The organism is Rhodococcus oxybenzonivorans (assembly GCF_003130705.1).
GTDB classification, from domain to species: Bacteria; Actinomycetota; Actinomycetes; order Mycobacteriales; family Mycobacteriaceae; genus Rhodococcus_F; species Rhodococcus_F oxybenzonivorans.
This window is the reverse complement of the sequence record NZ_CP021354.1, coordinates 1,999,303-2,460,675: the sequence shown is the minus strand read 5'-3', so window position 1 is coordinate 2,460,675 and position 461,373 is coordinate 1,999,303. Positions and strand designations below refer to the sequence as shown.

Sequence of the window (461,373 nt, the reverse complement as noted above, 5' to 3'; positions counted from 1 at the left end):
GAGCCCGCGCTGGCGGCTGAACTCGATGAGAACACCGGGCGTAGCCATCAGCGTCGCTCCACCGGCCAGCGCGAGAGTACATTCGCCGTCGCGCAGCGCCCGCGCCGCGAGATGCATGGCCACCAGCGACGACGAGCAGGCCGTGTCGACGGTGACTGCGGGACCGGTGAATCCGAGAGAGTACGAGATCCGACCGGAGGCCACGCTGTTGCTGGTCCCGGTCATCAGATAGCCCTCGGCATCTACATTGCGTTGGCTCATCAGGTGGAACCCGTAGTCACCGCCCATCATCCCCACGTACACGCCGGTGTCGGTGAGGTCGGGGGAATCGGGCCGTATCCCCGCCGCTTCCAACGCTTCCCAGGCACACTCGAGCAGCAGGCGGTGCTGGGGGTCCATCGCGACGGCTTCGCGCGGACTGATTCCGAAGAATGCGGCGTCGAATTCGTCTCCGTCGTACAGGAACCCTCCTTCACTCATGTACGTTGTGCCGCTGCGGTCCGGGTCCGGGTCGTACACCTCGTCGAGATTCCAGCCTCGATTGTCGGGATACGCCCCCACCGCGTCGTGGCCGTCGCGGACGAGCCGCCACAAGTCGTCCGGGCCGTACACCTTCCCCGGATATCTACACGCCATTCCGACAATGACAATCGGGTCGTCGTCTCTGCGGGTTCGCGCTTTCTGGGTCGGTTGCGGAGCAGCAGAACTGCCGAGAAGTCGCGCGACCAACTCCTGAGTCAGCGCGTCAGCAGTGGGATGGTCGAAAACGACTGTCGCCGCGAGCCGCACGCCGGTGGCAGTCGTCAGTTGATTCCGCAGTTGCACGGCGGTCAGCGAGTCGAAACCGAGTTGCTTGAACGCCCGTTCCGGGTCGATCGCCTCCTTCCCCTCGTGCCCGAGTACGGCCGCAACGTGGGTGGTGACGATGTCCAGCACCCGGCCGTGCCGCTCCGCGGGACCGAGTGCGCGCAACTCGTCGGCCAGGCCGGTCGGCGCGTCGGCGGCGGCAGCGCGGCGGTGACGGATACCCAGCACACGGCGCAGGATGGGCGGCACCGACTCACCGTCGGACTTCGAGGAACGCGCCGACAGCCGTATCGGCACGATCAACGGACGATTGACGGCAAGCGCCGCGTCGAACAGCGCAAGCCCCGACTCCGGGCTGAGGGTGTCGATGCCCGTGCGCTGCAACCGGTCGAGGTCGGCCGCATTGAGATGGGACGTCATCCCGCTCGGGCGGTCCCACAATCCCCAGGCCATGGAGATCGCCGGCAGTCCGCGGAGGCGGCGGTGCTGGGCGAGTGCGTCGAGAAAAACATTCGCCGCTGCATAATTCGCTTGGCCGGCGCCACCGAGCACACCCGCCGCAGAGGAAAACAGCACGAATGCCGACAACTCACGGTCGCGGGTGAGTTCGTGCAGATGCCAGGCTCCGTCCACCTTGGGACGCAGAACGGCGTGCAATTGCTGCGGGGTCACGGCAGCGGCGGTGGCATCCTCGAGCACACCGGCAGCGTGGATGACGCCCGACAGGTCGGGAATGTCGGCGAGCATGTCCGCCACAGCTGCACGGTCGGCCACGTCGCAGGCGACCGCACGGATCTCGACACCCGGCTCGGCAACCTCCTCTCGCAGTCGGGCCGCACTCTCGGCATCGAGTACGTTCCGGCCCGTGAGCACCAGCCGGCGGACCCCGTACCGCGCCACGAGGTGGCGCGCGATCAGTCTGCCGATAGTCCCGGTCCCACCTGTGATCACGACCGTGCCGGCCGGACCGAAGGGCGCCGGTCCCGCGTCGGGCGCCGCGGCGGCGGGCGCTGCGGCGGCGAGCATGGGTGCCAGTAGAACCCCTTCGCGGATGGCCAGCTGAGGTTCGTTGCATCCCAGCGCCATGGACAACAGCGTGGGATCGGACAGGTCGCCGGGCTGCATGTCCAGGTCGACCAGGGTGATGCGGTCCGGATGCTCGTGTTGCACCGCCCCGATCAGTCCCCACGCGGGCGCGGCAGAGATGTTGTCGATCGGATCGTCGTCGCGGACGGCTACCGCGAGCCGGGTCGTGACCAGTAGGTGGGTCTCGGCGAGGCGCTCGTCCCGGAGCCAGGACTGGACCGCCCGGAGCGTCGACTCGGCGACGGCGTGCGCCCGCGTCGGCACGTCCGACTGATCACCCGGTTCGCCGGCCAGCCACAGCACGCGGCCGTCGGGATCGGCTCCGGAAAGCACCTCCGCGAGGGGCAGCAGCTCGACCGGGGCCGCAGCGGATGCACCGACGGGCATCCACTCCACGCGGTAGAGGCTTTCGCCGGCCCCGGCGGGTGACACCCCGGTTTCTCCCAGCGGCCGGAGCGCCAACGAGTCCGCGGTCAGCACCGACTTGCCGGCGGAGTCGTACGCCGATACCCGATATCGCTCGGGCCCGATGGTGGTGATGTGCACGCGCAAGGCGGTTGCGCCTACCGCGTGCAGTTGCACTGTCCCCCAGGCGAACGGCAGCCGGACGTCGCGTGCGCCGGTGTCTGCGACTCCGAACGCGATAACGTGCAGCGCGGCGTCGAGCACGGCCGGATGAATTCCGTATCCCGCCACCGCCGCAGCCGGGTCCTCTCCGCCCAGCCGCACCTCGCCGAACAGCTCGTCACCGCGGCGCCACGCTGCGCGCAACCCCCGGAACATCGGGCCGTACCCGTAGCCGGCGTCGTCGAGCACCTCGTACAGCCCTCTGACGTCGATCGGTGTGACATCGGCCGGCGGCCACTCTTCGGGGGAGTCGGCGCTGTCCACATCTGCGGTGAGCACGCCGGTGGCATGCCGGGTCCACGGAGCATCCCCCGACGCATCCGCGGGTCGAGAATGCACCGACACCGTCGAATGGCCGGCCTCGCCGTCGGCGAGCACGCTCACCTGCACGGCCACCTCACCGTCGCCGGGGATCATCAAGGGCGCCTCGATGGTGAGTTCTTCGAGCCGTCCGCACGCGACGCGGCTTCCTGCGTGCAGGGCGAGCTCTACGAAAGCCGTGCCCGGCAGGATGACCGTGCCGTTCACCGCGTGATCACTCAGCCACGGAACACGGTGCGGCGACAGCACTCCCGTGAACACAGCGCCACGACCGTCGCCGAGTTCGACCGACGCACCGAGCATCGGGTGTCCCCCGGTCTCCATGCCCGCCGATGCGACGTCGCCTTGCGGCACCGAACTTTCCAGCCAGTAGCGGCGGTGGTGAAATGCGTACGTGGGCAGGTCGACCCACTGCTGCCGATCGTCGCGGTGAGCCCACCGCACCCGGTCCCACTCGACGTGCACTCCGTGTACCTGGGCTTCGGCGAGTGCGGCGGTGAACTGGCGTAGGCCTGCATTGTCGCGTCTCAGGGTGCCGATGGCTCGTCCGGCGACGCCCGCCGCCTCGAGCGTTTCCTGCAACGGCACGGTCAGGACAGGGTGGCCACACGACTCCACGAAGAATCGATATCCCTCTGCCACAAGGGCTCTCGTCGCCTGTTCGAATCGAACCGTGCGGCGCAGATTCCGGTACCAGTAGTCCGCGTCGAGCGCGCTGCCGTCCAACGCACCACCTGACACCGACGAGTAGAACGGAATCTGTGACCGGTGCGGCTCGATCGAGGCCAGGGCGTCGAGAATCGGTTGGCGCAGCACCGAAACGTCGGCGCAATGGGAGGCGTATTCCACCGCGATCCGCCTCGCTTGGACGCCGTCGCCCTGCACCTGCTCGACGAGGATGTCGAGGGCATCGACGGGACCCGAGACCACCGTCGCCGACGGACCGTTGATCGCCGCAACCTCGATGGCACCGGACCAGGATTGGATCTTCTCCCGCACGATGTCGTGCGGCAATGCCAGCGAGGCCATCCCACCGCCACGCCGGGCCGATGCGGCGATCACCTTGCTGCGCGCCGCGACGACCAACGCCGCGTCGGACAGGCTCAGTGCGCCGGCGACGTAGGCGGCCGCGATCTCGCCCTGCGAGTGACCGACAACCGCCGCCGGGTCGACGCCGTGTGCACGCCACAACTGCGCGAGACCGACCATCATCGCGAACAGCGCCGGCTGCACGATATCGACCCGGTCCAGTGAGGCCGGGTCTCGATCCCGCAGTACCTCGAGCAGCGAGAAGTCCGTGAAGGGGGCAAGCGCGTCGGCACACTCCTGCACACTGGCGGCGAAGATTGGCGAAGAATCCAGTAGCTCCGTGGCCATCCCCACCCACTGCGAGCCCTGCCCAGGAAAGACGAACACCGGCCGGTCCCCGGCTTCCAAGGCCACGCCACTGACCACGTGAGGGCTGGGCACGCCTCGGCTGAGCGCGTCGAGGCCGGCCAGCAGCACCCGCGGCTCCGCCCCGATCACCGCGGCCCGGTAGTCGAAGGTGGCACGTGAGCCGAGCAGTGCGCCGGCTACCGCGGCAGGCGTCAGTTCGGGATGGTCTGCGGCGTAGTCGCGCAACTTCGCGGCCTGGGTGCGCAACACGGGTTCGGTGTGCCCGGACACGCACCACGCCACGACTTCGTCTGCCGGAGAAGGCGATCCGGTGGTCACCGGCTCGAACGTCGGGGGCTGCTCGAGAACGACATGGGCGTTGGTGCCGCTGATGCCGAACGACGACACCGCTGCCCGGCGGGGCCGATCGACCTCGGGCCACTTCCGTTGCTCGGTGAGCAGCGACACCGCACCGGCTGACCAGTCGACGTGCGGGGTCGGCCGGTCGACGTGCAGCGTCTGCGGGAGAACCCCGTGCTGCATCGCCATGATCATCTTGATCACGCCGGCAACGCCGGCGGCGGCCTGGGTGTGTCCGAGATTGGACTTCACCGAGCCCAGCCACAGCGGCTGGTCGACGGGACGATTCCGGCCGTAGCCGGCCAGCAGGGCCGATGCCTCGATCGGATCGCCCAGCTTCGTGCCGGTTCCGTGCGCCTCGACCGCGTCGACCTCGGCCGGTCCCAGCCCCGCGTTGGACAGTGCCTGCCCTATCACCCGCTCCTGGGCCTGCCGATTCGGAGCGGTCAGGCCGTTGCTCGCGCCATCCTGGTTCACCGCACTGCCGCGGATGACGGCCAGGATCCGGCGACCATTGCGCTCTGCATCGGAAAGACGTTCCAGCGCCACTATCCCCGCGCCTTCACCCCACGCCGTGCCGTCTGCCGCGGCGGAGAACGCCTTGCACCGCCCGTCGCGGGCCAGTCCGCGCTGGCGACTGAACTCGACGAACACCGCGGGGGTCGACATCACGGTCGCGCCGCCCGCCAGAGCCAGCTCGCACTCACCGCTGCGCAGCGCTTGCATGGCGAGGTGGATGGAAACCAGCGACGACGAGCAGGCGGTGTCGACCGTGATCGCCGGTCCGCTGAGGCCGAAGCTGTACGCCACCCGGCCGGAGGCAACGCTCATGGCGTTGCCGGTGATGAAGTACCCCTCGAGGTCCTCGGGCGGCATGCCGCCCGCCCGCGCTGCGTAGTCGATTCCCGACAACCCGGTGAAGACGCCGACCTGGCGACCGTGCATGGACCGCGGATCGATGCCGGCATGTTCGAACGTTTCCCAGCTGGTTTCGAGAAGAAGTCGCTGCTGCGGGTCCATGGCCAGCGCTTCGCGGGGCGAGATGCCGAAGACCTCCGGGTCGAAGCCCGCGGGATCGTCGAGAAAGCTGCCCTGCACCGTGTACGTCTTGCCGGCCTGCTCGGCTTTCGGATCGTAGAGATCCGCCAGCTCCCAGCCGCGGTCCTCGGGGAACTCGGTGACGGTATCGGAACCCGATTCCACCAGGCGCCACAAATCCTGCGGTGACCGCACCCCGCCAGGGAACCGGCAGCCCATTCCGATGACGGCGATCGGTTCGCGACTGACCCCCCTCGGCCTCGCGCAACTTCGCCCGCGCCTGATAGAGCTCTGCGGTGACCCGCTTCAAATAGTCGAGGAGTTTCGCCTGATCGGCCATCCGAGATCAGCTCCAATCCGAGAGCCCCCCCGGTCCAGCGCAGAAACCCGATTCTATCCGCGACCACGGCTCGGACGCAGGCGATCGGCTCATCGCTGTGGCAGGGAAATCCGGGGACCGGTCACAAACTCGCGCCAAGTAAACGGGGTGGGGCGGGCGGGGCTCGAACCCGCGACCAATGGATTATGAGTCCACGGCTCTAACCGACTGAGCTACCGCCCCCATCGCCGCGGCATGTTCGGACTGCGGCGAGCCGATGTTACCGTGCCGCGGCCGTAAGGTGGCACGCGGGATGCGGCGCGAATCTCGGGGCTCCGCGGCCTCGCGTCCTTGTCGCCTTGGGCTTTCGAGACGCCCCGCTTCGGCTGCCGGTCGTGGCGCTGGGTGTGTGGGATGACGCGGTCGCGGGTACCTCTGCTGTCAGCCGTCGTCGCTTCGTGATCGCGGTTCGTGAAGGGAGCAAGGTGAGCACTCAGAATCCAGGACCGGACCCGGATGATGCACCCGCACTCGAGGAGGGCGGTGGCGTTCCCGCTGGGGATACACCACCCGACGCGGGGCAGACCTCTGGCTTGTCTCATCCTCAACCGATGCCGGGACGCAGTCTGCCGGTGCTCACTTTCGTGCTGGTCGGCCTACTCATCCTGGGGATCGCGGCCTTTTTCGTCGCGCGCGTGTTCGCGCTGTTCGACTGAGGTAACTGTCGACTGCCCTGGGTCGATCGGTCTCTCGTCGGCGACGAGTTCGTAACGTCGACCGTAGGTTCCGACCAGCGCTTGGATCGCCGCTACCACGGGAACGGAGATCAGTGCCCCGACCGCGCCGAACAGCGACGCGCCGACGATGACCGATCCGAACGCGACCGCAGGGTGGATCGACACCGTCCGCGAGGTGATTCGCGGGTGAAGGATGTAGTTCTCGACTTGCTGATAGACCGTTCCGAACACCACTACCCACACGCCGTCGATCGGCTGGGCCGCCGCCGCGATGACCGCCGGCAGGGCAATGGCGAGATATGTGCCCAGGGTGGGGACGAACTGCGAGACGACCCCGGTCCACAGCGCGAGCGGCAGCCAATAGGGGACGCCGATGATCACGAGGAAGATTCCGGTGGCGACGGCACTCACCGCGGCGAGGATCAGCCGCGACACCATGTATCCCCCGGTCTTCTCGACCGAAATTTCCCAGACGGTGGAGATGACGCGCTGTTGCCGCGCCGGGAACCAGCTCGAGATCGTCCGGCGGAGGGTCGGGCCCTGCGCCGACATGTAGAACACGAACAACAGCAGCGTCAGCATCTGGAACACGACGCCGAGTAGCGAGGACACGACGCCCAGAACCCCTGGGGTGAAACGCTGCGCAAGGTCGCGAATGGTGTCGGGGGTGAGATGAATCAAGTCGTCGCCCGTCGCGAAATCGGTGTCGAGAACGCGATTGGACCATTCGGTGACCGAGGACAGCGCGCCGGGCAGTGCCTTCAGCAGCTGGGCCAGCTGCTGGGCGAGCAGCGTCCCGAACAGGGCCAGGAAGGCGATTGCCGCGACGAACAGTGCGAACAGAACCAGTCCGGTGGCGGCGCCCCGGCGAACACCCCGAGAGGCCATCCAATCGACGACCGGCTCGATGGTGATGCTGAACAACCACGCGAGGAACAGCAGTCCCAGGAAGCCTCGCAGGTTGTGGAACAGCCAGCCCGACATCTGGTAGGCGGCCACCGCGAGGAGCACGTAGAAGACGGCCGGTCGTAGCCAGCGTGGGGCGTCGCGCGGACCAATGCCTCCGGCTGACCGGGTCCGCTCCGCCTGGCCGCCGTCCTCGCTCATCGCACACCCCGCGGTCGTTTGCTGCCGATACAGCGGGAATGTACCCGCCTGGCACGCACACCGATCGGGATTGGCCCGGGACAGCAGAAACCCCCGCCCGGAAAGATCCGGGCGGGGGTTTCGTTGCTCCCCCGGCTGGACTCGAACCAGCAACCGTCCGATTAACAGTCGGAAGCTCTGCCAATTGAGCTACAGGGGATTATTCTGCTGTGCTTCGCCGTTCCCGGCGACGCCTGAGAAACTGTAGCGCATAGCCCTACCCCAGTACCAAATCGGCTGCCTGTCGACGTATCAGGCAGGATGGGGACGGTCGATGTGCACCGGGAGGAAGCGGGAATGATGCGGTTGTTGATCGGTATCGCGGCGGGGTACGTGCTGGGTACGCGGGCGGGACGTGCACGCTACGAACAGATCAGCCGGGCAACGAGGGCTGTGGCCACCAGTCCGGCCACCAAGAAGGTGTTGCAGGTGTCGCGGCAGAAGCTGTCCGATTCCCTGAACACGCAGCCCAAACTCGAGCCGATGAAGCCGATCGACGAGGACACCACGGTGTTCGTTCCCCACGAGCAGTTGAAGAACCGGTGAGCGCCGCAGGCGTTCAGCCGGCCATCCCGTCCCTGGTGGTGTCGCCGATCGCCTGATCGAGGAGACTGCGGCGGTACTGCTCCAACGCGACGAGGTCGCCGAGCAGCGAGTGGAATTCGTCCGATTCGGTGGCCGGGGAGATGCGCTGGAGCTTGGACTTCAGCTCGGCCACCTGTTCACCGACCCACACCTCTTGCAGGCGTGCGAGTACGCCCGAAATGTATCGGGGCACTCGATCTTCTTCGGCGGGGAGCGGCTCGACGGCGAGCTCGGAGACGAGCGATGCCGCCGTGATGTCTCCCACTCCCCGGCTGACGGCGTCGACCCACTCGCCTCCGCCGAGGCCTGCACTCGTTCCGCCGGCGGCGATCATCGCTTCGCGGATCATCACGTACGCCGGGTGCGTGAAGGTCTCGACGGGCAGTGAGTCGAACACCGTGCCGGCGATCGACGGGTGCTGCAGCGCGCTCTTCAGCGCCTCCCGCTGCGCCCACAGCGTGGGGTCGTTGGGCCGGGGACGGGACAGGCCCACCGGAAGCTGCGGCGCATCGCTGTCGTCCCTGCCCGCTTTGCGGCGCGGCGGAGCAGGCACCGAACCCCGCGTCGACGCCCGCTTGCGCGCCTCGTCGCGCACCCGCTGACGAACGGCGGCGATATCGTCCCAGCCCACCCAACCGGACAGCTGGACGGCGTAACTGTCACGCAGCGTCGCTTCCTTGATTTGAGCAACCACCGGCACCGTGCGGCGCAGCGCCTCCACACGTCCCTCTGCGGTCTCGAGGTCGTGCTCGGTGAGGATCGACTTGACCACGAATTCGAACATCGGTGTCCGGCGCGCCACCAGATCGCGGACAGCCGCGTCACCGGACTTCTGCCGCAGTTCGCACGGGTCCATACCATCGGGGGCGACGGCCACGAAGGTTTGCCCGGCCATCTTCTGATCGCCCTCGAAAGCCTTCATCGCCGCGGCCTGCCCGGCTGCGTCGCCGTCGAACGTGTAGATGATCTCGCCGCGAAAATAGCTGTCGTCCATCAAAAGACGACGCAGCATGGCGAGGTGGTCCTCACCGAACGCGGTTCCGCAGGCGGCAACGGCCGTCTTCACCCCGGCGAGGTGCATCGCCATCACATCGGTGTAGCCCTCGACCACGACCGCCTGATGCCCTTTGGCGATGTCGCGCTTGGCGAGATCCAGGCCGAAGAGCACCTGAGACTTCTTGTACAGCATGGTTTCCGGGGTGTTCACATACTTCCCCGGCATCGTGTCGTCGTCGAAGAGTTTGCGCGCACCGAAGCCGATGACGTCGCCCGACAGGTTGCGGATCGGCCAGAGCAGGCGCCGATGGAAGCGGTCGATGTGGCCGCGGCGGCCGGCCTTCGACAGCCCCGCCGCCTCGAGTTCCTTGACCTCGAAACCCTTGCCCAGCAGATGCTTCGTGAGCACGTCCCAGCCGTCGGGCGCGTAACCGCAACCGAACTGCTGCGCGGCGTGCGCGTCGAAGTTGCGCTCCGTCAGGTAGTCGCGGGCCGCCTGCGCGTCCGGTTCCTGCAGACGCGCGGCATAAAATTCCTGGGCTGCCGCATTGGCCGCCACCAGCCGCGCACGAGTGCCGCGGTCGCGTTGGACGGACGTGCCGCCACCCTCGTACGAAATCGAGTAGTTCAGCCGATCGGCCAGCTGCTCGACAGCCTCGACGAAACTGATGTGGTCGATCTTCTGCAGGAACGAGTAGACGTCGCCGCCCTCACCACAGCCGAAGCAGTGATAGTGCCCATGATTGGGCCGAACATGGAACGACGGCGACTTCTCGTCGTGGAACGGACACAGGCCCTTCATCGAGTCACCGCCGGCACGCTTGAGGGACACGTACTCCCCCACGATGTCCTCGATGCGGGTGCGCTCGCGAATGGCCGCAACGTCTCGATCAGGGATTCTGCCAGCCACGGCACACAGTCTAGGCGCTCCGCCGGGGCCGCAATTTCCGACTCGGAATCAGCAGTTCGACGGCGCCGGAATCCCCGCGAACCGGTCACCGAGGTAACTGAACGCCCGCCCCACACCGAGCACGGTGGCGGTGCCGTGGTCGGCGCCCGGGATCACGTCGAACTGAACCCTCGCGCCCTGCGCGCAGTACTTGTCGACGGTCTCGCGTACCGGCCCGATGTTTACCAGGGGATCCGCACTGCCGTGCCAGACGTACATCGGCGTTCTCGGCACGCCCGGGTACAGCTGCACACTGTTCTCGTCCATAACACACCGTCCCGAGGGATCGGTGAGGATGCTCGGACCGTCGGTGAGTTCGGCCAGCGGCATGCCGGCACCGGCAGCGAGGATCGAATCGGGCACAGATTGCTCATCCGGTCGCGGAGCTCGAGACCCTCGTCGTTGAGGCCGTTTCCCAGGGGCGAGCGCGTCGGGTACTCGCGTTCGAGTCCGATGGCGGCCGCGAAACCCAGACCGAAGGCGTCCGAGGGGGCGCCGCCCAACCGGTCGGCCAATTCGCCGATGTTCACCGGGGTACCGCCCTGGGCTGCGCCCACGATGTCGAGCTCGGGCGAGTAGGTCGGCGCGAGTGCCGTCGCCCAATTAGTTGCCATGGCGCCACCGGAGTATCCCGCCAACCCCACCGGGCCGACGCCCAGACCGGTCCGCGGCAGTCGCTGCGCTGCCCGGATGCCGTCGAGGACCGCAACCGCCAGGGCGGCGGACATCGAACCGATGATCTTGCGCAGTACAGACTTCATCCGGGCTCCCTGTACGGGTGGTGCGAGCGCTCTCGCACCGTATTCGTAGCACCGGAGCGGGCGGATTGGTCCGTTTCTCGTCAGCCCCAGCTCGCTTGCGCTCCCAGGCTGGCCTTGTCTACGCGTTCGAGCCTGCTCTCGGTGTACGAGGCGATCTGATCGACGATCACCCGGACCCGCGCGGAATCGTCGCCGGCCTTGTCCCAGGCAGGCAACAGCAGGGGGTCGAGTCCCGCCGGAGCGGTGGCCAGGAGCCATTCGGCCACTCGGTGAATGCGGTCGCGCTGCCGCTCCTGCCGCGCCTTGTGACCGGAGTCGGACATCACGTAATACAGCGCAACGGTTTTCAGAAGGGCCACTTCGGAGGCCACCACCGGGGGGATCACCAGGTCCGCGTCGTACCGGGCCAGCGGCTCGTCCCCGTTGACCTTCCGCGTGCCGCTGATCGCGGCGGTGGCGAAACGGCCGACCAACTCGCTGGTCAGATTCTTCAACGCGACGGCGCTGGTCAGCGTGCCGTCGTAGCTGCCCACCTCCACCACTACAGGCAGGAGGCTGAGCCGATGCGCCGCCTCGACGAGGTCGTCGACGACCAGCCCGGGGAACTCGGAGACACCCAGTTCCGCCAGCGCCCGCTGTTCCACCGGGTCGGCGAGCGAACGCAGATCGATGCGCCCAGCGATCACCCCGTCCTCGACGTCGTGAACCGAATACGCCACGTCGTCGGCCCAGTCCATCACCTGCGCCTCGAGGCACCGACGATTCTCCGGTGCGCCCTCGCGCACCCAGATCAGTACTTCGGCGTCGTCGTCGTAGGCCCCGAATTTGGCACCCGGCCGGGGCCTCGTCCACGGATACTTGATGGCCGCATCCAGCGCCGCGCGCGTGAGGTTGAGTCCGGCGCTGGCGCCCGAGGGATCGAGGACCTTGGGTTCGAGGTTGGTCAGGATTCGCAGATTCTGGGCGTTACCTTCGAAGCCGCCGCAGCTCGCCGCGACCTCGTCGAGTGCCTTCTCACCATTGTGTCCGTAGGGCGGGTGGCCGATGTCGTGCGCGAGCCCCGCGAGATCCACCAGATCGGGGTCACATCCGAGTCCGTCCGCAATTCCCCGCCCGATCTGTGCGACCTCGATCGAATGAGTCAACCGGGTACGGGGTGTGTCACCGTCCCTCGGTCCCACCACCTGTGTCTTGTCCGCGAGCCGGCGTAACGCAGCGGAGTGCTGCACGCGAGCGCGGTCCCGGGAGAAATCGGAGCGGTGCTGGGCCGCGGCGATCTGGCTCCCCGGCAGACCGGCCCGTTTGGGCGGCTCGGAGACGCGCCGTGCGACGTCGTGAGTCGAGTATCCGGCCATCATTGTCCTGCCGTGTAGGGGAAGTCCGCGGAGAAGTGGGTGAGCTGGTACCAGATCAGGGCCCCGGTTTCCCGCGCTATCCCGTGTAGCTGGGATTCGCGCGTGAAGACGGCCGGGCCCTGCCGGGTGGGCGCAGTCCAGGCATCGAGTCCGGCGTCGCGCGCCATCGTGCGGGTGCGCAGTGAATGCCAGGGGTCGCTGACCAGGACCGCCGAGTTGATGCCCTGCTCCCCCATGGTCTCGCTGACGGCCTCGATGCTCAGCAGGGTGTCGGACCCCTCCTCGACTGCGGTGATGCTATCGGCGGGGACCCCGCGCGACATCAGGTAGTTCTTACCCGACGCCGCCTCCGTGTACTCGTCGCCCTCCTGCTTCCCGCCCACGGTGATGACCTCGGGAGCCACGCCTTGTTCGTACAGCTTGTAGGCCTGTTCGAGTCGGGCCTCGAACACCGACGACGGGGTCCCCGAGTACTGCGCGGCTCCCAGGACGACGATGGCGTCGGCGCTGGAGACGTCGTCGATCCGCGCCACCTGCCACACCCGGACTGCCGTGCCGAACACGAGGGCGACGGCGATCAGGACCACTCCGACGATCACCCGGCGGGTCCACCGCGCGAACGTGCCGACGAAACCCAGACGCGCCTCGGCGCGCGGCAGGTCGTGGCGTTCACGGCTCGGTGCAGTATTCACTCCCCGATTCTGCCAGCTGCCGTCGAACTGTCCCGCTGACGACTCGCCACACCGGATAGATTTGCTGCCATGCCAGTCGCATCGCCACTCGAGCAGTTGCCGTCGTCCCGCCGACGAATCCTCGCTCCACCTGCTCGACGGTTCTCGGTCCTGGGTGCGGTCGCAGCCGTCCTCGGTGTGGTGACGATCCTGTGGGGACCGGCGGTCGCGTCGGCCGATGCACCCTTCCGGTTGCCCACTCAGGTGACGGACAACGTGGGCGCGCTGGACGAGGATCAGCGAACCGAGGTCGAGGCCGCGATCGATCAGCTCTACGACGAGCACAAGGTGCGGTTGTGGGTGGTCTATGTCGCCGACTTCGACGGTCTCGGCGCAGGACCGTGGGCCGATCGCACCGCGCAGGCCTCCTCGCTCGGCGACCGGGACGCGCTGTTGGCTGTCGCCACCGTCGACCGCGAATACGCTCTCATCGCCTCGGACGGCCTCGAGGAAATATCTTCCAATGAAGCGGAGAGCATCCGGGTCGACGCCGTCGAACCCGCTCTGCGCGAGGATGACTGGGCGGGTGGCGCCATCGCCGCGGCGGGCGGTCTCGGCGATGCGATAAGCGCGAGCGGCGGAATGTCGGTGCGCACGCTGCTCATCGGCGGCGGCGTGGTGGCGGCAGGCGTCGGCGGAATTGTCCTGTACTCCCGCAAGAAGAAGAACGACCGGGCTGCGGACGCTGTCGCGGCCGCGAGGAACATCGACCCCGAGGACACCGACGCACTTGCCGCCCTGCCGCTGCCCACGCTGGACGAGCGGGCCAGGGAAATTCTGGTCGACACGGACAACGCGCTGCGCACCAGCCGCGAAGAACTCGACCTCGCCCGGGGCGAGTTCGGGGAGCAGTCGACCGCGTCGTTCGCCACGGCGTTCGAGAAGGCGCAGGCGGCGCTGGCCGCCGCGTTCACCGTCCGTCAACGACTCGACGACGCGATTCCCGAGACTCCCCAGCAGCAGCGAGAGATGCTGATCGACATCATCTCCTCCTGCGGCCGGGCAGACCGGGAACTCGACGAACGGGTTCAGGAGTTCGACGGTCTGCGAAATCTCCTGATCAACGCACCCGAGCGACTCGACGCGCTGACCCGCGACATCGTCGCGGCAAGCGTCCGCATTCCGGAGTCCACCCGCACACTCGAGGCACTGCACACCCAGTTCCCGGCCGAGACGCTGGCGTCCGTCGCGGCCAATGTGACGATGGCGCAGGAACGGCTGGCGTTTGCGGAGCAGGCAGTGAGCGAGGCGCGGGACACCATCGCCCTGCCGCCGGGAAAGCAGGGGCCGGCCGTGTCGGCGATCCGCAGTGCCGAGGGCGCACTCGAGCAGGCCCGGACGTTGCTCGACGCCGTCGATCACGCAGCCGACAACATTCGCCACGCGATCGCCGCCCTGCCCGCGGCGATCACCGACCTCGAGAACGGGGTGGCCGCTGCCGCCCAGTTCACCGAGCAGGGTGGACCCCCGCTCGAATCGGCGCGGGACGCCGCCCAGGCAGCGCTCGCATCGGCACGCACCTCGAAAGATGCCGACCCGCTCGGCACCTTCACCGCGATCGTCAAGGCAGACGCCGAACTCGACGCCGTCCTGGCAGCAGCCCAGGAATCCCACCGACAGAGCGAACGCGCGCAGCAGCGTCTCGACCAGAACCTGGTGGCAGCGCAGTCACAGGTGACCGCGGCCTCGGATTTCATCGGCACCCGGCGCGGTGCGATCGGTGCGAAGGCCAGGACCCGGCTCACCGAGGCCCAGCGTCATCTCGCCGCCGCGCGTCAGCTCCGCGAGACCGATGTCTCCGGCGCCCTGCAGCATGCGCAGGCCGCGTCGACTCTCGCCGTCGACGCCCTGAATTCTGCCCGAAACGACGTGCAGGACTGGGAACTTCGGCAAGGCGCCGGGCCGGGGGCCGGCGGGAACCTCGCCGGGGCGGTCCTCGGCGGAATCCTGATCGACAGCGTCATGCGGGGCGGATTCAGCGGCCGCGGCAGCTGGGGAGGCCGAGGCTCCCGTGGCGGTTTCGGTGGTGGCGGTTTCGGGGGTGGGCCGGGCTCCTTCGGTGGTCCGCGCAGCTCGGGCCGAATCAGCGGAGGCGGCCGCTTCTGACCTTCCGCGGCCTACTCGACGTCGCTGCACGAGCGGGCACCAGCCGACCCGAACAGGGCCACCGCCAGTCCCAGAAAACCTGCGCTCCCGATCAGCAGCGCACCGCATACCAGCACATCACTCATCAATGCCCCCGTTTCGTCTGAGGCAATTACAACAGATCCCCGGTTGCGGTCGGGAATCGACCGCAACCGGGGAACTGCTCACCCTGCTCGTCTTCCGGATCAGCAGCCCAGAAGGCGCTGGGCCAGGTAGCCCTCCACCTGATCGAGCGCGACACGCTCCTGAGCCATCGAGTCACGCTCACGGACGGTGACCGCATGATCCTCGAGGGTGTCGAAGTCGACGGTGATGCAGAACGGCGTACCGATCTCGTCCTGACGACGGTAACGGCGTCCGATGGCGCCGGCATCGTCGAACTCGACGTTCCAGTTCTGACGAAGCGTCGCGGCCAGATCCTTCGCCTTGGGCGTCAGATCGGCATTGCGGGACAACGGCAGCACCGCGGCCTTCACCGGCGCGAGGCGACGGTCCAGCCGCAGCACCGTGCGCTTGTCGACGCCGCCCTTCGCGTTGGGTGCCTCGTCCTCGGTGTAGGAGTCGACGAGGAAGGCCATCAGCGACCGGGTGAGGCCGGCGGCGGGCTCGATGACGTACGGCGTGTACCGGTCACCACTGGCCTGGTCGTAATAGCTGAGGTCGGTGCCCGAGTGCGTCGAGTGCGTCGACAGATCGAAGTCGGTGCGGTTGGCCACACCCTCGAGCTCGCCCCACTCGCTGCCCTGGAAGTGGAACCGGTACTCGATGTCCACGGTCCGCTTGGAGTAGTGCGACAGCTTGTCCGCGGCGTGCTCGTACAGGCGCAGGTTGTCCTTGTTGATACCCAGGCCCGTGTACCAGTCCATGCGGTAGTCGATCCAGTACTGGTGCCACTCCTCGTCCTCACCGGGCTTGACGAAGAACTCCATCTCCATCTGCTCGAACTCGCGAGTGCGGAAGATGAAGTTGCCGGGGGTGATCTCGTTGCGGAAGCTCTTACCGATCTGGCCGATGCCGAAGGGCGGCTTCTTACGCGACGTGGTGAGCACGTTCGCGAAGTTGACGAAAATGCCCTGCGCCGTCTCGGGCCGCAGGTAGTGCATTCCCTCTTCGCTCTCGACCGGGCCGAGATACGTCTTGAGCATCATGTTGAAGTCGCGGGGCTCGGTCCAACGCCCCACCGTGCCGCAGTCGGGGCAGGCAATGACGTCCATGGTGACGTCGTCGGGGTTATCGAGACCCTTCTTTTCCGCGTACGCCTCCTGCAGGTGATCCTGACGGTGGCGTTTGTGGCAGTTGAGACACTCGACCAACGGGTCGTTGAACACGCCGACGTGGCCGGACGCCACCCATACCTCCCGCGGAAGAATTACCGACGAGTCGAGACCGACGACGTCTTCGCGGCTGGTGACCATGTTGCGCCACCACTGCTTCTTGATGTTGTCCTTGAGTTCGACACCCAAGGGGCCGTAATCCCAGGCCGACTTCGTGCCCCCGTAGATCTCACCGCACGGATAGACGAGGCCACGACGCTTGGCCAGGTTGACGACGGTTTCGACTTTGGATTTCGGTGCCACTCGAGTGCTCTCCATCTGGGTAATAGATGCATGGTTTACGTGCAGTTTTCGGCTCCTAGCCTATCTGCCCGTTTCCGTCCGGTTCACCCGCCTGGTTGACATGCGAATTCATGCATATCAAAATGGAATCGATTTGCAATAAGATGGGCGACGAGCTGACCGAACGTGCTCCCCGACCATTCTGTCGCTTCGTGTCCGGCATACCGAAGGAGATCCGCTGTGAGCGTGACCGATACCGGCGATCTTCATCCGTTCGACACCGCACCGCCCGCGCCTGTGCCGTCGAAGGAGACGTTGGTTGCGGCAGGTGACATTCTGCGCGCGCTCGCTGCACCGGTCCGCATCGCCATCGTGCTGCAACTGCGCGAATCGGAGCGCTGCGTGCACGAACTCGTCGGGGCGCTGGGAGTCACCCAGCCGCTGATCAGCCAGCACCTTCGCGTCTTGAAGGCTGCCGGAGTGGTGCGCGGCGAACGCACCGGGCGCGAGGTTCTCTACCGGCTCGTCGACGACCACCTCGCACACATCGTCGTGGACGCCGTCGCGCACGCCGAGGAAGGATGAGAATGTCGACCCAGAACGCCGAGCATCGCAAACCTGTGGTCGTCGGAGTGCGCGCCACCAAGCAGCGCAGTGCGATCTCCGCCCTCCTCGACGACATCGAGGAATTCCGCTCGGCACAAGAACTCCACGACGAACTCCGTAAACGTGGAGAAGGCATCGGTCTCACCACCGTCTACCGCACGCTGCAGACGCTGGCCGATGCCGGGACGGTCGACGTCCTGCGAACGGACACGGGTGAATCGGTGTACCGCAGGTGCTCGTCGGGGCACCACCATCATCTCGTGTGCCGCAGTTGCGGCTACACCGTCGAGGTCGAAGGACCCACCGTGGAACAGTGGTCGCAGTCGATCGCCGACGATCACGGATTCTCCGACGTCAGCCACACCATCGAGATCTTCGGCGTCTGCAAGGACTGCAACGCGCCGCGGTGAGCGTCAGGGAATCAGTCCCTGACGAGCCGTGTCCGCCCCGGACAGGGCCAGCAGCAACATCGTGGTCAGGGCCTCGTCCTCGAGGCCGGCGGCGGGGAACGTGTAGCGCAGGATGACGTCGGCGAGTCTGCCGTGTCCGAACACGGCGATCGAGCCGAACTGGAGGGCGCTGTTTCGTTCGGCCACCTTCTTGTGCAGTGACGCACTGACGGGGCGATCCCAGGCGAGGACACAGGTCATCGACAACACGTCCAGTCCCTCGGTCAGGGTCATCGCACTGATCGAGCACAGCGCTCCGGCGTACTCGAAACTGAGCGAGCCGTCGTCCGCCCTGTCGACCGTGGCGAAATGAGCGAGTGCATTCTCGGCGCGCGCCAGAAGTGCCGGCGCTCCGTCGGCCGTCACTTGACGCCACCGAATCTGCGGTCCCGAGAGGCGTATTCGACGCAGGCCGCCCACAAATCGCGCCGGTCGAAGTCGGGAAACAGCTTCTCCTGATAGACCATTTCCGCGTACGCGGACTGCCAGATCAAGAAATTGGACGTTCGTTGCTCACCGGACGGCCGCAGGAACAGATCGACATCCGGCATGTCCGGTTCGTCGAGGTACCGGGCCACCGTCGCCTCGGTGATCTTCTCCGGATCGAGTTGTCCCGCCGCAACCCTGCGTGCGATTTCCTTCGTCGCATCGGCGATCTCGGCGCGACCACCGTAGTTGACGCACATCGTCAGGTTCATCACCGTGTTGTGCTTCGTCAACTCCTCGGCGATCTCGAGTTCCTTGATCACGCTGCGCCACAACCGTGGTCGGCGTCCCGCCCAGCGCACGCGCACACCCATCTCGTGCATTTCGTCGCGGCGCCTGCGGATCACGTCCCGGTTGAAGCCCATCAAGAAGCGGACTTCTTCGGGACTGCGTTTCCAGTTCTCCGTCGAGAAGGCATACGCCGACAGCCATTCGACACCCATCTCGATACAGCCGCAGACCGCGTCCATCAGCACGGCTTCGCCGCGTTCATGGCCCGCAGTCCGGGGCAGTCCCCGTTCCTGCGCCCAACGGCCGTTCCCGTCCATGACCAGCGCGATGTGCCGAGGTATCAGTTCGGTCTGCAGGCCCGGCGGCCGAGCCCCCGACGGATGCGGGTCGGGCGGCCGAATGTGGCGTTCGGCCGCACCGTCAAGCGGAGTTCGAGGTTCGCGTCGTCGAATCACGGTCCCCATCCTGCCTGACCGAATTCTCCGGCCCGACGGCCGGATGCGGACGGGACCGTTCGATCAGGGGAAGGGTGCGCAGCTGTCGTTCGAGATGCCACTGCAGGTGCGCGGCGACCAGTCCGCTGGCCTGACTGCGCAGCGGCGCCGCCACATTCTCGGTTTCTGCCCAGTTCCCACGGAACAGCGCGTCCATCAGTGCGAGCACCCCGGGAGACGGGGTGGCCGCACCGGGTGGGCGGCAGTGGGTACACACCGCGCCCCCAGCGGACACGTGGAATGCCCGGTGGGGTCCGGGTGCGCTGCACCGCGCACACTCGTCGAGTGCAGGTGCCCATCCTGCGTAACCCATGGCCCTCAGCAGGAAGGCATCGAGAATCAGCTCACACGGCCGATGGTGTTCGGCGACGGCGCGCAGCGCACCCACCGTCAGGCGGTGCAGTTGCAGCGCGGGAGCGCGCTCTTCACCGGCCAGTCGTTCGGCGGTTTCGAGGATTGCACACGCCGTGGTGTACCGGGAGTAGTCGTCGACGATGTCGGTGGCGAACGCATCGACAGTTTGCACCTGGGTGACGATGTCGAGGTTTCGGCCCGGATACAACTGCACGTCGATGTGCGCGAACGGCTCGAGCCTGGCCCCGAACTTGGACTTGGTGCGGCGCACCCCCTTGGCCACCGCGCGCACCAGACCGTGCTGGCGGGTGAGGAGTGTGACGATACGGTCGGCCTCGCCCAGCTTGTGCTGGCGCAGGACCACCGCATTGTCTCGATACAGCCTCACCGGTCCAGTGTCCCATGTCGGTAGGCGCTCCGCGCCCGTGAGTGGTTGACGAGCCTCAGGACTCGTTAACCACTCACGGGCGGCGCAGCCGCCTAGAAGCCCAGGCGGCCCAATTGCTTCGGGTCGCGCTGCCAGTCCTTGGCGACTTTGACGTGCAGCTCGAGGAAGATCCGGGTGCCCAGCAACTTCTCGATCTGCAGGCGGGCCTTGGTCCCGACCTCCCGGAGCCGGGCGCCACCCTTCCCGATGACGATGCCCTTCTGGCTCGGGCGTTCGACGTACAGCAGGGCGTGCACGTCGAGCATTTCGCCCTGCTTTTCGGTGCGCCCCTCGCGGGGGATCACTTCCTCGATGACCACCGCAAGAGAGTGCGGCAGTTCGTCGCCGAGGCCCTCGAGCGCCGCCTCACGGATGAGTTCGGCCATCAACGTTTCTTCGGGTTCGTCGGTGAGCTCGCCGTCCGGGTAGAACGCGGGCCCTTCCTCCATCTTGGAGGCGAGCACGTCCACCAGGACCTCCACCTGCTCACCCGACGCAGCCGAGACCGGCACGACGTCGGATTCCGGTCCGAGCATCTGGGACACGGCCAGCAGCTGCTGCCCGACCTTGTCCTTGGTGACCTTGTCGATCTTCGTCACAATGCCGATGAGCGTCGTCTTCGGCGCGATCTGGCGAACCTGCTGCACGATCCACCGGTCGCCGGGACCGATCTTCTCGTCCGCGGGAATGCACAGGCAGATCACGTCGACCTCGGAGTAGGTGTCGCGCACGAGGTCGTTGAGGCGCTGACCGAGGAGCGTCCGGGGCCGGTGCAGCCCCGGGGTGTCGACGAGGATCAACTGCGCGTGCTCGCGGTGCACGATGCCGCGAATCGTATGCCGGGTCGTCTGCGGACGCGAAGACGTGATCGCGATCTTGCTGCCCACCAACGCGTTGGTGAGTGTGGACTTGCCCGTGTTGGGCCGCCCGACGAAACAGACGAATCCGGAACGGAATTCGGGTTTACTCATGCTTCTCCTCGATCACGGATCCATCGGTTCGCGCGAAGACGATCGCCGCCTGCGCACTGACTTCGTGTAGTGCGGCGATGCCGGGGTCGTCCGGGGCTGCGCCGATCAGGACAGCCGCTTCGAATCCTTCGGCGCCGCTCGACACCGCCGCGGCGACGGCCGCCTGCAGAGCTGTCAGCGACAACGCGGCCAAGGTGACGGCGCCTGCGGCGTAGGTGCGGCCGTCGAGGTCGCGGACGGCAGCGCCCTGCCCGCTTCCGCTGCGGCCCAGGGCTCCCCGCGCAAGCACGATCAGCTTGGCGTCCTCGGTATCGAGTTCAGGCATCGTCGCTCTCCCGTTCGCGTTCGTCGTCGTGATCGTCTTCCGAGATGGGGGCGCGTTGCACGAAGACCGTACTGATCCGCACCCGGCCCCGCACGTCGGGGGAGCCCTCGCCGCGCAGGATCAGCCCCTCCGACACGACCTCGGAGCCGGGAAGGGGCACCCTGCCGAGTTCGTATCCGATCAACCCGCCGACGGTCTCCACCTCATCGTTTTCGAGTTCGAGTCCGAACAGTTCGCCGAGATCCTCGATGGGCAGCCGCGCCGACACCCGGTACATACCGTCACCGAGGTCCTCGATCGGCGGTGTCTCGTCCTGGTCGTACTCGTCGGCGATCTCCCCGACGATTTCCTCGATGACGTCTTCGATGGTGACGAGCCCGGCGACTCCGCCGTATTCGTCCACCAGCACCGCCATGTGGTTGCGGTCGCGCTGCATTTCGGCGAGCAGGCTGTCCAGTGGTTTGGAATCCGGCACGAACACGGCCGGGCGCATCACGTCGCCGACGCGGACGCTGCGCCCACCGTCACGCGAGTGGTACGTCTGCTGGACCAGGTCTTTGAGGTAGACCACCCCGAGGACGTCATCGACGTTGTCGCCGATCACCGGGATCCGCGAGTGACCGCTGCGGACGGCGAGGGACGTCGCCTGTCCGGCGCTCTTGTCGCTCTCGATCCACACCATCTCGGTGCGCGGGACCATCACCTCACGGGCCGAGGTGTCGCCGAGTTCGAACACCGACTGAATCATGCGCCGCTCCTCGTCGGCCACCACGCCACGCTCCTGCGCCATGTCGACGAGTTCCCGAAGCTCGATCTCGGAAGCGAAGGGGCCGTTGCGGAAACCACGGCCCGGCGTGATCGCGTTACCGATGAGGATCAACAGGCGGCTGATCGGGCCGAGGAGGGTACCGATGACCTGCAAGGGGAACGACGCGATGAGCGCTATCGAGTAGGCGTGCTGACGGCCGAGTGTGCGCGGGCCGACGCCGATCACCACATAGTCGACGAGCACCATGACGATGGCGGTGACCGTGAGGGCCCACACCGGTTCGAGGAGGTCGATCAACCCGCCGACGAGCACCACAGTGGCGGTGATTTCACACAGGATGCGAAGCAGCACCATGAGATTCACGTAGCGTGGGCGATCCGACAGGATGCGGAGGACCCGGTGGGCGCCGGCCCGATCCTCCTTGGCCATCTCCTCGACGCGCGCCGACGAGATGGTGTTGAGTGCGGAGTCGACGGCGGCGAACACACCGCCGAGGGGGACGAGAACGATCGCGAGGACGATCAGCGCGATGGCGCTAGTCACAAAGAACCCTTCACGTCGCGGTTACTGATCCGGCGAGTCGAAGAACCCGGCCTTGCCGAGCAACTTCTGATCGCGGGCAGCGAGTGCCGCGTCCCGTTCGGCGCGGCGAAGGTCCTCGTACCACTCTTCGAGGAGCTGGTTCTGCAGGCCGAACATTTCTTTCTCTTCCTCGGGCTCCGCGTGGTCGTAGCCCAGAAGGTGCAGCACTCCGTGGACGGTGAGCAGCGCGAGTTCGTGGGCCAGCGGGTGACCGGCCTTGTCGGCCTGATCCGCTGCGAAGGACGGGCACAGCACGATGTCGCCGAGCATCGACGGTCCGGGGTCCGGCGCATCCGGCCGACCACCCGGCTCGAGCTCGTCCATCGGGAAGGACATCACGTCGGTGGGGCCCGGCAGGTCCATCCACCGCATGTGCAGGTCCGCCATGGTGGCCGAGTCCACGAGGACCATCGACAACTCGGCCGCGGGATGGACATCCATCCGTGCGATCACGAAGCGGGCAACGCTGATCAGCTCCTCTTCGGAGACGTCCATGCCCGATTCGTTCGAGACTTCGATGCTCATGTGTGTCGCTTCCTCCTGGTTCCGGCGACACTCACCCTACCGTCGCGGAGAACGCGAGTGCGCCGCTCTCCGCTGTGCGCGGTTTCCGAGCTCCACCTTGCCGTCGCGGTCCGCCTCGAAACGCTCGTAGGCGTCGACGATGTCGGATACCAGCCGGTGCCGGACCACGTCGCTGCTGTTCAGCTCGGCGAAGTGGATGTCGTCGATGTCGCCGAGGATCTCGCTGGCGGCTCGCAGGCCCGATCGCGCACCTCCCGGCAGGTCCACCTGGGTGACGTCACCGGTGACGACCACTTTGGAACCGAAGCCCAGCCGGGTGAGGAACATCTTCATCTGCTCGGCGGTGGTGTTCTGTGCCTCGTCGAGAATGATGAACGCGTCGTTCAGCGTACGACCGCGCATGTACGCGAGCGGCGCGACCTCGATGATGCCCGACTGCATCAGTTTCGGGATTGCCTCGGGGTCCATCATGTCGTGCAGCGCGTCGTGCAGTGGCCGCAGGTAGGGGTCGATTTTCTCGTGCAGCGTGCCGGGCAGGAATCCGAGCCGCTCGCCCGCCTCGACCGCGGGGCGGGTGAGGATGATCCGCGACACCTGCTTGGTCTGCAGCGACTGCACGGCCTTCGCCATCGCCAGGTACGTCTTGCCCGTGCCGGCGGGGCCGACACCGAAGACGATCGTGTTGGCGTCGATCGCGTCCACGTACCGCTTCTGATTGAGTGTCTTGGGTCTGATGGTCTTGCCGCGCCGCGACAGGATGTCGAGAGTGAGAACCTCGGCGGGGGACTCGCTCAACCCCTGGGTCAGCATCCCGACGGTGCGCCGCACCGCATCGGGTGCGAGCGGCTGTCCCCGGCCCACGATGGCGGCGAGCTCGGTGATCACGCGCTCGGCCAGGGCAACGTCCCCGGGTTTTCCGGTGAGTGTGACCGCATTGCCGCGTACGTGGATGTCTGCATCCAGGATCCGCTCGAGAGCTCGCAGATTCTCGTCGGCAGAACCGAGGAGGGGCGGGACCGTTTCGGGTGGGAGATCGATACTCGAACGCACGGTGCGTTCCGCCGGGCGCGTGGCGCCGAACGTCTCGCCATTCTGGTCTTGTTCGCTCACGTGAGGTATATGGCCTACTTCCGGTTCCCGGCGATTCACGGCGGTCGCCGTGCTCTCCGCAGTCTATCGCTCGCAGGTCAGCGCGCCCACCCGATTACGTGACAACACAGGCATGATCGGCGACGGCGGCGGGGAAACGTCACCCGTCGACCGGACCGGTCAACAGCGCATGCCGCGAGATCTTCCAACAGTCGGTCTCGGGATTCAGGAAGGCGTAGTGGTCTTCACCCTCGACGACATGCAGCGCGATCGGGTCCCCGGCCGCCCGCGCGGCCTCGCTGTACCGCACACTCACCTTCGCAGGCACTTGCACGTCCTCCGTGCCGTGCACGCAGACGACCGGTACGCCGATCGGAATCCGGTGGTAAGGAGACGCCGAGCGGTAGCGCTCGGGATCGTCGCCGAAGGGAACGCCGAGAAGGTCCTCGATGTACCCGATACGCCGCCCACGCTCCGCCGCCGACGCGAGGTCGAGCGCCCCGGCCTGTGCCACCACCATGTCGGGCCGCACCGCGGTGTGCGATTGGCCTGCGAGCCACACGGCCAGCTGTCCCCCGGCCGAGTGCCCGACCACCCGAACGCGAGACAAGTCGAAGGCCACCGGTGACTGCTCGGCGACCGGACCGGCGATTGCCTCCAGCGCGGCGACGACGTCGACGGACATCTCGTCCCACGTCCCACCCGCACCCAATCTGCGGTACTCGATGTTCCAGACCGCGACTCCGTGCCGCGCCAGATCGACCGAGAAGCTCGTTCCCAGGTTGAGGTGGTACTTGCCGCTCCAGAACCCGCCGTGCACGACCATCACCACGGGGACGGGACCCTCGACCGGCTCCTCGGGGGCGTAGAAGTGCCCGAACTGCTGCGGTTCAGTGCCGTAGGCGATACGAATGCGGTCCACGGCCAGTCAGATTAATCGGCGACGAAGACGCAGCGTCAGGCGATGGGGGCGGCGCCCCAGCGGTCCGTGAGCACGCCGAGGGCCCCGAGGGCGACCGCGGCTGCCGTGGAGGTCCGCAAGACGTGCGGTCCCAGCAGTACGGGAACAGCGCCGGCCTCCGTCAACGAGGCGACCTCGTCGTCGGCGAGGCCGCCCTCGGGTCCAACGACGAGCACAATCTCTGCGGCCGAACGCAGTGGCAGTTCGGCGAGACCCTGTGTGGCCGCTTCGTGCAGCACCGCGACGACTCCGCCGCGGCCCACCACCTCACGCACGACGGCGAGCATTCCGGCGGTGCGGTGCAGCTCCGACACCTCGGGCACGATCGCCCGCCGCGACTGCTTGGCGGCGGCCAGTGCGGCGCTACGCCAGCGGGCGACGCCCTTCGCCACCTTGGGACCCTCCCACTTGGCCACGCACCGCGACGACTGCCAGGGAATGATCGCATCGACACCGGCCTCGGTGGCGAGTTCGACGGCCAGCTCCGAGCGGTCCGCCTTCGGCAGTGCCTGGATCACCGTGACCGTGGGGGACGCCGCAGATACCTGACGACGCTCGTGGACGGTGAGTTCGAGCCGGTCCTTTCCGGCTGCGGTGACTTCGGTGTCTGCGAGGCCGCCGCGTCCATCGGCGAGGACGATCCGCTCACCGACACCGATTCGGCGCACGGTGGCCGCGTGCCTGCCCTCGGGGCCGTCGAGCACCGCGGTCTGCCCGACCTCGGGCAGGGGGTCGAGGAAGAAGACGGTGGCCGCCACCGTCAGCGGCCGCTGAACGCTTCGCGCAGACGGGAGAACAGCCCGCCGCTGTGTTGCGACTGGGTGGAGACGACCTCGGCGACGTCCCGGTCACGCAGATCGCGCAGCTCGCGGAGAAGCTTGGCTTCCTTGTGGTCGAGGCGCGAGGGCACGACGACCTCGAGGTGCGCGTGCACGTCGCCGCGTACACCGGAGCGCAGCTTCGGCATGCCGTGTCCGCGCAGGACCGTCACCGACCCGGGCTGGGTGCCGGGTTCGATGACGATGTCCTTGGGGCCGTCGATGATGGTGTCGATGGTGACCGTGGTTCCGAGCGCGGCGTCGACCATCGGAACCCGGACGGTGCAGTGCAGATCTTCGCCGTCGCGGACGAATACCTCGTGTGCCTGCTCGACGACCTCGACGTACAGGTCACCGGCCGGACCACCGCCGGGGCCGACCTCGCCCTGCGCGGCGAGCCGGATCCGCATACCTCCGGCGACGCCGGCAGGGACCTTGACGGTGATGTCGCGGCGGGCGCGCACGCGGCCGTCGCCGCCGCACTTGTGGCAGGGATCCGGAATGGTTTCGCCCGCGCCGCGGCACGTCGGACACGGACGGGAGGTCATCACCTGACCGAGGAACGAACGCTGGACAGACTGCACTTCACCGGCACCGCCACACGTCTCACAGCGCACGGGCTTGGAGTTTCCGTTGGTGCCGGAGCCGGTGCAGCTGTCGCACAGGATCGCCGTCTCGACCGCGACCTGCTTGCTCACGCCGGTCGCGCATTCGGCCAGCGTCAGACGGGTGCGCAGGAGGGAGTCCGCTCCGGGCTGCACCCGGCCGCGGGGACCGCGTCCCGCGCCACCTCCGCCACCGAAGAACGCTTCGAACACGTCGCCGAGGCCGCCACCGAAACCGCCTCCGAAGCCGGCACCCGCACCACCACCGCCGGAGGACAGCGGGTCGCCACCGAGATCGACGATGCGCCGCTTCTCCGGGTCGGACAGCACCTCGTAGGCCGTCGAGATCTCCCGGAACCGAGCCTGCGCCGACTCGTCGGGGTTCACGTCGGGATGCAGTTCCCTCGCAAGCTTGCGGTAGGCGCGCTTGAGCTCCTGGTCGGTCGCCTTCTGGTCGACGCCGAGCGTTGCGTAGTAATCCCGTGCCACGTTGAGTCTCTCGTCCTTCTCTACTTCGTCATCTCGCTATTGATCCGTCTTCGCGTCCCCGGCTCCCGTCGAGCTCATGGGTCCGGCGGTTACCGCTCGGCGAGTACCTGGCCGATGTATCTGGCAACGGCTGCCACCGACGCGATTGTTCCCGGATAGTCCATTCGGGTAGGTCCGAGCACTCCCATGCCGCCGAGCACGGTGCCGGCGGCGCCGTAGCCGGTGGAAATGACCGAGGTGCCGCGCATCTGCTCCACCTGTGTTTCTTCGCCGATCCGCACGGTGACGGTGCCGGCATCCTGGGTGGCGGCCAGCAGTTTCAGGACCACCACCTGCTCCTCGAGCGCCTCGAGGACGGCCCGCAACGAACCGGGCAGCCCGCTGATACCGGTGAAATCGGCGGCGTTGCGGGTGAGGTTCGCCGTGCCGCCGAGCACCAGTCGCTCCTCGGGATGTTCGACGAGCGTTTCCACGAGCACGGTGGCCGAACGGACCACGGCGTCGCGGAGGTCTTCGGGCGCCTCTTCGGCGAGTTCCGACACGGCGATCGACGCCGCCGCCAGCCGCTTGCCTTCGAGAGCGCCGCCGAGGAGCCTGCGCAGTCGTGCGAGGTCTTCGTCGTCGAGGACGTCACCGAGTTCGACGATGCGTTGATCGACGCGGCCGGAGTCGGTGATCAGCACCAGCAGCAGCCGAGCGGGTGTCAGGGCGACCACCTCGAGATGGCGAACGCTCGACGCCGAAAGTGTGGGATATTGCACAACCGCGACCTGCCGCGTCAGTTGCGCGAGGAGCCGCACGCCCCGCCGGAGCACGTCGTCCAGGTCGACACCCGACTCGAGGAACTCCAGGATGGCGCGCCGTTCCGCGGTCGACAAGGGCTTCACTTCGGCGATGCGGTCCACGAACTGCCGGTAACCCTTGTCCGTGGGCACGCGGCCGGAACTCGTGTGCGGCTGGGCGATGTATCCCTCGTTCTCGAGGAAGGCCATGTCATTGCGCACGGTGGCGCTGGAAACCCCCAGGTTGTGCCGCTCGACCAGCGCTTTGGACCCCACGGGCTCCTGTGTGGAGACGTAGTCGGCGACGATCGCGCGTAGAACCTCGAAACGTCTGTCGTCAGTACTCGACACCGCCATCCACCTCCAGTTCTCGATCATCACGAATACGGCCCTCACCGAACCGGGTTCGGTGAGGCCCTCACGTCCCCTGAGCTCCGTGCGTAGGCACGTGCATCGCGGCTCGATCCAGTCTAATCGTCCGGACGCCCGCACCCGTCGAGGCCTTACTGTGGTGACCGGAAGTCGCGCATCGGTGACCAGCTGGATATTCGGGCGTCGATGAGCGCACGGCACGACTACGGGCGGATGACGAGGCGATGATTTTCAAAGGTGTCATGGACGGCAAGCCCTACCCGGACCACGGTCTGTCGCTGCGCGACTGGTCCAAGATCCCGCCGCGGCAGGTTCGACTCGACGAAATCGTCACCACGACCAAGGTTCTGGAACTCGACCGGCTGCTGTCCGAGGATTCGACGTTCTACGGCGACCTCTTTCCGCACGCCGTGCAGTGGCATGGGGTGCTGTACCTCGAGGACGGACTACACCGGGCGGTGCGGTCGGCCCTGCGGAACCGGGTGGTGCTGCACGCGCGGGTGTTCGACTACGACGAGATGCCAGGGATCGTGACCGCCTGATCGCGGCCCGGCTACCGGAGAACGGTCCTGACCACGGCATCGGCGAGGAGCCGTCCCCGATCGGTCAGCACCAGGTGGTCGCCGTCTCGCAGCAGAAGCCCGTCCTTCACTACTGCGTCGGCGGAGCGGCGTTCCCCGGAGTCGAGCTCGGCGACCGGCAGGCCTGTCCGCAACCGTGCGGTCAGCATCACCCGTTCGAGGTGGCGATCCTCGTCGGTGAGGTGTTCACTTCCGCCGACCGGTAGCGATCCGGCCGCGAGCTGCTCGGCATAGCGGGCCGGGTGTTTGACATTCCACCAGCGCACGCCCCCGACGTGACTGTGGGCGCCCGGGCCGGCTCCCCACCAGTCACCGCCGTCCCAGTACCCCAGGTTGTGCCGGCATTCCGCTCCGCTCACAGCCCAGTTCGACACCTCGTACCAGGTCAGGCCGGCGTCGGCGAGGCGGGCGTCGATACGTTCGTAGCGCGATGCCAGCACGTCGTCGTCCGGTGCGGGCAGTTCACCTCGACGGACTTTCCTGGCCAGCGCGGTACCGTCCTCGACGATCAGCGCGTAGGCCGAGACGTGGTCGACCCCCGCCGAGAGCACCGCATCCAGCGAGAGGTCGAGGTCCTCGTCGCGTTCGCCCGGTGTGCCGTAGATGAGGTCGAGGTTGACGTGCTCGAACCCGGCGGCCCGCGCTTCGAGGGCGGCGGCGACCGCCCGACCGGGAGTGTGCGTCCGATCGAGCACTTTCAGGACGTGCTGGGCTGCGGACTGCATGCCCAGCGAGACGCGGGTGTACCCGCCTGCGCGGAGCCGGTCGAAGAACTCCGGCGATGTCGACTCGGGGTTCGATTCCGTGGTGACCTCGGCGCCATCGGCCAGCCCGAAGCTCGCGCAGACGGCGCCGAGGACGTCGGCCAAACCGTCACCGCCCAGCAGTGAAGGGGTACCGCCGCCCACGAACACCGTGTCGACGGCCGGCGCCCCGGTCAGCTCCGCTGCCGCGTCGAGTTCGCGGCGCAATCCCTCCATCCACGACTGCGGGGACGCCGACGTGCCGAGTTCACCGGCCGTGTAGGTGTTGAAATCGCAGTAACCGCAGCGTGTGGCGCAGAACGGAACGTGGATGTAGATGCCGAACGGACGACTTCCCACACCGGCGAGAGACCGTTCCGGCAGCACGAAGGGGCCCGCCTCGCGCAGACTGCCGGGGGTCGTACTCGTTCCGCTCACTCCTCCAGTGTCCACGGTGTTGCGTCGCGCGATTCCACGGGCCGTGTCACCTCCCGACCGACCGGAAGAAATGCGCGCAAGCGTGATATTTCCCGCAAAAATGGTGGAAATCGGTCCCCGGCTCGGAGTCAGCGATCTGACGTGGCACAATGGACCGCATGACCGGACCCGGAGTGCGACTGGTGGCACGTCGCCACGTCGATCTCAAGCGTGTCTGCAGCTGTTGTTGTCTGCCCTGCTGCGCGCAGTAAACCAGCCTGTCAGCCCGTTCATCATTCTTCTCGACTTCCGGCCGGATTCGTACGCCCCGAGCGAGGAACAGCGTTCCTCCTCGGCCTCAGCCGGTGCACCGTGAGACACAGGAGTGCTCCATGACGTCGACCACCGACGCCTCCCCCGCTGCCACCGACGCAGCTCCCGCGCCCACTCGCACCCGCACGGCGAAGCCGACCCGCCGACGGGCCGAGGGACAGTGGGCCCTCGGCTACCGCGAGCCGCTCAACGCCAACGAGCAGGCGAAGAAGGACGACAACCCGCTCAACGTCCGGGCACGCATCGAGAACATCTACTCGAAGCAAGGTTTCGACAGCATCGACAAGAGCGACCTGCGTGGCCGCATGCGCTGGTGGGGTCTTTACACCCAGCGCGAGCAGGGTTACGACGGCACCTTCACCGGTGACGAGAACATCGACCTGCTCGAGGCCCGGTACTTCATGATGCGGGTGCGGTGCGACGCCGGCGCACTCAACGTCGAACAGCTCCGCACCATCGCCGGTATCTCCACGGAGTTCGCCCGCGACACCGCCGACCTCTCGGACCGCGAGAACGTCCAGTACCACTGGATCGAGGTCGAGAACGTGCCGGAGATCTGGAAGCGCCTCGAAGGTGTCGGTCTCAAGACCACCGAAGCGTGCGGCGACTGCCCGCGCGTGGTGCTGGGTTCGCCTCTCGCCGGTGAGTCGCTGACCGAGGTCCTCGATCCCACGCCCGCGATCGACGAGATCGTCCGCCGCTACATCGGCAAGCCCGAGTACTCCAACCTGCCGCGCAAGTTCAAGACCGCCATCTCGGGTCAGCAGGACGTGGTCCACGAGATCAACGATGTCGCGTTCATCGGTGTCAACCATCCGGAGCACGGTCCCGGCCTCGACCTCTGGGTCGGCGGCGGACTGTCCACCAATCCCATGCTCGCGCAGCGCGTGGGCGTGTGGGTGCCGCTCGACGAGGTCGCCGACGTCTGGGAAGCCGTTGTCTCGATCTTCCGTGACTACGGCTACCGCCGGCTGCGCGCCAAGGCCCGGCTCAAGTTCCTCGTGAAGGACTGGGGTATCGAGAAGTTCCGTGAGGTGCTCGAGACCGAGTACCTGAAGCGCAAGCTGATCGACGGCCCGGCGCCGGAGAAGCCGCTGCGTCCCATCGATCACGTCGGCGTGCAGAAGACCCGCAACGGCCTCAATGCCGTCGGGGTCGCGCCCATCGCCGGCCGTGTGTCGGGCACCATTCTCGCGAAGGTCGCCGACGCTGCCGAACGCGCCGGCAGCGACAAGATCCGCTTCACGCCCTACCAGAAGCTGATCATCCTCGACGTCGCCGACGACAAGCTCGACCAGCTGATCGCCGACCTGGACGAGGTGGGTTTGCCCGCTCGTCCGTCGCACTGGCGCAAGAACCTGATGGCTTGCTCGGGCATCGAGTTCTGCAAGCTGTCGTTCGCGGAGACGCGCAAGCGCTCGCAGGTGCTGGTTCCCGAACTCGAGCAGCGGCTGGCCGACATCAACGCGCAGCTCGATGTGCCAATCACGATCAACATCAACGGCTGCCCCAACTCGTGCGCCCGTTCCCAGGTCGCCGACATCGGATTCAAGGGAATGCTCGTCGACGACGGCGAAGGCAACCAGGTGGAGGGCTTCCAGGTCCACCTCGGTGGCAGCCTCGGTTTCGATGCAGCTTTCGGCCGGAAGCTCCGGCAGCACAAGGTCACCAGCACCGAACTCGGTGACTACATCGATCGCGTCGTCCGCCAGTTCGTGAAGCATCGCAACGAAGGTGAGCGCTTCGCGGAATGGGTCGTTCGAGCTGACGAAGGAGACTTGCGGTGAATCTCGCCACAGCCACACACGACGATCTCCGGCTCCTAGCCGAGCGCGGAGCATCAAATCTCGAAGGTGCCACCGCGCACGAGCTGCTGCAGTGGACCGAAGAGACGTTCGGGGACGGCGCGAGCGACGCGACGGGGTATCGGAACAGCTACATCGTCGCGTCGAACATGCAGGACGGTGTTCTGGTCCACCTCGCCGCCCAGGTTCATCCCGGCGTGGACGTGCTGTTCCTCGACACCGGCTATCACTTCGCGGAGACCATCGGCACCCGCGATGCCGTGGAGCAGGTGTACGGGGTCAACATCATCAACGCCCGCGCCGAGGCCAGCGTGGCCGAGCAGGACGTGGCGGAGGGCAAGGATCTGTTCGCCCGTGAGCCCAACCGGTGCTGCGCACTGCGCAAGGTCGCGCCGCTGAAGAAGACTCTCGCCGGTTACAAGGCCTGGGTCACCGGCATCCGGCGGGTCGAGGCCCCCACGCGGGCCAACGCGCCGCTGATCTCGTTCGACGAGGCGTTCGGTCTGGTGAAGATCAACCCGATCGCCGCGTGGTCCGACGAAGACATGCAGGCCTACATCGACGAGCACTCGATTCTCGTGAATCCGCTTGTCGACGAAGGTTATCCGTCCATCGGGTGCGCTCCGTGCACCAGCAAGCCAGCCCCCGGCAGCGATCCGCGCAGCGGCCGCTGGGCCGGTCAGGCCAAGACAGAATGCGGGTTGCACGCCTCATGAGCATCGATTTCTCCACCTCCGTTGCCGACACGGGCGTTCGCCCGCAGTTGAACGGCACTCAGTTCGACACACTCGACGCACTCGAGTCGGAAGCGATCCACATCTTCCGTGAGGTCGCCGGCGAGTTCGAACGCCCGGTCATCCTCTTCTCGGGTGGCAAGGACTCGACGGTGCTGCTGCATCTGGCCATCAAGGCGTTCTGGCCTGCACCGCTGCCCTTCGCCCTGCTGCACGTCGACACCGGCCACAACCTGCAGGAGGTGCTGGACTTCCGCGACCACGTGGTCTCGAAGTACAACCTGCGCCTGCACGTCGCGAAGGTCGAGGACTACCTGGCCGACGGTCGCCTCACCGAACGTCCCGACGGGATCCGCAACCCCCTGCAGACTGTGCCGTTGCTCGACGCGATTGCCGAGAACCGTTTCGACGCCGTCTTCGGTGGCGCTCGCCGCGACGAAGAACGCGCCCGGGCCAAGGAGCGCATCTTCTCGCTGCGCAACGCGTTCGGCCAGTGGGACCCGAAGAAGCAGCGCCCCGAACTGTGGAACCTGTACAACGGCAAACACTCCCCCGGTGAGCAGGTCCGTGTGTTCCCGCTCAGCAACTTCACGGAACTCGACATCTGGCGTTACATCGCCCGCGACAATGTCGAACTCGCCAGCATCTACTACGCCCACCAGCGTGCGGTGTACCAGCGCGACGGCATGTGGATGACCCCGGGCGTGTGGGGCGGTCCGACCGAAGGCGAGGAACTGCAGACCTTGTCGGTGCGATACCGCACTGTCGGTGATGGATCGACCACCGGCGCAGTCCTTTCCGACGCCGCCGACAACGAGGCGATCCTCGCCGAGGTCGCGGCATCCCGATTGACCGAGCGCGGCGCAACACGCGGCGACGACCGAGTTTCCGAAGCGGCCATGGAAGACCGCAAGCGAGAGGGCTACTTCTGATCATGAGCGACCTCCACGTGGGTAGCCCCCGAAGCACCCAGTTACTTCGGCTCGCCACCGCCGGCAGTGTGGACGACGGCAAGTCCACTCTCGTGGGCCGACTGTTGTACGACACGAAGTCGGTACTCGCCGACCAGATCGATGCCGTCACCCGGGCCTCGGTCGACAAGGGTCTGTCCACCCCCGACCTGTCGCTGCTGGTGGATGGTCTGCGCGCCGAACGCGAGCAGGGCATCACCATCGACGTCGCCTACCGGTACTTCGCCACCCCACGCCGGTCCTTCGTGCTGGCCGACACCCCCGGGCATGTGCAGTACACCCGCAACACCGTGTCGGGCGCGTCCACCGCGCAGCTGGTGATTCTGCTGGTCGACGCCCGTAAGGGTGTGATTTCGCAGACCCGTAAGCATGCTGCCGTTCTAGCTCTGCTCGGGGTTCCCAAGCTGGTGCTGGCGGTCAACAAGATCGACCTCGTCGAGGATCCGGCCACTGTGTTCGCCGAAATTTCGGCGGAGTTCAACTCGCTCACCAGTTCACTCGGCTGGGCGTCCGAGGACGTCCTCGAGATCCCCGTGTCAGCACTGCACGGCGACAACGTCGCGGTCCGATCGGACAACACGCCGTACTACGACGGTCCCACTCTGATCGAGCACCTCGAGTCCGTGCCGGTGGACGCCGAACCGCACCGGGTCGGCCTCCGCTTCCCGGTCCAGTACGTGATCCGACCCCGCACCCCCGAATTCCCGGATTACCGCGGATACGCCGGGCAGGTCGCGGCAGGTGCGGTGGAGCCCGGGGACGAAGTGGTGATCCTGCCGTCCGGTGTGCGCACCACGGTGACCCGGATCGATACCGCGGACGGTGAACTCGACAGCGCACACGCAGGCCGAAGCGTCACCCTGGTTCTCGCCGACGACGTCGACGTCTCGCGTGGCGACGTCATCGCCTCGCCCGCAGATGCGCCGGAACCGCTCGGTGATTTCGATGCCACCGTGTGCTGGTTGGCCGAGAAGCCGCTGCGTCCCGGGGCGCGGCTGCTCCTCAAGCACGGCACCCGCACCACCCAGGCCATCGTCGGCACCCTGGTCGAGCGTCTCAACGAGCAGGAACTCACCTCCGAGCCCAGCCCGGAGTCGTTGGAGCTCAACGAGATCGGGAAGATCTCGGTGCGTGTCGCCGAACCGATCGTCGCGGACGACTACACGGTGAACCGCCACACCGGCAGCTTCCTGCTGATCGATCCGGCCGGCGGCAACACGCTCGCCGCAGGACTCGTCGGAGACGCCATCGCCTCGGTGGAGCTCGGCGAGCGCGTCTGAGTGCAGTGACGCCGCTGATCGCTGTCGCACACGGCAGTCGCGACCCGCGCAGTGCGCAGGTGGTGGCGGCTGCCGTGTCGGCGCTGCGCGAGAGACGTCCGGACCTCGATGTCCGCCTGTGCTTCCTCGACCTCACTGCGCCGTCGGTCGATCAGGTGATCGACGCGGTGGCCGCGGAGGGCCATGACTCGGCGGTGGTCGTACCGATGTTACTGGGCGCTGCCTTCCACGCCCGGGTCGACCTACCCGCACTTCTCGACGCCGCCCGACGACGGCACCCCCGGCTCGAGGTCCGTCAAGCCGACGTACTCGGGCATGATCCCCGGCTCCTCGACGCCGTCCGTGACCGGATCGTCGAGGCCGGCGGCTCCACCGGCGAGTCCGGTCTCGGGGTGGTCCTCGCGGCGGTCGGCTCCTCGGAGCCGGCAGCGAACGACCGAACCCGGAGGCTGGCCGACGCACTTCTCGCCGGCACCCGGTGGTCCGGCGCTGTCACCTGTTTCGCCACTTCAACCGAACCGACGGTGCAGCAGGCGATTGCGCATCTTCACGCGTCAGGTGCGTCACGCATCGTGATCGCGCCGTGGTTCCTCGCCCCCGGACTGCTCACCGACCGGCTGAGCCGTGCAGCCGAGTCCTGCGCAGGCGACATCACCTACTCCGCCACCATCGGACCGCACTCTCGGCTGCTCGACGTCATGCTCGATCGGTATGCGGACATGCGCACCGAGTCGCGGACGTGCACTGTCTTGTCCGCCTGAGCACCCGCCGCCCGGCACGAAAACAGGATCAACCCCTCGCGACGCATTCATTCGCCTCTGGCGCACCGCCGTCGTTCTGGATCAAACTGAAACAGAGGCGAGGGAGTCCACCATGGCTACTGAGATCATCCGGCACGGAATCGTGGCAGGCATCGACGGATCGGACGGCGCAGTGGAGGCGGCGCAGTGGGCCGCCTCCGCAGCGGAGCGCTTCGAGGAGCCGCTGCGCCTGGTCCACGTGCTGCCCAAGCATCCCGAGTCACGCGGCCGGGTGCCCGCGGGCGAGCCCCGGCACGACTTCCGCGCCGAGGCAGAGGCGCTCCTCGCGGCAGCGGAACGCGCGTTGCGTGATGGTCGTGCTGACATGGAGATCGAGCGGAGCATCGTCGACGGACCCCCGGCACGAGTGTTGATCGATCTGTCCCGTACCGCGCGGATGATCGTCCTCGGGCCTGCGGCCACCAGTGAAATGAAATCGGTGTATGCCGGTTCCGACGTCGTGCGGGTGTCGAACCACGCCGAATGCCCGGTCGTTGTGTGGCGTGGGATCCAGGGCCACGAGGTCAGCGGCAATCGCCCGATCGTGGTGGGTGTGGACGGCAGTGAACTGAGCGACATGGCGGTGTCCCACGCCTTCGAATTCGCGTCCTTTTTCGGCGCCCCACTGGTCGCCGTGCACACCTGGGCGGAGCACTCCACGTTCGGGGCGTGGTACTCGGAGGCGCGGCGATTCATGGACTGGACCGACCTCGTTCAGCACGAGGAGGCCTGGCTCGCAGAGAGCCTTGCCGGATGGTGCGAGCAGTACCCTGAGGTGGAGGTCACGCGGTGCCTCGAGCGGGGCGGGCCGATGAAAGTGCTCCTCGAGTACTCGTTCGGGGCGCAGTTGATTGCCGTCGGCAGTCACGGGCGCAGCCCCTTCACCGCGTCGTTCATCGGCTCCACCAGTCAGAGCCTGATCCACCACGCACGGTGCCCGGTGCTGGTCTGCCGTAAAGGCTGAGCGCACGCAGGCAATTGCGATCAGGCTAATTAATATCGACGTAGTACAGAACCAATCTTGTGCCGGAATCCGGCGTCGCATCCAGCAATCCAAAATGCTCCTGAACTGCGTCTTTTTGGTTGACAGAAGCAGTGCCCCACGTGGTGGCAGTCGTGAACTAGATCGATCCGGTGGGTTTCGACGAGGCACGTTTCCGGGAGGTCGAGTCCGATCTACGCATACTTGCCGGGCATCTGGGTGCGGCCGATCTCACCGTCATCCCTGCGTCGGCGACACTGGGCGACAACGTCGTGCACCGCTCCACCACCACTCCGTGGTACGCAGGTCCCACTCTGCTCGAGTATCTCGAATCCGTGGAACTCGCTGCCCCCTCGGCGAACACCGCTCAGCTGCGCTTGCCCGTCCAGTGGGTTGCGCGCCCGACTGAAGGCCGCCGACGGCGCTACACCGGTCGACTGTCGGCCGGCACTCTCACAGTCGGCGACGAAGTTGTGGTGTTGCCCGCGGGCGCGCGAAGCACGGTGACGGCCCTCGATACGCTCGACCCCGAACGCTCCGTCGCCGTTGCGCCCCTCTCGGTGTCGTTGGAACTTGCCGACGACATCGACGTCGCACGGGGCGATCTCATCGTCAGTGCCCATGCCGATGCCTCGGCGCCGGTGCCGGCGCGAGAGATCGATGCGACCGTGTGCTGGCTCGGTGAAACCCCTTTGCGTGCCGGCGATCGCATCGCCGTGAAGCACACCTCCCGCACCGTTCGCGCCACGGTGCAGGCGTTGCACACTCGACTGGACCCGGAAACTCTCGACGAACACGACTCCCCCGCCGAACTCGCTCTCAACGACATCGGCCGGATAACGCTGCGCACCAGTACCGTCGTCCTCGCCGACACGTATGCGGAAAACCGGGATGGCGGCGCATTCATCCTCATCGACGAGAGCAGTAACGACACGATCGGCGCCGGCACTGTCCTCGACTCCCGGGAAGTGGTACCGGGAGCGCAGACGAGACGCGATATCACCTGGCACCCTTCCTCTCTCGACCGTGGCCGTCGATGGGCGGCGACGGGTCAGCGCGGCGCCACCATCTGGCTCACCGGGCTTCCCGCCTCGGGGAAGTCGACGGTCGCTGTAGCACTCGAACGCACGCTCGTCGATGCGGGGCGAACGGCATATCTGCTCGACGGCGACAATGTGCGGCACGGAATCTCCGACGATCTGGGGTTCAGCCCGGGGGACCGCACCGAGAATATCCGGCGAGTCGGACACCTCACCCGATTGTTCGCCGACGCCGGGGTGGTCGCCATCGCCTCGATGGTGTCTCCACTTCGGTCGGATCGCACCATTGCGAGGGCCCTCAACGAGGCGGCGGGACTGCCGTTCCTCGAGATTCACGTGAGCACGCCGGTAGAGGAATGCGAACGAGGAGACCCGAAGGGCCTCTACGCTCGTGCGCGGGCCGGCGAGCTGCGTGGCCTCACAGGTGTGGACGCGCCTTATGAGGAGCCTGATGATCCGGACCTCGCGTTCGATACCACGGGCGCCGATCTCGACGAACTCGTACAACGCATCCTTGCCGTACTGGCCCGACACGAGGTTCGGTAGCGCTGGCGCGGCGCCGTGGAGGCCCGAGGCCGGGTCTGCTCACGCCCGCGCGGACCGGAGTACAGCGTCGTAAAGGGCGACGCGATCATCGAAAGGTCGCCGGACCCGGCCGAAATCCTGCACGGCGTCGGAACCGCGACCCGCTACGACGACGACGTCACCGGGTGCGGCCAGCGTGACCGCGGTCGCGATGGCCTCGCCGCGTTCGGGGACGACGAGTACCTCAGCGGTCTTCACCCTCCGCGCCGCTCCTGCGACGTCGTCCCGCAGCACCTCGGCATCTTCCGAGAATGGGCTTTCGTCTGTGACGACGACGATGTCGGCGAGCTCGGCCGCCGTCGTCCCCAGCGGGGCACGCTTACCCGGATCACGATTGCCGGTCGCCCCGATGACGACGATGACCTTGCCCCGGGTCAGCGAGCGAAGATACGGGAACAACCGCCGCTGACCTCCCGTGTTGTGCATGTAGTCGACGAAGGCCAGGAAGGGCTGGCCCGCGTCGATCGCTTCGAGACGACCCGGCACGGTGTCGAGGCCCTCGATTCCGGCGATCGCGCCGTCGAGGTCGACCCCGCGCACAGTCAGGGCCGTGACAGCGGCAAGTGCGTTGTCCACCTGATGGGCGCCCAGGAGCCGCAGTCGAATCGTGGTCGTCCCCGACGGGCCGTGCAACCTGAACGACGTTCCACCCTCGTCGGCGTGCACGTCGTCGCCGTAAATATCTGCCGCCACAGACTTCGAGGAAAAGGTCAGCCGGGGCACGGACACAGTGGCGGCAAGGCGGCGACCGAATTCGTCGTCTATGCCGATTGCCGCAGTCGCACAACGCTCGGCGCTGAACAACCTCGCCTTCGCGGCAAAATATGAATCCATATCTTTGTGGAAATCGAGATGGTCCCGTGCCAAATTGGTGAATACGGCTACACCGAACGACGTTCCGTCGACGCGATGCAGCGCGAGCCCGTGGCTGGACACCTCCATCGCCACCGCGGAGACACCCTGGTCTTTGAAAGCGGCGAGAGTCTGCTGGAGTTCGGATGCCTCGGGAGTGGTCCGGACAGCGTCCCGCGAACCGCAGCATCCCCGCACCGTGATGCCGGTAATCCGTCCGGCGGCAATTCCGGCGCCGCGCAAACCGGCCTCGAGTAGATATGCGGTGCTGGTCTTTCCGTTCGTTCCCGTCACGCCGTAGACATCGAGTGCGCCGGAGGGATTTCCGTAGAGTGCGGAAGCGAGCGGCCCTACAGCACACCGCGGATCGTCCACGACGATGGTCGGCAGGAGTTCCGACGGGTGGTCACTCAGCATCGCGACCGCACCATGCGAGACGGCTTCGGCGGCGAACGCGGCGCCGTGCCAGCGCTGGCCGGGCAGCGCCGCATAGAGGTCGCCCGGACGGACGAGACGCGAGTCCTGACTGATACCCGTCACGACTTCCTCCCCGGTCCCGAAGAGCACTGCCGCCCCGCCGAGGCGGCGCAGCACCTCGCGCAGAGGTGTGGGCGGACGGGACGGGCAGTCGATGCTCACGCTCTCAGTGCACCACTGCCGCGGGGCGTGCGAGGGCTGAACCGGATCTTCGATCCGGCCGGTCAGGTGTCGGTGTTGTTCCGCGGTTCGTCGAGGATGCCGCGCTCCGCGCTGTACGCCGACCGCACATCGGGCGTGCGGTCCAGTTTGGCGAGATACTTCTCCATTGGGGTTCGGGCGTAGGCGGTGCCCTCCTCATCGCTCGGAATGGCGTCGCCGGTGTCCCGTCGCCACGCGTGAAGCTCGAGCGACAACTCGGCCCGGATGCCGGCGAAGGATTCGGTGTCTGCGACGTTGACGCGTTCGTCCGGATCGGCAGCGAGGTCGTAGAGCTCCCTGCTCGGACGCGGCCCGAGGTGCTCGGTACCCATCGCGTCACCGGACAGGCTGTTCTGGATGTCGAGCGGAAGGTCGAGAACGGGCCGGGGCGCATAGTTCTCGATGTAGCTGTACTGCTTCGATCGCACAGCGCGGATCGGGTCGAACGTGTCGTGGAAGGTTTTCTCGGTGAACACCACCTCGCGCGCCTGGTCGTTCGACGCACCCAGTAATTGTTCGGCGTGGGAGACGCCCTCCACCTCCGCGGGCACCGGCACACCGAGCAGGTCGAGAAGAGTGGGCACCAGATCCACACCACTGAACAATCCGTCGTAGACACGGGGCGCCGCGCGCAACCGGCGCGGTGGGCGGATGATCGTCGCGATCCCGGTACCCGGCGCATACAGGTTCGACTTGGCCCGGGGGAACGCTTCGCCGTGGTCGGTGAAGAACACGACCCACGTGCTGTCGTCGAGTCCCTCGGCCTCCAGCGTGTGCAGCAGCCGTCCAACGGCCGCGTCAGCCACCTCGATCGAACCGTGAAACCCGGCCAGGTCTTCGCGCACCTGCGGCCGGTCCGGCAGGTACGACGGCACCGCGAAGCTCTCCGGGTCGGCCGGCCGGTAGCGGTCCGCCGGGTACGGGCGGTGCGTCTCGAAGAATCCAGCCGTCAACAGGAACGGCTGTGGAGGGAATCGGGACAACCACCCGGACGCACGATCGGTGACGTAGTCGCAGTACGAATTCGTCACGTCGTAATCGTGGTAGCCGAGCCGCTTCGGGTATGCCGTCTCGTGCTGCATGCCGAACAGGGCCGTGTACCACCCGGCGTTCGACAGAACAGACGGCAACGTCTGCACGTCGTCGTGATACTGCCATCCGTGATGGGCGAGTCCGACGAGACCGTTGCTGTGCGGGTACCGGCCCGAAAACAATGCGCCCCGCGACGGGGAGCACAGGGGTGCCACCGCGTGCGCGTCGGTCAGCCGCACTCCCTCCGCGGCGAGCCGGTCGAGGTTCGGACTTCGCACACCGGACGCACCGTAACAACCCAGATGCCTGCCGAGATCGTGCCAGTGCACGATCAGCACGTTGTCACGGGTCGCCGGCACTGCCGGAGTTGTCACAATCGCCCCTCGTCGGCTCGGGATTACAGAGACACCGGGCTAGAGAGACACCGGGTTATAGAGACACCGGGTTATAGAGACACCGGGATTTCCGCCTCGGGAAGCTCCGGTACCCGGGTGGCCCGCGCGTACACAGTTTCACCCTCCTGCAGGTGCAGCGCCGCGCTGTCACCCCGCGTCACCTGGGCCGAGAAACGCTCGCCGGTCGCCTCGTTGCGCAGATCGACCCGCACCTCGAACCCGAGATGCACCACCCGTTCCACAGTGGCCCGTGTCACCCCGAGCGACTCCGCGGTTCCCGCCTTCTGGGCAAGTGCCATGTCGGGGTCGCGGCCGAGCCGGATGTCGTGAGGACGGACCAGCTGGCCGTTGAGCTTGGCCACCGAACCGAGGAACGACATCACGAAATCGTTGGCCGGACGATCGTAGAGGTCTGCCGGTTCACCGATCTGCTCGATGCGGCCCTTGTTGAGCACGGCGATCCGGTCGGCGACATCGAGTGCCTCCTCCTGATCGTGGGTGACGAGGACGGTGGTCACGTGCACCTCGTCGTGGAGCCGGCGCAGCCAGGTGCGCAGGTCGGTCCGCACCTTGGCGTCGAGGGCACCGAACGGCTCGTCGAGGAGCAGCACCTGGGGATCGACAGCCAATGCCCGGGCGAGCGCCATGCGCTGTCGCTGCCCGCCGGACAGCTGAGCCGGGTATCGGTGCTGGAACCCGTCGAGCCCGACGATTCCGAGGAGCTCGTTGACCTTCTTGTCGATCTCCGGCTTCGGCCTCTTTCGAATCTTGAGTCCGAATGCGACGTTATCGCGCACCGTCATGTGCTTGAACGCCGCATAGTGCTGGAACACGAATCCGATGTCACGTTTCTGCGGCGAGACGTTCGTGACATCTTTCCCGCCGATCACCACCGTGCCGGAGTCGAGTGCCTCCAGGCCGGCGATGGAGCGCAGCAGTGTCGACTTGCCGGAACCACTCGGACCGAGGAGCGCAGTGAGCGAACCCGAGGGGATGTCGATGGTCACGTCGTCGAGGGCAGCGAACGATCCGTAGTTCTTGCGCGCGCCGGTCACGGTAATCATGTGGTGCTCCTCTTACGGTCGAGCAGAGTCATCAGAAGCAGGCTGAGTACGGCAATGCCCATCAGCAGGGTGGCCGCCGAATATGCCCCGAAGGTGTTGTGGTCGTCGATGTACCGCGAATGCACCAGCAGTGTGAGGGTCTGCGAGACTCCGGGGAACCCGGACGACACCATGATGACGGCGCCGAACTCGCCCAACGAGCGGGCGATCGTGAGAATTACCCCGTACGTCAGACCCCACCGGATGGCAGGGAGGGTGATCAACCAGAAGGTCTGCCACTTGTTTGCTCCGAGCGTCGCGGCCGCCTGCTCCTGTTCTTCCCCGATCTCGTGCAGCACGGGCTCCACCTCGCGCACCACGAACGGAAGCGTCACGAACAACGTGGCGATCACCATTCCCGGCAGTCCGAAGATGACCTTGAACCCGAGCGATTCCACTCCCCCGAACCAGCCATTGGTACCCCACAGCAGGATCAGCGACACACCCACGACGATCGGGGACACGGCGAACGGCAGATCCACCACGGCTTGCACCAGACCACGACCCGGGAATCGTCCCCGTACGAGAGCGAGGGCGGTCACGATTCCGAACACCACGTTGATCGGCACGACGATGGCGACGATCAGCATCGACAGGTTGAGCGCCGAGATTGCCGCCGGGGTCGAGATGGAGTCGATGAACGCACCGATGCCACGCTCGAACGTTCGGTAGAGAATGACCGCGATCGGCACGACGAGAAGGCCGAACAGGTAGAGCAGCGCGACGGTGCGCAGAGTGATGCGGGTGGGTCCCGACAGTTTCATTCCGCCTGCTCCTCACGACGCTGGCCACGACTCGCGAGAAGCCGCAGAACGAACAACGTCACGAACGCGATGGCCAGAAGTGCCACCGACACGGCCGCCGCAGCGGCAGGCCGATCGATCTCGATCTGTTGTTGAATGTACTGCGATGCCATCTGGGTCTCACGCGGAATGTTTCCGCCGATGAGGACCACCGACCCGTATTCGCCGATCGCGCGGGCGAACGCCAGCCCTGCACCGCTGATGATCGCAGGCATGAGGGTCGGGAGGACGACTCGCCGGAAGATCGTCACATTGTCTGCACCGAGCGACGCCGCAGCTTCTTCCACTTCCCGGTCCACCTCAATCAGTACCGGCTGCACCGAACGCACCACGAAGGGCAGCGTCACGAATGCGAGTGCCACGATCAGTCCGGGTTGCGTCGCGTTGAGGTAGATGTGAATGGGACTTTCCGGCCCGTAGAGGGCGAGCAGGACGATGCTGGCCACGATCGTCGGGAGTGCGAACGGGAGATCGATCAGCGCATTGACGATCCGTTTGCCCGGAAACTCGTCGCGGACGAGCACCCACGCGATCAGTGTGCCCATCACCACGTTGATCACCGCCACGACGACCGACACCATGATGGTGACCCGCAGGGAGGCCAACGCGACCGGACTGGTGACGGCATCGACGAAGCCGCCGATGCCGTCACCGAACGACGCAACGGTCAGGGCGGCGAGGGGAAGCACCACGATGATGCTCAGCCACAGGGTCGCGACACCGATGCCCAACGGTCCGACCGCGCCGGTGACCTGAACGAGTTTCTTACGGGTGCGGCGATCGGGCGGGGACGGCACCGTGGTGCCGGTGCCGACCGCCGTCGTCGTTGGTGCGTCGCTCATGTCGGTGTTACCTGGTTGCGTTGTCGTAGATCACGGCGATCGACCCGGTGTCCTTGGCGAACAACTCGGGGTCGACCTTCGACCAGCCGCCGAGGTCGGCGATGGTCCACAACTTCGCCGGCTGGGGGAACTTGTCGGCGAACTCCGTCGCCACGGCCGGGTCGACCGGACGGAACCCGGCCTCCGCCCACAGCTTCTGCCCCTCGGGGGTGTAAAGGAAGTCCTTGAACGCGTTGGCCTTGTCGAGGTGCTTGCTGTTGGACAGCACGGCGACCGGATTTTCGATCTTGAAGGTGGTCGGCGGGGTCACATGCTCGACCGGATCACCGTTGCTCTCCATGAACAGCGCCTCGTTCTCGTAGCTGAGCAGCACGTCACCGGTGCCTTGCAGGAACGCCTCCGACGCCTCGCGGCCCGACTTCGGCTGAATCCTCACGTGGTCGTTGACCAGCGAGGTGATGTAGGCGAGACCGGCGTTCGGATCCTGGCCGCCGTTGCTCTTCGCGGCATACGGTGCGAGCAGATTCCATTTCGCCGATCCGGAGCTGAACGGGTTGGGCGTGACCACCTCGACGTCGGGGCGCAGGAGGTCGTCCCAGTCTCGGATGTTCTTCGGGTTGCCCTCACGCACGACGATCGTGACCACCGAACCGAAGGGGATTCCGTTGTACGCATCCTGGTTCCACGTCTTGTCGACCAGTCCCGCGTCGACGAGACGAGTGACGTCGGGCTCGACCGAGAAATTGACGAAATCGGCCTCGGCACCGTCCTTGACCTTGCGAGACTGGTCACCGGACGCGCCATACGACGGCTGGAACGCGACGTTCTTGCCTTCTTCGGTGGCGTTGAACGCGGGCATCAGCTTGTCGTAGCCGGGCTTGGGCACCGCGTACGCGAAGAGGTTGATGGTGCCGGCACTGCCGTCTGCACCCACCGCGTCGCTGCCGACGGTGTCGCTCGCGCCGCCGCTGCACGCGGTCAGCGCCACAGCTCCGAGTGTCACGAGGGCCGTGAGAAGGCTACGAGAACGGCGTTTCATGGAGAAACCTTCCTGGGAAATATTCACAGAGGAGTAGTAGGAAACGAAAGAGGGGACGCGCCCGTCGGCACCCGCAGGAACGCAACGGAAAGAGCGATGCGGCATCGGCGGCGGAACTGCTCGATGCGGGAAATGCCGACTGCTGGGTGCGGGGTGAGAATCAACAACAGTCGATGTCGGCGACTGCAAGCATGCCGACAGCGATCAACGCCAATTCATGGCGGACCTGGTGTACAGCGGCTTCAGACACGCCGTGGACTGTAGCAGAGGCTGAACCAGCCTCTCGAATCGAACCGAGCTATCGGGTGAGCAGCCAGGCGACGACAACGAGAACGAGGAGCGCGAGTAAGGCGAGTGTGACGCGGGAGCGCGGCATCAGGGTTCCTCCACTGTGGGAACATCCCGCCTGAGCAGGACGAAGACTGCGGCCAGTGCTCGATCGAGCAGCCACGCGACGCCGCGGCACACCGGCACCATGACCAGCAGCACGAGAGCGACTTGAGGAACGAAGGGAAGGCCGGCGATCCACAGCTCGAAGCCGTCCCACCAACTCGCCATCAATTCCACCGCACCACCCTATCGCCCGCCGATGCCGGGAGGCCGCACAGGTGGACGGCGCGACGCAGGCGGTCGATGATGTCCAGATGGTGTCCACCGAGAACCAGAAGCTTCCGTTCGGGCCGACGACCCCTGGTAAGACCGCATCCGGCGGGCACCATCGGCACGACACGTTTCCACCGATCGACGACTACGCGTTCCTCTCGGACTGTGAAACGACGTGCCTGATCGCCCGTAACGGGGCCGTCGAATGGATGTGCATCCCACGTCCCGACTCCCCCAGCGTCTTCGGCGCGATCCTCGACCGCAGCGCCGGCCACTTCCGCATCGGTCCGTACGGGCAGAACGTGCCGGCGGCCCGCCGCTACTTGCCGGGCGGGCTCATCGTCGAGACCACCTGGCAAACCGAGACGGGGTGGCTGATCGTCCGTGACGCGCTGGTGCTCGGCCCGTGGCACAACACCGAGCAACGCTCCCGTTCGCATCGGCGCACACCCACCGACTGGGACGCCGAGCATGTTCTGCTGCGAACGGTCAAGTGCGTCAACGGAACGGTCGAATTCGAGATGAGCTGCGAACCGGCCTTCGACTATCACCGTGGCACAGCGCACTGGGAGTACACGGGCAAGGTGTACGAGGAGGCCACGGCCACCTGCAACGCGAGCGGCCCGGGTGATCATCCGGTGCTGCGGCTCACCACCAATCTGAAGATCGGCCTCGAGGGCCGCGAGGCCAGGGCCCGAACCCGCATGGTCGAGGGCGACAACGTGTTCGTCGCGCTGTCCTGGTCACACCTGCCCGCACCCCAGACGTTCGACGAGGCCGCCCATAAGATGTGGCACACCGCGAAATGCTGGCGGGAATGGATCACCATCGGCCGTTTCCCCGACCACAAGTGGCGCGGTTACCTCCAGCGGAGTGCGCTCGCGCTGAAGGGTTTGACGTACGCGCCCACGGGCGCTCTTCTGGCCGCGTCCACCACCTCCTTGCCGGAAACACCTGGCGGGGAACGTAACTGGGACTATCGCTACGCGTGGGTTCGCGATTCGACCTTCGCGTTGTGGGGTCTGTACAGTCTCGGGCTCGACCGTGAAGCCAACGATTTCTTCTCGTTCATCTACGACGTTTCTGCCTCCGAGGACGGCCACCATCATCCGCTCCAGGTCATGTACGGCGTCGGGGGCGAGCAGACCCTCGATGAGGCCGAACTGCATCACCTGTCCGGGTACGGCGGGGCGAAGCCGGTGCGCATCGGCAACGGTGCATACAACCAGAACCAGCACGACATCTGGGGAACGATCCTCGACTCGGTGTATCTGCACGTGAAGTCGCGGGAGCGGGTTCCCGAAACGTTGTGGCCGATGCTCAAACGTCAGGTCGAGGAAGCAGTCAAGCATTGGCGGCACCCGGACCGCGGCATCTGGGAGGTGCGCGGCGAACCACAGCACTTCACCTCGTCGAAGATCATGTGCTGGGTAGCCCTCGACCGCGGCGCCAAACTCGCCGAGCAGCAGGGTGAGGCGAGTTATGCCCAGCAGTGGTCGGACCTGGCCGACGAGATCAAGGAGGACATCCTCGAGCACGGGGTGGATCGTCGCGGTGTCTTCACTCAGCGCTACGGCAGCGACGACCTCGACGCCTCACTGCTTCTTGCCCCGCTACTGCGGTTCCTTCCAGCGGACGATCCGCGTATCCGCGCCACGGTCCTCGCCATCGCCGACGAGCTGACCGAGGGCGGCCTGGTCCTGCGCTATCAGGTGGAGACCACCGACGACGGACTCGAGGGCAAGGAGGGCACGTTCACGATCTGTTCCTTCTGGCTGGTCTCGGCGCTCGTCGAGATCGGTGAGCTCGACCGCGCCAAGGATTTGTGCAACCGGCTGCTGGGCTTCGCGAGTCCACTGAAGTTGTACGCGGAGGAAATCGACCCGGCGTCGGGACGACATCTGGGCAACTTCCCGCAGGCGTTCACCCACCTGGCGTTGATCAACGCTGTGGTTCACGTCATCCGCGCCGAAGAGGCCGCCGCGGGCGGCTTCCAACCTGCGCATCAGACCGTCTGATCAGGTGGCCACTGCCTCGAGCTGGGGCATGATCCGGTTCAGGGAATACACCAGCGAGCGGCTCGACGGCGTGTTGAATCCCACCACGGTCGCGTAGTCCTGGGCCGCGAGCCCACCGCCACGTACCGACGGGAGCTCGGCGAATCCTGGCAGTGCCATCAGGTCCTCGCGCGTGCCGCCGTTGGGCAACATGACGACGAGATCGGCGTCCAGGGCGTCGACCCTTTCCGGGCTCAGCATCAGCCGACCGCCCGTGGCACCCGCCTCCTCGACGAGATCCGGCGGCAATGTCAGTCCCAGCCGGCGAAAGACGGTACTCGCGCCGTCGTCAGGATCGGCCACCACCACCAATTGATCGGTGGCGAACATGAATTGGGAGAGGACAGCCGTCTTGCCCGCGAGGCCGGGCAGGCGCTCGGTCAGGCCGTTCACGAATCCGTCGGTCTTGGCGACGATCTCGGCTGCCTGCCCCTCCTTACCGAGCAGTCGACCGAGCATCTCGACTTGCAATTCCCACGGGTCGACCTGTTCATTGCCGATCGCCGCAACGGTGGGTGCGATGCCGGAGATTCGATCGAAGTCGTCTTGATCCGTGATGGCGAACGAACCGAGGATCAGGTCGGGATTCATGGCGGCGATTTCTTCGGCAGGCAACGGCGCACCCGACTGGGTCACCGACGCGCGGTCCAGTTCGACCGCCGACTCGGCAACGTCGGATTCCCACGGATAGAGTCCCCGCTCGTCCCCCCTCGGACCAGCTGAGAGATATCCCACCGGCTGGACGTCGAATTCCCGCAACGCGTCGAGCCATTGGCTGCTCGTCGCGACGATCCGGGTCGGTGTGCCCTCCACGGTCGTCGTGCCGAAGCGATGGTCGACCGTGATCTGCCGCTCGGCTACCTCGTCGGAACGAGCGTCGACGCTGCAGCCGGCACCGGCGAACATCACCGACATCACGACCGCGATGACCAGACCTCCAGGCACAGCGCACCCCTCTCCGATAAGCCAAGGCTAACCTTGGCATATCGGAGGACTCGGCGCTACACCTTCGTTGCCGTCACTTCGCGAAACGCGTCAGCAGTCGCTCCGCGTCGGCGGCGATCCGGCGGACCACCTCTCCCGCCGGCTGCTCGGAAGTGACCAACCCGGCCGCTTCGCCCGCGTACACGACCCCGAGGTCGGGATTCGCGGGGTCGTACGCCGTGGCGAGTTCGCTCTCTGCGGCGCCGGCGTCGTGCCACTTGCCGGTGAAGTCGTTGCGCAGCGCCCGGCCACCCCACCGCGAAGGCCACGGTTGGCTGCGGGCCTGGTCGAACACCGAGGTGTAGACGGTGTCGGCGCTGCCCGCGGCGATCAGTTTGCTCCGCGCATACTCCGGGCCGATGGTCTCCGGGCTCGCGAGCAGGACGGTCCCGATCATCGCGCCCTCGGCGCCGGCGGCGATCACCGCGGCAAGGCCGCGACCGGTCGCGATTCCTCCTGCGGCGAGCACGGGCAACGACGTGGCCTCGAGGATCTCCTGCAGCAGGGGCAGCGTCCCGATTCGACCGGTGTGACCACCGGCTTCACCGCCCTGGGCGATGACGACGTCCACGCCGGCAGCTTCCACCACGCGAAGGTCCTCGACGGTGTTGACCTGCGACACCACGAGCGCACCGATGTCGTGGACCCGATCCACATACGGTGCGGGGTTCCCGAACGAGAGCGAGACCACCCGCGGGTTCTGAGCCAGAGCGGCGTCGAGCAACGCGTCATCGTCGTCGAGCGCCCAGGTCATCAGGCCGATCCCGAAGGCGTCCCCGCCGATACCGCGCGCGATCGCCACCTCGTCCGCGATCCACTCCGGGGTGGCATAGCGGGCTGCCCCGAGTAGGCCGAGCCCGCCCGCCTTCGACACCTCACCGACGAGAGTGCCGCCTGCCCGCCCGCCCATCGGGGCTCCGAAGATCGGCACCTCGATCCCGAGAGTCCGGGTCAGCCAGGTTTCGATTGCCACGCCGCGTACCTACTTTCGTTCGGACACCCCGGAGGGAACGCCTCCGGGCGGGGCTGCGTTACTTCTTCGGCTTGTCGCCGACCGCTTCGGAGGACAACGCGGCGACGAAAGCCTCCTGGGGAACTTCTACTCGGCCAATGGTCTTCATGCGCTTCTTGCCCTCCTTCTGCTTTTCGAGCAGCTTCCGCTTACGGCTGATGTCGCCGCCGTAGCACTTGGCAAGCACGTCCTTGCGGATCGCGCGGATGTTCTCACGGGAGATGATCTTCGCGCCGATGGCCGCCTGGATGGGCACCTCGAACTGCTGGCGCGGAATGAGCTCGCGCAGCTTGGACGTCATCCGTCCGCCGTAGGCGCCGGCGGCAGAGCGGTGCACGATCGACGAGAACGCGTCGACGGCCTCGCCCTGGAGCAGAATGTCGACCTTCACCAGATCCGCTTGCTGTTCACCGGACTCTTCGTAGTCGAGGCTCGCATACCCCTTGGTGCGGGACTTCAGCGCGTCGAAGAAGTCGAACATGATCTCGCCCATGGGCATTTCGTAGCGCAGCTCGACTCGGGTCTCCGACAGATAGTCCATGCCGCCGAGTTCACCGCGCCGGTTCTGGCACAGCTCCATGATCGCCCCGATGAATTCGCTGGGCGCGATGACGGTGCACTTCACCATCGGCTCGTACACCTCGCGGATCTTGCCCTCCGGCCAGTAGGACGGGTTGGTGACGACGTGCTCGGCACCGTCCTCCATCACCACGCGGTACACCACGTTGGGTGACGTGGAGATGAGTTCGAGGCCGAACTCACGCTCGAGGCGGTCGCGGGTGATCTCCATGTGCAGCAGTCCGAGGAACCCGCACCGGAAGCCGAATCCGAGCGCCACCGACGTCTCCGGCTCGTAAGCGAGTGCGGCGTCGTTGAGGCGCAGCTTGTCCAGGGCGTCGCGCAGCACCGGGTAGTCGGAGCCGTCGAGGGGATACAGACCCGAATAGACCATCGGCTTGGGGTCGCGGTAGCCGACGAGCGGTTCCGTGGCGCCACCACGCGCTGCGGTGACGGTGTCGCCGACGCGCGACTGCCGCACGTCCTTCACACCGGTGATGAGGTAGCCCACCTCGCCGACACCCAGTCCGATGCTCGCCTTCGGCTCCGGCGAGATGATGCCGACCTCGATGAGGTCATGGGTGGTGCCGGTCGACATCATGGTGATCTTCTCGCGTGGGGAGATCCGCCCGTCGACCACGCGGACGTAGGTGACGACACCGCGGTAGGCGTCGTACACGGAGTCGAAGATCATCGCGCGCGCCGGTCCGTCGGCGTCGCCGACCGGCGCCGGGATCTGCTTCACGACCTCGTCGAGAAGTTCCTTGACGCCCACACCGGTCTTGCCGGACACGCGCAGCACGTCGCCCGGCTCGCAGCCGGTGATGTGCGCGATTTCCTCGGCGTAGCGGTCGGGATCGGCGGCAGGCAGATCGATCTTGTTGAGCACCGGGATGATGGTGAGGTCCTTCTCCATCGCCAGATACAGGTTGGCCAGTGTCTGCGCCTCGATGCCCTGAGCGGCGTCGACCAGCAGCACCGCGCCCTCGCACGCCTCGAGGGCGCGCGAGACCTCGTACGTGAAGTCGACGTGCCCGGGCGTGTCGATGAGGTGCATGACGAATTCCTCGTCACCTACCTTCCACGGCAACCGGACGTTCTGCGCCTTGATCGTGATGCCGCGTTCGCGCTCGATGTCCATGCGGTCGAGGTACTGGGCCCGCATCTGCCGTTCTTCGACCACGCCGGTGAGCTGAAGCATGCGGTCGGCCAGCGTCGACTTGCCGTGATCGATGTGCGCGATGATGCAGAAATTCCGGATCTGTGCGGGATCCGTGAACGTCTTGTCGGCGAAGCTGCTGATGGGGGACCCCTTACCTGGACCGGCACCGGCCCGGTTCCGGGCCACTGTCACCTGTCAGGATATCCAAGCCACCGGACTCCGGCTGCTGCGGCATACACGCACTAAGCTCGACGGCCATGGCGAGCACGTGGAGCAGCATCGGGAAGACACTGGCCAAACTGGCGCGAGACAAGGGCCCCCAGTTGCTGCAGCAGCTGCAGAAGTCCGGCGCACTCGACCGCGCAGCCGGTGTGCTGACCGGTTCGGCGACCACCGCGCCGAAGCCGAGCCCTGGCCGCCCGGTTACCGCGAACTCCGCGCCGACTGCCCACCGTGCCCGCAAGGTGCAGTACTCCCCCGATCTGGACGGGCGCGCGGACCCGGGCGAGATCGTGTGGACCTGGGTGGCGTACGAGGAAGATCCTGCACAGGGCAAGGATCGGCCGGTACTGGTCGTCGGGCGGGACGGCGCGACCCTCCTGGGCCTCATGTTGTCCTCGCAGAGCAAGCACGACGGTGACCGCGACTGGGTGGCGGTCGGCTCGGGTTCCTGGGACTCCGAGCGTCGCCCGAGCTGGGTCCGCCTCGACCGGGTGCTCGACGTGCCCGAGGAAGGGATCCGGCGCGAGGGCGCCGTCATGGAGCGGACGACGTTCGAGCTCGTGGCAAGGCGGCTGAGAGCCGATTTCAGCTGGCAGTGAGATCCGCCGCGACCATCTCGGCGATGGCGGCCATCGCCCGCTCGTCCGGGTGAGCCGTGCCCGGCGTTCGTCAAAGGGAGCCGGCTTTCGTCAGCTCTGCAGGCGGTCGTACCTGCCGAACAGCGAGCGGTAGGCCAGGGCGCCCACCGCACCGCCGATCAACGGGAAAACAAGGAACAACCACACCTGCGACAGCGCGCCGACCTGATACGGGGCCACAGCGAGACTGCGGGCGGGGTTCACCGACGTGTTGTCGATCGGAATGGACACCAGGTGGATCACCGCGAGGGTGAAGCCGATGGACACACCCGCCAGCGGTACATCCGAGATCTGGTCGGTCGAGGCCAGGACGACGAACACGAGCAAAGCGGTGAGGAGGACCTCGACGATCATCGCAGCACCGATGCCGTATCCGTTCTCCAGAATGCCGCCCAGCGGGCCTTTGATCGCCGAGGGGCTGTGCTCACCCCAGCCGTTGGCCCCGAGCCCGTCGGCCTTGCGGTCGTACGACGGCAGACTCTGCGCAATTGCGTAGATGACGAGTCCTGCGAGGAGGCCGCCGATCACCTGGGCCACGATGTACAGACCGGCCCGGACCACCGACACTCGGCCGAGGGCCAGATGTCCGATGGTGACGGCCGGATTGACGTGACACCCGGAAATGGGACCGATGGCGTAGACGAGGAAGAGGAGCGTCAGTCCGAAAGCCAGGGCGACACCGAGATTGCCGACCTTGGCTCCGGCGAACACCGCCGTGCCCACTGCCGAGAAAACCAGCACGAAAGTGCCGATTGCCTCCGCCGAGTACTTCTTGATGTCCGAGATCGGCTCGACCTCTACGTATTCCTGTGCGGTTGGAGACATTGAACCCACCTTCGTCGGAATGGATCGTTAGTCCTTGCTTTCCACAGTTCTGCGCCGGACTTTACGCCAGGCGTGTGATCTCCACGACGACTTCGAGGTCTGTTGCCTGCCCTCCCGAGAAGATTCCCTTGAGCGGCGGGACGTCGGCGTAGTCACGCCCGACACCCACCGACACGTGCTGCTCGTTGACGGCCACAGCGTTGGTGGGGTCGTATCCCCACCACGCGCCGGTCCATGCCTCCACCCAGGCGTGGCTCTCCCCCGCGATCGTGTCGTCCAGTGCCGCATCCGCTTTCGGGTGCAGATATCCCGACACGTACCGGCTGGGAATCCCCATGCTCCGTAACAGGACGAGCGTCAGGTGGGCGTAATCCTGGCATACGCCTTCCCGTTCGGCCCAGGCCTCGACTGCCGACGTGTGCACGCCCGTGGTCCCGGGAACGTACGCCATTTCCGCGTGCACCCAGTCCGCTGCGGCCACAACGGCTTCCTCGGGCGTGCACCCCTTGCGGAGGTCGCGAGCGATCGCGTCGAGCTTCCGGTGGCGGGGCGCGTACTCGGTGTTGCTGAGCTGCTCGTTGAACCGGTCGGTCACCGCCGGCCCCGCCAGTTCGTCCCAATCCACCGACTCCTCGGGAGCCGAGAACGGTTCCGTCTCCACGACCGACAGCCCTGTGACCTCGAGTTCCCGATGCGGCGCATGCAGATCGAAGGCGGTGACCGCGGTACCCCAGTAGTCGGTGTAGCGATACGAACGGGTGGCCGGGGTGGTCTCCACTCGGTTGAGAATCACCGTCTGCCTGCTGTCGCCGCGGGGCGTGAGCCGCGCCTCGTTGTATGAAGACGTCACCGGCGCGTCGTAGGCATAACCGGTGGTGTGCACCACCCTCATTCGCCAGCTCACAACTCTCCTTCCACGACGGCTTCTGCGCCGACGGCCCGTGCATCGGTCCACGCCACCCACGGCGCGGCGTGAAAATACTGCAGTGCGATCGCTTCTCCGAGCTCACGGCAGGTGTCCTGCAAGCCCACCAACCGGTCCTGGAGGTCCTCGAGGAGAACGCCGGGGGGCAGGAACTCGAGTTCGCTCCGCGCCCGTCCCAGCAGACGCTGCGCCTCGGCGCGCGGTCCCACCCGGCTGTCGGGTTGATGGTCGAGTTCCGCGAGACATTGTTCCGCCTGCCGGATGGCATGGAACACCGACCGCGGGAACAAGCGGTCGAGGAGGATGAACTCGACGACGCGGTTGGCGTCGAGCGCGCCGCGGTAGGTGCGCAGGTACGTGTCGTGAGCGCCCGCCGAACGTAGAACCGTCACCCACGCCGGAGACGACGGTCGGTCGCCCGCGCGGGACAGCAGCATTCGCGCCAGCATGTCGACACGTTCGATCGAGCGGCCGAGCAGCAGGAAGCGGTAGCCGTCGTCACGACTCATCGTGGAGTCGGCGAGACCGGCGAACATCGCCGCGCGCTCCTCGACGTAGCGGAAGAACTCGTGCGGCCCAAGCCGTTTGGCTGCGCGTTCGCGTTCCGCCAGACCGTTGTACGTGGCGTTGAGGCACTCCCACATCTCACTCGACGTGACCTCGCGGGCGCCTCGGGCGTTCTCGCGCGCGCTGGCGAGCGAGTCGATGATCGAGCCGACCTGATTACGACTGAAGGCGACGAGTTCGGTGACCGAGCGCACGTCGAGTTCCGTACTCGGAGCAGGGATCCCGAGAACCCGCAGGAGCAGCCGGGACGTTCGGTCCGGATCCACCGACGCATCGTCGAGCAGTTGATGCACCGCGACGTCGAGAATCCGCGCCATGTCGTCGGCACGCTCGACGTACCGGCCGATCCAGTACAGCGATTCCGCGTTTCTCGCCAGCATCAGCCCTCACCTCCACACTTCTGTTGCTGTTGCTGTTGCTGTTGCTGTTGCGACGTACTGAGTTCGGGACCCTGTTCGGCTTCTGCGGTCTGCGCAGGTTCGGTGACGAGTTCCTCGCCCGCGAGCTCCTGTTCCTCATCCGAGGTTCGGCTGGCGAGCACCCAGGTGTCCTTGCTGCCACCGCCCTGACTGGAATTGACCACGAGAGAACCCTCGGGCAGGGCAACCCGGGTCAGTCCCCCCGGCAGCACCCACACGTCCTCGCCGTCGTTCACCGCGAACGGGCGAAGGTCGACGTGCCGGGGCACGAGCTCGTCACCGATCTTGGTCGGCACCGTGGACAACTGGACCAGCGGCTGGGCGATCCATCCGCGCGGGTCTGCCCTGATTTTCCGGGTGATCGTGTTCAGTTCCTTGGGTGAGGCGTCGGGACCGAAGACGATGCCGTATCCACCCGAACCTTCCACCGGTTTGATGACCAGTTCGTCCACGCGGTCGAGCACCTGCTCGCACTCGTCGTCGAGCCAGCACCGGAACGTGTCGACGTTCGCGAGCAGCGGTTTCTCACCGAGGTAGTAGTCGATGATCTGCGGCACATAGGTGTAGACCAGCTTGTCGTCGGCGACACCGTTTCCGACGGCACTCGAGATGACGACGTTGCCGGCCCGCGCGGCGTTGAGAACACCGGCCACGCCCAATACCGAATCCGGCCGGAAATGCATCGGGTCGAGGTAGTCGTCGTCGATGCGGCGGTAGATCACGTCCACCTGGCGCTCACCCTCGGTGGTGCGCATGTAGACCATGTTGTCGCGGCAGAAGAGGTCGCGGCCCTCGACGAGTTCCACCCCCATCTGGCGCGCGAGCAGTGAATGCTCGAAATAGGCAGAGTTCGCGACACCGGGAGTGAGCACCACCACGGTGGGATCGGCCTCGTTGAGCGCGGCAGACGCCCGCAGCGCGCGCAGTAGATGCGTGGAGTAGTCGCCGACCGAACGCACGCGGTGGGACATGAAGAGGTCGGGGAAGACGCGCGCCATGGTGCGGCGATTCTCCATCACATAGGACACTCCCGACGGCGAGCGCAGGTTGTCCTCGAGTACGCGGAACACCCCGTTCTCGTCACGAACGAGGTCGATACCGGCCACGTGAATGCGCACACCGTTGGGTGGAACGATGCCCGACGCCTCCCGGTGGAAGTGCTCACACGAGGTGACCAATCGTTTCGGGAGGACGTGATCGCGGAGGATGCGCTGCTCCCCGTAGACGTCGTGGAGGAACATCTCCAGCGCTTTCACGCGCTGCTTGATCCCTTTCTCGAGGCGCGTCCACTCCGCGGCGGCGATCACCCGGGGGACGAGATCGAGCGGAAACGGCCGTTCCTGACCTGAGAGGGAGAATGTCACGCCCTGGTCGATGAAGGCCCTGCCCAGCGCCTCGGAGCGGGCGGCGAGATCGGCGCTGTCGGCTGGCTCGAGGGCCTTGAAGACACCCTTGTAGGGCGGCCGGACACTGCCGTCACGGTCGAACATCTCGTCGAACGCCAGCCCGTACCCTCCCACGTCGACATAGCCGTCGAACACGTGCGCGGGCCGCGCCGGCTTGCGTGATCGGGTCGTCACAGAGGCTCGCGACTGAACTGCTGACGCTTTCACGCCCTTCTGTCTGCTGTCGCCCGAGGTGGGAGCCGGCACCTTCGAGGTTCCCTGCGACTTCGATACTGTTGACGACTTCGATGCTGGGGGCGTCATCCCAGACATGCTGCTACATGCACACCCGTTCAGCAGCGCAGCCGCCCTGTCCCCGGCGCGTCCGGGGTCCGGTTTGAGATCGGACCCCGATCACTGGTAATCTCGCCTGTCGGTGCATAAGTGTGCGCCCACAGCTTTCTAGACCGTATCCAGCTTAAGACGACAGGATTTTACGCGTGGCCAACATCAAGTCCCAGGTGAAGCGGATCCGTACCAACGAGGCGGCCCGACTCCGTAACCAGTCGGTGAAGTCCTCGCTGCGCACGGCCATCCGCTCGTTCCGCGAGGCTGCGGCGGCCGGTGACAAGGACAAGGCCAACGAGCTCCTCGTCGCCACCAGCCGCAAGCTCGACAAGGCGGCCAGCAAGGGCGTCATTCACGCCAACCAGGCTGCCAACAAGAAGTCTGCTCTCGCGCAGGCTCTCAACAAGATCTGACGACACCTTCGTCGTAGCTCTCCAACAGCCGCTCGGTCCTCGGATCGAGCGGCTGTTGTCGTGCGCCGATCAGAGCTGCCGTAACAGCGACACGCGTCCGACCGCGCGCTCGACGGCATAGTCCGCGTCCGCAGCGGCACCTTTCACGTCTGCGTTGAGAGCGGCGACGATACGCAGCGCTTCACCGACGGACGCGGGAGTCCACCCTTTTGCGATGGCCTGCACCTTCTTGATCTTCCAGGGCGGCATGCCCAGCTCGGACGCCATCCGAAACGGATCCCCCCTGCCTGCGGGCGCCACGCGCGCAATCGAGTGCACCGCGTCGGCGAGCGCGTCGGCGAGCAGCACGTGTGGTACCCCGCGAAGCATGGCCCATCGCAGCGCTTCCCTGGCACCCGCCGTGTCCCCGGCCACAGCCTTGTCCGCGACATCGAACCCGGTCACCTCAGCCTTGCCCGAGTAGTACCGCTGAACGGCAGCCACGTCGATCTTTCCGCCGGTGTCAGCGGTGAGCTGTGAGCAGGCGGCCGCAAGTTCCCGCAGATTCGAGCCCACTCCCTCGAACACGGTCTGCACCACTTCCGGTGACACCCGGACGCCGAGCGTGCGGAACTCGCCGCGGATGAAGCCGATGATGTCACCGGACTTCAACTTGGCGCACGGGTGAGTGACCGCGCCGAGTTTCTCGAGTGAGCCGGTCATCGCCTTCGCACGCCCACCGCCGGAGTGCAGAACCACGAGTACGACACCGGGCGGCGGGTCTGCTGCGGCGTCGAGAATGAGCGCGACCGCATCCTTGCCCGCCTCCGCGGCGGACTCGAGCACCACCACCCGGTCTTCCGCGAACAGGGACGGACTCAGCAGCTCGGCCAGTTCTGCAGCACCGGCATCACCGGCCCGCAGCCGGTTGACGGGCAGTTCAGCACCCGGCGCGACGGCCGCAGTGGCCCGGACCTGGGCGATCACGGTCGACACGGCGCGTTCGACGAGGAATTCCTCGTCACCGAGGACCAGGTGAAGTTGTTCGAGCTGGGTTGGGGTGCTCACGCGACAATCGTGCCACGGGCGGCGGACACGAACGGCGACCCCCGGCGCCTACCGGACGGACGCGCCCTCAACTGATCACCTCTCGCGTCAGGAATGCCAGCACGTCGGCCAGTGAACCGCGCCGTTCGAACACGGCGCGTTGCTGCTCTGCGCCCGTTCCGTCACGGAGCATCGAATCGAGTCCGGCTTCGAGGAAGCCCCGATCCTCCGCGCCGAGGACGTCACACACCGTGTCGTGCATCAACTCGAGTTGCCGCCGGATCGCCAGTGGCCGGGTCGAAACCGGACTCGTGCATTCCCCGTCGAGCCCTTCTCGGGCTGCCCGCCACTGCTCCGCACGTAAGAGTTCGATCCGCGGTGAGTCGACGGACACCCCGTCGTCGATGTACCGCATCGCCCTCGCGACCAGCCCCTTCACCGCAATGGCGTACACGGAAGTGTGCGCGGCGGTCATGGCAACGTCCGCGATCCGAATCTCGATGGTCGGCTGTGCGTCGGACAGCCGAACGTGCCAATAGATCATGCCGCGGTCGAGAGCAGCTCCGCTGGCGATCATCGCGGTCACGGTGTCCTCGTACTCCTCGGCGGAATCGAAACGCGGCGGCGGGCCTGCGGACGGCCAGCGCGACCACAGGATGTGACGCCAGCTGTGGTAGCCGGTGTCCTGCCCGCAGTGGAAGGGCGAGTTCGCGGCCAGCGCCAGCACGACGGGCAGCCATCCTCGGATGTAGTTGCTCACCTGTACACCGATCTGACGGTTCGGTATCCCCACGTGAACATGGCAGCCACACGTAGTGACCGAATCGACGATCGGCCCGAAACGACGAGCCATCTTCTGGTAGCGCGGTGTCGGCGTGATCGCAGCGGGACCTTCCTCGACCATCAGCGGGGTGCCACTGGGCAGGAGCAGGAGATCGCGCTCCGCGGCAACCTTCACCAGACTGCTGCGCAGAGTGCGCAATTGCTCGTGCACCTCTTCACCGGTGGAGCACACACCGGTCGCCGTTTCGATCTGGGGCCGGGACAGTTCCCGCTGCAGTCCCTGGATTTCCTCACCGGCTTCCGCCACCACATCTGGTCCCGCGTCGGAGAGATGCCCCGAGGAGTCGACCAGAAAAAACTCCTCCTCGACGCCGACGGTGAGGTTTCGAACCGATTCCCTTGCTGCAGCGCCCATCCGAGAGGTATCCCCCGAACGGTCGATACGAAACCGGAGCACCCGCTCAGGTGAAGCCGATCACCTCTTCACCCCACGTACGGCGAAGATCCCGATCGGGGTCCGCCACCACCGCATCCGCATTGCGGATCAACAGCGTGGCGCGGTCCGTCTCGTCGTACCGTGGCCAGGGCGTTTCGGTTTCCCCGCCGTCCGGGTTGCCCGCCGACGCGAAGGACAGCCACCGCCGCTGAATCCGATCGGATACGTGAGCGGCGGTCCGGCGGCCACCGAGCTTGAAGGTGGGGTCTCGGGGGACGACACCGAAGTTCCCGAACACATAGGGCACTTCCGTCCCGTGGGTGGCACCGATTCGCGCCGCCCGGAGGAATGGCGTGGCGTAATCGAACCGATACAACCATGTGGGTGCGACGCGACTGTGTGCCTCGGCGATCCACAAAGTGGGCATCCGGAAAGCGGCGTCCCGCGAGATCTCCATTGCGGACCGCTTCTTCGGGTAATCGGGGTATGCCGCCTCCACCTGCTGCTCCTCGTCCACCGGCAGGTCGGGGTGGTCGGCCGCAATCGCCACGAACATCTGGTGGACGGCGTCCGGGGTGATGGGCATGAGCGGAGACTTCATCAGCCGGAACATCGATGCCTCGTCCTTGTTGGTCCCGATCAGCAGCGGCACCTTGTGCGCGAGGCCGTGACGGAACGCGGCGACCGGGTAGTGCGGTACCACGTCACCGTCCACGGTGGGCGCAACCGCCAGCGTGCCGGGGACGCGTGCGGGCACCTGCTGCACGAGTTCCACGCAGGCCGCCGTCAACACGTCGACGGGAAGATCGCGGAGACGTCCCACCTCGGCGGGGGCCAGGCCGACCAGTTCGAGGAACGACTCGGCAATGGACGCAGCGCGCTCGCTGCCGTAGACCGAGGTCGCGGGTGAACTTTCGGCGATCGCCCGGTGGAAGAGTCCCTCGGCGGCGGGCGACGTCATCAGCGTGGTCACCGCGCCGCCTCCCGCGGACTCGCCGAACAGTGTGACATCGGCCGGGTCACCACCGAACGCGGCGATGTTCGCTCGCACCCACGTCAGCGCCTCGATCTGATCGCGGAGACCGAGGTTCGTATCGAAAGGCTGCTCTGCCGTCGAGAACGACGAGAAGTCCAGGAAACCGAGAGCACCCAGTCGATAATTGATCGTGACCACCACGACGTCGCCGCGCTCCACCAGATGGCAGGCATCGAACATCCGCTGCGCCGAGGACCCGAGGTAGTAGGCGCCACCATGAATCCACACCATGACGGGGCGTGGCCGATTCTGCGGACGTTCGGGGGCCCAGACGTTCAGTGACAGGCAATCCTCGTCGACCGTGAGGCCGGGGTCGATGGGCAGCGGCCCGTGCTCGTTCTGCGGTGCTATCGGCCCGAACGCCGAGCAGTCGCGCACGCCCTCCCACGCCTCGGCGGCCCCGGGGGCACGGAAGCGCCGGTCGCCGATCGGCGGAGCCGCATAGGGTATCCCCTTCCACACCAGTGCGCCAGCGAGGCGCACGCCTCGCGCGGTTCCCTGAGCGATGGTCACGAGTGGACTATCGGTGGACGGCACCATGCCGCCATCTTCGCTGCCGACAAGGATTCACGAGTCGGTTCCAGGAATTCTCCACCCCGGGGTCCGGGAATTGTCTCAGCCGGGGTCCGGGAATTGTCTCAGCCAGGGCCCGGCCCGACCACCATCTGGCAGACTGGGCGTCAACACTGGGTGTGCCCGGATGTGGAGGACCCGATGCGGGACGACGAGCAGGAAGCGACTCGCTCACAGCCTGTCGACAAAGCGTCGGCATCGTTGACCGGACTGGCCGAACTGGTATACGCCGGCGCGGACTTTCGCGATGTCCAGCAAGCAGTCTGCGACGTCGCCCCCATTCTCGTCGACGGCTGTTCCCACGCCAGCCTGATGCTTCACGAGAAGGGGCGATTTGTCACCGCCGCTGCCAATGACACCGTCGCCGCCCGGGTGGACGAATTGGAGCGGAGCGAAAACGAAGGTCCCTGTGTCGATGCCATCGTCGAGGAGACACCGCAATTGGTACCGGACCTCGCCGCCGCACACGAGTGGCCACGGTTGGTGCGCCGGGTGCTCGCCGAGACCCCGGTTCGCGGTGCAGCCGGGTTCCGCCTCGTCGTCCGGCGTCGCAAGGTCGGCGCTCTCAACCTCTTCGCCGATACGCCCGGCGCGTTGACGGCAGCATCCGTCGAACAAGGGATCATGCTCGCATCGTTCGCCGCTGTAGCCCTCACCGCGGCGCATGAGCACCTCGAAGCGGAAACGTTACGGGCGGGGTTGACCAGCAACCGGGAGATTGGGAAGGCATTGGGCTTGATGATGGCGTTTCACAACATCACCGAAGACCAGGCGCTAGCGATCCTGCAGGCAACATCTCAGGAAATGAACATCAAGATCTCGGCGCTGGCTGAGGAAATCATCGTTCACCACCACAAGACCCTGAGCTGACCCGCACAGCCCCCGACTTCACTCCAGCTCGGCGGCCTCCGGGTTCCCGGCAATGCCCAGCATGGACAGCAGCAACCGGCAATCGTCGGCGTCCAGCGATGATGCGGCGACGACGCGCTGCGCCCGGCGAACCTGACCCGCGTCGAGGACATCGTCCACATCGAGATCTGCCTGCTCAGCTTCCGACATACCTCTCACCTCCAATGCGGATGCACTTCAGGACCATTCGCCGCAGTATTTGTCACCGGATGGTAGTCGCAGTTGCCGCGCGGCATACACACATCGCGCATCGAATCCGCAATCGGTGCGGCCTACCGAAGTGCCCGTAACGGTTCGCTCAGTTCGTTCGAGAAGAATTCGAAGAATCCATCGACGTCGGGACCCGCGTTGATCAGCGCCAGACGATCGAACCCGGCGTCGACGAACGTACCCGCCACCTCCAGATGACGCTGCACGTCAGGACCACACGCCATCCCTTCCTGGACGTCTTCCGGACGTACTGTCGCCGTGGCCGCCTCGAAGTTGATCGGGCTCGGCAGCTCCGCCTGCACCTTCCATCCCGTCATACCGAAACGGAACTTGTCGTGCGCCGAGTTCACGGCCGACTCCACGTCCGGCGCCCACGCGAGCGGTACTTCACCGTACTTGGGCCCCGATCCGCCGGCGTCGGAGTATGCCTGCACCAGCTCGGCGTCGGGTTCGGTGGTGAACAACCCGTCCCCCAGTTCCGCGGCGAGCCGCGCGGCTTCCGCACCCCCTGCCGCGACGGCAATCGTGGGCGGCACCTCGGGCAGGTCGTACACGCGGGCGTCGTCCAACGTCAGGTGCTTGCCCTCGTAGGAGTGGTAGCCACCCGACCACAGCAGGCGAATGATGTCGAGCGATTCGCGCAGCATCTCGTGCCGCACCCGCACCGACGGCCACCCACCGCCCACCACATGTTCGTTGAGACGCTCTCCCGAGCCCAGACCGAGTGTGAAGCGCCCTTCGCTCAGCACTGCCGTGGTGGCGGCGGCCTGCGCGATGATTGCAGGGTGGTAGCGGACGAACGGGCAGGTGACACCCGTTGCCAAGCCGATGTTGCTGGTTCGGGCGGCGGCCGCGGCGAGCATCGACCACACGAATCCCGAGTGTCCGTGGCTGTAGAGCCAAGGATGGTAATGATCGCTCACCTCGACGAAGTCGAAACCCGCACGCTCGGCCTCCACCGCTTGGCGCACGATTTCCCGTGGATCGAATGTTTCGGCCATGAGCTTGAAACCGACCTGCATGAGGAATCCTCCTGTGTCGTCGAGTTCCGAGCAGGTTGCCCGCACGGCGGCGTACTCACACAGCGCCGGCGAGAGAGGACGGCCACACCGGTGCCCAGAGCAGCGCGAGACCGACCGCGGCCCCGAACAGCAGCAGGCGGAATCGTCGGACGCGCAGCGCCACCCCGATCAAGACTGTGCAGGCGAGGACGGACAGTGCGCCTACCGGTCCCGACGGGACCGGTATCGACGCCCCGGGGATCCGCGACCCGTGGTCGGCCACGGTGACGAGCCACCAGAGTGGCCACTGCGTCAGGCGTACCGTCACTTCCGCGACCGGCACCGAGATCGCTGATACGAGGGCGGTGACGGCGCCGAGCACCGTGACGATTCCGATGACAGGCGCGACCAGGAGATTTGCCCCCACCGACACCGCGCTGACGGTCCCCGTCATTGCGGCGACGATGGGCGCGGTCACCGCGAAGGCAGCCACTGCGACGGCCACCATTTCCGCTGCCGCGCGCGGCCATCGCCGCCCGACGAGGAGGTCGACCCAGACCGGCGCGACGACGATCAACGCCGCGGTGGCCGTGACGGACAGGAGAAAACCGAAATCCACGGCCAGCGCCGGAAAGCACATCAGCAACAGGATGACACCCGCGGCGAGAGCCGGTACCGCCTGCTTTCGCCGACCGCTCACGAGAGCGAGCAACGCAACAGAGCCCATCGCCGCGGCGCGCAGCACGCTGGGCGACGGCCTCGCCACCACGACGAAAGCGACCAGCGCGCCGGCGGCCAGAACTGCGCCGGCCCGCGGGCCGAGTCCGAGCGCCCGGACCAGGAGCAACACCGCCCCCAGGAGGATGCTGACGTTCGCGCCGGACACCGCGGTCAGGTGTGTCAGTCCGGTCGTCGTGAAATCGTCCTTCACTTCGGCCGACAGCGACGACGTATCCCCCACCACCAGCCCCGGCAGCAGTCCGGCCTCGTCGGGCGGTAGAACGGCGGCCGCGGCCGTGACCGAGCGCGCAGGGTGCCCGCCCATCGCTGGTGAGGAGGTGCCGGACCCACTTCCGAGGGCGGACCGGACACCCGGACCGTGGCCAGAGTCAGGTCGCGGTGCATCGGCGGGCTCACCTGCCCTCGCAGGACCACCTGCTGTCCCGGCAGCAGACCGGACCACCCATCGGACGGGGCGAGAACGATTATCGACCCACTCGCGTGAACAGTCTCGGTGGGTTTGCGTATCTCGCGCAGGTGCGCGTCGACGCGGACCCGTCGGCCGAAACTCGCGAGTTTCTGTGGGTCGTCGGCGATTTCGACCACCAACGTCACCCACGCTCCGTTCGACGCCAGGTTCACCATCGGGTGCGTCTCGGCGGCCTGTACCCGCACGGCGACGGCCGTGCTGCACACGCATCCGAACAGCAGAAGCGCCAGTGCCGTCGTCCGATGCGCCGTCCACCGGGAGTCACCCGACCGGATACTCGCCCCGACCAGCGCAACAGCAAGGAGAAACGCGCCTCCCACCACCCACCACGCGGTTCGTGAACCCCACAGGATCCCGCTTCCGGTCGTTGCCCAGCAGGCCGCAGCGAAGGGAACGAGGCGGACGTCGAGCCGGTGCGACTCCCGCTCGGACCTCACACGGTGACCTGGGACCGTAGCTTCTCGAGGCGCACCGGCCCGATCCCGTCCACCTCACCGAGTTGGGCGACGTCCGTGAACTTCCCATTGGTGGTGCGCCACGCAATGATGGCTGCCGCGGTCACCGGGCCGACGCCAGGCAAGGCATCGAGCTCGGTCACCGTGGCCGTGTTCAGATCGACGAGCCCGCCCGTCGTTGCCTTCCCGTCCGCCGGTGCGGCGCCCGGAGTGGAGACGCCGCCCACCGCACTGGGCGCCGCGACGGGCGCGGCCACCCCGACCACGATCTGATCACCATCGGAAAGTCGTTGCGCCAGATTGAGAGCGAGGGTGTCGCCGCCGGTGCGCACTCCTCCCGCGGCGGCGAGTGCGTCGGCAACCCGTGAGCCAGGCGGCAGCCGCACGAGCCCGGGCGTGCTCACCAAACCGACCACGCTCACCACTATTTCGTCCACCGGCGGCGGAAGCTGCGGCCGAGCCGCCTCGGCTGGCTCCGCGGCGGGGGTGGCCTCCGAACGGACGTGCGCAAGGGGAAGGGAGGGCACGGCCTGCGCCTCCGGCTGACCGCTGCGAACACTGATCACGGCGACTGTCGCCAGAATCAGCCCCACTATGACGAGGACGGCTGCGCCTGCGCGGCCGGGGTCGACGCGCGCATCCCGCCAGCGTTCGGGAAGGGCGCGGGACCATCGCCCTTGCGCAGACCACGACGGCGCGTCTTCGGGTTCGGCGTCCTCGGCGTGCGCCAACCATCCCGGTGTGGAGGGGCCGGACGGGGCTACCGCACCCGGAGGAAGATGCGCGTCCTCCCCCGACGTGATGAACGCAAGACGGCTCCGTCCTCGCGAACGCTCTTCCCTGTTGCCCATGCAGAGAAGGTAGAACGTCGCGGCGGCCGATCAGCGAGGTTGTGGGCGAGAAAAATTGGCCTGTGGATCAGCTCGAGGTTGTGGATGAATCGGCGTCTGCATAACCCTCGGCGGGCTCTGGGCAGAGAACGACGCCGATAGCGCCTGCCCCCACGTGGACCCCGATCACCGAACTGAAATCAGTGACGACGAGGTCGCTGACCTGCGGAATCCGTTCTTTCAGCCGCTGCGCCACCGACTCGGCCCGGTCGGGTGCATGCATGTGATGCACAGCCACCGAGGTTCTGTCCACCCCTGCCAGCTCGACGGCGGAATCGATCATCTTCGCCATCGCCTTGGTGGAGGTCCGGGTTTTCTCCTTCAGGACGAGTCGTCCATCGACGAGATGAAGCACCGGTTTCATCGCCAGCGCGGTGCCGAGCAACGCGGCCGCCGCGCCGATCCGCCCGCCGCGGCGCAACTGATCGAGCCGGTCCACGACAATCAGGCAACGGCTGCGACCCGCTACGTCGACAGCCCGCCGGTACACCGTCTCGAGGTCGGCACCACTCTTCGCCAGCCGTGCTGCTTCCAGCACAGGGTATCCCAAACCCATTCCGGCCGACTGGGAATCGACGATGCGCACGCGACCGTCGAACTCCTGCGCCGCCTGTCGTCCGGCCTCCCAGGTTCCCGACAACTGGCGGGAAATGTGCACGGCGACCACGCCGGCGCCCTCGCTCGCTTCCCACGCCGCCGCGTAGGCCTCGGACAGCTCGCCGGGCGAGGCACCCGCGGTGGTGACGCCGGCGAGGTCCTCCGGAATGACGTCGATTCCCTCGCGAAAGTCCTCGTCGCCGCTGAGAACATGAAGGGGCACGACCTGGATTGCTTGCTCCTCGACGACCTCGGGGACGAGCGAGGCCGAGGAATCGGTGACAACGACAACGGGCATGGGACTACTCGGCCCTGCTCGACACCGCGTCCGCGGCAGTGACGTCTGCACCCAGCGGGGGTGCCGCTCCGGTGGCACGAAGAGCGGTCAGCATGGCCGCCGCTACCTCGGCGTGACCGTCCCAGCCCCAGTGGATTCCGTCCGGATTTCCTCGGCCACCGAAGATGTCGGCTCGCACGGCCTCCGCGAGGTCGACGAGCGGAACGTTCTTGTCCTGCGCCCACGCCGTGATGGCCGCGACAGCACCCGGCCGGCCGGAGTGCACCTTGCCGTAGGCCTCACTGCGGTGGACGGATGGGAGAGTGCCGACGACGGGCAGTTCCGGTCGCATGTATTCGAGCGCCGCCCGGGAGCTTTCGAGGTACTCGACGCTCAACTTCGGGGGCAAGGCGACCGGCCATCCGAGTGGAGACAGCCGCGGCTGCAACCATTGGTAGGCAGTACGCACGACCCGCCGCAGCGCGGGCGGGCGAATGTAGCGGAGCTGCTCCCGCAGCGCGGTGGGCAGCGGGGACGGGAGCGAATCCATTCCCCCGACCGCGAACACCACAGCACCCGCCCGGGGGACGGCCGACCACACGCGGGGGTCCTGGGTCAGCGCCCACCAGACGTCACGGCTGGTCCAACCGATCCGCGCAACGAGCTCTACGTCCCACTCCAACTCGCGCGCAACGATGTTGGGCCAGATATCGGGATGGTTGGACGGCAAGCCGCCCTTGGGCCCGTAGTAGGACAGTGAATCGGCGAGCACGAGAAGGACCGGCCGCTCTCCGGAACCGGCCTCCAAGTCAGAGGACGTCACTTGCCACGCTCGCGGATGCGTTCCAGACGTCCAGGCGCCAGCTCGGCGAGTCGGAGTTTCCGTGCGCACTGAGCTGAACCCAGCTGGTGTTACCGAGACCACCGAGCACCGGCCAATGACTGACAGGAAGATCGAGAAGCGCCGCGGTGAGTGCAGCAATCAATCCGCCGTGGGCGACCAGGACGACGGGCTGTTCGGCCCAATCCTCGTACTTCTCGAGAAGCTCGGCCACCACCGGCGTGCTGCGGCGCGCGACATCGACGCGGCTCTCTCCGCCGGGCGGTGCCCACGTCGCGTCACTACGCCACGCCGCGCGAGCACCCGGTGCCCGCGCGTCGACGTCGAGGTGAGTCAGCCCCTGCCATTCACCGAGATGGGTTTCCCGCAGGCGCTCGTCGATCTGCACCGGCAGTCCGGCGTTGTCGCCGATCTCCACCGCCGTGTCGTACGCACGCCGCAGGTCCGAGGACACGATAGAGATCGGTGAGCGACCGACGAGGACGGCGGCAGCGGCGCGGGCCTGCCTCCGGCCGAGTTCGGACAGGTCGGTGTCGAGCTGACCCTGCATGCGGTTTCCGGCGTTGTACTCGGTTTGGCCGTGCCTCAGCAGAATGAGCCGTCGCGGGGCGCGCGGAGCGTCCGTCACTGCTCGGATTCCTCACTGTTCGCGGAGCCGGGATCGGCACCGTTGGTCGCGGGGGCGTGCAGGCCGATCCCGTCGACCGGGACGGTGGGGCAGTCCTTCCAGAGCCGCTCGAGTGCGTAGAAGTTACGTTCCTCGTTGTGCTGCACATGGATGACGACGTCCACGAAGTCCAGCAGCGCCCACCGACCCTCCCGGGTGCCTTCACGGCGCACCGGCTTGTGACCGGCCTCACGCAGACGTTCCTCGATGTTCTCGACTATCGCGTTCACCTGGCGCTCGTTGGGCGCCGACGCGATGACGAAGCAGTCGGTGATGACCAGCTGCTCGGAAACATCGAGCACCACCACATCGGAGGCCAGCTTCTCGTCGGCCGCCACTGCCGCGATGCGTGCCATCGCAATGGCTTCGGTCGTTGCGCTCACTCGATGTTCTCCAGTTCGTAGAAAAAAGTGCTAGCTCTTGGTCTTGCCGGGGGCCGGTTCGGACATCGTCGTCGCGCCGTCCAGGCGCTCGGCGTCCGGCGGCCGATACAGGTTCCGCTTCGAGATGTACTGGACCACGCCGTCCGGCACCAGATACCACACAGGCCGGTGCCGGCTGGCGCGCCGCCGACATTCCGTCGAGGAGATCGCCAGCGCCGGTATCTCGATCAACGTGACCGCGTCCTCCGGCAGCGCGTCGAGATGTGCGGCCAGATGTTCGGTATTGAGATCGAATCCCGGGCGCGACACTCCCACAAATTTCGCCAGTGAGAACAGTTCCTCCCAGTCCTGCCACGACAGAATACTCGCCAGGGCATCGGCACCGGTAATGAAGTACAGCTCGGCGTCGGGATGGAAGCTGCGGAGATCGCGCAGAGTGTCGACGGTGTAGGTGACCTTCCGGCGGTCGACGTCCACCCGGCTCACCGAGAACCGTGGGTTCGATGCAGTGGCGATGACCGTCATCAAGTACCGGTCTTCCGCGGGGCTGACCACTTTCCCCTGCTTCTGCCAGGGCCTGCCGGTGGGGACGAAGATCACCTCGTCGAGGCCGAACCGGTCGGCGACTTCACTGGCGGCCACCAGGTGACCGTGGTGAATGGGGTCGAAGGTGCCGCCCATGACCCCGAGACGGCGCCGACGTGCGCCCGTTGTTCCCTGTTCCACGAGTGCCGAGCTTACGTGGTCATACCGGGAGCAACCCGGCGACCACCGACGCGAGCTGCTGCGCGGAGCGGCACTCGTGCATGCTGATGACCTCGTTGTACACCTTGGCGGCCGAATCCCCGGAACCCCACTGTCCGCGTGGCTCGGGGTTGAGCCAGTGCGCATGCTTGGCCACCGACACCAGACGCGCCAGCGCCTCCAGATTGGGGTCGCGATAGTTGTTGCGGCCGTCCCCGAGGACGAGCAGTGAGGTGCGTGAGGTAATGCTCGAGGTGAACCGCTCCGCGAACACACCGAATGCGTTGCCGTAGTCGGAGTGCCCGTCGTAGCTGACGAGGTCGGCCTCGCGGATCATCCGCGACATCGCGTTCCCGAGGTCTGCGCCGGTGTCGAAGAATCGGGTGACTTCGTCGGTGGTGTCGATGAAAGCGAACACCCGCACCCGCGAGAACTGCTCCCGCAACGCATGGACGAGCAGCAATGTGAAGTGGCTGAACCCCGCCACCGAACCCGACACGTCGCACATCACCACCAGTTCCGGGCGTGCGCGTCTCGGCTTGCGCTGGACGAGATCGATGGGCACTCCCCCGGTGGACATCGACTTGCGCAGGGTCCGCCGAAGATCGATCGACCCGGCGCGATGACGACTGCGGCGCACCGCGAGCCGGCTGGCCAGCAGTCTGGCGAGCGGGGTGACGTTACGTTTGAGAGCGGTCAGCTCGGAGTCCGACGCGCGCAGGAAGTCCACTTCCTCGGCCAGCCTCGGCACGCCGTACGACGCCACCCGCTCCTTGCCCAGGTTCTCGGCCGACCGCCGACGCGTCTCCTTCTCGACCATCTTGCGGAAGTCGGCGATCCGCTGCGCCGCGGTGCGCTTGGCCACCTCGGATTCGTAACTTTCCGTCATTCGGGCTTCGCCGTCCTGCTGATTGCCCAGCAGACCGTCGAGAATCTTCTTCAGCAGCGTCTCGGGCGCCACATCCCGCAACGCCTGGTAGGCCGAGAACGACGGCCCGTTCGCCGACTGGTACTGCCCGAGTTCTTCGACCATCTGCGCGGTCAGGAGTTCGGTGAGTTCGAGCGCTTCGGGCGACCCGTCGGCGAGGAGCTCGACGATCAACTCACGCAGGGCGTCGTAATCGATGTCGCCCTTCTCGGTTCGCGGAAGCCTGGTGTCAACGGCCCCGCTCGACCGATTCCCGACGGCCGCGGGGAACCACAGATCGAAAAGAGCGTCGAACGTGGAGCGGTGAGTGGGACGGCGCAGCAGGGCGCACGCCAGTCCCTCTCGGAGTGCCTCGCGGTCGAGGAGGTCGAGGACGGACATGACCTGCCCGGCATCGACGGTCTCCGAGGGGCCCACCATGATGCCGCGTCGCCGCAACGCCTCGACGAAGTCGACCAGGTGGCCGGGTAACCCGTGCGGCGCGGCGGGCCCTGATGTTGCCGACCGGGACGTGGGAGGACCACCTGCAGCCATGGGAACCCTCAGTTCAGTCGCAGTTCGGCAGCGGCGCGCTGCTGGTCGGATTGGTGTTTGAGGACCACGCCCAGGGTGGCCCGCACGGCGTCGTCGTCGAGGGTGTCCAACCCGAGTGCGAGGAGCGTGCGGCCCCAGTCGATCGTCTCGGCTACCGAGGGCAGTTTCTTCAACTGCATTCCGCGCAGCACCCGGATGGTCGCCACCAACTGCTCGGCGATCGCTTCCGGAAGCTCCGGGACTCGACTCGCCAGAATCTTGCGTTCGAGTTCGGCATCCGGGAAGTCGAGGTGGAGGAAGAGGCAGCGACGCTTGAGCGCCTCGGACAACTCACGGGTGGCGTTGGAGGTGAGGAGCACGAACGGCTTCCGGACGGCCGTAATCGTTCCCAGCTCGGGAACGGTGACCGCGAAATCGCTCAGCACCTCGAGGAGCAGGCCCTCGATCTCGACGTCCGCCTTGTCGGTCTCGTCGATGAGCAGCACCGTCGGATCCTCGCGCCGGATCGCGGTCAGCAGCGGACGCGACAGCAGGAACTCCTCCGAGAAGACATCCGCCTTGGTGGAGTCCCAGCTGCTGTCGCGGCCGTGAAGATTCCCCGTCGCTGCGCTCGCCCCGGCCTGGATGCGCAGGATCTGCTTCGCGTGGTTCCACTCGTAGAGCGCGCGAGCCTCGTCGACGCCCTCATAGCACTGCAACCGCACCAGTTCGGCGTCGGTGGTCTGCGCGACGGCTCGGGCCAGCTCGGTCTTGCCGACACCCGCCGGTCCCTCGATGAGCAGGGGCTTACCGAGCCGGTCGGCGAGAAACACCGCGGTCGCGGTGCCCTTGTCTGCCAGGTAGCCGGTTTCGGCGAGCCGGGCGATCACGTCGTCGACGCTCGCGAACAACGGCGTCGTGGTGGGTAGTGCGCGATCCACGCTCGCTCCTTTCGATGGGCTTGCGGACATTGGTGGTCGAACTGTGGCGCTAGGCCGGACGCGTGTGCCCGTCCCCCCACACGATCCACTTCGTGGAGGTGAGCTCCGGCAGCCCCATCGGACCGCGGGCGTGGAGCTTCTGGGTGGAGATCCCGATCTCGGCGCCGAACCCGAACTGCTCGCCGTCGGTGAAGGCGGTGGACGCGTTGACCATGACGGCGGCGGCATCGACGCGGGCGGTGAACTCGCGCGCGGCCGACAGGTCGGCGGTCACGATGGCCTCGGTGTGACCGGTTCCATATCGATCGATGTGCTCTACCGCGGCATCGAGATCGTCGACGACCTTCAGCGCCACATCGAGGGTGAGATATTCGTCCGACCAGTCCGTCTCGGTGGCGGGCACCATGCCGGGAAGATCTCCGTGGACGGTGACACTGTGCGTCTGCAGCGCCTGCAGGAGCTTCGGGACGGCGACGTCGGCAATGCCGGCGTCGACCAGAACCGTCTCCGCGGTATTACAGACGCTCGGCCGCCGCGTCTTCGAGTTGAGTAGGATTCGTTCGGCCATCTCCAGGTCCGCGGCGGAATGGATGTAGACGTGGCAGTTACCCACGCCCGTCTCGATGGTGGGGACGGAGGCGTCTCGCACGACGGCGCTGATCAGTCCGGCGCCGCCCCGAGGGATGACGACGTCGACCAAACCGCGCGCCTGGATGAGATGGGTGACACTCGAGCGGTCCTCGGTGGGCAGTAATTGCACCGCGTCTTCCGGCAGATCCTGCGCAGCCAGCGCGGCGCGCAAGGCGACGACCAGCGCCGCATTCGACTTCGCCGCGGACGAGGATCCACGCAAGAGCGCAGCGTTTCCCGACTTCAGGGCCAGGCCGAACGCGTCCACGGTGACGTTGGGACGGGCCTCGTACACCATGCCCACCACACCCAGCGGCACTCGGAGCTGTCGCAGTTCGAGCCCATTGGGCAGTGTGGATCCGCGCACCACTTCACCGATCGGGTCGGGCAGACCGGCTACTTGACGGAGTCCGGCGGCGATTCCCTCGATCCGAGCCTCGGTCAGCCGGAGCCGGTCGAGAATGGATTCCTCGGTGCCGGACGCCCGGGCCGACTCGATGTCGGCCGCGTTGGCGGCAAGGACGTCAGCCGTAGCGGCCAGCACCGCATCGGCCGCGGCATGCAGGACCGCGTCTTTCTGCGCGGTGGTGAGCAGAGCAAGGACCCGCGACGCGGTGCGGGCACGACGAGCCGCCGCGTGAACGGCCTCACGGGTGTCCACGGCACCGGTCGACGCGGTGGAGGTCACTGCAGTCATGAAGACAGCCTATATACCGGGGTCTGTGCAGCGCGGCGCGGGAACGACCGGGAATGATTTCGTCCCCCGCGCAGGTTGCGACTGGTCGAGACCATCAGAGGCAGGAGTGCTGTAGTGAGCGTGTTGTTCGAACCCATCACCTTCCGCGGAGTCACCGTCCCCAATCGGGTGTGGATGGCGCCGATGTGCCAGTACTCGGCCGACGTGACGGGCCGCGATGTGGGAGTTCCCAATGACTGGCACCGGACGCACCTCGTGACGCGCGCCATCGGCGGTGCCGGCCTGATCCTCACCGAAGCGACGGCCGTCAGCCCGGAGGGCCGCATCAGCCCCGCCGACCTCGGCATCTGGAACGACACCCAGGCCGAGGCATTCGCGGAGATCAACGCACAGCTCGAGTACTTCGGCGCCGTCCCGGGCATCCAGCTCGGTCACGCCGGGCGCAAGGGCTCCGCGCATGTCCCGTGGCGCGGGGGCGGAAGCCTCGACGGCGACGATCGGCTGTCCTGGCAGACGGTGGCGCCGAGCGCGATCGGTTTCGGCGACCACACCCCGCCGGCCGCGGCGACGTCCGCCGACATCCGGAAGGTGGTCGCCGATTTCGCCGCCGCCGCCGAGCGGGCGTCGCGGGCCGGTTTCAAGGTGGTGGAAATCCATGCGGCACACGGCTATCTGCTGCACCAGTTCCTCTCACCGGTCAGCAATCACCGCACCGACGAGTACGGCGGCAGCTTCGCGCGCCGCATTCGCCTGCTGCTCGAGGTAGTCGACGCGGTACGCGGGGTCTGGCCGGCCGAGTTGCCCGTCTTCGTCCGGGTCTCGGCAACCGACTGGCTCTCGGAGGAGCCCGGCCTCGACGCGGACAGCTGGACGCCGGATCAGACCGTGTCCCTCGTGGAGGCCCTCGCGGACCTCGGCGTCGACCTCGTCGACGTCTCCAGCGGTGGCGTCGCGTCCGCCCGGATCCCGGTCGGGCCCGGCTACCAGGTCCCGTTCGCCCGTCGCATCCAGAACGAGACCACGGTCCCGGCCGCCGCCGTCGGGCTCATCACCGAGCCGGGGCAGGCCGAGCGGATCGTGGAGTCGGGAGAAGCCGTCGCCGTGTTCCTCGGGCGCGAACTGCTGCGCGACCCGTATTGGCCGCGAAAAGCCGCACTGGCATTGAATGCGCAGGTGACGCCGCAGATTCCGGCGCAGTACGCCCGGGCGTACTGAGACTCGGACCGACAAGCCCCCGCATCCTTTGCTACGGTAATCACTCTTACAGCTGGTAGTCCCGCACCCCGGACGGTGGGGCGGGACCAGCCACGAGCCAGAGCCGATCGGCGGGGGCCGCATCGCGCCGAAGGGCCCGTGGCCAGGAGACCCGAACCAGCACTTCACCCGGCGGGCGACGAAAAGATGCGTGCATCAGGTACGTGCCCCGCGTGGGTGATACCGGCGCTGGGGAGCGCACGACTCATGAATGCACCAGATCACTCCATCACTGCGGACGAGGTGGCGCAGTCACCCGACGTCACCGTCATCGACGAGGCCTCGGTCTCGCGGGCCGTCAAAGCGACCATGCTCGGCAACGCCATGGAATGGTTCGACTTCGGCGTCTACGCCTACCTCGCGACCACCATCGGCCAGGTGTTCTTTCCCGAGGCCAGCGGCACGGCGCAGCTACTGTCGACGTTCGCAATCTTCGCTGCAGCCTTCATCGTCCGGCCGCTCGGCGGTTTCTTCTTCGGCCCGCTCGGCGACCGTATCGGCCGCAAGAAGGTGCTTGCCACCACCATCATCCTCATGGCGGGAAGCACTTTCGCGATCGGCGTGATCCCGAGCTACGAATCGGTCGGCATCCTGGCACCGATCCTTCTCGTGCTCTTTCGCCTCGTACAGGGATTTTCGACCGGCGGCGAATACGGTGGCGCCAGTACGTTCGTCGCCGAGTACGCGCCCGACAAGCGTCGCGGCTTCTTCGCGAGTTTCCTCGAATTCGGCACGTTGGCCGGGTATGTCGCGGCGGCGGGGCTCGTCACCGTCATCAGCAGCGCTGTCAGTGCCGACGCTCTGGTCGACTGGGCATGGCGAATCCCGTTCCTGCTCGCCGGTCCCCTGGGACTCATCGGCCTCTACCTGCGTCTGCGGCTGGAAGAGACGCCGGCCTTCCAGCAGCAACAGCAGGCTGAGGAACGTTCTCTCGCAGAAGAATCCACCGGCCGAAAGTTGCGCGAGACACTGGTCGACAATTGGCGACCCCTCGTACTGTGCGTCATCCTCGTCGCCGCCTACAACATCGCGCACTACGGTCTGCTCAGCTACATGCCGACGTACCTGTCGAACACGCTCGGCTACGACGAGTCGCACGGCCTCGTCCTCATGATCATCGTGATGCTCATCATGATGGTGTGCATCAGCTTCGTCGGAAAGCTGTCCGACCGGGTGGGTCGTAAACCGTTGCTGCTGACCGGTTTCGTCGGCTTCTTCGCGCTGTCGCTGCCCGCGTACCTGCTGATCGGCGTCGGGCACTACGTCACCGTCTTCGTCGGCCTCGCGATGCTCGGCGGACTACTGCTGCTGTTCGTCGGCGTCTTCCCTTCGGTCCTTCCTGCTCTCTTCCCGACGGGAATCCGCTACGGCGGCCTCGCGATCGGATACAACCTCGCCGTCTCGATCTTCGGGGGTACCACGCCTCTGGTGCTGACCGCCCTGCAGGACGCGACCGGCAGCGATCTCGTCGCTCCGATGTACATGATGGTGGCCGCAGTGATCGGGGCCATCGCGGTACTCCTCATCTCCGAGACCGCCCGCAAGCCGCTCGAGGGATCGCCGCCTGCCGTCGCCACGGAGGCGGAAGCTCGTCGTGTCCTCGGCCGGTTGCGGCGGACGAAGGCCGGCGAGTCACCGAGGTCCGAGCACGAGGCGGACGCCGTCGACGCGGGATAGTGTTTCCATCATGTCCGCTCCCAGGATCGCCGTGGTCGGCAGCGTCAACATGGATCTGCTGACGGCGACCGAACGATTACCCGCCCCCGGCGAGAGCATCCTTGGCAGCGCCTTTGCCGCCACCCCCGGCGGCAAAGGCGCGAACCAGGCCATCGCCGCGGCGCGGGCAGGGGGACGGGTCACGTTCATCGGCGCCGTCGGATCCGATACGTTCGCCCTCGAACTGCGCCAAACCCTCGTCGAGGCCGAGGTCGACACCACCCACCTGCGCGAGGTCGACGGGCCGAGTGGAATCGCGACCATCACCGTCGACGCCGCCGGACAGAACAGCATCGTGGTGGTCCCGGGCGCCAACAGCACTCTGACTGCTCTCGAACCGGCAGATCTCGAGGCCATCGCTGCCGCCGACGTGCTCCTCTGCCAACTCGAGATACCGGTCGCGACCGTGCTCGCCGCAGTCGCGCACGCCGCCGAACACGACACGGTGGTGATGCTCAATCCCTCACCTGCTCAGCCGCTTCCCCGAGAACTCGTAGCACTCGTCGATGTGCTGGTGGTCAACGAGACAGAAGCCGCGCAACTCGGGCCCGACGTGATTTCCGCCGTCCCCCATCTGGTGACCACGCTCGGCGGATCCGGCGCCGAGTACACGAACCCGGGCGGCGCCGCCGTACATGCCGACGCCCCCTCGGTCGAGGTAGTCGACACGACGGGTGCCGGTGACGCGTTCGCAGGCGCTCTGGCGGTGTCGTGGATGCGCGGCCCCGAGACCGCACTGCCGTTCGCGACCGCGGCAGGCGCACTCGCGACCACCCGGCGTGGAGCCTCGACATCCTCCCCCACCCACACCGCCATCGAGACCGCTCTGCACCGCTGAGCAGGCCGTTCCCCCGCTCCGCAGGTGGAGTGTCACAGCAGTCGTGCACCATGGGGACATGACCACCGCCACCACGCCCGCACTCCGCGACGAGGCCGAACGCCTGCTCCGAGAGCTGGCAGGACCCGAAGCGCAGCTGCGGGACGACCAGTGGACTGCCATCGAGGCGCTCGTCGTGGGGCGGCGACGCGCGCTCGTCGTCCAACGGACCGGGTGGGGTAAATCAGCTGTCTACTTCATCGCGGCCAAGCTGTTGCGGGCCGACGGGCACGGGCCGACCGTCATCGTGTCGCCGCTTCTGGCCCTCATGCGGAATCAGGTGGCGTCGGCAGAACGGGCGGGAGTCCGGGCCGCCACGATCAACTCGGGCAACGTCACGGAGTGGGACGAAATTCACGCCCGTGTCGCGGCACAAGAGCTGGATGTCTTGTTGGTCAGCCCGGAACGCCTGAACAACCCCGACTTCCGCGACCAGGTTCTTCCTTCCCTCGCCGCCGACGCCGGCCTGGTCGTCGTCGACGAAGCCCATTGCGTCTCGGACTGGGGCCACGACTTCCGCCCGGACTATCGGCGCATCCGCACGCTGATCGGCGAGCTCGGGCAGGGTATTCCCGTGCTTGCGACCACGGCCACCGCAAACGACCGCGTGGTCACCGATGTCTCGACCCAGCTCGGGGTGGGCGGCGGCGAAACGCTGGTGTTGCGCGGCGGGCTCGAACGCGAATCGCTGCATCTGTCGGTGGTGCAGATTCCTGAGGCCACGGCCCGCGCCGCGTGGCTCGCCCAGAAGCTCGACAGCCTGCCCGGGTCGGGGATCATCTATGCGTTGACGGTGTCGGCGGCACGAGATCTGGCGAGCTTGCTCACCGAGCAGGGGCACACCGTCGCCGCCTATACGGGACAAACGGATGCCGGCGAACGGGAAGGCCTCGAGCAGGATCTACTCGACAACCGCGTGAAAGCCCTGGTGGCTACGTCGGCGCTCGGCATGGGCTTCGACAAGCCTGACCTCGGATTCGTGGTGCACCTCGGTGCGCCGTCGTCCCCGATCTCGTACTATCAGCAGGTGGGCCGTGCGGGGCGTTCCACGGATCGCGCTGAAGTGATCTTGCTCCCCGGCTCGGAAGACCGGCAGATCTGGAGCTATTTCGCATCGGTGGCGTTTCCCCGTGAGCACATGGTGCGGCGGGTCATCGAGGTTCTCGACCCCGACCGGCCGCAGTCCACACAGGCCCTGGAGCCGCTGGTGGAACTGGGGCGGACGCGGCTCGAGATGGTGTTGAAGGTTCTCGATGTCGACGGTGCGGTTCGCCGGGTCCGTGGGGGCTGGGTGGGAACCGGGCAGCCATGGACCTACGACGCCGAACGCTACGAACGTCTCGAACGGGCCCGTGAGTCCGAGCAGCAGGCCATGCTCGACTATCAACGCATCACCACGTGCCGGATGGCGTTTCTGAGGGAGCAGCTCGACGACCCGGGACTGGTAGCGGGGGCGTCCGACTGCGGTCGGTGCGACAACTGCACAGGCGAGCACTACGACACCGCTGTGGATGCAGACGCCGTGGCTCAGACCCGATCGCGGCTGGAGAGGCCGGGCATCGACCTCGCGCCTCGGAAACAGTGGCCTTCGGGGCTCAGAAAGCTCGGTGTCGCGCTGTCGGGGAAAATTACGGACGGTCCGGAACCGGGTCGTGTCCTCGGCCGATTGTCCGACCTCGGCTGGGGACAACGACTGCGCACTCTGATGGACGGACCGGACGGTCCGGCACCGGAGAACGTCTTGCAGGCCTGCATCGCCGTGCTGGCATCGTGGGACTGGACGCAGCGGCCCACCGCCGTCATGGCCGTCGAATCGACCACCCATCCCCTTCTCGCGGCCTCCTTGGCGGAGCGGCTCGCCCAGATCGGACGGCTCGAGCACCTGGGAGTCCTGAGGCAACGACCCGGCCATCCGCCGGTCTCTGCGGCCAACTCCGCCTACCGGGTGGCCGGTCTGGCAGACGCGTGGGAAACCCCTCAACTTCCGGGTTCCACGGGGCCTGTTCTGCTCGTCGACACCCTCACCGATACCGGCTGGACCCTGACGATGGCTGCCCGCACGCTGCGGGCGGCGGGCGCCACCTCGGTGCTGCCTTTCGCCCTGGCAGCCGTGAAGTGACTCCCCAGGGCTGTCGACTGCCACGAGATCTCGAAAAGGACAAGTGTGTCGCTTGCGGATCACCGAAAAGTTACATAACGTGATCAGCGTCACATTGCCCGTCTCACCTGCGAAGGCTCTGTGCCCGGACGGGCCAATTTCGCGACGCACGTGAAATCGGCATAGATGGTTGTTAGGTTGGTTTTTCCAATGACGCCTGTTCAGAAGAGTGCCATCCCGACCACCGCGCCGGACGCGGTGTTGTTTCGAAGTCCACAGATCTCTGATGGAGTCCGGCTCTGGGAGATCGCCAGGAACACGGAAGTGCTCGACCTCAACTCGAGTTATGCCTACCTGTTGTGGTGCAGAGATTTCAGCCGCACGTCGATCGTCGCAGTGGTCGACGAACGAGCAGTGGGATTCGTTTCGGGCTACATCCGCCCCGAATCCCCGGCGACACTGTTTGTCTGGCAGGTCGCCGTAGACGCAGACCAGCGTGGCAAGGGAATTGCCGGACGCATGCTGGGCGCCTTGCTCGATCGTCTTGCGCCTGAAGGGATCACCCATCTCGAGACGACGATCAGCCCCGACAACGAGGCATCGATCGCGCTGTTCACCGCATTGGCGCGTCGCCGAGATACGGCGATCACCAAGCAGACGTTATTCTCGCCCAACGATTTTCCCGATGGACACGAAGCCGAAGATCTGTACACGATCGGCTAAGAGCATGCCCCGGAGGAATGCAGCAACATGACTGACACCAGTACGACTAACGCTCATACCGATATCTTCGAGAGCCTCGAATCCGAGGTTCGCAGTTACAGCCGCGGGTGGCCGACCGTTTTCGAAACGGCGTCCGGATCGTGGATTCGCGACGAGAACGGCAAGGACTACCTCGACTTCTTCGCCGGCGCCGGCTCGCTCAACTACGGGCACAACAACCCGGTGCTCAAATCGGCACTCGTCGACTACATCGTCGGTGACGGAATCACTCACGGTCTCGACATGTCGACCGTCGCGAAACGCGAACTGCTCGAGACCTTCGAGGACAAGATCCTGAAGCCGCGGGGCCTCGACTACAAAGTCCAGTTCCCCGGGCCCACCGGCACCAATACCGTCGAGGCCGCGCTGAAGCTTGCCCGTAAGGTCACGGGCCGTTCGTCGATCATCAACTTCACCAACGCGTTCCACGGCATGACGCTCGGCGCGCTCTCGGTCACCGGTAACTCGATGAAACGTGCCGGGGCCGGCATCCCGCTGGTGCACGCCACTCCGATGCCGTTCGACAACTACTTCGACGGGGTCACCGAGGACTTCCACTGGTTCTCCCGGGTCCTCGACGACTCGGGCAGTGGCCTGAACCGTCCGGCCGCCGTGATCGTCGAAACCGTTCAGGGCGAAGGTGGCGTCAACGTTGCTCGGGCCGAGTGGCTCCGCGCCTTGGCGGAGCTGTGCGCCGAGCGTGACATCCTGCTGATCGTCGACGACGTTCAGATGGGTTGCGGACGCACCGGCCCGTTCTTCTCCTTCGAGATCGCCGGGATCACCCCCGACATCGTCTGCCTGTCGAAGTCGATCAGCGGTTACGGGCTCCCCATGGCGCTCACGCTGTTCAAACGCGAACTCGACGTGTGGGGTCCGGGCGAGCACAACGGCACGTTCCGTGGCAACAATCCCGCATTCGTCACCTCCAAAGTGGCCTTGGACCAGTACTGGTCCGACGACGCCCTGCATCAGTCGACGCTGGCCAAGGGCGAGAAGATTCATCAGGCGTTCACCGCACTGTCCAACCAGTTCGAGGGCAAGGTCTTCACCCGCGGTCGAGGCCTCGTTCAGGGTCTCGTCTTCGACGAGCCCGAAAATGCGGGCAAGGTCTGCAAACTCGCCTTCGACGAGGGACTGCTCGCCGAAACCTCCGGACCTTCCGACGAGGTGGTCAAGCTGCTACCGGCGCTCACCATCACCGACGAGGAACTCGACCACGGACTCGGCATTCTCGCCGAGGCGACCGGCAAGGTTTGCAGCTAGAGAGAGGATGGGAGTACCCATGATCGTTCGCACCACCGCAGAAATCACCGACACCGAGCGCGACATCACCAGCGAGGACGGCAATTGGCGCAGCAAGCGCATCGTCCTCGGCGGTGACAAGGTGGGCTTCTCCTTCCACGAAACCACGATCAAGGCGGGAACTGTCAACGAGTTCCACTACGCCAACCATGTCGAGGCCGTGTGGCTGGTCGAGGGCACGGGCAAATTGGTCGACCTCGACAACGACAAGGTTTACGACCTCGGCCCCGGATCGATGTACCTGCTGAACGGGCACGAACGGCACCGCGTCGAGCCGGAGACCGAAATGCGCATGCTCTGCGTGTTCAACCCGCCCGTGACGGGACGTGAGGTGCACGACGAGAATGGTGTCTACCCGTTGATCGAGGTTCCCGCGTAGCGTCGAACCATGGCCGACGACGTTGCTGTTCCAGCTGTTGCCATCGGACCCGCCCCGGACCCGCTCCTCGAGGACGCGGTGCGCCGGGGCGGCGCCCGTCTATCGCCCTTCGAGTCCGCCGATGCGTTGGTGTGGACCGCGGGCCCGATCGGGTTTCCCGACCCGCTCCCGGACAATATTCGGTGGGTGCAGCTCGATTCCGCCGGAGTCGAGCAGTGGTTCGATGCGAAACTCATCACACCCGATACCCAGATCATGTGGACGTCGGCCGCGGGTGCGTTCGCGGCCACCGTCGCCGAACATGCCCTGACGCTCCTCCTGGCCGGAGTGAGGGCACTGCCGGAACACATGGCGGCCCGAACGTGGCGTCAGCACGATTTCTACTCCAAGGTCGGCACCCTGCGCGGTGCGATGGTCGCCATGGTGGGCGCAGGCGGAATCGGCCGGGCACTCATTCCCATGCTGGCCTCGCTAGGAGCCGACGTGATCGCCGTGAATCGCTCGGGCAGCCCCGTTCCGGGTGCCATCGAAACGCTTCCGACCACCAGGTTGAACGAGGTGTGGCCGCGGGCCGACCATTTCGTCATCGGGGCGCCCGCCACGTCCGCGACACATCACCTGGTGAGCGGCGCCGAACTGGCTCAGATGAAGTCGACGTCGTGGGTGATCAACGTGGCCCGCGGGTCGCTCATCGACACCGATGCCCTCGTGCAGGCATTGCGGAACGGCAGCATCGGCGGCGCCGGACTCGATGTCACGGATCCGGAGCCGCTTCCCGACGGTCACCCGCTCTGGGAACTGCCCAATGTGATCATCACCCCCCACGATTCCAACCCGCCGTCCGTGCGTCCGCCCGCTTTCGCCGATCATGTGGCGTTGAACGTCACCCGTTTCGTCGCCGGTGAGCGGCTCACCGCCCTGATCGATCCGGTCGTCGGTTACTGACCCGGCGCTACCCTGGAGTGCGTGTTCGACCGACTGCTCGACGTACTCAGCGGCCGGCGCCTGTGTGTGGTCACCGGCGCCGGCATTTCCACGGATTCCGGAATCCCCGACTACCGGGGTCCCGACTCTCCCCCGCGCAACCCGATGACCTTCCAGCAATTCACCGGCGACCCCGACTTCCGTCGTCACTACTGGGCCCGGAATCATCTCGGCTGGCGGCACATGGACGCCGCCCGGCCCAACGCCGGTCATCGGGCCCTGGCCGGTCTCGAACGCGCCGGCGCCGTGCACGCGGTGATCACGCAGAACGTGGATCTGCTCCACACCAAGGCAGGCAGTCGCCGGGTCATCGATCTACATGGCACGTACGCACAGGTGCGTTGTCTGTCGTGCGGTGCACTGATCTCGCGGGCAACACTGGCCGAGAGTCTCGAGCGAGCCAACCCCGGGTTCGCCGAGACCGTGGCCGCCGCGGAGGGAGTCGAGATCGCACCGGATGCGGACGCCGTCGTCACCAGCACGGAGCATTTCCGGATGGTCGACTGTGAGGCCTGCGGCGGGCTCCTGAAACCGGACATCGTGTACTTCGGCGAGTCGGTCCCCAAGCCGAGGGTCGAGGCTGCCTACGCCGTGGTCGACGAAGCGGAAGCGCTGCTGGTGGCCGGTTCGTCGCTCACCGTCATGTCGGGACTACGGTTCGTCCGGCACGCCGCCAAGCGCTCGATACCGATCGTGATCGTCAACCGCGGGTCGACGAGAGGTGACGAGTTCGCCACCCTCACACTCGATGCGGGTTGCTCGGACGCGCTGCGGGCGCTGCTCGACGCATCCACCGCGATGTCAGCGTGACAGGCACCCCCGTCAGAGCGGAACGAGGTCGTCGGCGTGCACCACAGGTCGCTGCATCTCCGGCGGCAATTCGGTTGTCGACTTCCCCAGGATGTCGTTGATCTCGGTGGAGTCGTAGGCCACCACGCCCCGCGCTACGGGACGCTCCTCGGGGCCGAGCAGGGAAACCACGTCGCCGCCGTAGAACCGGCCCGAAACGGCAGTGATCCCGGCGGGCAGCAGCGACCGCCGCTTGGTGACGACGGCACGAACCGCGCCCTCGTCGATGTGGAGGATTCCCTGTTCGTCCGCGGCATGCCGCACCCAGAACTTGCGTGCGGACAGCCGGGTGGGCCGGGCCGCGAAAGCTGTTCCCACGGCCGCGTCCTGCAGCGCCGTACCCGCCTCCGAGGCTGCCGCGAGCAACACCGGCACACCGGCATCCGAGGCGAGACGGGCCGCGGACAGTTTGGACGCCATGCCGCCCGTCCCGAGGGCACCACCCGAACCGGCGACCACTCCGTCGAGGTCCTCGGGGCTGTTCACTTCCGGGATCAGGGTGGCGTTCCCCTTGCGTGGATCGCCGTCGTAGAGACCGTCGACGTCCGACAACAGGATGAGGGCGTCGGCACCGACCAGGTGCGCCACGAGTGCAGCGAGGCGGTCGTTGTCACCGAACCGGAGTTCGGCGGTGGCGACGGTGTCGTTCTCATTGACGATCGCCACGGCATGCAGCGCCCGCAGACGGTCCAGGGTCCGCTGGGCATTGCGATGCTGCGCACGGCGTGCGATGTCGTCGGCGGTGAGCAGCACCTGCCCCACGGTTCGGCCGTACCGGGAGAAGGACGTTCCCCAGGCGTGGGCCAGGGCCAGCTGCCCGACACTTGCGGCGGCCTGCTTGGTGGCCAGGTCGCGCGGTCGCCGCGTGAGCCCCAGTGGCGCCAGACCGGCGCCGACGGCACCGGACGACACCACGATCACGTCGGAACCGGCACGCATCCGTGCCTCGATTGCGTCGGCCAGCGCATCGAGACGACCCACGTCGAGTCCGCCGACCAGACTGGTCAGCGCCGACGATCCGATCTTCACGACAATGCTGTCGGCCGACGCAATCGTGCGCCGGGTGGCGCTCACTGCTCTTCGGGGTCGAGGCCTTCGAGACCGCGACGGATCCTGTGTGCGTGCTTGCGCTCCGACGCGCCGATACGTTCCACCTGATCGAGACGTGGGTCGGTACCGCGGCCGGTGCGAGTGAGATCGACACCTGCGGGCGTCTGAGGTTCCCAGTCGAAACTCACGTCACCGATCGTGACGGACGCGCCGGGTTCGGCTCCCTGCTTGACGAGGGCGTCCTCCACTCCGAGTCGAGCGAGACGGTCGGCCAGGTAACCCACAGCCTCGTCGTTGTCGAACTGGGTTTGCCGCACCCAGCGCTCGGGACGTGTTCCCCGGACGATGAAGCCGCCGGGCACCTCCGGGTCGGCTATAACGCTGAAGCTGTTGTCCTTGTTGGCAATCGGGCGAATCACGGGCCGCTTGGGGACTTCCGGCGGATGCGCCGTGCGGTACTCCTCGACAAGTTTCGCCAACGCGAAGATCAGCGGACGCAATCCTTCGCGGCTCACCGCGGAGATCGTGAACACCGGCCAACCGCGGGCCTCGAGGTCGGGGGTGACCATCTCGGCCAGCTCCGCAGCTTCCGGAATGTCGGCCTTGTTGAGGACCACGATGCGAGGACGATCGGCGAGGTCACCGAGGCTGGCGTCGCTGGACAGCGCGGGTTTGTAGGCCGCGAGCTCAGCTTCGAGGGCGTCGATGTCGGAGATCGGGTCACGACCGGGGTCGAGGGTCGCACAGTCGACGACATGCGCCAGCACAGCACAGCGCTCGAGGTGACGCAGAAAGTCCAGCCCCAGGCCACGGCCCTCGCTCGCCCCGGGGATCAACCCGGGCACGTCGGCGACTGTGAAGGTGGTGTCACCGCTGGACACGACACCGAGGTTGGGGACGAGAGTGGTGAACGGGTAGTCGGCGATCTTGGGCTTTGCCGCCGAGAGCACGGACACGAGGGAGGACTTGCCGGCCGAGGGAAAGCCTACGAGCCCGACGTCGGCGACAGACTTGAGTTCGAGGACGAGCTCGCGTTCGACGCCGTCCTCACCGAGGAGGGCAAAGCCGGGCGCCTTGCGTGCCTTGGAAGACAGCGCGGCGTTTCCTAGCCCACCACGCCCACCCTGGGCGGCCTCGAACCGGGTGCCGATACCGATGAGGTCGGCGAGAACCTTGCCGTTCTCGTCGAGGACGACGGTGCCGTCGGGGACCTTCAGGACGAGGTCTTCACCTTGGGCGCCGTCCCGGTTACTTCCCATCCCCTGCTTGCCGTTGGTGGCCTTCGCATGGGGATGGAAGTGGAAGTCGAGGAGGGTGTGGACATTGCCGTCCACCTCGAGCACCACGTCACCGCCACGCCCGCCGTTACCGCCGTCCGGGCCGCCGAGCGGCTTGAACTTCTCCCGGTGTACGGAGGCGCAGCCGTTGCCGCCTTTGCCGGCGCTGACGTGCAGCACGACGCGGTCGATGAATCGGGACATGACTGCCGGATCCTTCCTCAGTCAATAAATGAACTCTGAAAAAAACAATAGGGGCGGACCGGGTATCTCGACCCTGGTCCGCCCCTATTCGGGAGCTTGGTACGTCCTATGTCAGGACGGTACATACTCGCGGCAGGACTAGGCCTCTGCCGCCGCCGGAACGATGTTCACGGTCTTGCGTCCACGCTTGGTGCCGAACTCGACGGCACCGGCGGAGAGAGCGAAGAGCGTGTCGTCGCCGCCACGTCCGACGTTGACGCCGGGGTGGAAGTGGGTTCCGCGCTGACGCACCAGGATCTCGCCGGCGCTGACGGACTGACCGCCGAAGCGCTTCACGCCGAGTCGCTGTGCATTTGAATCGCGCCCGTTACGGGAGCTGGATGCACCCTTCTTATGTGCCATGTTTCTTGACCCTCCTCGGGTGAAATCAGCTCTGAAGCTCTAGTTACTTGATACCGGTGACCTTGAGGACCGTCAGCTTCTGCCTGTGGCCCTGACGCTTGTGGTAGCCGGTCTTGTTCTTGAACTTGTGAATGCGGATCTTCGGGCCCTTGGTGTGCTCGACGACCTCGCCGGTGACCGAGATGTTGGCCAGCTTGTCGGCGTCGGTCGTCAGATCGGATCCGTCGACGACGAGAACCGGAGCAAGCGAGACAGCAGTGCCGGGCTCACCCTCGATCTTCTCGACCTTGACGAGGTCACCAACAGCGACCTTGTACTGCTTTCCGCCGGTCTTGACGATCGCGTACGTTGCCATCGGAGGGCTACCCCTTGCTTCTTCGAACTTGCTCGCGCCACGAAGTGCGCGACTGGTCTGTTGGTACGGCTAGCTCGGTCGAGATCGCGCAGCCTTCACAAGTGAAGGCACAGCTGACCCTTATCGCCGAGTAGCGACTGGTCAAGGTTACAGGAAGGCAACCGTTCCATACAAACTGGGCGGATTGCCTTCCCGCAGCCTCTGATCAGTTGTCGGCGTCCACCGGCGGACCGGCGGGACGCGCCGCTGCGCGACGACGCTGCCGACGAGGCGCAGGCTGCACACCCGTGCCGGAGGGCGAGGAACCGGCCGACCCGCTCGGCGCCGATGTGGACATCGCCGGTTCCGGAGTTGATTCCGGAGCCCTCTCCGACCGAGACTCCGATTCCGACTCCGACGAGGCAGGAATCACGAAGACGGTGCCCGCTGCCGGGGTTTCGGACACCGGTGCGGCCGCTGCCCTCGATACTCGGCGACTACGACGCCGCTGCGGAGTCACGGGTCCGGATGTCACAGCAGGTTCCTGCGCGACAGCAGGTTCCGGTGTCACCGCAGTTTCGGGCGTCACGGGCTCGACCACGGGTTCCGGTGCCGTCACCGCTTCGCCGGCGACTGCCGCCGGTGCCTCGGCAACGGCCTCTTCGATTCCGGCCAGGTCCGCCGTGGGCGTCCCGTCCGTCGTCTGCTCCGCCGCGGTAGAAGCGACGAACGGTTGCTCCGTAGCCTCGGCGACCTCCGCGGCCGGAGCATCCACCTGCGCCGCCTCGGCAGAAGGCGCGTCGTGCACAGCCTCGTTACGAGATGCGTCGTGCACAGCCTCGTCACGAGATGCGTCGTGCACAGCCTCGTCACGAGGTGCGTCGTGCGCTGCCGTTTCGCGGGGCCGCTCGGGCGCTGCCGCGTCCTCGTGATGGTGGTGGGCCATGGCCAGAGCCACCGGATGCGCCCGCTTCACGGTGGCATCCACGGCCGGGACGACAGCCTCCTGCGGGGGCGTCGGCGACACATCGGCACCGGAGGACTTGTCGCGACCGCGCTTCTTGCGGGAGCCGCCGGCGTCGCCGCGGGAGGACCCCCGTGCCCCGTTGTCCTCGGAGACCTTCGCGTCGATCGGCTCGGCGTGGACGATGATTCCTCGTCCGTGGCAGTGCTCACAGGTGGTGGAGAACGCCTCGACGAGGCCGGTACCCAACTTCTTGCGGGTCATCTGCACCAGGCCGAGGGACGTGACCTCCGACACCTGGTGGCGGGTGCGGTCGCGGCCCAGGGCCTCGGTGAGACGCCGCAGCACCAGGTCCCGGTTCGATTCGAGCACCATGTCGATGAAGTCGACGACGATCATGCCGCCGATGTCGCGCAGGCGCATCTGCCGCACGATCTCCTCGGCGGCTTCGAGGTTGTTACGGGTGACGGTCTCCTCGAGGTTGCCGCCGGCACCCGTGAACTTGCCGGTGTTGACGTCGACCACGGTCATGGCCTCGGTGCGATCGATCACGAGCGTGCCACCCGACGGCAACCACACCTTGCGGTCAAGTGCCTTGGCAAGTTGCTCGTCGATGCGGTGCGCTTCGAAGACGTCGACACCGTTGTGTCCGGTGTGCTGCTCGAGCCGCGGCAAGAGGTCGGGAGCCACGGACTTGATGTAGGACTCGACCGTCGACCACGCCTTCTCACCCTCGATGACGAGTCTGGAGAAGTCCTCGTTGAACAGGTCGCGAATCACCTTGACCAGCAGGTCCGGCTCCTCGTAGAGGGCCTGCGGATTCCCGGACTTGCCGGCGTCCGCCTTGGCGGCCTGCTCTTCGATTCCGGCCCACTGCTCCTGCAGACGGGTGACGTCACGCGCCAGCTCTTCCTCGCTCACACCTTCGGAAGCGGTGCGGATGATCACACCGGCGTCCGCCGGAACGATGTCGCGGAGGATGTCCTTGAGACGCTTGCGTTCGGTGTCGGGCAGCTTGCGGCTGATTCCGGTGGAGGTGCCGCCCGGCACATACACGAGGAATCGGCCGGCCAGGCTGATCTGCGTGGTCAGCCGCGCACCCTTGTGCCCGACCGGATCCTTGCTCACCTGCACGAGGACCTGGTCGCCCGGCTTGAGCGCCTGCTCGATCTTGCGGGAGTTCCCGCCGAGCCCGGCGGCCTCCCAGTTGACCTCACCCGCGTACAACACGCCGTTACGGCCGCGGCCGATGTCGATGAACGCCGCCTCCATGCTGGGCAGAACGTTCTGGACGCGTCCGAGGTACACATTCCCGACCATCGAGGCCGACGCGGACGTGGTCACGAAGTGCTCGACGAGAACCCCGTCCTCGAGAACCGCAACCTGCGTGGTGGCGTGGGGCTGCCCGGTGGCGATCCGGTCACGGACCACCATGACGCGGTCCACCGCCTCGCGGCGAGCCAGGAATTCGGATTCGGTGAGAATCGGCGGGCGACGGCGGCCGGCATCGCGACCGTCGCGGCGACGCTGACGCTTCGCCTCGAGTCGTGTCGACCCGGTGATGCCTTGGACTTCGTCCTTCGCCCGGCTCTTGTTGCGGGGTTCACGCTCGTGGACGACGGTATTGGGCGGATCGTCCTCGGAAACGCTCTCGCCGGAAGCATCGGTACCCGACTTGCGCCGACGACGGCGGCGACGGCGACGGCTCGAACCGTCCGAGTCGGCGTCGCCGGACTCTTCGTCACCGGTCTGATCCGAATCCGTCTCGTCCGACTCCGCGGCCTCGGCCGGCTCCTTCTCGGCTGCGTCGGCGGATTCGCGGGCAGGCTTGTCGGCGGTCTTCTCGTCCCCCGCCTTCTCTTCCCCTGTCTGCTCGACCGTGTCGACAGTGTCCGAGGACTCGGTGTCGGAGTCGGTCTCGGTGCCCTGCTCGTTCTGCTGCTCGCCGCGGCCGCGGCCACGGCCCCGGCGTCCCCGGCGGCGGCGGCGCGGCTGGTCGCCATCGGCATCGGCATCGTCGGATTCGGCTTCTGTGGTTCCGGTGTCGGCGGACCGTGCGGGCTCAGCGGGGACGTCCCGCTTCTCGGGGGCGGGTTGCGCCTGCTCGGAAGCGGCGTCCGGCGTTCCTGCGTCCCGACGGCTGCGACGACGACGCGGCGTCTCGACCGCAGCGGGGTCGGGCTGCAGGAACAACGGAACCTGCGCGACGGCGGGAGTGGTCTCGGGGCCGGGCTCCGCTGCGGGGGCTTCGACCTCGTACGCGGAGGTCGTGAACAGGTCGCGGCCGAGTTCCTTCTCAGCCCGTACCTGGTCGGGCGCGCTCGCCTCGGGTGCGGCGTCCTCGACCGCCGCCGCCGGCTCGGCTTCAGCTGTCGGCTCGGCTGCAGCTACCGACTCGGCTTCGACGGCCTGCTCCGGTTCGGAAACGGCCTGCTCAGCGGCGACTGCCGGTTCTGGTTCAGCCGCCTGCTCGGGCTCAGGAACGGCCGGTTCGGCCTCGACCGCCGGCTCAGGGACGTCGGTGGGCGCGAACGCTGCGTACACGCGCTCGGCTACCTCACGTTGAAGACTGGACTGCGCGCTGCGCAGTTCGGTTCCGAGGGCCGCAGCCTCGGCGAGAACCTGCTTGCTGGTGACGCCCAGGATCTTGGCCAGAGCGTGGACGCGCATCTTTTCCGGAAGAACAGGAACCGTACGTCCTGCGCTGTCGGCGTTCGGTTCTGAATTTGTGGGCGGCGCTTGATCGGCCACGTAGTCTCCTCAGCCCCCGGGCGCGTCCACTCCCCTGTCTGGGAATGTCACGCGGCCACGCGAGGGCGCAGTGTGTGTACTCGCGCCACTGCTGTGAGCGCGAGATTGTCTGGTCTCGCTCCACACGGCGCATGCAGTGTCCGTTTTCACTGCACATCCATGTAGTGCCTTGCGGATGGCGGGAGTCCGCGGCGCGAGCGCCTGATCATCCAGCTTGCCGATACGCCCAGGTACTTCCTGTTGACGTAGGGGCAGCGATGAAGGGCATCGAGCCGAGGTGTCATCCGGTCGAAGCCGCGTGAAGCACAATTTGCGGTTCAACCGCCCTCAGTATCCCACACGTGTGCCGCACTCCGTGCCAGCGGCGCACCGATCCGTCTGCAACACGTTCTGACGGACGCCACGCCGCGGCGGGGAAGTATTGGTCAGCGTGAGGCGAGGTGCGGGAACCAGAGGCCGATCTCCCGCTCGGCCGACTCGACCGAGTCGGAACCGTGAACCAGATTATGCTGGGCTTCCAGCCCGAAGTCGCCGCGGATCGTTCCCGGCAATGCCTTCTCCACGGGGTCGGTGCCGCCGGCCAGCTGACGGAACGCTGCGATTGCCCGCGGACCCTCGAGTACCGCCGCGACGAGCGGTCCCGAGGTGATGAACTCGAGCAGGCTCGGGTAGAAGGGACGTCCTTCGTGCTCGGCGTAGTGGGTTGCCGCGACGTCGGTGGGTGCGGTGCGCAGGTCGAGCGCAGAGATCGTCAAACCCTTCCGCTCGATCCGACCGAGGATTTCTCCTACATATCCGCGGGCAACAGCATCAGGCTTGATCAGTACAAGGGTGCGCTCAGTCACGGCGGACAGCCTAAATGGTCAGTCCCGTTGCCCAGGAAGCAGGCCCCGCTCCATTCTTTCTCGGACATTCTTCCGAAAGTAGAGAAGGTATCCCCACAGGATGGCGAAGACCACGCCGACCGCGCCGATCGACACGTGCACGAAGAAGCCGAAAAGGAGCGCGACCTGCAGCAAGAGGTTGTAGGTCATAGCCCAGGACCGGCCTTGCAAGCCGGCTCCGAGGATCATCAGCACGGCGAGACCCACCAAGTAGGAACCCGACACCCAGGTGATTCCCCCACCCACGGTGGCGACGACGGGCAGGGCGAGGAGCACGACGATCGCTTCGAGAACCAGCGATCCGGCGACCACACCGCGGAAACCTTTCCAGGGATCCTTGGCCGGCGGGCCGAAGTCCGGGGCACTCGAATCTGGCTCGCTCACGCTGGGTCCTTTCCGAAGAGGGTGCGGGCCGAACCGGCGGTCACCACGGATCCGGTGACCACCACGCCCGCACCCGATACTGCCTCACCCGGTTCCGCAACTTCCTCGGCCAGACCGATGGCTGTCTCCAGCGCATCCGCGAGAGTGGGAGACACGACGACGCGCTCGTCACCGAATTTCGCGACCGCCCGATTGGCGAGGTCCTCGACGTCCATGGCGCGAGGCGAGCCGTTGTGGGTCACCACAAGTTCGTCGAAAACGGGCTCCAGCGCTGCGAGGATGCCCTCGACGTCCTTGTCCCCCATGACGCTGACGACCCCGACGAGCTTGCGGAAGTCGAACTCGGCGGTGAGCGCCGCGGCGAGCGCCCGTGCGCCGTCGGGGTTGTGGGCGGCGTCGAGGAAGACGGTGGGGGCGCTGCGCACACGCTCGAGGCGACCGGGGTTGACCACCGAGGCGAAGGCCGCCCGAATCGCCTCCTGATCGAGTTGGCGGTCGGGGCCGGCACCGAAGAACGCCTCGACGGCAGCCAGTGCGAGAGAGGCGTTGCGCGCCTGATGTTCTCCGTGTAGTGGCAGGAAGATGTCCGTGTACACGCCGCCGAGGCCCTGCAGTTCCAACTGCTGACCCCCGACGGCGATCTGCCGCGCCAGGACAGTGAATTCGGCCCCTTCCCGAGCCACGGCAGCGTCGACCTCCACGGCTCGGCGTAGGAGCACGTCCATGACCTCGGGCGTCTGCTCGGCGATGATGGCGACCGCGTCGCGCGGCACGAGGGCATCCTCGCGACCCTTCTTGATGATCCCGGCCTTCTCCGCGGCAATTCCGGCGAGATCGTCGCCGAGATACTCGGCATGGTCGAGGCTGACAGGTGTGATCACGGCGACCTCGCCGTCGATCACATTCGTCGCATCCCAGCGCCCGCCGAGACCCACCTCCACCACTGCGACATCGACCGGCGCTTCGGCGAAGGCCGAGTAGGCCATCGCGGTGAGTACTTCGAACTTGCTCATCCGCGGCCCACCCGCAGCTTCCGACTGCTGGTCGATCATCTGGACGTAGGGTTCGATCTCGCGATACGTGTCGACGTACCGCCGGGGTGACACCGGACGCCCGTCGATACTGATCCGCTCCGTGGCGAGCTGCAGGTGGGGACTGGTGGTGCGTCCCGTCCGGCGGTGCAGTGCGGTCAGCAGGGCATCGATCATCCGCGTCACCGACGTCTTGCCGTTGGTTCCGGTGACATGGATAGCGGGGTATCCCCTGTGTGGCGAACCGAGCACGTCCATCAACGCTGCGATGCGAGTGAGCGAGGGTTCGATCTTCGTCTCGGGCCAGCGTTTGTCGAGTTCCGCCTCGACCAATGCCAGTTCGGCGAGGTCGACCGGGCTGACTTTCTCCGGTGTGGAGTCGGGCGAGGTCACGCGCCTTCCAGCTCCTTCAGTCGCTTGGTGATGCGTTCGATCTCTTCGGTGGCGATCTGCCGGCGGGTGCGGATCTTCTCTACGACAGCGTCGGGAGCCTTCGCCAGGAAGGCCTCGTTGGACAGCTTTGCGGCAGTGCCCGAGAGTTCCTTCTCCGCCGCAGCGAGGTCTTTCTCGAGCCGGGCCTTCTCCGCGCCGAGGTCGACGTTGCCGGAGGTGTCGAGGTCGACGGTGACGGTGCCCTTGCTCAGGCGCACCTCGACGGACGCCGATACCTCGAAACCCTCCTCCGGCGCCGTCAGCCGTGCCAGCGACGTGATGGCGGCGACCTGGGTGTTCAGATCCGCCTCCACGATGCCGCTCACGCGGGCAGGCACGCGCTGCGAGGGCTTGAGCCCCTGATCGCTGCGGAAACGGCGCACCTCGGTCACGAGGCGCTGCATGTCCTCGATGCGCTGGGCTGCAACCGGATCCGCCTCCGCTCCGGTGCTCTGCGGCCATTCTGCGACAACGACGGATTCACCGCCCGTCAGCGCCTTCCACAGCGTTTCGGTGACGAACGGGATCACCGGATGCAGCAGCCGGAGCACTGCGTCCAGCACGGTGCCCAGAACGCTTCGGGTGGTCGAGGCAACGGTGTCGTTCTCGGCGAACTGCACCTTGGCCAACTCGAGGTACCAGTCGCAGACCTCATCCCACGCGAAGTGGAACAGCGCCTCGCAGGCCTTGCTGAACTCGTAACGGTCGAAAGCTGCATCGACCTCACCGCGCACCTGCTCGAGACGGTCGAGGATCCACCGGTCGGCGTCGGTCAGCTCCCCACGATCGGCAAGCGGAGCGGGCGCAGCGCCGTTCATCAACGCGAACTTGGTCGCGTTGAACAATTTGGTGGCGAAGTTCCGCGACGATTGCGCGTGATCCTCACCGACCGACAGGTCGCTCCCGGGGTTGGCACCGCGAGCGAGAGTGAACCGGAGCGCATCGGCGCCGAAGCGGTCGACCCAGTCGAGGGGATCGATGCCATTGCCCCGCGACTTCGACATCTTCTTGCCGAATTGGTCGCGGACGAGGCCGTGCAGGAAAACGTCCTCGAACGGAACCTGCGGGCCGGACTTTCCGGCCGCAAGGGCTTCGTCCTCCGACACGTAGGTGCCGAACATCATCATCCGCGCCACCCAGAAAAAGAGGATGTCGTACCCGGTGACGAGAACGCTGGTGGGATAGAACTTTTCGAGCTCGGGGGTCTTTTCCGGCCAGCCCATGGTCGAGAACGGCCACAGTCCGGAAGAGAACCAGGTGTCGAGAACATCGGGATCCTGCTCCCAGCCCTCGGGCACGGTCTCGTCGGGCCCGAAGCATTCCACCTGACCGTCAGGTCCGTACCAGATGGGAATCCGGTGGCCCCACCACAGCTGGCGCGAAATGCACCAGTCGTGCATGTCGTCGACCCAGGCGAACCATCGCGGCTCCTGGCTCGTCGGGTGGATCACGGTGTCGCCGTTGCGAACCGCATCGCCGGCCGCCTTCGCGAGGGACTCGACCTTGACCCACCACTGCAGCGACAGGCGCGGTTCGATGGACTCACCGCTGCGCTCCGAATGGCCGACACTGTGGAGATAGGGGCGCTTCTCGGCGACAACGCGGCCCTGCTCGGCCAGCGCCTCCCGCACCTTGACCCGCGCGTCGAAACGATCGAGTCCGTCGAATTGAGTTCCTGTGTCGGCAATTTTGCCGGTCTTGTCCATGATGGTCGGCATCGGCAGGTTGTGCCGAAGACCCATCTCGAAGTCGTTGGGGTCGTGCGCCGGGGTGATCTTCACTGCGCCGGTACCGAATTCGGGATCGACGTACTCGTCCGCGATGATCGGGATGTCGCGCCCCGTGAAGGGGTGCTCGAGCGTCGTTCCGATCAGGTGCTTGTACCGCTCGTCGTCCGGGTGGACGGCCACGGCGGTATCACCGAGCATCGTCTCCACGCGGGTGGTGGCGACCACGACGTGCGGTTCGTCGTCGTTCAACGAGCCGTAACGAAGCGACACCAGCTCGCCCTCGACGTCCTCGAACTTCACCTCGATGTCGGAGATGGCGGTCTGCAGCACGGGCGACCAGTTGACGAGACGCTCGGCCCGGTAGATGAGTCCGTCGTCGTACATCCGCTTGAACATGGTCTGGACTGCCCGGGACAGTCCCTCGTCCATGGTGAAACGGTCGCGGCTCCAGTCGACGCTGTCGCCGATGCGGCGCATCTGCCCACCGATGGTTCCGCCGGACTCGCGCTTCCAGTCCCAGACCTTCTCGATGAAGAGTTCGCGGCCGAAATCTTCCTTCGTTTTGCCGTCGGCGGCGAGCTGCTTTTCCACCACGCTCTGCGTGGCGATGCCGGCGTGGTCCATGCCGGGCAGCCACAACACTTCGTAACCCTGCATGCGCTTGCGGCGACTCAGGGCGTCCATCAGCGTGTGGTCGAGTGCGTGACCCATGTGCAGACTGCCGGTCACGTTGGGCGGCGGCAGCACGATGGAGTAACCGGGCTTGCTGCTGGAAGGATCGGCACGGAAGTAACCGGCGTCTACCCAGCCCTGATACAGGTCGGCCTCGACGGAGCTGGGATCCCAGCTCTTCGGGAGGGCATCGGCGCGGTTCTGGGAATTTTCGGGAGCTGCACTGGTCACCCGTCGAGTCTAGTGAACGCGGACGCGGCCCTCGAACGTGCGGGCCGCCGAGAGCGACCGACTGCGGTATCGGGCTGCCGACTGCTGCTCTCTACCGGTCGCTGAACAGTGTGAGGTGAATCTCGGTTGCCGTGGGATGGTGGGCGTCCACGGACTGCGCCGGCTCGTCGCCCTCGTCTCCACGCGGGAGGGGCGTGGTTCCGGCGGGCGGGTGCTGCTCGGAGAAGAGCTGCACATGCTGGTGGGTCAAGGTTTCCTCCGGTTCGTCTGCCGTAGCGGGCCGCGGCAGTTCCGCTGATTGAAGCGGGTGGGGGCCGTGTACACATCTCCGGGTTCCCGAGATTCGGTCCGGCCTCTATGTCGAGTATGCCCCCAACTCGCCGCGGACCGCGCAGTTGACGCTGCAACACGCGCACCAATCGTTCGCTACAACCGCTCGGCGTCCCGCTTTGCGATCGCGAGCTGCATTTCCCAGCCTCGGGAATTGTCGTCGAGAGCGGCAGCCCGCCGTTCTGCACTCGCATACAGTGCGTCGAATCCACTCTCGACGACCCGCAGCATCGTGCCGTCACGGTGCTCGGACAGGAAGAATTCGACCAGCGTGGAGTTGCCCTCGTTCAGGGGCGTACCAGGCTCGTCTCCCCCACGGAACGAGACGTAGTGCGGAGCGTCGGCCCGGACGGGCAGAACGGGGAACCGTCCGTACGGCGGGTATTCGACCACGTAGACGTCGCCCTCACGAACGATGGTGCGTGCACTCGGGTCTCCGTCACCGATGAACCAGCCGGGCTCGCTTACCAGCCGGTACACCCGCTCCACTGGGGCCGTGATGAAGATTTCGCGTTCGATCCGGTCGGTCGACACCTCGGAAGTGCTCATGATCATCCTCACCTCGCCGCATATGTGCTACCCCAGGGTTGCACATTGATCGCCGTTGTGCAACCCAGTGGTTGCACAGAGGGCGAGGTGTCGGGGGTCCTTCAACGGAAAACCGCACCGCACCCCGAACGGCGGTGCGGTGCGGTTCCCGAGGCAGTGTCAGCTGAAGTGAGCCAGCAGGGCGTCACGCTGGCGATCACCCAGGCCACGAAGGCGCCGAGTCGGGGCGATCTCGAGGTTGGCCATGATTTCCTGAGCCTTGACCTTCCCGATCTTGGGCAGAGCTTCGAGGATGGCGCTCACCTTGGTCTTGCCGATGATGTCATCTACGTCGGCCTTCGACAGGACCTGCTTGAGAGTGACGTCACCCGACTTGAGTTTGCCCTTCAGTTCTGCACGCGCACGTCGAGCGGCTGCGGCCTTCTCGAGAGCTGCGGCCCGCTGTTCGTCAGTGAGCTGGGGAAGTGCCACGATGTCTCCTTCATTTCGGGGTGCTTATCGAACACCGTAGCGAGAGAATCGCTACTTCACGTCATCCAGCCGACGTGTCGCACGTCTTGTCCGAATTGCCCACCTGCCTCTCGGCGCCTCGGCGAGAGGCCCCTCGGCGGATTTCCGGGCCGATCATCCGAGGATTTCCGGCAGGGGTGCCTCTTCGCCGAGAACATGTTCGGACAGGAACGACAACACCACCTGGTACCAGATCTTCGCGTTCTGCGGGCTGAGGATCCAATGGTTCTCGTCCGGGAAGTACAGGAAGCGGTGCGCCGTGCGGCCCTCGTCGTCGGCGGGCAGCCCCGACTCCGAGAGCAGTTCGTACCACAACCGCAACCCGTCGCCGATGGGAACGCGGAAGTCCTTGTCGCCGTGGATCACCAGCATGGGCGTCACGATGTCGGCGACGTAGAGGTGCGGTGAATTCTCCACGGCCATCTCGGGAGTCATCTCCCGCTGCCAGTACCAGGCGGCGTCCGTGGTGGGTCCGAACTGGTCCAGCGCCCACAGGCTCGCATGGGTGACGATCGCCTGGAATCGGTCGGTGTGCCCCGCGATCCAGTTGGCCATGTATCCGCCGAACGATCCGCCCATCGCTGCCGTACGCTTGTCGTCGATCTCGGGCAATGCCACCGCCGCATCGGTGATCGCCATGAGGTCGGTGAACGGCGCCTTGCCCCACTGTCCCCAGCCCCGCTGCACGAACTCCTGTCCGTACCCCGTGGACAGGGCCGGGTCGGGCAGCAGCACCGCGTAGCCGCGTGCCACCAGCAACCACGGGTTCCAACGCCACGACCACGTGTTCCACGAGCCCAGCGGTCCGCCGTGCACCCACAACACCAACGGGACGGGTGCGTGCGCGGACGCACCGTTCGGCAAGGCCAGCCAGGCCCGCACCGGCACCCCGTCGTCCGCGGCGGTCTCGACCTCGGACAGCGTTCCGGGAAGCTCGGGGGAATCCTGCGGCGCCTGCAACACCGTGACCGCGCCCGTGGCGAGGTCGACGCGCACCGGGTGGGGCGGAGCCGCGTACGATGCCCGCAGGGCGAACACCGCGGATCCGTCCGGGGCCACGTGGATATCGGTGTAGGCGTAATCGTCCGTCGTCACCCGCGTCGGTTCCGCACCGCCGCGGACAACGAAGACGGGCGCGCGGCCGTGGTCGTCGGCCGTCAACACCAGCCCCGAGCCGTCGGGTAGCCACTGCACGGAAGTGGCCCAGCGGTCCCAGCCCGGTGCCACGTCCGCCACGGTTCGCGTCTCGAAGCTGTAGCGGTGCAGCGTGAATCGAGGTGCACCGTCCGGAGTCGCGTGCGACTCCCTGCTGAAGACCACGTACTCGCCGCTGGGCGAGATCACCGGATTCGACAGGTCGGCGGCGGGATCGTCGACGAGTGTCGTCCGATTCCCTGTCTCGGTATCGATGCGCACGAGGATCGTCCGGATGGAAGCCGTCGGACCGGAAACCGTCCAGGACGTGACGACGAAGGTACCGTCCTCACTCAGCGCGTAGTTCGCTTCACGCAGTGCAGGGCCGGGCATGGACGTGAGGTCGACGAGGTCCGTTACCGCCTCGTCCTGCGACGCGTCGCCCAGCGTCCCGGACAGCAGATGGGGAACATCGGGTCCGAGGTCGTGGTCCCAGTACCGGATCGGGTAACCGGAGTGCAGGATCGCGGACACCTTCTTGTCCTTGCGCTCGGCGCGCAGGCGCTCGTCCTCGTCCTTCTCCCCCGACCGTCCCAGCACGCCGGTGGTCACGACGAACCGCGGAGCACACCGCGCCGCCCGCACCCCGGTGATCCCACCGCTACGGTGAGCGATCACGGCCGCCTCACCACCGCCCACGGGGAGCCGCCACAGGGATTCGGGCAATTCCTCCTCGTCCTGCGTCGGCCGCGAGGACGTGAAGAGGAGGTCACCGTTGCTCGTGAACGCCGGATTGGTTTCACCGGTCCGCCCTCGTGTCAGTCGACGTGCCGCCCGTTCTCCGGTGGGATCGATCTCCCACAGCGCCGTGACGTATTTGGTCGCTTTCGCGTCGAGTGTCGACTGCGCGACGACGACACGGCGCCCGTCCGGGGACAGCACCAGGCCGCCCAGGCGGCCGAGAGTCAGATAGTCGTCGAGATCGTCGAAGGGAGTTCCGGCGTGGAGTTCAGGAATCGCGGTCACGGTTCGTTGGTACCACGGACACGCCGCGTGTCGTCGGACCTCGCCGAGCGTCGCGCCGCTGAAAGGCCGAGACGTTCGATACCGCGCGTGGTCAGTCGATGAGCGGTGTGATCCGCGGCGGAATTTCGGTCAGGGCGTACGGCAGGCTCAGCACCGTACTCCAGGCCATCGCCTCGGCGGCGGCGTCCTCGAGGATGATGGTGCGGCCCGCTCTCACCACGTCGAGTTCTTGGTAGATCGGCGTCTTGGCGAGTTCTTCGCGCAACTTGTCACCGTAACCACCACCCGCGTACCAGACGAGCAGATCCACATTCGCCAGCGACAGCTGCTCGGTGCTGATTTCCGCGAAGTTGCCGGTGATCTGCTGGGTGACAGGAGGATTGACGAAGCCGAGGTCGGTGAAGAATCGCACCTTCGGGTCTTCCGGCCCGTAAACCCCGAACTGTCCAGGACCCTTGAGTGCGCCCACGAGCACGGTCTTGCCGGCGAAAGACGGGTTGGCGGCTCGGACGTCGGCGTACTGCTTCTCCACCGCGGACACCAGTTCGGCTGCCTTGTCCTCCTTACCGAGGGCAGTGCCGAGAACGCGCGTCTGGTCCTGCCAGGGAACGCCGTAGTCGGCGAAACCCAATGGCTGCGCCACTGTCGGAGCGATGGCCCCGAGTTTGTCGTACTGCGCCTGTGTCAGGCCGGAGTAGGTGCCGACGATGAGGTCGGGCCCCACCGTCGCGACCTTTTCGAAGTCGATGTTGGTGGAGGCGGTGCCAACAATTTCCGGCTGCGCGTCGCCCAGCAGATCCTGCGCCCAGGGCCAGACTCCGTACGGGTAGTCGCCGTACCAGTCGAACGTGCCGGCGAGAGTGCCACCGAGAGCGAGAATTGTGTCGTGGTCGTTGTAGCCGACGCTCACGATGCGTTGCGGATCCACCGGCACCTGGGTTTCCCCGTATTTGTGCGCCACCAGGGGTCCCGAGGGCTCGTCACCGCCCGAGTCACCGGAACTGCTGCAGGCCGCGGCGAAAGCGAGCAGTGCTCCCCCGGTACCGACGAGGAAACCGCGGCGGCTCAAGCCGGCTCTCTGTTGACCCAGGTTCATGCAGGCGACCCTCTCGTTCGCCGGGCGAAACGTTCGCTCCGGTTCAGGCTTGGCGAGCCTATCCTAAGGGATCCCTTCTGGGCTCTCTCCACATCGCCCACACTGCGGGGCCACCGTCCGGTATCCGGATCTCCCGCGTGACCTCGAAGCCGAAGCGCTCGTAGTACGGGATGTTTCCTTGCTTGCTGGACTCGAGGTAGGAGGGCAACCCTTCGGCGTCACAGCGGTCGAGCCGCGACTGCATCAGTGCCTTGCCGTAGCCACCGCCACGGCCGGCACCCGATGTCCCGATCGTCGCGAGATACCAGTGCCGCGGCTCCGCCGGGTGCGCCGAATCGATGGTTCCGCTCACTGCCGCACCGACGCCGAGGCGCCCACCGAATGCCTGCACCAGGCGCGGAAGGCTGAGAACCGACGACCACGTGGACTGCTTCCACCGCCCGGGCGGATCCCACATCGCGGCGCCGCGCACGACGCCGTCGGCATCGACGGCGAGTTCGGCCCTTCCCCCGGCAAGGTGGTGATATTTCATATCGGCCGCGAAGAGCAGCGGCAGTCCGCGTCGTCGGCGAGCCGGATCGGGCCACATCCACTCCATGACGGGGTCGTCGAAGAAGGCGTCGGCGAGGACCCGGGCCGACTCGGAGATGTCTTTCCTGGTTACGGCACGAACGCTCACACCCATGCGTCGAGGGTACGGCCGCTGCGCGTCGCGCCGTCGGAATAATTCGGGGTCTGTCCGCTTCTGCGAGGATTCCTACCGATTCGGGGCGCCGATCATCTGGTGACGGGCGAGTTCGCGGTACAGCGGGCTGGAGGTCAACAGTTCGTCGTGGGTACCCACAGCGGAGATGCGGCCGGAGTCGAGTAGGACGATCTGGTCGGCGTTCTTCACCGTCGCGAGACGATGCGCGACGATGAGCACCGTCTGATCGGAGGCGGTGGCGTCGAGAGCGATCTGGAAGATTTCCTCGTTGCGGCTGTCGAGACTCGACGTGGGCTCGTCCAGCAGAAGCAGCGGCGGCTCGGCGAGAAGAACACGGGCGAGCGCAAGCCGTTGCCGCTCCCCGCCGGACAGGCGGACCCCGTTCTCGCCGATCTGTGCGTCGAGACCCCTGGGCTCGGCATCGACCCGGCTGAGGAGGTCGACAGCTTTCAGCGCCGCGCGGCACCGCTCGTCGCTCACGTGCGGGGCCCCGAACGTGAGGTTGTCGCGGATACTCCCGGCCACGGCGGGTGAGTTCTGCTCCACGTACCCGATCTGCTCGCGCAGGACTGCGCGGGGCAACTCGGTGATATCGATGCCACCGATGGCGATTCGGCCGCGGTCGGTGTCGTAAAAGCGTTCGATCAGGGCCAGGAGTGTAGTTTTACCGGCCCCGGACGGCCCGACCACTGCGGTACGGGAGCCGCGCTCCACGCTGACGCTCACCCCATTCAACACGGCATGCCCCGGCGTGTAGGCGAAGTGAACGTCCTGAAATTGCAGCATGGGTCCAACTGTGTTCGGCAGAGCGCGGTGGCGGATGGTGTCGGCGGCGTCCTCGATGGGCACGCGGCGGATTTCGGTGATGCGTTGCAGGGCACCGAGCGCCCCTGCGACGGACTGGACCGCGGCGAACCCGACATTCACCGGGCCCATGAACAAGAACATGAAGAGAACGAAGGTGACCAACTCGGCCACCGTCATATGTCCCGCGGCCACCCGGTAGCCGCCGATGCCGAGGACGATCAGCAGCGACGCCTGACCCGCGGCCCGGCCGAGCGGTTGTATCGCAGCGCTCGACCGTGCCGCGCGCACGCCGACAGCGAATGCGGCTGCAGCCCGATCGTCGAGCCGAGCCTGTGCCCGTTCGGTAGCGCCGTTGGCACGAACCACGGTGACGGCGGACAGTGTTTGGGTCAGATCGCCGGTGAGGTCGCCGAGGCGGCTCTGGGTGTCGAACATCAACTTGCGCAGTCGGTTGCCCACCAGCAGGGAGACGGCCACGACTATCGCGGTCACCGTCACCGTCACCCCGGCGAGCACCGGGTCGAGGAGCAGCATCGCTGCCAGCGCACCGACCAGAACGAAGACACCGCCGAGCGCATCGACGAGCCCCTCGGTCAGTGCACCGCGAAGCAGCGTCGTGTCCGATCCCACCCGGGAGACGAGATCACCGACATCACGGCGGCGGTACTCGCTGATCGGTAAGCGCAGCACATGACGGATCAGATCGGTGCGGGCGCCGAGGACCACACCTTCTGCGGTCCGATGCAGCAGGTAATACTGCATCGTCCCCACGCCGACTTCGACGGCCAGCAAGCCGACCAGCGCCCACCCCATCCCGCCCCATGATCGTCCGTCGCTGACTGCGGCAATGATTCCACCCACCACCAGGGGTTGCGCGAGACTCACCCCGGCCGCAGCCACCGACAACACAACCGCCGCACCGAGAAGCCGCCGATGCTCGCGCGCGTACGGCCACAACTCCCGGATACGGGGCCGAGTCGCCTTATCCGTTGTCCGTGCGTGCGCCGTTTCTGCGTGCGGCCTTCCCTGATACGACTTCACAGATCCCCCTGCTGCCCCGCCGACCCCTGTACTCCGCCGACCCCTGCACTCCGCACGAACGGGACGTTCGTTGCGTCAGATCGAACGAACGTACCGCTGGTACGACCCCTGGGCGAGGCCGACACGGGGCAGCCAGTCCGGCGGGCTTGAAATCCACTTGATTCCAAATACTGATGGGCGGGATCGGCACCCGTACCGTCTTCTCGGGTTGTCCGGGAAGTACGCACTCAGCCTCGCCGAGATTCTGCGCGAGAACGGCTATGCCACCCACGCGGTCGGTAAGTGGCATCTCGCGCGCGACACCAACCTCGCGCCGGGTCGCACCCGCGACTCCTGGCCACTGCAGCGTGGATTCGACAGCTACTACGGCTCGCTCGAGGGACTGAATTCGTTCTACTACCCGAGCGAGCTGATTTCCGACAACTCCGTGGTCGACGTCGAGGAGTATCCGCCGGACTACTACGTCACCGATGACATCACGGATAAGGCCATTTCGCGCATCAAGAGCCTGCGCGCCCACGACGCCGACAAGCCGTTCTTCCTGTACTTCTCGCACATCGCGATGCACGGACCGCACCAGGCCAAGCCCGAAGACCGGGCCAAGTACCGTGGCCACTACACCGAGGGCTGGGACGCTGTGCGACGCCGCCGCTTCGACGCACAGGTCGAGGCTGGGTTCTTCCCGCCAGGCACCCAGATGGCCGAACGCAACACCGAACCCGGCTACGACGCGCCGCCGTGGGACGAGCTCACCGAAGAAGAGCAGCTGCGGTTCGCGCGGTACCAGGAGGTCTACGCCGCGATGGTCGATAGCATCGACCAGAGCGTGGGCCGGGTTCTCGACACCCTCGACGTACTCGGCGAGACCGACAACACGATCATCGTGTTCACGTCCGACAACGGGGGCACCGGCGAGGGCGGCGCGGTGGGAACACGCTCATACTTCAGTCAATTCGTGCACGGACCCGTCCCCGACGACTGGGTGCGTGACGTTCCGCACGACGAGGAACTGATCGGCTCGGAGAAGATCGGCGTCCACTACCCGCGCGGCTGGGGGCAGGCGTCGAATACCCCGTTCCGGTTCTACAAGGGTCAGACGTTCGCCGGTGGTGTGCGGGTGCCGTTTCTGCTGTCCTGGCCGGCCGGGCTCCGGCGTGCTGCCGGTGACAGCGGGCTGCGCAGGCACTACTCGTACGTCACCGACATCACCCCGACCCTCCTGAATCTCGCCGGACTCGTGACTCCGAGCCACCGGAACGGACTTCTCGCCCAAGAGCCTGACGGCGTCAGCATCGCCGACATCCTGCGGGACGCTGCGCAGCCCACACCCCACACGGAGCAGTACGCCGAGTTCGGCGGTCACCGCGGGTTCTACCGGGACGGCTGGAAATTACTGTCGCTGCACACGGATCCGACCCGGGTCGACGATCCGCAGTGGCAGCTGTTCGACGTCGAGTCCGACCCGGCCGAGACCACCGATGTCGCACATCTGTTTCCCGAGAAGGTGCGCGAACTCGCCGAGGCCTGGGACCGGGCGGCCTGGCACAACACGGTGTTCCCAATTCTGAACGACCGCAAAGCTGTGCAGCGGCGCCCCGACGAGCGTCGGCTGGCAGAGCCGGTGAAGATCCTCGCGGGCACGCCGACGCTGGAACGCTATCGGTCCAGTGTGCTGACCAGTACCGCGACTTCACCATTGACGTCGCCACACACGAGATCACCGGGGACGACGAAGGCGTGCTCGTGGCCCACGGCGACCCGCACGGCGGATACGTGCTCTACGTCGAAGACGGTCGAATTCTGTTCGCCGTCAACAGCTACGGCCGGGTTGCGCACACCTCCGCACCCCTCGGCGCGGGTGTGGTGGGTGTGCAGGTGCGGGCGGAGGCCACCGAATCCGTCCGGTGGAACTTCACCGTCGCCCTCACCGACTCGGCCGGGGTCACGAGGGACGTGGCCACCCTCGACGACCAGTTCCAGCTGGTCGGCATGGCGCCCTGGACCGGGATCTCGGTGGGCGTCGACGCCCGCGGACCGGTGGTGTGGGAGCTTCGAGAGCGCCGCGGGACTTTCCGCTTCACCGGCAGACTGCGATCGGTCACCTACACCCCCGGTACGGTCCGTGTGCCTGAACCGGTCATCCAGGAGGTCGCGGAATTGGCACAGGCGATCGCCGACTGAGGTCGCCGCCGCTGCCGTTCGAATCCTACTTTTTTCCAGGTCCCCCTCGATGCAGCGGGAGCGGCCAACTCACAGGGTAATCCACGTAGCGGAGGCACGACCGAGTTCACGCTCGTCGGCTCCGTAGGCCGTCGTCGCAGTCCATACCTTGCGCCCTTCGGAGCCGATCAGTCGGCCCGTGATCACGCAGTTCTCGCCAGGCTCGGGCAGCGCCGATATCCGAGCGGTGATCCTGCCCAGCACCATGGGGCGATCTTCGATCGGTGCGGCCCAGCCGCCGGGGCAATCGAGCGCCGCCCACACGAAAGCCGCCTGCCCCGCGAGGTCGGGGTCGACACACCACACGCACGCGGTGCTGCCGTCCGCGATCCGGCCGGGGAACAGGCGCATTCCATCACCGGTTGCGCGGTCGGGGCCGCACACGAAACATTGCGGGAACGGATGACGGTCTCGGCCGGGATAGTTCTCGGACGCGGCACGAGCAACGTCGAGGCCCACTGCCGCGACCTGTGGTAGCTCGTTGACAGTGGCCGACTCGGCGTCGGCGATGGTCGTGCCGTCCCGGTCCTGGGCGCTGGAGTGCCCTCCGCTTCTCACCACCTTCAGTGGAACTTCCAGCGGTGGGGGTTTGCGCAGGGTCACGGTCACCGGAGCCGCCGGGGCGTCGTCGTGATTCAGCGTCGCGGCAAGAAGTCCAGCGACGTACCCGCCGTTGCCCGACGCCGTGGGCCCGCGAAAACGGTGAGGTACGAGCAGGACCATGCCATCCACACTATCGCCGGAGGGAGGACGGCGTCCGGTCAGTTCGTGCCCTGCACGAAGTTCCGGAGCAACCGTGCGCCGAGAAGAGCGACACCCACCGCGAACACGGCGGTTACCAGCGAGATGCGCGCCGTGCCGTCCAGTGCAGCCGCACACAACCGGTACAGCTCCTCCTCTGACACAGCCTGTCGACCCTCCGGAGTGACTGCGAGGCTTTCCCGAGGTGTGGGTGAAAACGGCGATCCACACTCGACGAATGCACCGTTGGAATCGTCCAGCGGGTAGTCGAGTGAACCGAAATACCAGGCGGCACTGATCCACATCAGGAATGCGGCGAGGAGAAGCGTCGCGGCCGCGCGGAACGGAAACCGCCGGCGCACGGCTCGAGCAGGAGGGTCTGCAGTCACCGCCCCATCATGACCGCACGAGGACGGTAACGGGGAACGCCGGCACACACTGACCATGCAGGCCCGATTAAGCCCAACCTCCGTGCAGCCGGGTCTACGGTGGGTGTACACGGCGGGGAGTCGCCGAACACGTGGAGGCGGGAAGGTCTGCGATGACTGATGACGACGCGCATCTCCAACCCGCGGTCGCTGCAGAATTCTCGGCACTCGCCGATCAACTCGAGACACTCTCCGACGCACGGTGGGACACGCCATCGCTCTGCGAAGGGTGGAGGGTGCGCGAAGTGATTGCCCATCTGACCATGGCGGCGCGCTATTCAGGCGACGAGTTCATGGCCAAGTTGCAGGACTGCCAATTCGACTTCACCCGGCTGTCCAACCAGATCGCCCGGGAGGATGCCCGCCTCCCGGTAACCGAGCTCGTGGACAACCTGCGTTCCGAGGTGATGCAGCACTGGACACCGCCGGGCGGCGGTTATCACGGCGCCCTCAACCACGTGGTAATCCATGGCCTCGATGCCACCGTGCCGCTCGGATGCACCCGCCGGGTACCCGACGAGACCATCCGGGCCGTGCTGGACGATCTCACGCACGGCGGCGGACACGCTCGCTTCGGCATCGACATCGAGGGCCGGCGGCTGGTGGCCACTGACATGGACTGGGCATTCGGGTCGGGTACCGAACTCCTCGGCTCGGGTGAAGACCTCGCCCTCGTGATGTGCGGCCGGACAGTGCCCGCAGGACGAGTCGCGGGCCTCCCGCTGTGACACCCATCGGCTGACGAAGGAGCCGACGACGATCCGCGCGCCCTCCGAAGTCTCGGATTACACGGAAGTCTCGGACTACACGGTGGCGTCGACCAGCAGCGTGGCGCCCGTTGCCGCCTGGACTTCTTCGATGCTGTGGCCGGGCGCGGTCTCGACGAGGCGCAGACCGTTCGCCGTCACGTCGATGACGGCAAGGTCGGTGACGATCTTCTGTACGCACCGCTTGCCTGTGTACGGCAGCGTGCACTCCTCGAGAATCTTGTGCTCACCCTTCTTGGTGAGATGATCCATCATCACGATGACCTTGCCTGCACCGTGAACAAGGTCCATGGCGCCGCCCATCCCCTTGACCATTGCCCCGGGAACCATCCAGTTGGAGAGGTCGCCGTGGCTGCTGACCTGCATGGCGCCGAGAACGGCCACGTCCACGCTGCCGCCGCGGATCATCGCGAACGAATCGGAGGACGAGAAGAACGCCCCACCGGGTGCCACCGTGATGGTTTCCTTGCCCGCATTGATCAGTTCGGGGTCTACCTCGTCGTCGGTGGGGTACGGCCCGACGCCGAGGATCCCGTTCTCCGAATGCAAGATGACGTCCTTGCCGGCCGGGATGTGGCCGGGGATCAATGTAGGCATCCCGATGCCGAGATTCACATACTGTCCGTCTTCGAGTTCTGCGGCGACTCGTGCTGCCATCTCGTTCCGCGTCCAACTCATGCCCGCACCGTCCTGTTCTCGATTCCCGTTTCCTGCTTGCCGACCTCGACCACACGCTGAACGAAAATGCCGGGTGTGTGGACTTCGGCCGGATCGATCTCACCGGGTTCGACCAGGTACTCGACCTGCGCGATGGTGATGCGACCCGCGCCCGCGGCATCGGGGTTGAAGTTGCGGGCCGTCTCGCGGTAGACGAGATTGCCGAGTCGGTCGCCCTTCCAGGCGTGGACCAGCGCGAAGTCGGTGCGGATGGCCCGTTCGAGGACGTAGGCCTCGCCGTCGAATTCACGCGTTTCCTTCGGCTTGCTTGCCACGGCGATACCGCCCTGGCCGTCGTAACGGATCGGCAGTCCGCCCTCCGCGACCTGCGTTCCCACCCCCGCCGGGGTGTAGAAGGCGGGAATGCCCGCTCCCCCGGCGCGCATGCGCTCCGCCAACGTGCCTTGGGGAGTGAGTTCCACCTCGAGTTCGCCGCTCAGGTATTGGCGCGCGAATTCCTTGTTGGCGCCCACGTACGAGCTGATCGTGCGGCGGATGCGGTGCTGCTCGAGCAGGAGCCCGAGACCGAAACCATCGGTGCCGCAGTTGTTACTGACGGTCTCGAGGTCGGTCGCACCCTGCGCGAGGAGGGCGTCGATCAGCACCGAGGGGATGCCGACGAGGCCGAAGCCGCCCACGGCAAGGGACGCACCGTCGGGGACATCGGCAACGGCCTCGGCCGCTGTTGGGAAGACTTTGTTGACCATGTGACCCAGGCTACCCGAAAATGTTCACACAGTGAACACCCATCCACATTGCGAACAAATTCCGCCCCGGCTGTTGGCCCCATCACAGATCCCGCCTACTATGTACGTATAGCGGGCGACTGTTCACATCGAGAACGCGAGGATTTCATGCTGCACCTACCAGCGCACCGGGCTGGGCACGAAGCCAATGCGCCGTTGCTCTTCCCCGAGTACAAGACGACCCGGTTACGCAGTCCCAAGAATGACCTGATCCTGATTCCCCAGCGTCTGGGCGAGATCACGGGCCCGGTCTTCGGTGACGGCGATGTCGCCAAGGGCGAGAACGACATGACTCACGCCAACGGTGGCGAGGCGCAGGGACAGCGCATCATCGTCCACGGGCGGGTCCTCGACAGCGCCGGCAAACCGATCCCCGACACCCTCATCGAGGTGTGGCAGGCCAACGCCGGCGGACGCTACCGCCACAAGAACGACTCCTGGCCGGCACCTCTCGATCCCCACTTCAACGGTGTGGCTCGTTGCCTGACGGACAAGCAGGGCCACTACGAATTCACCACCGTCAAGCCCGGCGCCTACCCGTGGGGCAATCACCACAACGCCTGGCGGCCGGCGCACATCCACTTCTCCCTGTTCGGTCAGGCGTTCACGCAGCGACTGGTCACCCAGATGTACTTTCCGGACGATCCGTTCTTCTTCCAGGATCCGATCTACAACTCGGTTCCCGAAGCCGCTCGCGAGCGGATGATCGCTACGTTCGACTACGACCACACCCGCGAGAACTGGGCGGTCGGGTTCAGATTCGACATCGTCCTGCGCGGCCGGGACGCCACCCCGTTCGAGCCGTCCACCGAGACAGGGGGCCACTGATGATCGACACCCAGAATCCCGACGCACCCCGCTACCCCGTCTTCGCGCGCAGTCAGGACGAAGTGCCCTTCGGCGTCACCCCCTCCCAAACGGTGGGACCGTATGTGCACATCGGCCTGCTACCCCGCTGGGAGAACAGCGGCACCACTGTTCCCGAGGATGCGCCGGGACGCGTCGACGTCTCCTTCACGGTGCTCGACGGCGCCGGGCAGCCCATCGTGGACGCGATGATCGAGACCTGGCAGGCCGATGCCGAAGGCCGCTTCGACACTCCCGCCGATCCCCGCGGTGCGGCGGAGGCGACTCCGGCCGGTTTCCGGAGTCTGGCACGAGTATTCGCCGACGACACCGGCACGATCGTGGTGCACACGGTCAAGCCCGGCGCTCTCCCCGCGGAGAACGGCACTGCGGAGGCGCCCCACATCAACGTCGGTCTCTTCGCCCGCGGAATGCTCGAGCGTCTCTACACCCGTCTCTACTTTCCCGAGGACACCGAGGCTCATGAAGCGGACCCCGTCCTCGCCGCCGTTCCCGAAGCGGACCGTCCGAAGTTGATCGCCGCGAAGACCGATCGCGGGTACCACCTGACGATCCACGTGCAGAATGCGGAAGGACGGGAAACGCCGTTCTTCGCCCTGTAACCGATCGGTGAAAGGATCTCGCGTGAATTCGCCCATCCGAGGCGCATTGTTCGACCCGACGTTCGGCGCCGGGGAGTTGTCGACGCTGCTCTCCGACCAGGCATGGGTGACCGCGATGGTCGAGGTGGAAGCTGCCTTGGCCAGGGCGGAGGGAAAATGCGGAGTCATCCCCACCACGTCCGCCGACACCATCTCGTCGTTGTTCGGGCAGTTGGTTGCCGCGGGCACCATCGACGTCGGTGACCTCGGTGAGGCAGCGGCGGCGGGCGGCAATCCCGTGATACCGCTCGTGAAACTTTTGCGTACCGAACTCGCGGCCGCCGATCCTGCCGTCCCCGGAGGTCATGTCCACAAAGGTGCGACGAGTCAGGACATCCTCGATACTGCGCTCGTGCTTCTCGCCCGCCGAGCGGGCGCTCACGTACTGGCATTGCTGGATGAGGCGCTCGTGTGCGCCGAGGCGCTGGCGCGGGCGCAACGCACCACGCCGATCGCCGGCCGCACACTCGGACAGCAGGCACTGCCCACCACCTTCGGCGTTCTCGCCGCGGGCTGGATGACCGCACTGCACAGAGCTTCCCGCAACCTGGACGACGCGCTCACTGATCTGCCGGTGCAGCTCGGCGGCGCGGCAGGAACGTCGGCGGCGCTCTATCCGCACGGCCTCGAGGTGGCGGACGCCCTCGCCGACGAACTCGGTCTGCCGCGTCAGGACGTCCCGTGGCACACCGACCGCACACGCATCGCGATCCTCGCCTCGGCCCTCGGAACCGCGGCCGGTGCGGTCTCCAAGATCGCCACCGACATCGTCTTCCTCTCCGCCACCGAAATCGGAGAGGTCAGCGAGGGCACGCCCGGTGGTTCCTCCGCCATGCCACACAAACGCAACCCGGTGGCCGCCATCGCCGCCCGTGCCGGCGCCCGACGCGTTCCCGGCCTCGTCGCCACTGTCCTCGCCTCCATGGACCATGAGCAGCAACGGGCGGCGGGAGCTTGGCACGCCGAATGGGAAACACTCACGGACCTGCTGCGCCTCACCGGCGGGGCCGTCGCCCGCATCGCCGACTGCCTCGGCGACCTCGAGGTGCATCCCGACGCGATGGCCCGCAACCTCGACCTCACCGGGGGACTTCTGCTCGCCGAACGGGTCACCGGCGCCCTGTCCACGCGCACCCACAACGCGCGCGACCTCTTGACTGCCGCCTGCCGCACGGGACGTCCCCTCGACGAGGATCCCGCGCTTCTCGAACACCTCGAGGCGCACGAGATCCGCGCGCTTCTCGACCCGGCCGGCTACCTCGGCCACGCCTACGACATCGTCGACCGCGCACTGGACACAGTGACTCGCGGACGGGAAGGAACGCGATGACAGTCGCACTCGCACATGAAGTCTCCGGCCCCAGGAACGGATCGCCCGACGCCCCCGTCGTGGTACTGCTCGGCTCCCTCGGCTCCAATCGGTCGATGTGGGATCCGCAGATCGCTGCGCTGTCCGACGACTGCCGGGTGGTCGCCGTCGATCAGCGCGGCCACGGCGAGTCGCCCGCACCGGACGGGCCGTACTCCGTGCGCGAACTCTCCGAAGACGTCCTCGCGGTGCTCGACGTCCTCGATGTCGACGCCGCCCACATCGTGGGGCTCTCGATGGGCGGCGCCATCGCGCAATGGCTCGGAGCCCACGCTCCGCGCCGGGTGCTGTCCCTGTCGCTGCTGTGCACTGCAGCGAAGTTCGGCGAACCGCACGCATGGGTGGAGCGTGCTGCCGCCTCGCGCACCGACGGTCCGGAGTCACTGGCGGATGCCGTCGTGGCACGGTGGTTCAGCGAGGGGCTCACCAAGCGTGATCCAGAGTTCGTGCGGCATTACCGCGAGATGATCGCGGCGACCTCCCCTGAGGGTTACGCCGCATGCTGCGACGCTCTGGCCGATTGGGACTTCACCGCCGATCTCTCCCGCATCGCCGCACCCACGCTTGTTCTGGCCGGCGCCGAGGATCCGTCGACACCGCCGTCCGTCATGCAGGTGCTCGCCGACGGGATCGCGGGTGCTCGATTCGAAATCCTCTCCCCCGCTGCGCACGTGGCCAACCTCGAACAGGCCGGTGCCGTCACCGCCTTGCTGCGCGAGCACATTCTCGGTGGTGGGTACGCACGAGGACGCCGGGCAGCGCACGCCGAGGGCATGAAGGTACGACGCTCCGTTCTCGGTGACGCACACGTCGATCGGTCGATCGAGGGGACCACAGAGTTCACCGCACCATTCCAGGACTTCATCGCCCGCACGGCCTGGGGTGACATCTGGGCACGGCCGGGCCTCGACCACACGACGCGGCGCCTTCTCACCATCGCCGTCCTCACCGCCGTCGGCAACGAGCACGAACTGGACATGCACATTCGCGCGGCGCTGCGCGGCGGCGTCGATGCGGACACGATCGGCGAAGTACTGCTGCACACCGCCGTCTATGCCGGTGTTCCCAACAGCAACCGAGGTTTTGCGCTCGCAAAGAAGGCCCTCGCCGACCTGTCGCCGGGTGACAGCGAGGATGATTCGCAGACATGACCGCAACCGAACCGACGGAGAAGATTCTCCCCTCCCCCGACTACGTGCAATCGCTGGCCCGTGGCCTCGCGGTGATTCGCTGCTTCGACCAGCAGAACCAGCGACGAACACTCAGCGATGTCGCCCGCGCGACCGATCTCACCCGGGCCACCGCGCGTCGCTTCCTGCTGACACTCGTCGAACTGGGGTACGTGGCCACCGACGGTTCGGCATTCTGGCTCACGCCGCGCGTACTCGAACTGGGCTACAGCTACCTGTCGAGCCTCTCGCTGCCCGAGGTTGCGCAGCCGCACCTCGAGAAGCTCAGTCACCAGGTGCACGAGTCGTCGTCGGTGTCGATTCTCGACGGCGACGACATCGTGTACGTCGCAAGGGTGCCGGTCAGCAGAATCATGACGGTGGGCATCACCATCGGCACGCGGTTCCCGGCTTATGCCACCTCGATGGGACGCGTGCTGTTGGCCGGACTGTCCGACGAGGAACTCGACGCGTATCTCTCGCGGATCGAGATCGAGCCGCTCACCGAACGCACCATCAGCGCTCCCGCCGATCTGAGATCAGCAATTCTCGAGGTTCGGAAGAACGACTACTGCCTACTCGACCAGGAACTCGAGGCGGGGCTGCGCTCGATGGCTGCGCCCATTCGGTCGGCCTCCGGCGAGACGGTGGCGGCTGTCAACATCTCCACCCATGCTGCCCGGTACAGCCTCGACGACCTGTACTCCGATCTGATTCCCGCGCTGCGTCATGCCGCGCACGACATCGAACGCGACCTCGCCACAGTCAATCGCTGACGTGGTCCGTTCAGAACAGCTATGAAAGGTTTCCCATGCGTGACGTCGTCATCTGTGAGCCCCTGCGCACCCCGGTAGGGCGTTTCGGCGGAGTGTTCAAAGACCTCACTCCCCAAAGTCTCGCTGCCACCGTCATCACCGCACTCGTCGAACGAACCGGCATCGACGGCAGCGCGATCGACGACGTCATCCTCGGTCAAGCGTCTCCGGGCGGTGAGGCTCCGGCGATCGGCCGGATCGCCGCGCTCGACGCCGGCCTCGGTATCGACGTTCCCGGGATGCAGGTGGATCGCCGATGCGGATCCGGCCTGCAGGCGGTCATCACCGCGGTATTGCAGGTCGCGTCCGGCGGCAACGACCTGGTCCTCGCCGGCGGTACCGAATCGATGAGCCAGGCTGAGTTCTACACCCACCCCAACATTCGCTGGGGGGTGAAAGGCGAGGGCGTGCAGCTCGCCGATCGCCTCGCCCGCGCCCGCGTCACCGCAGGCGGCGACAACTTCCCTGTTCCGGGCGGCATGATCGAGACTGCCGAGAATCTGCGGGCAGAGTTCGACATCAGCCGCGAAGATCAGGACGCGCTCGCAGTGCAGTCGCATCAGCGGGCGGTGGCGGCACAGCGGGCCGGCCGTTTCGCCGAGGAAATCGTCGGTGTCACTGTGCCGCAACGAAAATCCGAACCTGTCGTGGTGGACACCGACGAGCACCCGCGGGCCGACACCACGGTGGAGTCGTTGTCGAAGCTCCGCGCCATCCGCTCCAAGATCGACTCGGCATCGACCGTCACCGCGGGTAACGCCAGCGGGCAGAACGACGGTGCCGCCGTGTGCATCGTGACGACCGCCGAGAAGGCCAAGGAGCTCGGGCTGAGGCCGCTCGCCCGTATGGCGTCCTGGGCAGTGGCCGGAGTTCCACCGCGCACGATGGGCATCGGTCCCGTGCCGGCGACGGAGAAGGCTCTCGGACAACTTGGACTGTCGCTGTGCGACATGGGCGTAATCGAGCTGAACGAGGCCTTCGCCGCGCAGACCCTCGCGGTCCTCAGAACCTGGGGCCTCGATCCCACCGACGAGCGGCTCAACCCCAACGGATCGGGCATCTCCCTCGGGCATCCCGTCGGTGCCACCGGTGGGCGGATTCTCGCCACCCTGCTGCGGGAAATGGACCGCCGCGAAACCCGCTACGGACTCGAAACGATGTGCATCGGAGGCGGCCAGGGACTCGCTGCGGTCTTCGAACGAGTCTGACATCGTCGCCCTCGCAGACCCAGCAGTTCAACCCCTCGCGCGCACATCGATGCGATCAGTGCACCCGAATCCTCAGGGGCTCAGAAGTCGAGTTGCCTGAGGACCGTACAGCCGGTGTCTGATCGGGTGGCTCGAGGCTGGTCTCCGTCGCCTTCGAAGATCGAGTGCACGGTGGTGGTAGCCGTCCTGCGTTCCGCTGACCACTCTCTCGGGTTCGAAGGTGACGTGCTGTCCTGGCGTCAGCGAACGGCAACCTGGGCCCGCGACGGAGCTGAAATGCGTCCACGCGCCACCGGGGGTGGCGTCGGAGTCGATGATGCCCTGCATCCTCCCGATGTCCCAGCTACGGACCACCCCCGTAGTTGCCATGCCGCCATTGTCCGCTTGACGACGATGCGGTTGGGCGGGATTGGCAGGCGCCATTGACTCGAACATGAGTTCGAAGTATGATTCGAGCGATGGGGATCGGGGAGGATATTCAGGGGGCGTTGCCGGACCAGATATTGGCGTCGGACGAGATTCTGGCGACGGCGGTCGGTGATGCGTGGCGTCTGGCCGAGGCCGAGTTGCTCGAATCGGTGGTTGCTGTGTCGGAGAAGATTCAGCGACTCGAGGCTTTGCGCGTCAGGCTCGTCGGTGCCGTCGACCACCGCTGCAAGGTCGATGTGCTCGGCTTTCCGAACACCAAGATGTGGCTGGCCTCCACAACATTGCTCGAGGTCGGTGCGGCGGGACGAATCGTGATGTTGGGACGAGGTTTACGTTCCCAACCGGAAATCGCGGACGCATACTTCGACACCACTATCTCGGCGGAGCACGCCGCACTGATCATGAAATTCTGCGAGAGACCGCCCAAAGGCATGCCACTCGAAGCGATGGACGACTGCCGAAACGCGTTGCTGTACGCGGCGAGCGGTCCAACCGCCAACACCGACGCCGTGCGGGCCGTCATCGCGCGCCTCGAACGCGCCTTCGAATCCGACGACCCGCCGCCCGCCGAAGACACCGAACTCAACGAATTCCACGCCTCCCGAACACTCAACGGACGCGTCGCCGTCAAAGGCGACCTCGACGCCGTCACCGGCGAAATGCTGCTCTCCGCGCTCTCCGGACTCTCCAAGCCGCGACCCGCGCAGGACGGAACCATAGACACCCGCACCCCCGGACAGCGCAGGGTCGACGGGTTCACCGAACTGCTGCGCCGCTACCTCAACTCCGCAATCGCCGGCGAAGAAGGCGGAGAACGACCCCACGTCTCCCTCCACATCAACGTCAAAGACCTCGCCGACCACCCCAACCACGCCGACTCCAGCGCAGAAGATCAGCGCGGCGCCTGCGCGACCGACCCGTCGCCGTTCGCGGTCGACGGGGTCGCGTGGACCGAATGGATGGGACCGCTGAGCCTGCGAGCGGCTCGGCTCCTCAGCTGCGACTCGATCTACACGCCGATCGTCCTCGACGACCACGGCGCGCCACTCGACCTCGGCACCACCACCCGGACAGTGACCAAACGACAACGAAAAGCACTGGTCGCGAGAGATCGAGGATGCGCATTTCCCGGATGCAGTGCGCCACCGTCATGGTGCGAGGGCCATCACATCGTCCACTGGTCCGCAGGTGGGCCCTCCGACATGGACAACCTCGTGCTGCTCTGCGGGTTCCATCACCGACTGCTCCACCACAGTGACTGGGAAATCGACATCGGAGCAGACCGGCACCCCGCCTTCATTCCGCCCCGGCAAGTCGACCGGGAACGCACACCCATCCCCGCGCACAACCAGGACCGACCCCGAGCGGCCTGACCCCGAGGCGCGACACACATAGCCGACTCTGCAACAGGACCACTCCTGTTGCAGAGCCGGCATGCCGTCATGCCAAGCGCCAAGCGCCAACCGACCAGCGCCAAGTGACCAGACCAGACGGCATCCGACCGCAGCCCTCACCAACCCTGCCAAGCCCGTTGCGATCAGCAACCCGGAGACAAGGACGTCCCGAAGACAAGGACGTCGCTGGTCGAGGTTGCCGCCGAATCCCCCTGCCTGCGAGGGCCCCGTCACGGTTCACGACGGTGATGCGGCGAGGGTGGCGCTGTCCTCTTCGGCGAGCAGCCGTCGCATGTGCTCCTGCATCCGCAGGACGTCGGGTTCGAGTCCGGTGAAGATGCGGAACGAATCGACCGCCTGTCCGACGGCCATTCCGATGCCGCTGAGGGTGCGCGCCCCGATGTCGCGGGCACGTCGCAGAAGCTCAGTTTCTGCTGGCCGGTAGACGACGTCGGCAACCCACAGGTCGGGCCGGAGCAGTTCGGCATCCAGCGCCATACCGGGGTGCTGCGCCATTCCGAGCGGGGTTGCATTGATGAGACCTTGCGCTTGCCCGACAGCGGCGGGCACGGCGGAGAGGTCACCGGAGACGACGACGCGGTCCGGGAACATGGCGGCGAGTGAATCCCGCAGCAGCTGTGCGCGGGTGGCGTCGGCATCGATGATCGTGAAGTGCAGGACCCCACGGGTCAGCGCCGCGTATGCGACGGCCGCGCCCGCGCCGCCTGCGCCTAGCTGGACCACACGATCGGTCGGCGCGCCGCCGAGGCCCTCGTCCATGTTCCGCGCAAATCCGGACCAGTCGGTGTTGTGGCCGATGAGCCGTCCATTAGCGATGTGCACCGTGTTGACCGCGCCGAGCGTGCGCGCATCGTCCGACAGGTCGTCGAGCAACGGGATGACGGCCTGCTTGCAGGGATGCGTGATGTTGAGACCATCGAATCCGAGCAGCTTCGCCGAGGCGAGGAGCCGCGGCAACCCATCTTCACCCAGCGCGAGCGTGTCGAGATCGAGAATGCGGTAGACGTACCCGACTCCCTGCGCCTGACCCTCCGACTCGTGCAGAGGTGGCGTCAGGGACTTCGAGATTCCCGAACCGATGAGCCCGCAGAGGTACGACGGGCGGGATACGGCAACGGTGTCGAGGTCGGGAGAAATCATGGTGCTCACTTCCGGGAGAGGACTTACGGGAGCTAATTAACTATCTAGTGAGTTATGTCACGGTAGCATACCTCCATACCGCGCGAAAGCCACAGCGATGAACAGGAGTTCTCGGGATGACACGAAGTGACGCTACGGAGAAGGCACCCCACCGCGAGGGTGCCAAACGCACTCGGAATCCCGAGAAGACCAAGGAGGACATCCTTCGCGTGGCGATGAAGGAGTTCGCCGACAAGGGTTTGTCCGGTGCCCGCATCGACGAGATCGCAGCCAAGACCGCCACGACGAAGCGGATGCTCTACTACTACTTCGGCGACAAGGACGGCCTGTATCGAGCGGTGCTCCAGCGCGCGTACGAGGAGATTCGCTACGAAGAGTCGCAGCTCGACGTCGACCACCTCGATCCGTCGGAGGCGATCAGAGCGCTCGCCGAGTTGACCTTCGATCACCACGAGGCGCACCCCGACTTCATCCGGCTGGTCGCCATCGAGAACACGAATCGGGGCGCGAATCTCAGCCAGGCCGAGGGCCTACAGGAAACGCAGACCCCCGCCATCCGCACACTCGAGAAAATTCTTCAGCGCGGGCAGGATGCCGGAATCTTCCGTGCCGATACGACCGCCCTCGACATTCACATGCTCATCAGCGCATATTGCGTCTTTCGCGTGGCCAACCGGTACACCTTCAGAGCGCTGTTCGACTGGGATCTCACGGGCGCCGAGAACCGCCCCCACCTGCGCACGATGCTCGGTGACGTCGTCCTCGCCTACCTCCAGCAGCCCGGGAAATTATGAACTAACCATTTCGACCATTATTGACGAGAGCGTGTGACGAGGGTTACCTTGCTTGCACGACCTTCGAACAGCCGCTCTCCGAGCGCAGCGTGTTCGCCCTCCTCGCTCCCCAGGAGTATCGATGACCATCGACTACGGCACCGGCGTCTCCGGTCGAGGCGGTGACGGCAACGGCCGTTCCGCCGTCGACCCCAACGCCGATCCCACCAACGCGAAGAAGGCCGCGAAAGCCGCCTTCTTCGGCAGCCTGCTCGAGTACTACGACTTCTATATCTTCGCCTCGGCTGCTGCGCTGGTGTTCCCCCACGTGTTTTTCGAAGGCTCGAAGAACCCGCTGTTGCTGTCGCTGGCCACCTTCGGCATTTCTTACGTCGCACGTCCGGTCGGTGCAGTGTTCGTCGGACACTTCGGCGACCGGGCCGGGCGCAAGAAAGTGATGATGTTCTGCCTGGTGCTCATGGGTGTCGTCACCTTCCTGATCGGTTGTCTGCCTTCTTCGGAAACCGCGGGCATGGTCGGACCGGCGCTGCTGGTTCTCCTGCGTATCTGTCAGGGCATCTCCGCTGCCGGCGAGCAGTCAGGAGCCGGTTCCCTCACCCTCGAGCACTCCCCCGCCCACCGTCGCGGATTCTTCTGCAGCTGGACGTTGACCGGCACCCAGGCCGGCTTCATCGTCGCCAGCCTCGCGTTCATCCCGGTCGCCGCGATGCCGGACGAGACCCTCTACAGCTGGGGCTGGCGTGTCCCGTTCTGGTGCAGCCTCCTCGTCCTCGTCGTCGCCTACATCGTGCGTCGCAAGCTCGAAGAGCCCGAGATCTTCATTGCGAACAAGGAGGCATTGGACGAGGCCCCCGCGCCACTTCCCGTCGTCGACCTGTTCCGCACGCACTGGCGTGACGTACTGCGGGTCGTGTTCTGCGCATTCATCGCCGTCGTCAGCACCGTCTTCTCCGTATTCGGCCTCGCGTACGCCACCACTCCGGAAATCGGGATGAGCCGGACCACCATGCTGTGGGTCGCGATCGCCGCGAATTGCGTCGCGCTCATTTCACAGCCGCTGCTCGGCATCCTGTCCGACCGCATCGGCCGCAAGCCCGTCTTCATCGGTGGCGCGATCGGCTCCGCCGCCGGAATCTTCCTGTACTTCGCCGCGATCGGCACCGGCAACGTCACACTGATCTTCCTCGCCGGAATCCTGCTCATGGGTGGCGTGTACGCCGGGACCAACGCCATCTGGCCCGCCTTCTACGCCGAGATGTTCTCGTCCCGAGTTCGCTACTCCGGCATGGCGATCGGCACGCAGCTCGGGTTCGCGCTCGCCGGATTCGCCCCCACCATCGCCCAGGCACTCCGCGGTGCCGACCCCAAGAACTGGGTGCCCGTCGCAGTCTTCACAGCAGTGTGCGCACTCGTCGCCGGAGCCTCCGCCGCCACCGCGAAGGAGAACTCGCGCACCCCGCTCCTCGAACTCGACAAGGAAGACGTCGCGCTCGCGAAGCTGAAAGTCTGATCTCGTCACGACCATCGAACGCGCCCGGCACCTTGCCGGGCGCGTTCTTCGTGTCGAGGCACCGGACTCGAGGCCTATTTGTCGACGACGGTCGTGTCGAAGCTGTAGCGAGACGCCCGGTAGCAGTGGCTACCGCATTCGACAGCGCGGCCGGAATCATCGAAGGCAGTCCGGTTCACGGTCAGCAACGGTGCACCGGCCTTCTCCTCGAGCAACAGCGCCTCGGCGTCGGTCGCCAGTGATGCGCCGATCCGCTGCCGAGCCAACCGAATGTGCACTCCGCGTGCTCGCAGTGCGGCATACAACCCGGACTCTTCCAGTTCCTCCGGGTCCGGCGCGAGGGCAATCGGGAGGAAGTTCGTCAACAGCGCGAGAGGCTCCCCATTGGCGCTGCGGAGTCGCCGGATGCACGCCACTTCCGCGCCGTGCTCCAGGCCGAGTTCGGCCGCGACGTTCGCTCCGGGCGCCGTCACGCGAAACTCGAGCAGCGTAGTGGTGGGGCTCTGCCCCGTCCTGGTGAGGTCGTCGAACAGACTCGTCAGCTCCACCGGCCGGTGCATCGTACTGCGCACCACCTGCGTCCCCACACCGCGCTTTCGGACGAGCAACCCCTTGTCGACGACCTCCTGGATCGCCCGCCGAGTTGTGGGGCGCGAGAGATTGAGACGCTTGGCCAGTGAGAGTTCGTTCTCAAATCGATCTCCCGGCGTGAGTTCGCCAGCGATGATCGCTTTCTCGATCCTTTGTGCCAGCTGAAAATAGAGCGGGATCGGGCTGGATCTGTCGAGCTCGACTGCGAGCTGTGCACTCACCGGATCACCCCGATCCTCGTTCCCGCCCAGAGCGGCGCTGAAAAGACTAACACCCGGTGAACGTTACGTCTTAATGTCAGGACAAAGCGTTGACAGTGCGCGCGATGTGGAGAACAGTCTCCATCAGATCTCACCACCAGCGCAGAGCGCCGCAACGACCTCCCGGGAGTCAGCATTGACCACGGACAGCACGCACCGCAGCCGCCCCGGCTGGGATGTCCTCGCTATCGGTCGTTGTGGGGTCGACCTTTACCCACTCCAGACCGGGGTCGGGCTCGAGCAGGTAGAGACATTTGGCAAGTTCCTCGGCGGCAGCGCAGCCAATGTCTCCGTCGCCGCCGCGCGCCTCGGTTGCCGCAGTGCCCTCATCTCCGGCGTCGGCGACGATCCGTTCGGACGATTCGTGCGCTCGGCGCTCACCAACCTCGGAGTAGACAACCGTTATGTGCGCATCGACTCCGCATACCCGACACCGGTCACGTTCTGTGAGATCTTTCCCCCGGACCACTTTCCGCTATATTTCTATCGCAAGCCCGCGGCCCCCGACTTGCAGATCTCCCCCGAGCACATCGACACCGCCGCAGTGCGAGAGGCGAAGCTGTACTGGTCCACGGCGACCGGACTGTCCGAGGAACCGAGTCGCAGTGCTCATTTCGCAGCCTGGCAATCGCGGGGCCTTCAGCAGCACACCGTTCTCGATCTCGACTACCGGCCGATGTTCTGGGCCTGTGCGGCCGACGCCACCGTGCAGATGCAGCGCGCTCTCCGACACGTCACCATTGCGGTGGGCAACCGCGAAGAATGTGAGATCGCGGTCGGTGAGACCGACGCGGACAACGCCGCCGACGCCCTCCTCGACTTCGGTGTCGAACTCGCGATAGTGAAACAGGGCCCGCACGGTGTGCTCGGAAAGACGCGCAGCCAGCGCGTCACCGTACCCGCGATCGACGTGCAGGTGGTCAATGGACTCGGCGCAGGTGACAGCTTCGGCGGCTCCCTGTGCCACGGACTTCTGTCCGGATGGCCGCTCGAGAAAGTACTGCGATACGCCAATGCCGCAGGGGCGATTGTGGCGTCCCGCCTCGAATGCTCCACGGCGATGCCGACGGCCGAGGAGGTACGCGCACGTGCCGAAGTCGACACTGCGGAGGTCATCGATGTCTGACACGTTCGTCCCCTGTGCGCATCGCGACTCGCCACTGACCGCGCCGGAGGGGATGCGATGAGCAGCAAGTATTACCTGCCCGTCGGCTCGGCCGCCACCGGTCCCTTCGACCTCGAGGTGACGCCCGAGTCCGCGGGCTGGACCGAGTCGAGCCTGCGCGTTCTGACGCTTCCTCTCGACGGCTCTGCGGAATTCGACACCGGCGCAGAAGAAATTCTCGTCGTTCCCCTCTCGGGATCGGTGACGGTGTCCTGCGCGACCAAGGAGTTCGTCCTCGCCGGGCGACGATCGGTGTTCGACGGTCCCACCGACTTCGCGTATGTCGGCATCGACTCCGCCTACCGGGTGACGGCCTCGAACGGTGGACGCTTCGCGCTCTGCGGCGCCCGGGCCCGGCAGAAGTTCCCGTTCCGATATGTACCCGCCGCAGACGTGTCAGTCGAACTGCGCGGCGCGGGCAACTGCAGCCGGCAGGTGCACAACTTCGCGACCGCCGACCGGTTCGACGCAGATTCGATCATCGCGTGCGAGGTGATCACGCCCGGCGGCAACTGGTCGTCGTATCCGAGCCACAAGCACGACGAAAACAGCGCTGCCGAATCCCAGCTGGAGGAGATCTACTATTTCGAGATCGCCCAGGCACATTCGCGGACAACAGATTTCAGTGGCACCGGATTCGGCTACCACCGCGTGTACGGCACACCCGAACGGCCGATCGAGGTGCTCGAGGAAGTACGAACCGGCGACGTCGTCCTCGTTCCGCACGGGTATCACGGCCCGTCGATTGCCGCACCCGGCCACCACATGTACTACCTGAACGTCATGGCCGGTCCCAGCGACGAGCGGTCCTGGAAGATCTGCGACGACCCGGCGCACGCCTGGGTCCGCACCAGTTGGGAGCACCAGACCGTCGATCCACGACTGCCCCTGCACCGCTCCACCTTTCCGAACGGAGCATGACGTGGTGACCATCGCGCCTCGATCGGCGAACGAAGATCCCGACGCCGAGGGCACCGTGCACCTCACCGTGGCCCAGGCGGCCCTCAGGTTCCTCGAAAACCAGTATGTGGAGCGGGACGGCGTACGGAACCGGTTCTTCGCCGGTTGCCTCGGCATCTTCGGCCACGGCAACGTGGCCGGTGTGGGACAGGCGCTGCTGCAGGCGGAGATCGACGCCGCCGAAGCCGGGACCACACCCGAGTTGCCTTACGTGCCCGGCCGCAACGAGCAGGCGATGGTGCACACAGCCGTCGCGTACGCGCGGCAGAAGAACCGCCTGCAGACGTGGGTAGTATCCAGCAGTGTCGGGCCGGGCTCGACCAACATGCTTACCGGTGCGGCACTCGCCACGATCAACCGGTTGCCGGTGCTACTGCTGCCTGCCGACACGTTCGCGACCCGTGCGAGTGCCCCGGTTCTCCAGGAACTCGAATTGCCGTCCAGCGGTGATGTCACCGTCAACGACGCCTTCAAGCCGCTGTCGCGATACTTCGACCGGGTGTGGCGCCCGGAGCAGCTGCCGGCGGCGCTGCTCGGAGCGATGCGCGTGCTGACCGACCCGGCCGAGACCGGCGCCGCCACGGTCGCCATCCCGCAGGACGTTCAGGCACAGGCATTCGGCTGGCCGCGCTCGCTCTTCGCCCCGCGCACCTGGCACGTCGCCCGGCACCTGCCCGAACGGTCCGTGCTCACCCGCGTTGCCGATATCATTCGCTCGGCACAGAACCCGCTCATCATCGCCGGTGGTGGTGTCATCTACTCCGGTGCGACCGACGCCCTCGTCGCGTTCGTCGAGCAGACCGGCGTCGCTGTCGGTCTGACGCAGGCAGGCAAGGGATCGCTCGCTTCCGATCACCCACAGTCGCTGGGAGCCATCGGCTCGACCGGAACCACGGCGGCCAACACGTTGGCCGCCGACGCCGATGTGGTCATCGGCATCGGTACCAGGTACAGCGATTTCACGACGGCGTCGCGGACCGCGTTCGCACACCCGAACGTGCAGTTCGTCAATATCAATGTGGCATCGCTCGATTCGGTGAAACAGGGCGGAGTCAGCGTCATCGCGGATGCCCGGGAAGCGCTCGAGGCGCTCGGCCCCTTGCTCGGCGACTATCGCGTATCCGAGGAGTACCGCACGCGGACACGCGAGCTCGTATCCCGCTGGGAAGCGAAAGTCGAGTCGGCGTACCACATCACCGACGACACTCGGCAGGTGAACCAGAGCCAGGTGATCGGCTTGGCGAACACCCTGTCGGACCCACGTGACGTCGTGGTCGGCGCCGCTGGTTCCCTGCCCGGCGACCTCCACAAGCTGTGGCGGACGCGTGATGCGAAGGGCTACCACGTCGAATACGGCTTCTCTTGCATGGGATACGAGATCGCCGGCGGAGTCGGCGTCAAAATGGCCTGTCCCGACCGCGACGTCTTCGTCATGGTCGGTGACGGTTCGTACCTCATGATGGCCACCGAGCTGGTGACTGCAGTGCAGGAGAATCTCAAGCTCATCGTCATCCTGGTGCAGAATCACGGTTTCGCCTCGATCGGATCGCTTTCCGAGTCGGTGGGATCCCAGGGATTCGGCACGGAGTACCGTCGCCGCGGCGCATCGGGCCGGCTCGACGGCGAGGTGCTCCCGGTCGACTTGGCAGCCAACGCAGCCAGTCTCGGCGTAGATGTCATTCGCGTGAAGACAGCTGCGGAGTTCGCCGACGCCGTCAAGGTCGCGAAGGCCGGCGAGACGACTACTGTCATCCACGTGGAAACCGATCCGCGTTCCCCGGGCCCGGACAGTGAATCCTGGTGGGACGTTCCGGTGTCTTCCACGTCCACGCTCGACTCGACCCGAACCGCCTACGAGACGTACGCACAGTGGAAGAAGATCCAACGCCCCTTCCTGCGTCCCTCCGGAAACTAGAGCGACTACCCAAGAACCCGAAAGGAGCGCCGAGATGAGCGCGATCCGCGTCGGATCAGCCCCTGATTCCTGGGGTGTCTGGTTCGCCGACGACCCGCGGCAGATTTCCTACGACCGCTTCCTCGACGAGGTGTCCGCAGCCGGTTACGAATGGATCGAACTGGGCCCGTACGGCTACCTGCCCACCCAGCCGGAGAAGTTGCGTGACGAACTCGACGCCCGCGGCCTGAAACTGTCCGCCGGGACGGTGTTCGAGCACCTGCATCGACCCGATTCCCGGGAAGCCGTCTGGTCCCGGATCGAGGACGTCGCCGCCCTCACTGCGGCTGTCGGTGGCCGGCACGTCGTCGTGATCCCCGAGATGTGGCGCGATCCGGGCAGCGGCAAGGTCCTCGAAGATCGCAACCTCACCGCGGAACAATGGACGAACAAGACCGCAGGAATGAACGAGTTGGGCAAGAGAATGTTCGAGCAGTACGGCGTCGAAGCGCAGTACCACCCGCACGCCGACAGCCATATCGACGAGGAGGAGCGGGTGTATCGTTTTCTCGATGCCACCGACGAAAAATTCGTCAATCTGTGCCTCGACACCGGGCACATCAGCTACTGCGGTGGTGACAATCTCGCGATCATCGCGCGCGCGGCCGAGCGTATCGGCTACTTGCACCTCAAGCAGGTCGATCCCGAGGTCCGGGCCACGGTCGAAGCCGGCGACCTGCCGTTCGGTGAAGCCGTGCAGCTCGCCGTCATGATCGAGCCTCCGCTGGGAATCCCGGACATGCCGTCTGTCCTCGCGGCGATCGACACGCTCGATATAGACGTATTCGCCATTGTCGAGCAAGACCTCTATCCCTGCGCCCCCCACGTCCCCTTGCCGATCGCGCAACGCACTCGAAAGTATCTGGAGGGCTGCGGGATAGGTTCCGTTCGCTTCCACTGACAACGTCAGGAGTTCGTTCCCCGATGACCGCAAGCCGGAACCTCCGCATCGCCGTACTGGGCGTCGGAATGATGGGCGCCGATCACGTCACACGCATTACCTCCACAATCTCCGGTGCCCGGGTCGCGGTGGTCAACGACTACGTCGTCGAGAAGGCTGCGCGACTCGCCGCGACCATCCCGGGATGCCGCGTCGTCGAAGATCCGCTAGATGCGATCGCGGACCCTGACGTCGACGCCGTACTGCTGGCCACTCCCGGCCCGGCCCATGAGAAGCAACTGCTTGCGTGCCTCGAGCACGGCAAGCCGGTGATGTGCGAGAAGCCCCTCACTACCGACGTCGCCACATCACTCGAAGTGGTCGCGCGTGAAGCGGAACTGGGCACGAAGCTCATACAAGTGGGTTTCATGCGCCGATTCGATCCCGAGTACCGGCAACTCGCGGCCCTCCTCCACTCGGGGCAATTGGGGCGCCCCCTGCTCTTGCACTGCATCCACCGAAACGTCAGCGTGCCACCTCATTTCGACAGCGCCATGATCGTCAAGGATTCGCTGGTGCACGAGGTCGATGTGACCCGCTTCCTGCTGAACGAGGAGATCTCCTCCGTTCAGATCATCACGCCCCGACCCAACCCGCGAGCACCGGAGGGCCTGCGGGATCCGCAGATCGCCCTGTTCACCACCACGTCCGGCATGCACGTCGACGTGGAGGTGTTCGTCACCACCGGGGTCGCCTACGAGGTCCGGACAGAGGTTGTCGGGGAATCGGGTAGCGCAATGATCGGTCTCGACGTAGGACTGATTCGTACGAGCACGCCCGGCATTCGAAGCGGTCGGATCACGCGGACCTTCACGGAGCGGTTCGGGCAGGCCTACGACATCGAGATTCAGCGGTGGGTCGATGCTGTCCGCTCGGGATTCAGGACGGGCAACTACATCGACGGGCCGGACGCATGGGACGGTTACGCGGCCGCCGCAGTGTGCGCTGCGGGGGTCGAGTCACTCGAGACGGGTGAACGCGTCACAGTGGAGATGGTCCAGCGATCCTCGATCCGGAGTCCGGACGACCGGTAAGTGACGCCGCGCCGGCCCTCAGCCGGCCGCCCGCAGTTGGGCGGCCAAGCGCATCGCCGAGTTGGCGTCGCCGTAGCCCTCGTACCCGCCGATCCTCTGCACCACCTCGAAGAACAGGTCGGCGCCCACCGTCCTGGTGAACACGTGGAAGAACTCCCCGTGCGGATCGGCGTCGTACATGATGCCCGAACTGCTCATCCGGTCCAGCAACTCCCGCGACAGCCCGAACCGGGCCTCGAGGTCGTCGTAGTAGTTCGGTGAAATCGACAACGGCTCGAACCCGTTGGACTGCATCGCGGCCGCCGCAGTGAAAATGTCGCTGCACGAGAACGCCACATGGCTGATCCCACCACGCCTGGTCGCGGCGATGTGCGAATTGCCGGGCGCTGCGCCCGGAACCATGTTCAGGGAGATGCGCAGCGGCCGGTCGACGCCGTCCACACCCGTCTGATCCATCGTCAGCGCCTGACTGCGCATCATTCCGACCGCGTCGGTGACATCGAGGCCCTCGTGCGGCGCCATTGCAAACACCGACCGCAGCAGCAGCATGATGCCGTCCCAGTTGTCGGACGGCACCGCCAGGGCCACATGGTCCACACCCGTGAAGACGGGAACGTCGTCCTGCCACCGCGACTCGGTGGGATACAGGTCGAAGGCCGACTGCCACGCAGCCGCACTCCCGGGCCCTCGCAGGTCCAGCGAGGTGGCATCGGTGATTTTCAGCCGCACTACATCTGACTCGGGAGCCGTGTCCACGCCCGGCAACTGAACCTCGTGCACCGGCACCTCGAGCGCTGCCGCCCGCTCACCCCACGCATCTGGGTCGCTCGACCGGATACCGATCTGGGTGAGCACCGGCAAGTGCGCAGGCAGGCCCGGGGCAGTCCACACGGTACCGGCCGTGGCGTCGACGATGACGGTCAACGGCCCGTGCCGCCACAACTGGAGGTCGTGGTTGCGATGCCGCCCCGCTAGCTGAAAACCGATGTGCTGCAGTGCCTGCCGCAGGTCCGCTTCTTTTCCGGGACCCGCCGCGAGGCGCAAGGACACGATTCCCTCGAGCGGCGCGCGGGGCGGTGGCCGGAAGAGGACGGGCCCGCCGTCGGCCTCTTCGCCGCGTTCCGCCAGAACTCGGCCGACTTCCTCCTGCAGATACAACAACGAACGGTGAGCGTCGGCCGCCGTGCGACCGGTGGACGACTGCCGGAACGTGTCGTTGAATATTTCGAGTGACCACGGGCCCTGGTACCCCGCCGCCTGCACGTGCGCACCGAACGCCGCGAGGTCGAAGTTGCCCTGCCCCGGGAAGTTTCGGTGATGCCGACTCCACTGCAGGACATCCATCGACAGGCGTGGTGCGTCCGCGAGTTGCAGGAAGAATATTTTCTCGCCCGGGATGTCGCGGATACCCGACGGGTCGTCGCCGCGCGAGAGGATGTGAAAGCTGTCGAGACACGTTCCGAGGGCGGGATGGTCCGCGTCCGCCACGATCTTCCACGCATGACGATAGGTGTTGACGTGCGTTCCCCAAGCCAGCGCCTCGTACGCGATCCGCAGTCCACGGGCGTGCGCACGTTCGGCAAGAATGTGGAGTTGCGCGGTGAGAAGACCGTCGTCGCGTACCGCCTCCGGCAGCGGAGACGAGCAGACCAGCATGGTGTCGCAGCCGAGCTGCTCCATGATGTCGAATTTGCGTTCGGCCCGGACCAGGTTGCGGGCGAAGGTCGCATCGTCCGTCGAATCGAGGTCACGGAACGGCTGATAGAGATCGAGAGTAAGCCCGAGATCAGTTGCGCGGGTAGCGAGTTCACGTGGAGACCACGGCGAGCTCACAAAGTCGGGTTCGAACACCTCGAACCCGTCGAAACCCGCGGCGGCGATCGCGGCGACCTTCTCCTCCAGCGACCCGCTGAGGGAGACGGTGGCGACACTTGTCCGGATCCGCTCTGCCACGACGTACTCAGCCCTTGTTGCAGATGAAGTCGACGGCCAGCCCGTACCCGAGAATACCCAGCCCGGCGATCACGCCGGTGGCAATGCCGGAGACGTACGAGTGTCGCCGGAATTCCTCGCGCGCGTGAACATTGCTGATGTGAACCTCCACCAACGGCACCTCGAGCGTGACGAGTGCATCGCGTAGCGCCACCGAGGTGTGGGTGTATCCACCGGGGTTGATCACCACACCCGACGCAGTGGTCCGCGCTTCGTGCACCCAGTCGATCAGTTGGCCCTCGTGATTGGACTGACGAGCCACGATCTCCCGACCGGCCCGCGCAGCCGAGGTGCGACAGAGTTCGACGACGTCATCGAGCGTCTCGGATCCGTACACCTCGGGCTGGCGCTGCCCGAGCAGGTTCAGGTTGGGGCCGTTCAGAACGAAGATCGGTCCTGGAGCTGTCATCGCGCGCGTTACCTCCGTATGTACGAACTAGTGAGTTAGTCCGCGATCAGGATACAGCGCGCCTCCGCCTACGCGGACTTGTCCCGGCGTTCCCCACGGTCGGGCTTGCGCGGCACGATGGTCGGCAGAACGTTGTCGTTGACCGTTTCGGCACTGACCACGACTTTTTCGACATCGTCGCGACTCGGGATGTCATACATGACCGGGAGAAGAACTTCTTCCATGATTGCGCGGAGACCGCGGGCACCGGTGCCGCGAAGAATCGCTTGGTCGGCGATGGCCTCGAGCGCGTCCGTGGTGAACTCCAACTCCACGCCGTCCATGTCGAAGAGCCGGTTGTACTGCTTGACCAGCGCGTTCTTCGGCTCGGACAGGATCTGGACGAGTGATTCCTTGTCGAGGTTGGTGACCGACGCCACCACCGGCAAGCGACCGATGAATTCGGGAATCAGACCGAACTTGATCAGGTCCTCGGGCATGACCTCGGCGAAGTGGTCCTGCGTATCGATCTCCGCCTTGGAACGCACCTCGGCGCCGAAGCCGATTCCGCGCTTGCCGACCCGGTCGGAGACGATCCGCTCGAGTCCGGCGAAGGCGCCGGCCACGATGAAGAGCACGTTGGTGGTGTCGATCTGGATGAATTCCTGATGGGGGTGCTTACGCCCGCCCTGCGGAGGCACGCTCGCCTGCGTTCCCTCCAAGATCTTCAAAAGCGCCTGCTGCACGCCTTCACCGGACACATCGCGCGTGATCGACGGGTTCTCGCTCTTGCGGGCGATCTTGTCGACCTCGTCGATGTAGATGATGCCGGTCTCGGCGCGCTTGACGTCGTAATCGGCGGCCTGGATCAGCTTGAGCAGAATGTTCTCGACGTCTTCACCCACGTAACCGGCCTCGGTGAGTGCCGTGGCGTCGGCGATCGCGAACGGGACGTTGAGCATCTTCGCCAACGTCTGAGCAAGGTAGGTCTTGCCACAGCCGGTGGGGCCGAGCATGAGGATGTTCGACTTGGCCAGCTCGACCGTCTCACCACGCGCGTCGCGTCCCTTGTCACCGGCCTGGATGCGCTTGTAATGGTTGTAGACGGCGACAGCGAGGGTCCGCTTGGCGGCGTCCTGGCCGATCACGTAATTTTCCAGAAAGTCCCGGATCTCGGCAGGCTTCGGCAGCTCGTCGAGCTTGACCTCGCTGGACTCGGCCAGCTCCTCTTCGATGATCTCGTTGCAGAGGTCGATGCACTCGTCGCAGATGTACACCCCAGGCCCCGCAATGAGCTTTTTGACCTGCTTCTGGCTCTTACCGCAGAAAGAGCACTTGAGCAGATCCCCGCCGTCACCGATGCGTGCCATCTCGTCAGGTCCCTACTTCCTTCGTTTACGTGCAACCACCGAATCCCGATGACACGCATGCTGCGCACCCATCGAAAAACGAAAGCCCGTTATGTGACCGTACCCGCAGATCGCGAGCGAGGTCGACTGGTTGTCGGTGATTCGCTCGCCGATCTTCCGGGAACGCCAGCCTTACCGACGCCGCACCCGGCCCGTCGCAACTCCACCCTCACGGCGTGTCGCCCGAGCCGGGGCGGCAATACATCACTTCTGGGCGCTGAGTTTGCGGTACTCGAGCACGTCGTCGATGATCCCGTATTCCTTCGCCTCTTCGGCGGTGAGGATCTTGTCGCGATCGGTGTCCTTGCGAATCACATCCGGCGTCTTGCCGGTGTGCTTCGACAGCGTCGTCTCCATCAGGCGGCGCATGCGCTCGATCTCGGCTGCCTGAATCTCGAGGTCGGACACCTGGCCCTGGATGCCACCAGAGGCCGGCTGGTGGATGAGGACGCGAGCGTTCGGCAGCGCCAGGCGCTTGCCGGGCGACCCGGCGGCCAGCAGCACGGCCGCAGCCGACGCCGCCTGACCCAGGCACACCGTGGTGATGTCGGCGCGCACGTACTGCATGGTGTCGTAGATCGCCATCAACGAGGTGAACGAACCACCCGGGGAGTTGATGTACATCGTGATGTCGCGATCGGGGTCGAGCGACTCCAGGACGAGCAACTGAGCCATCACGTCGTTTGCCGAGGCATCGTCGACCTGGACGCCGAGGAAGATGATGCGCTCCTCGAACAGCTTGTTGTACGGGTTGGACTCTTTGACGCCATAGCTCGAGTGCTCGATGAACGACGGCAGAATGTAGCGCGACTGCGGGGCGGCGGGCGCCTGGCCTCCCAGGTTGCGGGGATCGAACAGGTTGGTCATCAGTTCTCCAAGGATGTGTGGGACGCGGGGAGGGTCAGGGGCCGGATTCAGCTACCGGTCCCGCCCGCCTGGCGTGCGCGGGAGACGACGTGGTCGACGAAGCCGTATTCGAGAGCCTCATTGGCGGTGAACCAGCGGTCGCGGTCGGAGTCGGCGGTGATCTGCTCGACGGTCTGACCGGTGTGCTCGGCGATCAGCTCGGCCATCTCACGCTTGGTGTGGGCGAACTGCTCGGCCATGATCGCGATGTCACTGGCGGTGCCCCCGATACCGGCGGACGGCTGGTGCATCATGATCCGGGCGTGCGGGAGAGCGTAACGCTTGCCCTTCGCACCGGCGGAGAGCAGGAACTGACCCATCGAGGCGGCAAGACCCATTCCGAACGTGGCAACGTCGCACTCCGCGAACTGCATCGTGTCGTAGATCGCCATTCCGGCGCTGACCGAGCCGCCGGGCGAGTTGATGTAGAGGGAGATGTCCCGATTGGGATCCTCTGCCGACAGCAGCAGGATCTGAGCGCACAGCTTGTTCGCGATGTCGTCGTCGACCTGGGTACCGAGGAAGATGATGCGCTCGCGCAGCAGGCGCTCGTACACCGAATCGCTGAGGTTCAACCCAGCGGTGGCTGAAGTCATGGCGGGACTCTGCAAAGTCTCCAGGTGATTGGAAGTCACGGTACCTGCCTTCTCCGTAAATCGTTGATTGCTGACACAGACACTAACGAAGGAGGGCGGCACCGGAGTCCCGGTGCCGCCCTACTTCGCTCAAAGCGGAAAACAACTCACCGCCGAACATGCGGGAAACACCCCGCGACCAGCGTTAGCTCTGGTCTTCGCCCTCGGCGGAATCCGCGGCGGGCTCATCGGTTTCGGTCTCGCCGTTGCCGAACAGTTCCGCAGTGTCCACGGTGGCACCCGTGGTGTCGGTGACGGTGGCCTGCTCGACGACACCGGCGAGAGCCTTGCCGCGGCGCACGTCGGCGAAGACGGCACCGAGCTGGCCGGCCTGCTGGATCTGCTGAATGAACTGCTCCGGAGCCATGCCGTAGCGCTGGGCCTGGAACAGGATGCGCTCGGTGAGTTCGTCCTGGCCCACGGTGACGTCGGACGCGTCGGCGATGGCGTCCAGCAGCAGCTGGGTCTTCACCGAGCGCTCGGCGCTCTCCTTCGCGTCCTTGTCGAACTCTTCGCGGCTGGTGCCCTGTTCCTCGAGAGCCTTGTTCAGGGCGTCCTCGTCGTGGTCGAGGCTGTGCACGGCGTCGTGCAGTGCCGCGTCGACCTCGGCCTTGACGACGGCCTCGGGCAGCGGAACCTCGACGGTCTCCAGCAGGGTCTCGAGGACCTTGTCGCGGATCTGCCCCGCCTGCTCGACCTTGCGAACCCGTCCGACGCGCTCGCGCAGGTCGGCCTTCAGCTCATCGAGGGTGTCGAACTCGCTTGCCAGCTGAGCGAACTCGTCGTCCTCGGCCGGGAGCTCGCGCTCCTTGACGGTGCCGACGGTGACGGTGACGACGGCTTCCTTGCCCGCATGATCACCGGCGACGAGTGTCGAGGTGAACTCCTTGGACTCGCCGGCGGAGAGACCGATGACGGCCTCGTCGAGGCCCTCGATCAGCTGACCGGAGCCGACCTCGTGCGACAGTCCGCTCGCGGTGGCCTCGGGAACGGCCTCACCGTCGACGGTGGCCGACAGGTCGATGGAGATGAAGTCGCCGTCCTGAACCGGACGATCGACGCCGGTGAGGGTGCCGAAGCGCTGACGCAGCGACAGCAGCTGCTCCTCGACGGCCTCGTCGGTGATCTCGATGGGATCGACGGTGACGCTGAGTTCGTTGTAGTCGGGCAGCGTGATCTCGGGACGCACGTCGACCTCGGCGGTGAACTCGAGGAGCTCGCCATCCTCGATCTTCGTGATCTCGATCTCGGGCTGACCGATCGCCTTCACCGCAGCCGTGGTGACGGCCTCGGAGTAGCGGGACGGGAGTGCATCGTTGACGACCTGCTCCAGGACGGCTCCACGTCCGACACGAGCTTCGAGCAACTTGGCCGGTGCCTTGCCCGGACGGAAGCCGGGGAGACGGATCTGTTGCGCGAGGGCCTTGTAGGCCTTGTCGAAATCAGGCTTGAGCTCCTCGAAGGGCACCTCAACGTTGATACGGACTCGCGTCGGGCTGAGCTGCTCGACGGTGCTCTTCACGGACTGGCTCCTTCGTGTGGTCGTGCTCTTTACTGTGCGGCAGTTGCCTGCCCTGTGGTTCTGGTCGGGGTGACAGGATTTGAACCTGCGACCCTCCGCTCCCAAAGCGGATGCGCTACCAAGCTGCGCTACACCCCGGTCCGAGCAGGCTCTCGCCAACCTCGCGAGGACCCGAGGAAGAATCCTACGGCCCCCCGATTATGAAATCCAAAGCGGGATTGGGTACAGTCTGACATCGCAGACGACATGCATGGCGATCCCAGGTTGTCGTATGCACGGGGATGTAGCTCAATGGTAGAGCCTCAGTCTTCCAAACTGATTACGCGGGTTCGATTCCCGTCATCCCCTCCACACAGGAGCGTTTCCCGTCGCGGAAGCGCTCCTTTTTCGTGCTTTGGTGGCCGGGCAGGCAATCCACGGCCTTGTGACATGCGTCACAAACTTGGAGATCCCGCTCCCCGACCGTCCCCGCGTTCGCCCAACGCGTAATCCCCGGTTTCCTCGGTAGGCTGGGAGTTGTCCGATTCGTCCTGGCGACGGCCGCTCGGCCCTTGGAGGCTCTCGTGGAACTCCTACTCATCCTTGTGATCATCGCCGCGGTCGGGTTCCTGGTCGTGCGAGGCCGCAACACGCGGGCGGAGCAGACGGCACACCAACTCGAGGATGCCAAGGCGGACGCCCGGCAGGCCATCGAGCGTCTCGGCGGACAGGTCTACAACCTCGTCGGTTCGGACGACGCGTCCAAGCAGGCGCTGGCCGACGCGTCCGAGCGCTACATCGCCGCTGGATCGCAGATCGATCAGGCCGACACCCCGATGCAGGCGCGTCTCGCCAAGCAGACCGCCCTCGAGGGTCTGTATTACATCCGCGCCGCGCGCATCGCGATGGGGATGGACCCCGGGCCCGAGATTCCCACCCTCGAAGGCCAGAAGGTGGCCGGTCAGGTCACCGAGGACCGGGAGGTCGACTTCGAGGGGCGTCAGGTAGCCGCGTCACCGAATCCCTCGCCGAGAACCCCCAACTACTTCCCCGGCGGTCGAGTCGCCGGCCGCCCCGTCCCCGCCGGCTGGTACTCGGAGCCGTGGTGGAAACCGGCGCTCATTGCCGGCGCCTGGGGCGTCGGCTCGATGTTCCTGTTCTCCGCGATGTTCTCCGGAATGTCAGGGGTGGCGTACGGCGCCCAGGACTGGGAAAGCGGTCAGGGCGACGCCGCTGCCGGCGCCGGAGACTCGGGCGGAGACGGTGGAGATGGCGGCGACACCGGCGGCGATATGAGCGGCGACGCCGGCGGCGACATGAGCGGCGGCGGCGATGGGTTCATGGGCTTCGGTGGCGACGGCGGTTTCGGCGGTTTCGACATCTGAGTCGCCGTCTCGTGACCGGGAGTTGGTGTGCGCGACGCCGCCGGGTCAGGACGGCTGGCAGGTGGGACACCAGAAGAGGTTGCGCCCCTTCATGACCGAATGGGCAACCGCTGTTTTACAGATCCGGCACGGCTCCCCTGCCCGACGATAGACATAGGTGCGGGGACGCCCCTTCGCGTAGGGCGGTTCGCCGTGGTCGTCTTCGGGCCGGACCACATGAATCTGACCGCGGCGCACCGACAGCTTCATGAGGTCGACGAGATCGGCCCACACTGCGTCCCACTCGTCGTGGGACAGCTCGCGGCCGGGCCGCTCGGGGTGGATCGAATGCCGGAAGAGCACCTCCGCCCGGTAGACGTTGCCGATTCCTGCGACGACGGCTTGGTCCATGAGCAGGGCTCCAATTGCCGTCTTCGACGAGGAGATCCGATTCCACGCCTTCTCGGGATCGGCGTCCTTGCGGAGTGGATCAGGTCCGAGCCTGGCCTCCACAGCGGCGACCTGAAGTTCGTCGTGCAATTCACACGCGGTGGGACCCCGAAGGTCGGTGCCGAACTCGGCACCGACCATCCGCATCCGGACCTGGCCCACCGGCGGGTCCATCGGAACGGGCGCCTCCGTGAAGGTGCCGTAGAGACCGAGGTGAACGTGGACGGCGAACCCGCCCTCGTAGTGGTGCCACAAATGCTTGCCCCACGCCTCCGCCTTCAGGAGGACGCGCCCGTCGAGAATCGCCGCCTCTTCCGCGAACCTGCCCTGCGGGCTGGACACCCGCACCGGAGCACGGCCGAATCGGCGTTGATGCAAGCGCGCCAGCCGGTGAAGTGTGGGGCCCTCGGGCATGGAAGTTCTCTCGTCAGGCCTCGGGCAATGCCGGGGCGACGCCGGTCTTCTCGTACTCGGCGAGGATGTCGATCCGGCGCTGGTGCCGCTCCTCGTTCGACCACTCCGTGGTGAGAAAGGCGTCGACCATCGCCAGGGTCTCCTCGAGTGAGTGCATGCGTCCGCCGATCCCGATCAGCTGGGCGTTGTTGTGCTGACGCGCCAACTGAGCCGTCTCCACGCTCCACGCGAGCGCGCAGCGGGCGCCGGGCACCTTGTTCGCTGCGATCTGCTCGCCGTTGCCGCTCCCGCCCAGAACGATGCCGAGACTGCCCTCGTCCTCGACCACCCGGCGAGCCGCCTCGATGCAGAAGGCGGGGTAGTCGTCGACGGCGTCGTAGACGTGAGCACCGCAGTCGACGGCCTCGTGACCGGTGGCGGTGAGGTGGTCGATGATCTCGTTCTTACGTTCGAATCCGGCATGGTCGGCACCCAGGTATACGCGCATGACTGGAGATTCTGTCAGGCGACGGGAGCGAATCGTGTCACGACCCCGGTGCGCCTATCGTGATCAGCATGTATCCCGATAACGGACAGAACTGGGGACACGTGCATCCGGGACACCTGCCGGCATCCAGGCAGCCGCAGTGGAACAGCGGAATGGGATGGACACCTCCCCCGCTGCCCGCCCCGGGGTTGATGCCGAACGACCGCCCGGCGCGGCATTCGTGGGAGATTCCGCTTCTGGTGTGCGCCGTCGCCCTCACGGTCGTGGCCTACACGGCGGCGATCGTGTCGCTCGTACTCGGTGTGGTCTCCACCTGGGTTGTGGTCGTGCTCGTCGCCCCGATTCTCATCGCCATCGCTCGCGGACAGTTGTACGGCTCGCAACAGGTGAACGGCATCAAGATGACGCCCACCCAGTTCCCGGACGGATACCGCATGGTGGCCGAGGCGGCGGCACGGTTCGGTATGGCCGAGCCGCCCGACGCCTATGTGGTGCTCGGGAACGGCCGGATCAACGCATTCGCGTCCGGGCACGGATTCCGACGTTTCGTCGTGGTGTACAGCGACCTCTTCGAGATCGGTGGGGAGGCACGCGAACCGGACGCTCTCGCCTTCATCATCGGCCACGAGGTGGGACACATCGCGGCGGGTCACGCCTCCTACTGGCGGCAGCTGGGACAGTTCGCGGCCAACTACATTCCCGTCGTCGGATCGGCGCTGTTCCGGTCCATGGAGTACACCGCGGACAATCACGGCTTCTGCGTGCGGCCCCAGGGCGCTCGCGGCGCGATGGGCGTCCTCGGTGCGGGCAAATACCTCGTCAGCGTCGTCGGCTTCGACGAGCTCGCCGATCGGGCCACCACCGAACGCGGTTTCTTTCCGTGGTTCGTCAATCTGCTGTCCGGACATCCGGTTCTCACCTGGCGTGCGGCGGCGCTGCGTAACCGCACCCGACACGGGCATCTCTTCGTCAAGCCCGGCCAGATCTACCGCGATCCACAGCAGCTGCAGTACGCGATCGACCCGGCCGGGCCCGCCCGGATGTGATCGAACCTCAGTCGAACTGAGGGTCTTCGGTGCGCGTGCGCTTGAGCTCGAAGAAGTGCGGGTAGCCGGCCAACGCGACAGCGCCGTCCCACACCTTGCCGGCGTCCTCACCGCGCGGAATGCGTGAGAGCACCGGGCCGAAGAACGCGACACCGTTGACGTGGATGGTCGGTGTTCCGACATCGGGTCCGACGGCGTCCATGCCCGCGGCGTGGCTCTCACGCAACGCGGTGTCGTACCGGTCGGACTCGGCCGCGCCCGCGAGCTCGGCGGGCAGTCCCACCTCGGCCAGAGACTTGACCACGACGTCGGCGAAATCCTTGTTGCCTTCGTTGTGGATCTTCGTGCCCATCGCCGTGTACAGGGGCAGCAGGATGTCGTCGCCATGCTGCTGCGCAGCCGCGATCAGCACCCGCACCGGCCCCCACGCCTTCTCCATCAATTCCTGATACTGCTCGGGCAGGTCCCGACCTTCGTTGAGAACCGCCAGGCTCATCACGTGGAAGTTGGCCTCGATGTCACGGACCTGCGCGACCTCGAGGATCCATCGGGACGTGATCCAGCACCAGGGGCACAGCGGATCGAACCAGAAATCCGCGGTGTCCTTCGTGGTTCCAGCGTTCGTACCAGCACTCACGTGTTGCTCCTTCTCGGTGGTGTCGTCGGCCCATTCCAGGTCTACGGGTGTCAACACGGAGTCGCGGCCAATCCTTCCCGCCGGTCCCCCGCGCCGCAGTAGGGTCGAGATGATCAGCCAGGGGCACCGGCTGGAAGGGAGTTCCCCAATGTCTTCCACTCGTACGTTCATCGTCGTCGGCGGCGGTCTCGCAGGTGCGAAAACTGCGGAGGCGTTGCGCGCCAAAGACTTCGACGGTTCGATCATCCTCCTGTCCGAGGAGGACCACCTCCCCTACGAGCGGCCTCCACTGTCGAAGGAACACTTCGCAGGCAAGAAGGCGCTCGCCGATTTCATCGTGCACCGCGGCGACTGGTACCGCGACCACCACGTGGATCTGCGGCTCGGCACCGCTGCCACCGCCCTCGATCTCGCCGCCCACACCGTGACGCTCCCGGACGGTTCGACCCTCTCGTACGACAAGCTGGCACTCGCCACCGGCTCCCGGTCGCGCCGGCCACCCATCTCGGGGTCGGACGCTGCAGGGGTTCACTACCTTCGCACTGTGGACGAGTCCGACGCCCTCATCGAAGCAGTCGGCGAGCACGGCCGTCTGGTCGTGATCGGTGCCGGCTGGATCGGGCTCGAAGTCGGCGCGTCGGCGCGGGAACGAGGCGCCGACGTGACACTGGTGGAGGCTGCGGAGGTCCCACTGAGCGGCTCGATCGGCCCGGAGATCGGGACGGTCTTCGCGGAGCTGCACCGCGAGCACGGCGTCCACCTGCATCTGGCCGCCAAGGTCGAGGAAATACTGGTCGAGCACGGCCGGGCAACCGGCGTGCGACTCGGCGACGGCACCGTGCTGCCCGCCGACGCGGTCCTGGTAGCGGTCGGCGCCGCCCCCAACATCGAACTCGCCGAGCAGGCGGGACTCGACGTCGACGGCGGCGGCGTCCTCGTCGACGCGGGACTGCAGAGCAGCGATCCCGACGTCGTCGCCGTGGGCGACATCGCCGCGCATCTGCATCCACGGCTCGGAACACGAATCCGGGTCGAGCACTGGGCGAACGCGCTGAACCAGCCCGCAGTCGCCGCAGCCACGATGCTCGGCCACACGGCGCACTACGACAACCTGCCGTACTTCTTCACCGACCAGTTCGACCTCGGCATGGAGTACGTGGGATACGCACCGCACGATTCCTACGACCGGGTCATCGTGCGCGGCGACTACGCCACCCGCGAGTTCATCGCCTTCTGGCTCGATTCCGGCAACCGGGTGCTCGCCGGAATGAACGTCAACATCTGGGACGTCACAGATCAGATCAAGCAACTGGTGTCCTCGTCGGCTCCGGTCGACCCCGACCGTCTGGCCGATCCGGCAGTCCCGCTGGTCGACGTCTCCGGTTAACGGCCCCGGTCCACTCGTGATGGGATGGCAGCATCGAGTACGAGCACCGCCGCCCATCCCCGAGGAGACCTCTGTGGCCCCACCGAACCTGACCCGCGAACAGGCAGCCGAACGCGCCCGGTTGCTGACCGTCGACAACTACCTCATCGAACTCGATCTCACCGACGGGGCCGGGAAGCCCGGTGCGGAGACGTTCAGCTCACGCACCACCGTCACCTTCGGCGCCGTCGCCGGCACGTCCACCTTCATCGACATCGTTGCGGCCCGGGTGCATTCGGCCACCTTGAATGGTTCCCCCGTCGACGTGGCGGACTACGACGAGGCCACCGGTATCGCGCTCACCGACCTGTCCGAGCAGAACGAACTGGTCGTGGAGGCCGACTGCGTCTACTCCCATACCGGTGAGGGACTGCACCGATTCGTCGATCCCACCGATCAGGCCGTCTACCTGTACTCGCAGTTCGAGACTGCCGACGCCAAGCGAATGTTCGCCTGCTTCGATCAGCCGGATCTGAAGGCGACGTTCGACGTGCACGTCACCGCCCCCGCCGACTGGAAGGTGATCTCGAACTCTGCCACCGTCGAATCCGTCAAGGCCGAGGCCGGCCGCCATCTCTTCCGCACCACCCCGAAGATGAGCACCTACCTGGTGGCGCTCATCGCCGGACCCTACGCCGAGTGGACCGACACGTATTCCGACGAGCACGGTGCCATCCCTCTCGGAATCTTCTGCCGCACCTCGCTTGCCGAGCACATGGACGCCGAGCGTCTCTTCACGGAAACGAAGCAGGGCTTCGAGTTCTATCATCGCAACTTCGGCACGCCCTACGCGTTCGGCAAGTACGATCAGCTCTTCGTGCCCGAGTTCAATGCCGGGGCAATGGAGAATGCCGGCGCCGTCACCTTCCTCGAGGACTACGTGTTCCGGTCCAAGGTGACCCGGGCGTCGTACGAACGCCGGGCCGAGACCGTACTGCACGAGATGGCGCACATGTGGTTCGGCGACCTCGTCACCATGCGCTGGTGGAATGACCTGTGGCTCAACGAGTCGTTCGCCACCTTCGCATCGGTGCTGTGCCAGAGCGAGGCGACCGAGTACACCAGCGCCTGGACGACCTTCGCCAATGTCGAAAAGTCGTGGGCCTACCGTCAGGACCAACTGCCGTCCACTCACCCGATCGCCGCCGACATCCCCGATCTCGCCGCCGTCGAGGTGAACTTCGACGGCATCACCTACGCCAAGGGCGCGTCCGTCCTCAAGCAGCTCGTCGCCTACGTCGGGCTGGAGCCGTTCCTGGCGGGGCTGCGGGACTACTTCCGCGAGCATGCGTTCGGCAACGCGACGTTCGACGACCTGCTGGGCGCGCTCGAAAAGTCCTCGGGCCGCGACCTGTCGGACTGGGGTGCGCAATGGCTCAAGACCACCGGCCTCAACATCGTGCGCCCCGACTTCGAGGTGGACGCCGACGGTAAGTTCACTCGCTTCAGCGTCATTCAGGAAGGTGCCGCACCGGGTGCCGGCGAGCGCCGCGTGCACCGCATCGCCGTCGGCGTCTACGGCGATCGAGACGGCAAGCTGGTGCGTACCCATCGGGCCGAACTCGATCTCGAGGCCACGGAACGCACCGACGTCGCCGAACTGGTGGGTGTGGAGCGGGGCCAACTGATCCTGGTCAACGACGACGACCTCACCTATTGCTCGGTGCGCCTCGATCCGGACTCCCTCGCCACGGCCATCGAGCGGATCGGGGACATCGCCGAATCCCTCCCCCGCACCCTCGTCTGGTCCGCAGCGTGGGAGATGACACGTCAGGCAGAGCTGAAGGCACGGGACTTCGTCGCTCTGGTACAGCGCGGCATCAGCGCCGAAACCGAAGTCGGTGTGGTGCAGCGGCTCCTGATGCAGGCGCACACCGCGCTCGGAAGCTACGCCGACCCCGAGTGGGCGAAGGAGCACGGTTGGCCCGACTTCGCGAACCGGCTCCTCGAACTGGCCCGGGAGGCCGAGGCAGGATCGGACCACCAGTTGGCGTTCGTGAACGCGCTGACCGGTGCGCAGCTGTCGGCGTGGCACACCGAGGTCCTGCAGGAGCTGCTCGACGCGGAACCCGACACCGTCGGGCTGCCCGGCCTCGTGGTCGACACCGATCTCCGTTGGCGGATCGTGGGGGCACTGGCCGGAGCCGGTGAGATCGATGCGGACGGCGTCGAATCGCCGTTCATCGACGCCGAAGCCAAGCGCGATCCCACGGCCGCAGGGGCCCGCCAGGCTGCGGCCGCGGCCACGCTCCGGCCGCAGGCGGCCGTCAAAGAGCAGGCCTGGACCAAGGTGATCGGCGACGACTCGCTGCCGAACATCACCGCCCGCGCCATCATCGGCGGGTTCTCCGGACCTGGTCAGTCGGAACTGCTCGAGCCGTACGTGGCCCGCTATTTCGCGGACATTCCCGCGGTGTGGGAGCGGCGGTCGAGCGAGGTGGCACAGACCGTCGTGGTCGGCCTGTACCCGTCCTGGTCGATCAGCGAGAAGTCGGTGGCAGCGGCCGACGAATTCCTCGCCGGTGACCACCCGCCCGCTCTACGCCGGCTGGTGGTGGAAGGCCGCGCGGGCATCGTCCGCTCCCTGGCAGCACGCAAGTTCGACGCGAGCTGACCGCGTCGCGGGGCGAATGAATCTTTCGACGCGTCAGGTGCGCCGAAAGGTTCCTTCGCCCCGCAGCGTCCGCTCAGGACATACGAGCCAGTCAGAGGACGTGTCAGTCCGGCAGGATCGGCACCGAAATGCCGGGGTCCCGGCCAAGGAGTACGGCGCGCGTGACGGCAGAAGACCCGAAGCGGTCGCGGACGCTGTCGAGTGTGGTGTCGAGGGAACTGCTGGAATAAGGATCGAACGGCAGTGCCAGCTGCTGCGGGCAATCGTCCTCGAGATTCGCGACGGCGACACCGACGAGGGTGATTCCCTTCGACTCGATCATCGGCATCGCCTTGTCCAGCAAGCCCCGCGCCGAGAGAAGAATGGTCTGCGTCTGCGCCGACGGCTGCACGAGAGTATGCGAGCGGGTGACCCGGGTGAAGTCGTCGAAACGCAGTCGGAGTACCACCGTTCGCCCGACCCGTCGACCGCGGCGAAGCCGGCGCGTCACCCGATCGACCAATGTGACGAGGGCGGCGTCGACGTCCTCCCGCGACTTCGGCCGCCTACCGAGGGCGTGCTGGGCGCCCACCGATCTCCGCCTGCGGCCGACCTCCACCGGACGGGGATCGCGGGCCCACGCGAGCGCATGTAGGTGGTGCCCCACGGCGGGGCCGACGATGGTGACCAACACCTCTTCCGGGTAGTGGGCCAACTGACCCACTGTCCCGATCCCCACGTCGCGGAGCTTTCCGGACGTGATCGCACCGACCCCCCACAGCCGCTCGACCGGCAGTGGATGGAGGAACTCCAGTTCCCGATCGGGCGGCACGTGCAACAGGCCGTCGGGCTTGCCCACCGCACTCGCCACCTTCGCGAGAAATTTGGTGCGGGCAACGCCGACGGTGATGGGCAAGCCCACCTGCTCGCGAACCTCGCGGCGCAGTCGTGCGGCGATCTCGACCGGGGTCCCCGCGATCCTGCGTAGACCGGCGACGTCGAGGAAAGCCTCGTCGATCGACAGGCCTTCGACGAGCGGGGTGGTGTGCGCGAACACGTCGAACACGGCCTTGCTCGCGGCCGCGTACGCCGACATACGCGGAGGCACCACGACTGCATGCGGGCACAGGTGAAGCGCCCGAGACGCGCTGCTGGCCGTGCGGACCCCGTAGGCCTTTGCCTCGTAACTGGCTGCCAGCACGACACCGCCGCCGACGATCACCGGCAGGCCACGCAGGCTGGGATCGTCTCGCTGCTCCACCGAGGCGTAGAACGCATCGAGGTCGGCATGCAGGATGGTCGCGTCGGGACCGCTCGAGATCCGGGGGCGCGAAGATGACGACACGAACATATGTTCGCATCGACCACCGACAGAAGTCGAGTGTCCTCGTCGCGGAAGGCGCACGCCCCCTCGTCGGCACCCATTCGACAGCCGTTCGACAGCCGACGGCCCGGCGGGGTTCAGTGGACTGAAGCTCGCCGGGCCGTCTGAAAAGCCGGTACTGCCGGAGTTACGGGGAAGAGATCGCCGCACTCATCACGCGGATAGCGCTGACGAGTCCGTCGATCAGATCGCCGTCGCCGAACGAGGCGACGGCGGCGGTGGCGCCGAGCTGGGCGACACGGTCGGTCACTCGGTCGGCCACTGCGACGCCGCTGCGGATCTCGACCGTCCGCTGGTTCGGCGAGACTGCGATCAGAACGGAACGCTCCGCCTCCGGCGTGCTCGGGAACAGTGCATCCGCTCCGACAGCGGTGTCGACGCCGAGATCGCCGATGTAGGCGTTGAACCGCACCTTCGTCTTCCGGGTGCCTTCGGTGAGAGCATCGTCGAGGCGGACGAGTTCGTCCGTCGTGAACGGCAGGTCGTCCTCGAAAGGCTCACCCGCGCGGTGCACGCCCGAGATCCGGCCACTGGCCGTCACCACGTGGCCCACGGGCAGATCTTCCTCGGATACCCGGGACGCGGGAATCAGATCACCACTTGCCACTTGCCCTGCCTCCAATCAGATCTGCCGAGCCGGCCACAGCGGAATGGTGCCCCCCGTGGTGACCATGGGTGGTCACCTCGTCGACGGCACTCCACAACACGGGTGCGTGCGTCCATTCCTCACCGAGGTGGAATGCAGGCGGCACGGGACCGGGCGTCTTCTTGCCGACGAACGACATCGCCGCGAAGAAAGCGGTGATCAACGCCGGGATTCCTACGAATATCAGCACTGTCTCGAGAATGCTCACACGGCAAACGGTAGCCGAGAACCGTGTGCGACGAAGCGTCAGGGCCGAAGTTCTCCGCGAGCGAGCGACCGGAGTGTCAGGCTGCGCCTTCGCCCAGGTAGGGCATCCACGAGGGATGGAGATCTTTGGTGGATGCCAGCAGACGCCAGTGCGGCCCCGAGGGCGGTACCAGGGCGGCCCGCAGCGTCCATCCGAGTTCGCTGAGGAGTTTGTCCGCCTTGCGATGGTTGCACGGCGCGCAGCAGGCCACGCAGTTCTCCCACGAGTGCTCCCCACCGCGGCTGCGGGGAACGACGTGATCGACGGTCTCTGCTTTGGCCCCGCAGTACGCGCAGCGGAACCGGTCGCGGTGCATGAGTGCCGCACGGGTCATCGGGATGCGGGCGCGATAGGGCACGCGGACATAGTTCCGGAGACGGATCACGGACGGTACCTGCACCGACCACTGCTCGGAGTGCACGACCGGCGCCTGCGGGTCTTCGTGGACCGTGTCGGCTTTTCCGCAGGTCATGAGTACGACTGCGCGTCGGGCCGGGAGGGCGGTGAGGGGCTCGTAGGTGACATTGAGCAGCAGCACCCGGCGCTTGACCCAGAGGGGTACCGCGTTCTCGACCGGGAAAGAAGGCCCTGCGCGCTGCGCGGAGCCTTCGGTAATCACTTGTAGTGCAAACGCCCCTGACACCTCGGCACTCCGGGCATCAGTGGGCACACGTTGTCGGTGCGCGCGGGCGCTGTGTCGATTCTTCATGCGACCTCCGAGAGATTGCCACCAAGTGCATCATGAAATGCCTGCCCGTGCACGCCCATTTTTCGACAAACTTGCAGGGACGGCGGATGAACGGACGGTGACGCCGCCGTGGAAACGCCCTGCCGGGAACGGCCGGGGTATCCGGCGGCACGAGTTCCCCGAAGGCACGTGCACAATGGGAGATGCCATGACTGACGTGCAGCAGACCTTCTACGAGGCAGTGGGCGGAGCGGAGACGTTCCGCAAGCTCACTGCGCGGTTCTACGAGGAAGTCGCCAAGGACGACATCGTCCGGCCCCTGTACCCGGAGGAAGATCTGGGTCCGGCCGAGCGCCGGATGCGGATGTTTCTCGAGCAGTACTGGGGTGGACCGCACACCTATTCCGACGAACGGGGACACCCGCGCCTGCGGATGCGCCATCACCCCTTCAAGATCGGCCCCCTCGAGCGCGACGCCTGGCTGCGATGCATGCACACGGCGATTGCCTCCATCGATGCGGAAACCCTGGACGACGCACATCGGCGCGCCCTGACCGACTACATGGAGATGGCTGCGGCGTCGATGGTGAACTCCGCGTTCTGAACGGGCGCTGCGTCGATTCCGCCGGTCGACTCGTGGTGCACGCGAACCTTTGGCACGATGGGCGTTTGTGAGTACTCCCGCCGAAACGTCCGCCGACGACATGCAGCCGGCACCCTGGTGGTCCGAAGCGGTCTTCTACCAGATCTACCCGCGCTCGTTCGCCGACGCGAACGGTGACGGTGTCGGCGACCTCCGAGGTGTGCAGGAGAAACTGGGATACCTGGAACTGCTGGGTGTCGACGCCCTCTGGTTGAGCCCGGTGATGCGGTCACCAATGGCCGATCACGGTTACGACGTGTCCGATCCTCGCGACATCGATCCGCTGTTCGGCGACGTCGACGCCATGGACGACTTGATCGAAGCCGCGCACGCTCGTCAGATCAAAGTCACGATGGACCTGGTCCCCAATCACACGAGCATTGAGCACGAGTGGTTTCGCGCCGCCCTGCAGGCGTCGCCGGACAGCCCCGAACGGGACCGCTACATTTTCCGGGACGGCCGGGGACCGGATGGCTCCGAACCGCCGAACAACTGGCCGAGCATTTTCGGTGGTCCCGCATGGACGAGGATCACCGAGCCCGACGGCAGGCCCGGGCAGTGGTATCTGCACCTGTTCGCCGCCGAACAGCCCGACCTGAACTGGAACAACCCCGAGGTGTTCGAGGACCTTGAGAAGACGCTCCGGTTCTGGCTGGATCGGGGCGTCGACGGGTTCCGCATCGACGTCGCCCACGGAATGGCCAAACCCGAGGGCTTGCCGGACCACGACTGGGACACCAACGCACTTCTACAGAACTCCGATGACGACCCGCGGTTCAACCACCCGTCCGTCCATGACATCCACCGCGGGATACGCAAGATCCTGAACGAATACCCCGGCGCCATGGCGGTCGGGGAGATCTGGGTGCGCGACAACGTGCGCTTCGGTGAGTACATCCGCCCCGACGAGCTGAATCTCGGCTTCAATTTCCGCCTTGCCGAGGCCGAATTCTCGGCGGAATCCGTGCGCGAGGCCATCGAGAATTCCCTGGCAGCGGTCGAACAGGTGGGTGCCACGCCCACCTGGACGCTGTCCAATCATGACGTCGACCGGGAGGTCACCCGTTACGGCGGTGGTGTGATCGGCCTCGCCCGCGCCCGCGCCATGGCGCTGGTCGAACTGGCGCTGCCCGGCACCACGTTCATCTACAACGGCGCCGAGCTGGGGTTGCCCAACGTGGACCTTCCCGACGACGCCCTGCAGGACCCGGTGTGGGAGCGTTCCGGACACACCGAGCGGGGTCGTGACGGGTGCCGAGTCCCGCTCCCCTGGGAAGGCACCGAACCGCCCTTCGGGTTCACCACCGGCGCGTCGACGTGGCTTCCGATGCCCGCGGAGTGGTCGACGCTCACGGCGGAGGCGCAGCTCGAGGACGTCACCTCCACTCTCTCCCTCTACCGCGCTGCGCTCGAACTGCGCGAGCTCCGCCCGGAGTTCTCCGGTCCCGGCGTCGACTGGTACGGGAGTCCCCCTGGCTGCTTCGCGTTCCGTCGTGGCGGTGGCCTCATCTGCGCGCTGAACGCCACCGATGCACCCATCTCGCTGCCGCCGGGCGAAGTACTTCTGAGCAGCGCTCCCCTCGTCGACGGGCAGCTTCCCCCTAACGCTGCTGCGTGGCTCATCTGACGCGCACCCCCGCCGTCGCGGCCGTCGTCGCCGCCTCGATCCTGTTCGGAACCACAGGGACCGCTCAGGCACTCGCCTCCCGTTCACTCGGGTTCGATCTCGACCCGCTGGCAGTCGGCTCTGCCCGGGTAGCGGCAGCCGGGGCTCTTCTCGCCGCCTTCGCGGCGCTACGGGGAGGCCTCGGATTCGACTGCGCTCCCGGAGCCCGTCGGTACCTGCCGGCCGTGTGCGGCGGACTGGGTGTGGCCGCCTACCAACTCGGGTTCTTCAGTGGTGTGCAGAGCGCGGGGGTCGCGGCCGGGACGATGATCGCGCTCGGCTCCGGCCCCGCATTCACCGGCGCACTCCAATGGGCAGTCCATCGACACCCGCCCGGCCCGTTATGGGCGGTGTCCACGGTGATCGCGGTGGCCGGAATGGCGTTGATCGTGACGGGGACCGGCGCAAACAGCGACTCGTCCGACATGCTCGCCGGCGCAGTCCCCGCGCTGATCGCGGGCCTCGGCTACGCCACCTACACGGTGGCGGGCTCGTCCCTGATGGAAGCTGGGGCAGGTCCCGAGGCCGCCATGGGACAGATGTTCGGGTTCGGCGGCTTGTTCTTGCTGCCCGTTCTGATCGCGACCTGGCCCGGCGGTCTCAACACGGCGGCGGGGGCCGCCGCGGCCGGCTATCTGGTGCTCGTTCCGACGGTGCTGGCCTACTTACTGTTCGCGGCCGGGCTGCGCCGTCTCCCGCCCGCCACGGTTGCCACGCTCACGCTCACCGAGCCCGTCGTCGCGGCGCTCCTGGGTACCGCGATACTCGGCGAGGAACTGACCCTCGTCGCGGGCATCGGGATGGCCGCGGTGGTCGCGTCACTTGCCGTCCTCGCGGTGAGCACGCTCCGAACACCGTGAGGTGTTACCGGATGACCGACAGCGGGATCGTCCCGCCGCGGTGACGGTAGACGGACCCGAACCGAGCATCCACCCGCAGCCACGACGCGGTGGCGCGGACCCGGACCAGCTCCGAGGCGTCGATGCGTGCGAGGTCGATGTCGGCAGTCAAGCGATCCGAGCCCGCGTGCGGGATGAATCCGAGTGCTGTGAGGGCGAACACCACCCGCATGGCCACACCCACCGTCTGCCCGGCACCGTGCACCTGCAGCACCTCTTGATCGAGCAGCGACGCGGGAGGGCCCTGACTGCTTCCGTGCTCCTGCGCCAGGGCGGCTCCGCGTTGGGCGAGGTCGACCAGCACCCGCGCCGGGACGTCGTCGATGTGCACGAAACCCTCCGCCGGCGGCAGTGCGCCCCGCCACGCCGAGTCCATCGAGTATCCGGGGTCGATGTCACCCGCGTTCACCGATCGCAGTGCCGTGAGCAGCTGGTCACCGGCGGCGGACGTATCGTCCGGAGAGACGGACCCATCGACTGTGCGCACTGCGAGGACATCGAATCCTGTTGCCGCCCAGACGGTCAGCCGATTCGCGCCCCGTTGGCGCAGGCGAACCACCGCGGATTCGTCCAAACGGACGACGCGTGCGACGAACGTGGCGAGGTCACCCCGCTCCGTGGAATCCGGAATGGACAGGGTCCGCTCATGCACGTTGCCAGCTCTCCAGATACTCGCGCTCGACGGCGGTGAGCCTGCGCAGCCGCTGCGTGTCGATGTCGAAGGCCGCGATCTGCGTCGACGCCACGATCGACGCCGGCACCGATATGTCGACCCCCTTGGGGCGCACTTCGTACGCGATCGTGAAGTCGACCGCCCGCACCTTCTGCACCCACATCAGGACGTCGAGTGGAGAGTCGCTGTGCCGAAGCTGCCCGCGATAACGAACGTGGAGGTCGGCGACGACGGCGCCGTCGCGCAGCGTGACCGTCGGACGATCGTTCTCGAACAGCCAGGGAATCCGCGCTTCCTCCAGCAACGTGACCATGCGAGCGTGGTTGATGTGCTGAAAAACGTCCATGTCCGACCACCGAACTTCGACCTCGGCGTGAAAACCCTCGCTCAACGTCATACCTCCGATCGGGTGCCCACACCTCGCACCATGCTGCGTACCTGACGCGCCGCCACCGAGAGCGTCGCGAGGTCAAGGGTCCCAGACTCGAAAATTTCGGTGAGAGCGGACCTCGCCCGACCGAGTCGGGAGGCATTGGTCGATTCCCAGTCGTCGATTTTCTCGCGCGGACTCTCGTCCGGCTCGCCGCCGAGGAGCACCTCCATCGTGAGCTGCCGTAGCGAACTGTAGAGGTCGTCCCGCAAGGCCAGCCGTGCCAGTGAATGCCACCGGTCACCGCGAGCCAGCGTGGAGACAGCGCTGAGCAGCCAGTCGATCCCGAGGTGGGCGTCGAGTTCGTAGTACAGCTCGGCCACCTCGTCGATATCCCGTTCGGCGATGTCCGACACGTCGCTGATATCGAGGAGGCAGTACAGGTCGAGCAGGCGGAATACCTCGAAGGCGATGCCCTCGGGCGCCCCGCGGAGAATCAGCGGCCGTACCCGGGTTTCGAGGTCCTCGACCTGATGGCCTTTGAGCAGGTGTGGGACTTTGGGGGACATCTTCCGGACATCGGTGGAATAGCGCGCGATCTCCGCTCCCACGGCCAGCGGCTGCGGCCGGTTGGTGAGGAACCACCGCGACGCACGATCGAGGACCCGCCCCGATTCGAGAATCAGATCGTCCTCGAGTGCGGCCGGCAGGCGCTCGGACCGGATGCGCGCCCACACATCGGGGAGGGCGAAAATTTCGGTGACTGCGGCGTAGGCACGAATGGCGTCGGTGCTGCTTGCTCCGGCCTCGTCCGCCAACCGGTACGCGAAGGTGATGCCGCCGTTGTCGATGGTTTCGTTCGCGAGCATGGTCGCCACGATCTGCCTGCGCAGGGGGTGCGCCTTGATCGCTGTCCGGAAGCGCTCCCGCAGTATTTGCGGGAAGTACCGCGGGAGCCGCGGCGCGAACGTGTCGCTGTCGGGCAGGTCGGTGGCGAGGAGATCATCCTTCAGCGCCAGCTTCACATGGGCGACGAGCGTGGCGAGTTCCGGCGACGTCAGACCCTGACCGGCCTGACGGCGGCGCGTGATCTCGGCGTCGGTGGGCAGCACCTCGATCTTCCGATCGAGTCCGCGCCGCTTCACCAGGTCGGCGATCTGCCGCCGGTGCACGGTGAGCATCGGTACCGCACTCGTCCGTGAGACACCGAGCAGGTTGTTCTGCGCGACGTTGTCGGCGAGGACGAGGTCGGCGACCTCGTCGGTCATCGAGGCCAGGAGCGGGTTGCGCTCCTCGGACGGCAACGCGCCACTGTTCACGAGGGAATCGAGCAGGATCTTGATGTTCACTTCGTGGTCGGAGCAGTCGACCCCTGCCGAGTTGTCGATGGCGTCGGTGTTGATTCGTCCACCGTTCTGGCTGTATTCGATTCGTCCCAGCGCGGTCACCCCGAGGTTGCCACCCTCCCCGACGACTCGGGCACGGACCTCGTTGCCGTCGATCCGGACGGCGTCGTTGCTCTTGTCTCCGACCATCGCATTGGTTTCGCCCGAGGCCTTGATGTATGTACCGATGCCGCCGTTCCACAACAGGTCGACCGGTGCCCGCAGGATGGCACGGACAAGTTCCGGCGGGGACAGTTCGGTGATCGTGTCGTCCAGCCCGAGAGCTGCGCGGGCCGGAGCGCTGATCGGAACCGATTTGCGAGTCCGGTCCCACACGCCCCCGCCGTCGCTGATCAGGCTGGTGTCGTAGTCGGCCCACGACGAACGAGGCAGAGCGAACAGGCGGGATCGCTCCGCAAAGGACTGCGCTGCATCGGGATCGGGGTCGAGGAAAACGTGGCGATGGTCGAATGCCGCGACCAGACGAATGTGCCGGCTCAGCAGCATTCCATTTCCGAAGACGTCACCGCTCATGTCCCCGACACCGACGACGGTGAAGTCCTCGCGCGCCGTGTCCAACCCCACTTCCCGGAAATGCCGCTTCACGCTCTCCCACGCACCCCGCGCGGTGATGCCCATTTCCTTGTGATCGTATCCCGCCGACCCACCGGATGCGAAGGCGTCACCCAACCAGAATCCGTACTGCTGGGCAACAGAATTGGCGAGGTCCGAGAACTTGGCGGTGCCCTTGTCTGCGGCGACGACCAGATACCGGTCGTCACCGTCCCGGCGCACGACCCCGGGGGGCGGTACCACTTTGCCCGACGCCTGGTCGACATTGTCGGTGAGGTCCAACAGCCCGGAGATGAAGGTGCGGTACCTGTTTTGACCGGCCTCGAGCGCCTGCATCCGGTCGAGCGCCGCATCGCCCGTGGGAACCGGCGAATTCTTGACGACGAATCCGCCTTTCGCACCGACCGGCACGATGACGGCATTCTTCACGGCCTGCGCCTTCGCCAAGCCCAGGATCTCGGTGCGGAAATCCTCGCGTCGGTCCGACCAGCGAAGACCACCGCGGGCTACCGGCCCGAATCGTAGATGGACGCCCTCGACGTCCGGTGAGTAGACGAAGATTTCGAACTTCGGGCGTGGCTTCGGCAACTCGAGAATTTTCGACGGATCGAGCTTGACGGACAGATACTCACGTCGGTTGCCGGCCTCGTCCGTGACGAAGTAATTGGTACGCAAGGTGGCTTGGATCAGACCGAAGAGACCCCGCAGGATGCGGTCCGCGTCGAGGCTGACGACTCTGTCGATGAAGTGCCTCAGCCGCGTCTCGAGCTCGGACACCCGTTCGACGGACGGAGTTTCGGGATCGAACATGGCCTCGAACAGTTCGACCAGGGTGCACGCCGAACGCGGATTGGCCAGTGCCACGCCCTCGATGTGAAACTGGCTGTAGGGAAACCCGGCCTGCCGCAGGTATTTCGCGTACGCACGCAGGATTGCCGCCTGCCCCCACGCCAACCCGGCCCGGAGGACCAGTTCGTTGAACCGGTCCGCCTCGGCACGTCCGAACCACACAGCGGTGAAAGCTTCAGTAAAGCGTTCCTGCAGTTTCGGCGCCGAGCTCTCACCCTCGTCCGCCAACTCGGCATCCAGGTCGTCCTCCACCGAATCGCGCAGCAACTCGGCCGGAACCGACAGCCCGAAATCATAGATCCAGCAACTGAAGCCGTCCGGCCGCGGAACCGCATAGGGCCGTTCGTCGAGTACCTCGACTCCCAGACTCTGCAGGACGGGGAGCACCTTGCTCAGCGAGATCCCCTCACCCCCGACGTACAGGGTGAGACGCCAGTGCCCGACCACGGCGTCGGGGTCACGGTAGAGATGAAGATCGATCGTGCCCTCGTCCAGCGCTTCGAGTCGCACCAGGTCGTCCAGAGCACGCGCGGGGTCGAAGTCTTCCTTGTATCCCTCGGGCAGAGCGTCCGCATAACGTTGCACCAGAACCGAATCCGCCCCGGGTGTGACCGCGACGAGATCACCGAGATGATCGTCCCAGCTACGGCTCGCCTCGGACAGCATCGCCTGGATGCGCTCACGATCGGCGTCCGACGGAGCCAGTCTGGTGCCCATCTCCTCAGCGGTCCTGCGGATGGTGACGTGCAACAGCGCAAGGTCGAGTTCCGTGACCCGGGCGGTGTACTCGAGTGTGCCCCCTCCCAATTCCCGTAGGAGAATGTTCTGCATCGCGATCCGCACCCGCGTCGTGTATCGGTCCCGGGGAAGGTAGATCAGGCAGGAGACGAACCTGCCCAGAAAGTCCTCCCGCACGAATAGACGGAGCTGCCGGCGCAACCCGATGCTGTGCACGGCCGTGACGGTGTCGAACAACGTGTCGGCGTCGCTGGAGAACAGTTCCGCCCGCGGGAACGATTGGATGACCTCGAGCATGGCCTGCCCGGAGTACGAGTTCAGCTGAAAGCCTGCCCGATCGATCACTGCACGCACGCGGCGTGCGATGACCGGGATGTCGAGGACGTTCTCGTGCAGTGCGGTGACCGTGAAGACACCGAGGAACCGGTGCTCGCCCACGATGGTGCCGTTCGAGTCGAGAATGCTGACCCCGACATAGAACGGGTACACCGAACGGTGCACGGTGGCCGGAAACGACCCCTGGGTCAGAACCAGCAGCGGGCGGTCCGGAATCTCCGCCGCCGGGGGCAGGCCGAACTGTCCGTCGGTGACGGTGTCGGACCGCAGCAGTCCCAGTCCGCTACCCGGGACGACCTCCAGTTTCCGCTGTCCTGACGAGTCGGGCTCGCCCAGCTCGAATCGGCGGTATCCCAGGGCCGCGTAATTGCCCTGCGACATCCACCGAAGTAGGTCGGCGCAGTCTTCCAAGTCTTCTTTCGTCGCGCCCGGCCTCGGCGCCGACGCCTCGAGTTGGTCGGCCAGGTTCCGCTGGAGAGTCCGCATGGCGTCGGTGTCCCGGACCACCTGGCGAACATCCGACAGGACGTTCCCGACTTCCGTCTCCAGCCTGTCCAGGACGGTGGCTTCCGCGCGGGGGTCGAGTTGAACGTGAATCCAGGACTCGGTGAGGCGATGCTCGGTGGTGTCAGTACCCTTGTCGCCGAGCAGGATTCCGCGCAGCGCCCCGATGGGATCGCGGTGTACCGAGATGATGGGGTGGACGAATTCGCTGATGCCGATACCGAGTCGGTTGAGCAGCCCGGTGATCGATTCGACCAGCAACGGCATGTCGTCGTTGACGATCTGCAGGGATGCGCCGAGGTGGTGGCCGTCTCCGGGGCGATACACCCGGGTCACGGCTCGCTCCGGCGGGCGTTGCAGCGCGAGTGTCAGGTGGGCGGCGAGCACGGCGTCGGAGGCACCGTTGACCGCGCTTTCACTGTCTCCACGATCGACATGGCGAAAGTACGTGGCAGCGAGGGCCGGCACCTGAGATCTCAGCGCCTCGGGCAGGTTCCGGGCCCACTCCGCATCCCTCAGCGCTGCCGATTCCGTCATCGGTGATCACATCCTCTTCGTCCGATCGCCGCGGGCAGTACTCCTCGAGACTATCCCGCGGCGGTCGGAACGGAGGGTGAACTTCAGCCCGCCGCGTACCCCGCTGGTCAGCCGGTGCTGACCGGTGCGAGGTAACGCCCCAGCCCGGCACGTTCGGCGTCGGACAGCGGGCGTGAGCGTTCGGTCTTGACGTCGAAGGCCACCAGCAGGGCGTCACCCGTCCCGCACACTGCCCCGGATCGGTCGGTGACGACATGCCGAATCGTGTACGACGAGGTGCCCACGTGCTGCACTGTCACGTCGACCTTCAACGGACCGGAGTCGTCGGTGATGATGCGCAGGAACTCGACGTCCATCTTGCGCACCACCATCGCACCGGGACGCGCACCGGCAGCAGCCAATTCCGTCGTCAGGAAATGGATCCGCGCTTCCTGCATGTACTCGACGAATCGGGTGTTGTTGACGTGCCCGAGTCTGTCGGAGTCGCCCCACCGCACCTGCACTTCGTAGGTGAAGACTGCCGGCTCTCCCACGTCAGTCCCGGGTGAGCTTGCGGTGCGTGACACGGTGCGGACGTGCCGCGTCGGGTCCGAGGCGCTCGACCTTGTTCTCCTCGTAGCCCTCGAAGTTGCCCTCGTACCAGTACCAGGCAGCCTCGTTGTCACCGAAGCCGCCTTCCCACGCAAGGATGTGCGTGCAGGTCCGGTCGAGGAACCACCGGTCGTGGGAGATCACGACGGCGCAGCCGGGGAACTGTTCGAGCGCGTTCTCCAGCGAGCCGAGCGTCTCGACGTCGAGGTCGTTGGTCGGCTCGTCGAGAAGGATCAAGTTGCCGCCCTGCTTGAGGGTCATTGCCAGGTTCAACCGGTTCCGCTCACCACCGGAGAGCACACCGGCAGGCTTCTGCTGATCATGCCCCTTGAAGCCGAATGAGCTGATGTACGCGCGGGACGGCATTTCGGTCTGGCCGACGACGATGTGATCGAGACCGTCCGATACGACCTCCCACACCGTCTTGTCGGGGTCGATCCCGGTGCGGTTCTGGTCTACGTAGCTGAGCTTGACGGTCTGACCGATCTTCACCTCACCGGCATCCGGTTCCTCGAGACCGACGATGGTCTTGAACAGTGTGGTCTTACCGACACCGTTGGGACCGATGACGCCCACGATTCCGTTCCGCGGAAGTGTGAAGGACAGATCTTTGATCAGCACACGGCCGTCGAAACCCTTGTCGAGGTTCGATACCTCGACCACCACGTCACCGAGGCGCGGCGGCGCCGGAATCTGGATTTCGTCGAAGTCCAGCTTGCGGGTCTTCTCCGCCTCGTTCGCCATCTCCTCGTACCGGTCGAGGCGAGCCTTGTTCTTGGCCTGACGGGCCTTCGCTCCGGAGCGGACCCAGGCCAGCTCCTCCTTCAGGCGCTTCTGCAGCTTCTGGTCCTTCTTGCCCTGGACCTCGAGCCGGGCGGCCTTCTGCTCCAGGTAGGTGGAGTAGTTGCCCTCGTACGGGTACAGGCGGCCGCGGTCGACCTCACAGATCCACTGTGCGACGTGGTCGAGGAAGTACCGGTCGTGGGTGACGGCCAGGATGGCGCCGGGGTAGGCCGCCAGGTGCTGTTCCAGCCACAGGACGCTCTCCGCGTCGAGGTGGTTGGTGGGCTCGTCGAGCAGCAGCAGGTCGGGCTTGCTGAGCAGCAGTTTGCAGAGCGCGACGCGGCGCTTCTCACCACCGGAGAGGTGCGTGACCATCTCCTCCGGCGGCGGACAGCGCAGTGCGTCCATGGCCTGCTCGAGCTGGGAGTCGATCTCCCAGGCATCGGCGTGGTCGAGCTTTTCCTGAAGGTTGCCCATCTCCTCCATCAGCTCGTCGGAGTAGTCGGTTGCCATCAGCTCGGCGATCTCGTTGTACCGCTTGAGCTGGACCATGGTCTCGCCCATGCCCTCCTCGACGTTCTCGCGAACAGTCTTGGATTCGTCGAGCTTGGGTTCCTGCATCAGGATTCCGACGGAGGCACCGGGAGCCAGGAATGCCTCACCGTTGCCCGGCTGATCCAGCCCCGCCATGATCTTGAGGATGCTGGACTTACCCGCGCCGTTCGGGCCGACCACACCGATCTTGGCGCCGGGGTAAAAGCTCATCGTGACGTCATCGAGGATGACCTTGTCACCGTGCGCCTTGCGCACCTTCTTCATCGTGTAAATGAACTCAGCCATGTGGCCAGCCTAATGGTGTAGGGCGTCGAACCCACATTTGCGGATCGTGGAAGAGGTGAACGGATGCTTTCCGGCTCGCCCGGGCACCCGGCTGCGCGGGCGCCCGGGCGAGGCATCAGGCGACGAGTGTCTCTGCGGCTGCCTGTTCTGTGGAGATCGAATCTGTGGAGACAGATTCCGTGGAAGAAGTTTCCGTTGCTTCCACGGGTGCAACGGTCCGAGGTTCCCGGTTGAGGACGACTGTGCACCGCGCGAGATCGGGTCCGACCGCGATAGCGCTCAACTCGAGATCGGTCCGAGCGACGCCGTCTCGCGTCGTGTATTCGTTGGTCCGCAGTTCACCGGTGACGATCACCGGATCCCCTTTCGCCAGCGAGTGCACCACGCCGGACATCAGTCGGCGCCGGCAGGTGACCGTGAGGTACAGCGTGCTGCCGTCGCGCCACTCCCCCGTCGTGTAGTCGCGGCGGCGTACCGTGCTGGCCATCCGGAAGGCGAGAAACTCCTCGCCGGTTGATCCGGATCGTGTGACCGGTGTAGTGATAACCGTGCCAACCACCGTGCCGTGTGTCTCGTACATCGCGCTCCCCCTGTGTCGTTCTGCGATTGCCATTGGACACAGCCTGCCTCTGTGGCACCGCGCAATCGTCGCCCGCGACGAATCTGTGGAGAAACGGGCCGGGTGTGGACAACCGACCGAAAACCGGGAATGACCAGCCCGCAGTGTCGGGGATGCGTGCTAGCGGTCAGAGTCCCGCCTCGCGGTCGCGTTTCGCGAGCTCGGCGAACATGGCGTTGTGGGCGGCGAGGTCCGCGTCGTCGTCCCGGTCGGCCGCCCGGTCCACGCGTCGCGCGGTGCGGTCGTCGCTGCGCGACCACTGGATGAGGAGCGCCATCATGACGAGCACGAGAGGAATTTCGCCCGTGGCCCACGCAATGCTGCCGCCCAGTTTCTGGTCCCCCACCAGGTCCGAGTTCCAGCCGAGGCCCAGCGAACGGTAGTACCACTCGCCCATGACGGCGCCCATGCTCATCAGCGCGACCCCGAAGAAGGCGTGGAACGGCAGCGACCCGAACACCATCGCGAGTTTCGTCACGGGCTGCAACTGGCGCGGGGAGGGGTCGACGCCGATCGCCACCCAGTAGAAGAGGTACCCGCTGAGCAAGAAGTGCAGGTTCATCAAGAGGTGGGCGGAGTGTGAGTCGACGGTGGCACCGAAGATTCCGCCGAGGTACAGCGCATAGAAACCGCCGACGAACAGAGCCGCCGCGACGAGGGGGTGAGTGATGAACTGCGAGAACCGGCTGTGCAGCGCGGCCAGGATCCATTCCCGTAGCCCCGGCACACCGTCCTTGCCCGCCGGATCGAGTGCTCGCAGCGCGAGAGTGATCGGAGCCCCGAGAACGAGGAGAACCGGGGCCAGCATGGACAGCGCCATGTGCGCACCCATGTGCACGCTGAACACCGCGGGCGCGTAGCGCCCCACCCCGGACGACGTGGCCAGGAGGAGCACCGCGCATCCGCACATCCAAGCGAGCGTCCGGCCGAGCGGCCAGCTGTCGCCGCGGCGGTGGAGCTTGCGCAAACCGAGTACATAGACGACGGCGAGCACCAGTGCAGCGGTGCCATAGAGCAGATCGAACCGCCAGTCCAACATCAGTCGGGCGAACGTCGGCGGTCCGGAGAGGTTGTAACCGAGTTCGACCTCGGTGAGAGTCGGTGCTCTAGTCGGTGCAGGCGGGGGCGTCCGACCCAATCCGACAGCGAGACCGATCGTCGCGGCGAAGACAATGGCTTCCGCGCCCGCGAACCTGATGAGGTTGCCGCGGTTCGAGGGGTCTTTCTGCAGTGCGGGCAGAGCCCGGCGGCGTTGCGCCCAGCCGAACCCGCCGAGGAGGACGAGCGCGACCGTCTTGGCCACCACCAGGCGCCCGTAGGTGGTGTCGACGAGGTCGCCGATGGGCACACGCACCAGGGCGTTGATCACGCCGCTGGCTGCCATCACGGCGAAACACACGGTTGCCACCGCGGAGAAACGCCTCGCCGCGACATCGGTGTGGGCGCCTCGCCGACGGGCGTGCGCGAGCAGGGCGAAGAGCCCGCCGGCCCACAGCGATGCCGCAACCAGGTGCAGGATCAGGCTGTTGGTAGCCAGGTCGTGGGAGCCGCCGGAGGACGAGTGCCCGGTCAGTGCCAGCGGCATCAACCCCAGAATGCCTGCGACGAGCAGGATCGGCGTCCACCACCATCGCAGCACCAACCGGGACACGATCGCGAGGACGACCGCGATGATCGCCGTCCAGCGCCACGCCCCGGCCAGCTCCACCTGGTCGATCGCGGCGAACATGTTGCTCGGCTTCACCGCTTCCGCGAACGGTTGCCCGGAGGTGTCCGACAGTGTCAGTGGAACGAGGACCAGCGCGGACGCCGCCCACACGATGGCGCCATAGGACGCCGTCCGGACCGCACGGTAGCCGTCCACGTCCAGTACCCCCGACTTCTGCGGCGGCACGAAGAAGGCGGCGAGCAGGAGTGATCCGATGGTGACGACGGCCGCGATCTCCGACACCGCCCGCAACGCAGGCAGACCATAGGTGGTGATCGGTCCGGGATCCGGGATACCAAGCAGCACGAGGGCCTGAGCGGCAGACAAGCCGACGACGAGTGCAGCGACCAGCCCGGCAATGAGTCCCGCCACGACGAACAGGGCCGTGGAATCGGCCCGAGCCGGACTGTTGGACGGCGAGTCGGAGGCCGTGAGCTGGGGTGTAGCCATACCTCCAGGGTAGGACCTACGACGCCGTGTCGGAGACCGAGGGTCGGCGGATGCTCCGCTACCGTCGGCGGAAGCCCGTTCCGCGGAGTCGAGGAGACAGTATGGCCGCGCTTCTGATCATCCTAGTGGCGTTGTTCTTCGCAGGGATGGGCCTCTACGGCCTGGTCATGCCTGCCCGGCTGGTGGCGCCGTTCGGGTTGACCGCCGACTCGCCGACCGCCCGCGCCGAGGTTCGTGCGGTGTACGGCGGATTCGGCGTCGCGGTGGCTGCGTTGCTCGGATTCGCCGCATTCGACGTCGAGGGCATCAGATCGGTGGCCGCCGTCGTGGTGGCCGTGGCACTCGCCGGAATGGCCGCGGGGCGCATCGTCGCCGGGCTCGTCGATCGACCCCAGCGCTTTTACCCCGTCTGGTTCTACTTTGTCGTCGAGCTCGTTCTGGCCGGGATGCTGGCATGGGCTGCTTCCATCAGCTGACGACACGAGCAATGCAGCCGTGCTCGAGCGGCGTCCGGGCAACAGGTAATATTTCGACCGCGCCTCCGTAGCTCAGGGGATAGAGCAAGAGCCTTCTAATCTCTTGGTCGCAGGTTCGAATCCTGCCGGGGGCACTTATGACACAAGTGCGCCACCCGCATAAGCACACATCCGGTTTCCCGCCGTCCGGGAAACCGGATGTGGCTTGTGCACCGAGCACGATCGAACCTACGATCCGCGGCGTTTCCGTCCGCATCGCGCTGCGCAGTAGGCGCGCGACGCCGTAGGAACAGGTGCGAATCGATGTCTCTGTTCACTCGAAAGGCCGCAGGCGCCTGGTAGGTATTGCATCCCGCTTCCGAACCCAACGCCCGATACTCGCGCGTAGCAAACAGACCGTCTAGTCTGTTGTCGCACCGTCCCACCCGACAGGACGGATGCTCGGGAACCCGTCACCTGCCTCCGCGAGTGGCGGGTTTCCTTACTTCACGTCCTACCCAACGACCTGAGCCGCGAGCTGCGGATACAGGGCCTCGAGTTCCCCGGCGAGTGCTGCCTTTACAGTACGGCTGACATCGTCGGCCAGCACCTCTGTGGCACCTGACTCCACGCCGTCGAACGCCAACCGGGCAACCTCGGGTGCCGAGATCTTGGGGACGTCGAGGCCCGCGGTCATGTCGGTGTCCATATACGCCAGATGCAGCCCGACCACCTGAATGTTCTGCTCCGCAAGCTCCAGGCGCATCGCGTTGGTCGCACTCCACATCGCCGCCTTGGAGACGCTGTACGACCCACCCACCGCCAGCCACGACAGCACCGAGTGGACGTTGAGAACCGCACCGCCACCGTTGGCGGCGATGGTGGGGGCGAACGCCCTGGTCACATTCAGGGGGCCGAAGAGGTTGGTTTCGAGTTCGCGGCGCATCTTGCCGAGGTCACCGGTGAGTGGTGACTCGCCGAGATAGATTCCGGCATTGTTGATCAACACGCCAACGTCGCCCACGTATTGCGCTGCAGCGTAGACGGATTCGGGATCGGTCACATCCAGGGTCACCGGCACCACCTGAGGGTGGTCGACAATCGTCGACGCGTCGCGTGCGGCCGCGTAGACAGTTCGCGCCCCGCGCGAGAGCGCCTCGGCGACGAAAGCGCGGCCGAGGCCGCGATTGGCTCCGGTGACGAGGACAGATCGGTCGTGAATCTTGGTCATGACGACCCCTTCGAGTAAGTCTGGATATCCAACTGACTGTGTCGGGTCAGCGTATTCGCCATGAGTTGGAAAACACAACCCTCTATGATGGAGACATGAACGAGGGTCGAGCCGATCGAACGACGCCGAAGACGGCCATGGACCGCATGCCGCTGGCGCCGCGCCCCTGCGCGATCGCCGCCACGATGGAACTCATCGGCGACCGTTGGTCCATGCTGGTGATCCGCGAACTGAGCTATGAAGTGCATCGCTTCGACAAGATCGCCGGCTACATCGGCGTCTCGCGTGACATCCTCACCGCACGCCTTCGCAAGCTGGAAGAGGTAGGCGTCATCGAACGTCGGCAGTATTCCGAGCGGCCCCCCAGGTTCGAGTACCACCTGACCCAGGCCGGGGAGGAGCTTCGGCCGCTACTGCTGTCGCTGTTCGAGTGGGGTAGCAAGTGGGCGGTGGAGGAGCCGGCCTCCGAGCTACTGCACGACTGCGGACATGTGCTCGAACTCGAACATCGCTGCCGGCATTGCGGCGGCGAGGTCGACCAAGCCGCCGTCGCGATGCGGGCTCGTTCACGCACCCGAACCACCTGATCCCGGCGCCAGCACCTGGACTTTCTCACCGACGTCTATAGTTCGCCTAAATGTAAGGTAAAGAAAGCCTCACAGCGGCAGATGGGTGGATGTGGGTGTCAACGCGCGACCGAGTAGCCGAAATCTATGAACAGGTCCGCCTACGCAATGCGGGCGAACCGGAGTTCCATCAGGCGGCGGCAGAAGTGTTCGAGTCGCTTCAGATCGTTCTCGACCATCACCCGCACTACGCGGATTCCGGGCTGATCGAGCGCCTGTGCGAGCCCGAACGACAAATCATCTTCCGAGTGCCCTGGGTGGACGACGCCGGACGTGTGCACGTCAATCGCGGATTTCGGGTGCAGTACAACAGTGTGCTCGGCCCCTACAAGGGCGGTCTCCGATTCCACCCGAGCGTGAATCTAGGAATCGTGAAGTTCCTCGGTTTCGAGCAAATCTTCAAGAACGCACTCACCGGACTCCCGATCGGCGGTGGCAAAGGAGGGTCCGACTTCGACCCCAAGGGCCGTTCGGACGCCGAGATCATGCGCTTCTGCCAGTCCTTCATGACCGAACTGCACCGCCACATCGGTGAGTACATCGACGTCCCTGCCGGTGACATCGGTGTCGGTGGACGCGAGATCGGCTACCTGTTCGGTCAGTACAAACGCCTGACCAATTCCTACGAGTCGGGTGTCCTCACCGGCAAAGGCCTCACCTGGGGCGGTTCGCAGGTGCGGCGCGAGGCCACCGGCTACGGAGTGGCCTACTTCGTCGCCGAGATGTTGCACGCAGCGCGCACCTCGTTGGACGGGAAGACGGTGGTGATCTCCGGCTCCGGAAACGTCGCCATCCATGCCATCGAGAAGATCCACCAGCTCGGCGGCGTCGCGGTTGCATGCTCGGATTCGTCGGGATATGTCGTCGACGACAAGGGCCTCGACGTCGGTCTCCTGAAGGAGATCAAGGAGGTGCGGCGCGGGCGCATCGGCGAATACGCCGATACCGTGCCACACGCGAGATTCGCTCCGAACGGGTCGATCTGGGACGTCCGATGTGATGTCGCACTTCCCTGCGCCACCCAGAACGAACTCGACGAAGCAGCTGCCAAGACTTTGGTGGCCAATGGCGTCCAGGCCGTCGCCGAAGGCGCGAACATGCCGACCACCCCTCAGGGAGTACAGGTGTTTCGCGACGCCGGCGTGGCCTTCGCACCAGGCAAGGCCGCCAACGCCGGCGGTGTCGCAACGTCGGCACTCGAGATGCAGCAGAACGCGTCCCGCGACTCGTGGAGCTTCGAGTACACCGACGAGCGACTGGCCGGGATCATGCGCGGCATCCACGACCGCACCGTCGCCACCGCCGACGAGTACGGGATGCCCGGCGATTACGTCCACGGCGCGAACATCGCCGGCTTCGTCAAGGTGGCCGACGCGATGATCTCACTCGGCGTCATCTGACCGAGCGGTCCCGAGACGACAGGAGGGCACGGCCGCATCGGCCGTGCCGTCCTGCCTCGTCATCAGTCGATCGGCTTGTCGTCCAAGCCTTCATCCTCGCGGGCCTTCTTCGCAGCCTCCCGCATCTCGATTCCGTCCGACACCCAGTCACCGATCTCCCGGGTGACGTCGCGAACCGCGCCGGCGATGATGGTCGCGATGTGTCCCACGTGCGTGGCCGCGGATTCCGTCAGTTCCTGCACGGTGTCCTTGCGCCGTTCGAACTTCCCCACCATGTGCTTCGCCTCTCAGGCTGCAGTCTTCTGCCGCTCGACGATAACACCGGGAGGGGTGTCGGACGAGAGGAGGCCGGGCGGGAGCGCCAGCTTGAAGATCTTCCCCCACACGGAGCCGATCTGCTTGAAAAAGCCACCGGTGTTGTAGGGAAGTCCGTGCTTTTCGCACAGCGCCTTCACCTGGGGGGCCAGCTCCGGGTAGCGGTGGGCCGGCAGGTCCGGGAACAGGTGATGCTCGATCTGGTGAGAAAGGTTGCCCGACATGATGTGGAACAGCGGGCTGCCCTCGATATTGGCGCTGCCGAGCATCTGCCGCACGTACCACTCGCCGCGGGTCTCCTCCGCGGTCTCGTCCTCGGTGAAACTCTGCACACCGCTGGGGAAGTGGCCGCAGAAGATGATCGAGTACGCCCACACGTTGCGGATCAGGTTGGCGGTGACGTTGCCGAGCAGCGTGGGAATGAACAACGGTCCGGTCAGTGCAGGGAAGATCGCGTAGTCCTTGAGCACCTGACGCCCGGCCTTGTTCCACCACCCTTTGAGTAGCGGCTTGACGTCGTGCCACTTCCGCTTGCCCTGGATGACGTTCTCGGCCTCGAGGTCATGCAACATGACGCCCCACTCGAACAGCATCATCAACAGGAAGGCGTAGACGGGGTTGCCGAGGTAGTACGGATTCCACTTCTGGGCCTCGTCGATCCGCAAGATGCCGTAACCGATGTCCCGGTCGCGCCCCAGGATGTTCGTGTACGTGTGATGCATGTAGTTGTGGGAGTGCTTCCACTGGTCGGCCGGGCACACAGTGTCCCATTCGAAGACCCGCGAGTTCAGTCCCGGTTCACGCATCCAGTCGTACTGGCCGTGCATGACGTTGTGGCCGATTTCCATGTTGTCGAGGATCTTCGAGATCCCGAGGGCACCGACGCCCGCGATCCAGGCGGGCGGGAAGAATCCGAGGTACATCAGCCCGCGGCCGGCGACCTCGAAGCCCCTCTGGGCTTTGATGATCTTGTAGATGTACTCGCGGTCCTCTGCGCCGAGATCGGCAACGGTGCGATCACGAAGTGCGTCGAGTTCCCGGCCGATTTCCTCGACCTGGTCGTGTGTGAGCACGACGGGGGCTGTCGATCGTGTGTCGTCCGAGCCGTCGACGAAGGGCAGGAACGAGAGTGAGAGTCCAAACATGTCGGTCTCCAAGTGTGTGATGTCGAGTGAGTCAGATGTCGAGGGCGACGTCGCCGACGGGGACCGAGACACACAACTGAATGGCCTTGTCCGGATCGGTATCGGTGTCGCCGGTACGTACGTTCTTGGTGCATCCCGATTTCTTCACCGCGGTACAGGAGAAGCAGATGCCCATCCGGCAGCCGTACTCGGGATGAAGTCCGGCGGCCTCGGCCTGTTCCAGCAGGGTCCCACCGGAGTTGTCGGCCGTGACTCGACTGGCCGTGAAGGACAGCTCACCACCGGCCTCACCCTCGACCGGCGTCGCGGCGGGAGCGAACTCCTCGGTGTGGAGCCGGTCCTCGATGCCGAGTTCCCGGTACACCTCCCGAACACCACGCATCAGGCCGGGGGGACCGCAGAGAAAGGTCTCGGCCTCGGCGTACCAGGGCGCGACCGCGTCGAGATGCTTCTGCCCGAAGAAACCGTGCAGATGTCCGCCGGTCTCCTGATCGGTGTACGCCAGCACGAGGTTGACGTTGGGGTTGGCATCGGCAAGCTCGCGGAGCTCGTCCAGATAGGCGACGTCGTTTTCGGTGTACGCGTAGTGCAGAAAAGTCACGCTTCCCGCATGCTTCTCCTCGACGAGAGTACGAAGCATCGAGAGGACCGGGGTGATCCCGCTGCCACCACTCACGAGGAGAACTCGGCGCGGCCGGGTGGTCGGCAGAACGAATTCCCCCGCCGCCTGCGACAGGTCGAGGATCAGTCCGGGCCGGGCGTTTTCGTGAAGATACTGCGACACGAGGCCGTCGGGGTGCGCCTTGATCGTCAACTCGATGGTGCCGTCCGGGGACGACTGAGCGTTGGCCGGCGAGTAGCAACGAGTGTGGCGAACTCCGTCGATCACTACCCCTACCTGCACAAACTGTCCGGCGCGGAATCCGCGCCACTGACGGGTCGGGCGCAGCGTGAGCGTGACGGTGTCCGCGGTCGACCGATCGACCGCGAGCACCTCGGCCCGCAGATCACGCACGGTGACCATCGGCGTGACGAGTTCGAGGTAACGGTCGAGCTGATGCGGAGTGGCCATCGCCTCGAACAACGACAGCAGCGAGAACCTGCGTCCCTCCGCCGGACGACTGGTGTGAGCAACTGACACGGCAGCCTCCTCCATTTGAGTGCACGGTTGTACACTGACAATAGTGTGACAGGTGCAGACAGGTAGTTGTCAATCGAAATGTGACGGCAGGCACACACGCGAGTGCCGTCACCTCGCACAGATCGGAAACACATGACGGACGAGCAGCACGGTCATCCCGTGGTTACGGGCGGTGCGGCAGCCGACGTCCTCGTGATCGACGCTCCCATCCCCACGAATAGACTCGGTGCCGTGAGTCAGTCGACCGGAGCGGAACCCGAGAGCAGGGCAGCACGTAAAGAGCGCACCCGAAAGGCCCTCCTGGACGGCACCCTCGACCTCATGGCGGACCGGAGCTTCGCGGGTGTGAGCCTGCGGGAGATCGCCCGCCATGCAGGAATCGTGCCCACTGCGTTCTATCGACACTTCGCGTCCATCGAGGAACTCGGCGTCGTTCTCGTCGAGGAGAGCATGCGAATGCTGCGACAAATGCTGCGCGATGCCCGCCGCAACCCGAGTACCAAGAGCGCGGGCGCGTCTCTCGACATCCTCGTCCGCCAAGTCCGCACTCACGAGGCACAGTTCCGCTTCCTCAGTCGTGAGCGCTACGGCGGTGTTCCCGAGATCCGCCGCGCCATCGCCACCGAGATGCGATTGTTCGTCAGCGAGCTGACCGTGGATCTCACGCGAATCGGCGGGCTCGAGTCGTGGGACGCCGACGACCTCGAGATGGCGGCCGACCTGATCGTCTCCACGATGTTCGCCGTCGTCGTCGACCTCCTCGAAGCCGACCGTCCCGGCGTGCGTACCGAAGCCGAGGTGGTCGCCCGCGCCGAACGCCAGCTACGGCTCATCATGCTCGGCATGACGGCGTGGAATCCCCGGAGGAGTTGACCCTCCCGCCGTACGGTGGGGGCATGCTGCCAACCTCCGAACACGTGACCATCCCCATAGGCGACCTGACCTTCGACGTCACCGTCAACGGCCCTTCCGACGGCGAAGCCGCCGTTCTCCTGCACGGGTTTCCGGAAAGCGCTGCGTCGTGGACGCCTGTCGCCGCCCTCCTGGCACAGTCCGGGATGCGAACCTATGCACCGAACCAGCGTGGATATTCGGCTGGTGCGCGGCCCGAGGCTGTCGACGCCTACCGCATCGACCACCTCGTCGGGGACGTCATCGCTCTCCTGGACGCACTCGGCCTCGAGACGGCGCATCTCGTAGGCCATGACTGGGGCGCCATCGTTGCGTGGGTCGTGGCGGCGCGACACCCCGGCCGCATTACCTCACTCACGACCGTTTCGGTGCCCCATCCGGGCGCCTTCGGCTGGGCGCTGCGCGAGGACGCCGACCAGAAAGAACGGTCGTCCTACATTCGCCTGCTGCGGATGGAGGGCAAGGCCGAACATGTGCTCCTGCGCGAGAACGCGCAGGCGCTGCGGGCGATGTTCGGCGATGTCGTCCCGCCCGAACTCGTCGACCGGCATGTCGCAGTCCTCACCGAGCCGGGGGCGCTCACCGGGGCCCTGAACTGGTACCGGGCAATGACACGAGATTTCGACCAGACCCCCGCCGTCACGGTCCCCACCACCTACGTCTGGAGTACCGGCGACACGGCGCTGGGCCGCGCCGGAGCCGAAAAGTGCGCCGAATTCGTGGACGCACCATACGAGTTCGTCGTCCTCGACGACGCGACGCACTGGATCCCCGAGCAGTGCCCCGACGACCTCGCCAAGGCGATACTTCGGCGGGCCGGAATGGCCACTGGCTGATAATCGGCGTCAGCTTCGCTCCGGAGCACGCACCACGGTCAGGGCCGCGAGTCCGAGGGCCAGCACGATCAGGAGACCGAGGATCCCGGCCCGATCCGCGCCGAACCACCACGCGAAGAGTCCGAACAGCGTCGGCGACAGGAACGACACCGCGCGTCCGGTCGTCGCGTACAGACCGAACATCTGCCCTTCGCGGCCGGGCGGCGTGATCCGTGCAAGGAACGTGCGCGACGAGGACTGCGCGGGTCCCACGAAAAGGCACAGCAGGAGACCGAAGATCCAGAACATTCCCGGTCCGGACACAGCCGTCAAGATGATGCCGACGACGAGCATCGCCCCCAGCGACGCCGCGATGACCGTCTTGGGACCCACCCGGTCGTCGAAGCGGCCTGCCGTGAGTGCACCGACGGCGGAGACGATATTTGCCGCGACACCGAACAGCAGCACATCTCCGGCACTGATGCCGTAGACGTTGACGGCGAGGACCGCACCGAACGTGAACACTCCGGCCAGTCCGTCGCGGAAGAGCGCACTGGCGCCGAGGAAGTACACGGTGCGGCGGTCGGCAGACCAGAGGCTGCGCAGATCTCGCCAGAGAATCCGATACGACTCCACGAAACCGGCCTTGTCGGCGCCCGGATCGACCTGGGGCCGCGGCAGTTCGGGAACCTTCAGCAGCACAGGTATCGCGAAGACGGCGAACCAGATTGCCGCGAGCAGCGCCACCATCCGGATGTTCAGCCCACCGTCCGTGGTGAACCCCAGCGCTCCGCGGGTGTCCCCGTCACCGGCGATGAAGCCGAAGTAGCACAACAGTAGAAGCACGATTCCGCCGAAATAGCCCATTGCCCAACCGAAGCCGGACACCCGACCTATATTCGACGGCGTCGACACCTGCCGCAACATGGCGTTGTACGGCACGCCGGCGAGCTCGAAGATCACCGAACCGGCAGCAAGCAACGCCAGACCGAGCCAGAGGTACTCGACCGAGTCGCGGACGAAGAACATGCCGACCATGCAAGCCACGGTCGCGAAGGTGAGAACACCGAGCGCGCGCTTGCGCCGTCCTGCGGCGTCGAATCGCTGCCCTGTGACCGGCGCCAGCACCGCGATGAGGAATCCGGCGATCCCCAGCGACCACCCGAGCCAGGTGCTCGCAGAGATCGATCCTTCGAGGTCCTCCCCCACTGCATCGGTGAGGTAGACGGAAAAGACGAACGTGAGGATCACCGCATTGAAGGCGGCTGACCCCCAGTCCCACAGACCCCACGCGACGACCTGTTTGCGCGTCGCAGCCTCACCGATCCCGGCGGGCGGACGAACTTCGGTGCTCATGTCGCGAGCCTATGTGAGCGAACGGGTCGTTCGTACTCTCCGACGCAACGACCCACTCGCACCGAGCGGATCATGTGCACTTAGTTGCATAGGCACTTCGTTGCATACATACTTTGTGCGTGGCACTCGAACATGCGCTTCTCGTCTCCCTCACCGAACATTCCGGGTCGGGGTATGAATTGGCACGCCGATTCGACAAATCGATCGGCTTCTTCCAGAGCGCCACCCACCAGCAGATCTATCGGCTGCTCAAGCGCATGGACGAAGCCGGGTGGGTGGATGCCGAAGTCGTAGCGCAGGACAGCAGGCCGGACAAGAAGGTGTATCGGGTCAGCGCGGCAGGTCGGGCCGAGTTGCAGCGTTGGATCGCCGAACCCACCGAACCGAATCACCTGCGTAACGAGCTTGCGGTCAAGATCCGCGCCGCCCAGCAAGGCGATATTCCCGCACTGGCCGCCGAAGTCGCCCGGCACCGCGACGGCCACGCTGCCCGGCTCGAGATCTACCGCATGATCGAAAAACGTGACTTCCCGGCGCCGGACCAACTCTCCGGAACCGCCCTTCACCAGTACCTCGTCCTGCGCGGCGGCATTCGCGTCGAAGAGGGGTTCGCCGGCTGGTGCCAAGAAGTACTCGACGCCCTCTCGCAGTAAGGACACGCCGCATGACACAGTTTCCCCAGCTCCTCGCCCCGCTGGACCTCGGCTTCACGACTTTGAAGAACCGGGTGATCATGGGTTCGATTCACACCGGTCTCGAAGACCGCGCCAAGGACGTACCTCGACTGGCGGCGTACTTCGCCGAGCGCGCCCGCGGTGGTGTCGCCCTGATCGTCACCGGTGGGTACGCCCCCAACCGCACCGGCTGGCTGCTGCCTTTCGGTGCCAAGCTCACCAACCGCGTGGAGGCCCGGCGGCACCGTGCGATTACCAAGGCCGTGCACGACGAGGGCGGCATGATCGCCCTGCAGATTCTGCACGCAGGCCGCTACAGCTATCAGCCGTTCAGCGTCTCCGCCTCCTCGATCAAGGCCCCGATCAATCCGTTCCGCCCCCGAAGACTCACCGGCCGGGGCGTCCGCTGGCAGATCCGCAACTTCGTGCGGTGTGCGCGGCTGGCACAGCAGGCGAATTACGACGGCGTCGAGATCATGGCGGGTGAGGGATACTTCATCAATCAGTTCCTGTGCGAACGCACCAACAAGCGGACCGACGAGTGGGGTGGCACGCCCGAGAACCGCCGCCGGATCGCCGTCGAGATAGTTCGCCGCACCCGGGCCGCCGTGGGCCGCGACTTCATCATCATCTTCCGCTTGTCGATGGCCGATCTCGTGGAAGGCGGTCAGACGTGGGACGACATCGTCGCTCTGGCCAAGGACGTGGAAGCTGCGGGTGCCACGATCATCAACACCGACATCGGCTGGCACGAATCCCGCGTCCCCACCATCGTCACGTCGGTGCCGCGCGCGGCGTTCGCCGACATCACCGGCAAGCTCGAGAAGCACGTGAACATTCCAGTGGCCGCGTCCAACCGGATCAACATGCCCGAGGTCGCGGAGGAAATACTCACCCGCGGTGATGCTCAGCTGATCTCGATGGCCCGCCCGATGCTCGCCGACCCCGACTGGGTCCGCAAAGCCGAAGCCGGAAACTCGGACGAGATCAACACCTGTATCGCGTGCAACCAGGCGTGCCTCGACCACGCCTTCGTCCGCAAGCACGTGTCCTGCCTGCTGAATCCGCGTGCGGGCCGGGAAACGGAACTGACGCTCTCCCCCACCCGGACCGCGAAGCGCGTCGCGGTCGTGGGCGCCGGCCCCGCGGGATTGTCCGCGGCGCTCGGCCTAGCGCAGCGGGGCCACACGGTGACGCTGTTCGAGGCGGACTCCGAAATCGGTGGCCAGTTCGGCATCGCCCGCAAGATCCCCGGCAAGGAGGAGTTCGCGGAGACCATTCGCTACTACAACCGGCAACTCGCACTCGCCGGTGTGGATGTCCGGCTCGACACCCGCGTCGCAGCGGTCGATCTCGTCGGCCGCTACGACGAGGTGGTGATCGCCACCGGCGTCACCCCGCGCCTTCCGTCGATTCCCGGCATCGACCATCCCACAGTGCTCACGTACCCCGAGGTGGTGCGCGGCGGTAAGTCGGTCGGAAAGTCGGTTGCCGTGATCGGTGCCGGCGGCATCGGCGTCGACGTCAGCGAGTTTCTCACCCACGAGCACTCACCGACCCTCGACCTGAAGGAATGGAAGCAGGAGTGGGGGGTCACCGAACCCGAGGCCGCTGCCGGCGCCCTCACCACGCCCATCCCCGAGCCGTCGCCTCGTGAGGTGTACCTCCTCCAGCGTAAAAGCGGGCGGATCGGGGCGGGGCTCGCGAAAACGACGGGCTGGGTGCACCGCGCCGCCCTGAAGAACAAGGGCGTGCACGAGTTGTCCGGCGTCAACTACGAGCGCATCGACGACGAGGGACTCCACATCACCTTCGGCGACAAACGCGAGAAGCCCCGCACCCTTGCCGTCGACAACGTGGTGATCTGCGCAGGTCAGGAGTCCGTGCGCGACCTGGTCGACGAGCTGACCGTCGCCGGGGTCAGCACCCACGTCATCGGCGGCGCCGACGTCGCAGCCGAACTCGATGCCAAACGCGCCATCGAACAGGGCACCCGGCTCGCGGCGCGCATCTGACGCACTACGCTGACTGACCGTGAGTTTGCCGAACCCCACCCCCAGTGCCCGTGCCGTCGTCACCGGCGCCTCGTCCGGTATCGGCGAGGCGCTGGCCACGGATCTCGCCTCCCGTGGTCATTCCCTCATCCTCGTCGCCCGGCGCGGCGAGGTCATGGAGTCGTTGGCGGCGACGCTCCGCGCCGAACACGGTGTCGAGGTGGACGTGCGGGCGTGCGACCTGTCCGATCGTGACGCACGTTCCGCCCTGGTCGGCGAGATCGCCGGTCGGGAGATCAGCGTGCTGTGCAACAACGCCGGCATCGCAACGTTCGGCTCGGTCGCCGACCTCGATCCCGCCTACGAACGGGCGCAGGTCGAACTGAATGCCGTTGCCGTTCATGATCTCACCCTGGCCGTACTTCCGGGCATGCTGGAACGCAAGTCCGGTGCGATCCTGATGGTGGGATCAGCGGCAGGCAATATGCCCATCCCCCACAACGCCACCTACGCGGCTACGAAGGCCTTCGTCAACACCTTCTCCGAATCGCTGCGCGGCGAACTCAAGGGCTCCGGGGTCAGCGTGACTCTGCTCGCCCCGGGACCGGTCCGCACCGAGGAACCCGACCCCGCGGACGCGTCCATCGTCGACAAGCTGGTCCCCGACTTCCTGTGGATCTCCAGCGAATACACCGCCAAGGTGTCGCTCGACGGCTTGGCCGACAACAAGATGCGTGTGGTGCCGGGCGTCATCAGTAAGGCGATGTCCGTTGCGGGACAGTACAGTCCGCGCGCAGTCGTGGCGCCGATCGTGGGAAGCTTCTACAAGAAGTTGGGCAACTAGACGGCGGCGAATGTACCGTTCGACGCTTCCACCGCGCTGAACGGTACATTCGCCCCGAGCGCAGCCGATGTCAGCGCCGCCGGCGGCGCCCCGTGCCGAAGATGCTGCGCGAGATCTCCCGTCCTGCGACCGAGGCCGCCGACCTCAGGAAACTCTTGACCGCCGGACTTCCCAGAATCTGCTCGGCCATGTTCGGCCCGTCGGGCTCCGCAGGCGCGGGCAGGTCCGGCAGCGATGGCAAATCGACGTCCTCGTCGGTTGCCGGCGCTCCCGCGACTTTCGCGGTGAGCTGCTCGTACGCCGATTCCCGGTCGACGGTCCGACCGTATCTCTGCGCCAGCGGGCTCGACGCCGCCGCGCCCCGAATGGCGTCGTTGCCAATGGTGTCCATGAGTGAACGTGGTGGCCGCATCCTGGTCCACGCCACAGGCGTCGGAGCACCCTTCTCGGAGAGCACCGTCACGATCGCCTCGCCGATCCCGAGGGATGTGAGCGCCTTCTCCAGATCATAGAATTGCGTCTTCGGGTACGTGCGTACCGTTTTGTTCAGCGCCTTCTGATCGTCCGGCGTGAACGCTCGCAACGCATGTTGGATGCGCGCACCCAGTTGGGACAGCACCGCATTGGGGACGTCCGTCGGTAGTTGGGTGCAGAAGAAGACGCCGACACCTTTGGAGCGGATCAGCTTGACCGTCTGCTCCACCTGCTGCAGGAATGCCTTCGACGCGTCGGTGAACAGGAGATGCGCCTCGTCGAAGATGAAGACGAGCTTCGGCTTGTCCAGATCTCCTTCCTCGGGCAACGTTTGAAACAGATCGGCCAGTACCCACATCAGGAAGGTGGAGAAGAGGGCGGGGCGGGCGGCCTGCGCGCCCAGTTCGAACAGCGTGATGACGCCTCGCCCGTCACTGTCGAATCGGAGCAGATCTTCGGTGGCGAACTCGGGTTCACCGAAGAAGGTGTCACCGCCCTCCGCCTCGAGATTGACCAGCGCCCTGAGGATCACACCCGCCGTGGCCGGCGACACTCCGCCGATGCCCGCCAGGTCGGCCTTGCCGTCGTCGCTGGTGAGGTGAGCGATGACCGACCTCAGATCCTTGAGATCGAGCAACGCCAGACCCCGAGTGTCGGCCCAGTGAAAGATGAGCCCGAGAGTCGATTCCTGAGTGGCGTTGAGCCCCAGCACCTTACTGAGCAGGATCGGGCCGAACGCAGTGATGGTGGCCCGCACGGGGATGCCGACACCCTCCGTACCCAAGGAGAGGAACTCCACTGGCGAACCCGCCGGCGCCCAGTCACCGTCGCCGGTTTCGGCGGCGCGCGCGGTGATCTTCTCGTTCGTCTCTCCCGGCCTCGACAAGCCGGAGAGGTCGCCCTTCACATCGGCCATCACCACGGGAACCCCTGCCGCCGACAGCTGCTCGGCTATTCCCTGCAGGGTCTTGGTCTTACCGGTCCCGGTGGCACCGGCCACCAAGCCGTGCCGGTTGATCGTCGCGAGCGGTATCCGGACCCTGGCCGCGGGATCGACAACTCCGTCGACGAGGACGGTACCGAGCTCGAGCGCTACACCGGCCGACGAGTATCCCGTCGCGATTTCTGCGGCAGGCCTCGACAGAGGCGGTGCGGCAGTCGCGCCGTGCGCCGCCGCCTCCCGCGCTTCCTTCTCCGCCGCCTCTGCGGCGGCCGCGGCCTCGGCGGCAATCCTCGCCGCTTCGACCGCGGCAGCTCTGGCCGCCTCCGCCTTCTGCGCGGGAGTCGGGGCGGCCCCGCCGTTCTGCGATTGCTGGGTCATCGAAGCCCTCCTCGGATACACGAACGTCGGGAGAAAGTGTCCACCGCAGACCTTAGCCCGTGACCCACGTGACTACTGTGTTCCTGGTGCAGGACAAACTTGTGTGGATCGACTGTGAAATGACGGGCCTCCGGCTCGGTACCGACAAGCTGATCGAGATCGCCGCTCTGGTCACGGACAGCGAGCTGAACGTTCTCGGTGAGGGTGTCGACATCGTCATCCACGCCGACGACGAAGCGCTCGCCGCCATGCCGGATGTCGTGACCAAGATGCATCAGACTTCGGGACTGACCGAGGAAGTCCGTAAGTCGACGGTCACGCTCGCCGACGCCGAGCAGCAGGTGCTCGCCTACATTCGCGAGCATGTTCCAGTGGCGGGCACCGCACCGCTCGCCGGTAACTCCATTGCGACGGATCGCGGATTCATCGCGCGCGACATGCCCGACCTCGACACCTACCTGCACTACCGGATGATCGATGTGAGCTCCATCAAGGAGCTGTGCCGTCGTTGGTATCCCCGGATCTACTTCGGGCAACCCGAAAAGGGTCTCGCCCACCGGGCCCTTGCCGACATCAAGGAGTCGATCCGCGAACTGCGGTACTACCGGAAAACGGCCTTCGTGCCTGACCCCGGCCCGTCTACCAGCGACATCGCTGCCATCGTCGAAGAACTCGGGCCCGCCTGACATACCGATTGGCTTCTCGGGCATCGGACGCGCTAGTATCTTCCTCGCCGAAGTAACCGCCTCCGGGTGGCTGCCGAAAGCGCATGGTGAGTGTAGTTCAGTTGGTAGAGCACCAGGTTGTGATCCTGGCTGTCGCGGGTTCGAGTCCCGTCACTCACCCCAACAAGAAAGCCCCCGGCCTCGGCCGGGGGCTTTCTTGTATGCGTTCAGTCCCAGGGACTCAGTCGCTGGCGTTGCCTGCCTTCCACACGTTCCAGGGAATGTTCCAGTCGCCGAGGCCGTCGGTGCCCGACAGAGTGCCGCCGACCGTGTTCTTCACGACGACGATGTCTCCCCGCTTGGTGTTGTCGTACACCCACTTCGCGTTGGCGGGACTGAGGTTGAGGCAACCGTGACTGACGTTGGAATAGCCCTGCTGTCCCACCGACCACGGCGCCGAGTGGAAGAAGATGCCGCTGTAGGACATTCGCGTGGCCCAGTCGACGGGCGTCTTGTACCCCTGCGGAGAGTTGACGGGCACTCCGTAGGTAGACGAGTCCATCACGAGGTTCGCGAACCGGTCGCCGATGATGTAGACGCCGTTGTCGGTGGGTGTGTCGTCCTTACCCATCGATGTGGGCATCGTCATGATCACCTCACCGTTGCGTTCGAAGGTGACCTGCTTGGTGTTGTCATCGGCTGTCGCGATCAGAGCGTCACCGATCGTGAACGTGGTGTGGACGTCTTCCTGTCCGAACAGTCCGTCTCCGAGATCTCGGCCGTACACGGCGACCTTGACATCGACGGTCGTGCCGGGCGCCCAGAAGTTTTGCGGACGCCACCGCACTTCACGGTTGTTGACCCAGAAGAACGCGCCCTCCACGGGCGGATTCGTCGTGACGGTGATGGCAGCCTCGGCAGCCCGTCGGTCGGGGATGTTTTCGTCGAACTGCACGGCGAGCGGCTGGCCGACGCCCACCACGTCACCATCGCCCGGCATCACGTAAGGCTTGGTGACGTTACCGGGCGCGCTGGTGGTGAACACCGACGTCGACGTGGTCGCGCCGCCGAGTCCGTTCGCTTTGGCTTCGAGCCGGTATTCCTTGTCGTAGCCCAGTGGTTCCGTATTGACCCACGACAGACCGTCGGGTGCGATCGCGCCGTCGACCGGCACACCCTCGGGGTTGTACATCGTGACCTCGGCCAGCGTCCCGTCTGCGACCGACACGATGACCGGCTGGCCCGGCGAGAAGCCGACAGCTCCGTCGGTGGCCGATGCGGTCACCTTCGGTTTGATCAACTCGGTGACCGGATTGGAGTCGATCGGCGCCTCCCCTTCCGAGGTGACGGTGCCGGCGTCGGACACCGTGCATCCCGCGATCGACAATGCGAATACGAGTGATGCCGCCACAATTGTCGCGGTCTTCGAGACCGATCGCGCACGCATGCGCCTACCGCGCCCCACACCCATGGTTAACCCCACTTCACGTCCTCGCTCCGATGTCACGTTCAAGCCGGCACGCCCCTCGCCATCGCGAGACGAATCAGCACGTCGAGACCGTGTGGTCTCCAATGATGCCAGCCGCCGGAGACCGGTTCCAACCAAGCGCCGGGCGTGCCAGTAACGTTCGAATATCAATCGTGACCAGCGGTGCCGTTGTTACGGGTTGTATCTCCTGCCGGGGAGGTGAGCGAGGCGTCGACCAGGCGATTTGCATTCCCGAGAAGCGGTCCGCTACTGTTCTGTCTCGCAAGAGCGAGCGCCTATAGCTCAGTTGGTAGAGCAAGTGACTCTTAATCACTGGGTCCGGGGTTCGAGTCCCTGTGGGCGCACTTGCAGGAAAGGCCCTCACCTTCTTTGGAAGGTGAGGGCCTTTCTTCTTGCGCTTGTCGTTCCGCCCGAACAGCGAACAGCCGCCGGGATGTGCGGTCACAGTCCCGGCGGCGTCACCACGAATCGGTCAGCGCAGCGCCTTGCGGAGCACCAGGAGCCCCACCACCGCACCTACGGCGATCAGTCCGTACTTGACCGCCGGCTCGTTGAACTTCGCGATCAGCGTCTGCTTCGTGTTCTCCACGAGACGCTTCGGGTTGGTGCGGACCGTCAATTCGTCGAGTGTGCTTGCGAGCTGATTGCGCGCGTTCTCGATTTCACGCTCGATGCTGTCGGTGTCCCTGGGCAACGTATCCTCCAACTTGTTCGAATGGTTCGATCAGCGAGAGCGACGCTATCGCGAAGATCTCACACTTGCGTCAACCGTAGACGAGAACACGCCACCCGCGACTCCGTCTCCCCATTGGATGTACCGCCGGTGTCAGGCCGTCCCGGTAGCGTGACGTGTCGTGACCGACAACAGCAGACTCTCTCCCGGAGACACTCCACCCGCCTTCACCCTCCCCGATGCCGACGGCAACGAGGTGTCTCTCGCCGATTACCGCGGACGCAAGGTCGTCGTGTACTTCTACCCGGCCGCCAGCACCCCCGGTTGCACCAAGCAGGCGTGCGACTTCCGCGACAATCTGGCGGAACTTAACGGAGCCGGCATCGACGTGATCGGCATCTCCCCCGACAAGCCGGCCAAGCTGGCCAAGTTCCGCGACACCGAGGAACTGACGTTCCCGCTCCTGTCGGACCCGGACAAGTCCACACTCGAGGCGTGGGGCGCATTCGGGGAGAAGAAGATGTACGGCAAGACCGTTCAGGGCGTCATCCGTTCCACCTTCCTCGTCGACGAGGAGGGCAAGATCGAGGTCGCGCAGTACAACGTTCGCGCCACCGGCCATGTGGCCAAGCTGCGACGGGACCTTTCCGTCTGAGCGCATTCCGTCCCACCCGGCCTTCGGCGCAGTACGCCCGAACTCCTCCGCGGGCCGGGTGCGACTTTCAGGGGACGTCGAACGCCGCCCACCAACCGGTCTCAGCCGCTCTCGTCGCCAGGTGGTGATGTGGCGGAATTCCTGCCGTCGGCTATTTGTGGGCCATCACATTGTTCGCCCGGGAAACCACCCGATCGGTGGCCACGTCCTGGCAAAACCCGACGAGCCACCGGGACGGGTCTTCGGAATCCGGAGCAAAGACCGATAGCCTGGGGCGGTGGAGTCTTCAGCCAGCAAGCAAGCACCGCGCCGTGTGGACCCGGCGCTGGAGCTGCAGTCGGACCCGCAGGAGCTCCTGCCCCGCCGACGTCCGACCCAGGAACGTAGTCGCCGCAAGTTCGATGCGCTACTCGCAGCGTCGCGGGAATTGCTGGTGGATGTGGGATTCGAGTCGTTCACCTGCGAGGAGGTCGCCGCTCGTGCCGATGTGCCGATCGGCACGCTCTACCAATTCTTCGCGAACAAGTATGTGATCGTGTGCGAGCTCAACAGGCAGGACCTCGTCGGCGTTCAACACGAGCTCGCGCAGTTCAACGGTGAGGTTCCGTCTCTCGACTGGCTACGCTTCCTCAACGCCTTCGTCGACCACATGGCCGGTTTGTGGATGTCGGATCCGTCACGACGCGAGGTGTGGCTGGCGATGCAGTCGACCCCGTCGACCCGCGCCACGGGGGCCATCCATGAGAAGGCGTTCGCGGAGCAGGTCTCACGAATGCTCGCACCGCTCACCCCGCAAACCACGCGGGAGCGGCGCACGATGATGGCCGAGGTTCTCGTTCACGTCGTCTACTCGATGCTGAACTTCTCGGTGCAGGACGACCAAAGCCACGCCGATGCCGTCGCAGAGCTGAAACGGTTGATGGTGGCGTACCTGCTCGTCGCCGAAAAGGAATCTCGCACCACTACGACCACCGGCTAGGACCTCCGGTCCCGTGCGCCTTTCTGGTTGCTCCTGCTACCAGAAAGGCGCACGGGCGCGGAGCGCCTACGCCGCTTCGATCACCGCGAATGCACCGGCGGTGTCGCCGTCGTGCGTGAGCGAGATATGAATCTTCACGTCCGTCAGATGCTCGGCGACGTCTCCGCGTAAGCGGATGCTCGGCCGTCCCCACGCATCCGTCACCACCTCGATCAGGTGGTGGATCATTTCGGGGAGCACCGGCGGGCTGGCGAAGTTGGCCGTGGACCATGCTTTGATCACTGCCTCCTTCGCCGCCCATCGGGCCGCGAAATGCCGAGCCGGATCGGAGCTCCGGGTCACGGCGTCTCGACGTTCGCCCGGTGTGAAGTTGTCGAGCATTGCCGTACCTGGCCGGTCCAGCTGCTCGGCGAACTCCGACACCGTGACGAGGTCGAAGCCGATTCCCAGAACTCCCATCGATCCTGTTCCTACTTGCAGCCGGGCAGACCCGAGCTGTATACGTCGTCCGCTCCGAGGCGTGCTGCCTCGGTGAGCAGGACGTCCGCCTCCAGCTGACGGGACGCTGCGGCCGGCACACTGTCGCCGCCGAAGCGACGATCCGCCGGACGCTCGTACAGGCTGCCGCCACCGACCATGGCCTTCACCAGACGACGCTGACCCTCGACGGTGCGCTTGCGTGCCTGCGCGAGGTACGCCTCCCGCCTGTCTGCCGGCAGCGACTCGATGAACGCCTGCGGGTGGACGACCGCAATCAGTCCGGAGACGTGACCGAAGCCGAGGCTCGTCAGCAGACCAGCCTTCAGCGGGAACTGCTCACCGAAGCGCAGCGGCTCCCGAGCCCACACGAGGTGTTCGAACTCGGCCATCTTCTCGTCGACGCAGTCGAGGCTGCGGTTAGGCGGGACGACACCTTGATCCAGCACCTGGCAGAGACCGATCAGCTGGAATGCTGCGGCACCACCCTTGGAGTGTCCGGTGAGGCTCTTCTGCGAGACGACGAACAGCGGCGCACCTTCGCTGCGGCCGAGGGCCCCGGCGAGGCGCTCGTGCAGCTCCGCCTCGTTGGGATCGTTGGCCGCGGTGGAGGTGTCGTGCTTGGAAATCACCGAGATGTCGTCGGCACCGAGACCGAGCCGGCGGAGAGACTGAGCGAGCTGCGAATCCGCTCCCCCACGACCTGCACCGAGCGCACCGATTCCGGGAGCCGGGATCGATGTGTGGACACCATCCGCGAACGAGCTGGCGTAGGCAACCACACCGAGGACGGGCAGACCCATCTCGAGTGCCACGTCACCGCGAGCGAGGAGGATGGTGCCACCGCCGGCCGACTCTACGAACCCGCCGCGTCGACGATCGTTGGCCCGCGAGAAGCGGCGATCCTCGATGCCCTTGGCGCGCATGTCGTCGGTCTTGGCAGTGGCAGACATGTCACCGAATCCGATGATGCCTTCCGTGCCGAGGTCGTCGTATCCACCGGCAACGACCAGCTGCGCCTTGCCGAGCTTGATCTTGTCGACGCCCTCTTCGACGGACACCGCAGCCGTGGCGCACGCCGCAACCGGGTGGACCATGGCGCCGTAACCGCCGACGTAAGACTGGACGACGTGCGCCGCAATCACATTCGGCAGAGCTTCCTGCAGGATGTCGTTCGGCCGGTTCTCACCGAGCAGCGTGTCGATGTACAGCGACCTCATCGAGCTCATGCCGCCCATGCCGGTGCCCTGGGTGTTGGCGACCAGCGAGGGGTGCACCCACCGCAGCAGTTCGCTGGGGGTGAACCCTCCGGTGAGGAACGCGTCCACCGTGGCGACGATGTTCCACAGGCCCACCCGGTCGACGGAGTCGGCCATGTCGGCGGGGATGCCCCACTTCGTGACGTCGAATCCGGTCGGGATCTGCCCACCCACACTCCGCGTGAGCTTCATCTTGCGCGGCACGCGGATTTCGGTACCGGCCCGGCGGGTGACCTGCCAGTCCCCGCTGTCCGGGACCGGAGTCGCGACCGTGTTGTCCGGATCGGCCTCGACGAAGGCCAGTGCCTCCGCCTCGGTGCCGACCACGAAGCTCAGGTCCTTGTCGAGGAAGACCGACGTGAGCAGCGGTGCGGTGTTATCGACCATCGCGCCTTCGTCCACGTAGCGGCGGATGCCGCACCGTTCGACGACGGTGTCGTGGTACCGGTCCGCGATCTCGGCTTCCGGAACCAGATCCCCGGTCTCTGCGTCGTACCACCCGGGCGACGGTGTGGTCTCCCACACGATCAGTCCGGTGTTCCACGCGAGTTCGAGAACGCCTGCCGCCGAAAGCTCTTCGTCGACCTCCATCTCGAAGCGGGTACGCGAGGAGCCGAACGGTCCGAGCTCCCCGGCACCGACGATGACCACGAGGTCCTCCGGGGCCGCAGTGACTCCCGACCAGGCCGGTGCCGCCGACTCCGAGACCCGCGGCGGGGCGGGCAGAGCCGCGATGGTGTCGAGCTCGGCCGTGTCCTCCTCGGCCTCGGCAGCAGCAGCTTCCTGAGCCTGCTTCGCCAGCGCGGGCAGGTCCAGGTTCGCCTGGGCGAGCCCACCGGTCAGATCGGCGGCGAGCGGCTCGGCGGACGCGAGGCGACGTGCCTCGGGCTCGCACAACTGCAGCAGCTCGGTGGCCATTTCCTGGGTGGACCAGGTACGGACTCCGGCACCTTCGACGGCCTCGACGAGCGGGTCGTTGCCGCCCATCAGTCCGGTTCCGCGGACCCAGCCGATGAGAGCGTGCACCAGGGTGACGCGTTCGGCCCAGTTGCGCTCGGCCTTCCAGCGGCCGACCACTGCGTCGAGCGCGGCCTTGGCCTCGCCGTACGCGCCGTCGCCACCGAACAGACCGCGGTTCGGGGAGCCGGGCAGAACTACGTGCAGGTGAGTGTCGACGTCACGGTCGTAGCCGATCTTCGACAGCCCGCCGATCAGGCGTTCCACCGACCACAGGAGAACTCGCATCTCCATTTCGGCGCGGGCGCCGGCGTCGGCCAGGTCACCGGCCACGCGGGGCGCGGCGAACGGGAACAGCAAGGTCGGGGTGACCGCTTCCTTGACGAGCTTCTTCGATCCACCGGCAGTTTCGTACTGGGCCTCACCGATCCACTCGATGAGCGCGTCGATGTCCGTGTACGACGCCATGTTCGCGGGAACCACCCACAGGGCGGCACCGGCGCGAGCATTGCGGCGGTAGAGGTCGCGGTAGAAGCCGAGTCGCTTGTCGTCGAGACGCGAGGTGGTCACGAAGACCGTCGCGCCGCCCGCGAGGAGCTTGCCTGCGACCGCGGCCGCGATGGACCCCTTGCTGGCACCGGTGACGACGGCGACCTGGTCTGCCCATTCCGGCGTCTCGTCGGTGACGACAGCTGCCGCCGCGGCGATACGCCCGTACTTCTCGGCCAGAGCCGCACGACCCTCGTCGGTTGCGCGGGCTTGCCACCATGCGGCCTGCGCCGCAACGGACTTGCCTGCACCGGCGAAGCTTTCGATCTCGAGCGATTCGGAGCCGGCCGCGTCGATCCACAGTCGGGCCAGATCCTCCCGGGCGGATGCCCAGCGGTCGTCGAGCAGGACCGCCCGCTTTCCGTCGAATGCGGGAGCCACCAGTCGCGGCCAGTCCGAACCGAGTTCCGCCGACACGAGGTCGACGAGTTCGGTGTCGGTCGGCGCCGCTGCCGTCGCCGTGTCACCGGCGAAACCGAGCTGCTCGAGCACGAGGCGGGCTGCCGAGGCCAGCACGCCGTCGCGGCCCGTGATGTGCTCGGTGAACTCACCCAGTGCCGCGGCGTCGACGGTGCCACCGGCTCCGCCACCCGTTGCCGGGAGCGAAACGCTGATCCCACGGCGCGAGGCCACTGCGGCGACTGCGCTGTCGATGACAGCGTCTACTGCGGCGCCGTCGGCGAGACCACCGCCTGCGAGACCACCGAGGTCACCGCCGCGGATGCTGGAACCGTCGCGGGTTCCGAGCGCCACCTCCGCGGTGACGTGGTGCGCCCAGCCGTCACCCAGCTCCCAAACCTTCTTGACTCGGTCCGCGATGGCCGCGGGACGTCGACCCGACGGGCCGAAGACCTTGCGGAGGTGATCGTTGATCGAGTCGGACAGCACCGGGCCGAAGGGCTTGTACGTACGGGCCAGCGAGTCGACCGTGGCAGCCAGCGAACCCATATCGGCGTCGGCGGCACCGTCGATCGCGCCGAGCGAGAGCTCGGAACCGAGGTCGACGAGCAGCTGGTTACGCCGCGAGGACACGCCGTCGCACAGAGCCTCGATCGTGTCGACGGGGCCGACCTGATCGGGACGCAGCTTGGTCCACAGGCTGATCAGAACCTTGGTGGCGTCGGCTGCCTTGAAGGCGATGTCGTCGGGACGCGGGCCACCCGAGGGGGCTGCCGCGGGGGCCGGAGCGGCAGCGGGGGCTGCCGATGCGGCGGGTGCCTCGGCTGCCGGTGCTGCCGGCTCGTCGTCTTCGACCGGCGCCGGATCCACGTCGGTGGAGTACACGATGGCGGCTTCACGCTCGATGTTGAGGACCTCGACCGGGTAGCCGAAGCGTCCCGGCAACTTGAGGGTCTGCGAAGCGAGGTTCGCGACGGTCGGGACGGAGCCCAGACCGATCTCGACGAAGCGCTCGACACCCAGTCCACCTTCGGCCTCGTCGGCGAACAGCAGGTCCTGCGTCTCGATCCACCGGACCGGGCTCGCGAACTGCCAGGCCAGAAGCTCGGTGAGCACGATGCGCGTGAGCTGCGACGGCTGTGCCGCCCACGAGTCGAAGTCCTTCAGAACCTTCTGCAGCGGCTTTGACGGCACGAGGTCCGCGATCTCCTGCACGAACTCACGCTTCAGCGAGAACGGCTTCGGTACGAGGTTCGGAATGTAACGCCCGATCAGAATGGCCGGGTCGATGTCCTGCGGAAGCAGTTCTTCGAGGCGACCACGGAAGTCGTCGACACCGCCGCGCAGAACCGTCGAGTGGAAGGGGACGTCGATGCCCGGGACCATGATGTAGGCGCGCTTGCCGCCGAAAGCCTCACGGCGGACGTCGATTTCCTTCTCGAGCGCGTTGAGTCCGGCCACCGTGCCCGCGATGGCGTACTGCGAGCCACGCAGGTTCAGGTTCACAACCTGCAGGAATTCGCCTGTTGCCGAGGCGATCTCACCGATGAACGACTCGACGTCCTCGTCCGCGAGACCGATCTGCGAGGGCCGGATAGCGGCCATCCGGTAGTCGGAGCGCCCGGCCTCGTCACGCGGCACCAGGGCGTGCATGGCGGAACCACGCTGGAAGACCACCTCGAGAACGGCTTCCAGGGGAAGTACACCGGCGACCGCCGCGAGGGCGTTGTATTCACCGACCGAGTGGCCTGCGAGCAGGGCACCCTCGACGAAGGCACCGGACTCGCGGAGCTCGGCAACCTGAGCCACACCGAGCGTCGCCATCGCGACCTGGGTGAACTGGGTCAGGTGCAGGACACCGTCCGGGTGCTTGTGCTCGACACCCCGGGCCTTGACGACCGTCGGGTTGTCGCGGACCACGGCGAGGATCGAGAAGCCGAGAGCCTTGCGGGTGTGCTTGTCGGCGCGGTCCCAGATCTCGCGGGCGGCCTTGGAGCGGGCGCGGGCGTCGAGACCCATGCCGGGACGCTGGATGCCCTGTCCTGGGAACGCGTAGACGGTTTTCGGAGCCGCTGTGCGACCCGTTGCGACCATCACCAGTTCACCGTCGATGCGGCACCCGACCTCGACGATCTCGGCGCCACGGTCCACGGCGACGCGGTCGACGCGAACGTCGATCTCGGCGCCGGGGCGGACCATCCCGAGGAAGCGGGCGGTCCAGGCGGTGAGACGGCGCGGCGGCGTCTTGGTCTCGCCCGGGTCCACGGCGGTGACGACCTGCTGGGCTGCGGCCGAGAGCCACATGCCGTGCACGATCGGGCTGCCGAGTCCGGCGAGGAGCGCGGCGTTGTCGGAGGTGTGGATCGGGTTGTGGTCACCCGACACCTGAGCGAAGGAGCCCATGTTGCGGGGCGCGACGATGGTGGTGTCGCGGCGACGACGACGCGGGGTGTCCACGACCTCGTCACTGAGCGAACCTCCGGCGCGGGCCGGATCGGACAGCTCGCCCTTGCCGGTGCGGCCGCGGATGGCGAAGCGCTCCGAGAGGGTGACGACGGCGGGCGCGTCGAGGCCCTCACCGAGCATCGCGCCGACCTCGGCTTTGACCTCGACGACGCGACCCAGGTCGGTGTCGAGCACCGAGGCGACCTCGGCCTTGACGACGAGAATGCTGGTCTCCGAAGGCAATTCACCCACGAAGTCGACGCTGTGATCGAGGTGGACCAAGTCGAGCATGCCTTCGATGACCGAGAGCGAGTCTTCGGTCTTCGCGGCACCGAGCACGGCGAACACGGCCGGCCAGCAGGCGCCGACGACCACGTCCGGGACCGCCTTGCCACTGACGCTCAGCGTCGTGGGCAGGCCCGAACCGGTGACACCGGCGTGGTCGGCGATCAAATCCGGGGTCCAGGCCAGGTTGAGGCGAGCGACACCGTTCTTGACGGCCGGCAGTTCCTGACCGGCCGCGACCGCGAGGAGTGCGGTCATCGACTTCTCGGCATCGGTCTCGGTGACCAGGGGTGCGCCACCGTCCGCGACGGAGGCCGGAACGGTGATGGTGATCTGGACGGACTTGCCTGCCACCAGCGGAACAGTGAGGAGCACCTGCTGGTCGCCGATCACGGAGAGCTCGGCACCGGTGGTCTCGTGCACCGCGCGGGTGTCGGATTCGACCGACCACTTGTCGAGGTCACCGAGCCGGCGAACCGGGTTCAGAGTCAGACGCGAGGCCCACTGGATGTCGGGAGCCGACAGGACGGTGTCGAGGAGGCCACGCGCGATGTCGGCGTGACGGCGCGCGAGCAGCGACAGCGGCGACGCACCGGCGGTGACCAGCTCGTCGTAGGTGGCCTTCTCGAAGCGGTCGAGCAGCTCACCGACGGGCTCGTCGACGCGCGTGATGCCGGCGACGGCGACGGTGCCGGGGATGACGCAGACCTGGTCCGCGGTGTAGCGGGGGTCGTGTGCCTGCCACAGCGAATCGGAGCGCCACCAGCGGCGGACGTCACCATCCACCACGGGAACGAAGTTGACCGGCTTGCCGGGCGTCTTGCACAGCGAGACGAAGAACGACACGTCGGCGGGGTGCAGAACCGTGGTCGCGTAGTCCGGGTACTGAGCCTGCAGTGCGCAGATAGCAGCCTCGGGACGCTCCAGGATCGCGTCTTCGGCGAACAGGGTGGGGATCGGTCCGCGGTCGACCGGGTGCAGACGCGACTCGGTGCGCTGCAGCATCTCACCGAAACGCTTGCGCCAGGTGATGTCGAGCCAGGGGCTGGTGGTGGCCTCGTCGATGGCGTCCTGCAGGTCGGAACCGCAGTCGAATGCCTTCGCGGCGTCGATGCCGACGGCCAGTTCGAGGTAGCGGCGCAGCCACTGCTCGTACGTCATCGTCTCGACGTCGCCGAAATACGGCTTCGCCGTGACGTTCAGTGCCTCGATGATCTCGTCGCGACGCGCGGCAACGGCGTCGGCGTCACCGGCGACCTCGTCCAGCAGGCGGCCCGTGCGGGACGCGGCGTTGTCGATCTCGTGGATGTCGGCGCCGAGCTGGCTACGACCGGAGGCCATACCGCCCTCGGCGGTGCCCGCACCGACCCAGTCCGCGGTACCGGGGGTGTCGACGAGGAGCTGCTTCACCTCGGGAGACGTGGTCGCCTCGAGGGTGGCCATGGCGGCGGTACCGACCAGGATGCCGTCCAGCGGCATCGCCGGGAAGCCGTGCGCGACGGACCAGCGGCCTGTCAGGTAGTCGGCAGCCCGCTCCGGCGTGCCGATGCCGCCACCTACGCACAGGACCAGGTTCGGTCGGGTACGCAGCTCGGCGTAGGTGTCGAGGAGCAGGTCGTCGAGGTCTTCCCACGAGTGGTGACCACCGGCGCGGCCGCCCTCGATGTGGGCGATGACGGGGAACGAGGGAACCTCGTTGGCGATGCGGATCACCGAACGGATCTGCGCGACCGTGCCCGGCTTGAACGCGACGTAGCTGAATCCGGCCTCGGTGAGGTCCTCGATGATCGAGACGGCATCCTCGAGCTCCGGGATGCCGGCGGTGACGACGACGCCGTCGAACGGGGCACCGGCGGCGCGGGCCTTGGGGACGAGGCGCTTGCCACCGACGTGGAGCTTCCACAGGTAGGGGTCGAGGAACATCGAGTTGAACTGCACGGCCCGACCCGGCTCGAGCAGCCCCGTGAGCTCCTCGACGTGGTCGGCGAAGATCTGCTCGGTCACCTGGCCACCACCGGCGAGCTCGGCCCAGTGGCCTGCGTTGGCAGCTGCGGCGACGATCTTCGGGTCGACCGTGGTGGGGGTCATGCCGGCGAGCAGGATCGGCGAACGACCGGTCAGCTTGGTGAATGCGGTCTCGACGCCGATACGTCCGCCGGGCAGCGCGACCGGCTTCGGAAGGAATTCGGTCCACGCAGCGGGCACCTCGGGTGCCGCACCCGGAGTGAGCAGGTTGCGGTGGCCGCCGCGGGTGGCAGCGGCGACGATGCCGACGCCCTGCCCGCGCACGCTGGCCGACGTCATACGGGTGAGAAGGTCACCGGGTCCGAGATCGAGGATCCAGGATGCGCCGGCGTCGATGGTGCTGTCGACGGCCTCGACCCAGTCGACGGGGTCGACGAGGCAGGCACTTGTGAGGGCGCGAGCCTTGTCTTCGTCGAGACCGCAACGGGCGGCCCACTGGCCGACGATATCGACGGTCTCCGCGAGAGCCGGGTGGTGGAAGCCGATCTCGACCGGGAGCGGCTCGAACACGGGCGAGAAGATGGAGCCGCCACGCTTCTTGGCGTCGCGCTCACGGGCTTCGTCGGCCTCGATCTGCTCGCAGCGCTGCTGCACCCGCGCCAGCTGGGCCGGCGGGCCGGACAGCACGACGCGGCGCCGGGCGTTACGGATGCCGAGTACAGCGGCGCGCTCGGGCTCGAGGCCCTCGGCGAGCTCCTCGACGATCTGATGCAGGCGCGCCGGGTCGACGTTGGACACGGCAAGCATCGGGGTGGAGTCGGCCGCAGAGATCACTCCGCGACGACGACCCACCAGTCCGGCAGCGGCACCGATCAGCTGAGCGAGGGCGAGAAGTTCGCCGTCCTTGTTGCCGGAGGTCGCAACGGCCTCCGCAGCGAGAAGTCCTTGGGAGTGGCCGATCACCGACACGGGTGCCGTCACGGTGGGATCGAGGCCCTGAGCCGCCAGCGCACGCAGCGCGGCGATCTGTGTCAGGAAGACACCGGGAAGGGAGACTGCTGCAGACGTGAGAGCAGCGGCAGAAGGTCCGGCCGCCGGGGCACCGTCTTCTTCGTCGGCGAGTTCCTGCTCGAGGATCCACGCGATGGGGTCGAATCCGACCGGACGCACGACGAGCAGCTCCTGCGCCACCGGGGCGAGGTACTCGGCGGCCTCGTTCACGAGCTTGGTCAAAGCCGGCTCGAGACCGTTGTCGCGGCTCAGCTCCTCGAGCGAGCTCAGCCAGGGCGCACCCTGGCCACCGAAGGCGAGGGCATACGGTTCGCCGCCGACCAGACGGTCGGCGAGTGTGGTCTTGCTCGACGACCGAGTGTCGTCCCGGTCTACGCCGATGCGCCGCGAACCCTTCGAGTTTCTTCCATTTCCTGCGGGTGTCGTGTCGTCAATCGTCACGCGTAAGTCCTCTCCTGGTCACCTCTACGGGGAGGTGGGGATTGCTGGTCTGCCGCCCTCGGCATCGTGTGCCTGCTGCATCGGCTCTGATCAGCACTTCCGGGCTGTACAAGGTTGACACAGAATCATGAGGAATTCCTCACGTTCACGGAGAGTGCAGCGACACGAGCTCGACATGGCGCCACATGCGCGTGATGTCGATCACAGAGCGTTCGAAAAGTGACTCTCGAGTAGGTCGCGTCGTCGCTGGACGCGGCGGTGCAAGGACGTCCTAGAACCTGAGGAAAGCCTCACATTAATCGTTATCAATCTGTTACCACCTTGACGAAGTGCCTAGGTCGTGCCCATCCGCCGTGACGTCACCGTGTCCGATCGACTCGGTCCCGAACCGTGTCGGACCCTCGAACTAACGTTCGAACCATCGACGCACACACATCGTTCTCCGGGGGGAAACAATGAGCACCGCACACGTTCGTGACCTGATCGACTACATCGCCGCGGAACTACCTCGGGACGCATGGCCACACTGGACGGAGGGCTGGCCACGCGAGATCGAGGCCGGTCTGCTCGACGCGGCGTTCTCCGCCCGCGCCACCTACGGCACGCCGGCTTCCGGGGTGCGTGCCGTCATAGGCCGCTGGCGCGCGCACCGAGGCGTGCCGCTCGACGATCTGGGCGCCCTGTCCGAGTACGCCGACGACCCAGCGGAGCTGATCGCCGTGCTGGGCAACCGGCAGCGGGTCCCGGGCAACTACACCACCAAGGCGGAGGCCGTCGCACTTGCCGCCCGCTCGTTGGTCGCCGCCGGATGCAGGCGGTCATCCGAGTTGCGGGACGACGACGTGCTCCGCTCCGCACTCGTCCAGATCGCCGGCTTCGGCAGCGCCACATGGGAGTGCTTCGTGGTGCAACTCGGCCTACACACTCCCGAAAGCCGTTGCCTCCTCCAGGATTTCGTCATCGACGCTGTTGCACCGGAGGTGGAGGTGACGAATGCGATGGCCGAGGAACTCCTCGCGGCCGCCGCCGTCCGTTTCGATGTCACCGCGGCCACCCTCTCCCACGCGATCTGGCGGTACCAGCGAGCTCAGCGACGGCTTACGGGTGCACGGTGAAGTACACCCGGGAGGTTCTCGAGCAGGCGGTCGCAGAATCGACGAGCGTGGCCGGCGTAATCCGTTTTCTCGGGCTACGCCCGTCCGGCGGAATGCAGGCGCATTTGAGTCGCCGAATCCGGAAGTTCGGCATCGATACAACGCACTTCACCGGTAGCGCACACACGAAAGGCAAACCGGCAAAGAACCGAATGACGTGGGAGGAGATCCTGATTCGCCGCCCTCCGGGCAGCGCACGGGTTAAGCCACATCTTCTGCGCCGCGCCTTGATCGAAGCCGGAGTCCCCTACAAGTGCGCAATCTGCGGGCTGGACGCGGAGTGGTGCGGAAGCCCTTTAACTCTGCACGTCGACCACATCCGTGGGGACTCGCTCGACTCCCGTCCGGAGGAGGTCCGCTTCCTCTGTCCCAACTGTCACACACAGACTGCAACGTGGGCGGGACGAAAAAGCCGCGACAGGAGCGAGCGCGCCGGCTGAAGCGTGTGCGGGGACGCCTTGTCCATGGCGTACTCTGTCGTTCGCGCGCGAGTGGCGGAAGGGAAGACGCGTCAGGTTTAGGTCCTGATGTCCGAAAGGGCGTGGGGGTTCGAATCCCCCCTCGCGCACGGTTCGGGTCGGTGTGGGCGTGTGACCGCGCCCATACCGCCCACCTCTCCTAGCAGGGCAATCACCGTTTCGGGTACCGTCGTCATCGTGTCCGGAAACCGTAGACGAAGCCGACCCGCACTCGTCGTGCTGGTGGTCGCCGGGGCTGTGACGTGCCTCGCGCTGGGTTGGTGGCAGTGGGAGCGCTTCGAGGCGGTGGGGGGCAACGGTCAGAACCTCGGGTATGCGTTCCAGTGGCCATTGTTCGCGGTGTTCTTCATCTATGCGTATCGGCGTTTCGTTCAGCTCGAGGACGCCGATCCGGCGGAGGCAGAGAAGGCAGCCGACGAGGTGCGGGAAATTCCGGCCGACGTGCTTCCTCCTCGTCCCACGGTCGACGCAGTCGCCGCCGAAGACGCTTCGGATGATCTCGAAATTCTCCAAGTTCAGCAGTACAACGAGTATCTCGCCGAGCTGGCAGCTCGCGAGAACGATAGGAGCACCACGTGAGCACGGGTCAGGACGAGACTGTGTCCGGTTCGGTCGTCGACGCGGACAAGCGTAAGAAGATCGCTCCCGCGCTGCTGCGCTACCGGGTTCTTGCCTATGCCACCGGTGTGTGGCTGCTCGTCCTCACAGCGGAAATGGTCGCCAAGTACATCTTCCAGGTCGAGAATCTGCCCACGTGGATTGCCGTGGTGCACGGTTGGGTGTACTTCGTCTACCTGCTGGTCACGCTGGATCTGGCAGTGAAGGTGCGCTGGCCCGCGGGTCGTACCGTCGGAACTCTGCTCGCCGGGACCATTCCGTTCCTGTCCTTCTACGTAGAGCATCAGCGCACCAAGCAGGTCCGTTCCGACTTCGGGATCTGATCAGTGTTCGAATAGTCGGCGTTGATCAGCCGGTCACATGATGACCGGCTGACCTGTAATCAGAGCGATCACGTAGACCAACCATCCGAGCGGTGTTTGCGGCACCATCATCGGAGACATGAAACCCTCCCGTCCACATTTGTCGTACCCGACGGGCGTCAGCTCTCGGCGAGCTTGGCCAGCGCGGGAATGAGCTGGGTCAGTGCGCGACCCCGATGTGAGGCCGCGTCCTTTTCCTCCGGCGACAACTGTGCTGCCGAGCGGCTGCTTCCTTCCGGCACGAACACCGGGTCGTAACCGAATCCTCCGTCACCGACCGGCTCGCGGGCAATAGTCCCCCGCCACTGACCGCGGACCACCGTCTCCTCCCCACCGGGCACAACCAGCGCGCACGCGGAGACGAACGCCGCTCCCCTACGGTCGTCGGGAACGTCACCGAGCTGCGCGAGGACCAGCGCCGTGTTGGCCTCGTCACGGCCGTGCGTGCCGGACCACCGCGCCGACAACACGCCGGGCATGCCGTTCAGGGCATCCACTTCCAAGCCCGAATCATCTGCCACACAGGCCAATCCGGTGGCCCGAGCCCCGTCGCGCGCCTTCGCCAATGCGTTCTCCTCGAACGTCGCTCCTGTCTCGGGAGCTTCGGGATAAGGAAGTACGTCATCGAGACCGACCAATTCGACGCCCTTTACCCCCGCGGCGTCGAGTACTCGATGGAGCTCCCGGAGTTTCTTCGCGTTGCGGCTGGCCACGAGCACCCGTGTTCCCGGCACCGGACTAGCTCCCGAACTTCTTCTTCGGCACCACGACCTTGGGTTCGGGCAGGACGCCGGGATACGGCAGTTCCAGTGCGGTCTTCTGGATTTCGAACAATTGCTCGCAACCCGCCAGAGCCGAATCGAGAAGTTTGTCGAGGGTGCTGCGCGGGAAGGTGGCTCCTTCGCCGGTGCCCTGGATCTCGACGAGTGTGCCCGTGTCGGTGGCCACCACGTTCATGTCGACCTCTGCCCTGGAATCCTCCTCGTAGGGCAGATCGAGTCGAACACGACCATCGACCACGCCGACACTCACCGCGGCGATTCCGCAGGAAATCGGTTGCGGATCTGTGAGCCGGCCTGCCGCCCGCAGATACGTGACTGCGTCGACCAGCGCGACATAGGCTCCGGTGACGGCGGCGGTGCGGGTTCCCCCGTCCGCTTGCAGGACATCGCAGTCGAGCGCGATGGTGTTCTCGCCGATGGCGGCGAGGTCGATGCACGCGCGGAGGGAACGGCCGATCAATCGGCTGATCTCCTGAGTCCGGCCACCCACCTTGCCCTTCACGGACTCACGTCCGCTGCGGGTGTGGGTGGCAGCGGGCAGCATCGCGTATTCAGCGGTCAGCCAGCCCAGCCCGGAGCCCTGACGCCATCGGGGCACGCCGTCCTCGACGCTTGCCGTGCACATCACCCTCGTGTTGCCGAATTCGACCAACACCGATCCTGCGGGGTGTGTGGTGAAGCCGCGGGTGATCTTGACCTCGCGGAGTTCGTCGTCCGCCCTACCGTCATCTCGTGTTGTCACAGCCGAGAGCCTAGTCGTCCGGTCCGAGAGCCCGGGCACACGGCTTCAGACGTCGTAGACGCCGCTCGCGGTCACCGCGTGAACGGGTCCGGAGAACTCGGCCTTGGCCTCGGCGATGACATCTTCCCGCGAGGTCCAGGGTGGGATGTGGGTGAGAAGAAGTTCGCCGACCTCGGCGCGGCGGGCGACCTGGCCGGCTTCGGTGCCGGAGAGATGCACCCCCTTCGGCCGATCCGGGCTGTGCGTCCACGATGCCTCGGCGAGCAGGACGTCGGCTCCGCGCGCCAGTTCGACCACTTCTTCGCACATGCCGGTGTCACCGCTGTACACGAGAGTGCGGCCGGTGCCGTCGGTCACGCGGAGTCCGTACGCCTCCGGCGGATGGTTCACGCGGCGGGCGGTAATGGTGAGGTCACCGAAGGTGACGGGAACGCCGTCCGCCCAGTGGCGCAGTTCGATCGTGTCGGAAATGTCGTCGATGTCGCCACCGCATTCCGCTGACGCCACGCCGATCCGGCGAGCGGTGTCGGACGGTCCGTAGACGAGGGCCCGACCTTCCGGCGGGTGCGGATGGTAGCGGCGCCAGACGAGCAGCCCGGGAAGGTCCAGGCAGTGATCGGCATGCAGGTGGGTGAGGAACACGGACACCTCACCGGGATCGGCGAATTTCTGGAGAGCACCGAGGACACCGGGCCCGAAGTCCATTACCAGCGGCGGAGTGTCCGGCGCCGTCAACAAATAGCCCGATGCGGGTGAGTCTGGTCCGGAGACGCTGCCTGAACACCCCAGGACGGTAATGCGCATACCCGCCATGCTGCCATGGCGACCCGTCGCCGAAAAAGCTTCCGGCGGAATTGGCGCGTCGACTTCACAACTGATGACCGACTGTGACCTAGCCGCGAGATTCGGGCTATGTTCGCCCAGGCAAGCCGCCCTCGGTATCCTCCTCCGACCGACTCTCGACTACCGCCGGGCCCGCCGTGGGCAACCGCCCGCTGCCGGGGCGTGGTGATCCCGGCGGGCAACAGTCAGGTGAGGGAACGCGGCCCGACCGACTTCTGGGCGCGCTCCCTGCGGGCGTCCGCCGAGAGAGCCCAGGCGGCGAGCACTCCCCCGATCGCGCCGAAGAGGTGACCTTGCCAGGAGACGTGCGGCTGGCTGGGCAGTACGCCCCACAACATGCCGCCGTAGAAGACGAACACCACGACGCCGAGCAGAATCTGGCCGAAGTGCCGGGTGAACAGCCCGCGCACCAGGAGATACGCCAACCATCCGAAGATCAGAATGGAGGATCCGATGTGGTTGTCGGATGCGCCACCTGTCAGCCAGGTGCCGAGACCCCCGATCACCCAGATGATCCCGGTCGCCGCGAGTCCTCTGGCCACCCCGGACAGCAGCACGAGGAAACCGAGCACGATGAGGGGAATGGTGTTGCCGATCAGATGATTCCAGTCGTCGTGCAGAACGGGCGCGAAGAGAATGCCCCACAGACCGTCCACCGATCGCGGCAGTACCCCGTTCCTCTCGAGGACCTCGCCCGAGACCACGTCGACGACCTCGATCGCGTACAGCAGGACGGTGAAGACGCCGATCACGACGGCCGACTGCAGCCACAGCGGCCGCTTCTGCTGCGGCTGCACCGGATCGATCGACGAAGTCATGCTCCACGCACCGTTCTCATCACGCCCACAGCTGCCCTTCCAATGCTTCCTCGGCTTCTTCGACCGTACCGCCGTACGCGCCGGTGGACAGATATTTCCAGCCGCCGTCGGCCACGATGAAGGCGATGTCCGCGGCTCGTTCGGCCTTCACGGCCTTACGCGCGACTCCGAGTGCTGCGTGCAGGATGGCCCCGGTCGAGATGCCGGCGAAAATCCCCTCCATCTCGATCAGCTCACGGGTCCGGCGTACCGCGTCGGCGGGGCCCACCGAGAATCGCGACGTGAGCACAGCCTCGTCGTAGAGTTCGGGAACGAAACCCTCGTCGATGTTGCGGAGGCCGTACACCAGTTCTCCGTACCGCGGTTCCGCCGCGACGATTTCGATGCCGTCGACGTGTTCGCGTAGGAAGCGCCCGGTACCCATGAGCGTTCCCGTCGTGCCGAGCCCGGCCACGAAGTGAGTGATCTCGGGCAGGTCGCGCAGAACCTCGGGCCCGGTGGTGTCGTAATGCGCCTGTGCATTGGCGGGGTTGCCGTATTGGTAGAGCATCACCCACTCGGGATGCTCGGCGGCCAGTTCTTTGGCCACCGCGACGGCCTGGTTGGAGCCGCCGCGCGCGGGTGAGTCGATGATCTGTGCCCCGAACATGGTCAGAAGCTGACGGCGCTCCACGGACGTGTTCTCGGGCATCACGCAGATCAGTCGGTACCCCTTCAATTTCGCAGCCATTGCGAGGGAGATTCCGGTGTTGCCGCTGGTGGGTTCGAGGATGGTGGCGCCCGGCGCCAGCACCCCGTCCCGTTCGGCCTCTTCGATCATGCGCAGAGCAGGCCGGTCTTTCACCGAGCCCGTCGGGTTACGGTCCTCGAGTTTCGCCCACAACCGGACCGGGGCATCCCCGGTCCAGCGCGGCGACAACCGGGGCAGTCCGACGAGGGGTGTGTTCCCGAGCGTCTCGATCAGCGACTCGAACCGGGCCATCGGCTGCGATCACCCTCCCGCGACGGCAGGCAGGATGGTGACCGAGTCTCCGTCGGCCACCTCGGTCTCGAGTCCGCCCGAGAACCGGACGTCCTCGTCGTTGACGTACACGTTCACGAATCGGTGCAGACGTCCGTCGTTGATCAGGCGCTCCTTGATGCCGCCGTAGTTGACGTCGAGATCGTCGATGACGGCAGAGAGAGTGGGACCTGTTGCCTCTACTCGCTTTTCACCGCCGGTGTGCGCGCGGAGGATGGTAGGGATCGAAACGGTGACAGCCATGGTCGGCTCCTCGAGGTGTGGGATTTTTCCGGCACGGACCCGTCCGCGGAGGACGGCGGGGTCACTTGTCGGGAACGTCTGCCACGGACGTGTGGGCGAACTTGTAACTTTGCACCACATCGACGGGTTCCTCGGTGACCTCGCCGTCGAGGATGCGGTAACTGCGGAGGTCGTGGCTGTCAGGGTTCCGCGTGGAGATCAGCACGTAGTGCGCATCCGGTTCGGACGCGAACGAGATATCGGTTCTACTCGGATACGCCTCGGTGGCGGTATGCGAGTGGTAGATCACCACGGGAACCTCGTCGGCCTCCTCCATCGCCCGCCACACCCGAAGTTGCTCCCCCGAGTCGAAGCGGTAGAACGTCGGAGACCGCTCCGCATTGATCATCGGAATGTGCCGTTCGGGGCGATCGGAGCCCTCAGGCCCCGCGATGACACCGCACGCCTCGTCCGGATGATCCGCCCGGGCATGCGCCACCATTGCGTCGACGAGATCCGCTCGAATCACCAACACGTCAGCCACCTCCGTGAGCGCCATCCTAAGTGCGGACGGGCCGGTCGGCCACCGGCCCTCAAGAACGCAGTGCTGAGGGAAACAGTTCGCGGTAGGTGGGAATTCCCGCGACCGCGGTGGCACTCAGAACGGCATCGACGACGGCTCGCTCCACCACGTCTGCGGCGGCCGAACACACCGCATCGAGAATGGGCAGGTCCGGCGGGAAGGCGTCCGGCACGCCCGCGAGGGGTCCGGTTCGGTGGTATCCCGTGGACACGGCGAAAATCGTGTCTCCGTCGAGGGGGGAATGCGCGGGACGAATCGCGCGGGCGAGCCCGTCGTGGCCCGCGACGGCGATGCGACGACATGCAGCCTTACCGAGGGCTGCGTCGGTGGCGACGACGCCGATGGTGGTGTTGAGGACCGTCCCCTTGGCCACGAGATCGTTGGCCGCAGTCAGTTCGGCGGTGGCCGGTACGCGCAGCCCGAAAGCGGCGGCGCCGGCGGTGGCGACTCCCCACGGAAGTCCGGTCCTGGGGTCGAAAACGGATCCGACGGGGTTCGCGACGATCAAGGCCGACACCGCGACGCCCTGGGCCGGGCCGTCGGTGATGACCACCCCGGCCGTGCCGACCCCACCTTTCACAGCCCCCGCCCGCGCTCCCACCCCGGCGCCCACGGATCCGCAGAGCACCGACGACGAAGCGGAGTCCGATGCGAGGTAACCGAATTCGGCGGTGGGACGTCGAGTCCAGTCTCCCACCGGGAGGTCGAAGATGACCGCACCCGGCACTATCGGAACCACCTGACCCGGCTGACCCATGGCGATTCCGTGGCCGTGTTCCTCGAGCCAGCGCATGACGCCGTCCGCAGCGGCGAGACCGAAGGCGCTGCCGCCGGTCAGAAGGATCGCGTGAATCTTCTGCACGCTGTGACTGGGATCGAGGAGGTCCGTTTCCCGGGTGCCCGGCCCTCCGCCGCGGACGTCGACGGCCGCGGTGACGCCGTGCGGTGCCAGCACCACCGTGCATCCCGTCGCCGCACCGCTACCGAGCGTGGCGTCGGGGTCCACTTCGTGGTGGTGGCCCACGCGCAGTCCGGCGACGTCGATGAGCGAGTCGGTCCGTCCCGGCGTCGTCGAAGTCAAGGGGCGAGTACCTGAACCAGCGAATCCTGCATCCAGGTCAGCCAGTGATAGATGTCCAGATGGGGCGCCCGCGGATCGTCGGGATCCAGTTCGTCGGGCGTGTCCGCGTCGATGCCGAGGTTGGTTCCCAGTGCCAGCCGGACGTCGTTGAGCCCGCTCAACCAGGCGTCGGCCTGTTCCGGCGTCAGCAGCACCTTGCCGCCGTTCTCCGGAACGGTGTGGAGGATGACGGAGCCGGCGGCCATCTTCGCGTCGATGATCTCCGGCTCGTGGAGTCCACGTAGCGCTCCGTTGATGTCCGCCTTCGCCTCCGCCCGCCCATCCGCGTCGTCCGGCGCGTCGGCACCGGGCCGATGGAAGTCCGGCAACAGCCGCGCGAGCACCTCCTCGTCGGGCGGTGTCGTGTGGCCGGTGCGCATCCCGGTGAGGGCGGCGAGTTCGTCCTCGGGAGCAGAACGGGCGCGTTCGTCGAGGAGACCGAGGACGGAGGCGACCAGCGACCGCAACACCGTCGCCTCGTGGGCATCCATCTCAGACCGCAACTTCACGCCGCCGAGCGAGTTCTTCCTGGTCCACATCCGCACGTCGGGTACCGATTTCCTCACTGTCGAACGAATAGTTGACTGTCGACTGGATACTTAGCTGCTGTCCCGCTGCATGGTGGCCCAGAGGCCAGCCGCATGCAGCTTGCGTACGTCGTTCTCGACCTTGTCCCGGGAACCGCTCGACACGACGGCCTTGCCTTCGGAGTGCACCTGCATCATCAGTTCCGTCGCCTTGGCCTTGCTGTATCCGAACAGCTTCTGGAATATGTAGGTGACGTAGTGCATGAGATTCACGGGGTCGTCCCACACCACGGTCACCCAGGGGCGATCGCTGACGTCCTCGACCTCGACGACTTCCGATTCTGCAGGAGTGACCTGCGGCGATGCCGGCACGGCATCCACGAATGGTGCTGTCGTCGAGCGAGAAGCCATGACACCAGGGTACGACGAGCTCACATCCCGCGACACCGCGGCTTAAAGTGGCCGGGTGTCCCGAGACAGCAGCGCATTGTTCACCGATCAGTACGAGTTGACGATGCTGTCGGCGGCCCTCGCCGATGGTTCTGCGCATCGCCGGTGCAGTTTCGAGGTCTTCGCCCGGCGCCTGCCCGACGGTCGTCGGTACGGGGTGGTCGCCGGTACCTCTCGACTGCTCTCCGCCTTGGCGACCTTTCGTTTCGGGGACGCCGAGATCGATGTGGTCTCACGTTTCCTCGACGACGCGACCGTGGCGTGGCTGCGCACGTACCGCTTCACCGGGGACATCGACGGCTACCGCGAGGGTGAGCTCTATTTCCCCGGCTCGCCGATCCTCTCGGTGAGCGGAACGTTCGCCGAGTGCGTGGTGCTCGAAACGCTGATCCTGTCGATCCTCAACCACGACAGCGCGATAGCTTCGGCTGCCGCGCGGATGGTCAGCGCTGCGGACGGTCGCCCCATGATCGAGATGGGCTCGCGGCGCACACACGAGGAGTCTGCCGTCGCGGCGGCACGCGCCGCGTACCTCGCGGGCTTCACCGCCACGTCGAATCTCGAGGCTGTGCGCAGGCACGGTGTACCCGGCGCGGGTACCAGCGCACACGCGTTCACCCTGCTGCACACCACCGCGGACGGACCCGACGAGGCCGCGGCCTTCCGCGGTCAGGTGGCGGCGCTGGGTGTGGGGACCACCCTGCTCGTCGACACCTACGACATCACGAGTGGCGTGAAGACCGCCGTCGAGGTCGCGGGAACCGAATTGGGCGGCGTCCGGATCGACTCCGGCGACCTCGGTGTCCTGGCCCGTCAGGTTCGCAGACAACTCGACGACCTCGGCGCCACGAAGACCAAGATCGTCGTTTCCGGAGACCTCGACGAGTACGCCATCGCGGCGTTGCGCGCCGAGCCGGTCGACGTGTACGGGGTGGGCACCGCCGTCGTCGTCGGCTCTGGTGCCCCCACCGCCGGAATGGTCTACAAGCTCGTCGAGGTGAACGGCATTCCCGTCGAGAAGCGGAGCAGTCTGAAGACGTCCCGGGGTGGCGCGAAGCGGGCGGTCCGCTTCTCCCGCGATACCGGGACCGTCGTGGAGGAAGTGATCTATCCGGCGCGCGCGCCCCGACCCGAACAGAACGGGCTCGAGGCCCGCGACCTGCTCGTTCCGCTGGTGCGCGGTGGCGAGGCCGTCGCGGACGCCGATACCCTGGAAGAGAGTCGATCGCTTCTTGCGGCAGGTTTGGTAAGTCTGCCGTGGGAGGGGTTGAAGTTGTCCCACGGCGATCCGGCTGTTCCCACCCGGTTCGCCGACGCCGACAGCCGTGCCATCCAGGGAAGGACGTTGTGAGCGACACCGAGAGCATCCGAGCGCGCCGTGCGCTGCTCGTCGTCGATGTGCAGAACGACTTCTGCGAGGGCGGGGCCCTTGCCGTCCAGGGCGGTTCCGCGGTCGCAGCCGCGATCAGCCGCTTCCTCGACACTGCCGACTACGACGCTGTCGCCGCGACCATCGATCACCACGTCGATCCGGGTCACCACTTCGCCGACGAACCGGACTTCGTGGACACCTGGCCCGTGCACTGCAAAGTGGGTACGCCGGGAGTGGAATTTCATCCCGACCTGGACACGAGCCGTATCGCAACGGTTTTCTCCAAGGGAGAGTTCTCCGCGGCCTATTCCGGCTTCGAGGGCAGCAATCCCGAGGGCTGGGGACTCGAGAAGTGGTTGCACGACGCCGGGATCACCGACGTCGACATCGTCGGTATCGCCACCGATCACTGCGTGCGAGCCACGGCACTGGACGCAGCGAAGGCCGGGTTCACCACCCGGGTACTGCTGCCCCTCACTGCGGGTGTCTCTCCGACGACCGTCGAGTCGGCGCTGACCGAGATGCGCGCCGCAGGCGTTCACCTGCAGGGCCGTGACCGAGACGCCTCTTGCGATGGCGGAGCGATTTCTGACGTAGGTCCCGAGTAACCTGCTCGGGTGCCCGAAAACCTTCCCAACGTCCCCGAGCTGTTGCGCACGGCGGTGCGGTCGCTGGGTGGTGCGGAACGATCGAACCAGCTCACGATGGCGTCGGCCGTTGCGCATTCGATCGACACCGGGGAGCATCTGGCCGTGCAAGCCGGAACCGGCACCGGCAAGTCGCTGGCCTACCTGGTGCCGAGCGTGCGGCATGCGGTGCAGAGTGGGAAGACGGTGGTTGTCTCGACGGCCACCATCGCACTGCAACGCCAGCTGATCGATCGCGACATGCCGCGTCTCGCCGACGCCCTCGAGGACTCTCTCGGCAGGCGGCCACACTTCGCGATCCTCAAGGGGCGCAACAACTATCTGTGCATGAACAAGATCCACACGGGAGCTGCCGACGAACCGCGGACGGACGAGCTGTTCGACCCCTTCGCGGTCTCACGCCTCGGCCGGGAGGTGCAGCGGCTCACCGAGTGGTCCTCGGAAACCGACACCGGTGACCGCGACGATCTGGCCCCCGGCGTCAGCGACAAAGCGTGGCGGCAGGTCAGCGTCACCGCGCGCGAATGCCTCGGCAAGTCCCGGTGCCCGGTCGGTGAGGACTGCTTCGCCGAGCGTGCCCGCTCGGAGGCGTCCCAGGTAGACGTCGTCGTCACCAATCACGCGCTGCTGGCCATCGACGCCATCACGGGAATCGCGATCCTCCCCGAGCACGACGTGGTGGTCATCGACGAGGCCCACGAGTTGGTGGATCGCGTCACGAATGTCGCCACCGCCGAACTCGCCGCATCGACGATCAGCGCCGCAGCCCGCCGGTGCACCAAGCTGGTCGAGGAGCAGGACGCGGATCGCCTCGAAGCAGCAGGCGAAGGATGGGCGGCGCTTCTCGAGGAACTACGACCGGAGCGGTGGGAGGCGCTGCCACCGGGTGCGGCACCTGCGCTCGCTGCTGTCCGTGACGCCGCCTGGTCACTGCGCACAGCCATCGGTCCGTCACGTCCGGGCATGGCGCTGAGCGATCCCGAGGCCGCCGCCGCACGTAACACCGCCCTGGCAGCGGTGGAGGAAGTGCACGACAGCGCCGTCCGGGTGCTCAGCGCGTTCGACGAGCCGGATCCCGCCCAGCGACGGGACGTCGTCTGGCTGGCCGCGGACGACAATCGGGGTTCGGTCCGGCGGGTCGTGCGGATGGCTCCGTTGTCTGTGGGCGGCCTCCTACGGTCGCGGCTGTTCGCCGAGTCGACGGTGGTCCTCACGTCCGCCACGCTCACGGTCGGCGGCTCCTTCGACGGTCTGGCGGTCAACTGGGGACTTCCGGCCGAATCGTCCGTCGTCATCGATCCGGCATTGGCCACCGGCACCGAGGCACCGTCGGACGCGAACACTCTGAAATGGAATGCGCTGGACGTCGGCTCGCCGTTCGATCACGCACGCGCCGGAATCCTCTACATCGCCAAGCACCTTCCGCCGCCGGGTCGCGACGGTCTGGTTCCTTCCTACCTCGACGAGATCGCCGAACTGGTTGCCGCCGCCGGCGGACGCACACTCGGCCTGTTCTCCTCGATGCGCGCGGCCAAGGCTGCCGCCGAGGCCATGCGTGAGCGTCTCGACACTCCCGTCCTCTGCCAAGGTGACGACTCCACCGGAGCCCTGGTCCGGGCATTCGCCGGCGACGAACCGACATCCCTGTTCGGCACGCTGTCACTGTGGCAGGGCGTCGACGTGCCGGGCCCGTCCCTCAGTCTCGTCATCCTCGACCGTATTCCCTTCCCGCGCCCCGACGACCCCCTACTGGTGGCTCGGCAGAAGGCCGTGGAGTCTCGCGGAGGAAACGGATTTCTCTCGGTGGCGGCCAATCACGCCGCACTGCTCCTCGCCCAGGGAGTGGGCCGGTTGCTGCGCAGCGTCGACGACAAAGGTGTTGTCGCCGTGCTTGATCCACGTCTGGCGACCGCCCGTTACTCCGGATATCTCCGCGCGTCGCTGCCGCCGTTCTGGGAGACGTCCGACCCCGAGGTCGTGCGCAAGGCCCTGGGCAGAATTCGGGACTCGCGTAGTTGATCGGCAGACCGGACTCGCGCGGACGCCGGGACCGTCCACACCTATGCTCGTCCGATGGCCTCAGCGATCTCCGTCCGAGCACTGAACAAGAAATTCGGTGACGTCCTTGCCCTCGACGGCCTCGATCTGGAGGTGCAGTCCGGCGAGGTGCACGGTCTGCGGGACCCGGCGGTTCCGACAAGACCACCACGATCCGGATACTGCTCGGTGCTCCGCCCCGGCGGTGGCACGGCCACGGTGCTCGGTCAGGATCCGTGGCGGAACTCGGTCTCCTTGCGCCGGCGCGTCGCGTACGTGCCTGGCGAGGTAGCGCTCTGGCCCAGCCTTATCGCCGCGACCGGCGTCGCCGTTGCGCTCCACGCCGTGGGCGAAGTCCGGCACGAGCACAGTGGCAGCCTTCTCACCTGGGTGTCGCCGCTAGGATGGTCACACGCAACCCGCGCCTACGTCGACGAACGATGGTGGCCACTGCTGATCGGTCTCGCCGCCTCCGTGATCTTCACGGCGTGCGCGTACGCCGCCGTCGACCGGCGTGACGTCGGTTCCGGACTGTTCCCGCCCCCACGCGGTCACGCTCGAGCAGCCCAGTCCCGCTCGGCAATTACGGCTTTGGCAGCACGAGGGTCTGCAAGCTCAGGCCCTCGTGTGGGGTCTGGGAGTATTCGCGCTGTCGCTCCCCCCCGGAATCCTCGGTCAGCACGGGAAGGTGCTGCCCGCACGCACGACCGTCGACGAGGTATCGGCTCATCACCTGGTAATCCTGGCGGGACTGGCCGCGGCGTACGCCGTGGCTGCATTCACATCGGTATCCGCGCAGGAATCATCCGGCACGACCGACGAGGCCGTGGCCGCAGCGGGGTCGCGCACGAGGTGGTTCGCCAGCCATGTGCTGATCATCGCCGGTGCGGCCGCCACGATCACTCTGGCCGCGGGCACCGGCGCGAGCCTCACCTCGGCCGCGCCAATCGGGGCTGCTCTGAACGTCGTACCCGCACTGTTCCTGATGGTCGGCCTGGGCGCAGCCGTGTACGGGCTCGTCCCGCGGGCGTTGCCCCTGTTGTGGTTGTACCTCGGTTACGTTCTGGTCGCCGCACTGTTCACCCACGTGCTTCCGGAGACGTTCGGGGTGCTGTCACCGTTCCACCACACCCCGAACCTGCCGGCCGAGTCCTTCCTCCCGCCATTCGTGCTTCTCGTGTCCGCGACTGTCCTGGTTCTCGCCGGCGCCGCCGGATTCCGCCACCGGGACGTCGGCCGCCGCCAGCTACATACTCGGTACCGCCACCAGGCCTAGCTCGGAGGGGTCGACGAGCAGCCGGTGCTTCGGGAGCACTCGCACTGTGTAGCCGACGGACCCTGACAGCGGAAGGGCGGTGTCTGCGACGAACAATTCTGTCGCACCGTCGGACCCGTCGTGCGTCATCGGAACGGTGACGATGTCGCTGAGCTCCTCGTCCAGATCCGTCTTTCCGATGACGGCCTGCACGGTGACGTCCTCGACGGACAACGCACCGAGTCGGATATGGGCGCGCAGCACCAGGTTGGCGCCGATCTCCGGGGTGTCGGGAAGTCCCTCGCCGTCCACCTGCAACACCGCAACCGACGGCCAGGCGGCCTCGACGCGATGCCGGAACTCGGCCAGCTCGCGGGCGCCCGCGTAACCGTCGGCCGCCACCGTACGCGCCGAATCCGCAGCGGGCGCGTAGTACTGGACTGCGTAGTCACGCACCATTCGCGAGGCCAGCACCTTGGGGCCCAGGTTCTGCAGGGTGTGCCGGACCATCTCTACCCAGTGCACGGGCAAACCGTCCGGACCGCGGTCGTAGAACCTCGGCAACACTGCCCGCTCGAGCAGTTCGTACAGTGCGCTGGCTTCCAGGTCGTCCCGGCGCGTCTCGTCGACGACCCCGTCCGCGGTCGGGATGGCCCAGCCGTTCTCGCCGTCGAACATCTCGTCCCACCACCCGTCCCGGATCGACAGGTTCAGTCCACCGTTCAACGCAGATTTCATCCCCGACGTCCCGCAGGCCTCCAGCGGGCGCAGCGGATTGTTGAGCCACACATCGCAACCCCAATACAGATACCGGGCCATCGACATGTCGTAGTCGGGCAGGAACACGATCCGATGCCGAACGTCCGCTGCGTCGGCAAACCGCACGATCTGCTGGATGAGAGCCTTGCCCCCGTCGTCAGCCGGGTGACTCTTCCCCGCGACCACCAGCTGGACCGGCCGCTTCTCGTCGAGGAGCAGTGCGCGCAGCCGGTCGGGATCGCGCAGCATCAGGGTGAGCCGCTTGTACGTGGGGACCCGGCGGGCGAAGCCGACGGTGAGAACACCCGGATCGAAAACTTCGTCGGTCCATCCCAATTCTGCGGAGGTGGCGCCGCGCTCGATCCAGGACGCCCGCACGCGTCGTCGTACCTCCTCGACCAGTTTGGTGCGGAGGCTGTTGCGCGTGGACCACAGCTCGTCGGCGGACAGTTCTTGCAATCGCTCCCAGCCCTTGGCCTCCTCCACCAGCTCGGGTCCGAGGATGCGGGTGGCGAGGTCGACCCATTCCGGTGCCGCCCAGGTCGGGGCGTGGACACCGTTGGTCACCGAACCGATCGGGACCTCGTCGGCGTCGAAGTTCGGCCACAGTGGCCGGAACATGGCGCGACTGACGATTCCGTGCAGTTTCGACACTCCGTTGGCGCGCTGGCCGAGGCGCAGACCCATGTGCGCCATGTTGAATACCGACGGATCCGGTTCGCTGCCGAGGCCGATGATGCGATCCATCGTCAGCCCGGGGAGCAGCGCAGATTCGTTCTCGGCGTTGTCCCCGCCGAAGTAGTGCCGAACCAGGTCCGCGGGGAATCTGTCGATTCCGGCCGGAACAGGCGTATGCGTCGTGAAGACGGTGCCCGCGCGCACGGTGGCCAGTGCTTCGTCGAAAGCAAGTCCCGCACCGGTCACCAACTCGCGGATTCGCTCGAGTCCGAGGAACCCGGCGTGTCCTTCGTTCATGTGGAAGACCACGGGATCGGGCAGACCGTGCGCCTGAGTGTATGCCCGCACCGCGCGGACCCCTCCGATACCGGCCAGGATTTCCTGCTTGATCCGGTGATCCTGGTCGCCGCCGTACAGCCTGTCCGTGACCCCACGCATCTCGGCGTCGTTCTCGGCGATGTCGGAGTCGAGCAATAGCAGCGGTATCCGGCCCACCTGAGCGATCCATACCCGGGCGCGCAACACCCGGCCACCGGGCACCGCGACGTGAACGAGGATGGGAGAGGCAGTTCCGGCGTCCGGACCCGACTCGGTCAGCAAACGCAGCGGCAATCCCTGCGGGTCGTAGGCCGGGTAGTGCTCGGACTGCCAGCCGTCCGCGGTCAGGGACTGCCGGAAGTACCCCGATCGGTACAGCAGGCCCACACCGATCAGCGGAAGACCCAGATCCGATGCCGCCTTCAGGTGATCACCGGCAAGAATGCCCAGCCCGCCGGAGTAATTGGGCAGCACTTCGCTGACACCGAACTCCATTGAGAAGTAGGCAATCCCACCACCGAGCGAAACACCTTTCGCCTGCTGATTCTGGTACCAGCGCGGCCGGGACAGGTACTGGTCGAGATCGGCGGCGGCGGCGTCGAGGCGGGCTAGGAAGGGGACGTCCTCGGCCAGCTCGTCCAAGCGAGCCGGTTCGACTTCACCGAGCATCCGGATGGGGTCGTACTGCACGCGCCGCCACAGGTCCTCGTCCAGCAACGAAAAGAGCTCCTGCGTGGCCGTATGCCACGACCAGCGGAGATTCGTCGACAGCGGGCCGAGCGCGGCGAGACGCTCGGGAAGGTGGGCTCGGACAGTGAACCGACGCAAGGCTTTCACTTCGCGAACAATAATGCACTTCCGGCCGGGTGGTGTCGTGTCGCGGGATGCGAGCGAGTTCGGCCGACCTGCCACGTCGGCGGCCCAGTCTCCAAGCCCCTCCCGCGGGGCGCTGTCGCCAACTGGGACAGGGACCGGTCTGCTCCATTACGGTTGAAACCGGCGGCGGAACGAAGCGTCGTCGGCAACTTCCGACTATGGAACGGAGCCCAGTGTGACAGGTCGACTCGGCATCGACGACGTGATGCCCGACATCTCGGGCGGGCGTTACCCTGCCAAGGCTGTTGTCGGGGAGGTATTTCCCGTGCGGGCGAAGGTATGGCGGGAGGGGCACGATGCCGTGGCCGCCACTCTCGCGGTGCGAGGACCCCGTACTGCATCCTCCGGCGGATCGGCGACCTTTCGCATTCCCATGAACCCTGGACCTGCGCCTGACACCGTCGACGGTTCCTTCACGCCCACCAGTGAAGGAATGTGGACCTTCCGGATCGAGGCGTGGAGCGACCCGATCACCACCTGGAAGCATGCCGTGGAGGCCAAGCTCTCGGTCGGGCAGGGGCCGTCCGAGCTGGCCAACGATCTGGAGAACGGCGCCCGGCTGTTCGAGCGTGCCGCCAAGGGTGTCCCGCGGAACGACCGTTCGCGGCTGATCGGTGTCGCCGCATCGTTGCGGTCCGAGCATCCGCTCGGCGAGCGGGTGGCCCCGGCATTCGGTTCGGACGTCGCCGAACTTCTGCGGGCGCATCCCTTACGTGATCTGGTCACCAGAAGTGAAGCGCACAGTGTCCTCGTCGACCGCACACGGGCGCTCTTCGGGTCGTGGTACGAATTCTTCCCCCGGTCGACGGGAGGCTGGGACGAGAACGGGAAGCCCCGGCACGGCACCTTCGCCACCTCCGCCGCCGCCCTCCCCCGGATCGCGGCCATGGGCTTCGACGTCGTGTACCTGCCGCCCATCCACCCGATCGGCGTGATCAACCGCAAGGGACCCAACAACACGCTGACTCCCGGGCCGGACGACGTGGGCTCGCCGTGGGCGATCGGATCGGCCGAAGGCGGTCACGACGCGATACATCCGGAGCTCGGAACGATGCAGGATTTCGAGGCGTTCGTCGCTGCGGCGCGCGCACTCGACCTCGAAGTCGCCATCGACCTCGCGCTGCAGTGCGCGCCCGACCATCCGTGGGCGCGGGACCATCCGGAATGGTTCACGGTCCTTCCGGACGGGACCATCGCCTACGCGGAGAACCCGCCGAAGAAGTACCAGGACATCTATCCGGTCAACTTCGACAACGACAAGGACGGCATCTACGCGGAGGTGCTGCGCGTGGTGCGGCACTGGATCGCCGCGGGGGTGAAAATCTTCCGGGTCGACAACCCGCACACCAAGCCACCGGACTTCTGGGAGTGGCTGATCGCGGAGGTCAAGAAGACCGACCCGGACGTGTTGTTCCTGTCCGAGGCATTCACCCGGCCGGCGCGACTGTACGGACTGGCCCGGCGCGGGTTCACTCAGTCGTACACCTATTTCACGTGGCGAACGGCCAAATGGGAGTTGACCGAATTCGGCAACGAGATCGCAGCGAAGGCCGACGAGGCGCGGCCCAACCTCTTCGTCAACACCCCGGACATCCTGCACGAGAGCCTGCAAACCGGCGGTCCCGGCATGTTCGCGTTGCGCGCCGCACTGGCCGCGACTCTGTCACCGACGTGGGGCGTCTACTCGGGTTACGAACTGTACGAGCACCTTCCGGTGCGTCCGGGGAGTGAGGAGTATCTCGACTCGGAGAAGTACCAGCTGCGCCCCCGGGATTTCGAAGGTGCCGCCGCCCGCGGTGAGTCCCTCGAACCATGGCTCACCGCGCTCAACCGCATCCGCCGTCAGCACCCGGCGTTGCAGCAGCTGCGAAACCTGCACTTCCATCACGTCGACAACGACGCACTCATCGCATACTCGAAGTTCGATGCGACCACGGGTGACGCCGTGCTGACGGTGATCAACCTCAATCCGTTCGGCGCCGAGCAGGGAACGGTGTGGCTCGACATGCCGGCACTCGGACGTGACTGGCACGACCACCTACCCGTGCTCGACGAGGTCACCGGGGAGCAATACCACTGGGGGCAGGCGAACTTCGTACGTCTCGAGCCCTGGCGTTCGGTGGCCCATATTCTGGCTCTGCCGTCCATCCCCTATCCGGCCAGGACGAAGCTGGCATACCGCGGAGGTACATAGTGGCCGTCCAACCGCCCACTGCAATCGCACCCGACGACGCCGATTTGGATCTGCTGGCGCGGTGCATTCACCACAACCCGCATTCCGTCCTCGGGGCACACCCCCACCCCGACGGCACGGTCATCCGAGTTCTGCGCCCGCGGGCCGAGTCCGTCGAAGCGGTGATCGGCGGAAAGAACTTCCCACTCGAGCACATCGCGCACGGTATGTGGGGAGCGCTGGTTCCCTACCGTGACCTGATCGATTACCGGGTGTCGACGACGTGGCCCGGCGGCCACACCGACCTCGCGGCGGATGGCTACCGCTTCCTGCCGACCCTCGGTGAGCTCGATCTGCACCTCTTCGGGGAGGGCAGGCACGAGCGCCTGTGGGAAATTCTGGGGGCGCACCGACGCTCGTACGACACCCCGGACGGAACGGTGACCGGCACGTCGTTTGCCGTCTGGGCGCCGGCTGCCCGTGGGGTCAGCGTGATCGGCAGCTTCGACGGCTGGGGCGGCGAGACCTTTCCCATGCGGGTGCTCGGCTCCACCGGTGTCTGGGAGCTGTTCATTCCCGGTATCGAGGTCGGCGAGCTGTACAAGTTCCGCGTCCACGGCCGCGACGGAAGCGTGCGGGACAAGGCGGACCCCATGGCGTTCGCCACGGAGGTGCCGCCGGCGACAGCGTCCCGCGTGGCGATCAGTACGCACGAATGGGATGACGCCGAGTGGCTCGAGCAGCGGGCGAGCACCGACCCGACACAATCGCCGATGAGTGTGTACGAAGTGCATCTCGCCTCGTGGCGTCCCGGGTTGAGCTACCGCGACATGGCCGAGGAATTGGCCACCTATGTCACCGAGTGCGGTTTCACCCACGTGGAGTTGCTGCCGGTCGCCGAGCACCCGTTCGGTGGATCCTGGGGTTACCAGGTGACGTCGTACTATGCGCCCACGTCGCGCTTCGGCTCCCCCGACGATTTCCGGTGGTTCGTCGACCGCCTCCACAAGTCGGGGATCGGCGTGATCGTCGACTGGGTACCTGCCCATTTCCCGAAGGACGAGTGGGCGCTCGCCCGTTTCGACGGCACCCCGCTGTACGAGCACGGCGATCCCCGGCGCGGTGAGCAGCTCGACTGGGGAACCTACGTCTTCGACTTCGGCAGACGCGAGGTTCGTAATTTCCTCGTTGCCAATGCCCTGTTCTGGCTCGACGAGTTCCATGTGGACGGGCTCCGCGTCGATGCGGTGGCGTCGATGCTCTACCTCGACTACTCGCGACCGGAAGGCGGCTGGACGCCCAACATCCACGGTGGCCGGGAGAATCTCGAAGCAGTCGACTTCCTTCAGGAAATGAACGCGACAGTCCACAAGCACCATTCTGGGGTCGTCACGATTGCCGAGGAGTCGACGGCGTGGCCCGGTGTCACCCGCCCGACGAACATCGGCGGTCTCGGATTCAGCATGAAATGGAACATGGGCTGGATGCACGACACCCTCGGGTATCTCGGTCACGATCCCGTCCATCGGAGCTATCACCACCACGAGATCACCTTCTCGCTCGTCTATGCGTGGAGTGAGAATTATCTGCTGCCCATCAGCCACGACGAGGTGGTGCACGGCAAGGGCACGTTGTGGACTCGGATGCCAGGGGACGACTATGCGAAAGCTGCGGGTGTCCGGTCTCTGCTGGCGTACATGTGGGCGCACCCCGGCAAGCAACTGCTGTTCATGGGGCAGGAGTTCGGCCAGACGCGGGAGTGGTCGGAAGAGCGCAGCCTCGACTGGTACGAAATCGACGATCCCCACACCGGACGCCTGCACGGCGGTCTCCTGAAACTGATCAGCGATCTCAATGCCACCTACAGGGCGCATCCCGCGCTGTGGACGCTCGATACGTCCCCGGGCGGCTACTCGTGGATTGATGCCAATGACACCGCGAACAACGTTCTCAGCTTCCTCCGCTACGGCACCGACGGTTCGATCGTGGCGTGTCTGTTCAATTTCTCGGGTACGCCACACGGCAGTTATAGAGTGGGCTTGCCCGAATTGGGCACATGGCGTGAGATCCTCAATACCGACGCCGAAATCTATGGGGGGTCGGGTTGGGGAAATCTCGGGGCAGTGACGGCAACTTCGCAGCCATGGCACGGGCGGCCCGCCTCTGCCGAGGTGGCATTGCCGGCCAACGGCGCGATCTGGATGAGTCTGGAGCGTTGATGAGAGCACGGCGTTGTTGACCAGACGTCGGCAGTGGGTCGTGGGTATGGGTGTGCTCGCCCTGGTCATACTGTGCGGCTGCGCGCGATCGATCGACGGCGACGCCGCCTCCATCTACGACGATCCCTTCAAGGTGGCCGGCCTGGACGCCACGTCCGGGCCGAGTGGGGCCCGGAAGGGGGTGCCGGGCGCCGACCTTCCCGTCACCGGTACCGACGGCGGCGAGATCGACACGATGGTCGCCAATGCTGTCAGCGACATCGAATCCTATTGGCGCACCCAGTTCCCCGCTCTGTTCCATCGCGACTTCGAACCGGTCGAAGAACTGATTTCGTGGGACCCCCGGGATTCGGACGGTCCGCGGTTCTGCGGGGACAGCACCGAAGAATTGCTCAATGCCGGGTATTGCAGCACCGACCACACCATCGGCTGGGACCGCGCGCTCCTCCTACCCGAGGTCGTGGAGAAGTTCGGTGTGGTGGCCGCGGTTTTCGTCCTCGCCCACGAGTACGGACATGCCGTTCAGACCAAGGCGGGAATCGCCGAGGTCGAGGTGGGCGGGGGCATCGTTCGCGAGCAGCAGGCCGACTGCTTCGGCGGGGCATTCATGCGGCACATCGCGGAAGACAAGTCACCCCACTTCACGTTGAACACCTCCGACGGGTTGAACAAGGTGCTGGCGTCGGCGGTCGCGATCGGCGATACCGATCCCAGCGACCCCGGCAATGTTCACGGTTCGGCGTTCGAGCGGGTCACCGCCACGCAGATCGGATTCACCGACGGCCCCGCACCCTGTACGCGCATCGACGAGAAGGAGATCGATTCCCGCCGTGCCGACCTCCCTCAGTTCTTTGCCGATGAATCCGACGACGGTGAACTACCTGTCACCGAGGAGTCGCTGGAGGCGTTCTTCACGTCGTTCCAGCAGATCTTCGACCTCAACGATCCGCCGGAGCTGAACTTCGACGGCGCGGACCTCGGTTGCAGAGACGCCGAGGTCACCGAGCCGGTGTCGTTCTGTCCGGCGAGCAACACCATCGGCGTCAGTGTCGATGCCCTTGCCGAGCGTGGCACACCGGGTCGGCTGGGCCGGCGTGAGCTGTTCCAGACCGATCTGACCGGCGACTACAACGCATACGTTCTGCTGGCGTCGCGGTACACCCTGGCCCTGCAGAAGGATCGCGGAGACGACCTTCATTCACCGCAGACAGCTCTGCGCGCCGCCTGCTTGTCCGGCGTCATCACCACGGCACTGAGCCCGGAAAATCCGGCCACCCTGGAAGAAGGCAGTGTGTGGCTTTCCCCCGGCGACCTCGACGAGGCAGTGTCGGGGCTGCTCACCGACGGGCTCGCCGCCAGCGATGTCAACGGCGAGACCGTTCCGAGTGGGTTCTCCCGGGTCGACGCCTTCCGCACCGGGGTGCTGGGCGGCGAGCAGGCTTGCGAGGGACGCTACCGCTGACCCGCCCCGGGCACCGGTCAGTACAGCGCGGCCGCGAGTTTCCTGCGTGCCGCCATGACCACCGGTTCGGCAGGGTCGAACAACTCGAACAGCTCGACCAGGCGGGTACGGACCCTCGTCCTGTCGTCGCCGGCGCTCCGGGCAATCACGCCGATCAACCGGGCGAAAGCCGCCTCCGGGGCCTGCGAGTAGAGCTCCACGTCGGCGGCCTGCAGCTGAGCATCGATATCGTCGGGCGCCGCATCCGCCGCCGCTACGGCAGAGGGATCCACCGATTGCACGCGGGCGAGGAAACGAACCTGCCGAAGCGCACCCTGCGCTTCGGCGTTGGCGGGTTCCTCGTCGAGGATGCGCTGGAATGCGGCTTCTGCGCCCGCCAGATCGCCTTCGTCGAGGGCTGCCTCGGCAGCAACGAAGCGGGGGTCCTCCGGTTCCGGCTGGTCGGCGTCTGCGCCATCCGACGGAGGGCCGCTGAGCTTTCCGGCGACAGCCTGCGCGATGGCGGCCAGCCACTGACGCAGTTGTGGTTCGGGCTGCACACCCTGGAAGTCCGCCAGGGGCTGCCCGGCCGCGATGGCAACGACCGTCGGGACAGACTGGACCCCGAATGCCTGGGCGATGCGCGGGTTGGCGTCGACGTCGACCTTGGCAAGCACCCAGGTGCCACCCGCCTCGTGAGCCAACTTCTCGAGCAGCGGCGAGAGTTGCTTGCACGGCTCACACCAGGTGGCCCAGAGATCGACGACGACCGGGACCTGCTGGGACCGGACGAGCACCTCGGCTTCGAAGTTGGCCTCAGTGACCTCGACGACCGGGGCGAGCCCGGAACCGGCGGCCGAGGGCGCGGCTCCGTTTCCGGAGGGTGCAGGGGGCGGGGTGGTGGCGCGCTCCTTGAGTGCTGACAGATCGACTGCGCCGGTCATGGCGGCGGCCACTGCAGAGGAACGCGCGGGAGGACGAGAACCTGGTCGAGTCACGCACCCAGTTTGTCACGATTCGTGGGCGTACCGGAAAGCGGGCACACGACCCCGAGGGAGGCGCGACCTCCTACGGCCTCAGACGAGCGAAGGCGTGTTCTTCGCTGCGCTCTCGTCGGACAGTTCAGCCATGCGACCGGCGCGGACGGCCCAGACCTCGAACACGACCGTGCCGAAGGGGGGAATGCTGGCAACGAGCGCCCAGAACGTGGTGAGCAGAGACCAGCTCAGCTTGCGAGCCGTCCACAGCGCGATCAAGACGTACAGGACGAATACACCCCCGTGGAGGGGGCCGAAGATCTTCACACCGATCTCGTTGCCGTCGGCGGGCACATACTTGAAAGCCATACCGATGAGGAGGCCGAGCCAGGTGATTGCTTCCAAAATTGCGACAAATCGGAAGCGCTTGGCCGTGGTGCTGAGATCGAAGACGTTCGCCATGGCGACCATTGTGCCCGACTATCTACGACGGTCCGTAGTGGTGTGAGATACACCACCACGGCTCGTCGCCCATCTACTTCTTGGGGACGCGGACGATCAGGGCGTCACCCTGACCACCGCCGCCGCACAGCGCGGCCACACCCACACCGCCGCCGCGGCGCTGCAACTCGAGGGCCAGATGCAGAGTGATCCGCGCCCCGGACATGCCCAGCGGATGCCCCACAGCGATCGCCCCGCCATTGACGTTGACCTTCGCCGGATCCAACCCCAGCTCACGGGTCGAGACGATCCCGACAGCCGCGAAGGCCTCGTTGATCTCGACCAGATCGAGATCCTTCGGATCGATGCCCTCCTTCGCACACGCCTTCGCGATCGCCCGCGCCGGCTGCGACTGCAACGTCGAGTCGGGTCCGGCGACCACCCCGTGTGACCCAATCTCGGCCAGCCACTCGAGACCGAGCTCCTCGGCCTTGGCCTTGCTCATCACGACCACGGCCGCCGCACCGTCGGAGATCTGCGACGCGGACCCGGCCGTGACCGTCCCGTCCTTCGCGAAGGCCGGACGCAACCGTCCCAGCGTCTCCACCGTCGTATCGGCACGCACACCCTCGTCCTGGCCGAACACAATCGGTTCACCCCTACGCTGAGGAATGGACACCGGCACCACCTCGTCGGCGAACAACCCGTCCTTCCAGGCCCGGGCCGCGTTCTCGTGCGACGCCGCCGCGAACGCATCCTGATCCTCGCGGCTGACCGGGACACTGTCGGACTTGTTCCGTGCCTCCGTCAGATTTCCCATGGCCTGATCGGTGAAAATGTCGTGCAACCCGTCGAACGCCATGTGATCACGCATCGTCACATCGCCGTACTTGAACCCCGCCCGCGACTTCTCCAGCAGATGCGGCGCCCGCGACATCGACTCCTGCCCACCGGCAACGACCACCTCGAACTCCCCCGCCCGGATCAACTGATCCGCCAACGCAATCGCATCGATCCCCGACAAACACACCTTGTTCACCGTCAACGCCGGCACATCCATCGGAATCCCGGCCGCGACCGCCGCCTGCCGCGCCGGCATCTGCCCCGCCCCCGCCGTCAGGACCTGACCCATGATCACGTACTCCACCTGATCCGGCGCCACCCCCGCCTTCTCCAGCGCACCCTTGATCGCGATCCCACCCAGATCCGAACCCGAGAGATCCTTCAACGAACCCATCAACCGACCCATCGGCGTACGGGCCCCGGCAACAATCACAGAACTGGTCACGATTTCCTCCGCGGATCCTTAGATTTCTGTCGGCCGATCACGTCCGGGCGAACACGTCTGCGTGCACAGCACGACGGAAGTCACATCCCGACGAGAACTACAGAAACGGTAGCGCTAACGTCGAGGGCATGACACAGACCTCCCCCTCTCAGCCTCCGTCGCCGCTGTCTTCGGACCTGGTGACCGCCATCGACCACGTCGGCATCGCCGTTCCCGACCTCGATTCGGCCATCGCGTGGTACGCGGAGCATCTCGGCATGGTGTCGACCCATGAGGAAGTGAACGAGGAGCAGGGCGTGCGCGAGGCGATGCTCAGCGTCGTCGGGGCGCCCGAGGGCAGCACCGCGCTGCAGCTGCTCGCCCCGCTGAACGAGAGCTCGACCATCGCCAAGTTCATCGACCGGAGCGGTCCCGGTCTCCAGCAGCTGGCGTACCGGGTCACCGACATCGACGCCCTCTCCGCGCAGCTCCGCGATCGCGGCGTACGCCTCCTCTACGACGCTCCCCGCCGCGGTACCGCGGACTCGCGGATCAACTTCGTCCATCCCAAGGATGCCGGCGGAGTCCTCATCGAGCTCGTGGAGCCGTCGTCAGGCCACTGAGGCGGAGCCGTCGTCAGGCCACTGAGGCGGAGCCGTCGTCAGGCCACTGAGGCGGAGCCGTCGTCAGGCCACTGAGGCGGAGCCGTCGTCAGGCCACTGAGGCGGAGCCGTCGTCAGGCCACTGAGGCGGAGCCGTCGTCAGGCCACTGAGGCGGAGCCGTCGTCAGGCCACTGAGGCTGTTGGCCCCGTGGCCTGCGCGGGAGCGGTGAAGACCAGGTAGGCCGAAAGACAAGCACGGCTTTGCCCAGGTAGATTGGCGGCCATGGTAAACGAGCAGGACCGCGGTTCGATCCCCCTTCCGTTCTCCGTGGCACGTAAGGGCTTCGACCGGGACGAGGTGCGCAACTACTTCGAGCGTTTCGATGCGGAGTTGCGCGTGACGGCGGCCGACCGGGACGCGGCGGCGGCGCAGGCACGCGATCTCGCCAAGCAGCTCGACGATGCGCGGGACGAGATCGACGAACTCCGCAAAGACGTCGATCGCCTGTCCGTTCCCCCCACTACCGCCGAGGGGATGAGCGACCGCATCTCGCGGATGCTCCGCCTTGCGTCCGACGAAGCCTCGGAGGTGCGCGCCAAGGCCGAGGCCGATGCTGCGGAGATGATCTCGATCGCCGAGCAGGAGGCCGCTCAGCTTCGTGGCCAGTACGAATCGCTGGTCGCCGAACTCGAGGACCGTCGTAGCGCCCTCGAGACCGAGCACACGCAAACCATGGCCAAAGCCCGCACCGAGGCGGCGCGCATCGTCGAGGCGGCGCAGGCCGAGCGTGACCGCCTCGCGGCCGAGGCCGAGCTGCGCCGGGCGCAGGTGCAGGAAGATTTCGATCTCTCCATATCCGAGCGCAGGCAGAAGACGATTGCCGCGGTCAACGAACTCGAGGCGACCAGCAAGGCCGAAGCTCAGCGGCGGCTCGCCGACGCCACGCACGAGGCGGAGCGCAGGCTGCAGGCGGCCACCGACCAGTCGGAGCGCAAGATCGCCCACGCCAAGGAACTTGCCGAGGAGCTTCGCGTACTCCGCGGCCGAATCCTCGCTCAGCTTTTGGGCATTCGCGGTCAGCTCGATTCGGTTCCGGCCATGCTGGCGTCCGTCAACCGGGAGAGCGAACTACTGGACGCCCACCCCGAGACCGCCCCGCAGTCGAACGCACGCTCCAACGAGAGCAACGACTCCCGGTCTGCGCAGAAGAACGCTCCCGCGCGAAACGAGTCCACCTCAGCTCGGGTCGAGTCCGACGACAAGGCAGACGATCACTCGGATGCCGACGCCGACACTGCAGTCCTGTCGGCGGTCGACGAGGAATCGAACGCCGACTCGGCGGATCAGCGGACGGTCAAGACGGGCAGCTAGGACCACCGGCGCGTCAGGCCCCGGGTGCTGCGTCCCGACCAGCACCCGGTGTGCCAGTGCCGCCGGTCATCGGCCCCGCCGTATTCCGCGGGCCACGTCACGAGATGGGGTACCCCCGGCCGGATGTCGTGATCGCAGCCGGGGCACCGGTAGGTCTTGGTGGCGCGTGACCCCGGGATGGTGCGCACGACGTAGTCCTCGTCGCTGTACCCGCTCGGGCCCGATTCCCGGCGTGTCAGTGCATCGCCGAACCCTGCTTCGTCGCGGTTCGCATTGGACGCACCTCGGCGCGTGTTCCGGGGTTGAGGTTTGCGACGGGGCACGGAACCAGCCTAGGCCTCAGAAAAGCCGGAACTCGGTGCTCTCGGTGCCCCGGAGCGCTTCGTAGTCGAGCACCAAGCATCGGATCCCGCGGTCCGTGGCAAGAGTTTTCGCTTGAGGCTTGATCTGTTGGGCGGCGAAGACTCCGCTTACGGGCGCGAGCAAGGGGTCCCGGTTGAGAAGTTCGAGGTACCGCGTCAACTGTTCGACTCCGTCGATGTCACCTCTGCGCTTGATCTCGACGGCGACGGACGCGCCATCGGCGTTCCGGCACAGGAGGTCGACTGGGCCGATGGCCGTCATGTATTCGCGACGCACGAGGGTGTATCCGGTGCCCAGCGTCTCGACGTGTTCGGCAAGCAATTCCTGCAGGTGCGCTTCGACGCCGTCCTTGACGAGTCCGGGATCGACCCCGAGCTCGTGGCTGGAGTCGTGCTCGATGTCCTCGATCGTGATGCGTAGTTCCTCACCGGCCTTGTTGGTGACAACCCACAGTGCTCCGCCGTCGTCCGCGGCTCCTTCGACGAGCCAGCACGGTGGGCTCATCCAGTTGAGCGGCTTGTAGGCGCGGTCGTCGGCGTGAATGCTCACCGATCCGTCGGCTTTGATCAGCAACAGACGACGCGCAGTGGGAAGATGTGCCGTCAAGCGGCCTACGTAGTCGACTCGGCATCTGGCAATCACTAGGCGCACTCGATCACCCTAAGGGATCGCGCCGACTAGTCTCGAATGACTATGCGCCGCCCTCGCAGATCTGTCGCCCCGCTGGGGTCGTGGTTGCTCGGATCGCCGGATGAAAGCCCGCGCCGCCGCCGCGTCCGCGTCCAATTACTGCTCACCGCTCCGTTGGTGGTCACCAACCTCATCGGGGCACTGATCGCGTGTCTGCTCATCAGCGTGGTCGTCCCCGGGCCGAGCGTGTGGTCCGGTGAATTCATGCTCGCCAATTTCGTCGCGGTGCCTGTATTCGTGCTGACAGCAGTGTTGATCGGGGTGACCTGGGGCACTAGGCGGATCGTCTCCGACCTTCGATGGTCCACAGTCGACCGTGACCCCACCGAGAGCGACCGTGCAGCTGCGTTCCGGGCGCCGTGGCGGCTGACGCGAGTCCAGGCGGCCCTGTGGGGTCTGGGATGGGTGTTCTTCACCGCGCTGTACGGCATCATCGACCCGCAAACAATTCCCAAAGTGGCATTCACTGTTGCCTTTGCCGGAATAACCATCTGCGCGTTCTGCTATCTACTCACCGAATTCGCCCTGCGCCCCGTCGCGGCCCGGGCGCTGAGTTCAGGGGAACCGCGGACCCGCCGGACCCTGGGTATCACCGGTCGAACCGTGCTCGCCTGGGTCCTCGGAACCGGGGTGCCACTGCTCGGACTGATGCTCATCGCTGTGTTCAGTTTCATTCGCTACGCCAGTCCCACCAGCCTTGCGGTGTCGATTCTGGCGCTCGGTGGTGTAATCCTCTGTTTCGGACTGCTGCTCGTCGTGATCAGTGTGCGGGCAACCGAGGCTCCGATCCGTTCGGTGCAGTTGGGGATGGCCGAGGTCGCCGACGGGAAGCTGGACGCCGAGGTGATCGTGTACGACGGCACCGAACTGGGCGAGCTGCAGACCGGCTTCAACCGCATGGCCGAGGGCCTGCGCGAGCGCGAGAAGATCCGCGATCTCTTCGGGCGACACGTCGGGCAGGAGGTTGCGAGCAATGCGCTTCGCCACCGGCCGGAGCTGGGCGGTGAAGAGCGGGATGTATCCGTGCTCTTCGTCGACATCATCGGATCGACCACCTTGACCGCCAGCCGCTCCCCCGCGGAGGTTGTCGACTTACTCAACCGATTCTTCAATGTCGTGGTCGACGAGGTGGATCGCCGATGCGGGTTCGTCAACAAATTCGAAGGTGATGCCGCGCTGGCCATCTTCGGTGCACCGGTCGCGCTCGACGATCATGCGGGTGCAGCACTGTCCGCCGCTCGGGCTCTGCGCGAACGGCTCGCAGCCGAGGTCCGCGAATGCGAGGCTGGTATCGGAGTTGCGACCGGGCGCGCGGTCGCGGGCAACATCGGAGCACACGAACGATTCGAGTACACGGTGATCGGCGATCCCGTCAACGAAGCAGCACGTCTGTCCGAATTGGCCAAGAACGTCCCCGGACGGCTTGTGGCGTCCCAGCGTGCCACCGACGCAGCGGGCGAGGACGAACGGCGGCAGTGGACCCTCACCGACAGCGTGACTCTCCGTGGTCGCGTGGAACCCACCCGGCTGGCTGTTCCCACGGCGCTACTCGAGGGAGCGTCCACCGTTTCGGATCAGGGCGCCGATTCCGTCGAGTAGGCGGGCGAGACCGAATTCGAAGGCATGGTCGGGGGCGAAGGCGGCGTTGTGGTGTTCGCCGGCCGAGGCGCCGACTCGGGCGGCAAGCGGAAAGCGGTCGGGGTCGAACACCTTCTCGAAATGCGGCGCAATGCTGCGCCACCATTCGCTGTCGGCGTCTCCCCGCGAAGCCAGTGCTGCCGCTTCGGCGGCGGCCCGCGCGGCGCCTACCGCGAAACTGTCGAGCAGGGTCACCACGGAGTCCATCTCGAGGTCTGACAGTCCGAGCCCTTCGACCGCAGCCAGCTCGCGCTCGTACTTCGCCATAGCCCCGGGTCCCAGCACCGGCCGGCTGAGTGTGACGACGTTCAGCATCCACGGATGGGCGCGGAGAAGCTCGAAATAGCCGCGTGCTGCCGCGGCGAGCCGATCCCGCCACCCTGCGACCGGGTCGTCGGGGGCGGCGTGGAGAGTGGACAGCACCCGGTCGGTCATCACATCGACCAGTTCCACCTTGCCGGGAACGTGCGTGTACAGCGACATCGCCCCGGCTCCGAGCTCAGCTGCGACGCGGCGCATCGAGACAGCATCGAGTCCCTCCGCGTCGGCGAGGCCGATCGCGACGTCGACGATGCGGTCGAGGTTCAGCCCCGCCTTTCCCCGACGGGGCCGCGACACGGGCGCACTGCCACCGCCCCACAGCAACTCTATGGTCCGAGCCGGGTCGCCGCCCTGTGGTGTCGCGATTCCAGCCATGCCGGAATCTTCCCATGACGTCTCGGGAACTCGAGGGATCACCGCGTCGTTGACGTACGACGTACCGTATGAGGCGCTGGCATGTGGGGCGATGTCGCCTGCACGCCCCTGGGAAGGGTGAAGTTGTGACAGTAGAGCCGGCTCTCACGAGCTTCGCGGCCACGTTCGTACCCGCCGAAGTTCCGCGGAACGCACACCTTGTCTTCTGGAACGACGAACCACAGGGTGCCCCACCCCCGAACTCGGACTCGTACACGCGCCTCGCCGTCGGCGAGCATGCGGTAGCCAGCCTTCCGACGCGGCGAGTATCCCTGCGCGACGCGCTCCCCATACTCTTGGCCCTGCCGGCCGAGGCCGAGGTCCACCGCTCGGTCGCCTTCTTTGCCGCCTGCGGTCGGACCGCCGTCGGGTATCTCGCGAAGGGTTCGATTCTTCCGTCTGTGACCGCGAGCGGACAGGACGTGTGGCGACTCGGCGTCCTCGACAGGGGACGAGCAACGGCACCTCAGCAGCCTTGCCGCTGCCCTTCCACCCGAGGCCCGCGCGATCCCCTCGGGTGAACTGTCCGAGGACGCAAGGGCGGTCCTGCTTCCGGCTGCGTCGGAGGTCGTGCGCGGCTTTGTGACGTCCGTCCTCGATGCGCTTCCGAGGTTGTGCGCCCCCGCCGAGTCCGACGCCTTACCGTATCTGGGATGGGACACCGTCGGTGTTCCCGGACTCGGGGCCTGGACCGCCTCCCACGCGCCCACGACCGTGGCTCTGTCCCTGCGCATCGATCCGGTTCCGACCATGGGAACCGTCGATCTGGTGGACAGCGATTTCGACGCCACCCTCCAGGTGCACGGGGTGGACAGGCCCGGGATCGTCTGCGACGCCGTGGATCTCTGGCGCCATCCGAGCATGGCGGAGTCCGCATTCATGGTCGACCCGCGGATTGCGGTGCTCGAAGCTCTCCGTCGTGCCGTGCTTCGGTGGGCACCGCTCGAGGATCTCCTGCGCTCCGAGGCGCCGGATCGAATCAGGCTCGACGACGACGTAGCAGCACTTGCCGGTGACGCCGGCGCTCGTCTGCGCGATGACGGCATCGAGATCCACTGGCCGCGGGAGCTGATGACGCAGACATCGACCCGCATGGTTCTGGGCGATTCTGCGGCGAGTGAGGGGCCCACCGCGTTCGGTGGTGACCACGCCTTCCGGTTCGACTGGCGGGTGGCGATCGGCGACGAGGTGCTCACCAAGGAGGACATGGAGAAGCTGGTGGCTTCCGAACGCGCCGTGGTGCGACTGCGTAATCGCTACGTCGTCGCCGACTCGGCGCTCGTGCGGAAGACCCTGCAGCGGCGAACCGGCACGATGCCGATGGTCGAGGCACTACGCGCCTCGTTGACAGGCCGAACCGGCCGCGGCGAGGGAGAGTGTCGTGTCGATACCTACGGAGCACTCGCCCGCACGGCCCGAGAAATCACCGACAAGATCACCCTCGACGTGCCCGTGCCGGCCGCGCTGCGCGCACAACTGCGGGACTACCAACTTGCCGGCTTCCGATGGCTTGCCGCGCTCACCTCCCGCGGGCTGGGGGCTTGCCTGGCCGACGACATGGGACTCGGTAAGACGTTGACCCTCATAGCACTCCACGTCCACCGTCAGCAGGAATTCGAGACCTCGGGACCCTCCCTCGTCGTCTGCCCCGCATCCTTGTTGGGGAACTGGCGCCGCGAGATCGAACGCTTCGCCCCAGATACGAGAGTTTTCGTCCATCACGGCCCGAGACGATCAGCGCCGAGTGAGTACCTCACGGACAGCGCCGACGCAATCGTGCTGACCACGTATGCGACGATGCGGCTCGACGCCGGCGCCCTCGCCGCGACCGGGTGGGGACTCGTCGTCGCGGACGAGGCCCAGCACCTGAAGAATCGCAATGCCTCGGTCACGAGAGCTCTGCGCACTGTCCCGGGACGGGCTCGCGTCGCCCTCACCGGAACGCCGGTGGAGAACAGACTCAGCGATCTGTGGTCGATACTCGACGGTGTCACACCCGGTCTCCTCGGCACGTACGCACAATTTCGGCGGCGCTACGACAACCCGAGCGGCGGCGACGGCGTGGATCGTGCCAACGAGTTGGCCGGCCTCATCGCACCGTTCGTCCTACGCCGAAAGAAGTCGGATCCCGGGATAGCCCCGGAGCTTCCACCGAAAACCGAAATCGACGTGGATGTCGGGCTCACTCCAGAGCAGGCTGCGCTGTACGAAGCGCTCGTCCGGGAGGCTCTCGAACAGATTCGCAACAGCGACGGCATGCAGCGTCGCGGTGGTATCGTATCCCTGCTGACCGGCCTCAAACAGATCTGCAACCACCCAGCGCAGTACCTCGGGCAACAGCCCACGTCCCTGGGGGGCCGCTCCCAGAAGATCGACCTCCTCGACGACCTGGTCGACACCACTCTGTCGGAGGACGGCCGATCGCTGGTCTTCACCCATTTCACCGCGATGGGGCGACTTTTGCGGCAGCACCTGAGCTCCCGCGGTATCGAGTGCGAATTCCTCCATGGCGGCACCTCGGTCGCTGCGAGGGAGGAACTGGTGGAACGGTTTCAGAGTGGCGACGTTCCGGTCTTGATTCTGTCCCTCAAAGCCGCGGGGACCGGACTCAATCTGACGCGAGCGGATCACGTCGTCCACTTCGATCGCTGGTGGAATCCGGCCGTCGAAGACCAAGCAACCGATCGTGCCTACCGGATCGGCCAGCACCGGCCGGTGGTAGTCCATCGCTTCGTCACCGCGGGCACCATCGAGGAACGCATTGCCGGCATGCTCGACAGCAAACGAGCGCTCGCGGACTCGGTCCTACTTCGTGGTGCCGACGCCTTCACCGAACTGACCGACGGAGAACTTACCGAACTCGTGGCGTTGAGCCCCGACTATCAACTCGGATGCATTCTGTGACGACGACCGCTTTGACACATCCCCCTTCGGGGTCCAGAAGGGCAAACGTACTTGCGGTAGAACCTGGTGGGCCCAGCAGTGGGTGGACGATCTCGAGCAGTGTGCACTCGACTCTCACACGCTGAAGCAGGGACGCGCCCATGCCCGCGGCGGAATGGTCGGCCCGCTGACCTTCGCGGCCGGACTTCTTTCCGCCGACGTGCATTCCAGCGACGAGCTCCTACACGTGCGCATTCGTGTCGATGTGCTTGACGATGCAGAGTGGGAGCGGGTATCTGCCGCGCTCGGATCGAGGAGTGGCCACGTCGCCCAGTTGTCCAGCGGAACGCTTCCGCGCGAACTGCACGAAGATCTCGCGGCAATCGGCATCTCGCTCCTGCCTTCGATGTTCGATGCGGACGCGACATGCACGTGTGAGGAGTGGGACGCGCCTTGCCGACATGCCGCGGCGGTCCTGTACCAGGCCGCGTGGATACTCGACGACGACCCGCTGCTGGTGTTTCTGCTCCGCGGTCGCGAGGGCCGGCAACTGCTCGACTTGCGGCACGATTCTCACCAGGAGGACCTCTTGGAGTCATCGTTCGCCTCCACGTCGAGGCCTATGCCGGCCGCCGACGCCTACGCCGACGTCCCCGGCCACTTGCCGACGATGCCCACTACCGAGGGGGCCGCCCCACTGCGCCCCGGCTGGCTGGACGATGCGCCGCCCGAAGTTCCCGCAGACGCCATCTGGTCGGCGATTCTCACTGCGATTTCGCGATACGGAGATCCTGTCTGACGCCGTTCATCAGTCCCGGCACGACGCTCGGGCCGACGACCCTCGCCCCGGTCGCCGGGTATGGCGTACAGATCTTGACGTCATGCACGAAGCACCAGCGCCAGTTGTCCCCGGGATGCAGAGACTGTGCGATCGGATGCCCGCTGGTCTGTGCGTGGTGTCTGGCATGACGCATTGGTGACGAGTCACTACAGCCGACGTACCCACACGTCAGGCACAGCATCAGGTGTGCCCACCGGGTACCGAGTGCGAGACAGCCCTCGCACCCGTCCGACGTGTGCGCGACGACGTCGCGAATCATGTTCAGATCAGGATCGTGCCAGGTATCGGATTGGATCATGTCGCCACCCCTCATCCCCAAGATTGACGCCTGCGGGCGCGCACCACATGGTCACAGCGGAACGAAAGAGTCTGACGGGAATCGGCACGGATGCACACCCTTGGGGGTTTCGACCCTGGATATCCGGGGTAGATCAAGGCATGGATCTGGAAGCATCCCCAGACCCCAGGGTGGTCGACACTCCTCGGGCATCCGACCTCTGTACCGTTCTGGCACTCACAGCGGACATGCATGACTCCGGTGATCGGGACACTATCCTCGGCGTGATGCGGGAGGCCCTTGGTCACTTGGGACCGTTCACAGTGGAACCGGTGGCAGGAGATGCCGACGGATTCTGGCGTCAGCGCATTCTGTTCGACGACCCTACGATCGACACCATCGCGCTGATGATCAGGGCCGCTCGTCCACCAACCCAGAGGCAAGTCACTCTTCTCGAACTGCTGATTCAGCACACCATGTCTGCCCTGCGTTCCGCCTCCCGCACCTTGCGCGCAGAAGCGCAGGCACGCAGTGTGCGAGAAGCTTCCGACGAAGTGGCCACAGTGACGGAGCAGCTGGCCGCAGTGTCGGAGCAGCTCGCGCGACTCCAGTCCGAAGCGAGGATCCGTGAAACGCTCGATCGGCTTTCTCTCGCGGGCGCGTCCGAAGGGGTCATCGCGGATACCCTCCATCAGCTGACCGGACTACCCGTGGGGGTCGAGGACCAATTCGGCAACCTCCGAGTCTGGGCCGGTCTCGGAAAGATGCCGCGATATCGTCGAATAGGGGGCCGGAATCGAGTCGACGTCGTCCGCCGCGCCACTATGGAGGGCAAACCGCTGCGGGATGACAACCGGATCCTGCAGATCATTCGGCCCCGTCAAGCTTTGCTGGGGATCGTGTACCTCTGCGACCCGGAACACGAGGCGACGGACTTGGACACGTTCGCGCTGGAACACGCCGCGACGGTCCTCGCCATCGAGATGGCGCACGAACGGTCGTTGGCGGAGACCGAGGCACGGTTGAGCCGCGACCTCGGGGACGATCTTCTCTCTGGAACCGACGACGACAGTGCGTACTCGCGGGCCGAAGCACTTGGCTATGACCTTCACGAACCGCAGCGAGTTCTGGTGGTCGAGTGGGATTCGGAGACGAATGCCGATACCGTGTCCGACGCCCTACACCGATACTTCGCCTCGACCGATTCCGCGGCCCTTCTCATGCACCGCAGCGACCACGGTTCGGGGGTCGTCGCCGCGATTACACAGTCGAAAACCGATGCGGTTGAGGCGTTCCGGACTGTGGAGAAGACCTTCGGGCCGGCGAGCGGAGTGATGGGTGTCGGATCAGAATGTTCGTCACCCAGTGAGATACCCCAGTCGTACAGCAACGCGGTACGAGCTCTGGAAATACGAAAGCAATCACTGTCACCCTGGGGCGTGGCACATTTCGACGAATTGGGCGTGTACCGCATCCTCGACGCGCACGCCACGACACGCGACGTCGAAAATTTCGTTCAGGAATGGCTCGGGCCGCTCCTCGACTACGACCGGAACCACCACAGCACCATGACAGCCACCTTGGCCCAGTATCTGGACTGCGGTGGCAAGTACGACGAAACCGCTCGCGCTCTCCGAATTCACCGCAGTACCTTGAGATACCGCATGTCCCGTATACACGAACTCACCGATCGTGATCTCCGGAGCGTCGATACCCGGTTGAACCTTCATCTCGCCACCCGGGCGTTGCAGGTACTCGCCGGCGATACCCGACCATGAGGGTCCCGGGACCATCATTTTTGTTGTGGAATGCCGGAAGCCCCCCAACAGGTGTTGGGGGGCTTCCGGTAACGGATGTTCGGCGGTGTCCTACTCTCCCACACCCTGTCGAGTGCAGTACCATCGGCGCTGGAGGGCTTAGCTTCCGGGTTCGGAATGGGGCCGGGCGTTTCCCCTCCGCTATGGCCGCCGTAACTCTATGAAACTGTCACACACCCATCTTCCCTTTTTCCGGTTCCCCCGCCGTGGCCCACGCACCCGGGTGGGGTGCGGAACTGTCCAGGGGGTTCAGTGAAAGGAAAAAAAGGGGGTATCTGTGTGTTGTTTCAGATACTGCACAGTGGACGCGTAGCTTCTTTGTGGTAAGTCCTCGGCCTATTAGTACCAGTCACCTACACCCATTACTGGGCTTCCAGTTCTGGCCTATCAACCCGGTGGTCTGCCGGGGGCCTTACCCCCTCGAGGGGGTGAGAAACCTCATCTTGGAACAGGCTTCCCGCTTAGATGCTTTCAGCGGTTATCCCTTCCGAACGTAGCTAACCAGCGGTGCTCCTGGTGGAACAACTGGCACACCAGAGGTTCGTCCGTCCCGGTCCTCTCGTACTAGGGACAGCCTTCCTCAAGTTTCTAACGCGCGCGGCGGATAGAGACCGAACTGTCTCACGACGTTCTAAACCCAGCTCGCGTGCCGCTTTAATGGGCGAACAGCCCAACCCTTGGGACCTACTCCAGCCCCAGGATGCGACGAGCCGACATCGAGGTGCCAAACCATCCCGTCGATATGGACTCTTGGGGAAGATCAGCCTGTTATCCCCGGGGTACCTTTTATCCGTTGAGCGACACCGCTTCCACTTGCCGGTGCCGGATCACTAGTCCCGACTTTCGTCCCTGCTCGACTTGTCAGTCTCACAGTCAAGCTCCCTTGTGCACTTGCACTCGACACCTGATTGCCAACCAGGCTGAGGGAACCTTTGGGCGCCTCCGTTACATTTTGGGAGGCAACCGCCCCAGTTAAACTACCCACCAGGCACTGTCCCTGAACCAGATCATGGTCCGAGGTTAGAGGTCCAATACGATCAGAGTGGTATTTCAACAACGACTCCACACTCACTGGCGTGAGCGCTTCACAGTCTCCCACCTATCCTACACAAACCGAACCGAACACCAATACCAAGCTGTAGTGAAGGTCCCGGGGTCTTTTCGTCCTGCCGCGCGTAACGAGCATCTTTACTCGTAATGCAATTTCGCCGAGTCTATGGTTGAGACAGCTGAGAAGTCGTTACGCCATTCGTGCAGGTCGGAACTTACCCGACAAGGAATTTCGCTACCTTAGGATGGTTATAGTTACCACCGCCGTTTACTGGGGCTTAAATTCTCAGCTTCGCCACCGAAATGGCTAACCGGTCCTCTTAACCTTCCAGCACCGGGCAGGCGTCAGTCCGTATACATCGTCTTACGACTTCGCACGGACCTGTGTTTTTAGTAAACAGTCGCTTCTCACTGGTCTCTGCGGCCCCACCCAGCTCACACTGCAAGAGTGATCACCAGACGAGGCCCCCCCTTCTCCCGAAGTTACGGGGGCATTTTGCCGAGTTCCTTAACCATAGTTATCTCGATCGCCTTAGTATTCTCTACCTGACCACCTGTGTCGGTTTGGGGTACGGGCCGTGTGAAAGCTCGCTAGAGGCTTTTCTCGGCAGCATAGGATCACTGAATTCGCCTCATTCGGCTATGCGTCACCTCTCAGGATATGTGTGACCCGGATTTGCCTAGGTCACTCCCTACAGGCTTACACCAGTATTACCACTGACTGGCTCAGCTACCTTCCTGCGTCACCCCATCGCTTGGCTACTACCAGATCAGGTCCCACGCATCCGCCACCTACGAACCCGAAGGTTCACAAGCGGTTTCAGGGTGGTTAGTATCACTGATTCACCAGGGGCGCGTTCACACGGGTACGGGAATATCAACCCGTTGTCCATCGGCTACGCCTGTCGGCCTCGTCTTAGGTCCCGACTCACCCTGGGCGGATTAACCTGGCCCAGGAACCCTTGGTCATTCGGCGGACGAGTTTCTCACTCGTCTTTCGCTACTCATGCCTGCATTCTCACTCGTGTGGCCTCCACGGCTGGGTCACCCGCCGCTTCCATGGCCACACGACGCTCCCCTACCCATCCACACCACTGCCCACCCTCCCGCAGGAAAATGGGGTGCATTGTGTGAATGCCGCAGCTTCGGTGGTGTACTTGAGCCCGCTACATTGTCGGCGCAGGATCACTTGACCAGTGAGCTATTACGCACTCTTTCAAGGGTGGCTGCTTCTAAGCCAACCTCCTGGTTGTCTTCGCGACCCACATCCTTTTCCACTTAGTACACGCTTAGGGACCTTAGCTGGCGATCTGGGCTGTTTCCCTCTCGACTACGAACCTTATCGCCGCAGTCTCACTGCCGCGCTCTCACTCACCGGCATTCGGAGTTTGGCTGATTTCGGTAAGCTTGTGGGCCCCTAGACCATCCAGTAGCTCTACCTCCGATGAGAAACACGCGACGCTGCACCTAAATGCATTTCGGGGAGAACCAGCTATCACGGAGTTTGATTGGCCTTTCACCCTACCCACAACTCATCCCTCAGTTTTCAACCTAAGTGGGTTCGGTCCTCCACGACGTCTTACCGTCGCTTCAACCTGGCCATGGGTAGATCACTCCGCTTCGGGTCTAGAACATGCCACTATAAACGCCCTATTCGGACTCGCTTTCGCTACGGCTACCCCACACGGGTTAACCTCGCGACATGCCACTAACTCGCAGGCTCATTCTTCAAAAGGCACGCCATCACCCCAGCGACAAGTCACTCGAAGGCTTTGACGGATTGTAAGCGCACGGTTTCAGGTACTATTTCACTCCCTCCCGGGTACTTTTCACCTTTCCCTCACGGTACTAGTCCGCTATCGGTCACCAGGAGTATTCAGGCTTATCGGGTGGTCCCGACAGATTCACACCAGATTTCACGGGCCCGGTGCTACTTGGGTTTCCATCACGACAGTCACAATGTTTTCGTGTACGGGATTCTCACCCTCTACGACAGGCCGTTCCAGACCACTTCCACTAACACCATGATTTCTTACTGTCGGCCAACACGGCAGCATTGACAAGATGAACCCACAACCCACGAATGCAACGCCTGCCGGCTATCACACATCCATGGTTTAGCCTCTTCCGCTTTCGCTCGCCACTACTCACGGAATCACTATTGTTTTCTCTTCCTGTGGGTACTGAGATGTTTCACTTCCCACGTTCCCTCCACACACCCTATATATTCAGATGCGGGTAACACGACATCACTCGTGCTGGGTTTCCCATTCGGACATCCTCGGATCTCAGCTCGGTTGACAGCTCCCGAGGCTTATCGCAGCCTCCTACGTCCTTCATCGGCTCCTGGTGCCAAGGCATCCACCGTACGCTCTTCATTACTTACAACAAAGATGCTCGCGTCCACTGTGCAGTTCTCAAACAACACACCCGCCTCGAACTCCCGCCAGCACCATGCCCACCACCAAAAGTGATGCGGTCTGCCTGACATCCGAACCGGATCGTCACTTTCCTGAAAGAAAAAACACTCACGTGTTCCCTCAGGACCCAACAGTATGTCGATATAATTCGCCCTCCCACCAGCACACAGGCCGGCAGTTGAGAACCAATACTTGTCAGCGATCCACCCATGAGCAACCACCGGATAACATACGCATCCGAAATGGCCTCTGCCAGACCATCATCCACTGACTGTTCAGCGGTACATGACTGGAGATGCTCCTTAGAAAGGAGGTGATCCAGCCGCACCTTCCGGTACGGCTACCTTGTTACGACTTCGTCCCAATCGCCGATCCCACCTTCGACGGCTCCCTCCCACAAGGGGTTAGGCCACCGGCTTCGGGTGTTACCGACTTTCATGACGTGACGGGCGGTGTGTACAAGGCCCGGGAACGTATTCACCGCAGCGTTGCTGATCTGCGATTACTAGCGACTCCGACTTCACGGGGTCGAGTTGCAGACCCGATCCGAACTGAGACCAGCTTTAAGGGATTCGCTCCACCTCACGGTCTCGCAGCCCTCTGTACTGGCCATTGTAGCATGTGTGAAGCCCTGGACATAAGGGGCATGATGACTTGACGTCGTCCCCACCTTCCTCCGAGTTGACCCCGGCAGTCTCTTACGAGTCCCCACCATTACGTGCTGGCAACATAAGACAAGGGTTGCGCTCGTTGCGGGACTTAACCCAACATCTCACGACACGAGCTGACGACAGCCATGCACCACCTGTATACCGACCACAAGGGGGGCCGTATCTCTACGGCTTTCCGGTATATGTCAAACCCAGGTAAGGTTCTTCGCGTTGCATCGAATTAATCCACATGCTCCGCCGCTTGTGCGGGCCCCCGTCAATTCCTTTGAGTTTTAGCCTTGCGGCCGTACTCCCCAGGCGGGGCGCTTAATGCGTTAGCTACGGCACAGATTCCGTGGAAGGAACCCACACCTAGCGCCCACCGTTTACGGCGTGGACTACCAGGGTATCTAATCCTGTTCGCTACCCACGCTTTCGTTCCTCAGCGTCAGTTACTGCCCAGAGACCCGCCTTCGCCACCGGTGTTCCTCCTGATATCTGCGCATTTCACCGCTACACCAGGAATTCCAGTCTCCCCTGCAGTACTCAAGTCTGCCCGTATCGCCTGCAAGCTCACAGTTGAGCTGTGAGTTTTCACAAACGACGCGACAAACCGCCTACGAACTCTTTACGCCCAGTAATTCCGGACAACGCTTGCACCCTACGTATTACCGCGGCTGCTGGCACGTAGTTAGCCGGTGCTTCTTCTGCAGGTACCGTCACTTCCGCTTCGTCCCTGCTGAAAGAGGTTTACAACCCGAAGGCCTTCATCCCTCACGCGGCGTCGCTGCATCAGGCTTTCGCCCATTGTGCAATATTCCCCACTGCTGCCTCCCGTAGGAGTCTGGGCCGTGTCTCAGTCCCAGTGTGGCCGGTCACCCTCTCAGGTCGGCTACCCGTCGTCGCCTTGGTAGGCCATTACCCCACCAACAAGCTGATAGGCCGCGGGCCCATCCTGCACCAGTAAACCTTTCCACCCCCAGCCATGCAGCCGAAGGTCGTATCCGGTATTAGACCCAGTTTCCCGGGCTTATCCCGAAGTGCAGGGCAGATCACCCACGTGTTACTCACCCGTTCGCCGCTCGTGTACCCCGAAGGGCCTTACCGCTCGACTTGCATGTGTTAAGCACGCCGCCAGCGTTCGTCCTGAGCCAGGATCAAACTCTCCGTTGAAGACTCTAGAAAGAGGCGAACCCCAATCAGTCATAGACATCGAGTCAAATCACTAGCGATCAAAAACTCAAACTAGCTCAATCAAACACTGACCCCCCTCCGACGGAAGAAGGAGAAGAGCCAGCAAATACCCACACCACTCACAACCAAACCAAAAGGCCCAGTTGATCATCCGTGATGCGGAGTACCAAAACAATTTGGCACTGACATTCATCGACACACTGTTGAGTTCTCAAAGAACACGCACACACCATCACCACCAGCAACACTCGCTAGCCGCTCCGGGGCAACCGTTCCACCCTATCTCCCCGGACGCACCAGCGCAAACCAGTACTCCATGAAAACAATCCGGGGAAGAAGCAAAACCATACACGATGGCCGACTTCGAGATTTTCGCCAGGCACTCCGTACAACCTCGTGTCCCAGCCCCTGCGGGCGGAGTCGGTGTCCGTGTCGCTCTGACTTCGAATAAGTTACGCGACAGGAAACAGCTTGCCAAATCCCCAGGTCGCCGAGGCGCTCGGCCCCGTTTGCGCTGGTCAATCGGTTGCCTTCCGGCAACTTCGGCCCTTCGGTCGCCGCCTCGACGACTGTGACGCCCGACTCACCTGCGACCACTGGGGTGTATCGGCTGCGAGCCCGTCAGGATCCGGCGTCGACACGCTCGATCTGGCCTCCGAGGCCTTGCAGGTTCTCGACGAAATATGGGTAGCCGCGGTCGATGTGGAACACGTCGTGCACCTCTGTCACGCCGTCTGCCACAAGACCGGCAAGCACCAATCCGGCGCCGGCCCTGATGTCGGACGACCACACGGGAGCGCTCGACAGCAGCGGTATCCCGCGGATCACCGCATGGTGTCCGTCCGTCCGCGCGTCTGCTCCCAGCCGGATCATTTCCTCGACGAAGCGGAACCTGGCCTCGAACACGTTCTCCGTGATCATCGAGGTCCCTTCAGCCACCGCTGCAAGACCGATCGCCATGGGCTGCAGGTCCGTGGGGAAGCCCGGATACGGGAGCGTCGCGAAGTTGACAGCGGTGGGACGAGCTTTCTGCTCCACCCGAAATCCGTCGGCCTCCGTGGTGACCTCTGCCCCCGCGACCCGCAACTTGTCCAGAACCAAGCCGAGATGTTTCGGGTTGACGCCACGGACCCGGACGTCCCCCCTCGTCATCGACGCGGCGATCCCCCACGTCGCGGCCACGATGCGGTCACCGATGACGCGGTGTGTGGTCGGTTCGAGCTGGTTGACGCCCTGAATGGTGAGCGTCGACGTGCCCGCTCCCAGGATCTTGGCACCCATGCGGATCAGCATGTTGCACAAGTCGACAATCTCCGGCTCACGCGCGGCATTGTCGATCACCGTCTCGCCTTTGGCGAGAACAGCGGCCATGAGGATGTTCTCCGTCGCCCCCACCGACGGGAACGCAAGCCGAATGTTGGCTCCGTGCAGATCGTCCGCCTGGGCAACGACACATCCGTGTTCGATCGTGCTCTGCGCGCCCAGCAACCGAAGTCCGGATTGATGCATATCGAGTGGCCTGGATCCGATGGCGTCGCCGCCGGGCAGAGCGACCACCGCACGTTTGCACCTCGCCACCAAGGGGCCCAGCACACACACCGATGCTCGGAACTGGCGAACTGCGGCAAAGTCCGCGTGATATTTCGGCTCCGCCGGCGTGGTGATCCGAACCAACGAATCTTCGAGAACCACCTCGCACCCGAGGCCGCGCAGGACATCGGCCATCAGAGGAACGTCCAGGATGTCGGGGCAATTGGTCACGACGGTGGTGCCCTCAGCCAACAGCGCCGCCGCCATCAGCTTCAGAACACTGTTCTTGGCGCCCCCGACAGACACTTCACCTACGAGACGGTTACCGCCGGTAACAAGGAAGCGTTCGCTCACGAAGCACAGCCTAGAGCCAGCTGCACCGACCTCGGAGGCCGGTACCGTAACGCTATGGCCGTACACCTCACCAAGATCTACACCCGGACCGGCGACGACGGGACCACCGGACTCAGCGATTTCTCCCGCGTACCGAAAAACGATCCCCGCCTCGTCGCGTATGCGGACTGTGATGAAGCGAACGCCGCAATCGGCGTCGCGGTGGCGCTGGGGAATCCCCCCGAGGAGATCCTGTCGATTCTGCGGCAGGTACAAAATGACCTGTTCGACGCCGGTGCCGATCTGTCCACCCCGGTGGTCGAGGAACCCAAGTATCCACCGCTGCGTATCACCGCCGACTACATCGACCGGCTCGAACGCTGGTGTGACGAGCTGAACGAGCGCCTCGAACCCCTGAATTCCTTCATACTGCCCGGCGGAACCCCATTGGGAGCCCTGCTCCACGTTGCGCGAACCGTGACACGGCGAGCGGAGCGATCGGCGTGGGCCGCTGTCGACGCACATCCCGAGAACACTCACGCGCTGCCGGCGAAGTATCTCAACCGGCTCTCGGATCTGCTCTTCATCGTGGGACGGATCGCGAATCCCGAGGGAGACGTGCTCTGGAAACCGGGAGCGGGGAAAGCCTGATCAGAATCGGCGTCCGCGTACCGATCGGCCCGACGGACGAGATTCGACCCACGACAGGAACGCGGTCAAAGCTCCACCGTCCAAGGCGATCTCGTACGCGGCGCCTCGGTCCTTCACGGACAGAATGACGATTTCGTCGGACATGATGTCGAACTCGGAGCCCTCGGGTTTACGACGGCCTTCGACTTCGATCCCCTGCCGCTCGATGCGCGAATCAGGGCCGGGACGCAAACTCGACAACTTGAAGAAGACGAGGGAGCCCTCGCCGTAACGAATGACGCCGTGACGCCATCCGGTGTCCCCCGCGGAAGGCGCCACGCGGAGAATAGCCGCGGTTCCACCGCGACGAAGAACAGCCAGACGATAGAGAAAGACCGCGACGAAGGCGGCGAGCAGCACAACCAGAATGATCAACACAGTCATTCCGATTGTCACTGTTCGTCGGCTCCGTCGCGGTCTGTCTCGTGTAACCTATGCGCGCTCTACGGCGCGAACTCGACCCTTGGCAACAGCAATCGCCTCGAGATCGTCTCCGCTCTCCTGGAGCACCGCCCGGGCGGCCTCCACGTCGATGTCCTCCGCAAGTTCGGCGGACTCGGCGAGGATCGTGACGGATTTCGCCGTCACGGAAAGGAAGCCGCCGTGCACAGCTGCGACGATTCGCTCGCCGTCGGCTGTCGTGATCGCGACGACGCCACCCTCCACGAGCTGTCCGAGGACAGGCTCGTGACCAGGCATGACACCGATCTCACCCTCGGTCGTCTGTGCACTGACGAGAGTCGCCGAACCAGACCACAACCGTCGCTCGACAGCGACGAGTTCCACGGTCATTTCAGCCATCGTCGACTACTTCCCGGCGATCTTCTTGGCTGCAGCCTCGACGTCGTCGAGTCCACCGCAGCTGTTGAACGCCTGCTCGGGCAGGTGATCGAACTCGCCCTTGCAGACGCGGTCGAACGCCTCGATGGTGTCGCGGAGCGGCACCACGGAGCCGGGCTCACCGGTGAACTTCTCGGCGACGATGAAGTTCTGGCCGAGGAACTTCTGCAGACGGCGGGCACGTCCGACGAGGACCTTGTCCTCTTCCTGCAGTTCGTCCATACCGAGGATGGCGATGATGTCCTGCAGTTCCTTGTACTTCTGCAGGATTCGCTTGACCTCGTTGGCCACCCGGAAGTGCTCGGCACCGACAATGCCGGGCTCGAGGATCCGGGAGGTGGAGCTCAGCGGGTCCACAGCGGGGTAGATACCCATCTGCGAGATCGGTCGCGACAGCTCGGTGGTCGCATCGAGGTGCGCGAACGTCGTGGCCGGCGCCGGGTCGGTGTAGTCGTCGGCGGGCACGTAGATCGCCTGAAGCGAGGTGATGGAGCGACCACGCGTCGAGGTGATTCGTTCCTGCAGCTCACCCATCTCGTCAGCCAGGGTCGGCTGGTAACCCACGGCCGAAGGCATACGACCGAGCAGGGTCGACACCTCGGAACCGGCCTGGGTGAAACGGAAGATGTTGTCGATGAACAGCAGAACGTCCTGGCCCTGGACATCGCGGAAGTACTCCGCCATGGTCAGTGCGGACAGGGCGACGCGCATACGCGTTCCCGGCGGCTCGTCCATCTGGCCGAAGACGAGGGCGGTGTCCTGAAGGACGCCCATCTCTTCCATCTCGAGGTGAAGGTCGGTGCCCTCACGGGTGCGCTCACCGACGCCTGCGAACACCGAGGTTCCGGAGAACTCGCGGGCGATACGGGTGATCATTTCCTGGATCAGAACGGTCTTGCCGACACCGGCACCACCGAACAGACCGATCTTTCCACCCTTGACGTACGGGGTGAGGAGGTCGATGACCTTGATACCGGTCTCGAGGATCTCCGTCTTGCCCTCGAGCTGGTCGAAGGCTGGCGGCTTGCGGTGGATGCCCCACTGCTCGCCGTCGCGTCCCGTGCCGGGAGCGTCGAGGCAGTCGCCCAGTGCGTTGAACACGTGGCCCTTGACGACGTCGCCGACGGGAACCGAGATCGGCTTGCCCGTGTCGGCCACCGAGGTGCCGCGGACGAGGCCGTCGGTCGGCTGCATGGAGACGGTGCGCACCAGGTTGTCACCGAGGTGCTGCGCGACCTCGAGGGTCAGCGTCTTGGCGACCGAGGGAAGCGTGATCTCGGCATGCAAGGCGTTGAACAGTTCAGGAATGGAGCCACGCGGGAATTCAACGTCCACGACGGGACCGATGACCCGCACGACGCGGCCGGCCACGGACGAATCCGAACCTGCCCCGTTTGTTTCGGTTACTGCTGCGGTCATTGCTTAGTCACTTCCTGCGCTCGAGGCGAGCGCATTCGCGCCGCCGACGATCTCGCTGATTTCCTGGGTGATCTGGGCCTGGCGAGCCTGGTTGGCCTGACGGCTGAGAGTGTTCACCAGTTCGTTTGCGTTGTCCGTCGCCGCCTTCATGGCGGTACGACGGGCAGCCGACTCCGACGCCGCAGCATCCAGCAGCGAGGAGTAGATGCGGGTGCTGATGTACTTCGGCAGCAGGGCACCGAGCAACCTGTCGGGTTCCGGCTCGAAGTTGTATCCGGCGACCGGTTCGTCGTTCCGGTGACCGTTCGACAGCATGTCTTCACCGAGTTCGATGTTCTCCTCGGAGACCGTGACGTCCAGCGGAGCCATCCGCCGCACCTCGGGAGACTGAGTGAGCATCGACACGAAGCGGGTGTAGACGATGTGCAGTTCGTCGACACCTTCGATGGTTCCCTCGCCGTTGTAGGCGGGAATCTCGGAGCCGGATCCGGCCATGAAGAGCTCCACCAGGTGGCGGCTCGCCTTGGCAGCATCGGAGTAACCGGGGTCCTGAGAGAACCCGGTCCACGCAGCCCCCAGGTCGCGACCACGGAACGTGTAGTAGCCGAGGCCCTTGGCACCGAGCACGAAGATGACCGGGTCCTTGCCCTCGCTGCGCAGCAGTTGGAACAGTTCCTCGGCCTCTTTGAGGACGTTGGAGTTGTACCCACCGCACATGCCGCGGTCGCTGGTGACAACCAGGACGGCAGCACGCTTGGCGTTGGCGCGCTCGTTGAGCAACGGGTGATCCAACGACGCCGACGCACTTGCCAGCTCCGTCAGGACCTTGGTGATCTCCTCGGCATACGGCTTCGACGCAGCGACCCGGGCCTGAGCCTTGGTGATGCGCGAGGTCGCGATCAGCTCCTGGGCCTTGGTGATCTTCTTGGTCGAGTTGACCGACTTGATACGAGACCGCAGTTCGAGAATGCTTGCCATCGATCGATCACTCTCCCTTCATGTTTCGCGGCGTCCCCGTGGTGGTGCGACGCAGTGTCATGGACTGGGCGCTCACTTGCTGACGGTGGTGCGCTTGACGTTGATCTGCTCGTGCCCGACCTCGTTGGCGTCGAGCGCCTCGGCCTCGGCCTCGTTCACGACCCGGCTTCCGTCGGATGCGAGGAAGCCTTCCTTGAACTTGTCGGTGGCCTTGATCAGCGCGGCGGCGTTGTCGGCGTCGAGCGCCTTGCCACCCTTGATGCTCGAGTACACGTCGGAGGCACTGCGGTGCAGGTCTTCCAGCAGCTCGGTCTCGAACCGGCGCACGTCACCGACGGGAACGCTGTCGAAGACGCCTTCACCGGCGAGGTAGATCGAGACGATCTGGTCCTCGACGGGAATGGGGCTGTACTGATCCTGCTTGAGCAGCTCGACCAGGCGAGCACCACGCTCGAGCTGCGCCTTCGACGCGGCATCGAGGTCCGACGCGAAGGCGGAGAATGCTTCGAGCTCACGGAACTGTGCCAGCTCCAGGCGAAGCGAGCCGGACACCTTCTTCATGCCCTTGGTCTGCGCGGCACCACCGACACGGGACACCGAGATACCGACGTTGATGGCGGGACGAACACCCTTGTTGAAGAGGTCCGACTCGAGGAACACCTGACCGTCGGTGATGGAGATGACGTTGGTCGGGATGTACGCCGAGACGTCGTTCGCCTTGGTTTCGATGATCGGCAGCGCCGTCAGCGATCCGCCGCCGAGCGCGTCGGACAGCTTCGCCGAACGCTCCAGTAGACGGGAGTGGAGGTAGAAGACGTCACCGGGGTAAGCCTCACGTCCCGGCGGGCGACGCAGCAGCAGCGAGATGGCGCGGTAAGCCTCGGCCTGCTTGGTCAGGTCGTCGAATACGACCAGAACGTGCTTGCCCTGGTACATCCAGTGCTGGCCGATGGCGGAACCGGTGTACGGAGCGAGCCACTTGAAGCCGGCGGAATCGGATGCGGGGGCGGCGACGATGGTGGTGTACTCCATCGCGCCCTGCTCCTCGAGGGCAGCCTTGACGCCTGCGATGGTCGAGCCCTTCTGGCCGATCGCGACGTAGATGCAGCGAACCTGCTGCTTCTCGTCGCCGGACTCCCAGTTGGCCTTCTGGTTCAGGATCGCGTCGATGCAGACGGCAGTCTTGCCCGTCTTGCGGTCGCCGATGATGAGCTGACGCTGTCCGCGGCCGATCGGCGTCATGGCGTCGATGGCCTTGATGCCGGTCTGCAGCGGCTCCTCGACGGGCTGGCGCTCGAGCACGGATGCTGCCTGCAGTTCGAGGGCGCGGGTCTCGTTGCTCTCGATATCGCCCAGGCCGTCGATCGGCTGGCCGAGGGGGTCCACGACGCGTCCGAGGAAGCCGTCGCCGACGGGAACCGACAGAACGTCGCCGGTCCGCTTGACTTCCTGGCCCTCCTGGAGGTCCGCGTAGTCACCCAGGATGACGGCACCGATTTCGGTGGCGTCGAGGTTGAGGGCAACGCCCAGGATTCCGCCGGGAAACTCCAGCAGTTCGTTGGCCATCGCCGAAGGCAGGCCACTGACGTGCGCGATGCCGTCGCTGGTGTCGGTCACAACGCCGACCTCCTCGCGGGAGGCCTCCGGGGAGTAGCTCGCGGTGTAGTTCTCGATCGCGCTACGGATCTCGTCGGAGGAGATCGTCAGCTCCGCCATGATTGTTCCTGCTCTCGGTGTCTGGTTTTCGGAAGTATCTGGGTATTGATTCGGAAGCGGACTACTTGAGGGACTTCCGCAACGCTGCGAGACGCCCCGCTGCGCTGCCGTCGATAACCTCGTCGCCCACCCGGACGACCAAGCCGCTGAGGAGCTCGGGATCGACCTCCACGTGAACCGTCACCGGCTTCCCGTAGGTACGGGTGAGGGCGGCGGCCAGCCGATCGGTTTGCTCACTGCTCAGTGTAGAAGCGCTCCGAACCTTCGCGACGACGGCTTCTCGCCGAGCTGCCGCCAGATTCGCCAATGCGTCGAACGCATCCGCGGGGGCGGTCGACTTCAACCTGCCCACTGCCTGAACGGCCAGCGCCTCCGTGACAGCAGTCACCTTGCCGTACAGCAGCTTGGAGAGCAGGTCACGCTTGGCTTTCGCCGAGACGGATCGATCGGAAAGCGCCTGTTCGAGTGTCGGGTCACCTGCGACGATTCGACCGAGACGGAACAATTCGTCCTCGACCCCGTCGAGCTGTCCCTGGTCGGCCGCTGCCTTCAGCAGCGACTCCCGACCGAGAAGCACCAGCGAGTTGAGCAGGTCGGAGGTGGTGGACCAGTTCTGGCCCACCGCCGCCTTCACGGTGGCGAGGGTCTCCGCGGAGACCTTGCCACCGAACACCTGCTCGGCCAGGCCTTCGCGAGCGCTCCCGGCCGCCGAGTTGTCCGCCAGCGCACTGCGAAGAGTGCGCTGAACGTCCAGGGTCTCGACGACCGTGAACAGCTCTGCCCCGGTCTGGGCCGCGGCCGCGGTGGCTGCTCCGGCAGAGACGGATCCCAAGGCCGAAGACAACGCAGCACGTGTCTGCGTCAAGGCCTCACGGCTCGCTGCGTACATGGTGCTCACTTCCCTGCTGCGGAATTTGCGCCGATGGCGTCGAGCTCGTTCAGGAATCTGTCGACCGTGCCGGCCCGCTTGACGTCGTCGGAGAGCGACTCCCCGATGACCTTCTCAGCGAGGTCGACCGCGGTGCGTCCGAGTTCGCCACGCAGTTCGGTGACGATCTGCTGCCGCTGAGCAACCAACTGGCTGTGACCGGAGGCCACGATGCGGTCGCTCTCTTCCTGAGCCTGTGCCTTCATCTCGGCGAGGATCTGCTGCCCCTGGGTGCGCGCGTCCTCACGGATCTGCGCAGCTTCGGTGCGAGCTTCGGCGAGCTGGGCACGGTACTGCTCGAGCGCCGCCTTCGCCTCGGCCTGGGCTTCTTCGGCCCTCTTGATGCCGCCGTCAATCTGTTCGGTTCGCTCGGCAAGGACCTTCTGGAACATCGGAAGGACGTACTTCCAGAAGACGAAGCCGACGACGAGCAGGCAGACGAGCGACCAAACGATGTCATACGTCGCGGGCAGGAGAGGGTTGTGTGTCTCTTCCTCTGCCGCGAGCAATGCGATGTTGGTTGCCATGACGGTCTTAGAAAATGAAGCCGGCGACGAGGCCGATCAGCGCGAGAGCTTCGGTGAAGGCGATACCGAGGAACATGGTGGTACGAACCTGTCCGGCCATCTCGGGCTGGCGAACCATGCCCTCGATCGCCTTACCGACAACGATGCCCACGCCGATGCCGGGGCCGATCGCGGCGAGACCGTAGCCGATGGCTCCGAATCCCGTCGAGTTGGTTTCCTGGACAGCTTCCTGAGCGAGGTAGGCGAGGCTCATGGTGTTCCGTTCCCTTTCTGTTGACCTCCGCCGGATTCGGCGGGAGGCTCAGTTCTTGGTGTAGCTGGTCGTGGAGATGTTGGTGCTAGTGCGAATCCGCGTGCAGAGCCAGGTCGATGTACACCGACGTGAGCAGCGCGAAGACGTAGGCCTGCAGGAAGATCACCAGCAGTTCGAAGAAGGTGAATGCAATGCCGGCGGCGAGCGATGCCACACCGAACACGGCCTGGAAGCCACCTGAGGTGAAGAAGAAGAACTGGGTGGCACTGAAGAACAGCACCAGCAGGATGTGGCCGGCCAGCATGTTGGCCATGAGACGCACCATGAGCGTGAACGGCCGCAGGACGAAGGTGGAGATGAACTCGATCGGCACGAGCAGGAAGTGCAGGGGAAGCGGGACGCCGGGAACCACGATGCTGCTCTTGACGTACTTGAAGAACCCGTACTTCTTGATGCCCACGTAGTTGAAGACGATGTACGCCAGGGCAGCGAGCACCAACGGCATGCCGATGCGCGCGTTGGGCGAGATGTTGATGAACGGGATGATGCTGCCGAGGTTGCTGGCGAGCACCAGGAAGAAGATCGTCGTGATGACGGGCAGGAAGCGCTTGCCTTGTTCCTTGCCGAGAATCTCTTCCGCGATGTTGATCCGGACGAAGTCGAGAGCGATCTCGCCGATGTTCTGGACACCGCGGGGAATGATCTTCGGGCTGCGCATCGCGATGACGAAGAAGATCATCATGAGGGCGGACAGCAGGATGCGAACCAGCATCAGGCGGTCGAGTTCGAACGGAGTCCCTTCGAACAGGACCGCGGGCGGGAAGAAGTCGTTCAGGGAAGGCGGATGGAATTCTCCAGCAGCCACGTTGATGACGCTCAGCGTTCTCTCCCGTAGTCGGTCCGCAGCCTTCGTTGACTGCGGTTCGATCGGACATTGACGATCAAACAAGTCGACAAGCTCGACTCGCGTATTCGTCAGCTGCTGTGGACTCCAGGGAGTCCAGCGTCTGTCGGTGTCGGCGACTCTCGTCGACTCGGCGGCCTTGAAAGTGCGACCGCCTGCAAGCATGCAATACCAGCCAGTAACTTACTCGCCGTCTCATTGCTCTCGCTTGACCCAGACCTTATCAAGTCATCTACGACGTTGTGTAGACGGGGTCCGGCTCGATTCAATTTTACTACATCCCGTAGTACTACTGGGCGTCCTTCTCCCCCGGTTCGGCATCGCCGGCTGCGCGTGGCTCCACGTACGGGGCCTTCACGCCAAGTACCCCATAGGTTTCCGCACCGAGCACGATCACCAAGGACAACACGATGACCAATACCAACGCCGTTTTGTCGTAGAAGTCGAGCGGTTTCAGGATCGCCAGGACCGTGATCGCGAGGATCATTTTCAACAGCCAGGTACCGAGCAGCACCGCCCCCGCAGTCGTGGCGGGAAGCTTGGCCGTGAACAACACCCCGAGGGCCGTGCAGAGGATGAACCCTCCGCCGACCGCCGCGCCCAACAGCGCGCCGTAGAGACCGGGCATTCCTGCGAGCAGAGTCGCAACGATGGAACCGACCACTGCCAGCACGATCAGGCCGAGGACGCCGTAGCGGACGGCGGCCCGCAACGAGGCGGTGTGATCGGGAGCAGGCGCGGGGATGAACGTCACGGTCGCCAAGGGTAGTGGATCGTCCTCGGCGCACCGCAACCGTGACCTCACGTCTGGCGGTCGTGCTGTTGCCCCCGGATGGAGGGTACGGCCGTGACCACCAGCGCGAAGACGAGTCCGCCGGCCACCAGGAGCACCACTACGCGGCGGTCGAACAAGGCAGATCCGACCGCACCGAACGCCAGCACGCCGACCCACAAGTAGATGAGCAGGACCACTCGCCGATGCGAATGCCCGATCTGCAGGAGACGGTGGTGAAGATGCATCTTGTCGGGGCTGAACGGACTGACGCCTGCGCGCGTACGCCGGACCACGGCAAGCAGCAGGTCGAGGATCGGGATGAACATGACGGCGCCGACGAGCAGCAATGGCGACAGAAGACCCAGAAGGTCGCGGGTGCCGTAAGCGGTCAGCGGAATGCGGCCGGAGGCGCTGGTCGAGATCGCCGCGAGCATCAGGCCGATCAGCATCGACCCGGAATCGCCCATGAAGATGCGCGCAGGCTGGAAGTTGTGCGGCAGGAAACCGAGACAGGCGCCTGCCAGTGCTGCGGCGATCAACGCCGGCGGATAGGCGCTCACATCACCGCCCTGATCGTGGAGCAATCCGACCGAGAACACGCAGATCGCGAGCGAGGAAATCAGCCCGAGACCTGCGGCGAGACCGTCGAGGCCATCGACGAAGTTCATGGCATTGACCATCACCACGGCGACCGCCACCGTAACCAGTCCCGCCTGCAGCTGGTCGAGAATCACCGTGGTGCCATCGCCGAACGGAACGTAGATGATGAACCAGCTGACGCCCATCACGACGAGGATTCCGGCGGCCGTCACCTGGCCCACGAACTTGGTCAGCGCGTCGAGACCCCACCGGTCGTCGACCACCCCCACGAGAACGATGACGAACCCCGACACCAGGGCCGCGGGGATGTCGGAGGTGAACTCGAATCCGCGGGTGAGCGCGGGTAGTTGCTGGGCGAACAACAGAGCGACCAGCATGCCCAGGTACATTCCGACGCCCCCGAGTCGGGGCGTGGGCGTGACGTGCACGTCCCGGTCCCGAGGCACCGCCACTGCCCCGAACCGCAGGGCGAACAGCCGGACTGCGCCGGTGGCGAGGTAGGTGACCACCGCGGCAGTGAAGAGGACGAGCAGAAGTTCACGCAGAGGGACACCCGCACCCCCACCTGCTTGAGCCAGCACCACGCCGGCGGATTCGGCAGCAATCACTGGGCAGACGCTACCGTTGCCCCGCGCAGCCCGGTCATGCCGTCGCGGTCCCCTCGAGCAGACTCTCCGCCGACACCCCGAGGACGTCGGCGACGTCACCGGTGGGTACGGCACCTTCCCGGAGAATGCGGGGGCTCGCGCCGGTGAGGTCGACGATGGTGGAGGCCCGGCCTTGTTCGGCGCGTCCGCCGTCCAGGTACACGCCGGCCGATCCGCCGAGCTGGTCCCGAGCTTCCTGGACGGTGGTGGCCGGCGGTTGTCCCGAGACGTTGGCGCTCGACACCGCAAGTGGTCCGACTTCACGTAACAGTTCGAGGGCGACCGGATGCAGGGGCATGCGAAGCATCACCGTCCCGCGCGTATCACCGAGGTCCCACGCCAGCGAAGGAGCCTGCTCCACAACAAGACTCAGGCCACCCGGCCAGAAGGCCCGAATGAGGTCGCGGGTGTGCGGGCGCACGCTGTACACGAGGCCGTCGATGGTGTTCCACGATCCGACGAGCACCGGCACAGGCATATCGCGGCCACGGCCCTTCGCCCGCAGCAACGCGGCGACCGCATCGCCGTCGAATGCGTCGGCGCCGATCCCGTAGAGGGTGTCCGTGGGCAGGACGACGAGTCGTCCAGCCTTCAGGGCGTTCTTGGCCGCACTCATTCCGGCGGCGCGGGAATCGGGGCGGCCACAGTCGTAAACGGTACTCACCGGCTCATTCTTTCATCCTCGCCTGCGGCCTCCGCACGCTGCGCCTCGACATCGGTCGCGATGCGCCGAGCCACCACGAAGCGGGGCTTGCCCGCGAGGTCGGGGTGTTCCGCGACGTCACCGAACACCCGACGCGCCGCGAACAGCGCCGCAACGTCCGCACCATTGGTGTCGTCGTGCTCGATTCCCACTGCTCCCCCGATTCTCAACCACCGCGCGACATTCGAGATCATCGGCTTGATCACAGATAATCCGTCCGGTCCGGCGAATAGTGCGCTGTGCGGGTCGTGATCCGCCACTTCCGGCTCGAGTTCCGCGCCCTCGGGAATGTACGGCGGGTTGGCAACGATGAGGTCGACTGCACCTTCGAGGCCGGTCAGGATCGTCCGGTCGGTGACGTCGCCCTGGTACAGCTTGATCGGGGTGTCGCCCGCTCCAGCGCGGGCATCGGCATTGCGCCGCGCCCAGGAGAGCGCGTGCGGTTCGAGTTCGACGGCGTGCACGACGGCGTCGGGGCGGGCGTGGGCAATGGCGAGCGCGAGCGCACCCGACCCGGTACACAGATCCATGACGACGGGTGGGTGCTGGTCGCAGCTTCCCAGGAACGCGAGCGCCCACCCGAGGAGAAGTTCGGTCTCCGGGCGCGGAACGAAGACGCCGGGACCGACCTCGATGTCGATGTCACCCATGGCGGCGGTTCCGAGGATGTACTGCAGCGGGATTCGCTTGGCGCGCTGTTCGACCATCTTCTTGTAGGCGTCGATCACCGACTCGTCGACCAGCGGCACGAGACCCAGTCGGGTCCTCTCCACCCCCAGCAGATGGGCAGCCAGCATCTCGGCGTCCGCGCGGGCGCTGTGCACCCCTGCCTCGTCGAGTTGCGCAGCTGCATCGATCAGGGCCAGGCGAAGGGGAAGTCGGCTCACGGGTACAGACTGCCACGCCCGGGGACCGGTGATACTCCGGTCCTGGGTACCGCGTTACTCCGCGGCGAGCCGTGCCTCACGATCCGCCTTGCCCAACGCGTCGAGGAGAGCGTCCAATTCACCGTCCAGGACGGCATCGAGATTATGCGACTTGAAGCCGATTCGGTGATCGGTGATGCGGTTCTCCGGGAAGTTGTAGGTGCGGATGCGCTCGGAGCGGTCGACCGTGCGCACCTGGCTCTGCCGCCCGGCCGATGCCTCGGCGTCTGCTGCTTCCTCGGCCGCTGCCTGGAGGCGAGCGGCCAGCACCTGCATGGCCCGCGCCTTGTTCTGTAGCTGGGAGCGCTCGTTCTGGCACGTCACAACGATTCCGGTGGGCAGATGCGTGATCCGCACCGCCGAGTCGGTGGTGTTCACACCCTGACCGCCCTTACCGGAGGAGCGGTAGACATCGATGCGCAGATCAGTCTCGTCGATCTGCACCTCCTCGACCTCTTCCGGTTCCGGATAGACCAGGACGCCGGCAGCCGAGGTGTGTACCCGGCCCTGCGACTCGGTGACGGGCACGCGCTGCACGCGGTGGACGCCGCCCTCGAACTTCAGACGGGCCCACACCCCGTCCCGAACCTCGCCCTTCGACTTGATCGACAGGGTCGCGTCCTTGTATCCACCGAGGTCGGACACTGTCGCATCGAGAACCTCGACGCGCCACCCGTGCCGCTCGGCGTACCGGACGTACATACGCGCGAGGTCGGACGCGAACAACGCCGACTCCTCACCGCCCTCGCCCGACTTCACTTCGAGTACCACGTCGTCACCGTCGTGCGGGTCGCGCGGCGCGAGGAGATCCGTCAGTGCCTTGTCGAGCTCGAGCACTTCGGCCTCGAGTGCGGGCACCTCGGCCGCGAAGCTGGAATCGTCGACGGCGAGCTCACGCGCGGCTGCGAGATCGTCCTGCGCAGCCTTGAGCTTGCTGTACGTCGACATGATGGGCGCAAGCTCGGCGAAACGCTTCCCGGCTTTGCGGGCCGCGGAGGCGTCGTTGTGCAGCGCTGGGTCGGACAACTGCTGCTCGAGGCCGGCATGTTCGGCCAGGATGTCGTCGATCGCCGACGGCTGGGTCGTCCCTGCCATGATGGGCTCCACTCTCGTCTCAGCGCGCGCTGCGCACTACGGGGTGCCGAGGGAAACGGCACAAAAAAGCCGACGCCCGGCCTGCAATTATCGCAGGACGGGCGTCGGCGGACCAGCTAGGACTCGGCAGATTCCTTTGCTGCGCCCTTGCCGGCGCGCTTGCCGTAGCGAGCCTCGAAGCGGGCAACGCGTCCACCGGTGTCGAGAATCTTCTGCTTACCGGTGTAGAACGGGTGGCACTGCGAGCAGACCTCGACGTTGATCCGTCCGGTCTCCTTGGTGCTTCGGGTCTCGAAAGTGTTTCCGCAACCACAGACCACGGTGGTGGCCACGTAATTGGGGTGAATGCCTGACTTCATGGTGTCCCTTTCAATGGTCGCCGGGTCGCCTTCGCCATTCGAAGACGTGAACCGGAACCGGACTCAGCCGTTCAGTATGCCAGATCGCGCGAGTGCGATCCCAATCGGCATGTGTGCTTGCGGAGAGATCAACGCCGCTCCCCCGCATTTAATTCCACCTGCTCTGTACTGGAGAAACGGCAAAGCCCGGCGACAGGTCGCCGGGCTTTGCCGTGTCGAGCACTCAGTCGTCGATCGCGCCCGGAGCGGTCTTCGACACCTGCATGAGGAACTCGAGATTGCTCTTGCTCTTCTTGAGGCGATCGATCAGCAGATCGATGGCCTGGTGCGAATCGAGACCAGACAGCACCCGGCGGAGCTTGTGCAGCACCGCGGCCTCATCCGGACTGAGCAGCAGCTCGTCCTTACGCGTTCCCGAAGGATTGACGTCGACAGCCGGGAACACCCGCCGTTCCGCGATCTTGCGGTCGAGCTTGAGCTCGGCGTTACCGGTGCCCTTGAACTCCTCGAAGATCACGGTGTCGCCGGTGGAACCGGTCTCGACCATGGCCGTCGCGATGATCGTGAGCGAACCGCCGTTCTCGATGTTGCGGGCTGCACCGAGGAAACGCTTCGGCGGGTACAGCGCTGTCGAGTCGACACCACCGGACAGGATGCGGCCCGACGCCGGCGACGAGTTGTTGTACGCGCGGCCGAGACGAGTGATCGAGTCGAGAAGGACGACGACGTCCTTACCGGCCTCCACCAGACGCTTCGCACGCTCGATGGCGAGCTCGGCGACCGAGGTGTGGTCTCCCGGCGGGCGGTCGAAGGTCGAGGAAATGACCTCACCCTTGACCGATCGCTGCATGTCGGTGACCTCTTCTGGACGCTCGTCGACCAGCACGACCATCAGGTAGCACTCGGGGTTGTTGGTCGCGATCGCGTTGGCGATGGCCTGCAGAACGCTGGTCTTACCGGCCTTCGGCGGGCTCACGATGAGCGCGCGCTGACCCTTACCGATCGGCATCACGAGATCGATGACGCGGGTGGTGAGGATGTTCGGCGTGGTCTCGAGACGCAACCGCTGATTCGGGTACAGCGGGGTGAGCTTCCCGAACTCGGGGCGCTTCTTCGCCGCCTCGATGTCGCCGCCGTTGACCGTGTCGATCCGCACCAACGGGTTGAACTTCTGGCGCTGATTTCCCTGGTCACCCTCGCGTGCAACCCGGACGGCACCGGTGATCGCGTCGCCGCGGCGAAGTCCGTTCTTTCGGATGAGGTTCATCGACACGTAGACGTCGTTGGGGCCCGCGAGGTACCCGGACGTCCGCACGAAAGCGTAGTTGTCGAGGACGTCGAGGATGCCGGCTACCGGCTGCAGGACATCGTCTTCCCGGATCTCCGTCTCACGCACGTCCCCGCCGCCGCCTTCGCCGCGGTCGCGCCCACGACGACGCTCGCGGAAGCGCCGTCCACGTCGTCCGCGGCCGCCTTCTTCGTCGTCGCCGCCCCGGTTGTCACGGTTGTCGCTCGTGCGCGGGCCGTTGTTGCTGCCCTGGTTGCGATCACCCCGGTCGCGGTCACGTTCGCGCGTGTCACCGCGGTCCCGCTCGCGGGTGTCGCCGCGGTCGTTCCGGTCACCACGGTCGCTGCCGCGGTTGTCCCCACGCTCACGCCGCGTGCGGTCGCCGGACTGCTCACCGGAGCCGTCCTGCCTTCCGGACTTTTCCGCACTGTCCTGACGGTCGTCGACCTGCTTGCGCTCGGCCTGCTGGGTGTCGACGCCATTCTGGACGGCAGCATTCTGCGAGGGAGCGTCCTGTCCGCTGTCGGCCTGGTCGCCCTGCTCAGGGGCACCTGCCCGGCGGGAGGAGCCACGGCGCTGACGCCCGCGTCGGCCCCCCTCGGGGACATCGGTGTCGGCCGCGCTGCCGTCGGCGACTGCAGGTTCCGGCGCCTTGCTTTCGGCCGCCTTCTCGGCGGTCTCCTGCTGCGGAGACACGTCGAGGGCAGTCTGCGCGGGCTGCTCACGCTTGGTGCGGGACGTCCGGGTGCGGGGCGCGGCCTCGGTCGTCGCAGCGGCCGGCGCCGACGAGGCGCCCTGCCGATCCTTGATCGCGGCGATCAGGTCGCCCTTACGCATCCCTGAAATGCCTTTGATACCGAGCTCGCCCGCAAGGGCACGGAGCTCGGTCAGCACCATCCCGGACAGCCCGGCACCTCGGCGCGCCTCGGCGCGCTTTGTGGAGGCCGTCACTGCACCGTTTTCCGGTGCGGTCGATGACGCCTGTGAAGAGTCGCCTGCCTGCGCGCCAACGGTATCCACCGAGGAGGCGTCCGCAGGAGCGGCGATGAGGTCCGTATCGGTCACGGAGGTCCTTTCCTTCCCTCACTCGCGCTGCGCAGAGTCGAGGGTTCGTCCCGTAATCCGGTTCAGTACCGAATTCGGATGTGCCGTACGTCGTTGCTTAGCTGAACTGCCGGCTTGCCCGCCATCACATCACCTTGAACAGGCGCACTCGCAATCCCTACACAACAGAAAGTGCGGAGGATCGTGCCAGGAGCCGTCAACCCCGATTGACCTGGAGTAATCGCCCTGGTGAAGCACCGGCGTCTGATGCGCACGATGTACGGACATTGCCCAGGATAGCTGTGAACGACCGTAGGGGCAAGAAGACCCGTTTCCGGCGTGTCAGCTGATCCGGACGCCTTCGGCGACGTCGAGTTCGAGGACCTGCAGTCCCTCGGCCTCCGCCTGTACTCGGAGATCGTCCGGTAGCGGCTCGGTACTCAACGCGAGGACTGTCGGTCCCGCACCGGAGACCGCCGCGGCAATGCCGGCTTTCCGCAGCAAGGAGATCCACCGGGTGGTCAGCGGAAGGGCGGGAGCCCGCTGAACCTGGTGGAGCCGATCCTCAGTGGCCGGCATCAGAAGGTCCGGCCGTTCCGTGAGCGCCACCACAGCGAGAGCGCCGCGACTGACGTTGAACGCGGCGTCACGGTGCGCCACGACCTCGGGCAACAATCCCCGCGTGTGAGCGGTCGACGAACGCTCACCCGGGATCAGGGCGATGACCCGGATCGCGGGATGCACCGTCAGGGGCACCGCGTAGTAGCGATTCCCGGACGTGGAGGCGCCCGCGGATTCCTGATCTTCACAACTCCACGACACCACGGCGCCGCCCAGCACGCTCGCCGAAGCGTTGTCGGGGTGCCCCTCGAACTCGGACGACAACTGGACCAGTTGGTCGGGCGAGAGGCCGAGTGCGGGATCGAGCTTCATCGCGAGACCGTTGGCCGCGGCCAACCCGCCGACCACGGCAGACGCGGACGACCCCAGGCCCCGCGAGTGCGGTATTGCATTGCGGCACACGACGTCGAGGCCCTCCGCCCACACGCCGGCCGACTCCAGACCACGTTCGATCGCGCGTACCACCAGATGGGAGGGGCCCCACGGCACGTCCTCGGCGCCCTCACCCTCGACACGAATCTTCAAACCCGAACCCGTGGTGGTGACCGTGATCTCGTCGTAGAGCCCGAGCGCGATGCCGAGGGTGTCGAATCCGGGCCCGAGATTGGCGCTCGACGCCGGCACACGGGCAGTCACGGTGAGCCCGGTGGGCAGGGTCTGTGTCATGTCTGCGGTCTGATCCTGCGGCGTGATGGGCGTGGGCGCCACCACTACGCCAGCTCGAGGGCCGACGCGACAGCGACAGGATCGACCGGAATGGGTTGCACGACAGGCATACCGGCGAGTGCGGTATCCGGGTCCTTCAATCCGTTGCCGGTGACCGTGCAGACCACGGTGAGTCCGGAGTCGAGCCAGCCTTCCTTCCGGGCGGCCAGCAGTCCTGCGACACTCGCCGCCGAGGCGGGTTCGACGAACACACCTTCGGTGGAGGCGATCAGTCGGTACGCCTCGAGGATTTCCTCGTCCGTCGCGGCGCGGAAGGCCCCGTGCGACTCCTCCTTCGCGGCGACCGCACCGTTCCAGGACGCGGGCGAACCGATGCGGATGGCCGTCGCGATGGTCTCCGGGTCCTTGACGGGTGCACCGTGGACGAGCGGGGCGGCACCTGCCGCCTGAACGCCCAGCATGCGAGGCTTCACGCTCGTGAGCCCGTCGGCGTAGTACTCGGAATAACCCCGCCAGTAGGCGGTGATGTTGCCGGCGTTGCCGACGGGAAGCGCGTGGACGTCCGGGGCCTTGCCCAATGCATCACAAATTTCGAAAGCGGCGGTCTTCTGGCCTTCGATCCGGACCGGGTTCACCGAGTTGACCAGGCCGATGGTCGGGAACTCGGCCGTGGTCTTGCGCGCCAGCTCGAGGCAGTCGTCGAAGTTGCCCTCGACCTGGATGATCCGGGCGCCGTGCATGACCGCTTGCGCCAGCTTGCCCATGGCAATCTTGCCCTGCGGTACCAGCACCGCGCAGCTCATCTTCGCCTTGGCGGCGTAGGCGGCCGCCGAGGCGGACGTATTGCCCGTCGACGCGCACAGCACAGCCTGCTGACCGCGCGCCAGGGCGTCGGTCACGGCCATCGTCATCCCGCGGTCCTTGAAGGAGCCGGTGGGGTTGAGACCCTCGACCTTGAGGTAGACGTCGCAGCCCGTGATCTCGGACAGATGCCCGGCGGGAAGCAGCGGCGTGCCGCCCTCACGGAGGGTCACCGTCTTCCAGTTCGGTCCGATCGCGAGGCGGTCACGGTAGGCCTCGATCAGCCCCGGCCATGGAGTGTGCACGGGGTTGCGGGTGCCGGTCATTGTTCGGTGCCTTCCAGTCGCAGCACGCTGGTCACAGCGGTGACGAATTCGAGTTTGCTCAATGCCTCAACGGTTTCCGACAACGCGGAGTCCGTCGCGACATGGGTAACGACCACCAGCCGGGCACCGTCGCCCGCGCCTTCCTGCCGCACCGTCGAAATGCTCACGCCGTGCTCGGCGAATTCGGCGGCAACGGCCGACAGCACACCGGCCTTGTCCGTCACCTGCATGTTGACGTAGTAGCGCGTCGGGATGTCGCCGATGGGCGCGATCTTGAGCTTGGCGTACTTCGACTCGCGCGGACCGCGGCCACCGTGCACCTTGTTCCGCGCGGCCATCACCAGATCACCCATCACAGCGGACGCGGTGGGGGCACCGCCGGCGCCCTGACCGTAGAACATCAGCCTTCCGGCGTTCTCGCCCTCGACAACCACGGCGTTGAATGCTCCGTTGACCGACGCGAGGGGGTGACTCAGCGGCACCAGCGCCGGGTAGACCCGTGCGGAGATGCGCTCCTTGCCGTCGGGTGTGGGGATGCGCTCGCAGATGGAGAGCAGCTTGATAGTGCAGTCGAGGGCCCTCGCCGACGTCAGGTCGGCAGCGGTGATGTTGGAGATACCCTCGCGGTACACATCACCCGCGGTGACCCGCGTATGGAAGGCGATGGACGCGAGGATAGCGGCCTTCGCCGCGGCGTCGTAACCCTCTACGTCGGCGGTGGGATCGGCTTCGGCGTAGCCGAGTCTTCCCGCCTCCGCGAGCGTTTCCGCATAGTCGGCCCCGGTTTCGTCCATGGCCGACAGGATGAAGTTGGTGGTGCCGTTCACGATTCCGGCGACCTTGTTCACCCGGTCACCGGCAAGGGACTGGGTGAGCGGGCGGATCACGGGGATCGCACCGGCGACGGCCGCCTCGAAGTACAGGTCGACGCGGTGCAGCTCTGCCGCCTCGGCGAGTTCACCGGTGTGCTCGGCGAGGAGGGCCTTGTTGGCGGTGACGACGGACTTGCCGGAGTTCAGTGCCGACAGGATCAGCTTGCGCGGAAGGTCCATGCCGCCGATCACCTCGACGACGATGTCGACGTCGTCGCGCGCCACGAGCGAGTCCGCGTCCGTGGTCTGCAACTCCTCCGGTATGCCCCGGTCCTTGCCGGGGCGGCGGACCGCCACTCCCCGCAGTTCCAGGGGCGCACCGACGCGGGCCTCGAGGTCTTCGCTGTGCTCTTGCAGGATGCGAACCACCTCGCTCCCGACGTTGCCGAGGCCGAGGACGGCCACTCCGATAGCGCGATGCGCCGATTCGGTCACACCGACAGCACGTTGCGCCGATTCGACGGTCACTCTTGTACCTCCAAGCTGAGCAGGTCTTCCACGGTTTCCCTCCGGAGGATCACGCGCGACTGTCCGTCGCGCACCGCCACCACGGCAGGACGGGTGAGCAGGTTGTACCTACTCGACATCGAGTAGCAGTATGCACCGGTGGCAGCGACGGCAAGCAAATCGCCGGCATCGATGTCCTCGGGCATCCAGGTGTCACGGATGACGACGTCGCCGGATTCGCAGTGTTTACCCACGACTCGCGACACCACGGGTTCGGCTCCGCTGACTCGGGAGACGAGCTTCGCTTCATATTCCGCTTGATACAGCGCCGTGCGGATGTTGTCGCTCATTCCGCCGTCGACACTGACGTAGCGGCGAGTGAGCGCGCTCCCGACGGTGACGTCTTTGATGGTGCCGACCTCGTAGAGCGTGACTGTCCCCGGCCCGGCGATCGCTCGTCCCGGCTCGACTGCAAGGGTCGGCTCGGGCAGGCCGGCGAGAGCGGACTCGTTGCGCACGATGTCGCCGAGTTTGGCCGCCAACTCGTCCACGGGCGGAGGATCGTCGCTGGGCACATACGAGATGCCCATACCGCCACCGAGGTCGATGATCGAGATCTGGGCGGTCTTGTCCACACCGAACTCGGCGACGACGTCGCGGAGCAGCCCGATCACCCGGTGTGCTGCCACCTCGAATCCGTCCACGTCGAAGATCTGCGAACCGATATGGCTGTGCAGCCCGACGAGACGCAGATTGTCTGCGGCGAATACTCGCCGGACCGCGTCGATCGCCTTGCCGCCTGCCAGTGAGAAACCGAACTTCTGGTCCTCGTGGGCGGTCGAGATGAATTCGTGGGTGTGCGCTTCCACTCCGACCGTCACACGGATCAGGACATCCTGTACGACACCGGCTTCGGCGGCGACTGCGTCGAGGCGGTCGATCTCCATGGACGAGTCCAGGACGATGTGGCCCACTCCGGCCTTCACTGCCGCCTGAAGTTCGGCGACCGACTTGTTATTGCCGTGCATGGCGATTCGCTCCGCCGGGAACCCTGCATGCAACGCAATCGCCAATTCACCGCCCGAGGCGACGTCGAGCGACAGCCCCTCGTCTGCCACCCAACGGGCGATCTCGCCGCAGAGAAACGCCTTGGACGCGTAGTGGACTTTGGCCGAGGGCCCGAATGCGCGCGCCATGTCACGGCAGCGGGAGCGGAAATCGTCCTCGTCGACGACGAACAGTGGCGTCCCGTACGTCTCCGCGAGTTCGGTGACCGGAATCCCGGCCAATCGGACGACTCCGTCCGGACCGCGTTCCGCGTTGCGGGGCCACACCTCAGGAGCGAGCGCCGCGAATGCCGTTGCGTCGGTGGGACGTTCGGGCAGTCCGGGCGCGTGTAGCTGTTCGGCGTGCTTGGGACCGGCGGGATGCGCGTTCACATCTGCTCCGGGGCGCTCACGCCGAGGAGCGCGAGACCGTTTGCCAGTACCTGACGCGAGGCGTCGCACAGAGCGAGCCGCGCGACATGCAGTGGCCCGACCTCCTCGTCGCCCTGAGGCAGAACCCGGCACGCGCCGTAGAACCGGTGGTAAGCGCCGGCCAGCTCTTCGAGGTACCGCGCAATGCGGTGCGGCTCACGGAGATTCGCCGCACTGGTGACGACGCGCGGATACTCGCCGAGCGTGCGGATGAGATCACCCTCCTGCTCGGAGACCAACAACGCGAAGGCCGGATCGGCAACCGTGACACCCAGCTCGGCGGCGTTGCGCGCAATGGCCGACAACCGGGCGTGCGCGTACTGCACGTAGTAGACCGGGTTCTCGTTGCCCGTGCTGGTCCACAGCTCGAGGTCGATGTCGATGCTCGAATCCACCGACGAGCGGATCAACGCGTATCGCGAGGCGTCGACACCGATGGCCTCGACCAGGTCGTCGAGCGTGATCACCGTCCCGGCCCGCTTGCTCATCTTCACGGCGACCCCGTCGCGGACCAGATTGACCATCTGCCCGATCAACACCTCGACGGTGTCCGGGTCGTCGCCGAATGCGGCGGCCGCGGCCTTGAGCCGGCCGATGTAGCCGTGATGATCCGCGCCGAGCATGTAGATACACAGATCGAAGCCGCGCGCACGCTTGTTTTGGAAGTAGGCGATGTCCCCCGCAATGTAGGCCGCGTTGCCGTCACTCTTGATGACGACACGATCCTTGTCGTCACCGAAGTCGGTGCTCTTGAGCCACCAGGCACCGTCCTCCTGGAAGAGACTGCCGGAGGACTTCAAGGTCTCGACGGCCTTCTCGACCGCACCGGACTCGAACAGCGAGTTTTCGTGGAAGTAGACGTCGAAGTCCACTCCGAACTCGTGCAGGGTGCGTTTGATGTGCGCGAACATCAGGTCGACTCCGAGCGAACGGAACACTTCCTGCTGCTCACCCGCCGGAAGTTCCAGTGCATCGGGACGCTGCGCGAGCACCTGAGCCGCGATGTCGGCGATGTATGCACCCGCGTAACCGTCGTCGGGAGCAGGTTCCCCCTTGGCGGCGGCGATGAGCGACCGGGAGAAGCGGTCGATCTGGGCGCCGTGGTCGTTGAAGTAGTACTCGCGTGTGACGGCGGCACCCTGGGTGGACAGGATGCGGCCGAGCGCGTCACCGACAGCAGCCCAGCGCGTACCGCCGAGGTGGATGGGTCCGGTCGGGTTTGCGGACACGAACTCCAGGTTGATCTTCTTGCCGTCGAGGGTGTGCCCGGATCCGTACGCGGTGCCCGCTTCGAGGATCTTGGCGACGATGGCGCCCTGGGCGTCGGCGGCCAGGCGGATGTTGAGGAAACCGGGGCCGGCGATATCGGCACTGTCGATACCCTCGGCGGCGGTCAGCGCCTCGGCGAGCCAGGTCGCGAGTTCGCGGGGGTTGGTGCCGACCTTCTTTGCCACCTGCATCGCGACGTTGGTGGCGTAATCACCGTGCTCGGGGTTGCGCGGGCGCTCGACCGTGAGAGTTTCGGGTAGCACGGACACGTCGAGTCCACGTTCGGCGAGCACCTTCGCGGCGGTTCCGCGGAGCAGTTCGGCAAGGTCAGCTGGAGTCACAGGTATCTATCCTATGGCCAAGACGTCCCGGGCGGTGACCCGCCTGGCCCGGAGTCCCACAGACGGCCGGATAGGCCCCGACCGGCGTGGCGGATGCCACTCTCCCAGCTTGCGCTCAGGGTGGGTAAGTAGAGTGGGGTCGCCCTGAGTCCCGGTCTCAGCCTCGGGCGAACCGGGGTAGAGCGCCCGTAACCCACACACCGAAAGATCACAATCGATGCCAAGCGGTTCGGATAGTCGCGGTCCCGGTAAGAACTCCGGTGCCAAGTCGGCCAAGGCCATCAAGGCCGCCAAGAGAAAGAGTGGCGGCGCGAAAGCCAAGGGCGGCGTCTCCGCGCCCCGGCACATTCCGTGGCTGACGATCGGTGCGTCGGCGGCGGTCCTCGCGCTCGTCGCGATCCTCGCGGTCAACCTGGTGCCCAAGTATCAGGCGAAGGAGGAGGCCCAGCGGTACGCACCCAGTGCCGAAAATCCCGACCCTTCGGTCAACATCGACGGCGTGCTGAAGATCGACTACCCGGCCGGCATCCACATCCAGCCGACGCAGCGCGTCGCCTACGACCAGTCACCTCCGTTCGGCGGCCCGCACGACGCCATCTGGGCGACGTGCACCGGCACCGTGTACGCCAATGCGATCCGCACCGAGAACGCAGTGCACTCTCTCGAGCACGGCGCCGTGTGGGTCGCCTACAACCCCGACACGCTGTCTGCGGAGCAGGTCGACACACTGCAGGACAAGGTGGACGGCCAGAGCTACACCCTGATGTCGCCGTACCCGGGGCTCGACAGTCCGATCTCTCTGCAGTCGTGGGGCCACCAGCTGAAGCTCGACAGCGCCGACGACGAGCGGATCGATCAGTTCATCACGGCCCTGCGTATCAACAAGAACACCTACCCGGAGGTCGGTGCCAGCTGCTCGACCATCCCCGGCTCCGGTTTCGACCCGGACAACCCGCCCCCCTTCGATCCGAGCGCACCCGGCACCGACGCAGTGCCGATGGACGGTGGCGGCATCGCGCCGGACCAGTCCGAGACCGGCGGGGCGGGAGCCCAGTTGCCGAGCGATTTGCAGCTGCCCTCCGACCTGCAGCAGGCGCCCGCCGAGGGCGGTAATGGCTGAATCGGCCGACTCCGCACCCGGATCCGGAGTCGGGTCCGGGGCCGAGCCGGCCCACTCCAGGCCGAGTCAGCGCGCCGCGCTCTTGGTGATCGGAGTGATCGGCGCCGTCGCACTCGGTTTCGCCCTCGGATTCCTGGCGCGACTTCCACTGCAGGACAACAACTCTGCGGTTCCCCAGGCGGGATCCGTCGATGTGGGATTCGCCCAGGACATGAGCGTGCACCACAGTCAGGCGGTGGAGATGTCGGCGATCGCCATCCGGAACACGAGTGATCCCACCGTCCGGACTCTCGCCTACGACATTCTGACCACCCAGCAGAACCAGCTCGGCCAGATGCAAGGATGGCTCTCGATCTGGGATCAGCCGTCCCTCCCGTCCGGCGGCTACATGGGCTGGATGGCGTCGGAGCACGACGGCGGACACGATCATTCCTCCGGCGAGAACGCACATACTGGGTCGATGCCGACGATGCCGGGAATGGCGTCGTCCGAGGACATGGCCAGGCTGCGACAGGCCACGGGGACCGCGGTCGACGTCGAATACCTCCAGTTGATGTTGCGACATCACCAGGGTGGACTGCCCATGATGGAATACGCCGCGCAACGGGCCTCCGAGCCCGCCGTCCGCGGGCTCGCACAGACCATGGTCGAGACCCAGCAGGGCGAGTCGAGGTTGCTCACCGACATGCTCACCGAACGCGGCGCCGCTCCGCTCCCGATGAACTGACGGCCTCGCCGCCCCTCAGGACCAGGTCCAGTCGCGTACCTCCGGCAGGTCCTCGAAGTGCTCGACCACGTACTCGCCGTGCCGCTCGAGCTGGGTGAGGCAGAAATCGGCGAGCTCGGTGGCCCCGACGGGTTCGGCCTCTACACGGCGCAGCGCCTCGAGCGCGAGGTGGTAGCGGCTCATCCTGTTCAGCACCACCATGTCGAACGGGGTGGTCGTGGTGCCCTGCTCGCTGAAGCCGCGAACATGAAAGCGTTCGGGTTGCGGCCGACCGTGCAGTAACTCGTGGACCGCGCGTGAATAGCCGTGGAACGCGAACACCACGTCGGTATCAGCGGTGAAGAGGTCGGTGAATGTGCGGTCGTCGAAACCGTGCGGGTGCTCCGTGGGCGTCAGCAACGCCATCAGATCGACCACGTTGACCACACGGGTGACGAGGTCGGGTGTGTGCTCACGCAACAGCTGGGCTGCCGCGAGAATTTCTTGCGTAGGAACGTCACCCGCCGCGGCAAGCACGATGTCCACGGTATCGGCGGCTGCCTCGGTACCCGCCCACGCCCAGACCGACGCCCCGGCCGCGCAGTGCGCGTTCGCTTCCTCGAGCGTCAAGTATTGGAGGTGCGGTTGCTTGTCCACCACGATGACGTTGACGTGGTCGGTGCTGCGGAGACAGTGGTCGGCAATCGAGAGCAGCGTGTTCGAGTCGGGGGGAAGCCACACCCGAACGACATCCGGGGCGAGGGGAATGACGGCGTCGATCATCCCGGGCCCCTGGTGGCTGAAACCGTTGTGGTCGTTGCGCCAGCAGGTGCTGGTCAACAGCACGTTGAGCGAGGCCACCGGCGATCGCCACGGCAGGTCCACCGCGTGTTGCAGCCACTTCGCGTGCTGAACGAGCATCGACACACTGACCATCGCGAAGGCCTCGTAGCTGGCAAAGAGCCCGTGCCGCCCGGACAGCAGGTACCCCTCGAGCCACCCCTCGCACAGGTGCTCGCTGAGCACCTCCATCACCCGTCCGCCCGCGGACATGTGGTCGTCGTAGTCGGCGACGGGTAGCTGCCAGCATCGATCAGTGCTCTCGAACACGGCGCCCAACCGATTGCTGGCCGTCTCGTCCGGGCAGAACAGCCGAAAGTATCCGCCGCCGTCCGGTGTGGTGGTCGCCGCGTAGACGTCCCGTAACAGTTCGCCGAGGACGCGGGTGGTCTCGTGCAGCGTGGCCCCCGGCCTTTCGATGGTCAACGCGTACTTGTGCAGTGGTGGTATCGGAAGATCGACGCGTAGACGCCCGCCGTTGGCATAGGGAGAAGAACCCATTCGTTTGTCGCCCCGCGGCGCCAGCTGAGCGAGTTCGGGCACCAATGCACCCTGAGGATCGAACAGGGTCTCCGGGGAGTAGGACCGCATCCATTCCTCGAGCTGACGCCGATGCTCGTCGTTGGTGCGGACGCCCGACAGCGGAACTTGATGGGAACGGTGTGTTCCCTCGACGAGGACACCATCGACACGGTGGGGGCCGGTCCAGCCCTTCGGAGTGCGGAGCACGATCGCCGGCCATTTCACAGGATGCCGGCGACCCGCCCGCGCCTCCTGGCGGATCTCGGTTATCCGGTCGTGCGCGTCGACCAGCGCCCGGTCGAGTGTGCGGAAAACCACGGCCGGGTCGTCGCCCTCGACCACGGTCGGCGCCCATCCCTGGCCACTGAGGAAGCGTTCGATGTCCGTGTCGGTACTGCGCCCGTAGACGGTGGGTCCGGCAATTTTGGCCCCATTGACGTGCAGGATCGGTAACACGGCACCGTCCCGTTCCGGGTTGAGGAAGGCGGGGAGCTTCCACGAAGCGGACAGCGGCCCCGTCTCCGCCTCACCGTCTCCGATCACACACGCCACCAACAGGTTCGGGTGGTCGAATGCCGCACCCGCGGCGTGCGCCAGTGCATATCCCAGCTCACCGCCTTCGTGGATACTGCCCGGCGTCTGCACGCTGACATGACTCGGGATACCTCCCGGTGTCGAGAATTGCCGGCACAAGTGCCGGAGTCCGGCAGCATCACCGGAGACCGCGGGATACACCTCCGAGTACGTCCCCTCCAAATACGTGGCAGCGACGAGGGCGGGTCCGCCGTGACCAGGCCCCGTCACGTACAGGCAGTCCGCGTCTGTACGCCGGATCAACCTGTTGAGAAGCGCGTAGATCATCGACAAACCGGGACTGGTCCCCCAGTGCCCGAGGAGCCGGGGCTTGATGTGCTCCCGAAGCAGCGGCTCACGCAGAAGCACATTGTCCTGCAAATAGATCTGCGCGACGGTGAGATAGTTGGCCGCCGACCACCAGCGGAGATCCAACTCGAGTTCGCGCTCCGGATACTCCGCGTTCGAGTTTTCCGAATGGACATGCTGCCGATCGGTCATCCTCGACCCTCCCGTGATGTGCGCAGGCGTCCTTTCGACACTAGGCGGATTCGGTCGACCGTGCGGGAGTTGTGGGCCGAAGTCGGGGACCGATTTGGTTCTTCCCCCCATCGATGCGCTACGATTGGCGCGCCCAATCGGCACACCGGTTTCCGGTGCGCCCCCGTAGCTCAGGGGATAGAGCGTTCGCCTCCGGAGCGAAAGGTCGCAGGTTCGAATCCTGCCGGGGGCACCACGAGAACACTGCGCCGCATCTCGCGGTGCACATTTCTTCCTGGTGCTACCAGTCCTCCCCCGGGTGATCTCCCCGGGCATTCTGCGAGAGCTGCAGCGTCGGCCCCGGCCGCGTACATCGATTCGAACGCTGAGCTCCCTCGCACCTTCGCTGTGGGTTTCGCGGCTTCACCTTTCCGCCATCCTTTTCTCCATTTGCGTCAACCGAGGGACACTCCGTGCACCAGCCCCACCCACATCCGCTCACCCTCGGCGTGATCGCGCGCTCGAGCAAGGCCGACGAACGCCGACTTCCGATTCACCCCCTGCACTTCGACCGCATCGACGCCGACCTGCTGGGCCGTATCCACCTCGAGCACGGTTACGGCGAGCCGTTCGGTGTGTCCGACGAGCAACTGGCCCGCTCGGTCGCGGGAATGCGCACACGGAGCGAGCTGATCGCGCAATCCGACGTCGTACTGCTCCCGAAGCCTCTCGCGAAGGATCTCGAGGATCTGCGCGACGGACAGATCCTCTGGGGGTGGCCGCACTGCGTGCAGGACACCGAGCTCACCCAGGTGGCCATCGATCGTCGCCTCACCCTCGTCGCCTTCGAAGCCATGAATCACTGGAGTGCCGAAGGGTCGTTCCAGCTGCATGTCTTCCACAAGAACAACGAGCTCGCCGGCTACTCGTCCGTATTGCACGCCCTGTCGATCGCCGGGTCGACGGGTGATTACGGCCGTCGACTCCGCGCGGTCGTGCTCGGTTTCGGGGCCACCGCCCGCGGGGCCGTCACCGCGCTGAATGCTCTGGGAATCCATGACGTTCATGTCGTCACGCAGCGTGGCGTGACCGCCGTCAGCTCGCCCATCCACTCGGCGGAGATCGTCCAGTTCGACCACGACGGCGCCGACCCACGTCGAAGCCACGTCACGACGGACGACGGCCGGCTGCCGCTGGCGGGTTTCCTGGCCCGTCACGACATCATCGTCAACTGTGTTCTGCAGGACACCGAGGCGCCGCTGACCTTCCTCGTCGACGAGGACATCGACACCCTCCTGCCTGGTTGCCTCGTCGTCGACGTGTCCTGCGACGAAGGGATGGGCTTTGCCTGGGCGCGTCCAACCTCCTTCGCGGACCCGACGTTCATGATCGGCGAGAACGTCCGCTACTACGGTGTCGACCACAGCCCGTCACATTTGTGGAACTCCGCAACCTGGGAGATCAGCGAGGCGCTGCTCCCCCATCTGCGCACCGTTCTCGGTGGACCCGCGGCCTGGGACACCAGCGAGACGATCCGGCGGGCGATCGAGATCCGCGACGGAGTGGTGCAGAACCCCAAGATCCTGTCGTTCCAGGACCGTGCGGCCGACTACCCGCACGCGGTCCTTACCTGAGCGCCGCGAACGAACGGGACGCTCGTTCGATCTGACGCAACGAGCGTCCCGTTCGCGCGGAAGGGTGCAGGGCAGGGCGGATCGGCACAGGTCAGGCAGGCGCGCGGCGACGCATCTCGCGGCGGAGGATCTTCCCGCTCGCCGTCTTCGGCAGTTCGTCGACGATTTCCACCCGCCGCGGGGCCTTGTAGGTGGCCAGCCGCTCCCGGCAGTACTCGACGAGGTCGGCCGTCTCCACCGTCGTACCCGGCCGCAGGCTGACGAAGGCGGCGACGGTTTCACCGCGATAGCTGTCCGGTTCACCGACGACTGCGGCTTCGCGCACCGCCGGATGCTGGTAGAGAACGTCCTCGACCTCCCGCGGCCACACCTTGAACCCGGACGCGTTGATCATGTCCTTCTTGCGGTCCACCACGTACACCCAGCCCTCGGCGTCCATGAAGCCGACATCGCCGGTGAGGAGACGGCCACCCGGCAGTGCCTGCGCCGTGGCGTCCGGCTTGTTCCAGTAGGCGGGTACCACCATCGGTCCGTCGACGGCAATTTCGCCGACCTCGAGTGGCTCCAGGTCTTTTCCGTCTTCGCCGATGATCCGGACCACTGCGCAGGGCAGGGGCAGGCCGATCGCCAGCGTTCCCGATGCCGGATCGACCGGTGCTTCCAGGTTGGGCGGGACGACGACGCAGGGTGCGCTCGTTTCGGTGAGCCCGTAACCGTTGCGAATGTATTTGCCGGTGAGCTCGCGGAAGCGCTCGACGATGGCGGGAGGCAGTGGGGCGCCGCCGGACATGACGGCCTCGAGGGAGGCGAAGCGTTCCCCGGAGAAGTCGGGGTGCGCCATCAACGCCATGTACGCGGTGGACGGACCCACCATGAAGATCGGCCGCTCACGTTCGAGGGCATCGAGGACGACCCCCGGTTCGAAGCGGTACACCAGGATCAGCGGCGACGCCAGGTCGATCGCTGTGAGGAGCTGGCACACCATTCCCGTGATGTGGAAGAGCGGTGCCAGGGCGAAGATCGGCGCGCCGGCCGGTTTGTCCTCGTACAGTCGCAGAATTGCGCTGTTCACCGTCAGGTTGCGGTGGGTGTTGGTGGCACCCTTGGGTACGCCGCTGGTTCCGGACGTGTAGGACACCAGGGCAATGTCTTCGGGTGTCAGCCCGGGATCAGGCACCGTCGCTCCGGCCCGCACCCGTGCCACCTCGAGGAGGTCGGGCACGTTCTCACTGCGGGCACGGGTTACCGTCCGGAACAAGCGCTCGTCGTCAGAAGTCTGGATGTCGAGTTCGCTCGAGGTGAGCGCGATCCGCACGCCCGCTTCCGACGCGCGCGAACCCACCCGGTCTGCCCACGCGCTCTCGCTGCACACGATCGCGGTGACCCCCGCGTCGGTGAGGATGTGTGCGAGCTCGTCCCGGTACATCGGGTTGAGAGGAACGACGACACCGCCGGCCTTCCACGTTCCGATCAACGCGAGGACGAACTGCGGAATGTTCTGCAGGTAGATCGCGAGCCGGTCGCCCCGCTGAAACCCGTTCTCGAGCAGGTACGCGGCGATACCGTCGGTGAGTTGGTCGACTTCCCGGTAGCCGAGCGTGCCGCCGAGGTAACGCACCGCCGGGCCGTCTCCGGCGGTGACGACCGCCGACTCGAACATGTCGAGCGCGGTACGGGCGGGGATATCTCCCACGCGTCGAACCCTCTCCTCGTACCGGTCCATCCAGGGCCTGTCGTCGTACCAGCTCATCGCCGCCGTACCGCCTCTCGATCTCGTCCGAATTCGTAATTCTGTATGCCCGCCGGCGTCAACGTGTGCCCGACAGTCCCCCGTCGACGGGGATGACGGTGCCCGTCAGGTATGCGCCCGCCCGCGAGGACAGGAATATCGCGGTGCCCGCGATGTCCTCGGCACAGCCGACCCGGCCGAGTGGAACGGCGCTCTCGACGAGTTCCCGGCGCGCCGTATCGCCGAGGAGGTGGGCAATCATCTTCGTCGGAAATGGTCCGGGCGCAATCGCATTGACGGTGATGTTCTCGCCGGCCAGTGTGGCCGCGAGCTTCCGCGTGAGCATGTGCACGGCAGCTTTACTCGCTCCGTACGAAAAGTTGTCGCTGCTCGACACGACCAGGCCGTCGATCGAACCGATGTTGATGATCCGGGCGGGTTGATCCCCGGTGGCCGCGGCCCGCAGTCTGGGCAGTAGTTTCTGCGTCAGCGAGAACACACTCTTGACGTTGATGTCGAAGATCTTGTCGAACGCGGCCTCGGGAAACTCGTCGACCGGTGCGCCCCACGTCGCGCCGGCATTGTTGACCAGAGCGTCGAGTCGCGGGGCTACCTCCTCGACGTGGGCGGCGAGGCTGTCGATGCCGTCCGGAGTGGACAGATCGGCGGGATGGGCTTGACAGGACCCCGGCCCGAGCGCGGACAGCTCGGACGCCGTCTCGGCGCAGTCGTCGGCTTTACGGGACGACACGAGGACCCGCGCTCCCGCCCGGACGAATCCTTCGGCGATCATCCGGCCGATACCGCGCGAACCTCCCGTGACGACTACAGTCTTTCCGGCGACATCGAACAGCGAATGAGCATCCACGAGCATTCCTTTCACGGTTGAAAGACGAGCCGACCGACGGTGCTGCCCTCACCGAGCCGACCGAGTCCGTCGGCGACGTCGGCGAGCGAGAGCCGCTCACTGATGAGGGGGCGGATCGCGCCGGACGCGGCGAGCCGGGTCAGCTCCTCGTGGCAGTCGGCGATGGCCTGCTGGTTGTACTGCTTGTACAGGCCCCAGTGCAGTCCGATGATCGAGTAATTCTTGATCAGCGCGTGGTTGAGTCCCGGAGTCGGGATGGTGCCGCCCGCGAAGCCGATGATCAGGATGCGTCCCTCGAAAGCGATGCACTTGGTGGACTTGGCGTAGGCATCTCCACCGACCGGGTCGTAGACGACGTCGGCTCCGCGTCCACCGGTGAACTCCTTGACGAGTGGGACGAAATCCTCGGTGCGGCGATCGATCACCAGGTCGGCCCCGAGCCGGCGACAATACTCCGCCTTGTCGGCGCCGCCGACCACACCGATGACCTTCGCCCCGGCCGCCTTCCCCAATTGCACTGCGGCACTGCCTACTCCGCCGGCCGCGGCGTGCACGAGCAGAGTCTCGCCCGCCTCGAGATGCGTCCGACGATGGAGGGCGAACCAGCTCGTCTGGTATCCGATACTCAGCGCCGCCGCTTCGGCGTCGTCGAGGGCGGCCGGTGCGGTGAAGGTGTTCGCCTCGTCGAGAACCGCGAGCTGAGCGAACCCGCCGCCGGGCAGGTTCGGATTACCGATCACCCGGTCGCCCGGCGTGAACCGCGTGACACCGTCTCCGACGGCAACCACCTCGCCGCACAGTTCGACCCCCGGGGTGAAGGGCAGCGGCGGCGTGATCTGGTACTCCCCTCGGCACAGGAGCACATCGGGGAAGTTCGCCGGTGCGGCGAGCACCCTGACCAGCACCTGGCCGGGACCTGCCACTGGGTCCGGGACCTCCTCGAGTTGCAGCGCGGTACGCGGCTCGCCGAGTTCGTGGACACGCCATGCCTTCATCGTTTTCTTCCTGACTGTAGGTGGTGGTGCCCGGGTTACGCGGGCAGATCGATCAATTCGGCGAGACGCGCTCGGTGACGGTAGGCCGTGCCGAAGGCGAGCTGATCGCTTTTCGCCCTCTTCAGATAGAGGTGCGCGGGGTATTCCCAGGTCATGCCGAGTCCACCGTGCAGTTGGACGCATTCTTCGGCGGCATGAACGGCGACACCACTGCAATACGCCTGCGCGATCGCCGCCGCGATCTCGGCGTCCCCGTCGCCGCGAGCAGCGGTGTCAGCCGCGTAACGAGCAGCCGCAGCGGCGGAGGTGATCTCCAGCCACAGGTCGGCAAGACGATGCTTCAGCGCCTGGTACGAGCCGACGGCACGCCCGAACTGCTTGCGCTCCTTGACGTAGGCGAGCGTGGTGTCGAAGCACCACTGTGCCACTCCGAGTTGTTCGGAGGCGAGGAGCGCAGCACCGCAGAGGAGAGCGCCGCGAATGGCCTCTACTGCCGCACCGTCGTCGACCCGAGTCGACGACACAGCGGTGAAGTCGACATCGGCCAGGGGGACGCGTCATGTCCAGCGCGAGAATCGGGGTCACGGTGACGCCGGCGCTGTCCGTGCGCACAGTGTGAAGCTCGAGCCCGTCAGGCCCCTGCACCGGAACGACCAGAAGTTCGGCTTCCGCGGCGCCCGCAACACTGGTGACGCGGCCGGTCAACCCGTCGGCGCCCAGTCGGACGGTCGCGCTGAAGCGGTCGGGCGGCGTGGCCAGGCCGATCGTGAGGGCACCGGTGGTGGCGCCTTCGGCGAGATCCCGGACGATGGTCGTGTCTCCCGCCTTCACCAGCGCGACCGTCGCGAGTACAGCGCTGGAGAGATACGGGACGGGCGCCACGGCACGTCCGATCTCTTCCATGACCACGGCGGCTTCCCTTGCGCCCGCCCCTGCCCCGCCGATCGATTCGGGGACGAGGAGACCGGACAGTCCGAGTTCGACGGCGAGCGACTTCCAGGCGGCGGAGAAGTCACCGGGCGACGAGTCGTAGGCGCTCATGACGAGCTCGTGCGGGCAACGGTCGGCGAGCAGCCGCCGGACACTGTCGCGGAGGGCGTCTTCGGTGTCGGTGTACAGCAGATCTGCGGTGCTCATCGGGGCAGGTCCTTCCAGGCGATGTCCTTGTCGACGCGATGCTCGGGGGGGCAGCCCGAGAACACGTTCTGCGATAACGTTCCGCAGGATTTCCGACGTGCCGCCCTCGATCGAATTACCTTTCGCGCGCAGGTAGCGGTATCCGGGTTCACGTCCGGTGAAGTCCACCTTGTCGGGCCTGCGCATGGTCCAGTCGTCGTAGCGCAAACCCGCCTCGCCGTGCAGCTCGATGTCGAATCCGGAGATGGTCTGTGCGAGCTGGGCGAAGGCGAGCTTCAGTCCGGACCCCTCGGGGCCGGGTTGCCCGGCCGCGAGTTGCTGCCGTAGCCGTTCACCGGTCAGCCGGGCGACTTCGGCTTCGACCCACAACCGGAGAAGTTCGTCGTGCATTGCCGGGTCCCGCAGTTCGGGACGTTCTCGCCAGGCCGCGGCCACGGGGCCGATCATGCCGCTTTCGCGTGCTGCGGCCGACCCGCCGATCGCAACGCGTTCGTTGTTGAGGGTCGCGGTTGCCACCCGCCAGCCTTGCCCCTCGCCCCCGAGCCGATCGGCGTCGGGAATTCGCACGTCGGTGAGGAACACCTCGTTGAACTCGGCCTCGCCGGTGATCTGGCGCAGGGGGCGAACGTCGACGCCGGGATCGCTCATGTCACAGAGAAAGTAGGTGAGACCCGCATGTTTAGGCACGGCAGGATCGGTGCGGGCCACGAGGATGGCCCGCTGCGCATTCTGCGCGCCCGACGTCCACACCTTCTGGCCGTTGACGATCCAGTTGTCGCCGTCACGGACCGCACGCGTCGCCACCGCAGCGAGGTCGGAACCCGCCCCCGGCTCACTGAACAACTGGCACCAGATGTGCTCGCTGGTAAAAATCGGACGCAGATATTTTCGCTGCTGTTCGTCGGTCCCGAAGGCCGCGATGGTGGGCGCGGCCATCCCCAGGCCGATGCCGTTGCGGCCCTTCGCCGGTGCCGGCGCGCCCGCCGCTTCCAGCTGCGCGTCGACCTGGGCCTGGAAGCTCTGCGGCAGACCGAGCCCGCCACGTCCGGGCGCGAAGTGAACCCACGCGAGGCCGGCGTCGAACCGCGCGCCGAGGAACTGCGTCGGATTCGAGGTGTCGTTCTGCTCGAGCAGCGCCGTGACCCGTTCGGTCAGTTCTCGCGCGATCGTCTGTTCGTCAGTGGTCATGATCTCCGCCTCAGTTCGTGGCGAGACGTTCGGCGATCGCTCCGCCGATCCCGTTTCCACCGCCGGTCACGATGGCGACCTTCTGTGCAACCTTCACGAGGCTTCCTCTCCTTCGCCGTACATTGTGACTCGCGTCTCTCTTTTGTATAGTTGAATCCGTCGTCAAGTTCAAGTGGCTGTGCAGCGAAACCGCAAGGCAGTTCGCCTCAGACATGACCGACACCCACCATCCGCGATCGAGGGAGACCGATGACCGACACGACTCAACTGCCCGTCCGCCCGGTTAGCTACGACGAGCTCACCGCTCTGATCGGGAGAGAATTGGGCCCCACCGAGTGGCACGAGGTCACCCAGGAACGGGTCAACGCGTTCGCCGACGCCACCGGTGACCATCAATGGATTCACGTCGACCCCGAACGCGCCGCATCGAGTCCGCTCGGCGGAACGATCGCGCACGGTCTCTACAGCCTGTCCCTCGGACCTGCCCTCTCCGCGACCCTGCTGCGATTCGACGGTTTCGCGCACAGCCTCAACTACGGATACAACAAAGTCCGGTTTCCCGCCCCCGTTCCCGTCGGTTCGCGGATCCGGATGCGGGCGACCGTGACGGCCGCCGAACAGGTCGGCGGCGGCATCCAGGTGACGATGACTCAGGTGGTCGAACGGGAAGGCTCCGACAAGCCGGTGGTCGTGTCGGAGTCGGTCGCCCGGGTCGTCGAAGGCGGTTAGGCCTCGGTCTGTACGTGCCGCCGACCCTGCGGCGGCACGTACTCGCGCGTGATCCCTTGATCGAAGCTCGACTCGGAGGCTGACGTACATGGCAAACGTGATCGACCCCGTGTGCTTCCACGCGGACACCACCCCCGACAACATTGCTCTGCGGGGTGCAGACAGCACCCTGACCTATCGACAGCTTCAGATCGCGAGCACGACCTACGCGGGCGCGCTTCGCGAATGGGATATCTCGCCCGGCGATCGCGTGCTCCTCGCCGCCCCGTCCGTGCCCGAGTTCGTGGTGGCATACCTGGCGATTCAGGCGGCCGGGGCCGTGGTGGTCCCGGTGAACACGATGTCCACTCGGCCGGAAACCGAGTACGTCCTGAGCGACGCCGGTGTGTCGCTGGCGATCCTCTGGAACGAACTGGGGCCCGCGATGAGCCAGGCGGCAGCAGCGCTCGACGTCCCGGTCTGGACGTTGTCACCGGAAATAATTGTCTCGGACGGGCTCCCGAAGTCCATCGTCGATCGGGACGGCGAGGACACCGCAGCCATTCTCTATACGTCCGGAACGACCGGGCGGCCCAAGGGTGCGGAACTGACCGTGGGAAACCTACTGTCGGGCGGGCAGATCGGCGCCGAGTGCAGTCGCGGCTCGAGCGAGGACCGCACAGGGACGGGGCTTCCGCTCTTCCACGTCTTCGGACAGGCCTCGGTCATGATGGCGACATTCACCGGTGGCGGCTCCTTGTCGTTGCTGGCGCGGTTCGACCCGTCCGCGATGCTGGCGATGCTGCGCCGCGACCGCCTGACCATCATGGCCGGTGTCCCGACGATGTGGAATGCGATGCTCCACGCGGCCGGCGACGCCGACCCGGAGGATTTCGCTCAGCTTCGGATCGCTATCTCTGGCGGCGCCTCGCTGCCCGGAGAGGTGGCCCGCGTATTCGAAACGCGCTTCGGGTGCACCATCCTCGAGGGGTACGGGCTCACCGAGACGACCGCGTTCGGCACCTTCAACGACATCGATCGCGGTGGCAAGATCGGCTACACGGGACGCGCTGTTCCCCGTATGGAGGTCGAGGTCCGGGACCACGACGGGAACCAGTGCACACCCGGCACCGTCGGTGAAGTCTTCGTGAAAGGTCCCACGGTGATGAAGGGGTACTGGCGCAGGCCCGTCGACACCGCAGGCGTGTTGTCACCGGACGGCTGGTTCCGCACGGGCGATCTCGGCTGTGTCGACTCGGACGGAGACCTCCGCATCGTCGACCGGGTCAAGGACCTCATCATTCGCGGCGGCTACAACGTGTATCCCAGTGAGATCGAGGAGGTGCTGTACACGCACCCCGACGTCGTCGAGGCCGCGGTCGTGGGCGTTCCCGACGACCACTACGGAGAAGAGGTGGCCGCGGTAGTCGCTCTCCTGCCTGGATCAGAACTGGACGGCGCCGAGCTCACGCGGTGGACTCGGGAGCGGCTGTCCGCGTACAAAATTCCCCGCATCATCTCGATCGTCGACGCCCTTACCAAGGGCTCGACCGGAAAGATCCTCAAGCGGTCGATCGACAAGGCCGCGCTGAGAACTGACCCATTGACCGTTGAGGTACCTCGAAAGGTGACACCGTGACATCCGTCAACAGACAGGTTCGACTGGCGAAACGCCCGATCGGCCGGCCCGACGACTCCACCTGGGAGATCGTCTCCGAACCGATTCCCACACCATCGGACGGTGAGTTCACCGTGCAGGTCGACTATGCCTCGCTCGATCCCGCCATGCGTGGCTGGCTCGACGACGTGAAGTCGTACGTGCCGCCCGTTCAGATCGGTGAGGTGATGCGCGCGCATGCCGTGGGCCGCGTCGTGGCGTCCAAGAATCCGGCGTTCCCGGAAGGGGCAATCGTTTCCGGACAGTTCGGAATTCAGGAGTTCGCGGTGTCCGACGGCCGGGGCGCTCTTGTCGTGGACGAGACACTCGCACCCGCGCCCACGTGGCTCGGTGCGCTCGGATTCCCCGGGATGACCGCGTATTTCGGCCTCACCGATGTCGGCAAGCTCGAGAAGGGCGACGTCGTGCTCATCTCGGGAGCGGCGGGAGCGGTAGGAAGCATCGCCGGCCAGATCGCCAAACTGAACGGTGCAACGGTGATCGGCATTGCCGGTGGCCGCGAGAAGTGCGCGTGGCTCACCGATGAGCTCGGTTTCGATGCGGCGATCGACTACAAGGCCGGGCCGGTGGGCCGCGCGCTGCGGGCGGCCGCACCCGACGGCATCGACATCTACTTCGACAATGTCGGCGGTGACATTCTCGACGCCGCACTGGGGCGTCTGCGCAGGAATGCGCGGGTCGCGTTGTGCGGTGCGATCTCCGGATACAACGCCACCGATCCACAACCCGGCCCGTCTCGGTACCTGTCGCTACTGGTCAACCGGGCGTCGATGACCGGATTCATCGTCTTCGATTATCTCGATCGGTTCCAGGAGGGCATGGAGGCGATGTCGGAGTGGATTCGCAACGGTGACATCGTGACCCGCGAGCAGGTGGAAACCGGCGGTGTCGAAGCTTTCGGCCGCACGCTGACCATGCTGTTCGACGGCGCAAACACGGGCAAGCTGGTACTGAAGATCAGCGACAACTGAACACCCCTGCCACGAAAGGAATGCCCACCGCCGTTCGGCGGTGGGCATTCTTTTCGGCCTTGATGCCGTACTAGTAGAACTGAGCTCCGGGAACAGCGTTCGGGTCGTTACGGACTTCCGCCGGGTTGGTCTCGTGGAGCCGCCACGCGCAAAGGAATGTGACCAGCCCCATCAAGGCGACGAATACGGCGACGAGCGTGGTGGTGCCGGTTTTGGCAATCAGCGCGGTCATGATGAAGGGAGTGCCACCGCTGACCGTGATCGCAGCCAGTTGGTAGGCCAGGGAGGCTGCCGAATAGCGCACGTTGGGTGCGAACAGCTCGCCCATGTAGGCCGCGATCGGACCGTAGGTCATGGACTGGAACACACTTCCGACGGTGACGGCGATGAAGAACAACATCAGGTTTTTCGTGTTGATCAGCCAGAAGTACGGGAAGGCCCAGAGCACGATCATTCCGGCGCCGAACAGGATCATCGGCCGACGACCGATCTTGTCGGACACGTGCCCCGACCACAACACCACACCGACGGTGAGGCCTGCACTGAGCAGCGAGATCGCCAGCAGATCGTTGCGCTTCATGCCCAGTTCGGCAGTGCCGTAACTGAGCACGCCGGCGATCGAGATGTAGAACAACGAGTTGGTGGCCGCGAGAAGACCGCACCCCAGCAGAATCTTGCGCCAGTGGTCTTTGATCGCCTGGGTGAGCGGTGCCCGGACTACCGTTTCCTTACCCTTCTGTGTCTCTTCCTGCAGCTCGCGGAACTCCGGTGTGTCCTCGACCTTCGTCTGGATGTAGAGCACGACGGGGAACAGCAATGCACTGGCAAAGAAGGGGATACGCCAACCCCAGCTGAGGAACGCCTCGTTCGAGATGGCGGCGGTGGCGCCCAGGAACACGAGGTTGCCGAGCAGCACACCGAACGAGACACCCATCTGACCGAAGGTGCCGGAAAACCCTCTGCGTTTGGGACTCGCCGATTCGGTCAGCAGAAGGACGATCCCACCCCACTGACCGCCGCACGCGATGCCCTGGATGAAGCGCAGCACCACCAGCAGAATCGGTGCAGCCACTCCGATCGTCGACGCACCCGGGAGGCATCCGATGAGGAAGGTGGCGAGGCCCATGAAGAGCAGGCAGGTCACCACCGCGGGTTTGCGCCCGTATTTGTCGCCGAAGTGGCCGGCGACCAGTCCACCGAGAGGCCGGGCGACGAATCCCGCCCAGAACGTGCTGAACGAGAGCAGAGTGCCCATCAGCGCCGATGAGTCGGGAAAAAAGACTTGCGGAAAGACAAGAGCCGCAGCGGTTCCGTAGAGGAAGAAGTCGTACCACTCGATGGAACTGCCGACGAGACCTGCCGCCAGCAGCTTCCGGTGTGCCCGCTTCCGGTGGACGGCCGTGTCGCCGGTTGCGTCCTTACTCGGCTGCACCGCGGATGTAGTCATCCAATCACTCCTCGAGATAGGTCTGTGGGGGTGTGGCTAGAAATGAAGTTTTAGAACATGACGCCAACTTCAAGTCAGTGAGCGCTTGCTTAGTGTGTTTCACTTGTCGTGTGATGTCAATCACTCGAGGCGATGCTTTCGACATATATGTGCGGTGGGCGCTCCCGGCCCGCCGCACCGGTAAGGACTGCGGATGACAGATCTACAGAACGAAACCCCAGCTCCCGGTGGTCAACCCATTCACGATCTGTCGTCCTCCGAGGAGCGCTTACTTGCCGCAGCTACGATGTTGTTCTCCGACAAGGGGTTCGAGGCCACCACCACCCGAGACATCTCCGCAGTGGCAGGACTGAGTCCCGCAGCGATGTACGTACACTTTCCCTCCAAGGAAGAACTGCTGTTCCGGCTCGTGTCCCGCGCCCATGAGCGGGCACTGACTCAGGCGCTCGACGCGGTCGCACCGTTCACCGACCCGGTCGACCGGGTTCGCGCATTGGTACGGGACTTCAGCATGTTGCACGCCACGAACTTTCGGAAAGCCCGCATCGCGCAGTACGAGAGCCGCCACCTCAGCGCCGAACACCGTGAGGTCGTGGCGCAGACACGCCTGCAGATCCGTGTCGCGGCAATGCGCGAGGTGTGCAGGGGAATCGACGAGGGCGTCTTCCTGATCCCGGATCCCCGAGTCGCGGTGCTCGCCATCATGTCGCTCGCCATCGACATCTGTCGGTGGTATGACCCCGACGGCGAATTCGCCCCCGAAGAGCTGGGCGACATCAACGCCGACCTCGTCCTGCGAATCCTGCGCGCGCCCGGCTACTGACCTCGGACAGAATCCGGCACGCGCAGGGCATTCGTCCACATCCGCGCCAGGCCGGTCGCCAACTGATCGAACGACAGAGATTTCCGTTCGCTCAGCGGTCCGACGAAATAGCTGTACGCCATCCTGCCGACCATGGCAGAGAGCGCCTTGGACGTGAGCATCGGATCCAGTACCGCATCTGCGAGGCCGCGATCCTGCAGGTCCGCGATCGCCCGGGCGTTGCGTCGGAAGAAGATGTCGTCGCGACGGCGTTCGAGTTCCCGGAACTCGGGGTCGACGTGCGCCACCTGCTCCAGCACCGCCAGCAGCCGCGCATTTCTGCGGCACGCGTGCAGATACGCGCGGATGCTCGCCTCGACGATCGCATGCACATCGCCTTCGTCGGCCACTCGTCCCATGCCGGGGTGGAGCAGGTCATTTTGGGTCACCTCGACGACGGCGGCAAAAACCTGCTCCTTGCTGGCGAAATAGGTGTAGAAGGAGCCCGTGGAGAGCCCAGCCTCCTTGGTGATGTCGACGAGTCGGGCATCGAGATAGCCCTCGCGCTCGAACACAACCCGGGCAGCGGCAATCAGCCGATTCCGAGTACGGACTCCTCGGGCGGTAACTGGCGGCTCCCGAAGGAGGGTGGCGTTCGCCATCGAGGGCGGACCTTCCTCCCCCCGTTCGGGAAGCAATCCCCCACCATCCGAGTTCTCCATACTCGAGTATTACTTGAATCCGGCCTCAGTTTCAAGTAAATCCGCTCAATACGCAGATGCGTTCTCGAAATATCGTCGCGGAACCTCCACCAGCATCTCGGAAATCATGTTCTCGGTGACACCACGTTCGCGGACGTACGGCAGCACGTCGTTCTCGATGTGAAGGTAGTGCCACTGCGGGAGCGCCGCCATCAGATTCGGATCGATCCAGTCGATGTAACACGATGCATCCTGGGACAACACCATCTGTCCGGCGAACCCGCGGCGGCACATCTCCACGAGCGTGTCCGCACGCGCTTCGAAAGTCGTGTCCAGATTGATACCGAACCGGTCCATCCCCAGGATGAACCCCTGCTCCGCCAGACTCGTCAAATGCTCGACGTCCGTTGTGTCACCACTGTGCCCGAGGACGATCCGGTCGGGCCGCACCCCCTCCTCGTCGCACATGACCCGCTTGACGTGCACACCGGCAGCGCTGCCCGGATGGGTATGTACGGTGATCGGCACCCCCGTACGCCGATGGGCTTTCGCTACCGCCCGCATCACGCGCTCCACGCCGGGCGTCAATCCAGGTTCATCGATAGCGCACTTGAGCAACCCCGCCCGGACCCCGGTGTCGGCGATTCCCACCTCGATGTCCTTGACGAACATGTCGACCATCGGATCGGGAACCTCGGCGCCCACCATGGCGTCGAGTGCGGGACCTCGATAATGGAAGAAGAACGGTACGTCGTCGTACGTGTACAACCCGGTTGCGGCAACGATGTTCAGGTCCGGGAGCTGTTCGGCCACCCGACGGATGCGCGGTATGTACCGACCGAGGCCGACGACAGTGGGGTCGACGATGGTCCGGACTCCCTGCTGGGTCAGCGCACGAAGCTTCGCCACCGCGTCCGCAACGCGCTCGTCCTCACTTCCCCACTCATCCGGATAGTTCTGCTGCACATCGGCAGTCAGCACGAACACGTGCTCGTGCATGTACGTACGACCGAGGTCCGCGCTGTCGACAGGCCCACGGACGGTGTTGATCTGGGTCATCGGCGCTCTCCTCCGGGTTGGGCGGTGTTCGGCTGAATCACCGGGCGAATCAACACCCGGCACGGCCTCCCACCGCTCGCATGTGACGGCCGTCATAGTTCGGTCCGGTCACAGTAGAGCGCATGTGAATCTGACGTCAACTTGCGGCCTGCGCGGGAGTCAACCTCCGGCCGTTGCCGCCTGGATCGGGGCCATGTCGAAGTAGTCCCGCCACGCGGTGATCTTGCCGTCGGCGATTTCGAAGACGCCGACGACCGGCAGCTCCACCCGGGTGTCGTTGATGTCGAACACGTCGACCCGCTCGTTCATGATCACGCCGTTCCCGCCGGCGTCGTCAGCGCTGCCGACACTGCCGACCTGGCGCTGCACCCGGAACTCGATGCCGCCGAAAGCGGCGACAAAGCCTGCCACGAATTCGCGGATCGCCTCACGCCCGCAGACCGGCTCCATCGGAATATTGTGATAAACCGCGTCTTCCGAGAAGTAGTCCGCGATCGCCGCGGGGTCCGGATCAGACCATTCGGCGCAGAATTGCGTGACCAGCTCATCGGGGCTCATCGGCATTCCCTTCGGTTGCGTGCGGTTCGATGATGGCCATGACCGACTGGATCGCTCCCGCCGGAATGTGGAAATGCTCGGTGATGCGGACCGTCGTCACCTCGGTCGGCGCGGCGCCGAGGTCGAGCAGGAATCGCGCCACCACATTCTCCCCCCACTCGTGGAACGAGAGATCGCGAACTGCCTGGATGGCCTGGTATTGCGGACCGTTCTCGAGTTCGTCCCGGATGAACGCCCCCGAGTCGCCGGTGTGCTGACCGTTCTCCACACGCCAGGCCGTCTCGGAGAGGCGGACCCTGGTCGCGTCGTGGCTCACGAGCGCGTCGATGTAGGCACGGGCCATCGCGACGCGTCCGCTGTCGGCGGAGTCGGTGGCGTGGTCCGCGATCGCAGCGAGGAGGACCTGCGCAAGCTCAGGCCGGCAGATCACCAGATCGGGGAGATAGGGATGAGACTGGTTGTACTGCAGTGGAGTCCCGTCAATGCGTGAGCAATGCAGGCCCGCGGCGGCGGCGACACCGACCGGGGCCGCCGAGTCCCATTCCCACTGTCCGCCCGCATGCACGTACGCGTCCACGTCACCCCGCAGCACGGCCATCGCCTTGGCCCCAGCCGATCCCATGGCCTGGACCTCGGCGCCGACCTGTGTCGCCACAGCGTCGATGAAGGCCGGCGGTCTACTGGCACTCACCACGATGCGGGGCCGCGCCGGCAATTCCTCGGCATGGACTGCGCGGCTCGGGTCGTCACTCGCGTACACCGCCCCCAGGGCCGGTTGTGCGACCGCGGCGGCGGTGACACCCCGGCCACGCTCCCACAGCGCGACGTGCACCGCCCAGTCGGAGTGCCCTGGTAGGCCGTATTCCTTCGAGCCGTCGAGGGGATCGATGATCCAGACCCGATCGCTGTCGAGGCGAGACCGGTCGTCGGCCGACTCCTCGGAAAGGATGGAATCCCCGGGACGCTCGGCGGCCAGCTTTCCGGCGATGAAGGCGTCGGCGGCGACGTCACCACGCCGGCCCAGCTCACGCCCGTCCGCGGATCCGAGTCCGGCAGCACGGATATCCAGCAACAGGGCACCGGCACCGGAGGCGATATCGGCCGCGAGCCGCGCGTCAGAGGTCACGCCTCAACAATTCCATAATCTTCGCTGCTTGTTCGGTCGGCGTGCCGTCCTCCGGCCGGAGTACGAGTTCCGCGCGCTCGGGTGCCTCGTACGGGTCGTCGACTCCGGTGAATCCCGTGATTTCCCCGGCCCGCGCTTTCGCATACATGCCCTTGGGATCACGGGCCTCGCATCGTTCGACCGGGGTGTCGACGAACACTTCGACGAAGTCGAGCCCGGCGGCCCGGTGCTCTTCGCGCACCCGCTCGCGATCCGCACGGTAGGGGCTGATGAGGCAGGCGATCGCGACGACGCCCGCATCGGCGAGCAACTGCGCCACCGCACCTACCCGTCGGACATTCTCCGAGCGGTCCGCGGCACCGAACCCCAGATCGGAGTTCAGCCCGTGTCGCAGGTTGTCGCCGTCGAGCCGGTACGCGGGCACGCCGGAGGCGACCAGCCGCCGCTCGAGTTCGACCGCAACGGTGGACTTCCCCGAAGCGGAGAGCCCGGTGAGCCAGACGGTGCGACCACGGGTGGGCCGCTCCTCGCGCGACACTGCCGCCGCGTGCCACACCACCTTCGCCGGGGAGAGGGTCGGCCCGGTGATCATTCCGGCACCGACGGTGTTGTTCGTGCTCTCGTCGACGAGAACGAAACTGCCCGTCACGTGGTTGCGGCGGTACGGGTCGAACATCAGCGGTTGGGAGGTCTTCAGCTGCACTCGGCCGATCTCGTTGAGTGAGAGCGAGCGGGCCGTGTCGTCGCGGTGCAGGGTGTTGACGTCGAGCCGATAGTCGAGGCGGGCCACCGTGGCCCTGACGGCGCGGGTGGTGTGGAGCAGGGTGTACCGCGCGTCGGGATTCAAGGAAGCCTGGTCACTGAACCAGCACACCATGGCGTCGAGATCGCTGCCGACGAGGGGGCGGTTGTTGGGGCGGCACAACATGTCTCCGCGGCTGACGTCCAACTGATCGACCAACTGGACGCACACCGCGGACGGTGCGAAGGCCTCGTCGACGGCGGTTCCGCCCGGCCCCCAGATGGCGCTGATCTTCGAGGTGAATCCCGACGGGAGCGCCACGACCTCGTCCCCCGGCTTGAATACTCCGCTGGCGATCGTGCCAGCGTAGCCTCGGAAGTCGTGCCAGGTGGAATCGGTCTGCCGTTGCGGCCGCACCACATACTGCACCGGGAAGCGCGCGTCGATGAGATTGCGGTCGGAGGCGACGTGCACCTGCTCGAGATGGTGCAGTAGTGACGCACCCTCGTACCAGGACATGTTGGCCGTCCGCTGCGCGATGTTGTCGCCACGCAACGCGGAGACGGGGATGAAGGTGAGGTCGTGCACCTCGAGTTTGATCGCGAACTGACGGAACTCTTCCTTGATCTCCTCGAACCGCTGCTCCGACCACCCCACCAGATCCATCTTGTTCACGCACAACACCAGGTGTGGGATCCCGAGAAGGCTCGCGATGAAAGCATGCCTACGGGTTTGCTCGAGCACCCCTTTTCTGGCGTCGACGAGAATCAATGCCAGGTCGGCGGTCGAGGCACCGGTCACCATGTTCCGGGTGTACTGCTCGTGTCCCGGCGTGTCCGCGATGATGAATTTACGATGCGGGGTAGCGAAGTAGCGGTGCGCGACATCGATGGTGATGCCCTGCTCCCGTTCCGCGCGGAGGCCGTCGGTGAGCAGAGCGAGGTCGGCGTGCTCGTCGCCTCGTTCGCGGCTGGTGCGCTCCACCGACTCGAGTTGGTCCTCGAAAATCGCCTTGGAGTCGTAGAGCAGACGGCCGATGAGAGTGGACTTGCCGTCGTCGACACTTCCCGCGGTCGCGACCCGCAGTAGCTGCGGCATCAGAAGTATCCTTCCTTCTTGCGATCCTCCATGCCTGCCTCGGAGATCCGGTCGTCCGCCCGGGTCGCCCCGCGCTCGGTGACTCGGCTGGCCGCGACCTCCGTCACGACGGCCTCGGCGGTGGTGGCCGAGGATTCGACGCACCCCGTACAGGTGGCGTCGCCGACGGTCCGGAACCGCACGAGCGCCTCGTACGGTTCGTCGCCGGGCAGCAGTGTGAGGAAACGAGTACGCGCAAGGAGCATTCCGTCGCGGGGCACCACCTCGCGGCGGTGTGCGTAGTAGAGCGGGGGAAGGTCGATGCCTTCCTCGCTGATGTACTGCCAGATGTCGAGCTCGGTCCAGTTGGACAGCGGGAAGACCCTGATGTGCTCACCCTTGCGGTGCCGCCCGTTGTAGAGGCTCCACAGTTCCGGGCGCTGCGCCCGAGGCTCCCACTGTCCGAACTCGTCACGGAAGCTGAAGATCCGCTCCTTCGCGCGCGCCTTTTCCTCGTCCCTGCGGGCACCACCGAAGACGGCGTCGAAGCCGTTGTCCGTGATCGCGCGCAGGAGCGCCGCAGTTTGAAGCCGATTCCGGCTGGCCCGCGCTCCCGTCTCTTCGCTGACACGTCCGGCATCGATGTCGTCCTGCACACGTGCGACCACCAACCGCAGTCCGAGACGCTCGACCGTGCGATCACGGAACTCGATCACCTCGTCGAAATTGTGCCCGGTGTCCACGTGCATGACGGCGAAAGGAACAGGTGCGGGCCAGAATGCCTTCGCGGCGACGTGGAGCATCACCACGGAGTCCTTGCCACCGGAGAAGAGCAGAACCGGACGCTCGAACGTCGCGGCCACTTCACGAAAGATGTGCACTGCCTCGGCCTCGAGCGCGCCGAGGTGCGACAGCTCGTAGACGGGCGGTGCCATGGATGAGGTCATGGGGCGACTCCTCGTCGCGAGTGCCGAACCGAGCACGGTTCATATTTGGACCGGGCCGGTCGAAAAGGTCCCCTCGACAATAGAACGTGTTTCAGAAGTAGGTCAATGCCCACCTGTTCGAGGCCGCCGTCCCCCCACCTCCTGGGTGATCGCGTCCGCGGCCGCCGCGAGCGCCTTGCCTCGACGAGCGATGTCGTCCGATGCGAGCTCCGCGCCCACATACAACGTGAGCACCATGGCTTGATGCCCCTCCGCGTCGTATGTCGGCGCGGCAATCAGGCTGACCGGATGCATCGCGCCGGCATGTTCGGCATCGAGGTGCACGCGCTCACCCAGACTGGACACCATCTCGCCGAGAACATCGCGTAGTTCCGCAGGCAGATCGTGGGCGGCCACGCCGGCCATCAAGGTGTGCAAACGCTGACCCACCGGAGTGAGCGTTTCGACGAGATACCCCGTCCGTGAGCATTCCTCGACCACCTTGCGCAGCCGCTCCCGATCGAGACGAACCGGCAGGGTCGGTTCTCGCCGTAGCCACGACTGCAGTGCGTCTTCACCGTCCCAGAGCACATACATCAGGCCGACGGGTGGTGCGAATGGGTACATCTCCCCCACCTTGGCAGCCGCTCGCACGCCGGGAGGACTCGTCAGTTCCAGAACGGCGATCCGGTCGCCCACCACCGCCGACGCCGTACACGTCGTCTGATACTCGGCACTGAGAGCCGCGAGATGCCTGCGTGCGACCGGACCGGCGGCGAAGCCCTGTTGCGCCGCACGCCCGGCCGCAATCAATGCGGGGCCGAGGCCGTAAGACTTCGCAACCGGGTCGCGGACCAGATAGCCGCCGCGGACCAGCTCGGTGAGGATGCCCAGACACGTCGGCTTACTGATGTCGAGCGTCCGCGCGAGCTCGGAGAGGCCGAACCGGTGCTCCTTGCGGGACACCAGGAAGTCGAGCACCTGCACCACCCGTTCCGTCGGCGGGGACCGTCGCCCCTGGGCTCTGTCGACGCCGTCGTCCATGGCAGCCATTGACCACTCCTTAGAACACGTTCTATTGTCGGTCCATCACGTTCTACCACGCAGGTACATATATGTACCACCCCATCGTGAGGAGCACGGTGTGCTGACCGACCCATTCGCCGACGCCCTGGCCGAGGCCGAGAAACTGATCGAGACCGCCCCCCACATCCGGACCGAGCAGGATCTGCTCGAGGGCTACCAGTACCTTGCCGGCGGAATCCTCGCGACAACCCATGCGGCCTGGGCCACCGAACGATCCCACCCGACGTTCATCTCCGGCACGGGGCCATACATGAAGATGGGCCTCGACAACCCCGACACCCTGTACTTCGGCGCACGGATCAGTGACGACGTCGAATACGTCGTCACCGGCACACGAGGCACCACAGCAGACCTGAGCTTCCAGATTCTCAGCGGAAATTACACCGCCGCAGATGTGCCCGGCAGTGTGACCGCTTTCGACGATCGTGAGATCGATATCGCCGCCGACGGCAGCTTCGAGGTCCGGTTCGGTCCCGGAGCCGAGCCGGACGCGAGCCGGCGCAACTATTTTCCGCTCGCGCCCGGGTCCTCCCAACTGGTGGTCCGCGAGGTCTACAGCGATTGGAGTCAGCGACGTGGAACGATCCGCATCGCGCGCGCCGACACGAGCGGTACCGCGCCGGATCCCCTCACCCGGGAGTCGGTGGAGAAGCGCTATGCGCGAGCAGGCAAGGCACTCGTGTCACGGGTCAAGACGTGGCTGCAGTTCCCCGAGTGGTTCTATCTCAACCTTCCGGTCAACACGATGACCGAACCCCGGCTCACACCGGGCGGATTGGCCACCCAGTACTCCTCCGTCGGTCACTACGATATCTCCGAGGACCAGGCCATCATCATCACCGTTCCGCGGTCCGACGCTCCGTACCAGGGATTTCAGCTCGGTAGTCTGTGGTACATCTCCCTCGACTACATCAACCACCAAACGTCGCTGAACGTCTCGCAGTCGCAGGTGGACCCCGATGGGATGATTCGTCTCGTCGTCAGCGAAGCCGATCCGGGAGTCACCAACTGGATCGAGACGACAGGTCATCTTCGCGGCTACCTCCAATTCCGTTGGCAGCGAGTGTCCCGGGAACTGACCGAGGCCGACGGGCCCCGTATCGAGATCGTCGGGATCGAGGAGATCCCCGGAAAGCTCCCGTATTACCGGTCCAACACCATCACACGCGAGGGCTATGCCGCGCGGATCGCCGGGCGGCAAGCGGCTGTCGCGGATCGGATGCTGGGATGAGCGCCGCCGTGAGCGACAGCAACCTGCTGCGCGGAAAAGTAGTCGTCATTTCCGGTGTCGGACCCGCTTTGGGTCGCACGCTCGCGGTGCGGTGTGCGGAAGCAGGCGCCGACATGGTGCTCGCCGCTCGCACCGCCTCCCGGCTCGAGGAGGTGGCCAAGGAGATCATCACGCTCGGCCGCCGCGCGGTGACGGTTCCGACGGACATCACCGACCCCGCCTCGGCGGAGAATCTCGTCGCCGCGGCAGTCGATGCGTATGGCAAGGTCGACGTACTCGTGAACAACGCGTTCTCGGTCCCGTCGATGAAACCTCTGGCCCGCACCGACTTCGATTCGATTCGCAGCAGTTTCGAACTGACCGTTCTCGGCGCGCTACGCCTGACTCAACTCTTCACCCCGGCTCTGGCCGAATCTTCGGGCGCGGTGGTGAATATCAACTCGATGGTTCTCCGCCACTCGCAGGAGCGTTACGGCAGTTACAAGATGGCGAAATCCGCCCTTCTGGCTATGTCGCAATCTCTCGCGACGGAACTCGGTCCGCAGGGCATCCGGGTGAACTCCGTTGCACCGGGCTATATCTGGGGACCCACGTTGAAGCAGTACTTCGCACACCAGGCCGAGAAGTACGGGACAACGATGGAGCAGATCTACGAGCACACCGCCGCGGGCACCGATCTGAAGAGGTTGCCCGAGACCGACGAAGTGGCCGACGCCGTCATCTTTCTCGCGTCGCCGATGGCACGGGCCGTCACCGGCCAGTGCCTCGACGTCAACTGCGGCGAATTCCATCACTAGCGAGGGAGAACCGGACCATCATGAGTGAGCGCACCACCGTCGGCACGGTCGAGGACCTGCATGAGTCGGCGACCCGCATGACCGGGTTGACCGACTTCGGCTCCGACGACTACACCGAAGCACTCGGCGTACTGCTGGACTCCTATGCCACCGACGAGCAACTGACACCGCTGGGCAGCAAGGTCGCGCGGGTCTTCCTGCGCGGCGCGCTGGTGGCCCGGTTGCTCAGCGAGGCAGCGTGGAAGCAGCACCCCGAGTACGCCGACGTTTCGATCGACCGCCCCATTTTCGTCACCGGGCTTCCACGAACCGGGACCACGGCTCTGCACCGGCTCTTGACTGCCGATCCGTCGCACCAGGGACTCGAGATGTGGTTGACGGAGATGCCGCAACCACGGCCGCCGCGGGAGACGTGGGCGTCGAATCCGGTGTTCCAGAAGATCGAGGAGGGCTTCAGCCGTCACCACATCGAACGACCCGAGTTCATGGGCGTGCACTACATGTCCGCGAGCGAGGTCGAGGAATGCTGGCAGCTACTCCGGCAGACCTTCAAATCAATTTCCTACGAGTGCCTCGCGTATCTGCCGACGTACTCGCAGTGGCTTGCCGGTCAAACATGGACCAACGCCTATCAGCGGCACAAGAAGAACCTGCAATTGATCGGTCTCCCCGACCGCGACCGCCGCTGGGTGCTCAAGAATCCCAGCCATTTGTTTGCCCTCGACGAGTTACTCGCGGTGTATCCGGATGCTGTGGTAATCCAGACGCACCGGCCCCCACGCACCATCGTCCCCTCGGTGTGCAGCCTGGCGGAACAGGCAACCGACGGATGGTCGGAGAAGTTTCGCGGCAACGTGATCGGTGAGAGCCAGCTCGACTTGTGGGCGCGCGGGCTCGAGCAGTTCACCGAAGTCCGCGCTCGGCACGACAGCGCCCAGTTCCTCGACGTCGATTACCACGACTTCGTCGCGGACCCACTGGGGACCGTAGAGGGCGTCTACACCCATTTCGGCCTCGAGCTGACCCCGTCGGCGCAGTCGGCCATGGAGGCCATGCATACCGAGAGCCGCGCCGGCGACCGACGGCCGTCCCACAAGTACACCCTCGAGGACTTCGGACTCTCGGCTGAACAGGTGGATGAGAGGTTCGCCGACTACCGGTTCAGCGCTACCAGGTGACGGGGTAGTCGAGGATCGACGACGCCGCCCGCGCCGCGACGAGTGGTCGCGGCGACAAGGGCAGCATGAACGTCGGCGCCGCCGTCGGCGCGGGGGCCCGGTCCGGCGTCGGCACGGGCTCGGGCTCCGGCTCCGGCTCCGGCGCGGGATCCGGACACATGGCCTCGTCGACCTCGGGATTCGTGGCCGACTCGAGGTCGAGTACATCGAGCAGTGACATCAACGACGCGGCGATCTGATCACCCACCTGCGTGAACGCGGCCTCGCTCAGCCCGACCGGGTCGCTGATGTTCGGATTTTCGATCGGCCCGTAGTCCCGTCGCGCTACGGCGAGTTCGGCGACGGTGCGGGCACCGGTGTCCCTCGCGATCCGGTGCGCTTCGCGCAGCGTGAACGTGCAGTGACTCGTCCCGAGGACCAGCTCCATCGAGCGATCCCGGAGCTGCTCGGTCATGGCGAGCACGAGGTCGGCTCTCTTGATCATCTCGGGGCGTAGCCGTCGTGCGGTGAAACCGTCGGCGCTGGCGCCGAGACCTTCCACTACTCTCGCCGCGATCGGTTCGATGGGGAATCCGACCAGCGCCCGCACGCCGGCGCTTTCCGCAGTGAGGTGCGAAATACCGCGGTCCACGGCATAGGCGCGCGTCAACCGCTCTGCGATCGGCGAACGGCAGACGTTGCCGCTACAAACGAACAGAACGTGCATGAGGGCACCCTAACCACCAAATCCACTCGGAGACAGACCGATGTCCACTGGCCGAGCGGTCTGTTTACGTCGTTCACCTTCCGCTCGTGAGTAGTTCATCTACTCGTCGCAATCCCGACACCTTTCGGGGTAAACGCCCAGCTCGACCTTGGTCCGAGGGGCCCGAAGCGACGCGCGCGATCTGCGTCACATCGTGCCCACCGATGTTCCGACGTCAGTAGATGCCGTGTCTGCCCACAGCAGACAATCGCCGATCGAGTACTCATACGGCGGTAGTACTGAGGTCATGACCACAGCCACACTTGCCGACCTCAACTACCGCGATCTACTGGCAGACCGGCTTTTCCGTCAGCGAACCATCCGCCTCACGGGCGAAGTGGACGACGCAATGGCGGAGCGTGCCTGCTCAGAGCTGGTTCTGCTCGCGGCCGCCGACCCCGAGCGCGACATCGTCATCTACATCAATTCGCCGGGCGGTTCCGTCTTCGCGGGACTGGCCATCTACGACACCATGAAACTGATCCCCAACGACGTGGTCACGGTGGCCATGGGTTTTGCGGCCAGCATGGGGCAGGTGCTTCTCTGCTCCGGGACCCGAGGCAAGCGAATCGCTCTGGCGCACAGCCGAATCATGATGCACCAGCCCTCGGCAGGCATCGGCGGAACAGCCGTCGACATCGCCATTCAGGCCGAAAGCCTCGAACGGATGAAACGTCAATCGCAGCAGATTCTCGCCGACGAGACCGGTAGGCCTGTCGAGGAAATCGCAGCAGACAGCGACCGCGATCGCTGGTTCACCGCAGACGAGGCCCGTGAGTACGGGATCGTCGACCGGGTGGTATCGACCTTCGCCGAAATCGCCCCCCACACCACCGCTCCCAGGATAGGACTCTGACGCCATGTCCCAGTACACCATTCCGAATGTCATCGAGCGGACGTCTGCGGGTGAGAGGTCGTTCGACATCTTCAGCCGACTGTTGAACGAACGGATCGTCTTTCTCGGCACGGAGATCGACGACGGTGTCGCCAATGTGGTGATGGCTCAACTACTTCATCTTCAGGCAGACAGCGCCGACCGGGAAATCGGGCTCTACATCAACTCACCCGGCGGGTCCACCACGGCGATGCTCGCGATCTACGACACGATGCAGTTCCTGCGGCCGACGATCGCGACGTACTGCATGGGCCAGGCCGCTTCGGCCGCCGCCGTGCTACTGGCCGCGGGAACGAAGGGACACCGTCACGTTCTCGCACATTCCCGCGTTCTGTTGCATCAACCGTCCACGCAGGGCAGTGGCACGATCTCCGATCTCGCCCTGCAAGCCGCCGAAATACTGCGGGTGCGTTCGCAGACCGAAGAAATTCTCAGCAAGCACAGCGGGCAGAGCATCGACCGTCTTCGTCAGGACACCGACCGGGATCGAATCTTCAGCGCCCGGGAAGCCATCGACTACGGGTTGGCCGACACACTGATCACCACGGGCCAGGAGAACTAGGCCGCGAGCATCGTGGGAGTTCCTCGGCCGGCGCTTCTATTCGTAGCACCGATCCGGCGCCCCGACCGGAACAGCAGGTGTTCCACCGGAAGACCGAGAGCGCCACACACTGCGCGCAGCATTTCCGAGGATGGTTCCTTCTTGCCGCGTTCAATTTCGGAGAGGTACTGCTTGGACATGCCGACCTCTGCGGCGACATCCTCGAGACTCCGGTCCTGGTCCCGGCGCGCGTCCCGAAGCACCCGACCGTAGAGCTCGCGCACCAGCGGCTCCTCCCGCGGCTGCTCGGGAGCGCCCGTCACCAGCGTGAGTCTGCGCTGCGGTTCCATACCTCCGGAGTCTTCCAGACTACGTTCCCGGACGAGGCGGCGTTCACCGACAGCGGACAGCCGGTCGGTAGCGTAAATTCTCGCCGGAATCTGCAGCCGGCGCTCGAGATCCTCAGCTTGACTCCGAATCGTGGGCAGGCGCGGACTGCTCGACGGTGTAGGTGAGGAGGAACTGGCTGGGACCGTTGCTAGCTGCCGTGTTGCTCCACGCGTGTGGCTCGATACCGATAACCGTCCTGATCGGTTACCTGTTCCCAGTCGAGCGTGACGGTGGCACCCACAATCAAGGTTCGGAACCCTTCTCCGACGATCTCGCTGTAAAAGGCCCAGCAACCGCCCGGTGTCTGAGCGGAGTCGATTACTCCCCACCCCTCTTCGGCATTCCACATCTGCACGGTGCCTATTGCCTGGCCGGTAATCCGGGGCGGAGCTGGCGCCGGCTCCGCGAGTTCCGCCTCGGTGATCTCTTCGACGGTGCCGTCCGCGTGTACCGTCCACGCTCGCGACCTGAACGCCTTCGGCTCGTCATAGGGCTGTTCCCCGGCCGGCCAGGCCCGACTGCATTCGTAGAGAAGGCCCGACTCGGGCTGTTCGGCGCGATGCCATTCGAACTCCACCTGTTGTCCTTCGGACAATGCGGGGAATCCGTCTACCGCGACCGCACCGAACATGATGTGGCATCCACCTGGAATATCGTCGCCGTCGATAATGCCCTGCATGCCCTCGATATCCCAGCTACGGACCACTCCTCGGCTTGGCACCGGTCCAGTATCTTCAGCGCCGCCATCAGGTGCGCCGGGAACGGAGGCAGGAATGAGGTGGGAGTCTGCACCGATAGTGAGCAGCCCTACTGCCACACCGGCAACCACCACTCCGCCGGCCGCGAACGCAAGGGGTTTGCGCACAGGGCTCCTTCCACCTCCGGCACCATCCGAACCCAAGGGGGTCGATGGCCGATACCTAGATCATGAAGGCGAGGAGGACCGCACGCCACTCTTGGATGGTCCCAGACGCAGACCACGCGAAGCGCCTCCCGGCGAGTGCCAGGTGTTGCGACGGATCGCTAGTGATTGTGCAAGTGGTTGCCGAGTAGTTCGTCGAGGCGCTCGGCGGCCTCGTCGGGGATCCAGTGGCTCACGCCGTGCAGCACCTCGTACGTGTACGGGCCGTCGACGAATCGCGCAGTCAGTTCGGGTCCTACCGGGCCGATTGCCGTGTCGCCGTCGCTCCAGACGAAGAGAGTGGGTACGCGGACCTTGCCGGTCACCGAACCCGGCGAGGACAAAAACATTGCGCGATACCAGTTCAGGGCGCCCCGGGCTCGACTCCGGTCGCGCATCGATTCGAGGTCGCGCTTCGCCCGGTCCGGGGCCTGCCCGCTGGAGAGCAGGGCACGGTAGCCGTAACCGTCCGAGGCGATCATCCGCTCCGGGATCCACGGCAGCTGGAACGCGAACATGTACCAGGACAGCAGGATCTGACGACTGGTGAGCATCGCCCGCAAAAACGCCGCCGGGTGCGGCACCGACAACGCCGTGAGCGTGCGGATCCGGTCGGGCCGTTCCGCCGCGATACCCCACGCCACCACAGCGCCCCAGTCGTGCCCGACGACATGCACCGGGCCGAGGCCTGCCTGGTCGATGAGCGCGACGACGTCCGCTACCAATTCCGAGGTGCGGTACGCCCAACAGGCGCGAGGCCTGGCCCCGGCCGAATAGCCGCGCTGGTCCGGCGCAAGGGTGCGGAAACCGCGCCTGTGCAGCAGTGGCGCCACCTTGTCCCATGATCTCGAATCCTGTGGGAAACCGTGGAGCAGCACGACGGGGACTCCGTCGATCGGACCCTCGTCGCGAACGTCGAACGTCAGCCCGTTCCTGATGAACGTGGTGACGCGTCCGTTGCCTGTCATCGATCACTCTCCACACGGTCACGGGCGTGCGCACCGGACAACCCGGCGCGCAAGAACTTCCCCGTCTTGTGCACGCCGAAGCCACCGGTGAACTGTCCGTCCCGGTAGACGAGCTTGCCGTTGATCACGGTAGCGACAGCGGCGCCGTCGCTGCGGTTGACCATTCTTCGCAGGCCGCCGTACTCGGGAACCTCGGCCTCGAACAGTCCGTCGACCGTGTCGTCGAGTCCGGCGGGGTCGATCACGACCAGATCGGCCCGGTCGCCCTCCCGCAGGTGACCGGCATCGATGCCGTACCAGTCGGCCAGCTCGCCGGTGAGGCGGTGGACGGCCCGCTCGACCGTCAGGAACGGCGTGCGGTCGGTCTGCGCGTCCTTGACACGCTTCAGCAACCGGATGGGGTAGTTGTAGAAAGCCATGTTGCGCAGGTGCGCGCCGGCGTCCCCGAAGCCCATCTGCACACCGGAACTGGCGGCGAGCCTCTTCGCGAACTTCGGCCGGTGATTGGCGATGGTGGTGCGCCACCGGAGGTCCGTGCCGTACTTCACGACGAGGTCGAGGTAGGCGTCGACCGGATGGACACCGCGCAGCTCACCGACCGCGCCGAAGGTGCTGCCGATCAACGTCTCGTCGGGACATCCGACGATGACGGCGTCGTAGAAGTTGCGGTGCCAGATGCGCGGGCTGAACTTGTCGTCGTACTCCTTCCGGAACTGGCGGCGGTACGACTCGTCCTGCAACAGCGCGTTGCGCTCCACCTGATCTTTGAGGTGGAGCGCGGCCGCGCCCGCGCCGAACTCCTCGAACACCACCAGATCGATGCCGTCCGCGTACACGGTGAACGGCACGGGCAGGTGCTGCCACTTGAAGTCGGTCTTGGCGAATCTGTTGAGCAGCGGCGCAGCACCGAGCATGAAGTACACGATCGACGGGTACGCCTTAGAATCCGCCGCGGAGAGTAGCGACGTCTTGAGGGGCCTGCGGCGGCCGAGACCCGAACTCTCCGCGAAGAATCCGAGAATGTTGGGATGCAGGTTGATCGTGGGTGCGCTCTGCAGGATCTTGCCGCGCTCGCGCAGGATCCGGTTGAGGAAGCGGAACTCGCGCCACCGTGCATAAGTGGAAGGCAAAGATCGCGAACGATATTCGTCGCCATCGATCTTGTCGAGCGCATTCGTCATCGACGACAGACCGAGGAAACCCGCGTCGAGTGCCTCGGTGACCATCGCACCCATCCGCTCGAGTTCGCCGGCACTGGGCTTCACCCGCCTGTCGGTGCCGCGGCCGAGCCCCAGCACGCGGGTGCGAATGTCGGAGTGCCCGATGAAACCGGCGACATTGGGACCGAGCGGAAGCGATTCGAGCGCGTCGACGTACTCGGCCGGATTTTGCCAACTCTTGTTGTCGTCGAGGATGCGCAGCACCGAGTCGTGAGGTACGGCCTCGACCCTGCTGAACAGGTCGGCGCATTCACGGGGTGTCGAATACACCGTCGACAACGAGCAGTTCCCGAGGACAACGGTGGTGACACCGTGCCGGACGGATTCGGGTAGGCCGGGGCTGACCAGGACCTCGGCGTCGTAGTGCGTGTGCACGTCGACGAAGCCGGGCACCACCCACTTGCCCGCCGCGTCGATCACCTCGGTGTCGGGCCCGACGGGGAGCGGCTCCGCGGAGGCCCTGACGACGACTCCGTCGCGAATGCCCAGGTTTCGGCGGCGAGGCACAGACCCGGTTCCGTCGAACCACAGCCCTCCGTCGACCACTACGTCGAAGTCCGACATGTTGCGCTCCTCACACTCAGTTGGTGTTACACGACGTTACGTACACCGTTGAGTGAAAGTCAATGGGGTGTGCCGTCCCGTCCCTTAGAGTGCAGAGATGCCCGCCGCCCCCCGCTCCCCCGCAGATCGGCGCGCGCAGATCCTCGACGTCGCCATGCGACTCCTCGACTCGGTGCCGTTCGAGCAGCTGTCGATGGACCAGGTGGCGGCCGAGGCAGGCGTCTCGTCGCCACTGTTGTTCCACTACTTCAAGAACAAGCACGGGTTTCGCAACGCAGTGCTCGAAGCCTCGGCCACCGAGTTGCAGCGGAGGATGACGCCCGACACGTCGCTCCCCCTTCCGGCGCAACTGCGCGCGGGTGTCGAGACGTTCGCCGAGGCGGTGATCGCGCACCCCGCGATATATTTGGCCGTCATGCGCATGGCGGGCAGCGGGGACGATGGCATGCGAAAGATCTACCGGGGAATGCGGCGCACGTTCACCCAGGAGATCGGACGTGCGCTCGCACAAGTCGGAGTATCGACGACCCCGGCACTCGAGGCGGCGATCCAGGGATGGCAAGCATTCATGGAAGAGATCGTCCTGTCCTGGGTCGACCACCCGACGATGACGCGCTCGGAAATGATCGACCTGTGCGAACGCGGCCTCTACTGTCTGCTTCCGGCCGCAGGCGTCGACCACAGCATTCGCCTCGAAGACGGGTGATCGGCACGCGGTACTACCCGTGCCTACGTATCGAGACCGGCAGGCGCATCGTGCGCCTGCCGGTCTTCCGCGAGCGAGTGACGGGACTCGAACCCGTGTGAACGGCTTTGCAGGCCGGTGCCTCACCATCTCAGCCACACCCGCGGGGTAAAGCTGATACTGCCCGGAGGACATCGACGCCGGAAGATTTCGATTCACTGTGATTCTGATCCCGGTTCCGGGCCGACACGCCGATGCGGGAACAAACCAGGTGTCCTCGTTGCTGTCCCCCCTTATGACGGCTATCGATGAGACCTCCGCCTCACCTACCCGACTTCGGGCACAGGCAACCCCCGACACCGGCACCGCCGCAGCCGATCGGCCGAGCCTGCGGATCGTGCTGGTGCTCGGCGCACTCATCGCGCTCGGACCGTTCACCATCGACATGTACCTGCCCGCCCTCCCCGACATCGGCACCGACCTCGGAGCGTCGTCGTCGGCCGTGCAGTTGACCATCACGGGGACGCTGCTGGGCCTCGCGCTCGGCCAGTTGATCGTCGGCCCGCTCGCTGACAGCCTCGGGCGCCGGCGACCGTTGATCGCCGGAATCGGCTTGCATGTCCTCGCCTCAGTACTCGCTGTCTTCGCACCGACCGTCGCCGTGCTCGGTGCGCTCCGGGTGTTCCAGGGCATCGGCGCCGCCGCAGCCGCCGTCGTCGCCGTTGCCGTGGTACGTGACCTGTACAGCGGAAACATGGTCGCGGTCGTCATGTCACGGTTGATGCTCGTCCTGGGTGTCGCACCCGTGCTCGCCCCCAGCATCGGCGGCGCGCTCCTCATCGCTTTGGACTGGCGCGGGATTTTCGTCGTCCTGGCGCTCATCGGAACGCTCACGGCACTGATCGGCGCACTCGCCCTGAAGGAGACGCTCCCACCGGAGCGACGACGCACGAGCAATCTCTCCTCGGTGCTGTCGACGTACAAGAGCCTTCTCGGTGACCGCAAGTTCATGGTGCTCACATTGGTCTCCAGCGTCGGGATGGCCTCGTTATTCGCTTACGTCTCCGGCGCGTCCTTCGTGTTCCAGAATCAGTACGGCCTCGACGAGCAGCAGTTCGCGCTGCTGTTCAGCTCAGGCGCGATCGCTCTGATCGGCGCTTCCCAGCTCAACGTCCGCGCCCTCGCCCGGTGGTCGCCTCAGCAGATCACGATCGCCTCACTGGCCTTCGCGACCGTAGCGGGCGCCGCCTTGCTGGTGACCGCCTACCTCGAACTCGGCGGTCTGGTCGGCTTCGTCATTCCACTGTGGTTCCTGCTCGCCGGTGTCGGGTTCGTCCTGCCCAACGCCCCGGCACTGGCACTCGGCAGGCATGGCGAGGCAGCCGGCACCGCCGCTGCCATGCTCGGCGCCCTGCAGTTCGGCGTCGGCGCGCTCATCGCTCCTCTCGTCGGAGTCCTCGGCAATACGGGAGTCGGCCTCGGTGCGACGATGACGATGTGCGTCGCCCTCGGACTCGTGGCACTGCTTGCCACCGCGCGGGCGGACGCGCGCTGACGACACAGTCCGCGCGCTTTCGCAGCCCGTCACCCGACATGGGATGATCGACGCATGCCACCACCGTCACCACTTCATCTCGATCCCATCGAAGAGGCCCACCGGCAGTGGACGAAGCACGGCTGGGGTGATGTTGCCGACGGGATGGCTGCGGTGACCTCGGTGATGCGGGCACAGCAGATCATGATGGCCCGGGTGGAAGAGGTGCTCAAGCCGTCGGGGCTCACGTTCGCCCGGTACGAATTGTTGACACTGCTGACGTTCACGCGCACCGGCGCGCTCCCGATGGCGAAGGCCAGCGCGCGCCTTCAGGTTCACCCGACCAGCGTGACGAACGCCGTCGACCGGCTCGAAACGGCGAATCTCGTGCGACGTGTCCCGCATCCGAGCGATCGCCGTGCGACGCTGATCGAAATCACCGACGCGGGAAGGAAACTGGCCGTCGAGTCCACCGAGCGACTCAACGCCCAGGTGTTCTCGAGTCCCGGAGTGTCCGGCGACAAGCTGGAACAATTGGTCACGATCCTCGCCGAACTGCGCCGCGAGGCAGGCGATTTCGACACCGGAGACGCCCCCACCAAGTGGTGAGAAGACTGCTGCCCCGCACCGTGTTTTTCGGTGCGGGGCAACAGTTCTTGTGACGGCTACTAGCGGTGTTTGAATACCGGTGGGCGTTTTTCGACGAATGCGGTCATGCCTTCTTTTTGGTCTTCGGTGGCGAAGGTGGAGTGGAAGACTCGTCGTTCGAAGCGGATTCCTTCGGTGAGGGTGGTTTCGAAGGACCGGTTGACTGCTTCTTTCGCCATCATCGCGACCGGTAGCGACATGTCGGCGATGGTGGTCGCGGTCTGCAGGGCCTCGTCGAGTAGGTCCGCGGCGGGCACGATCCTCGAGACGAGTCCGGCGCGTTCGGCTTCCTCGGCGTCCATGTTCCGGCCGGTCAGGCACAGTTCCATGGCCTTGGCCTTGCCGACCGCCCGGGTCAGCCGCTGCGAGCCGCCGATCCCGGGGATGACCCCGAGTTTGATCTCGGGTTGCCCGAACTTCGCGGTGTCGGCGGCGATCAGGATGTCGCAGAGCATCGCCAACTCGCATCCACCGCCGAGCGCGTACCCGGCGACCGCGGCGATCGTAGGCTTGCGGGCCGCGGCCACCTTGTCCCAGGCGGAGAAGAAGTCGTCGAGGTAGACGTCCATGTACGACTTGGGTTGCATCTCCTTGATGTCCGCGCCGGCGGCGAAGGCCCGATCCGATCCGGTGATCAGGATGGCCCGATCTCCGGATCCTTCTCCAACTCCTCCACCGCCGACACGACCTCGCGCATCAGCTGTGAGTTCAGGGCGTTGAGCGCCTTCGGACGGTGCAGGGTGATGATCCCGACCCGGCCCTTGCGGTCGAGCAGGATGGTCTCGAAGTCGGTCACTGGTCTCCCTTGGTAGAACGGTCGCGGATGTCGTTGATGATGGCCGAGAAGTCCTGACCACCACCACCGGCGGCGTGGAACCGGCTGTACAGTTCGGCGGCACGCAGCCCGAGGTCCGCCTCGACGCCGTTGGTCTTCAGCGCGTTCGCGGCGAGACCGAGATCCTTGTCCATCAGCGCGGCCGCGAAGCCGGGCTGGTAGTCGTTGTTGGCCGGGCTGGTCGGTACCGGTCCGGGCACCGGGCAGTTGGTGGTCAGCGCCCAACACTGGCCGGACGCGTTGGACGCGACGTCGAACAGGGCCTGGTTGCTCAGTCCCAGCTTCTCGCCGAGGACGAATGCCTCGCTGATGGCGATCATCGACACGCCCAGAATCATGTTGTTGCAGATCTTCGCGGCCTGACCGTTGCCCGGGTTGCCGCAGTGCACGACCTTCTTGCCCATCACCTCGAGCAGCGGCCTCGCGGACTCGAAGTCGTCCGCCGTGCCGCCGACCATGAACGCGAGGGTGCCCGCGGCCGCGCCCACGACGCCACCGGAGACGGGGGCGTCGACCGAGCGGTGCCCGGCGGTGACGGCCTCCTCGTGCGCCGCGCGGGCGTCCGCGACGTCGATGGTGGACGAATCGATGAACAGGGTGCCCGGCTTCGCGGCCGGTAAAATCTCCTTGTACAGGCCGAGGACGAGTGTGCCGTTCGGCAGCATCGTGATCACCACCTCCGCCTCGCGGACGGCGTCGACGGCCGACTCGGCGACGGTGACACCGTCTTTGGTGGCCTGCTCGAGGGCGGCGGGCGCGAGGTCGAAGCCGACCACCGTGTGCCCCGCCTTGACGAGGTTGGCCGCCATGGGACCACCCATGTGGCCGAGTCCCAGAAATCCGATCGTGCTCATGATGCAGTCCCTCCTGGACGCGTGTCGCTGGTCGAAGCCGCTGCCGGGACGGCTGCGGCTGTCGGGGCGGGGGTGGGTGGGGTGAGGCCGAGTTCGAGGTTCCCGAGTGGGGCGAAGAACGCGTCGACGTCCTCGTCGGTCACCTCGTCGATCGTGGCGGGTGACCACTGCGGGTTGCGGTCCTTGTCCACGACCTGCGCCCGGATGCCCTCGACGAGATCAGGGGAGCTCAGGCAGGCGACGGACACCCGGAACTCCTCGTTCAGCACTTCCTCGAGGCTGCCCGCTGCCCGGGCCCGGCGCAACGACCGTAGGGTGACCGCGCACGCGGTCGGCGACTTCGACAGGATCTGCTCGGCCGCCTTCTGAGCCTCGGGCACCCCGCTGCCGCGCAGGCGGGCGACGATCTCGGGAACACTGCCCGCGGAGTAGGCGGCGTCGATCCACCCCTGCTGCGCCACCAGCTCCGAGGGCGGGGCGGGTTCGGTGAACGCGGCCAGCGCGTCCTCCACCGTGGTGTCGGACAGCTTCTGAACGAACGCGTCGATCTTCTCCGAGGGGATGTAGTGGTCGGCGAACCCGCACGCGATCGCATCACCGGCACTGAGGCGGGCGGTGGTCAACGCGATGTGGGTGCCCAACTCCCCGGGGGTGCGGGCCAACAGGTAGGTGCCGCCGACGTCGGGGACGAACCCGATCCCGGTCTCGGGCATCCCGATCATCGACCGTTCGGTGACGATCCGGACGCTGCCGTGCGCGGAGACCCCGACGCCGCCGCCCATCACGATGCCGTCCATGATCGCCACATACGGCTTCCGGTAGTTCGCGATGGCCGCGTTCAGGATGTACTCATCGCGCCAGAACTCCCGCGACCCGGTACCGCCCTCCTTGGCGTCGTGGTAGATCGACACGATGTCCCCGCCCGCGCACAAACCCCGCTCACCGGCCCCGGTGAGCAGCACCGCCCGCACCCGATCATCGTCGGACCATGCGGCCAACGCCGCCGCGATCTGCCCGACCATGCCGTGGTTGAGGGCGTTGATCGCCTTGGGCCGATTCAGCACGATCCGGCCCACACCGCCGCTCGTGTCGATCAGGACCTCGGGGGTCGTGGTGGTTGTCTCGCTCATGCCGCTCCTTGTTTTCCGTGTCCGGCGCCTCCGACGATGCTGCGGGCGATGACGACCCGCATGATCTCGTTGCTGCCCTCGAGGATCTGGTGCACCCGCAGATCCCGGACGATCTTCTCGATGCCGTACTCGGCCAGATAGCCATACCCGCCGTGCAGTTGCAGCGCCCGGTTGGCGACCTCGAAACCGGTGTCGGTGGCGAACCGCTTCGCCATCGCACACAGCTCCACCACCTCCGGAGCCCCCTCGTCGAGGGCGGCCGCGGCCCGCCACAACAGGGTGCGGGCCGCCTCGAGTTCGGTGCGCATGTCGGCGAGCTGGAACTGCAACGCCTGCGAGTCGAGCAGCGGCGCACCGAACGCCTTCCGGTCCGCGAGATACGCGACCGCCTTCTCCAGCGCCGCCTGCCCACCACCAACCGAGCACGCCGCGATATTGAGCCGGCCCCCGTTCAAACCGGCCATCGCGATCCGGAACCCACCACCCTCGCTGCCGAGGAGGTTCGCCGCCGGCACCCGCACATCCTCGAAGATCACCTGCCGGGTCGGTTGGGCGTTCCAGCCCATCTTCACCTCGTTCGGCCCGAACGAGAGCCCCGCCGACTCCTTCGGAACGATGAACGCGGAAATCCCCTTCGGCCCGCTGTCTCCCGTGCGGGCCATCACCACATACACATCCGACGTCCCGCCCCGGAAATGAACTGCTTGACCCCGTTCAGGACGTAAGCGTCACCGTCGCGGACCGCCCGGGTGCTCAACGCCGCCGCATCCGACCCGGCACCCGGCTCGGTCAGGCAGTAACTACCCAACTGATCCATCGCACACAACCCCGGCACGAACGCACGGCGCTGCTCCTCGGTGCCGAACCTGTCGATCATCCACGTCACCATGTTGTGGATCGAGATATACGCGGCGATCGACGGACACCCCCTCGCGAGCTGCTCGAAGATCCGGGCCGCGTCCACCCGGCTCAACTCCGAGCCACCCACATCCTCCCGAATGTAGATCCCACCCATCCCCAACGACGCCGCCTTACGCAGCACATCCACCGGAAAATGCTTGGACTGATCCCACTCCACGGCAAACGGCGCCAAATGCTCGGCCGCGAAGTCACGGGCCGTCTCACTGATCGCCCGCTCGTCATCGGTCAAGGTAAACATGGGGTTCCGTTTCAGTTCATGGTGGGGATGACGAAGTGGTTGTCAGGAGCGGAGCCTGCTTCCTTCTTGCCCGAGGGCCAACGCTGCGTCACGGTTTTGGTCTTGGTGTAGAAGCGGAACGAGTCGGGACCGTGCTGGTTGAGGTCGCCGAAGCCGGAGCGCTTCCACCCGCCGAAGGTGTGGTACGCGATCGGCACGGGGATCGGGACGTTGACGCCGACCATGCCGACGTTCACGCGGTTGGTGAAGTCGCGGGCGGTGTCGCCGTCGCGGGTGAAGATCGCGACGCCGTTGCCGTACTCGTGCTCGGTGGGCAGACGCAGCGCCTCTTCGTAGTCGGCGGCACGGGCCACCAGCAGGACGGGTCCGAAAATTTCTTCCTTGTATACCCGCATGTCGGTGGTCACCTTGTCGAACAGGGTGGCCCCGGCGAAGAAGCCGTTCTCGTGGCCCTCGAGAGTGAACCCGCGGCCGTCGACCACGGCCTCCGCTCCTTCGTCGATGCCGATCTGGATGTAACTGTCGACGCGCTCGAGGGCGTCCTTACTGACCAGAGGCCCGAAGTCGGCGTTCTCGTCGTCGCTGCGACCGATCTTCAGGCCGGCGACACGCTCCTTCAGCTTCGCGACGAGAGCGTCGGCCGTCTCCTCGCCGACCGGAACGGCAACCGAGATGGCCATGCAGCGCTCGCCGGCCGAACCGTAACCCGCGCCGATGAGCGCGTCGGCCACCTCGTCGAGGTCGGCGTCGGGCATGACGATGGCATGGTTCTTGGCGCCGCCGAAGCATTGCGCGCGCTTGCCGTGGGCAGCAGCGGTCTCGTAGATGTACTGCGCGATCGGGGTGGACCCGACGAAACCGACTGCCTTGATGCGGTCGTCGGTGAGGAGGACGTCGACCACTTCCTTGTCACCGTTGACCACGTTGAAGACTCCGGCCGGCAGACCGGCCTCGAGGAACAGTTCGGCGAGGCGCAGCGGCACCGAGGGGTCGCGCTCGGAGGGCTTGAGGATGAAGGCATTACCGCACGCGAGGGCCGGTCCGGCCTTCCACAGCGGAATCATGGCCGGGAAGTTGAACGGGGTGATCCCGGCGACGACACCGAGTGGCTGGCGCATGGAGTACACATCGATGCCGGTGCCCGCGGACTCGGTGTACTCACCCTTGAGCAGATGCGGGGCGCCGACAGCGAACTCGATGACCTCGAGTCCTCGTTGGATGTCGCCCTTCGCGTCGGGAACGGTCTTGCCGTGCTCGGACGAGAGCAGGCGTGCCAGCGAGTCCATCTCGCCCTGCACCAACTGCAGGAACTTCATGAGGATGCGTGCGCGCTTCTGCGGATTGAAAGCGGCCCATTCGCGCTGCGCTTCCACCGCGTTGGCGATGATCGCCTCGGTCTCGGCCTTGTCCGCCAGCGGCACCCGCGACTGCACCGCACCGGTGTTGGGATCGTAGACGTCGCCAAACCTGTTGGAGGCACCCGGTATACGCTTGCCGCCGACGAAGTGGGATAGCTCTTGAACCATTGTGCGAACCCGTTTCTTGCTCGATGAATCAGGGAGTTCCGAATATGTAGCCCATCCTATAGTTGGATGTCCTTGCATGTCTAGGTGCGAATCGCGAGACGCCGGGCGTCGTGAGCCAACCGTCGGTCATGCCGACGACTCACGGCTCGTCGGCAGACGCGAAGCGAGCAACGAACCGGCGTTGCCACGGTGTCTCCACGGCGCGGGGAGAATAGTGCCGGCGGACGTAGTCGACCGCCGCCGAGTTGGGCACTCCGTCGAGTACGGCGAGGCAGGCAAGCGCTGTGCCGGTGCGCCCGACGCCTCCCCCACAGGCGATCTCGACGCGATCCGACTCTGCGCGCGCCCACACTTCGCGCAGCGCAGCCGTCGCCTCGCTGCGATCGGACGGCAACCAGAAATCGGGCCAGCGAAGCCAGCGATGTTCCCACTCGACGGACGGCGGGCGGCGGCCCAGCAGATACAGCGCAAAGGTGGGATGGGGAGCGGGCGGAACCGGGCGCCTCAGCCCCCGTCCGCGCACGCGTCGACCCGACGGAAGTTCCAGCACTCCGGCCGCGCGGGGCTGCCACGGATCGGTCACCGTACGACCATAACCCGCGTCGTTTCCGGCATACCCGTCGACGAAAGCATTCGGCGCGCGTGGTTTACCGATCAAGGAACGGTGGTATCTATTTCGTGGAGTCTGGCCGCCCGGTTTTTCCGCGGACGCGACCCGACGAGGTGCGAACGAGGGGTGCCGGCATGACCGCGACGGTTGACGACCTTGTCCAGTCCACCGCTCGACTGCGGTCCGATCTGAACGCGTTCGAACAGCGGATCAAGGACCTTACCGAAGCATTCGACTTGCTCGACCGGAGCCTGCTCACCAGCAGCGACGAATCCGTGGTGCTCGAGGTGATCGACAATCTCAGTGACGCCCGTCTGGATTTGACCACCGCGGACCGGCACCTCGAGGCCGCTGTGCGGCACGTCGAGCGGCTGTCCTTGGCTTGACCGCAGCGGCAGCCGCCGACTGCTACCCGTGAGGTTTGCCGACTCCATCGAGTGGGGATGCTCGCTCTGTGAGCGCATCCGCGCTGCATCCGGCCGAATTTTCGGGGAGGGTCGTCATGAACACAGTCACGTCCGGGCTCGTCGCCGGAGCGGCCGGGGTGACCGCACTCAACACGGTGACGTATCTCGACATGGTGGTCCGCGGCCGTCCCGCAAGTACGGTCCCCGAAGAGACGATCGATTCGGTCGCCGCGAGTCTCGGAGTTCGAATACCGGGGCGCGGAAGTGCCATGCAGTCCCGCCGGACGGGGCTGGGCGCACTCGGCGGAATTGCTGTGGGCCTGGGCATTGCAGTGGGCGCCGGCCTGGTCCGCCGCACCGGAATTCGCTTGTCGCCGACAGTAGGTGCCGTAGCCATCGGTGCGGGTGCGATGGCTGCCACGGACATCCCGATCGCCGTCCGCGGCATCAGTGATCCGCGGAATTGGTCGGTCCAGGATTGGCTCAGCGACATCGTCCCGCATCTGGCATACGGCGCGGCCGTGCATGCAGTTCTCCGACAGCAGGACGCGAAATTATCGCTTCTGTGACACCAACGCGTCGAGATAGCGCCGCGTCATCACCTTCTGCACTGCCCGGTTCGCGGGGCCGCCGAGTCGGGTGAACCACCGGCCGGGCCGCGAGAAAGCGGAGATGCTCGCAACGACGGTGTCGTCCGGTCGGTGTTCGACGACGAATCGCTCTTCCCCCGTTTCCGGGTGTCCCTCGAGCGACCCGTAGGCGAAACCCTTGACACGGGGCTCGTCGACGACGTAGATCACCCGGCAACAGAAGGTGAGTCCGACCGGACCGATCCCCCACCGAAGCTCGACGGCGGCGTCGGGAGTCGCCGTAGGAGTATCGAGGCCGACCTTCACGCCGGCGCCGCGGTGCATCCCCCAGGTGAACAGCTGTGCGACGGCGGAGTCGAACACTGCGGAACCACGACCGATCACCTTCTGCTCGTCGAGATGGTGGTATCCACTCGGAAACGGAAGGTCGCGACTGGCGCCCACCTCGGTATAGGTGAACTCGCGCATGTCACAGCGTTTGCGGCTGACGGCAGGCTCCTCCCGATCACCGGTCGGCCCGATGCCGACCGCACGAACGCCAGCCTAGTCCGCGGTGCGGCCGGCGGTGCGTCGAAAGGATGTGCATCCGATGAGTTGTCGAGGTGGCCGTACCGCAATCGGATTAGGATTGCAGTGGACGTCATCCACTCGGAGGAGCACGCCATGAGCATCGTCGACAAGGCCAAGAACGCCGTCCAGCACGCTGCGGGAAGGTCCCGGGAATCGATCGGCCGGGCCACCGGAGACAACGAGCTGAAGAACATCGGCAAAGCGGATCAACGGAAGGCCAGTGTGAAGAAGGCCGCCGAGCGAGTCAAGGACGTGTTCAAACACTGACCCGGAGCGGGCTTTCCGGAGCGCTTCCCCTCCGAACGCACCGTCAGGCACGACGGTGCGCTCGCGGTTGCGCGATATGTTGTACGGCCGCAAGACCTTCAGGAGTGCCGGGCCAATGCCGGGCAAGTGCGTGTGCGCCCGCTCGACGGGTCACCGAGCGTAGAACGAGAGCCACCACCAGTGCGTCATCGGCATATCCGATGACGGGGATGAAGTCGGGTATGACGTCGATCGGTGCGGCGAGGTAGATCAGTAGAAGCGTGAGCCGGATGCGGATGCCCCGGGGAAGCGTGGGATCTCCTGCCAGTCGACGCACGAGACGCACGACGTCCGGCAACAACCGAAGTACATCGGTAACGGGCATAGTCCCGGGATTCGCTCGCATCAGAGCGACCACCAGCAGCAGCCAGAACACAGCGATGCCGGCAGCCGCACCGACGATCATCGGCCAGGCCGCTGCCCACAGCTCGTGCAGGGTCACCTACCGATTCTCCCGCTCACGGCGGGGAGCACCACATCACCCAACGCCAGGATCAACGGAGATGCTGATATAGCGTGTTCAGGTCCGCGATGGCGGCGTCCACCTCGCGCTCGTCGGCACACACGGATCGGATCGCCTTGCGCAGCAGCAGTGGGTCGAGGTCGTCGACCGCCGCCCGGAAGTCGGTGTCGGGCAGGGCGGGTAGTTGGGCGCTGTCACCGAACCAATCGGCGACATCCTCCTCGGCGGTGCCACCGCCGACTCCCTCGATCAGCATGTCGAGGTCGACCCCGCGCAGGGTCAGTATCTCCAAGGGGTTCTCGTCGATCCGCTCCGTGGTCAGATATGCGACCGCAGCGGCGTGCTTACACGGCCAGCCGTCGTCCGGACAGGTGCAGTCGTACTGGAGCGCCGAAGAGCCGGACGGTAGCAGGAGGGGGCCGAGAATTTCCGGCACTGCCCCACCCGCGAGCATCGCAAGGCTGCCGGGCTGTTTCCGCACCAGCGTGACCAATTCGGCGATCTCGCCCTCGTCGAGCCGGTCGATCGAGACGGTTGCGACGAACGGCTGGAGCTGGCTGCCCTGGACTTCGCCGGTCACCATCCCATGGCGGATTTCGAGGGAGACGACCTGTCCGCTGCGCGCGTAGCTGCGGCCACGGCTCATCCGCCCCTTGTCGCCGACGAACTCGATGATGTCGACCAGTTCCCGTCCCCACCAGGTGTGGCCGAATGCTCCCCGCCGCGAGCGTGCTGCCAGGCCGCCCTGCACCGGTCGTCGTGAGCCGTACCGAGCGAAATGCGGTGCCGGTCGCCGATCCGTCATTCGCCGACCGCCTCGTCGCCGAGTCGCAGCAGCTCGCCGAGCTGTTCGGTGCTCATCTCCGTCACCCAATTCTCACCGGTTCCGACCGCGAGATCAGCCAACTCCTGTTTGGTCGCGATCATCGCGTCGATCCGTTCCTCGAGCGTGCCCACGCACACCAGTTTCCGCACCTGCACGTCTCGGCGCTGCCCGATGCGGAACGCCCGGTCGGTGGCCTGGTTCTCGACTGCCGGATTCCACCATCGGTCGAGGTGCACGACATGATTGGCCGCCGTGAGGTTGAGCCCGGTACCCCCCGCCTTGAGTGAGAGCAGCATGATCGGCGGTCCGCCGTCACCCTGGAATGCCGCCACCATGTCGTCGCGCTTCTGTTTGGTGACGCCTCCGTGCAGAAACGGCACGGCGGTACCGAAACGTTCCGACAAGTACGGTGCCACGAGATCGCCGAACTCGCGGAACTGGGTGAACAGCAACGCTTTCTCGCCGTCGGCCAGTACGGAGTCCAGGATGTCCTCGACAAGACCGAGCTTTCCCGACCGGTGCTGACCGCGGCGCGTCACCGCGGACCCGTCCCGCAGAAAGTGCGCAGGATGGTTGCACACCTGCTTGAGTTTGGTCAGCGCGGCAAGCACGGCACCCTTGCGCTTCATCCCCTTCTTGTCCTTGATCTGCGCCATCATGTCGTCGACCACCGCCCGATACAGCGCCGCCTGTTCTGCGGTGAGATTGGCGCGCACCGTCATCTCGAACTTGTCGGGGAGGTCGGCGATGACCGCCGGATCGGTTTTGACCCGCCGGAGCACGAACGGTGACGTGACGGCCCGGAGCCGGGCCACGGCGGTCTCGTCCTGTTCCCGCTCGATCGGAACGACGAAGCGTTTGCGGAACATCGCCTCGGAGCCGAGGATGCCGGAATTCGCGAAATCGAGAATGGAACGCAATTCGTCGAGCCGGTTCTCGACGGGTGTGCCGGTCAACGCCACCCGGTGCGCAGCGGGGATACTACGGGCAGCCCTGGCCTGGGACGTTTTCGAGTTCTTGATGTGCTGCGCCTCGTCGAGCACCACCCGGCGCCACTGCTGTTCCTTCAACTGCGCGAGGTCGCGTGCCAGCAACGCGTACGTGGTGATCACCAGGTCACTCGCACCGACCGCAGCCGTCAGCTCCTCACCGGTCAGCCGTTGCGGGCCGTGGTGGACATGCACACGCAGGGTCGGAACGAAGCGGGCCGCCTCTCGTTGCCAGTTGCCGACCACGGACATCGGGCACACCAGAAGCGTCGGCGAAGGCGCGTTCTCGTGCGCCAGCAACGCCAGCAGTTGCAGGGTCTTACCCAGGCCCATGTCATCGGCGAGGACGGCCCCCAGTCCGAGCCTGCTCATGAACGCCAGCCAGTCGAGCCCCCGCTGCTGATACGGCCGCAAGATGGCGTCCAGCCGATCGGGGACCGGAACCTGCTCCGGCTGCACGTCGCCTTCGAGTAACGCGGCAGCCCACCCGCTCGCCGTCACCTCGTCCACCGGAAGGCGCGAGAGATCATCGGCAATAAGGTCTTTGATCAAGTCGACGATGGCACGGTCGCCACTTCCCTGCCGTTCCGTCACGTAGCGTGCCGCGCGAGCGAGCACTTCGGAATCGGCCCGCACCCATTCACCGCGCAGCCGCACCAGATCGCTCTTGGAATTGACCAATCGAGTCATTTCGGCGGCCGTCAGGACGGTGTCCCCGAGCGCCAGCTCCCAGTCGTACTGCACCAACTGGTCCTTGCCGACCGACCGGTTCTCCGCGCTCGCCGGGGTTCCCGGCGAACTGACCCGCAACCGCATGGACGGAGATGCCACACTCCAGGCCCTAGGCAGCAACAGGCTGATGCCCTTTTCCTTCAACGCGACCGCACCATGCCCCACCAGGTCGATCACTACCGCGGTAGGGAGGAACAGATCGAGGCTGTCGGGGTCGCTCGGCACGTCCTGCAGTCGCGGATACGCCGACACGGCCTCCGTCAATTTGCGGACACCGATCTGGAGGCGGCTCGCGTCCGTGTGGTGCAGGGGAATCGGAACCGGGGCTTCGCCTTCCGGACGCAGGCACACCTCCAGCCGCCACAGGGCGGTGTCCGGATCCCAGTCCCCCTCGACGTCGGCGTCGTCCGGTTCGAGCAGGCGCAACACCAGTTCGGGCTCGTCCACTGTGAGACTGTCACGCCAGCGGTCGAGCGAACCGGACAGTTGCGGCGTTCCCTCTTCGTAGGAATCGCCGTGCACGAGCGCGGCGAGGAACGGATGCGGCGGATGGCTGCGCCGACCGTCGAGCGGGCGGTTCCCGAGAACGTGACGGGTGATCGGGTCGGTGAGTTCGGTGACGAGGTCGTCCAGCACGGAGCGGGCGCCGCTCCCGTGGCGCTGCACCGGCGGCATCGCGACAGTGAGTTCGGTCAGCCAGGCACGCTGTCGTTCACCGCCGAGCAGTCGCCAACGCGGCCACCATGTGCCCTCCGCACGATGCGTCTCGGGGACCACCCGACCGGCACGCGCCCATCGCTCGATTCCGCGCACCGTATGGGCGAGGTATCGCAAATCGCCGGCGATCCGCGAATCCCACGGCGACACCGCCAGCAGGAACCCCGCGGCATCGGGCGGGGCCAAAGCCACCGCCGGCCACTCGACCAGCTCCGGACCCGAGGGCGCCGGCATCGGCACCTTGACATGGTGCCGGAACTTGCGCTGCAATACCCGGCCGACAGCATCGGCGGCGGACTCCTCGGCCACGAGATCCCGGTCCTCGACCCACAGCATGAGTCCCGAACCGGGTGTCCAGAGACCGTGCAGCATGGACCCATCCAATCAGGCGGAGCCGACAGCATCCGAAGTCCCTGCATTTTCGGTGTAACCGTGGCCGGTGCCGGACCGATGAACGGGGTGGCGGCTGTCCGCGCCGAAGCGCACCACGGATCGCTGCCGGAACCACTGCAGTGATCGGAGGAAGACATGGACTTTGCACAGATGCTCGAAGGCTTGCTCGCCCTGCTCGAGGCGCTCGGACCCTTGATGGGCGGCGAGGGTGGCGGCGGGGGCGGCACAGGATCGTTGGGCGGCCTGTTCGGCAGCTCCTGACCTGTCGACAATGAGCCCGTCGGGATGCCCGGCGGGCTTCGTCGTGCCCGATCCGCGAACGCGCCGTCCGTGATAGGAGTTGAGGCGTGAGCACCGCATACGGCTTCCGCGAGTACGGCGGCCCCGAAACCCAGCAGTTCTTCGACGTTGCCGTCCCGTTCCCGGGCCCCGGACAGCTGCAGGTGGCTGTGCACGCGGCCGGGGTGAATCCCGCCGATTGGAAGGTGCGGGCAGGTACCCGCAAGGACACCGTGCCCGTCACGCTTCCGGCGGTGCTGGGCCGCGAGGTGGCGGGAGTGGTCACCGCGGTCGGTCCTCGGGTCGCCGACTTCGCGGTCGGCGATGCCGTGTTCGGAGCGACGGCCACCGGTTACGGCGGGTACACCGATCACACGATGCTGAATGCGTCGTCGACGGCACACAAGCCCGGGTCCGTCTCCTTCGCCGACGCCGCCACCCTTCCCGTGGCAGCAGGCACCGCCTACGACGCGATGTCCACGCTGAACCTGCCCGCAGGAAGCCGTTTACTCGTGATCGGTGCCGGCGGCGGCGTCGGGGTCGCTGCGCTGCAATTGGCGGCAGCCCGGGGCGTCAGTGTTCTCGCAGTCGCGAGCCGGAGTAAGCGTGACGTGGTCGAGTCGCTCGGCGCGGAGTGGGTCGAGTCCGGCGCCGGTTTGGCGACACGGATATCGGAGCCGGTCGATGCCGTATTCGACCTGGTCGGGGGCGACGCGCTGGCCGAAGCGGCCCGGCTCGTCCTAGATCCGGCCGCTATCGTCAGCGTCGGCGACCCGCTCGCTGCCCGTGATCTCGGCGGTTCGAGCGTGGAACGCAGACGCACCACCGCAGTCTTCGCCGAATTGGCTGCCCTGGTGGCCTCCGGTGTCCTGGACCCGCGGGTCACCCACCGCTTCCAGCTCGAGCAGGCGGGTGAGGCACTGGCGCTGGTCGAGTCCGGCCACGCCGCGGGCAAGGTCGTGATCGAGGTGGGTTAGTCGCCCGTCGCTCGGCTCGTCCCGTCAGACAGCTTCGCGAGCGGCGGAGGGCCAGCGTGTGGACCGGCTGTGGGTCGGGCGGCACAACTGCCGGCCGTCGAGCGCACCGACTCGGGCCAAGACCTGGTCGACCGCATCGACGAGCCAGTCGCCGTGCACGGTGACGAGTGGTTCTTCGGCGTCGACCGATCCGCGGCCGACGAAGTGCACCGTCCAGCCACCATCGGCGTCGGCATCCCGCAGGGCGCCGTCGGCCGTGGCGATCGCCAGGAGGTGACAGCCGAGCGTCAGATCGACGCGCACACCTACACCTGCCGCCGTCTCGGCGAGGCGTGCGGGTCGATCTGTCGCCAGGGTGAGAGCGAGGAGAGCATCGTGGTAACGCCCGATTTTCGGTGAGTCACTCATGTTCGCCACCTTTTCTACTGAGACCAAACCGTACGACGCTGTCCTGATCGTTGCCGCCGCTCATGTCGCGGCGGCGACCACAAAGTCACGAAGCGATAACGAATAGTCACGGAACGGTAACGGCGATCTCCGTGCCCTGCTGCGGCGCACGTTCACGAGTGCGAGAATCGCGGCATGTTCGTTCTCGCCCCTGACCAGTCCGTCGACAATCCTGACCGGTCCGTCGACAATGCTGAAGTGGGCGGACTGGCAGTCTCGCCGTACACGGCGGCCGTGCGACGCCTGGACAATGGGGCGCTGGCCGCTCTCGAGGTGCAGCTGCGCGGGCCCGTGGAAGGCCCACTCGCGACCCCCGAAGCACTGCGGACCGTGGCCCGGGCCATGAACGAGAAGCGTGAGCTCGACCATCTCACCTGGGACGTCGCCGGTACGGTAACAGCGGACGGCGTTCCCGTACTGGTGTCGATCGACCTCGACTCCCTCCCCGGCCTGGAGAACCGCGCAGCCGATGCCGGGTGCCTGCGCAGAGAGATCGTCGTGGTCACCGCCGCGATATTCAGTGCCGATCCGTCCCGCGCACTGCGGGCCGTCGCGGATGCACGCGGCCGCGGAAGGCTCATCGCTGTGGACGAGGTAGGCACCCACCCCGCAGCCATCGCACTGCTGTCACTGATCGAGCCGGACATCATCCTCCTCGCGCCCGCCATGATCACGCGTCGCCCGGACTCGGACATCGCCCGCACCGCGCATGCGGTGGCTGCACGCGTGGAGAGTTCCGGCGCTGTGGTGGTCGCCACCGGAGTGGGCACCGAGGTGCAGCGCCGGCGTGCGCTCAGCCTGGGAGCGACGTACGGGGTCGGCGAGCATCTCGAGGACATCGAGTCGGCCCCGGCGTCGAGGCCGGATTCCGCGACTGTCGAGCCGTTCCCGCCGGCGCCGACCTGGAACACTCCCGACCACGACTCGCGCTCACCACACGCCATCGCCTCCTCCGGGCGCACCGCTGTCCAGAGTCTCAAGCGACTCCTGGTGACCATGAGCACCACCCTCGAGACGCACGCCGCCGCCGCGGGGCCCGAAACCCTGGTGCTGGCAACCTTCCAGCGCGCCGAGCACTTCACCGACCGGACGCGTACCCGTTGGCAGAACATGGCGAGCCGGATCGCCTACGCAGGTGTGTACGGCGTCGGCATGGGTCACACGGTGGACGAGGGCATTCATCAGGCTCCCCTCGCGGCGGACGATGAGCTGGTGGAGGAGTGGAACGTCGTGGTACTGGGCCCCCACTTCTGTTGCGTTCTCTCCGCCGTGGATCTTCACCGCGGAGAGGCAGATTCGGAACGCGAATTCGACTACGTGGTCTCCTACGACCGCTCGACGGTCGTGCGATGTGCGCGCGCCGTCCTCGACCGGTTCACCGCCGATCCGAGTAGTGCCGGGTAGAGCGGCCGGAGGTCGAGCGCCGTGTCGACATTTCCGCCGCCCGGGCCATGGCGTCGTGCAGGCGGCAGGTGAGATGCTGGAACTTGTCCGCCCGCCACGCCGGAGACTCGGAGTCGGCCCATGAGCATCCTCATTCAGGTTCTCGAGCAGGGATACGCACTCACCACCCCGTGGGAGCAGCGGAAGTATGCATTCGTCGACGCAACGCACATCGTGACGATCCGCCTCGACGGGCAGTCCGGCGTCTGGCTCGACGGGATGAAACACGGTGAGGCGCATCAACTTGCCATCACGCCGGTCCCCAGCGAAGCCATCTTCTTCCTCCTCCGCACCCTCGACGTCCTGGCGGAGTGCCGAGAGAGTGGTGGGTCGTGGGTGATCGGGCACGACGGTGCCCACCTGTCCTCGATCGCCGCCGTGCAGTTACCCTTCACCTGACGTGTCGGTGGCCCGCGCGATACTGCGGGTCGACGGTTCGGACACTCGTCGAGCGCCGGGGGGACGCAATGAGGGTTCTGTATGTCGTGCTGTGGGCTCTTGCGGTCAGTGGCTGCGGGGTATCGATCCTCGATCTGAGCGGGCCGGGCCCGGCGCCCGGCAGTCCGCCGCGCGAGCATATCGAACAGTTGCTGGCACAGGTCGAGACGGTCGAGTCCCGCCCGCACCCGGGTGGGTACCAACGCGGGTGCTCAGGCAAGGAACAGTGCGTCTTCGGTCCGGCGTGGACAGACGCCCAGAGCGCTCCAGCGGGGCACGACGGATGCGACACCCGCAACAACGTGCTGGCCACCGACCTGCGATCGGTGTCGTTCCGGGACGGCACCCGGGAGTGTGTCGTGCTGAGCGGGGTCCTCGCGGACCCGTACTCCGGCGATCTCGTCACCTTCGACCGCAGCGACGCCAAGGCCGTGCAGATCGACCACGTCTACCCGTTGGCCGCGGCCTGGGACATGGGTGCGTCCACGTGGCCACTGGAGCGCCGAATACGGTTCGCCAACGACGTGATGTTCGAATTGCTGGCCGTCAACGGCGACGACAACCAGGACAAGGGAGACCAGACTCCCGGCGACTGGCTTCCGCCGAATCCCGCGTATCACTGCTTCTATGCGGGCAAGTATCTCAGCGTCGCCGTCGAGTACGGCCTTCCTGTCACAGTCGCCGACCGGAAGGCACTCGCCGATGTGGCGGAAAGGTGTCCGTGAGCTCCTCAGGACACCGTGAACGAGCGTGTGTGCCACCCGGTGGCGCCGCCTGGAATCGGCGGCGTCCGTTCCTCGACCTGTACGTTGCCGCTGAGGTCCGTCGCCCGCACTTGCAGTGTGTGCAGGCCCGGTGTCGCCTGCCATTCCCAGGTCCATTGACGCCAGGTGTCGATGGTGTATTGCTGTGCGAGCGCAGCTTTTTCCCACGGGCCGTTGTCTACCCGCACTTCCACCGTCTCGATTCCTCGGCGCTGCGCCCAGGCGGTTCCAGCGACCAGTACCGGACCCGGTACCAAGGGCGCGAAGGGAGCCGGCACGTCGATGCGGGAGGCGGTCTTGATCGGTGCCTTCTCGGCCCACCCCCGCTGCGTCCAGTACGCCTCGGCCGCGTCGAAGCGGGTGAACTCCCAATCCACCACCCATTTGGTGGCGGAGACGTAACCGTAGAGACCGGGCACCACCTGGCGCACGGGGTAGCCGTGCTCGAACGGCAAGGGCTCACCGTTCATCGCCACCGCGAGAATTGCGTCGCGACCGTCGCGCAATGCTTCGATCGGGGTACCTGCGGTGAAGCCGTCGATACTCGTCGAGAGCAGCATGTCGGCCTCGGCACCGACGCCCACCTCGTCGAGGAGATCCCTGATCGGGTACCCGATCCAGGTGGCGTTGCCGGCGAGGACTCCCCCGACCTCGTTGGACACGCACGTCAACGTGATAATCCGTTCGACCGGGGTCCGTGCAACGAGGTCGTTCCACGTGAGGGTGAGTTCCCGGTCCACCATTCCGTGGATGTGCAGCTCCCAGTTGTCCGTCGTCATCCGCGGGACACGCAGCGCGGTGTCGATGCGGTAGAACTCGTCGTTCGCGGTGACGAACGGGGTGGCCCCCGGTACGCCGATGTCGGTTCCCGGAGCGATCGGAGACGCCTTGTCCGCGACCGAGGGAATCGCGAAATTCCGACGGTTGTCGATGGCCCCGGCGATCTGCTGGCCCAGATACCGTCCGACAGCTCCCGCCGCCGCTGCCGCCGCAGCAGCAGTGGCCGCGAGCACGAGAAACCTTCGGCGGGGCATCCGCGAATCCGCACCATCGGCCCCTTCCGGCATCTGCGCCGCCGCCGTCAAGATGCGGAGTACGACGATTCCGGCCGCGACCCCTGCGAGCGTCGGCACCGCGTAGACCCACGAGGCGCTCGGGCGTTGTGTGGCGGCAAATACGCCGACTGCGCCCAGAATTCCGAGGATGGCACTGCCGAAGGGGGCGCGCGGTCGCTCGACGATGCCTGCCGCTGCGGCAAGCAACACGATCAGCAGTGTCATCCCCGCGAAGAGCGCCGGCTTGTCGTTCGTTCCGAACGTCGAAATGGCGAACTCGCGCGCCCAGGCCGGACTGCGGTCGACCGTGGTGGAACCCACTGCATAGAAGGGCGAGCTGTTCTGGTCGATCAGCACCGACATGAGTTCACCGACCGCGAGAACGACACCGGCGGCGATCACTCCCGCGAGTGCACGGGAGAACAGATGCCGTCGCCGCTCGGGCGCTCGTGCGGCGTGGGGCCGGTCACCGATCGTGGTAGTCATGCAGCCGTGCTCCTTTGTTGTGGTCACGGGGTATTCGGAGCCGGCAACACGCGCGGATGGGAGCCCACCACTAGTATTGCGCTGATGAACACGCTCGACAAAGACACCGTTCTCTGCATCTCGCTTTCCGGTCGACCGAGCAACATCGGCACCAGATTTCACAACTATCTCTACGGTGAGCTTGGTCTGAATTACGTCTACAAGGCGTTCACCACCACCGACCTGCCGGCCGCGGTCGGCGGGATTCGTGCACTCGGTATCCGCGGGGCCGGTATCTCGATGCCGTTCAAGGAGCAGGTGATCGACCACGTAGACGTCATGCACTCGTCGGCGTCGGTCATCGAGTCGGTGAACACCATTGTCAACGAGGACGGCGTGCTGCACGCCTACAACACCGACTATCAGGCAGTGGCAAACTTGCTGCGGGAGAACGCACTTCCACACTCGCTGTCCGTCGCCGTCGCGGGCAGCGGTGGGATGGCCAAGGCGGTGGTGGCAGCAGTACGCGACTTCGGGTTCACCGATGTCACCGTGGTGGCGCGAAACGCAGAGACGGGCGGCGCGCTCGCGAAGCAGTACGGCTTTTCGTGGCAATCCGAATTGGGTCACGCTCGTCCGGGCCTGCTGATCAACGCGACGCCGATCGGGATGGCCGGTGGTGCCGAGGAGGACGCTCTGGCGTTCGAACTGGACGCGATCGAGGCGGCGGAGGCCGTGTTCGACGTGGTGGCGATGCCCCCGACCACGCCGTTGATCAGAGCGGCGGCCGAACGCCACAAGACCGTGATCACCGGCGCCGAGGTGATCGCCCTGCAGGCGGCCGAGCAGTTCGTCCTGTACACCGGCGTCCGCCCCTCTCCGGAAGAGATCCGGCGGGCGTCGGAGTATTCGCGGTCGTGAAACAGGCGCGGGTCGCGGATCACCCGACCGCCGCACGAAGCCTCTCCGCCATCTGAGCGTCGAACGCCACGAACACGACGCGCGGCACACCGCTGTCCGATCGGCGCACTGCACTGACGGCCTGACGGACGGCGTCGTCGGCCGGCCACCCGTAGACACCGGCCGAGATCAGGGGGAAGGCAACCGATTCCGCGCCGAGGTCGGCCGCCACGCGCAAGCTGCTCAGGTACGCACCCCGCAGAAGGTGTGATCGATCCTCGGAAGATGAGTACACCGGTCCGACGGTGTGGATCACCCACCGGGCCGGCAACCTTCCCGCCGTCGTGGCCACGGCCTCACCTGCAGGCAGTCCGTCGGGCAGTGTCGTCGCCCGCAACTTCCTGCACTCGGCCAGGATGTCCGGTCCGCCCACACGGTGGATCGCTCCGTCCACGCCGCCGCCGCCGAGAAGGGCGGAGTTGGCCGCATTGACGATCGCGTCCACCGCCACCGTCGTGATGTCGCCCTGCACTACCTCGATGGTCGTCATCGGCCCATTATCTCCGGAAGTGCAGGGCCGTCCGCACGATCAATCCGGCGATCAGCGCCCAGAAGGCCGAACCGATTCCCAGGACGCTGACCCCGGACGCCGCGATCAGAAAAGTGACGACAGCCCCTTCCCGTTCGCGTATGTCGGCGAGCGCCGACGCGAGCGCACCACCCAGAGTCGCGAGGAGGGCGAGACCGGCCACCGTCTCCACTACGCCCACCGGAGCCGCCGCAATGAGCGCGGCCACAGCCGCCGAGCAGGCCGCGAGGACCAGATACGCCCAGCCTGCGGTGAAGGCCGCACGCCACCGTTTCCAGGGGTCGGGGTGGGCGGTGGGTGCCGCGGAGAGAGCGGCACTGATCGCCGCGAGGTTGATGGCGTGCCCACCGGCGGGTGCCCCCACCAGGGTTCCGATCCCCGTCACCAGCATCGCGGGCCGCCACGGGACCTCGTATCCGAAGGACTTCATCACTGCGGTGCCGGGAATGTTCTGCGACGCCATAGTCACGATGTACAGCGGCACGGCGATCCCGATCAATGCCTGCCAGGACCACGTCGGTGTCGTCAGCACCAGCCCCGGCAGCAAAGCGCTGGCGTCCAGTCCGACTTTCCCGACGACGAGGCTGACCGCGATCACCACACCCGCGGCGGCGAATGCTGCCGGGACCGCCCACCGTGTGGAATACCGCTGCAGAACCAGCCACACCAGCACGACCGGGGCGACGGCGAGCGGTGCGTCCCGTAGCGCGAGCACCGGGGCCAGGCACAGGGGCAGCAGCACCCCGGCCAGCATCGCTTGCGCCAACGCGGAAGGAATTGCGGCGATCGCCCGCCCGAGCCGGGGCCACAACCCGGTGAGAAGGATCGCAACACCCACGATGGCGAACGCGCCCACCGCAGCGGGCCAACCACCGCCCACGGTCCCGGCCCCGGCGAGGAGCGCGGCGCCGGGCGTCGACCAGGCGAGGGTGATCGGCATGCGATAACGCCGCGACAACCACAGCATCCCCAGTGCCTGCGTCACACACAGTATGAGGAGGCCCGACGCCGCCTCGGCGGAATTCGCGCCGACCGCGGTCAGACCCGTGAGGACCACGGCGAAGGAACTGGTGAATCCCACCAGGGCCGTGACGATTCCCGCACTGACCGGCTGGGCGGCGGAAGAAGGCGAACGCACGTCACTGTCGGGTACGGACATAGGACGCGATTCTGCCCGATGCGCGGCACGTCCGGCGGGCCTGCCCAGGGCACGGGAACCTCGACGTTTAAGGTCGAGGCGATGACACACGACGACGTTCCCGCCTTGCCGACCGCCGACGACTTCCCGGTCCTCTGGCCGGTACCCACCCGCTGGGCAGACAACGACCACTACGGGCACGTCAACAACGTCACCTACTACTCGTACTTCGACACCGCGGTCAACGCCTGGCTGATCGCGGAAACGGGCACGGACATCCGGGAGTTGCCGGCGATCGGCGTCGTTGCCGAGACATCCTGCAAGTACCTCGGTGAACTGACCTTCCCGGACCGCCTCCAAGTGGGACTGTCGATAGAGCGGCTCGGCACTCGCAGCATCGTGTATGCGCTCGCCATCTTCCGGGAACGCGGCGAGGCACTCGACGAACGCGACAAGGCCCTCGACCTGGCGGCTCTCGGCCGATTCGTCCACGTGTACGTCGACGCGAAGACGCGCACGCCGGTGCCCATCCCGCCCGACATTCTCAGTGCGGCAAAGCTATTGGTGGTGCCGGGCACGAAGTGAGCGCCCGGCACCACTGAGCAGCGCCTCGGTTCAGCGCAGGCCTTCGGCCTCCGCCGTGGCCACGGCCCGGGCGATGATGCCGTCGATCAGCTTGACCGTGGGCGCACCTGTCTCGGCCTGGTTTCGTGGATCGTCCGTCACCCGGCGCAGGACGCCTTCGGCGATGATCGCCAGTTTCCACAGTGCCAGCACGTGCCAATAACCCACGTGCGTGACGTCGCGCTCGGTTTCCTGGGTGTACGCCTCCACGAGTTCGGCCCTCGTCGGGAAACCCTCCAGCGTGGAAGCAGGGAAGGGTCCGGCATCCTCGTCACCGGCCTCCGGCCAATAGGCCAGAAGTGCACCGACGTCAGCCAGCGGATCTCCGAGGGTGCAGAGTTCCCAGTCCACCACGGCGAGCACCTCGCCCTCCTCGGGCGACGTGATGACATTGCTCAGATGGAAGTCACCGTGCACGAGCGACAGCTCCTTCTGCTCGGGCATGTTGCGCTGGAGAATGTCCGCCAGCTGCTCGACCTCCGGGACATCCCGGGTACGGGACTTTTCCCACTGGTCTGCCCAACGCTTCAATTGCCTTGCTGCATAAGGTTTGTGGCTCGCCAGGTCCTCGAGCCCGGTGTCCGCCAGGTCGACGGCGTGAATCTTCGCGAGCGCGCGCGCCATCGCGAGCCCGACACCGCGCCTCTGCTCGGGTGTCAATTTCTTGGCGACCCCGATGCTGTCGATCACCACGCCGGCCACGTAACTCATCAACACGAGTGGGGCGTCGGTCACCTCGGGATCTTCGATGAGTCCGAGAATTTTCGGCACCGGCACGTCCGAACCCTGCAGCGAGGACAGGATTCGATGTTCTCGGACCACGTCGTGCGCCGAGGCGAGCAGGTTTCCGAGCGGCGGACGCCGAAGCACCCATCGGCCGCCACCTGCATCACTGACCGCATACGTGAGGTTCGACTGACCGTTTCCGATCCGTTCGAAGCTCAGCGGTGCGATCGCTCCTACACCGAGTCCGGCAATCCACGCGGAGACGGCATCTTCGTTCAACCCCACAGCATTCACGCGCTCGATGCTAACCGCTCGGGGGCCCGGTGCGGTGGGAACCGTGACGCACCGGCGGTAACGGTGAGGTGGATTCGGTCCGAGACCTCCACGCCGGACGGATCATCGGATCACCACTCCATAACAGTTCAGCTTCGGCGGCGTCCGGACTGGTCATAAGACGCAGTACGACTCCTCCGCGGGCTCGTCGACTGGGCAAGTTGCTATACCGAAATGCGACCACTTGCGCAGTTCGCGTTCCCGTGGATGCTGTGAAGTAGGACACATACATGTCCTGAACGCAGCGCACGTCTCCCGCGAACTCACAAGGTCCCCGGGACTCGACACAGCGAGGTGAGTCCGATGGTCGACAAGATTGCCTATCCGGTCCAGCTCCTACAGCCGGACGGCCGACGGGTCCTACGGCCCGAGTACACGAACCTGGTGCGCGATATCGGTCCGGACGAATTGCGCGCACTGTACGAAGATCTGGTTGTCACGCGCCGCATCGACGTGGAAGCCACTGCTCTGCAACGACAAGGCGAACTCGGCCTGTGGGCGCCCATGCTCGGCCAGGAGGCAGCGCAGGTCGGTTCGGCCCGAGCCCTCCGCCCCGACGACTACGCCTTCGTCAGCTACCGCGAGCATGCCGTCGCCTATTGCCGCGGCGTCGACCCCGCAGAAATGACTCGGATGTGGCGGGGAACCGCCCATTCGGGCTGGGATCCACACGCGGTGAAGGTCACCAACCCGGCCATCGTCGTCGGATCTCAAGGACTGCACGCCACCGGATACGCAATGGGCGCCCACCTCGACGGTGCCGAGATCGCGACCATCGCCTACTTCGGTGACGGTGCCACCAGCCAGGGAGATATCGCCGAGGCACTGGGCTTCTCGATGAGTTTCAATGCCCCGGTCGTGTTCTTCTGCCAGAACAATCAATGGGCGATCAGCGAACCGGTGCACCTGCAGAGTCCCGTTCCGATCGCCCAGCGTGCCGCCGGCTACGGGATGCCGGCCGTCCGGGTGGACGGCAACGATGTCCTCGCCGTCCTCGCCGTCACCCGCCAGGCCACGCAGCGCGCACGCGAGGGGAGCGGCCCCACCTTCATCGAAGCCATCACCTACCGGATGGGTCCCCACACGACCTCCGACGACCCCACGCGGTACCGGTCTTCGGCGGAGACCGCGGAATGGAAGGCCCGCGATCCGATCGACCGCATGCACCGCCTGCTCGACTGGGAAGGCCTGCTCGACGGGGCGTTCCTGACCCGGGTCCGGACCACCGCCGACGAGATCGCGGCGCGACTCCGGTCGGGGGCCGTCGGCGCACCCACGCCGCCGCCGCTCAGCGTGTTCGATCACGTCTATGCCAGCGAACATCCGCTCCTCGAGGAGGAGCGCGCCGAGTACGCCGCGTACCTCGCAGCGGTCACCGACACCGAGGAGGCACTGTCATGAGCACCACAAGAATGTCGCTCGGTGCGGCTGTGGGAGCGGGTCTGCGGCGCGCACTCGAACGGGACCGCAAGGTCGTGATCATGGGTGAGGACGTCGGACGCCTCGGCGGAGTCTTCCGGGTCACCGACACCCTGCAGAAGGATTTCGGCGACAACCGCGTGATCGACACCCCGCTCGCCGAATCAGGGATAATCGGCGCAGCCTTCGGTATGGCGCTGCGCGGATACCGGCCCGTGTGCGAGATCCAGTTCGACGGCTTCGTGTACCCGGCCTTCGACCAGATCGTCTCGCAGGTCGCGAAAATTCACTACCGCACGGAGGGAAAGGTGACGGCACCCCTGACCATCCGGATTCCCTACGGCGGTGGAATCGGGGCCGTCGAACATCACTCGGAGTCCCCCGAGGCCTACTTCGTGCACACCGCCGGACTGCGGGTGGTCACCCCGAGCAACCCCGGTGACGCCTTCCACATGATCCAGCAGTCGATCGCGTCGGACGACCCGGTGGTGTTCTTCGAACCGAAGCGGCGGTATTGGGACACAGCAGAATTCGATGTGGACGCTGCACCCGACCTGCCGTTGCACAGTGCGCGTGTACTGCGCGAGGGCTCGGACGCCACGATAGTCACGTACGGTTCCGTCGTACCGACGGCGTTGTCGGCTGCGGCCATCGCCGAGCAGGAGGGCAACTCCCTCGAAGTGATCGACCTGAGGTCCCTCTCCCCGATCGATTTCCCCACCGTCGAACGGTCGGTCCGCAAAACCGGCCGGCTCGTCGTGGCACACGAGGCATCGACGTTCCTCGGCCTCGGCGCCGAGGTGGCCGCCCGGATATCGGAGCGGTGCTTCTACCAGCTCGAGGCCCCGGTTCTGCGCGTCGGCGGTTTCGACATTCCCTATCCCCCGGCGAAGCTGGAACGTCACCACCTTCCCGACGCCGATCGCCTGCTCGACGCCGTGGACCGCAGCCTCGCGGCCTGACCGGTTCGCCCGAAAGTGAGGCCCGAAGGAGAGGCCCGAAGGAGAGGAGTGTCCGTTGGCGCAGGAATTCCGCCTGCCCGACCTCGGCGAGGGGTTGACCGAGGCCGAGTTGGTGTCGTGGTCCGTCGAGGTCGGCCAGAGCGTCGAACTGAATCAAGTCATCGCCGAGGTCGAGACCGCCAAAGCCTTGGTCGAACTACCGTCGCCCTACGCAGGTGTCGTGGAGGAGCTGTTGATTCCCGCCGGGGCCACCGTGCCGGTGGGAACACCGCTCATCAGGATCGCGACCGACTCGGCGTCGGACACGCCACCTACGCGGACTCCAGTGCTGGTCGGATACGGACCCGAGGCCGCCGCACAGAGCAGGCGTGCACGCCCACGCGCGGCCGCGACGCCGGAGGACACGGCACCGCCCGAACCCGTGCGTCCCGACGCCTCGCCGGCCGCCCGGCTGGCAGCACGCGAACGCGGGATCGACCTCACCGTTGTCCCGGGCACGGGTCCGTCCGGGGCCGTCACCCGGCACGACGTCGAGGAGTACGCCGGTTCCGCCGCACCGCGCGTGGCGGCCGGGCCGAGCGAGCGAGAGACTCGCACCCCTGTGCGGGGCGTGCGGAAGCAGACGGCCGCCGCCATGGTCCGCAGTGCGTTCACCGCGCCCCACGTCACCGAATTCGTGACCGTCGACGTCACGCGTTCGGTCGAACTCCTCGAACGTCTCCGGGGTCGAAGGGAATTCGAGGGGCTGTCGGTGACTCCCCTCAGCATCGCCGCGAAGGCCATGATTGTTGCCCTACGTGAGCACCCCGATCTCAACGCTTCCTGGGACGAAGAGCACCAGGAGATCGTCACCAAGCACTACGTCGACCTCGGTATCGCCGTGGCCACTCCGCGTGGTCTCGTCGTCCCCCACGTGAGAGAAGCGCAGTCGCTGAGCCTGCTCGAACTCTGCCGGGCGATCACCGAACTGACCGCCATCGCGCGCAGCGGTAAAGCCGATCCCGCTCAGTTCACCGGCGGCACCATCTCGCTCACCAACGTCGGTGTCTTCGGTGTCGACACAGGCACACCCATCATCAACCCCGGCGAATCCGCGATCGTGTGCCTGGGCAGCGTCTCCCAGCGGCCGTGGGTACACGAGGGCGAACTCGCCGTCCGCTGGGTCACCACACTGAGTGTGTCCTTCGATCACCGCGTCGTCGACGGCGAACAGGGGTCGAAGTTCCTGTCCTCCGTCGCCGCGATGCTGCACGATCCGGTCGCGCTGCTCGCACAACTCTGAGCCTCGGTACGTTGAGCCCGTGAGTACTTCTCAACCGCCCGCGGTGAACAAGCGCGCACGGGTACCCGAACCGCTCAGATCCGCCCGGGCTGCGATCTTCGCGATCTTCGGGATCAACGGGTTCCTCCTCGGGATGTGGGTGGTGCATATTCCCGCGATCGAGGACCGTACCGGCATCAGCCACTCCACGCTCGGATCGCTGCTCCTCCTTCTCGCGATCGGCGCCATCTTCGGCATGCAACTCACCGGACCCCTCGCCGACCGGTTCGGAAGCAGGCGGACCGTGATCGCCGCCGGGCTCACACTGTCGGTCGCCACGATCGGCCCCGGACTGGCCACCGAGGCGTGGCAGCTGGGTCTCGCACTTCTCGTCTTCGGGTTCGCCAACGGGGCCCTCGACGTGTCGATGAATTCGCAGGCCGTCGAGGTGGAACAGCGCTACCGGCGGCCCATCATGTCCGCCTTCCACGCTCTCTTCTCCGTCGGCGGGGTCGCGGGATCGCTCGTCGGCGCCGCGACACTCGCCGCCGACTGGACACCGGCCGCGGCACTCCTGGTCGCCGGGGGTGTCGGGATCGCGGTCGTCGGCGCGAGTGCGCGGTGGCTCATGCAGGATCGGCCGCGCACCGCGAAGACGGACGGATCCGCAGAGAAGGCACACGGACGACTGTCGGCGCGAGTCCTGGGGCTCGGCGGCATCGCGTTCGTGCTCATGCTCGCCGAAGGCGCCGCCAACGACTGGAGCGCACTGCAAGTCAAGGAGCACCTCGCCACCTCCGACTCAGTCGCCGCCCTCGCCTTCGGTGCCTTCTCGGTGATGATGACGGTAGGACGGTTCACCGCCGACCGGGTCAGTGGTGCACTGGGGCCCGTCGCCGTCGTCCGCTACGGCGCACTGCTCGCCGGCGGCGGAATGGCGCTCGTGCTGGTGTCCGGGGCCCTCCCGCTCACGATCTTCGGTTGGGCGCTGTTCGGCCTGGGACTGTCCGGTGGAGTCCCCCAGATCTTCACCGCCGCCGGAAACCTCGGCTCAGGATCCGCGGGCACCAACATGTCCCGCGTCGTCGGACTCGGATACGTGGGATTCCTCGCAGGCCCGGCCGCCATCGGCTGGATCACTCAAGTGATTCCCCTCACAACGGCGATGGTCGTGCCGCTGGGATGTGTGTTGATCGCTGCAGCGTGTGCCGGTGCGGTCCGGCGAACACCCCACTCCGTACACCGGGATCACAGCGTGCTCTCATAGTTCGTTCAGCGTGGGTTGGCATGCTGGAGACCGTGACCGAATCGAACAGCACGCTGCGCCGCAGCGTTCACCGTCTTGCCGTCTCGGCGGCAGGTGTGGTGTTGCTGTGCGCGCTGTATCTCGTCAAACCCGCCTCGACAGCGCTCTCGTTCCCGGAGCCGTTACGGTCTATCGCGGACCAGGTGATCAGTGTCGTCGACGTCAACTCCGTATTGGTCGCGACCGTCGTCCTCGCGGTGGTCGCGACGGTGCGGAAACTGTCGTACGGAATCGGCGCGATCCTGTTGCTCTGTCTCGGCGCAAACCTCACCTGCGCGGCCGTCCGGGCGTGGGCGTCGGATGCTCCCACCGTTCTGCTGCCCAGCGGCCATGTCGTCGCCGTCGCTGCCCTGTACGGCTCGGCGATCCTCGTGTCGGCGCCGCGATTCCGGCCCGTGGTCGCTGGACTGGGCTTCGCTCTGATCCTCGGCGTCGCAGGGGCCGCAGCCCTCGTCGAACCGATCAGCGTCTACGGGCTCGTGGCGAGCCTTGTTGTGGCGTCGATCTGGTGGGCGCTGGCGTCGATATTGATGCTGTACTCCCCCGTCGCCGCGGAGCGTGAGGCGCTTCGGCCCGACACCGCGGCTATTGTCTTCTCCCGCCACCGGTAGGCGCTTCGCGCCCGTGAGTGGTTAACGAGTGCAGGGACTCGTTAACCACTCACGAGCGGCGGAGCCGCCTACAGGGCTTTGAGTTCCTCGGTGACGTCGGCGACCGATTTCTTCGCGTCGCCGAAGAGCATGGAGGTGGTGTCGGCGAAGAACAACGGGTTGTCGATACCGGCGAACCCGGAGTTCATCGACCGCTTGAGCACGATCACCGACTTCGACTGATCCACATTCAGGATGGGCATCCCGTGGATCGGCGACGACGGGTCGTTGCGGGCGGCCGGGTTGGTGACATCGTTCGCCCCGATCACCAGGGTGACATCGGTGCGAGCGAACTCGTCGTTGATGTCGTCCATTTCCTTCATCGCGTCGTACTCGACATCGGCCTCGGCGAGCAGCACGTTCATGTGCCCGGGCATCCGGCCGGCGACCGGGTGGATGGCGTACTTGACCTCGACGCCCTTCGACTCGAGCAGCTTGGCCATGTCCTTGACCGCGTGCTGGGCCTGCGCGACGGCCAGCCCGTAGCCGGGGACCACGATCACCTGGTTGGCGTAGGCCATCTGGATCGCCGCGTCCGCCGCCGAGGTGGACTTCGCCGTCTTCACCGTGCCGTCATCGGCGACCGCGGCAGCCCCGCCGCCACCGAACCCGCCGGCCACGATCGCCGGGATGGACCGGTTCATCGCCTTCGCCATCAGGTTCGTCAGGATCGAACCCGACGCGCCGACGATCATGCCGGCCACGATCATCGCCTGATTATTCAGGGCCAGACCCGCGGCCGCGGCGGACAGGCCGGTGAGCGCGTTGAGCAGCGAGATCACCACGGGCATGTCGGCGCCGCCGATCGGCAGCACCACCATCAACCCCAGGATCGCGGCGAGGACGAGGACTCCGACGATCCACCACCCGCTGGTGGGTCCGGTCGGGTCGATCGCCTTGATTCCGATGATCACCGCGAGGGCGACGGCGCCGATCAGCAACAGAGCGTTCAGCGGCTGCTGCAACCGGCCGATGCCGATCGGGCGGCCGGGCAGGGTTTCCTGCAGCTTGAGGAACGCGATCACCGATCCCCAGAAGGAGATCGACCCGATGATCGCCGCGAAGAGCGAGGCGATCACGATGTGCACGGTCGGCGACTCACCGTGCGCGAAGGCGGTGAACCCGTCCGAGTCGAGGAATTCGGCGTAGGCGATCAGGGCGACGGTGCCGCCGCCGACCCCGTTGAACAACGCCACCAGCTGCGGCATCGCCGTCATCTTCGTCCGCAACGCCGGCGGCACACCGAGGACCACACCGATCACCAGACCGGCGACGACGAGCACCCAGTTGGAGGTGTCCCGGATCGCGATCAGGGTGGCGACCACGGCGACACCCATGCCGACCGCGGCGATCTGGTTACCGCGGACCGCGGTCTTCGGCCCGGTCAAACCCATCAGACCGTAGATGAACATCGCGAACGCCACGATGTACAACACGTTGACCAAGTACTCCATTACTTGTCCCCACCCTTCTCAGCAACAGCAGCGGCGGGAGAAGCGGGCTTGGACTTGAACATTCCCAGCATCCGGTCGGTGACCACGAAACCACCGACCACGTTGATCGTTCCGAACACCAACGCCACGAACAGAATCACCTGCAGACCCCACGGCGGATTGTCGACCTTGCCCAACACCACCAACGCACCCAACACCACGATCCCGTGGATCGCGTTCGTCCCCGACATCAGCGGGGTATGCAACGTGTTCGGGACCTTCGAGATCACCGCGAACCCCACGAACCCGGACAACACCAGGATCGCGATGTTCGCCAACAATTCGGTATACATCTAGGACACACCCTCCTCACGGGTGACGCAGGACGCGGCCAGGACCTCGTCCGAGAAATCGGGGGCCAACCGGCCTTCGACCAACATCAACTCGAGCAGCGCGGAGATGTTCTTCGAGTACAGCTCCGAGGCGTGCTCGGGCATCGACGCGGGCAGGTTGAGCGGCGAGCAGATCGTCACCCCGTGCTTGACCACGGTCTGACCGGGTTCGGTGAGCTCGCAGTTACCGCCGGTCTCTCCGGCCAGGTCGACCACCACGGAGCCGGGTTTCATGCCCTCCACCGCGGCGGCGGTCACCAACCGGGGGGCCGGACGTCCCGGCACCAGGGCGGTGGTGATGACGACGTCGAAGCCCTTGATCGCGTCCTCGAGCGCCTGCTGCTGCTGCGCGCGCTCCTGTTCGGTGAGTTCGCGGGCGTACCCGCCTTCACCGGCGGCGTCGATCCCGAGATCGAGCCACTGCGCACCGACCGAGCGAACCTGATCGGCCACCTCCGGGCGCACGTCGTAGCCGGTGGCCCGGCCACCGAGCCGCTTCGCCGTGGCGAGGGCCTGCAGGCCGGCGACACCGACACCGAGGACCAGCACGGTCGCGGGTTTGACAGTGCCGGCCGCGGTGGTGAGCATCGGGAAGAACCGGGTCGACTCCGACGCCGCGAGCAGCACCGCCTTGTATCCGGCCACGTTCGCCTGCGAGGAGAGCGCGTCCATCACCTGGGCGCGGGAAATCCGCGGGATCGCCTCGACCGCGAACGCCGCCACCCCCGCCGACTTCAGCGCGGCGACCTGATTGTCCTGATTGCGGGGGGCGAGGAACCCGATCAACGTCTGCCCGGCATGCAGCCGGCCCACTTCCTCGTCCGACGGCGGCGCGACCTTCACGATCACGTCCGCCGACCACGGATCGCCGATCTTCGCGCCCGCCCCGACATACAATTCGTCCGGGATCAGTGCGCCCAGTCCGGCACCCGACTCGACCACCACATCGACACCCTTACCCGTCAATGCGGCCACGATCTTCGGCACCAGCGCTACCCGACGTTCGCCCTCGTTCGACTCACGAGGAACGCCAACCGTCGGGCGCGGCTGCGCCGCGCTCTGCGATGTATCCATTTATCGACTTCCTGCGGTAGATGGTCTGCATGCCGCGACGAGCGGCAACCAACCGTTGATGAGCGGAATATGTCCCCAGCCTCGACTGATTTCAGCTGATGATAGCCAGAGACCGCGTGACGTAGTGAACAGAGGAGCCGGCCGGAGTCTGTCTGAATCGAGTCCGAACAGCCGTTCTCACCCGCCTTTCGTCTAGTTTGTGAGGCCAGTCACACACGGCCGCGTCGTAGGGTGAGGAGAGAAACCCGCACAGAAGCGGAGGTTCGGTGATGCACAAACGACAGGCACGTCCGGAGACGGACGTCGACTCACCAGTGGTGGTGGAACGGGTCTACGACCACCCCACCGACGGCGACGGACTCCGGCTCTTCGTCGACCGCCTCTGGCCGCGCGGCCTCCGTAAGGATGCGTTTCACTTCGACGACTGGGCCCGTGATCTCGCACCCTCGACCGAGCTTCGCCATTGGTACTCACACGACGTCGCCGCATTCGGCGAGTTCCGGGAACGGTACGTGTCCGAGCTGGACTCCCCGCCGGGACGCAAGGCTGTCGCGAGGGTTCGGGAGCTCGCGCACGGACGCCCCATCGTTCTCTTGACCGCCACCAAGGACGTCACCCACAGTCATGCGGAAGTCCTTGCCGACTATCTGCGCGGTCAGCTGTGACGGGCGAGGCGGACCCCGGCGACCTTACGGACGAGGATCTGGGCGGCGACTCCGTGTGCTGGCTCGACCGTGTCTGCCCCGACTGCGGATTGTTCCTGACGGACCGGATGGCACCGCGGTGTCCACGGTGCGGGTGCGAACGGACCGCCTAACTGTCCTCAGTTTGGGACCGTGTCTCGTCGGTACATGACTGCATCCGAGGTGGCGGCACGTCACCGTGCCAGACGGGATGAACTATGCGACGCGCCGCCCGGCAAGTAAACGAGGGAGATGCCGACCACCTCGACGAGGACGCCGGACACGGGACCCCTCTCGCCCGCGCGATCACGGGTCCGCTCCTCTTCGTCTTCATCCTCGGCGACGTGCTGGGTGCCGGAATCTACGCGTTGGTGGGGGTCATCGCCGGCGAGGTGGGCGGCGCAGTCTGGGTGCCGTTGCTGCTGGCACTGGTGATGGCGTTGCTGACCGCGACCTCGTATGCCGAACTGGTCACCAAGTATCCGCGCGCCGGTGGGGCGGCGGTGTTCGCCCAGCGGGCGTATCGAACACCGCTGATCTCGTTCCTCGTCGGGTTCTCGATGCTCGCCGCCGGAGTCACGAGCGCTGCGGGGCTCGCACTCGCATTCTCCGGCGACTACCTCGCCGCGTTCGTGGATGTGCCGACCGTCCCGGCGGCACTCGTGTTCCTTCTCCTCGTGGGATTGCTCAACGCCCGGGGAATCAAGGAGTCGATGCGCGCCAATGTCGTCATGACGGTGGTGGAGGTCACCGGCCTGGTCCTGGTAGTGGTTCTGGCCGGCATCGTGCTCGGACGTGGTGACGGCACCCTGAGCCGGGTGGTCGAATTCGACGACGGCCGTTCGCCGGCGCTCGCGGTGCTGGCCGCCGCACTGCTCGCCTACTACTCGTTCGTGGGGTTCGAGACGTCCGCGAACGTCGCCGAAGAGGTGACCAACGTGCGCACGGTGTACCCGCGGGCGTTGTTCGGAGCGTTGCTGACGGCGGGGGCCGTCTATGTACTCGTCGGACTGGCGGTCTCGGTGGTCCTGCCAGCCGGCGAACTCGCCGCATCGTCCGGTCCGCTGCTGGCAGTGGTCTCCGCCGCCGACGTCGGCGTTCCACCTCGCCTGTTCAGTCTGATCGCGCTCGTCGCCGTCGCGAACGGCGCACTGCTGACGATGATCATGGCGAGCAGGCTCACGTATGGAATGGCGTCCGAGGGACTGCTTCCGCGTCCGTTCGCACGGGTCCTCCCGCGGCGACGGACTCCCTGGGTGGCGATTGTGGCGACCACCGCCGTCGCCATGGCTCTGTGCGTCACGGGTTCGCTGTCGGCCTTGGCGGAGACGGTGGTTCTGCTGCTGCTCGTCGTCTTCATCAGCACCAACATCGCGGTCCTGGTGTTGCGTCGTGATGCGGTGGAGCACCGGCACTTCCGGGCCCCGACGGTATTCCCGATCCTCGCCCTCGTCACGTGCGTGGCGCTGCTCACCCAGCAGAGCGCGGCCACCTGGCTGCGTGCGGCGCTACTCCTTGCCGTCGGAGTCGTGTGGTACGCAGTCTCCCGCCGTCGTTCCACGAGAACGGACGCCGAGAGTCCCCGCGCGCAGTAACGCGGGGACTCTCTGATCAGCCAATTGTCTTCGCGCCCGCGAGATACCGTGCCCGCAGCTTGTGCTTGACGAGTTTACCCGTGGGCGTGCGCGGCAGGTCGTCCGAGAAATCGATGCTCCGAGGCGCCTTGAAGTGCGTCACCCGGTCCCGCACGAAGTCCAGTAGTTCACGGGCGACCGCATCCGACGGCTCCACATCGTCGACGAGTTGGACCACAGCCTTGACCTGTTCGCCCATTTCCTCGTCGGGCACACCGATCACCGCAACGTCGAAAACCTTGGGATGCATGGTGAGAATGTTCTCGGACTCCTGCGGATAGATGTTGACCCCGCCGGAGATGATCATGAAGGCCGCCCGGTCCGTGAGGTACAGAAACCGATCGTCGTCGAGGTATCCGATGTCACCGCTGGTGGTCCACGTCGGATGACTGGGATGGGTTGCGGCTTCGGTCTTGGCCGGATCGTTGTGGTATTCGAACGGCCGCTCCTCGCGCTCCCAGTACACCGTTCCGATCTCACCGGTGGGCAGCTCCGCACCGGTGTCGTCGCAGATGTGCACGATGCCCATCACCCCGTCATGCCCGACGGATCCCGGCTTGGCGAGTGCCTGCGCACTGTCGATGAACGTGGCGCCGGCACCTTCGGTGGAGGCGTAGTACTCGTGGATCACCGGGCCCCACCAGTCGATCATCGCACGCTTCACTTCGGGCGGGCAGGGGGCTGCCGCATGAATCGCCACCTTCAGACTCGACACGTCGAACTTCTCGCGAACTTCTTTCGGCAACTTCAGCATTCGCACGAACATGGTGGGCACCCATTGACTGTGCGTCACCTCGTACTTCTCGATCAGGCGCAGCGCCTCCTCTGCATCGAACCTGTCCATGAGGATGATGGTTCCGCCGACGGACGTGATGGTGCCGCAGAAGCGGAGGGGCGCCGCGTGATACAGCGGCGCAGGGCACAGGTAGACGGTGTCCGCGTCGAATCCGTACATGGGCGCGAACACCGCCGTGTACGGGTCCGTCGTCGAGTCGACTTCACCTTCCAGCAGTGCGGGTTTGATTCCCTTCGGCCTTCCGGTGGTGCCCGACGAGTAGAGCATGTCCCGCCCACGAGGTTGCGTCTCCAGTGGTTCACCGGACTGCGCCGCCACCGCCGCGTCGTAGCTGTCGAAGCCGTCCAGTTCACCGCCGTAGACGAGCCGGTGCCGGACGCCGGGCAAGTGGGCCGGGTCGGTGGGAATCGCCCGCGCCGCATCAGCCGAGGCGATGAGAACGGCGGCTCCGCAGTCGTTCACGACGTAGCCGGCTTCGTCCGCGGTGAGGTGCCAGTTCACCACGGTGATGTAGAGGCCCGATCGCAGGGCCGCCCAGTAGACCTCCAGAACACGGAGGTCGTTGCTCGACACCAGAGCCAGGTGATCCCCGACCTTCAGGCCGAGCCCACGCAGGTGTCGCGCCAACCGGATGGACCGCTCATCCAGCTGCCGGTAGGTGAGCTGCTCCCCCGTCGACGGCCGGACGACGGCCGGCTTGTCCGGGGTGGTGGCGACAAAATTTCCGGGAAACATCCACGCTCCTTTGTTAATGGAGATTCTCATCATCGGTCTACCACAGGCATCCGCGGACGGGGCCCGTTCACGCTCACCGGCCGCAGACTTTCCCGTGGCCAAAACACCGGGCCACTCCCCGGCAAGGTCCTACAGTTGAAGCGAGAGGAGGGCCATCAGACGTGACTGCCCTACAGAAGGAACGGATACTCGACGCGCTGTACGAACAATGGGACGTGCTCGACCAGTTGCTGTCCTCGGTGACGGGTGACGACTGGTTCACGCCCACCCCCCTCCCTGGGTGGACCGTGCACGACGTCGCCGCCCACCTGATCGGTACCGAATCGATGCTCGCGGGGATATCGGCACCGCACACCACCGTCGATGTCCACGGATTCGCGCATGTGCGTAACGAGATCGGAGCGTTCAACGAACGGTGGGTAGAGGGACTGCGCGGGCGCCCCGGCACCGAGATGCTCGACCGCTTCCGGGACATCACCGAGCGCAGGCGCTCCGAACTGGCGCAGATGACGGATGAGATGTTCGACGCCGAGACCGCCACACCGGTCGGCCCAGCACCCTATCTCCGGTTCATGCGCGTCCGCGTGTTCGATTGCTGGATGCACGAACTCGACATCCGCGACGCGCTGGGTGTTGCCGGAGACGAGGGAGGTGTCCGCGGTGACACCGCGTTCGAGGAGATCATGGGAGCGGTCGGGTTCCTCGTCGGAAAGCGTGGCAAGGCGCCGTCGGGCTCGCGCATCACCCTCGAGTTGACTGGTCCGCTCGCGAGAGAGATCCACGTCGCCGTCGACGGGCGCGCAGCGGTGGTGGACGAGTTGCCGGGCGACGCCACCACGACGATCACACTCGACTCCCGGCTGTTCACCCGTCTTGCCGGGGGCCGGGTGAAGGCCGCGGATCACCGCGACGCCATCACCCTCGGCGGTGACACCGCCGTCGGCAAGCAGATCGTCGACAATCTCACTTTCACGATCTGACCGCGATGCGCTTGTTCCTGTCGTCCTACCGGTTCGGAGCCGACCCCGCACCGCTGATGTCGCTCGTCGGAAAGCCGGGACGGGTGGGCGTGATCGCGGCAGCAGCCGACGCCTGGCCACCGTCCGCTCGCGCCTCAGCGGTGGTCAGTGATGTGGCGCCGCTGCGGCGCCTGGGGTTCTCTCCGGAGGAAGTCGATCTTCGCGACTACATAGGAACGCAGAACGGCGGCACGAGCGGGCTGAGAGACCGGCTGGCGGGATTCGGCATGCTCTGGGTGCGGGGCGGAAACACGTTCGTCCTGCGTGCCCAGATGGCGCGTAGTGGTGCGGACGATGTTCTTCGCGACCTGCTGACAAACGATTCGCTCGTCTACGCGGGATACAGCGCGGGCGCCTGCGTCATGACACCGACGTTGCGCGGTCTCGACTCCTCCGATGACCCGTCGGAGGTTTTCGAGACCTGTGGCATCCAGCCGATCTGGGAAGGCCTCGGGGTGGTGCCATTCGCGATCGTGCCGCATCACCCGCCTGCGACGCCCTCAGGCGGCGAAGAGACGGTGCCCCTGGAAGACGCGGCCGCTGTCCGGCGTACCGTCGCCGCCTTGCAGCTCGCGGGAATCGAGTACCGCACCTTGACGGACGAACAGGTAATCGTGGTGGACGGAGAGTCCACCGAGCCCATATGACGAGTCACCGCGCGTGCCAGTTGCGGGAGACCCCGGGAAACGTCAGCCGAAGACGGCGACGGGCATCGACGGCGCGAACGGGGCGACGCGGTCGAGTGCTGCCCAGGTGACCTCGCAGCGCTTGGCGGTGACCTCATCGGCGTCGGCGAGCAGCGTGTTGAGGAGAACCTTGGGGTTCAGACTCCACTCGGTGACCATCGCGCGAACTTCGTCGTTCGTGAACAGTCCCGAGCCGGCCAGGGCGAAGACCCACTCATCGAATTCCCCGCGGTGAATCTGTTCGATGGAGTCGTAGTCGATACCACCGTCGATGAACTCGTACGAGAACATCGCGGAAATGTAGCTGCTGGGGTCTCGGTGGAGTGCGTGCATCGTGCGGGTCCTTCCGGGGTCGGTGCGGCAAAACCGGCCCCAAGTTGCGATCTGACTCACATTTCGTGAGATTCTCCGTTTGGGTGTAACGCCTCGCCGGTGTTTGACGATGCAGAACGCTAACCCGGGAAAGTGCTTTTTTGCATTGCCCCCTCGATACGATCCGGTAACAGAGTGACGAATGTGACCTGAGTTACATCGAAAACTCCCAAGTCCGAATTTGCCCCGAGGTGCGACTACCTGCAGGTTTCCCGCACGGGAGGGTTCTATACCCCTCCGTCGTCCAAGGCAAAAAAATTAACACCCTCGATCTCACATAGTGAGACTCGTACGCGTCGGTAACAAGTTGAGCGGTCGAGACCCGCCCCGACCTGTACTGAACGTCCAGGTTGAGGCGATATCTGAAGCTAAGTCTCCGAATCGGTTCAGTTGGACGCTCGACCAAATCGGGTGCAGGCGAGTCCTGGCGGCGCTACCGTCGGGTACGCCGCCACCGCCCGCGAGGAGCACAACATGACGATCGCACCGGACGCTCTCGCGGAACTCGACGCTGCCCTCCCCCATGGATGCCTGCTCACCGATCCGGACCTTCTCGCGTCCTACAGCCACGACTGGGCACGCGACCCGGACGCTGTCCTGCCCGCCGCCGTTGCACGGCCGACGCGCACCGAGGAAGTCCAGGCGGTGCTGCGCTGGGCCGGCAGACATCGGGTCCCGGTGATCCCCCGCGGGGCCGGTTCGGGTCTCAGCGGAGGTGCCACCGCGGTACGGGACAGCGTCGTCGTCAGTACCGAGCGAATGCGCCGAATCGACGTCGACCCCGTCACCCGTATCGCCGTTGCCCAGCCCGGCCTGCTGAACGCCGAGGTCAAGGCGGCGGCCGCCGAACATGGGTTGTGGTATCCGCCCGACCCGTCGTCGTTCGAAATGTGCACCATCGGCGGCAACGTGGCGACCAACGCCGGCGGGCTGTGCTGCGTGAAGTACGGGGTCACCACCGACTACGTACTCGGCCTGCAAGTGGTGCTCGCGGACGGAACGGCGGTGCGGTTGGGCGGGCCCCGCCTCAAGGATGTCGCCGGACTGTCGCTGACCAAACTTTTCGTCGGCAGTGAGGGCACGCTCGGAGTCGTCACCGAGGTGACCCTCAGACTGATCCCGGCGCAACCGCCGTCGTGCACCTTGGTCGCGACGTTCGCGTCGGTGCAGGCGGCCGCCGACACCGTGCTGGCCATCACGCGCTCGCTGCGCCCGTCGATGCTGGAATTCATGGACCGCACGACGATCGGCGCCGTCGAGGATGCGCTGAAGATGGGCCTGGACCGGACTGCAGAAGCCATGCTCATCGCCCGCTCGGATGCACCGGGGGCGATTGCCTCGGAAGAGATCTCGCTCATGGCCGACGCCTGCACCGCGAGCGGCGCGTCGGAGGTATTCACCACCGACGATCCCGAGGAGGGCGAAGCCTTCGCAGCTGCAAGGCGATTCGCCATTCCCGCAGTGGAGCGACTCGGAAGCCTTCTCCTCGAAGACGTCGGAGTCCCATTGCCGAAGCTGCCCGCGCTGGTCGAAGGTATTGCGTCCATCGCACGGACACGAAATGTGCTGATCGCTGTCATTGCTCATGCCGGCGACGGCAATACGCATCCACTCATCGTGTTCGATCCCGCGGATGCCGCGATGGCGGAACGTGCCCGGCTCGCGTTCGGCGAGATCATGGATCTCGCCATTTCCCTCGGGGGAACGATCACCGGCGAACACGGGGTGGGAAGGCTGAAGAAGGCGTGGCTTCCCGACCAAGTGGGTAAGGACGTCATGGATGTGACGGCCCGGGTGAAGCAGGCGCTCGATCCTCTGGGAATCCTCAACCCGGGCGCCATTCTGTAGGTTTCCCCGGCCGTCACGGTACCCAAATGGTTATGCAAGGGGCTGGTGTGACAGCTGAGGTGTTGCTAGCGTGACCGGACCTGCTCGAAATGTCGCAGAGAGGTGCGCCCGTGACCAAGCTCCGCCGTGTCGTTTCACTGGCCATGCCCGCTCTATTGGCGTCTACCTGCACGTTTTTCGCGTGGTCACCCTCCGTTGCGACGGCGGCGCCGTGCCTCGGATCAGGCAGCCTGGGTTCGAGCTCGAACAACGATATCAATCCGATTCCATGGCTGAACGGCAGCGACGGCCGCCTTCCCGAACTACGCGGCCACACCCAGGCCGTCGCACACATCACTGGGCCCCGCAGCACCAACGACACGATCTTCCGATTCAGCGTCCTCGGAACCGACCTCGGCATCATGTGGGACAACGGAGCCGGCCAGGTTCTCACCGCCTTCGGCGATACGGTCGGCCTCAGCGACAATCCCCTGTGCGGGCTCGTCGGCGACTGGCGCAGCAACATTCTGCTTCGCAGCAGCGACCGCGATCTCACCAACGGCATGAGTATCGAGAACTCGCCCGTCGACCGCCCGAATCATTCCAAGGAAATCATCCAGAGCAAGAAGATTCCGGGCGTCGAGCAAACTGTCATCCCCACCACCGGCATCTCGGTGGGTCCCGTGCAGTACATCAATTACATGTCCGTGCGGAGCTGGGGCGCTCCCGGCGAATGGGAAACCAACGCGTCAGGAATCGCGTATTCCGTCGACAACGGCGAGAACTGGGTCACGGATCCGCTGACCCTACGACCCAATGTGCCCGGCACCGGTGCCGAGAACTTCCAGATGGGCTCTTACGTCAAACACGATGGTTTCGTCTACGCCTTCGGCACGCCGTCCGGCCGTTCGGGTGACGCACGGTTGTCGCGGGTGCCGGAAGCGGAGATTCGAAACCTCACCGCGTACGAGTACTGGGACGGCAAGGCATGGGTGAAGGCGAATGCCGCCCTTGCCGCGCCCGTGATCCCAGGGCCCGTCAGCGAGCTGTCCGTGCAGTTCAACGAATACCTCGGCCAGTTCGTCGCGATGTACACGGACGCCGGCAACTCGGTGGTCATGCGGCGGTCCGATCGGCTCGAATCCGGCTGGAGTGCACCGGAAGTGTTGGTGAGCAGCCGCGACGTGCCCGAGCTGTACGGCGCCTACATGCATCCGTGGTCGAAGGGGTCGGATCTGTACTTCCTCGCCACCACCTGGTCCGACTACAACGTCATGCTCCTGCGCACCAACCTCGCCGACTGACGGTAATCTGCGAGTGTGCGCAGCATTGCACGCTCGATGCGAACAGAGGAGTGGTTGTGGCGGTCAAGGTAGAGCACGACGTGTCCGAGTCCCGGTTCGAGATCTTCCTCGACGGTCAGCTCGCCGGGTACGCCGATTACGCCGAGAGGAACGGTGTCCGCGACTTCCACCACACCGTCACCTACCCACAGTTCCGGGGGCAGGGACTGGCCGCTCAACTTGTCAAAGCTGCCCTGGACGACACGAAGGACCGTGGCTTCTCCGTGGTTCCGTCCTGCTCGTACGTCGAGCATTACATCGCCGAGAATCCGAGCTATGCGGAGCTCGTCTGAGTCGGACCGTCTGGCCGTCCGCGGCCTGTGTGCCGCTGCCGCCGCCCTCACACTGGTCGGCTGCGCATCAGGAAACGGTGACGATACCGGCATGCCGGACGCCCTTCCGCGGACGTCGACGGCCGCCCAGCCGGGAGCGTTCGTGGGCGAGTGCGGCTCACTCACCGACGGCGAGGTCTACGAGCGGGCGGGGATGTCCGGGCTCAAGCCCGTGTCCCGCAATGGAATCAAATGCCGCTGGGAGGCCGACGGCGGAGCCCGATATGTGATGTTCACCTGGTACCGCGGCAGCCCGATCGACCGGGAACGGTCGGTGGCGCAGGGAATCGGGCACGAGGTCCACGACCTCGACATCGCCGGGCATCGGGGGTTTTCCTCACAGAACGAGGGATTCTGTGAGGTGGCGGTGGCGACGGGGGCGGATTTCGTGCATTGGCTGGTCCGGTACGGCGTCGGCGTCACACCGTCCGATCCGTGCGCGGCTCCTACCGCTCTCGTCGACCTCACTCTGAAGAAGGCGAAATGAGCGCCGTCCGCACATTCGCCGCCGTTGTCGCGGCAGTGCTCCTGCTGACCGGGTGCGGTAACTCGATCACCGGCACTCCCCTCCCTGAAGGTGCCGGTGTGAGCGGCGGTGGCTCCGACCGATTCGACAAGCTGCTGCGCGAGTGTGAGGCGGTCCCGAACGAGAAGATCGCGGAGGTGCTCGGCGGTGACGGAATCGACCAGTACTTCTACGGGGCTGTCTGCATGTGGACGGTGTTGTCGCATGCCGGTTCCCTCGACGTGACGTTCGGCTGGTTCGAGAACAACTCGCTGCAGCGCGAGCGTGATGTCGCCGATCGGCTCGGCTACCAGGTGGACACCACCTCCGTCGCAGGTGCGTCGGCCTTCACCGCCCGGCGGCCCGGTGACAGTGCGACGTGCGGAATCACCGCCGCCTACTCCGGGGTGATCACCTGGTGGGTGCAGAACCGTTCTGGTACGGGCGATCCTTGTGCGGGGGCACGGGCCCTCGCGGAATTGACGCTGCAGCGCAATCAGTGACGAGTACAAAATTGGGTCGCGGCGGTCTCGGCGGCGCTGTTAGCGTCGAGTAAACACCTTTTCGCTCCGACCAGAGGACTCAGCCGTGACCGCCACCGAGACGGCAGCGCCTCGCCGGCTCGGCCCTCTGGTGCTGCTCAATCTGGCAACCCTGTTCTCCGCCACCGGGAACGGTATCGCAATCGTCGTGTTGCCGTGGTTGGTGCTGGAGCGAACCGGCCGCGCCTCCGACGCGGCGGTGGTCGCCGGCGCGGCCACTCTTCCCCTTCTGTTGTCGAGTCTGTTCGCGGGCACGGTCGTCGACCTGTTCGGTCGGCGCCGCACCTCGATCATCTCCGATTGCCTCTCCGCACTCTCGGCTGCCGCCATTCCGATCGTGGCGAACACGGCGGGCCTGTCGGTCCTGGTCATAGCCGTCCTCGCGGCAGTCGGCGCCGCGTTCGACCCGGCAGGCATCGCGGCGAGGGAATCGATGCTGCCTGCAGCCACGACGTCGGCCGGGTGGTCGCTCGACCGGATGAACAGCCTCTACGAGGCCAATTACAACGTGGCCTACCTGGTCGGACCGGGTATCGGCGGGGTCCTGATCGCCACGGTCGGGGCCGAGAACACATTGTGGGTGACGGCCCTCGGCTTCGTCTTGTCCATCGTCACCATCACCTTCCTCCGGCTCGAAAATGCCGGCCGGCCCGACGCCTCGTCGGCGCCGACCTCACTCTGGCGCGGCACCGTCGAGGGTTTGAAGTTCGTGTGGCACAACCGCCTTCTGCGCACGATCGCCTTGGTCGACATGGCGGTGGTGGCGCTGTACCTGCCTGTCGAGTCCGTCGTGTTCCCGGTGTACTTCACCGAACTCGACAAACCCGCACAGCTGGGTTCGGTGCTGATGGCACTGAGCGTCGGCGGAGTCGTGGGCGCCCTGGCATACGGGCCGCTCTCCCCCTTCGTGTCCAGACGGGTGATCATGCTCGTCGCGGTGATCGTCCTGGGCGCGGCCATGGTGGCCATGGCGTTCCTCCCGCCCCTGTGGGCGATCCTCGCGCTGGCCTTGCTGCAGGGCCTCGTCTTCGGGCCGGTCGGCCCGATTGCCAACTACGCCATGCAAACTCGTAGCCCCGAGCACATGCGCGGGCGGATCACGGGAGTCATGACGTCCACGGCGTACGCTGCCGGTCCGCTGGGCTATCTGCTTGCCGGGCCGATGATCGACGCCTGGGGCATTCAGCCGACGTTCTTCGTGCTCGCCGTCCCGGTGCTCGTCCTCGGTATCGCCTGTTGCGCATTTCCGGTCCTGAAGGAACTGGACGCCCCGGCGACCGTCAGCTGAAGCCCATCACCTCGTTGCCCCAGGCCAGGCGCATCTCGCGGTCCGGGTCCTGCACGAGGGTGTCGGAGCTGTCGATCAGCAGCGTTGCGCGAGTGTCCTCGTCGTAGGGAGCCCAGTGTTTCGACCCGTCCAACGCCGCCGGAACGCCATGCCGGACGAACGCGAGCCATCGGCGCTGAACGCGGCCGGACACCTCCAGTGCCGTCTTCCGCCCGCCCAACCAGAACGTGGGATCGACGTTCAGGGTGCCGAAGTTGCCGAACACGTACGGCAGCTCGGTGGCATGCCCCGCCCCGATGCGCGCAGCCTTGAGGATCGGGGTGGCCGCATCGAACCGGTACATCCACGTCGGTGAGTGGCGACTGTGTGCGTCCGCGACCCACAGGGCGGGCATCCGGAACGCGGCATCTCGGGACATCGCCAGCGCACCCCGAGATTTTCCGCGGTCCGGGTAGGCGGCCAGGATGTCGGCGAGCCGGTTGGCGGGGAGGTCGGGATGATCGGTGGCGATGGCCCGGAGCATCTCCTGCACCGAATCGGACGTGACCGGCAGCAACGGCGACTTCATCAGCTTGAAGAGCGAGGACTCGTCCTTGTTGGAACCGATGATGAGCGGGATCCGGTGGGAGTACCCCTTCTGGAACGCCGCCACCGGGTACCGCGGCAGGAAGTCGCGGTCGACGACAGGTGCCATGGCGAGTGTGCCCGGAATCTTGGTGGGCACCTCGTTGACCAGCGTGTCGCTGGCTTCGATGATCTGGTCGTACGGAAGGCGGAGCAGAGTGGCGGACTCCTCCGGCGCCAGCCTGAGGATGTCGAGGAATTGCCGGGCCACCGTGGCGGCGCGCTCGCTCCCGTAGACGGAGGTGGCCGGTGGGCTCTGCGCGATCGCACGGTGGAACAGTCCTTCCGCGCTCGGACAGGTCATCAGTGTGGTGATCGATCCGGCGCCGGACGATTCGCCGAACACGGTCACCTCGTCCGGATCCCCGCCGAAGGCCGAAATGTTCTCGCGCACCCATGCGAGTGCCGCGACCTGATCGCGCAGTCCGATGTTCGTCTCGAACACGTGCTCGGCCGTGGAGAACGACGACAGGTCGAGGAAGCCGAGCGCACCCACCCGGTAGTTGAACGACACCACCACCAGGTCACCGACGGTGGACAGGATGCGCCCGTCGTAGATGCTCTGCGCCGCCGTTCCCAGGCAGTACGCACCCCCGTGGATCCACACCATCACCGGCCGCGGTGTGCCGTCCGGTTCCGGGGCCCACACGTTGATCGAGAGGCAGTCCTCGTCCATCTCGAGTCCCGCGTCTATCGGCACGGCGGTGCCGTTCCCCTGCGGCGCCATGGGCCCGAAGATGGCGCAGTCGCGCACACCGTTCCAGGGGGACGGTGGGGCGGGCGCCCGGAACCGCAGCGCTCCGACGGGGGCTGCCGCGAACGGGATGCCCTTCCATGCGTAGACGTCGCCGTCGGCGTGCCCGCACACCGCTCCGTCGCGGGCGCGGACGACCAGCGTGTCGCCGGACTTCTCGACTTCCACGACTGACACCCCCTCACCGGGAATCTCCGGCCAAGGTACCAACGATGCGCAGAGGTGTCCGAGTGAACGGGGCTTTTCCGCGCTCCCGGCGGGCGGTGCTAGGGTCGGCTTGTTCTGACACGGGGTGCTCCGCACGGGCGGGGCTGAGATCACACCCGGGAACCTGCTCAGGTAATGCTGACGAAGGGATGTCATTGTAGTGAACAGCTCTGTCCATGATGCCGTCGTCGTGGGCCGGCACACCAGATTCACGGACCTCTTGTGGGACCGGACCACGGTGTTGCGGGACGCGATCGACGAGCTCGAATTTCTCCGCCGACTCGGTGACGGCACGCTTCCGCTGGACGTGTTCCGCACGTACATCGAACAGGACTTTCTGTACCTCACCGGGTACGCGAAAGCGCTGTCGCTGGTGGCCGCGCACGCTCCGGACCCCGTCGCCGCCGGCTTCTGGGCCAACTCCGCCGCCACCGCCGCCACCGTCGAGGCCAGCTTGCACCAGAATCTGCTGAGCGGCGGAAAGTTGCCCGCGTCGGACGCTCAGCCGCAGCATTCGCAGGCCTGTCTCGGGTACGTCTCCTATCTGACGGCCGTCGCCGCCACCGAGCCGTATCCGGTTGCCGCGGCTGCGGTACTGCCCTGCTTCTGGATCTACGCCGACGTGGGACGACGACTCGCCGCCAGCGCCCGCGAGGTGCTCTCCGCGGACCCATCGCATCCGTACGCGCAGTGGGTGACCACCTACGATGCCGAGGAATTCCACGCTGCCGTGGCCACCGCCCGCGAACTGGTGGACGCTGCCGCCGACGCCGCCACCGAAGCGCAGCGTGAGGCCATGATCGAGGCGTTCGTCGTCGCCAGCCGGTACGAACTCCTGTTCTGGGATACCGCCCTGAACGAGCAGAAGTGGCCGAAGTCGTGACGTTCTTCGCGCGCACGAAGCGCGCCGCCGCTGCAGCCGTCGTCCTCGTGTCCGCACTCTCCGTACTGGCCGGGTGCGCCGACAACGGGTCGTCGGGCGACACCATCAGATTCGCCCTCGACTGGACGCCGAACACCAATCACACCGGTTTGTTCGTCGCCCTCGAACAGGGCTATTTCGCCGACGCCGGACTCGACGTGGAGGTTCTGCCGTACAACGACACGTCCCCTGACACGCTCGTCGACGCCGGCAATGCCGAGTTCGGCGTGAGTTTCCAGAGTTCGGCGACCTTCTCCAAGGCTGCGGGTGCCCAGACGAAGTCCGTGCTCGCACCTCTGCAGCACTGGGCCACGGGCATCGCGGTCAGGGCGGACCGCCCCGACATCACCCGCCCTCGGGACTTGGACGGCAAGATCTACGCGGGCTTCGCCGACCCCGACGGCGAAGCGACGCTGAAACAGATCATCCGGAACGACGGCGGCAAGGGTGAATTCACCACCGTCACCCTCGGCACGTCCGCGTACGAGGCGGTCTACTCCGGCACCGCCGACTTCACCGTGTCATTCTTCGCGTGGGAAGGCATCGAGGCCGAGCACCAGGGAACGCCGATGCGGTACTTCCACTACACGGACTTCGGATTTCCCGACGCGTATGCACTCGTGATCGAGGGCAACGAGGGATGGATGGCCGAGCACCCCGAGGAGGCACGGAAGTTCGTCCAGGCCCTGCAGCGGGGCTACCAGTTCGCGGCCGACCAGCCCGATCAGGCCGCGCAGATGCTGATCGACGCCAATCCCGGTGCGTTCCCGGACGAGTCGCTGGTGCGGGAAAGCCAGCAGATGCTCTCGTCCCAGTACATGAAGGATTCCACCGGGACCGTCGGTACACAGACCACGGAGAAGTGGGCGGGGTACTCGGGATTCCTGTTCGAGCACGGCTTGCTGACGGGACCCGACGGAGCGCCGCTGACCGCCGAGCCCGACTGGTCGACATATTTCACCAATGAGTACCTCGACACACCCTGAGACGAGTTCGCGTTCCGCGGGGCCGGGGACGTCCTCGGTCCTGCGGCGGGGACTCCCTGCGCTCGTGGTCGTCGTGGCGCTGGTGGTCACGTGGCAGATTTATGTCAGTGTCAGCGGAATCCGTCCGCAGGTGCTGCCGTCGCCGCTCCGTGTCGTCGCGCAGGGGTGGCGGGCTCGCGACGTCATCGCCGAACATGCCTCCGCCACCCTTCAGGTCACCATCATCGGCTTCGCGGTGTCTCTGCTGTGTGCCTGGGCGCTCGCGGTTCTGGTCGATTTCTCGCCGTGGCTGCGGCGCGCGTTCGTGCCGCTGTTCGTGGTGTCGCAGACACTGCCCATCATCGCCATCGCACCACTGATGATTATCTGGTTCGGCTTCGGCTTACTGCCCAAGATCCTCGTCATCGCGCTCGCCACCTTCTTCCCGATGACGATCGGCCTGATCGAAGGGTTCGCGGCGGCAGATCGGGAGGCCGGATCATTGCTGCGCAGTATGGGCGCGTCCCGGTGGCAGGAGTTCCGCTACGTCCGGCTGCCCTCGGCAATTCCGCGTTTTTTCACGGCCTTGCGGATCGGCATCACCTACGCCGTCGTGGGAGCGGTGTTCGCCGAATACGTTGGCGCTACCTCGGGTCTGGGCATTTACATGGCCACCCAGAAGAACTCGTTCCGGACCGACCTGGTGTTGGCCGCGGTGCTCGTGACCGCGGTGATCAGCGTCAGCCTCTACCTGCTCACCTTCGCGGTCGAACGCGCCGTCGCGCCGTGGATCGCCGCCGAGAGGGGCCACAATGACTGACGACGCGCGAGTCGAACTGTGTGGGTTGTCCAAGGCCTTCCCCGTCCGCGGCGGCGTCCGGCCCGTACTCGACACTGTGTCGTTCACCGTCGAACCGGGCGAGTTCGTGTCGGTCATCGGACCGAGCGGGTGTGGGAAGAGCACAGCGTTCGCGATGCTCGCCGGCCTCGACCGACCCGACTCCGGCACCGTCACGATCGGCGGCACGCCGGTGCCCGCGGCCGGTGGCGGTTCGGCACAGTGTGCCTACATGCCGCAGAAGGACCTTCTGTTCCCGTGGCGCACCGTTCTCGACAACACCACCCTCGGTCTCGAGGTGCAGGGCATGCCCCGACGTGACGCACGCGAACGCGCCCGCGCCCTCTTCCCCGTGTTCGGCCTCGCCGGATTCGAGGACGCGCGACCCAGCCAGTTGTCGGGCGGGATGCGGCAACGCGCTGCGATGCTCCGCACCGTCGTTCAGGAGCGCCCAGTTCTCCTCCTCGACGAACCATTCGGTGCCCTGGATTCTTTGACCCGCACCGAGATGCAGGCCTGGTTGCAGGAGGTGTGGCAACGCTATCGGTGGACGGTGTTGATGATCACCCACGACATTCGTGAAGCCGTGTACTTGTCGGACCGGGTGGTCATCCTGTCTGCAAGACCGGCCACCGTCCGGCGTGAGGTGACCGTGGATCTGCCCCGCCCCCGGGAGCTGTCGATGATGACGTCGCCGGAGTTCGCGGACGTCGAACACGAACTTCTCGAGGTCTTGCACGAGGAGTCGAAGCGCGCGCTGGTCGAGCAGGAGTCGCGGCGAGGCTGACCACGCCGCGCCCCCGCTCGAGCAACGTCACGTCACAACAGCGCCTTTTCCAGTTCCGCGAGCGCCGTTTCGAGATGGATCAGAATCCGCTGCAAACTCGGGACCGATCGTCGACATCCCACCACCCCGAAGTCGAGATTGCCACCGTTGTTGGTGAGGGTGATGTTGAGGGCCTGGCCGTCCAGCACCACCGACGTCGGATAAAGCCCGTCGAGACGGGACCCGTTGAAGTACATCGTCTTCGGCGGTCCGGGAACGTTGGAGATGATCACATTGAACGGCGGCGGCGTGAGGCGCACCACGCCCGGAATTGGAGTCAGGGCGATCGGCGACATGTTGACCGCCGACCACGCCAGCGCCTGCATCGGGGTGAGACTGCTGAACAACTCTTTTCCCTGGGACATGGACGCCGAGATGGCCGACAGCCGATCGGCCGGGTCCTCGATGTCTGTCGCCAGATTGCACAACGTGACTCCCACGGAGTTGCCTCCGGCGTCCACCTTCTTCTCGTCACGCAAGGAGACGGGAACCATGGCGATGAGCGGCGCGTCCGGCAATCCGTCCTGTTCGGTCAGGTAGTGGCGCAACGCTCCGGCGCACATGGCGAGCACGACGTCGTTGACACTCACCCCCGCCGACTTACGCACGGCGTTGACGCGCTCGAGCGACCACGACTGGGCGGCGAAACGCCGCGCGCCCCCGATCGGGACGTTCAGCATGGTCCTGGGCGCCTCGTACGGGAACTTCATATCGTGTTGTCCCAGCGCGGTACGGGCGATGCGCAGGGATGCCGGGGCGAGACCGGCCACCTCACCGACCGTTCGACGGAGGCCGCCGAACACCGATCCGAGGTCCAGACCGCCGCCGCTGTCCGGTTTCTTCTCCCCACGCGGCAAGTTCCACGGCGGCGGGGCATCACGCACCGTGGGGTCCGTGGTCAGCGTGCGTTGCAGCAACCGGAACCCGGATACGCCATCCATCAGCGAATGATGCAATTTGGTGTAAATCGCGAACCGTCCGTCGCTGAGCCCCTCGATCACGTACATCTCCCACAAGGGGCGGTGACGGTCGAGGAGCGTGCCGTGCAGCCGGGAGGTGAGCGTGAGCAGCTCCCGAACCCGGCACGGCGCCGGCAACGCCGAATGCCGAACGTGGTATTCGAGATCCACGTTGTCACCCTCGTCCGCCCACCACAGGTTGCCGACGCTGCCGACGGGACCTTGCGGCTTCTTCCGGAACGTGGAGTCGACGGTCGTGTGCGACAGCATGGTGTCGAGCATCGTCTTCACGTAGTCGGGCCCGGCATCCTCGGGCGGAGTAAACAATTCGAGCGACCCGACGTGCATCGGATGCTCCCTCGATTCGCCTAACAGGAATATCGAATCGGTAACCGGCATTATCCCCACCTGGACGTTCACCCCCGCTCGGTCACTATCCCATTACGACTTTCCTGTGGATGGTACGTCGGGCGTAGCGTCCGTGCGCACAACTCCGATATAGATCGTGCGGCGCAAAAAGGGTGACTCCAACCACGGGCGTCACCGAACGACCGCGGACCGAAGGAGGCAGGCCATGAGCACTGCAGCTGCGGAGTTCTGCCCCTCGCCGCTACCGCTGACCCGGCGCGACTTCGTCGGGACCAGCGTGCAATCCGCTGCCCTCGCGCACACCCTCCGGCGCACCGTCCGGCCGTTCCTCGACGGCTGGGCCCGCTACCCCGACCTGCCGTGGCCCACCGGGGTGGTCGACTATCTCGGGTACTCCCTCGGCCCCGTCCGCGGGACCCAGCGGAGGCCGATCCGACTCCCCCACTGCCGCGCCGAATGGATCCGCCCCGCCGGCGAGAACGGCAACCGGGCCATCTTGTACCTGCACGGCGGCGCCTTCCTGTGTTGCGGAATCAATTCGCACCGGCAGATGGTGTCTCGTATCTCGACCGAATCCCAGGCGTCCACCTTGAACGTGGCTTACCGGATGATCCCGCAGAATCCCATCCGTGCGGCGGTGGACGACGGGGTCGACGGCTACCGCTGGCTTCTCGCGCACGGCTACACCGCCGATCGGATCGTCATTGCCGGCGACTCCGCGGGCGGTTTCCTGACATTCATGGTGACGCTCGAAGCATTACGGCAGGGACTTCCCCGCCCCGCCGCGGATGTCGCGCTGTCGCCGCTGACCGACCTGGACCCGGTCAACAAGCTGGCGCACCCCAACGCCGACCTGTGCGCGGTGTTCCCCCGCCGTGCGGTCGGCGCGTTGTCGACACTCATCGAACGCCTCGATACCCGCGGCGGGCACCAACCGTCCACCTCCCCCGTGGACGGCGACCTCGCTGCGATGCCGCCCGCGCTGATCCAGACCGGTTCACAGGAAATGGTGTACGTCGACGCGGAGTTGATGTCGCAACGACTCTCCCAGGCGGGTGTCCCGTGCGAACTGCAGATCTGGGAACGCCAGGTGCACGTCTTCCAGGCCGCTGCGGGGCTGCTCCCGGAGGGCAGAAAGGCGATTCGGGAGATCGGCCGCTTCATCCGTGAGTCCACACCCGTGAGCACTTCTGCACACCCCGCTGTTAACAAGTACTCACGGGTGAGTTAGCCGTCACGACGCGAAGAGGATGGCGGACGCAGCGACAGCCACCCCGGCTCGCGCGGACAGCGACGTGCGGCGGAAGAACTTGTCGAGTAGAGACATCATTACCCCCGGTCGGAGCGATATGGACACCGATCGATCGTGATCGTGGGGGCTGTACCGAACAAGAGTTCTCGTCAACGTGCGCCGAACCCGGCAACTATCGAGCGAACCCTCCGGATGCGCTCGGCGGGCGTACACGTGCGGCGTTCGAGCAGGCCACCCTCTATGGTGGACGCATTTGGACGCCGACGACAGGTAGCGAATGGACGACAGAACCGTAGCGATCGGGGCACTTGCGATTGCCGCTGTATCCGCGGTCTCGGGCATCATGGTGGGCGCTGCGGGCGGGGTGTTCGACAGCAGTAATGCGTATGTGGCGCCGCCCCCGCTGTCCTCGGAGGGCTTGCAGGCCGCCGGTGCTTACAGCGCCGAGCCCGCGACCTACCAGGTTTTCGTGCCACCGACCCCGACGTGGCAGATGGCGGACCTCACCACACCGCGAGCGATCCCGGTTACCACCGAGCCCGCCCCGACCACCACGTTGCCGCCCGCGGCGGCGCCCCTGCCTCCGGCCCCGGTTGCGACGATCGTTCCTCGCCCCACCGTCAACGTTGCCCCCGTCATCCAGCCTCCGGTCGCCCGGGCGCCCGTCACTCAGCCCCCGGTCACCCAGCCCCCGGTCACCCAGCCCCCGGTCACGCGCGCGCCGGTGATCACCACCACCGAGGCGCCCGACGCACGGGCCTCAGCGGGAATTCCCGCCCAACCTGCCCCGACCACCACCACGACGACCCGTCCGGTGATCACCATTCCGCCGGTGACCACCCGTCCGCAGCGCTGAACGTCGCCGTACCGTCGCGAAGATTCGTGATGGTGTGACGCGTCGAGCCGCCTGTAAGGTGGCTTCCCGCCGGATCGGGGGGGATCCATTCGGGGACCGAGAGTGGCCGGCATGGGAGGGCTTCACATGAGTGACGAGTACGACCACCGGGCGAGTGGCGAGAACTTCCAGTCGGAGCAGTGGGACCACCGCGCGATCAGAGGCGCCGTCGAGGCGATGTCGCCGGCGACGTCCGAGTCGGTGGCGGCCGCCTGGGACGAGATCGGACGCCGATTCCAGGACTCGATCACCGCATTTCATGACGCCACCCGGGATGCGCTCGCGAGCGGGTGGCGGGGACCCGCTGCCGGGGCTGCCGCCTCCGCAATCGACTCCTACGTCCTTGGCGCGCACCCGGCGGGTGAAGGCTTCCGCGACGTCGGGGCGGCGTTACGGGAGGCAATTGCCGGGGCCGAGGCGGTCCGGGCGGCTGTCGGCGAACCGGTCGGGTACGCCACCGACTGGACGCGGGTGATGCCGTGGAATTGGAGCGGTGAAGCCGAATCCGTGGCTGCGGAGGACGCGGCGAAAGCCGCGATGGGCTCTGTCTACTCGTCGGCATACCAGACTGCGGGCGCACAGCTCCCCAACCTGGATGCTCGAACGCCCGACGCAGCCGAGATCACTTCGACGCACGCCGCCACCGCTGGCCAGCCCGTCGGATTCGACTACGGCCCCAACGGAATCCACGGGATTCCCAGCGATCCACAGGTAGCAGAAGACACTCGCTCGGAGGACTCTCCTAAAGAGTACCGACGAAGTGAAAGCCCTCACGACGATGTCACCGACGCACCCCGACAGCACGATGTGCCCGCCGGAACGGGCTCGGGGTCCGTGGCGGGTGCGGCCCTGGCCGGCGCCGTCGGCGGCGGGGTCGCTCAGTACGCGCACCGGGTGGTCGCTGCCCACCAGGCGTCGGCAGCCGCGCTTGCCCAGAAGCCGGCTGCGAAGTCTCAGTCGACGGGCACCGGTGAGCAGGCGCCCGCAGAGGAGCCCACGTATCTCGAGAACATCGATCCTGGGAGTCCGGTCATCGGCCCACTGCCCCACGTGTCCCCGGCTGTGATCGGCCGCTGAGCATGACGCAGTGGACGTTGAGCGTCGGGCAATTCCCGGCGCTGTGGGCGAAGACCGGACAGGATCGTCTCCCGTTCCCGTTCCGTGGTGGGAGCCGACAAGCCGACGCCGCGGAGTATGCAGTTGAGCAGAGCAGAGTCAGGGACGAGTTCTCCGGTCCCGAACACGACCACCTCGCGGCCGCGCTCGTCGTACTCGCCGAGCCGGAACTGCGGATCGAGATTTCGGGTTGTCTGGGCGAAGGCAGCCACACCCCGATCCGACTGCTCGGGGCGACGGCCCGCGGGCACGCGATCGCCGCCCAGCAGCATGCCGGCGCCGAAGTGGTGCTCCGCCGCTGCGAGCCCTACGACCTCGGCCGCCAGCTGATTGCCCAGCTTCCGGACGTCAACGCCGGCCACGCCCCCGGCACCGTGGTCACCCGCGCCGAGATGACCGGACCAGCAGAGCGGTCTGTGCGGTCCCGTGCGGTAACGAAGCTGCTCGAGCAGTCATCGACGAGCCAGGGCACCATCGCGGTGATCCGAGGTGGGCGGCACTCCTCGCAACCAGTGGGCGGTCTCGCCTGGCGCGACATCGACGGCGACGGTCGCTACCTGGTGTGGGGTGATACGACGGTGGCGGTGGAGCCGGGCACGTCCTGGGACCTCCTCGCCGCAGTCGACCGGCTGACCGGACGTATCGACGCCGGGCACCCCGTCTGAGCGTTTCGTCCCCTCCCGCGCTGCGGTGTCGGCGTTCGCGACTACCGTGTAGGGCGAAAGTAGGTGACCCGTGGCCGAGCCGGACGGAGCAGACATGCAGGACTTCGATCTGGACGTCAGCGTAAATCGCGATTGGGCCGAGTTCCAGCGTCGCCTCGCCGACTACCTGGCAGCGATGCACGACGAGGACCTTCTGGTACTCGAATCGGGCTTCGAGGAGCTCGACGAATCTCGTGGACTGATGCCCTGCATCCAATTCGTCGTCTGGGACGGCGACACGGTGCGCTGCGAGGTGCCGTCCAACCACTATCTGCACCCCGACCGCATGTTGTCGAACGCCGAACAGCACTACCTCACCGAGTTGGGCTGGAATCGACCGACCCGCGGTCCGGACGACGAGGCGGACGACGGGTCGCCCGCGTTCTTCGTCGACAAGAAGCAGTCGTGGTCCGATCAGCTCGCCGCGATGACCGTCGCCGCGTTCCGGGACGTGTGGGGAGTGACGCATCCGGCGTTCCTGAGCACCGAAACATCCAGCACCGACCCGGCCGCGGCATTCGATCCCGTCGCGGTGCGTCCGCCCCTGGTCACCCAGCTCGATCCCGCCGCAGCAGTCGTCCCACGCGACGCGGAGCATCTCCACGAGCTGATCACGCTGTCCCTGGTCCCGATGCTCGGCCTGCTACCCGAGCGGGACCCCGACGGCGACGTTCCGATTCGGGTCGGCAACACCATCCTGTTCATCGGCCCGCTCGCCGACTCGGTGGATGTTCAGCTCTTCGCGCCGCTCATCCACGACATCAGCGACCGCACCCGGGCAGCCGAGGTCACCGCGGACCTCAACCGGACGTGGTCGCGGATCAAGTTCGTGCTAGTGGACGATCGGTTGTCGGCGTTCCTCGAGGTGTCGGGCAATCCGTTCGTCCCGCAGCACCTCACCGACAGCTGCAAGGTGTTCTCCGACTTCCTGAGGACCGTCGACGGTGACTTCGCGGCGCGGTTCGGCGGACAGCTGTTCTTCCGCCGGGACGACGACCCCGACGAGAACACCATCATCGTCGAAAGCCGCATGACGGCCGCCGAACTGCCCAACGAACTGCTCACGTTGTTCCACCTCGACCCCGAGGGCGACGGCGGTACCGATGCCGCGGTCGTCGCCGACGTCTGCGGTCACGACCGCGACCTCATCGTGTCGCTGCTCAACACCGGCACCGAGTGGGTCGCGCAGCTCCGCCGGGACGCCGACGAATTCCGTCAGCACGCCGAGACTGCGATGGCCGAGACGTCCGATTCGCATGCCGACGGCTGGGAGCGGGTAGTCGGGGATCTGCGTGACGCGCTGCGCACGATCGTCCTTCCGCCCCCTCATCCAGCTTCCGAAACGAAGCCCCGGCCGGAGCAGATGGGGCTGTTCAACAACCCGGAAGAGCAGACCCTTTTCGACGACCCGTCGTCCTGACGGCCCTCTTCTGTGATTGGTCCGGTCTACGCGAAATGTGGCGTAGTGTCGGCACTATCGGCGCCGTCCAGGTTCCGCTGTTCAGGGATGAGTCCATGGCCGACAAATCGCCCCGCAATTCCATGTCCAAGAAGTCCGGTAAGTCGTTGAAAGAAAAGCGCGCCGACAAGAAGTCGAAGTCGAACGGGCAGGTCGATCCAGAGATCGTCTCGCACGTCAAGAAGCGCTGACCCTTACCAGTGCGCCGTTGTGGTAGTTCCGACTACCGTGACGGCGCACTGTGCTGTCCCCAGCCCGCACCCGTCGCCATCGGGGCCCGAGTGCTCGCCCAACCGGCCGCCCGGCCCGTCGCCTATATTAGGGTACCCAAAGTGCTCGAAAGGACCCTGCCTCATGCCTCCCACCCTCAGTCGACGTGCCGTGTTGTCCCTGACGTTCGCGACCGTCGCAGGTCTTGCCGTGTCAGCATGCGGCTCGGACAGCGACTCGTCACCCGCCGCAGCCGGTGAAAACGCCTCTGGCGCAGAGCCGGGGGCCTTTCCGGTCACCATCGACCACGTGCACGGATCCACGACGCTGACCCAGGCACCGACACGGGTCGCTGCTGTCGGCATCGGCGACGCCGACGTTCTGCTCTCCCTCGGCGTGATTCCCGTCCTCGTTCCGGTCTGGAAGGGTTCTGTCGACGACGGTATCGGCCAGTGGGCCGACGCGAGCCTGGGCGGGGCCGACCCGATAGCGCTGGCCAACGCCACCAGCTCATTCGACGTCGAAACGATTGCCGCATCGACTCCCGACCTCATCGTGGCGGTGAACAACGCGATCAACGAGAGCACGTATCAGCAGCTCAGCGCTATCGCCCCGACCGTGCTCCATGCGGCCGATCAGACCGACTGGGTGCTGCCGTGGCAGGAGGTGACCCAGCGGATCGGTGCCGCGGTCGGGCTGCCCGAACGCGCCGCCGAGCAGGTCCGTGAGGTGGAGGAAGCCGTCGTTCGCGCGCGCACCGCCAACCCTCACTTCGCCGGCAAGTCGGCCGTCCTGGTGACGGTCCGTGGTGACGGGTCGCTGCGTGCCTTCAGCCCCTCCGCTGCTCGCAGCCAGCTGCTCACCCAGCTCGGTTTCGTGCTGCCCGCCGCATTGAGCACCCGCTTCGACAACGCGCTCTACTTTGACGTCTCCCCCGAAAACCTCGACCTCTTGGACGGCGATGTGCTGCTCGTCGACAACTACGACGCGGCCCGCGAGCGACTCACGTCCCTGCCGGCGTTCACCAATCTCGAGGTCGTGCGATCCGGTGGGCTCGTCGGACTCGATCCCGTCGTGAGCGATGCCGTGTCGATGCCGAACCCGTTGACCATCCCGTTCGTTCTCGACCAGTTCGTCGAGAAGATCAAGCGGACACCCGTCGGGGCATAATCGCGCGCACGGCTCCGGCGCGGGCCGTCCACACGGCGAGGGCGGCGGTGGCGGCGAACACGGCAGCGGACACCGCCACCCAGGAGGTGGCCGCTGGGACACGACCGAGGTCGACGAGGTCGAAGATCGCCCCCACCGCCAGCGACCCGAGCAGGCAGAGCATCCCTCCGATCGTGTTGAGCATCCCGAAGTGTGCACCCAGATTGGTCTCGCCGGCGAGGGCGCCGATCGTGTCGCGCATCGGAGGAATCATCAGCATCTGTCCCAGGTGCAGTACGACCACCCACACTGTCAACAGGACGATCTGGATCAGCGGCGCAGCCGCCTGCCCGGCGCCGGCGACCGGAGCGAGGAATGACACGGCGATCAGGGTCAGCCCGCCGAGGATTGCCGCCCGGTGCCCGATGCGGTGGGCACAGGCCACCGTCGGAGTCTGACCGACGATCACGAACACGGCGGCTCCGACGTAGAACCAGCCGAGGGCGGCCTGCGAGCCGAGCCCCCGCTCGAGTTGGTCCGGCAGCATCAGATACAGCTGGCTGTAGGCCAGCAACTGGAAGCTGCACAGCGCGGCGAACACCAGAAAGCTCTTGTTGGTCAGCACACTTCGCCACACGAACCGCAACGTGGTCGCCTCCCGCACTGCCACGGCGGCGTCGTCATCGGCGGGCAGCCAACGGTAGAAACCCACCCACATCGCCGCGAACAACATCGCCGCCGTGACCGCGGTCCACGAGAACGGGAAGGCCAGTAACACGGCCCCCAGGGCGGGCCCGATCACCGTTCCCGTGCGGCTGCACATCTGTTCCATCGCGAAGAGATCCGTGCGCCGCATGACGCCCTGCTCTTGCAGCTTTCTGCCGTACACGGCATTGGCCGACTCGACGGCCGGGGCGAAGAGTGCGGCGGCGACGCCGATCAGCAACACGCCCACAACCACCGCGATCATCGTGTCCGAGAACCCGAGCACCAGGAAGCCGACCACCCGAATCGCGATCCCCACGAGCACGGCCGGGCGGACACCGAACCGATCGGCCACGCTGCCGCCCAGAAAGAACATGCCCTGCTGGCTGAACATCCGCAGACCCAGGACGAGCCCGACGGCCCAACCCGCGAAACCCAGGTCGTCGGACAGGTGGACTGCGAGAAACGGGACCACCAGGTAGAAGCCGACGTTGAACAAGACCATCGACGACAGCAGCAGTTTCACCGGCGGCGGCAACGCCCGAGCCCGAGGAAACACACCCTGGAAGCGGGTAGGCGAAGAAGGAGAAGGCGGCGGCACAACTCACCACCCTATGGCGCACGGGTATTTCTCGGTGCGCCACGTCCGGCCTATCGCGTCGTGGGCACCAACCGCCACAGCGACGTCACTTCCCGAGCGCGCGCGGCATGCAGTGGGTCGGTGCGGTCGGCAACCTTTCCGTGCCGCGGCGTCACGTCGCGGCGTCCGGCGACGGTAAGTCCGGCTTCGTCGAAGAGGGCCAGAAGTTGGTCCCGGCTACGCAGTCCCAGATGCTCGGCGATGTCGGAGAGCACGAGCCAGCCCTCGCCCCCGGGTTCGAGGTGCTCGGTCAGACCCGCGAGGAAGCCGCGGAGCATCGCGCTGTCGGGGTCGTAGATGGCGTACTCGATGGGCGAGGTGGGTTTCGCGGGGATCCACGGCGGATTGCACACCACCAGGGGCGCACGACCTTCAGGGAACAAGTCCGCCTCCACCAGCTGCACGCGGTCCGAGTAGCCGAGTCGCTCCAGATTGGCCCGGGCGGAGGCGAGGGCCTTCGAATCAACCTCTGTGGCAAGTATTTTCTTCACGCCGCGGTGGGCGAGTACCGCCGCGAGCACACCCGTTCCGGTGCCGATGTCGAATGCCATCTCGAGCGACGGCAGCGGGGTGTCCGCTACCAAGTCGACGTATTCGCCGCGGATCGGGGAAAACACGCCGTATCCGGGATGAATTCGGGCGCCCAGGGCCGGAATGTCGACGCCCTTCTTCTGCCATTCGTGGGCACCGATGGCGCCGAGCAGGTCGCGCAGGGTGGTGACCGTGGGCTGATCGCTCGGCCCGTAGGCCTCCAGCACGGCCTGCCGCACGTCGGGGGCCCGTCGCAACGGAACGGACTGATCGGCGTCGAACGGGACCAGCAGCATGCCGAGAATGCCCGCCCGCCTCGACTGCGTCTGCCGGTGCAAGTGAAATGCGGTCGCGGGGTCGTCCGAGGCCTTGCGCGGTTTGCGGTCGGTACGCTTCGCGACGGCGACGGACAGTTGCCGGGCGTTGTGAAAGTCACCGCGCCACAACAACGCCGTCCCCTCGCAAGCGAGACGGTAGGCCTCGTCGGCCGTCATGGTGTCGTCTGCCACCCGGATCTTCTTCGGCGGCCTCGCACCGCTGGTAGACCGCCACACCGCCGAATGCTCGGTGCCGTCCTCGGTCCAGCGGACGAACTCGTTCTCCATGAGGGAGAGCGTAGGCGCTGCGCGCCCGTGAGTGGTTAACGAGTGCAGGGACTCGTTAACCACTCACGGGCGGAGCCGCCTACCTGGCTGCAGCGATCCGGGCCTCGGCGACGGCGTCGGCTGCGGCGCCGGCGAGGATGCCGTTCCGTCGGGCCGTGTCGAGGATCTCCACGACGGTGTCGAAGATCTTCTCGACCTGCGCGCGGACGTCGGTTGCCGGGGTGCCGATGCGTTCACCGGCCACCTGGATGATGCCGCCGCCGTTGGCGACGTAGTCGGGCACCCACGTGATGCCGCGTTCGCCGAGGTCGTGCTCGACCGCGGGGTGGGCGAGCTGGTTGTTGGCGGCACCGCAGATCACCTCGGCGGTGATCGCGGCGACAGAGGTGTCGGTCAGGGTTGCGCCCATCGCGCACGGCGCGTACACGTCGAGTTCCTGATCGATGACGCTCGACGCCACCTTCACCTCGGGGAAGTCGCGGACCACCCGATCGAGGGCGGCGGCGTTGACGTCGGTGGCGACCACGGATGCGCCGTCGGCGAGCAGCAGCTTGATCAGCTGGTAGCCGACCTTGCCGGTGCCCTCGACGCCGACGGTGCGCCCGGCGAGGCTGGGGGTCCCCCACGTGGCCTGGGCGCCGGCCTTCATGGCCTGGAAGACACCGAGCGCGGTCATCGGCGCGCTGTCGCCGGATCCGCCGGCGGACGTGTTGCGTCCGACGACGTAGTCGGTGGCGCGGCCCATGACGTCGAGGTCGTCGGAGTTGGTGCCCACGTCACCGGCGGTGATGTACCGGCCGCCGAGGGTCTGGACGAAGCGGGCGTACGCCTCGAGCAGCGCCTCCGACTTGCCGGTGGCCGGGTCGCCGATGATGACGGCCTTGCCGCCGCCGAGGTCCACTCCGGCGATCGCCGACTTGTAGGTCATGCCCCGCGACAGCCGCAGCACGTCCTCGAGCGCGGCGGCCTCGTCGGCGTACGGGTAGAAGCGGGTGCCCCCGAGGGCGGGTCCGAGGGTGGTGTCGTGAATCGCGACAATCGCCTTCAGACCGGTGGCGGGATCCTGGAAGAACGTGACCTGCTCGTGCGCCGAGTCGGCGGGAAAGTCGGTGCGTCCGAAGACACCAGCCTTCTCGGGCAGCGCAGTATCGGTACGTTCGACGGTGAGAGTCATCTTTTCTCAGGACCTTTCCGGAGTGGTGATCGTGATGGCTGAGGTGTCGACGCCGAGTTCGGCGAGACGCTGGAGGTAGACGGCGACGTTGCGGAGTTTCACGTCTTCATAGCCCCGCACGAGGTCGGGTGTTGCGGCGATCTGAGCGGCGGTGTCGTAGTTCTCGGCGGTGAGGTCGGCGATCAGTTCGCTGACCGTCGACTCGTAGTGCGCGAGCAGTTGACGCTCGAGCCGGCGGACCTTGGCGTAGCCGAACGGGTCGAAGGCGGTGCCGCGCAGGAACTTCGCCTTGGCGAGGGCTTTGAGGGCGACGTGCGAGCGTGGCCCGAGTCCGATCTTGTTCTTGCGGCCCATCGCCTTGAGGACGGGCGGATGCAGCTTGTAGGTCAGCTTGCCGGCGCCGGGCACCTCGCCCGCTGCGGCGTCGAGGAAAGCCTGGTCGGTGAGCATCCGGGCCACTTCGTACTCGTCCTTGTAGGCGGTGAGCTTGTGCAGCCCGGCGGCGACGGACTCGCTGAACTCGGTGCGGCTGCCCAGCTCGCGCTCGGCGTCCCACGCCTGTTGCACCAGGGCGATGTAGCGGGCGGCGACCCGGTCACCTTGGAAGGCAACAAGGTTGGCTGCGCGGCGTTCGGTGAGCTCGCGCGTCGTACCGCCGAGGGTGGACCCGGCGAACAGGTGCGTCGGGACGACGGTGTCGCTGCGCTGCGGCACGGCAGCCGAGCTGGTGGCGGCGAGGAAGGCTTCCCGGTCGGCGACGGCGACGCGTCCCCAGTGGAAGGCGGCCTTGTTGGACTCGACGGCCACCCCGTTGATTTCGAGGGCTTCCTCGATGAAGCGGGCCGGTACGGGAAGTCCGCCGGCCTGGTAGGCCGCGCCGACCAGCAGGAAGTTGGCGGCGGCGGTGCTGCCGAACAATGCGGTGGCGGCGGCGAGCCCGTCGATCGCGGTCAGTTCGCGGGCCGAGACGTCGAGACGCTCGAGCAGCTTGTCCTCGTCCGGGTAGCGGACGGCGGGGTCGTAGACCATGTCGCCGGTCGGGGTCTGGCTGGTCGATGCGACGGTGATGGTGCGGTCGGAGCTGCCGTATCCGGCGTACTTGGCGTCGGCGGCGGTCAGCAGGTCGAAAGCGAGGACGCAGTCGGCGGTCGCGGGGCTGATCCGGTTGGACGGCGCCGAGCTCGCCGAACTCGTCTTCTGATCACTGAGCCGCAGGTGCGACGTGACGGGTCCGGCCTTCTGGCTGAGACCGGTCTGGTCGAGTCCCTCGACGTGCAGCCCGGCACGCAACGCGGCCATGCCCAGCACCTGGTTGACGGTGACGATGCCGGTACCACCGACACCGGCCATGAACAGGTTGTGCGTTCCGGTCCACACGGCGGGATCGGGGTCGCCGACCTCCGGCGGAACCGGGATCTCGCGCAATGTCTTCGGCGCGCCTTCCTCGGGCAGCTCGACCGTCACGAACGACGGGCAGTCGCCCTCGAGGCAGGAGTAGTCGGTGTTGCAGCTGGTCTGGTCGATCTTGGTCTTGCGACCGAATTCGGTGTCGACGGGCTGCACGGACAGGCAGTTGGACTTCACGCCGCAGTCACCGCAACCCTCGCAAACGGCCTCGTTGATGACGACGCGGGTACGGCGGGCGGGCAGCTTGCCGCGCTTGCGCTTGCGGCGGGCCTCGGCGGCGCACTGCTGATCGAAGATCAGCACGGTGACGCCCTCGATGTCCCGCAGGACGCGCTGCGCCTCGTCGAGACGGGTGCGGTCCCACAGCAGCGTGTTGGCCGCGAAGCGGGCGCCCTTGTGCCGCTTGGGGTCCTCGGCGCACACAATGATCTGCTTGACGCCCTCGGACGCCAGCTTGTGGGTCAGCTGCGGCACGGTCAGCCCGGCCTCGGCGTCCTGCGCGCCGGTCATCGCGACGGCGGAGTTGTAGAGCACCTTGTAGGTGATGTTGACGCCGGCGGCGACGCACGCCTGCACGGCGAGCTGACCGGAGTGGAAGTAGGTACCGTCGCCGACGTTCTGGAACATGTGCGGGACGTCGGTGAACGGGGCCTGCCCGATCCACTGGGCGCCCTCTCCGCCCATCTGCGTGAGCATCGTGACGGAGCTGTCGGTGCGACCCGACATGGTGACCAGGGTGTGGCAGCCGATGCCGCCGCCCGCGATAGAACCCTCGGGCACCGCGGTGGAGCGGTTGTGCGGGCAGCCGGAGCAGAAGTACGGGGTACGCGACGTCGGGAGGACGGTCAGCTCGAGACGCGGCGGCGGGGCCGGCGTCAGCGCGACCCGATCCTTCAGGACGCGGCGCAGCGGGCCGGTGAGGCGAGCGGCGGTCAGTTCACCGTCGACCGGGATCAGCGCCTTTCCCTGCGCGTTCTTCTTGCCCAGCACGGCGGGAGCGCTCGCGGCGCCGTAGAGGATGTCCTTGAGCTGCGACTCGACGAACGGCATCTTCTCCTCGACCACGAGGACCTGCTCGACGCCGGCGGCGAGTTCGCGAACCTTGTCGGCGCCCAGCGGGTAGGGCATGCCGACGCGGAGAATGCGGATGCCGGCGTCCTCGAGTTGGGAGTCGCCGAGACCGAGGTCGAGCAGGGCCTGGCGCAGCGAGTCGTAGGCGGTGCCGACGGCGGCAATGCCCAGCCACGCGCTGCGCGGGTTCACCTCGATCCGGTCGATGTCGTTGGCGGCGTTGAACGCCTCGACCATCGCCCAGCGCGGCCCGTAGAGGTCGGCCTCGGCGTAGACACTGTCGGGCGGGGACGCCAGCACACGTTGCCGATACGACCACGGCCTGCCGTTCCACTCGATCTCGGGGAGCACGATGTCGAGGTCGGCGAAGTTCCGGTCGAGGGTCCAGAGTCCGTCGGCCACGTCGGCGACGATCTTCATGCCCGACCAGCAACCGGAGATCCGCGACAACGCCACCCCGTAGAGGCCGAAAGCGATGACCTCCTCGGCGTTGCGCGGGAAGAACACCGGCATGCCCATCGCGGCCATCGACCGCTCGCTGGCGCAGGGGATGGTGGAGGACTTGGCGTTGGGGTCGTCGCCGACCAGGACGAGGACACCGCCGCGGGGGTTGGCGCCGTACATAGCGGCGTGCCGGATGGAGTCGCTGGCGCGGTCGAGACCGGGACCCTTGCCGTACCAGACGCCGACGACACCGTCGTGGGTCCGCTCGCCGGCGGGAAGGTCCACCTGGCTGCCCCAGACCGACGTCGCGGCCAGTTCCTCGTTCATGCCGGGCACGAACTTGACGTCGTGATCGGTGCTCAACGTGGGGATCGCGGCGATGGTGCGGTCGAGGCCGGCGAGGGGGCTGCCCTGGTAGCCGGAGACGAACGTTGCGACGTTCAGTCCCGCGCGGCGGTCGCGTTCGTGCTGCTCCACCAGCTGGCGGGCGATGGCCTGGACACCGGTCATCAACACCGGGCCCGAGTCGGCCCGGTATCGGTCGGCGAGATCAAAGGATGCTGCACTGGTACGAGCGTCGTCTAGCTGAGTCATCTGCGATTCCCGATCCGTCGCGTTGAGCATTTCGTGAGCTTGATCCTGTATCTGGTCTAAGATTTGGTCAACGCAAATCGGTTCAACTGATCAGTTCACGCAACAGGTGACAGTCGTCACTTCCCGGAGGTGCCCAAAGTGCTCAGCATCGACAAGCTCGACGTGCAGTTGCTCGGACTGCTCGGCAAGGACTCACGCATGAGCGTGGCCGAACTCGCCAACTCGCTGGGCGTCGCTCGCAACACCGTCCAGTCCCGGATGAAGCGGATGGAGACCAGCGGACTGCTCACCGGCTTCCGCCCCAACCTCGACCTGGCCCAGGTGGGCATTCCGATTCAGGCCTTCGTCGGACTCGAACTCGAGCAGGGCAAACTCACCGCGGTCGGCAACCGGCTCGTCGATCTGCCGGAAGTCATCGAGATTCATGCGACCACCGGCCGCGAGGACCTGCTGGTGCGCGTGGCCACGTCGACGCACGCCGAACTGCAGAAGCTGCTCGAGAAGATCGCCAATCTCCCCGGGATCACCCACTCCACCACCACGATTGCCCTGACCAGCCCGCTGCCGTATCGGATCCAGCCGTTGCTCGAACACCTCACCGGCGAGTCCGGTTGGGGTCGATCCACGGCCCTGCCGCGTTCGCAACGCTAGGACCGGTGCAGTAGTTTCAGACCATGAGTGAGAGTCAGGGACGGATCGCGTTCATCCAGGCCACGTGGCACCGCAACATCGTCGATCGCGCCCGCGACGGCTTCACCGACGAGGTGGCCACGCTCGGGTACTCGAAGGACCAGCTGGACTTCTTCGAGGTGCCGGGCGCCTTCGAGATTCCGCTCCACGCTCGCCGCCTGGCGTTCATCGGACGATACGACGCCGTCGTGGCGGCTGCGCTCGTGGTCGACGGCGGAATTTACCGGCACGAATTCGTCGCCACCGCCGTGATCGACGGCCTCATGCGGGTGCAGCTCGACACCGATGTGCCGGTGTTCTCGGTGGTGCTCACCCCGCACCACTTCCACGAGCACGAGGAGCACCTCACCTACTTCGGGGAGCACTTCGTCAAGAAGGGCGCCGAGGCCGCGCGCGCCTGCGTCGCCACCGTCAAGTCGCTGAAGGCACTGCCCACCGAATAGCCCTGAGCGTGTTGGTCACCCGATGTCGCTACCTGCCCGGCACCTGTCGGTGCTGAAGGTAGAGCAACCAGAACACCGGGGCGCCGACCACACTCGCGACGGTGGCGAAGACGCGCAGTCCGACGTCTCCCTCGCCGAAGGGGGCGATCAGCAGGACCAGCGTGCACACGATCGCGCCGATCAGGCGCCAGTGAGTACCGAGGAATGCTGCGACCCGCGCCCAGACAGTGCGGGCGACGGAGAGCACAGGCGACGCCTTGCCAGGTGCTTGCGCCTGCGATGGTGCCGACGCCACCGCAACCGCCGAGTTATGCGCGGCGGTAATCAACTTCGGAGCGTGGCTGCCCACCGGCGGTGTCTCGCCGTCGGGCTCGCAGCGAAACAGGGCGATACCGAGTGCCTCGCCGTACTCGACGGCGTCGTCGGTGTATCCGGCGGCTGCAAAGTACAGAAGGTCGCGGCCGGAACTCGTGCCGCGGGCGCCGTACAGATTTTGTAGATCCGCCCGGTCTGCGCGTCCGCCGCGCCATTTCACCTGCGCATAGGCCCGCGCCGAATACACGTCGATACCGCCGTCCACACCACCGAGCAGCGCGGTGGCGTCGTGGTACCCGAGTCGCTGCATCTGCTCGGCTGCGTTGACCTCTGCTTCTGCCGCCGTGCGTATGCGTGCCATGCCATTCCTCCCCCACAACTCGTAAACAGTCCTTCCTGTCGAAGGTACCCGGACGTTCGCCCAAAGCAGTTATCTGCGGGCGAACGTCACAGCCAGACCTACGGATTGGGGGCGGTGCAGCGGTTTCCACCGAAGTCGCGGATCGTGGAGGTAGACAGTGTGAGAATCAGGAGTGGTGAGAATCGCTGGTGGCATGGCCGGCGGTGTTCCGTTACCCAGGACGCAGCGTCCAGTAATTAGCTGGTAACTACTGAGCAATGCGGCAGGTGGAGGATGGGGTCGAGACGGTTCCGACCGGGCCGCTCGGGCACTCGCAGAAGGAGTTGTTTCCCATGACGGATGCACGACCACACGTCGAGCAGTCGCGCCCGGTCCGTCTCGAGGACCGACGCAGCGAACCGGCCGGCGCGGTCTCGACCACCGACCTTGCTGCCGTCGTCGACGCGCTCACGGGCGAGGGCCCCGACGATAATGTCGATTTCTGAGCGCTGCTCTGCGCGTTCGGGTGTCAGGAACCCTTGCCGTAGTCGACACTCAGCCAGTGTTCGGGCCGCATGCGAATGAGGACGGCACTGGCGGCGTCGAAGGACTGTTCCACGAAGGCGTCGACCTCGTCGGCGGGGAGGTACCGGGTGGCGAGGCCACGGATGTCGTCGGCGGTCGGTGACTCGTCGAATGTCGCGGGACCTTCCACGCTGACATACCGATACGGCGGCGTCTCGTCCTGGGCGACGAGACTGTATCGACCTGCCGCCCGGATCAGGCGTTCTTTCAGCGATCCCCGCCCGGTCCACACATAGACCTCACCGCCGGGTTCGTAGCCGTACCAGATGGGAACGGCGAGAGGTGCGCGACCTTCCCTATCGACCGCGACCACGCCCACATGGAGTGCCGCGAGGAACTTTTCACGATCGGCTTTGCTCATGGTCATCTCGGACACGTCGTGCTCCGATCTACTCGATTCGTTCGGATTCGCCGGTGCAGGCAACAGCACCAACTCGCGACGATACGACGGTATTCCGCGCTGTGAGCGGTAAACGAGTCCCTGGACTCCTCAACCACTCACGGGCGGAGCCTCGGCGGCGGCGCGCCGTGCGGCAGGGCGGGGCCGATCGCCGTGAGCGATCCGGCGATTCGTCCCTTCCCCCATCCGAGTCTTTCCCGGTAGCGGCCGATGTGCTCGTCAGCGATGTGCTGACCGTCCGGCAGCGGCGTGGACCGGGGATCGACGTAGAGGGCGTCGACGGGGCAGTACGCCTCGCACATGAAGCACGTCTGGCAGTCGGACTGGCGGGCGATCGCCGGAACCCCCGACTCGGTGCGATCGAAGACGTTGGTGGGGCATGCGTCGACGCACTTGTCGCAGCCGATGCACGCCTCGGCCAGGACCACCTCGATCACGAAGCCACCTGCAGTTCTGCACCTTTGAGCGCTCCGGCCGCGGTCCACACTTCGTCCAGGCCGCCGGTGAGGATGTGATGGTGCTGGGCGGGGTCGAGGTCGGGGAAATCGGATCGCTTGCTCATGCCCCGCGTTTCGGTGCGTGCCAGCGCGGAGTGGTACATCCAGCGGCCGACCGCAGTGATCGCCGCTGCCTGCCGGGCCCGGACCCGTTGGTCACCGGAATCGGCGCCGAGGCCCGAAGATACCGCCGTCCACAACGACTCCAGTTCGTCGAGGGCACCCTGAACACGTCCTCCGTCACGCAGCAGGTTCTTCTCGTACGGGAGCAGTTCCGCTTGCGCGGCCGCCACGACGGCCGGGGCATCCACTTCGGATCGCGACGTCGGCCGCAGTCCGGCTCGGCCCACCGCGCGGAGCTCGGACGCGCGAATCCGGCCGGCCGAGCGAGCGAAGCGAGCGGCACCCGTTCCGGCCCAACTGCCCGACGACATCGCCCATGCCGAGTTGTGGCTGCCGCCACCGGTGAACCCTCCGCAGATACGTTCCCGGGTGGCGGCGTCCCCGGCCGCGAACAATCCGGGAACCGTAGTGGTGCAGCTGTCGTCGACCACCTCGATGCCGCCGGTTCCTCGCACGGTGCCTTCGGCGAGCATGCTCACCTCGAAGCGGTCGGTGAACGGGTTGATGCCGCGACGATCGAACTGCAAAAAGAAGTTGGGCTGACCCAGTCGCATCTGTCGCTGCACCACGTCGTCGGCGCGGTCGAGCTGCGCGTAGACCGGTTCGGACAGCAACGTTCGCGCTATCACCGAGCGACCCTTGGTCGAGCCGGCACCCTCGAGGACGCTTCCGTCGGCGCGGAAGAAGGTGGCGTAGCCGTAGTAGGCGGTCTTGGTGATGGTCGAGTTGGCGGGCACGATGGCGTAGGCATTGGAGAATTCCATCCCGGAGAACGTGGCCCCCACCTCCGCCGCCATCAGCGCACCGTCCCCGGTGTCGACGTTGGTGCCGAGCGCGCGGGACAGGAACGCGCAACCACCGCTGGCGATCACGACCGCGCCGGCAGCGACGCGATAGTCGCGGTGATCCTGACGCTGGTATCCCGCCGCGCCGCGTACCACGCCGTCGGCGTCGACGAGGAGCTCGAGCGCCGGTGAGTGGTCGAGGATCCGGACGCCTGCCCGCTTGATCCACGCCCGCATCCGGCGCATGTACTCGGGTCCCTGCAGTCCGGTGCGGATCTGCTGTCCCGTGTCGGGGTCGACGGGGAACGGGTACCTTCCCTCCTCGCCGAGAAGGTTCATGTTGACGTACGTCTGGTGCAGGACACGGTTCATCCACTGATGGTCGGCGAGGTGACCGCCGAGTGTCTCGCGGCTGGCCTTCGCCTTGGCGCGCTCGGCCGGGTCGGGCTGCACGTACCAGACCCCGGTTCCCGAGGGTGCCGTCGCACCGCTCGTCCCGCAGTACCCCTTGTCGACGAGGACGACCTCGGCGCCGGACTGGGCGGCGCGCAGAGCCGCCCACGCACCGGCGGGCCCACCGCCGATGACGAGAACGTCGGTACTCAGGTCGAGAAGTTCGGTCATGAAGGACACTCCTGTCGGCGCGGACATCTGCCCCTCCACGCTTCACCACGACCGCCGCGCCCGCCATCGTCAGAATCAGCGTGAACCGAACAGGCGGCTCCGCCCCGGGTCGAGGAGTTCAGCGAGGTGCAGCGACGTCCTCGACGGTTCGAGTTGGCGCACCTGCATGTGGCAGCTGAATCCGTCGGTGAGGACTGCGGCCTCGTCGGGGGTTGCGCGCAGGGCTGGGGCGAGGGCTTGCTCGGCCACCTGCATGCTGACGTCGTAGTGCTCGTTCTCGAATCCAAAGTTCCCTGCGACGCCGCAACATCCGGTCGCTTCCCGCACCCGCGCCACGCCTACTGCTTGGAGGGCTTTGCGCTGGGTGGCCGCACCGAACGCCGCGTACTCGTGGCAATGGGTCTGCACGGTGACGTCTTCCGGCAGCGCGGCGCTCGGTTGCCACCCCGCCGCGACGTGGTCGAGCACCGCACCGGCGAAGCTCTGCACTCTGGCCGCGACCCGTCGTGCGGCGTCGGTGTGGACCAGCTCGGGCAGATCCTTGCGCAGTGCCGCAGCACAACTCGGTTCGAGGACGACGATGGGACGGTCGGTGCCGTCGTCGAGCAGCTCTGCCGCCTTGGTCAGGGTCTTCTTGGCACGATCGAGTTGGCCGGTCGAAATCCAGGTCAGACCGCAGCATGCGTCGCTTCGACACTGGGAGCTGAGTCCCGCCTGCTCGAGCACCCGCGCGGCCGCGCCGACTACCTGCGGCCGGAAACCCCGCGTGAAGGTGTCGGCGAGCAGCACGACATCTGCGGTCGAATTTCCCGACGTGCTCCCGACCTCACGTCGAATCTGCTTGCGCGACGCGAACTCCGGTAGTTCTCGGTGGGGGGTGATACCGCCCAGGCGGGCAGCGATCTTCGCGAGCCGTCCGGTGGTGAGTTTGTTGACGACGGGAGCCGACCGTTCCGCGGCCCGCAGCCACACCGGCAACCAGCCGAGCGAGTAGTGCGACAGTGGACGAATCCGGCCGCGGTAGTGGTGGTCGAGGAATTCGGCTTTGTAGGTGGCCATGTCGACGCCCACCGGGCAGTCGGTGGAGCACGCCTTACAGGACAGGCACAGGTCCAAGGATTCCTTGACGTCCTCGGAGGCCCAGCCATCGGCGATCGTCGGCGAGTTGCGCACCATCTCCTGGAGGGCACGCGCCCGGCCGCGGGTGGAGTCCTTCTCGTCGCCGGTCGCCCGGAAGCTGGGGCACATCACGCCGCCCGTCGACGCGCGGCAGCGGCCCACGCCGATACAGCCCTGCACCGCGTGGACGAATGGGGCGACGGGCACCTCACTGGTGGGTGTGAGGTCGAAGCTGGTCTGCCAGGGTCGTGGGTCGACGCCGTCGAGCGCGAGACTTCCGAGCAACGGTTCCGGATCGACGATGCTGCCCGGATTGAGCAGCGTGGCCGGATCCCACAGCTGTTTGAACCGGGAGAACGCCGACATCACGGTCGGCGAGTACATGAGCGGTAGCAGCGACGAGCGTGCCCGTCCGTCGCCGTGCTCCCCCGACATCGAACCGCCGAACCGGACGCACAGTTCCGCCGCCCGGTGGATGAACCGCGACATGACGTCCCGGCCTTCCTCGGTGCGCTGATCGAAGTTGATGCGAATGTGCATGCAGCCGGCACCGAAGTGGCCGTACATCACTCCGGTGAGGTGGAACTCGGCGAGAAGCGCCTTGATGTCCACCAGGTAGTCGGCGAGTTGCTCGGGAGCGACCGCGGAATCTTCCCAGCCGGTCCACGATTCACCGCCCTCGACGAGCCGCGCAGACAACCCGGCACCGTCCTCACGCACTCGCCACAGCGACGCGCGTTCGGCAGGATCCGCGACCACGCGGGCGTCGACGAGGCGCCCCGCCGCCCGCAACTTGGACACCAGTTCGGCGCCGCGCCGCTCGACCTCGGCGGAATCGTCCCCGTCGAGATCGACGTACAGCCACGCCGAGCCTTCGGGAAGTCCCACGACGGAGTCGGCTCCGCGGAGGTGTCGCATGGTGTCGACGATCGCCGAGTCGATACCCTCGATCGCCGCCGGTGCATACGCGAGGAGCATCGCATTGTCTCGCGCCGCGTCCACCAGGTCGCGGTAGCCGAGGCACAAGAGCATCGCCGCCGGGGGCACCGGCACCAGCGCCACGGTGGCGGCCACGATCACCGCACACGTCCCCTCGCTGCCGACGAGGGCGCGTGCGACGTCGAATCCGTTCTCCGGCAACAGGTTCGCGAGGTGAAACCCGGACACCTGCCGCGGGATCCGACCGAGCTCGAGCCGGAACTCGGCGAGGTGACTGTCGGCCAGGTCCCGCAGCCCGGTCCCGATCCGTTCCGCTTCGGCCACGGCGGACGCGTCGTCGGGGTCGGTGGCGCGGACGCCGTTCCGAGTCGCCGTCAACCGATGTCCCCCGGCGGTGACGAGGTCGAGAGCGATGACGTGATCCGATGTGCGCCCGTATCGCACGGAGTGGTTGCCGCAGGCATCGTTCCCGATCGCACCACCGACGGTGGCGCGGGACTTACTCGACGGGTCGGGGGCGAAGGTGAAGGCCCCGTCCGTCGCCAGCTGAACCTCTTTCTGCAGGTCCGTGAGCACGATCCCGGGTTCGACGACGGCGGTGCGCGCGGCGGCATCCACCGAGTGGACGGCGGCCATGTGCCGGGAGAAGTCGAGGACCACTCCCCTGCCGATGGCGTTGCCGGCGAGCGAGGTACCGCCGCCGCGACTGGTGATGGGTACCGCACGGTCGGTGCATGCCCGGACGATCGACACCACATCGTCCACGGTGCGTGGAAACGCCACGGCCAGCGGCGGCACGCGGTAGTTCGAGGCGTCGAAGGAGTACTCGGCCCGCCGGCGCAACCCGGTGTCGAGGTCGATGCCCCGCGCTGCCAGATCAGCGCGGAGGTCGGCGGCAAGACCGGTCAGCTCAGCCACGCGCGTCCTGTCCCTCCGTCTCGAAGTCCCGTCCAGGAAGCGTAGTCGGCAAGGCCATGGCTACATGGTCGAGTCGCGCCCTGAGATTGTCAACAATCACACGATAGTGGGTGAGCGTCTGTAGCGTGGGTCGAGGCCGCGTACCGCGCGACGGTTCACAAGAGGTGAGCGTTCTGAACATGAGCTCAGCACACGATGCACGTACCGTGCGCGTAGGCGGCGTTGCGTGGGTACTGATTTCGCTGTACTTCGTCGCGGAGGTGATCACCGCAGCAGCGTGGCCGAGACGGTACGAGGCGACTGCCGACTCGATTAGCAAGCTCGGTGCGACGGGATGCGACGGATCCGCATCCCAGCTGGCGGTCGCCCGAATCTGCTCACCCCTTCACGCGCTGATGAACGGTGCTTTCGTCATGACCGGTGTGTTGATCGTCGTGGGTGCTGCCGGATTGCGGGGATTCCTCCCCGCCGGACGGCTGCGGGTGACCGCCCTGGCTCTGCTCGGGCTGGCCGCACTGAGCGCGGCACTGACCGGACTGGTGCCCATCAACGTGGACGCCGACCTGCATCAGATCGTCGCCACCCCGACATTCGTGGCACGCAACGCAGCCCTCGCCTTCCTCGCTGTGGCGCTGTTCGAGCGGTGGCGCGGATTCGCCGTCTGGACAGGATCGTGCTGCCTCGCGGGAATGCTCGGCACCATCGCCATCGTCGTCCCCGGCACGTCGTTCGGCTCCGCCGAACGGCTTGCGTTGTACCCCTTCATCCTCTGGGCGGTCAGCGCCGGAGTCGCAGCACTGGTGGTGAGCCGGGGCGTCGACTCGTGGCGTGTCGAGCCTTGACCGCCCGTTTTCGACCGAGAAGGGTTGGACCTACCGTGCAACGGCTCCGCCCGTGCGCCTTTCTGGTAGCTCTGGCAACCAGAAGGGCGCACGGGCGCGGAGCACCTGAGGAAGTGAGAACAGCATGTCTCTGTTCGTCGTGGAATACACCTACAACCCGGAGACGTCGTCGCGGCGTGACGATCACCGGGGCGATCATCGCGGCTGGATCGCGGAAATGATCCGGCGGAAGGTGGTGCGTTCGACCGGTCCCCTCGCCGACGGCACGGGCGCCTTCATCATCGCCGATGGGCCCGACGAAGAAACGATCACTCGACTGTTCCAACAGGATCCGTTCGTTCAGGCGAAACTCGTGGAGAACATGCGAGTCAGCGAATGGCATCCGGTGATGGGCGAATTCAGCGAGTGACCCGATCGGCGTGATCGGCGGTATCGGGCCGGGCGCGGTAGCGTCGGCCACCGACCATCGTCGACCGCCGGAAGGGACCGCATGACCGAGCCGCTATCGGCGCCGCAGCTGAAACGCCGACTGGGAGTGTTCGACTCGGTGATGATCGGCCTCGGGTCGATGATCGGGGCCGGCATCTTCGCGGCGCTCGCTCCGGCTGCTGCCGCGGCGGGCGGCGCGTTGCTCTTCGGGTTGGCGGTCGCGGCGGTGATCGCCTACTGCAACGCCAACTCCTCGGCCCGCCTGGCAGCGCTCTACCCCCAGTCCGGGGGGACGTACGCGTACGGCCGCGAACGGCTCGGCCCCTTCTTCGGATACCTGGCCGGCTGGGGTTTCGTCGTCGGGAAAACTGCTTCCTGTGCGGCCATGGCCCTGACCGTCGGCGCCTACGCCTGGCCGGGCTACGAGCACGTCATCGCGGTCGTCGCCGTCGCGGTGATCACCGCGGTCAACTATCTGGGTGTTCAGAAATCGGCGTGGGCCACCCGCGGAATCGTGTTCTTCGTCCTCGCCGTCCTGGCCTTGGTCGTGTTGCTGTGCCTCACCGCCACCGACACGGGTTTCGACGGCCCGGTACTGACCCGGGGATACGGCGTCACCGGTGTTCTGCAAGCGGCCGGCTTGTTGTTCTTCGCCTTCGCCGGGTACGCCCGTATTGCCACTCTGGGTGAGGAGGTCCGGGACCCGCGCCGAACCATCTCCCGGGCCATCCCCCTTGCGCTCGCCGTCACCCTGCTCGTGTACCTCCTGGTCGCGGTCGCAGTGTTGACCGTCCTCGGTCCGGACCGGCTGGCCGCAGCGACCGACCCGCTGGCCGAGGCGGTCGCTGCCGTCGGATTCGCTGGTGCCGAGCCCGTCGTGCGGGTCGCCGCTGTCGTCGCCGCACTCGGCTCCCTGCTCTCGCTGATCCTCGGCGTATCCCGCACCACATTCGCGATGGCCCGCGACGGAAACCTGCCCCGGGTCCTCGACGCCGTCCACCCTCGCTATTCGGTACCGCACCGCGCCGAGCTGGCCGTGGGAACCGTCGTGGCTGTCCTCGCCGCGACAGCGGATCTGCGGGGCGTCATCGGGTTCTCGTCGTTCGCCGTGCTGGTCTACTACCTGATCGCGAACGCCTCTGCGTGGACGTTGTCTGCGCAGCTACGGCCCCGGCTCGTCGCGGCGACGGGTGCGGCCGGATGTCTGATCCTCGCCGCGTTCCTTCCCCCACCCTCGGTGGTGTGGGGCATCGCCGTCCTCGGTATCGGCGTTGCCGTGTACTGGGTGCGCGCCGTCGTGTCCCGATCGCGAGGATGACCGGAACGTTGTCCCTTTTGCACAAGGCGGCCGTCTAAGTTGTGGATCGAGTCGCAGCCCCTCCACAAGGATCGTCAGCAATACACGGTGGTCGATGCAGCACTCGGCGTCATCGAACGGGGGTCGTACCTGGTCAAGGATGCAGTGGACGCGCAGCCCTGGTTGCCTGACGGGCCCATCCCCCTCGAGGTTGAATGGTCTTACGGGATGCCTCGCAACGCGCACACGAAGTGGTGACCGGGGCGCCGAAGGCGATGGCACTGAAGTGAGGACAACCTCGTGACAACTGCGGTAGTGGTCGGCAGCGGGCCCAACGGGCTCGCTGCCGCCATCCACCTGGCCAGGCAGGGCGTGTCGGTGCGGGTGCTCGAGGCCAAGGACACGATCGGTGGCGGCACCCGCTCCTCCGAACTCACCCTCCCCGGCCTCATCCACGACGACTGCTCGGCGTTCCACCCCACCGGGGTGGCTTCGCCCTTTCTGCAGTCGCTCGGTCTGGGCGACTACGGACTTCGGTGGCTGTGGCCGGAGATCGACCTGGTCCACCCCCTCGACTCCGGATCGGCCGGGGTGCTCTGGCGCGACATCGACCGCACCGCCGCGGACATGGGCGAGGACGGCAAGGCCTGGCAGCGGATGTTCGGCCGGCTGTCGACGTCGTTCGACGAGCTGACCGGCGACGTGTTCCGTCCGATCGCGCACTGGCCCGCACATCCTCTGCAGCTCGCCGAGTTCGGCGTAAACGCGCTCGCCCCGGCGGCGCTGACGGCCCGCCGGTGGAAGCGACCGCAGACACGAGCCCTGTTCGGCGGGGTGGCGGCCCACGCGTTCAGTTCGCTGCACGCCCCGATGAGCAGTTCCGTGGGTCTGATGCTCACCGCCGCCGGCCATGCGTACGGGTGGCCGGTCGCGGAGGGCGGTTCCCGGTCGATCACCGACGCGATGGCGTCGCTGCTCGGCGAGCTCGGCGGCACCATTGAGACCGGCGTGTACGTGGATTCGCTCGATTCGCTGGGCTCACCGGACCTCGTGATGCTCAACGTGGCGCCGCGTGCAGTGCTGCGAATAGCGGGTGATCGGTTGCCGGGCAGGGTCGCCCGCGCCTACCGCCGGTACAAGTACGGGCCGGCGGCCTTCAAGATCGATTTCGCCGTCGACGGCCATGTTCCGTGGACCAACGAGCACTGCCGCGCCGCGGGGACGCTGCATCTCGGCGGAACGTTCGAAGAGGTCGCTGAGGCCGAAGGACAGATCGTGCGTGGTGTCATGCCCGCGAGGCCGACGGTGCTCGTCGGGCAGCAGTACCTCGCGGACCCGTCCCGCTCTTCTGGGGGTGTCAACCCGATCTGGGCGTACGCGCACGTGCCCCATGGTTATTCAGGCGACGCCACGCATGCGATCATCGACCAGTTCGAGCGGTTCGCACCCGGGTTCCGGGACCGCATCGTGGGGCAGCACGTGCGCTCGGTGGCACAGATGGAACAGCACAACGCCAACTACATCGGCGGCGACATCGGAGTGGGCGCCAACACCGCACTGCAGATCGCGATGCGGCCCCGCATCGGCCTCGACCCGTATTCCACCGGAATCCCCGGGGTATACCTGTGCTCCTCCGCGACCGCGCCGGGGGCAGGAGTCCACGGTATGTGCGGCTTCAACGCCGCCCAGTCGGCGCTGAAACATCTCGAGAGCTGATGGTCATGACCGCGGGCGACCAGGCGAGGCGGAAGGTGCTGGGCCGAAGGTTCTGCACGGCGACGCCTGATCCTCACGAGACCGGAAACGCCGCGCGCCGCAGCATCGATCCAGCTACCGTCGGGGAATGCTGGTTTCGCGGATCGTGGATACGTCGCGCGCTGTGGGGGCCACCCGGTCCCGCAAGGTGAAAATCGAGGCGCTGCGCACACTACTCGCCGACCTCGAACCCGAAGAGGTAGAGCCCGTGGTGGCCTGGCTCTCCGGGGAACTGCGGCAGGGCCGTATCGGCATCGGCTGGCGGACGCTCGCCGACCTCCCCGCCACGCCCGTGGATCACTCCACCGTGACCGTCGCCGAAGTCGACGGACTGCTCACCGAGGTGGCCGGGACTTCCGGATCGGGCTCGACGGAACGACGGCGCACTCTGCTCACCGACCTGTTCACCCGAACGACGCCGGACGAACGCGACTTCCTCGTTCGGCTCCTGACAGGAGATCTGCGACAGGGCGCACTCGAAGGAATCATGACCGACGCCATCGCCGCCGCGGCCGCTCTGCCTGTCGAGCCGGTTCGGCGCGCGTTCATGTTGTCGGGGCGGCTGCCGGCCACTGCTACCGCGGCGCTCAGTGGCGGCGTCGAGGCGCTCGGTGCGTTCCGGCTCGAGGTGGGTCGACCGATCCGGCCGATGCTGGCCTCTCCCGCCGAATCCCTCGCGGACGCCTGGACGGAACTCGGCGGCGACGTCAGCGTCGAGTACAAGCTCGACGGTGCGCGAATTCAGGTGCACCGCAATGGCGATGAAATTCATATCTTCACCCGCACGCTGCGCGAGATCACCGGCAGTGTCCCCGAACTGGTCGAACTCGTCGTCGGCCTCCCGTGCGAGTCCGCGGTGTTCGACGGTGAGACACTGGCGTTGACCGACTCTGGTCGTCCCCGTCCCTTCCAGGAAACGATGAGTCGTTTCGGCGCGGAAAGTGCCCGCGAGCTACTGCTGCACCCGTACTTCTTCGACTGTCTGCATCTCGACGGGATCGACCTGCTGGACGCCCCACTCGAGCAGCGTCTCGACGCCCTCGAAACCGTGGCCCCGCAGCATCGTATCCCAGGACTGCGCCGACCCGACGCCGACACCGCAGCAACACATTTCGACGACGCCCTTGCTGCCGGGCACGAAGGGGTCATGGTGAAGTCCCTGTCGGCCCCCTACGCGGCGGGGCGTCGCGGTCGGGCGTGGCAGAAGGTGAAACCGGAGCACACCCTGGACCTGGTGGTCCTGGGCGCCGAGTGGGGTTACGGCCGGCGTACCGGCTACCTCTCCAATCTGCATCTGGGTGCCCGCGACCCCGACGGCGGTGATCCGATCATGGTCGGCAAAACGTTCAAGGGTCTCACCGACGCGTTGTTGCAGTGGCAGACGGACGAATTCCCGCGCCACGAACGCGCCCGCGACTCTCACACCGTATTCCTGCACCCGAGGATCGTCGTCGAGATCGAACTCGACGGCGTGCAGGTCAGTTCCCGCTACCCCGGCGGCGTCGCGCTCCGATTCGCCCGGGTTCTGCGGTACCGGCCCGACAAGGACCCCGCGGACGCCGACACGATCGGCGCCGTGCGCGCCCTGCTCCCGGGCTGAACGAGACCGAGGTTGGCTTCCTCGAGTGTGGTGCCGATCAGCAGGGCGACGTGCGGGTGCGCGCTCGGGACTCCGATCGGGGCGGGTAGGACGTCGTCGCGCCGGTGGTCGGCAGGCAAGCGCGCGGCAGCAAAAACTGTTGGCGGGCCACGGCGGCCACTGCTACCTTTCGGAGGCCGTGCGAGAGGACGAGGAGGTGGTACCCGTGAACGCAGTATCGACATGGGTGCTCCCCTCCGGGGTCACGGTCGGGCGATAGGTCGTCCGGGAGCGCCGTTCACGAGCACTCCCGAAAGGCACCACCATGCACTTCACCTCCGAGCGACGCCTCGACGACGGCGTCCTCGAACGCGAATTCATTCTCGGCGAGATCCCTGGCATCTTGTGGACGCCCGAATTCGCATTTACACCGGCGCCGCTGATCCTGGTCGGCCATCCCGGCGGACTGCACATGATGTACCCGCGACTGGCAGCCCGGGCCCGGCACGCCGCGGCGGCGGGTTACGCCGCGGCCACCATCGAACTGCCCGGCAGCGGTGACCGGCCCCGTTCCTCCGCCGCCGAGCAGGCCCGCGCCGACCTGCGCCGGGCGCTGGAGGCCGGTGAGCCGGTCAACGACGAGATCGTCGACCGGCTCGTCCTCCCGCTGGTCGACAAGGCGGTCCCGGAATGGCGGGCCGCCCTGGACGGTCTCCTCGCGCTGCCCGACATCCGCGGCCCGGTCGGGTTATCGGGAGGGGTGATCGCCATCGGCATCCGGCTGGCGGTGGTGGAACCACGCATCTCGGCCGCCCTCCTGTTCGCCGGGAGCTTTGTGCCCCGCAGCATGTTCGACGAGGCGCGGCGGGTCACCATTCCGCTGCAGGTCCTGCTGCAGTGGGACGACGAAGGAAATGATCGGCAGCAGGCCCTGGACCTGTTCGACGCATTCGGCTCCAAGGAGAAGACACTGCACGCCAATATGGGCGGGCACACCGGCGTCCCGCAGTTCGAGGGGGACGACGGCAACCGGTTCTTCGTCCGGCACCTCACCTGAGGTCGGGGCCCGGGCTTCACAGCGCCGACTTCTTGTTCGTCAGGCACTGATACTCGGTTGCAAGCACATCAGCCAAGGGAGCCGCCTCGTAATGAATCTCGTCGATGCAGGCAATCCGCGTGATCTCCATCGCAGTTCCGCACAAAAATGCGCCGTCGAACGATTCGAGCTCGGCGTAGGAAATATTGCGCTCTGTGACAGATACGCCCAACTGTGGAGACAGCTCGTCGATGATCACCTTTCTGGTAATTCCGGCGAGCGCCAATTCCGTGGTGGGTGTGAGCAAAGCGTCCCCTTTGATGAAGAACACGTTCGAACCACTTGACTCACACACCGTGCCGGTGGTCGAGAGGAAGATGACGTCGTCATAACCATCGGCCTTTTGACGGTAGCTCAAATAGCTCAACGCGTAAGTCGACGATGTCTTCGCCTGATAGGGGTGGCACGATGCCGGCGCACGCCTCCACATTGCCGTCGCAAGCCGATAATTCGCTGGTGCAGAATTCGCAGGAAAGGGCAGCGCAAAAACGACTACTCGACTGGAGCATCCCTGCGCCCTGAAGCTGACATCCGAATCGTCGTAGAAAACCAGGCACTTCAGGTATGCGTCGCTCAGCTCGTTCACTCTCAGCAACTCGTAGCACGCATCGGCCAGATCTGCATTCGAATACGGCACCGTATGCCCGAACACGTCAGCAGACCGCCGCAGCCGGTCCAAGTGGTCGTCGAGCTTGAAGATGTTCCCGCCATAGCTACGGATACCCTCGAACACCGAGGACCCATAGGACAATGAATGGGTCGCGGGTGACAGAGTCATCTCGTCGTAACGGACGAAGCTACCGTCCGCCCAGGACATGTCGCTGATCATCTGGTTTCCCTACCCCGATATCGCATAGTCGTGCATCGCTTGCCTCTGGCGTGTGTTGACCGGAATCAGCCAGTTGTCCAGGTCGACAATATGGTTTGCGCCCACCCGAACCTTGCTCTCGATTGCGCCGCGGCCCAGGCAGATGTTCTCGAAACCCAGCCGATCGGCGAACTGGTACAACTGGTAATAGTCGGTGATATACAGGTTGAGCCCCCGCGGAATTCGATCACGGTCCAGCCCCTGAACGAGCATCGTGAACACACCGCGCTCGTCGTCGGCATAGCTCAGCGATCCGTTCACGGGCGCATTGGTCGACTTCTCGTAGTCCAATTTCAGATAGTATTTTGTTCCTTCCGACGAACGTGCCAACATTCGCAGAACGTCGGCAGTATATAGATTCCTGGAGTGCCCATACTTCGCCACATTCAAGGCTTGGAGAACGGCGAAAGCGTGCAGGGCACGGTCGCCGTCCGCCAGCTCTGACAGGCGGTGTATCTGGGTTTCACACGCCGCCTCGGCCTTCGCGGTGAGCTTTCTGATTGCCTTGTATTGCCGATCTCCGACGGTTGCTCGCAGAGTCGAATCCACACGTCCCGATGACCGAAAGTACGCTGCTTGCATGAACGGAACCGCGATGACCCGTGAATCGGGCAAGCGTTGGGATCTGAGAAGAGAGGGAACCAACAACCAGTCGGCGGCGGACGCCAGATCCAGCAACTCCGCCAGTCGCCCTTCGTCAGGCTCGTCGGACACCGGCATATAGAAGTATCCCGGACCGACATAGGCGCGCTCTTGGTGTAGCGCGTAGTTCCTGATCTCCTTTCTCTGGAGGACAGCATCCCAGTGAGCGATGTCCATCAGAGGGAGGTGCGGCTGCGAAACATTATGGCTGTCACAGAATGCAGTTCGCTGGGGTTGCCATTCCATCGACTTCCTCCTTGTCGGTCCAGCATCGATCGATGGCTGTTGCGGGCGGCTCGCCCGAAATCTCGAGTAGACGTCTTTCATCGTTGAAATGGAAGATTCGGTTGGCAAGTCTTCCCAGCTCGCGATTGTGGGTGATGATGAAGAAGAGGGTGTCCGGAAGTGCAGAGGTCAGGGCACGCAATACGGAGAGCTCCGCTGCGGCACTCAACTCGGACGTGGCTTCGTCGAGAATCGCGATCGCGGGTGGGTTGATCATCACGTCGAGCAGTGCCAGTCGTTGCAATTCCGTCTTGCTCAGATTCAACAGACCGCTGCTGGGGACTACCTCGTCGAACCCGGAAGGTAGTCGTTCGACGACATCCTCAGCGTCGAGGTATCGGACCACGCGAGCCAGTTCCTGAGGTGAGGGGTTGTGGAAGTGCTCGGACAATCGTCCTGGCTTGAATATCGGGCTCGATGTCAGCAGGAGGACGTCTTGGTCGTGCGAATCCGACACGTATCCTGTCGTCCGGCCCAATGTGGAAACGACACCAGTGGTCGGGCGCAACGAACCCACGACAAGCTTTGCGAAGGTCGACTTACCCACCCCACTGGCTCCCATGATCACCACGATGTCACGGCGATAGAACGACTCCGTGTGGTTCTCGAGCAGCACCGCGCCGGTGTGCCTGGCGACGAATGCGACATCGGTGAACGACACGAGTGCGTCGTCTCTCATCGCCGGACACGTTCGGTTCGGCGCGGCGGGGAGCGGAGGTGTGAGCAGACGATCCGCGCTGTCCAGCACCTGCCTGAGTTCGACCAGGCAACTACCCAACCTTGCGAAGAGTGCAATCAGGCTGTAGGAGAGACTCAGCGCCAGGACATTGGCCAGGCCGAGGCCGCCCTGGGCGTAGACGAATACCGTTGAACCCACGATGGCCGACAGGAACAACACCCCCATCAGATCGAGCTTGTAGGTAAACCATCGCCGCGCCACCGCATTGTTCATCGAAGCCAGGGCGCGATCCATCAGGCTGCTGTTCAGCCAACTCACGAGAACCGCGTTGTCTCTGGCCAACTCGAATCTGCTCGAACTCCGTGTCGTTGCCTCGACCCGCGCGAACAAGATCGATGTCGTACCTATCTCGCACTCGTTGAAGTACCGCAGTCGGTTGCCTGATCGCCGTGAAGTATGCCAGTAGACCAGGCACATCACAGCACAAGGAAGCAGCGCAAAGATGTTCTTACTCAGGACGAAACCGGTGGTTGTGATCAGAAGCGCCGCCGCACCCAACGTATGCAGCAGTATTGCAGGCAACACTTCGTCGACACGTCGTTGATCCCACGTGAGCTTGCTCTGCGAGTCTTGGTTGACCTGATCGACTGCCTCGACATCGAGCGTCGGGCTCATGATCGTCGAGAAGTACCGCACGCACTGTCGCGATGCCGCACTGATACTGCGCCGCACCGTCAGCAAGGCGCCGGAGATCGACAAGAGTGCACCGGCCGACACCACGCAGACCAGAATCGTCGACGACGCACCCACATTCGCGGTCGACAGTCCACTGACAGCAACGTAGTCACCGACGATCGTCAGAACTTCTCGGCACACGAACAGGACACACGCAACGAGTGCGACCTTCGCGATGCCGAACCTGATCAAACTACGCCTGGACGGCGTCCGGACTTCGGTCACATCCGTGCGGCGGGAAGGGTGGCGAGGGAGTGAACGTTCGGGAATGCGCCAACCCGAGCTTTCGGGTAGAAGATCCGACTGCGTCGTCAGATCACGTATGACTTCGACCACTGCGCCGTCGGCCACCACCCAGATTTCCTCCGCGGAGTCGATCTCGTCGGGTTTGTCTGTTGCATAGACAACGGTGGTGTCGCTCCACGGCCCCCGGAGGAGTGAGCTCAGCAACCCTCTCCCCAGGTCGTCGTCCAGCCCTGATGTCGGCTGATCAATGAGAACGCACGCCGGCTCGGCCAGCAATGCCCGCGCCAGTTCCAGCCGCTTTCCTTGCCCGCGGGAGACGTCCCAGGCCTCGGTTCGAGGTGGCGACTTGCTGTCGAGGTACTCGGCATAGAAGGTGCCGGGCAGTCTGGACTGCGCCAGTGCTCGCGCGGCTTCGTCGTCCGGGAAGTCGCGACGATAGAGACACAGATTCTCGTACAGTCCGCCCGGGTAGATCCATGGTTCGTCCGGGACGAAGATCGTCGTCGTATCGAGTCGGTTGTTCCGCCGCGCGACGGCTTTCAGAATCGACGTTTTACCACTACCCGCTGCGCCGACGACGGCAATGTGCTTTGCCCTTGTCGTCGGCAGCTGGACGGCGCTCGCATCGGCGTCTGACGGGCCGGCGCCGGACAGATATTTCGCAACGTTGGTGTGCCCGACCACGCCTTGGGAAATGCTCTGGGCAATTTCGGGCACATTGTTGGCGACCGATCTCAAACCCCCGATCAACGCCATTGCAGACAGCAGGCCCGCTGGATCCACATGACCTAGATAAGCCAGCTGGGTAAATGCTGCGGCGAGCATCCCTACGACCGGTGTCAGAGTAGATATGAGGTTGATCGCCGCGACAAGACGCGCCGCCTTCTCGAGTGAGCGCTCTTCGCCATCACGCTTGTCGGCGTAGCGCCGTATCAGTTCGTCGTTCCAGTTCTTCAGCCACGCAACCCCTCGGTTGTTGATCGAGAACATGCCGACGTCGATGCGTTCCGCCGAAATTGCCGATAGTTCTGTGTGGGCCTTGGTGAGTTGTGCGGCAATCGAAAATATTGCCATCGAACTGATGACAATGATCGCCAGCGCCGACAATGCACTCAGTCCCAGCGCCACGAAGAAGAACGCAGAGGTGAAAGTTAACGTGGCGAGCGATAGAATCATGAATACCAGGCCGGACCAGGCAGCTTCGACGCGCGCCGCCTCACGGTCCATTAGCGTGACAACACCGGAGGGTCGGTCGGAATTGCCACCGTCGCGCTTCTTCCGTAGCAGTCTTTGCTCGATGTAGGTCCGGGCTCCGATGCCTGCCAGTTCGGCTGACAGGAAGGTGTGGTTGAGCGCCAACCACGCCGAGTACGTCAGCAGTATGCAGGTGATCCCCAGCGTCAGGTTCACCATCGGCGGTGTGCCGGGTTCGACGAGGTGCTGGATCAGTGATCGCAGCGTGACGGCTGCACCGAATGCGCAACCAGCGTTGAACGCTATGGCGAGGAGCGCAAGCAGAACATCGCGACGGAGCGCTCTGAGTACGGATCTGTGGAGTCGCTCGTCTTGGGGCGCGTTCAGGTCGTCTCGTCGCGCAGCATCGCACCAGCGCTGCCATCGCGAAAGGTGAGAAGCGTTGGTATGCCGGTCGAACTGGGTTCCAGAACGAGGAACCTCGAACCAGACGACTCTCTCGAGCACACTCAGCATGTGGACAACGTGGCGTCTGCGGTGTCGTCTACGGCGATGGATGCGATTCTGTCGCACAGTCGTGTGATCATGGTCCATCCCTCGCCGAGTGCTTCCCGTAATTCCTGGATCTCCGTTGGGTTTGCTCGATCGAGAAGGTCGATCCCCATGCTCACATGGTGGCCGTCGTCTTCACCGTGCTCTTCGAAGTGTGGAATGCCGGGAAACGCGCGCGCCGCTTCTCGGTGCCAGATTTCGCCGCTACCTTCCAGCACCACGTGCATCAGCAATGTTCGCACCATGTCGCTCCTGCAGAGCATCTGCTGCCTGAACCAGTCCATTGTCGATACGAACGTCGCGTCGGAGACCGGCGAGTGCGACGAGTTCCGTTGCTGTCTGAGGTTGTTGTTGTGTCCCAGTTCTTCGACCAGATGATCGAGTGCGACATGCTTGTGTTGCGGATCAGTAGTCATCGCCACACGCAGATGCAGCAGATCTTGGAACACATCCGACCAGGTTTGCTGGCAGTCGAGTAGTCTTTCGCGAACGTCCGGGTCGGTCATCGAAGGGGTGTCGATCAACCGCAGCAGACTGCTGTTCCTGAATTGCTCCAGGTACTTCTCGTTATCCTCGAGGAGCGCGGCCGCCGGATCGGACTCAGCGGCTGCGAACATGGCATTCGGGTTGTCGGTATCCTCGTACAGGGCTCTGCCGTTGAACTGGATCGACAGCGCCCAGAACCCGTTGCGAGTTCCCTCGAAGCCGTGCCATGAGTCGCCGGGTACGAGGATCATATCTCCCGCAGCGACGTCCTGCTCTGCGCTCCCCATTGTTCGTCCGGAACCCTCGCAGACCAGGATGAGGCTCGCTTCCGGATGTTTGTGCACAGAGAGCACCTGACCACATTCCAACCTGACCCAGCTGATCGCCAGATTGCTGGAAGCGGGAATGAACTGGGCCAGTTCGGGGTGTTGGGAGAAGATCTTGACGACACCCAGGTTGTGAACGTGGCCGTCGACCATCACCTCGTTGATCGTCTCGAGTGCGCTTCTGGCTATGATCTGCATCGATTTCTTCCCTTCTGGATGAGAGGCCGCGGTTTTCATGATCGCGTTGATTTTCAGGAACAGTTGACGTCGAGATAGTCGATGGCCCGCTTGAATGACTCGCTCTCGTTGCAGGCAAAAACAATCCAACCGATCTTGTCGTCGTTTGTCCGGGGTCTGTCGAGGCGCGATGGTGCAGGCTCGATATGGAGCCTGATGATGTCGACGCCTCGCAGCGCGCTCCGAAGACACTCGGGGTCGATGGGTTCGTAGAATTGGTGCGATGCGGCGTACGCATATCGCGCCAGTTCCGGGCCGACGCCGGACGAGTCGACTTCACTCCAGCAACGAAGCGTTTCTCTGAATTGGCTGACGCCGGTCGTCAGTTCGACCAGAAGTCCGATGTAGTCACCGCCGACCCGGTTGTTGATCTCGATCAGGCGAAGCCCTCGAGCCGTGATCTTCACTTCGATATGACACGGCCCGTGCTGGTAATTGATTCGGGTGAGCAGTCTTTCGCAGTAGGCACTGATAATGTGGAACATGTCGTCGTCCACGACATCCGGTGAGACGACGTGCTGTTCTTCTGCAAGGGAATTCCTGTGCAGCTTCTTGTTCGTCACAGCGAGAACTCGATGATTCCCGTCGATGGTCAGGGTTTCGACACTGATTTCGCGTCCGGGTAGGTACTCTTCGGCGAGCATGACGAAACCGTCCCCTGTCTGCTCGTCGAGCGCCGCGGTCAGGTCGCGTTCGTCGCGGACGATGAACACGCCTTCGCTGCCCGACCCAGCCGGATCCTTGAGAACCAGCCCCTGAGGGTGCTGGAGGAGGAAGGCTCGTACCTCGGCCGGCGTGCGACATATCGTGTTCGCGACAGCGAACTCGGTGCTATCGAGAAATGTCCGCATCAATTGCTTGTCGATACACAGCTCGCATGCGCTGAGGTCGAGACCCGGGACAGAGAGGCGGTGGCTTGCAAGGGCCGCGGAAAGCAACCCGCCCTCGGTAAAGGAAAAAATGTAATCGACCCGTTCGGACCTCATTATTCGTGTGATCTCAGCGACCACGATGTCCGGGCCGAAATCAGCCACGGGACTGATGCGTTCGGTAAGGCCGCGCAGGTTCGGACCGATCGCGTCGTGCAGCTGTAGAACGGTGAACTCGAAGCCCAACCCCGCGAAATGCGGGAACGTTTCATCGTGGCCGCCGATCAGGACGATGTGTCTCCTGCGCTGCCCGTCGTCGGTGGTCAATTGCCCTCGCTATCCAAACCCTGGCTTCTCTGATACCCAATGGTCAGCGCGCGTCGGCCCGGCGAATAGGCACCCTAGGGGGCCGAAGCTTCACCCCAGCAGCAGGGGTGGCCGATGCGGCTCCCTAGGGTGCCTATCCGTTCTGCCTGGCGGCGCACAAGATTGCGGAATACCGCAGAGCAGAACGGATGAAAGGCACATCCCTTGTTGATTTCCGAAACGTTGCTCGAAGCTGAGGCCGAACTCGTTCACAGCGCCCCGATCGGTGTCGGCGGCACGTGCCTTCAGGCCGCTGACGCGTCGCCCGATACCCGGTCCGGTCGCAAGGTACCGGAAGCGCTTCGGCAATGGGCCGCGGGACGCACCGACTTTCCGTTCACGGCCGTCGTCGACCACTATCAGGTAGTCGGACGAAACGGTGTGCGGCCACACGTGGCGGCCATGTTGCGCGATCTCCACGGCAAATCCCGTTCCGACCCGGTGCTCGCCGAATGGCTACCGATGACGTTCGACGACAACGATGCCTCCTATTCGTCGTATGTCGGACTCGATTACTTCGACCAGGTCGTCCGATCGGCCGACTGCCAGCGTGTCGACGCATTCGTAGCCGCGGCAGCCATCGACCTCGCACTGCTGGAGACGAGAGCGTTAGCGGCGGCGCCCCGACCTCCCCAATCGGTCAGGACGCGTGCGGCCGTCCGAGTCGTGTCGCAACTCTCCCGACTCGCACCCGATTTCAAGCTCAATCCCAGTGTGGCTGCGGAGGGTGTCGCAGCGCTTGCCGAGGCAGGCACTAACTACGACTCGTTTGGTTCTGCTGCGACGCTGGCGCTGAGAAGTGTTCCCGAAGACATCGGAGCCGCAGTTCGGCTGACTTTGCTGCCGACGACTCGTCTGCACGACGAGCAGATGTTCATCCGATGCATCCAAATCTTCGAGGGACTGTACCGGCAGATTGCAACGGCGATATCGACGGCGATCACGGATCTCCTCGACGGAAATGCCGCTGATGCGAAGGATCGCCTCGATCGGGCGTCAGGTCGCCTCGAGGCGATACCTACTCTCTTCCGGGTTCTGACGACGATGCCGGTTGACGCCTTCTCCATCATTCGCGGCTTCACCCATGGGCGGAGCGCTGTGCAGTCGCGCGCATTCCGCGACGTCGAGTTCGCGTGCGCACCGCGTAGCCAGCGCAGCACCGACCACGTTCCGAAGGCCCACGACGAGCAGCCGACTCTGGAGGCCGTATTTCTGGCGATGCGGCATGCACTCCCTGATGCAGTGCCTCTCGAGCAATCGATGCGCCGTCTCGACCGCGCGTGGGTTGCGATGAAGCGTGGCCACTGGGGCATCACCTTGAAGGTCATCGGCACAGTACCTGGAACCGGTGGCACGGCAGGCGCGTCGTATTTGCAGAGTGCCGCAAAGGTGTCACTCTTTCCCGGACTCCCCGAGGCGGCATGAGCATGAGCGACATCAACAACCGGGTCAGAAAGCAGATCATGGGATACATCGTGTCCCAAGCTATTGCTGCCGTCTGCGAACTGGGGGTGCCCGACAAGTTGTCGAATGGATCCCGCTTGCTGCCCGATCTTGCAACCAGTGTCGGCGCCGACGCGGATGCGCTCGGTCGATTCATGCGGGTTCTCGTAGCAGAAGGACTGTTCATGGAAGAGGCCGCGGGACGATTTGCGTTGACGGAGGCCGGCGAGCTTTTACGGGTCGACACTCCCGGTTCACTGCGTCACCTGGTCGGACTGATGTCGAAGGAGGCCTACACCGTGTGGGGACACTCGCTCCACTCTGTCCGAACCGGAAAAGAGTCGTTCACCGAGGCGTTCGGAAGGCCATACTTCGAGTGGTTGACCGATAACCCCTCGGCTTCCGATGAATTCGACCGGTGCCAAGCAGGACTGGTCGAGGTGCGCTTGTTGCCGTTGCTCAACCGCGACTGGGCGAAAACAACGACCGTCGTCGACATCGGCGGCGGGGCCGGCACATTGATCGAAACCTTGCTCGGGAGTCACCCCCATCTGCGGGGCACAGTGTTCGATTTGCCGCACGTCGTCGCGGAATCGGCATCGAAGTTCTGCTCGGCCGGCATCGGTGACCGAACGACTGTTGTCGGCGGCAACTTCTTCGAAGAGGTCCCGCAGAATGGTGATGTATATGTGTTGTCCCAGATTCTGCACGACTGGGACGACGAATCCGCTGGCAAGATCCTCGGCAACTGTCGGCGAGCGATCCCCAGAAACGGCCGCCTGCTGATCGTCGAGCAAGTCCTACCCGAAGTGGCTACAGCCCACCCCATGGCCCTACTGGACCTCCACATGCTGGTTCTGCTGGGTGGTCGGGAACGGACCGCCACCGAATGGCGCCGACTGTTGAGTGGTCACGGTTTCACGCTGGAATCAATCACCCCCGGCCCCCGCTCCTCCGTCATCGAAGCGGTGCCCGCGTGAGATCGATCCACATCATATAAGCGGATAACGACACGCCTCAGCCATGGTGACAAGGGCGCTGGGGTCCGCAACGGGCGGCTTCGGCTGCGACGCGGCGAGCTGGTACCGGCAACTGGCTCCGGACCTAGCGCATTGGGAATACGCTGGTCCGCACCCGCTCGAGTGCCCTTGCTCGAAGCCTCCGATGTGACGCCAGTTACTTTCGAGCGATTCCTCTGAACCGTAAACCGACGTGTCGATAGCATCGAAATCACACCGTTTCACTCGCTCGCGAGACGAGGAACGGTGTGGAGACCCCGGGCATCCGGAAACCTCCAGCCCACCGATGTCGAGACCAGGCATCAGCGCAACACACTTCCGCTTCGACTGCGGATGAGGTGCCGCAGCGACTGCAGCAGTCGCTGCCTGGCGAACTCCTCTTCAGCTCACAAGCGAAACCCTGATGCGTTCGCGGCGTCGTGCCGCGGACGCTTTTGCGCGGACTCGGTCCCACTCCCTTCTCGCAAAGGAGGCCACACCAACCCATACCCGTATCGATTTTCTGTGCACCCACCGTCGGCGATTGGCCCAATCCCGCCATTCGCACTAGCGCATGCCCGCTTGCCGGCGAATCGTTTGACCGTTCGACTCCGAAAGCGACATATCCCGCAGTGCCTGATCATCCGCACCACCTCTTCAACCTTGCCTGGCAAGGCCGCGCCTCCTGCCGCGGTGCAGACACCGAGATCTTCTTCTCCCCTGACGGTGAACGCGGCTCGACCCGGGCCCAACGTGAGCGCACCGCCAAACAGGTCTGCCAGGATTGCCCCGTGCTCGCCGACTGCCGCGCCCACGCCTTCACCGCCGCCGAGAGTTACGGCATCTGGGGTGGCATGTCCGAGAATGAGCGCGCCCGCCACACCCGGCGTACCCGCCGAACGGCTCGTCACCGCGGCAACACACCCGCTACGGCAGCACCACAACCGAGGGAACGCCACCGCGACCACTCGTCTGCGGTGAATCGGAACGGCCGTGCCGCTGCACCGCCGGAACCTTCTCTCCATCGACACGCGGACGGTGTCCGTCAGTTTCGTTGACATTCCCTCATAACTCGTCCGCGGTCACGGCATATCGCCGCGAATCCACCCGCACCACACCGCTGACCAGCCACAGCAGCCGGCAAGTTGTGGCTGTGGGGACTATCCGGTAATCGGTTGATCTGAGTCTGGCCGATACGCCGAGTCGACATCCAGGCCACCACCCCCAATCTCGCACCCAGCGTCTCATGGTGGTCGCGCTCACCGCGGAATCCGCGGTGACGGCCAGGGCGGAGAGCAATTCCTTCCGGTCAAAACCGGTTTGCAGAACAGGATGAGAGTGGCGCGTTGACGTGGGTGTTCCCGTATCGCCAGCCATCGGACGGCGATCTAACAAGCACACCCATCTCTCCCCTCAGGGGTCTGCCGTGAAGCACCTCAACACCGGCGCGCGGGCCGTCTGTTCGATTCTTGCCGCTCTCTTCGCCTTGTCAGCAGCCTCGGCCCTTGTCGACCTGGACATCCTTGCTGGGCTCTTTCTGCTCATTTTGACGGGAGTCTGCCTATACTTCGCCGCGTTCCGACAGCGGGTAGCGGCGGCCAGAGAACGGCGGATCGAACAGCTGAGGATCGCAGCGCGGGTGGACGCGCAGCACCAGTCCGCGATGACCGGGCATTACATCCCCCCGGCCCCCATCACCGAGCCGCCCAAGCGGGGCAAACTGGTCGCTGTCGGTGTGGGCGTCGCACTGCTGCTGATCGCATATATCGGCGGCTCCCTGTCCGAGACACCGGTCGATATCGCAGCCGAAGGTGCGCCGGACACCACCACTGCCGCCCGACCGACCGAAACTCTTCAGCCTCCAGACGTCAGCTCTGTTCCTGCACCTCCCATCGCCACGGACACTGCCGCGGCCAGGAAAGCCGAGCCGGTGCCCGGCCCCGCTGTCGGCCCTTCCACCAAGCCGGACAAACACATCGCTCGGGCGACCGTGACGGCCACGGCAACGGTCACGCAGATAATCGACGGGGACACGATCGAGGTTCGCGACGATGCCAACGGCGCACTCACGATCAGAGTGCTGGGCATCGATAGCCCAGAGACCACGAAGCCGGGTTACACCGTGGCGTGCTGGGGTCCCGAATCGTCCTCCTGGGCTCGCGAGCAACTTGAAGGTGAGCGAGTGGCACTGGTACCGGATCTCACCCAGGACACGACCGACGCGTACGGCCGCATGCTGGCCTACGTCGTGAAGTCGGACGGTTGGGACTATTCCGTTGAATCGGCGCGAGCGGGGATGGCGAAGTCCTATCTCTACGACTCCCCCGTCACTCGCCATCCGCAGATCATTGCCGCCGAGCAAAACGCGATCGCCGCGGGCAGGGGACTTTGGGGGCCGCCCTGCAACGGCAATACCGAATCAGTGCCGCAGACAACGCAATCGGCTCCCCCTGCCGCTCCGGCACCAGTGCCCGCACCTTATGTGCCGCCAGCGCCGATGCCCGCGCCGTACGTGCCGCCGCCCCCACCACCGGCGCCACCGGCGCCTCCTCCACCGGCCCCTGCAGTGGTCTATCCGAACTGCGCCGCAGCGAAGGCAGCGGGCGCAGCACCGCTGTACGCCGGTTCCCCGGGCTACAGCCTCGACCTCGACCGCGACCGCGATGGGGTCGCTTGCGAGACATGATGCCCGGGAACATCTCGGCCGCCGATGCCCATACACCGGCGGCCGCCGCCGCCCATCGTCGAGTTAACCTCGCAGCCTTGTCAATGAGGCTGGCCAACTTAAGTCCGCAGCGGGCTTCCAACTCATTGCCAACCCCACCTTCCTGGGTACTGGGGATACGGGTCAAGAGCTCCAACACCATCTGGCCGTGCTTCGATCTGAAAACGTGTAGCGGTGGCGATTCCGCCCGCCGCGCTCTTGGACGATCCGTCCCATGAACCCCGACCGTCGCGGTGCTCGCCCCAGCTCCTCAGACGTCCGGCGATTTCGTGAGGACCTGACCGGTCACCATGCCCGACGCCACCACCGGCACGCAGATCGTCGAATCGCGGCCCCGCGAACCTTGCTAAGTGGTGGTGACGTCGGGAGGGTCGGGGAGATCGACATCGAGAACGAAGTCGAGCCAAATGATCGCGTCGGCCAGAGTGTCCGCCCGCAGGGTGGGGTCGAATTGTTCAGCGATGGCGAGTAATCGTTCCCCCGCCGCGACTTCTTCGGCCAGGAAGCCCGCTACCGTCTGCAGCACCCAACGCTCCGAGGCCGACAAGTCGTCGACGTCGACATGTGTCCCGTCCGTGAAGTGGAGATCGAGGACGAACCTCTCCCCTGGCCCCGCGGCGCCCAATCGGGCGGTGATCACGCCGACGATGGCATCGACGACCCAGGCCAGCACATCGCCGTAGTGCGGCTGACCGTCGGTCGCCTGCGGTTCGGCGCACACTCGGGAGATTTCCCGCGAGAACAAGGCGGCGTCACGGTCACCGACCAGTTTCATCAGTCGACCACCCAAAGCTGCAGCCGACGGGCTGTGGGGACGACCTGCCTTCGATCCCATACCCAAGAGTGCCCGATCCCGGGCATCAACACCCAGTCGAGTCAAGGTGCGCGCCGAGCCGGCTCACCGATTCAGACAGCAAGTCGGGTCAGCCGCCAGCCACGGCGTGCGGCGATGAAACCCGACACCGCACCGATGAGTGCACTGAGAATCAGGCCGGCCGCGAGAAATGGCAGGGGGTCCACTGAGTCCATGTGCGCGGTGCTTCCCGCGGCGCCGACGGGTTCGTAGCTGCCCACGTAGAAGTGCACCGGGTACGACAGCCACCAGGAGAACAGGCCGATACACACCAGGCCCGCACCGAGACCGAGGGCCGTTCCGATCAATGTCAGTGTCCGCACACGTTCAACGTCGCAAACGCCGGCTGTGCTGTCACTGCGGCCACCCTCAGGGGATGATCTTCCGGGCCCGGAGGTCGCGGAAGATGTCGAGGAACATCTGCTCGGTCTCGACGTGACGGTGGAACCCCAGCCTGCGCGCCTTGGACCCGTCGGCGATGACGTCATAGTCCCAGCCGAAGACGAAGTCGCCGAACGCCCACGATGAGACTTCCGCGTACGGCGTGGGTTTCAGTCCGTGCTTCGCGACGAGGTCGTTCCACACCGGCTCCTTGTCCGCCATGACGACGTCCATCGACATCGGCAGCGGCGGCGCGACGTCCAGTTCGAAGAAATCCGCGATCTTCGGCAGCATCTCGTCCCAGCGGAACAGATCGCCGTTGTTGATGTTGAACGCCTGATTGGCGCACTCGGGCGTGGTCGCGACCCAGACGGTGGCCTCCGCCAGCAGCCCGGCGTCGGTCATCTCGATCAGACTCGTGTACGCGCCGGGTTTACCCGGAAACCGCAGCGGCACTCCGAGTTCCTTCGACATCGTGGCGTAAACCGCCATCACCAGCGCGAGGTTCATCGGGTTCCCGAGCGCGAACCCGCACACGACCGACGGGCGGATCGCGGACCACGTCCAGCGCTTGCCGCGCTGACGGTCCTCGAGGAACTGCTGCTGATCCACATTGAACTCGGGCGGCATGTGCGGCGGGTCGCTCTCGCGCGCCGGCGTCTTGAACGGCCCGAGGTGGGCGCCGTAAACCTTGTACCCCTGCATCAAGCTGATGTGCTCGAGTCCCGCAGCCACCGGTTCGAGCGCGTTCACCGTGTTGACCAGCATCGCGACGTTGGGCGCGACGAGCTCCGCCCACGACGGGCGGTCCTGGTAGGCCGCGTAGAAGATATGGGTCACGTCGCGCAGTTCGCCCAGCTTGTCGGCGGCGTCGCGCTCGTCGAGCAGATCGACCGCAATGTGCCGCACCCGGTCGGTGTCGAGTCCGCCCCGGCGCGACAGTCCGACGACGTCCCACTCCCCGGTCGCCTCGAGGTGGTCGATCAGATTGCCGCCGATCACCCCGCGCGCACCGACGACCACTGCCACTCTGCGCTCCGTCATCATTTTCCCCTATCGGTATATCGCGAAGTTACGATATACGAGTCAAGCACACATATCGGGAAATCGCGATATGGCGGTACGATGGACACCGTGAGTGAACTTCCGGACCCGACCGACCTGGCCTTGGTCTTCAAAGCGCTGTCGAACCCGACCCGCGTGCGCATCCTGCAGTGGCTGAAGGAACCGGACACCTTTCCCCCGCAGCTCGAACCAGCCGAAGAGGTCGGCGTGTGCCTGAAACACATCCAGGCGCGGGCCGAGGTCTCTCAGTCGACGGCCTCGCAGTACATGGCCGCCCTGCAGAGCGCCGGACTGGTCACGAGCCATCGGATCGGCCAGTGGACCCACTACCGCCGCGACGAAGAGACAATCGCCCGGCTGGCCGACCACATCCGCACCGAACTCTGAGCGCGGCCTTCACGTCGATTTCGACACTAGGAGGGAGGGAGGTCGACTTCGGTCGTGGTTCGCCGAGACGGAGTCGGGCGCGAGGGTCGCCGCAGGTGCTGGGTAGTGTCCGGAGAATGCCCCGATACACGACGACCCTGCATAACCGCGCGGCCCCCGACGCGCCGGCGTCCATCAGCCGGCACGTGCCGTTTCACGTCGCGCACGAGGCGGCCGCCGAAGCATGGGTGCGAGCGCTCGGTGAGGCGTGCGGCGACCTCCTCGACCCGGCCACGCAGATGGCCGCCGTCAACGTCGTCAGCAACTTCCGCCGCGAATTGTTCACGGAGGAGGCGTACGTCGACCTCACCGTGACCCGGATCGGCACCACGTCGCTCACCCTGCAGATCGGCATCGAGCAGGACGGCACACAGGCCGCCGAGGTGACCGCCACTCTCGTTCAACTCGATTCGAGCCGTCGTGGTTCGGCGCCCTGGTCACCGGCTCAGGTTGCAGCTCTGGAGACGCTGAGCACCGCATCAGTCACACCGTCGCGATGACGTCGGTTTCACGACCGCCGCGTTTCGAGAGCGCCTGAACTGGGCATTTCTGCACCATGAGTATCGAAGACGGCCCCGGCGAGACGCTGAGTCCCAGCGAAAGCCTCGACTCCGACGATGTGCGCAACAACGACGGAGACGATGTGGTCGATCCTCCCGACGGCTGGAGTGAGGCCGACAAATTCGGTACCACGGCGCGGGAGGAGCGCGAGGGCGAGTCGCTGGACGAGAAGCTGGCCGAGGAGGAGCCCGACATCGCGTTCGAGGAGCAACTCGACATCCCGATCGCCGAGCTGCCCGACGATCAGCTGTCGGAGGACGTCGACCGCATCATCGACGGCGAGGACGACATCGTGATCCCGGTGCTGGGCACCAAGCACGCCGATGTGGTGGAGGGTGTCATCGTCGAGGATTCGCGCACCGACCGGGGACAGATCGACGGCGCCGCCGAGGACGGCGACTCGTTCTTCACCGTCGTCGACTAATTTAGCGAACCCGGCCGTATCGGAGGTACAGGAAGTCGTCGTGGGTCAGAACGTGCTGGAGTGACAGCGTCCGCGGCGCTCCCAGGCTGGGGCCGGCGGTCGCCTGCTGGGGTTGCGGTCCGGCCAGCTTCGGCGCCACGGTGAGGCACATTTCGTCGACGAGGTCGTGCGTGACGAGGTCGTCCAGCAGCGTGGGACCTCCTTCGCACAGAATCCGGCGGAGCCCGCGGTCCCGGAGTGCGGCGATCAGGGTGGGCATCTCGACGGTGTTTTCGCCCGCGACCACAATGTCCGCGGCCTCCTCGAGTGCTGCGCCGCGCTCGGTCGCAGTTCTCTGCGTGGTGACGACGAGCGGCCGCACGTCCCCGGTGAACAGCGGCGTGTCGAGCGGAATGTTGCCGGTGCGGGTCACGACGGCAATCGGCGGTGGTGCGCCCTGGCCCCACCGTTCGAGGCGATAGCGCGACTGCTCCTCGGTGAGCACGGCCGGCCCGTACCGCTCCGCCCGGATGGTGCCGGCTCCGACGAGAACCACGTCGGCGTAGGTGCGCAGGGCGCGCAGAAGTTGGTGATCCACCGCATCCGACAGCGGCCGGACCCGGCCGTCGAAGGCTGCGGCGCCGTCCAGGCTGGCCACCATGTTCACCCGGACTCCGTCGGGAGGGTCGCGGTAGAACTCCTCGGCCGACACCTCGTCCGTGCCCATGTTCAGTGTCCGCATGGTCGGCATCATGCCTCATGTCCGGGTTCGAGGTCCCGCACGTCCGAGAAGGTGATCAGTTCACCCAGATCGTCCGGCGCCGAGCCTGTTTCGGGTGCGAGGAGGAACGCGACATGATCGCCGAGTTCGAGGCGTTCGAGGATTCGCCCGCTGAACCACGCCGCGGAGTTGTCGAGGATCGGCAGCCCGTGGGGGCCGGGGCGCCACTCGCACTGCGCGAACTTGTCGATCTCGTCACCGGTCTGTTCACCGAAGAGAGTCGCCAGCGCGAGGTGCTCCCGGGTCAGCAGATGGACGGCGAGGTGTTCGGCGTTCACCGCGACCCCATAGGTGTGGTTCTTGTTCGACAAGCCCACCAAGAATCGCGGTGGGCTGATGCTGACCTGCGACGCGAAGCCGACCAAACACCCCGACCGCTGCTCTTCCCAGCGGGTGGTGACCACGAACATCGGATAGTTCAGCAACGCGACGACATCCTCGAACGCCTGTCCGTCGTCGTGCTGCGTCGTATCGGAATTCCCGTTATGCGGCATTTACCCTGTCTAACAGATTAAGGCGGAGGTTTCGCAGGGCGCCGTCCTTCGGAACGCCGGTTCAGGGCATAGAATGGGCCTCGCCGCACTCGCAGCCGTCACCGGAAAGGCCCCCAAGATTACTCATTCTTCTGCTCCGCACGATGTTTACCTGGTTCCACCCGAGCAGGAGAGCGGCGACGCCGTCGCTCACGCTTCCGCCGCGGCACAGTCCAGGTTGGAACACCGACCCGATGTGGTGCGGGTCAAGGGTCGCTTCGCGCTGACCATCACCACCACGACGCCGCACGAGGCGATGGTGGAGGATCTGCTGTTCATCCGCGATGTGCTGGACGGCGCGGGCATCGATTATCTGCTGGTGCGGGGCAACGACGAACGTCCGGTGATCGCGATCGACTGGGCTCTGCGTAAGCAGTTGCGCACCGCCCTCGTGGCCGCGTGCCGAAACCGCCCGTTTTACTCGAAACCCGTCGACGCCAAGCGCGATTCGGCCGTTCTCGTCGCCGACGGCGCCCTGTCCGCGAACTCGAAGGCGCGGATCTTCCGGCTGTTCCGGCCGCGGGTGCACGTTGCGAGCGGCCTGAGCTACGGGGCATCGACGGGTGTGCAGATCGAATTGTGGAAGTTCGACGATGACGAGATCGTGCTGCCGATGGAGAATTCGCTGACCCGCCACATCGTGCGGCCGGAAGAAGCCGTCCGCGGCACCGTCGAGCGGTTCGGCCGGGTGTGGCCGACGATCGAGAACATGTTCGCCGACCACGCCTCCGACATCAACTTCGACATCGATCTGGTGTTCTCGTGGGTGGACGGATCGTCCAAAGAGTTTCAGGCGCAACGTGCCAAGCGGATGCAGAACTATGTGGTGGGCGAGGGCGACGACTCCGCGGCCCGGTTCCGGCAGATCAACGAACTGAAGTATGCGCTGCGTTCGGTCCACATGTACGCGCCGTGGATTCGCCGCATCTTCGTCGCCACCGATTCCGATCGTCCGGCGTGGCTGGCCGACGATCCCCGGGTCACGTTCGTGCCCAGCGAGGAATTCTTCGTCGACCCGTCGGTGCTGCCCACGCACAACTCGCAGGCGGTGGAGAGCCAGCTGCACCACATCCCGGACCTGTCGGAGCACTTCCTGTACTCCAACGATGACATGTTCTTCGGCCGCCCCGTCGGACCGGAGATGTTCTTCTCCCCCGGCGGCATCAGCATGTTCATCGAGGCAACCACCCGAATCGGGCTGGGCCACAACGACGAACAGCGCAGCGGTTTCGAGAACGCGGCCCGCGTCAACCGCCGGTTGCTGCAGAACCGCTTCGGCGTGACCACTACCCGGCACCTCGAACATGCCGCCACCCCGCTCCGCCGGAGCGTGCTCGAGGAGATGGAGAAGGAGTTCCCCGACGAGTTCGCTGCCACCGCCGCGAGCACCTTCCGCGCCAGCTCCAACATCTCGGTGACGAACTCGCTGTATCACTACTACGCGTTGATGAGCGGGCGGGCGGTGGTGCAGACGTCGGCGCGGGTGAAGTACGTCGATACCACTGTGAAGGCGGGACTGCGCGACATGGATTCGCTGCTCGCCAAGCGGTCCATGGACTTCTTCTGCCTCAACGACGGCAGCGCGCCGGAGATCGACCTGGAATTGCGCACCAAGAGGGTCACCGATTTCCTGGAAAGCTACTTCCCCATCCCGGCGCCGTGGGAGACCGGGGCCTGAGCGACCGCCCTCCGGGGAGGCTCCGTCAGACCGCGGGGATCGAGTCGCCGGGCCGCTCGCCCTCGTCGTAGACGGTGGCGGGCGGGCCGATGATCTGCGGGTCGGGTGTGCCCACGGCCTTCTCGTCTTTACCGGTGTAGTCGAACTTGTGGAGCACCCACCGGATCGCCTCGATGCGGGCCCGCTTCTTGTCGTTCGACTTCACGACGGTCCACGGCGCGTGCGGGGTGTCGGTGTAGAAGAGCATCGCCTCTTTGGCCTCGGTGTAGGCGTCCCACTTGTCGAGGCTCGCGAGGTCGGTGGGTGAGAGCTTCCACTGCTTGACGGGGTCGGTGCTGCGGGCCACGAACCGGGCGTGCTGTTCTTCCCTGCCCACCGAGAACCAGAATTTCACGACGCGGATGCCCGACTGCACCAGCATCCGCTCGAACTCGGGGGCCGACCGGGTGAATTCGAGATACTCGTTGGGGGTGCAGTACCCCATGACGCGTTCGACGCCGGCGCGGTTGTACCAGGACCGGTCCATCAGGACGATCTCCCCGCCCGCCGGGAGGTGCTGGACGTACCGCTGGAAGTACCACTGGGTGCGCTCGCGTTCGGTGGGCTTTTCGAGCGCCACCACCCGCGCACCACGGGGGTTGAGGTGTTCGGTGAACCGTTTGATCGCGCCGCCCTTGCCCGCCGCGTCCCGGCCCTCGAAGATGATGACCACCTTCTCGCCGTTCTCCTTCACCCAGGCCTGCAGCTTGAGCAGTTCGATCTGCAGCTTGCGTTTGCGGGCCTCGTACTGGCGGCGGGTCATCTTCTCGTCGTACGGGTATCCGTGCTTCCACGGCTCGTCTACCTCGGCGATGCCCCGTTTGCGGCCGGACCTGCGCAGCAGCTCACCGATCTCGTCGATCTCCGGCGTCACATCGATGTCGTTGTCGCCGGCAACTTCGAATCGGTCGGAAGCGTGCAGCTCGTCCACAATGAAAGGCTACCGCCGTGACGGTCCGCCTGCGGGTGTCGTGAGATCGTGAAAATATCCGTCCCCCGGCAGGAAGCGTCCAGCATGAGCATCGACCACATCGTTCCCGCGCTCGACGCCGAGACCGTCACGGAACTCCGGGCGGTCCTCGCCGCGCTGTCCGACGGCGCCACTCCCACGGTGAGCGTCGACCGCGTCGAACTACCCGCCCCCGTCCGCGACGCCGTCGTCCAACTGCTCGCGCTGCTCGGTGAGGGTCAGAGCCTGGCACTCGGGACGGTGGCGGATCTGCTCACCACCTCACAGGCGGCGGAGGTTCTCGGTGTCTCGGACACATATGTGCGCCGGCTCGCCGATTCGGGGGCGCTGCCCATCGAGATGCGCGGCACCCACCGCCGGTTCCGGCTCTCCGATGTGCTGGCGCATCGGGAGCAGTTTCCGCGTCGAAGCTGACTACACCCGAACGGTCGGGCGCGAAACGAAATCTTCCCCGGCATCCGGGATGCGCACACCCTTGTCGGCGAGCCGGCGCGCGGTCTCGTCGGCGGTGACGTATTCGCCGACAGTCTCGTAGGAGCCCAGCGGGACCACGGAGTGGACGATGGTTTCGGGGTAGACGTGCACCAGGTTGAAGCCCTGCGCGCCGTCCTGCCCGCGCAGCGCTCCCGCAGGGACGTTGAGGTCCTGGGTGTAGCAGGTGGCGGAGGCGACGGAGACGGGGATGCCCGCGAAGGTGGCCGTCGTCGAGTAGTGCAGGTGCCCGGCGAGGATGGCCCGGACGTCGCTGTCGCGGAGCACGTCGGCGAGTCGCGGCTGGTCACGCAGCTCCACCAGGACCGACAGGTCGAGGACGCACGGAACCGGCGGGTGATGCAGCGCCAGGATGGTGCCGTGCGGCGCGGGAACGGCCAGCTCCGCCGCCAGCCAGTCCAGCTGGTCCTGCTCGATCTCGCCGTGGTGGTGTCCGAGGACGGTGGTGTCGAGGGTGATGATGCGCAGGCCGTCGACGTCGTAGGAGTGGTCGATCGGCGCGTACGACGGCTCCTCCCGGAGCAGTGCGGTCCGGAAATGGCCGCGGTCGTCGTGGTTGCCCATCGCCCAGATCACCTGCGCACCGAGCGACTCCGCGACGGGTTCGACGATGTCGCGCAGCTTCTCGTAGGCGCCCGGCTCCCCCTTGTCGGTGAGGTCGCCGGTGAACACCAGAGCGTCCGGCGCGGCGTGGGACGCCTCCACCTCGGCGAAGATCTGGCGCAGTTTGGCTTCGCTGTCGACGGCCCCGTAGAGCAGGGTTTCGTCGACCAGATGCGTGTCGCTGAGATGGAGCACGAAGTGCGACGGCCGTGGATACTCGGCCGTACGTAGGTCGGCTGCCTCGGTACCGTTGATCGGTCTCTCGCTTCCGCTCGCCCGGAGGGACAGGAGCCAGGCGGACTCCCGCTGGGTATCCACACTAGACAAGTGCGTGCAAGCAACGTCCAGGGGCACGCCGGACGGATGCCGGGTGAACGTGGCACGACGATCCCGCGTACCGATTGGCGCAGACGGAATCCGGCTGATCGACCGCCCGCCCACCGCGGTCGAGAAAACGTTCTCTATCGTGATCGACGTCATATTATTTGCATCGATTTCGAGGAGACCAGATGCCGATCACCGCAACACTGGAACTGAAGTTCAAGGCCGAGTCCGTGGACGCTGCCCGTGACATCTTCACCCGCGAGCTGAAGGCCACCCGCGCTTTCGACGGCTGCTTGGGCGTCGAGGTGCTCGTCGACGCCGCCGATCCCGCCCGTTGGCTGCTGATCGAGAAGTGGGAGTCGGAGGAGCACGACGCCGCCTACCGCACCTTCCGCGCGGGACCGGGCGCCATCACCGACCTCGGACCTCTGCTGGCCGGCGCACCGGTCCTCACGAAGTACACGGTCGACGACAGCGTCTAGACCCGATCCCGCGGGTCGTCGAACTGGAGTGCCGGTCAGGCAGCGTTCTCCAGGTCGACGATCAGTGTGGGGCCCGTCGCGGCCTGCACGTCGTCGACGCTCAACCCGGGCGCGAGTTCGCGCAGGGCCAGCGTGCCGTCGCCGAGTACGTCGATCACCGCCAGGTTGGTGATGATCCGGTTCACGACGCCCTGACCGGTGAGCGGCAGGGTGCACGCGTCGACGATCTTGGGGTTGCCGTCGCGGTCGGTGTGTTCCATCACGACGATGACCCGTTCGGCGCCGTGCACCAGGTCCATCGCCCCGCCCATTCCCTTGACCATCTTGCCGGGGACCATCCAGTTGGCGAGGTCGCCGGTGCGGGACACCTGCATGCCGCCCAGTACGGCCGTGTCGATGTGGCCGCCGCGGATCATGCCGAACGACAACGCCGAATCGAAGAAGGCTGCACCGGAATTGACGGTCACGGTCTCCTTGCCGGCGTTGATCAGGTTGGCGTCGACGGCCTCCTCGGTGGGGTACGGACCGGTGCCGAGGATCCCGTTCTCCGAGTGCAGGATCACCCGCACGTCGTCGTTGAGGTAGCCGGGAATGAGGGTCGGCAGCCCGATACCGAGGTTGACGTATTCGCCGTCGATCATGTCGGCGGCGGCGCGCTGCGCCATCTGATCACGGGTCCAGCCGGTGGCAGCAAGTGTGGTCACGAGGGGCGTCCTTCCGCGCGCACGGTGCGCTTTTCGATTCGCTTGTTCTGAGGTCCGGTGTGCACGATCCGCTGGACGAACACTCCCGGCAGGTGGACGTGGGCAGGGTCGATCTCGCCGGGCTCGACGAGGGTCTCCACCTGGGCGATGGTCACCTTGCCCGCCATCGCGGCGAGGGGGTTGAAGTTCATGGCCGTCTTGTCGAAGACGAGGTTGCCGTCGGTGTCGCCGATCGCGGCGTGGACCAGCGCGTAATCGGCGTTGATAGCCTCTTCCAGCACGTACCGTTTGGTCCCGAAGACGCGCGTCTCCTTAGGCGGTGACGCGATGGCGACGGAACCGTCGTGGCCGTACCGCCAGGGCATCCCGCCGTCCGAGATGGGGGTGCCGACACCGGCCGGGGTGAAGAAGGCGGGAACGCCCGCACCGCCGGCCCGCAGCCGCTCGGCGAGCGTGCCCTGCGGGGTCAACTCCACTTCGAGTTCCCCGGCCAGGTACTGACGGGCGAACTCCTTGTTCTCACCCACGTACGACGCCGTGACGCGGCGAATTCGTCCCGCCGACAGGAGGATTCCAAGCCCGTGGTCGTCCACTCCGCAGTTGTTGGAGAACACCTCGAGCTCGTCGACGCCCGCTTCTTCGAGGGCGGCGATGAGTGCATCGGGAATGCCGCAGAGCCCGAACCCTCCTACCGCCAGTGACGAGCCGCTGGTGATGCCCGCGACCGCCGCTGCCGCGGACTCGGAAACCTTTCCTGTCATCGTGTCTCCCTTCGCTACCGCTCGACCTCCGAGCCGGTGTCCACTTCCATGCGTTCATCCAGCAGACGCTGGTTTCACGCCTGACGGGCTTCAATGGCCGCCGTGGTGAACGCGTAAGCCCTAGTAGAACGTGCTCTTGCTCACGTTTCAAGGAGTTCGGCAAGGTTGTTCACAGCCTGGACACCGGAGCGCGGAGCGTTCACTGAGTGAACGCTATGATGGCGTCATGACGGAGGAGACACGCGGACCGCACGTGGTCGGACGGGTGGGTGCGCTGTTGCGGGCGGTCGGAGCGCACGAACCCGCCGGTGCGTCCACCACGGTGCTCGGGCGCGCCGCCGGGCTGGCCCGTCCCACCGCGCACCGCTTGCTGTCTTCGCTGGCCGACGAGGGCCTCCTCGACCGCGACACGAAGACGGGCCGGTGGACCCTCGGCCCGGAGCTGTATCTGCTGGGCGCGGCGGCCGCCACCCGCTACGACATCACCCGGCACGCCCGCGGCGTCCTCGACCGACTGGCCCGCGACACCGGCGAGAGCGCCTTCCTCTCGGCCCGGCGCGGCGACGAGACGGTGTGCATCGCCGCCGAGGACGGCAGCTTCCCTCTCCGCTCCCACGTCCTGCACGAGGGCATCCGCTTTCCGCTCGGCGTCGCCTCCGCGGGACTGGTGATTCTGGCGCATCTCCCCGACCGCGACATCGACGAGTACCTGGCGCGCACCGACCTCTCCGAACGCTGGGGCGAGAACCACAGCACGGACGCACTCCGCGAACGCATCGCGCTCACCCGCCACACCGGGTACGCGGTCAACCCAGGTCTGATCGTCGAGGGAAGCTGGGGAATGGGTGCTGCGGTGTTCGACCGGGACGGCCGGCCGGCGTGGGCGCTGAGCCTCACCGGCGTCGAGACCCGTTTCCGCCCCGAACGCCACACCGAACTCGGCACCCTGCTGCTGGAGCAGGCGCATGTTCTCTCGCAACTGCTGCAGTCGCGGGCGTGAGTCCAGTTGCCCGAGATCAGTTTCCCAGCGGGGCAGGTTCCGTGGTCCCAGCCGGTTCGCCCACGTGTGTCGCAGCGTCAGGTGATGGTGTAGCCGAGCTGATAGGCCGCGCTGTCGATCGGCCCGGACAACCCGGGATGCGACAACGGCAGCGACAACGCCGGCAGCGCAGGGAACGCGTCGGTGGCGCGTTCGGTGATTGCGATGCAGACACTGCCGGCGAACCGGCCGCGGTAGACAATCCCATCGAGATCGTTATGGGCGCGGTGAATGGTGCGGGCCCAGTGTTGGCTTCGGCCGTGCGCGGCGGAGTCGAGGGCATGGTTGCCGCCGACCCGGGTCGCCCACGCCCCCTCGCCGATGCCGGACACATCGAGCAGTCTGAGCGACCGGGTGAATCGCAGCCCGGTCAGATACGGGTCACCGCGGTGGCGGTCGATCACGCGGGCGCTTTGAAACGCCTCGGCCAACCCACCGCGGGGACTGGAGGCGCCGTACCAGATGCCGTAGCCGGGATGCTCGGCCCGCGGGGGCGGGTGGTGGTCGAACCGCAGGATCGGCCCGAACGAGCGCAGTGCCTTCCACGGCAGCACATGGGTTCCGGTGGTGCGATGCACTCGCCACACCACCTGTGCCGGTTGCCAGTCGAACACTTCCTCGGGGCGCACGCCCGCGTCATGAAGGTCGGCAATGGTCGGTGGTGCTGGCAGCATCGACCCCATCTATGCCGACTCCCATTCGGCGGCGGTGATCACATCAATGACCTGTTCGATGTCGGCGGCGGTTCCGGCGCTGCCAGTCAGCCACGCCACGATAGACACCGGCCGGCCCTCCACGGTCAGGGACGGTTGTGGGAGGGTCAGCAACGCCTGCACGGTCAGCGGGTGCAGGTCCTTCGCCAACAGCGGCATCACCTGGTCGAGGTGCGGCACCGCACCGGTGTCGGTGAACTGGGCGGGCAGCAACAATCGGTTCCGGCCCGACTGGAACGCCCACAGGGTGCCCTCGCCGAGGCGTTGCCGGATCCGGGCCGCGGTCACCCCGAGACGGTCCGCGGCCTCCGCGATCGACAGGGAGCTGCGGACCAGTTCCTGCATGCGAATGTCGCGGTTCACCCGTGCGGCCGTCGCCGCGGCGGGGTCGTCGACGAACGCAGCCTGATCGAGCAGGGCTGTGTCGTGGTCGGACAGCGGCGGCGCCGCCGGGTTCCGGTCGGCCAGGCTGTGCAGGATCTGGGCGAAGAACTGGCGGCCGACGTCGGTGCCGGTCACCTCCCGCAGGGCATCCTCGAAACCGAGATCACCGCGCAGGTAGCGGTCTTCGGTGCTGGTATCGGTGGCCTCGTTCATCACACCCAACCCCCTCACTTTCACGGATTATCAGGCACAAATTCATGATAGCGAGAACTGCGAGGGGTCGCTACCGCGCCCCAGCGGCTGGGTGCGGTATCACCCGAGTGTGGCCAGGCCTCGGACGAGCTCCGAGGGCGCGATCCGATCGACAAGGCTGGGAGGGAGGGCAAGCCTCCGGGCGGGATCGACCACATGGCCGTCGTGACGCACCGGCCGGAGCCCGAGGGCTGGGACCCGAGGCGCCGTTTCACTTCGTCGACGGCATTGACGCAGCCGTGACCAAGGCGCAGGAGCTTGCGGGTGACCGCATCGTCGAGGTCGCCGCTGGCGACGTCGTGGCCAGGTGCTTGCCGCAGGTTTGGTCGACGAGGTTCGTATGGACGTCGTACCCGTGGTGTTCGGGTCCGGCAAGCGCTACTTCGGGTCGGTCCACGCGCAGCACCTGTTGGAAGATCCCGACGTGGTGATTCAGGGGAACAGGGCGCTTCTCTGCGCGATCGGGTGCGCCGTTGACCGATCTGAGCGGGACGCAGTTGCCCGAGTTCAATTGCGCAGCGGGTGCGCTACGGGTTCCGGTCGCGTCATGGCCCGCATCGGGTCGACGTCGGGTCTGGCCTCGAGTTGTGATGGTTCGTCGGGCCGATCCTTGTCCTGCCCGTTGGCAGTCGGGGACGTGAGGAAGGGGCGGACCAGGTCGAGGGGCAATGGGAAGACGATGGTCGAGTTGTTGTCGCCGCCCATCTCCCCCAGCGTCTGCAGGTAGCGCAGCTGCAGGGTGGTGGGGTTGCGGCTGATGACGTCGGCGGCCTCGGCGAGTTTGGCAGATGCCTGGAATTCGGCCTCGGCGTTGATCACCTTGGCGCGGCGTTCGCGTTCGGCCTCGGCCTGCCGGGCTATGGCCCGCTGCATGTTGGTGGGGATCTCGACGTCCTTGATCTCGACGGTGGTGACCTTCACGCCCCACGGTTCGGTCTGCTGGTCGATCACCTGCTGCAGGTCTTCGTTGAGGCGTTCGCGCTCGGACAGCAGGGCGTCGAGGTCGGCCTTACCCAGGATCGAGCGGAGGGTGGTCTGCGCGATCTGCGATGTGGCGGCGAGGAAGTCCTCGACTTCGACGATGGCCCGGTCGGCGTCGATTACCCGGAAGTAGGTGACGGCGGTGACCTTGGCCGGCACGTTGTCGCGGGTGATCACTTCCTGGACCGGAATCCTCAGCGTCACGGTCCGCAGGCTGACGCGTTCCATGCGGTCGATGGCCGGGATCAACAGCACCAGGCCCGGGCCTTTCAGGTCGATCAGCCGGCCCAGCCGGAACACGACGCCGCGTTCGTACTCGCGGAGCACGCGGATGGAGCTGCTCGCCAGCATGGCGAGAAGGATGATGACGACGCACACGATGACGATGAGTTCGGTCATAACAGCTCCCACGGTTCGCGGCGGCGCACGGTGAGGGTGAGGCCGCGGATCTGTTCGACAATGACGGCGTCACCGGCGGTCGGTTCCTCGTCGTCGCCGAACTGGGTCTGCGCCTTCCACAGTCCCCCGGCCGTTTCCACCTGTCCTTGCCGCCCGGCCCAGCTGCGGACCGTGGCGTCGGTGCCGATCAGCGATTGCGGGCCCGAGCGGATGGGAATACGCCGCGCCGACAATGCCTTCCGGCCGATCACGGCCGCGCTGCCGAGTCCGACCACCGCGACACCCGCGGCCGCCGGGACGGCGATCATCTGCGCGGTGTCGCTGGACGTGAACAGCAGCCACACCCCTGCCGCGGAGGCCAGGGCACCGAGCCCGCCGAGCACTCCGGCGGTCGGTGCGTGTGCCTCGATCACGATCAGCAGCACACCGAGTATCAGTGCCAGCACACCCAAGGCGGCCATTTCGCATCACCCACGATCACGCTTCGCGAGGGCCCGGCCGCATCGCATAGCCACCTGGCGATCGGGCCCTCGGTATCCACGGTATGCGAGCGCGCGGGGTCACGCCACCAGCAATTTCCCGCTCGGGTGGCACACTCCTTCTCATGCATACGAGCCCTGTTGTCGTCACCGTCGCCGGCCACGGTGAGGCCACGTTTGCGCCCGAGCGGTGCACGGTGGCGGTGGTCGTCCGCATCGAGACGGGCGAGGTGGAGCGGTCGGTCGGGACGGCGACGGCCACCGTCAGCCGACTCACCGAGCTGATCAACGCGCAGTTCGACAGCCACCACGGTCCGATCAACTGGTGGTCGCTCGATCAGGTCCGACATTCGCGGCACCGCCCGTACAACAAGGACGGTCTCCAGCTGCCGTATGTGTACCGGGCGGAAGCCGCGCTCGAGGTGAAGTTCAGCCAGTTGGGCGCCGTCGGCGGCTTCGTCGATGCGGTGTCGACGCTCGAAGGGGTGAACGTCGGGAACTTCGACTGGGCGCTCACCAGCAAGAGTCGGGCGGCCCGGATCGTGCAGGTGCGGGAACTCGCCATCCGCGACGCGCAGTCCAAGGCCGAAACCTATGCTCGCAGTCTTGGCCGCAACACCGTTCACCCAGTCGCGATCGCCGACCCCGGCATGCTCGGCGTCGACGCCGGGTCGTCACACACCGCCGTCGGGGCCCGCGCCTTCGCTGCCGGCGGGTCGAACGAGGCCATCGCGCTCAAGCCGGAGAACATCACCCTCAGCGCCGACGTGCACGCGCGATTCGAGGCGTGGTGAGCGAGAATTCGACGCGGGCGTACCGTTCGGGAATGACCAACTTAGATCACGGAGATCCGGGCGACGTCCCCACTGTGCCGCCGCCGCTGGCGGAGGTCGTGAATCCGGCCCGCCCCTCCGCGGCCGAGGAAGCCCGGACGGTGGCGGCCTCGACCAACATCGGCACCCTCGCGAGCCTGACCGCCGACGGCGATCCGTGGGCGTCGTTCGTGACCTACGGTCTGCTGGACGGCTCCCCCGTGTTGTGCGTGTCGCATATGGCCGAGCACGGCCGCAACCTCGCGCACAACCCCCGGGCCAGCATCGCGATCGTCGCGCCCAACCCACCTGCCGATCCACTGGCCAGCACCCGCATCACCCTCGCCGGGTACGTCTACCGCCCCGAGGGCGACGAGCTCGCCGCCGCACGAGAGGCCCATCTGGCAGGCATCCCGGCCGCGCACGTCTACATCGACTTCAGCGACTTCGCCCTCTGGGTGCTGCGCGTCCAGCGCGTGCGGTGGGTCGGCGGCTACGGGCGTATGGACTCAGCGACCGCGGAGGCGTACGCGTCGGCGTCGCCGGACCCGGTCACTCCGCACGCCGGCCGCGCGGTCGAGCACCTCAACGCTGACCACGCCGACGCACTGCTGTCGATGGCCCGTGCGCTGGGCGGTTTCCCGGACGCCACCGCCGCCACGTGCGAGGGTGCCGATCGGTATGGGTTGGACCTGCGCGTCGTCACCCCGCGCGGCGCCGCCATGACGCGAGTCGGGTACGCGGAGCCACTCGAATCGGCCGACCAGCTGCGGGCGGCGACAGTGGCTCTGACGCGTCAAGCGGCGGGCGTCGATACGTCCGGCCGCTGACGAGCCGAATTTCTCCCGAACGTCGCGTCCAGTTCGGCGCCCCGACGTTGTGCGACTGCACTCCCTCCGAGTCGCGCAGTTCCTTGGGCATCTGGGCGGGCTGTCGTTGGGAGACCTCGATGTGAAGAACCTGACGGAATCGGCCGACGGGAGGGTGGCAGCACTGCAGCTGGCGTCGCTGTCGCTGAGCGCGTCGACGACCCGGCGCAGGGGGTTCGGTTCGCCGACCAGATCCCGATCCGAGCCTATCGCCCCCAGGAGGCGTTCAACGCCTCCCCTTCCGCCCCACATCATCCGAACGACGTCAGCCGCGCCAGGTCCTTTCCAGGATCGCCTGACGCAGATGGTCGGCGGCCTCCGCCGCGTCCGGGCCTGGGCTGTTGAGCAGGTCGTGTAGCGCGATGATCGGATCGACCCGCACCCCCGGCACCTCGATGACCGCCGTCGGTTCGACACGCGCCTTCGGATGTGCCGCCGCGGCCGCGGTGCGCCACAGAGTCCGGTCCGCCGGCACCGTCACCACAAGCGTGTACTCCGCATCGGTGGCCGGTGAAACCGGCGGCAGTGAAGTCGAGCAACACCCGGCTGTACAGTCCGGCCACCGCCGGCAACCGCCAAGGGGCATACACATCCGCGGCCACATCACCGGTCAACACACATTCCACACCCCGCTCAGCGCACCAGGACGCGGCCGCCTCCGCCTGCCGCACCACCATCGAGTCCGTACCAGTACGTCGACACACCACCCGGACCCGGATACTCCGCGAGCAACCCATCGAGACAGTCACCGCGCTGCCCGGTCACCAACCCACCGTCAGTGCGCGTGGCGAACCGATGACGCCGCAACACATGCGAAACCGACTGCTGCGTGACCTGCAAACCGCGGCCAGCTCGACCTGCGTCATCGGCTGCTCGGCCGACAACAGCAACCATTCGACCGCCCAGCGCGTCCACGGACGACGACCACGCCGCAGACCCTTGTCTTCCGACCCTGTGTCGGTGGACGCCGTCCCGGTGTGTTCGATACCCCCGATGAGGACACGACCTCGTCGACCGCGATCAGATCCACCACGCCCTCGGCGGCGACGTCGCGCACATACGGCGTCGCGTGAGCCATGACAAGCAGGAACCGGTCGTCGCCATTCCCACGCAAGCCCTTGACAATGCTCGGCGGCGGCGGCCTCCCATCACCTCGACGTTCACCGCCACGGTGCCCCCGCCAAGCAAACCAGATTCAGATCAGCGGGCCCACCCGAGAGGACGCGAACCTCGGTACGACGCAGCAATAGCAACGCACCTGACAGCAAACCGTCCATACTCAACTCCGACCCCAACAGGGAATACAAACTAAACTGCCAGCGAGTACTTAACCTTGTACATGCGATTCCTCATGTGCGCCCCATTTGACGGGAACCAAGGCCTTCGGCGACCCGGCCGGAACCACCGTCCTTAGCGAATGCCGCACCGGAGACGTCCTTTCGCTCACGCCGCTGCGACTGCGGCCCACAACACTCCGCCACACTCGAGCCGCATTTCCGACACCGGAGTCGGTGTGCCGATCGACGGGCGCGGGCACGATGGCCGCAGCATCGGACTCGCCGCGAAAATCGCCGCCGACCAACTCCAAGACCACCTGGGCTTCGACACCGTCGATGCCAACCTGCAACTCGGATTGCCCGTCCGCACCCGCGACTACACCGACGCCGCAGCAATCCTCGCGATCGCCACAGCGACCGCATCACCTACTCAGCGACAACCCCGCCAAGGCGGCAGGTCTCACCGCGGCCGGCATCACAATCACCAGCACGACAGCCCTGGAAAACGCACCGAACGATCACAACACCCGATACCTCACGACCTAGCGAGATTGACTCGCCACAGCCGCCTCAACGCACGCGACTGGCCGCCGCCCCTGACGTTTGTCGGATGGAACGCGTACATCGAGGGCATCCGTTTCTCCCTTCGGTTCGCCTGCGAATAGGACGATACCGTCGAATGAAGCGGCCAGATCCACGCGACGAGGACCACGTTCCGAGGCTGACGACCGTGAGTACGAAGCTCACGTCAGCATCGCGAACCCCAGCCTCGTGTGGCCGATGTCGAAGCGCCCGGCACCGAAGTATCCGAAAAGAATACTGAGCAGCCCGGCAGAAAGCTTCGTCTTGTATGAGTAGGGCAATTCAGTCACGGGATGGTAGCCGTACGCGAGTGCAATAATTCAGGTCGGGAACTCGTGGCCGCTCAACACGTACCGTGTTGAGCCATAGCCAGTCATCTCAAAGAGACGCGCCGCAGGTAGGGTCGGCGGCATGATGCGGCAATACTGGACTGGCGGTGAGTGGCAGGCGCATTGCTGCAAGCTTCTCAGCATCAAGCACGGCGAAGACGTGCAAATGGTGCCCGATCGCATGCGTGGCGACCAAGGTATGGAGGCCTATCGTCTCGATGATGGGATGGTATATCAGTGTTACGCCGTCGATGAACCGCTTTCGCTTCGCGACCAAACCGAAGCACAAAAGAAGAAGATTCGCACCGACGTCGCAAAGCTAGTTGAAAAAGCTGACGAGGTAATGAAACTCCTGGGTCGTGACTACAGGATACGGCGTTGGGTGTTGTTGACGCCCGATTTTGATGATAAAGAACTTGTCAAATACGCGCGAATGAAGAGCGGTAAGGTTCGCGACTCCAACCCAAAACCGCAGTGGTGCCACGACGACTTTCAGATTATTGTGCACGAAGACACGGAATTATTCGCCGCTCAATTGCCGTTACTCTATGGCGCGCAGTCGGCGGTCACGATTCGCATGCCATTCCCCGACGAGTCTGAGCTGAGTAACGTCGATCACGCGGATGCGGACAGGCTGCGCGAAAAGCTGAGGGCGCACCCGGGTCTCGGAAACAATTCGGTCCGCCTCGAAGAGGTAAGAAAAAGCCTCCTGCTTGAGTACCTTTACGGAAAGTCGCAACTGGTACAGCTTCAAGGCCGATACGGTTCGATATACGAAAAGATTAGACTGCGCGCCGATCTAACCTTGCGTGGATTGGGTCGGCGCCTCATATTTGAGCCAAATGTGAATGAAGATCAGCTTATTGGTGATCTAATTCGTTCCCTCCAACAGGACCTACCTGAACTCGCGTCGATTCATTGCGAAGAACTCGCACGGTACTATTTCGCGTCTTGGTGGATTGACTGTCCGATGCGTTACGGAAACGCATCATGAGTATCGGAGGTCAGGGCGCGGAAGCAGATAGCCGTGATCTGCACATCTTTTCGTCGCGAATTCGTACACCGATGCCGCAGGCCCCACTCGCGGTTGAGAAGGTGCCACTGCCACTTGAAGGACGAGATCGAGCCGTGTGGCGTATAGCAACGACGTTGCTATGTCTGGCGCATTGCCGAAACAACTCTGCCTCGATCGAGCAATTGCATGTTCTTACATGGGCACTTCAAGATGTCAAGAATATGACGATGTTGCGACGTTTATGGGAGTCGCAACCGGGGACTGGGGATATCTTTCGGGCGCGTAACCCACGATTAGAGGACACATTGAAACTGGCACGCGCATCCCAACTGGTAGCGCAAACTCGCAGCGGAAAGTACTCTCTGACAGAGCGCGGCGAAAATGTTATTAATTCAATAGTTGAAAGATCGGGCGCTCTCGAATCGGAAAACGTCGAGCTGGCGCAATTGGGATCGATTTCGGAATCTCAAATGTGGAAGAGGTTGGGCACACGGTCGCCGCGGACAAGAAATACGAGGTATCCTCGATGAGTCTTCGTCTCGTTTCGATCGAAATGATAGTCAAAACTTCGTCGCATAGTGCCCGTTACTTCACCCCATTCGCTCAGGGGTTTAATGTTCTAAACGCGAAGAATAGCTGGGGCAAATCAACCCTACTTCAAGGCATAGTTTATGCGCTTGGCCTTGAAGGAGCATTCTCGGCTTCGCGCCGCGTGCCTCTCGGCCCAGCCATGGCAAGCACGATCGATCTTGAGGGAGAGAGGCATCAAGTAGTCGAGTCCTACGTCGACCTCACCATCGCCAATCAGAAGGGCGAGTATCTACGAGTTCGTCGATACGCTAGGTCCCTAGACGTGCAACGAAACCTAGTTCAGGTTCGAATGGCCCGTGAGGAGGGCATGCTCGTATTGGCGAAACAGCGGGACATGTTTGTACGCGAACGGGGAGCCGCCACGCGTTCGGAAGGTTTCCACCGTCTCCTCGAAGAGTTTATCGGGTGGTCACTTCCTGACGTGCCAACTTTCGGAGATGGTGAAATTCCCTTGTACCTTGAGGTGCTCTTGCCGTTGTTTTTTGTTGAACAGAAATTTGGCTGGTCGGGGATAGCCCCAAGGGTTCCTGCATATCTTCGTATCAAAGATCCCCTGAGAAGGGCGGTGGAGTATGTACTCGGCCTGGGAACTCTTGATGCAATTCGGCGAAAGAATCTACTATCGAGTGAGCTGGCGGCTATTAATGTCGAATGGGATGAGGCTGTATCAAAGATCGAGAATGTCTCCCTGCTAGCAAATCTTCGAGTACTTCTGGTTCCTAATAAGCCTGTATCAGTGTCTCAGCTTCAGACTCCGGTAGTGCAAGCAAAGATAGACGACGAGTGGGTGACCTTGCCGTCGGCACAGGAACGATGGCGCGAGGAAATCGCGCAGTCGACTGCAGTTCCCGTGCGTGCTGGCGGACGAACCGATGAGAGTCGGACACAGTTGGCGGCGGCAGAGGCCGACGTGGATAGGACCGGCTCAGTCGTGCGGCGACTGAGGGAGCATATCGAATACGCAGAAAATGATGTCAGAGTTATCGATTCCCGAATTATGTCAATTCAAAAGGACAAAGAGCGTCTCACTGATATCAGACGAATCCAGCGACTCGGCGGAGAGTTTGAGCTCCCACTGATTGCGGAGGGAAGATGTCCAACTTGCGAGCAAGAGCTTGATTCTCGGGAAGTAGCTACTGATCTCGTCCATTCAATAGAAGACAACATTGCAATGCTCGACGGTGAACTCAAGGCACTTGAAAGTTTGAAGGTGTCCTCACAGCAGCACTTAAGTGGTCTGCGTCGCGAACTGCGTGTCGCAGACGAATCATTAATGATGTCCCGCCGAGTCGTTAGGTCGCTCCGGGACGAGTTGAGTGGACCATCTGACGCGCCAAGCGTCGTCGAAATTGAGCGCCGCCTGGAACTTGAACGACAGCTAAGCGCCTCTGTCCGGGCAGCGAATGTTGTAGATTCGACGGTCGAGGAACTCTCGGATCTCGCTCAACGATTCTTTGAGTTGCGGGCGGAGCTAGAGGAACTTCGAAACGCGGGTGAGAATGCTGCTGACGTTGCGCGTGTCGAAAAATTCCGCGAGAGTTTCCAATCACAACTATCTGCATACGGATTCAGGAGTATCCGGCCCACCGACGTTACGATCGATGACCAATCGCTCTTACCCGTGTGTGACGGATTTGAACTCACGTTCGATGTAGCCCAGAGTTCGAGTGCGTCAGACACAATCCGAACGAAGTGGGCGTATCATCTCGCTCTTCTTGAGGCGACGCGTGCGATAGCTGAAAGCCGCCATATCGGCGTACTTGCGTTGGATGAGCCTCGGCAACAAGAGACCGATCGTGCGGACCTTCGTGCGTTTCTATTGCGGCTGGCCGAGAACGCTCAATCGGGACAGATACTCTACTTCACGAGCGAGGCGCCGGAAATTCTCAGGGAATTATTGGAAGGTATTCCAGTAACCTTTCTCCCGAGTAGCGGGGATCATCTGCTATCTATTTCAAGAGAACACAGCGGGCTTGCGGTGGATGACGAAAGTGACGAGAGCTTTTTTATCCCCACCGTGGAAGATGTCGCAAGTCAGGCGGTTATTGGTTCCGTTCCGGAACTCGTAGGCGATGCCATCAACGACGCAGGCACCATCGTCGGGCGCGCTCTGGCTGAGTCTCTTACAGATGAGGAGGAAGCGACAGAAGTTGTCGAGGTTCTGCCGGACGCGGCTTCATTTATATGGAGTCTTGTCGAGCAGTTCGAAGGTGGTACCGATTTGGGTGAATGTTCGATCGAGGCGGACGTCATTCTTGTGGTAAAGATCCATGAGACGGAGAGCGCTGAACGCGATGACGTCCTCGACAGCAACTACGACAATGACGATGAAGATTCAGAAGTTTATGTTGAGCGCCGGTTTCGTCTCGTTTTCGAGTTCAGCGTCACCGTGACCGGTGAGTCAGTCGAAGATCTGGCGATCGACAACGCGTCTGTTCTCTAAGGAACGCGTTTGTTCCTTGAGGAATGCTGGTGTCGGTGCAGACGGCCTAGCCTGACTTGCACATGTTGAGGAAATTCCGGCATCAGTTGATGTTTGCGCTGGTGGTGGCATCGATGGTCGGCGGTCTGGGGCACTAATCGGCCGGTAAAATCGGCGGTTGTGGCCGCGTGCATCCGCAAACTTCGGACCGCGTTGGGAGCGACGGCGGTGCAGATCGTGGCGAAGGACCGTGGCCGACAGAAAAATTTTCGAGCACGTCGGCTCCGCCCACACCGACGGTGAGTTAGCGGCGTTGCGGCAGACCGCCCGAGGGACGTTGAGTGCCAGTCAGGAGGAACTCGACCTCGGTCTCGACGACGGCGGTGATCGAGGGTCGGTGATCGTGGCGAAACGGTCCCGCTGGCTGATCGAGGCGGGATGGCGACGGCTGGGTTTCGACGTGATCGACGACGCGTTCTTCCAACCTGTTCCTGGTCGGATCGTCGACCCGACATCGATGATCGACACGATCCGTGTCGTCGGTGAGATCGGCCTGGCCCCAGCCCACCTCAACACCTACGCCAACGCATTGAACCGTTGCGCCACAAAAGACTACCGTCGGTCTGCTCGTCGACCGCACCGGGTCTCCTCTCGAAATCGGGTGCTTCGAGGGCAACAATGCCGAAACCCATACCATCGTGCTCATCATCCGGCAGTTCCAGGGCTCGCCACGGCCTCAAGGGCGTGGAGATGGTGATCGCTGCGGACGCAGGAATGCTCTCTGCCGACAATCATGCTTCCCTCGATGAGGTCGGGTTGCAGTTCACCGCCGGGTCCCGCGTCACCAAAGAACCCGCCGATCTTGCGAACCGTTTTCACTGGAAGAGAGTAGTTTTCGCCGACGGACAGAGTGTTGACACGGTCACGCCCCGGCACGCGGAGAGCACCGTCAACAACCTCAAGAGGCGCACCGAGCCGGTCTGGGACGCGGCCGGGCATCCGTAGTCGTGGCGGGCAGTCTGGCAGTACTCGAAGCGACGAGTGGTCCGTGACAAAATGACCCTCAATGCCCAGGAAGCTCGCGCCCGCGACATCGTCGACGGCGACAAGCCACCGAAGCGACCCAGGTTCATCAAGACCATTACTGAGGGCCGCAGCCTCGACACCTCGGCCCTCCTCGGCCCTCGAGCGCGCCCGATGGCTGGTCGGGTTGAAGAGTTACGTCACCAACACGCCCAATGCGCTGATGACCCCGGGCCGCTTCAGGAGGTCACTCTGACGATCGCCGGCCAACCCCACAGCAGCGGACCCGATCACACGAGATGCCGCCGCAATCCTCACCGCGCTTGAACTACGCCCCTGATCGGGTTACTAGAATTGTGCAAGTCAGGACTGCTGCTCGGTCGCCGGCGCCTGACGGGTGAGAGGGCGACGGGTATGACACGTCGGCTCCTGACCACCCTCGCGACGGACCAGAATGCTGCGGCAGTCGCGCCCTTGACCTCCAACGCCGAACTTTCGAAGTCCTCTTCCATCTTCCGGACCCCTTTGGCGTGATGCTGATTGTGGTGGAGTATTCCCAAAATATTTCAGCTCCTTGTTAAGATCCTCGTCCTCCAGGAACTGCACGGCGGATCGGATATCATCCATGCTCTCTGAATTGGCTGGAGAATTATCCATATCAATTAGGGATTTTGCATTTTCCGACGATTGCCCGTAAAGCCATTCGCGTATTTTTGCACGTTATGTTTTCTTTAGCAAAACCGCCATTGTTTCGCTTTCTGGTTTCAGTCGCTAGCTATCGTGCATCTAGCGGTACATACGTCCGCCGCAGCCCGCGCGCACGGCGTACCGTAGCCGGACCATAAAGGGCGGCTTCAGACTTATCGCGTCCATGATATCTGTCCGCCGGTCTGCATACTCTGGTTCGCGGGGGTGTTAGATGGAAGTGGTGGTGGCATGCGGAAGGGAACTTCAGCGTAGGCCAGGGCAACTTCTTGGGCAGCGAAGAGGTTTGACCAGGGTAACTGCGTTTGCTGGACGCAAAATTCCGCCTGCAACTCGACGCCGATCACGAAATTTCCGCGTCATCTGCCGGCTCACCTTCCCCGTCTCGCCGCGGGCGGATTGCACAATTATCACCATGAATGCGGGCATGGTCAGCCCTCGGCTCGATGCTCGGTGCAGTCGGGACTGTCGGACCCTTTTATGGGTCGTCAGTTATGAGATTCGGAAGGCGGCCGCAACGAGGGTCGAAAAGGTTAGGATTGATGAGGAAAGTAGGAAACGGTATGCCAGTAGTATATTCGCTTGACTTAGCGTCGCTGATTCCACCTACCAACAGCGGAATTAACTGGGCTTCGACAACGTGGACGCCAACCTGCAACTCGGTTTGCCCGTCGCCGCCCACGACTAACCGACGCCGCAGCTATCCTCCGCGACCTGCGCATCGACTGCTGAGCAGCATGCCCGCCAAAGCCGCCGGACTCGCCGGAAGCTGGAGGAACACCATTGCCGGGAACGACACCTTCGACGTGGCACCGAATCGCCACAATGCCCGCCACATCGCGACCAAGCCCAACCGGCTCGGGCACAATCTCATACACTCGACGCTGGCCGCCGCACCCTGTAGGTACCCTTCAGGTTTGTATTCGCCATGTTCCACCCAGTCGTGGACCATGTCGAACGCGGGCCTACACTGAATCCCGACGCCCTGGACCTCCGAGGCCTGCTCAAGAAGACGTCGTGCTTCCATCACCGCGCAGGCCCCCAGGGAAGGCATCGCATGAATCCTCGCCGACAACGCGACACCTCGGCCTTCTTCGGGGCGAACCAGTAGCTCTTGCAAACCTATCGACGCCCGGAAGATTCACCCGTCGACGTACAAACCATACCGATTGGTATCGTGTACGAATCACCCGAGGTGGGAGAACAGTGATGCGGCGATCGAGCGCGGGTTTTAAGGCCCGGGACCGGTGAAGCTGTTAGGAATGGGGATTGATGAGTAATGCGTTAGCTCCAGGTATCGCGCGTCGCCGCGACGCGGGCCGACGGCTCACTTCCCTTGAGATTTGTGCAGGAGTGGGAGGGCTGGCACTGGGACTAGAAATGGCAGGGTTCGATCCAGTCTTGCTGATCGAAGAGCTCCCGATTGCATGTGAGACGTTGCGGAAAAACCGTCCTAGTTGGGATGTTCGAGAAATGGATATCCGTGACTTCGATCCCACCGATGCGCCTCAGGTATTCGGCGTTGACCTGTTGTCCGCCGGCCTTCCCCGATTGAAAGCTACAGCAGCAAATGCGCGAGCTCGGGGAGCGGAGTCGGAGGTCGATTTAATGCGGACAACGCTCCGGCTGACATCTGAGGTTCGACCGAGGTGCGTTCTAATAGACAACGTTCCTGACCTTGTGAGTTCGAAGACATATTTTCCGCTGCGGGACTATATCCGGCACGGATTGGAAGATATGGGTTACCGGTGCAACTTCTTAATTCTTAACGCTGCTGATTTCAACCTGGCCCAGGACCGAAAACATGGATTTGTGGTGGGGCTGGACAGTGTCGCTGCTAATCGCTTCCTGCCTCCGCTTCCTGCATCCAACCCTCGCACGACAGTTGGGGAAGTCCTGGCCGAGTCTATGCGATCAAGTGGCTGGCCGGACGCGGACAGCTGGGCTCATCAGGCGCGGATCCTTGCGCCGACGATCGTAGGTGGTTCGTGGGAGCGCGGCGGCGCAGATCTTGGGCCGACTGGAACGAAACGCGCATGGGCGAGGATAGGCGTCGACGGTGGGACCGTCAGTGACGCTGTCCCGCGGAGCGATTTCGCTTGGATGCCAAGGAAGGGTCGGCAAGGAATGGTGCGCTTGACTGTCGAACAGACAGCGATTTTACAGGGGTTTCCGGATGATTGGCACGTGGCCGGGCGCAAGACCGCTCGATATCGTCAGATTGCGAACGCTGTTCCGCCGCCGCTCGCTTACGCGCTGGGGCTCTCGATCTCCTCATCGATGCGTTTCTAACCCCACATCCAACAACGGTCGCATGTAAGAGTTGGTCGGTACGAGGTAATAACATACTTGTCCATGGCCTCTAGCAAGCGACGGAACGCGCACGCGTCCCGATACCGAATCGTCGATCTGTTCGCAGGGCCAGGGGGGCTCGACGTCGCTGCCCATTGGTTGGGTATACCGGTACACGGGATCGAGTGGGATGACGATGCCTTCGAGACGCGCAATGAGGCCGGCCTCACCACGGAACATGGGGATGTGCGCAGCTTCGGCCCCGCTGATTTTTCCGATGCTAATGTGCTAGCTGGCGGGCCGCCCTGCCAGACATACACCGTCGCGGGCGCAGGCAGTGGCCGACGAGCGCTCAACGAGGTGTTGGCTTTCGTCAAACAGATGGCAATTGGCGTCGACGTGACATCCGCGATCGCGGCCCTTGAGGACGAGCGAACCGGCTTAGTATTACAACCCTTGCGCTGGGTTATCGAGTCTCATGAACTAGGTATTCCCTACGACGCTGTGATTCTCGAACAGGTTCCAGCCGTTCTACCAGTATGGGAAGCGATGGGCGAGGTTCTGGAGGGGCTGGGGTATAAGACCGTGTGCGGCGTCCTTCGTGCCGAACAATACGGCGTTCCGCAGACTCGCCGACGGGCGATTCTCGTGGCCAACCGCAAGTTCGCTCCGGCTCTTCCCTTGCCAACCCACCGACCGTACCGCAAGGGGGAGACGATTACGGCAGGAGTGCCTGGACTTCCGCGGTGGACGAACATGCAGGACGCCCTTAACGTCGTCCCCCAAGGGCTGGTGCGCGGAGAATTTGAAGTCGTTTCGAACTACGGCTCTGGTGGCGACCCGCGGAATCGCGGACGGCGACTGTCCCACGAACCTTCCGCCACCGTCACGGGAAAGATCTCTCGTAACCGAATTGTGGGCTCCAACGGTGCCGAACTTCCACGCTTTACCAACGCCGAGGCGGGCCTACTTCAGACGTTTCCTCATGACTTCCCATGGAGGGGCAACGCCATCTCGCAACAGATAGGCAATGCGATTCCACCACGTTTAGGCGCCCACGTTCTGGCTGCGGCACTTCGATTGGACTTGAACCCAGAGTTCTTCGATGAAGTGGTCCGGAAGGAATGGTCACAGTCGAAGCACGGGGCCCTGAGCGGATCATATGCCAACTAACTGATTGTGGTGCTGTGGTAGTCAGGTCCCGAGTCCTTCTGATCTATCGACGCCACCCAGGTCTACGAAACGAAGTTGGGACGGCCACGACGGCCGGCCTGCACCACAGCGCTTCCGTCAGCCTGCGTTCGTACGCTGGCTGTCACACGCGAGGTGTAACTTTTGAAGCCATAGTTCCGATTCGGACATTAGACGGCACTGCATGGGCCCGCCGACGACAAGAAGTGGGATGCACTTGGTTACTTCCGTCCACAGTTCGGTACCGACCTGGGGTGCCGATCAGACCAGACCCACTCTGGGTAATCCTGGTGGCACGCGGCCTTCGCATGTCACAGCACGAACATGAGCGTCGATCCGTGGTAAGACGACCAATGCCCACTCTGTCGCAGCATTCAGCCAAGAGCGAGGGATTCTTCCACCTCATCTTTGTGCCGTTGCGAAATGCGGGTTGTCGCACACCAAAGATATGTACCGTTCGAGTCCTATCGAAGATAGCTTTGTTGACATTGTTGGAGGTTTGTCGGTGGTCAAGCAGGGGTGGGCAATCCCGGATCCGACACTTGTCGGTCAAGTAAACGACTACCACGCGAAATGCGTCGAGGTGTATAAGCGGGATTCTAATCGGGTTCTGGAAGACGCTGGCAAGGAGCGCGGAATCGCGGAGGGCGGCTACGGACGGAAGCAAATACAAGAGCTTGTGCAGAATGCCGCCGATGCACTGCGCGGCTCGCCCGGTCGGGTCCAAGTCGTCCTCACTGACCATGCGTTATACGTCGCAAACCAGGGACAGCCGTTCGTCGCGTCGGGGGTGCGCGCGCTCCTCTACACTCATCTGTCGAATAAAATCGGTGGTGAAATCGGCCGCTTTGGGCTCGGCTTCAAATCCATTAGCGGAATCTCCGACGCTCCTCAAATTTTCAGTCATTCGATTTGCTTCGAATTTAGCCGATTCGCCACAGCGAGTGAGCTGTCGACAGAACTGGGTGAGCACTTCGATCCTGCCGATGTCGCCGCACTCCGTCTCGCTTGGGTCCTCGACCCACGCGCCGAGTTCCACTCGGACCCGGTCCTGTCAGATTTGGCCGGGTGGGCTGTCACTATTATCAAAGTGCCGCTGAAACCGGGATTTGCGAGCCAACTCTCAGGAGAAATCTCAGAGTTCGACGAGTCATTTAATCTATTCGCTCCGCATGTAAAACAGCTCGACCTTCGAGACGAATTCAAAGGAGAGAGTCGCAGAATCACAGCCTCCAAGAAGGGGAACAGGGTTGTACTGTCGACAGAGGAGGGTGAACGGGAGTGGTTGGTATTCGCGAGAGAACACAAACCGTCGGACACCGCGCTCGCGTCAGCTGGGCATGCGGCGCGTCGCGATTCTGTTACCGTCAGCTGGGCGGTGCCCGCGACAGGCAAGGCCGGTGTTGGTCAATTGTGCGCGTTCTTCCCGGTCAAGTCCGACGTGACACTTAGCGGTCGCATTAACGCCCCTTGGAAGCTCTCTGATGACAGAATTAACGTTATTGAGTGCGAGTTCAACTTTGAAATTCTGACGGAAGTGGTTCCTCACCTCGTCGTCGACGCGCGGAAGGAACTTGTCGCCGACGGCGCCTACGGCCGGTACATAGATATTCTTCCCGCACGTGGACGCGAGGAACGTAGCTGGGCGGACGCGGTCTTAAACGAGCCTGTCTACACCCGACTTCGGGATTCTCGTTGCATTCCAGACCTCGATGGTCAACTTCGCTCCCCTAACTCCGTCCGCAGAATTCCCAGCGAAACGATTGGTGAATGGGCTGAAGAGTGGAGAGAGGTCGCGGCACTCCGTGAAACCTGGGTCCACCCTGACTGCACGACGAGCCCCGAGCGGCGTTCCAAGGTCGAACGACTAATGATTGACAACCCACGCCCCACCGCGCGGGTGCTCGATTGGCTGGAAGCAGTTGTTGCTGAGCCAAGCCCGACTCAGTCCGCTGCCGCCATAGAGATAGCGGCCGGTGTCGCCGCACTTGGCGGCAATGCCCAGATGGACGTGAGAGACTCGCGAATCGTTCTTCTTGAGACCGGCCAGCTTCAACGCCCCGTGCAGGGCCAGTGCTTCATTCGGACAGCGGCGTCCCAAGGCGGGTCTGTCTTCGTGGATCCGCGGGTGATCGACCGTCCATCGACTCTTCAGGCATTGGAGTCTCTCGGAATTACCTCCTTCGAAGATGCCGGAGAGATGCTGCAACTCCTCTCTGACCTCGCGGATGCAGGCACAGCAGACTGGGATGCGCTTTGGAGCTCGATGCGAGGGTCCGGCCAAGCTGCGGTCCGCGATGGCTTCGAACAGATCCTGCGGGGAAAAGCATCCCAAATAGTCCGTGTCAGAGACGGTAGGGGCGAATGGGTCCTCCCCGAGAACCATTACGTTGCTGGCGATCGCCTCAAGCAGATCAAGGAGGATGCCCTTTACCTCATCGACGGCACCTACCACGCTGCAGACGGCGAGATTCTCAACTTGCTCGGAGTCAGGAGTCGTCCGACGAGGGACGCCAGTCGCGAGCCTGAGAAGTGGTTCCGCCAGTACTGGAAGACATTGGTCACGTCTGTCGGTGACCGTATGACCCTCGGGATTCAAACGCGCGAGAAGCTCCGTATCGAGTCCCCCGGGCCCCTGTTGGGACCGCTTCAGTGCCTTCCAGAGCTCGGCGCGACGAATAGAGTTGCTCTCACCGTCGCAGTGATCGAAAGTATCGATGATCCGCGCGTCCGAGTCACCCACCCTAGCCAAGACCGAGCCGCTCGCTTCATTACCCCAGAGTTGTGGTGGGTAAGGAAACACGGGATGCTCCCGACCGCGCTTGGGCCGGTGGCCGTCGGTGAGGCTTTCGATCCGTCCATCGAAACGCAAGACATCGATGGATTGCTTCCTGTTGCCACTGGCGTTGATATCAGTGAAGAGATGGCGCGGGTCCTCGAGCTTCGAACCGATGTCAGCAGCCTCGACACCGCAGCGTTCGCAAAACTAGCTCGCACGCATGTAGACCGTAATGATTCCGTCCAGGTCGGTCGTACTTACGCTTGGTGGTGTCACGTTCATCCCAACTCAGCGCCCGACAAGGTGTGGGTCAAGACAAGGGGTAGCTGGATAGAAGCCGCACCGTCGGAAGTAGCAGTGGCGTTGTCTCCGGAGGCTCATCGCGGGTTGGACGAGTTCGGGATCAAGTGCATACTGGTCGACGCGCCGGAAGACTCATATAACTTGCGGGAGTTTTGGGATTGCTTGGAAGGCAAAGATCTCCCACTGACGTATTCGTACGAGACGAGCGCCGAGCCCGAGTGCATCGTTGATGTTTTCGATATCTTCGATGAGCTCGACATGGAAGACGATCCTGACGAGCTTATACTGCAGAAGTGCTTGTCCATCAGTAAGGTCGCCGCAGTGCCCGGACGTCCTGAAATGCGGATCGAATGCGCATATGCCAGGGATGGAGACACGATACTTGTCACCGGGGGGCACGATCGAGAGATGCTTAAGCAGTCACTTACATGCCTGGAGCTCGATAACTCCGACGAACAGGTCGACGCTTTCCTGGAAGCGATCCGAAGAAAACGTGACTCCAAACTTATGCGTCAAATAAGGAAGGCATCTGACGACGCCGAACGCCTCCTTTCCTTCGCTGGCGAGCAACGACTCGAATCGCTAATCCCACGAGACGCACTGCAATATCTCGCAGGTTCATCCGCGATGCCTCCCAAGGGAATTGAGCTTGCGCGGCTATGTATAACGATGCTCGGAGTCAGGGCACTTGAGCGAGTCTGCAAGGTCGATCCTCATGGTCTACCAGCTACTCCGCCGTCCAGTTGGCAGGGTTCTTTTCAGACTCGCAGATGGGTACGCGACCTAGGCTTCAGCGATGAGTGGGCTGGCCAGAAGGGGCGCAAACGGAACAAGCCAACAGAGTATGTCGACGGACCCACCAAGCTGAAGCCCCTGCACGATTATCAGGAAGCGGTCGCTAAGCGGTTGCACAGTCTGCTTACTGGTGAGGGTCCGCGCCGCGGCATCATTTCGTTGCCAACCGGGGCGGGCAAGACTCGAGTCGCTGTTCAGTCCATCATCGAAACGATCGAAGGGGGACATCTAGACGGTGACGAGGGGCTTTTCACTGGACCGATACTTTGGCTTGCGGACGGTGAGGAGCTGTGCGAGCAGGCGATCGATGCGTGGTCTTTTTTGTGGCGCGCTGTCGGCAGGCAAGATACGCAACTTGTCCTCAGTCGGTTCTGGTCGAATTACGAGATTCAGGAGGAAGTTGGAGGCGTCCAGGTCGTCATCGCAACTTGGCAGAAGATTGCGAGAAACGCGATTAGCAATCCCGATTTCGTCTGGCTAACGCAGAGTCCACTCGTGGTTATCGACGAGGCTCACGGAGCCCTAACACAGTCATACACGCTCATTTTGGAGTGGGCCGGACGGAGTAGCCGAGAACGTGACAAGCCACTACTCGGACTCACCGCGACTCCTTTCCGTGGGCGCAGAGACAGCGCTGAAACCGAACGACTTCTTCGCCGATTCGACAACAATGTGCTTGACGAGGGGGTGTTCGGTGATGAATCCCCACAGGTCCGTCTGCAACGAGACCGAGTTCTCGCTCGGGCACGGCTTGAGGTGCTTAACGGCGTCTCTATCGAGTTGTCTGCGGACGAGCTTGAAGAGTTCCGCAGCAAGTACTGGATGCCGAGGAACGCCGAAAGGAGGCTCGGGCGAATTGAAGAGCGCACGAGGACGATCGTCGATTCGATAATGAGCAAGCCCGCCGATTGGCCTATCGTCGTTTTCGCAACCTCAGTTGAGAACGCACAGACTGTCGCGACACTTCTCACATTGGCGGGGCGGCCAGCCGCATCTATTGATCAAGACACAAGCCCAGAGGACCGTCGAACGGCGATCGACCGATTCAAGTCAGGCGAGCTTCGGGTCCTTACCAACTACGCAGTGCTGTCGCAGGGGTTCGACGCGCCACTGACGAGGGCTGTCTATATCACTCGACCAACTACAAGCGAGGTCCGCTACCAGCAGATGATCGGTCGAGGACTGCGGGGGCCCAGGAATGGCGGCAGCGAAGAAGTCCTGATCGTCAATGTCCTCGACAATGTCGTCGAGTTCGGCGACAGCATCGCGTTCGACAGCCTGAAGGAGATCATCGACGAGGAGATCGGTCTTTGAAATGGTTGATTTCGACGAATCGCAACGCCGAGTCCTTGACGCACCTCCCCAAGCACGCAGGATCGTGGTTGCTGGGCCCGGTGCCGGCAAGACCGCCTTAAGCGTGGCACTGATTGGTGAAATCGATGCGACGGCCGGGGCTGCCGAGGACCGACAAATACTCTTCCTGTCATTCTCGCGGGCTGCGGTCAAGGCTGCCTTCAACGCTTTCGGCAGTATTGATGGCGACTATCGCGCCACTATCTCGGCGATGACACTCGACTCACTCGCTTGGCAATTGACAGAGACCGATCCATGCACAGATGCCGTCGTGCCAGTCGATTTCGACAGGGTGGTCCGCGAGGCGACCTCACAATTGGAGAGGAGGTACGAGGGGGAATTCGACGGTGTCATCCATGTGATTGTCGACGAGGCACAGGACCTCGCTCTGGCCAGACGTGCACTTCTCTGCGCTGTCATCGACCGGCTTCCTGAAGACGCTGGCGTGACGATCTTCGGAGACCCCCTGCAGTCCATCTACGAATTCCTGGACGGTATCGCGAATCATACCCGCAAGTCGGCATGGGATAATCTCCTCGACGACCTCAGGGCGCGCTCCATCACGACAATCCTGACATTGGATGGAGGATATCGAGCACGGCGGCGAGGTCCTCGTAAGGTCGCGGCAGTAGGAAGCAGGCTTCGCCGTGCGACCGCAGACGACCAAGTCGACCTGCTCGACGATTTGGTTTCAGACCTAACCCATTTCCATCTCACTGAGTTCGCAGGAAAGGTACAGGATTGGGCAGGGAGCACCGCCGTATTGGTGCGGACAAACGCCGAGGTGGCTCTCGTGTTCGACTACCTGAGCAGATCCGGCGTTCGGTGCAGGTGGCGCGAATCCGGTAGGAACCGCCCATTTGTTGCGCCATGGGTCGCGCAATTGTGGTCGGCGCTTGGCGGAGCCCCAGTGTCACAAGAGAATTTTCGCGACTTCGCTGAGTCTGTGGATGGCGTCGATAGAGGTTGGTTCAGATTTTTGCATCATTCGGCTGGCTCAGGTAAGACCATCGACTGGCGGGCAATTGCACGAACATGCGCGAGAGCGGAGGACACTTCCGACCCGTGGTTTGAAGATTTCGGCAACGCCATCCAGGTATTAACGATTCATCAAGCCAAGGGGCTGGAGTTCGACAACGTGGCGGTTGTGGGTGCGAGATCGATATTGAGGCCGCCAGCCGACCGAGAGCCTGAAGCCGAGCTTTTGTTTGTGGCCCTATCCCGGGCGCGCGATAAGGTCGTCGTGATCAATTGGGAGCCGCCGTACACAAAGCATGCAGCGGGAAGTGGGCGACTTTATGTACCACATCCCGCTCACGACATCCCGGCGAAAATCTTTGTAACGCCTGACGATCTTCGATTGGACGTTCAAATCGGCACGGCCGCGGGCCAAGCCGCGCTTGCGGAGCATGCGCACTGCACTGACCTCGAGTTCGAGCTCCTCTCGTCCGGAGGCGCGGAGTGGCCGAGCTACCGATGCCGTGTCGACGAGGAAGTCGCGGGCGCTACGACTCCGCAGTTCGGCATGCTAGTTGCGAGAGCGCTTCGCATGCAAGGACAGTCAGGAAGATGGCCTTCACTCGGTAGTGTTCCCTTGGATGGAGTGGAATCCACATGGTCCCAGGGGGTTGACGTGAGATTTTGGCTTCGCCCCCGCCCGTTCGGATTCTCCGACGTTTGTCGCGAAAGGTGAGTTGAAATGACGGAAGACCTCACGGCTTGGTATGAGGCGCGATCAGGCATCGTTGAAAAACTTGAGGACGAACTCATGGGCCCGCAGGGCGCAGTGCCTTTGGGGGAGCCACCACTCAACAGAATTATCGTCGGCGTACTCCACCCCAAGACCCAATCAGCGGGCGATGGTTACCGTGCCGGACTCGCTGAAGACGAAGCGATGAGCCAGGGCATCAGCGGTCCACTGGATGAAGGCACCGCCGAGACAGCAGTGTCGCTTTCACACGCTCTCAGGCCCTCCTCCATGGGCATCACCTTCACCGTAAATGCCGAGGTTACTAGAGAGATTCGCGTACTGACATCTGCTCGACGGTACCGCTCCGACACGAACGGATCCTGGCTTCCGGTAGACGTCTACCGAGAGGGGGGGCTGTCAATGCCGACCAACGTACCAACCCGCATCGATGAGGCTGCTGCGGATGGTAATGAGGCTCTACGCATCGTTGGAGTCATCCGACCTGCGGTCTATGGACTCACGCGCATAACTCTGACACTTGTCAATACCAACGAACAGTCGCAAGTCACGGGACATGCAGACGCATACTGCTGGTTCCGTCCACACCTCACTGTGGTTGCAATCGGAGGTGAATTCATCGATCGAAGACGAACACGTAATGTTCCAACGATGGACGCGGACGCACGTTCGGCGGATTTCCTTTACAGGAGCGAGCCCTCCCTCGCGATCGGACACGGCTGCGCAGTCACTTGGGACGACACTTCGACGTCAATCACGGAGCTGCGCACCACCTTCGTTCCGAGCCACGATGTCCGTCTCGCAAGTCCGTCCGGGGGGGACGAGTCCGACGAGTTCGGCACCTATGACCTCCAGATGGACCAGCTGGCGAAAAGTTCGGATCGCTCGCAAATTTTCGAAGTCGCCAGCGCGTACGAGCGCTGGATCGCCACCCGTCGCAGAGATGCGCAGTCGCTGGATGAATCCCACCGCGCCGTCGCCTTCGAACACATGGACAGGGCGGAACAATGCGCGAAGCGCATCCGCGATGGTATCGAAGCACTCGACGACCCTGAGATCGATCGCGCGTTTCGACTCATGAACCAGGCAATGGTTATGCAACGGAGCGCGCAGGATAACGCCCGTGGTGACGCTCGCTCTGCGCAAAGCTGGCGTCCGTTTCAGATTGCTTTCATCTTGATGAACCTCCCGGGGCTTGCAGACCCGACTCATGATGATCGAAACGTCGTCGACCTTCTCTGGTTTCCGACCGGTGGCGGAAAGACAGAGGCTTACCTTGGATGTATCGGATTCGCGATTCTTCTCAGACGAATCCGTCGCGCTAGCGACGGCGGTGTATCGGCGATCATGCGGTACACACTGCGACTCCTCACACGGCAGCAGTTCGAACGTGCCGCCGGACTCATCTGCGCTCTCGAGCTTATCCGCAGGAGTGAACTTCCGAATGCAACACCTGTCTCGTTGGGCCTTTGGGTAGGCAATCAAGCGACGCCGAACAAGGTTGAGGATGCCCGCAACATACTTAAGGCGATAGCTTCAGGAGAACAACCCGAGGGGTCCACTCCTGTTCAACTCCTCCACTGTCCCTGGTGTAGGGCTGAACTCGATCATCGGAACTACGACGCGGCCGGGGAAACGCTAGTAATCAGTTGCGGCCAATCGAGCTGTGAGTTCGGAGGTGGACTACCGCTCTACGTCGTTGATACAGATGTCTATCGAGAAAGGCCGTCCCTCGTGATCGGCACTGTTGACAAGTTCGCAATGATGACGTGGCGGGGCCAAATAGGGCGGTTCCTCTCCGTAGACGGTCCAAACTCGCGTCCAGACTTGATTGTTCAGGACGAGCTACATCTAATCTCAGGGCCGTTAGGGACGATGGTCGGTCTGTACGAATCCGCGGTGGATCTCGCGTGCACTGACCAGGGAAGACCCAAGGTTCTAGCGTCGACCGCGACCATCCGGCGTGCAGAACAGCAGGTGCGCGCCGTGTTTGACCGAAGGGCCGTTCAGTTCCCACCACCAGGCCTCGACCCCTCGGACAATTACTTCGCCACCGAGGCGTCGCCGGCGGCAAAGGGCACCAGACAGTACGTCGGAGTGATGGCGCCGGGCACGAGCCAGGCGACTCTCCTCGTGCGCATCTACTCTGCCCTACTCCAAGCAGTTCACGAGCTCGAGGTTGAGGACGGGGTGAAGGACAGCTATTGGACTCTACTTGGATACTTCAACAGTCTGAGGGTACTGGGTTCGACCTACCTACAAGTTCTCGACGACATTCCCGACCGGTTGGGTATCGTTGCTGCGCGACACGGGGCCACGACACGCAGCATCTCCCAGGAGCCGGTCGAACTCACTTCTCGGGTGGATCAGACTAGGATTCCTCAAGCGATGGCGTCACTTGAAACTGCATATCCTGGAATGGGAAGCCCGGACGTGGTCCTTGCGACAAACATGATCTCCGTGGGGCTCGACATCGACAGGCTCGGCCTGATGGTCGTCGCTGGCCAGCCTCAGAACACCTCAGAGTACATCCAGTCCACCAGCCGTGTGGGTCGCCGCCATCCTGGGCTCGTCCTAGTCGCGCTTAACGCCCAACGTTCAAGGGATGCATCTCATTATGAGTCCTTCATTCCATTCCACCGCGCTTTGTATCGCGAAGTTGAAGCGACGACGGCTACTCCATTCGCGACCCGTGCTCGCGACAGGGGCGCGCACGGCACACTGGTAGCTGCCATCCGACTTCTTGTCGCAGGCCTTCGCGAAGACGGTTCCGCAGTCGAAATCGATAAGTACCATGCGGCTGTCGATCAGGTCGTTTGTGCGCTCGTCAAACGAGCTGAACGTGTCGCGCCCGACGAATCCGCGGCATTTGCTAAGCAACTTCGCGGGCTTGTCGAGATATGGCAGAAGTCAGTGCAGACGGAACTCGTGCGCGAGTACGGGGCTATCAAGCACCCGAAGAGTAAGCCGAAACTCGGCGAGCGTGCACTGCTAGCGACAGCTGGAGGCAATCATTCGGCTCCGGCTAGCTACCCCGTTCGCCAACCCCCGTGGCCGACACTGACCAGCATGCGCGACGTCGACTCCGAGACGCATCTGTATGCCAAGTATTTTGCACGAGAGGCCAACTAACATGGTTGTGACTAGGAGGCTCCGCAAACGCCCCCCGACCAAGGCGACTGTTAGGCGGACCCAATTGATCAGCACATATGGTGTCGGTGCGGTCCTGCCAGTTGAGTCCGAGAGTTTCATGATCGCTGGTCTCGACGAGTGGCACCCGCGTGAACTGGACGCAATCCACGAGCCTCGGCTATGCGACTCACTTGGCGTGAGCCGGCTTTACTCACCGCCGGGCGGGGATGGCGAAGGTATGGTACCGATGGTCCGGTTCCCGGAGTGGGTGTACTGCCCCCAGTGCTCACGACTCGACAAGTTCTGGAGGATCGCGGACAAGCCGAAGGGTGAATATGTCAACAAATGTAGGCACTGCCTGACAGTCAGGCTCGTCCCGTCCCGTTTTGTCTCATGCTGTACGGCAGGCCACATACAGGACTTTCCCTACCGGCGGTGGGCTCACCGTGGTAAGGAGTCGGTCGAAGAAGGTCGCCACGGCCTGCGAATCACCACGGACCCTGGCAACTCGACACTCGGTGGGATAACGGTCAGTTGCTCATGTGGAGCATCCCAAACCTTGGAAGGGGCTCTCGGACGAAATGCGCTTGGTCGGAGCTGTGCTGGCTCTTCTCCCTGGCTGGGTAGTGACCGTGACCGGTGTTCGGAGGATCTCGTTGGCCTTCAGCGCGGTGCATCAAATGTCTGGTTTGCCGATGTACGGTCGGCGCTCACAGTCGATCGTTCCCTTACCAAAGCGGAGGAAGCCCTCGAGCGCATTCGGCCGGAACTGGAAGGACTCACGAGCCCTGATCTCGATTTGCTACTCGGAATCAAGGCAAGGCAGCACCAGGTCGACGAGAATGCGCTGAAGGACGCGTATCGAAAGCAGGCCGATTCGCCTGCGACGAAGGGTGAGGCCACGAGGATCTTGCGCGCTGACGAGTACGAGGCACTCGGTCGATTGCACCCTGAGCGTGATGGTACAGAAACGTTCGTTTGCGTGCCATCCGAAATTCGTCATAGCGACAGCACAGGTGGCCTCCTCGATCTAGTGTCGCGAGTCCCGAAGCTTCGGGAAGTTCGTGCACTGCGCGGATTTGCACGTGTCGCGGCCCCAACGCAAGAGTCGGGTACCGCCCGCGGTCGGCTCTCCCGGGGGCGCACAGACTGGCTCCCCGCGGTAGAGGTATTGGGGGAAGGCGTTTTTCTTCGAGTCCGAGAGGATGCACTCAAGAAGTGGGAGGAGACTGACTTCGCACTCGGGCGAGCTTTGATGCTCACCAGAGCAATTCAGTCGGCAGCACCCGAGTGGGTTGGGGCGATAGAACCCGTCAATCCAAGATCCCTCCTGCTTCACTCCCTTTCGCACTCTCTCCTCAACGAACTTGCACTCGACACTGGTTACCCTGCGTCGTCTATCCGAGAACGCGTCTATTCAGAACCAGGTCAGTCCGGAATACTGCTCTACACAGCGACTGCTGACGCGGCCGGGAGCCTAGGCGGACTCTGCGCTCAAGGAACGATCGATAATGTTAAGGCGATATTGGAGTCGGCAGCTGAGCGCGCTCAGTGGTGTTCTGCCGACCCTGTGTGCCTTGAGTCAATGGCAACAGGAACCGGCGCGAAGAACCTCGCCGCGTGCCACTCCTGTCTCCTGATTCCCGAAGTGTCCTGCGAACTGCAGAACGGCATGCTCGATCGAGCTTGTCTCGTCGGTACGGAGGGCGAGGCGACGGCAGGCTTTCTTACTGAAGTCGATTAAGTTGGCCAGCACAGTTGTTGCAGTCCCGTGAGAGCGAACTGATGCTGCCGTGTCGATTGGCAAATCCCAGCACTATCGCAGTAGTCGGGCGCACACTCCCGGATCGGGGATGTCCAAGACCTCGCTCCTCGGCCCACTCTGCAACGGATCCCTGGGTGGGCGCGTCTCGTTCCAGCTCGGCGTCATCGACGAAGAAGCGTTCCGACGCACGACCGAAAAAGGACTGGCCATGGTCATGGATACGTGCCCGGCAATCGAGTGGAACAAGCGAAGCTGACGGGCTGATCCAGGTGTAGGTCGAGTCGGGCAGTTTCGAACGTATGACTACCCTGGACCGAAACCGTGCAAATCGGACAGCGATCCGACACGGCGCCCGGTCGTCAAACGGAAGGTTCTACCCATGGCCATCGACTACACCCGTCGCCCCTCCACTCCGGCCACACCGCAGGGCGGGGTGAGTCTGAGCAAGGTGACGTTGTCGAAGGCAGCGCCCTCGGTCAGCCTCACCAAGTCGGGTGAGCGGCAGGGCGCGATGCGGGTCAACCTCAACTGGTCGACGGGCGTGGCGCCGCAGCCGAAGAAGACCGGCTTCTTCGCGAAGCTCGCGGCCGCCGCGGGCGGGAACACCGGCATTGACCTGGACCTCGGCTGCCTCTACGAACTCGCCGACGGATCGAAGGGCGTGGTCCAGGCACTCGGCAACACGTTCGGATCGCTGCAGGCCGCCCCGTTCATCAAGCTCGACGCCGACGACCGCACCGGCACCGTGACCGGCGGCGAGAACATGCACATCAATCTGGATCGCCCGGAGATGTTCAAGCGCATCCTCATCTTCGCGATGATCTACGACGGCGCACCCAACTGGGCAGCCGTGGACGGTGTCGTCACCCTCTTCCCCACCAGCGGACCCGAGGTTGAGGTTCGACTCGACTCGTCGAATAGCTCCGCTCGCATCTGTGCCATCGCGATGCTGCAGAACACCGGACAAGGCATCACCGTCACCCGCGAAGTGAAGTACATCGAAGGCAGCCAGGCCGACCTCGACAAGGCCTACAGCTGGGGCATGAAATGGGCAGCCGGCCGCAAGTAGCAGCGCGGGCCGTACCGCTTCGGATCGAATGTCACGCTCCCCCGCGCTAACGTCGGAGCATGTTCAGTACAGAGATCGAGGTGCGCACCGGCGCTGAGCCGGTGGTGCACGACCTGACCCGTGAGATCGAGAAGTTCCTCGCCTCGGCCGGCGCCGGCGACGGCCTGCTGCATGTGTGGGTGCCGCACGCCACGGCGGGACTCGTCGTGATCGAAACCGGCGCGGGAAGCGACGACGACCTCCTGCAGGCAATCGACGACGTGCTGCCCCGCGACGACCGGTGGAGGCACAGCCACGGCAGCCACGGACACGGCCGCGACCACGTGCTGCCGGCGTTCCTGCCGCCCTACGCGTCGGTGCCCGTCATCGACGGCGCGGTTACAACCGGGACCTGGCAATCGGTGTGCCTCGTCGACACCAACGTCGACAACCCGGTGCGCCGCGTCCGCTTCAGCTTCCTCGCCGGGTGAGCTGACGTGGGGGACGATCCCCCAGTCACATGTACGCGAGTGCCCGTGCCGTGGAATAGGTTTCGGGCAGGTTCGCCGCCTCGTCGGTGGATGAACCGTCCACCCACGTTTCCAGTGCAGCGCGGAGTACTGCGATCGACACATCGACTGCCAGTCGAATCTGCAGTTCGGAACACTCGAATCGCTTCGACACCGCGTCGACCAGAGCCGCGGTCCGCCCCACGCTCGCACGTGCCAACACGGCACGCAGCGTCGGCTCCTTCTTGATCATCCGGTTCACCCGCAACAATCGCTGAGATGCGATCGACGAACTGTCCGAGTAAGTCGTGAGGGCCGCAGCGAAGGACGCTTCCAGCGCGAGCCTCGGTGAGACTTCCGAATCGAGCCGATCGAGCCCCGCGGCAATGATCGCCTCGAAGGCCCAGTGATCCCGAAGCGCGGCCTCTTCCTTGGTGGCGAAGTATCGGAAGAAGGTCCGCTGAGACACTCCCGCCGCGTGCGCGATCTCACCGACCGTCGTGGCCTCGACGCCCTTCTGCTCGAACAGGGTGAGTGCAGCCTCGCTGATCTCCACGCTCGTCTGCACACGCCGCCGCTCGCGCAGCCCGAGCGGGCCGGCAGGCAGGTCAGGCGACACAGGGAGCGTTCCAAGTCTGGTCATCAACGGCCCTCGCAATCAGTAGGGGCACTCACCGGCCATCGTTCCCATCTGGTCATCGGTTGTCAATATGGCAGCGTGTGCCATAATGACAGGGAAGGGTGGTAGTCAATGAATCTCAATATCGGTGAAATCTTCCTGTACCCGCACCATGGGTCCGTGACGGTAACGAAGCTCACGACCCGGATGTTCAACGATCTACCCACTGCATACGTGCAGTTCGAAGTCGCCCAGAATGGGCTGTCGATCGAGATCCCGGTGGCGAAAGCCGAGGCGATCGGTGTGCGCAACGCGATCAATCACGACGAAGTCGGCCGCGTCTTCGAGATCCTGCAGGGTCCGACGATCGACGACCCGTCCAACTGGTCCAGGCGGTTCAAGGCCAACCAGGAAAAGATCACCGTCGGTGGCATCTTCACGGTGAGTGAAGTGATCCGCGACCTGATGACCCGTGCGCAGGCCAAGCCGCTCTCAGCCGGAGAGAAGCGCCAGCTCGAGCACGCAATGCAGCTCGTCATCTCCGAACTCGTCCTCGCCATGAAGACGACCCCCGAGGCCACGAGACGCCGTATCGAATCGATCTACGAAACCACCGCCGTCGCTGTCTAGTTCGGCGGTTCGTGTTTTGTAAGCACCCAGCGTTTTTCCAACGGCAGCAGCCCGGACAAAAGGTCCGGGCTGCTGCCGTTGTTATTGAACCGCAATCACTTCCGCCCGCTGCGAGGGCGGAACTACCGCGACGGTGGCCGTTCAGCTACTACCGAACAAGCCGCCCAACGACCCGGTTCCCGAGCCGGCCCCGTAGGTGATCACCACGGACGATACGGCGTCGACACCGGCAGCACCGATGGTCCCGTCGGGCGCGTAGGACGAACCGCCTCCGCCGCCGCCGCCACCGAAGTTCTCGGCGCCGCCGCCACCGCCGAACCAGCCGCCGCCACCCCCGCCACCCGTCTCGGATCCAGCTCCGCCGACGCCGACGAGGCCCGCAGATCCGTCGGGATTGTCACCCCCGTTGCCGCCGACACCACCCGCGTCGGCCTGACCGCCGCCACCGGCTCCTCCCCCGCCACCGGCCTGGCCCGCGGGCGCGTTGGGAGCGAGGTTGCCGCCGCCACCGATGTAGGTGTCGCCGGCGCCGCCGCCGCCCGAGGCGACGATCTGCCGATCGGCCATCTCACCCGTTCCGGTCCGGACGTCGGACGCGCCGCCACCGCCGCCCGCACCGGTCCCACCGACGCCGCCACCGTTGAATCCGGCCGAACCCGTGCCGTCACCACCGTTGCCGCCGACGAGCACATACAGGGCGTCGCCGGGCGTGACGGGAAGTGCGCGCGTTGCGACAGCGCCGACGCCTCCGAGAAGGGAACCGCCGTTTCCACCGCGAGCACCCGTAGCGGTCACGTCGAGGCTCGTGACGCCCTCCGGCACCGTGAAGGACTGGGCACCGCCGGTGAACGTGAAGGTGCACGTCACCGCACTGCCCGACCCCTGCACGCAACCCGCCGGCAGTGCCGGGGCGGCCACGGCGACACTGGGCGCGAGCAGCGCGGATGCGCCGACTACGGCCGCCCCGCACACCCCGCTCGTGTACCAGCGGCGCCGTGTTTTCGTGTGCTGATCTGTCATGTCAGTCGTCCCCCGTCGCAGGCTGATCTCGATCGACCGTCTCGATTGGGAGCATCCCACAGCATTTGCCGACCCGCGGCGGATCGACGGATCAGGAAAAGTCTGAACGCCCGCTAAACGGGACCCGGCTGTTCGCGACCGGTCCGCAGCGGCTATGAAGGAGTGATAGACCGATTTGGTTTCGGAACCCAAGAGCAGTTTCTAGTGCGAGGTAAAGCAGATGAATGGTGCGGCGGCCATCGGTGATGGCATCTTCCAGATACCTGTCCCTATTACGGACAACCCCCTCGGTCACACACTGGTCTACGCGATGGAATCCCCGGGTGGGCTGATCCTCGTCGACGCCGGTTGGGACGACGACAACGCCTGGGCCGGGCTCACCTCCGGGCTGGAGGAGATCGGCCACTCGGTGAAGGACGTGGAGGGCGTCGTCCTCACCCACTTCCATCCCGACCACACCGGGCTGTGCGGACGGGTGCGGGAGGCGTCGGGTGCGTGGATCGCGATGCACGAGTCCGACCACGAATTGTTCGCACACATGTCTTCGGGTCGCAGCGACGAGTGGCTGGAGTTTCAGCGGCTCAACATGGTCCGTGCCGGCGCCGGAGCCGACGAGGTAGCGGCGTTCGAGCAGGCGGCGACCACCGAGCCGCCCACGGGCCCGAGTTCGGCTCCCGACCGCGTTATCGTCGACGACGAACTGATCGCCCTCACCGGCCGCGGGCTGCGTGCCGTCTACACCCCCGGCCACACACCCGGGCACGTCTGCTTCTACCTCGAAGACGCCGACGTCATGTTCACCGGTGACCACGTGCTGCAGAAGACGACCCCGCATGTCGGCAACTTCGTCTATCCCCTCGAGGAGCGCGATGCCCTCGCCGAGTTCTTCGACTCGCTGCGCCGCGTGCAGAAGATGGAGATCACCCGTGGTCTCGGCGCCCACGGAAGCCCCATCGACGACGTCGCGGGTCGCGCCGGCGAGCTGATCGAACACCACGAGGAACGACTCGACCACCTCCACCACGCGTTCGGCGACGACCAGCTCAGCGTGTGGGATGTGGCCGCACGGATGAAGTGGTACAAGCCGTGGGCCGACATCTCGCCGATGGGCAAGCACATGGCGCTCTCCGAGGGCGCGGCCCACCTGCGACACCTGGTCGCCCGCGGCCTCGTCGCACAGGTTCCGGGCAGCGATCCCGCCCTGTTCGCACGCATCTGATCCGGAGGCAGCACTGCGTCGTGATCGACGCAGTGTCACTGTCCGGGTGCCGCCGGCCGGACCTTGAAGAGGACTTCGGACAGCGGACGACGAGATGTGGTCGGAAGCGTCTGCTCATGGGTCGCCACTCCCACCCGCAAGTACTTGGGGCAACCCAGGGTCCGAGGAGAGGTTCCGGACGAGAGTACGAGTCGCCGGCATCTCGGTGAGGTGCGTGACCTAACAGGTGGCGAGCCCGTGGGATGCGCAGGCAGCAACACGGGCCGTGGTAGCTGTGATCGGGTGTGGGTGACTACCGTGCATCGTCCCCTCGTCGTGGCGCTGGAAAAACCAGTCCGACTGGTCCGGGAATGTCCGGCATCTCCGGCAGGTTGTAGGACATACCCACCGGGGTATGTGACAAGGGAGTGTCGACCATGAACCTGACCGATCTGCCACCGCGTGAGCATCTGCCGGGTCAACGCAGCGGCGGAGACCAGCGCTGGCCCGGCCCACAACTGGTCGTTATCCGGGGTCCGGGGCCGACGAAGGGCGTGGCACTCCCCCTCGACCGTGATCTCACCGCGCTCGGAAGTCACCCCGACGCCGAAATCGTGCTCCGGCATGGCACAGTCTCGCGCCGGCATGCCCGAATCCGCAGAGACGGCGAGCGGTACGTCGTGTGCGACAGCGGATCGCTGACCGGAACCTATGTGAACCGTCTGCCCGTCGACTGCGCAGACCTGGCAGCCGGCGACGAGATTCGAATCGGCGTGTTCCGCATGCTCTTCCAGCTGCCCGACGCATTCTAAGTCCTCGGCCGACGCAACGCAGCGGGCGGCAGCAAGGATGCAGCGGTCGTTCCCGTGGCATCGCGAGCAGAAGTCCGCTGGCGATGGTGGTCGTCTGGTGTTCGGGTGCGATCATGTCGCCCGTCCTTCGTCGACGTTCCACCGTCGTGGTGTCCGGGAGCGATCTGCGCTCGCCGGGACGGCCGGATACCTATGTCGCGCTGGTGATGTCGGTGTCGTTCGCGTTGTCGTAGTCGTCGTTGATCAGCACGGTGGTGCGGCCGGGTCGGTCGATCATCGAGGCGGCGATGGAGGCGCGGTAGCCGGAGGCGCAGTGCACCCAGATTTCCCCGTCGGGGAGGGTGCCCAGGTGGTCGGCGAGCTCGTGGAGCGGAATGTTGATCGCCCCGTCGATGTGGCTCTCCGCGTATTCGTTGCGTTGACGCACATCGAGGACCGTGGTGTCTTTCTCGCGCAGCGCCTCTGAGAGGGCGGCGAAGTCCGCCACCCGATAGGACCGCAGCTCGGTGCCGGCGACGAGGGTGTGGATTTCGCCGACGGCGGCGCCGGCGAGGTCGTCGATGCCGATGCGGACCAGTTCGCGGCGGGCATCGGCGACCTGGTCTTCGTTTTCACCGATCAGGGTCAGGGGTGCACCCCACTGGTAGAGCCAGCCGAGGTAGGTGACGAACGAGTCCGACAGCTCGAAGCCGAGGGTGCCGCCGAGGTGGCCGGCGGCGAAGGCGGTGCGCTCCCGCAGGTCCACGACCCATTCCCCGTCTTCGATGCGGCGGCGGAGCTCGTCCGGGTCGACGGGTGCGGGCAGCGACAGGTCGACCGGCGCCGGTCCTCGGGTGTTGATCACGCCCATGTGGGCGTAGTAGGCCGGGTACTCGGAGAGGCCTGCGATCAGTTCGTCGACGTAGCTTTGCTCGTCCTGGGTCAGGGCGGGGTTCGTGGTGCGTTGTTCGCCGACGGTGGAGGAGTCCCCGCTCGCGGGGGTGGCTGCGCAGAAGCTGCCGAATCCGTGGGTGGGGTAGACCTTGGTGTCGGCGGGGAGCTCGACGGCCAGGCGTCGCACCGAGTGGTACTGGGCGTGGGTCAGCTCCTCGGTGTGCTCCTTGCCGAGGAGGTCGGTGCGGCCGGTGGTGCCGAAGAGCATCGATCCACCGGTGAAGACGCCGCGGATGCCACCGTTGCTCTCCCGCAGCACGTAACTGACGTGGTGGTGGGTGTGGCCGGGGGTGTGCATGACCTGCAAGAGGATGGGGCTCGCGTCGATGAGGTCACCGTCCCCGACGGCTCGCCTCTGGTAGCCGACGTCGTCGCCGGCGGGGACGACGTATTCGGCGCCGACGGTCCGGGCGAGTTCGAGGCCACCGGTGACGTAGTCGTTGTGGATGTGGGTCTCGAGGACGTGAGTGATCCGCACGCCCCGGTCGCGGGCCAGGGCCAGTACCCTGTCGATGTCGCGTTGCGGGTCGACGACGACGCCGACGGCGCCGGCGCTGATCAGGTAACTGCGGTCGCCCAGGCTCGAGGTCTCAATGATCGACACGTCCATGTTTCGTACCTTCCTCACATGCTCTTGTGGTGTTCGCATACCCGGGAGGGCATAGGCGGACACGGTGTCGGGGTCGGTCGTCGCCCTCCTCAGCGGAGAAGGATCGTGTCGACCAAAACGTAGGCGGCGACGACGAAGACGAGGTAGGCGAACCACCGCTGCAGCCGGTCGGTGTCGACCCTGGTGCCGAAGTGGCTGGCGATCAGGGACCCGGCGATCGCGGTGCCCGCGAACGCGGCGGTGATTGCCCAGTCGATGCTCGTTCCGCTCAGGTGCGAGACCAGACCGGCCGCCGAATTCGCGACGATGATGATCAGTGAGGTGCCGACCGCGACCGACATGTCCAGACCGAGCATCAGCACCAGGGCCGGAATGATCAAGAAGCCGCCACCGACACCGAACAGGCCGGTCAGAAAGCCCACCGCGGCTCCGGCGGGGATGGATCGGGGCGCGCAGCGGCGCCAGTCGATCCCCGAGTCCCCGACCTCGCAGGCCGTGCCGGCGTCACCACGATCCATCAGCATCCGGATCCCGGCGACGACCATCACGGCAGCGAAACCGACCATCACCACCGATTGCGGCAGCACACGCCCGACCGCGCTGCCTGCGAAGGTCGCGGGAATACCGCAGGCGGCGAAGACGCCAGCCATGCGCCAGTTCACATGGTGCTCGCGAATTTTCGGGATGGCTCCGACGAGGGAAGCGACACCGATCACCAGCAGGGAGATCGGAATGGCTTGGTCGAGGTCGAGACCGAGGCCGAAGACCAGGGCGGGGACGGCCAGGATCGACCCGCCGCCGCCGAGGAGGCCGAGCAGGACCCCGATGATCGCGCCCAGGGCGAGCGCGACGGTCAACGTCACCAATCCTCCTTTCCGTCAACGGGAATGGGCGGAAGCGGTGTCAGTCCTCCGATGCGCCCGCGCCCAAGGAGTCGATGGCGGCCTGCAATGCTGCGGTGGCGTCGTCGGCGACCGCCCCGAGCCCGGGTTGGTCGGCTACCTGAACCATCACTTGCGGGTTCATCGCATCGATCAGCACCGCACCCGGGTCGGCGGGGTCGGCGCGGACGACGACGTTGCACGGCAGCAGCAGCCCGATCTGCCGGTCCACGGTGACCGCGCGATGCGCCAGCGGCGGATTGCAGGCGCCGAGGATCAGATAGTCCTCCATGTCCTCACCGAGTTTCGCCTTCAGGGTGGCCTTCATGTCGATCTCGGTGAGGACCCCGAAGCCTTGGTCGGCCAGGGCTTTGCGGGTGCGGTCCACCGCGTCGGCGAACGAGGTGTGCAGGGTGGTCGACAGTGCGAGTGTCATGAGCGTGTTCTGCCTTTCTCTCGGAAAAGATGGATCAAATCGGTCGGTCACCGGCGCCGCTCATCGTCCCGATGGGGCGGGGCACGCGAACCCGGTGAGCAGCAGCCACTGCGACGGAAAGACCAGTGACAGTGCGATTCCCGCGACCACCATCGTTCCGGCGAGCAGCGGCGCGATCCTTTCGATCGTTCAGCCGCGCCGACGGGTCGCGTCGGTCATGGTCACCTTTCGTCGACGTCAAACGGAGGGTGGGGTGAAGGAGGCTCAGGCGAGGGCGAGGAAGAGTTTCTCGAGTTCGGCCTCGGTCATCGGCTCCTTGCCTTCCTGGGACTCACCGGTGAGACATTCGCGTAGGCCGGTGGCGACGATCTTGAACCCGGCCTTGTCCAGGGCCCGGGAGACCGCGGCGAGTTGAGTGACGACGTCCTTGCAGTCGCGGCCCTGCTCGATCATCGAGATCACCCCGGCGAGCTGCCCGTGGGCGCGGCGGAGCCGGTTGAGTACCAATGCAATGCTGTCTTCGTCGCCGACCATGGCGGTTTCCTTTCCTAGACCTCTCACCACTGTACCCCCCGGGGTATCGGAGTGGGGTGGGCAAGGGGCGCGCCTGCCCACCTCCGCACCGGCCTCAATGCGAGAAGTTGATCTTCGGTAGGACCTTGCGCAGCCAGGCCGGTGACCACCAGGCGGCGTGCCCGGTCAGCCGCAGCAAGTACTGGCAGCAGGATCAGCCGGATCAGCACCGCGTCGAGAAGGACGGCGACGCCGAGGATGATGCCCATCTCCTTCGGAGGCAACGGGTCGGCTAGGGCGAAGGTGAAGAACACCGCGACCATCACTGCGGCGGCGGGAACACAGTCGGCCCAGCGCACGGCGAATGCACCGAGGTCCACCTCACGCATATCAAAACTCCTACATACCCCATGGGGTATCTACTAGCGGCTCGCTCACTGTACCCCAGGGGGTATGCAGGTCTGCAAGTGTGCCCGATTGCCCGCGACGCGAGCGGGCAAAGAGCCCAGAAGGATCCGCGCCAGTTCGGCTCGGCGCCTGCTGTCGCGGGAACCTCGCCAGCCATGCGCCGCTTTCACCCGGCGGCGGCGAGGGGCCCCACGGCTGGCCCGAGCGCATAGCTAGGACGCCGACGGCAGTGCCGACTTCCGTCTCCAAGAAAATTCCGGTCGAGATAACCCAGCATAAAATGCATACCCCCAGGGGTACTTGACATACCCCATGGGGTATATGGCACCATGTTGCTCATACGAGGACATCGACCCGATGGAGGAACGCATGATTCTCGAGCAGTACTACATCGAGTGCCTGTCGCACGCTTCATACCTGATCGGTGACGAGAGCACCGGCCGAGCGGTGGTGGTCGACCCGCGCCGGGACATCGGCGAGTACCTCGACGACGCCGACAAGCACGGGTTGCGGATCGAAGGTGTGATCAACACCCACTTCCACGCGGATTTCGTCTCCGGCCACCTCGAATTGGTCGAGGCAACCGGGGCGTGGATCGGGTTCGGCGAGGCCGCCGAGACCGACTACCCGATCCGCCGCCTAGCCGACGGCGAGCAGATTCGCCTCGGCGAGGTCGAGCTCGAGATCCTGTCGACCCCGGGACATACCTGGGAGTCGATCTCGGTGCTGGTGCGCGAGCGAGCGGGGGCGACCCCGACCGCGGTGCTGACCGGCGACTCGTTGTTCATCGGCGACGTCGGCCGGCCGGACTTGGTCAACCTCGGCCACGGATCCAACACCGACCTGGCCCGGACGATGTACCGAACGGTGCACGAGAAGCTGCTCACCCTGCCCGATCAGGTCACCGTCATGCCCGCCCACGGCGCCGGCTCGTCCTGCGGGAAGAACCTTTCGACGGAGCTGACCTCGACTATCGGGGAGCAGCGCGCCACCAATCCGTCGGTGCAGCCGATGAGCGAGGACGTCTTTGTCGCGTTGGTCACCGCGGGACAACCCGCGGCGCCGTCGTACTTCTCGGTCGACGCCGCGATGAACAAGCGAGTTCATCCTCTCCTCACCCGCGATCGGGCGATTCCCGAACTCCCGCCGGAGCGGGTGCGCGCCGAAATCGTCACCGGTATCCGGGTGGTCGACGCGCGCAGCGTGGACGACTTCGCGGCCGGGCATCTGGGCGGCTCGGTCAATGTCGGGTTCGACGGCCGGTTCGCCGAGACGGGCGGGATGGTCGCCGAAGTGGGCGAGAAGCTGGTGCTGATTACCTACCCGGGCGAGGAGCAGGACGCTGCGGTGCGGCTGGCGCGGATCGGCTCGGACAATGTGATCGGCTACCTCAACGTCGGCCACGACCGGCTCTTTCCGGCCGAGCTGGCTGATCTCGCGCAGTCGGCGCAACGCACCACCATCGACGAGCTCGACGCTCTGCTCGCCGTCGATGCGGTGACCCTGGTCGACATCCGTAACCCGGGCGAGCGGGAGTTCGGGACGATACCGGGGGCGGTGCCGATTCCGCTGGCGCAGTTGCGCCCCCGGCTCGAGCAGGTACCCACCGGCAAGCCGATCGTGGTGCACTGCGCGGGCGGCTGGCGGTCGAGTGTGGCCGCGTCGCTGCTGCGGGCGCAGGGCTTCGAGAACGTAACCGACCTGCTCGGCGGTTACAACGCCTGGGCCGAGGCGCACGTCCGCGCCTGATCGTTCAGGCCACACGCAGTCCCGATCAACGAAGGAACCCAACGGATGGCAACGAAAAATCTCACCCTCGTGGACTTCGAGTCCACGATCGCCGACAACGACATCGTGCTTGTCGACTTCTGGGCCTCCTGGTGCGGACCCTGCCGCGCCTTCGCCCCGGTTTTCGAGAAGTCCTCGGCCGCGCATCCAGATATCGTGCACGCGAAGGTCGACACCGAAGCCGAGCAGCAACTCGCCGCCATGGCGAACATCCGGTCGATCCCCACCATCATGGCCTTCCGCGAAGGCGTGCTCGTCTACTCCAGGCCCGGGGTACTGCCCGCGCCCGCCCTCGACGACCTGATCGACCAGGTGAAGGCCCTCGACATGGCTCGGGTGCACGCGACGGTCACCGAACGACGCGCAGTCGCCGGCGCCTGACCCGAACCGTTCACCCGAGCCTCGCTCTGGTACCCAGGAGGATCCCCATGTGCTATCCCGTCACCTGCCCGAACTGCGGCAAAACAGGCTGGGGCGGTTGCGGCCGACACGTCGACACCGTCATGAGCTCCGTGCCTACCGCCGACCGCTGCATCTGCCGTCAGGACACCACCCCGGTCCAGGACCAGCGTCGCACCCTACGTTCATTTTTCCGCCGCTGACCGCCGGCCGAACGATCGGCTGCCCGAGGCGCGGCAAAATTTTCCTTTCTCGATGGCCAGCACGTGAAACGCGCGAGCGAACGTACATCCCAGCCCGTAACGAACCGGCGATATCTCGACCACCATCGAATTCGGCGCACTGACGAACGACGTGCTCACAAGATGCTCACCGGAGAACTCGCACACCGGGGGCGGATTCTTGGCCGGTCACTGATCGGTGAACGGCTGTCACGGGCACGGAAGGGCTGGTGATACTCGATCCTTGATTACCGCAAACGGCCGGCGAGGTGCGCCGCCAGCAGATCGGTATCCGACAGCACCGCGATCGTCTCCCGCAACGCGTCGTAATCGTCGGCGCCCAGCAGGACCGCGGCAGTGCCCGTTGCGGGTGATCTCGACCAACTCGTGGGCATGTTCGGCCTTGTCGACCAGCAGCGACAGCTGGCAAACAGGTGGGAGAAAACCCTACCGACCGCCCCCGAACTGCTCCACGCGGAGAAAACTACCCCGATGATGCGAGAGTTCTCCGATTCGCCGGCGATGTCTCGCTGCGCCGTGCCACGCTCGAACGATGCAGACGGAGCGAGACCAGCTGCTGCTCACGGTGCGCAACCTCGCGCGGTTTCACCGCGAGCACGAGAAGTTTTATTCTGAATCACCATTTCATGACGTGATCCGGTTGCAACGAAATTCACGGGCATTACAGGCACTGGCCGAGCGGTGGTTGGTGGTCGAACCGTCTGGCGAGAAGTACCTCAGCCCGTTCGCAGGAGCTCCCGACCTCAATGATGATCGCGCCACAGAGACGCTCGGGATCTTGTTCATGGAGGGGGGTGGCGAGCCTGCGGAGATCACAAATCTGAAACGTGATCTCCGCGCGCTAGCCGAGGCGAACCGGGCGACCGGGCAGTGGCTGACGTCCGCGATGTCCACGGCATGGGACATGTTGGAGTCATTGCTGAGCTACCCGGAACTTGCGGATCTGCTGGCCGAGCGGCACCGTATCGTGAGCAACGATTGGCAGTGTGCGTCGATGGCCGATCTCATCGCCCGCAACCTCGACCGCGCGGTCGCGATCCTCGGGCGGGTCGACTTCACCCCGGCCGCCCTGCGCGCGGATCTCACTGCGCACCGTGTCGTTCCGCGGTATCTGTTCTCGGCCTCGGAGATGCTCACTTTTGCCGCGGATCTCGCGGCTCGCAGCGCGGTGCCCACGCACGAGAACGAGCGACGCTGGCGAATATTCCACGAGCGGGTCGATCAGATCGTTGGGGCCGCCGACCCCCCGTCGCCAACGAAATCCCACTGAAGGAACAGGTAAAGACGACGATTACGCCGACTTTACGATCAGTCTCGAGCGTCAACTCGCCCAGATCCAAGATGCAGGGAACCGTCAGAAGGCGGTCGCGGATATGCGCAAAGTCCTGGAACGATACGCCGACGGCCGCGACAGGCTTAGGCAACCGGTTCGGAATTCGGGCGACCTACGGCTGACCGAACTCGGTGCGGAGACCGAATCGACCGTGCGGTGGCTGCAGTCCCGGCGAACGTGACCAATGACCCTGCCGTATCAATCCGGCCCGGAGTGGAATGGAATGGGTTCGGGTCGCGTCCGGCGACCCCAGCTTCCACCAGGAGATGCCCGATGTTGCGCGGAGCGATTCCCGCCGGCCGGATTGCGGGCATCCGGATCTCGGTGCACTGGTCGCTTCTCCCGACACTTGCGCTGTTGGCTTCACTGCTGTCGCTGTCGATACTGCCGGTGCATTTCGCCGGTCGGCCCGTTTTGCTCTACTGGATCATCGGCACGGTGGCCGCGACAGGGTTCATCCTGACTCTCGTCGCGCACGAGTTCGCTCACTCCCTCGTCGCGCGCCGCCATGGCGTCTCTGTCGACCGGGTGACCCTGTGGTTGCTGGGTGGGATGTCCGAGCTGCGTGAGGAACCACCCGATCCAAAGGCAGACCTCCATATCGCACTCGCCGGACCGATCACCAGCCTGCTCATCGGTGTGGTCTCTCTCGTCGTCGCCTTCGCGGTCGAACAGGTCACCGGTCCGCTCGTGACCGCTGCCCTCGTCTGGCTCGGAACGGCGAACCTGATCGTTGCAATATTCAATCTGCTGCCAGGCGCGCCCTTGGACGGCGGCCGGGTGCTCCGTGCCGTCCTGTGGCATCGGAGCGGAGACAGGCTCGCCGCCGCCACGTCGGCGGCCAGGAGCGGGCGGGCCCTGGGACTGGTGCTGATCCTGCTCGGCGGCGCACAGGCGAACGTCTTCGGAAGCGGCGGAATCTGGTTGATGCTGCTCGGGTGGTTTCTCCGGTCGGCAGCGCATGTGGAACTGATGACCGCATCGGCACGGCACCGTCTCGGTGACCTTCACGTGGCCGATGCGATGACACCCACCCCCGTCGCCGCGGCCGCGGGTGACACCGTCGAAGAATTCCTGGCAAGTAAGGCATCGTCGTCCCACCACCGGATCTTCCCGGTCGTCGACCCGGACGTTCACCCCGTCGGGGTGATCACTCTGAGTGATCTGGCCCGGACAACCCCGGCGGCGCGACGCCGGACGACTATCGGGTCACTCGCACGGACCCTGCCCGACGCCGACATCGTGACCGGTGACACGCTGTTGGCGGACGTGACCAGGGCGGTGCTGCTCCGACCGGGTCTGGATCTGATCGCAGTCGTCGACAGTGAGCAGCACCTGACGGGCATCGTCACGGCCACCGACCTCGTGCGGGGCTGCGATCGGACCGCGCTCGGACTTTCCCTCCGCGACCATCCGACGATGCCAGGCAGTGGCAGTGGCAGTAGCAGTAGCGGCGGTCCCGACTGAACCGGATCGGCAGCAAATCATCCACCTAGCCCGCGAGACACCAACCGACGCTTCACCATCAACGCGACGGAACCCTCTTCCGCTGGCCCGCTCCCCTACCCCCAATCCGCGCGCAGCCCTCGGTGTTTACGCCGCCCGCGGACTAGGGGAAACGCCCGCCAGATCCCGAGCAGGGGTGCGGGCGAACATCATGCCGTGGGTGCAGCTGTAGACGGATCCGAACGCGGCCGCCAACAGGGCGACCTCGATACCGAGGACCAGGGAGGACGACCAGGGTGGACATGGTGAGCGATGCCTGGTCGGCGAAGCCGATGATCCCGTCCGACGCCACCGCGCACAGGCCCGACTACCTCATGGGGCGGGCGGCGACCTGAGCGGCGGGGTGTTCGGCTGCCTGATCGCAGGGCTCGCGCACCGCGACGATTGTCCGGATGGGTGTGGATCGGGATGTGGTCGACCGACGACATCTCCTCGCTGCCGCGGGAGGCCCTCCCCGGCAGCGAGATCAGTGGCTCGGGAGTGCTTTCGGTGCGCAGATGGCTTCGACGAACGATCCGACGGCGTGTTCGGGCAGGTGACGGGCAATGTCAGCTTCGCTGATCATGCCGACCAAGCGGTGCTCGTCGAGGACGGGCAGGCGGCGGATCTGGTGTTCTTCCATCACGGTGATGACCTGTTCAACGCTCGCTCCGGCATCGACATGGTAAGCGCTGCCCTGTGCGAGATCGCCCGCAATCATCGTAGTCGGATCATTCTCGGTCGCAACGCATTTGAGGACGATATCACGGTCAGTGATGATGCCGCGGAGTCGGTCGTCGTCGCCGCAGATCGGCAACGCCCCGACGTCGAGTTCCCGCATGCGTTGCGCGGCGGTGGTGAGGGTGTCGTGTTCGCCGATGCAGGTCGCACCGGTGTGCATAATGTCACGTGCTGTGGTCATGGCGTAAAACCTCCAAAAAGGTTGCAAAACAATCAGTTGACAGGCCCGAAGCGGAGCCTTCAGAGCCCGCCCGAGCGGGTGACCGCACTGGCCAGCAGGTACGTTCCCAGTACGACGGCGGCCATGGCGGCGAACGCGAAGGCGATGCGGCTCCAGGCGCCGATCGCAGCGAGGATCAGCCACAGGACCGCGATGATGGGGACGATCGGCTTCGCCATGGTGTGGCTGATTCGTACCGGACGCAGCTGGGCCGGTCAGTTTCTCTTTTCACCGCCGGGGGTGATCTTCTTGATTTCGACGTGCTTTTCCGGTGTCGGTGATTCGGTTACCGGCATCGTCACCGTCAGGATTCCTCGACGCGATCATGTGCCCTTCGAGCGAGGTCCACGGAGGCATCGCCTCGAACCTGGCCATCAGATCGGACCAGTCCGGCGGTGACGGCCACGCCGGGAGCAGTGCCTGGCGTGGACGATGGTGCGACCGAATGCTCATAGCTGGCTCCAGAACTGGGAGATGGTTGCTTGACCTCTCCGAGTCCACTCCCCATCGAGCGAAGGTAGTAGGGCCAACGGTCCTTTATTCCAGGACTCATGTCAGCAGGAGGGAATGACTGCGGTGGAGAGGTGACAGCGGGAGAGATGGGTAAAATAGCGCTGTTGTTCTTACAGTCCCCTCCCCCATCTTGCGGGGCGCCAATGGGTGGTGATCGGCGCGGAGTCCTTATTCAGGTGGTGTCGGCCGGACCTTGAAGAGAACTTCGGACAGCGGACGACGAGATGTGGTCGGAAGCGTCTGCTCATGGGTCGCCACTCCCACCCGAATGAGTACTTGGGGCAACCCAGGGTCCGAGGAGAGGTCACGGACGAGGGTACGAGTCGCCGGCATCTCGGTGAGGTGAGTGACCGGACACGTGGCGAGCCCGCGGGATGCGCAGGTGAGCAGCACAGCGGACAGTGCCTCGCCACACCGCAGCCAGTCGAGCCTGGAATCTGCGTCGGTGGTGAGCAACAGGATCGCGGCCTGATCCTGCAGTGCGGCCGGATCCGCGGATGCGGCGGTGCCCGAGGGGAAGTCGCGAGCCAACGACACGGAACGGCGTTGGGTGGCTGACGGTAACGCCGCTTCGGGAACCCCCTGCGGGAAAGGATCCGGATGACCGGCCCACCATCGGAGTTCTGCTTGATACACCGGATTGCCCCCACGGAGACCGGAGAGCCGCAGGGAGGCCTCCTCTAGCGCTGCTCGGCTGCGCTCGCCGAGAACGACGAGGCGAACCCCGCTTCTTTCCGACACGGCTTGCAGATGCGGGGTTGTCTCGTCCCACGATGGTGGTGCAGCGAACGGCAACCTGTCGGTACTTCTCGTCGGGATTGCTTCCGCCAGACGGGCGTCGTCCGGCACGATCTCACGCTGGTGGAACATTCCTACCGTCGCAAGGAGCTCGCGGTCGGCTCGGGCCGGCATCCGATCGATGTCGATGCCCCAGCCCTGTGCAGCGAAGGCATATTCGAGATGGTTGAGCGCAGCGCCGCAGGAAATCACCATTTGACGACCGAAGTCGTCCGTCGCGGGAAGCAGGCGATCAGGATCGCTGAACAGTGAAAGCCCGTACCGGTCGACGACCCAACGCCAGGGCTGGCTGTTGTGGAGCGACGGTGCCCTGCACGCAAGGGCCACTGCGGATTCGAGAGAGGCTCGGTCGGGTACTGCGGAGGTCATCGTTGCTCCCGGTGACGTGATTGTTCCGGTTGTCGTCAATCGAACTGTGGTCAATTGATCGTCCATCCCGGGGTCCGGTCGACGTTGCCCCATTCACGATCCCACTGCCGCATCCGGTTGCGCGCGCCTGCCCATCTGCCGATTGCCAGAAGAAGAATGGCCGTGGTCGCGCCGATTGCCCACACACATAGTGCTGCGCTCACCGCGATTGCGGCGTTCTCCGTTCCGGTTCTCGGTGCGTCCACGACGTCGCCGTTCGCATCGATCCAGACGTCGACGGTATCGCCCACTTGTGCATTCGGTGGGGCCTCCACATCCCCTGTGCGAGGTAATCCGTCGGACCCTGCCCACCGTGCCGGGGCGTAGTCATGGATCAGCGGAGAACGGGTGAACCCGTCGTCCATTCGGGGCCGCGGGTCATCGACAAGGACGGCCGCTGTCACATGCCGGTTGACGCGGTCGGTCAGGGACTGTTCGCTCAGGTCGGTGTAGGTGACCGTACCGAATGCCGCCGCACAGGGCACCAGCATCAGCACGAAGAGGGCGACCGTCAGGACCGCGAGCGACTCGACCCGATCAGTGGGACGCATTAACGAATTCCGGCTCCACGGCGCGAGTCGCCACCACCGCAAGGTGAGTGGCCGGCTGCTTTCCATCTCGACCTCCTCGGGATGCTCTTTTCCCGAGTGTTCCGCGATGAATCGGAGGAGCGTAGAGCACAAAGTCATCGGCCCAGGACTCTTCCACGAGTGTGAAACCCGGCGAGGACCACGGTGCCGATATCGGTGACCTTCGGCCCTGGACCAAAGCCCGTTGTTATCGGACCGTTGTTCACGGAAGCCGACACACACGGCTCGGCACGAAACAGAGGACACCATGGGACAGCATCACGAAGGTTCATTCGCCGAGAGCGACGACCTTCCATTCCTGCACCCGGCCGGGATGGCGCTTGCAGTGCTGACCGGCGCGACTGTGGCAGGGTTGGTCGCTTGTCTCGGTGTCTGGCTCGCGACGCCGCTCGTCGGTGTGGGTGCGGCAGCGATTCTTGTCGGAATCCTGTGCCTCGCGGCAGCAATGTTGATGCCCCGCCGACCACGCAGGGCACGCACCGGGACGCTCGGAACCCCATTGCGGTGACCATCGGCCCTGCCGCGGAAGCCCAGCGACGACGAGTATGGGTAAGGAAGGGCGTTGCGCCCATCCCATCGGCGACGTCGGTGAGAGTGCAAGTGAGGAGCAGACCATGAATTTCGAGATCCCGGGCCTCGATGTGGTGCGGCACGCGGTCGACTTGGCCTGCCGAGCGCCGTCGGTCCACAACAGCCAGCCATGGCACTGGACGCTGACCGACGATCGCCTCGAACTTCATACCGATCCCCAAAGACTCCTGAAGACGGCGGACCCCACCGGCCGCCAAATGGTGATCAGCTGCGGAGCGGCCCTTCATCACCTGCAGGTCGCGCTCACCGCAGTGCGATGGACCGCCGTGATCAATCGGCTCCCCGAAGGCCCTCACTCACCCCATCTCGCGACGATTCGCTTCCGGCACGATGCTCGCCCTCAATCGCACGACTTCGACCTCGCGGCCGCGATGCGGCATCGCTACTCGGATCGACGGGCGTTCGACCCCCTGACGACGTGGGGTCCGGGCACCCTGTCCGAAACCGTTCGCGGACACGGCGCGCGCTTGACCGTGCTCCCCGCCGACGCGCGTCGCACGCTGGCAGAAGCGACGGAGCTTACCGCGGCTGCACGGCGCTACGACGCGATGTATCATACTGAATTACATTGGTGGGCGGGTCATTCCATTCCGGCGGGAGGAATCCCACCGACTGCGCTGGCCACCGCAGAGGAGCGAGCACGCGTCGGCATCGGCCGCAACTTCCCCTCCGGCACCGACACACACGGAGCCGATTCGACGCAGATCGATCAGTCGACCGTGGTGGTGCTGAGCACCGGAACGGACACTCGGATGGACTGGTTGCGATGCGGTGAAGCCCTCTCCGCCGTACTGCTCGACGCAACGGTGAACAAAATTGCCACCTGCCCACTCACCCATGTGACCGAGGTCCCGCGGAGTCGGGCGATGATCGGGGAACTTCTCCCCGAGCCCGCTTTTGCCCAGGCATTGGTTCGCTTGGGCACGGTCGGGAATCTCACTCCGCGGCAGACTCCCCGGCGTGAGGTGAATACCGTGCTGTCGGTGAACAGGTCTCGGCGAGAAACCAGTCACTGACAGTCATATGAGACAGGAAATACCGTGCACACTCTCGATCTCGATGCTCGCGATCTGCGGTACTTCTGGCTGGTCGCAGCTGCACTCACGGGTGTTGCCGCACTGTTCGCAACCTCCGCACTCAATGTGCTCGGCTGCGCATCGGTGATCGTCTTCTGCGGATTGGCCGCGGGTTACACTGCTCGGCACCGTAATTCGGGTCTCATACTGATCTCGATCGGTATCGGCCTGATGGTCCCGGGGTGGCCGGCTCTTGTCCTGCAAGGCGTCAATTCCCTCTGACCACCGCGTTACCGTCCCTGTGTTTCGCACCAACTGGTCGAGAGTCTCGCTCCGCAGAGGCGGTGCGTCCAGCGGCAGTCGTTCGGTTCGTCGTCTTTCGAGCGCCGCCGCCATTAGTGCGATGAAATCGAGCGGGGTCGGTGCCGGGACGCAGCGAATAGTAGAGAGAAGTTACCGGCCGGAAGGCCGCGGCAGCGATCACAGGACGCCAGCGATTCGCCGCGAATGGGTACTCGAGATGATTCAAGCCCGCACCGCTGGAGATCACCATCTGACGACCGAACCCATCGATGATATGTAACAGCCGGTCGGATCGCTGTACAACGTCAGGTGAGCCGCGCCCATTTGTCCAATGCCACGGTTGGCTGTTGTGCAGGGACGACGCACGGCGCGCCGACGCCACGGCTAATTCGACGGTACGTCGGTCGGGACCGTGGGGAGCGCTCGCGTGTTCACGGTCGGTCCGTGGGTGGGGTTGGTGCTCCGCCTGTCATCGTGTCTCATTGCGTTGCCCTGGCTTCGAGTGGTGTCCTCGCGCTCGGTGGCTCTATGGCCGTAGGTCATCGACACCGTCCGGCGGAGAGCGCACGGTCCGACCAGTGCATCTGCGGATGGTCACTGTATAAGCACGACCCACACGGTCGCGGCTGTCACCGCGACCGGCGGGGCCAGCCACGCCGCCAGCGTCACAGCGAACCGGACCGAACCGGCAACGGCGGCGAGGACCAGTTTGGTGAGCAGGTTCGTTCCGACGGCGACTACTGCGGCCACGGTCGCAGTGTCGACGGTGATCTCGGCATCTGCCGCGGACGCTGCGGCGAACGAGGAGGAGTGCGCGTCGGCCAATCCGCCGACAGCAGACGCAGCGATGACCCCGCCACCGCCGAATATGTCCGCGGCGCCTTTCGTCAGAATAAGGAGGACGAGCAGGATTCCTGCCAGTGAAAGTGTTGCCGACACCGAGATCGGACGGTCGAGCAAACCCGGGGCCGGCGCGGCCCCCTTGACGCGGCTGCCCGACGATCTGTCGTGCGCTCCTCGGAGCACGAGAACGGCGGTCTCCGCGACGACGAGTGCGGCAGTTCCACCGAGTATCAGTGCCAGCTGCGCCGAGACCTCGGCATTGACGACCCAGGTGATACCGACGACGAGCAGGATGGTGGACAGATTCACGATCAGTGCCGCCGGGAGTGCGTCCGACGAATCCTCTTCTCGGCGGGCTGTCCGCGCCATGACGGCGGTGGTCGCAGCGCCGGAGACGAAACCGCCGCCGAAGCCGACGATCAGCAGTCCCCATCGTGGGCCGAGAACCCGGGTGGCTACGTAGCCCACCCAGCCGATCAGGCTCAGCATGAGCACCAGGCGGCCGATCGTGGCGGGGTTCAATGCACCGTACGGTCCGACGTCGCGGTCTGGGAGTAGGGGAAGGACGAGGAAGGCGATCGCGAGGAGGACGCAGAAGTCCGTGATGTCGCGCTCGTCGATCACGTGCTCTGCGAATTCGTGCATGGGGTACTTGACGGAGAGGAGGACGAGCACAATCACGCCGAGCGCAACGGCAAGTGAAGGATGGTGCCAGGCGAGGGCACCGAGCAGGAAGGCGACCAGGGCGGCGAACGCGGTGGTAGTCCCGGTGTCCGGTCGCGGCGGGATATGGGTGCGTACCCAGTACCATCCCACGACGAGGGCCGCGATCCCCACAAAAGCCGCGGTGACTACGGCGGCGCCGAGATGCGCTGCGATGGCGCCGGCGAGGGCGATGAGCGGGAAGGTCCGTGCACCGGGCAACTCGACGGAGCCCGGGTCCGCACCCTCGGGTGAGGTGCGGGCCGCGTGTTCACGCTCGATTCCCAGCCCGAGGCCGATCAGCAGGGCGGCGGCGTAACCGTAGGCGTGGAACTCAGCGATGTCCACGGTCGCCGAACTTCGTGGCGCGATCTGGAACCTTGCCGGTCTCCCGGTGAATTCTTCTGTTCATGGATGGACATCGACCACGGTGCAGCATGCCGTGGGTCGTCGACCCGAGGACCGCACGGCCGAGCGCGGCGTGCCCGTGGCTTCCGCCGATCAGCAGATGCGCGTCCTCACACGAGCGGAGCAACACCTTTCGTGCTCCACAGGACTCCGCAATCTTTCGCACGATCACGCCGGGATATCGTTCCGCCCACCTGGGAACGCTTTCTGCCAGAACTGCCCCGGCACCTGTTCCGACGGCGTAGATCAGAAGCAGTAACGTACCCATGAACGACAGAATTTCGATCTTGATATACCCGGCTGTGGTCGGCATGTCCGACCCAGACATCGCGAACAGCGCACGAAACGCCCCAGGCATCTGGCCGGGGAACTGGTTCATCGACGGCTCGCCGCGGACACTGCGCCAGATCACCATGTGCATCGCGACCCCATGACCCACGCCGGGAATTCTCGGCGTAGGTCGTACAACGTCTTGGTCAGCACGCTACACAGCACGTCGGCCTTCGGAGCCTGTAGAACGCCATGAATGTCTCCTCGAGGTCTGCAACGGCTCACTCGAAGCCGCCACCAGCAGCTTATGGATATTCTCCCTCTTGCTTTCCGGGCTGGGTGTCGCCTTCCGGTCTATACCGATGCGACCGGGATCGGTAGGGCCGAACGGCCCATCGGACCAGACCGGCTAGGCAGCCGTCTCGGACGATCGTGGACGGAGTTGTTTGCTTCGGTCGCGGCGGGGACGCCGGACGCACCGCTCGTGCGATGGCCACCAACGTGACGAGCCCGACTGCGAAGCTCATGGTGCTCAGGATATTGCCCCGCGGTATCGGGGAGGTGGCGATCTCGGGGAACAGATCGGCGACCGCGGCGTAGAGGAAGTTCCCGGCCGCGAAGAAACAAGGACGGCGACCTCGACTCCCGGCCAGACCGTAGGCCAGCACCCCGCCGAGCGAAAAAATCAATGCCGACGCCCGTGTTGGGCGGTGCCTGGGCTGCGCTCCAGCCGCTGTGGACCAGGCTCCTGAAATCACCGAGTTGCTGCGGTATCTCGTGGACCGCCGCCGCCAGCCAGGTCACCACCCCCAACCGGAGGTCGACCACGAACGCACTGCCCACCGCCACCCTCACCGATCAAGTTGTGCAGTCGGTCGGCGGCAAGAATCAGATATCCGAGCGGGCGGTGCCCGATCGGGCGATGGCAGTGGTGCCAGTCCGGGAACTGCTCGAGCACATGGAATGAGAGCAGCCCCGCCGCCCCGCGGCCTACACGACCAGGTGTTGCCGAGCACCTCGACCGACTCGGGGAGCATATGAAACAGGGTGCCGCGCAGCCATGCTCGTGAACAAAGCCCGCTACCAACCTCAGCGGTGTCGGGGGGGCGTTCGCGCCGGACTTGCGTCGCCTTGATTCTGCGTGCATCGCTGTCGGCAGTGCCCGGTTTCAATCCGATGGTGCTGCAGACCCCCAGTAACCGCAGCCGCTTGCGAAGACCATTGCGACTCCCCCGGTTGCGACTTGCGCCCGAATCGACGGGAGGCTTCAGCTGCGGAGGTGATGACCTTCTCCTCTACGGAGGGCGGTCACGGATAGCGACGATAGATGTCGAGAGAGAAACTCATCGCAGAGCAGCCCGGAGGAGTACCCCATGACCGGCCACCGCCCGATCGTTGTAGGAACAGACGGCTCACCCTCATCGCTGCAGGCGGTGTCCTGGGCCGCCAAGGAAGCCGCGCTCCGCAACCTGCCGCTGTCGCTCATCACAACGACGTTCGTTCCCGGCGCCTACGGCGTCCCGATCGGAATGCCGGCCAGCTTCTTCGAAGACGAGCAACGCGACGGCCGGGAAAGATTGATGCGCGCAGAACAGATCGCCCGTGCCGCGGTGCCTGGGCACAACATCGAGATCGTCGCCACGCTCTGCACCGGAACTCCGGCCGGTGAGCTGATCGGGCGCTCGGCGACGGCGTCGATGGTTGTGGTCGGCGCGAACAGGCAGGGAATCGTCGAACGCGCTTTCCTGGGCTCGGTCAGTTCCGCGGTTGCCGCGCACGCTCATTGCACCGCTGCAGTCATTCGGGGAGCAGCTGATCGTGATATCAATGACCTTTCCGGGCCCGTCGTCGTCGGCGTCGACGGCTCACAACACAGTGAATCCGCCATCTCGATGGCCTACGAAGAAGCCGCCCTGCGGCAGGCGGAGCTCGTGGCTGTGCACGCGTGGTCCGATATCACCTTGGTAATTGCCCCCGACGGCGGCAGCGATGCCGAGTGGAGGCGGGCCGCGGAAAACGAGACCGCTGTGTTGTCCGAAAGTTTGGCTGGCCGCGCGGAGAAATACCCGGATGTGAAGGTGCGCACCGTCGTCGTCCGGGATCGCCCCGTGAGGAACCTACGAGAACAGGCCGACAATGCACAGCTCCTCGTGGTGGGAAGCCGGGGGGCGCGGTGGATTTACCAACATGCTGCTGGGATCGACCAGCAGGGCGTTGATGCATTCAGTTGCCTGCCCGCTGCTCATCGTTCGCTAGCGCTAGCGCTCCATCGATGACGACAATGCTGCCGCGCCACCGCAGGGCGGAGCACCTCGACCGAGTACCCAGATGCAGCCCTTTCGCCCTTTGGCCACCGGCGAAGTATCTCCCGTCCTGGCCCCAGTGGCCGACACCGCCGGTCGGGTCGGCGCTGCCTCTGCCGGTTGCTCGACCGGCACATGTTGCCGACTACGGTCGCTCACCGGCCACGCCGGCCGACGGTATCCGAAGGTGGCCGGACTCATCGCCGGCGCGGCTCGGTGCGGGTGCTCGCAGCATCCGGGGCGGGGCGGGGGAAGGGTGACGCGGACGCGAGCGATGCGGCGGCCGTCGAGAGCGCTGACGGTGAGCCTGGTGCCGTCGATGGTGACGGTGTCGCCGAGCTGGGGCACCCGCTGCAGGGTATGGAGGAGGAAGCCGGCCACGGTTTCGTAGGGTCCCTCGGGCAGGGTGAGACCGGTTGCAGTCTCGAAGTCCTCGACGATCAGTAGCCCGTCCACCTGCTGATGGGTCGGGTGCCGCGCCGCTCCGGCGCCGACAGGTGGGGCGGGTTCGTCGTACTCGTCTCCGATCTCGCCGACGATCTCCTCCACGATGTCCTCGAGAGTGACGATGCCGGCGGTGCCGCCGTATTCGTCGACGACGATCGCGATCTGCAGATTGTCGCGGCGCATCTCCGTCAGTGCGGCCAGGGCAGGCTTGGAGGCAGGCAGTTGCAGGACCGGCCGGCACAGGTCGGCCACCGTGGTGACCGTGTGGGGGTCGGCGAGCAGCAGATCACGCAGGTGCACGAACCCGGCGATGTCGTCGAACGAGGCGCCGGTGACCGGGTATCGGCTGTGCCCGGACGCCAGGGCCTGCTCCCGGGCCCGGGGCAGGAGGGTGTCGGCGGGCAGGAAGTCTACGTCGGTGCGCGGGCGCATCACCTCGATCAGGGTACGGTGCCCGGCGTCGAAAACCTCGGCGAGGATGCGGCGCTCGCTCTCGGCGATCGCGGCATGTCCGATCACCAAATCACGCAGCTCTTCATGAGTAATGGCCTCATTCTTGGCCCTCGGGTCCCCACCGAGCAGACGCACCAGCAGGTCGGTGGAGACCGACAGCAGCCAGATCACCGGGCGCATCGCGGTGGCGAACCGATCCAGGGTCGGCGCGGTCAGCAGAGCAACCCCGGTGGTGCGTTGCAGAGCAATACGTTTGGGCACCAACTCGCCCAGGATCAGCGACAGGTACGCGATCACCAGGGTGGTGCCGATCAGTGCGGTGGCGGAGGCGGCCTCATCCGGCAGCCCCCAGGATTCGAAGGTCGGTATCAGGTCGGGTGCGAGGGTGGAGGCACCGTAGGCGGCGGAGAGAAACCCAGCCACGGTGACCCCGACCTGCACCGCCGACAGGAACCGGTTGGGGTTGCGGGCCAACGCGGCGGTGCGTGCCCCGCGGCCGCCAGCGCGCTCCAGGTTCCGGATCTGGCCCTCCCGTAGGGAGACCAACGCGATCTCGGTAGCGGCGAACACACCGCCGACCAGCACGAAGACCAGCACCAACCCGACGTTGACCACAGTGTCGTTCATCGCCGCCGCCCAGTTCGGAGCGGCCGTGGTCTGTGACGGTGGCCCATGTCCCTTCTCCTGTAGGAGAACGTCCTCGATCTTCTGTGCACCTCAGTGTAGGCGAAACCGGACAAACCGGACATCCGCCAAGCTGGTCCAGGTGGGCCCTCCGCGAGGGACCGATCTGGCTGCTCTACCGCGCCAGCGGGACCTGACCAGCAATTGCTCCGGCCAGGTCCCACCGCACGGGATCCATAGTGGCGGACCCGCTGTGGCGAGGCGTACCGGTCAGGCGGCGGCTCCGGCGGCCGGTAACAGCCGTTGCAGCACGTCGGTGAGGGTGATCAGCCCGGTCACCTCGCCGCCGCCGTCGTCGAGGATCAGGGCGAGGTGGCTGCGGGACTCGCGCATGGTGCGCAGCGCCTCGTATACCGGGGTGCCGGCGGGCAGAGTGAGGACCGAGCGCATCAACGCCCGGGCGGTGTACGTCGGCGGCGCTTGCAGGCTGTCCCGTACATGGACGACGCCTTCGACCCCGGCGTCGCCGCGGACCAGCAGCCGTAGGTGACCGCTGCGTTGGCCGGCCACGCGGATCTCGTCCGGTGTCGCCTCTGGAAGGACACCGGACGGGGCCGGGTTCGGCCGGACCATGTCCCCGACGGTGAGGGTTTCGAGTTCCAGGGCGCTGGTCAATTGGCCGTGGTAGCGCTCGTCGAGGGTGCCCGCGGTCGCCGAATGTGCGACCAGGTGCCGCAGCGCACCCGAGTCCTGACCGGAGCCGACCTGGTCGACCGGGGTGACCCCGACCCGGAGCAGGCACCGGTTCGCCATCCGGTTCAGCGCATTCAGCGCGGGGCGGGTGGCCCACATGAAGCCGCGCATCGGGATCGCCAGCAGGGTCGCCGACTTCTCCGGGTGCGCAATCGCCCACGACTTCGGTGCCATCTCCCCGACGACCAGGTGCAGGAAGGTGACGATGATCAGGGCGAGAACGAAACCGGCGACATCGGCGAGCCACAGCGGTACACCCCAGTCTGCGAAGGCCGGGGTCAGCCAGTGGTGCACGGCGGGTTTGGTGATCGCCCCGAGCGCCAGGGTGCACACGGTGATACCGAGCTGGGAGCCGGCCAGCAGCACCGACAACTCCGAAGCGCTGCGCAGGGCAGCCCGGGCCGCCCGGCTGTTCGGGGCGGCGTCCTCGAGCCGGTGCCGGCGGGCCGCGATCAGCGCGAACTCGACCGCGACGAAGAAGGCGCTCGCTCCGATCAGCCCCACGGTGACTGCCACGACGATCCACGGGTTACTCATGATCCGGCTCTTCCTGCTGTTCGACGTGAACGGTGACGGACACCGAGGCCGGTACCCGATGGGCGACCCCGCGCACCTGCGCGGTGAGGTATCGGCGCGGGGGATCCCCGTCGGCGATCAGGTCGGTCGGGTCGGGCTCGAGCGGAATGTCCACGGTGTCGCCCATGCGGGGCAGACCGCCGAAACGGGCGATCACCAGACCGGCGAGGGTCTCGTAATCCCCGTCCGGCACGGCGTGCCCGACGATGCGTTCGACCTCGTCCAGATGCAGGCCGCCGGGAATCGTCCAGCCGTCGGCGGCGGACCCGATCACTGTGGTGGTGTGGTCGGGGTCGTGCTCGTCGGCGATTTCCCCGACCAGTTCCTCCGCGAGATCCTCGATCGTGACGATCCCGGCGAATCCGCCGTACTCGTCGATCACCAGAGCCATCTCCTCCCTCGCCGCGCTCAGGGCGGTGAGGACCTGCGGCAGCGGCAGCGAGGCGGGCACGATCACCGGGGGCCGGCACCGCGAGGCCGCCGTCCCGGTCGGATCGGCGCCCAGCAGATCGTGCAGGTGGATCACCCCGTACAGGTCATCCGAGGACCTCCCCGCGACCGGGTAGCGGGTGTGCCCGGACCCCATCCGGGCCAGCACCGCCGACACCGGTTCGTCGGCCCGGACGGTGTCCACGTGCGCGCGCGGAATCATCGCGTGCTCGGCCGTCTCGGTGGGGAAGTCGAGAATCCGATCGAGCAGGGTGGACAGCTCCCGCGGCAGCTCCCCGGCGTCACGGGATTCGGCAACGATGTGTTCGAGGTCCCGCGGTGTCGCCGAGTGCACGACATCATGGACCGGCTCGATCCGCAGCGCCCGCAGCAGCAGGTTCGACGACTGGTCGAACAGCCAGATCAGCCAGCCGAACAGTCTCAGGTAGATCGTGGTCGACAGGGCCAGCCAGCGCGCGACGGGTTCGGGACGGGCGATCGCCAGGTTCTTCGGGAACAGCTCCCCGAAGACCATCTGAACGAAGGTGGAGAAGAGTACGGCCAGGACGGCGCCGATTCCGATTCCGACGGCGGTCGGGACGCCGACCCCGCCCAGCAGCTCGCCGACGCCGCGGCCGATCAGGGGTTCGGCGACGTAGCCGACGAGTAGGCCGGTGACGGTGATGCCCAATTGGGCGCCGGACAGCATGAACGAGGTGCGCCGGGTGACCGTCAGGGCGCGGGCGGCCCCGGTGTCACCGGCCTCGGCTCGGGCCTCGAGCCGGGAGCGGTCCACCGACATGTAAGCAAATTCCTGCGCCACGAAATAGCCGGTCAGGGCGGTGATCGCCACGACAACGAGGATGCCGACCGCGATGCTCAGAACGATGGTCACCATCTGCTCACCCGCAACCGGGTGAGGGGGCTGCGATCAGCAGCGCGGGGCGGGCGGGGTCTTCGAGGTTTACGTTTGCGCGAAGCGCTGCTCATAACTCTCTCTGCAAATCGGGGACACGGAACACGATCGTCGCTACCAGGAGGACGAACCAGTAATAGTAAAGGGTTCTTTACGATCGTGTCTGCAGTGGTGGTCACGGTGGACCGCACACCTCGACGTACCCCGCAGCGAGGTTGGGATACATGACGGCGATCTCTTTGACCGCTAGCTGATTTCGGACAGGCGGGCCGCCGCCAGGAGCGATGCCACGCCGTGTTCGATTCCGTGGGCCAAGTCGGCCAGGTCGGGGTTGGTGTCGTAGTCGCCCGTGATACCGAAGGTGAGGTGGTCGCTGTAGCTCAAGACAGCGATGCCGATGCGTAACCGCAGTGCGATCGGCACGTAGGGGAAAATTTCGAGGATCTCCCTGCCGAGGATGTGCCGCATCTGACGGGGCCCGGGAATGTTCGTGGCGACGGCCACGACGCTGTGCTGAGGGAACCGCATGGCCAGGCGTATCGCCCATGCCAACGGCATGAACGGCCCGTACTGTGCCAGCGCTGTGAACGCTTTTCCGCCTTCCGCCTCGTTGCCGGCTTTGTGCGCGGCGAGGCGCCGGTGCACCGCAGTGAGCTGTTCGACATGGTCCTCGATGTCGACGGGGAGAAACGGAAGCATGAGAGAAACCTCGTTGTGCACCGGGCCCCCACCCGGTGGGTCGGTCCGCACGGACACGGGGACGAGGGTGCGGACGGTGCGGGCTTCCGGGATTTCACCTCGTCGCAGGAGGAGCGTGCGCAGTCCGCTGGTGATCGCGGCAAGAGCGACGTCGTTGACCGTGACTCCGTAGGCGGAGCAGATTTCGCGGACGTCCGCCATGCGGGTGCGGGCGGCGCAGTACCGCCGTTGGCGTCCGATGGGCCCGATCAACGACGTGCCGGACGTTGACGTCACCATCTCGGCGAGGAGGCGAGCAAAACCCAGGGTGGCGCCGATTGTGGCCGCCGCGAATCGCTGCGGTGCGGTCAGTACCGCTGTGAGCATCCGGAATTGACGCGCCGGCGACAGAACTCCGGTGATCGTGTCGATGATGCCGGAGGGGGTCTGCTTCTGGGAGACGATTTCCGGTGTGGCCGGTGTGATGACCGGCGGGTTCTCGTCGCACATCGCTTCGAACAGTTTGGTGCCGGCGATGCCGTCCGCCATACAGTGATGCATCTTGGCGAGCACGGCCCAACGCTCCCCGGTGAGTCCTTCCACCACCCAGCATTCCCACAGCGGATGATCGCGGTCGAGGCGATGCCCCATTACCCGGGCCACGAACCCGAACAGCGTCTCCTCGTCCCCGGGCTGCGGGAGCGCCACCCGACGTACGTGGTGGCCGAGGTCGAACACCGGGTCCTCCACCCAGGACGGTTTCCCGAGATCCAGCGGCACCATATGGAGTTTGTCTCTTGCGTGCGGTAGATCGACCAACCGCGCCACTACCGCCTCACGGAACTGATCCGGAGTCGGTGCCGGACCTGCGAGAATCGCCAACGCGCCGATCGTCAGGCTCGCGTGGTCATCGGAATCCTCGGTCTCGAGGAACCCCGCGTCCAGAAAACTCAGTGTGTCATCGTCCATCAGTCCTACCTCACCACGTCAGACGTGCATACCGATCACTGTGCCGCAGACAATCCGGGCACGACAGAGTCGAACGGTGTGCTCGTGTGGCCGAAAGTCATCCCTGTTCTGGACACAGCACCTGAAGGGCTTGGCGTTCAGCACCGCGGGACGACGATGAGCGGGCATGGCGCGGTGTGCAGTAAGGCCGCGCTCGTCGAACCGAGGGTCATTCCCTTGAATCCGCCGCGGCCTCTGGTGCCGACGACGAGTAGTTGCGCCTCTTCGGCCTGCGCCAGCAGGTGCCGCACCGGCCGGTCTCTGACGAGGACCTGCTGTACCGCGACGTCGGGGTACTGCTGGGTGCATCCGGTCAGGCTCTCCCCCAGCAGTGCCTGTTCCGACTCTGCGACCGCCTTCCAGCGGTCGGGGCCGGTTTCCAGGGGAAGAGTGGACAGGTCCTGGTCCGACCAGGCATGGAGTGCGATCAGCGGGGTTCGTCGTAGGGCACTTTCCTCGAACGCCAGCGCGATGGCGGGTTCGCTGTTGGCCGAGCCGTCGACGCCGACCACAACCGGGCCCACGCCGCCCTCCTCGAGGGAGGGTGGGGCACCTTCGATCACGACAACGGGGCAGTGTGCGTGCCGGGCCACGGCCGAGGTGACCGAACCGATCAGGCCGCCGGTGAATTCGCCGAGTCCGCGGCGGCCGAGCACTATCATTCGCGCCGACTCCGATCGGTCGACGAGCACCGCGGGCGCATACTGCCAGTGCAGCTCCGTGTGCATCTGGACAACGCCGCGGGGGTCGTGAGCCCGAGCGAGCTCAGTAGCTGCGGTGAGGTCACGCTCGGCTCGCGCACGCAATTCTGGGCCCACCAGCGGTAGGGACTCGGCCCCGCGGTAACTGACACACGCCAGAAGGAGCAGTGGAGCGCTGCGAAGGATCGCCTCGGCCACCCCCCACCGCACCGCCTCCGATGATGGCGGCGACCCGTCTACGCCCACGACGATCGGGGTGGTGCTCATGATGTGCTCCTCTGCACGCCGGCGACTTCGGCCAACACCGCCGACGTCACCGGTTCGAGAACTTCCCTTGTTGAAGAGGACAGGCCGCGACCGTAACCGATGTCGGCGACCTCGACGGCGTACAGCACCCAGCGCCGGGGCAGCCGGCCGAGCACCGCACCCAATCTCAGTGCCTGGGTGAGTCCGAGCCCGTGGGTGCTGGTGGTCTTCGCATCCAGGGCGGCGAGCGCCTGTGAGTCGAATCGGTGCACGGTGCCGGGCCGCGAAGGATCGCACACGATGGCGTCCACCAGGACAGCGACATCCATATCGGCCCAGGCGTCGAGGAGGGTCGCCGGGTCACCGTCGGAAATCGTGACCAGCAGATTGGGAATCGCCCGGGCGGCGACCGCGCGCGCGACTGCGGGCCCGACACCATCGTCGCGTCGGTTTTCGTTCCCGACTCCGAGCACCACCGCCGTCATCGGCGGTCGATCGTGAGTGTCAGGAAGTGGGTGGCACAGGAGATGCAGGGGTCGTAGTTGCGGATGATCCGCTCGCACAGGACGGCCAACTCCTCGTCCGGGAGGGTTAGATGAGCATCGACGGCGGCGCGGAGATCGTGTTCGATCGCCGCCTGGTTCTGTGAGGTGGGCGGAATGATGGTCGCCGTGCGGATCAGGCTGTCCGGATCGAGTTCATAGCGGTGATACAGCAACCCGCGGGGTGCCTCACTGACACCGTGACCCACCGCATGGACGGGCGGCCCGTCGGTGAAGGATCGCGGGGGCCGCTGATAGTGATCGATGAGACGTAAGGCCTCCTCGACCGCATAGACGACTTCGACGGCGCGAACGACGATGCTGCGGTAGGGGTTTCGGCACTGCGCACCGAGGTTGGCTGTTGCTGCCGCGGCGGCCGCACCTGTCAATTGCGCGGAGTTGAGGGAGTAGCGCGCCAAGGGCCCCGTCAGGTAGCGCCGGCCGTCGAGTTCGGCGTGGAGGGCGGTCGAGTGCGGCACCTGGTGCTCGATCACGTGCCGGGGGAAATCTTCTGGTCCACACTGCAATCCATTCGTCGAGACGATGTCGCCGTCCTCGATGGCGTACCGGGATTCGTGGTGGAGCGCGAGGAGGTCGTGGTCGAGTTCGATGTCCGGGAAGTCGAAGGTGGACACCCAGTCGACGGTGGCTATCGCGTGCCCCAAGGCGGCGCGCAGCTGCTCCGCCAGCGGGGCCAGCTCGTTGCGGGTCGGTGCGCGGTGGAATCCGCCGACCCGGACGTTGACCGGATGAATGGCCCGGCCGCCGATGAGATCGAGGATGGCGTTGCCCGCCTTCTTCAGTGCCAGTCCCCGCTCGACGGCTGCTCGGTCGCGTCGCGCGAGGGCGATGGAGTCGGGGAAGCCGAGGAAGTCCGGTGCATGCAGGAAATAGATGTGCAGGACGTGACTGGCGATCCACTCGCCGCAGTACAGCAGCCGCCGAAGGTCGAGGACGGCATCGGTGACCTCGATACCGCAGGCCTGTTCGAGCGCGTTGCAGGCACTGACTTGATAGGCGACCGGGCAGATGCCGCAGATCCGGGAGGTGATGTCGGGTGGCTCCAAGTAGTGCCGGCCGCGTAGGAACGACTCGAAGAATCGGGGCGGCTCGTAGATGGCCAGGTCGACTCGGTCGGCGCGACCGTCTCGTACGGTGACGTCGAGTCGGCCCTCCCCCTCGACTCGGGCGAGAGCCTTGACGGTCAGTTCTCTCGTGGTGGGGGTCATGGGGGTGATCCCTGCGTTTCGGTGTCGAATGCTGCCACGTTGAAGGTGGCGAGGACGCGCGAGATGGCATCGTCGTTCATGCCGCAGGTGCGCAGCCACCCCATCAGCGAGGTGAGGTTCGGGTCGGTCGTGGGGCCGAAACAGCCGTAGCATCCGCGCGAGACCGCGGGACACAGTGCTCCGCAACCGGAGTGGGTGACCGGTCCGAGGCAGGGGGTGCCGTCGGCCACCATGACGCACGTCAGTCCGCGCCGCTTGCATTCGGTACACACGGTGGTGTTCGGGATGTTCGGTCGCCGCCCGGCCAGGTAGGCGGTGATCACCTCGAGGAGTTGCCGCCGGTCGATCGGACACCCGCGTAGCTCGAAGTCGACCGGGACGTGCGCGGAGATCGCGGTCGAAGTGGCCAGGGTGTCGATGTAGTCGGGGCGGGCGTACACGACCGACAGGAAGTCGTCGATATCGGCGAAGTTGCGCAACGCCTGGATACCGCCCGCCGTGGCGCAGGCCCCGATCGTGACGAGGAAGCGGGACTGCTCGCGCACCGCCCGGATCCGCTCCCGGTCGGCGGCGGTGGTGATCGATCCCTCGACGAGCGACAGGTCGTAGGGGCCGCCGATGATCGTGTCGGACAGTTCGAGGAAGTGGGAGATGGTCACGGCCCCGGACAGCGCCAGCAGTTCGTCTTCGCAGTCGAGCAGGGTGAGCTGGCAGCCGTCGCAGGACGCGAACTTCCACACCGCGAGGGTAGGTCTGGTGGTCGGTGGTGCGCTCATCACAGCTCCGGTACCCGTAGAAGTGGTTCGGCGGTGGCGAAGTCGACCACCGGCCCGTCACGGCACAACAGCAGTTCGCCGAGCTGGCAATGACCGCAGACGCCGACACCGCACTGCATGTTCCGCTCGAGGGAGACCTGGATGTCGGTGGCAGGTACACCACGGTCGAGCAGGACTCGGGCGGAGAACCGCATCATCGGTTCAGGCCCGCACAACAACGCGGTGGTGCGGGCGGGATCGATGTTGATGCGGTGCAGCGATTCGGTGACGAATCCGACGGCCCCCGTCCATCCCGATACCGGCTGATCGATGGTCAACTCCACGTCGAGGTCTTCGCGGGCCTGCCAGGCGGCCAGCTCGGCGCCGAAGAGAATGTTCGACGGACTGCGCGCACCGACGATGACGGTCACCCTCCGGAACCGGTCGCGCTCGGCCAGCACGGACCCTATGACGGGCCGCAGGGGGGCCAGGCCCACACCACCGGCAACCACGACGAGGTCGCGTCCGCCGGGGTACAGGTTCCATCCGTGCCCGAAGGGGCCACGAACTCCTACCACTGCGCCCACCGGCGTGTCGTGGAGGGCTCTGCTCACGGCGCCGACGCTGCGCACGGTGTGCACCAGCACACCGAGGTCCCCGCGGGGCGCGTCGCTCACCGAGATCGCGACCTCTCCGACTCCGTGGGCGTACAGCATCATGAATTGCCCGGGCAGAACCGGGGTTTTCGGGACGGCTGTGGTGGGTGTCAGGGTCACCGTCACGGTGTCGGCCGTTTCTTGGGCGCGGGAGTGGACACGGTAACCGGTAGGGAGCATGTGGGTGGTCGACATGGCGTCACATCTCCCGGCGGTTCGCATAGAGGTCGAGCAGCCGCGCCCGGGTGGACTGGAGGCGGGCGATGAGCAATCCCGAGAGGGCACGGGTGACGACGTACCCGAATTCGGGCTCTGCTCCGGCCATCCGTTCGAGGGCGGTGATGTCGATTTCGGCGGCTTCGGTGGCCGCCGCCGCGTGGGCGGCGAACTGCCAGACCGGTCGGGCTCCCAGCCAGGACCAGCCGAGAACGTCTCCACCATGAAGGGTTTCGAGTGCCACGGCACCGCGGCCGGGTACGTGCGTGGTCAGGACGACGCTGCCCGACCCGAGCAGCCAGCACCGAGTCGCCGGTGCGCCCTCCCGGAAGATGACCTCTCCTTCACCGAATCGCACCGGGGAGGTGAGTGCGGTCAGCCTGCGACGGTGCTCGTCGTCGAGTGCAGCGAGCAGGGACGGCAACACGGTGCCGCCCGCGGTCATCGTTGCTCCCGCGCATCGTCCGGCCGGTACGGCGGAAGGGTCTGGACCAGCCGTGCAGCCTCCTCGGTGATATCGATGCCGACCGGGCACCAGTCGATGCACCGCCCACACCCCACACAACCGGAACTGCCGAACTGATCGAACCAGGTACCGAGCTTGTGGGACATCCACTGCCGGTATCGGCTCTGCCCTGACGTCCGGACGGTTCCCCCGTGCAGTTCGCTGTAATCGAGTTCGAAGCAGGACGACCAGTGCTCCCAGCGTTCGGCATGCTCGCCCGTCAAGTCGGTGATGTCCTCGCTGGTGGTACAGAAGCAGGTAGGACAGACCATCGTGCAGTTGCCGCACGTGAGGCACCGGTTGCTGACCTCGTCCCAGACGTCCTCGCTGCGGGCGTCGGCCAACAGGTCACGGAGATTGACCTGCGGCATCGTCCGGCCCATCCGGCCGGCCGCAGCGCTCACGGCCGCTCGGGCTTCGTCGATGTCCGTGGCGGCAGCGGGGCTTCGGTTGATGTCGGCGAGTACATCGGCTCCGGCGTCGGTGCCGACCTCGACGAGGAACCGATGGCCTTGCGAGTCGACGCGTTCGGTCAACGCGAGGTCGTAGCCGGGGCCGGCTGCCGGACCGGTGCCCATGGAGGTGCAGAAGCACACGCCGCCGGGCTCGGTGCAATGGGCGGCGACGACGAACAGGGATCGGAAGCGGCGGGCGGTCGCGCTGTCCGCGTCCGGATCCGGGCACAGAACCCGGCGCAGTACGGCGATCGCCGCCAGGTCGCAGCCGCGGACGCCGACGAACGCATAGGGGGTGTCGTCCTCGACAGGGGGGTGGAAGGTGCCGTCGGATTCCGCCGACCACAACTGCTGTCGGGGCGGATGCAGGTACTGCTTCCACGACTGGGGGCCGGACGAGTGCCCGAAGACCGCGTCGTCGTCGCGTCGACGCAGCCGGTACGTGCCGGGCCCGGTCGTCACACCCCAACCCGCTGGCAGTTGAGCGCCCGACTCGAGTTCCTCGAGGACGATGGCACTGTCGCGCACCGTGGGACCGACCACACGGTAGCCGCGCCCCCGGAGGACGTCGATCATCTGGTCGACACCCCGACGGTCCAGGACGCTGTCACGATGTTCTGCCGGAGTGCTGGTCATCGGGTCGCTCCTTTCGGGCGTCTCGCCCCTCCCTTTCCCATTGAGCCAGTCCACATACGGCGCGGAACAGGGCCGTTCGGCCTTTCCGGTCGATAGAGCCGACACGTGCCGACCGCGAGGTGGTTCCCGGCCCGCTCAGGCCTCGAGATGGATGTGCTCGCGCGTCGCGGCCTCGAGATCTGCCACCGTCGCTTCGATGAGTTGGTGCGAGAGGTCGGCCAGCGCACGGGCTGCGGCGAGCTCGTCACCGATCTCGGGAATCTCGGTGTCCTTCGGATTGCGCCGGGCCGTCCCGACACCGATCAATGCGGTCTTGTCATGGGTCCGCAACCGCGCTTGTGCCCGGGTGCGGGATCCGGTCTCACCTGAATCATGTTCGTCGATCACGATTTCGACCGACCATTTCCTCTCGTGCATACTCATCACGCCCTCCTTCTAGGTCGCTCCGATCACTGGGTCACCACTGCCGAGCGCGCAGGGTACGCGTCGACTCGCTCGCGCACCGTGAGCAAACGCTGACGGGCGAGGCGCTCGGCGAGTTCCGGAAGGTCCGCAGTCGGCACCCCGGCGAGGTCTCGAATGCTTCCGGTGACCATCCGGCAGATCGCCGCGCGTGCGAAGGACTGACCGAGCTCTGATACCAGGCGGTCGACGATCCCCCGCCCGGGATCATGGTCGGTGCCGTCGTGCGTATCGGGGCTGTTCATCGCGGGTCGACGTCCTCTCGAGCTGGTGTGGGTGGCGACTATCTCCCAGCATCGACGCAGCGGAGATCACGCAATAGAGGCGAAGGACCGTAGTCGGTGACTTATGCCTCTGACGCTGACGTGCCGTCCGGCGGTTGAATGCTTACGACGGCACAGGGCAGAGGGGCTGACAACGATGGAGACCGCAGTACCCCAGGTCAGAGCGGACGTGACGGTACGCCGCTTGTTTGCCGATGATCACGACGCGGTGCGCCGCCTGCACGAGCGGCTCGACGAGCACGACCACTACATGCGGTTTTTCGCCGTGCGTCCCGCGCACCTCGCCGAGCTCGCGGAATCGCTCTGCCGGCAGGATCCTGCACATTATGCGTTGGGCGCGTTCGTCGGCGATACGCTCGTCGGTGTCGCCAATTATGTCTCTCTCGATGCCGACGCCGATGCCGCGCCCTCGGTGGTCGAGTTCGCTCTCGTCGTCGACCACGCTTACCGGATGCACGGAATCGGGACGGCATTATTGACCCGGCTGGTGCAGCACGCGAGGGCATGTGGAATCGAGCAGATGAGTGCCGAGGTTCTGACAGAGAACGCGTCCGTACTTGCTCTGATCCGCTACCAGGGCTGGGGATCTGCGTTGCGGCGCGACGGTGACGAAATGCACCTGGACATCGACGTGGGTGAGTCGTGATGGGAATTACCGTTCGAGAAACGCACACGGCGTATGTCGTCATGGTCGACGACGTGGTGTACAAGGCCAAAAAGCCCATCCGAACTGCGTTTCTGGATTTCAGCACGGCGGACAAGCGCCGGTCGGCATGTGACCGCGAGGTCGAACTGAATCGCCGTCTGTGTCCCGATGTGTATCTCGGTGTCGCCGAACTCGCCGATCCGACCGGTGGCCCGGCCGAACCGCTCGTCAAGATGCGGCGGATGCCGGACAACCGCCGGCTCGCCACGATCGTTGTCCGTGGTGACGAATCGCCGGCGCAGCTCGACGAGATCGCCGACGTGATCGCTCGGTTCCACGAGCGCGGGGTCCGCGGCCGCGACATCGACGAAGATGCCACGCGCGACGCCGTCGCGGCGCGGTGGCGGGCCAACGTCACCGAGGCGATGGGGTATCAGCCGCGGGCGCTTGCGAAGGTGGAGGTGGACGAGATCGATCGGCGCGCACGCCAGTATCTGGCGGGGCGTGAGCCGGTTTTCACCGAGCGGATCGAGTGCGGGCGGATCGTCGACGGCCACGCCGACCTCCTGGCAGATGACATTTTCTGCCTGCCGGACGGTCCCCGGATCCTCGACTGCCTCGACTTCGACGACCACCTGCGCCACATCGACGGCCTCGATGACGCAGCGTGTCTGGCCATGGATCTCGAGTACCTCGGCCGCGCGGAACTCGCGGAGGCCTTCGTGCGCCGCTACTGCGCGTGCGCCGCGGACGACCCGCCCCCCACGCTCATCGACCACTACGTCGCGTATCGCGCATTC

412 protein-coding genes, 10 tRNA genes, 3 rRNA genes, 16 pseudogenes and 1 riboswitch (2 of these 442 cut by a window edge) are annotated in these 461,373 nt (G+C 65.6%); of the genes and pseudogenes, 189 read left to right on the top strand and 252 right to left on the bottom strand.

Annotated elements, in window-relative coordinates; translation table 11 throughout:
• Positions 1-5,956: pseudogene (locus tag CBI38_RS11790) on the bottom strand (SDR family NAD(P)-dependent oxidoreductase) (it extends 4,662 nt beyond the left edge of the window).
• Positions 5,957-6,104: 148 nt separating this feature from the next.
• Positions 6,105-6,178 (bottom strand) — tRNA-Ile (locus CBI38_RS11785).
• A gap of 152 nt (positions 6,179-6,330) precedes the next feature.
• On the opposite strand from CBI38_RS11785, the gene CBI38_RS38985 reads away from it, so the two are divergent.
• Complete coding sequence (locus CBI38_RS38985) at positions 6,331-6,651, top strand: DUF6480 family protein (protein ID WP_418328322.1); 321 nt, start codon at positions 6,331-6,333, stop codon at positions 6,649-6,651.
• On the opposite strand, the gene CBI38_RS11775 is transcribed toward CBI38_RS38985, so the two are convergent.
• Positions 6,592-7,779: an AI-2E family transporter gene (locus CBI38_RS11775; protein WP_109329038.1), complete on the bottom strand. Its 1,188-nt coding sequence runs from the start codon at positions 7,777-7,779 to the stop codon at positions 6,592-6,594. The two genes, CBI38_RS38985 and CBI38_RS11775, sit on opposite strands and share 60 nt — an antisense overlap.
• 126 nt (positions 7,780-7,905) lie before the next feature.
• Positions 7,906-7,978, bottom strand: a tRNA-Asn gene (locus CBI38_RS11770).
• Positions 7,979-8,115: 137 nt separating this feature from the next.
• Between CBI38_RS11770 and CBI38_RS11765 the strand changes: the two genes are divergently transcribed.
• Positions 8,116-8,364 carry a hypothetical protein gene (locus tag CBI38_RS11765; RefSeq protein ID WP_109335012.1) on the top strand — a complete coding sequence of 83 codons (249 nt, stop codon included), beginning with the start codon at positions 8,116-8,118 and terminating at the stop codon, positions 8,362-8,364.
• Positions 8,365-8,377: 13 nt separating this feature from the next.
• Here CBI38_RS11765 and dnaG read toward each other — a convergent pair whose 3' ends face one another.
• From dnaG to CBI38_RS11745, 5 genes are all read right to left on the bottom strand, one after another.
• A complete protein-coding gene (dnaG, locus tag CBI38_RS11760) occupies positions 8,378-10,309 on the bottom strand; it encodes a DNA primase (protein ID WP_109329036.1) in 1,932 nt (643 codons plus the stop codon).
• A 48-nt stretch (positions 10,310-10,357) separates the two neighbouring features.
• Complete coding sequence (locus tag CBI38_RS40015; protein WP_250645717.1) at positions 10,358-10,615, bottom strand: lipase family protein; 258 nt, start codon at positions 10,613-10,615, stop codon at positions 10,358-10,360.
• Entirely contained in the window at positions 10,531-11,109 is a 579-nt protein-coding gene (locus CBI38_RS11755) for a lipase family protein (RefSeq protein WP_250645716.1), read from the bottom strand. Before CBI38_RS11755 ends, CBI38_RS40015 begins: the two co-directional genes overlap by 85 nt.
• 80 nt (positions 11,110-11,189) lie before the next feature.
• Positions 11,190-12,464 carry a deoxyguanosinetriphosphate triphosphohydrolase gene (locus tag CBI38_RS11750; protein WP_109329034.1) on the bottom strand — a complete coding sequence of 425 codons (1,275 nt, stop codon included), beginning with the start codon at positions 12,462-12,464 and terminating at the stop codon, positions 11,190-11,192.
• Positions 12,464-13,156, bottom strand: a complete 693-nt coding sequence (locus tag CBI38_RS11745) for a YdcF family protein (protein WP_109329032.1) — start codon at positions 13,154-13,156, stop codon at positions 12,464-12,466. The genes CBI38_RS11750 and CBI38_RS11745 overlap by 1 nt, the downstream gene beginning before the upstream one ends.
• Positions 13,157-13,225: 69 nt before the next feature.
• Here CBI38_RS11745 and CBI38_RS11740 point away from each other — a divergent pair, with 69 nt between their 5' ends.
• Positions 13,226-15,301 (top strand): TPM domain-containing protein, encoded by a 2,076-nt coding sequence (locus CBI38_RS11740; RefSeq protein WP_109329030.1) that lies wholly within the window; start codon positions 13,226-13,228, stop codon positions 15,299-15,301.
• 224 nt (positions 15,302-15,525) lie between these two features.
• On the opposite strand, the gene CBI38_RS11735 is transcribed toward CBI38_RS11740, so the two are convergent.
• Positions 15,526-16,917 (bottom strand): glycine--tRNA ligase, encoded by a 1,392-nt coding sequence (locus tag CBI38_RS11735; protein ID WP_109329028.1) that lies wholly within the window; start codon positions 16,915-16,917, stop codon positions 15,526-15,528.
• Positions 16,918-17,136: 219 nt separating this feature from the next.
• Between CBI38_RS11735 and CBI38_RS11730 the strand changes: the two genes are divergently transcribed.
• Together CBI38_RS11730 and CBI38_RS11725 are read left to right on the top strand one after the other, a co-directional pair.
• Complete coding sequence (locus CBI38_RS11730; protein ID WP_109329026.1) at positions 17,137-17,481, top strand: ArsR/SmtB family transcription factor; 345 nt, start codon at positions 17,137-17,139, stop codon at positions 17,479-17,481.
• Between the two features lie 2 nt (positions 17,482-17,483).
• On the top strand, positions 17,484-17,912 hold the full coding sequence (locus CBI38_RS11725) for a Fur family transcriptional regulator (protein WP_109329024.1): 429 nt from the start codon (positions 17,484-17,486) through the stop codon (positions 17,910-17,912).
• 3 nt (positions 17,913-17,915) lie between these two features.
• Here CBI38_RS11725 and CBI38_RS11720 read toward each other — a convergent pair whose 3' ends face one another.
• From CBI38_RS11720 to hrcA, 12 genes are all read right to left on the bottom strand, one after another.
• Positions 17,916-18,317 carry a hypothetical protein gene (locus CBI38_RS11720; protein WP_109329022.1) on the bottom strand — a complete coding sequence of 134 codons (402 nt, stop codon included), beginning with the start codon at positions 18,315-18,317 and terminating at the stop codon, positions 17,916-17,918.
• Positions 18,314-19,123 (bottom strand): isoprenyl transferase, encoded by an 810-nt coding sequence (locus CBI38_RS11715; protein ID WP_109329020.1) that lies wholly within the window; start codon positions 19,121-19,123, stop codon positions 18,314-18,316. The genes CBI38_RS11720 and CBI38_RS11715 overlap by 4 nt, the downstream gene beginning before the upstream one ends.
• The gene (gene recO / locus CBI38_RS11710) at positions 19,089-19,904 is read right to left on the bottom strand and encodes a DNA repair protein RecO (protein WP_109329018.1); all 816 of its coding nucleotides are present in this window, start codon (positions 19,902-19,904) and stop codon (positions 19,089-19,091) included. Before recO ends, CBI38_RS11715 begins: the two co-directional genes overlap by 35 nt.
• A 92-nt stretch (positions 19,905-19,996) precedes the next feature.
• Positions 19,997-20,914, bottom strand: a complete 918-nt coding sequence (gene era / locus CBI38_RS11705; RefSeq protein WP_109329016.1) for a GTPase Era — start codon at positions 20,912-20,914, stop codon at positions 19,997-19,999.
• Positions 20,907-21,239, bottom strand: a complete 333-nt coding sequence (locus tag CBI38_RS11700; RefSeq protein ID WP_109329015.1) for a cytidine deaminase — start codon at positions 21,237-21,239, stop codon at positions 20,907-20,909. Before CBI38_RS11700 ends, era begins: the two co-directional genes overlap by 8 nt.
• On the bottom strand, positions 21,232-22,551 hold the full coding sequence (locus CBI38_RS11695; protein ID WP_109329013.1) for a hemolysin family protein: 1,320 nt from the start codon (positions 22,549-22,551) through the stop codon (positions 21,232-21,234). Before CBI38_RS11695 ends, CBI38_RS11700 begins: the two co-directional genes overlap by 8 nt.
• 21 nt (positions 22,552-22,572) lie before the next feature.
• The gene (gene ybeY, locus CBI38_RS11690) at positions 22,573-23,115 is read right to left on the bottom strand and encodes an rRNA maturation RNase YbeY (protein WP_109329011.1); all 543 of its coding nucleotides are present in this window, start codon (positions 23,113-23,115) and stop codon (positions 22,573-22,575) included.
• Between the two features lie 36 nt (positions 23,116-23,151).
• Complete coding sequence (locus CBI38_RS11685) at positions 23,152-24,225, bottom strand: PhoH family protein (protein WP_109329009.1); 1,074 nt, start codon at positions 24,223-24,225, stop codon at positions 23,152-23,154.
• A gap of 139 nt (positions 24,226-24,364) precedes the next feature.
• Positions 24,365-25,126 carry an alpha/beta hydrolase family protein gene (locus tag CBI38_RS11680; RefSeq protein ID WP_109329007.1) on the bottom strand — a complete coding sequence of 254 codons (762 nt, stop codon included), beginning with the start codon at positions 25,124-25,126 and terminating at the stop codon, positions 24,365-24,367.
• A 35-nt stretch (positions 25,127-25,161) separates the two neighbouring features.
• Entirely contained in the window at positions 25,162-25,923 is a 762-nt protein-coding gene (locus tag CBI38_RS11675; RefSeq protein ID WP_109329005.1) for a 16S rRNA (uracil(1498)-N(3))-methyltransferase, read from the bottom strand.
• A gap of 2 nt (positions 25,924-25,925) precedes the next feature.
• On the bottom strand, positions 25,926-27,077 hold the full coding sequence (gene dnaJ / locus CBI38_RS11670) for a molecular chaperone DnaJ (RefSeq protein WP_109329003.1): 1,152 nt from the start codon (positions 27,075-27,077) through the stop codon (positions 25,926-25,928).
• Between the two features lie 89 nt (positions 27,078-27,166).
• On the bottom strand, positions 27,167-28,210 hold the full coding sequence (hrcA, locus tag CBI38_RS11665) for a heat-inducible transcriptional repressor HrcA (RefSeq protein WP_109335011.1): 1,044 nt from the start codon (positions 28,208-28,210) through the stop codon (positions 27,167-27,169).
• Positions 28,211-28,455: 245 nt separating this feature from the next.
• Between hrcA and CBI38_RS11660 the strand changes: the two genes are divergently transcribed.
• The gene (locus CBI38_RS11660; RefSeq protein WP_005261240.1) at positions 28,456-28,773 is read left to right on the top strand and encodes a type II toxin-antitoxin system VapB family antitoxin; all 318 of its coding nucleotides are present in this window, start codon (positions 28,456-28,458) and stop codon (positions 28,771-28,773) included.
• An 11-nt stretch (positions 28,774-28,784) separates the two neighbouring features.
• Here the strand turns inward: CBI38_RS11660 and hemW are convergent, their stop codons facing one another.
• The gene (hemW, locus tag CBI38_RS11655) at positions 28,785-29,993 is read right to left on the bottom strand and encodes a radical SAM family heme chaperone HemW (protein ID WP_204164912.1); all 1,209 of its coding nucleotides are present in this window, start codon (positions 29,991-29,993) and stop codon (positions 28,785-28,787) included.
• A 149-nt stretch (positions 29,994-30,142) separates the two neighbouring features.
• Here hemW and CBI38_RS40575 point away from each other — a divergent pair, with 149 nt between their 5' ends.
• From CBI38_RS40575 to cysC (CBI38_RS11615), 8 genes and pseudogenes are all read left to right on the top strand, one after another.
• Positions 30,143-30,244: an Ms4527A family Cys-rich leader peptide gene (locus CBI38_RS40575; protein WP_374433888.1), complete on the top strand. Its 102-nt coding sequence runs from the start codon at positions 30,143-30,145 to the stop codon at positions 30,242-30,244.
• A 120-nt stretch (positions 30,245-30,364) separates the two neighbouring features.
• The gene (locus CBI38_RS11645) at positions 30,365-32,092 is read left to right on the top strand and encodes a nitrite/sulfite reductase (protein WP_109329001.1); all 1,728 of its coding nucleotides are present in this window, start codon (positions 30,365-30,367) and stop codon (positions 32,090-32,092) included.
• On the top strand, positions 32,089-32,826 hold the full coding sequence (locus CBI38_RS11640; RefSeq protein ID WP_109328999.1) for a phosphoadenylyl-sulfate reductase: 738 nt from the start codon (positions 32,089-32,091) through the stop codon (positions 32,824-32,826). Before CBI38_RS11645 ends, CBI38_RS11640 begins: the two co-directional genes overlap by 4 nt.
• A complete protein-coding gene (gene cysD, locus CBI38_RS11635) occupies positions 32,823-33,776 on the top strand; it encodes a sulfate adenylyltransferase subunit CysD (protein ID WP_109328997.1) in 954 nt (317 codons plus the stop codon). Before CBI38_RS11640 ends, cysD (CBI38_RS11635) begins: the two co-directional genes overlap by 4 nt.
• 2 nt (positions 33,777-33,778) lie before the next feature.
• Positions 33,779-35,095 carry a sulfate adenylyltransferase subunit 1 gene (locus CBI38_RS11630; RefSeq protein ID WP_109328995.1) on the top strand — a complete coding sequence of 439 codons (1,317 nt, stop codon included), beginning with the start codon at positions 33,779-33,781 and terminating at the stop codon, positions 35,093-35,095.
• Between the two features lie 5 nt (positions 35,096-35,100).
• Complete coding sequence (locus CBI38_RS11625) at positions 35,101-35,856, top strand: sirohydrochlorin chelatase (RefSeq protein WP_109328993.1); 756 nt, start codon at positions 35,101-35,103, stop codon at positions 35,854-35,856.
• Between the two features lie 112 nt (positions 35,857-35,968).
• On the top strand, positions 35,969-36,859 hold the full coding sequence (locus CBI38_RS11620) for a universal stress protein (RefSeq protein ID WP_109328991.1): 891 nt from the start codon (positions 35,969-35,971) through the stop codon (positions 36,857-36,859).
• 131 nt (positions 36,860-36,990) lie between these two features.
• A pseudogene (gene cysC, locus CBI38_RS11615) lies at positions 36,991-38,463 on the top strand (adenylyl-sulfate kinase); the annotation flags it as partial.
• A 39-nt stretch (positions 38,464-38,502) separates the two neighbouring features.
• On the opposite strand, the gene CBI38_RS11610 reads toward cysC (CBI38_RS11615), so the two are convergent.
• The 8 genes from CBI38_RS11610 to CBI38_RS11580 form a co-directional block, all read right to left on the bottom strand.
• Positions 38,503-39,993 (bottom strand): UDP-N-acetylmuramoyl-L-alanyl-D-glutamate--2,6-diaminopimelate ligase, encoded by a 1,491-nt coding sequence (locus tag CBI38_RS11610; protein ID WP_109328989.1) that lies wholly within the window; start codon positions 39,991-39,993, stop codon positions 38,503-38,505.
• A 62-nt stretch (positions 39,994-40,055) separates the two neighbouring features.
• On the bottom strand, positions 40,056-41,438 hold the full coding sequence (locus CBI38_RS11605; protein WP_418328321.1) for a sulfatase family protein: 1,383 nt from the start codon (positions 41,436-41,438) through the stop codon (positions 40,056-40,058).
• A 71-nt stretch (positions 41,439-41,509) separates the two neighbouring features.
• The gene (locus CBI38_RS11600; protein WP_109328985.1) at positions 41,510-42,523 is read right to left on the bottom strand and encodes a sulfate/molybdate ABC transporter ATP-binding protein; all 1,014 of its coding nucleotides are present in this window, start codon (positions 42,521-42,523) and stop codon (positions 41,510-41,512) included.
• Positions 42,520-43,326 (bottom strand): sulfate ABC transporter permease subunit CysW, encoded by an 807-nt coding sequence (cysW, locus tag CBI38_RS11595; protein WP_109328983.1) that lies wholly within the window; start codon positions 43,324-43,326, stop codon positions 42,520-42,522. Before cysW ends, CBI38_RS11600 begins: the two co-directional genes overlap by 4 nt.
• A complete protein-coding gene (gene cysT, locus CBI38_RS11590) occupies positions 43,323-44,207 on the bottom strand; it encodes a sulfate ABC transporter permease subunit CysT (protein WP_109328981.1) in 885 nt (294 codons plus the stop codon). Before cysT ends, cysW begins: the two co-directional genes overlap by 4 nt.
• Before the next feature lie 7 nt (positions 44,208-44,214).
• On the bottom strand, positions 44,215-45,246 hold the full coding sequence (locus CBI38_RS11585) for a sulfate ABC transporter substrate-binding protein (protein ID WP_109328979.1): 1,032 nt from the start codon (positions 45,244-45,246) through the stop codon (positions 44,215-44,217).
• A gap of 160 nt (positions 45,247-45,406) precedes the next feature.
• Positions 45,407-45,496: an Ms4533A family Cys-rich leader peptide gene (locus CBI38_RS40570; protein WP_317746273.1), complete on the bottom strand. Its 90-nt coding sequence runs from the start codon at positions 45,494-45,496 to the stop codon at positions 45,407-45,409.
• A 125-nt stretch (positions 45,497-45,621) separates the two neighbouring features.
• The gene (locus tag CBI38_RS11580; RefSeq protein WP_305086569.1) at positions 45,622-45,804 is read right to left on the bottom strand and encodes a hypothetical protein; all 183 of its coding nucleotides are present in this window, start codon (positions 45,802-45,804) and stop codon (positions 45,622-45,624) included.
• Positions 45,805-45,890: 86 nt separating this feature from the next.
• On the opposite strand from CBI38_RS11580, the gene CBI38_RS11575 reads away from it, so the two are divergent.
• Complete coding sequence (locus CBI38_RS11575; RefSeq protein ID WP_109335008.1) at positions 45,891-47,867, top strand: glycoside hydrolase family 15 protein; 1,977 nt, start codon at positions 45,891-45,893, stop codon at positions 47,865-47,867.
• Here the strand turns inward: CBI38_RS11575 and CBI38_RS11570 are convergent, their stop codons facing one another.
• The 3 genes from CBI38_RS11570 to lepA all read right to left on the bottom strand — a co-directional run bounded on the left by CBI38_RS11570 (position 47,868) and on the right by lepA (position 51,814).
• Positions 47,868-48,851, bottom strand: coding sequence for an ABC transporter substrate-binding protein (locus tag CBI38_RS11570; protein WP_230990155.1), 984 nt, complete (start codon positions 48,849-48,851; stop codon positions 47,868-47,870).
• A 73-nt stretch (positions 48,852-48,924) separates the two neighbouring features.
• Positions 48,925-49,863, bottom strand: coding sequence for an NAD(P)H-dependent flavin oxidoreductase (locus CBI38_RS11565; protein ID WP_109328976.1), 939 nt, complete (start codon positions 49,861-49,863; stop codon positions 48,925-48,927).
• A gap of 58 nt (positions 49,864-49,921) precedes the next feature.
• A complete protein-coding gene (gene lepA / locus CBI38_RS11560) occupies positions 49,922-51,814 on the bottom strand; it encodes a translation elongation factor 4 (protein WP_109328974.1) in 1,893 nt (630 codons plus the stop codon).
• A 65-nt stretch (positions 51,815-51,879) separates the two neighbouring features.
• On the opposite strand from lepA, the gene CBI38_RS11555 reads away from it, so the two are divergent.
• Complete coding sequence (locus CBI38_RS11555) at positions 51,880-52,443, top strand: type II toxin-antitoxin system PemK/MazF family toxin (RefSeq protein WP_109328972.1); 564 nt, start codon at positions 51,880-51,882, stop codon at positions 52,441-52,443.
• Between the two features lie 90 nt (positions 52,444-52,533).
• Here CBI38_RS11555 and CBI38_RS11550 read toward each other — a convergent pair whose 3' ends face one another.
• The 4 genes from CBI38_RS11550 to CBI38_RS11535 all read right to left on the bottom strand — a co-directional run bounded on the left by CBI38_RS11550 (position 52,534) and on the right by CBI38_RS11535 (position 56,798).
• Positions 52,534-53,307, bottom strand: a complete 774-nt coding sequence (locus CBI38_RS11550) for an aquaporin (protein ID WP_109328969.1) — start codon at positions 53,305-53,307, stop codon at positions 52,534-52,536.
• Between the two features lie 61 nt (positions 53,308-53,368).
• Positions 53,369-54,199: a transglutaminase family protein gene (locus CBI38_RS11545; RefSeq protein ID WP_109328968.1), complete on the bottom strand. Its 831-nt coding sequence runs from the start codon at positions 54,197-54,199 to the stop codon at positions 53,369-53,371.
• 8 nt (positions 54,200-54,207) lie between these two features.
• Positions 54,208-55,179, bottom strand: a complete 972-nt coding sequence (locus tag CBI38_RS11540) for an alpha-E domain-containing protein (protein ID WP_109328966.1) — start codon at positions 55,177-55,179, stop codon at positions 54,208-54,210.
• The gene (locus CBI38_RS11535) at positions 55,179-56,798 is read right to left on the bottom strand and encodes a circularly permuted type 2 ATP-grasp protein (RefSeq protein ID WP_109335006.1); all 1,620 of its coding nucleotides are present in this window, start codon (positions 56,796-56,798) and stop codon (positions 55,179-55,181) included. Before CBI38_RS11535 ends, CBI38_RS11540 begins: the two co-directional genes overlap by 1 nt.
• A gap of 305 nt (positions 56,799-57,103) precedes the next feature.
• On the opposite strand from CBI38_RS11535, the gene rpsT reads away from it, so the two are divergent.
• Positions 57,104-57,364: a 30S ribosomal protein S20 gene (gene rpsT, locus CBI38_RS11525; RefSeq protein ID WP_109328964.1), complete on the top strand. Its 261-nt coding sequence runs from the start codon at positions 57,104-57,106 to the stop codon at positions 57,362-57,364.
• Positions 57,365-57,433: 69 nt separating this feature from the next.
• Here rpsT and holA read toward each other — a convergent pair whose 3' ends face one another.
• The 3 genes from holA to CBI38_RS11510 form a co-directional block, all read right to left on the bottom strand.
• Entirely contained in the window at positions 57,434-58,411 is a 978-nt protein-coding gene (gene holA / locus CBI38_RS11520; protein ID WP_109328962.1) for a DNA polymerase III subunit delta, read from the bottom strand.
• A 67-nt stretch (positions 58,412-58,478) separates the two neighbouring features.
• Positions 58,479-59,588, bottom strand: coding sequence for a carboxylate-amine ligase (locus CBI38_RS11515; protein ID WP_109328960.1), 1,110 nt, complete (start codon positions 59,586-59,588; stop codon positions 58,479-58,481).
• A 46-nt stretch (positions 59,589-59,634) separates the two neighbouring features.
• On the bottom strand, positions 59,635-61,185 hold the full coding sequence (locus CBI38_RS11510) for a carboxylesterase/lipase family protein (RefSeq protein WP_109328959.1): 1,551 nt from the start codon (positions 61,183-61,185) through the stop codon (positions 59,635-59,637).
• A gap of 174 nt (positions 61,186-61,359) precedes the next feature.
• On the opposite strand from CBI38_RS11510, the gene CBI38_RS11505 reads away from it, so the two are divergent.
• Positions 61,360-62,088, top strand: coding sequence for a GAF and ANTAR domain-containing protein (locus CBI38_RS11505; protein ID WP_109328957.1), 729 nt, complete (start codon positions 61,360-61,362; stop codon positions 62,086-62,088).
• A gap of 18 nt (positions 62,089-62,106) precedes the next feature.
• On the opposite strand, the gene CBI38_RS38380 is transcribed toward CBI38_RS11505, so the two are convergent.
• The 13 genes from CBI38_RS38380 to CBI38_RS11450 form a co-directional block, all read right to left on the bottom strand.
• On the bottom strand, positions 62,107-62,277 hold the full coding sequence (locus CBI38_RS38380; protein WP_204164911.1) for a hypothetical protein: 171 nt from the start codon (positions 62,275-62,277) through the stop codon (positions 62,107-62,109).
• 122 nt (positions 62,278-62,399) lie between these two features.
• Positions 62,400-63,359 (bottom strand): TIGR03557 family F420-dependent LLM class oxidoreductase, encoded by a 960-nt coding sequence (locus CBI38_RS11500; RefSeq protein ID WP_109328955.1) that lies wholly within the window; start codon positions 63,357-63,359, stop codon positions 62,400-62,402.
• Positions 63,360-63,414: 55 nt separating this feature from the next.
• Positions 63,415-64,383, bottom strand: a complete 969-nt coding sequence (locus CBI38_RS38980) for a ComEC/Rec2 family competence protein (RefSeq protein WP_230990154.1) — start codon at positions 64,381-64,383, stop codon at positions 63,415-63,417.
• Positions 64,266-64,985, bottom strand: coding sequence for a DUF4131 domain-containing protein (locus CBI38_RS38975; protein WP_230990153.1), 720 nt, complete (start codon positions 64,983-64,985; stop codon positions 64,266-64,268). The genes CBI38_RS38980 and CBI38_RS38975 overlap by 118 nt, the downstream gene beginning before the upstream one ends.
• Positions 64,982-65,854, bottom strand: coding sequence for a ComEA family DNA-binding protein (locus tag CBI38_RS11490; RefSeq protein ID WP_109328953.1), 873 nt, complete (start codon positions 65,852-65,854; stop codon positions 64,982-64,984). The genes CBI38_RS38975 and CBI38_RS11490 overlap by 4 nt, the downstream gene beginning before the upstream one ends.
• 67 nt (positions 65,855-65,921) lie before the next feature.
• Positions 65,922-66,788: a DegV family protein gene (locus CBI38_RS11485; RefSeq protein WP_109328951.1), complete on the bottom strand. Its 867-nt coding sequence runs from the start codon at positions 66,786-66,788 to the stop codon at positions 65,922-65,924.
• Between the two features lie 4 nt (positions 66,789-66,792).
• Positions 66,793-67,590, bottom strand: coding sequence for a diglucosylglycerate octanoyltransferase (gene octT, locus CBI38_RS11480; RefSeq protein WP_230990152.1), 798 nt, complete (start codon positions 67,588-67,590; stop codon positions 66,793-66,795).
• Positions 67,577-68,236 (bottom strand): histidine phosphatase family protein, encoded by a 660-nt coding sequence (locus CBI38_RS11475; RefSeq protein WP_109328949.1) that lies wholly within the window; start codon positions 68,234-68,236, stop codon positions 67,577-67,579. Before CBI38_RS11475 ends, octT begins: the two co-directional genes overlap by 14 nt.
• A complete protein-coding gene (gene rsfS, locus CBI38_RS11470; RefSeq protein WP_109328947.1) occupies positions 68,233-68,658 on the bottom strand; it encodes a ribosome silencing factor in 426 nt (141 codons plus the stop codon). Before rsfS ends, CBI38_RS11475 begins: the two co-directional genes overlap by 4 nt.
• 30 nt (positions 68,659-68,688) lie before the next feature.
• Positions 68,689-69,384 carry a nicotinate-nucleotide adenylyltransferase gene (gene nadD, locus CBI38_RS11465; RefSeq protein ID WP_109328945.1) on the bottom strand — a complete coding sequence of 232 codons (696 nt, stop codon included), beginning with the start codon at positions 69,382-69,384 and terminating at the stop codon, positions 68,689-68,691.
• A gap of 19 nt (positions 69,385-69,403) precedes the next feature.
• Complete coding sequence (locus CBI38_RS11460; protein WP_109328943.1) at positions 69,404-70,864, bottom strand: vWA domain-containing protein; 1,461 nt, start codon at positions 70,862-70,864, stop codon at positions 69,404-69,406.
• A gap of 8 nt (positions 70,865-70,872) precedes the next feature.
• Entirely contained in the window at positions 70,873-71,814 is a 942-nt protein-coding gene (locus tag CBI38_RS11455; RefSeq protein WP_204164910.1) for an AAA family ATPase, read from the bottom strand.
• A 19-nt stretch (positions 71,815-71,833) separates the two neighbouring features.
• Positions 71,834-73,111 carry a glutamate-5-semialdehyde dehydrogenase gene (locus tag CBI38_RS11450; RefSeq protein WP_109328940.1) on the bottom strand — a complete coding sequence of 426 codons (1,278 nt, stop codon included), beginning with the start codon at positions 73,109-73,111 and terminating at the stop codon, positions 71,834-71,836.
• 114 nt (positions 73,112-73,225) lie between these two features.
• Between CBI38_RS11450 and CBI38_RS11445 the strand changes: the two genes are divergently transcribed.
• The 9 genes from CBI38_RS11445 (at position 73,226) to CBI38_RS11405 (ending at position 83,296) form a co-directional block, all read left to right on the top strand.
• Positions 73,226-74,326, top strand: coding sequence for an NADH:flavin oxidoreductase/NADH oxidase (locus tag CBI38_RS11445; protein ID WP_109328938.1), 1,101 nt, complete (start codon positions 73,226-73,228; stop codon positions 74,324-74,326).
• Between the two features lie 246 nt (positions 74,327-74,572).
• Positions 74,573-76,042 (top strand): MFS transporter, encoded by a 1,470-nt coding sequence (locus CBI38_RS11440; protein ID WP_109328936.1) that lies wholly within the window; start codon positions 74,573-74,575, stop codon positions 76,040-76,042.
• Positions 76,043-76,052: 10 nt separating this feature from the next.
• A complete protein-coding gene (locus tag CBI38_RS11435) occupies positions 76,053-76,919 on the top strand; it encodes a ribokinase (RefSeq protein WP_109328934.1) in 867 nt (288 codons plus the stop codon).
• 58 nt (positions 76,920-76,977) lie between these two features.
• Positions 76,978-79,077 carry a RecQ family ATP-dependent DNA helicase gene (locus CBI38_RS11430; RefSeq protein ID WP_109328932.1) on the top strand — a complete coding sequence of 700 codons (2,100 nt, stop codon included), beginning with the start codon at positions 76,978-76,980 and terminating at the stop codon, positions 79,075-79,077.
• Between the two features lie 189 nt (positions 79,078-79,266).
• Positions 79,267-79,779: a diaminobutyrate acetyltransferase gene (ectA, locus tag CBI38_RS11425; protein WP_109328930.1), complete on the top strand. Its 513-nt coding sequence runs from the start codon at positions 79,267-79,269 to the stop codon at positions 79,777-79,779.
• Positions 79,780-79,806: 27 nt separating this feature from the next.
• Positions 79,807-81,084: a diaminobutyrate--2-oxoglutarate transaminase gene (ectB, locus tag CBI38_RS11420; RefSeq protein WP_109328928.1), complete on the top strand. Its 1,278-nt coding sequence runs from the start codon at positions 79,807-79,809 to the stop codon at positions 81,082-81,084.
• A gap of 19 nt (positions 81,085-81,103) precedes the next feature.
• Complete coding sequence (locus tag CBI38_RS11415; protein WP_109328926.1) at positions 81,104-81,502, top strand: ectoine synthase; 399 nt, start codon at positions 81,104-81,106, stop codon at positions 81,500-81,502.
• A 9-nt stretch (positions 81,503-81,511) separates the two neighbouring features.
• On the top strand, positions 81,512-82,447 hold the full coding sequence (locus tag CBI38_RS11410) for a D-isomer specific 2-hydroxyacid dehydrogenase family protein (protein ID WP_109328925.1): 936 nt from the start codon (positions 81,512-81,514) through the stop codon (positions 82,445-82,447).
• A gap of 21 nt (positions 82,448-82,468) precedes the next feature.
• Positions 82,469-83,296 carry an NAD-dependent protein deacetylase gene (locus tag CBI38_RS11405; protein ID WP_109328923.1) on the top strand — a complete coding sequence of 276 codons (828 nt, stop codon included), beginning with the start codon at positions 82,469-82,471 and terminating at the stop codon, positions 83,294-83,296.
• Positions 83,297-83,308: 12 nt separating this feature from the next.
• Here CBI38_RS11405 and proB read toward each other — a convergent pair whose 3' ends face one another.
• The 16 genes from proB to CBI38_RS11330 all read right to left on the bottom strand — a co-directional run bounded on the left by proB (position 83,309) and on the right by CBI38_RS11330 (position 102,880).
• On the bottom strand, positions 83,309-84,409 hold the full coding sequence (gene proB / locus CBI38_RS11400; protein ID WP_109328921.1) for a glutamate 5-kinase: 1,101 nt from the start codon (positions 84,407-84,409) through the stop codon (positions 83,309-83,311).
• Entirely contained in the window at positions 84,406-85,866 is a 1,461-nt protein-coding gene (gene obgE / locus CBI38_RS11395) for a GTPase ObgE (protein ID WP_109328919.1), read from the bottom strand. The genes proB and obgE overlap by 4 nt, the downstream gene beginning before the upstream one ends.
• Positions 85,867-86,004: 138 nt before the next feature.
• Complete coding sequence (gene rpmA, locus CBI38_RS11390) at positions 86,005-86,268, bottom strand: 50S ribosomal protein L27 (protein ID WP_005248077.1); 264 nt, start codon at positions 86,266-86,268, stop codon at positions 86,005-86,007.
• A gap of 43 nt (positions 86,269-86,311) precedes the next feature.
• Complete coding sequence (rplU, locus tag CBI38_RS11385) at positions 86,312-86,623, bottom strand: 50S ribosomal protein L21 (protein ID WP_109328917.1); 312 nt, start codon at positions 86,621-86,623, stop codon at positions 86,312-86,314.
• A gap of 205 nt (positions 86,624-86,828) precedes the next feature.
• Positions 86,829-90,317, bottom strand: a complete 3,489-nt coding sequence (locus tag CBI38_RS11380) for a translation initiation factor IF-2 N-terminal domain-containing protein (protein WP_109328915.1) — start codon at positions 90,315-90,317, stop codon at positions 86,829-86,831.
• A gap of 425 nt (positions 90,318-90,742) precedes the next feature.
• Positions 90,743-91,162 (bottom strand): nucleoside-diphosphate kinase, encoded by a 420-nt coding sequence (gene ndk, locus CBI38_RS11375; RefSeq protein WP_109328913.1) that lies wholly within the window; start codon positions 91,160-91,162, stop codon positions 90,743-90,745.
• An 18-nt stretch (positions 91,163-91,180) separates the two neighbouring features.
• The gene (locus tag CBI38_RS11370) at positions 91,181-91,585 is read right to left on the bottom strand and encodes a DUF4233 domain-containing protein (protein ID WP_109328911.1); all 405 of its coding nucleotides are present in this window, start codon (positions 91,583-91,585) and stop codon (positions 91,181-91,183) included.
• Entirely contained in the window at positions 91,582-93,009 is a 1,428-nt protein-coding gene (gene folC, locus CBI38_RS11365) for a bifunctional tetrahydrofolate synthase/dihydrofolate synthase (RefSeq protein ID WP_109328909.1), read from the bottom strand. Before folC ends, CBI38_RS11370 begins: the two co-directional genes overlap by 4 nt.
• Positions 93,006-95,681 carry a valine--tRNA ligase gene (locus CBI38_RS11360; protein ID WP_109328907.1) on the bottom strand — a complete coding sequence of 892 codons (2,676 nt, stop codon included), beginning with the start codon at positions 95,679-95,681 and terminating at the stop codon, positions 93,006-93,008. Before CBI38_RS11360 ends, folC begins: the two co-directional genes overlap by 4 nt.
• Positions 95,682-95,772: 91 nt before the next feature.
• On the bottom strand, positions 95,773-95,931 hold the full coding sequence (locus CBI38_RS37800) for a hypothetical protein (protein WP_162603210.1): 159 nt from the start codon (positions 95,929-95,931) through the stop codon (positions 95,773-95,775).
• Positions 95,932-96,107: 176 nt separating this feature from the next.
• Positions 96,108-96,566: an SRPBCC family protein gene (locus CBI38_RS11355; protein ID WP_109328905.1), complete on the bottom strand. Its 459-nt coding sequence runs from the start codon at positions 96,564-96,566 to the stop codon at positions 96,108-96,110.
• A 153-nt stretch (positions 96,567-96,719) separates the two neighbouring features.
• Positions 96,720-97,031, bottom strand: a complete 312-nt coding sequence (gene mihF / locus CBI38_RS11350; RefSeq protein WP_109328903.1) for an integration host factor, actinobacterial type — start codon at positions 97,029-97,031, stop codon at positions 96,720-96,722.
• 153 nt (positions 97,032-97,184) lie between these two features.
• Entirely contained in the window at positions 97,185-99,230 is a 2,046-nt protein-coding gene (locus tag CBI38_RS11345) for a S9 family peptidase (protein ID WP_109328901.1), read from the bottom strand.
• 91 nt (positions 99,231-99,321) lie between these two features.
• Complete coding sequence (locus tag CBI38_RS11340; RefSeq protein WP_109328899.1) at positions 99,322-100,326, bottom strand: iron-siderophore ABC transporter substrate-binding protein; 1,005 nt, start codon at positions 100,324-100,326, stop codon at positions 99,322-99,324.
• Between the two features lie 58 nt (positions 100,327-100,384).
• Positions 100,385-101,011 (bottom strand): GNAT family N-acetyltransferase, encoded by a 627-nt coding sequence (locus tag CBI38_RS11335; protein WP_109328898.1) that lies wholly within the window; start codon positions 101,009-101,011, stop codon positions 100,385-100,387.
• A gap of 72 nt (positions 101,012-101,083) precedes the next feature.
• On the bottom strand, positions 101,084-102,880 hold the full coding sequence (locus tag CBI38_RS11330) for an ABC transporter ATP-binding protein (protein WP_109328896.1): 1,797 nt from the start codon (positions 102,878-102,880) through the stop codon (positions 101,084-101,086).
• Between the two features lie 223 nt (positions 102,881-103,103).
• Between CBI38_RS11330 and CBI38_RS11325 the strand changes: the two are divergent.
• Positions 103,104-105,061: pseudogene (locus CBI38_RS11325) on the top strand (sulfatase-like hydrolase/transferase); the annotation flags it as partial.
• A 69-nt stretch (positions 105,062-105,130) separates the two neighbouring features.
• On the opposite strand, the gene CBI38_RS11320 reads toward CBI38_RS11325, so the two are convergent.
• Positions 105,131-105,823 (bottom strand): hypothetical protein, encoded by a 693-nt coding sequence (locus tag CBI38_RS11320; RefSeq protein WP_204164909.1) that lies wholly within the window; start codon positions 105,821-105,823, stop codon positions 105,131-105,133.
• 38 nt (positions 105,824-105,861) lie between these two features.
• Complete coding sequence (locus CBI38_RS11315) at positions 105,862-106,230, bottom strand: hypothetical protein (protein WP_162603209.1); 369 nt, start codon at positions 106,228-106,230, stop codon at positions 105,862-105,864.
• 152 nt (positions 106,231-106,382) lie between these two features.
• Between CBI38_RS11315 and CBI38_RS11310 the strand changes: the two genes are divergently transcribed.
• Positions 106,383-106,997, top strand: a complete 615-nt coding sequence (locus CBI38_RS11310) for a maleylpyruvate isomerase family mycothiol-dependent enzyme (protein WP_109328892.1) — start codon at positions 106,383-106,385, stop codon at positions 106,995-106,997.
• A gap of 75 nt (positions 106,998-107,072) precedes the next feature.
• Here the strand turns inward: CBI38_RS11310 and CBI38_RS11305 are convergent, their stop codons facing one another.
• The gene (locus tag CBI38_RS11305) at positions 107,073-107,714 is read right to left on the bottom strand and encodes a CoA transferase subunit B (protein WP_109328890.1); all 642 of its coding nucleotides are present in this window, start codon (positions 107,712-107,714) and stop codon (positions 107,073-107,075) included.
• Positions 107,711-108,460, bottom strand: coding sequence for a CoA transferase subunit A (locus CBI38_RS11300; protein ID WP_109328888.1), 750 nt, complete (start codon positions 108,458-108,460; stop codon positions 107,711-107,713). Before CBI38_RS11300 ends, CBI38_RS11305 begins: the two co-directional genes overlap by 4 nt.
• A 147-nt stretch (positions 108,461-108,607) precedes the next feature.
• On the opposite strand from CBI38_RS11300, the gene pcaH reads away from it, so the two are divergent.
• The 7 genes from pcaH (at position 108,608) to CBI38_RS11260 (ending at position 116,370) form a co-directional block, all read left to right on the top strand.
• Positions 108,608-109,327 carry a protocatechuate 3,4-dioxygenase subunit beta gene (gene pcaH, locus CBI38_RS11295; RefSeq protein WP_109328886.1) on the top strand — a complete coding sequence of 240 codons (720 nt, stop codon included), beginning with the start codon at positions 108,608-108,610 and terminating at the stop codon, positions 109,325-109,327.
• A complete protein-coding gene (pcaG, locus tag CBI38_RS11290) occupies positions 109,327-109,968 on the top strand; it encodes a protocatechuate 3,4-dioxygenase subunit alpha (protein ID WP_109328884.1) in 642 nt (213 codons plus the stop codon). Before pcaH ends, pcaG begins: the two co-directional genes overlap by 1 nt.
• A 22-nt stretch (positions 109,969-109,990) precedes the next feature.
• Positions 109,991-111,337, top strand: coding sequence for a 3-carboxy-cis,cis-muconate cycloisomerase (gene pcaB / locus CBI38_RS11285; RefSeq protein ID WP_109328882.1), 1,347 nt, complete (start codon positions 109,991-109,993; stop codon positions 111,335-111,337).
• Positions 111,334-112,527, top strand: a complete 1,194-nt coding sequence (pcaDC, locus tag CBI38_RS11280; protein WP_109328880.1) for a bifunctional 3-oxoadipate enol-lactonase/4-carboxymuconolactone decarboxylase PcaDC — start codon at positions 111,334-111,336, stop codon at positions 112,525-112,527. The genes pcaB and pcaDC overlap by 4 nt, the downstream gene beginning before the upstream one ends.
• Positions 112,524-113,321, top strand: coding sequence for an IclR family transcriptional regulator (locus CBI38_RS11275; protein ID WP_109328878.1), 798 nt, complete (start codon positions 112,524-112,526; stop codon positions 113,319-113,321). The genes pcaDC and CBI38_RS11275 overlap by 4 nt, the downstream gene beginning before the upstream one ends.
• 35 nt (positions 113,322-113,356) lie before the next feature.
• Positions 113,357-114,568, top strand: a complete 1,212-nt coding sequence (locus tag CBI38_RS11270) for an acetyl-CoA C-acetyltransferase (RefSeq protein WP_109328876.1) — start codon at positions 113,357-113,359, stop codon at positions 114,566-114,568.
• 458 nt (positions 114,569-115,026) lie between these two features.
• Complete coding sequence (locus CBI38_RS11260) at positions 115,027-116,370, top strand: HNH endonuclease signature motif containing protein (RefSeq protein WP_109335004.1); 1,344 nt, start codon at positions 115,027-115,029, stop codon at positions 116,368-116,370.
• Between the two features lie 258 nt (positions 116,371-116,628).
• Here the strand turns inward: CBI38_RS11260 and CBI38_RS11255 are convergent, their stop codons facing one another.
• Positions 116,629-117,552: a shikimate dehydrogenase gene (locus CBI38_RS11255; RefSeq protein ID WP_109328874.1), complete on the bottom strand. Its 924-nt coding sequence runs from the start codon at positions 117,550-117,552 to the stop codon at positions 116,629-116,631.
• 116 nt (positions 117,553-117,668) lie between these two features.
• On the opposite strand from CBI38_RS11255, the gene CBI38_RS11250 reads away from it, so the two are divergent.
• Together CBI38_RS11250 and CBI38_RS11245 are read left to right on the top strand one after the other, a co-directional pair.
• A complete protein-coding gene (locus CBI38_RS11250) occupies positions 117,669-118,346 on the top strand; it encodes a TetR/AcrR family transcriptional regulator (protein WP_109328872.1) in 678 nt (225 codons plus the stop codon).
• A gap of 121 nt (positions 118,347-118,467) precedes the next feature.
• Complete coding sequence (locus tag CBI38_RS11245; protein WP_109328870.1) at positions 118,468-119,856, top strand: MFS transporter; 1,389 nt, start codon at positions 118,468-118,470, stop codon at positions 119,854-119,856.
• A gap of 74 nt (positions 119,857-119,930) precedes the next feature.
• Here the strand turns inward: CBI38_RS11245 and CBI38_RS11240 are convergent, their stop codons facing one another.
• Positions 119,931-120,668 carry a GntR family transcriptional regulator gene (locus tag CBI38_RS11240; RefSeq protein WP_109328868.1) on the bottom strand — a complete coding sequence of 246 codons (738 nt, stop codon included), beginning with the start codon at positions 120,666-120,668 and terminating at the stop codon, positions 119,931-119,933.
• 175 nt (positions 120,669-120,843) lie between these two features.
• On the opposite strand from CBI38_RS11240, the gene iolC reads away from it, so the two are divergent.
• Genes iolC through CBI38_RS11215 form a run of 5 tightly spaced genes read left to right on the top strand, consistent with a single transcriptional unit; the run spans position 120,844 to position 126,760 of the window.
• Positions 120,844-121,833 (top strand): 5-dehydro-2-deoxygluconokinase, encoded by a 990-nt coding sequence (gene iolC, locus CBI38_RS11235; protein WP_230990151.1) that lies wholly within the window; start codon positions 120,844-120,846, stop codon positions 121,831-121,833.
• A 57-nt stretch (positions 121,834-121,890) separates the two neighbouring features.
• Complete coding sequence (iolB, locus tag CBI38_RS11230) at positions 121,891-122,793, top strand: 5-deoxy-glucuronate isomerase (protein ID WP_109328864.1); 903 nt, start codon at positions 121,891-121,893, stop codon at positions 122,791-122,793.
• A 1-nt stretch (position 122,794) separates the two neighbouring features.
• Positions 122,795-124,747: a 3D-(3,5/4)-trihydroxycyclohexane-1,2-dione acylhydrolase (decyclizing) gene (gene iolD / locus CBI38_RS11225; protein WP_109328863.1), complete on the top strand. Its 1,953-nt coding sequence runs from the start codon at positions 122,795-122,797 to the stop codon at positions 124,745-124,747.
• Positions 124,748-124,781: 34 nt separating this feature from the next.
• Complete coding sequence (locus CBI38_RS11220) at positions 124,782-125,687, top strand: sugar phosphate isomerase/epimerase family protein (RefSeq protein ID WP_109328861.1); 906 nt, start codon at positions 124,782-124,784, stop codon at positions 125,685-125,687.
• A 23-nt stretch (positions 125,688-125,710) separates the two neighbouring features.
• On the top strand, positions 125,711-126,760 hold the full coding sequence (locus CBI38_RS11215) for a Gfo/Idh/MocA family protein (RefSeq protein WP_109328859.1): 1,050 nt from the start codon (positions 125,711-125,713) through the stop codon (positions 126,758-126,760).
• Between the two features lie 18 nt (positions 126,761-126,778).
• Here the strand turns inward: CBI38_RS11215 and CBI38_RS11210 are convergent, their stop codons facing one another.
• From CBI38_RS11210 to CBI38_RS11175, 7 genes are all read right to left on the bottom strand, one after another.
• Entirely contained in the window at positions 126,779-128,713 is a 1,935-nt protein-coding gene (locus CBI38_RS11210) for a sugar phosphate isomerase/epimerase and 4-hydroxyphenylpyruvate domain-containing protein (protein ID WP_109328857.1), read from the bottom strand.
• A gap of 7 nt (positions 128,714-128,720) precedes the next feature.
• Positions 128,721-129,161, bottom strand: a complete 441-nt coding sequence (gene aroQ / locus CBI38_RS11205; protein ID WP_109328855.1) for a type II 3-dehydroquinate dehydratase — start codon at positions 129,159-129,161, stop codon at positions 128,721-128,723.
• Between the two features lie 68 nt (positions 129,162-129,229).
• Entirely contained in the window at positions 129,230-130,510 is a 1,281-nt protein-coding gene (gene clpX / locus CBI38_RS11200; RefSeq protein WP_109328853.1) for an ATP-dependent Clp protease ATP-binding subunit ClpX, read from the bottom strand.
• 243 nt (positions 130,511-130,753) lie between these two features.
• Positions 130,754-131,416, bottom strand: a complete 663-nt coding sequence (locus CBI38_RS11190) for an ATP-dependent Clp protease proteolytic subunit (RefSeq protein ID WP_109328851.1) — start codon at positions 131,414-131,416, stop codon at positions 130,754-130,756.
• Positions 131,417-131,463: 47 nt separating this feature from the next.
• Entirely contained in the window at positions 131,464-132,051 is a 588-nt protein-coding gene (locus CBI38_RS11185) for an ATP-dependent Clp protease proteolytic subunit (protein WP_109328849.1), read from the bottom strand.
• A 184-nt stretch (positions 132,052-132,235) separates the two neighbouring features.
• A complete protein-coding gene (gene tig / locus CBI38_RS11180) occupies positions 132,236-133,612 on the bottom strand; it encodes a trigger factor (protein ID WP_162603208.1) in 1,377 nt (458 codons plus the stop codon).
• 61 nt (positions 133,613-133,673) lie between these two features.
• A tRNA-Pro gene (locus tag CBI38_RS11175) sits at positions 133,674-133,750 on the bottom strand.
• Positions 133,751-133,889: 139 nt separating this feature from the next.
• Here CBI38_RS11175 and CBI38_RS11170 point away from each other — a divergent pair.
• Together CBI38_RS11170 and CBI38_RS11165 are read left to right on the top strand one after the other, a co-directional pair.
• Positions 133,890-133,963: transfer RNA gene (locus CBI38_RS11170), tRNA-Gly, on the top strand.
• A gap of 212 nt (positions 133,964-134,175) precedes the next feature.
• Positions 134,176-134,976, top strand: coding sequence for a hypothetical protein (locus CBI38_RS11165; RefSeq protein ID WP_109328845.1), 801 nt, complete (start codon positions 134,176-134,178; stop codon positions 134,974-134,976).
• Positions 134,977-135,021: 45 nt separating this feature from the next.
• Here CBI38_RS11165 and CBI38_RS11160 read toward each other — a convergent pair whose 3' ends face one another.
• The gene (locus CBI38_RS11160) at positions 135,022-135,819 is read right to left on the bottom strand and encodes an Fpg/Nei family DNA glycosylase (RefSeq protein ID WP_109328844.1); all 798 of its coding nucleotides are present in this window, start codon (positions 135,817-135,819) and stop codon (positions 135,022-135,024) included.
• Between the two features lie 13 nt (positions 135,820-135,832).
• A complete protein-coding gene (locus CBI38_RS11155; protein WP_109328842.1) occupies positions 135,833-136,306 on the bottom strand; it encodes a ribose-5-phosphate isomerase in 474 nt (157 codons plus the stop codon).
• A gap of 68 nt (positions 136,307-136,374) precedes the next feature.
• Here CBI38_RS11155 and CBI38_RS11150 point away from each other — a divergent pair, with 68 nt between their 5' ends.
• Positions 136,375-137,352: a M48 family metallopeptidase gene (locus CBI38_RS11150; protein WP_109335003.1), complete on the top strand. Its 978-nt coding sequence runs from the start codon at positions 136,375-136,377 to the stop codon at positions 137,350-137,352.
• A gap of 7 nt (positions 137,353-137,359) precedes the next feature.
• Here the strand turns inward: CBI38_RS11150 and CBI38_RS11145 are convergent, their stop codons facing one another.
• The gene (locus tag CBI38_RS11145; RefSeq protein WP_109335002.1) at positions 137,360-137,989 is read right to left on the bottom strand and encodes a mycothiol-dependent nitroreductase Rv2466c family protein; all 630 of its coding nucleotides are present in this window, start codon (positions 137,987-137,989) and stop codon (positions 137,360-137,362) included.
• Positions 137,990-138,137: 148 nt separating this feature from the next.
• On the opposite strand from CBI38_RS11145, the gene CBI38_RS11140 reads away from it, so the two are divergent.
• Both CBI38_RS11140 and pepN read left to right on the top strand, forming a co-directional pair.
• Positions 138,138-139,376 (top strand): NAD(P)/FAD-dependent oxidoreductase, encoded by a 1,239-nt coding sequence (locus CBI38_RS11140; protein ID WP_109328840.1) that lies wholly within the window; start codon positions 138,138-138,140, stop codon positions 139,374-139,376.
• Between the two features lie 73 nt (positions 139,377-139,449).
• Positions 139,450-142,029, top strand: a complete 2,580-nt coding sequence (gene pepN / locus CBI38_RS11135) for an aminopeptidase N (protein ID WP_109328838.1) — start codon at positions 139,450-139,452, stop codon at positions 142,027-142,029.
• 103 nt (positions 142,030-142,132) lie between these two features.
• Here the strand turns inward: pepN and dinB are convergent, their stop codons facing one another.
• The 4 genes from dinB to CBI38_RS11115 all read right to left on the bottom strand — a co-directional run bounded on the left by dinB (position 142,133) and on the right by CBI38_RS11115 (position 144,994).
• On the bottom strand, positions 142,133-143,359 hold the full coding sequence (dinB, locus tag CBI38_RS11130) for a DNA polymerase IV (RefSeq protein ID WP_109328836.1): 1,227 nt from the start codon (positions 143,357-143,359) through the stop codon (positions 142,133-142,135).
• Positions 143,360-143,519: 160 nt separating this feature from the next.
• Complete coding sequence (locus CBI38_RS11125; protein WP_109328834.1) at positions 143,520-143,999, bottom strand: DUF5130 domain-containing protein; 480 nt, start codon at positions 143,997-143,999, stop codon at positions 143,520-143,522.
• Positions 143,986-144,246: an aa3-type cytochrome oxidase subunit CtaJ gene (gene ctaJ, locus CBI38_RS11120; RefSeq protein WP_109328832.1), complete on the bottom strand. Its 261-nt coding sequence runs from the start codon at positions 144,244-144,246 to the stop codon at positions 143,986-143,988. The genes CBI38_RS11125 and ctaJ overlap by 14 nt, the downstream gene beginning before the upstream one ends.
• Positions 144,247-144,322: 76 nt before the next feature.
• The gene (locus CBI38_RS11115) at positions 144,323-144,994 is read right to left on the bottom strand and encodes an HNH endonuclease (RefSeq protein WP_201453553.1); all 672 of its coding nucleotides are present in this window, start codon (positions 144,992-144,994) and stop codon (positions 144,323-144,325) included.
• Between the two features lie 187 nt (positions 144,995-145,181).
• Here CBI38_RS11115 and CBI38_RS11110 point away from each other — a divergent pair, with 187 nt between their 5' ends.
• From CBI38_RS11110 to CBI38_RS11100, 3 genes are all read left to right on the top strand, one after another.
• Complete coding sequence (locus CBI38_RS11110) at positions 145,182-145,577, top strand: globin (protein ID WP_109335001.1); 396 nt, start codon at positions 145,182-145,184, stop codon at positions 145,575-145,577.
• 67 nt (positions 145,578-145,644) lie between these two features.
• Positions 145,645-147,243, top strand: a complete 1,599-nt coding sequence (locus CBI38_RS11105) for a glycoside hydrolase family 13 protein (protein ID WP_109328828.1) — start codon at positions 145,645-145,647, stop codon at positions 147,241-147,243.
• Positions 147,231-148,142 carry an EamA family transporter gene (locus CBI38_RS11100; RefSeq protein WP_109328826.1) on the top strand — a complete coding sequence of 304 codons (912 nt, stop codon included), beginning with the start codon at positions 147,231-147,233 and terminating at the stop codon, positions 148,140-148,142. The genes CBI38_RS11105 and CBI38_RS11100 overlap by 13 nt, the downstream gene beginning before the upstream one ends.
• A 4-nt stretch (positions 148,143-148,146) precedes the next feature.
• On the opposite strand, the gene CBI38_RS11095 is transcribed toward CBI38_RS11100, so the two are convergent.
• From CBI38_RS11095 to CBI38_RS11065, 7 genes are all read right to left on the bottom strand, one after another.
• Positions 148,147-148,833 (bottom strand): DUF8010 domain-containing protein, encoded by a 687-nt coding sequence (locus CBI38_RS11095; RefSeq protein ID WP_109328824.1) that lies wholly within the window; start codon positions 148,831-148,833, stop codon positions 148,147-148,149.
• Positions 148,826-149,251, bottom strand: coding sequence for an acyl-CoA thioesterase (locus tag CBI38_RS11090; RefSeq protein WP_109328823.1), 426 nt, complete (start codon positions 149,249-149,251; stop codon positions 148,826-148,828). The genes CBI38_RS11095 and CBI38_RS11090 overlap by 8 nt, the downstream gene beginning before the upstream one ends.
• Complete coding sequence (locus CBI38_RS11085) at positions 149,248-154,146, bottom strand: NAD-glutamate dehydrogenase (protein WP_109328821.1); 4,899 nt, start codon at positions 154,144-154,146, stop codon at positions 149,248-149,250. Before CBI38_RS11085 ends, CBI38_RS11090 begins: the two co-directional genes overlap by 4 nt.
• 107 nt (positions 154,147-154,253) lie before the next feature.
• The gene (locus tag CBI38_RS11080; protein WP_109328819.1) at positions 154,254-154,679 is read right to left on the bottom strand and encodes an acyl-CoA thioesterase; all 426 of its coding nucleotides are present in this window, start codon (positions 154,677-154,679) and stop codon (positions 154,254-154,256) included.
• Position 154,680: 1 nt separating this feature from the next.
• Positions 154,681-156,360 carry an energy-dependent translational throttle protein EttA gene (gene ettA, locus CBI38_RS11075; protein WP_109328817.1) on the bottom strand — a complete coding sequence of 560 codons (1,680 nt, stop codon included), beginning with the start codon at positions 156,358-156,360 and terminating at the stop codon, positions 154,681-154,683.
• A gap of 115 nt (positions 156,361-156,475) precedes the next feature.
• Entirely contained in the window at positions 156,476-156,940 is a 465-nt protein-coding gene (locus CBI38_RS11070; RefSeq protein ID WP_109328815.1) for a single-stranded DNA-binding protein, read from the bottom strand.
• Positions 156,941-157,106: 166 nt separating this feature from the next.
• Complete coding sequence (locus CBI38_RS11065) at positions 157,107-159,137, bottom strand: bifunctional copper resistance protein CopD/cytochrome c oxidase assembly protein (protein ID WP_109328813.1); 2,031 nt, start codon at positions 159,135-159,137, stop codon at positions 157,107-157,109.
• A gap of 101 nt (positions 159,138-159,238) precedes the next feature.
• On the opposite strand from CBI38_RS11065, the gene CBI38_RS11060 reads away from it, so the two are divergent.
• Positions 159,239-159,613, top strand: coding sequence for a DUF4345 family protein (locus CBI38_RS11060; protein WP_109328811.1), 375 nt, complete (start codon positions 159,239-159,241; stop codon positions 159,611-159,613).
• Positions 159,614-159,674: 61 nt separating this feature from the next.
• Positions 159,675-159,747: transfer RNA gene (locus CBI38_RS11055), tRNA-Arg, on the top strand.
• Positions 159,748-160,106: 359 nt separating this feature from the next.
• On the opposite strand, the gene CBI38_RS11050 is transcribed toward CBI38_RS11055, so the two are convergent.
• On the bottom strand, positions 160,107-160,823 hold the full coding sequence (locus CBI38_RS11050) for an SDR family oxidoreductase (RefSeq protein ID WP_109328809.1): 717 nt from the start codon (positions 160,821-160,823) through the stop codon (positions 160,107-160,109).
• A 95-nt stretch (positions 160,824-160,918) separates the two neighbouring features.
• Between CBI38_RS11050 and CBI38_RS11045 the strand changes: the two genes are divergently transcribed.
• Together CBI38_RS11045 and gdhA are read left to right on the top strand one after the other, a co-directional pair.
• A complete protein-coding gene (locus CBI38_RS11045; RefSeq protein ID WP_109328807.1) occupies positions 160,919-161,410 on the top strand; it encodes a winged helix-turn-helix transcriptional regulator in 492 nt (163 codons plus the stop codon).
• A 95-nt stretch (positions 161,411-161,505) separates the two neighbouring features.
• On the top strand, positions 161,506-162,849 hold the full coding sequence (gdhA, locus tag CBI38_RS11040) for an NADP-specific glutamate dehydrogenase (protein ID WP_109335000.1): 1,344 nt from the start codon (positions 161,506-161,508) through the stop codon (positions 162,847-162,849).
• A 62-nt stretch (positions 162,850-162,911) separates the two neighbouring features.
• Here gdhA and CBI38_RS11035 read toward each other — a convergent pair whose 3' ends face one another.
• Genes CBI38_RS11035 through CBI38_RS11025 form a run of 3 tightly spaced genes read right to left on the bottom strand, consistent with a single transcriptional unit; the run spans position 162,912 to position 165,450 of the window.
• Complete coding sequence (locus CBI38_RS11035; RefSeq protein ID WP_109328805.1) at positions 162,912-163,124, bottom strand: hypothetical protein; 213 nt, start codon at positions 163,122-163,124, stop codon at positions 162,912-162,914.
• Between the two features lie 12 nt (positions 163,125-163,136).
• A complete protein-coding gene (locus CBI38_RS11030; RefSeq protein WP_109328803.1) occupies positions 163,137-164,309 on the bottom strand; it encodes a fatty acid desaturase family protein in 1,173 nt (390 codons plus the stop codon).
• A 31-nt stretch (positions 164,310-164,340) separates the two neighbouring features.
• Positions 164,341-165,450, bottom strand: coding sequence for a ferredoxin reductase (locus CBI38_RS11025; RefSeq protein WP_109334999.1), 1,110 nt, complete (start codon positions 165,448-165,450; stop codon positions 164,341-164,343).
• Between the two features lie 132 nt (positions 165,451-165,582).
• On the opposite strand from CBI38_RS11025, the gene CBI38_RS11020 reads away from it, so the two are divergent.
• Positions 165,583-166,323 carry a TetR family transcriptional regulator gene (locus CBI38_RS11020; RefSeq protein WP_109328801.1) on the top strand — a complete coding sequence of 247 codons (741 nt, stop codon included), beginning with the start codon at positions 165,583-165,585 and terminating at the stop codon, positions 166,321-166,323.
• A 23-nt stretch (positions 166,324-166,346) separates the two neighbouring features.
• A complete protein-coding gene (locus CBI38_RS11015; protein WP_109328799.1) occupies positions 166,347-167,198 on the top strand; it encodes an alpha/beta fold hydrolase in 852 nt (283 codons plus the stop codon).
• Positions 167,199-167,207: 9 nt separating this feature from the next.
• On the opposite strand, the gene CBI38_RS11010 is transcribed toward CBI38_RS11015, so the two are convergent.
• Positions 167,208-168,533 carry an MFS transporter gene (locus CBI38_RS11010; RefSeq protein ID WP_109328797.1) on the bottom strand — a complete coding sequence of 442 codons (1,326 nt, stop codon included), beginning with the start codon at positions 168,531-168,533 and terminating at the stop codon, positions 167,208-167,210.
• 119 nt (positions 168,534-168,652) lie between these two features.
• On the opposite strand from CBI38_RS11010, the gene CBI38_RS11005 reads away from it, so the two are divergent.
• The 3 genes from CBI38_RS11005 to cmrA are packed head-to-tail and all read left to right on the top strand — an operon-like array spanning position 168,653 to position 172,045.
• A complete protein-coding gene (locus CBI38_RS11005) occupies positions 168,653-169,186 on the top strand; it encodes a PadR family transcriptional regulator (protein WP_109328795.1) in 534 nt (177 codons plus the stop codon).
• Between the two features lie 11 nt (positions 169,187-169,197).
• Positions 169,198-171,222, top strand: coding sequence for an NADPH-dependent 2,4-dienoyl-CoA reductase (locus CBI38_RS11000; RefSeq protein WP_109328793.1), 2,025 nt, complete (start codon positions 169,198-169,200; stop codon positions 171,220-171,222).
• 19 nt (positions 171,223-171,241) lie between these two features.
• Positions 171,242-172,045: a mycolate reductase gene (gene cmrA / locus CBI38_RS10995; protein ID WP_109328791.1), complete on the top strand. Its 804-nt coding sequence runs from the start codon at positions 171,242-171,244 to the stop codon at positions 172,043-172,045.
• 70 nt (positions 172,046-172,115) lie between these two features.
• On the opposite strand, the gene CBI38_RS10990 is transcribed toward cmrA, so the two are convergent.
• A complete protein-coding gene (locus tag CBI38_RS10990; protein WP_109328789.1) occupies positions 172,116-173,840 on the bottom strand; it encodes a helicase HerA-like domain-containing protein in 1,725 nt (574 codons plus the stop codon).
• Positions 173,841-173,926: 86 nt separating this feature from the next.
• Between CBI38_RS10990 and orn the strand changes: the two genes are divergently transcribed.
• Positions 173,927-174,526 carry an oligoribonuclease gene (orn, locus tag CBI38_RS10985; protein ID WP_109334998.1) on the top strand — a complete coding sequence of 200 codons (600 nt, stop codon included), beginning with the start codon at positions 173,927-173,929 and terminating at the stop codon, positions 174,524-174,526.
• An 86-nt stretch (positions 174,527-174,612) separates the two neighbouring features.
• Positions 174,613-174,688, top strand: a tRNA-His gene (locus CBI38_RS10980).
• A gap of 58 nt (positions 174,689-174,746) precedes the next feature.
• Here CBI38_RS10980 and CBI38_RS10975 read toward each other — a convergent pair.
• Positions 174,747-175,976: a L,D-transpeptidase gene (locus CBI38_RS10975; RefSeq protein ID WP_109328787.1), complete on the bottom strand. Its 1,230-nt coding sequence runs from the start codon at positions 175,974-175,976 to the stop codon at positions 174,747-174,749.
• A 289-nt stretch (positions 175,977-176,265) separates the two neighbouring features.
• On the opposite strand from CBI38_RS10975, the gene CBI38_RS10970 reads away from it, so the two are divergent.
• Positions 176,266-176,338 (top strand) — tRNA-Lys (locus CBI38_RS10970).
• A 128-nt stretch (positions 176,339-176,466) separates the two neighbouring features.
• On the opposite strand, the gene CBI38_RS10965 is transcribed toward CBI38_RS10970, so the two are convergent.
• Entirely contained in the window at positions 176,467-176,688 is a 222-nt protein-coding gene (locus CBI38_RS10965; RefSeq protein WP_109334997.1) for a DUF3618 domain-containing protein, read from the bottom strand.
• 160 nt (positions 176,689-176,848) lie between these two features.
• Here CBI38_RS10965 and bcp point away from each other — a divergent pair, with 160 nt between their 5' ends.
• Together bcp and CBI38_RS10955 are read left to right on the top strand one after the other, a co-directional pair.
• Positions 176,849-177,322, top strand: a complete 474-nt coding sequence (gene bcp, locus CBI38_RS10960; protein ID WP_109328785.1) for a thioredoxin-dependent thiol peroxidase — start codon at positions 176,849-176,851, stop codon at positions 177,320-177,322.
• A gap of 277 nt (positions 177,323-177,599) precedes the next feature.
• Positions 177,600-178,301: a TetR family transcriptional regulator gene (locus CBI38_RS10955; protein ID WP_109328783.1), complete on the top strand. Its 702-nt coding sequence runs from the start codon at positions 177,600-177,602 to the stop codon at positions 178,299-178,301.
• Between the two features lie 66 nt (positions 178,302-178,367).
• Here the strand turns inward: CBI38_RS10955 and acpS are convergent, their stop codons facing one another.
• Together acpS and CBI38_RS10945 are read right to left on the bottom strand one after the other, a co-directional pair.
• Positions 178,368-178,760, bottom strand: coding sequence for a holo-ACP synthase AcpS (gene acpS / locus CBI38_RS10950; RefSeq protein ID WP_109328781.1), 393 nt, complete (start codon positions 178,758-178,760; stop codon positions 178,368-178,370).
• 11 nt (positions 178,761-178,771) lie between these two features.
• A complete protein-coding gene (locus CBI38_RS10945) occupies positions 178,772-188,089 on the bottom strand; it encodes a type I polyketide synthase (protein WP_109328779.1) in 9,318 nt (3,105 codons plus the stop codon).
• A gap of 455 nt (positions 188,090-188,544) precedes the next feature.
• Between CBI38_RS10945 and CBI38_RS10940 the strand changes: the two genes are divergently transcribed.
• The 5 genes from CBI38_RS10940 (at position 188,545) to CBI38_RS10920 (ending at position 190,663) form a co-directional block, all read left to right on the top strand.
• The gene (locus CBI38_RS10940; protein WP_109328777.1) at positions 188,545-189,204 is read left to right on the top strand and encodes a hypothetical protein; all 660 of its coding nucleotides are present in this window, start codon (positions 188,545-188,547) and stop codon (positions 189,202-189,204) included.
• Positions 189,201-189,683: an HNH endonuclease signature motif containing protein gene (locus tag CBI38_RS38970; RefSeq protein WP_109328776.1), complete on the top strand. Its 483-nt coding sequence runs from the start codon at positions 189,201-189,203 to the stop codon at positions 189,681-189,683. The genes CBI38_RS10940 and CBI38_RS38970 overlap by 4 nt, the downstream gene beginning before the upstream one ends.
• Positions 189,684-189,728: 45 nt before the next feature.
• Positions 189,729-189,811: transfer RNA gene (locus tag CBI38_RS10930), tRNA-Leu, on the top strand.
• Positions 189,812-189,899: 88 nt separating this feature from the next.
• Positions 189,900-190,301 carry a transcriptional regulator gene (locus CBI38_RS10925; RefSeq protein WP_109328774.1) on the top strand — a complete coding sequence of 134 codons (402 nt, stop codon included), beginning with the start codon at positions 189,900-189,902 and terminating at the stop codon, positions 190,299-190,301.
• Entirely contained in the window at positions 190,298-190,663 is a 366-nt protein-coding gene (locus tag CBI38_RS10920) for a DUF3817 domain-containing protein (protein WP_109328772.1), read from the top strand. Before CBI38_RS10925 ends, CBI38_RS10920 begins: the two co-directional genes overlap by 4 nt.
• 158 nt (positions 190,664-190,821) lie before the next feature.
• Here the strand turns inward: CBI38_RS10920 and rdgB are convergent, their stop codons facing one another.
• The 10 genes from rdgB to clpS form a co-directional block, all read right to left on the bottom strand.
• Entirely contained in the window at positions 190,822-191,436 is a 615-nt protein-coding gene (gene rdgB, locus CBI38_RS10915) for an RdgB/HAM1 family non-canonical purine NTP pyrophosphatase (RefSeq protein WP_109328770.1), read from the bottom strand.
• 4 nt (positions 191,437-191,440) lie between these two features.
• Positions 191,441-192,226, bottom strand: coding sequence for a ribonuclease PH (rph, locus tag CBI38_RS10910; RefSeq protein ID WP_109328768.1), 786 nt, complete (start codon positions 192,224-192,226; stop codon positions 191,441-191,443).
• 45 nt (positions 192,227-192,271) lie between these two features.
• Positions 192,272-193,030, bottom strand: coding sequence for a cyclic nucleotide-degrading phosphodiesterase (locus tag CBI38_RS10905; protein ID WP_204164907.1), 759 nt, complete (start codon positions 193,028-193,030; stop codon positions 192,272-192,274).
• Positions 193,031-193,254: 224 nt separating this feature from the next.
• Positions 193,255-193,887: a rhomboid family intramembrane serine protease gene (locus CBI38_RS10900; protein ID WP_109328764.1), complete on the bottom strand. Its 633-nt coding sequence runs from the start codon at positions 193,885-193,887 to the stop codon at positions 193,255-193,257.
• A 19-nt stretch (positions 193,888-193,906) separates the two neighbouring features.
• Complete coding sequence (locus CBI38_RS10895; RefSeq protein ID WP_109328762.1) at positions 193,907-194,869, bottom strand: PLP-dependent cysteine synthase family protein; 963 nt, start codon at positions 194,867-194,869, stop codon at positions 193,907-193,909.
• A gap of 9 nt (positions 194,870-194,878) precedes the next feature.
• Entirely contained in the window at positions 194,879-195,151 is a 273-nt protein-coding gene (locus CBI38_RS10890; RefSeq protein ID WP_109328760.1) for a MoaD family protein, read from the bottom strand.
• 61 nt (positions 195,152-195,212) lie between these two features.
• On the bottom strand, positions 195,213-195,689 hold the full coding sequence (locus tag CBI38_RS10885) for a M67 family metallopeptidase (protein WP_201453551.1): 477 nt from the start codon (positions 195,687-195,689) through the stop codon (positions 195,213-195,215).
• A gap of 34 nt (positions 195,690-195,723) precedes the next feature.
• Entirely contained in the window at positions 195,724-196,794 is a 1,071-nt protein-coding gene (locus tag CBI38_RS10880) for a P1 family peptidase (protein ID WP_109328758.1), read from the bottom strand.
• Complete coding sequence (gene aosR / locus CBI38_RS10875; protein ID WP_109328756.1) at positions 196,791-197,378, bottom strand: oxidative stress transcriptional regulator AosR; 588 nt, start codon at positions 197,376-197,378, stop codon at positions 196,791-196,793. The genes CBI38_RS10880 and aosR overlap by 4 nt, the downstream gene beginning before the upstream one ends.
• A gap of 54 nt (positions 197,379-197,432) precedes the next feature.
• Positions 197,433-197,771, bottom strand: a complete 339-nt coding sequence (clpS, locus tag CBI38_RS10870) for an ATP-dependent Clp protease adapter ClpS (RefSeq protein ID WP_109328754.1) — start codon at positions 197,769-197,771, stop codon at positions 197,433-197,435.
• A gap of 55 nt (positions 197,772-197,826) precedes the next feature.
• Between clpS and CBI38_RS10865 the strand changes: the two genes are divergently transcribed.
• The 5 genes and pseudogenes from CBI38_RS10865 (at position 197,827) to CBI38_RS10845 (ending at position 203,142) form a co-directional block, all read left to right on the top strand.
• Positions 197,827-199,161 carry a nicotinate phosphoribosyltransferase gene (locus CBI38_RS10865; protein ID WP_257792476.1) on the top strand — a complete coding sequence of 445 codons (1,335 nt, stop codon included), beginning with the start codon at positions 197,827-197,829 and terminating at the stop codon, positions 199,159-199,161.
• Entirely contained in the window at positions 199,158-199,790 is a 633-nt protein-coding gene (locus tag CBI38_RS10860) for a nicotinamidase (RefSeq protein ID WP_109328752.1), read from the top strand. The genes CBI38_RS10865 and CBI38_RS10860 overlap by 4 nt, the downstream gene beginning before the upstream one ends.
• A 9-nt stretch (positions 199,791-199,799) precedes the next feature.
• Positions 199,800-201,848: an ATP-dependent DNA helicase gene (locus tag CBI38_RS10855; protein ID WP_109328750.1), complete on the top strand. Its 2,049-nt coding sequence runs from the start codon at positions 199,800-199,802 to the stop codon at positions 201,846-201,848.
• 54 nt (positions 201,849-201,902) lie between these two features.
• Positions 201,903-202,175, top strand: a pseudogene (locus tag CBI38_RS38965) (ATP-binding cassette domain-containing protein); the annotation flags it as partial.
• A gap of 205 nt (positions 202,176-202,380) precedes the next feature.
• Positions 202,381-203,142, top strand: coding sequence for a hypothetical protein (locus CBI38_RS10845; RefSeq protein WP_162603207.1), 762 nt, complete (start codon positions 202,381-202,383; stop codon positions 203,140-203,142).
• Here the strand turns inward: CBI38_RS10845 and glgP are convergent.
• Positions 203,113-205,713, bottom strand: a complete 2,601-nt coding sequence (glgP, locus tag CBI38_RS10840) for an alpha-glucan family phosphorylase (RefSeq protein ID WP_109328744.1) — start codon at positions 205,711-205,713, stop codon at positions 203,113-203,115. The two genes, CBI38_RS10845 and glgP, sit on opposite strands and share 30 nt — an antisense overlap.
• 214 nt (positions 205,714-205,927) lie before the next feature.
• Between glgP and CBI38_RS10835 the strand changes: the two genes are divergently transcribed.
• From CBI38_RS10835 to CBI38_RS10825, 3 genes are read left to right on the top strand one after another with little or no spacing between them, the layout of a single operon-like run.
• On the top strand, positions 205,928-207,946 hold the full coding sequence (locus CBI38_RS10835; protein ID WP_109328742.1) for an alpha-1,4-glucan--maltose-1-phosphate maltosyltransferase: 2,019 nt from the start codon (positions 205,928-205,930) through the stop codon (positions 207,944-207,946).
• Complete coding sequence (glgB, locus tag CBI38_RS10830) at positions 207,946-210,144, top strand: 1,4-alpha-glucan branching protein GlgB (RefSeq protein ID WP_109328740.1); 2,199 nt, start codon at positions 207,946-207,948, stop codon at positions 210,142-210,144. The genes CBI38_RS10835 and glgB overlap by 1 nt, the downstream gene beginning before the upstream one ends.
• Positions 210,145-210,190: 46 nt before the next feature.
• Positions 210,191-211,606 carry a neutral zinc metallopeptidase gene (locus CBI38_RS10825; protein ID WP_109328738.1) on the top strand — a complete coding sequence of 472 codons (1,416 nt, stop codon included), beginning with the start codon at positions 210,191-210,193 and terminating at the stop codon, positions 211,604-211,606.
• A 17-nt stretch (positions 211,607-211,623) separates the two neighbouring features.
• Here the strand turns inward: CBI38_RS10825 and CBI38_RS10820 are convergent, their stop codons facing one another.
• The 3 genes from CBI38_RS10820 to CBI38_RS10810 all read right to left on the bottom strand — a co-directional run bounded on the left by CBI38_RS10820 (position 211,624) and on the right by CBI38_RS10810 (position 214,291).
• Positions 211,624-212,529, bottom strand: a complete 906-nt coding sequence (locus CBI38_RS10820; RefSeq protein ID WP_109334995.1) for a tetratricopeptide repeat protein — start codon at positions 212,527-212,529, stop codon at positions 211,624-211,626.
• 132 nt (positions 212,530-212,661) lie between these two features.
• Positions 212,662-213,033: a DUF3817 domain-containing protein gene (locus CBI38_RS10815; RefSeq protein WP_109328736.1), complete on the bottom strand. Its 372-nt coding sequence runs from the start codon at positions 213,031-213,033 to the stop codon at positions 212,662-212,664.
• A gap of 64 nt (positions 213,034-213,097) precedes the next feature.
• Positions 213,098-214,291: an acetyl-CoA C-acetyltransferase gene (locus tag CBI38_RS10810; RefSeq protein ID WP_109328734.1), complete on the bottom strand. Its 1,194-nt coding sequence runs from the start codon at positions 214,289-214,291 to the stop codon at positions 213,098-213,100.
• Positions 214,292-214,419: 128 nt separating this feature from the next.
• On the opposite strand from CBI38_RS10810, the gene mce reads away from it, so the two are divergent.
• Together mce and CBI38_RS10800 are read left to right on the top strand one after the other, a co-directional pair.
• Complete coding sequence (gene mce, locus CBI38_RS10805) at positions 214,420-214,893, top strand: methylmalonyl-CoA epimerase (protein WP_109328733.1); 474 nt, start codon at positions 214,420-214,422, stop codon at positions 214,891-214,893.
• 263 nt (positions 214,894-215,156) lie between these two features.
• On the top strand, positions 215,157-216,245 hold the full coding sequence (locus tag CBI38_RS10800; RefSeq protein ID WP_109328731.1) for a coiled-coil domain-containing protein: 1,089 nt from the start codon (positions 215,157-215,159) through the stop codon (positions 216,243-216,245).
• On the opposite strand, the gene CBI38_RS38960 is transcribed toward CBI38_RS10800, so the two are convergent.
• Positions 216,242-216,568, bottom strand: coding sequence for an ATP/GTP-binding protein (locus CBI38_RS38960; protein ID WP_109328729.1), 327 nt, complete (start codon positions 216,566-216,568; stop codon positions 216,242-216,244). The genes CBI38_RS10800 and CBI38_RS38960 overlap by 4 nt on opposite strands.
• 16 nt (positions 216,569-216,584) lie before the next feature.
• The gene (gene nucS, locus CBI38_RS10790; protein WP_109328727.1) at positions 216,585-217,259 is read right to left on the bottom strand and encodes an endonuclease NucS; all 675 of its coding nucleotides are present in this window, start codon (positions 217,257-217,259) and stop codon (positions 216,585-216,587) included.
• 42 nt (positions 217,260-217,301) lie between these two features.
• Here nucS and CBI38_RS10785 point away from each other — a divergent pair, with 42 nt between their 5' ends.
• Positions 217,302-218,897: an adenylate/guanylate cyclase domain-containing protein gene (locus CBI38_RS10785; RefSeq protein WP_204164957.1), complete on the top strand. Its 1,596-nt coding sequence runs from the start codon at positions 217,302-217,304 to the stop codon at positions 218,895-218,897.
• Here CBI38_RS10785 and CBI38_RS10780 read toward each other — a convergent pair.
• Positions 218,844-219,632: a TetR/AcrR family transcriptional regulator gene (locus CBI38_RS10780; protein WP_109328723.1), complete on the bottom strand. Its 789-nt coding sequence runs from the start codon at positions 219,630-219,632 to the stop codon at positions 218,844-218,846. The two genes, CBI38_RS10785 and CBI38_RS10780, sit on opposite strands and share 54 nt — an antisense overlap.
• Before the next feature lie 125 nt (positions 219,633-219,757).
• On the opposite strand from CBI38_RS10780, the gene CBI38_RS38955 reads away from it, so the two are divergent.
• The 3 genes from CBI38_RS38955 to CBI38_RS10770 all read left to right on the top strand — a co-directional run bounded on the left by CBI38_RS38955 (position 219,758) and on the right by CBI38_RS10770 (position 223,353).
• Entirely contained in the window at positions 219,758-220,192 is a 435-nt protein-coding gene (locus CBI38_RS38955) for a hypothetical protein (protein WP_230990150.1), read from the top strand.
• A gap of 49 nt (positions 220,193-220,241) precedes the next feature.
• Positions 220,242-222,575: a DEAD/DEAH box helicase gene (locus CBI38_RS10775; protein WP_230990149.1), complete on the top strand. Its 2,334-nt coding sequence runs from the start codon at positions 220,242-220,244 to the stop codon at positions 222,573-222,575.
• 82 nt (positions 222,576-222,657) lie between these two features.
• Positions 222,658-223,353 (top strand): SWIM zinc finger family protein, encoded by a 696-nt coding sequence (locus CBI38_RS10770; protein ID WP_230990148.1) that lies wholly within the window; start codon positions 222,658-222,660, stop codon positions 223,351-223,353.
• Here the strand turns inward: CBI38_RS10770 and CBI38_RS10765 are convergent.
• On the bottom strand, positions 223,319-223,654 hold the full coding sequence (locus CBI38_RS10765) for a UBP-type zinc finger domain-containing protein (protein ID WP_257792484.1): 336 nt from the start codon (positions 223,652-223,654) through the stop codon (positions 223,319-223,321). The two genes, CBI38_RS10770 and CBI38_RS10765, sit on opposite strands and share 35 nt — an antisense overlap.
• 179 nt (positions 223,655-223,833) lie before the next feature.
• On the opposite strand from CBI38_RS10765, the gene CBI38_RS10760 reads away from it, so the two are divergent.
• Positions 223,834-225,450, top strand: coding sequence for a PucR family transcriptional regulator (locus tag CBI38_RS10760; protein ID WP_109328717.1), 1,617 nt, complete (start codon positions 223,834-223,836; stop codon positions 225,448-225,450).
• A gap of 77 nt (positions 225,451-225,527) precedes the next feature.
• Here CBI38_RS10760 and rrf read toward each other — a convergent pair.
• The 4 genes from rrf to murA all read right to left on the bottom strand — a co-directional run bounded on the left by rrf (position 225,528) and on the right by murA (position 232,687).
• Positions 225,528-225,644: ribosomal RNA gene (rrf, locus tag CBI38_RS10755) — 5S ribosomal RNA — on the bottom strand.
• Between the two features lie 164 nt (positions 225,645-225,808).
• Positions 225,809-228,927 (bottom strand): 23S ribosomal RNA (locus CBI38_RS10750).
• Between the two features lie 338 nt (positions 228,928-229,265).
• Positions 229,266-230,782, bottom strand: a 16S ribosomal RNA gene (locus tag CBI38_RS10745).
• Together the 16S, 23S and 5S rRNA genes form the textbook arrangement of a ribosomal RNA operon.
• A 642-nt stretch (positions 230,783-231,424) precedes the next feature.
• Positions 231,425-232,687 (bottom strand): UDP-N-acetylglucosamine 1-carboxyvinyltransferase, encoded by a 1,263-nt coding sequence (gene murA / locus CBI38_RS10740; RefSeq protein ID WP_109328715.1) that lies wholly within the window; start codon positions 232,685-232,687, stop codon positions 231,425-231,427.
• A 54-nt stretch (positions 232,688-232,741) separates the two neighbouring features.
• Between murA and CBI38_RS10735 the strand changes: the two genes are divergently transcribed.
• A complete protein-coding gene (locus tag CBI38_RS10735; protein ID WP_109328713.1) occupies positions 232,742-233,317 on the top strand; it encodes a cob(I)yrinic acid a,c-diamide adenosyltransferase in 576 nt (191 codons plus the stop codon).
• Here the strand turns inward: CBI38_RS10735 and CBI38_RS10730 are convergent, their stop codons facing one another.
• The 21 genes from CBI38_RS10730 to argS form a co-directional block, all read right to left on the bottom strand.
• Positions 233,318-233,740 carry a DUF2550 domain-containing protein gene (locus CBI38_RS10730; RefSeq protein ID WP_109328711.1) on the bottom strand — a complete coding sequence of 141 codons (423 nt, stop codon included), beginning with the start codon at positions 233,738-233,740 and terminating at the stop codon, positions 233,318-233,320. It lies immediately after the preceding gene.
• Between the two features lie 48 nt (positions 233,741-233,788).
• On the bottom strand, positions 233,789-234,157 hold the full coding sequence (locus CBI38_RS10725) for a F0F1 ATP synthase subunit epsilon (RefSeq protein ID WP_109328709.1): 369 nt from the start codon (positions 234,155-234,157) through the stop codon (positions 233,789-233,791).
• 6 nt (positions 234,158-234,163) lie between these two features.
• Positions 234,164-235,615, bottom strand: a complete 1,452-nt coding sequence (gene atpD, locus CBI38_RS10720; RefSeq protein ID WP_109328707.1) for a F0F1 ATP synthase subunit beta — start codon at positions 235,613-235,615, stop codon at positions 234,164-234,166.
• Positions 235,616-235,618: 3 nt separating this feature from the next.
• Entirely contained in the window at positions 235,619-236,593 is a 975-nt protein-coding gene (locus tag CBI38_RS10715; protein ID WP_109328705.1) for a F0F1 ATP synthase subunit gamma, read from the bottom strand.
• Positions 236,594-236,665: 72 nt separating this feature from the next.
• On the bottom strand, positions 236,666-238,309 hold the full coding sequence (atpA, locus tag CBI38_RS10710) for a F0F1 ATP synthase subunit alpha (protein WP_109328703.1): 1,644 nt from the start codon (positions 238,307-238,309) through the stop codon (positions 236,666-236,668).
• Positions 238,310-238,370: 61 nt separating this feature from the next.
• Positions 238,371-239,198: a F0F1 ATP synthase subunit delta gene (locus tag CBI38_RS10705; protein ID WP_204164906.1), complete on the bottom strand. Its 828-nt coding sequence runs from the start codon at positions 239,196-239,198 to the stop codon at positions 238,371-238,373.
• Between the two features lie 5 nt (positions 239,199-239,203).
• A complete protein-coding gene (locus CBI38_RS10700) occupies positions 239,204-239,764 on the bottom strand; it encodes a F0F1 ATP synthase subunit B (protein WP_109328699.1) in 561 nt (186 codons plus the stop codon).
• 7 nt (positions 239,765-239,771) lie between these two features.
• Positions 239,772-240,017: an ATP synthase F0 subunit C gene (locus CBI38_RS10695; protein WP_005252955.1), complete on the bottom strand. Its 246-nt coding sequence runs from the start codon at positions 240,015-240,017 to the stop codon at positions 239,772-239,774.
• Positions 240,018-240,102: 85 nt separating this feature from the next.
• Positions 240,103-240,882, bottom strand: coding sequence for a F0F1 ATP synthase subunit A (gene atpB, locus CBI38_RS10690; protein ID WP_109334994.1), 780 nt, complete (start codon positions 240,880-240,882; stop codon positions 240,103-240,105).
• A gap of 328 nt (positions 240,883-241,210) precedes the next feature.
• Entirely contained in the window at positions 241,211-241,684 is a 474-nt protein-coding gene (locus CBI38_RS10685; RefSeq protein WP_109328697.1) for a hypothetical protein, read from the bottom strand.
• A 38-nt stretch (positions 241,685-241,722) separates the two neighbouring features.
• Positions 241,723-242,904, bottom strand: a complete 1,182-nt coding sequence (locus CBI38_RS10680) for a glycosyltransferase family 4 protein (RefSeq protein WP_109328695.1) — start codon at positions 242,902-242,904, stop codon at positions 241,723-241,725.
• A gap of 34 nt (positions 242,905-242,938) precedes the next feature.
• Complete coding sequence (locus CBI38_RS10675; RefSeq protein WP_109328693.1) at positions 242,939-243,607, bottom strand: L-threonylcarbamoyladenylate synthase; 669 nt, start codon at positions 243,605-243,607, stop codon at positions 242,939-242,941.
• Positions 243,604-244,533, bottom strand: coding sequence for a peptide chain release factor N(5)-glutamine methyltransferase (gene prmC, locus CBI38_RS10670; protein WP_109328691.1), 930 nt, complete (start codon positions 244,531-244,533; stop codon positions 243,604-243,606). The genes CBI38_RS10675 and prmC overlap by 4 nt, the downstream gene beginning before the upstream one ends.
• A gap of 54 nt (positions 244,534-244,587) precedes the next feature.
• Positions 244,588-245,667, bottom strand: coding sequence for a peptide chain release factor 1 (gene prfA / locus CBI38_RS10665; protein WP_109328689.1), 1,080 nt, complete (start codon positions 245,665-245,667; stop codon positions 244,588-244,590).
• A 116-nt stretch (positions 245,668-245,783) separates the two neighbouring features.
• Positions 245,784-246,026 (bottom strand): 50S ribosomal protein L31, encoded by a 243-nt coding sequence (gene rpmE / locus CBI38_RS10660; protein WP_109328687.1) that lies wholly within the window; start codon positions 246,024-246,026, stop codon positions 245,784-245,786.
• Between the two features lie 223 nt (positions 246,027-246,249).
• On the bottom strand, positions 246,250-248,379 hold the full coding sequence (rho, locus tag CBI38_RS10655; RefSeq protein WP_109328685.1) for a transcription termination factor Rho: 2,130 nt from the start codon (positions 248,377-248,379) through the stop codon (positions 246,250-246,252).
• 321 nt (positions 248,380-248,700) lie between these two features.
• Positions 248,701-249,645 (bottom strand): homoserine kinase, encoded by a 945-nt coding sequence (gene thrB / locus CBI38_RS10650; protein WP_109334993.1) that lies wholly within the window; start codon positions 249,643-249,645, stop codon positions 248,701-248,703.
• A gap of 44 nt (positions 249,646-249,689) precedes the next feature.
• Positions 249,690-250,772 carry a threonine synthase gene (gene thrC, locus CBI38_RS10645; RefSeq protein WP_109328683.1) on the bottom strand — a complete coding sequence of 361 codons (1,083 nt, stop codon included), beginning with the start codon at positions 250,770-250,772 and terminating at the stop codon, positions 249,690-249,692.
• Positions 250,769-252,055, bottom strand: a complete 1,287-nt coding sequence (locus CBI38_RS10640) for a homoserine dehydrogenase (RefSeq protein ID WP_109334992.1) — start codon at positions 252,053-252,055, stop codon at positions 250,769-250,771. The genes thrC and CBI38_RS10640 overlap by 4 nt, the downstream gene beginning before the upstream one ends.
• A 53-nt stretch (positions 252,056-252,108) precedes the next feature.
• Positions 252,109-253,530: a diaminopimelate decarboxylase gene (gene lysA / locus CBI38_RS10635; protein WP_109328681.1), complete on the bottom strand. Its 1,422-nt coding sequence runs from the start codon at positions 253,528-253,530 to the stop codon at positions 252,109-252,111.
• A complete protein-coding gene (gene argS, locus CBI38_RS10630; protein WP_109328679.1) occupies positions 253,527-255,179 on the bottom strand; it encodes an arginine--tRNA ligase in 1,653 nt (550 codons plus the stop codon). The genes lysA and argS overlap by 4 nt, the downstream gene beginning before the upstream one ends.
• Positions 255,180-255,396: 217 nt before the next feature.
• Here argS and CBI38_RS10625 point away from each other — a divergent pair, with 217 nt between their 5' ends.
• Complete coding sequence (locus CBI38_RS10625) at positions 255,397-256,299, top strand: DUF3105 domain-containing protein (RefSeq protein ID WP_109328677.1); 903 nt, start codon at positions 255,397-255,399, stop codon at positions 256,297-256,299.
• Complete coding sequence (locus CBI38_RS10620; RefSeq protein WP_109328675.1) at positions 256,292-257,026, top strand: DUF305 domain-containing protein; 735 nt, start codon at positions 256,292-256,294, stop codon at positions 257,024-257,026. Before CBI38_RS10625 ends, CBI38_RS10620 begins: the two co-directional genes overlap by 8 nt.
• A gap of 15 nt (positions 257,027-257,041) precedes the next feature.
• Here CBI38_RS10620 and CBI38_RS10615 read toward each other — a convergent pair whose 3' ends face one another.
• Complete coding sequence (locus CBI38_RS10615; protein WP_162603206.1) at positions 257,042-259,441, bottom strand: phosphoketolase family protein; 2,400 nt, start codon at positions 259,439-259,441, stop codon at positions 257,042-257,044.
• 159 nt (positions 259,442-259,600) lie between these two features.
• Between CBI38_RS10615 and CBI38_RS10610 the strand changes: the two genes are divergently transcribed.
• Both CBI38_RS10610 and CBI38_RS10605 read left to right on the top strand, forming a co-directional pair.
• Positions 259,601-259,676, top strand: a tRNA-Arg gene (locus CBI38_RS10610).
• A gap of 217 nt (positions 259,677-259,893) precedes the next feature.
• Positions 259,894-261,054 (top strand): N(5)-(carboxyethyl)ornithine synthase, encoded by a 1,161-nt coding sequence (locus CBI38_RS10605; RefSeq protein ID WP_109328671.1) that lies wholly within the window; start codon positions 259,894-259,896, stop codon positions 261,052-261,054.
• Between the two features lie 91 nt (positions 261,055-261,145).
• Here CBI38_RS10605 and CBI38_RS10600 read toward each other — a convergent pair whose 3' ends face one another.
• The 6 genes and pseudogenes from CBI38_RS10600 to CBI38_RS40565 all read right to left on the bottom strand — a co-directional run.
• Complete coding sequence (locus tag CBI38_RS10600) at positions 261,146-262,804, bottom strand: AMP-binding protein (RefSeq protein WP_109328669.1); 1,659 nt, start codon at positions 262,802-262,804, stop codon at positions 261,146-261,148.
• Positions 262,805-262,862: 58 nt separating this feature from the next.
• Positions 262,863-263,651, bottom strand: coding sequence for an SDR family oxidoreductase (locus CBI38_RS10595; RefSeq protein ID WP_269467597.1), 789 nt, complete (start codon positions 263,649-263,651; stop codon positions 262,863-262,865).
• Between the two features lie 11 nt (positions 263,652-263,662).
• On the bottom strand, positions 263,663-264,646 hold the full coding sequence (locus tag CBI38_RS10590) for an NADPH:quinone oxidoreductase family protein (protein WP_109328666.1): 984 nt from the start codon (positions 264,644-264,646) through the stop codon (positions 263,663-263,665).
• A 35-nt stretch (positions 264,647-264,681) separates the two neighbouring features.
• Positions 264,682-265,783 (bottom strand): annotated as a pseudogene (locus tag CBI38_RS10585) (acyl-CoA dehydrogenase family protein).
• Positions 265,780-266,971: pseudogene (locus CBI38_RS10580) on the bottom strand (acyl-CoA dehydrogenase family protein). Before CBI38_RS10580 ends, CBI38_RS10585 begins: the two co-directional pseudogenes overlap by 4 nt.
• 19 nt (positions 266,972-266,990) lie before the next feature.
• A pseudogene (locus tag CBI38_RS40565) lies at positions 266,991-267,068 on the bottom strand (dehydrogenase); the annotation flags it as partial.
• A 152-nt stretch (positions 267,069-267,220) separates the two neighbouring features.
• Here CBI38_RS40565 and CBI38_RS10575 point away from each other — a divergent pair.
• The 3 genes from CBI38_RS10575 (at position 267,221) to CBI38_RS10565 (ending at position 270,328) form a co-directional block, all read left to right on the top strand.
• The gene (locus CBI38_RS10575) at positions 267,221-267,700 is read left to right on the top strand and encodes a MaoC family dehydratase (protein WP_109328664.1); all 480 of its coding nucleotides are present in this window, start codon (positions 267,221-267,223) and stop codon (positions 267,698-267,700) included.
• Between the two features lie 88 nt (positions 267,701-267,788).
• Positions 267,789-269,318 (top strand): AMP-binding protein, encoded by a 1,530-nt coding sequence (locus tag CBI38_RS10570; RefSeq protein WP_109328662.1) that lies wholly within the window; start codon positions 267,789-267,791, stop codon positions 269,316-269,318.
• Positions 269,315-270,328, top strand: a complete 1,014-nt coding sequence (locus CBI38_RS10565) for an NADP-dependent oxidoreductase (protein ID WP_109328660.1) — start codon at positions 269,315-269,317, stop codon at positions 270,326-270,328. Before CBI38_RS10570 ends, CBI38_RS10565 begins: the two co-directional genes overlap by 4 nt.
• A 70-nt stretch (positions 270,329-270,398) precedes the next feature.
• Here CBI38_RS10565 and CBI38_RS10560 read toward each other — a convergent pair whose 3' ends face one another.
• Entirely contained in the window at positions 270,399-271,775 is a 1,377-nt protein-coding gene (locus tag CBI38_RS10560; RefSeq protein ID WP_109328658.1) for an MFS transporter, read from the bottom strand.
• A gap of 193 nt (positions 271,776-271,968) precedes the next feature.
• Between CBI38_RS10560 and CBI38_RS10555 the strand changes: the two genes are divergently transcribed.
• Complete coding sequence (locus CBI38_RS10555; protein WP_109328656.1) at positions 271,969-272,598, top strand: TetR/AcrR family transcriptional regulator; 630 nt, start codon at positions 271,969-271,971, stop codon at positions 272,596-272,598.
• Here CBI38_RS10555 and CBI38_RS10550 read toward each other — a convergent pair.
• The 7 genes from CBI38_RS10550 to CBI38_RS10520 form a co-directional block, all read right to left on the bottom strand.
• Positions 272,592-273,239: a TetR/AcrR family transcriptional regulator gene (locus tag CBI38_RS10550; RefSeq protein ID WP_109328654.1), complete on the bottom strand. Its 648-nt coding sequence runs from the start codon at positions 273,237-273,239 to the stop codon at positions 272,592-272,594. The genes CBI38_RS10555 and CBI38_RS10550 overlap by 7 nt on opposite strands.
• Positions 273,240-273,344: 105 nt before the next feature.
• A complete protein-coding gene (locus CBI38_RS10545) occupies positions 273,345-274,337 on the bottom strand; it encodes a phosphotriesterase family protein (protein ID WP_109328652.1) in 993 nt (330 codons plus the stop codon).
• Between the two features lie 159 nt (positions 274,338-274,496).
• A complete protein-coding gene (locus tag CBI38_RS10540) occupies positions 274,497-274,895 on the bottom strand; it encodes a nuclear transport factor 2 family protein (protein ID WP_109328650.1) in 399 nt (132 codons plus the stop codon).
• Positions 274,882-276,021, bottom strand: a complete 1,140-nt coding sequence (locus tag CBI38_RS10535; RefSeq protein WP_109328648.1) for a 3'(2'),5'-bisphosphate nucleotidase CysQ — start codon at positions 276,019-276,021, stop codon at positions 274,882-274,884. Before CBI38_RS10535 ends, CBI38_RS10540 begins: the two co-directional genes overlap by 14 nt.
• A complete protein-coding gene (gene cysC, locus CBI38_RS10530; protein WP_109328646.1) occupies positions 276,011-277,861 on the bottom strand; it encodes an adenylyl-sulfate kinase in 1,851 nt (616 codons plus the stop codon). Before cysC (CBI38_RS10530) ends, CBI38_RS10535 begins: the two co-directional genes overlap by 11 nt.
• Complete coding sequence (gene cysD / locus CBI38_RS10525) at positions 277,861-278,787, bottom strand: sulfate adenylyltransferase subunit CysD (RefSeq protein ID WP_109328644.1); 927 nt, start codon at positions 278,785-278,787, stop codon at positions 277,861-277,863. Before cysD (CBI38_RS10525) ends, cysC (CBI38_RS10530) begins: the two co-directional genes overlap by 1 nt.
• A gap of 102 nt (positions 278,788-278,889) precedes the next feature.
• Positions 278,890-279,810 carry a helix-turn-helix domain-containing protein gene (locus CBI38_RS10520; RefSeq protein ID WP_204164956.1) on the bottom strand — a complete coding sequence of 307 codons (921 nt, stop codon included), beginning with the start codon at positions 279,808-279,810 and terminating at the stop codon, positions 278,890-278,892.
• 100 nt (positions 279,811-279,910) lie between these two features.
• On the opposite strand from CBI38_RS10520, the gene CBI38_RS10515 reads away from it, so the two are divergent.
• The 3 genes from CBI38_RS10515 to CBI38_RS10505 are packed head-to-tail and all read left to right on the top strand — an operon-like array spanning position 279,911 to position 283,058.
• A complete protein-coding gene (locus CBI38_RS10515; RefSeq protein WP_109328640.1) occupies positions 279,911-281,083 on the top strand; it encodes a DUF1214 domain-containing protein in 1,173 nt (390 codons plus the stop codon).
• Positions 281,080-281,880 carry an SDR family oxidoreductase gene (locus CBI38_RS10510; RefSeq protein ID WP_109328638.1) on the top strand — a complete coding sequence of 267 codons (801 nt, stop codon included), beginning with the start codon at positions 281,080-281,082 and terminating at the stop codon, positions 281,878-281,880. Before CBI38_RS10515 ends, CBI38_RS10510 begins: the two co-directional genes overlap by 4 nt.
• Positions 281,881-281,900: 20 nt before the next feature.
• Complete coding sequence (locus CBI38_RS10505) at positions 281,901-283,058, top strand: sulfotransferase family protein (protein ID WP_109328636.1); 1,158 nt, start codon at positions 281,901-281,903, stop codon at positions 283,056-283,058.
• Here the strand turns inward: CBI38_RS10505 and CBI38_RS10500 are convergent.
• Entirely contained in the window at positions 283,048-283,764 is a 717-nt protein-coding gene (locus CBI38_RS10500; protein WP_109328634.1) for an arsenate reductase/protein-tyrosine-phosphatase family protein, read from the bottom strand. The two genes, CBI38_RS10505 and CBI38_RS10500, sit on opposite strands and share 11 nt — an antisense overlap.
• Before the next feature lie 286 nt (positions 283,765-284,050).
• On the opposite strand from CBI38_RS10500, the gene CBI38_RS10495 reads away from it, so the two are divergent.
• Both CBI38_RS10495 and CBI38_RS10490 read left to right on the top strand, forming a co-directional pair.
• On the top strand, positions 284,051-284,659 hold the full coding sequence (locus tag CBI38_RS10495) for a ClpP family protease (RefSeq protein WP_109328632.1): 609 nt from the start codon (positions 284,051-284,053) through the stop codon (positions 284,657-284,659).
• A 4-nt stretch (positions 284,660-284,663) separates the two neighbouring features.
• A complete protein-coding gene (locus tag CBI38_RS10490; RefSeq protein WP_109328631.1) occupies positions 284,664-285,260 on the top strand; it encodes an ATP-dependent Clp protease proteolytic subunit in 597 nt (198 codons plus the stop codon).
• Here CBI38_RS10490 and CBI38_RS10485 read toward each other — a convergent pair.
• The 4 genes from CBI38_RS10485 to CBI38_RS10470 all read right to left on the bottom strand — a co-directional run bounded on the left by CBI38_RS10485 (position 285,257) and on the right by CBI38_RS10470 (position 289,282).
• Positions 285,257-285,589 carry a helix-turn-helix domain-containing protein gene (locus tag CBI38_RS10485; RefSeq protein WP_109328629.1) on the bottom strand — a complete coding sequence of 111 codons (333 nt, stop codon included), beginning with the start codon at positions 285,587-285,589 and terminating at the stop codon, positions 285,257-285,259. The two genes, CBI38_RS10490 and CBI38_RS10485, sit on opposite strands and share 4 nt — an antisense overlap.
• 188 nt (positions 285,590-285,777) lie before the next feature.
• Positions 285,778-286,494, bottom strand: coding sequence for a cold-shock protein (locus tag CBI38_RS38950; protein ID WP_230990147.1), 717 nt, complete (start codon positions 286,492-286,494; stop codon positions 285,778-285,780).
• 158 nt (positions 286,495-286,652) lie between these two features.
• On the bottom strand, positions 286,653-287,498 hold the full coding sequence (locus CBI38_RS10475; protein ID WP_109328627.1) for an alpha/beta fold hydrolase: 846 nt from the start codon (positions 287,496-287,498) through the stop codon (positions 286,653-286,655).
• The gene (locus tag CBI38_RS10470) at positions 287,495-289,282 is read right to left on the bottom strand and encodes an N-acyl-D-amino-acid deacylase family protein (RefSeq protein WP_109328625.1); all 1,788 of its coding nucleotides are present in this window, start codon (positions 289,280-289,282) and stop codon (positions 287,495-287,497) included. The genes CBI38_RS10475 and CBI38_RS10470 overlap by 4 nt, the downstream gene beginning before the upstream one ends.
• A gap of 97 nt (positions 289,283-289,379) precedes the next feature.
• On the opposite strand from CBI38_RS10470, the gene CBI38_RS10465 reads away from it, so the two are divergent.
• Positions 289,380-289,988, top strand: a complete 609-nt coding sequence (locus CBI38_RS10465; RefSeq protein WP_109328623.1) for a TetR/AcrR family transcriptional regulator — start codon at positions 289,380-289,382, stop codon at positions 289,986-289,988.
• A 72-nt stretch (positions 289,989-290,060) separates the two neighbouring features.
• Here CBI38_RS10465 and CBI38_RS10460 read toward each other — a convergent pair.
• A tRNA-Cys gene (locus CBI38_RS10460) sits at positions 290,061-290,132 on the bottom strand.
• Between the two features lie 106 nt (positions 290,133-290,238).
• On the opposite strand from CBI38_RS10460, the gene CBI38_RS10455 reads away from it, so the two are divergent.
• Positions 290,239-291,522: a multidrug effflux MFS transporter gene (locus CBI38_RS10455; protein ID WP_418328334.1), complete on the top strand. Its 1,284-nt coding sequence runs from the start codon at positions 290,239-290,241 to the stop codon at positions 291,520-291,522.
• A 54-nt stretch (positions 291,523-291,576) separates the two neighbouring features.
• Complete coding sequence (locus tag CBI38_RS10450; RefSeq protein WP_005252880.1) at positions 291,577-292,110, top strand: MarR family winged helix-turn-helix transcriptional regulator; 534 nt, start codon at positions 291,577-291,579, stop codon at positions 292,108-292,110.
• 59 nt (positions 292,111-292,169) lie between these two features.
• Here the strand turns inward: CBI38_RS10450 and CBI38_RS10445 are convergent.
• The 6 genes and pseudogenes from CBI38_RS10445 to CBI38_RS10420 form a co-directional block, all read right to left on the bottom strand.
• Positions 292,170-292,945, bottom strand: a pseudogene (locus CBI38_RS10445) (enoyl-CoA hydratase).
• Positions 292,942-293,838 (bottom strand): 3-hydroxyisobutyrate dehydrogenase, encoded by an 897-nt coding sequence (gene mmsB, locus CBI38_RS10440; protein ID WP_109325643.1) that lies wholly within the window; start codon positions 293,836-293,838, stop codon positions 292,942-292,944. Before mmsB ends, CBI38_RS10445 begins: the two are co-directional and overlap by 4 nt.
• A complete protein-coding gene (locus tag CBI38_RS10435) occupies positions 293,835-294,968 on the bottom strand; it encodes an enoyl-CoA hydratase/isomerase family protein (protein ID WP_109328621.1) in 1,134 nt (377 codons plus the stop codon). The genes mmsB and CBI38_RS10435 overlap by 4 nt, the downstream gene beginning before the upstream one ends.
• A pseudogene (locus CBI38_RS10430) lies at positions 294,965-296,127 on the bottom strand (isobutyryl-CoA dehydrogenase). The gene CBI38_RS10435 and the pseudogene CBI38_RS10430 overlap by 4 nt, the downstream one beginning before the upstream one ends.
• A gap of 11 nt (positions 296,128-296,138) precedes the next feature.
• On the bottom strand, positions 296,139-297,653 hold the full coding sequence (locus tag CBI38_RS10425; protein WP_109328619.1) for a CoA-acylating methylmalonate-semialdehyde dehydrogenase: 1,515 nt from the start codon (positions 297,651-297,653) through the stop codon (positions 296,139-296,141).
• Positions 297,654-297,792: 139 nt separating this feature from the next.
• Positions 297,793-298,236, bottom strand: a complete 444-nt coding sequence (locus CBI38_RS10420; RefSeq protein ID WP_109334989.1) for a protein-tyrosine phosphatase family protein — start codon at positions 298,234-298,236, stop codon at positions 297,793-297,795.
• Positions 298,237-298,397: 161 nt separating this feature from the next.
• On the opposite strand from CBI38_RS10420, the gene CBI38_RS10415 reads away from it, so the two are divergent.
• Both CBI38_RS10415 and CBI38_RS10410 read left to right on the top strand, forming a co-directional pair.
• Positions 298,398-298,649 carry a hypothetical protein gene (locus CBI38_RS10415; RefSeq protein WP_109328617.1) on the top strand — a complete coding sequence of 84 codons (252 nt, stop codon included), beginning with the start codon at positions 298,398-298,400 and terminating at the stop codon, positions 298,647-298,649.
• A 116-nt stretch (positions 298,650-298,765) separates the two neighbouring features.
• Positions 298,766-299,239 (top strand): hypothetical protein, encoded by a 474-nt coding sequence (locus CBI38_RS10410; protein WP_109334988.1) that lies wholly within the window; start codon positions 298,766-298,768, stop codon positions 299,237-299,239.
• On the opposite strand, the gene CBI38_RS10405 is transcribed toward CBI38_RS10410, so the two are convergent.
• Positions 299,225-299,728, bottom strand: a complete 504-nt coding sequence (locus CBI38_RS10405; protein ID WP_204164905.1) for a DUF1990 family protein — start codon at positions 299,726-299,728, stop codon at positions 299,225-299,227. The genes CBI38_RS10410 and CBI38_RS10405 overlap by 15 nt on opposite strands.
• A 195-nt stretch (positions 299,729-299,923) precedes the next feature.
• Between CBI38_RS10405 and CBI38_RS10400 the strand changes: the two genes are divergently transcribed.
• The gene (locus CBI38_RS10400) at positions 299,924-300,097 is read left to right on the top strand and encodes a CsbD family protein (RefSeq protein ID WP_109334986.1); all 174 of its coding nucleotides are present in this window, start codon (positions 299,924-299,926) and stop codon (positions 300,095-300,097) included.
• A 43-nt stretch (positions 300,098-300,140) separates the two neighbouring features.
• On the opposite strand, the gene CBI38_RS10395 is transcribed toward CBI38_RS10400, so the two are convergent.
• The 3 genes from CBI38_RS10395 to CBI38_RS10385 all read right to left on the bottom strand — a co-directional run bounded on the left by CBI38_RS10395 (position 300,141) and on the right by CBI38_RS10385 (position 304,235).
• Positions 300,141-300,542: a YkvA family protein gene (locus tag CBI38_RS10395; RefSeq protein ID WP_109334985.1), complete on the bottom strand. Its 402-nt coding sequence runs from the start codon at positions 300,540-300,542 to the stop codon at positions 300,141-300,143.
• 88 nt (positions 300,543-300,630) lie between these two features.
• Positions 300,631-301,404 carry an SWIM zinc finger family protein gene (locus CBI38_RS10390; RefSeq protein ID WP_109328615.1) on the bottom strand — a complete coding sequence of 258 codons (774 nt, stop codon included), beginning with the start codon at positions 301,402-301,404 and terminating at the stop codon, positions 300,631-300,633.
• Positions 301,401-304,235: a DEAD/DEAH box helicase gene (locus CBI38_RS10385; RefSeq protein ID WP_109328613.1), complete on the bottom strand. Its 2,835-nt coding sequence runs from the start codon at positions 304,233-304,235 to the stop codon at positions 301,401-301,403. Before CBI38_RS10385 ends, CBI38_RS10390 begins: the two co-directional genes overlap by 4 nt.
• Positions 304,236-304,391: 156 nt before the next feature.
• Here CBI38_RS10385 and CBI38_RS40105 point away from each other — a divergent pair, with 156 nt between their 5' ends.
• Entirely contained in the window at positions 304,392-304,517 is a 126-nt protein-coding gene (locus tag CBI38_RS40105; protein WP_257792475.1) for a hypothetical protein, read from the top strand.
• Positions 304,518-304,603: 86 nt separating this feature from the next.
• Positions 304,604-305,512 (top strand): NADP-dependent oxidoreductase, encoded by a 909-nt coding sequence (locus CBI38_RS10380; RefSeq protein WP_109328612.1) that lies wholly within the window; start codon positions 304,604-304,606, stop codon positions 305,510-305,512.
• 24 nt (positions 305,513-305,536) lie between these two features.
• On the opposite strand, the gene CBI38_RS10375 is transcribed toward CBI38_RS10380, so the two are convergent.
• Positions 305,537-305,920, bottom strand: coding sequence for a hypothetical protein (locus CBI38_RS10375; RefSeq protein WP_109328610.1), 384 nt, complete (start codon positions 305,918-305,920; stop codon positions 305,537-305,539).
• Between the two features lie 174 nt (positions 305,921-306,094).
• Between CBI38_RS10375 and CBI38_RS10370 the strand changes: the two genes are divergently transcribed.
• The 3 genes from CBI38_RS10370 (at position 306,095) to CBI38_RS10360 (ending at position 308,565) form a co-directional block, all read left to right on the top strand.
• Positions 306,095-307,363, top strand: a complete 1,269-nt coding sequence (locus tag CBI38_RS10370; RefSeq protein WP_109328608.1) for a DICT sensory domain-containing protein — start codon at positions 306,095-306,097, stop codon at positions 307,361-307,363.
• A gap of 120 nt (positions 307,364-307,483) precedes the next feature.
• Positions 307,484-307,801, top strand: a complete 318-nt coding sequence (locus CBI38_RS10365; RefSeq protein ID WP_109328606.1) for a hypothetical protein — start codon at positions 307,484-307,486, stop codon at positions 307,799-307,801.
• A gap of 68 nt (positions 307,802-307,869) precedes the next feature.
• A complete protein-coding gene (locus CBI38_RS10360) occupies positions 307,870-308,565 on the top strand; it encodes an HNH endonuclease family protein (protein ID WP_109328604.1) in 696 nt (231 codons plus the stop codon).
• Between the two features lie 5 nt (positions 308,566-308,570).
• On the opposite strand, the gene CBI38_RS10355 is transcribed toward CBI38_RS10360, so the two are convergent.
• Positions 308,571-310,145, bottom strand: coding sequence for a molybdopterin-dependent oxidoreductase (locus tag CBI38_RS10355; protein WP_109328602.1), 1,575 nt, complete (start codon positions 310,143-310,145; stop codon positions 308,571-308,573).
• 84 nt (positions 310,146-310,229) lie between these two features.
• Here CBI38_RS10355 and CBI38_RS10350 point away from each other — a divergent pair, with 84 nt between their 5' ends.
• The gene (locus tag CBI38_RS10350) at positions 310,230-311,045 is read left to right on the top strand and encodes a shikimate 5-dehydrogenase (RefSeq protein ID WP_109328600.1); all 816 of its coding nucleotides are present in this window, start codon (positions 310,230-310,232) and stop codon (positions 311,043-311,045) included.
• A 19-nt stretch (positions 311,046-311,064) separates the two neighbouring features.
• Here CBI38_RS10350 and CBI38_RS10345 read toward each other — a convergent pair whose 3' ends face one another.
• Together CBI38_RS10345 and CBI38_RS10340 are read right to left on the bottom strand one after the other, a co-directional pair.
• Entirely contained in the window at positions 311,065-311,574 is a 510-nt protein-coding gene (locus CBI38_RS10345) for an O-acetyl-ADP-ribose deacetylase (protein ID WP_109328598.1), read from the bottom strand.
• Positions 311,575-311,581: 7 nt separating this feature from the next.
• Positions 311,582-312,772 carry a benzoate/H(+) symporter BenE family transporter gene (locus CBI38_RS10340; RefSeq protein WP_109328596.1) on the bottom strand — a complete coding sequence of 397 codons (1,191 nt, stop codon included), beginning with the start codon at positions 312,770-312,772 and terminating at the stop codon, positions 311,582-311,584.
• An 81-nt stretch (positions 312,773-312,853) separates the two neighbouring features.
• Between CBI38_RS10340 and CBI38_RS10335 the strand changes: the two genes are divergently transcribed.
• Positions 312,854-313,336: an acyl-CoA thioesterase gene (locus tag CBI38_RS10335; RefSeq protein ID WP_109334984.1), complete on the top strand. Its 483-nt coding sequence runs from the start codon at positions 312,854-312,856 to the stop codon at positions 313,334-313,336.
• 30 nt (positions 313,337-313,366) lie between these two features.
• On the opposite strand, the gene CBI38_RS10330 is transcribed toward CBI38_RS10335, so the two are convergent.
• Positions 313,367-314,395: a phosphotransferase family protein gene (locus tag CBI38_RS10330; protein WP_109328594.1), complete on the bottom strand. Its 1,029-nt coding sequence runs from the start codon at positions 314,393-314,395 to the stop codon at positions 313,367-313,369.
• 342 nt (positions 314,396-314,737) lie between these two features.
• On the opposite strand from CBI38_RS10330, the gene pdhA reads away from it, so the two are divergent.
• Genes pdhA through CBI38_RS10305 form a run of 5 tightly spaced genes read left to right on the top strand, consistent with a single transcriptional unit; the run spans position 314,738 to position 319,993 of the window.
• On the top strand, positions 314,738-315,835 hold the full coding sequence (pdhA, locus tag CBI38_RS10325) for a pyruvate dehydrogenase (acetyl-transferring) E1 component subunit alpha (RefSeq protein ID WP_109328592.1): 1,098 nt from the start codon (positions 314,738-314,740) through the stop codon (positions 315,833-315,835).
• The gene (locus CBI38_RS10320; protein WP_109328590.1) at positions 315,832-316,815 is read left to right on the top strand and encodes an alpha-ketoacid dehydrogenase subunit beta; all 984 of its coding nucleotides are present in this window, start codon (positions 315,832-315,834) and stop codon (positions 316,813-316,815) included. The genes pdhA and CBI38_RS10320 overlap by 4 nt, the downstream gene beginning before the upstream one ends.
• A gap of 55 nt (positions 316,816-316,870) precedes the next feature.
• Positions 316,871-318,097: a dihydrolipoamide acetyltransferase family protein gene (locus tag CBI38_RS10315; protein ID WP_109328588.1), complete on the top strand. Its 1,227-nt coding sequence runs from the start codon at positions 316,871-316,873 to the stop codon at positions 318,095-318,097.
• 19 nt (positions 318,098-318,116) lie between these two features.
• The gene (locus CBI38_RS10310) at positions 318,117-319,343 is read left to right on the top strand and encodes an MFS transporter (protein ID WP_109328586.1); all 1,227 of its coding nucleotides are present in this window, start codon (positions 318,117-318,119) and stop codon (positions 319,341-319,343) included.
• A gap of 20 nt (positions 319,344-319,363) precedes the next feature.
• Positions 319,364-319,993: a hypothetical protein gene (locus tag CBI38_RS10305; protein ID WP_230990144.1), complete on the top strand. Its 630-nt coding sequence runs from the start codon at positions 319,364-319,366 to the stop codon at positions 319,991-319,993.
• A gap of 68 nt (positions 319,994-320,061) precedes the next feature.
• On the opposite strand, the gene CBI38_RS10300 is transcribed toward CBI38_RS10305, so the two are convergent.
• From CBI38_RS10300 to CBI38_RS10290, 3 genes are read right to left on the bottom strand one after another with little or no spacing between them, the layout of a single operon-like run.
• Positions 320,062-321,486: an NAD(P)(+) transhydrogenase (Re/Si-specific) subunit beta gene (locus tag CBI38_RS10300; RefSeq protein ID WP_109328584.1), complete on the bottom strand. Its 1,425-nt coding sequence runs from the start codon at positions 321,484-321,486 to the stop codon at positions 320,062-320,064.
• Positions 321,486-321,818 (bottom strand): NAD(P) transhydrogenase subunit alpha part 2, encoded by a 333-nt coding sequence (locus CBI38_RS10295; protein ID WP_109328582.1) that lies wholly within the window; start codon positions 321,816-321,818, stop codon positions 321,486-321,488. The genes CBI38_RS10300 and CBI38_RS10295 overlap by 1 nt, the downstream gene beginning before the upstream one ends.
• Positions 321,819-322,931: a Re/Si-specific NAD(P)(+) transhydrogenase subunit alpha gene (locus tag CBI38_RS10290; RefSeq protein ID WP_109328580.1), complete on the bottom strand. Its 1,113-nt coding sequence runs from the start codon at positions 322,929-322,931 to the stop codon at positions 321,819-321,821.
• A gap of 269 nt (positions 322,932-323,200) precedes the next feature.
• Between CBI38_RS10290 and CBI38_RS10285 the strand changes: the two genes are divergently transcribed.
• Both CBI38_RS10285 and CBI38_RS10280 read left to right on the top strand, forming a co-directional pair.
• Entirely contained in the window at positions 323,201-323,596 is a 396-nt protein-coding gene (locus tag CBI38_RS10285) for a DUF488 domain-containing protein (RefSeq protein WP_109328578.1), read from the top strand.
• Positions 323,597-323,832: 236 nt separating this feature from the next.
• On the top strand, positions 323,833-325,209 hold the full coding sequence (locus tag CBI38_RS10280; protein ID WP_109328576.1) for an APC family permease: 1,377 nt from the start codon (positions 323,833-323,835) through the stop codon (positions 325,207-325,209).
• Positions 325,210-325,225: 16 nt separating this feature from the next.
• Here the strand turns inward: CBI38_RS10280 and CBI38_RS10275 are convergent, their stop codons facing one another.
• On the bottom strand, positions 325,226-326,779 hold the full coding sequence (locus tag CBI38_RS10275) for an AMP-binding protein (protein WP_109328574.1): 1,554 nt from the start codon (positions 326,777-326,779) through the stop codon (positions 325,226-325,228).
• Positions 326,780-326,940: 161 nt separating this feature from the next.
• Here CBI38_RS10275 and CBI38_RS10270 point away from each other — a divergent pair, with 161 nt between their 5' ends.
• Positions 326,941-327,759 (top strand): maleylpyruvate isomerase family mycothiol-dependent enzyme, encoded by an 819-nt coding sequence (locus tag CBI38_RS10270; protein ID WP_109328572.1) that lies wholly within the window; start codon positions 326,941-326,943, stop codon positions 327,757-327,759.
• 5 nt (positions 327,760-327,764) lie between these two features.
• Positions 327,765-328,445 carry a Type 1 glutamine amidotransferase-like domain-containing protein gene (locus CBI38_RS10265; protein ID WP_109328570.1) on the top strand — a complete coding sequence of 227 codons (681 nt, stop codon included), beginning with the start codon at positions 327,765-327,767 and terminating at the stop codon, positions 328,443-328,445.
• A gap of 42 nt (positions 328,446-328,487) precedes the next feature.
• On the opposite strand, the gene CBI38_RS10260 is transcribed toward CBI38_RS10265, so the two are convergent.
• Positions 328,488-328,817 carry a hypothetical protein gene (locus CBI38_RS10260; RefSeq protein WP_109328568.1) on the bottom strand — a complete coding sequence of 110 codons (330 nt, stop codon included), beginning with the start codon at positions 328,815-328,817 and terminating at the stop codon, positions 328,488-328,490.
• Positions 328,818-329,330: 513 nt separating this feature from the next.
• Between CBI38_RS10260 and CBI38_RS10255 the strand changes: the two genes are divergently transcribed.
• From CBI38_RS10255 to CBI38_RS10230, 6 genes are all read left to right on the top strand, one after another.
• Positions 329,331-330,704: an FAD-binding oxidoreductase gene (locus CBI38_RS10255; RefSeq protein WP_109334982.1), complete on the top strand. Its 1,374-nt coding sequence runs from the start codon at positions 329,331-329,333 to the stop codon at positions 330,702-330,704.
• Positions 330,705-330,814: 110 nt separating this feature from the next.
• Entirely contained in the window at positions 330,815-331,987 is a 1,173-nt protein-coding gene (locus CBI38_RS10250; RefSeq protein WP_109328566.1) for a DUF4185 domain-containing protein, read from the top strand.
• A 56-nt stretch (positions 331,988-332,043) separates the two neighbouring features.
• The gene (locus CBI38_RS10245) at positions 332,044-332,319 is read left to right on the top strand and encodes a GNAT family N-acetyltransferase (protein ID WP_109328564.1); all 276 of its coding nucleotides are present in this window, start codon (positions 332,044-332,046) and stop codon (positions 332,317-332,319) included.
• On the top strand, positions 332,303-332,845 hold the full coding sequence (locus tag CBI38_RS10240) for a DUF3558 domain-containing protein (RefSeq protein WP_109328562.1): 543 nt from the start codon (positions 332,303-332,305) through the stop codon (positions 332,843-332,845). The genes CBI38_RS10245 and CBI38_RS10240 overlap by 17 nt, the downstream gene beginning before the upstream one ends.
• Positions 332,842-333,366, top strand: a complete 525-nt coding sequence (locus CBI38_RS10235; RefSeq protein WP_109328560.1) for a DUF3558 domain-containing protein — start codon at positions 332,842-332,844, stop codon at positions 333,364-333,366. Before CBI38_RS10240 ends, CBI38_RS10235 begins: the two co-directional genes overlap by 4 nt.
• Before the next feature lie 85 nt (positions 333,367-333,451).
• Positions 333,452-334,693: an MFS transporter gene (locus CBI38_RS10230; RefSeq protein ID WP_109328558.1), complete on the top strand. Its 1,242-nt coding sequence runs from the start codon at positions 333,452-333,454 to the stop codon at positions 334,691-334,693.
• Here CBI38_RS10230 and CBI38_RS10225 read toward each other — a convergent pair.
• Positions 334,686-336,239, bottom strand: a complete 1,554-nt coding sequence (locus tag CBI38_RS10225; RefSeq protein ID WP_109328556.1) for a carboxylesterase/lipase family protein — start codon at positions 336,237-336,239, stop codon at positions 334,686-334,688. The genes CBI38_RS10230 and CBI38_RS10225 overlap by 8 nt on opposite strands.
• Positions 336,240-336,349: 110 nt before the next feature.
• Positions 336,350-336,445, top strand: a riboswitch (TPP riboswitch).
• On the opposite strand from CBI38_RS10225, the gene CBI38_RS10220 reads away from it, so the two are divergent.
• The 4 genes from CBI38_RS10220 (at position 336,439) to CBI38_RS10205 (ending at position 339,790) form a co-directional block, all read left to right on the top strand.
• On the top strand, positions 336,439-337,161 hold the full coding sequence (locus CBI38_RS10220) for a TenA family protein (RefSeq protein WP_109334980.1): 723 nt from the start codon (positions 336,439-336,441) through the stop codon (positions 337,159-337,161). (Overlaps the previous riboswitch by 7 nt.)
• Positions 337,158-338,186 (top strand): ABC transporter substrate-binding protein, encoded by a 1,029-nt coding sequence (locus tag CBI38_RS10215; protein ID WP_109334981.1) that lies wholly within the window; start codon positions 337,158-337,160, stop codon positions 338,184-338,186. Before CBI38_RS10220 ends, CBI38_RS10215 begins: the two co-directional genes overlap by 4 nt.
• Positions 338,164-338,985, top strand: coding sequence for an ABC transporter permease (locus CBI38_RS10210; protein WP_109328554.1), 822 nt, complete (start codon positions 338,164-338,166; stop codon positions 338,983-338,985). The genes CBI38_RS10215 and CBI38_RS10210 overlap by 23 nt, the downstream gene beginning before the upstream one ends.
• Positions 338,978-339,790 (top strand): ABC transporter ATP-binding protein, encoded by an 813-nt coding sequence (locus CBI38_RS10205; protein ID WP_109328552.1) that lies wholly within the window; start codon positions 338,978-338,980, stop codon positions 339,788-339,790. The genes CBI38_RS10210 and CBI38_RS10205 overlap by 8 nt, the downstream gene beginning before the upstream one ends.
• A 32-nt stretch (positions 339,791-339,822) precedes the next feature.
• Here CBI38_RS10205 and CBI38_RS10200 read toward each other — a convergent pair whose 3' ends face one another.
• Positions 339,823-341,187, bottom strand: coding sequence for a WS/DGAT/MGAT family O-acyltransferase (locus tag CBI38_RS10200; protein ID WP_109328550.1), 1,365 nt, complete (start codon positions 341,185-341,187; stop codon positions 339,823-339,825).
• Positions 341,188-341,362: 175 nt separating this feature from the next.
• Between CBI38_RS10200 and CBI38_RS10195 the strand changes: the two genes are divergently transcribed.
• On the top strand, positions 341,363-342,388 hold the full coding sequence (locus tag CBI38_RS10195; protein ID WP_109328548.1) for an alpha/beta hydrolase: 1,026 nt from the start codon (positions 341,363-341,365) through the stop codon (positions 342,386-342,388).
• Positions 342,389-342,391: 3 nt separating this feature from the next.
• Here CBI38_RS10195 and CBI38_RS40100 read toward each other — a convergent pair whose 3' ends face one another.
• Positions 342,392-342,514, bottom strand: coding sequence for a hypothetical protein (locus CBI38_RS40100; RefSeq protein ID WP_257792474.1), 123 nt, complete (start codon positions 342,512-342,514; stop codon positions 342,392-342,394).
• 172 nt (positions 342,515-342,686) lie between these two features.
• On the opposite strand from CBI38_RS40100, the gene CBI38_RS10190 reads away from it, so the two are divergent.
• From CBI38_RS10190 to CBI38_RS10165, 6 genes are all read left to right on the top strand, one after another.
• Positions 342,687-343,265, top strand: coding sequence for a hypothetical protein (locus CBI38_RS10190; RefSeq protein ID WP_109328546.1), 579 nt, complete (start codon positions 342,687-342,689; stop codon positions 343,263-343,265).
• 126 nt (positions 343,266-343,391) lie between these two features.
• Positions 343,392-344,381: a hypothetical protein gene (locus CBI38_RS10185; RefSeq protein ID WP_109328544.1), complete on the top strand. Its 990-nt coding sequence runs from the start codon at positions 343,392-343,394 to the stop codon at positions 344,379-344,381.
• A 2-nt stretch (positions 344,382-344,383) separates the two neighbouring features.
• On the top strand, positions 344,384-345,085 hold the full coding sequence (locus tag CBI38_RS10180) for an ESX secretion-associated protein EspG (RefSeq protein WP_109328542.1): 702 nt from the start codon (positions 344,384-344,386) through the stop codon (positions 345,083-345,085).
• A 70-nt stretch (positions 345,086-345,155) separates the two neighbouring features.
• Positions 345,156-346,544, top strand: coding sequence for a T3SS (YopN, CesT) and YbjN peptide-binding chaperone 1 (locus tag CBI38_RS10175; protein ID WP_109328540.1), 1,389 nt, complete (start codon positions 345,156-345,158; stop codon positions 346,542-346,544).
• 95 nt (positions 346,545-346,639) lie between these two features.
• Positions 346,640-346,774 carry a hypothetical protein gene (locus tag CBI38_RS40095; RefSeq protein ID WP_257792473.1) on the top strand — a complete coding sequence of 45 codons (135 nt, stop codon included), beginning with the start codon at positions 346,640-346,642 and terminating at the stop codon, positions 346,772-346,774.
• 163 nt (positions 346,775-346,937) lie between these two features.
• Positions 346,938-347,963, top strand: coding sequence for an ABC transporter substrate-binding protein (locus CBI38_RS10165; protein ID WP_109328536.1), 1,026 nt, complete (start codon positions 346,938-346,940; stop codon positions 347,961-347,963).
• Here the strand turns inward: CBI38_RS10165 and CBI38_RS10160 are convergent.
• From CBI38_RS10160 to CBI38_RS10145, 4 genes are all read right to left on the bottom strand, one after another.
• Positions 347,938-349,173, bottom strand: a complete 1,236-nt coding sequence (locus CBI38_RS10160; RefSeq protein WP_230990142.1) for an MFS transporter — start codon at positions 349,171-349,173, stop codon at positions 347,938-347,940. The two genes, CBI38_RS10165 and CBI38_RS10160, sit on opposite strands and share 26 nt — an antisense overlap.
• Before the next feature lie 125 nt (positions 349,174-349,298).
• Complete coding sequence (locus CBI38_RS10155; RefSeq protein WP_109328534.1) at positions 349,299-350,423, bottom strand: methyltransferase; 1,125 nt, start codon at positions 350,421-350,423, stop codon at positions 349,299-349,301.
• 79 nt (positions 350,424-350,502) lie between these two features.
• Positions 350,503-351,597: a Glu/Leu/Phe/Val family dehydrogenase gene (locus CBI38_RS10150; protein WP_109328532.1), complete on the bottom strand. Its 1,095-nt coding sequence runs from the start codon at positions 351,595-351,597 to the stop codon at positions 350,503-350,505.
• A gap of 6 nt (positions 351,598-351,603) precedes the next feature.
• Positions 351,604-355,113 carry an indolepyruvate ferredoxin oxidoreductase family protein gene (locus CBI38_RS10145; protein ID WP_335743619.1) on the bottom strand — a complete coding sequence of 1,170 codons (3,510 nt, stop codon included), beginning with the start codon at positions 355,111-355,113 and terminating at the stop codon, positions 351,604-351,606.
• Between the two features lie 138 nt (positions 355,114-355,251).
• Between CBI38_RS10145 and CBI38_RS10140 the strand changes: the two genes are divergently transcribed.
• Together CBI38_RS10140 and CBI38_RS10135 are read left to right on the top strand one after the other, a co-directional pair.
• A complete protein-coding gene (locus tag CBI38_RS10140) occupies positions 355,252-355,764 on the top strand; it encodes an Lrp/AsnC family transcriptional regulator (protein ID WP_109328528.1) in 513 nt (170 codons plus the stop codon).
• Positions 355,765-355,787: 23 nt separating this feature from the next.
• Positions 355,788-356,246, top strand: a complete 459-nt coding sequence (locus CBI38_RS10135; protein ID WP_109328526.1) for a 6,7-dimethyl-8-ribityllumazine synthase — start codon at positions 355,788-355,790, stop codon at positions 356,244-356,246.
• A 28-nt stretch (positions 356,247-356,274) separates the two neighbouring features.
• On the opposite strand, the gene CBI38_RS10130 is transcribed toward CBI38_RS10135, so the two are convergent.
• The gene (locus CBI38_RS10130) at positions 356,275-356,922 is read right to left on the bottom strand and encodes a restriction endonuclease (protein WP_109328524.1); all 648 of its coding nucleotides are present in this window, start codon (positions 356,920-356,922) and stop codon (positions 356,275-356,277) included.
• Between the two features lie 332 nt (positions 356,923-357,254).
• Here CBI38_RS10130 and CBI38_RS10125 point away from each other — a divergent pair, with 332 nt between their 5' ends.
• A complete protein-coding gene (locus tag CBI38_RS10125) occupies positions 357,255-357,407 on the top strand; it encodes a hypothetical protein (protein WP_162603204.1) in 153 nt (50 codons plus the stop codon).
• 23 nt (positions 357,408-357,430) lie between these two features.
• On the opposite strand, the gene CBI38_RS10120 is transcribed toward CBI38_RS10125, so the two are convergent.
• From CBI38_RS10120 to CBI38_RS10105, 4 genes are all read right to left on the bottom strand, one after another.
• Positions 357,431-357,847, bottom strand: a complete 417-nt coding sequence (locus CBI38_RS10120) for a pyridoxamine 5'-phosphate oxidase family protein (RefSeq protein ID WP_418328333.1) — start codon at positions 357,845-357,847, stop codon at positions 357,431-357,433.
• A gap of 137 nt (positions 357,848-357,984) precedes the next feature.
• Complete coding sequence (locus CBI38_RS10115; protein ID WP_109328521.1) at positions 357,985-358,323, bottom strand: 4Fe-4S dicluster domain-containing protein; 339 nt, start codon at positions 358,321-358,323, stop codon at positions 357,985-357,987.
• The gene (locus CBI38_RS10110) at positions 358,320-359,915 is read right to left on the bottom strand and encodes an FAD-dependent oxidoreductase (RefSeq protein ID WP_109334977.1); all 1,596 of its coding nucleotides are present in this window, start codon (positions 359,913-359,915) and stop codon (positions 358,320-358,322) included. Before CBI38_RS10110 ends, CBI38_RS10115 begins: the two co-directional genes overlap by 4 nt.
• A 75-nt stretch (positions 359,916-359,990) precedes the next feature.
• Positions 359,991-362,891 carry an FAD-binding and (Fe-S)-binding domain-containing protein gene (locus tag CBI38_RS10105; protein ID WP_109328519.1) on the bottom strand — a complete coding sequence of 967 codons (2,901 nt, stop codon included), beginning with the start codon at positions 362,889-362,891 and terminating at the stop codon, positions 359,991-359,993.
• Between the two features lie 179 nt (positions 362,892-363,070).
• Here CBI38_RS10105 and CBI38_RS10100 point away from each other — a divergent pair, with 179 nt between their 5' ends.
• The 7 genes and pseudogenes from CBI38_RS10100 (at position 363,071) to CBI38_RS10065 (ending at position 369,850) form a co-directional block, all read left to right on the top strand.
• Positions 363,071-363,733, top strand: coding sequence for a DUF998 domain-containing protein (locus tag CBI38_RS10100; RefSeq protein ID WP_109334976.1), 663 nt, complete (start codon positions 363,071-363,073; stop codon positions 363,731-363,733).
• 124 nt (positions 363,734-363,857) lie between these two features.
• Entirely contained in the window at positions 363,858-364,142 is a 285-nt protein-coding gene (locus tag CBI38_RS10095; RefSeq protein ID WP_109328517.1) for a YciI family protein, read from the top strand.
• A gap of 81 nt (positions 364,143-364,223) precedes the next feature.
• Positions 364,224-365,480 (top strand): APC family permease, encoded by a 1,257-nt coding sequence (locus CBI38_RS10090; protein ID WP_109328515.1) that lies wholly within the window; start codon positions 364,224-364,226, stop codon positions 365,478-365,480.
• Between the two features lie 6 nt (positions 365,481-365,486).
• Positions 365,487-365,717 (top strand): annotated as a pseudogene (locus tag CBI38_RS10085) (DUF3556 domain-containing protein); the annotation flags it as partial.
• Positions 365,718-365,759: 42 nt separating this feature from the next.
• Positions 365,760-367,175, top strand: a complete 1,416-nt coding sequence (locus tag CBI38_RS10080; protein ID WP_109328511.1) for a phytoene desaturase family protein — start codon at positions 365,760-365,762, stop codon at positions 367,173-367,175.
• Positions 367,176-367,302: 127 nt separating this feature from the next.
• Complete coding sequence (locus CBI38_RS10075) at positions 367,303-368,814, top strand: ATP-dependent DNA ligase (RefSeq protein ID WP_109328509.1); 1,512 nt, start codon at positions 367,303-367,305, stop codon at positions 368,812-368,814.
• A gap of 304 nt (positions 368,815-369,118) precedes the next feature.
• Complete coding sequence (locus CBI38_RS10065; protein WP_109328505.1) at positions 369,119-369,850, top strand: alpha/beta hydrolase; 732 nt, start codon at positions 369,119-369,121, stop codon at positions 369,848-369,850.
• Between the two features lie 16 nt (positions 369,851-369,866).
• Here CBI38_RS10065 and CBI38_RS10060 read toward each other — a convergent pair whose 3' ends face one another.
• From CBI38_RS10060 to CBI38_RS10040, 5 genes are read right to left on the bottom strand one after another with little or no spacing between them, the layout of a single operon-like run.
• Positions 369,867-370,718, bottom strand: a complete 852-nt coding sequence (locus tag CBI38_RS10060) for an aminotransferase class IV (RefSeq protein ID WP_109328503.1) — start codon at positions 370,716-370,718, stop codon at positions 369,867-369,869.
• Between the two features lie 9 nt (positions 370,719-370,727).
• Positions 370,728-371,645 carry a hypothetical protein gene (locus tag CBI38_RS10055; RefSeq protein WP_109328501.1) on the bottom strand — a complete coding sequence of 306 codons (918 nt, stop codon included), beginning with the start codon at positions 371,643-371,645 and terminating at the stop codon, positions 370,728-370,730.
• Positions 371,611-375,054: an ATP-binding cassette domain-containing protein gene (locus CBI38_RS10050; RefSeq protein WP_109328499.1), complete on the bottom strand. Its 3,444-nt coding sequence runs from the start codon at positions 375,052-375,054 to the stop codon at positions 371,611-371,613. Before CBI38_RS10050 ends, CBI38_RS10055 begins: the two co-directional genes overlap by 35 nt.
• Positions 375,048-376,229, bottom strand: coding sequence for a cupin domain-containing protein (locus tag CBI38_RS10045; RefSeq protein WP_230990141.1), 1,182 nt, complete (start codon positions 376,227-376,229; stop codon positions 375,048-375,050). The genes CBI38_RS10050 and CBI38_RS10045 overlap by 7 nt, the downstream gene beginning before the upstream one ends.
• Positions 376,154-377,335, bottom strand: a complete 1,182-nt coding sequence (locus CBI38_RS10040; RefSeq protein ID WP_109328495.1) for an ATP-grasp domain-containing protein — start codon at positions 377,333-377,335, stop codon at positions 376,154-376,156. The genes CBI38_RS10045 and CBI38_RS10040 overlap by 76 nt, the downstream gene beginning before the upstream one ends.
• Positions 377,336-377,539: 204 nt before the next feature.
• On the opposite strand from CBI38_RS10040, the gene CBI38_RS10035 reads away from it, so the two are divergent.
• The 4 genes from CBI38_RS10035 to CBI38_RS10020 all read left to right on the top strand — a co-directional run bounded on the left by CBI38_RS10035 (position 377,540) and on the right by CBI38_RS10020 (position 382,501).
• A complete protein-coding gene (locus CBI38_RS10035) occupies positions 377,540-378,799 on the top strand; it encodes a tryptophan 2,3-dioxygenase (RefSeq protein ID WP_230990140.1) in 1,260 nt (419 codons plus the stop codon).
• 2 nt (positions 378,800-378,801) lie between these two features.
• Complete coding sequence (locus CBI38_RS10030) at positions 378,802-379,797, top strand: methyltransferase (RefSeq protein ID WP_109328493.1); 996 nt, start codon at positions 378,802-378,804, stop codon at positions 379,795-379,797.
• 650 nt (positions 379,798-380,447) lie between these two features.
• Entirely contained in the window at positions 380,448-380,873 is a 426-nt protein-coding gene (locus CBI38_RS10025) for a WhiB family transcriptional regulator (protein WP_109328491.1), read from the top strand.
• 368 nt (positions 380,874-381,241) lie between these two features.
• Positions 381,242-382,501, top strand: coding sequence for a thermonuclease family protein (locus CBI38_RS10020; protein WP_230990139.1), 1,260 nt, complete (start codon positions 381,242-381,244; stop codon positions 382,499-382,501).
• Between the two features lie 385 nt (positions 382,502-382,886).
• Here CBI38_RS10020 and CBI38_RS10015 read toward each other — a convergent pair whose 3' ends face one another.
• The 3 genes from CBI38_RS10015 to CBI38_RS10005 form a co-directional block, all read right to left on the bottom strand.
• A complete protein-coding gene (locus tag CBI38_RS10015) occupies positions 382,887-383,315 on the bottom strand; it encodes a hypothetical protein (RefSeq protein WP_230990138.1) in 429 nt (142 codons plus the stop codon).
• Between the two features lie 131 nt (positions 383,316-383,446).
• Positions 383,447-383,716, bottom strand: coding sequence for a hypothetical protein (locus tag CBI38_RS10010; RefSeq protein ID WP_109328487.1), 270 nt, complete (start codon positions 383,714-383,716; stop codon positions 383,447-383,449).
• Between the two features lie 46 nt (positions 383,717-383,762).
• Positions 383,763-384,821, bottom strand: a complete 1,059-nt coding sequence (locus CBI38_RS10005; protein ID WP_109328485.1) for an SDR family oxidoreductase — start codon at positions 384,819-384,821, stop codon at positions 383,763-383,765.
• 87 nt (positions 384,822-384,908) lie between these two features.
• Here CBI38_RS10005 and CBI38_RS10000 point away from each other — a divergent pair, with 87 nt between their 5' ends.
• The 3 genes from CBI38_RS10000 to CBI38_RS09990 all read left to right on the top strand — a co-directional run bounded on the left by CBI38_RS10000 (position 384,909) and on the right by CBI38_RS09990 (position 386,250).
• Entirely contained in the window at positions 384,909-385,226 is a 318-nt protein-coding gene (locus CBI38_RS10000) for an ArsR/SmtB family transcription factor (protein ID WP_109334973.1), read from the top strand.
• A gap of 116 nt (positions 385,227-385,342) precedes the next feature.
• Complete coding sequence (locus tag CBI38_RS09995; RefSeq protein WP_109328483.1) at positions 385,343-385,765, top strand: acyl-CoA thioesterase; 423 nt, start codon at positions 385,343-385,345, stop codon at positions 385,763-385,765.
• A gap of 56 nt (positions 385,766-385,821) precedes the next feature.
• Positions 385,822-386,250 (top strand): hypothetical protein, encoded by a 429-nt coding sequence (locus tag CBI38_RS09990; RefSeq protein ID WP_109328481.1) that lies wholly within the window; start codon positions 385,822-385,824, stop codon positions 386,248-386,250.
• A 1-nt stretch (position 386,251) separates the two neighbouring features.
• Here the strand turns inward: CBI38_RS09990 and CBI38_RS09985 are convergent, their stop codons facing one another.
• Together CBI38_RS09985 and CBI38_RS09980 are read right to left on the bottom strand one after the other, a co-directional pair.
• The gene (locus tag CBI38_RS09985; protein ID WP_109334972.1) at positions 386,252-386,980 is read right to left on the bottom strand and encodes a pyrimidine reductase family protein; all 729 of its coding nucleotides are present in this window, start codon (positions 386,978-386,980) and stop codon (positions 386,252-386,254) included.
• Entirely contained in the window at positions 386,980-387,504 is a 525-nt protein-coding gene (locus tag CBI38_RS09980; RefSeq protein ID WP_109328479.1) for a flavin reductase family protein, read from the bottom strand. The genes CBI38_RS09985 and CBI38_RS09980 overlap by 1 nt, the downstream gene beginning before the upstream one ends.
• 73 nt (positions 387,505-387,577) lie before the next feature.
• Here CBI38_RS09980 and CBI38_RS09975 point away from each other — a divergent pair, with 73 nt between their 5' ends.
• Positions 387,578-389,221: a stealth family protein gene (locus CBI38_RS09975; protein ID WP_109328477.1), complete on the top strand. Its 1,644-nt coding sequence runs from the start codon at positions 387,578-387,580 to the stop codon at positions 389,219-389,221.
• A gap of 25 nt (positions 389,222-389,246) precedes the next feature.
• Here the strand turns inward: CBI38_RS09975 and ppk2 are convergent, their stop codons facing one another.
• On the bottom strand, positions 389,247-390,191 hold the full coding sequence (ppk2, locus tag CBI38_RS09970; protein ID WP_109328475.1) for a polyphosphate kinase 2: 945 nt from the start codon (positions 390,189-390,191) through the stop codon (positions 389,247-389,249).
• A gap of 84 nt (positions 390,192-390,275) precedes the next feature.
• On the opposite strand from ppk2, the gene CBI38_RS09965 reads away from it, so the two are divergent.
• On the top strand, positions 390,276-390,644 hold the full coding sequence (locus tag CBI38_RS09965) for a helix-turn-helix domain-containing protein (RefSeq protein ID WP_109328473.1): 369 nt from the start codon (positions 390,276-390,278) through the stop codon (positions 390,642-390,644).
• Here the strand turns inward: CBI38_RS09965 and CBI38_RS09960 are convergent, their stop codons facing one another.
• Entirely contained in the window at positions 390,645-391,580 is a 936-nt protein-coding gene (locus CBI38_RS09960) for a phosphodiesterase (RefSeq protein ID WP_109334971.1), read from the bottom strand. It lies immediately after the preceding gene.
• A 254-nt stretch (positions 391,581-391,834) separates the two neighbouring features.
• On the opposite strand from CBI38_RS09960, the gene CBI38_RS09955 reads away from it, so the two are divergent.
• Positions 391,835-392,131: a putative quinol monooxygenase gene (locus CBI38_RS09955; protein ID WP_109328471.1), complete on the top strand. Its 297-nt coding sequence runs from the start codon at positions 391,835-391,837 to the stop codon at positions 392,129-392,131.
• 35 nt (positions 392,132-392,166) lie between these two features.
• On the opposite strand, the gene CBI38_RS09950 is transcribed toward CBI38_RS09955, so the two are convergent.
• Together CBI38_RS09950 and CBI38_RS09945 are read right to left on the bottom strand one after the other, a co-directional pair.
• Positions 392,167-392,835: a 3-oxoacid CoA-transferase subunit B gene (locus tag CBI38_RS09950; RefSeq protein ID WP_257792472.1), complete on the bottom strand. Its 669-nt coding sequence runs from the start codon at positions 392,833-392,835 to the stop codon at positions 392,167-392,169.
• Positions 392,832-393,596 carry a CoA transferase subunit A gene (locus CBI38_RS09945; RefSeq protein WP_109328468.1) on the bottom strand — a complete coding sequence of 255 codons (765 nt, stop codon included), beginning with the start codon at positions 393,594-393,596 and terminating at the stop codon, positions 392,832-392,834. The genes CBI38_RS09950 and CBI38_RS09945 overlap by 4 nt, the downstream gene beginning before the upstream one ends.
• A 226-nt stretch (positions 393,597-393,822) precedes the next feature.
• Between CBI38_RS09945 and CBI38_RS09940 the strand changes: the two genes are divergently transcribed.
• On the top strand, positions 393,823-394,596 hold the full coding sequence (locus tag CBI38_RS09940; protein ID WP_109328466.1) for an IclR family transcriptional regulator: 774 nt from the start codon (positions 393,823-393,825) through the stop codon (positions 394,594-394,596).
• A gap of 77 nt (positions 394,597-394,673) precedes the next feature.
• On the opposite strand, the gene CBI38_RS09935 is transcribed toward CBI38_RS09940, so the two are convergent.
• Positions 394,674-395,318 (bottom strand): RES family NAD+ phosphorylase, encoded by a 645-nt coding sequence (locus CBI38_RS09935; protein WP_109328464.1) that lies wholly within the window; start codon positions 395,316-395,318, stop codon positions 394,674-394,676.
• Positions 395,319-395,945 carry a hypothetical protein gene (locus tag CBI38_RS09930; protein ID WP_230990137.1) on the bottom strand — a complete coding sequence of 209 codons (627 nt, stop codon included), beginning with the start codon at positions 395,943-395,945 and terminating at the stop codon, positions 395,319-395,321. It abuts the gene before it with no gap.
• 159 nt (positions 395,946-396,104) lie between these two features.
• Between CBI38_RS09930 and CBI38_RS09925 the strand changes: the two are divergent.
• A pseudogene (locus CBI38_RS09925) lies at positions 396,105-396,461 on the top strand (dihydrofolate reductase family protein); the annotation flags it as partial.
• A gap of 30 nt (positions 396,462-396,491) precedes the next feature.
• Here the strand turns inward: CBI38_RS09925 and CBI38_RS09920 are convergent.
• Both CBI38_RS09920 and CBI38_RS09915 read right to left on the bottom strand, forming a co-directional pair.
• Positions 396,492-397,364 carry a slipin family protein gene (locus CBI38_RS09920; protein ID WP_109328460.1) on the bottom strand — a complete coding sequence of 291 codons (873 nt, stop codon included), beginning with the start codon at positions 397,362-397,364 and terminating at the stop codon, positions 396,492-396,494.
• Positions 397,361-397,825 carry an NfeD family protein gene (locus CBI38_RS09915; protein ID WP_109328458.1) on the bottom strand — a complete coding sequence of 155 codons (465 nt, stop codon included), beginning with the start codon at positions 397,823-397,825 and terminating at the stop codon, positions 397,361-397,363. Before CBI38_RS09915 ends, CBI38_RS09920 begins: the two co-directional genes overlap by 4 nt.
• Before the next feature lie 143 nt (positions 397,826-397,968).
• Here CBI38_RS09915 and CBI38_RS09910 point away from each other — a divergent pair, with 143 nt between their 5' ends.
• The gene (locus tag CBI38_RS09910) at positions 397,969-398,637 is read left to right on the top strand and encodes an SIMPL domain-containing protein (RefSeq protein WP_109328456.1); all 669 of its coding nucleotides are present in this window, start codon (positions 397,969-397,971) and stop codon (positions 398,635-398,637) included.
• A gap of 32 nt (positions 398,638-398,669) precedes the next feature.
• Positions 398,670-399,485: a HugZ family pyridoxamine 5'-phosphate oxidase gene (locus CBI38_RS09905; protein WP_109334969.1), complete on the top strand. Its 816-nt coding sequence runs from the start codon at positions 398,670-398,672 to the stop codon at positions 399,483-399,485.
• Positions 399,486-399,789: 304 nt separating this feature from the next.
• On the opposite strand, the gene CBI38_RS09900 is transcribed toward CBI38_RS09905, so the two are convergent.
• On the bottom strand, positions 399,790-400,005 hold the full coding sequence (locus tag CBI38_RS09900) for a hypothetical protein (protein WP_230990136.1): 216 nt from the start codon (positions 400,003-400,005) through the stop codon (positions 399,790-399,792).
• A 152-nt stretch (positions 400,006-400,157) separates the two neighbouring features.
• On the bottom strand, positions 400,158-400,289 hold the full coding sequence (locus tag CBI38_RS40090; RefSeq protein WP_257792471.1) for a hypothetical protein: 132 nt from the start codon (positions 400,287-400,289) through the stop codon (positions 400,158-400,160).
• 748 nt (positions 400,290-401,037) lie between these two features.
• On the opposite strand from CBI38_RS40090, the gene CBI38_RS09890 reads away from it, so the two are divergent.
• Positions 401,038-401,466, top strand: coding sequence for a hypothetical protein (locus tag CBI38_RS09890; protein ID WP_230990135.1), 429 nt, complete (start codon positions 401,038-401,040; stop codon positions 401,464-401,466).
• Positions 401,467-401,544: 78 nt separating this feature from the next.
• Here CBI38_RS09890 and CBI38_RS38945 read toward each other — a convergent pair whose 3' ends face one another.
• Positions 401,545-401,673 (bottom strand): NINE protein, encoded by a 129-nt coding sequence (locus tag CBI38_RS38945; protein WP_230990134.1) that lies wholly within the window; start codon positions 401,671-401,673, stop codon positions 401,545-401,547.
• 121 nt (positions 401,674-401,794) lie between these two features.
• On the opposite strand from CBI38_RS38945, the gene CBI38_RS09880 reads away from it, so the two are divergent.
• The 12 genes and pseudogenes from CBI38_RS09880 to CBI38_RS09815 all read left to right on the top strand — a co-directional run bounded on the left by CBI38_RS09880 (position 401,795) and on the right by CBI38_RS09815 (position 424,325).
• Positions 401,795-402,706: a hypothetical protein gene (locus tag CBI38_RS09880; RefSeq protein WP_109328450.1), complete on the top strand. Its 912-nt coding sequence runs from the start codon at positions 401,795-401,797 to the stop codon at positions 402,704-402,706.
• A 547-nt stretch (positions 402,707-403,253) separates the two neighbouring features.
• Positions 403,254-405,761: an ATP-binding protein gene (locus CBI38_RS37795; protein WP_204164904.1), complete on the top strand. Its 2,508-nt coding sequence runs from the start codon at positions 403,254-403,256 to the stop codon at positions 405,759-405,761.
• A gap of 159 nt (positions 405,762-405,920) precedes the next feature.
• Positions 405,921-406,998: pseudogene (locus tag CBI38_RS40930) on the top strand (IS1634 family transposase); the annotation flags it as partial.
• Between the two features lie 1,742 nt (positions 406,999-408,740).
• The gene (locus tag CBI38_RS09855) at positions 408,741-409,760 is read left to right on the top strand and encodes a DNA cytosine methyltransferase (protein ID WP_109328443.1); all 1,020 of its coding nucleotides are present in this window, start codon (positions 408,741-408,743) and stop codon (positions 409,758-409,760) included.
• Between the two features lie 63 nt (positions 409,761-409,823).
• Entirely contained in the window at positions 409,824-410,933 is a 1,110-nt protein-coding gene (locus CBI38_RS09850) for a DNA cytosine methyltransferase (RefSeq protein WP_109328442.1), read from the top strand.
• A 523-nt stretch (positions 410,934-411,456) separates the two neighbouring features.
• The gene (locus CBI38_RS09845) at positions 411,457-416,142 is read left to right on the top strand and encodes a DEAD/DEAH box helicase (RefSeq protein ID WP_230990133.1); all 4,686 of its coding nucleotides are present in this window, start codon (positions 411,457-411,459) and stop codon (positions 416,140-416,142) included.
• A gap of 1 nt (position 416,143) precedes the next feature.
• The gene (locus CBI38_RS09840) at positions 416,144-417,874 is read left to right on the top strand and encodes an ATP-binding domain-containing protein (protein ID WP_109328440.1); all 1,731 of its coding nucleotides are present in this window, start codon (positions 416,144-416,146) and stop codon (positions 417,872-417,874) included.
• A gap of 6 nt (positions 417,875-417,880) precedes the next feature.
• Positions 417,881-421,021 carry a helicase-related protein gene (locus CBI38_RS09835; RefSeq protein WP_109328439.1) on the top strand — a complete coding sequence of 1,047 codons (3,141 nt, stop codon included), beginning with the start codon at positions 417,881-417,883 and terminating at the stop codon, positions 421,019-421,021.
• On the top strand, positions 420,990-422,765 hold the full coding sequence (drmB, locus tag CBI38_RS40560; RefSeq protein ID WP_109328438.1) for a DUF1998 domain-containing protein: 1,776 nt from the start codon (positions 420,990-420,992) through the stop codon (positions 422,763-422,765). The genes CBI38_RS09835 and drmB overlap by 32 nt, the downstream gene beginning before the upstream one ends.
• 163 nt (positions 422,766-422,928) lie before the next feature.
• Positions 422,929-423,042 (top strand): annotated as a pseudogene (locus CBI38_RS09825) (CoA-binding protein); the annotation flags it as partial.
• Between the two features lie 123 nt (positions 423,043-423,165).
• On the top strand, positions 423,166-423,855 hold the full coding sequence (locus CBI38_RS09820) for a TerD family protein (protein ID WP_109328437.1): 690 nt from the start codon (positions 423,166-423,168) through the stop codon (positions 423,853-423,855).
• Positions 423,856-423,914: 59 nt separating this feature from the next.
• Positions 423,915-424,325 carry a secondary thiamine-phosphate synthase enzyme YjbQ gene (locus CBI38_RS09815; protein WP_109328436.1) on the top strand — a complete coding sequence of 137 codons (411 nt, stop codon included), beginning with the start codon at positions 423,915-423,917 and terminating at the stop codon, positions 424,323-424,325.
• A 25-nt stretch (positions 424,326-424,350) separates the two neighbouring features.
• On the opposite strand, the gene CBI38_RS09810 is transcribed toward CBI38_RS09815, so the two are convergent.
• The gene (locus CBI38_RS09810) at positions 424,351-424,986 is read right to left on the bottom strand and encodes a TetR family transcriptional regulator (protein ID WP_204164902.1); all 636 of its coding nucleotides are present in this window, start codon (positions 424,984-424,986) and stop codon (positions 424,351-424,353) included.
• Between the two features lie 108 nt (positions 424,987-425,094).
• Between CBI38_RS09810 and CBI38_RS09805 the strand changes: the two genes are divergently transcribed.
• Entirely contained in the window at positions 425,095-425,592 is a 498-nt protein-coding gene (locus CBI38_RS09805) for a CarD family transcriptional regulator (RefSeq protein WP_109328434.1), read from the top strand.
• A gap of 141 nt (positions 425,593-425,733) precedes the next feature.
• Here CBI38_RS09805 and CBI38_RS37780 read toward each other — a convergent pair whose 3' ends face one another.
• Complete coding sequence (locus CBI38_RS37780; RefSeq protein ID WP_162603200.1) at positions 425,734-426,612, bottom strand: hypothetical protein; 879 nt, start codon at positions 426,610-426,612, stop codon at positions 425,734-425,736.
• Positions 426,613-426,832: 220 nt separating this feature from the next.
• On the opposite strand from CBI38_RS37780, the gene CBI38_RS09785 reads away from it, so the two are divergent.
• Both CBI38_RS09785 and CBI38_RS09780 read left to right on the top strand, forming a co-directional pair.
• Positions 426,833-427,831: an MBL fold metallo-hydrolase gene (locus CBI38_RS09785; RefSeq protein ID WP_109328432.1), complete on the top strand. Its 999-nt coding sequence runs from the start codon at positions 426,833-426,835 to the stop codon at positions 427,829-427,831.
• Between the two features lie 416 nt (positions 427,832-428,247).
• Positions 428,248-428,622 carry an FHA domain-containing protein gene (locus CBI38_RS09780; protein WP_109334968.1) on the top strand — a complete coding sequence of 125 codons (375 nt, stop codon included), beginning with the start codon at positions 428,248-428,250 and terminating at the stop codon, positions 428,620-428,622.
• A 190-nt stretch (positions 428,623-428,812) separates the two neighbouring features.
• Here CBI38_RS09780 and CBI38_RS09775 read toward each other — a convergent pair whose 3' ends face one another.
• The 5 genes and pseudogenes from CBI38_RS09775 to CBI38_RS09750 all read right to left on the bottom strand — a co-directional run.
• On the bottom strand, positions 428,813-430,165 hold the full coding sequence (locus tag CBI38_RS09775; RefSeq protein ID WP_109328431.1) for an MBL fold metallo-hydrolase: 1,353 nt from the start codon (positions 430,163-430,165) through the stop codon (positions 428,813-428,815).
• An 89-nt stretch (positions 430,166-430,254) separates the two neighbouring features.
• Complete coding sequence (locus tag CBI38_RS09770) at positions 430,255-431,028, bottom strand: sulfite exporter TauE/SafE family protein (protein ID WP_109328430.1); 774 nt, start codon at positions 431,026-431,028, stop codon at positions 430,255-430,257.
• A gap of 40 nt (positions 431,029-431,068) precedes the next feature.
• Positions 431,069-431,482, bottom strand: coding sequence for a DUF302 domain-containing protein (locus tag CBI38_RS09765; RefSeq protein ID WP_109328429.1), 414 nt, complete (start codon positions 431,480-431,482; stop codon positions 431,069-431,071).
• 264 nt (positions 431,483-431,746) lie between these two features.
• A complete protein-coding gene (locus tag CBI38_RS09755) occupies positions 431,747-432,016 on the bottom strand; it encodes a metal-sensitive transcriptional regulator (protein WP_109328428.1) in 270 nt (89 codons plus the stop codon).
• A 94-nt stretch (positions 432,017-432,110) separates the two neighbouring features.
• Positions 432,111-432,330 (bottom strand): annotated as a pseudogene (locus CBI38_RS09750) (MMPL family transporter); the annotation flags it as partial.
• A 442-nt stretch (positions 432,331-432,772) separates the two neighbouring features.
• Here CBI38_RS09750 and CBI38_RS09745 point away from each other — a divergent pair.
• The gene (locus tag CBI38_RS09745) at positions 432,773-434,152 is read left to right on the top strand and encodes an MBL fold metallo-hydrolase (RefSeq protein ID WP_109334967.1); all 1,380 of its coding nucleotides are present in this window, start codon (positions 432,773-432,775) and stop codon (positions 434,150-434,152) included.
• Between the two features lie 45 nt (positions 434,153-434,197).
• Positions 434,198-434,572, top strand: a complete 375-nt coding sequence (gene trxA, locus CBI38_RS09740; RefSeq protein WP_109328427.1) for a thioredoxin — start codon at positions 434,198-434,200, stop codon at positions 434,570-434,572.
• 203 nt (positions 434,573-434,775) lie between these two features.
• Here the strand turns inward: trxA and CBI38_RS37775 are convergent, their stop codons facing one another.
• The gene (locus CBI38_RS37775) at positions 434,776-434,979 is read right to left on the bottom strand and encodes a hypothetical protein (RefSeq protein WP_204164901.1); all 204 of its coding nucleotides are present in this window, start codon (positions 434,977-434,979) and stop codon (positions 434,776-434,778) included.
• 80 nt (positions 434,980-435,059) lie between these two features.
• Positions 435,060-435,206: a hypothetical protein gene (locus CBI38_RS09735; RefSeq protein WP_230990132.1), complete on the bottom strand. Its 147-nt coding sequence runs from the start codon at positions 435,204-435,206 to the stop codon at positions 435,060-435,062.
• A gap of 158 nt (positions 435,207-435,364) precedes the next feature.
• Between CBI38_RS09735 and CBI38_RS09730 the strand changes: the two genes are divergently transcribed.
• Both CBI38_RS09730 and CBI38_RS09720 read left to right on the top strand, forming a co-directional pair.
• On the top strand, positions 435,365-436,102 hold the full coding sequence (locus CBI38_RS09730) for a hypothetical protein (RefSeq protein ID WP_109328426.1): 738 nt from the start codon (positions 435,365-435,367) through the stop codon (positions 436,100-436,102).
• Positions 436,103-436,438: 336 nt separating this feature from the next.
• Positions 436,439-437,632: a site-2 protease family protein gene (locus tag CBI38_RS09720; RefSeq protein WP_109328424.1), complete on the top strand. Its 1,194-nt coding sequence runs from the start codon at positions 436,439-436,441 to the stop codon at positions 437,630-437,632.
• A 505-nt stretch (positions 437,633-438,137) separates the two neighbouring features.
• On the opposite strand, the gene CBI38_RS09715 is transcribed toward CBI38_RS09720, so the two are convergent.
• The 4 genes from CBI38_RS09715 to CBI38_RS09700 all read right to left on the bottom strand — a co-directional run bounded on the left by CBI38_RS09715 (position 438,138) and on the right by CBI38_RS09700 (position 440,947).
• Positions 438,138-438,572 carry a CBS domain-containing protein gene (locus CBI38_RS09715; RefSeq protein ID WP_109328423.1) on the bottom strand — a complete coding sequence of 145 codons (435 nt, stop codon included), beginning with the start codon at positions 438,570-438,572 and terminating at the stop codon, positions 438,138-438,140.
• Positions 438,573-438,631: 59 nt separating this feature from the next.
• Entirely contained in the window at positions 438,632-438,790 is a 159-nt protein-coding gene (locus tag CBI38_RS38370; protein ID WP_204164900.1) for a hypothetical protein, read from the bottom strand.
• A gap of 502 nt (positions 438,791-439,292) precedes the next feature.
• On the bottom strand, positions 439,293-440,291 hold the full coding sequence (locus tag CBI38_RS09705; RefSeq protein WP_109328422.1) for an Acg family FMN-binding oxidoreductase: 999 nt from the start codon (positions 440,289-440,291) through the stop codon (positions 439,293-439,295).
• A 50-nt stretch (positions 440,292-440,341) separates the two neighbouring features.
• On the bottom strand, positions 440,342-440,947 hold the full coding sequence (locus CBI38_RS09700; protein WP_109334966.1) for an Rv1733c family protein: 606 nt from the start codon (positions 440,945-440,947) through the stop codon (positions 440,342-440,344).
• Between the two features lie 220 nt (positions 440,948-441,167).
• Between CBI38_RS09700 and CBI38_RS09695 the strand changes: the two genes are divergently transcribed.
• The 3 genes from CBI38_RS09695 to CBI38_RS09685 all read left to right on the top strand — a co-directional run bounded on the left by CBI38_RS09695 (position 441,168) and on the right by CBI38_RS09685 (position 442,809).
• Positions 441,168-441,428, top strand: a complete 261-nt coding sequence (locus CBI38_RS09695) for a hypothetical protein (RefSeq protein ID WP_230990131.1) — start codon at positions 441,168-441,170, stop codon at positions 441,426-441,428.
• 106 nt (positions 441,429-441,534) lie between these two features.
• On the top strand, positions 441,535-442,527 hold the full coding sequence (locus tag CBI38_RS09690; RefSeq protein WP_109334965.1) for an Acg family FMN-binding oxidoreductase: 993 nt from the start codon (positions 441,535-441,537) through the stop codon (positions 442,525-442,527).
• A 24-nt stretch (positions 442,528-442,551) separates the two neighbouring features.
• Complete coding sequence (locus CBI38_RS09685) at positions 442,552-442,809, top strand: hypothetical protein (RefSeq protein ID WP_109328421.1); 258 nt, start codon at positions 442,552-442,554, stop codon at positions 442,807-442,809.
• A gap of 615 nt (positions 442,810-443,424) precedes the next feature.
• Here the strand turns inward: CBI38_RS09685 and CBI38_RS09675 are convergent.
• Both CBI38_RS09675 and CBI38_RS38940 read right to left on the bottom strand, forming a co-directional pair.
• Complete coding sequence (locus tag CBI38_RS09675) at positions 443,425-444,723, bottom strand: MgtC/SapB family protein (protein WP_109328420.1); 1,299 nt, start codon at positions 444,721-444,723, stop codon at positions 443,425-443,427.
• A complete protein-coding gene (locus CBI38_RS38940; RefSeq protein ID WP_230990130.1) occupies positions 444,710-445,222 on the bottom strand; it encodes a universal stress protein in 513 nt (170 codons plus the stop codon). Before CBI38_RS38940 ends, CBI38_RS09675 begins: the two co-directional genes overlap by 14 nt.
• Before the next feature lie 519 nt (positions 445,223-445,741).
• Between CBI38_RS38940 and CBI38_RS09660 the strand changes: the two genes are divergently transcribed.
• Complete coding sequence (locus tag CBI38_RS09660; protein WP_109328415.1) at positions 445,742-446,020, top strand: hypothetical protein; 279 nt, start codon at positions 445,742-445,744, stop codon at positions 446,018-446,020.
• Positions 446,021-446,426: 406 nt separating this feature from the next.
• Positions 446,427-447,309 (top strand): annotated as a pseudogene (locus tag CBI38_RS09655) (universal stress protein).
• A 302-nt stretch (positions 447,310-447,611) separates the two neighbouring features.
• On the opposite strand, the pseudogene CBI38_RS09650 reads toward CBI38_RS09655, so the two are convergent.
• The 13 genes and pseudogenes from CBI38_RS09650 to CBI38_RS09590 form a co-directional block, all read right to left on the bottom strand.
• Positions 447,612-448,883: pseudogene (locus CBI38_RS09650) on the bottom strand (hemolysin family protein); the annotation flags it as partial.
• Between the two features lie 267 nt (positions 448,884-449,150).
• Entirely contained in the window at positions 449,151-450,170 is a 1,020-nt protein-coding gene (locus CBI38_RS09645; RefSeq protein WP_109328413.1) for a hemolysin family protein, read from the bottom strand.
• Positions 450,163-451,536 (bottom strand): hemolysin family protein, encoded by a 1,374-nt coding sequence (locus CBI38_RS09640; RefSeq protein ID WP_109328411.1) that lies wholly within the window; start codon positions 451,534-451,536, stop codon positions 450,163-450,165. Before CBI38_RS09640 ends, CBI38_RS09645 begins: the two co-directional genes overlap by 8 nt.
• A 264-nt stretch (positions 451,537-451,800) precedes the next feature.
• Positions 451,801-453,201 (bottom strand): WS/DGAT/MGAT family O-acyltransferase, encoded by a 1,401-nt coding sequence (locus CBI38_RS09635; protein ID WP_109328409.1) that lies wholly within the window; start codon positions 453,199-453,201, stop codon positions 451,801-451,803.
• A gap of 137 nt (positions 453,202-453,338) precedes the next feature.
• Positions 453,339-454,208, bottom strand: coding sequence for a universal stress protein (locus tag CBI38_RS09630; protein ID WP_109328407.1), 870 nt, complete (start codon positions 454,206-454,208; stop codon positions 453,339-453,341).
• Positions 454,205-454,672, bottom strand: a complete 468-nt coding sequence (locus CBI38_RS09625) for a hydrogenase maturation protease (protein WP_109328405.1) — start codon at positions 454,670-454,672, stop codon at positions 454,205-454,207. The genes CBI38_RS09630 and CBI38_RS09625 overlap by 4 nt, the downstream gene beginning before the upstream one ends.
• On the bottom strand, positions 454,669-455,958 hold the full coding sequence (locus tag CBI38_RS09620) for a Ni/Fe hydrogenase subunit alpha (protein ID WP_109328403.1): 1,290 nt from the start codon (positions 455,956-455,958) through the stop codon (positions 454,669-454,671). The genes CBI38_RS09625 and CBI38_RS09620 overlap by 4 nt, the downstream gene beginning before the upstream one ends.
• Positions 455,955-456,734, bottom strand: a complete 780-nt coding sequence (locus CBI38_RS09615; protein ID WP_109328401.1) for an NADH-quinone oxidoreductase subunit B family protein — start codon at positions 456,732-456,734, stop codon at positions 455,955-455,957. Before CBI38_RS09615 ends, CBI38_RS09620 begins: the two co-directional genes overlap by 4 nt.
• Complete coding sequence (locus tag CBI38_RS09610) at positions 456,734-457,564, bottom strand: FAD/NAD(P)-binding protein (RefSeq protein ID WP_230990129.1); 831 nt, start codon at positions 457,562-457,564, stop codon at positions 456,734-456,736. Before CBI38_RS09610 ends, CBI38_RS09615 begins: the two co-directional genes overlap by 1 nt.
• A 4-nt stretch (positions 457,565-457,568) precedes the next feature.
• Entirely contained in the window at positions 457,569-458,030 is a 462-nt protein-coding gene (locus tag CBI38_RS09605; RefSeq protein ID WP_109328399.1) for a cyclic nucleotide-binding domain-containing protein, read from the bottom strand.
• Positions 458,027-459,181: a 4Fe-4S dicluster domain-containing protein gene (locus CBI38_RS09600; RefSeq protein ID WP_109328397.1), complete on the bottom strand. Its 1,155-nt coding sequence runs from the start codon at positions 459,179-459,181 to the stop codon at positions 458,027-458,029. The genes CBI38_RS09605 and CBI38_RS09600 overlap by 4 nt, the downstream gene beginning before the upstream one ends.
• A gap of 135 nt (positions 459,182-459,316) precedes the next feature.
• Entirely contained in the window at positions 459,317-459,598 is a 282-nt protein-coding gene (locus tag CBI38_RS09595) for a dsRBD fold-containing protein (protein WP_204164955.1), read from the bottom strand.
• A gap of 32 nt (positions 459,599-459,630) precedes the next feature.
• Positions 459,631-459,888: a hypothetical protein gene (locus CBI38_RS09590; protein WP_109328393.1), complete on the bottom strand. Its 258-nt coding sequence runs from the start codon at positions 459,886-459,888 to the stop codon at positions 459,631-459,633.
• 175 nt (positions 459,889-460,063) lie between these two features.
• Between CBI38_RS09590 and CBI38_RS09585 the strand changes: the two genes are divergently transcribed.
• Complete coding sequence (locus tag CBI38_RS09585; RefSeq protein WP_109328391.1) at positions 460,064-460,573, top strand: GNAT family N-acetyltransferase; 510 nt, start codon at positions 460,064-460,066, stop codon at positions 460,571-460,573.
• A protein-coding gene (locus CBI38_RS09580; protein ID WP_109328389.1) for a bifunctional aminoglycoside phosphotransferase/ATP-binding protein crosses the window boundary here: on the top strand, positions 460,573-461,373 show its 5' portion. 657 nt of this gene lie beyond the right edge of the window; only the first 801 of its 1,458 coding nucleotides appear in the window; it begins with the start codon at positions 460,573-460,575; its stop codon lies off the right edge, out of view. Before CBI38_RS09585 ends, CBI38_RS09580 begins: the two co-directional genes overlap by 1 nt.

Excerpts from the sequence above, each read along its gene's own strand:
- CBI38_RS11775 (WP_109329038.1), bottom strand. The coding sequence starts at position 7,779 with ATGAGCGAGGACGGCGGCCAGGCGGAGCGGACCCGGTCAGCCGGAGGC.
- CBI38_RS11765 (WP_109335012.1), top strand. The coding sequence starts at position 8,116 with ATGATGCGGTTGTTGATCGGTATCGCGGCGGGGTACGTGCTGGGTACG.
- CBI38_RS40015 (WP_250645717.1), bottom strand. The coding sequence starts at position 10,615 with ATGGACGAGAACAGTGTGCAGCTGTACCCGGGCGTGCCGAGAACGCCG.
- CBI38_RS11755 (WP_250645716.1), bottom strand. The coding sequence starts at position 11,109 with ATGAAGTCTGTACTGCGCAAGATCATCGGTTCGATGTCCGCCGCCCTG.
- CBI38_RS11750 (WP_109329034.1), bottom strand. The coding sequence starts at position 12,464 with ATGGCCGGATACTCGACTCACGACGTCGCACGGCGCGTCTCCGAGCCG.
- CBI38_RS11740 (WP_109329030.1), top strand. The coding sequence starts at position 13,226 with ATGCCAGTCGCATCGCCACTCGAGCAGTTGCCGTCGTCCCGCCGACGA.
- CBI38_RS11725 (WP_109329024.1), top strand. The coding sequence starts at position 17,484 with ATGTCGACCCAGAACGCCGAGCATCGCAAACCTGTGGTCGTCGGAGTG.
- era (WP_109329016.1), bottom strand. The coding sequence starts at position 20,914 with ATGAGTAAACCCGAATTCCGTTCCGGATTCGTCTGTTTCGTCGGGCGG.
- CBI38_RS11700 (WP_109329015.1), bottom strand. The coding sequence starts at position 21,239 with ATGCCTGAACTCGATACCGAGGACGCCAAGCTGATCGTGCTTGCGCGG.
- ybeY (WP_109329011.1), bottom strand. The coding sequence starts at position 23,115 with ATGAGCATCGAAGTCTCGAACGAATCGGGCATGGACGTCTCCGAAGAG.
- CBI38_RS11660 (WP_005261240.1), top strand. The coding sequence starts at position 28,456 with ATGATTTTCAAAGGTGTCATGGACGGCAAGCCCTACCCGGACCACGGT.
- CBI38_RS40575 (WP_374433888.1), top strand. The coding sequence starts at position 30,143 with ATGGACCGCATGACCGGACCCGGAGTGCGACTGGTGGCACGTCGCCAC.
- CBI38_RS11645 (WP_109329001.1), top strand. The coding sequence starts at position 30,365 with ATGACGTCGACCACCGACGCCTCCCCCGCTGCCACCGACGCAGCTCCC.
- cysD (WP_109328997.1), top strand. The coding sequence starts at position 32,823 with ATGAGCATCGATTTCTCCACCTCCGTTGCCGACACGGGCGTTCGCCCG.
- CBI38_RS11630 (WP_109328995.1), top strand. The coding sequence starts at position 33,779 with ATGAGCGACCTCCACGTGGGTAGCCCCCGAAGCACCCAGTTACTTCGG.
- CBI38_RS11620 (WP_109328991.1), top strand. The coding sequence starts at position 35,969 with ATGGCTACTGAGATCATCCGGCACGGAATCGTGGCAGGCATCGACGGA.
- CBI38_RS11600 (WP_109328985.1), bottom strand. The coding sequence starts at position 42,523 with ATGATTACCGTGACCGGCGCGCGCAAGAACTACGGATCGTTCGCTGCC.
- cysW (WP_109328983.1), bottom strand. The coding sequence starts at position 43,326 with ATGAAACTGTCGGGACCCACCCGCATCACTCTGCGCACCGTCGCGCTG.
- cysT (WP_109328981.1), bottom strand. The coding sequence starts at position 44,207 with ATGAGCGACGCACCAACGACGACGGCGGTCGGCACCGGCACCACGGTG.
- CBI38_RS11585 (WP_109328979.1), bottom strand. The coding sequence starts at position 45,246 with ATGAAACGCCGTTCTCGTAGCCTTCTCACGGCCCTCGTGACACTCGGA.
- CBI38_RS11580 (WP_305086569.1), bottom strand. The coding sequence starts at position 45,804 with ATGGCGAGTTGGTGGGACGGCTTCGAGCTGTGGATCGCCGGCCTTCCC.
- CBI38_RS11575 (WP_109335008.1), top strand. The coding sequence starts at position 45,891 with ATGGTGTCCACCGAGAACCAGAAGCTTCCGTTCGGGCCGACGACCCCT.
- CBI38_RS11555 (WP_109328972.1), top strand. The coding sequence starts at position 51,880 with ATGGCGAGCACGTGGAGCAGCATCGGGAAGACACTGGCCAAACTGGCG.
- CBI38_RS11550 (WP_109328969.1), bottom strand. The coding sequence starts at position 53,307 with ATGTCTCCAACCGCACAGGAATACGTAGAGGTCGAGCCGATCTCGGAC.
- CBI38_RS11545 (WP_109328968.1), bottom strand. The coding sequence starts at position 54,199 with ATGAGGGTGGTGCACACCACCGGTTATGCCTACGACGCGCCGGTGACG.
- CBI38_RS11540 (WP_109328966.1), bottom strand. The coding sequence starts at position 55,179 with ATGCTGGCGAGAAACGCGGAATCGCTGTACTGGATCGGCCGGTACGTC.
- CBI38_RS11515 (WP_109328960.1), bottom strand. The coding sequence starts at position 59,588 with ATGGGCGCTGCAGCAAGGGAATCGGTTCGAAACCTCACCGTCGGCGTC.
- CBI38_RS11510 (WP_109328959.1), bottom strand. The coding sequence starts at position 61,185 with ATGGTGCCGTCCACCGATAGTCCACTCGTGACCATCGCTCAGGGAACC.
- CBI38_RS11505 (WP_109328957.1), top strand. The coding sequence starts at position 61,360 with ATGCGGGACGACGAGCAGGAAGCGACTCGCTCACAGCCTGTCGACAAA.
- CBI38_RS38380 (WP_204164911.1), bottom strand. The coding sequence starts at position 62,277 with ATGTCGGAAGCTGAGCAGGCAGATCTCGATGTGGACGATGTCCTCGAC.
- CBI38_RS11500 (WP_109328955.1), bottom strand. The coding sequence starts at position 63,359 with ATGCAGGTCGGTTTCAAGCTCATGGCCGAAACATTCGATCCACGGGAA.
- CBI38_RS38980 (WP_230990154.1), bottom strand. The coding sequence starts at position 64,383 with ATGGGCGGGCACCCTGCGCGCTCGGTCACGGCCGCGGCCGCCGTTCTA.
- CBI38_RS11490 (WP_109328953.1), bottom strand. The coding sequence starts at position 65,854 with ATGGGCAACAGGGAAGAGCGTTCGCGAGGACGGAGCCGTCTTGCGTTC.
- CBI38_RS11485 (WP_109328951.1), bottom strand. The coding sequence starts at position 66,788 with ATGCCCGTTGTCGTTGTCACCGATTCCTCGGCCTCGCTCGTCCCCGAG.
- CBI38_RS11460 (WP_109328943.1), bottom strand. The coding sequence starts at position 70,864 with ATGGCTGCAGGTGGTCCTCCCACGTCCCGGTCGGCAACATCAGGGCCC.
- CBI38_RS11455 (WP_204164910.1), bottom strand. The coding sequence starts at position 71,814 with ATGTCCGCAAGCCCATCGAAAGGAGCGAGCGTGGATCGCGCACTACCC.
- CBI38_RS11450 (WP_109328940.1), bottom strand. The coding sequence starts at position 73,111 with ATGACTGCAGTGACCTCCACCGCGTCGACCGGTGCCGTGGACACCCGT.
- CBI38_RS11440 (WP_109328936.1), top strand. The coding sequence starts at position 74,573 with ATGAATGCACCAGATCACTCCATCACTGCGGACGAGGTGGCGCAGTCA.
- CBI38_RS11435 (WP_109328934.1), top strand. The coding sequence starts at position 76,053 with ATGTCCGCTCCCAGGATCGCCGTGGTCGGCAGCGTCAACATGGATCTG.
- CBI38_RS11430 (WP_109328932.1), top strand. The coding sequence starts at position 76,978 with ATGACCACCGCCACCACGCCCGCACTCCGCGACGAGGCCGAACGCCTG.
- ectA (WP_109328930.1), top strand. The coding sequence starts at position 79,267 with ATGACGCCTGTTCAGAAGAGTGCCATCCCGACCACCGCGCCGGACGCG.
- ectB (WP_109328928.1), top strand. The coding sequence starts at position 79,807 with ATGACTGACACCAGTACGACTAACGCTCATACCGATATCTTCGAGAGC.
- CBI38_RS11415 (WP_109328926.1), top strand. The coding sequence starts at position 81,104 with ATGATCGTTCGCACCACCGCAGAAATCACCGACACCGAGCGCGACATC.
- CBI38_RS11410 (WP_109328925.1), top strand. The coding sequence starts at position 81,512 with ATGGCCGACGACGTTGCTGTTCCAGCTGTTGCCATCGGACCCGCCCCG.
- obgE (WP_109328919.1), bottom strand. The coding sequence starts at position 85,866 with ATGTCCCGATTCATCGACCGCGTCGTGCTGCACGTCAGCGCCGGCAAA.
- rpmA (WP_005248077.1), bottom strand. The coding sequence starts at position 86,268 with ATGGCACATAAGAAGGGTGCATCCAGCTCCCGTAACGGGCGCGATTCA.
- rplU (WP_109328917.1), bottom strand. The coding sequence starts at position 86,623 with ATGGCAACGTACGCGATCGTCAAGACCGGCGGAAAGCAGTACAAGGTC.
- CBI38_RS11355 (WP_109328905.1), bottom strand. The coding sequence starts at position 96,566 with ATGATCATGAGCACTTCCGAGGTGTCGACCGACCGGATCGAACGCGAA.
- CBI38_RS11340 (WP_109328899.1), bottom strand. The coding sequence starts at position 100,326 with ATGAACCTGGGTCAACAGAGAGCCGGCTTGAGCCGCCGCGGTTTCCTC.
- CBI38_RS11335 (WP_109328898.1), bottom strand. The coding sequence starts at position 101,011 with ATGGGTGTGAGCGTTCGTGCCGTAACCAGGAAAGACATCTCCGAGTCG.
- CBI38_RS11320 (WP_204164909.1), bottom strand. The coding sequence starts at position 105,823 with ATGGTCCTGCTCGTACCTCACCGTTTTCGCGGGCCCACGGCGTCGGGC.
- CBI38_RS11310 (WP_109328892.1), top strand. The coding sequence starts at position 106,383 with ATGACTGATGACGACGCGCATCTCCAACCCGCGGTCGCTGCAGAATTC.
- CBI38_RS11305 (WP_109328890.1), bottom strand. The coding sequence starts at position 107,714 with ATGAGTTGGACGCGGAACGAGATGGCAGCACGAGTCGCCGCAGAACTC.
- CBI38_RS11300 (WP_109328888.1), bottom strand. The coding sequence starts at position 108,460 with ATGGTCAACAAAGTCTTCCCAACAGCGGCCGAGGCCGTTGCCGATGTC.
- pcaH (WP_109328886.1), top strand. The coding sequence starts at position 108,608 with ATGCTGCACCTACCAGCGCACCGGGCTGGGCACGAAGCCAATGCGCCG.
- pcaG (WP_109328884.1), top strand. The coding sequence starts at position 109,327 with ATGATCGACACCCAGAATCCCGACGCACCCCGCTACCCCGTCTTCGCG.
- pcaDC (WP_109328880.1), top strand. The coding sequence starts at position 111,334 with ATGACAGTCGCACTCGCACATGAAGTCTCCGGCCCCAGGAACGGATCG.
- CBI38_RS11275 (WP_109328878.1), top strand. The coding sequence starts at position 112,524 with ATGACCGCAACCGAACCGACGGAGAAGATTCTCCCCTCCCCCGACTAC.
- CBI38_RS11270 (WP_109328876.1), top strand. The coding sequence starts at position 113,357 with ATGCGTGACGTCGTCATCTGTGAGCCCCTGCGCACCCCGGTAGGGCGT.
- CBI38_RS11260 (WP_109335004.1), top strand. The coding sequence starts at position 115,027 with ATGGGGATCGGGGAGGATATTCAGGGGGCGTTGCCGGACCAGATATTG.
- CBI38_RS11255 (WP_109328874.1), bottom strand. The coding sequence starts at position 117,552 with ATGATTTCTCCCGACCTCGACACCGTTGCCGTATCCCGCCCGTCGTAC.
- CBI38_RS11250 (WP_109328872.1), top strand. The coding sequence starts at position 117,669 with ATGACACGAAGTGACGCTACGGAGAAGGCACCCCACCGCGAGGGTGCC.
- CBI38_RS11245 (WP_109328870.1), top strand. The coding sequence starts at position 118,468 with ATGACCATCGACTACGGCACCGGCGTCTCCGGTCGAGGCGGTGACGGC.
- iolB (WP_109328864.1), top strand. The coding sequence starts at position 121,891 with ATGAGCAGCAAGTATTACCTGCCCGTCGGCTCGGCCGCCACCGGTCCC.
- CBI38_RS11220 (WP_109328861.1), top strand. The coding sequence starts at position 124,782 with ATGAGCGCGATCCGCGTCGGATCAGCCCCTGATTCCTGGGGTGTCTGG.
- CBI38_RS11215 (WP_109328859.1), top strand. The coding sequence starts at position 125,711 with ATGACCGCAAGCCGGAACCTCCGCATCGCCGTACTGGGCGTCGGAATG.
- aroQ (WP_109328855.1), bottom strand. The coding sequence starts at position 129,161 with ATGACAGCTCCAGGACCGATCTTCGTTCTGAACGGCCCCAACCTGAAC.
- clpX (WP_109328853.1), bottom strand. The coding sequence starts at position 130,510 with ATGGCACGCATCGGTGACGGCGGGGATCTGCTCAAGTGCTCTTTCTGC.
- CBI38_RS11190 (WP_109328851.1), bottom strand. The coding sequence starts at position 131,416 with ATGACCAACCTGTTCGATCCCCGCAACCTGGGAGGCCAGGCGCCCGCC.
- CBI38_RS11185 (WP_109328849.1), bottom strand. The coding sequence starts at position 132,051 with ATGACTTCAGCCACCGCTGGGTTGAACCTCAGCGATTCGGTGTACGAG.
- CBI38_RS11160 (WP_109328844.1), bottom strand. The coding sequence starts at position 135,819 with ATGCCCGAGGGCCCCACACTTCACCGGCTGGCGCGCTTGCATCAACGC.
- CBI38_RS11155 (WP_109328842.1), bottom strand. The coding sequence starts at position 136,306 with ATGCGCGTATACCTGGGTGCCGACCATGCCGGATTCGAACGTAAGAAC.
- CBI38_RS11150 (WP_109335003.1), top strand. The coding sequence starts at position 136,375 with ATGTATCCCGATAACGGACAGAACTGGGGACACGTGCATCCGGGACAC.
- CBI38_RS11140 (WP_109328840.1), top strand. The coding sequence starts at position 138,138 with ATGTCTTCCACTCGTACGTTCATCGTCGTCGGCGGCGGTCTCGCAGGT.
- dinB (WP_109328836.1), bottom strand. The coding sequence starts at position 143,359 with ATGTTCGTGTCGTCATCTTCGCGCCCCCGGATCTCGAGCGGTCCCGAC.
- CBI38_RS11115 (WP_201453553.1), bottom strand. The coding sequence starts at position 144,994 with ATGAAGAATCGACACAGCGCCCGCGCGCACCGACAACGTGTGCCCACT.
- CBI38_RS11110 (WP_109335001.1), top strand. The coding sequence starts at position 145,182 with ATGACTGACGTGCAGCAGACCTTCTACGAGGCAGTGGGCGGAGCGGAG.
- CBI38_RS11090 (WP_109328823.1), bottom strand. The coding sequence starts at position 149,251 with ATGACGTTGAGCGAGGGTTTTCACGCCGAGGTCGAAGTTCGGTGGTCG.
- CBI38_RS11085 (WP_109328821.1), bottom strand. The coding sequence starts at position 154,146 with ATGACGGAATCGGCAGCGCTGAGGGATGCGGAGTGGGCCCGGAACCTG.
- ettA (WP_109328817.1), bottom strand. The coding sequence starts at position 156,360 with ATGGCTGAGTTCATTTACACGATGAAGAAGGTGCGCAAGGCGCACGGT.
- CBI38_RS11070 (WP_109328815.1), bottom strand. The coding sequence starts at position 156,940 with ATGTACGAGACACACGGCACGGTGGTTGGCACGGTTATCACTACACCG.
- CBI38_RS11065 (WP_109328813.1), bottom strand. The coding sequence starts at position 159,137 with ATGGCTACACCCCAGCTCACGGCCTCCGACTCGCCGTCCAACAGTCCG.
- CBI38_RS11060 (WP_109328811.1), top strand. The coding sequence starts at position 159,239 with ATGGCCGCGCTTCTGATCATCCTAGTGGCGTTGTTCTTCGCAGGGATG.
- CBI38_RS11050 (WP_109328809.1), bottom strand. The coding sequence starts at position 160,823 with ATGACCAAGATTCACGACCGATCTGTCCTCGTCACCGGAGCCAATCGC.
- CBI38_RS11045 (WP_109328807.1), top strand. The coding sequence starts at position 160,919 with ATGAACGAGGGTCGAGCCGATCGAACGACGCCGAAGACGGCCATGGAC.
- CBI38_RS11035 (WP_109328805.1), bottom strand. The coding sequence starts at position 163,124 with ATGGTGGGGAAGTTCGAACGGCGCAAGGACACCGTGCAGGAACTGACG.
- CBI38_RS11030 (WP_109328803.1), bottom strand. The coding sequence starts at position 164,309 with ATGTTTGGACTCTCACTCTCGTTCCTGCCCTTCGTCGACGGCTCGGAC.
- CBI38_RS11020 (WP_109328801.1), top strand. The coding sequence starts at position 165,583 with ATGACGGACGAGCAGCACGGTCATCCCGTGGTTACGGGCGGTGCGGCA.
- CBI38_RS11015 (WP_109328799.1), top strand. The coding sequence starts at position 166,347 with ATGCTGCCAACCTCCGAACACGTGACCATCCCCATAGGCGACCTGACC.
- CBI38_RS11010 (WP_109328797.1), bottom strand. The coding sequence starts at position 168,533 with ATGAGCACCGAAGTTCGTCCGCCCGCCGGGATCGGTGAGGCTGCGACG.
- CBI38_RS11000 (WP_109328793.1), top strand. The coding sequence starts at position 169,198 with ATGACACAGTTTCCCCAGCTCCTCGCCCCGCTGGACCTCGGCTTCACG.
- CBI38_RS10990 (WP_109328789.1), bottom strand. The coding sequence starts at position 173,840 with ATGACCCAGCAATCGCAGAACGGCGGGGCCGCCCCGACTCCCGCGCAG.
- CBI38_RS10975 (WP_109328787.1), bottom strand. The coding sequence starts at position 175,976 with ATGGGTGTGGGGCGCGGTAGGCGCATGCGTGCGCGATCGGTCTCGAAG.
- acpS (WP_109328781.1), bottom strand. The coding sequence starts at position 178,760 with ATGGGAGTTCTGGGAATCGGCTTCGACCTCGTCACGGTGTCGGAGTTC.
- CBI38_RS10940 (WP_109328777.1), top strand. The coding sequence starts at position 188,545 with ATGAGCACCGCACACGTTCGTGACCTGATCGACTACATCGCCGCGGAA.
- CBI38_RS10905 (WP_204164907.1), bottom strand. The coding sequence starts at position 193,030 with ATGCGCATTACCGTCCTGGGGTGTTCAGGCAGCGTCTCCGGACCAGAC.
- CBI38_RS10900 (WP_109328764.1), bottom strand. The coding sequence starts at position 193,887 with ATGACTTCGTCGATCGATCCGGTGCAGCCGCAGCAGAAGCGGCCGCTG.
- CBI38_RS10895 (WP_109328762.1), bottom strand. The coding sequence starts at position 194,869 with ATGGCCCGGTTCGAGTCGCTGATCGAGACGCTCGGGAACACACCCCTC.
- CBI38_RS10890 (WP_109328760.1), bottom strand. The coding sequence starts at position 195,151 with ATGGCTGTCACCGTTTCGATCCCTACCATCCTCCGCGCGCACACCGGC.
- CBI38_RS10885 (WP_201453551.1), bottom strand. The coding sequence starts at position 195,689 with ATGGCGCTCACGGAGGTGGCTGACGTGTTGGTGATTCGAGCGGATCTC.
- clpS (WP_109328754.1), bottom strand. The coding sequence starts at position 197,771 with ATGGCTTCTCGCTCGACGACAGCACCATTCGTGGATGCCGTGCCGGCA.
- CBI38_RS10825 (WP_109328738.1), top strand. The coding sequence starts at position 210,191 with ATGGGTGTGCTCGCCCTGGTCATACTGTGCGGCTGCGCGCGATCGATC.
- CBI38_RS10820 (WP_109334995.1), bottom strand. The coding sequence starts at position 212,529 with ATGACCGGCGCAGTCGATCTGTCAGCACTCAAGGAGCGCGCCACCACC.
- CBI38_RS10815 (WP_109328736.1), bottom strand. The coding sequence starts at position 213,033 with ATGGTCGCCATGGCGAACGTCTTCGATCTCAGCACCACGGCCAAGCGC.
- mce (WP_109328733.1), top strand. The coding sequence starts at position 214,420 with ATGACACAGACCTCCCCCTCTCAGCCTCCGTCGCCGCTGTCTTCGGAC.
- CBI38_RS10800 (WP_109328731.1), top strand. The coding sequence starts at position 215,157 with ATGGTAAACGAGCAGGACCGCGGTTCGATCCCCCTTCCGTTCTCCGTG.
- CBI38_RS10785 (WP_204164957.1), top strand. The coding sequence starts at position 217,302 with ATGCGCCGCCCTCGCAGATCTGTCGCCCCGCTGGGGTCGTGGTTGCTC.
- CBI38_RS10780 (WP_109328723.1), bottom strand. The coding sequence starts at position 219,632 with ATGGCTGGAATCGCGACACCACAGGGCGGCGACCCGGCTCGGACCATA.
- CBI38_RS10765 (WP_257792484.1), bottom strand. The coding sequence starts at position 223,654 with ATGATTCGCGACGTCGTCGCGCACACGTCGGACGGGTGCGAGGGCTGT.
- CBI38_RS10760 (WP_109328717.1), top strand. The coding sequence starts at position 223,834 with ATGGATCTGGAAGCATCCCCAGACCCCAGGGTGGTCGACACTCCTCGG.
- CBI38_RS10735 (WP_109328713.1), top strand. The coding sequence starts at position 232,742 with ATGGCCGTACACCTCACCAAGATCTACACCCGGACCGGCGACGACGGG.
- CBI38_RS10730 (WP_109328711.1), bottom strand. The coding sequence starts at position 233,740 with ATGACTGTGTTGATCATTCTGGTTGTGCTGCTCGCCGCCTTCGTCGCG.
- CBI38_RS10725 (WP_109328709.1), bottom strand. The coding sequence starts at position 234,157 with ATGGCTGAAATGACCGTGGAACTCGTCGCTGTCGAGCGACGGTTGTGG.
- atpD (WP_109328707.1), bottom strand. The coding sequence starts at position 235,615 with ATGACCGCAGCAGTAACCGAAACAAACGGGGCAGGTTCGGATTCGTCC.
- CBI38_RS10715 (WP_109328705.1), bottom strand. The coding sequence starts at position 236,593 with ATGGCAAGCATTCTCGAACTGCGGTCTCGTATCAAGTCGGTCAACTCG.
- atpA (WP_109328703.1), bottom strand. The coding sequence starts at position 238,309 with ATGGCGGAGCTGACGATCTCCTCCGACGAGATCCGTAGCGCGATCGAG.
- CBI38_RS10705 (WP_204164906.1), bottom strand. The coding sequence starts at position 239,198 with ATGTACGCAGCGAGCCGTGAGGCCTTGACGCAGACACGTGCTGCGTTG.
- CBI38_RS10700 (WP_109328699.1), bottom strand. The coding sequence starts at position 239,764 with ATGGCAACCAACATCGCATTGCTCGCGGCAGAGGAAGAGACACACAAC.
- CBI38_RS10695 (WP_005252955.1), bottom strand. The coding sequence starts at position 240,017 with ATGAGCCTCGCCTACCTCGCTCAGGAAGCTGTCCAGGAAACCAACTCG.
- prfA (WP_109328689.1), bottom strand. The coding sequence starts at position 245,667 with ATGGCAGGGACGACCCAGCCGTCGGCGATCGACGACATCCTGGCCGAA.
- rpmE (WP_109328687.1), bottom strand. The coding sequence starts at position 246,026 with ATGAAGTCAGGCATTCACCCCAATTACGTGGCCACCACCGTGGTCTGT.
- thrB (WP_109334993.1), bottom strand. The coding sequence starts at position 249,645 with ATGACACAGACCCTGCCCACCGGGCTCACCGTGACTGCCCGTGTGCCG.
- thrC (WP_109328683.1), bottom strand. The coding sequence starts at position 250,772 with ATGACCGGCACCCGCAACCCCGTGCACACTCCATGGCCGGGGCTGATC.
- CBI38_RS10625 (WP_109328677.1), top strand. The coding sequence starts at position 255,397 with ATGCCAAGCGGTTCGGATAGTCGCGGTCCCGGTAAGAACTCCGGTGCC.
- CBI38_RS10620 (WP_109328675.1), top strand. The coding sequence starts at position 256,292 with ATGGCTGAATCGGCCGACTCCGCACCCGGATCCGGAGTCGGGTCCGGG.
- CBI38_RS10615 (WP_162603206.1), bottom strand. The coding sequence starts at position 259,441 with ATGACCGATCGGCAGCATGTCCATTCGGAAAACTCGAACGCGGAGTAT.
- CBI38_RS10600 (WP_109328669.1), bottom strand. The coding sequence starts at position 262,804 with ATGAGCTGGTACGACGACAGGCCCTGGATGGACCGGTACGAGGAGAGG.
- CBI38_RS10590 (WP_109328666.1), bottom strand. The coding sequence starts at position 264,646 with ATGAAGGCATGGCGTGTCCACGAACTCGGCGAGCCGCGTACCGCGCTG.
- CBI38_RS10575 (WP_109328664.1), top strand. The coding sequence starts at position 267,221 with ATGACCGACACGACTCAACTGCCCGTCCGCCCGGTTAGCTACGACGAG.
- CBI38_RS10570 (WP_109328662.1), top strand. The coding sequence starts at position 267,789 with ATGGCAAACGTGATCGACCCCGTGTGCTTCCACGCGGACACCACCCCC.
- CBI38_RS10560 (WP_109328658.1), bottom strand. The coding sequence starts at position 271,775 with ATGACTACATCCGCGGTGCAGCCGAGTAAGGACGCAACCGGCGACACG.
- CBI38_RS10555 (WP_109328656.1), top strand. The coding sequence starts at position 271,969 with ATGACAGATCTACAGAACGAAACCCCAGCTCCCGGTGGTCAACCCATT.
- CBI38_RS10550 (WP_109328654.1), bottom strand. The coding sequence starts at position 273,239 with ATGGCGAACGCCACCCTCCTTCGGGAGCCGCCAGTTACCGCCCGAGGA.
- CBI38_RS10545 (WP_109328652.1), bottom strand. The coding sequence starts at position 274,337 with ATGACCCAGATCAACACCGTCCGTGGGCCTGTCGACAGCGCGGACCTC.
- CBI38_RS10540 (WP_109328650.1), bottom strand. The coding sequence starts at position 274,895 with ATGAGCCCCGATGAGCTGGTCACGCAATTCTGCGCCGAATGGTCTGAT.
- cysC (WP_109328646.1), bottom strand. The coding sequence starts at position 277,861 with ATGCCGCAGCTACTGCGGGTCGCGACCGCGGGAAGTGTCGACGACGGC.
- cysD (WP_109328644.1), bottom strand. The coding sequence starts at position 278,787 with ATGACCTCATCCATGGCACCGCCCGTCTACGAGCTGTCGCACCTCGGC.
- CBI38_RS10520 (WP_204164956.1), bottom strand. The coding sequence starts at position 279,810 with ATGGACGACGGCGTCGACAGAGCCCAGGGGCGACGGTCCCCGCCGACG.
- CBI38_RS10510 (WP_109328638.1), top strand. The coding sequence starts at position 281,080 with ATGAGCGCCGCCGTGAGCGACAGCAACCTGCTGCGCGGAAAAGTAGTC.
- CBI38_RS10505 (WP_109328636.1), top strand. The coding sequence starts at position 281,901 with ATGAGTGAGCGCACCACCGTCGGCACGGTCGAGGACCTGCATGAGTCG.
- CBI38_RS10500 (WP_109328634.1), bottom strand. The coding sequence starts at position 283,764 with ATGCACGTTCTGTTCGTTTGTAGCGGCAACGTCTGCCGTTCGCCGATC.
- CBI38_RS10495 (WP_109328632.1), top strand. The coding sequence starts at position 284,051 with ATGACCACAGCCACACTTGCCGACCTCAACTACCGCGATCTACTGGCA.
- CBI38_RS10490 (WP_109328631.1), top strand. The coding sequence starts at position 284,664 with ATGTCCCAGTACACCATTCCGAATGTCATCGAGCGGACGTCTGCGGGT.
- CBI38_RS10485 (WP_109328629.1), bottom strand. The coding sequence starts at position 285,589 with ATGGAACCGCAGCGCAGACTCACGCTGGTGACGGGCGCTCCCGAGCAG.
- CBI38_RS10475 (WP_109328627.1), bottom strand. The coding sequence starts at position 287,498 with ATGACAGGCAACGGACGCGTCACCACGTTCATCAGGAACGGGCTGACG.
- CBI38_RS10470 (WP_109328625.1), bottom strand. The coding sequence starts at position 289,282 with ATGTCGGACTTCGACGTAGTGGTCGACGGAGGGCTGTGGTTCGACGGA.
- CBI38_RS10465 (WP_109328623.1), top strand. The coding sequence starts at position 289,380 with ATGCCCGCCGCCCCCCGCTCCCCCGCAGATCGGCGCGCGCAGATCCTC.
- CBI38_RS10450 (WP_005252880.1), top strand. The coding sequence starts at position 291,577 with ATGCCACCACCGTCACCACTTCATCTCGATCCCATCGAAGAGGCCCAC.
- mmsB (WP_109325643.1), bottom strand. The coding sequence starts at position 293,838 with ATGAGCACGATCGGATTTCTGGGACTCGGCCACATGGGTGGTCCCATG.
- CBI38_RS10435 (WP_109328621.1), bottom strand. The coding sequence starts at position 294,968 with ATGAGCGAGACAACCACCACGACCCCCGAGGTCCTGATCGACACGAGC.
- CBI38_RS10425 (WP_109328619.1), bottom strand. The coding sequence starts at position 297,653 with ATGGTTCAAGAGCTATCCCACTTCGTCGGCGGCAAGCGTATACCGGGT.
- CBI38_RS10415 (WP_109328617.1), top strand. The coding sequence starts at position 298,398 with ATGACCGCGACGGTTGACGACCTTGTCCAGTCCACCGCTCGACTGCGG.
- CBI38_RS10410 (WP_109334988.1), top strand. The coding sequence starts at position 298,766 with ATGAACACAGTCACGTCCGGGCTCGTCGCCGGAGCGGCCGGGGTGACC.
- CBI38_RS10405 (WP_204164905.1), bottom strand. The coding sequence starts at position 299,728 with ATGCGCGAGTTCACCTATACCGAGGTGGGCGCCAGTCGCGACCTTCCG.
- CBI38_RS10400 (WP_109334986.1), top strand. The coding sequence starts at position 299,924 with ATGAGCATCGTCGACAAGGCCAAGAACGCCGTCCAGCACGCTGCGGGA.
- CBI38_RS10395 (WP_109334985.1), bottom strand. The coding sequence starts at position 300,542 with ATGATCGTCGGTGCGGCTGCCGGCATCGCTGTGTTCTGGCTGCTGCTG.
- CBI38_RS10390 (WP_109328615.1), bottom strand. The coding sequence starts at position 301,404 with ATGACGGATCGGCGACCGGCACCGCATTTCGCTCGGTACGGCTCACGA.
- CBI38_RS10385 (WP_109328613.1), bottom strand. The coding sequence starts at position 304,235 with ATGCTGCACGGTCTCTGGACACCCGGTTCGGGACTCATGCTGTGGGTC.
- CBI38_RS40105 (WP_257792475.1), top strand. The coding sequence starts at position 304,392 with ATGGACTTTGCACAGATGCTCGAAGGCTTGCTCGCCCTGCTCGAGGCG.
- CBI38_RS10375 (WP_109328610.1), bottom strand. The coding sequence starts at position 305,920 with ATGAGTGACTCACCGAAAATCGGGCGTTACCACGATGCTCTCCTCGCT.
- CBI38_RS10370 (WP_109328608.1), top strand. The coding sequence starts at position 306,095 with ATGTTCGTTCTCGCCCCTGACCAGTCCGTCGACAATCCTGACCGGTCC.
- CBI38_RS10365 (WP_109328606.1), top strand. The coding sequence starts at position 307,484 with ATGAGCATCCTCATTCAGGTTCTCGAGCAGGGATACGCACTCACCACC.
- CBI38_RS10360 (WP_109328604.1), top strand. The coding sequence starts at position 307,870 with ATGAGGGTTCTGTATGTCGTGCTGTGGGCTCTTGCGGTCAGTGGCTGC.
- CBI38_RS10355 (WP_109328602.1), bottom strand. The coding sequence starts at position 310,145 with ATGACTACCACGATCGGTGACCGGCCCCACGCCGCACGAGCGCCCGAG.
- CBI38_RS10350 (WP_109328600.1), top strand. The coding sequence starts at position 310,230 with ATGAACACGCTCGACAAAGACACCGTTCTCTGCATCTCGCTTTCCGGT.
- CBI38_RS10345 (WP_109328598.1), bottom strand. The coding sequence starts at position 311,574 with ATGACGACCATCGAGGTAGTGCAGGGCGACATCACGACGGTGGCGGTG.
- CBI38_RS10340 (WP_109328596.1), bottom strand. The coding sequence starts at position 312,772 with ATGTCCGTACCCGACAGTGACGTGCGTTCGCCTTCTTCCGCCGCCCAG.
- CBI38_RS10335 (WP_109334984.1), top strand. The coding sequence starts at position 312,854 with ATGACACACGACGACGTTCCCGCCTTGCCGACCGCCGACGACTTCCCG.
- pdhA (WP_109328592.1), top strand. The coding sequence starts at position 314,738 with ATGGTCGACAAGATTGCCTATCCGGTCCAGCTCCTACAGCCGGACGGC.
- CBI38_RS10320 (WP_109328590.1), top strand. The coding sequence starts at position 315,832 with ATGAGCACCACAAGAATGTCGCTCGGTGCGGCTGTGGGAGCGGGTCTG.
- CBI38_RS10305 (WP_230990144.1), top strand. The coding sequence starts at position 319,364 with ATGCTGGAGACCGTGACCGAATCGAACAGCACGCTGCGCCGCAGCGTT.
- CBI38_RS10300 (WP_109328584.1), bottom strand. The coding sequence starts at position 321,486 with ATGGAGTACTTGGTCAACGTGTTGTACATCGTGGCGTTCGCGATGTTC.
- CBI38_RS10295 (WP_109328582.1), bottom strand. The coding sequence starts at position 321,818 with ATGTATACCGAATTGTTGGCGAACATCGCGATCCTGGTGTTGTCCGGG.
- CBI38_RS10290 (WP_109328580.1), bottom strand. The coding sequence starts at position 322,931 with ATGGATACATCGCAGAGCGCGGCGCAGCCGCGCCCGACGGTTGGCGTT.
- CBI38_RS10285 (WP_109328578.1), top strand. The coding sequence starts at position 323,201 with ATGCACAAACGACAGGCACGTCCGGAGACGGACGTCGACTCACCAGTG.
- CBI38_RS10280 (WP_109328576.1), top strand. The coding sequence starts at position 323,833 with ATGCGACGCGCCGCCCGGCAAGTAAACGAGGGAGATGCCGACCACCTC.
- CBI38_RS10275 (WP_109328574.1), bottom strand. The coding sequence starts at position 326,779 with ATGTTTCCCGGAAATTTTGTCGCCACCACCCCGGACAAGCCGGCCGTC.
- CBI38_RS10265 (WP_109328570.1), top strand. The coding sequence starts at position 327,765 with ATGCGCTTGTTCCTGTCGTCCTACCGGTTCGGAGCCGACCCCGCACCG.
- CBI38_RS10260 (WP_109328568.1), bottom strand. The coding sequence starts at position 328,817 with ATGCACGCACTCCACCGAGACCCCAGCAGCTACATTTCCGCGATGTTC.
- CBI38_RS10255 (WP_109334982.1), top strand. The coding sequence starts at position 329,331 with ATGACGATCGCACCGGACGCTCTCGCGGAACTCGACGCTGCCCTCCCC.
- CBI38_RS10240 (WP_109328562.1), top strand. The coding sequence starts at position 332,303 with ATGCGGAGCTCGTCTGAGTCGGACCGTCTGGCCGTCCGCGGCCTGTGT.
- CBI38_RS10235 (WP_109328560.1), top strand. The coding sequence starts at position 332,842 with ATGAGCGCCGTCCGCACATTCGCCGCCGTTGTCGCGGCAGTGCTCCTG.
- CBI38_RS10210 (WP_109328554.1), top strand. The coding sequence starts at position 338,164 with ATGAGTACCTCGACACACCCTGAGACGAGTTCGCGTTCCGCGGGGCCG.
- CBI38_RS10205 (WP_109328552.1), top strand. The coding sequence starts at position 338,978 with ATGACTGACGACGCGCGAGTCGAACTGTGTGGGTTGTCCAAGGCCTTC.
- CBI38_RS10200 (WP_109328550.1), bottom strand. The coding sequence starts at position 341,187 with ATGCCGGTTACCGATTCGATATTCCTGTTAGGCGAATCGAGGGAGCAT.
- CBI38_RS10195 (WP_109328548.1), top strand. The coding sequence starts at position 341,363 with ATGAGCACTGCAGCTGCGGAGTTCTGCCCCTCGCCGCTACCGCTGACC.
- CBI38_RS10190 (WP_109328546.1), top strand. The coding sequence starts at position 342,687 with ATGGACGACAGAACCGTAGCGATCGGGGCACTTGCGATTGCCGCTGTA.
- CBI38_RS10185 (WP_109328544.1), top strand. The coding sequence starts at position 343,392 with ATGAGTGACGAGTACGACCACCGGGCGAGTGGCGAGAACTTCCAGTCG.
- CBI38_RS10180 (WP_109328542.1), top strand. The coding sequence starts at position 344,384 with ATGACGCAGTGGACGTTGAGCGTCGGGCAATTCCCGGCGCTGTGGGCG.
- CBI38_RS40095 (WP_257792473.1), top strand. The coding sequence starts at position 346,640 with ATGGCCGACAAATCGCCCCGCAATTCCATGTCCAAGAAGTCCGGTAAG.
- CBI38_RS10165 (WP_109328536.1), top strand. The coding sequence starts at position 346,938 with ATGCCTCCCACCCTCAGTCGACGTGCCGTGTTGTCCCTGACGTTCGCG.
- CBI38_RS10155 (WP_109328534.1), bottom strand. The coding sequence starts at position 350,423 with ATGGAGAACGAGTTCGTCCGCTGGACCGAGGACGGCACCGAGCATTCG.
- CBI38_RS10150 (WP_109328532.1), bottom strand. The coding sequence starts at position 351,597 with ATGACTCTCACCGTCGAACGTACCGATACTGCGCTGCCCGAGAAGGCT.
- CBI38_RS10145 (WP_335743619.1), bottom strand. The coding sequence starts at position 355,113 with ATGACTCAGCTAGACGACGCTCGTACCAGTGCAGCATCCTTTGATCTC.
- CBI38_RS10135 (WP_109328526.1), top strand. The coding sequence starts at position 355,788 with ATGAGTGAGAGTCAGGGACGGATCGCGTTCATCCAGGCCACGTGGCAC.
- CBI38_RS10130 (WP_109328524.1), bottom strand. The coding sequence starts at position 356,922 with ATGGCACGCATACGCACGGCGGCAGAAGCAGAGGTCAACGCAGCCGAG.
- CBI38_RS10125 (WP_162603204.1), top strand. The coding sequence starts at position 357,255 with ATGACGGATGCACGACCACACGTCGAGCAGTCGCGCCCGGTCCGTCTC.
- CBI38_RS10120 (WP_418328333.1), bottom strand. The coding sequence starts at position 357,847 with ATGAGCAAAGCCGATCGTGAAAAGTTCCTCGCGGCACTCCATGTGGGC.
- CBI38_RS10110 (WP_109334977.1), bottom strand. The coding sequence starts at position 359,915 with ATGACCGAACTTCTCGACCTGAGTACCGACGTTCTCGTCATCGGCGGT.
- CBI38_RS10100 (WP_109334976.1), top strand. The coding sequence starts at position 363,071 with ATGAGCTCAGCACACGATGCACGTACCGTGCGCGTAGGCGGCGTTGCG.
- CBI38_RS10095 (WP_109328517.1), top strand. The coding sequence starts at position 363,858 with ATGTCTCTGTTCGTCGTGGAATACACCTACAACCCGGAGACGTCGTCG.
- CBI38_RS10090 (WP_109328515.1), top strand. The coding sequence starts at position 364,224 with ATGACCGAGCCGCTATCGGCGCCGCAGCTGAAACGCCGACTGGGAGTG.
- CBI38_RS10075 (WP_109328509.1), top strand. The coding sequence starts at position 367,303 with ATGCTGGTTTCGCGGATCGTGGATACGTCGCGCGCTGTGGGGGCCACC.
- CBI38_RS10065 (WP_109328505.1), top strand. The coding sequence starts at position 369,119 with ATGCACTTCACCTCCGAGCGACGCCTCGACGACGGCGTCCTCGAACGC.
- CBI38_RS10060 (WP_109328503.1), bottom strand. The coding sequence starts at position 370,718 with ATGATCAGCGACATGTCCTGGGCGGACGGTAGCTTCGTCCGTTACGAC.
- CBI38_RS10055 (WP_109328501.1), bottom strand. The coding sequence starts at position 371,645 with ATGGAATGGCAACCCCAGCGAACTGCATTCTGTGACAGCCATAATGTT.
- CBI38_RS10050 (WP_109328499.1), bottom strand. The coding sequence starts at position 375,054 with ATGCTGAGTGTGCTCGAGAGAGTCGTCTGGTTCGAGGTTCCTCGTTCT.
- CBI38_RS10030 (WP_109328493.1), top strand. The coding sequence starts at position 378,802 with ATGAGCGACATCAACAACCGGGTCAGAAAGCAGATCATGGGATACATC.
- CBI38_RS10015 (WP_230990138.1), bottom strand. The coding sequence starts at position 383,315 with ATGAAACTGGTCGGTGACCGTGACGCCGCCTTGTTCTCGCGGGAAATC.
- CBI38_RS10005 (WP_109328485.1), bottom strand. The coding sequence starts at position 384,821 with ATGATGACGGAGCGCAGAGTGGCAGTGGTCGTCGGTGCGCGCGGGGTG.
- CBI38_RS09995 (WP_109328483.1), top strand. The coding sequence starts at position 385,343 with ATGCCCCGATACACGACGACCCTGCATAACCGCGCGGCCCCCGACGCG.
- CBI38_RS09990 (WP_109328481.1), top strand. The coding sequence starts at position 385,822 with ATGAGTATCGAAGACGGCCCCGGCGAGACGCTGAGTCCCAGCGAAAGC.
- CBI38_RS09985 (WP_109334972.1), bottom strand. The coding sequence starts at position 386,980 with ATGCCGACCATGCGGACACTGAACATGGGCACGGACGAGGTGTCGGCC.
- CBI38_RS09980 (WP_109328479.1), bottom strand. The coding sequence starts at position 387,504 with ATGCCGCATAACGGGAATTCCGATACGACGCAGCACGACGACGGACAG.
- CBI38_RS09975 (WP_109328477.1), top strand. The coding sequence starts at position 387,578 with ATGGGCCTCGCCGCACTCGCAGCCGTCACCGGAAAGGCCCCCAAGATT.
- CBI38_RS09965 (WP_109328473.1), top strand. The coding sequence starts at position 390,276 with ATGAGCATCGACCACATCGTTCCCGCGCTCGACGCCGAGACCGTCACG.
- CBI38_RS09955 (WP_109328471.1), top strand. The coding sequence starts at position 391,835 with ATGCCGATCACCGCAACACTGGAACTGAAGTTCAAGGCCGAGTCCGTG.
- CBI38_RS09945 (WP_109328468.1), bottom strand. The coding sequence starts at position 393,596 with ATGACAGGAAAGGTTTCCGAGTCCGCGGCAGCGGCGGTCGCGGGCATC.
- CBI38_RS09940 (WP_109328466.1), top strand. The coding sequence starts at position 393,823 with ATGACGGAGGAGACACGCGGACCGCACGTGGTCGGACGGGTGGGTGCG.
- CBI38_RS09935 (WP_109328464.1), bottom strand. The coding sequence starts at position 395,318 with ATGGGGTCGATGCTGCCAGCACCACCGACCATTGCCGACCTTCATGAC.
- CBI38_RS09930 (WP_230990137.1), bottom strand. The coding sequence starts at position 395,945 with ATGAACGAGGCCACCGATACCAGCACCGAAGACCGCTACCTGCGCGGT.
- CBI38_RS09920 (WP_109328460.1), bottom strand. The coding sequence starts at position 397,364 with ATGACCGAACTCATCGTCATCGTGTGCGTCGTCATCATCCTTCTCGCC.
- CBI38_RS09915 (WP_109328458.1), bottom strand. The coding sequence starts at position 397,825 with ATGGCCGCCTTGGGTGTGCTGGCACTGATACTCGGTGTGCTGCTGATC.
- CBI38_RS09910 (WP_109328456.1), top strand. The coding sequence starts at position 397,969 with ATGCATACGAGCCCTGTTGTCGTCACCGTCGCCGGCCACGGTGAGGCC.
- CBI38_RS09905 (WP_109334969.1), top strand. The coding sequence starts at position 398,670 with ATGACCAACTTAGATCACGGAGATCCGGGCGACGTCCCCACTGTGCCG.
- CBI38_RS09880 (WP_109328450.1), top strand. The coding sequence starts at position 401,795 with ATGATGCGGCAATACTGGACTGGCGGTGAGTGGCAGGCGCATTGCTGC.
- CBI38_RS37795 (WP_204164904.1), top strand. The coding sequence starts at position 403,254 with ATGAGTCTTCGTCTCGTTTCGATCGAAATGATAGTCAAAACTTCGTCG.
- CBI38_RS09855 (WP_109328443.1), top strand. The coding sequence starts at position 408,741 with ATGAGTAATGCGTTAGCTCCAGGTATCGCGCGTCGCCGCGACGCGGGC.
- CBI38_RS09850 (WP_109328442.1), top strand. The coding sequence starts at position 409,824 with ATGGCCTCTAGCAAGCGACGGAACGCGCACGCGTCCCGATACCGAATC.
- CBI38_RS09840 (WP_109328440.1), top strand. The coding sequence starts at position 416,144 with ATGGTTGATTTCGACGAATCGCAACGCCGAGTCCTTGACGCACCTCCC.
- CBI38_RS09835 (WP_109328439.1), top strand. The coding sequence starts at position 417,881 with ATGACGGAAGACCTCACGGCTTGGTATGAGGCGCGATCAGGCATCGTT.
- drmB (WP_109328438.1), top strand. The coding sequence starts at position 420,990 with ATGCCAAGTATTTTGCACGAGAGGCCAACTAACATGGTTGTGACTAGG.
- CBI38_RS09820 (WP_109328437.1), top strand. The coding sequence starts at position 423,166 with ATGGCCATCGACTACACCCGTCGCCCCTCCACTCCGGCCACACCGCAG.
- CBI38_RS09815 (WP_109328436.1), top strand. The coding sequence starts at position 423,915 with ATGTTCAGTACAGAGATCGAGGTGCGCACCGGCGCTGAGCCGGTGGTG.
- CBI38_RS09810 (WP_204164902.1), bottom strand. The coding sequence starts at position 424,986 with ATGACCAGACTTGGAACGCTCCCTGTGTCGCCTGACCTGCCTGCCGGC.
- CBI38_RS09805 (WP_109328434.1), top strand. The coding sequence starts at position 425,095 with ATGAATCTCAATATCGGTGAAATCTTCCTGTACCCGCACCATGGGTCC.
- CBI38_RS37780 (WP_162603200.1), bottom strand. The coding sequence starts at position 426,612 with ATGACAGATCAGCACACGAAAACACGGCGCCGCTGGTACACGAGCGGG.
- CBI38_RS09785 (WP_109328432.1), top strand. The coding sequence starts at position 426,833 with ATGAATGGTGCGGCGGCCATCGGTGATGGCATCTTCCAGATACCTGTC.
- CBI38_RS09780 (WP_109334968.1), top strand. The coding sequence starts at position 428,248 with ATGAACCTGACCGATCTGCCACCGCGTGAGCATCTGCCGGGTCAACGC.
- CBI38_RS09775 (WP_109328431.1), bottom strand. The coding sequence starts at position 430,165 with ATGGACGTGTCGATCATTGAGACCTCGAGCCTGGGCGACCGCAGTTAC.
- CBI38_RS09765 (WP_109328429.1), bottom strand. The coding sequence starts at position 431,482 with ATGACACTCGCACTGTCGACCACCCTGCACACCTCGTTCGCCGACGCG.
- CBI38_RS09755 (WP_109328428.1), bottom strand. The coding sequence starts at position 432,016 with ATGGTCGGCGACGAAGACAGCATTGCATTGGTACTCAACCGGCTCCGC.
- CBI38_RS09745 (WP_109334967.1), top strand. The coding sequence starts at position 432,773 with ATGATTCTCGAGCAGTACTACATCGAGTGCCTGTCGCACGCTTCATAC.
- trxA (WP_109328427.1), top strand. The coding sequence starts at position 434,198 with ATGGCAACGAAAAATCTCACCCTCGTGGACTTCGAGTCCACGATCGCC.
- CBI38_RS09735 (WP_230990132.1), bottom strand. The coding sequence starts at position 435,206 with ATGCCCACGAGTTGGTCGAGATCACCCGCAACGGGCACTGCCGCGGTC.
- CBI38_RS09730 (WP_109328426.1), top strand. The coding sequence starts at position 435,365 with ATGCAGACGGAGCGAGACCAGCTGCTGCTCACGGTGCGCAACCTCGCG.
- CBI38_RS09720 (WP_109328424.1), top strand. The coding sequence starts at position 436,439 with ATGTTGCGCGGAGCGATTCCCGCCGGCCGGATTGCGGGCATCCGGATC.
- CBI38_RS09715 (WP_109328423.1), bottom strand. The coding sequence starts at position 438,572 with ATGACCACAGCACGTGACATTATGCACACCGGTGCGACCTGCATCGGC.
- CBI38_RS38370 (WP_204164900.1), bottom strand. The coding sequence starts at position 438,790 with ATGGCGAAGCCGATCGTCCCCATCATCGCGGTCCTGTGGCTGATCCTC.
- CBI38_RS09705 (WP_109328422.1), bottom strand. The coding sequence starts at position 440,291 with ATGACCTCCGCAGTACCCGACCGAGCCTCTCTCGAATCCGCAGTGGCC.
- CBI38_RS09700 (WP_109334966.1), bottom strand. The coding sequence starts at position 440,947 with ATGGAAAGCAGCCGGCCACTCACCTTGCGGTGGTGGCGACTCGCGCCG.
- CBI38_RS09695 (WP_230990131.1), top strand. The coding sequence starts at position 441,168 with ATGGGACAGCATCACGAAGGTTCATTCGCCGAGAGCGACGACCTTCCA.
- CBI38_RS09690 (WP_109334965.1), top strand. The coding sequence starts at position 441,535 with ATGAATTTCGAGATCCCGGGCCTCGATGTGGTGCGGCACGCGGTCGAC.
- CBI38_RS09660 (WP_109328415.1), top strand. The coding sequence starts at position 445,742 with ATGCCGACGCCCGTGTTGGGCGGTGCCTGGGCTGCGCTCCAGCCGCTG.
- CBI38_RS09645 (WP_109328413.1), bottom strand. The coding sequence starts at position 450,170 with ATGAGTAACCCGTGGATCGTCGTGGCAGTCACCGTGGGGCTGATCGGA.
- CBI38_RS09640 (WP_109328411.1), bottom strand. The coding sequence starts at position 451,536 with ATGGTGACCATCGTTCTGAGCATCGCGGTCGGCATCCTCGTTGTCGTG.
- CBI38_RS09635 (WP_109328409.1), bottom strand. The coding sequence starts at position 453,201 with ATGGACGATGACACACTGAGTTTTCTGGACGCGGGGTTCCTCGAGACC.
- CBI38_RS09630 (WP_109328407.1), bottom strand. The coding sequence starts at position 454,208 with ATGAGCACCACCCCGATCGTCGTGGGCGTAGACGGGTCGCCGCCATCA.
- CBI38_RS09625 (WP_109328405.1), bottom strand. The coding sequence starts at position 454,672 with ATGACGGCGGTGGTGCTCGGAGTCGGGAACGAAAACCGACGCGACGAT.
- CBI38_RS09620 (WP_109328403.1), bottom strand. The coding sequence starts at position 455,958 with ATGACCCCCACCACGAGAGAACTGACCGTCAAGGCTCTCGCCCGAGTC.
- CBI38_RS09615 (WP_109328401.1), bottom strand. The coding sequence starts at position 456,734 with ATGAGCGCACCACCGACCACCAGACCTACCCTCGCGGTGTGGAAGTTC.
- CBI38_RS09610 (WP_230990129.1), bottom strand. The coding sequence starts at position 457,564 with ATGTCGACCACCCACATGCTCCCTACCGGTTACCGTGTCCACTCCCGC.
- CBI38_RS09605 (WP_109328399.1), bottom strand. The coding sequence starts at position 458,030 with ATGACCGCGGGCGGCACCGTGTTGCCGTCCCTGCTCGCTGCACTCGAC.
- CBI38_RS09600 (WP_109328397.1), bottom strand. The coding sequence starts at position 459,181 with ATGACCAGCACTCCGGCAGAACATCGTGACAGCGTCCTGGACCGTCGG.
- CBI38_RS09595 (WP_204164955.1), bottom strand. The coding sequence starts at position 459,598 with ATGCACGAGAGGAAATGGTCGGTCGAAATCGTGATCGACGAACATGAT.
- CBI38_RS09590 (WP_109328393.1), bottom strand. The coding sequence starts at position 459,888 with ATGAACAGCCCCGATACGCACGACGGCACCGACCATGATCCCGGGCGG.
- CBI38_RS09585 (WP_109328391.1), top strand. The coding sequence starts at position 460,064 with ATGGAGACCGCAGTACCCCAGGTCAGAGCGGACGTGACGGTACGCCGC.